This is a genomic window from Microbacterium sp. NPDC089696 (assembly GCF_044749125.1).
Taxonomy (GTDB): Bacteria; Actinomycetota; Actinomycetes; order Actinomycetales; family Microbacteriaceae; genus Microbacterium.
This window is the reverse complement of sequence record NZ_JBIVHF010000001.1, coordinates 1,004,615-1,453,973: the sequence shown is the minus strand read 5'-3', so window position 1 is coordinate 1,453,973 and position 449,359 is coordinate 1,004,615. Positions and strand designations below refer to the sequence as shown.

Genomic DNA, 449,359 nt, shown 5'->3' with positions numbered 1-449,359 from the left:
TTCGTTCATGGTGTGTGCTCCTTCAACAACGCCCCTTCAGAGTGCGCCCTGTATCTGTGCGTTTCGTATGTCGAGGATGAGTTTCCGCTATGGCCTTAGCCTGTTCTTCATGAGTGTCATCCCCGGCGCATGGCGGCGCACGGCTGCGGGAGCCGGACTCCTCGCCTCTGATGGAACCGTCGCGCCCACCATCTTCGCAGAGATGTCCGCTGCGGCGGCCCGGACCGGGGCGATCAACCTCGGCCAGGGCTTCCCCGACGAGGACGGCCCCGCCGAGGTGCTCGAGGCCGCGCGGTCCGCGATCGCGCACGGCGCGAACCAGTATCCGCCGGGGCGCGGCATCCCCGATCTGCTGGCGGCGATCAGCGAGCATCAGCGGCGGTTCTACGGACTCGAGGTCGATCCCGACCGAGAGGTGATCGTGACGGCCGGGGCCACCGAGGCACTGACCGCCGCACTGCTCGCGCTGATCGACGGCCCCGACGACGAGGTCGTCGTCTTCGAGCCCTACTACGACTCGTATGCGGCGGCCGTGGCCCTGGCGGGAGCACGGCTGCGCACCGTGCCGCTGCGCGCTCCGGACTTCCAGCCCGACCTCGACGCCCTCGCGGACGCCGTCACGGATCGCACGCGCATCATCCTCGTGAACGATCCGCACAATCCGACCGGCACGGTGTTCGACCGCGCCGTGCTCGACGAGGTCGTGCGCCTCGCCGTCCGTCACGATGCGATCATCGTGACGGACGAGGTGTACGAGCACCTGTCGTTCCACGCGCCGCACACGCCGATCGCGACGCTGCCCGGTGCCGCCGAGCGCACGCTCACGATCTCCTCGGCGGGCAAGACGTTCTCGACGACGGGATGGAAGATCGGCTGGGTGCACGGCCCCGCCGACCTCATCACCGCCGTGCTCACCGTCAAGCAGTACCTGACGTACGTGAACGGATCGCCGTTCCAGCCCGCCGTGGCTGTCGGTCTGCGGCTGGGCGACGAGTACTTCTCGGGTGCGTCCGCCGCGCTCGCGCACAAGCACGAGATCCTCGGAGAAGGACTGCGCGCCGCCGGCTTCACGGTCTTCGCTCCGCAGGGCGGGTACTTCACGGTCGCGGACGCGTCCGCACTCGGCGGGACGGACGCCGCGGACTTCTGCCGCACCCTTCCGGAGCGCGCGGGAGTCGTGGCGATCCCGCTCACGGCGTTCGTGTCGGCGCAGAACCGCGGGGACTACGCGGGGCTCGTGCGGTTTGCGGCGTGCAAGCGGGTCGAGGTGCTCGAGGAGGCCGCCGCGCGTCTCGCCGCGGGGTTCTGAGGCGTCGTCCGGGATCTCAGCGAGGTACGACCCGGTAGCGACGCACGCGCAGCGACGGATTGGTCGCGCGTGCGCGGTCGATCGCCGCGCCCTCGACCGCGGCGACCGCCATGCCCTCGGCGACGCCGACGCCTGCCAGCACGACGCCATGCGGGTCGACGATCTGCGAGTGCCCGACGCCGATCGGCGTCGGGTGGTCCGCCGCCACGACGTACGCCGTGTTCTCGATCGCGCGTGCCGCGAGCAGCGTCGTCCAGTGGTGCTCCTTGAGGGGACCGCGCACCCATTCCGCGGGGACGACGAGCGCGTCGGCGCCGGCATCCATCAGCGTGCGGGCCACCTCCGGGAACCGCAGGTCGTAGCAGGTCATCAGACCGAAGCGGATGCCGGCGACCTCGAAGGTCGCGGCCTCGCCGATCTCCCCCGCCTCCACCCAGTCGGACTCGGTCTGGCCGAACGCGTCGTACAGGTGCTGCTTGCGGTAGGTCGCGAGGATGCCGTCGCCGCGCACCGCCACGACCGTGTTGCGCACGTGCGCCGCATCCTCGGCCCGCTCCGCGAGACCCGCCACGATCACCAGACCGTGCTCCGCCGCGAGGGCGGTGAGGGTCGTGACGAACTCCCCGTCGAGCGATTCCGCGTTCTCCGCGAGGGTCTCGTCCATGGGGTCGACGAAGTAGCTGGAGTACTCGGGGAACACGACGAGCCGCGCTCCCCTCGCCGCAGCCTCGATCGTGAGCGCCGCGATGCGCTCGAGGTTCTCCTCACGCGAGGAGTTCGGCGCGAACTGGCAGACGGCGACGGGCACGGCGGAGCTCATGCCCTCATCCTCCCCCACGACACGCCCACGCGGCGTGCGTCCCGGCCTCGATTCGCGCACCTCCGACATGCGTGATAAGTTATTCCATGTGCCGCGGGGTGGAGCAGTTCGGTAGCTCGCCGGGCTCATAACCCGGAGGTCGCAGGTTCAAATCCTGTCCCCGCAACGAGAATGCGACACAAGAAAGGCCCCCGATCAGGAGAAATCCCGATCGGGGGCCTTTCGTTTCGCCACGACATGCGACTGCTGAGAGATGGATAACGCTTCGCAATCGCCGTGTGGCGATGCGTTATCCATCTCTCACCGAGGCGCGCCGGCACCGGTGCCCGACGTCAGCCCTCGCGCGGAGCGAAGCTCACGGAGCGCACGCCCAGACCCTCCGCCTCGTCGCGGGCGAGACGATGCTCGGCCTCCAGGTCGAGTCCGCGAGCGAGCAGGACGTACGCGATCGCCGAGGCGACGAGGCCGACGAACAGCGCGATGTCGATGCCGCCCATCGCCTGGGCGATCGGTCCCGTGAACCAGGTCGTGACGACGAAGGGGACCATCGCGACGATGCCGACCAGGTACGCGGTGATCCCCCGCCAGCCCCACGCGCCGTAGATGCCGTGCGGACGGAACATCTCGGCCACGGCGTAGCGTCCTCGCCGCACGAGGTAGTAGTCCACGAGGTTGACCGAGGTCCACGGCACGAGCACGTAGAGCAGCACGACGAGGAAGCTGCCGAACGAGTCGAGGAACGCTCCGGTCGAGAACGCCGCGCCCAGAAGTCCGGCCACCCCGACCACCGTGCAGGCGACGATACGTGTCATGCGCGTGGGCCGCACGGGTCGGAACGAGTCGACGACGGTGATGAGTTCGATGCTCGCGGCATAGATGTTGATCGTGATCACGGTGATGAGAGCCGGGAGCGCCGACCAGAGCAGGACGAGTCCGAGACCCGGGAGGATCGCGTCGGCCGCGGCCGCGATCGCCTCCACGGGGTCGGACTCGGCGAACAGCGACGCCACGAAGGCCCCGAGCACCATGAGCCATCCCGCGCCGACGATCACGCCCGAGGCGGTGTGGAACAGAGCCTTGCCCGGGCTCGTCTGCGGCGGCAGGTAGCGCGAGTAGTCCGATACATACGGCGCCCATCCGAGCGCGTAGGCGGCCGCGGCTGCGAACTGCACGAGGAAGGCCGGCCAGTTCACGTCGCCGAGGGAGAAGTCGGTGGGCGCCAACGGCAGCACGAAGAGCGAGACGACCGTGAAGACTCCGAAGGTCGCGAGGAACAGCCAGGTCAACCACTTCTGCACCCGATGGATCCAGTGATAGCCGACGATCGCGAGCGTCAGCGCGAGCGCGGTGATGAGCACGTACCACCATGCACCGGCATCCACCCCGGTCGTCGTCGACAGCACCTGGCCGGCGAGCAGCTGGTTGAAGATGTTGAACCCGACGATGCTCGCGACCACGACGAGGCAGACGATCGCGACGCCGCGGTAGCCGAACTGCGCGCGCGACTGGATCATCTGCGGCAGACCGAGCTGCGGCCCCTGCGCGGAGTGGAAGGCCGTGAACACCGTGCCGACGCAGACGCCGAGGACGATCGCGACCACGGAGACGAGGAAGTTCGCCCCCATCGCCACGCCGACCATGCCCGTCGCGAGCGTCGTGAGGTTCGCGTTGGACATGAACCAGAGCGAGAACAGGCTCGACGGCGTGCCGGTGCGCTCGGTGAGCGGCACCCAGTCGATGGACTTGATCTCGATGCCGCTCGTGACGGGCAGCGCGACCTCGGTCTGCGCGGCACCTGGTCCGGGAAGGTGGTCGGTCATGGGTGATCCTTCTGTGGGGGGGGGGGGATGATCGCGGTCGGGTCCGCGCGTCGGGAGTCGGGGACGAGATTCGGGAGTCAGGACTCGTGAGGTCGATAGAGCTCGGGTCGCCGGTCGGCGAACAGGTCGTTGTGAGGGCCGAGGGCCTTGTCGCCGGTGATGTCGAGGGATGCTGCGGCGACCCCCTCGCGCTCCTCCGCCACGACCCAGCCGGAGCCGTCGATGACGGCCGTGCCTCCCGTCCAGTCGACGCCGCGTTCGGAACCGCGCCGGTCGGCGATCACGGTGGGCAGTCGCGAGGATCGCGCCGAGGCCATGGCCTGGATCGTCTCGGGGGCGCGTTCGCCCTCCGGCCGCTCGACCAGCGGCCAGTTGACGGGAAGCGCGAGGATCTCGGCACCCGCCAGGGCGAGCGCGCGCGGGATCTCGGGGAACTCGTTGTCGTAGCAGATCGCCACCCCCAGGCGACCGATCGTCGTATCGACCAGCATGCCGGCATCCGCCCCCGGGGTGAACACGAGCTTCTCCTCCGCCCACAGGTGCGACTTCCGATACACCGCGAGGATGCCGTCGGCGGAGAGCACCGCGGCCGAGTTGTAGAGCTCGTCGCCCTCGCGTTCCGCGAAGCCGACCACCGCGACGGTCCGCGCCCCGAGACGGCTTCCGAGCGCGATGAGCCGCTCGTCGTCTCGCCGGATCGCGAGCGACGACGCCTCCGTCCGATCCGCGAACACGTACCCGCTGGTCGCGAGCTCCGGAAGCACGACGAGCCGAGGGACGTCGTCACCGAAGCCGTCGAGAGCAGCGCCGAGCCGTCGCAGGTTTCCGGCGAGGTCGCCGATCTCGACGACGGGACTGACGGCGACCGCCTCGAGGGCGCGGAGAGTCGGGACCACCATGCCAGCAACAGTAGGCCGTCGCGCGGAACCGGCCCATCGGGCAGATCCTGTGGATGACATCGGCTCGACCGATATCGAGCTCGGCGCGTCCCGACTGTGGACAGGGAGCCGCACGAACGCTCAGGAATGGAATGATCGCCTCATGGTGAACCCCGACGACCGTGTTCCGCGACGCCTCCGGGTCGGTCTCGTCGCGGTGGCGATCTACGTCGCCTTCGCCGCCGGAGGAGGCGCGCTCATCGACGCGCTCGGCGCCGCAGGCGCGGACCCCGTCGCCGAGCTCGCGCTCACGCACCTTCTTCCACTGCCGGTCGCGATCGTCCTCGGGCTCGTGTTCGTTCGTCGGGCGGGATGGTGGACGGACGTGTGGTCCGACCCGCCGGTCGGACGTTCGATGCCGCGACGCCTGTGGTGGTGGCTCGTCCCGGTCGTGATCGCCCTCCAGCCGCTCGCGCTGATGATCGGCGCCGACTGGTCCCGCCTCACCCTGGCGTACGTGGCCGTCGGAGCGATCGTCTACCTCGCCGTGGGACTCGGCGAGGAGCTCTACTTCCGCGGCATCCTGCTCGAATCCGTCCGCGCCCGGCACGGCGAGACGGCCACCCTGCTCGTCACGGCGCTCGCGTTCGGCGTGGCGCACTCGGTCGGCAGCCTGCTCGCCGGTGTCCCGCTCGCGACGATCGGCTTCCAGGTGGCCGTCACCGCCATGGACGGCGTGCTGTTCTACGCAGCCCTGCGCGTCGCGGGCACACTGTGGGTCCCGATCGTCCTGCACGGGCTGTCGGACTACGCACGGTGGCTCGCCGCACCCGGCGACGACGGCAGCGTCAGTCCGCTCACCGCCTCCACCCAGGTCGCGATGACCGTCCTGGCCGTCGCCGTCGTGTTCAGCGTGGTTCGGGAGGATCTCCGCGCCCGCCGCGTGAGAAGAGGGGCCTGACGACGAGACCGCGAGACACGGGTGCCACCGGACGAGCCGATGGCACCTCGCGGATCACCTCAGCAGGGTCTCGCCGATGAACCCTCCCTCACGACAGCCGGGCGGGATCGCGAACACCGCCGAGCCGATCGGCACGGTCCACTCGTTCAGCAGGTCGAGCTCGTCGAGTCGTCGCTGCATGGGGGTGAACTGCCGCTCGATGTCGGCCTGGAACGACACGAAGATCAGTCCCGACTCCGACACCTCGGCCCCGAGCGGACGTTCGTCGTAGTTGTAGGCGCGTCGGAAGATGCGCTCCGACCCGTCACCCCGCGCCCGGCGGATGTGCGCGAACTGGGGGATGACCGGGAACCCGATCGTCGTCGTCGCATTGAAGTCCGGTTCGTCGAACTCGTCGACCCCGGTCAGAGGCGCGCCGTTCGCGAGCGTGCGACCGACCGAGGCATCGCGTCCGCTGCGGTCCAGCCGGTCCCACTTGTCGAGGTCCATGCGGATGCGCCGCACGACGATGCCGGTCCCGCCCGCGAGCCACCCCTCCCGCGCCCACACGACCCCGTCGAAGTCCGCGGTCCCCGGTTCGGGGTTCGTGGTCCCGTCGACCTGGCCGAACAGGTTGCGCATGGTCGTGCCAGGGCGCTCGGTGCCGTACGCCCGGCGGAAGCCCTGCTGCGTCCAGCGCAGGTCCGCGAAGCCCCGGGCGTCCTTCAGGAGCATCCGCGTCGCGTGCGCGACCGTGAGCGGATCATCGCCCGCGATCTGCAGCAGGAGGTCCCCGTCGGAGAACTCCGGGCGCAGGCGGTCGACTCGGAACGCCGGGAGCGGAGCGAGCCAGGCCGGACTCTCTCCCCCGGCGCGTGCCACGAGCCCCGGACCGAACCCGAACGTGACCGTGAGGTTCGCGGGAGACAGCGCCAGCTCCGGCTCGGAGTCCGCGAGCGCGGGTCGCCCCTGTGTGAGCCGGGCGGCGTCGTCCGTGAGGAGGCGCAGCAGGCGCGCGAGCGCCTCGCGGTCGACATCGGCATGGAGGTCCAGCGCCGCGAACACGCCGTGCGCCTGCGCGGCGGTGTCGACGCCCGCCTGGTGCACGCCGAAGAACGGCACTCGGCCTTCTCCGTTCATGGGGGCGACAGCGGCGGGAGCGGCCTGCGGCCGGTTCAGTACGAGGTCCGCGCCGACCGCCGCGACGGCGCCGACGCCGGCGACAGCCCCTCCGAGGAGGAACTGCCGCCGGCTCGGGCCGCTGCGGCGGGTGCGGGCGCCCTCAGCGGGCGCGGGCATCAGTGACCCATGCCCTCGTGCTCATCGCCCGACTCGTAGTTCTCGTTCGCCCCCGAGTAGTCCTTCACCGGAGCGGTGAACTCGTACGTCGAGTCGTCGGAGAAGGTGAGCGTGAACGTGGTCTCCTCACCCGCGCGGAGGGGCGCCGCCATATCCATGAGCATGATGTGGTTCGCACCGGGCTCGAGCGCGAGCGTGCCGCCGGCGGGGATCACGAAGCCGCCCTCGATCTCGCGCATGACCATCTCGCCCGCCTCGTTCTCGACGGTCTCGTGGAGCTCGAGCATGCTCGACGCCTCCGAGTCGACGGAGACGACGGTCACGTCCTGGTCGCCGCTGTTGGAGAGCGTGCCGAACGCCGCCGACATCCCCTCCTCGGCCGACTTGACCCAGGCGTCGTCGATCGTGACGACGTCGCCGGCGACGACGGGTTCGGACTCGGCCGGTGCCGCCTGGGCCGCGCAGCCCGTGAGGGCCAGGAGGGAGACGGCGAGGACCCCGAGGAGGCGCGAGACGGGGGCGCTGGTGCTGTTCTGGGTGACGCTGGTGTTCATGATGATGCCTTTCACAGATCATCCGCCGCTGCGCCGGATTCCGGCGGGGCGGCAGCCGTCCGAGGACGGCGGAGGAATCGATAGAGGGCGAAGGCGGCGACGGCGAGTGCCGCTCCGCCTCCGGCGACGATCAGGGTCCGGAGGACCCCGTCCGTCTCATCGGCGATCTGATCCGAGGCCGCGGTGTCGGAGCTCTCCCGTTCGCCCGAGGGCTGCGCGCCCGCGAGGGCGAGCGGCTCGGCGTCCCCGACCGTGAAGGGGATGACCCCCGAGATCGGATGCCCGTCCTCCGACACGACCTGCCAGCGCACCTGGTAGCCCGCGACGGGCATGTCGGGTCGCAGCGCGGCGGTGACCGTGCTGCCCGAGACCGTGACGGGGCCGTCGGTCCAGTCGGTGCCGGACTCGTCGACCACGAGCACGACCGCACCGGCCGCCGACTCGTCGAGCACCAGGAGCTCACCCGAGAACGTCATCGAGACGCTGGTCGGAGCGACGGCCAGCTGCTCGCCGTCACCGGGTGTGCTGGCGAGCAACTGGTCGTGGGCGGACGCGGGGGTTGCGATCGCGAGGACCGCGGCGGCCGCCACGATCACCCCCGCGACGCCTCTGCGGAAGGGAGACATGAGAAGAGACCTCTCGTCGGACGTCGACGCGCGACGTCGTGACTGCGTTCGGATTCCGCGCATCGGGCGCGCGGCGAGCGCGCCGTCGCGGCGAATGCCGGCGGCGCGAGGGGATCAGATCGCAGAGGAGAGGGGCGGGGCACGCCCGCGGAGAGAGGCGAGGTGCGCCGACGTCGCAGCGGATACGCGTGCGGACAGGATCCGCAGGACACGGGCGCGCGGAAGCGATGGGCGGGCGAGCACCGCGTCGACGCGGCGACGCACCCAGCGGACCGCCTGTGCGGCGAGGTCCCGCAGCGTCAGGAGCAGTCGCTCCCCGCGATGCAGGACCACGACGGTCGCGAGAGCGGCGAGCAGGTGACCGATCCACATGCCGCCGTCGGCGACCACGGCCTCGGGGACGCCCGTACCCGAGGGCAGGACGAGAGGACCGCCGTGCACATGCGGGGTCACGACGCCCGAGGGGGTGACCGTGCCGAGCACGAAGAGCAGGTGGAACAGGAGCTGACTGAGTCCGACCGAGAGCGAGAGCCTGATCATCGACAGACGGCGACCGGCGAGCAACACGCACACCATGAGCGAGAGCACCCAGGGCACGACGATCCCGAGAGGACCGGGCATTTCACCGCCACCGGACACGTGTCCGGCCAATGCGACGAAGATCGCCACCGAGGAAGCAGCGACGCCGCGGACGACGGCAGGCTTCCGGGTGGAGGTCACGCTCCCAGTCTGCCATGCGACGCGCGACGCCTCGGTCGGCCGCGCAGACGACGAGAGGACGCCCCCGTGGGGACGCCCTCTCGTTCCGGGTCGTGCGGGGCTACTCCCCCGAGTCCTCGAGCTGGAGCAGCGTGTTCACGGCATCCGTGAGGCGCTTGTCCGCCTCGGCGAACTTCGTGAGGTCGCCGGACTTGAGCGCGGCGTCACGGTCGAGCAGCGCCTGCTGTGCGGCCGCCAGCGCCTCGGCCTGCGCGTCGGTCGGGGTGGTCGGCTCCGTCGGCACCTCGCCCGTGTCGGGATCGGGTGTCGGCTCGACCTGGTCGTCGCCGCCCGTGGCACCGGAGTCGCCGCCGAACAGCGTGTCGAGCGCCGCGGTCAGGGTGTCCTCGAAGGCGACCTTGTCGCCGAACGCGACGAGCACCTTCTGCAGACGCGGGAGCTTCGTCCCCTCGGACGACTGGACGTACACCGGCTGCACGTAGAGCAGACCGCCACCGACGGGGAGGGTCAACAGGTTGCCGTAGAGCACCTCCGACTCGCCCTGCTGGAGCAGGTTGAGCTGCGGCACCACCGAGGTGTCGGAGTTGTACGTGTTCTGCACCTGACCGGGACCCGGCACCGTGGTGTCCGTGTCGATCTCGAGCATCCGCAGCTGGCCGTAGCCCTCCGACTTGACGCCCGCTTCCGAGCCGGCGTCGGAGTCGACCGCCAGATACCCCATGAGCACGTCACGGTTGCCGCCGCTGCCCGATGCGCTCGGGATGAACGTCGAGAACATCGAGAAGCGCGGGGAGTCCTGACCGGGCATCTGCATGGTCAGGTAGTACGGCGGCTGGAGCACCGCGTCGCTGCGCGGGTCATTCGGCGTCTGCCAGCGGTTGTCCTGCTGGGCGAAGGAGCCGGCGGTGTTGATGTGGTAGATCCCGAGGATGTCGCGCTGGACCTTGAACAGGTCGGTCGGGTACCGCACGTGGCTCATGAGGTCCCCGGACATCTCGCTGACCGGCTTGAGCGTCGACGGGTAGATCTTCTGCCACGTCTGCAGCACGGGGTCCTGGTCGTCCCACGCGTACAGCGTCACGCTGCCGTCGTAGGCGTCGACCGTGGCCTTGACCGAGTTGCGGATGTAGTTGATCTCGTCGATCGCCAGCGTCGGCGACGGCACGTTGGAGTCCGCGATCGCATCCGACAGGCTGACGCTGGTCGAGTACGGGTACGAGGAGCTCGTGGTGTAGCCGTCGATGATCCAGACGATCCGGCCGTCCACCACGCTCGGGTACGGGTCGCTGTCGAGCTCGAGGTACGGGGCGACCTTCTGCACGCGCGTCTTGGGATCGCGGTCGTACAGGATCTGCGAGTCCGAGTTCACGAGGTTCGAGAACAGGATCTGCTCCGACTGGAACTTGAGCGCGTAGAGCAGCTTCGTGAACGTGTTGCCGATCTTCGGCCCGCCGTTCCCGTCGAACGTCGTCTTGGTCTCGCTCGAGCCGTCCTTGCCGCGCGGGTAGTCGATCTCGACCGGGTCGCTCCCCGAAGGTGCGCCGACGATCGAGTACTCCGGCGAGTTCTCGCCGAAGTAGACGCGCGGCTCGAAGTTCTCCTGGTCGGTGAGGAAGCCCGACGAGGGGATGCCGCGCTCGAGGAACACGGGCTCGCCGTCGCTCGTGCGCTGGTTTCCGGCGGCGGCGACGAGGCCGTAGCCGTGCGTGTACACCGCGGCGCGGTTGTTCCAGTTGGTGACGTCGACGCCGTTCATGTCGAGGTCGCGCACCGACACCACGGTGTCCTGCATCTGACCGTCGATCTCGTAGCGGTCGACGTCCATGTTCTCCTGGAACTGGTAGTAGCCGCGGTACTGCTCGAGCTGGCGGACCGTCGGGCTGATGACAGCCGGGTCGACGATGCGGATGGATGCCGTGGTCTCGGCGTCGGCGCGGAGCTGGCCGGCCTCGGCGTCGGTCTCGGCCTCGAACGGCGTGGTCTCGAGATCGGCGACCCCGTAGGCCTCCTTCGTGCCGTCGATGTTCTTCTGGTAGAACTCCGCCTGGTACGCGTTCTGGTTCGGGCGCACCTGGAAGGTCGTGACCGCCCACGGGTACCCGACACCGACCACGAGCGAGGCGATGACGAGCAGCGCGGTGGCGGCGAGGGGGAAGCGCCAGCGGCCGATGACCGCGGTGACGAAGAACAGGATCGCGACGATCGCGGCGATGATCGCCAGGATCGCGAGACCGGGGATCGTGGCGTTCACGCCGGTGTACGCCGGACCGACGATGCGGTCATCGGGCGACACGAGCGTCTTGTAACGGTCGAGCCAGAGGCTGGCCGCCTGCACCAGCAGGTAGAGGCCGGCGATCACGGCGAGCTGGATGCGCGCCGGCTTGGAGATGCGCAGCTCGCCCTGGCCGATCCGCACCGAGCCGTAGAGGTACGACACGAGAGCCGTGACGATCAGCGTGAGCAGGAGCACCGCCGACACGAAGGCGAGGAGGATCGAGTAGAACGGCATCGCGAACATGTAGAAGCCGGTGTCGATGCCGAACTGCGGGTCGACCGTGTCGGTCGCTACGCCGTTGAGCCACATCCAGACGGTCTTCCACTGGCTCGCGGCCGAGAACCCGGCGAACAGTCCGAAGAAGATCGGCATGCCCCACATCGCGAGGCGACGCAGCGGCTCGATGACCTCCTGGTAGCGGTCGAGCTGCGAGCTCAGCCGCACGTAGACGGGACGCAGTCGGTAGGCGAGCTGGATCGCCACGAACAGCGGCACCGCCATGCCCAGGAACCCGACGACGAACATGATCGCGGTCGCGATCCACTGCGTCGTGAGCACGCGCGAGAAGCCCAGCTGGTCGAACCAGAGGAACTCCGTGAAGAGCGAGGCGAAGACGAAGAAGGCCGCGATCAATGCGGCGATGATCGCCAGCGAGATGCCGAAGATTCTTCGCGAGGTTCGAGGAGTGGCCGGGTTCGGTGCAGAAGTCGAGGTCACCCCTCCATCCTAGGCACGCCTCACTGTGCCCCGGCTGTCATCCCGGTCACGGGGAGGTCACGACGCCGCGCAGGCGCCGCTCACCTCGCGGCGGCGGTCTCGCACGTCGGCAGGGCGGAGACGTCGCCGTCGTCCGCGATGACCTCGAGCGCGGCGAGCGACTCCTCGAGCGTCGACGTGCTCAGCACGGTCAGCCCGTCGGGGATGTGTCCGACCACCTCGTCGCAGTTGGACTGCGGCGCGAGGAAGTAGTCGGCGCCGGCGTCGCGGGCTCCGTAGAGCTTCTGACGGATGCCGCCGATCGGCCCCACCGTGCCCTCCGCGTCGATCGTGCCGGTGCCGGCGACGTTCTGACCGCCGTTGAGCTCGCCCGGGGTGAGGGTGTCGATGATCCCGAGGGCGAACATCATGCCGGCGCTCGGTCCTCCGACGTTGTCGAGCTGCAGCGTCACGTCGATCTCGAAGTCGTAGTCCGTGCGGAGCGTCACGCCGATCAGCCAGGTCGTCACGTCGCCCTCGGTGTGCTTCTCGGGGGTGACGTCGACGGTCGTCTCGGCGCCCGCGCGCAGGACGGTGAGCGCGACGGCTTCTCCCCCGGCGTCCTGGATCGCCTCGCGCAGCTGCGTGGCCGAGGTCACGGCGGTGCCGTCGACGGCGGTGATCACGTCCTCGGGCTCGAGCGCGCCCTGCGCCGGGGAGTCCTCGAGGACGTCGACCACCGCGACCTGCGCACCGGTGTCGTAGCCCAGCTCGTTGAGGGCGGCGGCCGTGGCCTCGTGCTGCGAGTCGACCATGAGCGTCGCGTTGCGCTCGTCGCGCTCCTCGCTCGTCTGTCCGGCGGGGAAGACCGAATCGAGGGGGACGACGGCGCGCGAGGAGTCCGCCCAGGCGAGGGCGAGCTCGAACCAGCTGGGGGTGCGCTCGCGGTTGCCCACCACCTGCACGGTCGTGAGGTCGAGCGTGCCCGCGGTGTCGTAGGTCTCCGCGCCCTCCACCTTGATCAGCGGCACCTGCTCGCCGTCCGCTCCGGCCGCGGAGCCGAGGGTGTCGTACACGGGCCCGGGCCGCTGGATCACATAGGGCGTCGGGAGGAAGGTGAGCACCACGAGCGCGATCAGCGCGACGACCAGCGCCCATACTCCCAGTCCGAGCTTCACAGACCGGGTTCGATCCACAGGGTTCCTCCGTCGTTCGCGGGCGGCGTACAGAGATGTGCCCACGTCGGGGACTCGCGGCCGTTCCTGTGACTAGCGTAGATGCCACGGCTTCAGACGTGCTGAGAGGCGATCGCGATGGCAGACAACGACCCGACCCCCGAGGACTTCGAGGAGTTCCTCCGACGAATGATGGCCGGCCAGGGCGCCGGTGATATCGACCCCGAGGCGCTGCGGAACGCCTTCGCCGGGATGGACGGCCTCCAGCTCGATCCGGCCATGATGCAGACGATCATGTCGCAGCTGCAGGGCGCGTTCGGCGGCGACGCATGGGAGAACGCGCTCCGCCAGGCCCTGCACATCGCGAACCGCGACGGTCTGGGCATCTCCGAGGGATCCCGAACCTCTCTCGCGGACTCGTTCGCGCTCGCCGACCTCTGGCTGGGCGAGGCGACCACGATCTCCGAGCTCGCGGAGGCGCCGAGGGCCATGACCCGCGGCGAGTGGGTCGAGGCGACGCTCCCGGTGTGGAAGGAGATCGCCGGCCCCGTGTCGACCAGCATCGCCGACGCTCTCACGAGCGCTCTCGACACCCAGGTGCCGGAGGACATGCGGGGCATCGTGCAGGGTGCGGGCAAGCTCATGCGCGGCCTCGGCGGCTCGGTCTTCGCGGCGCAGTTCGGGCAGGTGCTCGGCAACCTCTCGCTCGAGGTGGTCTCGGGCGGTGACGTCGGCATCCCCGTGCTCCCCGCCGGCACCGCGGCGGTGATCCCGCAGAACCTCGCCGCATTCGGCGACGGCCTGGAGATCCCCGAGGACCAGATCGCCCTGTACCTCTCGACGCGGGAGCTCGCCTACGCGCGCCTGTATCGGCACGCGAAGTGGCTGCATCTGCACGTCATGGCGCAGATCACCGACTTCGCGCGCGGGGTCACGGTCGACGTCGACGCCTTGGAGGACGTCGCGAGCCGCCTCGATCCCTCGAACCCCGAGGAGCTGCGTGCCGCGATCGAGGGCGGAGCGCTCCTGCCGACGCAGAGCGAGACCCAGCGCGAAGCGCTGGCCCGACTCGAGAACCTCGTCGCGACGATCGACGGTTGGGTCGACGTCGTCACGGCTCAGGCGACCGCACGCCTGCCCGACGGGGCGCGGATCGCGGAGGCCGCGCGCCGCCGCCGCGCCGTCGGCGGTCCGGCGGAGGACGCGCTGGGCGCGCTCGTCGGCCTCAAGCTGCGGCCGCGCCGCCTGCGCGAGGCCTCGGCCATGTGGCAGGCCGTGACCGACGCGGTCGGCGCGTCCGGCCGCGATGCGCTGTGGGACTACCCCGACCTCATGCCGACCTCCGAGGACATCGACGACCCGACCGCGCTGGTCGCCCGTCTGCAGGCCGCGGCCCGTGGCGAGCAGCCCGTGACGGACGAGTTCGACGAGGCGCTGGCGCGTCTGCTCGACGGGGACGACTTCTCGGGTGGCGGCGACGGATCGCCGGATGCCCGGGACGGATCGGACGACGAGGACGAGGCTCCCGAGGGCGACCGCCCGGTGTAAGCGCGACGCCGCGCAGTCCGCCCTCCCCAGGGGTCGACCTCCCGGCAGTTGTCCACGGATCCGGGGTTCACGGCCCCGCGGCGCGCGCGGTCTCCGCACAATCGAGGGATGCCGCCGCTCACGCCCAAGATCCTCACCCGCCTCGATCCGTCCGTTCCGCTGCTGTGGCGCGACGGCGAGACGCTGCAGATCGGCATCGAGGGGACCCTGCGGATCCCCGCCACGGAGCCGTGGGTGGAGCGGCTGCTCACACGCCTGGCCGTGGGGTTCCGACGTGCGTCGTTCGATGTGATCGCCCACGCCGCCGGAGCACCCCGGGCGCAGGCGCGCGCGCTGCTCGCACGGCTCGAGCCACTGCTGCTCGACGATCCTCCGTCGCCGCGTGCCGCCTGGGTCGAGAGCATCGGCGTGCACGACGGCCGGTGCGCGCCGCGGCTCCGCGACGCCCTGCTGGACGAGGGCGTGGCTCCCGGCCTGCGCACGGATCCGGGGGACATCGGAGTGGTCCTCGTGGAGGGGGCCGCCGCCGCGATCGAGTTCGCGCGGTACCTGCGGGAGGACACCTCGCACCTGCCGGTGTCGCTGGAGCGCGGTCGCATCACGATCGGTCCTCTGGTCGTGCCCGGGGAATCTCCCTGCCTGGCCTGCCGCGACGCCGCGGCCACGGACGACGATCCGGCGTGGCCGCGCATGCACGCTCAGCTGATCGGACGCGCCTCCGGACCGGTCAGCGCTGCACGCATCGCGGATGCCGCGACCGTCGTGGCTCAACTGCTCGCCGAGGATCCCGCTGGCGGCACGGTCATCGTGATCAGCCGCGACGGGCGCCGCGTCCGGCACCCGGTGCCGTTTCACGCAGGATGCCGGTGCCGCGCGCCGTGGTCCCGATCTCCGCGAGGAACCGCGATGGAGCCCGCTCCCCGCGTCCGGCCGACCGCGACCAGGACAGCGACAGGGTACGCGCGGCTCGCGTGACGCCGACGTAGGCGAGTCGCCGTTCCTCGTCGATCGCCTCGAACCCGGTGGCGTAGGAGATCGGCAGGGCGCCCTCGGCCCACCCGGCCAGATGGACGTGCGGCCACTCGAGACCCTTCGCGGCGTGCAGGGTCGAGAGCGTGACGGTGCGCATGGTCGGCTCGTGCTGGTCCTTGGCGCGGGCCATGAGCGCATCGCTGAACGAGCGGAGCGTCTCCCCCGGGCCGGCCTCCTCGGCCAGACGGAGGATCGCCCGACGCGCCTCCCAGCCGTCGCGCTGCGCTCCCCCGGCAGCCGGCGGCTCCTCGGTGAGGCCGAGCTCGCGCAGCACGCGCTGCACGCCGGGGAGGAAGCCGTGCTCCGTCGGCGCGACCGCGGCGGCGCGCAGCGCGAGGATGGCCTGACGCACCTCCGGCATCGCGAAGAACCGGGTGCCGCCGAGCACCGAGGTCGCGATGCCCTGCGCGGCGAGCGCCTGCTGCAGAACGGCCGACTGGGCGTGGGCACGATAGAGCACCGCGACGTCCGCGGGTGAGGCGCCGGACTCGATGGCGGCCGCGACGGCGGCGGCGATCCCCTCGGCCTCCTCGCGCTCGCTGTCGTACGCCGTGACCGTGGGAGTGTCGGCGGAGAACGTCTCCCGTGCCGGAACGAGCTCGAGAGCACCGGGCCTGCCGTGCATCAGCGCGTTCGCAGCCGAGAGGATCGGCGCCTGCGAGCGGTAGTTCGTCTCCAGGCGCACGATCGTGGCGTCGGGGTGCCGTCGTTCGAACTCCAGGAGGAAGCGCTGCTCCGCACCGGCGAACGAGTAGATCGTCTGGCTCGCGTCGCCGACCACGCAGATGTCGCGCCGGTCGCCGAGCCACAGCTCGAGCAGGCGGTTCTGCAGCGGGGAGACGTCCTGGAACTCGTCGACCGTGAAGTGACGGTACTGCTCGTGCACCGACGCCGCGACCCGGGGCTCGGCTTCCAGCATCCCGGCGCACGCGAGCAGCACGTCCTCGAAGTCGAGCTGGTGCCGTTCGTCCTTGAGCGCCTCGTACCGCTGCTGCAGCTCCGCGAGCTGTGTCGCGTCCACCCCGCTCACGGCACGGCCGAGCGACGCGTGCTGCTCGACGGACAGCATCGAGACCTTGCGCCACTCGATCTCCGAGGCGATGTCCCGCAGGGTCGCCGTGCTCGGGCGCAGCCGCATGGCATCGGCCGCCTGTCCGAGCATCCGCACCTTGTTGTCGATGATCGACGGCGCGGGAGACCCCGCCAGAGTCGGCCAGAAGAAGTTGAGCTGGGCGAGCGCCGCGGCGTGGAAGGTGCGGGCGGCGACGCCCTCGACGCCGAGCGCGCGGAGCCGGCCGCGCAACTCACCAGCGGCCTTCGCGGTGAACGTCACCGCCATGACCCGAGACGGACTGTAGGCGCCGGTGTCCACGCCGTGGGCGATGCGGTGCGTGATGACCCTGGTCTTGCCGGTACCGGCTCCCGCGAGCACCGCGACGGGCCCGCGCAGCACGGATGCCGCCTCCCGCTGCCGTTCGTCGAGCGCGTCGAGTGCGCTCACGCGCCGTCCTCGAACCAGGAGACGATCAGAGCGCGGGCGATCGACGCCGCGCCGGGGAGCCCGACGGGGCCGTCGCCTGCGAGCGCGGTTCCGATCTCCGCGCGGGTGAACCACCGCACGTCGACGATCTCTTCGCCGTCCGGGCGCACGTCGTCCTCGTCCAGAGCGACGGCGCGGAAGCCCAGCATGAGCGAACGCGGGAAGGGCCAGGGCTGCGACGAGACGTAGCGCAGCGATGCGAGGCGCACACCCGACTCCTCGGCCAGCTCGCGATGGACGGTCGTCTCGAGAGACTCCCCCGCCTCCGTGAAACCGGCGAAGCACGAGTACATCCTGCCGCCCCAGTTGGCGTTCGCGCCGAGCAGCAGCCGCTCTCCGTCGGCGCTCTCGACGGCCACGATCACGGCCGGGTCGGTGCGCGGGAAGTGCTCGCGGCCGCAGATCAGGCATCGCCGCGACCAGCCTGCCTGCCGCAGCTCGGTGCCTCCGCCGCACGTCGGACAGAACGGCGCGTCGCGGAGCCAGCCGCCCAGAGCCAGCGCCTCGACGAGGATCTCCGCGTCGACCTCGCCGAGACGACCGCCGAGATCGCGGAGTCCCAGCCAGGTCTCGTCGGGTGCGGTGTCGACCGTGTCCGCCTCGGGAGGGAGTGATGCGAGCAGCACGGCGGCGCCAGCGGCATCCCGGCCGAGCAGAGCCCAGGTCGCCTCCCCCACCGAGTCCGCGGAGACGCGGAGGAGCGTCGGAGCCTCGAGGTCGTCTCCGCCGATGCGCACGCGTCCGTCGCGGACCGCGATCACCGTCGTCGTGGACTCCGCCCGCAGACGGTCGACCACCCCGCTCTCGGCGCGCAGGTCGGCCGCACGGTCGAAAGGCGCATGCCTCGTGGTCATCGACTCCCTCTCTCACGGGCGTGGCAGAGGCTGGACGCCCCCGCGCCCACCTACCCTGGGGGTATGGGACGCTCTCCATTCACTCTAGCCGCGGCGGTGACGGCCGCACTGCCCGGAGCGGAGGTGACGGGAGCCCGCCCGCTGACCACCGACGGCGACGGTCGCTTCGACTCCGCTGTGGCCTCTCTGGCCGACGGCAGGGAACTCGCGATCCGCGTCGCCGACGACGACGAGACCGCGCGGGAACTGGCCGCCGAGGCCCTCGCGCTCCGCGCGCTCACCGCGGGCGCTCGGGCCATGCTGCCCTTCGCCGCACCGGAGTACATCGGCGAGACGCGCCTCGGCGACGCCCGCGCCCTCGTGACCGGCCTGCTCCCCGGCTTCCAGATCGAGGCCGCCCTCGTGCCCGCCGGGCGCGGCGCGGCCGAGTCGATGGGCTCCGCGATCGCCGCTGTGCATGCGCTGCCGACCTCGGTCGTGCGCGGCGCCGGCCTGCTCACGCGCTCTGCTCAGGAGAGCCGCGACGAGCTGGCGCGACTCGTCGACACCGCCGCCGCGACCGGACGCGTACCCGCTCGACTCACCGTGCGGTGGCGGGAGGCCGTCGCCGACGACGACCTGTGGCGGTTCGAGTCCACGGTCGTCCTCGGCGGGCTGCAGGCCACGTCCTTCCTGTTCCGCGACGACGACGAGAAGGGTCCGGAGGTGACCGGCCTCGTCGGATGGCACGCGCTGTCGGTGGGAGACCCCGCGCTCGACCTGTCCTGGCTCTCGGCCGCCCCGGACGCCGCCGACGACGTCCACGCCTCGTACGCGCGCACGGTCGACCGCGTCCCCGACCCGGCGCTGGAGGTTCGAGCCCGGCTGCTGGCCGAGCTCGAGTTCGCCCGCTGGCTCGTGCACGGCGACTCGCTGCGCCGCCCCGACATCGTCGACGACGCGGCCGCACTGCTGGAGGCCCTGGCCGACGGGCTGCACGCCGACGATCTCACGGTGATCGGGTCTCGCGGCGAGGGCGTGGACTCCGCCCTGGACGCGCTCGACCGCGTTCCCGAATCCGCGACGCCCGGAGTCGACACGTCGATGCAGACCGACGCCTACAACCCGAACGAGCTGTGGCAGGACGAGTCGGAGGACCGCCCGGCCGACGCGAACCCGACCGGAGCCGCGACGGACGACGACGGCACGCACGATCTCACCGACGCCGCGAACGAGGCCGCGCATCGCATCGAGGCCGGCGCCCTGCAGACCGAGGACCTCTCGGGAGTACGGGCAGGGCTCGCCGACGCGCGTCGACCGTCGGCGGATCGCGACGCCGCCGGTCACGACGCCGAGGACGACGACACGCACTCCCCCGAGGACGAGGCTCAACGTGCTGCGCGCGCCGCGCTCCAGCGCTGGAGGAGCTCGGACTCCGAGTAGACGCGGTCGCCGCGGATCACCAGGTCGTCGGCCACGTAGTAGAGCGCGACGTCGATGTCCTCCAGCGGCACGCCGAACCGCCGATGGTAGGCGAGCCGGTACAGCGCGAGCTGCAGCATGCGCTGGTCCCGGTCCTTCGCCGTGCGCGGCGCCCGACCCGTCTTCCAGTCGACGATCTCGATGCGCCCGCCCCGATCCTCACGCCGGTACACCGCATCGAGCTTGCAGATCACGATGTGCCGCTCCCCGGGGTCCACGCCGTCGAGGCCACCGCCGAGCACGAAGTCGATCTCGATCTCGACCGCGATCGGGCGGCGTCCACCCCACTCACTCCGCTCGAACACGCCCTGGAGGACCGCGAGGTCGGCGGCGTCGGCCGGTGACACCTCCGCGGTCGCGTCGTCCGAGGACGGGACGATGTCCTCGTCGTCGAGCTCCCACAGCGCCTCGTCGACTCGCTGCCCCACCCCCACGAGTTCGCTGCGGCGTTCGACCCAGGCATGGAAGAGGGTGCCGAGCCGGGTCTGCCGGTACGGACGCTCCGGCATGGGGCGGACGATCGACGACAGGGCCTCGCCGAAGTCCGTGACGTAGTCCTTGAACCGCGAGGCGGGCACGCGCGTGGGCGGCGGAGCATCCGTCCCGCGGAGCCGCGCCGCGCGTTCGTCCAGCAGCCGCGTCAGCTCCGGTGTCGGCTCCTGGGAGTCCGCTCCGGCATCCCGCACCGCGCCCGCCGCGGCCTCGACGACCGGGCGTCGAGCTCCCAGCGGATCGATCGGCCAGGTGAGTGTCGTGCCTGGTCCGTCGTAGGGGTTGTCCTCGGGGTCCACCTCGGCGATCGGCCGCGCACCGCTCGCCTCGATCGCTTCGAGGAGGTACGGGCTCGGCGCCTTCGGCTGCTTCTGTCCGGCCCAGTGCGCACCCGTCAGGAGCAGATCCGTGCGTGCGCGCGTCACCGCGACGTACGCCAGACGCCGTTCCTCCTCCTGCTGGTACTCGCGATAGGCGTCTTTGAAGACGGTGAGCGCGCCCGGAGCGGTCCTGCTCCGGCTCGTGAGCGACGCGACCCCGGCCTTCAGCCGCTTCGCGGGGTCGGGTTCCTCGTCGGTCGGCGGGATCCAGGTGAACGTCGGCAGCGCAGCGCTGTCCCCGCGCAGGGCGAACGGCAGCACGCCGAAGCCGAACCATCCGGCGGTGTCGGTCGGCCGCGACGGGAGCTCCCCCTCGACCATCCGCACCACGGCGACGGCGTCCCATTCCAGTCCCTTGGATCCGTGGATCGTGAGGAGCTGGACCACGCCCGGCTCCGGCGGCTCCGGTCGGGGCATGAGCTCGTCGGTGCTCTCCGCCTTGTCGAGCCAGGCCAGCAGGCTGGAGATCGTGCCGCGCTCGTCGGCGGCGAGGAACGCGCGGACCTCGTCGGTGAACGCGCGCAGCTGCGTGGCCGCGACGCGCGCCGGCCCTCGCGTCTCGTTGGTCGCGAGCTCGATGTCGAGGCGCAGCTCCAGCTCGATCATCCGGAGCAGGTCCGGCAGCGGCAGCGACGACGAGCGCCGGAGTCGCTCCAGCATCTCGCCCGCCGAACGGATCCGCGCGCGCCCCTCCGGGGTGATCTCCGCCAGGAGGCGGTAGTCGTCGCTCAGCCCTCGCACCACATCCACGGCATCGACGATCGACAGCGCCTCGTCGGCGCCGCGCGAGGCCCTGATCCGCTGACGCAGCTCCTCGTCGAGGGGCAGCAGCCCGCTGTCGCGTCGGGAGAGCTCGGCGGCGAGCCCCTGCAACGCCGCCATGTCGGCCACTCCCACCGCGAAGCGCGGGCCCACCAGGAGACGGATCAGCGCGGAACCCGCGGTGGGGTCGTGCAGCACGCGCAGCGTCGACACGACGTCGACGACCTCGGGCGTGGAGAGCAGTCCGCCCAGGCCGAGGATCCGGTGCGGGATGCCCCGAGCGGCCAGTGCGGCGGCGAACGTCTGCATGTGCCGCTTGGAGCGGAACAGGATCGCCCCCGTATGCGGCTTCGCCGTGTCGTCATGCGCCGCGCGTCGATCCGCGAACCAGTCGGCGACCTCGCGCGCCTCGTCGTCGACGGTGAGCGGGAAGCGGATCTCGACCGCGCCCTCGCCCGCTCCCGGACGGGACTCGAGCGGCGGGACGTCGAGTCCGGCGCGACGCAGCGGCCCCAGCACCTCGTTGGCGATGTCGAGCACGCCACGGTCGTTGCGCCAGCTCGTCATGAGGCTGAAGCTCTCGACCGGCTCGTGCTCGGCGAAGGTGCGGGCGAAGGCGTGCAGGTTGTCGGCGCTGGCGCCCCGCCACCCGTAGATCGACTGATGCGGGTCGCCGACCGCCATCACGGCCGAGTCGCGGAACAGCTCCGCGAGGAAGCGCGTCTGGATCACCGAGGTGTCCTGGTACTCATCGAGGAGCACGACGCGATGCTGCTCCCGCAGCTCGTCGCGCACATCGGGCGAGGTCTCCACGATGTCGTACGCGCCGCTCACCTGGTCGGCGAAGTCGAGGACGCCCCGACGCTCCTTCTCGGCGATGTACTCGCGGACGAGCGTCGTCAGCGCGGGGAGTGCACGCAGATTGGCGGACACCCCGCCGACCTCGGCATGGCTCGCATAGGGCGCGAACGCCTCGGCCTGGCGCAGCGCGATCCGATCCGCGCGGTCGAGGTCGGCACGGTGGTCGAGAGAGTCGCCCGCGAGACGCTGCACGGCGTCGACGACGCCGTTGAGCGCGCGGTCGATCTCCTCCAGATCGGGGAGGTCCGCGCGCAGCACGACGTCGCGCGCGAGCATCCACGACGCCGCCTGACTGAGCATCGCGACGTCGGAGTCCCGACCGATGCGCGCCGCGTGCTCGCGCACGATGCCGTCGGCGAAGGCGTTGTAGGTCGACACCCGCGGCCGGATCAGGAGGTCCTCCACCGCAGGGGTCGTCGCCCCTCCGTGCGCCGTGCCGAATCGCTCGGCGATCTCGTCGAGCACCTGCGCGCGCACGACCTCGCGCTGACGTCCCGGCACCGCCTTCGCCACGCGTTCGAGCTCTCCCGATGCGACGATCTCCGGCAGATGCGGCAGCAGACCGCGACGGCCGTACTCGTCGATGAGCGCGAGTCTCGCGCCGATCCGCTCGGCGAGCTCGCCCGCCGCCTTGCGCGTGAAGGTGAGTCCGAGGATCTCGTCGCGGCGCACATGACCGTTCGCAACGAGCCAGACCACGCGCCCGGACATCGTCTCGGTCTTGCCGCTGCCCGCCCCCGCGACCACGAGCGCGGGGCGCGGCGGCGCCTCGATCACGCGCTGCTGCGCCTCGGTGGGCGGCGGGAGGCCGAGTGCGGCGGCCACGTCGAGCGCCGACACCCCGTTGCCGTCTCCGGTCCAGGCGGTCATGAGCTCACCGCCGCGACGGTGTGGATGCGGCAGGGCTGCACGCGCCATTGCGTGTCCGCGCAGTGCGCGTCGACGTGGGCCGTGAAGCTGGCCGCCGACATGCCCCGTGCGGCATCGGCGATGCGTCCGAGGAACCGGACGCGCTCCTCCCCTGCCAGTGTGTGCTGATGCGCGACGCGGAAGTCGCTGCCGGCGAGGGTCTTGGCGACGAGCACGAGTCGTGCTCCGGCGAGCGCCGCGGGATCGGCGCCCTCGACGAGCCCCTGCTGCACGGCCACCTGGTACGCGGCCAGCTGCGCATGGTCCGCGACCTTCTGCTCGCTCTCGGGCTCGTACTTGCCGGTCTTCAGGTCGACCACGACCACACGCTCGGCCTCAGGTGCGGCCATCCGCGTCCACCGCTGACCACGGGCCTTGGCATGCTCGCCCCCGCCCGGGGAGTACGCCTCGACCCGGTCGATGAAGCCGTGCACGATCGCCCGGTGCGGATGCGGCTCCGCCTCCCCCGACACACCGTGCACCTCGGGCGTCGACGCGTCGTCCTCCTCGGGGATGTCGACGGCGAACCGGAACTCGACCTCTCCGGCCAGCACGCGCCCTCCCTCGGCGGAGACCGCGGCGAGATAGCTGTGCAGCCGGTCGATGTAGAGGTCGGCGCGCCTCCGCTCCTTGCGGCCGATCCACGCCGTCTCGAAGTCGAGCTCGGGCCAATGCTCTGCCAGGACGGCGCGAAGCCGATCGAGGTCGCCGTCGGGGACCTTCTCCATCGCCTCGTGCACGATCGTGCCGATCCCGGCCGAGGGCGGCATCACCGAATCCCCGCCCAGAGCCGACACGGCCCAGTTGAGCTCGCACTCCTCGAAGGACTCCATGCGCGAGGGAGAGACCCGTGCGGCTTCCACGGCGAGGTCGTGCATGGGCGCCCCGGTCGTCGACGGCGTCACGCCGTACCAGTCGAGGGGATCCGCGCCGGGCACGCCCTCGCGCGCGAGCACCGCCAGCTGCCCTGCCGCGTGCTCCCTCGCCGCCGTCGCGGTCGAGGTCGTGAGCACACGCCGGTGCCGCGCGACGAGTCCGCGCAGGGTGAGCGGATGCTCGGCCGAGGCGTGCAGTTCGGGTGGCTCGGGCGTCGGGAGGAAGGCGAAGAACGGGCTCGGGGTCATGTCGTCGTCATCCACCGCGGTGATGAGCAGACGCGCCCGGGGCCGGGAGATCGCGCGGACGAACAGGCGGAGCTCGTCGTGCAGGGCCGCACGGCGACGGTCGAGTGTGCCCGGGGGCTCCTCCGCGACCCCGGTGCGCGCCGCATGCAGGGCGTCGGCGAGGCGCCAGCTCTGCAGCAGCCCGCCGCGCAGGCGCACGTTCGGCCAGATGCCGTCCTGCACGCCTGCGACCACGACCGCGTCGAACTCGGTGCCGAGCGCGGTCGCCGGGGTGAGCAGAGTCACGCGCCCCGGCCGCTCGGGGCTCGAGAGCGAGTCCTCGGGCACCTCGCTGTCGAGGACGTCGCGCACGAACGCCTCGGGCTTCTCGTTCGGCGTCCGCTCGACGAACCTCTTGGCCGCGCCGAACAGCGAGACGAGGGCGTCGAGCGCACGCGCCGTCTCCGCTCCGCCGGCCTGCAGCGAGGACTCGCGCCAGGCGACGTGCAGACGTCGTCCGTCGACGGCGCGCGCCTGATCCCAGACGCGCCAGAGGAGGTCGTGGATGGTCTCGCCCGCGGCCGCCGCGGCGGACACCTCGGCCACCGTCTGCGCGAAACGCGCCGCGATGCGGGCCTCGTGCGCGTCGATCAGCGTGAAGTGATCGGGAGACGTGAGCGCCTGCCGCAGGAGCTCACGGGCGGGGGTCGATCCGCCGAGATCGAGCTCGATGTGCCGCAGCCGTGCCCGCAGACGTCGCAGGCCGATCGCATCCATCCCGCCGAAGGGCGTGCGAAGCGCCTCCTCCCAGTCGTGCGGCGTGCGTTCCTCGGGCGGCATCAGCGCGAGTCTCACGACGTCGACGATGTCGCGCACCACCGATTCGCTGCCGAGCGGACGCTGGATCCCGGCGGCCCTGGTCGGGATCTCGCGCGCGGCGAGCTCGGTCTCGAGCTGGGCGACCTGGCGCGTGTCGTGCGCGATGACCGCCATCCGGTCCCACGGCACGTCCTCGGACAGATGCCACTCGCGCATGACGCCCGCGATGCGGTCGAGCTCCTCGTGCGGGGACGGCGCGAGGAAGGTGCGGACGGACGGCTCCCGGCCGTCGTCGGACGGGAGGGCCTGGGGTGCGCGGCGGTGATCCACGCGACCGGCCGCGCCGATCGCCTGCGTGACCGTGCGGGTGAGGGTCGTGAGGTCGGCGACCTGCCGATGCGGGGCGTCGAGCACATGCACCTCGCCGAGCGCGCCGGCGAGCTGTGCGAAGAGCTCGGGCGTCGCGCCGCGGAACGCGCCGGAGGAGATGTCGGGGTCGCCGAACGCGAGCACCGCGACGTCGCGTGCGCGCAACGCCTGCACGACGGCCACGCCGCCCCGGGTGAGCTCCTGCGCGTCGTCGATCAGCACGACGCGCAGGGCGGCGAGTGCTCCGAGCGTCGGAGCGTCGGCCGTGCGCAGGATCGCCGCCGCCTCGGCGAGCAGGTCCGCCGCGTCACGATGCGCTGCGCGGGCGCTGTCGAGCACGGCGCGGTACTCGACCAGGAAGTCGGCGACGGCCGTCCACGCCGGGTCGCCCTCGGCACGCAGCTCGGCGGGATGCGCACCCAGTTCGACGCACTCCGCCAGGAACGCGCGCAGTTCGGAGCGGAACCCCGTGGACCCGCGCACGGTGGGGCTCAGCGCCTCGGGCCAGGTGATCGCCGCGTCCTCGGCGTCGCCGGCGAGCAGATCGGCGATCAGGCGGTCCTGATCCGCGCCGGTGAGCAGCGCCGGAGGTTCGGCGCCAGCGCGCACCATGGCCCCGCGCACGATCTGGAACGCGAACGAGCCGAGGGAGCGGGCAAGTGGACCGGGTGTCGCCTGTCCGATCCGGACCCCGACACGGTCGCGCAGCGCGGTGGCAGCCTGTCTGCTCGGCGTCAGGACCAGGACCTGCTCCGGAGCGAGCCCGTCGACCTCGAGCAGCCGCACGACGCGTTCGATGAGCGTGTGCGTCTTCCCGGTGCCGGGCGCGCCGACGATGATGCCGGATGCCGTCGCCGCGGCGCCGATCACGGCGTTCTGCGCGGCGTCCTGGGTCATGTCCTCCACGCTACTGGCGCGCGCGGACATCGTCGTCGCGACCGCGCGTGCCCGCCTGTGCGCTCAGGGCGAAACCACGCCCCGACGCCGATCCGGCCCCGTCACCCCGGGGTAGAGTTGGGCGCACAGCAAGGTCGAAACGACAACGGGAGTACGCGTGGAAATCCGCATCGGCATCATCAACACCGGCCGCGAGCTCAGCTTCGAGACCGCCGCGAGCGCGGACGAGGTCCGCTCCCAGGTCTCGGCGGCGCTGGAGCAGAGCACGCCGCACCTGAGCTTCGCCGATGTCAAGGGCAACTCCTACCTGGTCCCGACCGCTCAGCTGGCCTACATCGAGCTCGGCACCGAGGAATCGCGCCGCGTCGGCTTCGTGGCCTGACCCGCCGTGTACATCCTCCTCGCGCTGATCGGCGCCTGCGCGCTCGGCATCGCCGCGCACTTCGTGCTGCCGGGTCGTGAGCTCCGCGGCGTCGCGCTCGCTCCGGCGATCGCGACAGCCCTGTCCGCGATCGCCTACACGGGCCTGCAGTGGCTCGGCGTCGGCGAGGACAGCGTGTGGCTGTGGCTCGCGAGCGTGCTCGGCGCCGTCGTGGTGGCCGCGGCCGTCACCGCGGTGATCGTGGCGGTCCGTCGCCGCACGGACGCCGAGGCCAAGGTCGCGCTCGGCATCTGACCGCGAGCCGGTTCCCCCGACCGGACTCGGTTCCTCTCAGGAGGCGAGTCCCATCGCGTCCATGCGGCGTGCGTGGGCGCCCATCAGCTCGGTGTACACGGGCTCGACGCGCTCCTCGGTCATCGCGGCGAGCTCCGGCTGGCGCAGCGCCGAGCGGCACACGAGGATCGTGTCGCCCACGAGCCGCCGCGCCCACATCGACAGCAGGGAGCGCCACTCCCCGTCGCCGTCGATCGTCTCCTGGATGATCGCGACGATCTCGTGCCTGGCGTCGTCCTCGCTGAGGATCGCGACCACGCGCTCCCCGACCTCGCCGTAGCTGGAAGCGAGGGCGAGGTAGAAGTCGTCGAGCATGCCTGCCGTGATGTACACCGAGAGCAGCGTCTCGCGCGGGCGCGCGCCGATCGTCTTGCGGCGGAACGCGTCGAGGTTCTCGCGGAACGGCAGCATCAGCTGCGTGGGGTCGTCCCCCCGCTCGGCGATGAGGTCGACGATGGCCTTGTGCTTCGTGAGCGCGGCCCCTGCCGCACGCGACAGCGACTCCTTCTCGGAGAGCTCGGGCGTCGCACGGATGAGGCGCGTGAGCGTCTCGAAGTAGCCGAGCTGCAGGTACGCCGCCTGCCCGAGGAAGCGGTCGAGCTCGGGGGCGACCTCCGCGAAGTCGACTCGGGTCGCCGTGCCCTGATCGCCGCGACTGCGCAGCGTCAGCGTGCGCCGGGGCGTCCTCCGCTTCCAGAACCAGTTGACCACGGGCTTCACAATACCCGGGCGGCGGCGCAGTTCCAGGCGCAAGCGCACCCTCGGGGTAGGCTGTTCCCGTCCCCGCCGTTGGAGCGGGGCCCGCGCCTGTGGCACAAGAGACGGCGTGGATCCGTGAACGTGGCGATCTCACCGGTCGCCGGACAGGCATCTGAACATTGACATCTTTCGCTGATCTCGGAATCGATCAGGACATCGTCGACGCACTCGCCGCGAAGGGCATCGTCGACGCCTTCCCCATCCAGGAGCAGACCATCCCGCTCGGGCTGCCCGGGCAGGACATCATCGGCCAGGCCAAGACCGGCACGGGCAAGACCTTCGGCTTCGGCATCCCCGTCGTCCAGCGCCTCGGACTCGACCCCGAGCCCGGCGTGAAGGCGCTCATCGTCGTCCCGACCCGCGAGCTCGCGGTGCAGGTCTACGAGGACATCGACCTGCTCACGAGCAACCGCTCCACGAGCGTCGTCGCGATCTACGGCGGCAAGGCCTACGAGGGACAGATCGACCAGCTCAAGGCCGGCGCGCAGATCGTGGTGGGCACCCCCGGTCGTCTGATCGACCTCGCGGGCCAGCGCCTGCTCGACCTGTCGAACGCGACCGAGGTCGTGCTCGACGAGGCCGACAAGATGCTCGACCTCGGCTTCCTCGCCGACATCGAGAAGATCTTCCAGAAGGTCCCGGCCGTCCGCCACACGCAGCTGTTCTCGGCGACCATGCCCGGACCGATCGTGGCGCTCGCCCGACGCTTCATGTCGAACCCGATCCACATCCGCGCCAACGACCCCGACGAGGGTCTGACGCAGGCGAACATCAAGCACCTCGTGTATCGCGCGCACTCGCTGGACAAGGACGAGGTCATCGCCCGTATCCTCCAGGCCGAGGGACGCGGCAAGACCGTGATCTTCACGCGCACCAAGCGCGCGGCGCAGCGACTGGTCGACGAGCTCGGCGACCGCGGCTTCAACGTCGGCGGCGTGCACGGCGACATGGGCCAGGATCAGCGCGAGCGCTCGATGGCGGCGTTCAAGGCGGGCAAGAAGGACGTGCTCGTCGCGACCGACGTCGCCGCGCGCGGCATCGACGTCGACGATGTGACGCACGTCATCAACCACACCATCCCGGACGAGGAGAAGACGTACCTCCACCGCGCCGGCCGCACGGGTCGCGCCGGCAAGACCGGCATCGCGGTGACGTTCGTCGACTGGGAGGACCTGCACAAATGGGCCCTCATCAACCGGGCACTGGAGTTCGGCCAGCCGGAGCCGCTGGAGACATACTCCTCGAGCCCGCACCTGTACGAGGACCTCGACATCCCGGCCGGCACCAAGGGTCGTCTCGTCACGGCGCCGAAGACCGAGAAGCCCGCCCGCCAGCCGCGACCCGAGCGCGCCGCCGATGCGGCCGCCGAGGGCACCGCGGAAGGCGGCACGCGTCGCCGTCGCCGCCGTCGCGGCGGTGCGAACCCGGTGGGCTCGACGTTCGCCGAGGGATCGACCGACTCGTCATCCGGTGAGGGGCAGTCCGCGCCCACAGCCGACCGCAGCGCCGAGGGCGCCGGCACGCACGACGGCGCCGGCAAGGAGCATCACGACGGCAAGCCGGCTCCCGCGCGCCGCCGTCGTCGTCGCCGCGGCGGCTCGGGTGCCGCGGGCACCACTCCGGTCGCCGGGGCCTGAGCGCCCGCGACCCGATCGACCTCCGTGGGGGCGGATGCTGCAGCAGCGGCATCCGCCCCCACTGTCGTCCCGTCCGCACCGGCCGCCACCGGCGACCGCGGTGGATACACCCACGTCACCATCACGACCGAGATGATCATGAGCAGGAACCACGAGCTGAGCTTGCTGAGCGAGACCGGTTGCCAGGCCACGACCTGATCGGGATACGCCCAGGCGCCCGCCCACGTGCCGATGTTCTCGGCGAGGTAGATGAACACCGCGACTCCCGCGAACACCGCGAGCAGCGGCAGGCGGATCGTGCGCCGCCAGACCCGGGCGTGCATGATCGTCGGCAGCCAAAGCAGCACGACGGCCACGAGCAGCACCCAGCGGGCGTCCCACCACCAGTGGTGCGTGAAGAAGTTGACGTAGATCGCGGCCGCGAGCACGGTCGTGAGCCAGCGCCAGGGGTAGCGCGTGAACCCGAGGTCGAAAAGCCGGTGCACCCGCACCATGTACGAGCCCACCGCCGCGTACATGAAGCCGCTGAACAGCGGCACGCCGCCGATGCGCAGGATGCCGTCCGCGGCATAGGCCCACGATCCGACGTCGGTCTTGAACAGCTCCATGGCCGTCCCGGTGAGGTGGAAGAGCACGATCACCCAGAGCTCGCGCCCCGACTCGAGCCGGAACACGAGCATCGCCACCTGGATCAGCACCGCGGTGATCGTCAGGGCGTCGTTGCGTGCGAGCACCGCGTCGTCCGGGTACCAGAGCCGCGCCGCGACGATCGCCACCAGGAGCGCGGCGCCGAACACGCACGCCCAGGCCTGCTTCAGCACGAAGACCGCGAACTCGACGAGTCCTGCCCTGAGCCCTCCGGCCGGGGAATCGCTCAGTACACGGTGGGCGATCGCGTCGATGCGCCGTTCCAGGGATGTCGCCCGTTGCATGCCGGGAAGAGTATCCGCCGTCGTCGACAGCCCGCCGTGAACTCGCCGAGAGGTCAGGGGTAGCGAGGCTCGACGCCCGTCGCGCGATCGATCAGTCGGGCCACCATGTCGTCCGCCGTCGTGTTCTCACCGGGGCGGTTGGGCTTGCCGCTGCCGTGATAATCGCTCGACCCCGTCACGATCAGATCGTGCTCCGCCGCCAGGCGGCGCAGCGTCCGCTTGCCGGACTCGGTGTTCTCGCGATGATCGATCTCGAATCCCCCGAGGCCCTCCGCGATCAGACGCTCGATGAACGGGATCGGCATCATCCGATCGCGTCCGCTCGTCACGGGGTGGGCGATGATCGCCACTCCCCCGGCGTCCGTGATCAGCCGCACGGCCGTGAGAGGGTCGGGCGCGTAGTGGGGCTCGTAGTACCCCTCGCGCGGATGCAGGATGCCGTCGAACGCCTCGGTGCGGTCGCGGACGATGCCCCGGGCCACGAGCGCGTCCGCGATGTGCGGACGGCCGACCGTCGCATCCGGCGTGGTCTGTGCGAGCACGTCGTCCCAGTGCAGATCGAAGTCGCGGCCGATGTTGCGCACGATGCGCTCCGCGCGGCCGATCCGGTCGCCGCGGATCCGTTCGGTCTCGGCCACGAGGCCGGGGTGCGCCGGGTCGAACAGGTAGCCGAGCACGTGCACGCTGCGCCACTCGTGCTTGGCGGAGAGCTCCATACCGGGCAGGAAGGTCATCCCGCGGCTCACGGCCTCCTCGCCCGCCGCGTCCCAGCCCGTGGTGCGGTCGTGGTCGGTGAGTGCGAGCGTGCGCACACCGTGCGCCTGCGCCTGCCGCACGACCTCCCGCGGGGACTCCGTCCCATCCGAGTGGTTGGAGTGCAGATGCAGGTCAGCGGGACCCGCGAATCGGTGCGAGCGAACGACGGCCATCCTCCGAGCGTACCGAGCGCGGCGGCCGACGGACGCGCACGCCCGCGGCAGGGTCTTCCCAGCGAGCACTCCTAGGCTGGAGGGGATGCTGAGACTTCTGGGGATCCTGTTCACCGTGCTGCTCGCGATCGGGACGGCGATCGTGGTGTGGCCGCAGTTCTTCCACCTCGAGCAGACCTTCCCGTTCGCGCAGATCGTCGCCGCGCGAGGGGTCGTGCTCGCCGCGTTCCTCGCCCTCGCGGTGGTGGCGCTGCTCCTGCTGACCGCCAGGTCGCTCCGCGGATTCGCCGCGTCGATCCTGCTCGTGGCGCTGCTCGGGGCAGGGGCCACGGCGGCGGTCGGCCTGACCCGCGGATTCGGCACGGCCGGTCTCCCCGCGGCGACCGACACCAGCATCCGCGTGCTCACCTGGAACACCGCGGGCGACGCCGTCTCCGCCGAGACGATCGCCCGGCAGGTGCTCGACCAGGGCGCCGACATCGTGGCGCTGCCCGAGACCACGGAGGCCGTCGGAGAGCAGGTCGCGGTGATGCTCCGCGAGCAGGGCCACCCGATGTGGGTGCACCATGTGCAGTTCAAGCCCGACGTCGTCGACGGTCCGAAGTCCTGGTTCACGACGGTGCTGGTGTCGCCCGAGCTCGGCGAGTACTCGGTGATCGAGTCGTCGGAGGACGGCACCAGCAACACGAGCTCGGTCCCGAGCGCGGTGCTCATGCCGGTCGGAGGCACGGGGCCGACGATCGTCGCGGTGCACGCCGTGGCCCCGCGCATGGAGGAGATGGAGGGCTGGCGCAGCGACCTGCGCTGGATCGCCGACCAGTGCCCCGAGGGCAACTTCGTGATCGCCGGCGACTTCAACGCGACCGTCGACCACATGGCGGGACTCGGCGTCGACGGCGGCGACATGGGCTATTGCCGCGACGTCGCCTCCCGCACGGGCAACGGGCTGAGCGGCACGTGGCCGAGCTCACTCCCCGCGCTGCTCAGCACGCCCATCGACCACGTCATGGCCTCGCCGAACTGGACCCCCACCGGGTCGGAGGTGATCGACGACGCGAGCGGCAGCGACCACCGCGCGCTCGTCGTGCAGCTGGAGCCGGCGGGCTGAGCGCCCCGGTGGCATCCCGCGTCCGGCTCTCAGGTGACAGACTGGAGGGATGAGCACCGCAGAACGCGACACGATCGCAGAGCCCGCCGTCGAGACCCCCGCGGAGAAGCCCGTCGAGAACGGGACCACCAACCGCAAGCAGCCGTTCCCGCGCGGATTCCTCGACACGATCTCCACGGGCTGGGCCGAGCGCCCCGAGCCCCTTCCGTCCGCGCGCGCACAGGCTCCGTACGCCGCGACCCGCCGCGCCGCCGTCTCCGCCGCCTTCCCGGGGCAGCGCCTCGTGATCCCCGCCGGCTCGCTCAAGCAGCGCAGCAACGACACGGACTATCCGTTCCGCGCGCACTCGGCCTTCGCCCACCTCACCGGCTGGGCGGCCGACTCCGAACCCGACTCGATCCTCGTGTTCGAGCCGACCGCCGACGGCCACGACGTGACCCTGTACTTCCGCGAGCGCGCCGACCGCACGACCACGGAGTTCTACGCCGACGCGACCGTGGGCGAGTTCTGGATCGGCCCCCGTCCCTCCCTCGCGGGCGTCGCCGCCGACCTGGGCATCGCGACCGCTCACCTCGACGACTTCGCCGCCGCGGACGACGAGCTGGTCCTCGAGGAGTCCGAGGACCTCACCCGCGTCGTCTCCGAGCTGCGCCTCGTCAAGGACGAGTACGAGATCGCCGAGATGCGCCGCGCCGTCGACATCACGGCGCAGGGCTTCGACGACATCATCCGCGCCCTTCCCGACGCGGTCTCGCACGCGCGCGGCGAGCGCGTCGTCGAGGGCGTCTTCCACCGTCGCGCGCGCGAGGACGGGAACGGCGAGGGCTACGACACGATCGCCGCCTCCGGCCCGCATGCGTGCTACCTGCACTGGACCCGCAACGACGGCACCGTCGTGCCGGGCGACCTGATCCTCGTCGACGCCGGCGTCGAGGCCGACAGCCTGTACACCGCCGACATCACCCGCACGCTCCCCGTGTCGGGCACCTTCACCGACGTGCAGCGCCGCGTGTACGAGACCGTGCGGGAGGCCGCGGACGCCGCGTTCGCCGCCGCGCGCATCGGCGTGCGCTTCCGCGAGGTGCACGAGGCGGCCATGAAGGTCATCGCCGCTCGCACGGCGGAGTGGGGTCTGCTCCCGGTGACCGCGGAGGAGGCGCTCGACGCGGATGCCGGCGGCCAGCACCGCCGCTATATGGTGCACGGGACGTCGCACCACCTCGGCATCGATGTGCACGACTGCGCGCAGGCCCGCCGGGAGATGTACTACGACGGCATCCTCGCCCCGGGCATGGTGTTCACGATCGAGCCCGGCCTGTACTTCCAGATCGACGACGTGACGGTGCCGGCCGAGTACCGCGGCATCGGCGTGCGCATCGAGGACGACATCCTCATGACCGAGGACGGCCCCGTGAACCTCTCGGCCGACATCCCGCGCACGGCCGACGAGATCGAGGCGTGGATCGCCCGGGTTCAGGGCTGAGCGCCACGCGTGCATGACGACGAGCTCGGGGTCTCCGACGACATCGCTGCGCGACTGATCGCGCAGCGCTTCCCCGAGCTCGCCGGCCTCCCCCTGCGGCGTCTGCGGACCGCGGGAACGGTGAACACGATCATCCGGATCGGCGACGGGCACGTCGCGCGCTTCCCGCTCCTGGAGGAATCCGAGGAGCAGCTGCGCACGGAGGCCGCGGCGATCGCCGAGTTCATCGACGTCGCACCGGTCCCGTCGCCCGCTCCGGTGGGCATCGCTCCGGCATCCTCCGATTTCGCCTCCGCGTGGGCAGTGCAGACGTGGATCGCGGGCGACGCCGTCGCGCCCGACTCGCACGAGTCGTCCGCGGAGTTCGCCCACGATGTCGTCGGCGTGATCTCCGCTCTCCGGACCGCCGACGTGCGCGGGCGGGCGTTCGACGGTCGCGGACGCGGCGGACGCCTGCGCGACCACGACGACTGGGTCGAGCACTGCCTGACCCGGAGCGCCCATCTCGTCGACGTCGATCGCACGCGGCGGCTGTGGCACGCTCTGCACGACCTCCCGTCCGCCGGTCCCGACGTCATGAGCCATCGCGATCTCACGCCGTTCAACCTCCTCGCCACGGGCGCACGTCTGACCGGGGTGCTCGACACCGGCGGCTTCGGACCGGCGGATCCGGCACTCGACCTCGTCGCGGCCTGGCACCTGTTCGACGCCGACCGCCGCGCGATCATCCGTGACGGGCTCGGCGCGGATGCCGTGATGTGGCATCGGGGCGCGGCCTGGGCGCTGCAGCAGGCGATGGGACTCGTCTGGTACTACGAGACGTCGAATCCGGCGATGAGCGCGCTCGGACTCTCGACCGTGCGCCGTCTGCGGGAGGACGAGGAACTGGCGCGGCTCGCCTGAAGCGTCAGGACCGCACGAACTCCGCGACGATCGGCGCGAGAGAAGCGCCGATCTCGTCGGCAGGACGCTTGCGTCCCTTAACCTCGAACGTGTGGCCACCGCCCTCGATCCACACGACGCGCGCGTCGCGGCAGGTGGCGACGACGCTCTCGAACTGATCGAGCGGCTGGATGAACGGGTCGTTCGAGCCCTCCACGAACAGCTGGGGCACCGCGATCGACGGCAGGTGCTCCGCGCGGGGCTTCTCCGGGCGACCGGGCGGGTGCAGCGGGTAGCCGAGGTAGGCGAGACCGTCGACCGCGAGCCCCTCGGCCACGGCCATCGACGCCATGCGTCCGCCGTAGGACTTGCCCGTCGCCCAGATGCGCGCGGACGGCGCCTGCTCTCGCGCGTGGGCCACCACCGCATTCCACGTCGCCACGGCGTGGGCGGCGGGTCCCGGCATCCGACGTCCCTGTTCGACGTACGGGAAGTTGAAACGCAGGGTCGAGTATCCGAGCGCACCGAGGGCGTCGGCGAATCCGGTGAGGAACGGGTGGTCCTTGCCCGTCCCCGCGCCGTGGGCGATCAGAACGACGTCGTCGCGCGATCCCTCGGTCCAGTCGCCGGACACGGTCGTCGCCCCGGCCGGCAGCTCGACCCGGATCTCGACCATCAGCGGCGCAGGTACGGGATCGCGAACGGGATCCGCATGACCTTGCCCGCCGATGCCCGCACCATGCCGACGATCACGAGCACGAGGTGCAGCACCGACAGCGCGAAGTAGATCGTGATGACGGTGCCGAACGGGTAGAAGCCCGTCACGGGCCCATTCGCGGAGAGCGCGAACAGCAGAACGAAGTGCGAGACGATCAGCACGACCGACAGCAGCAGATAGGTGAGGCCCCAGTTGAGCGCGACGCGCGCGTTCTCTCGGGCCACTCCGCCGAACCGGCGCGACGCTCCACCGCTCACGGCCATCGCGATCCCCGAGGCTAGTCCGCCGACGAAGGGGAACGGCACGAGAATCAGGAGGCCCAGCGCCCAGGGCAGGAGTCCACGGGGAGCAGGAGCAGGCGGATACACGCCGCCGGGATATCCGGGGGCGGGCGCCGGATACCCGGGGGCTGCCGCGGGATGCGTCGGAGCCGGAGCCTGATAGCCCGGCGCCTGCGCAGGGAAGCCGGGCGCGACGGACGGGGCGGACTGGCCGGGGGCCAGCGGCGGAGCGGGCGGCGCCGCAGGTTCAGGATGGACCGGCGGCTGCTGGGGATCCTGGCCGAACGGCTCGTTCGAGCTCATCAGGCACCCTCAGCGGGCTTCGGGGCGCCGGTCTGCGGCACGTCGTCGCCCGACTCGGGCTCGGCGACCGGATCGGCGGGGCGCGGCGGGATCTCCGGCTCGGTCGCCGGAGGCGTCTGGTCGGCGGGGGCCGCGGGCGGCTGCGCCTGGCCCTCTCCGCTGCCGGGCGTGATCCGCTCGCCGTATCGCGGCGGCTCGTCGAGGTTCACCGGCGGACGCACCGTGGCGGGCCGAACCGCGCCCAGCACCTGGCGCGCCTTCGCGAGTGACGCGGCCTGCACCCGGACCTCGTAGTGGTCGGCGGCGAACTGCGTCACGCTCGCGAAGTCCCGGCGACGGCGCACGATCGCGTACGTCACGAGACTCAGGATCATGCCGAGCGCGACGCCGATGAAGACGAATCCGACGAACAGCTGGATCGGGACCTCAGGGTTGCCGATCACGAGGATCGCCGCGAGGAAGAGACCGATCAGGACGCCGTTGATGGCTCCCGAGCGGGCGGCCGCGGCGTAGCCGAGCCGGCCGGTGATGCGCTCGACCGTGCGCACGCTCTGACCGATGATCGCGATGTCGCGCGCCGGCACCTCCTGCGCGATCAGCTTCGAGACCGTCTTCTGCGCACCCTCGTAGTCACGCGTCGAGGCGACGATCTCTCCCTCGTCGCGGCTGTCGGCTGGACGGTTCAGCATGCTCATCCCGCCATTGTTCCATGCCTCCCCCTGATCGGACCGGGAGCGGGCGGATCGGACACGGATGCCGCGTTCCCCGCCCGCCCCGCGGACTACGCTGGACGAGTGAGCACACAACGGGTATTCGCCGCGCGCCTGGCAGGGTGCGCCGTCTTCGACCCCGTGGGCGACCGGCTCGGCAAGGTCCGTGACGTCGTCATCGTGTATCGAAGTACCGCGGCCCCCCGCGTGATCGGCCTCGTGGTCGAGATCCCCGGGCGCCGTCAGGTGTTCCTGTCGATCGGACGCGTGACCTCCATCCGCGCCGGTCAGGTGATCAGCACGGGCCTCATCAACGTGCGCCGGTTCTCTCCGCGTGCGGGTGAGGTGCGCGTCCTCGCCGAACTCCTGGGCCGTCGCGTGAACCTCGTCGACGGCAGCGGCAACGCCGTGATCGAGGACGTCGCGATCGAGCCGAACCGCCTCGGTGAGTGGGCGATCAGCCAGCTCTTCCTCCGCCGCCCCAAGACGAGCGCCTCGCCTTTCGCCAAGGGCCCGACCACGTTCGCCGCATGGAGCGAGGTCGCCGAGGAGCGTGCGCCCGGTGAGGCCCAGTCCGCCGAGCAGCTCGTGGCGTCGTACTCCGAGCTGCACGCCGCCGACCTCGCGAACACTCTGCTCGACCTGCCGCAGCAGCGCATGATCGAGGTCGCCGAGGAGCTCTCCGACGACCGTCTCGCCGACGCGCTCGAGGAGATGCCCGAGGACGAGCAGGTGCACATCCTCGACCGTCTCGGCGACGAGCGCGCCGCGGACATCCTCGATCAGATGGAGCCGGACGACGCCGCCGACCTGCTGGCCCAGCTGCCGCCGAACCGCCTGGAGCAGCTGCTCGAGCTCATGGAGCCGGAGGAGGCGGAGGACGTGCGCATGCTGCTCCGCTACGGCCCCGACACGGCGGGCGGCCTCATGACGCCGGAGCCGATCATCCTCTCCGCCGACGCCACCGTCGCGGAGGCCCTCGCGCTGATCCGTCGTCACGAGCTGCACCCGGCCCTCGCCGCGGCCGTGTTCGTGACCCTGCCGCCGTTCGAGACCCCCACCGGGCGCCTTCTCGGCATGGTGCACTTCCAGCGGATGCTGCGCTATCCGCCGCACGAGCGCCTGGGTGCGATCGTCGACGACAGCCTCGAGCCGGTGCCCGTCACCGCCTCGGCCGCCGAGGTCGCCCGGATGCTCGCGAGCTACGACCTCGTCTCGCTCCCCGTGATCGACACGGCGCATCGACTGGTCGGCGCGATCAGCATCGACGACGTGCTCGACTACCTCCTGCCGGATGACTGGCGCACGCACGACAGCGACGAGCCCGTGCAGGCGACCGCCCCGGGTGCCGCCGCGTCCGGGTCCTCCGCCGCGCCGCGGAAGGAGGTGGGATGATGGCCCGCTCTCCTCGCCTCGACGCCCCCGGCCGCGGATCCTCCCGCCCTCGCGCGACCTCCCGCGACAGGTTCGGCCGCTTCACCGAGTGGGTCGCCCGCGCCATGGGGACCCCCGCGTTCCTGCTGATCCTCACCCTCTTCTGCGTGCTGTGGATCTGTTGGAACACTCTGCTCCCCGACGAGCTGCGCTTCGACGATGCCGCTCTCGGCTTCACGGCCCTCACGCTCATGCTGTCGTTGCAGGCCTCGTACGCCGCCCCGCTGATCCTCCTCGCGCAGAACCGGCAGGACGACCGCGACCGCGTGCAGATCGAGCAGGACCGCCAGCGCGCCGAGCGCAACCTCGCCGACACCGAGTACCTGGCCCGCGAGATCGTCGCCCTGCGCATGTCCCTCGAGGAGCGCAACTCCCAGGTCGTGACGCGCGACGTGCTGCGTCAGGAGCTGAAGGCGCTGCTGGCGGAGCTCGGCGATTCCGACGAGCACTCAGCGGCGCCTGTCGACGAGCGGCGGTCGAGCGGCCGCTCCACCCCATGACCCCGGGCTCGAGCGCCGCCGACGCCGTCCGCTCGGCCGTCTCGGCCGTCTCGGACCCCGAGCTGCGCCGCCCCATCGGCGATCTCGACATGGTCCGCGACATCTCGGTCGACGACGGCGTGGCGCATGTCGCCATCGTGCTGACGATCGTCGGGTGCCCCGCGGCGCAGCGCATCGAGTCCGACGTGCGTGCGGCGGCGGCCTCCGTGTCCGGCGTCGACGAGGTCGCGGTCGAGGTGGGGGTCATGACTCCCACCGAGCGCAAGGCACTGACCGAGAAGCTCCGCGACGGGCGCGCGCCGCGGCAGATGCCGTTCGGTCCCGACTCGCTGACGCGGGTGATCCTCGTGTCCAGCGGCAAGGGAGGCGTGGGCAAGTCCACGGTCACGGCGAACCTCGCGGTCGCGCTCGCCCAGCAGAGTCTCGCCGTGGGTCTCGTCGACGCCGACGTGCACGGCTTCTCGATCCCCGGGCTGCTGGGCATCCCCGCCGGTACGCAGCCGACACGCATCGACGACCTGATGCTGCCGCCTGTCGCACACGGTGTGAAGACCATCTCGATCGGCATGTTCCTGCGCGACGGGGAGGCCGTCGTCGCGTGGCGCGGACCGATGCTGCACCGCACCGTGCAGCAGTTCCTCACCGACGTGTTCTTCGGCGACCTCGACGTGCTGCTGATCGACATGCCGCCCGGCACGGGTGACATCGCGATCTCGATCGGACAGATCCTCCCGCACGCCGAGGTGCTCGTCGTGACGACCCCGCAGGCCGCGGCCGCGGACGTCGCGATCCGCAGCGGCCTCGTCGCGCGGCAGACGGGTCAGCGGGTGATCGGCGTGGTCGAGAACATGGGCCCGCTCACCCTGCCCGACGGCACCGTCGTCGACCTGTTCGGATCCGGAGGGGGCGCAGCCGTCGCCGAGGCTCTGTCCGAGACCGAGGAGGTCCCCCTGCTCGCGAGCATCCCGCTGAGCCCCGGGCTGCGCGCCGGCGGCGATGCGGGGGCGCCCATCGTGCTCACCGACCCGACGGACGCCGCGGCGTCGGCCGTCAGCGACCTCGCGCGCTCGCTGTCCCGCCGCGGACGCGGGCTGTCCGGTCGACCGCTGCCGATGACCCTGGGCTGAGAGGATCCCATGACCGTCACGATCGATGAGAGCCTCCTGCGTCGGATGGCACGCGATGCGGCCGTGTACGGGTTGACCCGCCCGTGGGCCATCGTGATGTGGGTGGCGCTGGCCGCCGGTCTCGCGCTGAGTTTCCTGACGCTCGGCACCGGGGCAGCCGATGATGCGAACTCCGCGGCGTGGCTTCCGCTTGCGACCATCGGCCTGGGAGCCGTCGCCGTGTTCGCCACCGTGGCGGGCGCTCGTCGCGCCGTGCGCACGGCGACGCCGCCGGGCACGGTCGTGTGGGCTCGTCTCGAAGCGGACACCCTGCAGATCGGCGCCGACCGCCGGGTGTCGGACATCCGCTACCGCGAGTTCGAGGGGATCAGGGTCGGCCGCGACGCCGTGATCCTGCGCATCCGGAACAGCTCGGCGATCACGGTCGTCCCCCGCGTGCTGCTCACGGACGATGACATCGCCCGGCTGCGCCTCAGCGTCGCCTGACGCGGAGCGCCCGGACCGCTCAGGTGGACTCGGGGTCGTACGGCGGCGGTGTCTCGCGCGAGAAGTCGGGCCGGACCACCCGCGAGTCCGGTTTGACGACGGCCGGCTCCGCCACGACCGGGGTCGGGGTCGCACGGGCGGGGGTGTTGTCGTCCTCGAACAGCGCGTCGCGGATGATGCGCCGAGGGTCGTACTGCCGAGGGTCGAGGCGGCGCCAGTCGACATCGTCCAGCTCCGGACCCATCTCGTCGCGCACACGCGTCTTGGTGTCGCGGAGGAACTCGCCCGCTCGGCGCGCGAGCTTCGCGACGCTCTCGGCGTAGCGCGGCAGCCGCTCCGGTCCGACGAGCAGCACAGCGATCAGACCGATCAGCAGCAGCTTCTCGAAGGTGATCCCGAACTGCATCTCTCCAGGCTACCGCCGCGCCTGCCCGCCCGCCGCACGCCGAGCGCATACCCTGGGAGAACACACCCGTCAGGCAGGAGATCCAGGGCATGAGCGAGAACGATGCGAACGCACGCTTCCTCCGCGAGTCCATCGTCGAGCCGTCCTCGATCGCCCGCGCCCGCGCCCACGCCGTCGAGCTCGGAGCGGCCCCGATCAGCGCGGCCCTCGGTTCGCAGATCGCGGTCCTCGCGGCGGCGACCGGCGCGCGCTCGATCGTGGAGATCGGGACCGGCGCCGGGGTCTCGGGCCTGTGGCTCCTCCGCGGGGCTCCGCAGGCCGTGCTGACCTCGATCGACAACGAGCCCGAGCATCTCGCCGCGGCGCGACAGGCCTTCGCGGATGCGCGCATCCCCGCGACCAAGGCGCGCTTCATCACCGGGCGTGCCTCCGACGTGCTGCCCCGCATGAACGAGGCGTCCTACGACATCGTGCTCGTCGACGCCGACCCCGAGAACGTCATCGAATACGTCGAGCACGGCCTGCGCCTGGTGCGCACCGGCGGGATGGTGCTCGTGCCCCGCGTCCTCGCAGGAGGCCGCGTGGCCGACCCGGTGCAGCGCGACGAGATCACGGCCGCCTATCGCTCCCTCGTCCAGGAGACGCAGGAGTCCGCGGCCGTGCTCGCGACCGTGTCGCCGGCCGCCGAGGGTCTTCTCCAGCTCCTCAGCGTCGGCACCGACTGACGCCCCTGGGTTCGTCCCGGATACGCGAAGAGGGCGACGGATCCGATCCGTCGCCCTCTTCGGGTCCGCGTGAGAGCGGGCCCGAGTCGATCAGGCCGGCGCCACGACGGCTGCCAGCACGTCGTGAAGCTCCTTCGCTTCGGCGTCGTTCACGGAGACGACCAGACGGCCGCCGCCTTCGAGCGGGACGCGCACGATGATGAGTCGCCCTTCTTTCACGGCCTCCATGGGTCCGTCTCCGGTCCTCGGCTTCATCGCTGCCATCGTGGGCTCCTTTTCCTCCGGTGGTATGCGACCAGTTTATCGGGTGTCACTCGAACCTGAGCGTCGCCCGTGAAGAAATGCATCAAGGATTAACATTCACGGGACCTGCCAGAACGTGTTCCCGAGCGCGTAGACGTGGTGGATCCACACCCATTGACCGAGCACGCACATCGCGAGGACCCCGACGCGCCATAGGCGCGAACGAGGTACCGCGACCGCTCCCCACAGCGGGCTGAGCGGCAGCAGCAGCCGGAAGGTGCTGGACTGCGGGAAGAACACCGCGAGGAGGTAGAGGAGGTAGCTCGCGCTCCAGAGCCGGAGGTCGGGGCCGAGCGCGCGCACCTGGGGGAGGAGCAGCAGAGCCGCCGCCATCCCCACGACGAGCAGGACGAGGACGACGGGTCCCCACTCCCCCGGAAGCCCCCACTGCGCGAACCAGAACGACGACGCCTGCACCCAGCCCTCGAACGGGACGAAGCCGTCCACGCCGCCGAGGATCCAATGCTGCCGCCATGCCAGCTCGGTCGAGAGATACGCCCCGGGATCGCCTGTCACGAGCGCGGCGATTCCCTGCCACGCGAATCCGCAGACCGTGGCGAGGGCGCCGAGCGCCAGGATGTGCACGACCTCCCGCCGGACGAGCGGGTCCTCCCGACGGTGCACCAGACGGAGGATGCCGTGGAGCCCGAGATACAGCGCGAAAGCGAGGATGCCGGGACGCGTGAACGCCATGACCGGGATCAGCACGTACAGCCAGGCATAGCGTCGTCGCACCGTCGCGTCGAGCGCGAGGAACAGCAGCAGCAGGAACAGGGTCTCGGCGTATCCGACCTGGAACATCGCGGCGAGAGGTCCGAACGCGAAGAACACGACCGCCCACATCGCCGCCGATCGTCCGATGCGGTCGCGCAGCAGTCGATGCAGTGCGAGGCATGCGAGGTACCCCGCCACGAGCGACACGAGCAGCGCGCCCATCCCCCACGAGCCGAACGCGAATCCGACGCCCTTGGCGACGAACGCGAACACCGGCATGAAGGCCCAGGCGTTCTCGGCGACGTCGCCCGCATCGGTGAGCGGCAGCTCCGACGGGTACCCGCGCTCGGCGACCAGCCAGTACCACTGCGCGTCCCAGCCGACGACGAAATCGGTGAGTCCGGGATCGGCGCCGAAACGCGAGAACGTCGTCGACTGCAGCGCGGCCACGATCAGGAGCGCGGTCGTGACGAGGCGGGCGGCGACGTACACGATCGCGATCCGCCCCGGGAGGGGGATGCCGGCCCAGCGACGGGCGGCTGTCAGCGCGAGCTGAGCCATGCGCGCAGTCCTCGCTCGACGGCGTCGATCTGCGCGACGGGCACGCGCTCCTCGTCGTGATGCGCGAGGTGCGGGTCGCCGGGACCGTAGTTCACGGCGGGGATGCCGAGCGCCGAGAAGCGCGCGACATCGGTCCAGCCGTACTTGGGCCGGGGCTCGGCGCCGACGGCGGCGACGAACTCCTGGGCGATCGGGGCGTCGAGCCCCGGACGGGCGCCCTCCGCCGCATCCGTGATCTCGACCTCGAACCCGGCGAGCAGGTTGCGGATGTGCGCCTCGGCGTCGGCGGCGCTCTTGCTGGGCGCGAAACGGTAGTTGACCTCGACCTCGCACGCGTCGGGGATCACGTTGCCCGCGACGCCGCCGGAGATGCGGACGGCGCTCATGCTCTCGCGGTACAGCAGCCCCTCGACCGGCACCTCGCGCGCCCGGTACTCGGCGAGGCGGGCGAGGATCGGCGCGGCGCGGTGGATGGCGTTCTCGCCGATCCAGGCGCGGGCCGCGTGCGCACGGACTCCCGAGGTGCGGACGATCGCGCGCATGGTGCCGTTGCAGCCGCCCTCGACCTCGCCGTTCGAGGGCTCCCCGAGGATCGCGAAGTCCGCCTGGAACAGGTCGGGCCGCACGGCGGCGAGGAGTGCGAGGCCGTTCTTCGACGCCTCGACCTCCTCGTTGTCGTACCACATCCACGTGATGTCGACCGCGGGATCGGCGAGTTCGGCCGCGAGCTTGAGCTGGACTGCGACGCCGCCCTTCATGTCCACGGTGCCGCGCCCCCAGAGATACGGCTCCCCGTCGATCTCGATGTCGCGTGTGGGGACGTTGGCGTTGATCGGCACGGTGTCGATGTGCCCCGCGATCGCGACGCGCTGCGTCCGACCGAGGTCGGTCCGCGCCACGATCGTGTTGCCGTGCCGGATGACCTCGAGGTGCGCGTACCCGGAGACGGCGTCCTCGACCAGGTCGGCGAGCGTCTTCTCCTCGCCCGACACGCTCGGGACGTCGCAGATCGCACGGGTCAGATCGAGGGAGGACGCGGTCAGATCGAGCACCATCCCCCCAGCCTACTTATCGCGTCACGTGCGCGTCGGCGCACAGGCGGGGACGCTAGCGTGGAGGCATGACTGAGGCGCGCACCGTGTGGGGTACCGGACTTTCGACCATCGCCGCGGACGGCACCGCGCTGGATGCGTGGTTCCCCGAGGTCTCCACGACCGCGCCGACCGCGGGCGATGCGGCAGCGGCGCTCCTCACCCTGGATGCGGTCGCCGGACCGGATGAGCGCCGGAACGTCACGGTCGAGGCCGTGCAACTGCACGTCGATCTCGACGCGGCCCCCGTCTCCACCGCCGACGCCTACCTCCGCCTGCACGCTCTGTCGCACCTCGTCGTACGCCCGAACGAGGTCAACCTCGACGGGATCTTCGCGCACCTGCCGATCGTCGCGTGGACCAACGCCGGCCCCGTGCACCCCGACGACGCCGCCCGCCTGCGTCCGCTCCTGCAGCGCGCCGGCATCCAGGTGCAGGGCCTCGACAAGTTCCCGCGCCTCACCGACTACGTGCAGCCGACCGGCGTGCGCATCGCCGACGCGTCGCGCGTGCGCCTCGGCGCCTACCTCTCGCCCGGCACGACGGTGATGCACGAGGGGTTCGTGAACTTCAACGCCGGCACGCTCGGCGCCTCGATGGTCGAGGGCCGCATCTCGCAGGGCGTCGTCGTCGGCGACGGCAGCGACATCGGCGGAGGGGCGTCGATCATGGGCACGCTGTCGGGCGGGGGGTCGCACCGGGTGTCGATCGGCGCCCGCACGCTGCTCGGCGCCAATGCGGGGATCGGCATCTCGCTGGGCGACGACTGCGTCGTCGAGGCCGGCCTCTACGTCACCGCCGGCACCAAGATCGTGCTCGCCGATGGACCCGCGACACCGGGTGGTGGACGCCCGACCGTCAAGGGCTCGGAGCTCTCGGGCGAGAACGGCCTCCTGTTCCGCCGCAACTCGCTCAGCGGAGCGGTCGAGGCCGTGCGCCGCGCGGGCGTCGGCGTGACCCTGAACGAGGCGCTCCACGCCTGAGCAGCGCTCCTGCCGCGTCATCCAGGCTCGGCCGGTCCCGCACTGATATGCTGAGTAAGTCATCCGGACGCCACGTCCGCTGATGTCGTCGTCGTAACGGGGTCTCCGAGGACCGAAACGAGCACGCGGAACGCTGCTCCCGTACCAGCCGCTGCTGGCCTTTCGCACGGCGAACCGATGCGCTGCCTGCGCCGTCGCCACCTCCACCCAAGAACCCTCGCGTGCGATCCGCCGTGCGCGCTGTCGGAGTTTTCCATGCCTTCCTTCCTCGATCTCGGCGTTCCCGCCGACCTCGCCGCCGTTCTCGCCGAGTCCGGCAAGACCGAGGCGTTCGCGATCCAGCGCGACACGCTTCCCGACTCCCTCGCCGGCCGCGACCTCCTCGGTCGCGGGCGCACCGGCAGCGGCAAGACGATCGCCTTCGCCCTGCCGCTCGTCGCGCGCCTCGCCGCCTCCGGACGCAAGCGCCGCGCCGGCCTGCCCCGCGGTCTGGTCCTCGCACCGACCCGTGAGCTCGCGACGCAGATCGCCGCGACCGTGGCACCGCTCGCCGCAGCCGCCGGCCTCAAGGTCACCACGGTCTTCGGCGGTGTCAGCCAGCGCCCGCAGGAGCAGGCTCTGAACGGCGGCGTCGACATCGTCGTCGCCTGCCCGGGGCGCCTCGAGGACCTCATGAAGCAGAAGGTCGTGCGCCTCAGCGACATCGAGGTCACCGTGCTCGACGAGGCCGACCACATGGCCGACCTCGGCTTCCTGCCCGGCGTCACCCGCATCCTCACCGCGACGCCGGCGGGCGGGCAGCGCCTGCTGTTCAGCGCCACGCTCGACCGCGGCATCGACACCCTCGCCCGCCGATTCCTCGTGAACCCCGTGAGCCACGAGGTCGACGAGGCCAGCGTGCCGGTCGGCGAGATGACGCACCGCGTGCTCGTCGTGGACTCCACCGAGAACAAGACCACCCTCGTGCGCGACCTCGCGTCGGGCACCGGCCGCCGCATCCTCTTCACCCGGACCAAGCACCAGGCCAAGAAGCTCGCGAAGCAGCTGACCGCGGCGGGCATCCCCGCGGTCGACCTCCACGGCAACCTGTCGCAGAACGCGCGCGAGCGCAACCTCGGCGCCTTCTCCTCCGACCCCGAGGACGGCGGCGTGCGCGTGCTCGTCGCGACCGATGTCGCGGCTCGCGGTGTGCACGTCGACAATGTCGACCTCGTGGTGCACGTCGACCCGCCCATGGAGCACAAGGCGTATCTGCACCGCTCCGGCCGCACGGCGCGCGCCGGCGCGGCGGGCACGGTCGTCACTGTCGTGCTCCCCGAGCAGCGCCGCGATGTGAAGGACCTCCTCCGCAAGGCAGCTATCAGCGCGCCCCTGGAAGACCTCACGGCCGCCGCGGTCACCGAGCTCGTCCCGGAGCGCGCCCCGCACGTGCGCCCCGCTCCCGTGCAGCAGCAGCAGCGACAGGCCCCGAAGCAGCGCCCGAACGGCGGCGAGAAGTCCTCGGCGACCACCCCGCCGTCGCGTCGCCGTCGTCGCCCCCGCTCCGGCGGCCAGGGCGGCCAGGGCGGCCAGCCGCAGGGCGGCTCGCGGCAGGGCGGCCAGGGCGGTCGCGGTCGCGGCTACCAGGGTCGCTGACCCGGATCCCGACAGACAGGAAGAGCGGATGCCGTGACGGCATCCGCTCTTCTCGTCTGCGGCGACGGCCGGTCAGCGCGTCTGGAAGGTGCGCTCCGCCGACCCCGTGTACAGCTGCTGCGGGCGGCCGATCTTGGTCTGCGGGTCGAGCTGCAGCTCGCGCCACTGGGCGAGCCAGCCGGGAAGACGGCCGATCGCGAACAGCACCGTGAACATGCGCGTGGGGAAGCCCATCGCCTTGTAGATCACGCCGGTGTAGAAGTCGACGTTCGGGTAGAGGCGACGCTCCTTGAAGTAGTCGTCCGCGAGGGCGATCTCCTCGAGCTCCTGCGCGAGGTCGAGAAGCGGGTCGGTGACGCCGAGCTCGGCGAGCACCTCGCCCGCGGCCTCCTTGACGAGCTTGGCGCGCGGGTCGTAGTTCTTGTACACGCGGTGCCCGAAGCCCATGAGCTTCACGCCCTCTTCCTTGTTCTTCACCCGCTCGACGAAGCGCGAGACGCTCTGACCCGAGTCGCGGATCTGTCCGAGCATCGTCAGCACGGCCTCGTTGGCGCCGCCGTGCAGCGGACCGGAGAGCGCCTGGATGCCGGCGGAGATCGACGCGAACTGGTTGGCGCCGGTCGAACCGACCAGACGCACGGTCGAGGTCGACGCGTTCTGCTCGTGGTCCTCGTGGAGGATGAGGAGCAGCTCGAGGGCCTTCGACATCACCGGGTTGATCTCGTACGGCTCGGAGTTGACGCCGAAGTTGAGCTTGAGGAAGTTCTCGACGAAGCCGAGCGAGTTGTCCGGGTAGAGGAACGCCTGGCCGACGCTCTTCTTGTGCGCGTATGCCGCGATGACCGGGAGCTTGGCCAGCATGCGGATCATGTTGAGCTCGACGTGCTCGGGGTCGTGCGGGTCGGTCTGGCCCTCGTAGTAGGTGGAGAGCGCCGCGACGGCCGACGACAGCACCGACATGGGGTGCGCGGTGTGGGGCAGCGCCGAGAAGAAGCGCTTGAGGTCCTCGTGCAGCAGCGTGTGACGGCGGATCTTCTCGTCGAACTCGGCGAGCTCGGCCGCCGAGGGCAGCTCGCCGTATATGAGGAGCCAGGCGACCTCGAGGTAGCTCGTGTTGCCCGCGAGCTGCTCGATCGGGTAGCCGCGGTAGCGCAGGATGCCCTTGTCTCCGTCGATGAAGGTGATCTCGGACTTCGTCGACGCCGTGTTGACGAATCCGTAGTCGAGCCCCGTATAGCCCGTCTGGCGGGTCAGGGTCGAGAAGTCGATGCTGTCGTGGCCGGCGGTGCCGCGTACGACCGGGAACTCGGCGGTGGTCTCACCGATGGTCAGCGTCGCCTTCGCCTGCTGGTCTGCCGCTGCGCTCACGCGTGGGCCTCCTCTTGGGTCTTCATCAAGCCGGATGTGGCGATGTCACGGCGTCGTGCGCCGGGTCGGATCGAGATCGTCGATACGCGACCGAATCGCCTTTACAGCCTAGTAGTCGCACCGGCCTACTGTGACAACCGACAAAACAATACGGATGTGCCGGGGAAAACCTACAGAGATGCGGAACGCAGGCGGCGCGCAGCCTCGAGCACGCGCTCGGTCGGCGCCGTCAGCGCGAGCCGCACGTGCTCTCCCGAGTGCGCCCCGTAGAAGGGTCCTGGCCCCGCCAGGATGCCGAGGTCGGCGAGCTTCGCCATGCTCACCCAGGCGTCCTCCCCCGCGGTCGCCCACAGGTAGAGGCCGGCCTCCGAGCCGTCGATGCGGAAGCCCGCCGACTCGAGCGCCGGACGGAGCGCATCGCGACGCTCGCGGTACAGCTCCTTCTGCGCGGCGACGTGGTCGTCGTCGCCGAGCGCGACCGCCATGGCGTGCTGCACCGGAGCCGGGGGCATGAGACCGAGGTGCTTGCGCGCCGTCAGCAACTCACCGACGATGCGTGCGCATCCCGCGAGGAACGCCGCGCGGTAGCCGGCGAGGTTCGACTGCTTGCTCAGCGAGTACACGCTCAGAAGGTTCGCCCTGCTGCCGCCGGTGACCCGCGGATCGAGGACGGAGGGCACCGGCTCGGACGCCCACGGCCCGTCCCACCCCAGTTCGGCGTAGCACTCGTCGCTCGCGAGGACGGCGCCGAGCTCGCGTGCGCGGTGCACGGCTGCGGCGAGCTCGTCGACGGTCCAGGTGCGCCCGTCGGGGTTGCCGGGGGTGTTGATCCAGATGAGTTTCGCGCCCTCGGGCCACTCGGCGGGGTCGTCGGCGGGCAGCGGGGTCGCGCCCACGACGCGCGCGCCGACCTCGTACGTCGGGTACGCCACGCGGGGGTGCACGACGATGTCGCCCTCCCTCAGTCCCAGCAGGGTCGGCAGCAGTGCGACGAGCTCCTTCGAGCCGATCGTGGGCAGCACGTTGTCGACCGTGAGGTCGGTGACGCCACGACGACGGGCGTACCAGTCGACGATCGCCTCGCGCAGCGACGGCGTGCCGACCGTCTGGGGGTAGGCGTGCGCGTCGGTCGCCTCGGAGAGCGCCCGACGGATCACCTCGGGCGTCGGGTCCACCGGCGAGCCGACGGACAGGTCGACGAGGCCCGCGGGGTGCTGCGCGGCGCGCTCACGGTAAGGGACGACCGCATCCCAGGGATAGTCGGCGAGGTCGTGGACGCTCACGGACTACTCGCCCTGGGGCGGGAGCGCCGAGATGATGGGGTGGTCGTGCGCGATCACGCCGACCTTGGCCGCACCGCCCGGCGAGCCGACCTCGTCGAAGAACTCGACGTTGGCCTTGTAGTAGTCCTGCCACTCCTCGGGGAGGTCGTCCTCGTAGTAGATGGCCTCCACGGGGCACACGGGCTCGCAGGCGCCGCAGTCCACGCACTCGTCGGGGTGGATGTACAGCGAGCGCTCACCCTCGTAGATGCAGTCAACGGGGCATTCGTCGATGCAGGCGCGATCCTTGACATCGACGCACGGAAGGGCGATCACATACGTCACCCCACCAGTCTACGACCCGAGACCCGTGCGCTCTCCGCCAGGCGGCCGTGGAGCGGCTCCGGGAACCTCGGTGATCGGCGCGGCGGCAGGCGACTGCGGATCGACGGCGCCGCTCGGCGCGACCTCCGGCGCCACGGTGCGCGCAGGCAGGCGAGACAGCGACGGCCACGCCACGACGAGCAGCACGAGACCAGCCACGAGGTAGATCCAGACCCGCCCGCTCAGCGAGTCCTGCACCACGATCGACCCGCCGGGACCGACGCCGGAGATGAGGATGAGCATCCCCACCATGCCGAGTCCTGCGGCGAGCGCCGCCCCGCGGTCGTGCGTGAGCGCGCGGATCGCGATGAGGATCGCGCCGCAGGCGACGGCCGCGATGATGAGCCCCGTGGGGACCGGTCCCCACGTCACGCTGTGGGCGATCGTTCCGGCGACGCCGAAGACACCGCCGACCAGGGCTGCTGCGACCCACGACAGCACTCGGGAGATCCATCCGCTACGCACGGAACGATCCTACGCGTGCGGCGCCGGCCATCGGACCGCGACCGTCAGCCGGCGAGGCCGAGGAGCCGGAGCAGCGCGGCCGTCGCCGCGGCCGCGACGACCACCACGAGGAAGGACTGACGGAGCCAGAGCAACCCTGCGGCGACGAGCAGTGCGGGGACGCGGGCGTCGACCACCACGGCCTGTCCGGCGCCCAGGGTCTGCACGGCCACGAGCGCGGCGAGCAGGGCGACCGTGAGCAGGTCGGAGATGCGCGCGGGCCGCGGGCGCTCGAGGACCTTCGGCGGCACGAGGTAGCCGACGGCCTTGAGCCCCAGGCAGAGCACCGCCGCGAGCAGGATCGCGCTCCACACGCTCATCGGACGACCTCCGGCTGGCGCGCGGCGTCGCGCCCGAGCCAGTCGAACCACCCGACGAGGATCGCGACGACGGCCGCCACGAGCACCGGCAGACCGGGAATGAGCACGGGCGTCAGGGCAGCGGCGACCACGGCGGCCGCGATGCCGACGGCGATCGCCTGACGCTGCGTGAGCCGTGGCCACAGCAGCGCGAGGAACGCGGCAGCGGCGGCGGCGTCCAGCCCCCAGGTCTTCGGGTCGCCGAGGACGTCCCCCACGAGGGCGCCGACGAGCGTCGTGGCGTTCCACCCCAGGAAGATGCCGATGCCGGTGACCCAGAAGCCGACGCGGCGGAGCCGCGGATCGCCCTGCGACACCGCCACGGCCGTGGACTCGTCGATCGTGAAGTGCGCCGCGAGCGCCCGCCGCGCTGGGGTGGTGCCGACGATCGGCGACATCCTCATGCCGTAGGCGACGTTGCGCACCCCGAGCAGGACCGCCGACGCGATCGCCGAGGGCAGCGCGGCGATGCCCCCCGCCGCGAACACCCCGACGAACGCGAACTGCGATCCGCCCGTGAACATCAGCAGGCTCAGGACGCAGGTCTGCCACACGTCGAGCCCCGAGGCCACGGCGAGCGCGCCGAAGGAGACGCCGTACGCACTGGTGGCGAGCACGACGCCCAGCGCCTCGCGCCACACCTCACGCTCTGCGGTCACGCCCGTGCCGTTCGATCTGCTGAACACATGGTCATGATTCTGAACAATCACGACCGCATAGTCAAGCGAACGATCGTTTGACATGATGAACGGATGGACGATCTCCGTACCCGCATCGCGCGCACGCTCCGACGCGAGCGCGAGGCCGCCTCACTCTCGGTGTCCGAGCTCGCCCGCCGAGCCGGGATCTCGAAGGCCACCGTCTCTCAGCTCGAGTCCGGGGTCGGCAACCCCAGCGTCGAGACGCTGTGGGCGCTCGGCGTCGCCCTCGGCATCCCGTTCGCGGTCCTCGTCGACCAGCAGCAGAACGCGCCGACCCTCATCCGCGCCGACGAGCTGGCCGGCGTGCCCTCGGCCGCCGCGGCCTACAGCGCGACCCTGCTCTCGGCGAGTCCCCCCGGCGCACGACGCGACCTCTACGTCATCACCGCGGAGCCCGGGGACCCGCGGCGCTCCGATCCGCACCACGCCGGCACCACCGAGCACGTGATCCTCGTCTGCGGACAGGCGCACATCGGCCCGGTCGACGCCCCCGTGCTGTTGAATCCCGGCGACTACCTGTCGTACCCCGGAGACGTGCCCCATGTATTCGACGCGACCGCGGTCGGCACCCGGGCGGTGCTCATCTCCGAACTGCGCTGAGCTCAGTCCGGGCCGCCCGCGGGCGCGGGGTCGGGGATCTCGTCGGGCTTGTACCGCGGAAGCCTCGACGCCGGGAGGATCGCGACGGCGCTGATGCCCGCGAGGATCAGGAGCCCGAGCCGCAGAGTCCCCAGACGCGACTGCTCGTTGACCTCGACGGCGGCGTCCACCTGCGCCGGCGTCGCATCCGTCTGCGCGAGCACCGCGCGCAGGTCGTCGTTGCTGATGAAGTTCACGTCGTCGAGGTCGACCTGCGCCACCAGCTGCGGCGGCAGCTCGGGGTGCTCCACCACGGCGCGCGCCACGCTGAGGCCCAACAGCGACACCAGCAGTGCCCCCGCGACCGCGGTGCCCACAGCCGACGCGAGGTTCTGGGTGGTGCCGCGCAGCGAGCCGACGTCGCCGGCGAGCTCCGACGGCGCCGCGGTCACGAGCACGTTGAAGACGAGCGTGACGAGGGCGCCCTGACCGATGCCGAACACCACGAGCCCCGCGATCGTGGGCAGGGTCTCCCAGTTGTTGTCGACCACGAACGACAGCCAGACCAGCGCCGCCGTGGTGAGCACGAACCCGGCGACGCCGATCACCCGGGGCGGGTACCGCCGGTAGAACCGTACGACCAGCGTGGCGGTGATGAACACCGTGAGGTTGAACGGCATCATCGCGAGCGACGTGTCGAACGGCGTGCGCCCCTGCACGATCTGGATGTAGAGCGGGATCGTGAAGTTCACGCAGGCCTCGAGGGCCACGACGATGAACATCGCGTACACCGCTGCGCGCTCCCGCGAGGAGTCGAGCACGCTGAGGTCGATCAGCGGGACCTTCCCCTCCGCCATCCGTCGCCGCGTCCACAGGAAGAAGAACTGGCCGAGCACGACGCCCACCACGATGAACACCGGCGCGGGCGAGAGACCCAGGACGCTGAACGGCGCGGCCTCGGTCGCCGCGACCGCGCCCCATCCGTTGAGGTTGTTGAATCCGAGCGTGAGCAGCACGATCGCGGCGCCGATCAGCACGGACGCGACCAGATCGATGCGGATGGAGGCGTCCCCCCGATCACTGCGCAGCGTGAAGCTGAAGGCGAAGACCACGACGGCGATCCCGAGGACGATGAAGAACATCGGGCGCCATCCGACGAGCGTCCCGAGCGTGCCGCCGATGAGGAAGGCCGTGACCCCCGAGATGGCGCGCGCCGAGCCGATCGCCCCGATCGCGGTGGCCTGCTGCGTCCCGCGGTAGTTCTCGGCGATGAGCGCCACGATGGACGGCACGATGATCGCCGCCGCCGCACCGGCCACCGCCTGCCCGGCGATCGCCCATCCCACGCTCGGCGACACGATCATGAGCACGGCCGACCCGGCGAAGAGCACGATCACGATGCGGAAGATCAGCACCCATCCGACTCTCTGCCCCAGTTTCGCGCCGGTCATCACGAGCGCCGCGACGGCGAGCCCGTACATCACGATCGTGGTGCTCGCGACGGTCGGCGGCACGCCGAACTCGCTCACGATGCCGCCGAGCGAGATGGGCAGAGCCGCGACGTTGAACGACATCAGCACCTGCGCGAGGAAGAGGCTGATGAGCGGGAGCCAGGACTTCCTGACCTCGGTCGGTGCCGTGTGTGCCATGAGGGTCTCCTCTGCGACGGGTGGTGCGTGTGCGTCAGACGCGGGCGGGTGCGGGCGCCGAGGCGAAGAGGTTCAGTCCGAGCGAACGGGACAGGTGGGCGATCGCGAGCTGCGCGCGCACGGAGTTGCCGGCGTCGTCCAGTCGCGGGGAGAAGCCGGCGACCGCGCCCTTGCCCGGAGACACGGCGACAATGCCGCCGGAGACGCCCGACTTGGCCGGAAGGCCGATCTCGAAGAGCCACTCCCCCGAGCGTTCGTACAGGCCCGTGGAGGCGGCGACGGCGAGGGTGTCGCGGCACACGTCGGCGGAGACGACGCGACGGCCGGAGACGGGGTTGACACCGCCGTCCGCCAGAGTCGCGCCCATCACGGCCAGATCGTGGGCGTCGACGAGTACGGCGCACTGACGCGTGTACACGTCGACGACCTCGTCCGGGTCGCCCTCCAGACGCCCGTAGCTGCGCAACAGCCTCGCGATGGCGCGATTGCGATCGTTCGTCTCGGCCTCCGAGGCGTAGACGGCCCCGTCCAGACGCAACGGACGACCGGCGAACTCCGACAGCCCCTCGCGCAGGCGCTCCCATTGCTCGACCGCGGTCGCGCCGGGTATCAGCGCTGTCGTCGCGATCGCGCCCGCGTTCACCATCGGGTTCCCGGGGTGTCCGCCGTTGAGCTCGAGAGCCATCACCGAGTTGAACGCGAGCCCGGTGTTGTTGACGCCGACGATCTCGCGCACGCGCTCGTGCCCGTGCGCCTCGATCGCGAGGGCGTACACGAAGAGCTTGGAGATCGACTGGATCGAGAACGAGTGCGCCGCGTCGCCTGCGTCGTGCACTCCCCCGTCCACCTCGATCAGCGCGAGCCCGAAGAGCTCGGGGTCGACCTCGGCGAGCACCGGGATGTAGTCGGCGACGGTACCGGCCCTCTCGTCGGCATAGCGCCGGTGCGCCTCGCGGACGAGGTCGTCGACGCGATCCCATCCGGGGAGTGCGCCCGTCGAGACGCTCTGGGGGACGTCCTGCACCGCCGTGGGATCCACGCATCCTCCTCCGGATCGACGACGCCCCAGCCGTCACCGCTCACCGTAGCGCCACGACGGCCCCCTGCCTAGAGGTCGGGGACCGGAAGGCAGGGGGCCGTCGTGGCGCTGTGCGCTCAGTACCAGTTCATGGCCTGCGAGTGACCCCAGGCGCTGCAGGGCGAGCCGTACACCGAGTCGATGTAGCCCAGGCCCCAGGCGATCTGGGTCGCCGCGTTGGTCTGCCAGTCGCTGCCGGCCGAGGCCATCTTGCTGCCGGGGAGCGCCTGCGGGATGCCGGTCGCGCCACCGGACCTGTTGTAGGCCTGGTAGTTCCAGCCGGACTCCTTGGTCCACAGCGAGTTCAGGCACGAGAACTGGTCGTCCCCCCATCCGTACTGGCTGGACATCATCTGTCGGGCGGTGGCCTTCGCCCCGTCGACGGTGTTGGCCTGTGCGAGAGCGGCGGCAGCGGCCGCGGCCTGCTCCTCCGCGACCTTGCGCTGCTGCGCCGCAGTGTATGCGGCCTGCAGCGCTGCCGTCTCGGCGACGACCTCGTCGGTGCCGGTGACCGTGTAGGCGGTCAGACTGGTGACCTCGCGCACGGACAGGTGGTCGCGCTCGCCGAGCTGATCGATCCAGGCGGTGAGGTCGCTCGTGTCGACCGCGGCCGGGGCGCCGGCGAGGTCGAGCCCGGAGGCGGCGACCTCGGTCGTGAGCGCGGTGGCCGTCGACATGGCGTCCTCGGCGAGGGAGATGGTGATCGCGGAGTCGTCGACGCTCTTGCCGGTCGGCTGCGGCGCCCCCGTCACGAAGGACGTGACGTCGGCGACGGCATCGGGGAGCTCGGCGCCCGCGGCCGGAGCCGAGACGAGGCCGACGGTGAGGGCGGCGCCGATGACGCCGGTGGCGACGGTGCCGAAGATCCACTTCGGGCGTCGCGAGGTGACCGCTGCACGCGCATCGGCCACGTCGGAGGCGCGCCGGAGCGCACGGGTGTTCTGCAACATGGGTAATCGACTTTCGGGTCGTCGTGCGCCCGTCACGGGACCCTCATCGGGAGGCGGCCCCAGGCGCAAGGTAACGATTCTGCAACATCGGACCTGGGTGCTTCATGAGAGAGGGCCCCGCCCCGTCGATCTCGACGGTGCGGGGCCCTCTCGTGCCGGAGATGCCGGCTCAGGCGTTGGCGTCCTGGCGCTTCATGCGCGCGGTCTCACGGGCGCGGGTGTTCGCGTCCAGGTTGACCTTGCGGATGCGGACGCTCTCGGGCGTGACCTCGACGCATTCGTCGTCGCGTGCGAACTCCAGGCTCTCCTCGAGGGTGAGCACACGCGGAGGCGTCATCGACTCGAAGGAGTCCGAGCTCGCCGCACGCATGTTGGTGAGCTTCTTCTCCTTGGTGATGTTCACGTCCATGTCGTCGGCGCGCGAGTTCTCGCCGATGACCATGCCCTCGTAGACCTCGGCGGTCGGCTGCACGAAGAACGACATGCGCTCCTGCAGGGCGATCATGGCGAACGGTGTGACGACGCCCTGACGGTCGGCGACGATCGAGCCGTTCTGGCGCGTCGTGATCGATCCGGCCCACGGCTCGTACCCGTGCGAGATCGCGTTCGCGATGCCCGTCCCGCGGGTCGTCGTGAGGAACTCGCTGCGGAAGCCGATGAGGCCGCGCGACGGGACGACGAACTCCATGCGCACCCAGCCGGTGCCGTGGTTCGTCATGTTGTCCATGCGGCCCTTGCGGCCGGCGAGGAGCTGCGTGATCGCGCCGAGGTGCTCCTCCGGCGTGTCGATCGTGAGGTGCTCGAACGGCTCGTAGGTCTTGCCGTCGATCTTCTTCGTGACCACCTGCGGCTTGCCGACGGTGAGCTCGAAGCCCTCGCGGCGCATGTTCTCGACGAGGATCGCGAGGGCGAGCTCGCCACGCCCCTGCACCTCCCACGCGTCGGGGCGGCCGATGTCGACGACCTTGAGCGACACGTTGCCGATGAGCTCCTTGTCGAGACGGTCCTTGACCATGCGCGCCGTGAGCTTGTGCCCCTTGACCTTGCCCATGAGCGGCGAGGTGTTGGTGCCGATCGTCATCGAGATCGCGGGGTCGTCGACCGTGATCGCGGGCAGCGGGCGGACGTCCTCGGGGTCGGCGATCGTCTCGCCGATCGTGATGTTCTCGAAGCCGGCGATCGCGACGATGTCGCCGGGGCCTGCGGACTCGGCAGGGTAGCGCTCGAGCGCGCGGGTCTTCAGGAGCTCGGTGATTCGGGCGTTGCTCGTCGTGCCGTCGGAGCGCACCCAGGCGACCGTCTGGCCCTTCTTGAGCGTGCCGTTGAAGACGCGGAGCAGCGCGAGGCGACCGAGGAAGGGGCTGGAGTCGAGGTTCGTGACCCAGGCCTGCAGCGGGGCCTCGTCGTCGTAGGACGGGGCGGGTACGTGCTCGAGGATCGCACCGAAGAGCGGCTCGAGGTCGTCGTTGTCGGGCAGCGACCCGTCGGCGGGACGGTTCAGCGAGGCGGCGCCGGCGCGGCCGGACGCGTAGACCACCGGCACGTCGAGCAGGGCGTCGACGTCGAGGTCGGGAACGTCGTCCACGAGGTCCGAGGCGAGACCCAGGAGCAGATCGTGTGCCTCCTCCTCGACCTCGGCGATGCGCGCGTCGGGACGGTCGGTCTTGTTGACCAGGAGGATGACGGGGAGCTTGGCCTCGAGCGCCTTGCGCAGGACGAAGCGCGTCTGCGGCAGCGGACCCTCGCTCGCGTCCACGAGCAGCACGACGCCGTCGACCATGGACAGGCCGCGCTCGACCTCGCCGCCGAAGTCGGCGTGACCAGGGGTGTCGATCACGTTGATCGTGATCTCCTCGCCGTTCGCGTGAGCGCCCTTGTAGGTGATCGCGGTGTTCTTCGCGAGGATCGTGATGCCCTTCTCACGTTCCAGGTCGTTGGAGTCCATCGCGCGCTCGTCGACGTGGGCGTGCTCGCCGAAGGAGCCCGTCTGACGCAGCATGGCGTCGACGAGCGTGGTCTTGCCGTGGTCGACGTGGGCGACGATTGCGACGTTGCGGAGGTCAGAGCGAAGGGCGTGCGCCATGCAAGTGTCCTAAAAGAGTGTGGGTTTTCGCCGGGAAGCCGACATTCCAGGTTACCGTACGCGCGCAGCTGGTTCCTGAGCGCGAGAAGTACGATCGGGAGAGTGACGGCCGCAGACCTCTCCCCCACCCCCTCGCGCTCCCGCCTGTGGTGGGAGATCGCGATCGTGCTGGCCCTCGGACTCGGCCAGTCGGCGGTGTACGCGATCGTCCAGCTCGCCTATCGCCTGACCGACTCGACGCCGCTCGCCGACCAGACCGCGACGCTCAACCCCTCGCGCAGCGATCGCGAGGTGTTCGACCTGATCTATCAGATCCTGTCGATCGGATTCTCGATCGTCCCGGTCCTGCTCGTGTGCTTCCTGCTCTGGCAGTCCCGCCGTCCGCACCTCGAACGGCTGGGGCTCGACGGCCGGAGGGTCGGATCGGATGCCGTGCGCGGCGTCCTGCTCGTGCTCGCGATCGGCATCCCCGGGCTCGGTCTGTACATCGCCGGCCGCGCACTGGGGCTGTTCGTCGCGGTGAACCCGGCCGGGCTCGACGCGCACTGGTGGACCGTGCCCGTGCTGCTGCTCGCCGCCGCCCGGGCCTCCATCCAGGAGGAGTTCGTGGTCCTCGGCTATCTCTTCGTCCGGCTCCGCCAGCTCGGGTGGGGGCCCTGGCCGATCATCGTCGCCACCTCGATCCTGCGCGCCAGCTATCACCTGTACCAGGGGCCCGGTGCGTTCGTCGGCAATCTCGCGATGGGGCTGCTGTTCGGCTGGCTGTTCCAGCGCACCGGACGGCTGATGCCGTTCCTGGTCGCGCACTTCCTGATCGACGCGACGGTGTTCGTCGGCTACCCCTGGGCCGCGGCGACGTGGCCGCAGCTGTTCGGCCTGCCCGGCTGAGCACCCGCTGGAGACTGAGTCTCGCGGTACCGTGCGGAACGGGAACGAGCCTGACGACACGCACGCGTGCGATCGGTCGCTGCGCGGAGGCCGGGCTACTGTGAGCAGTTCCATCGAAGACGATGAATCGGAGGGATTCACCATGAAGATCAGATCCAGGAGCAAGGTCGGGGCTGCTCTGGTGCTCGCGGCCGGGCTCAGCCTGGCGAGTGTCGCACCCGCGTCCGCGGCGGTCTACAGCGGATACAGCTCAGCCGCACAATGCAATGCGGATCGCACCGAGCATGTGCGTGGTGGCGGCAAGGCCTCGCCCTGCATCTACGGGACGTGGGGCTGGCAGTTCCAGACGTACAACTGATCGACAGTGGGGAGGCCGGCGTCGACGTCGGCCTCCCCACCAGTCGCGAAGTCGGCGGTCAGCCGACCGCGGTGATCGCCACGGACACCGCGGCCCAGACCACGAGGGCCGCGAGAGTGAGCAGCGCCCGACCGTCCCAGGACCGCCGGATCGGAGCATCCGCCCCGGGCGTCGACGTCCCGGCGCTCCACCGATCGCGGATGTCGGTGACCTGTCGGAGGCCCGCGGAGACCTTCGTCTCCTCGCCGTCGCGCATGCGGCTCCGCACCGGTCGCGCATGCGCCGCTCCGCCGTAGCAGGTGACCGTCGAGTCGTCGTCGAGGGAGAACACGAGCTGCCAGCGCAGGTCGATGTCGCGGACGCGATCCCAGCCGAACGACGTGCGGCGCAGCATGTTCTGCACGATCGCACCGCTGTCGTCCATGCGGATGTGGGAGACGAAGCTGAGCTCGTAGACCGCCCAGAGCGCGAGGAGCACCCACGGCGCCAGAAGCAGCGTCTGAGGTACGCCGACGCGGATCACGGCATCCCCGAGCAGGAACACGGCCAGCAGGCCGCAGAGGATCAGTGCGACCGGCCCGGAGGGCGAGCGGAACGTCCGCACGCCCTCCGGGGACGAGGAGCTCGTCACGACCCCTGGCCGCCCAGCGGGATGGAGACCCCGGGGATGGCCTTGAGAAGGCGGTCCGTGTACTCCTGCTGCGGGTTCGCGAAGATCTCGTCGACCGTGCCCTGCTCCACGAGCCTGCCGCGCTCCATGACGCAGACGAAGTCGCTCGACACGCGCACGACTGCGAGGTCGTGCGTGATGAACAGGTACGTGAGATCGAGCTCGGACTGCAGCTCGGCGAGCAGCTTCAGGATCTGATCCTGCACCAGCACGTCGAGAGCGGAGACCGCCTCGTCGAGCACGACGATGTCCGGCTTCAGCGCGAGCGCGCGGGCGATCGCCACACGCTGGCGCTGACCGCCCGAGAGCTCGTTCGGGTACCGCGTGACGAGCTCGCGCGGCAGCGACACCTGGTCGAGCAGCTCGAGCACGCGTTCGCGGCGCGAGGCCTGATCGCCGATCCGATGGATGTTGAGCGGCTCGGCGATCGTGCTGCCGATGTTGCGCAACGGGTCCATGGATCCGTACGGATCCTGGAACACCGGCTGCATCCGTCGACGCAGGCCGAACGCCTGGGCGTTCGACAGATGCGACACGTCCTGGCCGTCGATCTCGATGAGACCGGAGGTCGGCTCCTCGAGCTTCAGCACCATCTTCGCGACCGTCGACTTGCCCGAACCGGACTCGCCGACCAGCGCGAGCGTCTTGCCGCGCGGGATCGTGAACGACACGTCGTCCACCGCCCGGAACGGCTCGCTGCGGAAGTTGCCCTGACGGATGCGGTAGTCCTTCGTGAGTCCCTCCACCCGCACCGACGGCGTCCCCGTGAGGTCGTCCGTCGTGGCGACGCCGCGATCCTCGACGACCGCCTGGATGCGCTGCGACGCGATGCTCGGGGCGGCCCCGACCAGTCGCTTCGTGTACGGGTGCTGCGGGTCCTCGAGGATCGCCCGGCTCGGACCCGCCTCGACGATCTCACCGTTGTTCATCACGATGATCTTCTCGGCGCGCTCGGCCGCGAGGCCGAGGTCATGCGTGATGAGCAGTACGGCGGTGCCGCGGTCACGCGTCAGAGTCGCCATGTGATCGAGGATCACCCGCTGCACGGTCACGTCGAGCGCGCTGGTCGGCTCGTCGGCGATGAGCAGCTTCGGATCCGCGGCGAGGCCGATGCCGATGAGCGCTCGCTGACGCATACCGCCCGAGAACTGATGGGGGAACTGGTGCAGGCGCTTGTCGGCGTCCGCGAGTCCCGCCTGCTGCAGGACCTCGACGGCGCGCGCCTTCGTGTCGGCACGGCCGGTGGCGATGCCGTTCGCACGGACCGCCTCCTTGACCTGGAACCCGATCGACCAGACCGGGTTGAGGCTCGCCATCGGGTCCTGCGGCACGAAGCCGATGTCCTTGCCGCGGACGTCCTCGATCTCGTGACGATTGAGCTTGGTGAGCTCCCGTCGCTCGAGGGTGATGCTGCCGTCCGTGATCGTCCCCGTCCCGGGAAGGAGGTTGATGATCGCCGCCGCCGTCGTGGACTTGCCGGAACCCGACTCCCCCACGATCGCGACGGTCTGGCCGGCGTACACGTCGAAGCTGACGCCGTGCAGGACCTCGCGCATTCCCTCCTGTCCGCGGAAGGCGACCCGGAGGTCGCGCACGGACAGGATCGGCTCCGCGTTCTGGTGCGTGCGCTCGCTCATCGCTGTGCCCTCGCCTTCGGGTCGAGAGCGTCTCGGATGAGCTCGCCCAGCATGATGAAGGCGAGCACGGTGACCGTGAGCGCGATCGAGGGATAGATGAGCGACATCGGCGCGACCCGCAGCGACTGCTGCGCCTCGCTGATGTCCTTGCCCCAGGACATGATGTCCCCGCCGAGACCGACACCGAGGAAGGTGAGGGTCGCCTCGGCGACGATCGCGCCGGCCAGCGCCAGCGTCGCGAGCACGAGAAGCGGGGCGATCGCGTTCGGGATCACGTGCGAGAGCAGGGTGCGGAACCGCGACAGGCCGAGGGCCCGGGACGCGGTGACGAACTCCGCCTGCCGTACGCGGAGGATCTCGGCGCGCACGACTCGAGCGGTCGACGCCCAGGCGAAACCACCGATCGCGAGCGACAGGGTCAGCACGTTGCGGAAGTCCGAGTACACGGTCATGACGACCACGGCCGCCAGGACGTAGGGGATCGAGAAGAAGATGTCGCCGATGCGGGAGAGCACCGCGTCGATCCAGCCGCCGTAGTAGCCGGCCAACGCTCCCATGATCAGTCCGATCCCCGATCCGATGAGGGTCGACAGGAGGCCGACGCTCAGCGATGTGCGGGAACCCCAGACGATGCGGGCGTAGATATCGCATCCCTGGAAGGTGAAGCCGAGCGGGTGCCCGGCCGTCGGGCCCTCATTCGAGTTCGCGAGCTCGCACTGGTTGTTCGGCGGAGTCTGCGTGAACAGGGTCGGCCACACGGCCATGAGCAGGACGACGCCGATGATCACGAGCGAGATCCAGAACATCGGCCGACGGCGGAGGTCGTGCCATCCGTCGCGCCAGAGGCTCGCGGGCTTGCCGGAGACCCTGACCGCGTCGGTCTTGGCTGGCGTCTTCGTCACCGGGGCGACGAAGTGGTCGGGAATTTCAACTGACATAGCGAATCCTCGGGTCGAGCAGTCCGTAGAGAAGGTCCACGAACAGGTTGACGAGAACGTAGATGATCACGAACACCGTCACGAACGACACGATCGTCGGTCCTTCGTGCTGCAGTGTCGCGTGGAACAGGGTGTTACCCACGCCCGGGATGTTGAAGATGAACTCGGTCACGGTCGCGCCGACCAGCAGCACTCCGAAGTTGGTCGCCGAGTTCGTGATCACGGGGATGAGCGAGTTGCGCAGGACGTGCACCGGGATGACGCGGCCGCGTGGGAGCCCCTTGCTGTACGCCGTGCGCACCCAGTCCTGGTTGAGCGTGTCGAGGACCGAGCCCCGCATGAGCCTCATGCTCGTCGCGAACAGGCTCAGGCCCAGGACGATCGCCGGGAGCCACAGGTCGCCCCAGTCGTTCTGCCCGCCGACCGTGGCTCGGAACCAGCCGAGTTTGATCGCGAGGAAGTACTGCGCGAGGAACGCGACGACGAAGATCGGCATCGACAGGAAGATCAGCGAGACGACGAGCGCGCCGTTGTCGAACAGCTTGCCCTTGCGCAGCGCCGAGAACGTGCCCACGACGATCGCGAGCAGGAACTCGATGCCGATCGCCATGATGGCGAGGCGCCCCGTGATCGGGAGCGTGCGGGCGAGGACCTCGTTCACGGACTGGCCGGAGAACGTCGTCCCCATGTCGCCCTGGAACACACCGAGGATGTAGTAGTAGTACTGCACCAGGAACGGCTCGTCCAGGTGGTACTGAGCACGGATCGCCTCGAGGAGCGCCGGTGCCGGGGGCTTGTCGCCGAAGAGAGCCGCGATGGGGTCTCCGGGCATGAGGAAGACGAGTGCGAAGATCAGCAGCGTCGACCCGAAGAACACGGGGACCAGCTGCAGCAGTCGTCGGATGATGTACGAGAACATCCCTCTCCTTTCATGGAGGTGACGTTCCCATGGGACACAGCTACGAGGCGGCGACGTGGTTCGTCGCCGCCTCGCAGCTCAGTCGCCCATGGGGTGACTAGTTCGTCTTGGTGATCTCGTAGTAGAGCGGGACCGAGTTCCAGCCGAACACGACGTTGTCGACGTTCTCGCTGTAGCCACCGGACACGTTCTGGTACCAGAGCGGGACGGCCGGGAGGTCCTCGAGCAGGATCTCCTGAGCCTTCTGGTAGTCGCCGATCGCGTCAGCGGCATCGCTCGCCGATGCGCCCTTCGCGAGCAGGTCGTCGAACTCCGGGTTCGAGTAGTCGCCGTCGTTGGACGAGGCGCCCGTCGAGTACAGCGGGAACAGGAAGTTGTACAGACCCGGGTAGTCGGCCTGCCATCCGGAGCGGTTGGCCGTCTGGATCGTGCGGGTGCCGTTGGCGTCGCGCTCGTTGACCGTGGCACGCAGGGTGGCGAAGTCGACGAACGGAGCGCCCGACGCCTCGATGCCGAGCGTGTTCTTGATCGAGTTCGAGACCGCGTCGACCCATGCCTGGTGGGCGGAGTCCGAGTTGTAGGCGATCTGGAAGGTGCCCGACCACGGCGAGATCTTGTCGGCCTCGGCCCACAGCTTCTTCGCCTCGTCGGGGTTGTACTTCAGGACGTCGGCTCCCTCGAGGGAGTCGCTCCAGCCGTCGATCACCGGCGACGTGAAGTCGCTGGCGGGAGTGCGCGTGCCGTTGAAGATCTTGTCCGTGATCTCGTCACGGTTGATCGCCATCGACAGGGCGGCACGACGGAGCTTGCCCTCTTCGCCCGCGAAGTGGGCGACCTGCTCGCCGATCGTGAAGGACTGGAAGATCGCGGCGGGCTGGTTGACCGCGCGGTCGCCGAGCTCGTCCTCGTAGGTGGCGATCGAGGTGTCCGGGATCGCGTCGATCACGTCGAGCTCACCCGAGAGGAGGTCGGCGTAGGCCGCGTCCAGCGAGGTGTAGAACGTGATGGTGAGACCGCCGTTGGCGACCTCGCGGCTGCCCTGGTAGTCGTCGTTCTTGACCAGCGAGATGCTGACGTCGTGCTGCCATGCGCCGTCGCCGTCGAGCTTGTACGGGCCGTTGCCGATCGGGTTCTCACCGAACGCGGCCATGTCGTCGAAGGCGGCGTCGGGCAGCGGGTAGTAAGCCGAGTAGCCCAGGCGGGTCGCGAAGTCGGCGGCGACCGGGGTGGAGAGCTCGATCGTGAAGGTGAGGTCGTCGACCTTCTTCAGACCGGTGAGCTCGGCGTCGGCCTCGTCGCTGTAGCCGACGATGTCGCTGAACCAGGACTGGTTGAGCTGCTTGTTCGACAGGAGCGCGCCGTAGTTCCACGCCTTGATGAAGTTGTCGGCCAGCACATCGGTGCCGTCCGTGAACTTCTGGTCCTTCTTGAGCGTGACCGTCAGCTGGGTCGGGCTGTCGACGGCGATGTCCTCAGCCATGTCGTTGACGATCGCGCCGTCGCCGTCGTAGTAGGCGAGACCGGCGAAGATCGAGTCGAGGATCTTTCCGCCGCCCACCTCGTTGGTGTTGGTCGGGATCAGCGGGTTCTCCGGCTCGGAGCCGTTGGCGGTGATGACCGCGGTGGCGTCTCCGGTGGGCTTGTCGGAATCGGTGTTCCCCGAGCCTCCTGCGCAGCCCGCGAGCGCCAGGGCGCCGATCGCGAACAGCGCGACGCCCGCGAGGGCGATCTTGTTGCGCTTCACTTTTGTCCTCCTGTGGACTCAAACAACAGTCTGCGCACTCGCAGTGAGTGCGCAGGGATACCTGAGCCTAACCCCGGCTCGCGCGACAGCCGCACTCGGCTAATCAACCGTTACTGAGTGGTGATCATCTGTAACGCCCCCGAAACGTGGCGCGAGGAGCGAGCATGGTTGCCCGCACTCCGCGCTCCGGATAGATTGACCGGACCAACCGGAGGGAAGTCGAAGATGACGTTCAAGAAGAAGATCGCCAGTGTGGCCGCGGGGGCGGCCCTGGTCGCCGGACTCGTCGCGGGAGTGCCGCTCGCGGCGCAGGCCGCGTCGTGGATGGGGCCCTACGTCGACGGCAGCCACTGCCAGGCCGACCGTCGCCTCTTCATGCAGGAGGGCTACAGCGTGGGATCGTGCACGACGAGGAGCGGGCAGCCCGGCTTCTGGTTCTCGTACTCCTGAGCACGGGAACGGAGGAGGGTCGGATGCCGTACGGCATCCGACCCTCCTCGTGTTCTGACGCCGATCAGGCGAACGCCTCCACCGGCGGGCAGGCGCACACGAGGTTGCGGTCGCCGTAGGCCTGGTCGATGCGACGCACCGGCGGCCAGTACTTGCCCGCGACGAGCGCGTGCACGGGGTACGCGGCCTCCTCGCGCGTGTACGCGTGGGTCCACTCCCCCGCGATGAGCGACACCGCGGTGTGCGGGGCGTGCACGAGCGGGTTGTCCGCGGCGGGCCAGCGCCCCGCGGCGACGGCATCCGCCTCGGCCTTGATCATCACCATGGCCTCGATGAAGCGCTCGATCTCGCCGAGGTCCTCCGACTCGGTCGGCTCGACCATGAGCGTGCCGGCGACCGGGAACGACATGGTCGGCGCGTGGAAGCCGTAGTCGATCAGGCGCTTCGCGACATCGTCGACCGTGATCCCCGTGGCCTCCTTGAGCGGACGCAGGTCGAGGATGCACTCGTGCGCGACCCGACCGTTCTCCCCCGCGTAGAGCACCGGGTAGTGCTCGCCCAAACGCGACGCGATGTAGTTCGCCGAGAGCACGGCCGCGGCGGTCGCCCGACGCAGACCGTCGGCGCCCATCATGCGGACGTAGGCCCACGAGATCGGCAGGATGCCGGCGGAGCCGTAGGGCGCCGCCGAGATCGGACCTCCGTCGAAGACGAAGCCCCCCGCGTGCTCGGCGCGCTGCGCGAGCGGGTGCGACGGCAGGAACGGCGCGAGGTGCGCCTTCGCCGCGACGGGCCCCACGCCCGGTCCGCCGCCGCCGTGCGGGATCGCGAAGGTCTTGTGCAGGTTGAGGTGCGACACGTCGCCGCCGAGGTCGCCGAACCGCGCGTAGCCGAGCAGCGCGTTGAGGTTCGCCCCGTCGACGTACACCTGACCGCCGGCCTCGTGGACCGCGGTCGTGATCTCGACCACGTCCTGCTCGTACACGCCGTGCGTGGAGGGGTACGTGATCATGAGCGCCGACAGCGTCTCGGCGTGCACGTCGATCTTGGCGCGCAGGTCGGTCAGGTCGACGTTGCCGAGCTCGTCGCACGCCACGACCACGACCTTCATGCCGGCCAGGACCGCGGACGCGGCGTTCGTGCCGTGCGCGGACGACGGGATCAGGCACACCGTGCGCTGCTCGTCGCCGTTCGCCAGGTGATAGCCCCGGATCGCCAGGAGGCCGGCGAGCTCGCCCTGCGAGCCCGCGTTCGGCTGCAGCGACACCGCGTCGTACCCGGTGACCTCGGCGAGCCACGCCTCGAGCTGGTCGATCAGCTCGAGGTAGCCCTCGACGTCGGAGGCCGGAGCGAACGGGTGGATGCCGGCGAACTCGGGCCAGGTGATGGCCGCCATCTCGGTGGCCGCGTTGAGCTTCATGGTGCACGACCCCAGCGGGATCATGCCGCGGTCGAGCGCGTAGTCGCGGTCGGCGAGCGACTTCAGGTAGCGCATCATCGCGGTCTCGCTGCGGTGCGCGTGGAAGACCGGGTGCGTGAGGTACTCGTCCTCGCGGTGGAGTGCACCGGGGAGCGCCGTCCGGCCGCCGACGAAGGCGAACGCCCGCTGCTCCGGCCCGCCGAACACCTGGGCGACCTCGTGGAGATCGGCGATCGTGGTCGTCTCGTCGACGGAGACGCCGAGCGTGTCGGCATCCGCGGCACGGAGCAGGATGCCGCGTTCATGCGCCGCGGCGACGAGCTCGGCGGCCCGACCGGGAACCCGCACCTGCACGGTGTCGAAGAACGACTCGTGCACGACCTCCGCACCGGCCTCGACGAGCCAGTCGCGCAGCAGAGCCGCCTTCGCAGCCGCCTCGCTCGCGATCGCCTTGAGCCCGTCCGGACCGTGGTAGACCGCGTACATCGCCGCCATGACGGCGAGGAGCACCTGCGCGGTGCAGATGTTCGACGTGGCCTTCTCGCGGCGGATGTGCTGCTCGCGCGTCTGCAGCGACAGTCGGTAGGCCGGGCGTCCGTCCGCGTCGACCGAGACGCCGACCAGTCGGCCGGGGAGCTGGCGCTCGAGCCCGGCACGGACGGCCATGTAGCCCGCGTGCGGACCGCCGAAGCCCATCGGCACTCCGAAGCGCTGGGTCGTGCCGACCGCGACGTCCGCGCCGAGGCTGCCCGGCGAGGAGATGAGCGTGAGCGCGAGGAGGTCGGCCGCGACGACGGCCAGTCCGCCCGCGAGGTGCACGGCGTCGATCACGGCACTCGGATCCCACACCCGTCCCGAGGCACCCGGGTACTGCACGAAGACGCCGAACAGTTCCTCCGGCAGCGTCTCCCCTCCGGCGAGGTCGACGGTCACGAGATCGATGCCGACGGCCTCCGCGCGGGCGGCGAGGAGGGCTCGCGTCTGCGGGAACGCATCGGCGTCGACCGCGAACACGGTCGAGGCCGTCTTCGACGCACGGCGAGCGAGCAGCATCCCCTCGACCACGGCCGTGGACTCGTCGAGCATCGAGGCGTTGGCCGTCGAGAGCCCGGTGAGATCCGACACCATGGTCTGGAAGTTGATGAGCGCCTCCAGGCGCCCCTGCGAGATCTCCGGCTGGTACGGCGTGTACGCCGTGTACCAGGACGGGTTCTCCAGCACGTTCCGCTGGATCACGCTCGGGGTGATCGTGCCGTAGTACCCGAGGCCGATCATCGGCCGGTTCACCGTGTTGCGCGCCGCGAGCGCCCGCAGGTCCGCCAGGGCCTCGGTCTCGCTCGCCGCGGCCGGGATGACGCTCTCGGTGCGCGCTGGTGTGAAGATCGACGAGGGGACGGCCTCGCGCATGAGCGCGTCGACCGGGCTCATGTCCGCGCTGTCGGCGCCGAGGCCCAGCGCCTCGAGCATCCGGCGCTGCGCGGATTCGGTGGTTCCGATGTGACGATCGGCGAAAGAGACCACTGGTCGATCAGCCCTCCGTGTGCGCGACGTAGGCGTCGCGGTCAAGCAGTCCGTCGAGAGCGCCCTCGGCGACCTCGACCTTGATGAGCCATGCGTCCTCGAACGGCGAGGAGTTCAGCAGTGCGGGGTCGTCGACGACGGCCTGGTTGATCTCCGTGATCGTGCCGGAGACGGGCGCGTAGAGCTCGGAGACCGACTTGGTCGACTCCGCCTCGCCGAACACGTCGCCGCGCGCGAACTCGGCGCCCACCGCGGGGAGCTCGACGAACACGATGTCCCCGAGCGCGTCAGCCGCGAAGTCGGTGATGCCGACAGTCGCGACGGAGCCGTCGAGGGCGACCCACTCGTGCTCTTCGCTGTACTTGAGGGTGTTGAGGTCGGTCATTTGGTCCTCCGATAGAAAGGCAGGGCGGTCACGGTCGCGGGGATCTTCGTCCCCCGCACGTCAAGGAATACTGCGGTTCCCTCCTCAGCGGAAGAAGGGGTCACGTAGGCCATCGCGATCGGGTGGCCGAGGGTCGGGCTCAGTGCGCCGCTCGTGATCTCGCCGAGCACCGTGTCGTCTGCGGCGACGACGGTGTACCCGGCGCGTCCGGCACGACGTCCTTCGGCGACGAGTCCCACCAGCACGGGCGCACCGGGCGCGGGGTCGAGCGCGTCCTTGCCGACGAAGCTCTCCTTGGCCGTCACGACGACTCGGCCGAGACCCGCCTGCGCAGGTGCCGTGTTGAGGCCCAGCTCGTGCCCGTACAGCGGCATCCCGGCCTCGAGGCGCAGCGTGTCACGCGCGGCGAGCCCCGCCGGCACGAGGCCTCGGTCCTGACCGGCGGCGAGCACAGCGTCCCACAGCTCCGCGGCGTGCTCGGCCGGGACGAGCAGCTCGAAGCCGTCCTCGCCCGTGTATCCGGTGCGGGCCAGCAGCAGCGGTGCACCGGCGAACGACGCGGAGGCCCAGGCGTAGTACCTCTGCTCGGACCAGGGGATGCTCACGTCGGAGATCCCCGGCGTCGCGGCGAGGATCGCCTCGGCGTTCGGCCCCTGCACGGCGATCAGCGCGTAGTCGTCGGAGACGTCCGCCACCTCGACGTCGAACCCGGCCGTGCGGGTGGAGAGTGCCTCGCGCACGGCATCCCGGTTGCCGGCGTTGGAGATGATCAGGTAGTCGTCCTCCGCCAGGCGGTAGACGATCACGTCGTCGACGATGCCGCCGGCTTCCGCGAGCAGCAGCGAGTACTTGGCCTTGCCGACCGCGAGCGCCGACAGGCGTCCCGCCAGCGCGTGATCGAGATACGCGTCGGCCTCGGCACCCCGCACCGTGAACTCTGCCATGTGCGAGATGTCGAAGATGCCCGCCGCCTGACGCACCGCGTGGTGCTCGGCGAGGTCGGACGTGTAGCGAACAGGCATCTGCCATCCGCCGAAGTCGGTGAAGGACGCGCCGAGCGCCTCGTGGCGGTCTCGCAGCGGTGTGTAGCGGGGGTCGGACATGGAGTTCTCCCGGGCTGGGTCGGGCGGAGCGGCAACGATGCCGTTCCTCGGAACTCCCCCTCTGTCATGGGCCTGAGAGCTTCGCCCCCGGAGGGGCTTTCACCGTCGGCGGACGTGGGACTCTGCGCTCCACGTCTCTTTTCAGAGTGGCCGGGACCGCGCGGTACGCGTACCTGAGAGATTGGCGGGGAGGCTTGCTCCTTCGGTGCCCGGCTGCGTTCGCCGGGGCTCTCCCGCGTGGTCCATTCGGCCGATGTTCGGTTGTGCTCTCAGTGTAGCGGCTGCGCTCCGCGTCACAGCCCCGCGAGCTCGGCGCGCACCTCGTCGCGCAGGCGTCCCAGGTTCTCGGGCTCCGGCGCCGCCCCCAGCAGCGTCTTCGTGTACTCGTGCTGCGGATTCAGGATCACGTCGTCGGCCGGACCACGCTCGACCACGTCGCCCTTGTACAGCACCATGATCTCGTCGGAGAAGTGCCGGGCGGTCGCGAGGTCGTGCGTGATGTACAGCACACCGAGGTCGTCCTCGCGCTGCAGGTCGGCCAGCAGATTCAGCACGCCGAGCCTGATCGACACGTCGAGCATCGACACGGGCTCGTCCGCCACGATGAACCGCGCACCGGGAGCCAACGCGCGGGCGATCGCGACGCGCTGGCGCTGCCCGCCCGAGAGCTCGTGCGGGCGCCGCTCGGCGAAGCTCTCGGCGGGCGTGAGCCGCACGCGCTCGAGCAGCTCCAGCGCCCGCTCGCGCACCTGCGCGGTCGACAGCTTCGGGTGGTGCAGACGGATCGGCCGCTCGAGGTGGTGGAAGATCGTGTGGAAGGGGTTCAGCGAGGCGAACGGATCCTGGAACACCATCTGCACCTGCGAGCGGTACGCCTCCACGGCACGGCCGCTCATGCCGCTCTCCTGACCGTCGAGCAGGATCTGCCCGCTCGTCGGGGTCTCGAGCTTCATCAGCATCCGGGCGATCGTCGACTTGCCCGACCCGGACTCGCCCACGAGCGCGATCGTCTTGCCCGCCTCGATGGTGAAGGAGACGTCTTTCACGGCGTGCAGCGTCGAGGTCTTGAAGCCCGACCGCAGGTGGAAGTCCTTGACGAGGTTCCTCGCCTCGAGGGTGGGGGCGCTCATCGGATCTCCTCCTGGCTCACGCGGCTGCCGGTGCGGACGAAGTCGCCGCGCTCGCCCGTGAGACTCGGGAAGCTCGACAGCAGGCGCTTGGTGTACTCGTGCTGCGGGGTGCGGTAGATCTCCTCCGCCGTGCCCTGCTCGACGATCTCGCCCTGCAGCATCACCGCGATGCGATCGCTGATCTCGATGAGCATCGGGAGGTCGTGCGTGATGAAGATCACCGCGAAACCGAGGCGCTCGCGCAACCGCATGATCTCGCGGATGATGCCGCGCTGCACGACGACGTCGAGCGCGGTGGTGGGCTCGTCCATGACCATCACCTGCGGGTCCAGGGCGAGGGCCATCGCGATCATCATGCGCTGCCGCATGCCGCCCGACAGCTCGTGGGGGAAGCTCGTGAGACGCGAGGGGTCGACGCCGACGAGCGTGAGCAGCTCCTCAGCCCTGGCCTGCTTGTCCTTCTTGGACATGCCAGGACGGTGCGTGTCGAAGATGTCGAAGATCTGCGCCTTGACGTCGATCACCGGGTTGAGGGAGTTCATCGCCCCCTGGAACACCATCGAGATCTTGTCCCAGCGGAACGCGCGGAGCCCGTCGCCGTCGAGCGCGACCACGTCGATGTCGGTGCCGCTGCGGTCGTGGAACACGATCTCGCCGCCGGTCATCAGCGCCGGCGCCTTGAGCAGCCGGTTCATGCCGTACGCGAGGGTCGTCTTGCCGCAGCCCGACTCCCCCGCGAGCCCGAGGATCTCGCCGCGGTTCAAGGTCAGCGACACGTTGCGCACCGCCTTGACCGGCGGTTCGACCTCGTACTCGATGGACACGTTGCGAGCCGTCAGCACGGCCTCCGGAGCGCTCACGCGGCGACCCCCTTCGTCTTGGCGGCCTTGCGCACACGGCGCGCGGCGTCGGGCGCGTTGCGCAGCTTCGGGTTGATGACCTCGTCGATCGCGAAGTTGATGAGGGCGAGACCGGCGCCGAGGACGGCGATCATGACGCCCGGCGGCACGAACCACCACCACGCGCCGCGTCCGAGCGCCTGCCCGGACTGCGCGTCGTTGAGGATGCTGCCCCACGTGATCGAGGAGTTGGGGCCCAGCCCCAGGTACGACAGGCCGGCCTCGCCGAGGATCGCGAAGATGATCGCGAACAGGAACTGGGCCGTGAGCAGCGGCAGCAGGTTCGGCATGATCTCGACGAGGATCACGCGGAACGACCGCTCCCCCGCCACCTTCGACGCGTACACGTAGTCACGGGTCCGGAGCGAGCGCGTCTGCAGGCGCAGGACGTACGCGGCGCCGGCCCACGAGGTGATGCCGAGCACGAACGCCACGAGCTGCCAGCTGCGCTGCGGGACGAACGAGGCGATCACCATGACGAGCGGCAGGCCCGGGATCACGATCATGACGTTGGTGAGCAGCGCCAGCGCGTCCTCGCGCCACCCGCCGAGGTACCCGGCGAGGACGCCGAACACGAGCGAGAGGACGATCGCGATGCCACCAGCGACGAGGCCGACGAGCAGCGACCCCTGCGCGCCGATGGCGAGCTGCGCGAGCATGTCGTTGCCGAGCTTGGTCGTGCCGAGCCAGTGCTCGGCCGAGGGCGGCTGGAGGGCGGCGTTGTCGGTGCTGCGCGGGTTCTGCGTGAACATCGGCGCGATGATCGCGAACAGCACGATCGACAGCACGAGAATCAGGCCGACGATGAACTTCGGAGAACGGCTCGGCATCAGGCCGCGGCCCTTCTTGGGCTTCTGCGTCGCGAGCGTGACGGTCGTGGCCGGCTCGTCGGTCGGCTGCTCCTTGACGATCTGCATCGGGGTGAGCTTGGTGTCAGACATTCTGGCGCGCCCTCGGGTCGATGAATCCGTAGATCAGGTCCATGAAGAAGTTGGCGGCGAGCACCGTGATGGTGATGACGAGGAACAGACCCTGCATGAGCGCGTAGTCGTTGTTCGTCACCGCCTGGAACATGAGCTTGCCGATGCCCGGGTAGGTGAACACCTGCTCCATGACGATGGAGCCGGCGACCACGAAGCCGAGCGTGATCGAGAAGCCGGCGATCGACGGGATCGCGGCGTTCCTGGCCGCGTACGTCGTCATGATGCGGCGGGGACGCAGGCCCTTGGCCTCGGCCGTCAGCACGTAGTCCTCGGACATCGTCTGGACCATCATGTTGCGCATGCCGAACAGCCATCCGCCGACCGAGCTGATGACGATCGTGAAGGCCGGCAGGATCGCGTGCGACACGGCGTTGGAGAAGAACGCCCAGGTCGGCTCAGGGCCGTCCGGGAAGTCGAAGACGTCGTAGCCGCCGAAGATCGGGAACCATCCCAGGCCGACCGCGAAGACCGCGACGAGGATCAGCGCCATCCAGAAGTACGGGATCGACTGCAGCACGGTCGTGGCCGGGATGATGTGGTCGACCCAGGTGCCGCGCTTCCACCCGGCCCAGGCGCCGAGGACGACGCCGAGGATGAAGGAGATCACGGTCGCGGTGCCGACGAGGATGAGCGTCCAGGGAAGTGCCTGGCCGATCAGCTCGCTCACCGGGGTCGGGAACTTGGTGACGGAGACGCCCAGGTCGCCCTGGAACATCCGCCCCCAGTAGGAGAGGTACTGCTCCCAGAGGGAGGAGTCGTCTCCGCCGAGCAGCAGCTTGATGTTGCGGATGGTGGTCTCGGAGACCTCACCGCCCGCGCGCTGCATCTTGGCGATCATGATGTCGGCGGGATTGCCCGGCATCATGCGGGGAAGCAGGAAGTTGATCGAGATAGCGGCCCACAGCGTGAACGCGTAGAACCCTATCCTTCGTGCATAGAACTTCATGACGGTCTTCTTCGACTCCCTGCTTCCCCGGTGATGATGAGATTACTTGGCGGGCTGGAGGTGCGTCAGGATGTAGCCTGCCGCGATCGCTCCCCAGGACGGCGGGAACGCGTACATGTCGTCCTCGGTCGGCCAGCCGGTGTAGTCCTTCGTGTTGTAGAAGGTCTGGGTCGCGTTGATCACGAGCGGGATGTAGGGCAGGTCACGGACGATCTCCGTCTGGATCGTGCCGTACAGCTCCTTCTTGGTGGCCTCGTCGTTCGTGCTGATCGCAGCCTGCACCGCGGTGTCGACGACGGGGTTGTTGTAGCGGCTGAAGTTCCAGCGTCCCGTGGGGACCTCCGCGCCGACCGGACCGGTCGAGCCGACGGCCGTGCCGCCGAACCAGTCGCGGTAGATCTGGAACGGGTCGGCGACCGAGGTGCCGATCATGCCGCCCACGATGAGCTGGTAGTCACCGCTCTGGCGCGAGTCGGAGAACTCCTGCCACTGCACGGTCGAGGCGTTGATCTTGATGCCGGCGGCCTCCGCCTGCTCGGCGATCAGCTTCGCGGCGTCGTTGTAGTCCGTCCAGCCGTCGACCGAGGTGAGGGTGAGCTCGACCTTCTGCCCGCCCTTCTCGTAGATGCCGTCCGAGCCCTTGGTGTAGCCGGCGGCCTCGAGGATCGAACCTGCCTCGTCGGCGTTCGCCTCCTGGGGGCTGACCTCGTTGGCGGGGTCGGCGACCCACTTCTCGTCGCGCGGGAGCAGGGCGTACGTGGGCGAGATGTCGCCGGTGAGGCCGACGAACGCCTTGTCCTTGATCGTGCCGCGGTCGATCGCGGCGTTGAGCGCCTGGCGCACGGCGACGTCGGTCTGCGGACCGGTGCAGCCGAGCTCGGCGTTCGAGCAGGTGTAGAGCACGGTCGGGTCCTGGGGCGTGTTGACCCAGGAGATGGCGCCGTTGGCCGTGACGTCGTCCGGGTTCGGGATGAACATGCCGGTCCAGTCGAGCTTGCCTGCGGCGAGCAGGTCCTGCGCGGTCTGGTTGTTGTCGACGGCGATGTACTGGACCTTCTTGACGCCGAGCTCGTCCGCGTCGCGGAAGTTCTCGTTCGCGACGAGGGTGTACGACTCGCTGGTGGTCTTGTCGACGACGTAGGCGCCGGAGCCGACCGGATCCTCGTTCGCGAAGTTCGCGTAGTCGTCGACGTCCTTCCAGATGTGCTCCGGGAGGACGTAGGTCGAGCCGAGGCGCTGGAACTCGGTCGTGTACTGGGCGGTCGAGTAGGTGAGGACGACCGTCGTGTCGTCGGTCGCCTCGGCGGAGACCAGGCCGTTGCCCTCGGGGTTGTTGGCCTCGTAGTTGAACGAGAACGCGACGTCGGCGGCGGTCAGCGGCTCGCCGTCGCTCCACTTGAGGTCGGGCTTGATGGTGACGGTGATCACCGTGCCGTCCTCGTTGTACTCGTAGGAGTCGCCGATCAGCCCCTCGGGCTCGGAGTCGGAGGTCTTGTTGAAGAAGAACAGGGGCTCGTAGATCGGGCCCAGCGCGCCGTGGAGAACGGTGGGGGCGAACGGGTTGTAGTTCGCGGTGATGGGGGTCTGGCTACCGGCCCAGACACGGAGAGCGCGGTCGCCGTCGGCGCCGCCTCCCTCGCTGCCGCCGGCGCCACAGGCCGTGAGGCCCAGGGCGAGGACGGAAGCCCCCGCCACAGCGGTGAGCGCGATCTTGCGCTTTCCGTTACGGATCATTCTGTCAATTCCTCTCGGTGCTGCACTGCAGGAGGGATTCTCCGGGATGGAGACGGATCCCCGGGCGGGGGTCTCGGGCAAGCCCCCGTGGGGGTTTGTTAGGACAGTAACCTAACAAACCCGATTCGCGCGAACAAGGGTTCTCGGCGGCAGGACATAACGTTTCGGACTCGACGGCGCCGAGTCGTCACACGGTGGCACTAAGGGTCGAGGTGACACTAAGATCGATGCGGGAGGTTAAGGTGCACATGACTCGAAGTCGCGACATCGACGTGGCCGTGTCGACGGTCATCCTGACGCTGCGCCGCACCGGCGACGGCGACCCCGTGCTTGCCCTGCCGCTCGTGCGCCGGACGCGCGAGCCCTACGAGGGCCAGTGGGCACTCCCCGGCGGATGGCTCACGACCACGGAATCGCCCGTGGACGCCGCGGCACGGACGCTCGCCGAGACCACCGGCCTCACACCCAGCTACCTCGAGCAGCTCTACGCCTTCGGTGCCGTCGACCGCTCCCCCACGCGCGTCGTCTCGATCGTGTACTGGGCGTTGCTGCGTCAGGACGAGGTCGACGCGCAGAGCGCCGCCCACCGCGCCTCCGGCCTCGCTCCCGAGAACGTCAGCTGGTTCGACCTGACCGACCTCCCCTCCCTCGCCTTCGACCACGACAAGATCGTCGACTACGCCCTGTGGCGTCTGCGGAGCAAGGTCGGCTACAGCCGCGTCGCGCACGGCTTCCTCCCGGCCGAGTTCACCCTGGCCGAGCTGCGTGAGGCGTACCAGGCGATCCTCGGGCGCACTCTCGATCCGGCGAACTTCCGACGGCAGGTCGAGTCCGCCGGCGCGCTGCTGCCGACGGACCGCTTCCGCACCGGCAGCCACCGCCCCGCCCGCCTGTACCGATACGACACCGACCTCCAGCTGGCCGATCACGGCCCGCTCGGCCCCGAGGAAACGAGCATCCGATGAGCATCACCTTCGTCCCCACCCCGCCGGTCCCTCCGCTCGACGCCTCCGTCGACCACGCGATCCAGGCGATCGTGAGCGGCGCCTCGACCGACGAGACCTGCGCGACCGACCTCGCGGTCGGCCCCTGGGACTTCGACACGCGCCCCGGCTACGGCCCCGGGTCGTCGATGGGAGACGTGATCCCCACCGGGGCGCCGCGCCAGGGCGAGCTCCCCGCGGAGTACCGCGAGGCCGACGAGGACGAGCTCGACGAGCGGATCCGCGCCGCGAAGGCCGAACTGGGTGACCGCGTGGTCGTGCTCGGTCACTTCTACCAGCGCGAAGAGGTCGTGCGGCACGCCGACTACGTGGGCGACTCCTTCCAGCTCGCGACCGCCGCGAAGGGACGCACGGATGCCAAGGCGATCGTGTTCTGCGGCGTGCACTTCATGGCCGAGACCGCCGACCTGCTCTCCGGCCCCGAGCAAGCCGTGATCCTGCCGAACCTCGCGGCCGGGTGCTCGATGGCCGACATGGCCGACATCGATCAGGTGGAGGACTGCTGGGAGCAGCTCGCCGACGTGCTGGGCGACCTCGACGCGCAGGACGCGGACGGGCGCGTGCCCGTGATCCCGGTCACGTACATGAACTCCTCCGCCGCGATCAAGGGCTTCGTCGGCCGGCACGGCGGCATCGTGTGCACGTCGTCCAACGCCGAGACCGTGCTCGAATGGGCCTTCGAGCGCGGACGTCGGGTGCTGTTCTTCCCCGACCAGCACCTGGGTCGCAACACCGCCAAGGCCATGGGCGTGCCGCTCGAGCAGATGCCGATGTGGAATCCCCGTCGCGCGCTCGGCGGTTCGACCGCGGCCGAGCTCGAGGACTCCCGGGTGATCCTCTGGCACGGGTTCTGCTCCGTGCATCGTCGGTTCACGGTCGCGCAGATCGACCAGGCCCGTGCCGAGCACCCCGGCGTGCGCGTGATCGTGCACCCCGAGTGCCCGATGGAGGTCGTTGATGCGGCGGACGAGGCCGGCTCGACCGACTACATCCGCCGTGCCATCGCCGCCGCCGAGGAGCCGACGACCTTCGCCGTGGGCACCGAGATCAACCTCGTGCGTCGCCTCGCCGCGCAGTTCCCCCAGCACGAGATCTTCTGCCTCGACCCGGTCGTGTGCCCGTGCTCGACGATGTACCGCATCCACCCCGGCTACCTCGCGTGGGTGCTCGAGGAGCTCGTCGCCGGCCGCACGCCGAATCGCATCACGGTGACCGCCGATGTGGCCGACCCGGCGCGCGTCGCTCTCGAGCGGATGCTGGCGGCGAAGCCGCGCATGGCGGCGGGCGTGCGATGACCGTCGTCGTGGTCGGGTCCGGCATCGCCGGTCTCACCGCCGCGCTGCACGCGCACGAGAGCGGCCACCGCGTCGTGATCGCCACGAAGGGACGGCTCGGCGACGGATGCACTCCGCTCGCGCAGGGCGGCGTGGCCGGCGTGTACGGCCCCGACGACTCGGCGGAGCAGCACGCGGCCGACACGCTCGACGCGGGAGCGGGCCTGTCCGACCCGCGTGCGGTGGAGGCGCTGGTCGAGGATGCCGGTGCCCGGATCGCCGAGCTCATCGCGCGGGGCGTGGCGTTCGACCGCTCCCCCGACGGTCGGCTGCTGCTCGGCCGCGAGGCGGCGCACCGGCATGCGCGCATCGTCCATGCGGGCGGCGACGCCACGGGGGCGGCGATCTCCCGCGCTCTGATCGGGGCGGTGCGTGAGTCGGACATCGAGATCAGGGAAGGAGCGCTGCTCGTCGACCTCATGCTCTCCGGCGAGCGCGTGCGCGGTGTCCGACTGCTCGTAGACGGTGCCGTGTCCGACATCGATGCCGAGGCCGTGATCCTGGCCACCGGCGGAGCCGGGCAGCTCTACGCGCACACCACGAACCCCGCGGGCGCGACCGGAGACGGGATCGCCGCGGCCCTCCGCGCGGGTGCCGCGGTGTGCGACCTCGAGTTCGTGCAGTTCCACCCGACCGTGCTCGCGGTCGGCGACCCGTTCCTCGTCTCCGAGGCCGTGCGCGGCGAGGGCGCGACGCTGATCGACGACGACGGCCGCCGTTTCGTGTTCGACACCCACCCCGACGGCGAGCTCGCACCGCGCGACGTCGTCGCCCGCGCCCTCGCGCGCCGCGCGGCCGAGCAGGGCTCTCCGGTGCGCCTCGACGCGACCGCGCTCGGCGCCGAGGCGCTCGTGCGGCGATTCCCCACGATCGACGCCGTCACGCGGCAGCGAGGCCTCGACTGGGCGCACGAGCCGATCCCCGTGACGCCGGCCGCGCACTACCTCATGGGCGGGGTCGTCACGGACCTCGACGGACGCACGACGATCCCCGGCCTGTTCGCGGTCGGCGAGGTCGCACGCACCGGGGTGCACGGGGCGAACCGGCTCGCGTCGAACTCGCTCCTGGAGGGGGCCGTGTTCGGCGCCAGAGCGGCCGCGGCTCTGAACGAGTCCTGGCGACCGGTGGCCTCCCCGTCGCGCGTCGCCGCTCCCGACGTCGCCCCCGATCCCCGGCCTGCGCCGTTCGGCCGCGCGGCGCTGCAGCGGCTGATGTGGGACGACGTCGGGCTCCTCCGCACCGACGACGGCCTGCGGCGAGCGCTCGCGGCCCTGCGCGCCTGGATCGCGCGGACCCCGCCGCCGCAGACAGTCGCCGAGCACGAGGACGCCTCGCTCCTGCGGGTCGCGGAAGCCACGGCATCCGCAGCACTCGCGCGGGTCGAGCCGATCGGCGCCCACTACCGCGAACCCGCCCGCGACCTCGCCACCCCCGTCCTGGAGACCGTCTGATGCTCACCCCCGCTCTGATCACCCGCGTCGTCGGCGCCGCGCTCGAGGAGGACGCCCCGTGGGGCGACCTCACCAGTGCGACGCTGCTGCCCGCCGACTCGACCGCGACCGCCGACCTCGTCGCTCGCGAGCCGGGCGTCTTCAGCGGCGGCGACGTCTTCGCCGCCGCGTTCACCCTCACGGATCCGGGAGTCTCGGTGGACGTGCACGTCGGCGACGGCGACGAGTTCGCTCCGGGCGATGTCCTCGCCTCGGTGTCGGGCAGCGCCCGCAGCATCCTCACCGCCGAGCGCATCGCCCTGAACTTCACGCAGCGCATGAGCGGGATCGCGACGCTGACCGCGGCGTTCGTGCACGCGATCGACGGCACCGCGGCACGCATCGCCGACACGCGCAAGACGACACCGGGGCTGCGGGCCTTCGAACGTCATGCCGTCCGCTCCGGCGGCGGCCACAACCACCGCTCCTCGCTGTCGGACGCCGTCATGGCCAAGGACAACCACCTGGCCGTGCTGCAGCGCTCCGGACGGGATCTCGCGACCGCTCTCCGCGAGGCGTTCCGGCAGCTGCCCCACACCGCGCACGTCGTGGTCGAGGTCGACCGGGTCGACCAGATCGACGCCGTCCTCGCCGGTGGCGCCCACACCGTGCTGCTCGACAACTTCTCGCTCGAGGACCTCCGCGCGGGCGTCGCGCTGATCGGCGACCGCGCCCAGGTCGAGGCCTCGGGCGGAGTCGACCTCGACACCGTGGCGGGGATCGCGGCGACGGGTGTCGACGTGATCTCGGTCGGCGCCCTCACCCATTCGGCACGCGCCCTCGACCTGGGCCTGGACGTGCGGATCGACTGAGCGGATGCTGTACCTCGACCACGCCGCCACCGCGCCCCTCCGCCCCGAGGTGCGGGACGCCATGCTCCCGTACCTCACGGGTGTCTTCGGCAACCCGTCGAGCCACCACACGGTCGGCGAGGCCGCGGCGGAGGCGTTGGAAGACGCCAGGGCGCGGATCGCGCGGAGGCTGGGCTTCCGTGCGGGCGACGTGATCTTCACCGGCGGCGGCACCGAGTCCAACAACCTCGCGATCAAGGGGATCGTTCTCGCCGCCCTGGACCGACGTCGGCGCCATGTCGTGGTGTCGCCGATCGAGCACGAGTCCGTTCTCGAACCGGCGGAGTACCTGCGGCGCTTCCACGGTGTCGAGGTGACGACCCTGCCGGTCGACGCCGCCGGCCGCATCGCCGCGGACCACCTGCGCGCGGCGCTGCGCGACGACACCGCGCTCGTGTCGATCGGCCACGCGAACAACGAGATCGGCACGGTGCAGGACGTCCTCGCCCTGTCCGCGGTCACGAAGCACGCCGGTGTGCCGCTGCACGTGGACGCCGTGCAGTCGGCGGGGTGGCTGCCCCTGGATGCGCTCGGCGCGGATGCGCTCAGTCTCGCCGGGCACAAGATCGGCGCCCCGAAGGGCATCGGCGTCCTCGCGGTGCGCGGTCGCGTCCCGCTCGAGCCTCTCCTGCACGGCGGCGGGCAGGAACGCGGCCGACGGTCGGGCACCGAGAACGTCGCCGGGGCCGTGGCGTTCGCGACCGCGCTCGACCTCGCCGCCGACGAGCAGGATGCGGTGCAGGAGCGCGTCGGCGCGGCGACGGCGCGCTTCACGGCGGCGGTGCTCGCCACGGTGCCGAACGCCGCCGTCACGGGCGATCCGGTGCGGAGACTTCCCGGATGCGCGAGCTTCACCTTCGCAGGGGTGCACGGGGAGACCGTGCTGCTCGAGCTCGAACGCCGCGGGATCGTGTCGTCGAGCGGCTCGGCGTGCGCCGCCGACAGCGGGGAGCCCTCGCACGTGCTGCTCGCCTGCGGCGTCGACCCCGACGTGGCGCAGACCTCGGTGCGCTTCACGTTCGGACGCGAGGCACTGCCCGACGACGCGCCGGAGCGGCTCGCGGCGATCGTCGCCGACGCGGTGCGCGCGGCCTCCGGCATCTGACCACCGCTCCCCCGCCCGGCGCCGGCCCTAGACTCGACCGGGTGACCGCTTCCGACCCGATCGTGACCGTGATCGTCCCCGGCCGCGACATCGCCGCGTTCGCCCCCGCCGCCCTCGACTCGTTGCGTGCCCAGTCCGAGACCCGCTGGCGCGCGGTGCTCGTCGACGACGGATCGGCCGACGAGACCGGCGCCGTGTTCGCCGATGCCGCCCGGAACGACCCGCGATTCCGTGTGCTGGCTCACGAGGCGTCCCGCGGCCTCGGCGCCGCTCGCAACGCCGCGCTCGATCTCGTCGACACCCCGCTCCTGGGCTTCCTCGACGGCGACGATCAGCTGACCCCGCACGCGCTCGAGCGCCTGACCGGCACGCTCGCCGGGACGGGGAGCGATCTGGTGGCGGGCGCCTACGTGCGGTCGCGCTTCGACGGCTCGCGCTACGTGCCGGGTCGCGTGCAGCCGTGGGTCGCGGCGGCCACGGATCCGGAGCGTCACGGTACGACCCTCCTCGCGCACCCGGCGGCGAGCGCGAACATCGTCGCCTGGTCGAAGGTGAGCCGCACCGAGCTGTGGACCGGCCTGCGGTTCCCCGAGGGCGTCGCGTACGAGGACCAGGTCGTCGCGCAGCAGCTCTACACCCGGGCCCGGTCCTTCGACGTGATCCCCGACGTCGTGGTGCACTGGCGCGTGCGCGCCGACGGCACCTCGATCACGCAGGGCAAGGCCCGGCTGCCGGTGCTGCGCGATTACCTCGCGGCGTTGCGCGGCGGGATCCGCGTGCTGCGCGAGGCCGGCGCTCACGCCGCGGTGACAGCGCGCCTCGACCTGATCCTCGCGATGGACGTGCCGCCGCTGATCGACATCGCTCGCACGCATCCCGACCCCGCCTACGCGGCGGCCGTCGACGGGTTCGTCGCCGAGGTGCAGGCTCTGCCCGAGTTCGCCGACGTCTCCCCCGACCCCGCACTCGTCGCCGCGCTCGCGTGGTGACCCGACCCCCGAGGAACCCCGTGGACGACTATCTCGCAGGCCTGTTCTCGCTTCGCGGACGCACCGCCGTCGTCACCGGGGGCAGCTCCGGCATCGGTCGGGGCATCGCCACCGCGCTCGCCCGGGCCGGCGCGTCGACGGTGATCGTCGCGCGCGGTGAGGAACGCGTCTCGCAGACCGTGCGGGAGCTGCAGGATGCCGGGGCGACCGCCGCGGGCGTCGTGGGCGACCTCGGCTCGCGCGCGGGAATCCACGCCCTGGCCGAGGCGGCGACCGAGCCGTTCGGCGAGCCCGACATCCTCGTGAACTCCGCGGGGATCAACATCCGACCGCCGTACGCCGACATCACGGAGGAGGACTGGGACGCGACCATGACGGTGAACGCCCTGGCGCCCTTCTTGCTCGGGCAGCGCTACGGCGTCGGCATGGCCGAGCGCGGCTACGGACGGATCATTCACATCAGCTCGCAGCAGGCGCACCGGGCGTTCGTGTCGAGCGGTGTCTACGGCGCGTCGAAGGGCGCGGTCGAATCGCTGATGCGCTCGGAGGCCGAGGCGTGGGGCGGCACCGGCGTGACGAGCAACACGCTCGTGCCGGGCTTCGTGCTCACACCTCTGAACGCGCGTCTCCAGGAGGATCCGCAGAAGATCGCCGCCCTCGCCGCGCGGACCATGATCGGCCGGAACGGGCTGCCCGAGGACTTCGCCGCCGCGGCGGTCTTCCTCGCGAGTGCGGGATCGGCGTATGTCACCGGGCACTCGCTGTTCGTCGACGGCGGCCTCTCGGTGCACTGATCGGCGCGGCCGACGGGCCTCAGGCCTCGTTCGGGTACACCCGCTCGTCCTCGCGAGGAGCGTCCAGCAGCGGCACTCCCGCCGTGAGGGTGGCGACGGCGTCTTCACTGACCGAGCCCTCCGGGGCGCGATCCGCGCGGCGCTCGGACAGGGCAGCCTCCACGCCTCCCGTGACCGTCTCCTCGATCTCCGCCTCGGTGTCGAGCACGCGCGAGGCGGCGACCTGCTGCGCTGCGAGCTCCGCGTAGAGCCCGCCGAGGGCGAGCAGCTCGGCATGCGTGCCCGACTCCACGATCTGCCCGGCCTCCAGCACGTGGATCACATCGGCGCCCATGACGGTCGACAGCCGATGCGCGATCGTGAGCGTCGTGCGTCCCTTCGCGGCCTCGTCGAGCGCCTCCTGCACCACGCGCTCCGACACCGTGTCGAGAGCGGAGGTCGCCTCGTCGAGCAGCAGCACGGGCGGGTCCTTGAGCAGCACCCGGGCGATGGCGATGCGCTGCTTCTCTCCCCCGGAGAGGCGGTATCCGCGCTCGCCCACGATCGTGTCGTACCCCTCGTCGAACCCGGCGATGATGTGGTGGATGTTCGCAGCGGTGCACGCCGCGATCATCTCGGCCTCACTGGCGTCGGGCTTGGCGTAGAGCAGGTTCTCGCGGATGGTGGCGTGGAAGAGGTAGGTCTCCTGCGAGACGATGCCGACCTGGTCGATGATCGACTCCTGCGTCAGCGTGCGCACGTCCGCCCCGGCGAAGAGCACCGCACCGCCGTGCGCCTCGTAGAGCCGCGGCGCGAGGTACAGCACGGTCGTCTTGCCGGCACCGGACGGGCCGACGAACGCGACGTGCTGACCCGGCTCGGCCGCGAACGACACGCCCTGCAGCGTCGGTCGGGCGTCCGGCGCGGCATCCGGGTAGCGGAACACGACCTCGTCGAACTCGATGCGCCCTCGCGGACCGGGTGCGCGTGACACGTCGATCGCGTCGGGAGCGTCGCGGATCTCGGGGACGAGGTCGAGGTACTCGAAGATGCGGGCGAACAGCGCCGAGGAGGTCTGCAGGTCGAGCGAGACGCGCATCAGACCCATGAGGGGCTGCAGGAGGCGCGCCTGCACGGTCGTGAAGGCCACGATGGTCCCCGCGGTGATCGCGCCCGCGCCGCCGGCGATCAGGTACCCGGAGACGAGGTAGATCACCGCGGGGACGCTGGCCATGAGCACCTGGACCACGGCGAAGAAGCCCTGACCACTCATCGCTCGGCGCACCTGCAGCCTGACCTGATTGCGGTTCTCGGCCTGGTACCGCTCGGACTCGGTGCGCTGACGGTTGAAGGCCTTCGAGAGCAGCATGCCCGACACGCTCAGCGTCTCCTGTGTGATCGACGTGAGCTCCGACAGCGACTCCTGCGTCTCGCCGGCGATGCGCGCGCGGACCTGGCCCACGCGGCGCTGCACGATGATGAGGAACGGCATCAGCACGACGGCGATCAGGGTGAGTCGCCAGTCGATCAGGATCATCGCGACGAGCGAGGCGATCACGGTGACGACGTTGCCGAGGATGCTCGTGACGGTGTTCGTGAGGACGCCGGACACCCCGCCGACGTCGTTCTGCAGTCGCGACTGGATCACACCCGTCTTGGTGCGGGTGAAGAACCCCAGTTCCATCGCCTGCAGGTGCTCGAACAGCCGCACCCGCAGATCGCCGGTGACACTGTTGCCGACCGTGGAGGTGAGCCACGTCTGGGCGACGCCGAGCACCGCCGAGAAGAGGAAGAGCCCGATCATCGCGAGCACGAGCCACAGCAGCAGCTGCACCTGCGGGCCGCCGCCGTCGACCGGGAACAGCGCGTCGTCGAAGATGCGCTGCACGATGAGCGGCGGGATCACCGCGATGGCGGCGCCGACGACCACGAGCAGGCCGGTCCAGAAGATGCGCCAGCGGTAGGGACGGAACAGCGCGATGACCCGCGCGCCGAGGCCGTTGATGCGCGGAGCCTCGGCGTTCAGCTTGCGCTGTGCGGCCTCGTCGACCCCGCGGAAGCCTCCGCCGCGACCGCCGCCCATCCCACCCATGCTCATGTCGTCAGCGTAGTCAGCGGTGGCGACATCAGGGTGCGATCGCCGATCCTGACCGTCCGCTGTGAGCGGATTCGTCCGGATCCGGAATGAAATGTCCCATGTCGCCGTTACGCTGAATGGTCCCCGCGCACTTGCGCACCCTCCCTTCTTCTCCGCGCCTAGGAGGCCGCCGCATGTCTGCCGTCGACACCGGTTCCATCACCACGCCCCCTGCCGTCACCTCGGGAGGCATCGCGCGCAGCGACATGCGCGTGATCTGGCTGCTCCTCGTCGCCGCCTTCGTCGCGATCCTCAACGAGACGACGATGGGCATCGCGATCCCGCACCTGAACGCCGACCTCGGCATCCCTCCGGAGCTCGGTCAGTGGCTCACGAGCGCCTTCATGCTCACCATGGCCGTCGTGATCCCGACGACCGGGTTCATCCTGCAGCGCTTCACCACGCGTCAGGTGTTCATCGCCGCGATGACGGCGTTCTCGCTCGGCACGCTCGTCGCCCTGGTCGCCCCCGGCTTCACGGTGCTGCTGGTCGGTCGCGTGATCCAGGCCGCAGGTACCGGCATCATGATGCCGCTGCTCATGACGACGATCATGAACGTCGTGCCGCCGCAGTCGCGTGGACGCATGATGGGCCGCGTCGGACTCGTGATCTCGCTCGCCCCCGCGATCGGCCCGACGCTCGCGGGCGCCGTGCTCGAGACGCTCAACTGGCGTGCACTGTTCGCGATCGTCCTGCCGATCGCGCTCGTCTCGCTGGCGATGGGCGCCAAGTGGATGACGAACCTCGGTGAGACGCGCGTCGTCCCCCTCGACGTGCTCTCGATCCCGCTCGCCGCCCTGGGCTTCGGCGGCATCGTGTTCGGCCTCAGCCAGTTCGGCGGCCACGGCGGCTCCGGCGAGGCCGTGGGCATCTCCGCTCTCGTGGGCGGCGCGATCGCCCTCGCCCTGTTCGTATGGCGTCAGCTGGTGCTGCAGCGCGTCGACGACGCCCTGCTCGACCTGCGCGTGTTCCGTTCGGTGAACTTCACGTTCTCGGTCGTCATCATGACGATCCTCGCGCTCTCGATGTTCGGCACGCTCACCCTGCTGCCGCAGTACCTGCAGAACGTCGCGGGTCTGAACGCCCTCGAGTCCGGTCTCGTGCTGCTACCCGGTTCCGTGCTCATGGGTCTGCTCGGTCCGATCATGGGGCGGATCTACGACGCGAAGGGCACCCGCCCGCTGCTGATCCCCGGCACGATCCTCGTCTCCGCGGCGCTGTTCTTCTACTCGACGGTCGGCGAGCACACCGTGTTCTTGGTGCTCATCCTCGTGCAGGCCGCGATGTCGGTGGGGCTCGCGATGTCGTTCACCCCGCTGTTCTCGGCGTCCCTCGGTTCGCTCGACCGCTCGCTGTACTCGCACGGCTCCGCGGTGCTGAACACGCTGCAGCAGGTGGGCGGCGCCGCCGGTGTCGCACTGCTGACGGTGACGTACTCGTCGATCCTGCACGCGGGCGAGGACGAGGGACTGTCGACGGCGGTCGCCGGTGCACCTGGTGCGCGCATGGCGTTCCTCATCGCGGCGATCATCTCGCTCGCGGCGGTGGCGCTGAGCGCGTTCGTCCGCAAGCCGGCCGAGGAGCCGAGCGGCGCCCACGTCGGGCACTGACCTCGGCGGCGGCGGCGTGCTGCGCTCCTAGGGTGCCTTGGGCGCCGGGAAGTGGCACACGCCGCCGCTGCAGTATCCGGCGGCCTCTCCCTCGAGGAGGTTCAGGGTGCCGGGAAGCGTCGACAGCGCGCTCGGCGTGTCCTGCTCTGCGGGTTCCTGTGTCGTAGCCATCCTTCGATGGTACGCCTGTCGGCGACGCGTGTCGTCGATCACGCGTGCCAGCGCGCGGACAGCGGACTCCCGTACGGTGGACGGATGCTCACCCGATCCCTGGCCCGCGTGTACTGGGCCTTCAGCCGCTGGACCCTCACGGTCGAGGCCGTTCCGACGCGGCCGACCGTGCTGATCGGCGCCCCCCACACCTCCAACTGGGACTTCGTGCTCATGCTGGCGATCGCGTGGCGCCTCGGCGTCGACATCCGGTGGCTCGGCAAGAACAGCCTGTTCCGCGGATGGCGCGGTCCGATCATGCGACGCCTCGGCGGCATCCCCGTCGACCGCGCCGATCCCGCACGGGTGGTGGACGATGTCGTGGCGCAGGTCGAGGCCGGTGACGTCTTCGGACTCGTGATCACCCCCGACGGCACCCGGCGCAGCGGTTCGCACTGGAAGTCCGGCTTCTACCGCATCGCCCGAGCGACGGGGATGCCGGTGACGCTGGGCTACGTCGACCGCAACACCATGACGACCGGGCTCGGACCCACACTCGACCTGACCGGCGACGTGGTGGCGGACATGGACCGGATCCGCGCGTTCTACGCCGACAAGTCCGGTGTGCGCCCCGAGTTCCGCCGCGAGCCGAGGCTGCGCGAAGAATCGGATCAGACGCCCTTCTCCGTCTCCGATCGCGCGTAGTCGAGGTCGTCCTCGTCGAGGGTCTCGGCCATGCCGACGACCGCCCCGGTGATCTCGCGGACCTCGCCACGAGCGATCTCCCCGAGGTGCGGCGCGTGTTCGAAGACATCGAGCCGCGCCTCGTCGCTCAACTGCGACCACCACTCCCGGATCGGCGGGACCGTCACGAGCCCGCCTCCCGCAGACGGGAGTCAAGCCTCTGGACACGACGCAACGCGGCCGGGGAGACTGACCGCATGGACCCGGAAGAGCGCCCCCTGCATCCGATCGAGCGCGACGACCGCGTCGACGGCCGAGACGAGACGCCCAACGAGCGTGCCGATCGCAACTGGGACGAGCTGCTCCAGGAGCTGCGGGTGATGCAGACCGGCACGCAGATCCTCACGGGCTTCCTCCTCGCGGTCGCGTTCCAGCCCCGGTTCGAGGACCTGGACGCCTTCCAGCGCGACGTGTACGTGGTGCTCGTGGGCCTCGCCGCGCTCGCGACCATTCTGGCACTCGCCCCGGTCGGCATGCACCGTGCCCTGTTCGGCCGCCGCCGCAAGCCGCAGCTCGTACGGATCGCGGCCCGCATCGTCCGCATCGACCTCATCGTGATCGCGGCCCTCACGGTCGGCGTCACCACTCTCATCATCGACTTCACCGTGGGCAGGACGGCCGGGCTGGTCGCGCTCATCGCCTCGATCGTCGTGGTGCTGATCTTCTGGATGGCGCTGCCCACAATCGTCCGTCGGGCGAAGGAAGCGAAGCAGAGCTGAGGTCGATCGGTCTCAGCTCCGAGCCGGTGTGCGGTTCTCCGCACTAACCATCCAGGCGAACTGCTCCAGGCTCTCGAGCACCGCGTGCAGGATGTCCGCGGAGGTCGGGTCCTCCTCGTCGACCGCGTCGTGGACGTCGCGCATCGTCCCGATCGCGGCCTCCAGCCGTGCGGTGATGAGGTCGATGGTGTCTTCGGTCGACACCTCGCCCATCGGGAACGCCGGCAGCGACGTCGTCTCGGCGATCGTGTCGGTGCGTCCGTCGGGCACCGCGTGGAGCGCGCGCATGCGCTCGGCGACCGTGTCGCTGAACGTGCGGGCGGCCTCGATGATCTCATCGAGCTGGCGGTGCGTGTCGCGGAAGTTGCGGCCGACGACGTTCCAGTGCGCCTGCTTGCCCTGCAGCGACAGTTCGATCAGATCGACGAGCACGGTCTGCAGATTGGCCGCCAGCGTGGGCGACGCCGTGAACCCCTTCTCGGCGTTCTGGCGTCGGGTGGTCTTGGCTCCGCGCTTCGTGTTCGCGCCGCCGGTGGTCGTCTTCTTCTCAGCCATGATGTGTCCTCCTGAGCCGCGACGATAGTCGCTTCGCGCGCAGCGGCCCGAGGGGGTTGACAGTGATCGGGCGAAGGCCCGATCGTGGCGGGCGGAGGTACGGATGACACAGGAGAACCCGCAGATCGACATCGCGCCGCTCACGGCGGCGGACGCCGGAGAGGTGCTCACGCTGCAGCGCGCCGCGTTCGTCTCGGAGGCGCTCGTCTACGGCAGTCCCGACATGCCGCCGCTCACCCAGACGCTCCCGGAGGTCGAGGCGGAGCTACGGGCGGGTCAGGGTCTCGGTGCGCGGATCGACGGGCGGCTCGTCGGCGCGATCCGGTACCAGGAGAGCGAGGGGATGCTGCTGATCGGCCGCATCGCGATCGCACCGGATGCGCAGGGCGAGGGCATCGGGCGGACGCTGCTCGACGCGGCCGAGAGGCGTTCGTCCGCCGAGGTCGCCGAGCTGTTCACGGGAAGCCTCAGCGAGGCGAACATCCGGCTGTACGAGAAGCTCGGGTACTCGGAGAGCACACGCGTGCCCCAAAGCGACGGCACCGATCAGGTCTTCCTGCGCAAACCTCTGCATCCGGTGGGAGAACCCTCCGAACCGGGCGCGTCGGGTTGAACCTCGCACCGAGGTTCGGAATCGTGGCCCGGACACGTCGCGCTCGCCTCGTGTTCGCAACCGGAAGGAGACAGCACATGCTCACCCTCACCGACAACGCCACCGCCATCGTCAACACTCTCGTCAGCCGTCAGACCGACGCCGCCGACGCCGGGCTCCGGATCCACTCCACGCCCGCCCCCGGACCCGACGGCGGCGCTCGCCTGGCCGTCCTGGTCACCCCCGACCCCGAGCCGGCCGACCAGGTCGTGGAGGTGTCCGGCACGCGCCTGTTCCTCGACGAGACGGCCGCGGCTGCCCTCGACGACAAGATCCTCGACGCCGGCGTCGACGACGAGGGCTCCGTGTCCTTCGCCGTCCTCCCTCAGGCCTGACGCCCCGTCGTCTCGGATGCCGCGGCTCGGTGAGCCGCGGCATCCGTGCGTCCGGGCGCGGACCTCGCTCGCGTAGGTTGGAAGACGAGTCACGACCGATCGTCCCGTCCGAGAAGGAACGCCCCGCATGAAGATCGCCCTGCTGCGTCGCTACGTCGTCCTCGCGGAGATGCTCCACTTCCCCCGCGCCGCCGAGCAGCTCGGCATCCCGCTCGCCTCGCTCTACACCTCGCTCGACAAGCTCGAGGCCGAGGTCGGGCACACCCTGATCAACCGCGAGGGGACACCGCGCCTGACCAGCGTCGGAGAACTGTTCCTCGTCGAGGCGCAGGCCGCCGTCGCGGCCGCTCCCCCGCCCGCGCCCAAGAACGTCGCTCCCGCCGGCGGCAAGGCCAAGGCGTCGAAGGGCAAGGGTCGCGCGCCGATCGTCAAGGGCCAGCCGAAGCCTTACAAGAAGCGCCAGGGGCGCTGAGTCAGCGCTCGGTCACCTGGCCGCCCTCGACGATCCATCGCCGGTTCGTCTGCACCGCATCGAGCATCCGCCGGTCGTGCGTCACGAGAAGCAGTGTGCCGGTGTAGGTCTCGAGAGCCTGCTCCAGCTGTTCGATCGCCGGCAGGTCGAGATGGTTCGTGGGTTCGTCGAGCACGAGCAGATTCACGCCGCGGGCCTGCAGGAGCGCGAGTGCGGCGCGGGTCCGCTCGCCGGGTGACAGACCGCCGGCCGAGCGTGTGACGTGGTCGGCCTTGAGCCCGAACTTCGCGAGGAGCGTGCGCACGTCGGCGGACGACATCTCCGGCACGAGCGCCTCGAATGCGTCGGCGAGCACCGCGTCGCCGTCGAGGAGCGATCGGGCCTGATCGATCTCGCCGATCTGCACGCTGCTGCCGAGGCTCGCCGTGCCCTCGGTCGGGGCCTGGCGACCCAGGAGTGTGCGCAGGAGGCTCGACTTCCCGGCGCCGTTCGGGCCCGTGATGCCGATGCGATCCCCGGCGTCGACCTGCAACGTCACCGGACCGAGGGTGAACTCCCCCTGCCGCACCACCGCACCGCTCAACGTCGACACCACGCTGCTGGAGCGCGGCGCTGAGCCGATCGTGAACTCGAGACGCCACTCCTTCCGGGGCTCCTCGACCTCGTCGAGACGGGCGATCCTGCTCTCCATCTGGCGCACCTTCTGCGCCTGCTTCTCGCTCGACTCCATCGACGCCTTGCGCTGCAGCTTGTCGTTGTCGGGCGACTTCTTCATGGCGTTCCGCACGCCCTGACTCGACCACTCGCGCTGCGTGCGGGCGCGGGCGACGAGGTCGGCCTTCTTCTCGGCGAACTCGTCATACTTCTCACGGAGGTGGCGGCGCACGACCGCGCGTTCCTCGAGATAGGCGTCGTACCCGCCGCCGTAGATCCGGTGCGAGTTCTGTGCGAGGTCGAGCTCCAGTACGCGGGTGACGCTCCGAGCGAGGAACTCGCGGTCGTGGCTGACGAGCACGACGCCGCCGCGCAGTCCGCGCACGAACGATTCGAGGCGGTCGAGGCCGTCGAGATCGAGGTCGTTGGTGGGTTCGTCGAGGAACACGATGTCGAAGCGCGAGAGCAGCAGGGCGGCGAGGCCGACGCGCGCCGCCTGGCCGCCCGAGAGAGCCGTCATCCGGGCCTCCGCGGCGAACTCCGCGCCGCCGGGCAGACCGAGGTCGGCGAGCACGACCGGGATGCGGTCGTCGAGATCGGCGGCGCCGCTCGCGAGCCACCGGTCGAGGGCCTCCGAGTACGCATCAGCGGGATCGACGCCCTCGGGCGCGAGTGCGGGATCGGCGAGTGCCAAGGCTGCGGCATCCATGCGTCGCGTCGCCTCCGCGCACCCGGTGCGACGGGCTATGTACTGCGCGACGGTCTCGCCGTCGACGCGCTCGTGCTCCTGTGGGAGCCATCCGACGAAGGCGTCTGCCGGAGCGAGCGAGACGGTGCCGGACATCGGCGCGTCGACGCCCGCGAGCAGGCGCAGCAGCGTCGACTTCCCGGCGCCGTTCGCCCCGACCACGCCGAGCACGTCGCCCGGCGCGACGGTCAGGTCGAGCCCCTCGAACAGGATGCGGTGGCCGTGGCCCCCGGCGAGGTCGTGGGCGACGAGGGTGGCGGTCATCAGACCATCCTCTCAGCCACGCGACCTCTCGGGGATCAGCCGACGGCTTGGAAGAACATCGTGAACCAGAACACGAAGAACAGGCCCTGCGCGAGCGTGCCGAGGATGCCGATCACCATGGCCCACCGCACGAGTCCACGCCCCGTCTCCACGTTCCCGGGATGGTCGAGCTGGCGACGAGCGAACACCGAGAGGATGACTCCGGCGAGCGGCATGGCGAAGGCCGCGATGAAGGCGATGATCGCGAGGGTGTTGGTCCGCGGCGGCGCGGCGATCTGGGTCACGAGTTCACAGTAGCGCTCGCGACGCAGTGCTCAGAGCCGTACGACGTCGTGCGTCTCCAGTTCGAAGCGCTGGCCCGGATAGCGGAGCCCCGAGAAGTACATGTTCGTGTGCGCGACGATCTGCTCGCCCGAGATCGGCACGCCGTCCCACTCGGTGCCGACCGTGGTGTGCGCGTCGCTCACGAGGGTGACGTCGTAGCCCTCGGCCGCGGCGCGCTGCATGGTCGTGCGGACGCAGAAGTCCGACTGCGCACCGGCGATCACGAGACGCGTCGCACCCGATCGGTCGAGTACGTCGCGGAGGTCGGTGTCGGCGAAGGAGTCGCGGTAGTCCTTGCGGACCAGCGACTCCCCGTCGACGCGGTGCAGCGGTGCGGCGAGCTCCCAGTCCGGCGTACCGACGCCGACCGGGTCGTGATGCACCCACACCACGGGCGTTCCCGCCTCGCGGGCGCGTCGGACGAGGGCGTCCGCCCGTTCGAGCACGCCGTGCTCGTCGACGCAGCCGCGCGTCACCCCGGCCTGCATGTCGATCACGATGACGACGGTGCGCTCGGGGCGCTGCGAGAGGTCGGTCACGGCGTCAGTCCCAGTCCAGGTACTCCTCGATGATCACACCGGTCTCGATCGGGTGATGCATCGGGAAGAGGTGGTCGCCGGCGATCGTCTTGATGCTCGAGCGGTCGGGGACGCTCGCCTGCAGCGCCTCGGCGTTCGCAGGAGGCGTGTCCGTGTCCTCGGTGCCCTGCACGATCAACACGGGGATGGCCGGGGCGACCGGGATGTCGACGTCTTCGACGCCGAGCAGCAGCAGTCCGTTGGCGCGGTCGACGTGGGCGGCGACGAGGGCGCGGGCGATCGTGCCGCCGTAGCCGTGTCCGCCGATCCAGGTGTCCTCGATGCCGACGTGGTCGATCACGGCGACGGCATCCGCGACCCGCTCCTCCAGCGACGCCTCACCCGCGCGGTGGCCGATGCGCAGCACGTGGAAGCCCGCCTCCTCGGCGAGGTAGTGCGCGGCGACGCCCAGGACGTCCGCGGCGAGGCCCTGCTCCTGGATGAGCACCAGCTTGACCGGACCGTCGCCCTCGTCGGCGAAGGGGATGGCGCGGCCGTCGGGCTCGAAGATCTGGGTGTCGGTCATGCGCGTGCGGCTCCTCGGTCGTCTGCAGGGGTCGCTGTCCAGCGTATCGCGGCGGGGTTAGGTTCGCCTCACCGGGGTGAGCTCGTGGTGACCGCGCTCAGCCGTCATCCGCGTCCTCGGAAAGGTAGGTCGTGCCGTAGATGTCACAGCCCAGGATCGCCGCACGTCGGAGCAGGTCCGCCTCCAGGACGAATCCGCCTTGCGTGCTGTCCGAGTCACCCGACCACCAGATGATCGTCTCGCCGTCCTGGCGCAGCTCTGCGAGCGCGTCCGCGCACGGCTCCAAGAGATCGACGAGCTTGCGGAGCGCGGCGAAGCCCGTCTGGTCTTCGGAAGCCGGTTCACGCGTGATCGTCTCCGAGGCCCAGAAGGAGTGAGGGTAAGGGCGACGCCTCGATACGTCCGGCCGCCCCCTCCTGTGCATGACGACCTCGCCGCTCTCGCCCCAACGGTCCGGCTCGAGACCCAACAGCGCTGAGATCTCGCTGACGGTCCTGACGTCGCTGTGGACGATGAGCGAGGCACGGTTCCCCTGGATCACACGCGTCAGACTACGGGCATGCGGATCAGCGGGTCGACGCGGCGAGGAACCCGTCGAAGTCGCGGACGAAGCCCGCCAGCTGCTCGCCGGGCTCGACGCTGACCCCGGCCGTGCAGCTCCAGCCCACCGAGACGTCGCCACCCGGCACGAACCCGAGCGACGTCGCGATCTCTATCCGCCGACCATGTCGGGCGCTCAGAACCACTTCGCCCTCCAGCGATGCATACCGCCGTTCCCCCGACCATCCGCGCCAGCCGGCATCGAGCGAGCGGAAGTACTGCGCGAGTTCCCTCGGATCGTGGACGTAGCAGCCCAACGAAGCGTCGAGGCCCGGTCCTCGAAGTCGCACATCCAGCATTGCAAACCCGGAAGCGTCGAACCGCAGGTCCGAGAAAGTCAGCGACGCAATCGCGTCACCGAGGCTCACAGCATCGGTGGACATGGCTCTCCGTCCGTCAGTTGATGAAGCGGAACTTCTCCGTGTGTCGTTCTGCATCAGGGCTGCGGAAGATCTTCAAAGCTGTGCGCACCCGGACGCCACACCATCCATGCACCGTCGCTCCAACCCCTGATCTCAGCGATCTCGACGTTGACGTCCTCGACGCTCGGGTGGATCACGAAAGCACCCGTATCGAGTTCGATTCTGATCCCGTGGCCAGTCCGCTCGGTCGTCGCGATGACAGCTCCTGGTGTGAGCCGACGAATCGCATCCGCGTATCCGAGGTCGTCCTCGAGCCAGGTACGCCCTCCGAACTCCACCACCGGCCAGACATAGGAGTTCAACGTCACCGGCGCCCCCTGCGCCAATCCGTCGAAGCGGAACTGAACATAGTCGTTGAGGACGAACTCGACGGAGTACATCCGATCACCTATGAGCCTGGAGAGCAGATCATCGGGTACGTGTGGGACAACCATTGTGATGCCTAACTGTGTCGGAGCTCGACGACGTTCCGCTACCGAGCGCCGTCATGACCAGCGGGTCCGGTCGTCCTCGTCGGTTGGTTCGATGAGCATACCCTCGTGAGTCACGGTCGCCCCGAGAAGCCTGCCTCTCTTGTCGAAGAAGGCGACGTCGACGTCTCCCAATCCTGTCCACTGCTCGCGACTCGTGGCTTCAGGGAAGAACCCACCGAGGCTTTCAATCGCACGAACGATGTCGCGGTCGTACGCGTAGCTGCGCTTCACCGCGGTCGGGCGCCCCCTGCCGTAGTGACCGTAGCCGGGACCGACACCGATCGTTCTCACCGAATCGAGATGCGCCAAGAGCTCGAGCAGCGGGTGCAGCCTGTCTCCGTTGTTGAAGACGAAGTCGATGCGAGCGGTCTCCGGTCGCATCGCCTTCATCCACGCGAACTGTTCAGCAAGCGAAGGAGCGATCATCCCCCCAAGCTAGCGGCGGGGGGCGCGCCACAGATCGACGTCCTGGTGTGCCGCTGTCCTCGCCGCCACCGCGTCGACGACTCGGCGCTCCGCAGCACGTCGTCAGCGCTTCCCGCGAGCGCGGGCCGATAACGTGGGCGGATGCAGATCATCATCCACGCTCGCGGGGAGCACACGTGCTGTGGCCCCGAGGTCACGCGGTATCAGCGTGTGCGGTGGGTGTATCTCACAACCCCTGATGGGCAGTTCTTCCAGGTCGTTCACACGGTCGACGCACCGGTTGCGGAGGTGGAAGGCACGGTCGTCGACATCGAGTACATCCGGGCGGACGGCTCGCGCATCGGAGTCGAACGCATCCCCAGTGGCGCTGCATTCAGCGGCAACGATCCGCAGGACGACGCCGAGATCATCACTCTCTACACCGAGGAAGTGATCGATCAGTCCAGCGATGAGACGATGGAGTTCGTGGTGACGCTCGACGTCGACGATCAGTGCAGGCGCACGCGCACGCGCACGCCACCCTCGTCGGATGTCGCTTAGACCCGTCAGTTGTTGAAGCGGAACTCGACGACGTCACGTAATCAAGCAACCATTGTTTGCTCTGCACATTCGATGGGCAGAGTAAGAACTTCGAAGCTGCAATCGCGCGCGCCAGCGCCACGATCGCGAACACCCAGCTGCGTAAACCGGCATACTTCAGCCATGAGGACATCCCCAGGCGACGGGCAGTCAACCGAAGCAGACCAGGCAATGAAGCTGGCTGATCTCGAGCGAGTGTTTCTGAAGAAGCTCTCGCAGAGAATCGCGGGGAGTATCACCTCCTACAGACGTCGAAATCCGAAGGCTGACCCGCACGAAAAGGCACGTGACTTTCTTGAGAATCTGGACTGGCACCTTCCAGAGGACCTCGCGGAGCTTGGCTCGGCGGCGCGTGCGTTTCCCGACCTGGTCAGCGACTCGGTCGCTGAGCTTCTAGACGAATCATTGGACTTCGTCTCGGCCTATCTCTCGATCTGCGGCCATGTATTGGCGTTCGCGGGCTCTCGCTGGCTCCAGCAGGGGCGCCCGCGTCGGAAGGCGCAAGTCTTGGCCGGACTACTCCAACGGGCCATGACCGCGACCAACGAAACCTTTGCATTGCTCGAACGCGGGTTTCCGGACGGTGCTGAAGCCCGCATGCGAACCGTAGTCGAACTCGGCGTCATTGCGACCTTCATCGAGCGGAGCAGTACGGAGATCGCAAACCGATTCGAGGCAAGCCACCATGTGGAAATGTGGCGCCGGAAAGAGGACGGCCATATTCGCGGCCTCACTGCTGAGACGGCCCAATTAATTGATAAGCAGTATCAGCGCGTCATCCAGCGCCATGGGGCCTCCATGTCCAGACCATACGGCTGGGCGTCGCCCGCCTTCGACAACCGTCGCGTAACATACGCGGACATAAGCAGAGCATATGGGAATGTCGATTCAAGCTCGCGCTTCTCGAACGCCAGTCACCACGTTCACGCATCGCATAGCGGATCGATGAAGTCAGCCGCCGCGGACTCCTTGGGCGTCTATCTCCATGGTCCACGACCTGTGGGCTTTTACATGCCAGCGTATGAATGTATGGACAGCTTGCATCAGAGCGCCACGGCCTTCTTGAGAGCCGTCATGAGTTCGAGACAAAACGTAGAAATTGTTTACTGGACGGAGGTGCTCCGTTACACAATGAAGGAAGCGCAACTTCAGATCACACACGCTCAAGCCATGATCGACCCGGAATGGGCACGACGGTCCATGGCCAAGTTGCCCGAGCTGGACATAGATGACATCTTCCTCAGAATTTGACCTCAGGCGTCCGCCTTCGATCACACTGTCCCGCTCAGTTGTTGAAGCGGAACTCGACGACGTCGCCGTCCTGCATGACGTAGTCCTTGCCCTCGAGGCGGGCCTTGCCCTTGGCGCGCGCCTCGACGACCGAGCCGGTCTCGACGAGGTCGTCGAACGACACGATCTCCGCCTTGATGAAGCCCTTCTCGAAGTCGGTGTGGATGACTCCGGCGGCCTGCGGCGCCTTGGCGCCCTGCGGGATCGTCCACGCGCGGGCCTCCTTCGGCCCTGCGGTGAGGTACGTCTGCAGGCCGAGCGTGGCGAAGCCGATGCGGGCGAGCTGGTCGAGACCCGACTCGTCCTGGCCGGTCGAGGCGAGGAGCTCCGCGGCGTCCTCGGGGTCGAGGTCCTTGAGCTCGGACTCGATCTTCGCGTCGAGGAAGATCGCCTGGGCGGGGGCGACGAGCGCCGCGAGCTCCTCCTTGCGGGCGGAGTCGGTGAGCACTCCCTCGTCGACGTTGAAGACGAAGATCACGGGCTTGGAGGTCAGCAGGCCGAGCTCGCGGATCGGGGCGAGGTCGAGTCCGCTGGTGGAGAGCAGGATGCCGCGCTCCAACGCGTCCTTCGCGGCGACGGCGGTCTCGAGCACGAGGGGCTCGACCTTCTTGCCGCGGACCTCCTTCTCGTACCGCGTGATCGCCTTGTCGACGGTCTCGAGGTCGGCGAGCATGAGCTCGGCGTTGATGGTCTCCATGTCGGATGCCGGGTTGACGGCGCCGTCCACGTGCACCACGTCGTCGTCGGCGAAGCCGCGGACCACCTGCGCGATCGCATCCGCCTCCCGGATGTTGGCGAGGAACTTGTTGCCGAGGCCCTCGCCCTCGCTCGCGCCTCGCACGATGCCGGCGATGTCGACGAACGACACCGCAGCGGGCAGGACGCGCTCGCTGTGGAAGATCTCGGCGAGCTTGTCGAGCCGCGGATCCGGCAGGTTCACCACGCCGACGTTCGGCTCGATCGTCGCGAACGGGTAGTTCGCCGCGAGCACGTCGTTCTTGGTCAGAGCGTTGAAGAGGGTGGACTTGCCGACGTTGGGCAGGCCGACGATTCCGATAGTGAGAGCCACGGGGTACGAGTCTACCCGGCCGGCCCTGTCGGCCCGACAGCCAGAGCCCGTCGCGCAGGTAGGCGATGTCTCCCACGGAGGAGGATGCGCCGCGAAACGGCCTACGCCGGGGACATCACCTACCTCCGGGACAGGGCGTAGGCGACGCCGGTCCTCAGACCTTCACGCTGCGATAGGCCCGCGTCACGTACGGCAGGTCGATCGTCGCCCCCTCCGTGAGGCCGAGCTCGTCGAAGAGCGCGTCCATGTCGCGACGGATCCGCTGCTTCTCCTCCTCGGGCGCGGTGATGACGTAGCTGCGCGAGGAGGCCATCCGGTGCAGCAGATCGCGCGTGATCGGGCGCACCCACTCCCAGGTGTGCTCCTCCAGCGGACCCATCGGCGCCGCGACCACCGGTCCTCCGCCCGCGAGCATGATCTCGGCGTGGCTGCCGTGCATGATCTCCGTGAGCCTGCGCACCCAGTCGACGCGGTCGTCGCGGATGTTCCAGATGAGTCCGAGGACGCCGCCGTCGCGCAGCACGCGTCCGACCTCCTCGGAACCGCGCACGGGGTCGACCCAGTGCCAGGCCTGACCCAGCACGACGGCGTCGAGGCTCGCATCGGGAAGAGGCAGCTGCTCGGCCGTGCCGACGAACGTGGGCACTCCGGGGAGCGCCGCGCGCAGGGTCGCGAGCATCTCGGCATCCGGGTCGATCGCGACGACCTCGGCGTCCGGAGCCTTCGCGAGCACGCGTGTGAGCTTCCCCGTCCCCGCGCCGACATCGGCGACGCGGTGCGAGTCCGCAGGCAGACGCTCGAGCATCCAGGCGACCGCATCGAACGGGTACTCGGGACGCCCGAGCTCGTAGTTGTGCGCCTCGGCGCCGAAGGATGTGGACAGTCCGTCGCTCATGTCGCCAGCCTACGGCGCGTCCTCCTCGCCTGTCGGGAGAGTCGGGGGAGAGTGAGATCGTGCCCCTGGACTTCACCGCTATCGACTTCGAGACGGCGAACTCCAGCCCCGCCTCCGCGTGCTCCGTCGGGCTCGTCCGGGTGCGCGACGGGAAGGTGGTCGCGACCGCAGGATGGCTCATCCGCCCGCCGGCAGGCCACGACGAATTCCAGGAGTGGAACATCAAGATCCACGGGATCCGTCCGCACGACGTGCGCTCGGCGGCGTCCTGGACCGAGCAGTTCGTCGATCTGTGCGACTTCGCCGGTTCCGACGTGCTGGTGGCGCACAACGCCGGATTCGACCTCAACGTTCTGCGCCGGGCTTCGGAGGCGACCGCGGTGAGCTGCCCTCCGTACCGCTCCCTGTGCAGCCTGCAGGTGGCCCGCAAGGTGTACGACCTCGACTCCTACCGGCTGCCCCGCGCAGCCGAGGCCGCCGGGTTCACCGGCTTCTCGCACCATGACGCGCTCGCCGACGCCCTCGCGTGCGCCCACATCGTGATGGACGCGGCGCGTCGACTCGCGGTCCCGGATGTGTTCGCCCTCGCGAGCGCTCTCCAGCTGCGCGTGACGGAGCCGGTCGTCGCCGCCCCCGAGCGCGCGGTCGCCTGACCCGGAGCCCGCTCCCCCGCGTCGCGCCGCGGAATGTCCGAGGCACCGGCCACGATGGACGCATGGATGCTCTCACGATCGTTCTCCTCCTGGTGGCGCTGCTCATCGGCGGCGCCGGGGGCTGGATGCTGCGCTCCGGCCGCGGTGCGGCAGAGCTCGCGCGCGCACAGGCCGAGCTCACCGCTGCGCGCGACGACCGCGACCGCCAGTACGACCTGTACCGGGATGCCGTGGAGCACGCCCGACACGAGCAACGCGTCGAGGCGCAGCGCGTGCAGCAGCAGAACGCCGTGCTGACGGCCCTCGCTCCGGTGCGAGAGAGTCTGCAGCAGATGCAGAGCAAGGTCGCGGCGATGGAGAACGACCGTCAGGAGCAGTTCGGATCGCTCACAGAGCAGCTGCGGCGCGCTCAGGAATCCGATGAGGCGCTGCGGGCCACCACGGAGTCCCTGGCGGGTGCCCTCCGCTCGACGGCGACGCGCGGCGTCTGGGGCGAGACCCAGCTGCGGCGTGTGGTCGAGGCCGCGGGGCTCACCCGTCACGTGGACTTCGACCTGCAGTCCACGATCGCCTCCGACCGCGGCCAGGGACGCCCCGACATGGTGATCCGCCTCGCGGGCGGGGCCTCGATCGCGGTCGACGCGAAGGTGCCGCTCGACGCCTACCTCGAGGCATCGGCGCTCCCTCTCGGCGACGCCCACGAGGCGCAGCGCCGCACGCTCATCCAGAGGCACGTGAAGGCCGTGCGTGCGCACGTCGACGCCCTCGCGAAGAAGGCGTACTGGTCGGGGCTCGAGGCCGGTCCGGAGTTCGTGATCTGCTTCCTGCCCAGCGAGTCACTGCTCGCCGCCGCGATCGACGAGGACCCGACGCTGCTCGACCACGCGTTCGCCCGCCGCGTGGCGCTCGCGTCCCCGGTGAACCTCTGGGCCGTGCTCAAGACCGTCGCCTACACGTGGACGCAGCAGGAGGTGTCGACCGAGGCCCGCGCCCTGCTGACGCTCGGCACGCAGCTCTACGACCGGCTCGGCGTGCTCGCCGGGCACGCCGACGATCTGCGCCGTGCGCTCGAACGCACCGTCGACAGCTACAACCGCTTCGCCGGCTCTCTCGAGAGCCGTGTGCTCGTGACGGCGCGGCAGTTCCCCGGCATCGACACATCCGGTCTCGACGCTGCTCCGTCGGCGATCACCGCGCAGTCACGACGCTTCACGGCCTCCGAGCTCGTGGGCGCGGACGGGGTGTCCGACGACGCCGATGAACGCCTTCGTGCGGATGTCGGCGACGTGCGCGGTCGGCTCGACTCCGACGACGCGGCGCACACCCGCTGACGTCGGCGATCGAGGACGAGCGTCAGGCGACGCCGGGAACGCCGCTGAGCAGCAGGATCACGAGGCCGCTGGTGACGACGAACGCGCCGACCATCCACCAGGAGCTGAGCTCGTGCCCTTCGTCGCGACGCTTGCGGAAGAGCACGTCCGCACGACGAGCCGGGTCGGTGACGACCACGGCGGGAGCAGGGGCTCCGGGAGCGGCCGCACCGGGCGCGGACACCTCGTCGAGGTTCACCCGAAGGATGCGACCGGTGTTCGTGGTGACGATCTTCGTCCGTGCGGGAGTTCCGCTCGTGTGCTGCGTTGCCATGTTCTCGCCCTCCTCAGCCTGCGGTGCCTGGCGGCTCCGTCGACGGCGACAAACCCAGCCTCAATTGTGCCATGAGGGTCGCCGGAAGCCCGGCATGGGCGTCGAACAGCGGATGACGGCTCGGTAACGATGCCCTGGAGGCGCGATCGACGCGGCGCTCAGAGCCACTTCGAGACGAGGTGCTCGGACGCGATGCGGCGCAGCGTTCCGGAGGCGCCGCGCAGCACCACGCTCTCGGTGTAGATGTACCCGCCCTCACGGCGCACACCGCCGACGAGTTGGCCGTCCGTGACGCCCGTCGCGACGAAGATCGTGTTGTCTCCGCGCACGAGGTCGTCGGCCTCGTACACCTTGTCCATGTCGAGGCCGGCGTCGATGCCCCGCTGGCGCTCGTCGTCGTCGCGCGGCCAGAGACGGCCCTGGATGTGACCGCCCAGCGCCTTGATCGCGCACGCGGTGACGATGCCCTCCGGGCTGCCGCCCACGCCGACGCACATGTCCGTGCGGGCCGCGTGGCGGGCCGCGTTGATCCCGCCGGCGACATCGCCGTCGCTCATGAGTCGAGTGCCCGCACCGGCGTCGCGGATCTCCTGGATGAGCTTCTCGTGACGCGGACGGTTGAGCACGGAGACGACGATCTCGTCGACAGGCTTTCCGAGCGCTCCCGCCAGCTTGCGGATGTTCTCCCCGATCGGGAGGCGGATGTCGACGACGCCGACGCCGGCAGGACCGGTGACGAGCTTGTCCATGTAGAACACGCTGGACGCGTCGAGCATAGATCCCCGGTCGGAGACCGCGATGACCGAGAGCGCGTTCTGGCGTCCGGCGGCGGTGAGCGAGGTCCCGTCGATCGGGTCCACCGCGATGTCGCACTCGGGGCCGACACCGGTGCCGACCTCCTCGCCGTTGAACAGCATCGGAGCGTTGTCCTTCTCGCCCTCGCCGATCACGACGCGCCCCTGGAACGCGACGGTGCCCAGGAAGGCCCGCATCGCGTCCACGGCGGCGCCGTCGGCGGCCTCCTTGGCTCCGCGGCCGATGAACGGCACCGCTCGGATGGCCGCGGCCTCGGTCGCACGCACCAGTTCCATTGCGAGATTACGGTCGGGACGCAGGGGGCTCAGATCGGCCGTCAGACTCACCATGCGGTCAGCATAGCCAGAGGAACGTCGGCGAACGCCCCCTTTTCGTCGAGCATGACGTGAAGGAATCGCGTTTCTTAACAGGAGCGCAGGAGGCGGGCCGGACCGGCGTCCGCCCGACAGCATCCTCCGGTGCTCACCGATAGAGTGACTGCTGTCCCGGCTTCCCCTACCGCAGGAGTTCTCATGCCCGTCGCCACCCCGGATCAGTACGCCGAAATGCTCGACCGCGCGAAGGCCGGCGGCTTCGCGTACCCGGCTTTCAACGTCTCGAGCTCGCAGACCATCAACTCCGTCCTCCAGGGCCTGACCGAAGCCGGTTCCGACGGCATCATCCAGGTCACGACGGGCGGCGCCGACTACTTCGCCGGTCACACCGTCAAGGCGCGCGCCACCGGCGCCCTCGCCTTCGCGCGCTACGCGACCGAGGTCGCCAAGAACTACCCCGTCACCGTCGCGCTGCACACCGACCACTGCCCGAAGGACGCGCTCGCGGGCTTCGTCGAGCCGCTCATCGCCGCCTCCGAGGAGGAGGTCAAGGCCGGCCGCAACCCGATCTTCCAGTCGCACATGTGGGACGGCTCGGCCGTGCCGCTCGCCGAGAACATCGAGATCGCGAAGGACCTGCTCCCCCGCATGAAGGCGATCAACGCGATCCTCGAGGTCGAGATCGGCGTCGTCGGCGGCGAGGAGGACGGCGTCGCGCACGAAGGCTCGAACGAGGCTCTCTACACGACCTTCGCCGACGTCGACCAGGCCGTGCAGGCGCTGGGACTCGGCGAGCAGGGCCGCTACATCGCCGCCCTCACGTTCGGCAACGTCCACGGCGTCTATAAGCCCGGAGGGGTGAAGCTGCGCCCGGAGCTCCTCGGCGAGATCCAGCAGCAGGTCGCCGCGAAGTACGACACCGGGGCGAAGCCCCTCGACCTCGTCTTCCACGGCGGCTCCGGCTCGACCGACGAGGAGATCGCCCTCGCGGTCGCGAACGGCGTCATCAAGATGAACATCGACACCGACACGCAGTACGCGTACACGCGCGCGATCGCCGACTACATGTTCAAGAACTACGACGGCGTCCTCAAGGTCGACGGCGAGGTCGGCAACAAGAAGCAGTACGACCCGCGCGCCTGGGGCAAGGTCGCGGAGACTGCCATGGCCGCCCGCGTCGTGGAGTCCACGCGCCAGCTCGGCTCCTACGGCCAGTCGAAGAGCTGATCCCCGCTCCTGAGGACGCGGATGCCCCCGGCCGATCGGCCGGGGGCATCTCTCGTCGGCGCGTGCGCGGCGCCGCCCGAGACGTCAGGACCCGGAGGTCCGCGCGATGTACTCCATGAAGGCGGGGTCCGCCATGAGGGGGATCGCGACGCAGATGGAGGTCGCGATCATCGTCACGACCGCGCCGACGATCGGCACCCACCAGGCGACGAGTCCGCGACGCAGGCGACGGATCGAGACCGTGGCGGTGAGCGACCAGCCGACGACGAGGACGATCGCCGCGACGGTCCCCCAGAGCCTGCCCTGCGCGTAGTTCGTGAACTCCCCCTCGACGCCGACCACGCGCATGACCTCGTTCATGGCGGTCGCGAAGTCCAGGTACGACAGTCCCGTCATGACGACGTTGATCAGCCCGTAGGCGAGCAGTCCGATCGTGATCACGCGATCCACCGGGTGCGAGCGCTTCACCGGCGGGGTCTCCGGTGCCGTCGCGACGGGCGGCGCGTCGACGAGGACGGGAGGGGCCTGGTCCAGCGGCGGCAGACCGGCCGCCTTCCGCTGCTCCTCGGGAGTCGCGAGCTCCCCGTACTGCGGACGCTGATCGGTCATGCCGCCATGCTATCCGCCGTGGCTCGGAGGGGCTCCCAGCCGGAGCGCCCCGACAAGACGATGACGGCCCCGGAGGCATGGGGAATCCTCGGGGCCGCGGACGACGAGCACTGGGGACACTCGCCGTCCAAGTGGACCGGGACACTGGGGACGTCCCACCACTCGTGGACGTCGTTCGCACAGACGTCCACATCACCGAGGATAGGAAAGCCTCCGCACTTCCACCAGAGGGATTTCTTCAGATGGTGAAACAACCTCAGATGGAGAAGTCCCCGCTGACGGCGCTGCCGTCCAGCGCATCCGCGCCGAGCTGCAGCGAGAGCCGTCTCGCCGTGCGCTGCAGGCTCGCGACGAGGTTCCGATCGACCACCGCGTGATCGGCGGGGAGGGAGATCGCCAGGGATGCCGTGACGTTCGGAGCGATGACCGGCACCGCGACGCACGTGTTGCCGACCGCGTACTCCTCGCGATCGATGGCGAACCCCGGCGAGTGCTCGAGCTGCGTGAGGAGGGTCCGTCGATCGCTGATCGTGCGCGGCGTGAGCTCCTCGAGGCGGTGCCGTGACAGGTAGTCGAGGCGCTCCTCGTCCGACAGATCGGTGAGGATCTGCTTGCCGAGCGCCGTCGCGTGCGCGCTCGCGTCGAGACCCACCCACAGCTCGATGCGGGGATTCCGCACGGCGTCCACGATGTCGACGAGGTGCATCTCGCCATCGTGGAAACGCGACAGATACGCCGTCGCCCCCACCTCGTCGGTGACCTCGCGCAGCGCCGAACGCACGCGGGCGAGGAACACCCCGCGCGAGTCGACCTCGTTCTGGAAGGCCGGGAATCGGGATCCGAGGACGAGTCCGTCCGGCTCGTTCGTCAGGTAGCCCTCGTGGATCAGCGTACGCACGAGGTTGTACGTCGTGCCGAGGGTGAGCCCGGTGATCGCCGCGAGCATCTTGACGGGCAGCGGTCGCGGGGAGTTGGCGACGATGTCCACCAGACGCAGCGCGCGCTGCACGGACCCGATGAGGGTCGGCTCCGCTTCCGCGGCGCTCACGGTGCTACGCGCTTCCGCCGGATGCGCGTCCCCCGAGCGCGCGAGCGTCGCGCTGCCCGGACGAGTCCTGACGCAGCTCCTTCGGCAGGGAGAACATGAGGTCCTCCTCGGCCGTCTTCACCTCTTCGACGTCGCGGTAGCCCGCGTCGCCGATCGCGTCGAGCACTTCGCGCACGAGCACCTCGGGCACGGAGGCGCCGCTGGTCACCCCGACGGTCTCGACGCCGTCGAGCCACTCCTGCTGGATCTCCTCGGCGTAGTCGACGCGGTAGGCCGCCTTGGCGCCGTACTCGAGGGCGACCTCGACGAGGCGCACGGAGTTCGACGAGTTGGACGACCCTACGACGATCACGAGGTCCGCGTTCGCGGCGACCTTCTTGATGGCGACCTGACGGTTCTGAGTGGCGTAGCAGATGTCGTCGGACGGCGGGTTCTGCAGATCGGGGAAGCGCGTGCGCAGGCGGTTGACCGTCTCCATGGTCTCGTCGACGGAGAGCGTCGTCTGCGACAGCCAGACGACCTTGGTGGGGTCCTTCACCTGCACGGTGTCGGCCTCCTCCGGGGAGTTCACCACCGTGACGTGGTTCGGAGCCTCGCCCGCGGTGCCCTCGACCTCTTCGTGGCCGTCGTGGCCGATCAGGAGGATCTCGAAGTCGTCCCGCGCGAACCGGACGGCCTCGCGGTGGACCTTCGTGACGAGCGGGCAGGTGGCGTCGATCGCATGCAGCCCTCGGTCCGAGGCCGCGTTGACGACGGCTGGCGAGACCCCGTGCGCGCTGAACACGACGTGCGCGCCCTCGGGCACCTCGTCGACCTCCTCCACGAAGATCGCGCCCTTCTCCTCGAGCTCGGTCACGACGTGGATGTTGTGCACGATCTGCTTGCGCACGTAGACGGGGGCGCCGTAGCGCTCGAGCGCCTTCTCGACGGCGACGACCGCGCGATCGACGCCGGCGCAGTATCCGCGCGGGGCGGCGAGCAGTACCCGCTTGTGTCCGACGACCGGGTTATCCTGAAGCCGCCCGGCCGCCGCACGCACTCGAGGGACACGCGGGGCAGGGAGATGAACGGCAGTCGAAGTCACACTCGAATTCTACCGCCGACTGCCTGAGCAGGACCGGGAAGGTGAACTGAGCGGATGACCGTCTTCGAAGCGACGACGCGATCAGGAGAGACCCCGCCCGCCGACGCCGTCGCCCCGCGCGACTCCTCGGCCGACGCGCCGACCTCCGTCGCGCGCCTCAACGCGACGATCCGCGACTTCGTGGCGCGCTGGAACACCGTGTGGGTCGAGGGCGAGATCACCTCGTGGAACGTCCGCGCCGGCAACGTCTTCGCGCGCCTCAAGGACACCCGATCCGACGCGCAGATCTCGATCCGGATCTGGTCGAGCGTGCGTCCGCGCATCCCGAACGACCTGGGCGTCGGCGATCACGTCGTCGCAGCGGTCAAGGCCGACTACTTCGTGAAGGCCGGCGACTTCAGCTTCGCCGTGTCGGCCATGAAGCACGTCGGCCTCGGCGACCAGCTCGAGCGGCTCGAGCGTCTGCGGGCGCAGCTGCGTCAGGAGGGGCTGTTCGACCCCGCCCGCAAGAAGCGTCTGCCGTTCCTCCCCCACGTGATCGGCCTCATCACGGGCGAGAGGTCGGACGCCGAGAAGGACGTGCACCGCAACGCGGAGCTGCGCTGGCCGCAGGTGCGCTTCCGCACCGAGTACGCCGCCGTGCAGGGCGACCGCTGCGTGCCCGACACGCTGGCCGCTCTCGCCCGGCTGGATGCCGATCCCGACGTCGACGTGATCGTGATCGCCCGCGGCGGCGGCGACCCGCAGACGCTGCTCGGCTTCAGCGACGAGCGTCTGGTGCGGGCCGTCGCCGCCGCGAGGACCCCAGTCGTGAGCGCGATCGGCCACGAGAACGACCACCCGCTGCTCGACGACGTCGCCGATCTCCGGGCCTCGACCCCCACCGATGCGGCCAAGCGGGTCGTCCCCGATGTGAGCGAGCAGCGCGCCCTCATCGCCCAGCTCCGTTCACGGGCGACCATGCGACTGACGCAGCGCGTCTCCCACGACATCGCTCAGCTCGAGCAACTGCGCTCACGTCCGGCGCTGCGTTCGCCCGACCCCATCATCGACGCGCGTTCGCAAGACGTGTGGCTGCTTCTGTCGCGCGGCCGCGACACCGTCACCCGACGGCTGGACGCAGCGGGCAGGGCCACGAGCGAGCTGCGCGCCTCGCTGCGGGCGCTGTCCCCCGCCGCGACGCTGGCCCGCGGGTACGCCATCGCGCACCTGGACGGAGGCGTGATCCTCCGAGACGCGGCCGACGCTCCGGCCGGCAGCGCACTCACGATCACGGTCGACCGCGGGTCCCTCGCAGCGCGCTCCGAAGGCGAGATCGCCGAGAGCGCCGGCCCTCGGCCGGAGTGAGGCGAGTCCTGCTCCCCGCAGGAGAGCCCTCGCGCAACGCGTAGGATGGAGGGCGTGAGTGCGCTGAACGACACCCCCGTTGACACGCTGTCGTTCGAGGCCGCGCGCGACGAGCTCGTGAAGGTGGTGTCGGAGCTCGAGCAGGGCGCGCCGACCCTCGAGCAGTCGCTCGCCCTGTGGGAGCGTGGAGAAGCGCTGGCCGCTCGCTGCGAGGAATGGCTCCTGGGCGCGAAGCGCCGCCTCGACGCCGCCCGCGCCGCGGCATCCGACTCCGATGCCGTGTCCGGCGAGGGCGAGTCGTGAGCAAGCGCCCTCCTGTCGTCGCGGAGCTCGGCCGTCCCGAGACCCCCGAGGAGACAGCGACGCGCAAGGCCGAGTTCAGCCGCGCGTACCGCTCCAGCCAGACCGTGCGCGGCCTCGTCGCCGCGCTCATCGCGACGCTCGCGATCGTCGCCGTGATCGTGTTCGCGGTGCCGCGCGGCGAGCCCGCGTCCCCCCGCACGATCGACGTCGCCCGCATCGCCGCCGATGTCGAGACGACGATGGACAGCCCGGTCATCGTCCCGATCGACGACGACTTCTGGCGCGTCAACGCCGCCGGCCTCACGAGCGGCGCGACCGTCGTGTGGGACGTCACTCTCGCCCCCGCGTCGGAGAACGAGCGCGGCTTCGTCAAGCTCGCTCAGGCCTTCGACGCCGACTCGTCCTGGGCCCCCCAGCGTCTCAACGGCATCGCGCCCACGGACACGAGGACGATCGGCGGCCTCGAGTGGGACGTCTACTCCCTCGGCGACGCCGGTGCGAAGCAGAACCTCACCTACGCGATCGGCACGCAGGCCGGCGACGACTACGTGCTCCTGTACGGCTCGCGCTCCGCCGATTCCACGGCCGAACTCGCCGAGTCGCTCGTCCCCCAGATCCGCGAACTCTCGGAGTCCTCATGACACAGACGCTCACACCCGCCGACGCCTGGAAGCAGATGCAGGAGGGAAACCAGCGCTTCGTCGACGACGCCCCCCGCCACCCGAACCAGGACGTCGCCCGACGACGCAACCTCGCCGAGGCACAGCATCCGGTCGCCACTCTGTTCGGATGCTCCGACTCACGCCTCGCCGCGGAGATCATCTTCGATCTCGGGCTCGGCGACCTGTTCGTGGTGCGCAACGCCGGACAGGTGATCGGCGAGTCCATCGTCGCGAGCCTCGAGTACGCGGTCGCCGTGCTCGAGGTCCCGCTGATCGTGGTGCTCGCCCACGACTCGTGCGGTGCGGTGCGCGCCGCCATCGACGGCACCGCGATCGACGCGGCTCCGCTCCCTCCGCACATCTGGAAGCTCATCGCCCCGATCGTCCCCGCCGCCCGCAAGGTTCTCGCCGAGAGCGGCGGCAGCACGGTCGACGAGATCGACGCCGAACTCGTGGGACGCGAACACCTGCGCAACACGGTGGGCGATCTGCTGCAGTCGTCCGAGATCATCTCGAACGCCGTGGCCGAGGGACGTCTGGGCATCGTGGGCGCCAACTACCGACTCGCCGAGGGCACCGCGGTGCCCGTCGTCACGGTCGGCATCGAGACCGACGGAATCGAGACCGAGGGGCAGAGCCCCGCAACCAAGGAAGGTTCGGAATGACCGACATCGACTACCGCATCGAGCACGACACCATGGGTGAGGTGCGGGTGCCCGTGAACGCGCTCTACGGGGCGCAGACGCAGCGCGCCGTGGAGAACTTCCCGATCTCGGGCAAGGGCCTCGAGTCGACGCAGATCGCGGCGCTCGCACGCATCAAGAAGGCCGCCGCACTCGCGAACAAGGAGCTCGGCACGCTCGACGGCGCGATCGCCGACGCGATCGCCCAGGCCGCCGACCAGGTCGCCTCCGGTGCGCACGACGGTGAGTTCCCGGTCGACACGTACCAGACCGGGTCCGGCACGTCCTCGAACATGAACATGAACGAGGTGCTCGCCACGCTCGCGACCCGCATCCTCGGCTCCACCGTGCACCCGAACGACCACGTGAACGCCTCGCAGTCGTCGAACGACGTGTTCCCGACCTCGGTGCACATCGCCGTCACGCAGGCGCTCATCGACACGCTCATCCCGGCGCTCGACCACCTCGCCGTCGCCCTCGAGGCCAAGGCCGAGCTGTGGAAGGACGCGGTCAAGTCCGGTCGTACGCACCTCATGGACGCGACCCCTGTCACGCTCGGCCAGGAGTTCGGCGGCTACGCACGCCAGATCCGCCTGGGCATCGAGCGCGTGCAGTCGGCGCTTCCCCGCGTCGCCGAGGTTCCTCTGGGCGGCACCGCCACCGGCACCGGCATCAACACGCCGCTCGGCTTCCCGCAGAAGGTCATCGCGCTGCTCGCGGCCGAGACCGAGCTGCCCATCACCGAGGCGAAGGACCACTTCGAGGCGCAGGCCAACCGCGACGGACTCGTCGAGGCCTCCGGCGCGCTGCGCACGATCGCGGTGTCGCTGACGAAGATCAACAACGACCTCCGCTGGATGGGCTCCGGCCCCAACACGGGTCTGGGCGAGCTGCACATCCCCGACCTGCAGCCCGGCTCGTCGATCATGCCGGGCAAGGTCAACCCGGTCGTCCCCGAGGCCGTGCTCATGGTGTGCGCACGCGTGATCGGCAACGACGCGACGGTCGCGTGGGCCGGCGCATCCGGTTCCTTCGAGCTCAACGTCGCGATCCCCGTCATGGGCACCGCTGTACTCGAGTCGATCCGCCTACTGGCGAACGCCTCGCGCGTGCTCGCCGACAAGACGGTCGACGGTCTGCAGGCCAACACCGAGCGCGCGGCCGCGTTCGCCGGCATGAGCCCGTCGATCGTGACGCCGCTCAACAAGCTCATCGGCTACGAGGCCGCGGCGAAGATCGCGAAGCACTCGGTCGCGAAGGGCATCACGGTGCGCGACGCGGTCATCGACCTCGGCTACGTCGAGCGCGGCGACCTCACCCTGGAGCAGCTGGACGAGAAGCTCGACCTGCTCTCCATGACGCACCCGGGCTGAACCGCGGTTCAGCCGGACAGACGGATGCCGCAGGGACGAGTTCCCTGCGGCATCCGTCGTCGAGGTCGGTTCTAGCTGAGCTCTCCGCCCTCCAGGAGTTCCGTCACGAGCGCGGCGATCGCGGAGCGCTCCGACCGAGTCAGGGTGACGTGGGCGAACAGGTCATGGCCCTTGAGGGTCTCGATGACGCTGGCGATGCCGTCGTGCCGACCGACGCGGAGGTTGTCGCGCTGGCCCACGTCGTGGGTGAGGATGACCCGCGAGTTCTGCCCCATCCGGCTGAGCACCGTGAGGAGCACGTTGCGCTCGAGGGACTGCGCCTCGTCGACGATCACGAACGCGTCGTGCAGCGAGCGTCCACGGATGTGCGTGAGGGGCAGAACCTCCAGCAGCCCCCGCTCGACGACCTCCTCCATGACGTTGCCGGAGACCACCGAGCCGAGCGTGTCGAACACCGCCTGGCCCCACGGCCCCATCTTCTCGCCCTGGTCGCCGGGGAGGTAGCCGAGCTCCTGGCCGCCGACCGCGAACAGCGGCCGGAACACGATGATCTTCTTCTGCTGCTGACGCTCGAGCACCGCCTCGAGACCCGCGCACAGTGCGAGGGCCGACTTTCCGGTTCCGGCACGACCGCCGAGCGACACGATGCCGACCTCGGGGTCGAGGAGCAGGTCGATCGCGATGCGCTGCTCGGCGGAGCGACCGTGCATCCCGAAGATGTCGCGATCCCCGCGCACCAGGCGGTACTCGCCGTCACCCGTCACACGCCCGAGCGCCGAACCGCGCTCGGAGTGGATGATGAGCCCGGTGTTGACCGGCAGCCCTCGTGCGTCCTCGCTGATGCCCACCTCGCTCTCGTACAGGTCGCTGATCTCGTCGCCCGACAGGTTCAGGGTCGTGATGCCGGTCCACCCGGAGTCGACGGCCTGCTCGGCCAGGTACTCCTCGGCGCGGAGGCCCAGCGACGCCGCCTTGACGCGCATCGGGAGATCCTTCGACACGATCGTGACGTCCTGCCCGTCCTGCGCGAGGTGCATCGCGACCGAGAGGATGCGGCTGTCGTTGTCGCTCAGGCGGATGCCGGCGGGGAGCACCGAGGTGTCGGCGTTGGCGAGCTCGACGCGGAGAGTGCCGCCCTCGCCGACCTCGACGGGGAAGTCGAGGCGCCCGTGCTCGATGCGCAGATCGTCGAGGTGCCGGAGCGCCTGGCGTGCGAAGTAGCCGATCTCCGGGTCATGGCGCTTGCCCTCGAGTTCGGTGATGACGACGACCGGGAGGACCACGGAGTGCTCGGCGAACCGGAACAGGGCCTGCGGATCGCTCAGCAGGACCGAGGTGTCCAGCACGTACGTGCGCAGGTCCTGATCGGGACTCGCGGACGTCGCCCGCCTCGTCGTCTTACGGGTGGACTGCTGCGCGGTGCTGGTGGACTGCTGCGCTGTACGTGAGGTCACGACCCACTCCCGACCCGGGGAATCCCGGCTATTTCGAACGAGTCGACCAGGGGGTCACGAGTCGCGAACCTGAGGCCGACTCGACGGGCGCCTTGCCCGATGCCTAGAAGTTACGACCAGCGACCGACATTTCGGCGGCTCGACACGCCCGCAATTCGTTACGTGTCGGTGAACACGCGCGGGCGTGCGTCATCCATCTCAGCGGCCGAAGCGGCGATCGCGGTCGGCGAAGTCGCGGATGGCGCGCAGGAAGTCGACCTGGCGGAGGTCCGGGCCCAGCGCCTCGACGAAGTAGAACTCGCTGTGCGCGCTCTGCCACAGCAGGAAGTCGCTGAGCCGCTGCTCGCCGCTCGTCCGGATCACGAGGTCGGGATCCGGCTGCCCGCCCGTGTACAGGTGCTCCCCGATCATCTCCGGCGTCAGGTGCGCGGCGAGGTCCTCGATCGTGCCCCCGGAGGCCTGATGGGCTGTCACGATGCTGCGCACCGCGTCGACGATCTCGTTGCGTCCGCCGTACCCGACGGCGAGGTTCACATGCAGCCCGGTGTGGTCCTTGGTGCGCTCCTGGGCGTCGTCGAGCACGCGGGCGAGCTCGGGCGGCAGGATGTCGGAGCGGCCCACGTGCTTGACCCGCCAGTTGCCCTCGCGCGACAGCGCCTCGGCGAGTTCGGCGATGATCTCGATGAGGTCGGCGAGCTCCGCCGAGTCCCGCTTGCGCAGGTTGTCGCTCGACAGGAGGTACAGCGATACGACGCGGATGCCCAGCTCGTCGCACCACCCGAGGAACTCCCGCATCTTGGCAGCTCCCGCCCGGTGCCCCTCGGCGGGGGTGTCGTAGCCGAGCTGCCGGGCCCAGCGCCGATTGCCGTCGATCATCATCGCGACGTGGTGCGGCATGGACGCCGGATCGAGGTGGCGGCGCAGCCTGCTGGTGTAGAGCCGGTACAGCGGCCCCCGCCCCTGACCCTCACGTGACATCACCTCCCTACGCTATCGCGCCGCGGCCGGGAACACCGAGGGCGGGCGCTCAGGATATGTACGCCTGGCGGAATGGCGCGACACCTAGAGTGAGCACGTGAGCACTCCCGAAGACTCCGCCCCCGACCTCCCGCAGCTGCCCCTTCTCAAAGAGGCAGCCGACGACGCGCACGTCGAGATCAAGCCGACCTGGCGCGGATGGATCCACGCCGGCACCTTCCCCGTCGCGATCGCCGCCGGCGTGCTTCTGATCGTCTTCTCGCAGGGCGGAGCGGCGAAGTGGGCGGCCGCCGTGTTCGCGGCGAGCTCGCTGCTGCTGTTCGGCAACTCCGCGGTGTATCACCGGTTCGACTGGGGCCCCAGGGTCAAGGTCGTCCTGAAGCGGATCGACCACGCCAACATCCTGCTGCTCATCGCCGGAACCTACACCCCGCTCGCCGTGCTCGCGCTGCCTCCCGAGAAGGGGATGCTGCTGCTGATCCTCGTGTGGAGCGGCGCGCTCCTCGGCATCCTGTTCCGCGTCTTCTGGATCAACGCCCCCCGTTGGCTGTACGTCGCGCTGTACCTGCTGCTGGGCTGGGCCGCCGTCATGTACATCGTGGACCTGCTGAACGCGAACGTCGCGATGATGGTGCTCGTGATCGTCGGCGGTCTGCTCTACACGGGCGGTGCGGTGGTGTACGCGCTCAAGAAGCCCAACCCGTGGCCGGGGCACTTCGGCTTCCACGAGATCTTCCACGTGTGCACGGTGCTCGCGTTCCTCTGCCACTGGACGGCGTGCCTGCTCATCGCGCTGCAGCCGCTGTCACCCTCGCTGGGCGCCTGACGCGCGACCTCTGACGCGGGACCTCCGACGCGAGGATCCCGGGATCAGCGCTTCTCGGGGTCGTCGTCGCCCTCTCGGACCTCGGGCAGGTCGGCGTCCGTCTCGGTCGCCTCGTCGGCGGCGCGGGCGGCCTCCTCCGCGTCCAGCTCCTCCCGGACCTCCTCGCGGTACCGCACACGACGGATGCGGCGGTTCATGTCGAGGATCAGCAGGATCACGGCGACGAGCAGCAGCACGACGACGGCGAAGCCGACGAAGCCGGGGGTGACCGCCTCGGGCGCCACCGTCATGGTCGGTGTCGGCATCGGGGTCTCGGTCAGAGCGAGCATGGAGTCTGCCTTTCCTGCGCAGGTCGCATAACCTGGAGATACCAGCCTAACGACCGGAAGACCCACCCCGTGACGACCGCAGAACAGCTCGACGACCGCTACGGCCGCACCCGCCGACGCCGGGGACCCTGGATCGTCCTCATCGCGATCGGCGTGCTCCTCGTCGGCGCCTTCGGGTGGATGACGGTGACGTCGCAGATGAACTCCGTCGACTCCGACGACCTGGGCTTCGAGCTCGTCGACGAGCACAGCGTCGACGTGCGCTTCCAGGTCACCGGCGCCTCGGGCCGAGACGTCGTGTGCGTGGTCGAGGCGCTCGACGAGGAGTTCGGCGTCGTGGGCTGGAAAGTCGTCGAGATCCCGGCATCCGACAACCATTCGCAGGCCCTCTCGGCGACCGTCCCGACCGTGTCCGAGGCGACGACAGGTTTGGTGAACAGCTGCTGGGTCGCCTAGACTCGGGGCAGACAGACGACGCCCCGGCACCGTGCCGGGGCGTCTTGGCATATCCCCGGCAGACATCGGCGGATACCGAAAGAAGGAGCTTCGTCATGTCTACCGACGCTCAGGTTCCCTTCCTCACGCAGGAAGCCTACGACCGGCTCGTCGCCGAGCTGGAGCACCTGTCCACGACCGGACGCGACGAGATCGCCAAGCGCATCGAGGCCGCCCGCGAGGAGGGCGACCTCAAGGAGAACGGCGGCTACCACGCCGCCAAGGACGAGCAGGGCAAGCAGGAGGCCCGTATCCGCACGCTGGAGGGCCTGCTGAAGACCGCCAAGGTCGGCGAGGCGCCCGCGAGCCGCGGCATCGTCGAGCCCGGCACGGTCGTCACGGCCGTCGTGGCGGGCGGCGAGGAGGTCTTCCTCCTCGGGAGCCGCGAGATCGCGGCCGGTAGCGACCTCGACGTGTACAGCGAGGCGAGCCCGCTCGGGCAGGCCATCCTCGGTCTCAAGGTCGGCGAGAAGTCGTCGTACGAGGCTCCCAACGGCCGCTCCATCGCGGTCGAGGTCGTGAAGGTCGAGACCTACACCGGCTGACCCGGTTACACGACGAAGGCCCTCTCCGCGCGGAGAGGGCCTTCGTCGTCTGCAGGATTTCTCAATCGGGGACGACGAGCGGGAGGAAGCCCTCCCGGCGGAGCGTGTCCAGCGTGAGCTCGGAGTGCTCGGGACCGCGCGTCTCGACGCTGAGCTCGAGGATGACGTCGTTGAGCTGCAGCCCGTGGCCGTGCCGCGTGTGCATCGCCTCGATGACGTTCGCGCCGGCCTCCGCGATGAGCTCGGAGACGCGGGCGAGCTGTCCGGGGCGATCGGGCAGCGGGATGCGGATCGTGAGGTAGCGGCCCGACGCGGCGAGTCCGTGGGAGACCACGCGCTGCAGGAGCAGCGGATCGATGTTGCCGCCGGAGAGCACGGCCATCGTGGTGCCGCTCCCCTGCACCTTGCCCGAGAGGATCGCCGCCACGCCCGCGGCGCCCGCGGGCTCGGCGACCACACGCGTCTGCTCCAGGAGGATGAGGATCGCGCGGGCGAGGTCGTCGTCCGACACGGTCACGACCTCGTCGACGAGATCCTTGATGATCTCGAACGGGATCGCGCCCGGACGTGCGACGAGGATGCCGTCGGCGATCGTCGGACGGGTCTCGATGTCCACCGGGCGCCCCGCGTCGAGCGACGGCGGTACGGCCGCGGCGTTCTCGGCCTGCACCCCGATGATCCGCACGGTGCGTCCGCGCTGCGCGGCACGAGCCTTGGCGGCGGCCGCGACGCCGGCGATGAGCCCGCCCCCGCCGATGCCGAGCACGATCGTGTCCACGTCGGGCGCGTCGTCGAGCAGCTCGAGCCCGAGAGTGCCCTGGCCGATCACGATGTCACGATGGTCGAACGGGTGGATGAGCACGGCACCCGTGCGCTCGGAGAACTCGGCGGCGAGGCGCAGCGAGGTCGCGACGGTCTCGCCCTCCAGGACGACCTCGGCACCATAGCCCCGCGTCGCGAGGAGCTTCGGCACGGGCACGCCGAGCGGCATGAAGATCGTGGCGGGGATGCCGAGCGCCTGGGCGGCGAGGGCGACGCCCTGCGCGTGGTTGCCTGCGGACGCGGCCACGACGCCGCGGGCGCGCTCCTCGGGGCTCAGCCGTGACAGTCGGAAGGCGGCGCCGCGGATCTTGAACGAGCCGGTGCGCTGCAGGTTCTCCATCTTCAGGAGCACCGGGGAGCCGAGCACGTCCGTCAACGCCCGTGAGGGCAGGGTCGGCGTGTGCATGATCACCTCAGCCAGACCCTGAGCAGCGCTCTCGAACTCGGCCAGGCTGGGGACTGCGCTCATCGATTCCTCCGTGTCCGCTGTCGCGGGACTGTGCTCCAGATCAGGTCGGCGGTCGGCTGGTCGCCGGTGCGCCACGAGCCCGTGCTGATGGTGACCGCGGCGACGTTGACGAACGCCGCGAGGGGCACTGCGAACAGGGCCCCGGGGATGCCGCCGACCATGGATCCGCCGGCGACGACGAGCACCACGGCGAGCGGGTGCACCTTCACCGCCGATCCCATCATGATCGGCTGCAGGATGTGTCCCTCGATCTGCTGGACCGCCAGGACGACGCCGAGCATGGCGAGCGCGATCCACGGACCGTTGTAGACGAGCGCGAGCACGACGGCGATCGCGCCCGTGACCACGGCGCCGACGATCGGCACGAACGAACCGAGGAAGACGAGGACCGCCACGGGGATCGCGAGGGGAACGCCGAGCAGCGCCGCGCCGACGCCGATGCCGACCGCGTCGATCGCGGCGACGAAGAGCTGAGTGCGCGCGTAGTTGACGAGGGTCGCGAAGCCGTTCGTGGCGGCGGCGTCGGCGGCGGGGCGAGCCGCACGCGGGAAGAGCCGCAGGGTCCAGCGCCAGATGCGGCCGCCGTCGGCGAGGAGGCAGATGAGGATGAAGAGAGCGAGCACGGCGCCGGTGACGACGTGCGCCGCGGTCGTGCCGACGGCGAGGGCGCCGTTGAAGAGCAGCTGGGCCTGCTCGTTGATGATCTGCAGCCCCTGATCGATGTACCCCTGGATCTGCTTCTCGCTGAGATGCAGCGGGCCGTCGATGAGGAACTGCCGGAACTGCTCGATCGCGTCGGCGCTGCGCTTCTGCACGTCGGAGAGCTGCTGACGGATCTGCCAGATGACGAGCCACATGAGCACCGACACGATCGCGATCGTGCCGACGATCGAGATCGCGACCGCGAGCCAGCGCGGGAACCTGTGCCGCAGCATCCACTGGAAGGCGGGCCACAGCAGCGCCGTGATGAGGATGCCGACCATGAGCGGGATGACGAGGAGTTTGAGCTGGATGACGATCCAGATGAATCCCGACACGACGGCCGCGATGAGGAGCAGTCGCCACGCGTACGCGGCGGTGATGCGGAGTCCGCGCGGGACCGCCTCGTCGGCCTCGGTCGTGACCGTGCGGTCCGTCGATGTCGCGCGCGGGCGGAAGAGATCCCTCAGCCGCGGACGCTGCTCTTCGCTCATCGCCCAAGTCTACGGCGCTCGGCTCCGCGCGCCCGACGGTGAGACGCAGGATGTCGGAGGCCGGGGATACGCTGGCGGCGTGACCGACACGCTCAGCTCCGCTCAGGCGCGCCGCATCGCGCTGGGCGCCCAGGGGTTCTCCCGCGCCCGCCCGGCCGTGCCCGCCGCGCGCCACATCCACCGCGTGATGGACCGGCTCGGCGTGCTCCAGATCGATTCGGTGAACGTCTTCGCCCGATCGCACTACATGCCGTTGTTCTCGCGTCTCGGCAGCTACGACCCCGCGCTGCTCGACCGCGTCTTCCTGTCGCGCACCACGCACTACGTCGAGTACCTCGCGCACGAGGCCACCTTCATCCCGATCGACGACTGGCCGCTCTGGCGGTTCCGCATGGATCGCTTCCGCGAGCGCTGGGCGAGCCCCGACTCGTGGCCGAGCCAGAACCCGCGAACGCTCGCCTGGGTGCAGGACGAGCTCCGGGCCCGCGGCCCCCTGCGACCCGCAGACCTGCGCGCCGACGCCCCGCGCGAGCGCGGGACGTGGTGGGACTGGGATGACGTGAAGCTCACGCTCGAGCACCTGTGGCGCACGGGCGACGTCGCGATCAGCGGCCGGACGGGCTTCGAGCGCACGTACGCGCTGGCGGAGGACGTCATCCCGGACGCGATCCGCTCGCGGGAGGTCCCACGGTCGGAGGCGATACGAGAGCTCGTGCGCCGCGCGGCGCGGTCGTCCGGCGTCGCGACGCAGTCCGATCTGGCCGACTACTACCGCATCCGCGACCGCGCAGCTGTGGCGCAATCGATCGCCGACCTGGTCGATGCCGGCGAACTCCTCCCCGTGCAGGTGCGGGGATGGGAGCGCGGCGGACGCCCCCTCAAGGCCTGGCGCCACCGCGACGCGGGACTCCCCCGCCGCATCGAGGCCGCGGCGCTCCTCACGCCGTTCGATCCGGTCGTGTGGTTCCGCGACCGGGCGCTCCGCGCCTTCGATCTCGACTACCGCATCGAGATCTACGTCCCCGCCGAGAAACGTCGTTTCGGGTACTACTCGCTCCCGGTGCTCGTGGGCGATCGGGTTGTGGCGCGCGTCGATCTGAAGGCCGACCGCGCATCGTCGACCCTGCAGGTGCAGTCGGCGTGGTGGGAGCCCCAGGCACGGCCGGTCGACGACGCCGGCCGGATCGCGGAGCAGCTCGCTCTCGCGGCATCCTGGCAAGGACTCGAGCATGTCTCGGTATCGGGGTGGGGCACGGCGGCCGATGCCCTGCACGACGTCCTCACCGCGCTGCCGAGCGCCTCGGTGCGTCGTCACGTCCATGCGCGGGAGCAGGTCGCATGAGCAGGCGCGTCGGATGGATCGTCGGCGGTGCGGTCGTCACGCTCCTCGCCGCCGGTGCGTTGCTGATGTGGCTGACGATGCCGGGAGACTCAGCCCCCGCGCGTACTCCGACGCCCTCCGCCGCGGCGACGCATGACGTGGCCGCGGATGCGCAGGCCGCGCTCGAGGCGCACCTGGAGGAGTGCACGGCCGCGGGCGCCCCGAGCGGCGTGCTGCCGGAAGCCTGCGGGATCCGCATCCCCTGGGGCGCGGAGTTCGCGAGTGTCACCGACGTGCGGTTCCGCATCGATCGGATGCCCGATCTCGCGCTCACCGGGGACGACGGCTTCACGGCCGACGGCGGAGTCCTCGTGGCGACCGGCACGGGTACGGGCCAGGACGGCACGGCGCGCACCGAGACCTATCGGACAGACACCTGGAGCGTGCGCGGAGGCATCGAGGACACGGACGACGGCATCGTCGTCTCCGTCTGGTGAGGCGAAACGGCTCGGGTCAGAACTGGACGCGCGGCGGCTCGGAGATCGCACCGCTGTCGGCGACCTCGAAGAACTCGCGCTCGGTGAATCCCAGTCCCTTGGCGAACAGGTTGTTCGGGAAGACCTTGATCTTGGTGTTGAGCTCGCGCACGCCGCCGTTGTAGAACCGGCGCGCGGCCTGGATCTTGTCCTCGGTGTCGACCAGCGCCTGCTGCACCTGGAGGAAGTTCTGGCTCGCCTGGAGCTGCGGGTACGCCTCGGCGACCGCGAAGAGGCTGCGCAGCGCCTGCTGCAGGTGGCCCTCGGCGATGCCCGCCTCGCCCGGCCCGTCGGCCGAGAGGGTCTCGGCACGCGCACGCGTGACGTTCTCGAAGACCGCCTTCTCATGCGAGGCGTAGCCCTTGACCGTCTCGATGAGGTTCGGGATGAGGTCGGCCCGTCGCTTGAGCTGCACCGTGATGCCGCTCCACGCCTCGTCGACGCGGACGTTCAGCTGCACCAGCGAGTTGTACGTCGCCCAGAGATAGATCCCCACCAGCAGGATCACGCCGACGACGATCAGTACCGGCACGAGCCATTCCATGAGAGGCCCACCCTTCCTCGTGTTTGTCCCATCCTATCGGCGCTGTCTGCGCGTCGACTGGGTGCGGCGCGGTCGGATCGCTCCGTGTCAGGCGCCGAGCACCCGGTCGAGATACGGGTTCGAGAACACCCGGTCCGGATCGAGTCGGTCCCGGAGCTCGACGAAGTCTCCGAAGCGCGGATAGCTCTCGCGCAGCTGATCCGCGGTGAGCGTGTGAAGCTTGCCCCAGTGGGGCCGACCGTCGTACTCGCGCATGATCTGCTCGACGGCTTCGAAGTACTCGGTCTGGTCGGCACGCCAGTAGCGGTGCACGGCGATGTAGCCGCTCTCGCGTCCGTGCGCGGTCGAGAGCCAGCGATCGTCCGCTGCCGCGAATCGCACCTCGATCGGGAACTCGATCCGCCACCCCCGCCGCTCGATCAGGGCGCGCACGGCGTGGAAGGCCGGCACGACGTTCTCCGCGGGGAGCGCGTACTCCATCTCGCGGAACCGCACGGTGCGACTCTGCGTGAGCACGCGGTGGGACAGGTCGGTGTACCGGCGATCCCCGGTCACCCGCACGGCCAGCCGACTGAACGGCGGCGTGATCGCGGGAACGACCTGCGCTGTCGCGCACACGGCGCGGTACAGCCCGTTCGAGAGGAGCGTTTCGTCGACCCACCGGCCGACGGCGGGCAGCGGCTCACGACGTGTCGACTCCGGCATCCGCGTCTGCCGCTTGGTGAGTGCCACGTCCGTATGCGGGAACCAGTAGAACTCGAAGTGATCCGATCCCGCGACCCTGGCGTCGAGGGTCGACAGAACATCGTCGAGCGGCGCCGGCTCGTCGACGGCCTGCAGCACGAACGCGGGCACGCATTGCAGGGTGACGTCGACGAGGATGCCGAGCGCACCGAGCCCCAGCGCCGCCGCCGGGAGCATCTCGGGGTTCCGCTGCTCGTCGATGCGGAGGAACTCCCCCGCCGCTGTCACGAGGGTGAGTCCCACGACCTGCGTCGCGAGGCCGCCGAAGCGCGCGCCCGTGCCGTGCGTTCCGGTGGAGATCGCTCCGGCGATCGACTGCCGGTCGATGTCGCCGAGGTTCTCCATGGCGAGCCCGTACGGAGCGAGCAGCCTGGGGATGCGATGCAGCCGCGTGCCGGCGAGCAGCGTCACACGTCCGGTCCCCGCATCCGCGGAGACCAGGCCCTGCAGGTCGTCGAGCTCGAGAAGGACACCCGGGGCGATCGCGATGCCGGTGAAGCTGTGTCCCGCGCCGACGGCCTTGACGCCGAGCCCGTGGGCCACCGCCGCCTGGACGGCTCGCTGCACCCCCTCGGCGCTCCGCGGACGCTCGACACGCAGCGGTTTGACCTGCGCCGAACGTCCCCAGTTCTGCCAGGTTCCGCCGATCCGCGTCACAGGAAGGCCTTGCCTTCGCCGCGATACGTCGGCAGTTCGTCGACGATCTCGTCCCCCGACACCACGTGGTAGCGCTCGATGCGCTCGGCCGGCTCCCCGCTCTTCGAGTGGCGGAACCACACACGGTCCCCGACCCCGAGCAGCGCGGCGTTCGGTCCCTGCAGCGGCGTCTGCACCTCTCCGGCGGCCTCACGGGGCAGGGTGCGCAGCCCCTCCGGCCAGGCCGGAAGCGGCTGGCGGGAGGCGAGCGGGGGTCCGGATGCGATCCAGCCCCCGCCGAGCACGGTCGCGATGTCGCGCGCGGGGCGCCGTACGACGTCGAACGCGAAGGCGGATGCCGGAGCGGGACGGAACGACCGGTAGCCGTCGAACAGGTGCCCGCCCAGCAGCCCGCTGCCCGCGCTCGCCTCGGTGAGCGATTCGTCGCTTCCCGTGAATTCGAGCGACCCGGTACCGCCGCCGTTCAGGAACTCCAGGTGCGCGACCTCCGAGAGCGCGGCCACGATCGCAGCGCGTCGCTCACGCAGCTCGGCGCGCGACCGGGCCTGGACGAGGCGGATGAGGGGCGCGTCCGGTCCGGCGGCGTCACCCTGCCCGGCGATCTGCGCCTCGTACATCTGCAGGCCGACGAGCCGGAAACCGGGACGTCGCAGGATCGTCCGCGCGAATGCCGCGACCTCGCCCGCGGTGAACAGCGCCGAGCGGCGTACGCCGATGTGCCCGAGCGCAGCGGATCGCAGGGAGGCGTCGGCGTCGATCGCCACCCGGATCTCGGGGCGACCACCGGGCGCCGCCACGCTGTCGACGACATCGAGGTGCGCGGGGTCGTCGACCATCAGGGTGATCCGCTGCGCCGCCTCCTCCGAGGCGAACAGCCGCGCGAGGCCGGCCCGGTCGACGGTCGGATACCCGAGCACGATGTCGTCGTGGGTCTCGGCGAGCCACAGAGCCTCGTCGAGGGTGAACGCGAGGATGCCGCGGTAACCGGGCAGCGCGAGGACGGCGTCGAGCACGGCCCGCACGCGCACCGACTTCGAGGCGACCCGGATGGGCAGGCCGCCGGCGCGCACGAGCAGGTCGAGGGCGTTGTGTCGCAGCGCCTCCCGATCGATCACGGCGACGGGGGCGGGCAGGTGTCCGGTGGCCGCGGACAGGCGCGGCCAATAGCGCGCAGGATCCTGCCAGGCGGGGGCGACGGCGCGGTCGGAAGCGGGGCTCAGGTCGGCGGTGAGGTCGAGCACTCCCCCACCATACGGCCTCGCCGTACTCGGAATCACCCCGCACGGGACCGAGTCGCACGAGGATCCTCGCAGTAGGCTGTCGGTCGCGCCCCCGTAGCCCAATGGCAGAGGCAGGCGACTTAAAATCGCTTCAGTCTGGGTTCGAGTCCCAGCGGGGGCACGTCATGTGCGCCGTGCAGGGCGGTCCCGCCCGATCGGCACCACGCTCGGCTTGCCGGTCACAGGATCGGGGACGACCACGCAGGGCAGGCCGAAGACCTCCTCGACGAGCTCGGCGGTCAGGATGTCGGCGGGTGCTCCTTCGGCGCGCACCGAGCCGTCCTTCATGGCGATCAGATGCGTGGCGTACCGCGCCGCGTGGTTGAGATCGTGCAGCACGGCGACGAGAGTGCTGCCCGATTCGTGCAGATCGGTGAAGAGCTCCAACAGCTCGATCTGGTGCGCGATGTCGAGGAACGTGGTCGGCTCGTCGAGGAGCAGGATCGACGTCTGCTGCGCGAGCGCCATGGCGACCCACACGCGCTGGCGCTGGCCTCCGGAGAGTTCGTCGACCAGTCGGCCCGACAGCTCCGCGATCCCGGTGGCCTGCATGGCGTCCTCGACCGCGCGATCGTCATCGTCCGACCAGGCCCGCAGGAGCGACTGATGCGGGTAGCGCCCCCTGGCCACGAGATCGGCGACGCGGATGCCGTCGGGGGCGGCGGAGGTCTGCGGGAGCAGCCCGACCCTCCTCGCCACCTCCTTCGCCCGGTACTGGTGGATGGAGCGCCCGTCGAGCAGCACCGTGCCCGCTGTCGGGACGAGGAGACGCGAGAGCGCACGGAGCAGCGTGGACTTGCCGCAGGCGTTCGGTCCGACGATGACCGTGAAGGATCCATCGGGGATCGCCACGGAGAGCTCCGAGGAGATGACCCGACGCTCGTAGCCGATCGTGACCTCGGAGGTGTGCAGGCGACTGGTGGCGGTGTCGGTCATCGACGGAGCCCCTCTCTGATGAGCAGCCAGGCGAAGTAGCCTCCGCCGAGCACGACCGTGACGAGCCCCACGGTGATGTCGATCCGCTGCCCGATGAAGTCGGAGGCGAGCAGCAGGAGCGCCCCCATGATTCCCGCGCTGGTCAGGTCGAGCCCCGGTGCACGCACCAGACGGCGCGCGACCTGCGGCGCCACGAGGGCGACGAACGCGATCGGACCGGCAGCGGCCGTGACGACGGCGGTCAGCGCGACGCCCAGCACCGTCACGACGAGACGGGTGCGTTCGACCCCGACTCCGAGCGCCTTCGCGGCGTCGTCGCCGAGCTCGAGCTGAGCGAACGGACGCCGCGCGGCAGCGACGAGCGGCAGGATGACGGCGAGCACCAGCGCGAACGGCACGAGCTGCGTCCACCCGAGCGCCGAGAACGAGCCGAAGCCCCAGGCGACCGCGGCTCGGGCCTCCTGGGCTCCCGAGCTGATCAGGAGGTAGCCGTTGATCCCGACGAGGAACGCCGAGACGCCGATCCCGACGATGATGAAGCGGAAGCCCTGGATGCCGCGGCGATACGCGAGGATGTAGACCACGAGGGCCGTCGCCACACCGCCCAGCACCGCCCCGGCGGCGATGAAGGAGTACGACACGCTGCCCACGACGAGCATCACGATGAGAGCGCCCGTGTACGAGCCGGCATCGAAGCCGATGACATCCGGACTGCCGAGGGGATTGCGGGTCAGCGATTGGAAGATCGCACCGCTCACGCCCAGCGCGGCACCGCCGAGGACGGCGAACAGCACCCGCGGCAGGCGCCAGTCCATCACGAGTTTGCGCACCGACTCTTCCCCGCCGCCGCCGAGCACGGAGACGACCTGCGACAGGTCCAGAGAGAAGGTGCCGATCGTGAGCGCGGCGACGCCCAGGAGCAGGACGAGCACCGCGAGCAGGCACCGGAAGAGGACGGTCCGTCGCTCCACCCGCCAGATCCCCGCGCCGATGCGGACGGCGATCAGGCGCGGTCGTTCGTCGGCCGAGACTGCGCTCACAGGCCGCTCACCTTCCTCCGACGCGCCAGCAGGACGAGGATCGGGGCTCCGACGACGGCGGTCACGATGCTCACCTGCAGTTCTCCCGATGGCAGCACCACGCGGCCGATGACGTCGGACAGCAGCAGCATGCTGGGGGCGACGAGTGCCGAGTAGACGATGATCCAGCGCTGATCGGGTCCCGTGAACCAGCGCACGGCATGCGGCACCATGAGGCCGATGAACGCGATCGGACCGGCCAGCGCCGTCGCACCGCCGGCCAGGACGGTCACGCCGACGACGGCCCACACCCGGGTGCGCACCAGCCCCGCACCGAGCGTGCGGCCGAGGTCGTCTCCCAGCGCGATCGCGTTGAGCGGCCGGGCGATGAGGAACGAGATCAGGAGCCCCACCGCGAGGAACGGCGCGATGATCGCGACGGCGGCCTCGTCACGGCCGCCCAGACTGCCCAGTCCCCAGAACCGGAGGGTGCTGAACACCTCCATGTTCTTCAGCATCACGATCGAGGTGACCCCGCTGAGGACGGCGCCGATCGCGACACCCGCCAGCGTCATGCGACCGGCCGACGGACCGCGCGGTCCCGTCGCGCCGATCAGGTACACGACCAGGGTGACGACGAGCGCACCGGCCAGGGCGAACCACACGTAGACGAGAGGTCCGCGGATCCCGAGCAGACCGACGCCGATCGTGACAGCGAACGTCGCGCCGGCGTTGACGCCGAGGATGCCGGGATCGGCGAGCGGATTGCGGGTGAAGGCCTGGATCAGGGCACCGCAGACGCCGAGCGCCGGGCCGACGACGAGTCCGACCACGGTGCGCGGGAGCCGGGAGTCGCGCACGATCGCCTGCACGTCGGATCCGTCCGCATCGAACAGCGCCGACAGGACCGTGTCCGGGGACAGAGCTTTCGCCCCCACCATCAGGCTGAGCAACACGGCAAGGCCGAGCACGAGCACCGCGACCGGGAGCCCGGCCCAGCGTGCCGCCGAGCCGGCGGACGCCGGGCCGCGGGATGTCGCACGACGCTCCGCGGCCCGGGGGGAGACCGTCGACACCTCAGTCGGCGACAGGGACCGCGCCGGCCAGCGCGTCGGCGAGGTCGTCGATGGTCGCCGGGATGCTCAGGACGCTGGGCGCCGTGGTCGCCCAGCCGAGGCGCTGGTCCTCGAAGAAGTAGTACGAGCCCGCGGCGATCGGCGACCACCGGGAGATCAGCGGGTCGCCCACCGTGTGTGCGACGTCCTCCGGCGTGTTGGCCCATCCGATGTGGAACTGCGACTCGATGTCGCCGACCTCCTCCAGACTGACCTCCGCGAAGAACTCGTCGGTGGTGCTCTCCAGGGCCGCGACGTCGGCCGATCCGGTGAAGCCCAGCTGCTCGATGAGCGGGACGCGGGGATCCCGCGGCAGGTACAGCCCGAGCGAGGTCTCGCCCTCGCCGAGGAACCATCCGTAGGTGAACACGACGCCCTGGAACTCCGGATGCGCCTCTGCGGCGGCAGAGATCGCAGCGTCCGCGTCGTCGAGCAGCTGCTGGGCCTCGTCCTCCTTGTCGAGCACGGATCCGATCGTGAGGGTCAGCTCGTCGCGATCCGACGCCCACATCGACTCCGCGAACGCGACCGTCGGGGCGATCTCGGTCAGTCGCTGGTACTCGGTCTCGCTGATGCCGGAATGGTTCGCGAGGATCACGTCGGGGGCGAGCGCGAGGATCTGCTCGAAGTCGTACTCGCCGGCATCCGTGAACGGGATGATCTCGGGCAGCTCTCCCCCGAGCGCCTCGACCTTGTCGGCGAACCACGGAAGGTAGGTGTCGACGTTCCCCCAGCTGAAGTCCTCGACGCCGACCGGGACCTCGCCCAGTGCCGCGACTACGTCCTGGGAGTACCAGCCCAGCGTGACGATGCGCTCCGGCTTCTCGGTGACGGTGGTCTCGCCGTAGGCGTGCTCGATCGTGAGCGGGTAGGCGTCGGAGCCCTGCCCGGCGCCGGCCGCCTCGTCGGCGTTCCCTGCGGCCGCGCAGGCCGTGAGCGACGAAGCAGTGAGGACGGCGGCGGCGAGCGCGACGAGGGCGCGCGTGAACGGGCGGGGCATGGTTCTCCTCGGGAAAGAGCACGGGTGACGAGGCACCAACATAGTAAAGGCTTACCTAATTTGCTATCGTCCGGAGGGGACGCCGATCATCTTCGATCGCCCCACGTGCGTCCGTTGAGGACTATTGAAAGCGATCATCTGCGGGAAGGACCATCCGACTGTGCCTGGACGGACATACGAGAAACTCGAGGCCCATCACGAGATCGTGCTCCCGGACGCGTACTTCGAACCGCATTCGCATGACGCGGATCAGCTCGCGTGGATCCCCGGCGGAGCGCGCATCCGCGCCGGTGACTCGCGCTGGCACCTGCACGGGGATCACTTCGCGTGGATCCCCGCACTGGCGGAACACGAGATGCACATGGTCGGCGCCGAGGAGATGTTCAGCCTCTACCTCGACCCCTCGCTCAGGCCCTCGCAGGAGAGGTGGACCCGCCCCTTGGTCCTCCCCGTCGATCCGGTGGCCGGACCCCTCGTGCGGAGCCTGTGCGCGAGCGACGTCCCGGGTGCCCGGCTGGAGGCGTCCCTGCTGCTCCTGCGCGAGATCCTCACCACGACGGAGGAGAGCTACGACGCCCTGGCCGTGCCCGTGGACGTCCGCGCGCGAGCGGTGGCGGAGGCGATCCTCGACGACCCGCAGGACGATCGGGATCTCGCGCAGTGGGCGCACGAGCTGGGGGTGAGCACGAAAACGCTGCATCGCGCGTTCCAGAACGATACCGGGCTGACCTTCACCGGCTGGCGCACGCGCGCACGCATCTACGGCTCCGAGCGCCTCCTCTCGGCCGGGCATTCGGTGCACGAGACGGCCGAGCTCACCGGATACGCGACCGCCACCGGCTTCATCAAGGCCTTCCGGCAGGTCTTCGGGAGCACCCCCGCGAGCTACATCAGGGCCAAGAGGCGCGCGTCCGGCGCGACGACGCGCCGGACGGCGATCTGAGACGGGTCACCGCCCGAACAGATCTCCGAGGCCCGGGATGCCGAGGTCGCCGAGCTTCTGGCCCCACTCGCCCGCCGTGTCGCCGAGACCGGACACCGTCTCTCCGGCCGTTCCCATGAACCCTTCAGCCGCACCGGCGAGGTCTTCGGCGCCGAGTCCGCTCGCGATCGCCTCGAGATCGACGCCTTGTGCCAACGCGTCGAAGTCGACGCCGAGTCCGGCCGCCTGTGCGAGCAGAGGCCCGGCGACCGCGCTACCGACGGCCCCGACGGCCACGACACCGAGCGCGCCCACCGCCGCTCCCCCGACGACGCCGGCGGCACCGAAGCCGCCGACGCGCGAGAGCAGACCGCGCATGCGGCCGGGGCGCGCGGCCTCGGTGCGACCGGCGGCGCGCGCGAGGTCGTCGGCCGAGGACGACGACGGCCGCTCCCGCGGATCGAGCTCGGCGTTCATCCGGTGCTGCACCTGCGTGCGCTGCTCCGGCGTGAGTCGCGCGAAGGCTTCGCGGTGGATCTCCTCGACACGGTGCGGATCCGCGGTCTGCAGGAGGTAGTCGTAGCGCGCGATCGCCGCGCGGTCCGTGTCCGTGCCCGCCGCGGCGCGATGCCGCGTACCCGGTGCGGGCGGCGGGGCGTACCGGTCGTGCGCGGACGGCGGCGCGTACCGGTCGTGCGCGGCAGGGCGGTCGGCGCGCTGGTCCCGGTCCCGGCGATCCCCTCCGTCGAGATCGAGCGCTTTCGCGGCCATTCCGAAGAGACGGTCGAGCTTTCCCATGATGGCGGCTCCTTCGTGTGAGGAGCGGACGGCCGGGGAGTCGGGTCGAGGGTCCGCGGCAGTCCGCGTCGGTGCGGACGCCCGGTCTCCTCCACCCTCGCGGGCCGGCGGGCCGGGACATGACGACATGTCCGTAGTGACGACCTCACCGCAGCTGGGAGTACTCCCCGTGCATCGCACACGCTATCCGGCGCGCCTATGAACCCGGTGCGAGCCCGCCGCGGGGAACGACGAACGCCCCGGCTCCGGGAGGAATCGGGGCGTTCGTGCGAGCGATGCCTACTTCGCGGCTGCCGTCTCGGCCGGAGCCTTGTCCGCCGACGCCGTGTCGGTGACCGGCTTCTTGGCCGCAGGCTTCTTCGCGGCCGGCTTCTTGGCGGCGGGCTTGACCGGGGCCTCGGCCTTGGCGGCGGGCGCAGCCGGAGCCGGGGCGTCGGCGGCCGGACGCGGACGTGCGGCGAACTCCTCGAACACGTACCGCGGGTTCTGCACGGTCTCGAGGTTCACGAGGTCGCGGCCCAGCCACAGGTTGTTCCACCAGCCCCACAGCACGCGGAACTTGCGCTCCCACGTCGGCATCGCGAGGCCGTGGTAGCCGCGGTGCGCGACCCAGGCGACGAACCCCTTGAGAGCGATCTTGCCGGACTGGAAGACGCCGTTGTACAGGCCGAGACCCGCGACAGCGCCCAGGTTCTTGTGGAAGTACTCCTTGGGGTCCTCACCGCGCAGGACCGCGACGAGGTTCTTCGCGAGGAGCTTCGCCTGACGCACGGCGTGCTGCGCGTTGGGCACGCAGAAGCCGCCGACGCCGCCTCCGGAGAGGTCGGGGACGGCCGAGACGTCACCGGCGGCCCAGGCACCCTCGACGAAGGCCTCGGGCGTGCCGACGCGGAGGTCGGCGCGGGTCTGGATGCGCCCGCGCTCCTCGATCGGGAGGTCGCCTCCGCGGACGACGGTGGGGTTGGCCATGACGCCCGCGGTCCAGACGATGAGGTCGGTCGGGATGACCTCGCCGGTCGAGAGCTCGACGTCGCCGCCGACGGCGCTCGTGAGCTGCGTGTCGAGGTGCACGTTGGCGCCGCGCTTCGCGAGGTCCTTGAGGACCCACTCGCTCGTCTGCAGCGAGACCTCGGGCATGATGCGGCCCATCGCCTCGATGAGGTGGAAGTGCGTGTCCTCGAAGCTGATCTGCGGGTACTTGCCCACCAGCGACGAGGCGAGCGAGCGGAGCTCGGCGAAGACCTCGATGCCGGCGAAGCCGCCGCCGACGACGACGACGGTCAGCAGACGGTCGCGCTCGGGACCGGCGGGCAGCGACGCGGCCTTGTCGAAGTTCGACATCAGGCGGTCGCGGATCGCGACGGCCTCCTCGATCGTCTTGAGACCGATCGCGTTGTCGGCGATGCCCGGGATCGGGAACGTGCGCGACACGGCGCCCGCCGTGACGACGATCTGGTCGTAGGCGAACTCGTACGGCTCGCCGAGCGGAGGCGTGATCGTCGCGACCTTCTCGGCGTGGTTGATGCCCGTGACCTTCGCCGTGAGCACGTGGGTGCTCTTGAGGTGGCGGCGGTGCGCGACGACCGAGTGGCGCGCCTCGATCGAGCCTGCGGCCACCTCGGGGAGGAACGGCTGGTACGTCATGTACGGCAGCGGATCGACCATGGTGACGTCTGCTTCACCCTTGCGAAGGTGCTTCTCCAGCTTCCACGCGGTGTAGAAGCCTGCGTAGCCTCCACCGACGATCAGAATCTTGGGCACAGTGCTGTTCTGAGGCACAGGGGGACAACTCCTCGGGAGTCAGGAATGTGGCGTGCGAGAGCGCGCCGATCGGATGCGCCGAGCGGCTGCGGTGACGCCAAGCGCTATCAGGATACCAGGGACTGTGAGTGCGATGAGCGGCAGGGTACCGTAGCGCAGCGACTCGGCACTGGGAAGCAGCGGTGAACCGGGATCGGACGGCGCGTCGGCGGCGGGCAGCGGCGGGATCTCGACCGGGGTCGCGGTCGGCTCGGGCTGCGGGGCGGATTGGGCCCGTCGATACAGGCGCACCCACTCGGCCAGGTCCCCCATCGGGTTCGCGTCGACCTTCGGGACGTCGGCCGTCACAGCCGCCTGCGCGTCGATCAGACCGTAGCCGTAGAGCGGATCGGGGGTTCCCGACATCCCCTCGACCGGGATCGCGGTCCGGATGATGCGGTTGATGACGTTGGCCGCATCGAGGTCGGGGTGCGCCGAGCGGATGAGCGCGGCGATGCCGGCGACGATCGGCGCGGCGCCGCTGGTGCCGCGCCAGGACACGATCTTGCCGTCGGCCGAGACCCCGAGCAGCCCTTCGCTCGGGGCCGAGATGCCGATCGTGATGCCCTGCGTCGACGCCTCGATGCTCGCCGTGCCGGTCTGGTCCACTCCCCCGACGGTGAGCACGCCGGGAATCGTGGCCGGTGCGCCGATCATGTCGGTGCCGCTGCCGCGATTGCCCGCGGCCACCACGACGACCGCGTCGTGCTCGAAGGCATAGAGGAACGCGTCGTCCCAGCTCCGGTCCCAGTCCAGTGTGTTCGTGGTGAACGACAGGTTGATGATGTCGGCGCCGTTGTCCACGGCCCATCGCATGGCCTTCGCGACCTGCTCCGTGAAGGGCACGGCCGCGGCCGCGCCGAAGCCGACCGAGATCGACAGGAGGTTCGCCTCCGGTGCGACGCCGATCATGCCGGTGCCGTCGGCGGCGCCGCGTCCGGCCGCGAGCGACGCGACCCAGGAGCCGTGATTGCCGTCCACCGCGCCGAGCGGGGTGCGACCGTCGGCGGTGCCGGTGCCCGAGACGTCGGTCCCGCCGATCACGGCCTCGTCGAACACGCCGGGGACCTTGCCGATCCCGGTGTCGATCACGGCGATGGTGACCCCCTCGCCGCGGGTCGTCTGCCAGGCCTCGCGGATGCGGGCTCCGTCGAGCCAGTACTCGGCGGCGCGGGTGGGATCCTGCGGGTCGTCCGGCACGGGCGGCGCTGTGGCGGCTCCCAGCAGCAGCACGGATGCCACGACCGTCGCCGCGGCGACGGTGGTGCGCAGCACCCGCACGGGGCTCATGACGAGGTCGCCTCGACGTCGCGCAGCGCCGCTCCCGGCTCGTCGCACCGGCAGACCTCGGGCGACCACGTGGAGCGCGCGAGCGCGCGGTCTCCGATGGGGTTCACCCCGGGGCCGGCCGCGAGGGCGTGACCGGCGAGCGCGTGCAGGCACTTGACGCGGGTGGGCATTCCCCCCGCGGAGATCCCATCGATCTCGGAGACGTCGCCGAACTGCGCGCGGTCGGCGAGGTACGCCTCGTGCGCCGCACGGTAGGCCGCGCGGACGTCGTCGTCCTCCTCGAGGAGCGCCGCGAGCTCGGGCATGACCTGCGTGGCCTCGAGGGTCGACATCGCCGCGGTCGCGCCGGGGTGGGTCAGATAGTAGAACGTCGGGAACGGCGTGCCGTCGGGGAGACGGGGCGTCGTCGCGACCACGGTCGGGTTGCCGCAGGCGCAGCGCGCCGCGATGCCGACGACGCCGCGCGCCGGGCGACCCAGCTGGGCGGACACCACGGCGAGCTCGGCGGACGTGGGGGCGGGATAGGGCGGCGTGGTCACCCCCCAAGCGTACGGGAGCGCCCGGCGCCGATGCTCCGAGAACGCCCGCGCGGCGGTCAGCGCGGAGCGACGGCCGTGTCGCTCAGGCCGGCGGACGTCAGGGAGCGCAGCAGCTGCGGCATCCAATCCGTCGGCGTCTCCTCGAGCGTGTCGCTCACCGGACCCTGCTCCTGAGGGAGGGCGGCCGGGTCGAGGTCGTTGTCGACGAGGAACACGACCTCGCCGGGCTTGACGTAGTAGAGGCGCTCGCGCGCCTGCGTGGTGATGTACGCCGGGTCGTCCCAGCGCGCGCGCTCCTTCTCGAGCGCGGTGATCTGCTCCTCGGAGACCTGGATCGACTGCTCGAGCGCCGCGATCTTCTGGCGCTGGTCGATGTAGGTCCCGAGCGTGGGCACGAGCACCCAGGCGCCGAGGACCACGAGCGAGAGCATGATGACGGAGAACGCCGAGAGCCGGATGCCGGACGCCCATTCCCGCACGTCGACGCGGCGCTCGGTCGCGCTGCCGCGCGGACGCGTGGATCGCTGTCTCTCAGCGGACTCGGCCGCACGCGTCCCGCGCGGAGACGCCGAAGGAGGAGCCGGTCGTCGTGCCACGGCTCCTCCTCCGGGTTCAGACCTCGAGGGTCTGGTGAATCGTCGTCAGCTGCGCTCAGCCCTGGTAGCGGGGGAACGCGGAGCGGCCGGCGAACACCGCGGCGTCGCCCAGCTCCTCCTCGATGCGCAGAAGCTGATTGTACTTCGCGACGCGCTCGCTGCGGGCAGGCGCACCCGCCTTGATCTGACCCGCGTTCGTCGCGACGACGAGGTCGGCGATCGTGGTGTCCTCGGTCTCGCCCGAACGGTGCGACAGCATCGCCGTGTAGCCCGAGCGCTGCGCGAGGCTGACCGCGTCGAACGTCTCGGTGAGCGTGCCGATCTGGTTCACCTTGACGAGCAGCGAGTTCGCGACGCCGCGCTTGATGCCGTCGGCCAGGCGGGCCGGGTTGGTGACGAACAGGTCGTCGCCGACGAGCTGCACCTTCGAGCCCAGTGCGTCGGTGAGGAGCTTCCAGTTGTCCCAGTCGTCCTCGGCGAGCGCATCCTCGATCGTGACGATCGGGAAGTCGTTGACGAGTCCCTGGTAGTACTCGATCAGCTCGGGGCCGGTCCAGTCCTTGTTGTCGAGGCGGTACACGCCGTCGGAGAAGAACTCGGTCGCGGCGACGTCGAGGCCGAGGGCGATGTCGGTGCCGGGCGTGAAGCCCGCCTTCTCGATGGCCTTGACGAGGAAGTCGAGGCCCTCGCGGTTGCTGGGCAGGTCGGGGGCGAAGCCGCCCTCGTCGCCGAGGCCGGTCGCGTAGCCGGCGGCCTTCAGCTCGCTGCGCAGCACGTGGTAGGTCTCGACACCCCAGCGGAGCGACTCCGAGTAGGTCTCGGCGCCGATCGGGGCGAGGAAGAACTCCTGCATGTCGATGCCGTTGTCGGCGTGCTCGCCGCCGTTGATCACGTTGAAGAGCGGGACGGGCAGCACGTGCGCGTTGGGTCCGCCGAGGTAGCGGAACAGCGGCAGGTCGGCCGAGTCGGCCGCGGCCTTCGCCACCGCGAGGCTCACGCCGAGGATGGCGTTCGCACCGGTGCGCTGCTTGTTCTCGGTGCCGTCGGTCTCGATGAGGATCTCGTCGACGATGCGCTGCTCGCTCGCCTCGACGCCCTCGAGGGCCGGGCCGAGCTCGTCGATGACCGCCTCGACGGCCTTCAGGACGCCCTTGCCTGCGTAGCGGCTCTTGTCGCCGTCGCGGAGCTCGTACGCCTCGAACGCACCGGTGGATGCACCGGAGGGGACGGCGGCCCGCTGGACGACGCCGTCATCGAGGAGCACCTCCACCTCGACGGTCGGGTTTCCGCGCGAGTCGAGAATCTCGCGTGCGCCTACAGCCTCGATCAGTGCCACTGATGTGCTCCTTGTTCAGAGAGAAGGGTGTGTGGAGCGTCGTCGATCCGCGCCCAGTCTAGCCCGCCGAGGTCCGCCGCCCGAGGTCGGATCGTCCGCTCACACCACGACGGCGATCGCGACGCCGTCCCATCCCTTGACCCCCACGGTCTGCAGCGCGGTCGCGTCGAAGCGCGGGTCCTCCCCCAGCATCCGCAGTCCCTCGCGCGTGCCGACGACCTTCGGGTCCGTCGAGTCCTCGCGCACGATCTCCCCCTCGCGGCCGATGTTGTCGAGCACGATCACCGTGCCGGGATGACCGAGCTTCGCGGCCCAGTCGAGGTAGATCGTGTTGGACTCCTTGTCGGCGTCGATGAACACGAGGTCGAAGCCGCCCACGAGCGTCGGGAGCACGTCGGCGCCCCGGCCGATGCGGATGTCGACCCGCTCGCCGACGCCGGCCGCGTCGATGCTCGTCCGTGCGACGGCGGCGTTGTCGGCCTCGGCCTCCACCGTCACGACGCGCCCCTCGGGCCCCACGGCCCGCGCGAGCCAGATCGTGGAGTATCCGCCCAGGGTGCCGATCTCGAGCACGCGGCGTGCACCGCTGATGCGGGCGAGCAGGTTCAGCAGCTTGCCTCCGACGGGCGCGACCTCGATCTCCGGCAGGCCGGCCTCGCGCTGTGCGGCCAGCGCCGCCTCGAGGTCGGGGTCGTGCCCGACCAGCACGTCGGCGAGGTAGGCGTCGGCGTTCGACCAGGAGGCGGGTGTGGAGTCCATGCCCTCAGCCAACCCCGCGCGCCCGCCGGGGTCAAGAGGCCGGAACGCGCTCCGACGCAGCCACGGGTTCGGGACGTGGGCGGAAGGCCCCCGTGAGCAGCAGCACCATGATCACCGCGCCCGTGACGATCCAACCGGCGACACCGAGCGGCCCGGCGAGCGCCATGTCGGGCTGCGTCGCCGACACGAGCACGACCAGTGACGCGGAGGCGTTGAGCGACCCGTGGGCGACGACCGCCGGCCAGACGGACTCCGAGCGCAGGCGCAGCCATCCGAGCAGTACGCCCCACAGCACGCAGCCCGCGACCATGAGGAGCACGCCCGTCGCGTCGGTGCGGCCGAAGTTGTAGCCGAGCAGGATCACGGGCGAGTGCCACAGTCCCCAGATCACGCCGCTGACGAGCAGCGTGGGCCAGATGCCGAGCGGGCGGAGCGCGGGAAGCAGCCACCCGCGCCAGCCGAGCTCCTCGCCCAGAGCCGGGATGCTGTTGACGAGCGCGGCGAGCGGGATCATGGCGAACTGCGAGAGCACGAGCAGGCCGATCGGGGGCAGCGGCGTGCCGGCCGGAACCGCGGCCTCGATCTGGGCGGCGTATGCGGAGAACGCGAGATCGAGCCGGATGAACCCGAGCCCGGCGGCGACGAGGACGCTGAGCACCACGACCACCGGCGGCACGAGCCATCCCACGACCAGGAGTCCGATCACGCGTCTCGCCGGCCGCAAGGGCCAGAGACCGAGGAATCGGAGCCGTTCGCTGCGGGGAGGCGAGCGCAGCGCGAAGGTCACGATCAGCGTCGCCACGGTCGGCGTGAGCATCATCACGACGAGGACGAGCCACGACAGCGGCTCGGCCAGCCCCGCACCGAGCCAGAGCGGGAGCGCGACGAGCCAGGCGAGCCCGCAGGCCAGCAGCACGAACGCGATCACCGCCGACCACGGCACGCGTCGCGACGCGAAGGCCTCGCCGCTCACGACCGCGCCTCCCTCGGCTCCTGGTGCGCGTCGACGTAGGTCTGCAGCAGCGCTGCGGCCTCCTCCGCACCGTCGATCGTGACGAGGAAGGGACGGCGGTCGCGGCGGGTGACCTCGATCGCGGGCCCGCGGCGCATCACGATGCCGGTGCGTCCGTCGACGGCGATCCGCCATCCCCAGCCTCCGAACTCGCCGAACGGCGAGACGTCGACCGCGCGGACAGCCGTGATGTCGGCGACCGGGATCTCCATGCGGGGTCGACCGAGCAGTGCCCGAGCGGAGAACCCCTCGGGTGTCACGCCCACGCGGTACGACATGGTCGCGGCGAGCGCCGCAGCGACCACCACGACGACCCCCACGACGATCCACGCGCCGGTGACACCGGCGGTCAGCATGTACACGGCCAGGGCGACGAGGCCGAGCATCACGACACCGAGGAAGACGAGCGCGCCCCGCGGCATCGTGACGGTCGCGAGCCACACCACCCGCTCTCCCTGCTCGACGTGGACGGCCCGGCGCGGCGCGAGGGTTCTGCCCTCTTCGGCGCGGATGCGCGGCTGCACGAGCCAGGCGAGCGCACCGATGCCGAGCAGAGCGGCGAACGACAGCGCGAGAACCCCGCCCACGCCCGGGGGCTCCGCGGTCTGGTCGCGCTGGATCATCAGCGATCCCAGGCTCATGACGACCGCGAAAGCGGCCATCCCGGCGGACATCGCGCCCATCAGACGCGCGGCGCCTCCCCAGTGCGCTCCCACGGCGACGAGCGTCGTCACGGACATGAGCACCGGGACGCCGAGTCCGACGCCGATCACCAGCCAGAGGTAGGTGGCGGCGGGGCCGAACCCGTCGGCGCCGTCGATCCCCCAGTGCGTGGCGACGGGCTCGGGGAACGACGGCAGCCAGGTCACGATCACGCTCGCCGCGACGCCGGTGACGAGCAGCGGCACGACGAGGGCGACGAGGACGAAGACGAGGCGCGCGCGTCGCAGTCGCGCGGAGTCGGATGCGGAGCCGTCGGTCATGGCGTGGCCTCCTCGGAAGCGGTGGTGTCTGCGGATGGGTCGGCGCCCCGCGGCGGGGCGGACGGGTCGTCGCGGTGGGAGCGGACGATTCCCGCGAGGGTGTGGGCGGAGACCCCGAGGGCTGCGGCGCGTCGCACGAGGCCGTCGATCTCCTGCGCGAGCTCTGCCAAGGGGGCGGCCGAGGCGGAGATCACGGCACCGCGGCCGCGTCGGAGGTCGATGAGGCCCTCGTCGCGCAGGCGCTGATAGGCGTGCAGCACGGTGTGCTGGTTGATCAGCAGAGCCGCGGCGACGTCTCTCGCGGCGGGGAGGCGGTCTCCGGGGACGAGTGCCCCGGAGAGGAGGTCGGCCCGGATCGAGGCGGCCACTTGGTCGTACAGAGGCTGGGAGCTGTCGGGGTCGACTCTGATGAGCATCCTCGCCTCCTCTCCTGAATCCCGTCTGCATTAGTAATTCTAGGAGAACTAGAACAACTGTGACAACCTCCAGAAGAATTCCGTCGCGGATCGCTCTCGGCCGACACTGACCTCATGCGCATGACACCCCGCCGTCTCGCGATCGGCATGAGCCTGTGGATCCCCAACCTGTTCAGCGGCATCCGCATCCGGCGCTTCAGCGACGACTGGACGCACGCGACCGTCGAGCTGCACGTCAACGTCTTCACGCGCAACTACGTCAAGACGGCCTTCGGCGGATCGATGTCGGCCATGACCGACCCCTACTTCTTCATGCTCGTGATGCATCAGCTCGGGCGCGACCACGTCGTCTGGGACACCCGCGGCGAGATCGAGTTCCTCAAGCCGGGACGCGGCGTGCTCACGGCGGAGTTCGACGTCTCACAAGAGAAGGCCGAGGAGCTGCGCGAGCGCGCCCGCGGAGGCGCCAAGGTCCTCGAGTGGTTCGAGACCGAGATCACCGACGCGCAGGGCGACGTCGTCGCGCGCGTGCGCCGCGAGGTCTACGTGCGCGAGAAGAAGCGCGTCACCGCGGCGCGCGGCTGACCGGCTCGACGTCGACGGTCGACACCGCTCGTTCACCCCCGCGTGCCACGATGACGGGATGCCCCTCGCCCGCCGCCTGAGACTCGCCGACGCCGTCGCGATCGGTCTCGGATCGATGATCGGCGCCGGCGTCTTCGCGGTGTGGGCGCCGGCGATCGGCGTCGCGGGCAGCGGCATCCTCGTCGCCCTCGCGATCGCGGCGGTCGTCGCGTACTGCAATGCGACCTCCTCGGCGCAGCTCGCCGCCGCGCACCCCGTCGCCGGCGGGACCTACGCGTACGCGCGCGCCGAGATCGGCCCGTGGTGGGGATTCGTCGCAGGGTGGAGCTTCGTGATCGGCAAGATCGCGAGCTGCGCGGCCATGGCCATGACGTTCGCCGCCTACGCCGCACCCGAGGGCTGGCGCATCCCGGTGGCCGTGATCGCGGTCGCGGCGCTCACGGTGGTGAACTGCGTCGGCATCACCCGCACGGCTCTGCTCACCCGCATCCTCGTGACCCTCTCGCTGCTCGGCCTCGCCGTCGTCGTCGCCCTCGGCCTGGGCGGGGCGTCGACCGCCGCTCCCCCGCCGCTCGCCGAGGCCACGGCGTACGGAGTGCTGCAGGGCGCGGGACTCCTGTTCTTCGCGTTCGCCGGCTACGCACGCATCGCGACCATGGGCGAGGAGGTCGTCGATCCGGCGCGCACCATCCCTCGCGCCGTCGTCCTCGCCCTCGGCGGCGCCGTGATCGTCTACACGCTCGTCGCGGTCACGGTCGTGCTGACCCTCGGCGGCGATGCCGTGGCGAGCCCCGCGCCCCTCGCCGATGTGCTCGACGCATCGGGGTGGACCGCGCTCGGACCTGTCGTGCGCATCACCGCCGCGACAGCCTCCCTCGGCGCCCTGCTCGCGCTCCTGACGGGGATCGGGAGGACCACGCTCGCGATGGCGAGGGAGTCCGACCTGCCACCCGCGCTCGCGCGCGTCGACGAGAGGTGGCAGGTGCCGCAGCGTGCCGAGATCGCGATCGGTCTCGTCGTGATCGGCATCGTGCTCGTCGCCGACCTGCGCGACGCGATCGGCTTCTCCTCGTTCGGCGTGCTGCTGTACTACCTCATCGCGAACGCGGCGGCCTTCCGCCAGGTCGGGTCCGCGCGCCGCTATCCCCGCGTGCTCCAGGTGGTGGGCGCGCTCGGGTGCCTGCTGCTCGTGAACACCCTGCCCGCGCTCGCCTCTCTCATCGGCACGGCGGTCGTCGTGGCCGGCGTGATCTACCGTGCGGTGCGGCTGCGCCTCAGCGCGTCGCGGAAGCGCGCCGCGCGCTGAGCGCGATCTCCGCCGCACGGAGCACGGACGGCAGCAGGGCCTCGGCCGTGCGCCGGTAGCCGAGCGGACTCGGGTGGAACCGGTCGAGGCTGAACATCGCATCGGGGTCGTCGAGGAACATCGGGCCGACGGCTCGACGCAGATCGACGGGCACGGCTCCCGCCTCGCGCGCGGTCTCGGTCTGCGCCTCCGCGAGCCGACGGGACAGACTCGAGATGAGCCGGCGGAGCGGCTGCGGCACGGGTCGCAGCGCGCCGAGATCGGGACACGTCCCCACGACCACCTCCGCCCCACGGGTTCGCAGCTCGTCGATCGCCTGACGGAGATGCCGGGTCGAGGTCGACACCGGCAGCCGGTGCGTCACGTCGTTGCCGCCGACCACGATCACGGCGACGTCCGGCGCGTACCCCGAGGGCAGGAGCGCGAGCTGACCGTCGAGGTCGGGCGACTCCGAGCCCACCACCGCGCCGGTCCGCAGCCGCACCGGCCGATGCAGCCGTCGGCCGAGCCCTTTCGCGAGGCGGCCGCCCAGGGTCTCCTTGCGTCGCTCCGCGCCGAGTCCGGCCGCGAGCGAGTCGCCGAGCACGAGCAGCTCGACGGGCTCGCCGTCGAGGGCGCGCCGCCAGACCCGATCGGCGTCGAGGGAGTCCTCGCCGAGCGGTTTGCCGATGCGGCGTCGGGCGATCGCGGACTGGCGGGTCAGCACGGCCCGGATGCCGAAGACCGCCGTTGCGGCGGCGGCGCCGATCCCGGCGAGGACGGCGAGGTGCGGGCGACGCATGGTGTGATTCGACCCCACCGTCGTGAACGCCGCGTGAACGAGTCTGCGAGGCATCGGAGGCGCTCCCGTCGCACTTCGCGCCGCCCGGACGCGGATCCGACGGCACGAAGTGCGACCGGAGCTGAGACGGGTCCCGCTCAGGACAGCGGCTTGAGCTCCAGCCTCGCCGTGCCCGTCGACACCGTCGCGAACTCGGTGTACCCGTCTGCGGCCGAGCGCTCGAGCAGTGCCTTGAGGTTCTTGGTCCGGCGTTCCAGTCGCACGCGCGCGCCCTCGGCGACCAGGGCGGCCTTGTGCGTCACGAGCTCTGCGACCGGGACGTCGGCGTCGTGCACGAGCACGACGCCGCGCTCCGCCGCGTCCGCCCCGGTCGTCACGAGGTCCACCAGGCGCTCGAAACCGAGCGAGAAGCCCACCGCGGCGACCTCCTGTCCGAGGAAGCGGCCGATCATGCCGTCGTAGCGTCCCCCGCCGCCGAGCGAGTAGCCGACCGAGGGGTGCGCGAGCTCGAAGATCGTGCCCGTGTAATAGCCCATGCCCCGCACGAGGAACGGGTCGAACACGAGCGGGATGTCGGCCGCGCCGCGACCCGCCGCGACCGCCTCGCCCACGCCGACGAGGTGGCCCACGATCTCGTCCGGTGCCCCGTCGGGGAGCGCCTTGCGGATCTGCCGCTCGCCGTACGCGTTGTACTCCATGGTCTGCGGGCGCCGGAGGAAGTCCTCGAACGCGTCGACGGCGGATGCCGCGGCGCCGCGCTCACGGAGCTCCGTCGCGACCCCGTCCGGGCCGATCTTGTCGAGCTTGTCGATCGTGATGAGCACGCCAGGACGCTCGCCCGCCGTGAACCCGAAGCTGTCGAGCATCCACTCCAGCGCGCGCCGGTCGTTGATCCGCACGGTCGCACCCTCGAGCCCCAGCGCGTCGACGGCATCGAGCGAGGCGACCATGAGCTCGGCCTCCGCACGGGCGGAGTCGTCGCCGATGATGTCGATGTCGCACTGCACGAACTGCCGGTACCGGCCCTTCTGCGGACGCTCGGCGCGCCAGACCGGACCGATCTGGATCGCACGGAAGACACCGGGCAGCTGGCCCCGGTTGCTCGCGTAGAAGCGCGCCAGGGGCACGGTCAGGTCGTACCGCAGGCCGAGGTCGGCGAGCGCGGCCTGGTCGTCGGCGGCGGCGCGGATCGCCTCGGCGTCGAGCCCTCGGCGCAGCACGTTGTAGGCGAGCTTCTCGTTGTCGCCGCCGATCCCGGCATGCAGACGCGAGTACTCCTCGAGCGCCGGCGTCTCGATCTCGTCGAAGCCGTGCGCGCGATAGCGCTCTCGGATGACGGAGAGCACGCGCTCACGGCGGGCCTTGTCGGCGGGGAGGATGTCGCGCATGCCGCGCGGCGGGTTCACAGTAGCCACGCCCCCATCCTTCCAGGTCCGAGGCGGGTGCCGTGGCTCAGCCCGCGGCCTCGGCGGCGCGCACCCCGGCCTCGAGCGCGCGCAGACGCTCCCGCAACGCGCGCTCGGCATCCCAGCCGTGCTCCCGGGCCACCTGGACGAGTCCGAGCAGGGCGTCGCCGAGCTCGGCCTCGGAGGCCGGTGCGTCCTCCGCCGGAGCGACGACGACCCCGGCGCCCGCAGCGCGTCCGGACATCTTCTGCGCGAGGGCGAGCGCCGGCATCCCCCGGGGGATCCCGTCGAGCACGCTGTCCCTCGTGCGCTTCTCGGCCGCCTTCGCGGCGTTCCAGTGCACGAGGACCTCTTCCGGTGTGGTCGCGACCTCCCCGGAGAACACGTGCGGATGACGGCGCACCATCTTCTCGGTGAGCGTCTGGGCCACATCGTCGATGTCGAAGGGGTCGTCGGGGTCCTGTGCCGCGATGGCCGCGTGGAACAGCACCTGCCACAGCAGATCGCCCAGCTCCTCGCGGAGGTCGGCGCGCGTACCGGCCTCGACGGCGTCGATCACCTCGTGCGACTCCTCGATGAGGTAGGGCACGAGGTCCCGGTGGGTGATGCGCTGCGACCACACGCACCGCTCGCGCACGGCGCGCATGGTGTCGGCCGCTGCACGGAGCGGGTCTGTGCGGGAGTCCTCTGTCACAGCTCCTCCTGGGTTCGGATCGACTCTCTCATGTCTCGCGCCGTCATGCGTGCAGGGCGCCCCTTCCGAGCGGGATACTCTCGAACGGTGACCCCCGCACAGAGTTTCCCCGAGCCCACCGACACCTCGGCCATCCGCATCATCGGACGCTTCGAGGCGGGCCGCGGCATTCCGGACGCGATGCGCTCCGACGTGAGAATGCTCGGCGCGCTCCTCGGCCAGGTGCTGCGCGAAGCGGGCGGCGACGAGCTGTTCGCCGACGTCGAGCGCCTGCGCCTCGCCACCATCCAGGCCTACGACGAGGAGACGTCCGACGCGTTCGACCGCGCCGCGTCGATCGCCGAGTCGTTCAGCATCGAGCGTGCGGACGAGGTCGCCCGCGCGTTCACGTGCTACTTCCATCTCGTCAACCTCGCGGAGGAGCATCAGCGCGTGCGGGTGCTCCGCGAGCGGGCGGGTCAGCCGGGCCGTGAGGACGCCGCCGACACCGTGGCGTCGGCGTACGCCCGGCTCAAGACCGAGGTCGGCGACGACGAGGCACGACGCCGCCTCGAGGGACTGCGCTTCCACCCCGTGTTCACGGCGCACCCGACCGAGGCGCGCCGCCGCGCGGTGTCGTCGAGCATCCGTCGTCTGTCCGAGCTGCTGACGCAGCACGACTCCGCGAGCGAGGGCGGCGCCGAGCAGCACCGCGCCCGCCGCCGGATGCTCGAGGAGATCGACACGCTGTGGCGCACCGCGCCGCTGCGCGCGCAGAAGCCGTCTCCGACCGATGAGGTCCGCACGGTCATGAGCGTGTTCGACGAGACGCTCTTCACGACCGTCCCGCACGTCTACCGTCGCATCGACGACGCGCTGCGCGGCGAGGAGTCCGGCGCGAGCGCCCCGGTCGTCCCCGCATTCGTCCGCATCGGCTCCTGGGTCGGCGGCGACCGCGACGGCAACCCCTTCGTCACGGCCTCCGTCACGCGCGAGGCCTCGCAGATCGCCTCAGACCACGTGCTGCGCGGTCTGGAGCGCGCGCTCGAGCGCATCGGCCGCACGCTCACGCTGGATGCCGAGGACACGCCGCCCAGCGCCGAGGTCCAGGCCCTCTGGGAGCGCTTCGCCGCCGCGGAGCCACGCGTCGCGGAGGAGCTCGGCGCCCGGTCGCCCGGCGAGCCGCACCGTCGCGTCGTGATCGCCCTCGCGCACCGGGTCGCCGCCACCCGTCGGGGCGACGACGAGCGCTACGCGGCGCCCGAGGAACTGCTCGCCGACCTCCGCGCGGTGCAGTCCTCCCTGGTGGCCGCCGGCGCGAAGCGTCACGCGTTCGGTGGAGTGCAGCACCTCATCTGGCAGGTCGAGACGTACGGCTTCCACCTCACCGAACTCGAGGTGCGTCAGCACTCGCAGGTGCACCGCAACGCCCTCGCCGAGCTCACGAGCGGCGAGCCGATCAGCGCCCAGACCGAGGAGGTGCTCGAGGTCTTCCGCGCGATCGCCGAGATCCAGCGCGACCGCGGTCTTCGGGCGGCCGGGCGCTACGTGGTGTCGTTCACGCAGTCGGCCGCCGACCTCGCGAACGTCTACGAGCTCGCGCGCCACGCGCTCGGGGACGACGCTCCCGTGCTCGACGTGGTGCCGCTGTTCGAGACCTTCGCCGACCTGCAGGCCGCTCCCGCGATCCTCGCCGAGGCCGTGCGGTTCCCGGAGTTCCGCGCCCGCATGGCCGCGACGGGCAACCGCCTCGAGGTCATGCTCGGCTACTCCGACTCGTCGAAGGACGTCGGCCCCGTCGCCGCGAACCTCGCCCTGTACGAGGCGCAGGAGAAGATCGCCCAGTGGGCGCAGGAGTCCGACATCGAGCTCACGCTCTTCCACGGCCGTGGCGGCGCCCTCGGGCGCGGCGGCGGACCCGCGAACTCCGCGATCCTCGCGCAGCCGCCGCACTCGGTCGACGGCCGCTTCAAGCTCACCGAGCAGGGCGAGGTCATCTTCGCCCGGTACGGCGAGCCGGCCATCGCGATGCGTCACATCGACCAGGTCGCCGCGGCGACGCTGCTGGCCTCCTCCCCGTCCGTCGAGCAGCGCACGAGCGACGCCGCGCACCGCTTCGCCGACATCGCCGCGATCATGGACGCGTCCTCGCGCGAGCGCTTCTTCGCACTCGTGAAGGCCGAGGGCTTCGCCCCCTGGTTCGCCACGGTGACGCCCATGGAGGAGATCGGCCTGCTCGCGCTGGGCTCGCGCCCGGCGCGCCGCGGCCTGTCCGTGGAATCCCTCGAGGACCTGCGGGCGATCCCGTGGGTGTTCGCGTGGACCCAGGCGCGCATCAACCTCGCCGGCTGGTTCGGTCTCGGCACGGCACTGGCCGCCGTCGGCGACGAGCAGCGTCTGATCGAGGCCTACCGCGAGTGGCCCTTGCTTCGCACCATGATCGACAACGTCGCCATGAGCCTCGCGAAGACCGACGAGCGCATCGCCCGCGAGTACCTCGCGCTGGGCGACCGCGACGATCTGGCCGCCCTCGTCCTCGACGAGCTCGCCGTCACGCGCGAGTGGGTCATCCGCCTCACCGGCGGCGCCGGCCTGCTCGAGAACAAGCCGATCCTGCAGCGCGCCGTGCAGCTGCGCACGCCCTACGTCGACGCGCTGTCGCTCCTGCAGCTCCGCGCTCTCCGCGCTCTCCGCGATCCGGCCGAGGCGACGGGATCGGGGTCCGAGGACGAACAGCGCCGCCTGCTGCTCCTCTCGGTCAGCGGCGTCGCCGCCGGCCTGCAGAACACCGGATGATGGGTCGTCGCGTGCACGCGGGATGCTGCATACCGGCATCCCGCTAGAGTGAGACCCGCCCGATCCGGCGACCACTCACGCGACACGATCGCACGTCCTCATCCCCCGTCAGAAAGCTCTCTCGCGTGACCTCTTCGACCTCCGCCGACTTCCACCCCCTCGCCGACTCCGTGCAGCCCGTGTTCGACACCGTGCTCACCCGCAGCGCGCACGAACCCGAGTTCCAGCAGGCCGTGCACGAGGTGCTGCACTCGATCGCCCCCGTGCTCGAGCAGCACCCGGAGTACGTCGACGGCGGCATCCTCGACCGCATCGTGGAGCCGGAACGGCAGATCCTCTTCCGGGTGCCGTGGGTCGACGACGCGGGCCGGCTGCAGGTCAACCGCGGCTACCGCATCCAGTTCTCCTCGGTGCTCGGCCCGTACAAGGGCGGCCTGCGGTTCCACCCCTCGGTGAACCTCTCGATCATCAAGTTCCTCGGCTTCGAGCAGATCTTCAAGAACGCGCTGACCGGCCAGGGCATCGGCGGCGGCAAGGGCGGCTCGGACTTCGACCCGCACGGCAGGTCCGATGCCGAGGTCATGCGCTTCTGCCAGTCGTTCATGAGCGAGCTGTACCGCCACCTCGGCGAGCACACCGACGTCCCCGCGGGCGACATCGGCGTCGGCGGACGCGAGATCGGCTACCTGTTCGGGCAGTACCGCAAGATCACCAACCGCCACGAGTCCGGCATGTTCACGGGCAAGGGCACCGGATGGGGCGGCGCGGAGGTGCGCACGGAGGCCACCGGCTACGGCGCCGTCTTCTTCGCGCAGGAGATGCTCGCCGTGCACGGCGACTCCCTCGACGGCAAGCGCGTCGGCGTCTCCGGCTCGGGCAACGTCGCGATCTACGCGATCCAGAAGGCCACCCAGCTCGGCGCGACCGCGGTCACCGCATCCGACTCCTCGGGCTACGTCGTCGACGACGCCGGGATCGACGTCGACCTGCTGCGTCAGATCAAGGAGGTCGAGCGCGGCCGCATCGTCGAGTACGCGAACCGTCGGCCCGGTGCCCGCTTCGTCGAGGGCGGCAGCGTGTGGGAGGTCCCCGTGGACATCGCCGTGCCCTCGGCCACGCAGAACGAGGTCAGCCTCGCCGACGCGGAGGCGCTGATCGCCAACGGCGTCCGCGCGGTCTCCGAGGGCGCCAACATGCCGTGCGTCCCCGCGGCCGTCGACGCGTTCCAGGCCGCCGGGGTGCTGTTCGCCCCGGGGAAGGCCGCCAACGCGGGCGGCGTCGCGACCTCGGCGCTCGAGATGAGCCAGAACGCCTCGCGCCAGCGGTGGACGTTCGACGCCAGCGAGAACAAGCTCCGCGAGATCATGGCCGACATCCACAGCGCCGCCTTCGACGCGGCGGAGCGCTACGACGTCGCGGGCGACTACGTGGCCGGCGCGAACATCGCGGGCTTCGAGCGCGTGGCCGCCGCGATGCTCGCGCAGGGCGTCATCTGACCCCGACCCGTCGGCGGAGAACCGAAGAGCCGCCTCCCCTCGCGGGTGAGGCGGCTCTTCCGTATCCGGGCCCTCAGCTCTCGTCGACCGGGACCTTCACGACCTTGTTGTAGCCCGTGACGGCCTGGTTCTCGTCGAACGCGACGACCTTCTTGCGGAAGCCCTTCGTGATCACCGCGAGGTAGATCAGTCCGAGGATCGTCCAGGTGATGCCGCCGATCAGGGCGTCCGGATGCAGGTTGACCCAGAGGAGACCGGTCAGCAGCGTGCCGATCGCGGGCATCACGATGTACGAGAAGATCTCGCGCGGCGTATGGCGCATGCCCTTGCGGATCGCGAACCAGGCGATCACCGAGATGTTGACGAACGTGAACGCGATGAGCGCGCCGTAGTTGATCCACGCGGCGATGAGCTCGAGCGTGAACGGGATCGCGAGCAGCGAGATCGCCCCCACCAGCACGATGTTGAACGTCGGCGTGTGGGTGCGGCGGTTGATGTAGCCGAAGGCGCGCTGCGGCAGCACGTTGTTGCGGCCCATCACGAGCAGCATGCGCGACACCGAGGCGTGCGAGGCGAGGCCGGACGCGAGGGTGGCGCAGAAGCCCGCCGCCGTGAGCACCGCCATGAAGACGTTGCCGCCGACGAGGTCGCCGATGATCGGCAGGGTCGAGTCCTCGACGAACTGCATGTCGCCGCCCGGGGCGAACTCGTTCCAGTCCGGGAACCGCAGCTGCGACACGTACGAGGCGACGAGGAAGATGCCTCCACCGAGGATCACCGTGAGCAGGATCGCCTTCGGCATGATCTTCGGATCCTTCGCCTCCTCGGCGTACATCGTGACGGCGTCGAAGCCGATGAACGAGAAGCACACGATGGTGGCGCCGGTCAGGACCGCGCCCATCGTGACGTCGTCGTGCAGGAAGGCCCCGACCGACAGGATGGTCGCCGCGCCGTCCCCGCGCATCAGCTGCGCGACCACGAGCACCACGAACACGACCATGACGATGATCGAGAAGACGAGCAGGATCATGTTGAGGTTCGAGGTGCCGCGCATCGTCATGTAGATGATGCTGGTGACGAGGATGCAGTACAGCACGACCCAGATCCAGGCCGGGACGTCGGGGAACATGGCCTCGAGGTAGCTCTTGATGATGAGGCAGTTCACCATCGGGAGCAGCACGTAGTCGATCAGCGAGGTCCAGCCCACCATGAAGCCGAGGTTCGGGTGGATGGACTCGCGCACGTAGGTGTAGGCGGAGCCGGCGCTCGGGATCGCGCTCGCGATCTTGCCGTAGCTGATGGCCGTGAATACCATCACGACCAGTGCGACGAGGTACGCGGCGGGAACGACGTTGTTCGTGTCGCGCGCGACCATGCCGAAGGTGTCGAACACCACGGTCGGCGTCATGTAGCCGAGCCCGAGGCCGACGATCGCCCAGAGGCCGAGGTTGCGTCGGAGCGATCCCCCGCCGTGCGCGAGCGGCTTCGTCTTCTCTGCCATGTGGACTCCTTCGGGGACATCGCAGGGGCCGGACTTCGGGTCGTCCGACGCTGAGGATCAGTATGTACCCCGGCTATTCGTCAGCGGAAGAGCGAATCCGATTCGAATTGCGCATTCAACATGACGTCGCCCCGCGCGATTCGAAGGGGCGAGCCGTCACCATCCCTCGGACAGCACCCGGTCGAGCATCGCGAGCACGTGGTCGGCACTCGACGTCGTGAGGCACAGCGGCGGCTTCACCTTGAGCACGTTCGAGCGCTCGGAGGTCGTCAGCACGATCACGCCGAGTTCCCGCATCCGCTCGCAGATCGCGGCCGCCTCGGCCGCCGCGGGCTCCAGCGTCTCGCGGTCGCGCACGAGCTCGACGCCGAGATACAGCCCGACGCCGTGCACGGGGCCGATGAGCGGATGCCGTCGCGCGAGCGCCCGGAATCCCTCGGCCAGGTGCGCACCGACCTCGCGGGCGTTGCGCTGCAGGTCGTCCGCGACCATGGCGTCGAGCACGGCGATCCCGACGCGGCAGCTGAGCGTGCTGCCGCCGGCCGAGGAGAAGAACTGTCCCTGCGCGCTCAGCGCGTCGGCGATGCGCTTCGTGGTGATGACGCCGCCGATCGGGAAGCCGTTCCCCATGGGCTTGGCGATCGTGACGATGTCGGGCACGACCCCGGACTGCTCGAAGCCCCAGAACGTCGATCCCACACGCCCGAACCCGACCTGCACCTCGTCGGCGATGCACAGCCCGCCCCGCGCGCGGACGCGTTCGTAGGCTCCGGAGAGGTAGCCCTCGGGCAGCAGCACACCGCCCGCGTTGCCGAGCACGGATTCGCACAGGAAGGCCGCCGGGTCCCTGCCGTCGACGGCCAGACGATCGAGGTCGGTGTCGAGGTCGGCGAGGTAGGCGCCCGCCGTCCCCTCGCCGCGATACGTGCCGCGGAACCGGTTCGGCACGTCGGCGACGTGCACCCAGTCCGGTCGCGTGCCGACCGCGTCGGGGTTGTCGTACGCGCTCGTCGTGACGGCGTCGCTCGCCTGGGTCCAGCCGTGATACGCCTCGCGGAGGGCGACGACCGTCGTGCGGCCCGTCGCCGCCTGCGCCAGACGGATCGCCAGATCGACCGCCTCGGACCCGCTGTTGACGAGCAGCACCGTGTCGAGCCCGCTCCCGTCGGGCATGAGCGCGAGCAGCCGTTCGCTGTACTCCGCGAGGTCGCGGAACAGGAAGCGCGAGTTCGTGCCGAGCAGCCGCAGCTGCGCGTTCGCGGCGTCGGCGACCGCCGGATGGGCGTGGCCGAGGCCGGCGACGTTGTTCACCATGTCGATGCGGCTGCAGCCGGTGGTGTCGACGAGATGGTGCCGCCAGCCCCGTTCGATCTGCGGCGGATGCTCGTAGTAGCGCTCCTGCGCGGCCGCGAAGATGCGCTCGCGGCGCTGCAGCTCGTCCGCCGACTCATCGCGCTGGGTGCGCGAGTCGATCCCGAGCAGCGGCGCGGGATCGGCCGTGAGACGCGCCCACGCCGCCACGTCGTCGGGCGTGACGAGTCTGGCCGACGCGGGGTCGGGCGCGAGCAGCGGCGACGCCTCGACGGGCGGCATCGGCACGGGCGCGTCCGCACGCCGAACGCCGACGACCACCACCCGGGTGTCGAAGGACGCGGCGAGTCGTCCGATCGCGTCGCCGATGTCGACGGGCCCGCCGCGCAGCGCGTCGACGTCGGCGCCGCGGATCTCCACGATCCATCCGTCGCCGCGCGCGAGGAGGACGCGGCCGCCCGAGACCGTCAGGTCTCCGGCGATCGGTGCGGTGAGTCGCATCGAGGGCCCCGGCGCGATGTGCAGCTCGGTCTCGACGGGCCAGGTCTCGGCCGCATCGGCGGTGTCGATCGCGGTGCGCGTGAGCCGGTACACCCCGTAGGGCATGACCGCGGCTCGGGCGCCGGCGGCATGCGCCTGGGCGATCAGCTCGGCCTCGATGTCGGGGGCCAGCCATCTTCCGGCATCCAGTCCGGCGGCCTCGACGCCGGGATCCAGCACCGTGACGCGTGCATCGAGGTCGGGAATCAGCGACGAGAGGTCGGGGAGCCCAGGTGCCGCGAACGAGGGCGCCTCGACGCCGAGCCGGGCGCGCACGTGCTCGACGGCCTCGATCAGCGGCACCGCGGTGGCCGCGTCGAAGATCGCCTGCTCCCCCGCGACCCGTTCGGCCGCGTAGTCGTTGCCGCCGTCGATCTCCAGTTGCCGCCACCCGCTCGCCACCAGCAGCGCGGCCCGCAGCACGATGAGCGGCCACACCGCGTCGATCTCCGCCCCGTCGAGCGGCACGGCGTCGTGGAACGCTGCGATCGTGTCGAGGACCCGCAGCGGGCGATCGGGTTCATGGTGCAGCATCGACGAGGCGCAGACCGCGAGCTCGGCGACGCGCCAGCCCGACCCGAGGTCGCCGAGGTCGATCACCACCCGGGGGTGCAGTCGCGAATCGTCCCCACGGACCCCCATGACGTTGTCGTCGGTGAGGTCGCCGTGGATCGGCTGCGCCGGGAGCCGATCGGCCACCGCGGCGAGCGCCGTCTCCGCCTCGTCGGCGGCCGCACGCACGCGTGCGCGGAGCCGCGAGTCGGCGATCGACGGGGAGAGCAGCCGCACCTGCTCGGCGGCGACCCGCATGTCCCACATCTGCTCGCGGTCGAGCCCCGGATGCCGGAGCCCCGCCAGCGCGGTGACGGAGGCCGCGGCGAGCGCTCCGAACTCCGCCAGGACGACGGGTGCCAGATAGCCGGCATCGACGAGCGGCTCCCCCGCGGCGAACTCGCTGCGCCGCACGGCGAAACCTCCCCAGCGCTGCGTGAGAGCGCCGTCGAGCCCGGGGATCACGGCGGGCACAACGACCCCGGCCGCGCGGTAGGCGTCGAGCGCATGATGCTGGGCATCGCGTTCATCGTCGCCGGTCACCGGATTGTCCACCCGGAGCACGCTGCGGGCGCCGTCGGCCTCGACGAGCACGAAGTTGCGGTCCTGGTTGCTGCCGAGCTCGGTCGCGGTGACCTCGATGCCGTAGCGCTCGAGGGCGATCGACACGGCGTCGGCCGTCGTCACCGCGGGGCGGACGAGCCCGGCGCCGGCGCTCACTCGCGACCCGCCGGTCCGTCGACGCGGACGTCGGCGGCGTGACGGGCGAGCGAGGTGCCGTAGCGCTCGGTGAGCTGCACCATGAGGTCGGGGGTGTCGCGGTCGACGCCGAACACGTGGCCGGGGAAGTCGAGGTCGGGCTGTGCGGCCGCGATCTCGTCGGACCGATCGGGAGACAGCAGCTGCACGGGGTCGCCCACGGCGACCCAGCCGATCGGCACGACGGTGCCCGCGGGGAGCACGGCGCGACGATGCACGATCGCGTTGACGCGCACCTCGCAGCGGTCCCCGACCAGCGCGCCGTTGAAGATCCGCGCGCCCGAGGCGAAGAAGACCTCCTCCCCGACCGTCGCGCCGGCGATACTGGCCAAGGTGCCGATCAGGGTATGCGCTCCGACGTGCACCGCGTTCGCGGCGGTGGCGCGGATGAGCGCGTTCTCCATCACGATGACGTGCGCTCCCAGGGTGATCGGCCCGCCCTCGGCGGTGATCACGGCTCCGTGCAGCACCTGGCAGCCCGGCCCGATCTCGACGTCTCCCGAGACGACGGCGGTGGGGGCGATGACGGCGGTGTCATGGACGCGGGGTCGAGCCCCGAGGTGCTCGTACAACATGACGTCAGCGTAGCGCCGCGGGCCTCCGGGGCGAGAGAGCTACTTCCTGGCGCCCGCTCGCCGCACCATCCCGATCACGATCGTCGCGAGGAACAGGACGATGCCCAGGACCGCGAGCCACAGGAGTCCTTTGACCACGAAGCCGAAGACAGCGAGGCCGGCCCAGACGATGAGGAGGATGATCAGCAGTGCCCACATGCTCCCATCATCCCGCGTGCGCAATCGGTCCGCACCCCGTTGACGAGCCGTTCGCCTCCCGCTAGCGCCGCTGCTACGCTGGCGCCCATGGCCGGCCTCTGACTCGATCCCTCCCCTGCCGTTCGGCGGCGTTCCCGCGCGCCTCGGCATCCCGATCGAAAGGCTTTCCCCTGCACACCACCGACCTCCTCCCCCTGTCCGGCCGAACCGCTCTCGTCACCGGCGTCTCCCGGCGGCGGGGCATCGGCTACGCCACGGCGTCGATGCTCGCCTCCCTCGGCGCGAACGTCGTGATCCACCACTACCGACCGCACGACCTCGACCAGCCGTGGGGCGGCGACGACCTCGACGCGGTGCGCTCCGGCCTCAGCGGCTCCCTGGCCCCCGGTGCCGTCCTGTCCGACCATCATGCGGACCTGAGAGACCCGGCGGCGATCGATCCGCTGCTCGACGCCGCGTGCGCGCTGACCGGTCGCCTCGACGTCCTCGTCTGCAACCAGGCGCTGACGGGCGGGGACGGGTCGATCTTCGACATGACGCCCGATCGCCTCGACGCGCACTGGCAGACCAACGCGCGGGCGTCGCTGCTGCTCACGGCGGGGCTCGCTCGGCGGCGTCGACGGGAGCTCGGCGGGGTCGACGCCGACGTCGCGCGGCCCGGGGATCGCGTCGCCGACCTCGGCCCGTTCGACGCTCCCACCGGACACGTGATCTGGATGACCTCCGGTCAGGGCCACGGCGCCATGGTCGGCGAGATCGCCTACGCCACGAGCAAGGCCGCGCTCGCGGGCATCACCCGCTCCGTCGCGCGCGAGCTGCTCGACGTGGGGATCGTGCTGAACACCGTGAACCCCGGTCCCGTCAACACCGGATACCTCGACCCCGACACCACGGACCGGGACCTCTCGGGCGTGGCGGACTGGATCACAGCGCAGCCCTTCGGACGCGTCGGGATGCCGGACGACCCCGCCCGCCTGATCGGCTGGCTGTGCACACCGGCCGGATCGTGGGTCGTCGGCCAGGTGCTCACCTCCGACGGCGGCTTCTCCCTCTGAGCCCGGCCCTGCTCCTGTCCGACCCGGGCACGACTGCGGATGCCGGGGGCGACACGCCGCGGCATCCGCTCGGCCGACGGCGTGTCGGCCGCCGTCTCCGAAGCTGTGCTCGGAGCCGGATGCGGCTCAGGACCGGATGCTGCGCACGACCACCCGTTGATGCACAGGTGGCCGAGTCCTACCCTGGCCGCATGGGCGTCACGAGTCTGTTCCCCATCCTGCGCACGCCGGACCTGGCACGCCTGAGCCGGTTCTACGAGACGGCCTTCGCTGCGACGGTCACGTACCGCTACGCGCACGAGGGTGCGGACGTGTATGTCGCGCTGGCGGTCGGAGGCGGAGCGCTCGGGATCGGTCTCGACTCCGACGTCACACCCGGAGACCCGATCGCGGTCTGGTTGTACGTCGACGACGCGGATGTCGCCTACACGGTGGCCCTCGCCGCGGGAGCGGACTCGGTCGCGGAACCCGAGAACCTCCCGTGGGGCGAGCGCGTCGCTCAAGTGCGCGACCCCGACGGCAATCTCCTGTACTTAGCGACGCCCCCGGCGGAGTGACCACCCGGGCCCGGCAACCTCACTCGGCGGGGACGGGCTCCGGGAAGATGGCGGTGAACAGCTGGCCTACCCACTCGAGCAGTTCGGCGTCGGGCAGCGGTTCCAGGCCGACACCGACGGCCGCCGGGATCGTCGGCATCGGTACGACCAGCGCCTCGCCGCTCGCGACGAGTTTGGCCTTGGGGTACAGGCGCTGGAGGCGCACCTTGATCGAGTCCTCCAGGTGCGCCGGGGCGATGCGCAGGTTCGAGCCCATCACGACGACGTCGGCGAGTCCGGCCCGGGCGGCGCGGCGACGGAGGCGGGCGACCGCGACCAGTCCCTCCACTTCTTCGGGCGGCGTGCCGTAGCGGTCGGTGAGCTCCTCGATCACGAGGTCGATCGCGTCGTCCTTGGCCGTCGCCGCCGACGCGGCGGAGAGCTTCTGATACGCCTCGAGGCGCAGGCGCTCGCTGTCGATGTAGTGCTCGGGGATGCGCGCGTCGAGCGGCAGCTCGAGCCGAAGCTCCTGCCCGGACTCGACCTCGTCGCCGCGGAACGTCGCGACGGCCTCGCCGATCATCCGCAGGTAGAGGTCGAAGCCCACGCCCGCGATGTGTCCGGCCTGTTCGCCGCCGAGCAGGTTGCCCGCGCCGCGCAGCTCGAGGTCCTTCAGCGCGACCTGCATGCCCGAGCCGAGGTCGTTGTTGACCGCGATGGTCTGGAGCCGATCCGCGGCCGTTTCGCTGAGCGGCTTCATCTCGTCGTACAGGAAGTAGGCGTACGCCCGCTCGCGCCCACGACCGACGCGACCGCGCAGCTGGTGCAGCTGGCTGAGGCCGTACTTGTCGGCGCGGTCGATGATGATCGTGTTCGCGTTGGAGATGTCGAGACCGGTCTCGATGATGGTCGTCGAGACGAGCACGTCGAACTTGCGCTCCCAGAAGTCGTCGACGACCTGCTCGAGAGCGTGCTCTCCCATCTGCCCGTGGGCGACGGCGATGCGCGCCTCGGGCACGAGCTCGGCGAGCTGCGCCGCGACCCGCTGGATCGACTGCACGCGGTTGTGCACGAAGAACACCTGGCCCTCGCGCAGGATCTCGCGGCGGATCGCGGCGGCGATCTGCTTGTCGCTGCGGGGCCCCACGAAGGAGAGGATCGGATGCCGGTCCTCCGGCGGGGTCGCCAGGGTCGACATCTCGCGGATGCCGGTGACGGCCATCTCGAGCGTGCGCGGGATGGGCGTCGCGCTCATCGCGAGGATGTCGACGTTCGTCTTCATCTTCTTCAGGGCGTCCTTGTGCTCGACGCCGAACCGCTGCTCCTCATCGATGATCATGAGGCCCAGGTCCTTGAACATGACCTGATCGGTGAGGATGCGGTGCGTGCCGATGACCATGTCGACCGTGCCGTCGAGGAGCCCGGCGAGCGTCAGCCGCGCCTCCTTGTCGGTCTGGAAGCGGGAGAGCGGGCGCACCTTGACGGGGAACCCGGCGAAGCGCTCGGCGAAGGTCTCGAGGTGCTGCTTGACGAGCAGGGTCGTCGGCACGAGCATCGCGACCTGCTTGCCGTCCTGGATGGCCTTGAAGGCCGCGCGCACGGCGACCTCGGTCTTGCCGAACCCGACGTCGCCCGACAGCAGACGGTCCATGGGGATGGGCCGCTCCATGTCGGCCTTGATCTCGTCGATCGTCTGCAGCTGGTCGTGGGTCTCGGCGAAGGGGAACGCCTCCTCCAGTTCGCGCTGCCACGGCGTGTCCGGTCCGAAGGCGTGACCCTTCGCGGCCATGCGCGCCGAGTAGAGCTTGACGAGCTCGACCGCGATGTCGCGCACGGCCTTGCGGGCCTTGCCCTTGGCCTGCGCCCAGTCGCTGCCGCCCATCTTCGACAGCGTGGGCCCCTCGCCGCCGACGTACTTAGACAGGAGGTCGAGCTGGTCGGTCGGTACGAAGAGCTTGTCGCCCGGATAGCCGCGCTTCGACGGCGCGTACTCGAGCACGAGATAGTCGCGCGTGGACTTGGTCGCGTTGCGCCCGCCCGTCGACACCTCGCGCTTCGTCATCTCGACGAAGCGCCCGATGCCGTGGGTGTTGTGCACGACGAAGTCGCCCTGCTTGAGCTGCAGCGGGTCGACGACGTTCTTGCGCCGCGAGGCGAGCTTCTTGACGACGCGCTGGTCGCCGCCGATCGTGCGGCCGTAGAACTCGTTGTCGGTGAGGACGGCGAGCTTGGCGTCGGCGACCTGGAACCCGGACTCGACGGTGCCCGTGACGAGCGTCGCGACACCGGCATCCGGCATCCCGTCCACGGTCTCGACGACGCGGGCGGCGATCCCCCGGTCGGAGAGCACGTCGCGGGCACGGTCGACGAGTCCGGAGCCCGCGGCGATCACGACCACGCGCCACCCCGCGGAGACCTTGGCGTCGACGAAGGAGATCGCGCCGTCGACGTTGCCGTGGAACGAGGGGATCACGGAGGCGTCGATCGTCTCGGCGTCCTCCCCTCCCATCGCGAACGGGCTGAGCCGCCACCAGACGCCGCCGCGGTCGCGGACGATCTCGCGCAGGCGGGCGATCGTCAGGAAGTCGCCGGCGCCGAGGTCGATCGGGGCGGAGGCGCCCGACGTCGCGGCGCTCCAGGCGGCGTCGAGGAACTCGCGGTTCGTCTCGCCGAGGGTGATCGCGCGGGCGCTGGAGCGCTCGGGGTCGACGACCGCCGTCGCGCTGCCCTCGGGCAGGTACTCGGCGAGGGACTTGAGGGGTCCTGCGACCGCCGGAAGCAGGGACTCCATGCCCTCTACGGGGATGCCCTCCGCCATCTTCTCCAGCATCTGCGAGATCGCGGGGAAACCGCCGATCAGCGCACGGGCACGGTCGCGCACATCGGGCGTCAGGAGCAGCTCGCGGCTGGGCGGCAGGTCGACGAGGGCGACGTCACCCGGCAGCGAGCGCTGGTCGGCGACCGAGAACGCGCGGATCTGATCGACCTCGTCGCCGAAGAACTCGACGCGGTACGGGTGCTCGGACGTCGGCGGGAACACGTCGAGGATGCCGCCGCGCACTGCGAACTCGCCGCGGCGCGACACCATGTCGACGCGGGAGTACGCCCGCTCGACGAGGTGCTCGGCGACGCGGTCGAGCTCGTGTCCGCGGGTGCCGACCGAGAGCTCGAGCGGCACGATGTCGCCGAGGTTGCCCGCGATCGGCTGCAGCGCCGCCCGCACCGAGGCGACGACGACCAGAGGCCGCTCTCCCGACCACTCGGCGATGCGGCGGAGCGTCTGCAGGCGCTGGCCGACTGTGTCGGGGCTCGGGCTCAGGCGCTCGTGCGGGAGGGTCTCCCACGCGGGGAAGGTCGCGACCTCGGCATCCGGCAGATAGGCGGCGAGCGCCTGCGAGAGGCTCTCGGCGCGGCGCCCGGTCGGCACGACCGTGAGGAGCGCGGCGGGATGACCGGCGGCGCGCCGCTTCTCGAGGAGCCCGGCGAGCGCGGGCGCATCGAGCCCGTCGACGAGCCCGAGGTCGGCGTCGGTCTGCGCCCAGGTGAGGGCGTCACGATACAGAGACGCCTCTTCCAAGGCGCGCAGAATCCCCGGAACAGTCACCGGACAAGCCTAGCCGCGGCATCCGACATCGGGACCGCGTGTGCATAGGATGCTCGGATGGAACCGGTCGCCCTCACCACCGATCGCCTCGTGCTGCGCGCTCCCGGCGAGTCCGACGTCGACGCGATCACCGAGGCGTGCCAGGATCCGGACATCCAGCGCTGGACCACCGTCCCGAGTCCCTATGCGCGGACGGACGCCGAGGAGTTCGTGCGGCTGGTGGCCGGATGGTGGGCCGACGGCAGCGAGACCGTGTGGACCGTGCGGCTCGACGGGGCCCTCGTCGGCATGATCGGCCTGCACCGCATCGTGCCCCACGACACGGGAGGCAGCGCCGAGATCGGATTCTGGATGACTCCGGCCTCGCGCGGCCACGGGTACGTCGTCGAGGCGGCGACCGCGGTGATCGACTGGGGCTTCCGGCAGCTCGGACTGGCCCGGATCGAATGGCGTGCAGTCGCCGGCAACGTCCCCTCGGCGAGGGCTGCCCGCGCACTGGGCTTTCGCTATGAAGGACTCCTCCGCCAGGCCTTCGCAAGCGGCGACCGCCGTGAGGACAGTTGGATCGCGGGTCTCCTCCGCGACGACGATCGCACGCCGGTGGACTGGGCCGTGCTGGACGCCTGACTTCTCCGGACGCTCCCCGAGGTAGGCGATGATGCGGAGGTAGGCGAATCCGTGCGGATCCGTCCTACCCCGACGGCATCCCCTCCCCTGGCGAGCTCCCGATCGTCCCCCTGGCCCCGTGTCCGACCTCGATGGCAGGATGGGCGCATGCCGGAGATGCCGGAGGTCCAAGGCCTGACGACGTTCCTCGCCGACCGCGTGGTGGGACGCACGATCACGCGCACGAGCGTCGGCGCGATCGCCGCTCTGAAGACGTACGACCCGCCGAACACCGCGTTGCACGGCGCCGCGATCACGGCGGCCTCACGACGGGGCAAGTTCGTCGTGCTGTCGGCGGGAGACGATCTGCACCTGGTGTTCCACCTCGCGAAGGCCGGGTGGCTGCGCTGGTACGAACTCCTGCCGACCACGCTGATCAAACCGGGCAAGTCGCCCATCGCCCTCCGCGTGGCCTTCGATGACGACAGCGGCTTCGACCTGACCGAGGCCGGCACGAAGAAGTCGCTCGCGGTGTACGTCGTGCGCGACCCCGATGACGTCCCCGGCATCGCCCGGCTCGGCCCCGACCCGCTCGACGAGGAGTTCACCCGCGAGGCGTTCGGCGCCGTCCTCGACGGGCGGCGGATGCAGATCAAAGGGCTCCTGCGCGACCAGGGTGTGATCGCGGGCATCGGGAACGCGTACTCCGACGAGATCCTGCACGCCGCGAAGATGTCGCCGTACGCGATCGCCGGCACGCTCGACTCCGACGAGATCGACCGCCTCTACGCCGCGATGCAGGCCACCCTCGCCGAGGCGATCACAGAGGCCTCGGGCAAGCCGCCGGCCGACCTCAAAGACGCCAAGAGGCGCGGGATGCAGGTGCACGCGCGCCGCGGCGAGACCTGCCCGGTGTGCGGCGACACCGTGCGCAGCGTGTTCTTCGCCGACCGGTCGCTCGAGTACTGCCCGACGTGCCAGACCGGCGGCAAGATCCTCGCGGATCGACGGCTCTCCCGCCTGCTGAAATGACGTCGACCTCGAGGTGTATTACGCGGAATGAAACGTGTCCAGGTGCGTTGAGTACACTCAGAGCATCAACGTGCTCCGGGGTCGGTGGGAATCCGAACCGGCGGTGACAGTCCGCGAGCGTCTCGATTCGTCGAGATGCCGATCCGGTGGAAATCCGGGACCGACGGTGATGCGAGGTTCAGCCTCGCTAGTCCGGAAGGGAGGCAGCACGGTGGGCCGCCGCATGCGCGTTCCGCCCTCTCCTCCCCTGCGACCCCTGGAGTCCAGAGAGGACCACGGATGGCAGTGAACGAGGCGGAACGCCGGGCGATGACCCGGGCGCTCGAACTCGCGACCCTCGGCCCGCGCGGGATCAACCCGCAGGTCGGCGCGGTCATCCTCTCCCCCGACGGCGACGTCCTGGCGGAGGGCTGGCATCACGGCGCCGGAACCCCGCACGCCGAGGTCGACGCGCTCGCGAAGCTCGCCCCCGGCGCGGCCCGCGGGGCGACCGCCGTCGTCACGCTCGAGCCCTGCAACCACACCGGACGTACGGGTCCGTGCGCCGTCGCGCTGATCGAGGCCGGCGTCGCCCGCGTCGTCTACGCCCTCGACGATCCGGGCGCCGTCGAGGGCGGTGGAGCCGAGCGTCTCCGCGCCGCGGGCGTGAGCGTCGAGGCCGGCGAGCAGGCCGGCGCCGCGCATCGGGTGATCGACGGCTGGCTCACGACGCAGCGCCTCGGTCGCCCGCACGTCACCGTAAAGTGGGCGCAGAGCCTCGACGGCCGCGCCGCGGCATCCGACGGATCCAGCCAATGGATCACGGGACCCGACGCACGAGCCGATGTGCACCGCCGCCGATCCGAGGCCGACGCGATCGTCGTCGGCACCGGGACGCTGCTCTCCGACGACCCCTCCCTGACCGCCCGCGACGGCGACCGGCTCTATCCCGCGCAGCCGATACCGGTCGTGATCGGATCCCGGCCCGTCCCTGCCGATGCGGCTGTGCGGAAGCACCCGCACGCTCCCCTCGCTTATGACACCCGCGATCTGCACGCCGTGCTCGCGGATCTGCGGGAGCGCGGCGTCCAGAGCGTGTTCGTCGAGGGCGGTCCCACGCTCGCGAGCGCGTTCCTCGCCGAGGGTCTCGTCGACCGGGTGCTCGCGTACGTCGCTCCCGTGCTGCTGGGCGGTCCGCGTCTCGCGCTCACCGACATCGGAGTCCCCTCGATCGAGGACGCCCGACGCCTCACGATCGACGAGTGGGTGCCGCTCGGCGCCGACCTGCTCGCGATCGCGCATCCCCTGGCTGTTCAAGAGGCCGTGACCTCGCAGGAAGAAGGAAACCACTGATGTTCACCGGAATCATCGAGGAGATCGGCGAGATCACCCGAGTCGAACCCTCGGGCGACGGCTGGCGTCTCACGGTGCGCGCGCCGAAGGCGGCGGCGGATGCCGTGCACGGCGAGTCGATCGCCGTCTCCGGCGTGTGCCTCACCGTGGTCGGCTCCACCCCCGACACCTTCGACGCAGACGTCATGAAGCAGACCCTCGACGTCTCAGCCCTCGGCGGCGCGACCGTCGGCACCCGCGTGAACATCGAGAAGGCGATGCCCGTGGGCGCGCGGCTCGGCGGACACATCGTGCAGGGCCACGTCGACGGGGTCGGCGCTGTGATCGAGGTCCGCCCCGGCGCGGAGTGGAGCGTGCTGCGCGTCGAGATCCCGCACGACCTCGCACCGCTCGTGGTCGACAAGGGCTCGATCTCCATCGACGGGACCTCGCTCACCGTGAGCGCCGTGAGCCCCGCCGACGTCGATCGACACTGGCTCGAGGTGTCGCTCATCCCCGAGACGCTCGCCGCGACCACCCTCGGCAAGCGCGCGGTCGGCGACCGCGTCAACCTCGAGACCGACATCCTCGCCCGCCACGTCGAGCGGCTGCTCGCGTTCCGGGCAGCACCGGAAGGAGGCTCGCGATGAGCCTGTCCACCATCACCGAGGCGATCGAGGCGCTGCGCGCCGGACGGCCCGTGCTCGTCGCGGACGACGAGAACCGCGAGAACGAGGGCGACGTCGTGCTCTCGGCCGAGCTCGCGACCCCGGAGTGGGTGGCGTGGACCGTGCGCTGGTCGTCGGGTTTCATCTGCGCGCCGATGCCCGCCGACCTCGCGGACTCGCTCAACCTGCCGCCCATGGTCGCGGCCAGCGAGGACGCTCGCTCGACCGCGTACACCGTGAGCGTGGATGCCGCCGAGGGCGTCACGACGGGCATCAGCGCGCACGACCGCGCGCACACCCTCAACGTCCTCGCGAACCCGGATTCGACCGCCACGAGCATCATCCGGCCAGGGCACGTCCTCCCGTTGCGCGCGGTGGACGGGGGCGTGCGCGAACGCAGCGGCCACACCGAGGCCGCTGTCGAGCTCATGAAGCTCGCGGGTCTCCGGCCGGTCGGCGCGATCGCCGAGGTCGTCGCGGAGGACGGGAGCATGATGCGCCTGCCCGGACTCATCGAGCTCGGCGCGAGAGACGGCGTGCCGGTCATCACGATCGAGCAGCTCATCGCGCACCTCAACGAGATCGATCCTGCGGGCGCGACGCCGGGCAGCGCCAGTCGTCGCGTGAGCCTGCGCGCCGACGCGACGGTGCCGACCACCCACGGCTCGTTCCGGTTCCTCGCCTACAAGGACCGGGTGACGGGCACCGACCACATCGCCGTCGTGTCGGGCGAACCGGCCGAGACGGCGCTGGTGCGCGTGCATTCCGAGTGCCTGACCGGCGAGGCCTTCGGGTCGCTCAAGTGCGAGTGCGGCCCGCAGCTGGACGCCGCGCTCGACGCGATCGAACAGGAGGGCGGCGTCGTGATCTACATGCGCGGCCACGAAGGTCGGGGCATCGGCCTCATCAACAAGCTCCGCGCCTACAGCCTGCAGGAAGAAGGGCTCGACACCGTCGACGCGAACCTCGCGCTCGGCCTCCCCGCCGACGCCCGGGACTACGCCGCCGCGGCCGGCATCCTCGCCGACCTGGGGATCGCGAAGGTCCGTCTGCTCACCAACAACACCGACAAGGTGAACCAGCTGCGTGCGCTCGGCCTCGACGTGATCGAGCAGGTCCCGCTGATCGTGGGCGTCGGACCCAACAACCACCAGTACCTCGAGACCAAGCGTGACCGGATGGGTCACATCATCGGTGAGGCGGAGCTCGCCGAGGCTCTCGCCGAAGGAAAGAAGGACGACGCATGAGCGGCGCAGGAGCAGCACCCCGCACGGAGAAGATCGACGGCACCGGACTCGACGTCGTGGTGATCGCCGGCACGTGGCACGACGTCATCACGAACGGACTGATCGCCGGCGCGCAGCGCGTGCTCGACGCATCCGGCGCCGCCTACCGCGTCGTGCGGGTGCCCGGGTCGTTCGAGCTCGCGGTGGCGGCGCAGGCGGCCTTCGCGGGCGGTGCCGACGCGGTCGTCGCGCTCGGCGTCATCATCCGCGGGGGTACCCCGCACTTCGAGTACGTCTCGGCCGCGACGACCGACGGACTCACCCGCGTGTCGCTCGACGCCGGCAAGCCGGTCGGCTTCGGCGTGCTGACGCTCGACGACGAGAAGCAGGGACTCGACCGCGCAGGGCTCGAGGGCTCGCACGAGGACAAGGGCGCGGAGGCGGCGGACGCGGCGCTGCGCACGGCGCTCGTGGTCAAGGATCTGCGCGGCTGAGGACGGCGCATCCGCAGGATCCGCGCACGGCTGCAGGACCAGCAGCGGCGTATAGATCCTGCACGCGTGCCGCGGTCCTGCAGACGGCCCACGCGCCGCCGATATTCCGGTGAGGCGAGCCTGCCCTTGGTGGCGCCTCAGCGTCTGCGGATCATACGGTGAGGGGCATGGAGACCCTGCGCCACATCGTGCTCTTCGTCCACCTCATCGGCTTCGCCGTGCTCTTCGGGGCGTGGGCGGTGCAGGCGTTCGGCGGCAAGCGCGAGTTCACGCGGCTGATGAGCATCGGCATGACGATCGCCGCGATCGCGGGTCTCGCCCTCGCGGCGCCGTGGGGCCTGCCCGCGGGCGCCGAGCCGAACTACGTGAAGATCGGCGTGAAGCTCGTCGTGCTGCTCGTGATCGGCGCGCTGCTCGGCATCGGGACGGCGCGGCAGAAGCGCGGCGCCGGCGTCCCCGTCGCCATGTTCTGGCTCGTCGGCATCCTCACGGCGGCGAACGCGGCCATCGCCGTGATCTGGCGCTGACCCGACTCAGTCCTTGAAGAGCGTGCGCACGCGCGGGATGACGCGCTCGTAGGTCTCCCGTACCGCGGCGTACGCGCTGACGAGGGCGGGATCGGGCTGCACCTCGACGCCTATCCGCACCATCGCATCCACCGCGTCCTCCCAGGACGCATGGATGCCGGTGCCCACTGCGGCGCAGATCGCCGCCCCCATGCCGGCTGCGTCGTGCACCTGCGGCGTGTGCACCGGGACGTCGTAGACCGCCGCGAGGATGCGCAGCATGAGCGTCGATCCGCTCCCGCCACCGGTCACGACCAGGCTCCGACGCTCACGGCCGAGAACACGACGCGCCCGCGCATCCCCCGCTTCGGTCTCGAGCGCCAGCGCCTCGAGGATCGCGCGGTACACATGGAACCGTCCCTGCGTCCCGTCGAAACCCACCAGCGCGCCGCGACGCCACGGCTCGTCGGTCGGTGCGAGCCAGTCCAGCGCAGCCACCAGCCCCCCGGCGCCGACGGGGACGTCCTCCGCACCGCGGTTGAGCTCGTCCTCCGACACGCCTCCGGCCGCCCCGGACACGAGGTCGCGGAACCAGCTCACGGTCCACATGCCGCGCCGCACGCCCGAGCTCTCGTACAGGTAGCCGCCGGGCTCCGACGAGAAGTTCGTCCAGACGTCGGGGTGCGGCCGGAGCGGCCGATCCCCCGGGGTCATCGTGGCGACGTAGGTCCCGAGCGACAGCAGCCCCTCCCCCTCGCCGCGCAGTCCGGCGCCCAGAGCCTCGACGGCCTTGTCGTTCGACGTCGCGATCACGGGGATGCCGGCGGGGAGGCCGAGCAGTGCCGCGACCTCGGCCGAGAGGGCGCCGAGCGGTTCGCCCGGTGCGACGAGCTCGAACAGCATCCCGGGGTCCATGCCGGTGCGGGCATACTCCGCGGCATCCGTGCTCCACGTCCACCGCGCCGTGTCGATCGGCCAGGTGCCCTGCACGTTCCCCGCCGCGTCCTTCCGCGCTCCGGTCAGCCGGTGCCCGAGGTAGCCGGACGAGGTCGTGACGTACACGGCGTCGTCGCTCTCGCGCTCGTAGGCCCGCGGCAGTCGCTCGTCCATCCAGCTCATGACCGGCTGGGCGAGCGAGCCGTCGGCGCGCAGCACGGCTCGGCAGAAGCGGATCGTGCACAGTCCGATGCCGCGGATCTCGGCCGGATCGCCGGCGAAGTCCGCCATCGCTGCGCGCGTCGCGGCGACGATCGAGTCCCAGAGGTCGTCGTCCGGGTGCTCCCACCGGCCGGGCGCCGGCGACGAGTACGGGCGCAGCGCGACACGGGCGCTCGCATGCACGGTCCCGTCACCGTCGACGATCAGGACCTTCGTGCTCTGCGAGCCGTTGTCGATCGCGACGACGTATCCCGCCGCCGGTGCACTCACGCCGTCGTCGCCGTTCCGGCCGCGCCGGCCGCCACCTCGTCGAGCGGGTAGATCGTGCCGCGATTCATGACACCGTGCGGGTCGAGGCCGTCCTTGAGGATGCGCAGCAGGCGGTAGGCGCTGCCGTGCTCCTCGTGCGTCCACGGGGTGCGGTACTTGCCGATGCCGTGGTGGTGGACCATCGAGCCGCCGAGGCGCAGCGCCTCTTCGACCACGATCGCGTTGAGCGGCTCGTGGTACTCCGTGATCTCCTCGCGCGGCTCGCACGTGATGTCGTAGTCGTATACGAAGTAGAGGTTGGTGCCGGTCTGATAGCTGTGCGAGGAGTGAGCCCCGAGCATCCTGAGGTCCGCCGCCCGCGGGAACTCCGTGCGCGCCCGATGCATGACCGACTCGAACAGCTCCTCGACGCCCGACCAGTCGATCGACACCTCGGTCGTGTAGCCGAGACGTGCCTTCTCGAGCATCTCGCGCTTCTCGGCGTCGATCTTGTCCTGACCCCAGTTGAGGTTGTCGAACCAGTTCTCGATCAGAGCGGGGTCGACCTTCTCGTGCGGGATGTCGGCGAAGATCTCCTCGACGCCGGCAGCGGTGGCGTCGGCCACGCCCTTCGGCCCCTCCGCTACGACCACGACGACCGCCTTGCCGTCGGCGAAGTGCGAGAAGTGCTGCGCGGCATCCTCCTCCGAATAGGCGCGGGCGACGGACGGGCGGTAGCCCGCGACGATGATGTCACGGAGCCCCGCGACCCCCGCCGGAAGCGAGTCGACGAGGTACCCGAGGAAGCGGTTGTTCTGGGGCTGGTAGGTGAACACCTTGACGGTGACCTCGGTGATGACCGCGAGCGCCCCCTCGTTGCCGATCAGGATGTGGCGGATGTCGGGACCGGCCGCACGACGCGGCACGTTCTTGATGCGCACGATCTCCCCGTCGGGCAGCACGGCCTCGAGCCCGATCACCATGTCCTCGATGCCGCCGTACAGGGTCGAGAACTGTCCGATCGAGCGGGTCGCGACGAGTCCGCCCATCTGCGCGAGCGGCTTCGACTGGGGCGAGTGGCCGGTCGTCAGCCCCTGTGCCCGCAGCGTGTCCTCGAGCACCTGCAGGGGCACGCCGCACTGCGCCGTCACCATCATGTCGACGGGGTCGATCTCGAGGATCGCGTCCATGCGCGAGCCGTCGAGCACGATCGAGTCGTCGACGATCGTCTCGAGGCCGCCCTCGGTGGCGGTGCGTCCGGTGCGGGGCACGACGTTGATCAGGTTCTCGTCGGCGAAGGCGAGGATCGCCGAGACGTCGGCCGTCGAGTGCGCGTAGGCGATCGCCGCGGGGATCGGACCGTCGTAGATGCCGTGCACCGAGGTGTACTTCTTGAAGCGGTCGACGCTCGCCTCGCGCAGCGCCTGCGCCTCGGTCTCGACCTGGTCGGCGCCGAGGATCTCCTGCAGCCGGGTGACGATCTCCTCGCGTGAGAGAGCGGATCGTGAAGTGACCATGGGAAAGATGTCCTGTTCGTTGAGGGTGTCGGTGCGCCGAGGTCAGCGCACCAGGTAGCCGCCGTCGACGGACAGCACGTGCCCGTTGACGAAGTCGGAGGCGGGGCTCGCGAGGAAGACGGTCGCGCCCATGAGGTCGGCGACGTCTCCCCACCGCCCCGCCGGGGTGTGGTCGACGATGCGACGGTTCGCCTCCGCGTCGGCGCGCGTCTCGGACGTGATCGGGGTCGCGAAGTATCCGGGGGCGATCGCGTTGACCTGGATGCCGTGGCCGCCGAGCTCGTCGGCGTACGCCTTGGTGAGTCCGGCGATCCCGTGCTTGGTCGCCGCATACGCGGGCGACCCCAGCCCGCCGAGGAACGAGAACAGCGAGGCGATGTTGATGATCTTGCCCGAGCCCTGCGGGATCATCCGCTTCGCCGTCTCGTGCGACATCTCGAACGCGGCCGTGAGGTTGACCGCGACCATCGGATCCCACTGCGCGCGCCCGAACTCGGTCACGTCGGCGATGCGGCTGATGCCGGCCGAGTTGACGAGCACGTCGACGCCCCCGAACGCCTCGACGCACGCGTCGACGACCCGGGCCGGCGCGCCCTCGGCGGTGATGTCGATCCGCAGCTCGCGGTAGCCGACGCCCGCCTCGGCGAGCAGCGCGGCGGTCTCGCCCGCGTCGTCGAACAGCGTCGGGACGAAAACGTCCGCCCCCGCCTTGGCGAGCGCGAGCGTGAACGCCTGGCCGAGGCCGGTGTTCCCTCCCGTGACGATGGCCCGCTTGCCCCGCAGGGAGAAGTGGTCGAGGGAGAAATCGGTGATGTGCACGGATGATCCTTCAGGAGTGGGTGTCGGCGAACGGGTCGGCGATGCCGATGTAGGTCGTCTCGAGGTACTCGTCGATGCCCTCGAAGCCGCCCTCGCGACCGATACCGGACTGCTTGACGCCGCCGAACGGGGCGGCCGGGTTCGAGACGAGTCCCGTGTTGAGGCCGAACATGCCCGTCTCGAGGCGCTCGGCGAGACGCAGCGCGCGGTTCAGGTCGCGGGTGTACGCGAAGCACACCAGTCCGTACTCGCTGGCGTTCGCCAGGCGCACGGCCTCGTCCTCGTCGCGGAACACGGTGATGGGCGCGACCGGGCCGAAGATCTCCTCCTGCAGGATGCGGGCGTCCTGCGGCACGTCCACGAGCACGGTCGCCGGGTAGAAGTACCCGCGCCCCTGCGGGATGCTGCCGCCGAGGGCCACTCGTGCCCCGTCTTCGAGGGCACCGGACACGAGGTCGGCGACCTTGCTCCTGGTCGACTCGTCGACGAGTGGGCCGAGCGTGGATTCGGGCTCCGTGCCTCGGGCGTTGACGTATCCCGCCATGCGGTCGACGAGGCGCGAGGTGAACTCCTCGGCCACGCTCTCGTGCACGAGGAAGCGGTTCGCCGCGACGCAGGCCTCGCCGCCGTTGCGGAGCTTCGCGAGCAGGGCGCCCTCGACCGCGGCGTCGACGTCGGCGTCCTCGAACACGAGGAACGGGGCGTTGCCGCCGAGCTCCATCGAGACCCGGAGCACTTGATGCGCCGCGTCCGCGATGAGGCGGCGGCCCACTTCGGTCGAGCCCGTGAACGACAGTTTGCGCAGACGCGGGTCGGCGATGAGCGGACCCGTCACCGCACCGGCACGGCTCGTGGGGATGACGTTCACGACGCCGTCGGGCACGCCGGCCTCGCGGAGCACCTCGGCGAACAGGAGCGCCGTCAGCGGCGTGAGCGCGGCGGGCTTGAGCACCGAGGTGCACCCGGCGGCGAGCGCCGGGGCGATCTTGCGCGTCGCCATCGCGAGCGGGAAGTTCCACGGCGTGATGAGCAGGCTGGGGCCGACCGGTCGCTTCGCGACGAGCAGGCGGTTCTTGCCGTCCGGCGCGGTCGCGTAGCGCCCCGAGATGCGCGGCGCCTCCTCCGAGAACCAGCGCAGGAACTCGGCGCCGTACGCGACCTCGGCACGCGACTCGGCGAGCGGCTTGCCCATCTCGAGCGTCATGACGAGCGCGAAGTCCTCGGCGCGGGCGGTGACGAGCTCGAACGCCCGGCGGAGGATCTCGCCGCGCTCGCGCGGGGCGGTGGCGGCCCAGGCGGACTGGGCTGCGGCGGCGGCGTCGAGCGCGGCCATGCCGTCCTCCGGCGTCGCGTCCGCCACGTGGGCGAGCACCTCGCCGGTCGACGGGTCGTGCACCTCGAAGGTCCGCCCGGAGCTCGCCGGGCGCCACTCCCCGCCGATCAGCAGACCGGTGGGGACGGAGGCGATCACCTCGGTCTCGCGTGCCGCGGTCATGCGGGCACCTCCCGACGGAGGTCGCGGCCGAGCAGGTCCTCGTACAGCCGGACCGGCGTCATCTCCCCGGCGCGGTCGCCGTAGCTCGCGCGGGCGCGACGGAAGATCTGCTCGACGAGGGACGACAGCTCGACCGGCATCCCCACCGAGCGCGCGAGATCGACGGACAGGCCGAGGTCCTTGCAGGCCAGCGCGATCGCGAAGCCCTCGTCGTAGTCGCCGTGGTCGAGGATCGAAAGCACGTCGCGCGAGACGAAGGTGCTGTTCGCGGGGCTCGCGATGAGCGCATCGCGCAGCACGCCGAGGTCGACGCCGGCGGCCACGCCGACCGACAGCACCTCGGCCGTCGCGACCAGATGCGAGAACCACAGTTGGTTGATCATGAGCTTCACGGCATAGCCGGCGCCGTGTCCGCCGACGTGCAGGATCCGCTCCGGGTCTCCCATCGCCTCGAAGACGGGGCGCAGGCGCTCCACATCGTCGGCGTCGCCGCCCACGAAGATCTGGAGCATCCCGTTCGCGGCACCGACCGACATCCCGCTCACGGGAGCGTCGAGCAGGTGCAGCCCGCGGCCGGCTGTCGCGGCGCGCACGCCGTCGAGCACCCTCGGCACGGAGGTCGACATGTCGATCCAGGTGCCGCCGTCGGGAAGTCCCGCGACGAGACCGTCCTGCCCGGAGGCCACGGCTTCGACGTGCTGGGGCGTCGGCAGCATCGTGATGACGAGATCGCTGGCGGCGGCGACCTCGCGCGGCGTCTCGGCCCAGAGGGCGCCGCCCGCGATCAGATCGGCGGCTGACTCACGGCGCAGGTCGGTCACGACCAGCGGGAAGCCGGCGGCCTGCAGGTTGCGGGTCATGCCTGACCCCATGTTGCCGAGTCCGATGAACCCGACGGTGGGTCGGGTGCCGACCGGCGCGGGGTCGAGGACGGGGGTGGGAGAGCTCATCGGCGGTGCGTGTCCTTCGGAGATCAGGCGGATGCGGTGGAGGGGGCGTAGAAGGGGTTGTGCGGGGCGTGCCGTGCCTCGAGGACCTCGTCGAGGTCTGGCAGCGCGGCCGCGCCGTTCGCGAGAGCCGTGCGGGTGGCCTCGCGGTTGTTGCGGTACACGGTGTCGGCGTCGTCGGCCGCGGGGTTGACCCACACGGCGGCGATGAGGGCGTGCGTGTCGGCGGCCTCGCGCGGGATCACACCGTCGGCCACGGCGTCGGCGACGCCCGCGGCGACGCCCGCCTGGGCGGGACCCCAGATGAGAAGGCCGTGCTCGTCGTCCGCCGGAGCGGCCTTCGTGACGAACAGCGTGAGCGGCTTGACCGGGAGCGACGGCCGGAGCACCGCCACGAACGGCACGTGCCCCTGGCTGGGGCCGGCGAGGGCCGTGGCCCACGCCGTCCCCGCCGGACCCTCGCGGTGGCCGAGCACGGTGTTGATGTGCGCCGCGTTGACGCCGTCGCCGGCGAAGCTCTCGCCGAGCTGGAGGGTCGAGGTCATCGGTCGTTCTCCGTTCGCGAAGTCTGCACCGTGAGATGAGAGTTCGAGGTCATCAGATGAGTCCCTGCTCCTCGAGCCAGTCGATCGCGATGTCCTCGGGGTCCTCGCCGTCGACGTCGGCCTTGGCGTTGAGCTCCTGCATGACCTCGGTGGTCAGCAGCGGGCTCAGCTCGGCCAGCACGTCGGCGATCGCCGGGTACTCGTCGAGCGTGCTCTGCTTGAGCGTGAAGCCGCCCTGGTAGCTCGGGAAGAACTCCTGGTCGTCCTCCATCACCACGAGGTCGAGCGCGGGGATCCGGCCGTCGGTCTGGAAGACCTCGCCGAAGTTGCAGTCGTCGCCCTTCTGGGTCGCCGTGTAGATGACGCCGGTGTCGAGCATCGTGACGTTCGAGTCCGGGGCGTCGAAGCCGTAGGCCGCCTTGAGTCCGGGCCATCCGTCGTCGCGCGTCGAGAACTCGCTCTCGATGCAGAACGTCTGGTCGGCGCTGGGCAGGCCGGCGACGTCGCTCAGCGTCTTGACGCCCAGCTCGTCTGCCTCGCTCTTGCGGACCGCGAACGCGTAGGTGTTGTTGAAGGGCGCGGGGTCGAGCCAGGCGATGTCGTTCGCGGCATCCGCCTCCTTGACGGCGTCGAACTGCGCCTCGGCGCCCTTCACCGGCGTCGTGTTGCCGTTGTAGGTGATCCACGAGGTGCCGGTGTACTCCCAGTAGCCGAGGAACTGGTCGTTCTCGAGCGCCTGACGCACGTTGGCCGAGCCGACGAGCTTCGTGTTCGCCTCGACGTCGGCGCCGTGCGCGTTGAGCAGCTCGGCGGTCATGTAGGCGAGGATGTACTGCTCCGAGAAGTCCTTCGAGCCGATCTCACCGCTGAGGCCGGCGAGCTCGTCGCCCTGGGCGCCCGCTCCCCCGCCGGAGCCGGAGGAGCAGCCGGTGAGGAGCAGCGCGCCGGCGGCGACGGCGGCGAACGAAGCGGTGGCGATGGTGCGTGTGTTCATTGCAGGTTCCTTTCGGGAAGGGATGCGGTGCGTGTGCGGGTGTGGATGCGGTGCGGATGCGGTGAGTGCGCTAGAGGCCCTTGGGGCGCACGATGTCCTCGACGACACCGGCGGCCCAGTCGATGAGCACGGCGATCGAGGCGACGAGGACCGCTCCGACGACGAGCACGGGATAGCGCTGCAGTTTGAGGCCGTTGATGATCATGTCGCCGAGACCGCCGGCGTTGATGAACGTCGCGACGGTGGCCACGCCGACCGCGAAGACGAGCGCGGTGCGGAGCCCCGCGAGGATCACGGGCGAGGCGAGCGGCAGCTCGACCCGCCGCAGCACCTGCGACGGGGTCATGCCCATGCCTCGCGCGGATTCGCGGATGCTGGCGTCGACCTGCGCGAGGCCGGCGATCGTGTTCTGCAGCACGGGGAGGAAGGAGTAGATCACGAGGGCGAGCAGCGCGGTGGTGAAGCCGGTCTGCCACACGATCGCGAGCAGGATCACGACGCCGATCGCGGGTGTCGCCTGACCGATGTTCGCGATGCCGATCACGACGCCGCGGAACACCTTCGAGCGCGAGCGGCTCACCGCGATGCCGGCGGGGATCGCCAGCACCGCCACCAGCACCGAGGCGATGATCGACAGCACGAGGTGCTCGCCGATGCGGGCGGTGATGTAGTCGGCGTTCAGCGTGCGCTGCTCGATCGAGTCGAGCTCGAGGCTCGACACCCACACGTAGGTGAGCACCAGCACGACCGCCACGACGATGAGCGGCATGAGGCGACGCAGCAGCACGGGCATGCCGCGTCGGGGAGCGGTCTGCGTCCGCAGCATCGTGGTCGCCGACGGCACGACCTGAGGGCCGGTCACGGTCACGCCTCCTCGACGCGGCGCGCGGGGCCCTCGGTGCCCAGCGCCGCCGAGATGGCCGCCTGGTCGATCGAGCCGACCACGGCGCCGGCCCGCGTGACGTTGACGCGCGGGGCGCCGGTCAGCACGAGGGTGTCGAGTGCTTCGCGCAGCGAGGCGTGCTCGTCGACCGTGGCGCCGGGGGCTGCGGCATCGGCGGATCCGATGCGGGCCTCAGTCACGGGAATCAGCGCGAGCCGCTTGAGCGCGGCGCCCTCGCCGATGAACGAGCGCACGTAGTCGTTCGCGGGTTCTGCGAGGATGCGCGCCGGGGTGTCGAACTGCTCGATCTGGCTGCGGTCGCTCAGCACCGCGATGCGGTCGCCCATGCGGATGGCCTCTTCGAAGTCGTGCGTCACGAAGATGATGGTCTTGCCGATGTCGGCCTGCAGGCGCAGGAACTCGGCCTGCAGCTTCTCACGCGTGATCGGGTCGGTCGCGCCGAAGGGCTCGTCCATGAGCATGACGGGCGGGTCGGCGGCGAGCGCCCTGGCCACCCCGACACGCTGCTGCTGTCCCCCGGAGAGCTGTCGGGGATAGCGCTGTGCGAACGTGCCGGGGTCGAGCTGCACGGTGCGGAGCAGTTCGTCGACGCGCTCGGCGATGCGGGACTTCGACCACCCGAGCAGTTTGGGCACGACCGCGATGTTCTCGGCGATGGTGAAGTGCGGGAACAGGCCGATCTGCTGGATGACGTAGCCGATGTGGCGACGCAGCTCGTTGCCGTCGAGCGACAGGACGTCGTCGCCGTTGATGCGGATCGATCCCGATGTCGGCTCGATGATGCGGTTGATCATCTTCATCGTCGTGGTCTTGCCGCATCCGCTGGGGCCGACGAACATGATGAGCTCGCCGGGCTCGACGCGCATCGAGAAGTCCTCGACGGCGGGCGTCTGCTGGCCCGGGTACTGCTTCGTGATGTGGTCGAGGACGATGTCGACGCCGCCCTGCTGCGCTGCGAGGGAGGTGAGAACGCCGGTGTTCGTGGTGATGTCAGGCACGGAGACCCCTTGAGGTGGTGAGACGGGAGACGAGCACGAGGATGCCGTCGAGGACGAGTGCGAGGATGATCACGGCGACGGTGCCCGTGAGCGCGTAGTTGAGCGCGTTCTTCGAGCCGAGCGAGCTCAGGCCCTTGAAGATGTACTCGCCGAGGCCGGGGCCGGCGACGTAGGCGGCGATCGCCGCGATGCCGACCGTGAGCTGCGCGGCGACGCGGATGCCGGTCATGATGACCGGCCACGCGATCGGGAGCTGCACCGTGAAGAGGATGCGAGCGGGGCCGAGACCCATGCCCCGAGCCGACTCCAGCACCGAGACGGGCACCTCGCGGAGGCCGACGACCGTGTTCCGCACGACCGGCAGCAGCGAGTAGAAGACGAGGGCCACCACGGTGGGCAGCCAGCCGAGACCGAGGACGGGGCTGAGCAGCGCGAGAAGGGCCAGCGACGGGATCGTGATCGCCACGGCGGCGGCGGTGAGCACGGTGGTGCGGGCGATGCGGCGGTTGCGGACCAGGATGCCGAGGCCGATGCCGATGATCGCCGCGAGGACGACCGAGACGAGGACGACGACGAGGTGATCGCGGGTGAGCTCGAGGACGTCGTCCGCGCGACGTGTGAGGAAGGCCATGAGGTCTTCCCAGTTGAATCCGGTCAAGAGGGCTCCTGTCTCGTCGTTGAGGCCGGTACCGGGGATGAATCTCACGGTAGCCCGTGTGGCCATTTCGTCAAAGTGGGTTGTGTATATGGCAACGGATCGAGCTAGACTCCCTCGCGTGACCACCACGACGCGCGGCCCGCGCCGCAATTCCTCCGGCCTCGGCCGCGACATCGAGATCCTCGAACTGCTCGGCGGCGACGAGGCGCTGCGCTCCGGAGGACTCGGCGTCTCGCAGGTCGCGCAGCTCACCGGGCGCGACAAGGCGGTGGTGTCGCGGACGCTCGCGACGCTCGCCGAGACCGGACTCGTCGAGCGCGACGAGGAGTCGCTGCGCTACCTGCTCGGCCCGCGGCTCTACGCTCTCGCCGCGCACACGGCGACATCGACGCTCGTGCACGCCTCACGCGGCATCCTGCGCCGGCTCGTGCAGTCCACGCGCGAGACCAGCCACCTGTGCGTGCTGCGCGGAGGCAACGTGCTGACGCTGCTGAGCGAGCTGAGCCCGCACGACGTGCGCACGACCGGCTGGGCGGGGACGACCACCGCCGCGTGGCGCACTCCCTCGGGCCGTGCGCTGCTCAGCGACTGGGACGAGGAGTCGCTCGCGCGCTGGTATGACGATCACGGGCAGGACCAGCCGCTGGTCGGGCGCTTCGACCAGGCCGATCCCTCGGGGTTCCCCGTGCTCGACTCTCCCCCGCCTGGCAACTCCCCCGTGACGGATCTGACGAGCCTGCACATCGAGCTGGCCCGTATCCGCGAGCAGGGCTACGCGCTGTCGGACGAGGAGCTGGAGTTCGGCGTCGTGGCGGCCTCCGCCCCGATCGTCGACTTCACGGGCCGCATCGTCGCGGCGGTCAACGTGAGCGCCCCGAAGGCGCGGATCGGTCCGCGCCTCGACGCGCTGGGGTCGCTCGTCTCGCGCGCGGCGCGGGAGCTCTCAGCGCGCCTCGGGTCGGCCTGAGCGTCGTCGCGCTCCGGCGTCGGCTCTCACCCGTCGACGGCCGCGTCCCAGACCGCCCGCGTCGGTGCGCTCACGCTCGCGGCGCGGATCCGCTGCCAGTTGCGTCCGCCCCGTCCGAACGCCGCCTGCACGTCCGCCGGCACCACCGCGTCGGCGACGGGCTCCGCCAGCCACCGACAGGCCCGCACGTGCACGAGGTCAACGGCGTCCGCCGCCTCGTCGGCGTCGTAGGCCCAGGGGCCGACGATCCGTCCGAGATAGGTCAGGCCGTCGGCGTCCCTCGTCCAGACGAAGGAGCCGATCGGCGCCTTCGCGAACCTCTCGATGCGCCATGCGAGTCGGATGCCGGCCTGCGCGTCCGCCGTGGTGAGCGCCTCCTGCAGGGAATCCGGCGCGGGGTGCAGCCGGCCGCCGATCCCGCAGATGCCGAGCGTCAGCGCCCGCTCCGGGCCGGCCCCGTGCGGAACCGCGTCGTCTCGCGACCTCATCGGCGCGCGGTAGACGGGGGTCTCCTCGCTCACGCGACCGGCACCAGGGTCGCGTCGACACGGGATTCGTCGATCGTCACGGTCATCATGGTGCAGACGGGCTGACGGCGGCGGTCCGTGGGCGAGCCGGGGTTGAGCAGCCGCATCCCGGAGGGCGCGACGCTGTCCCAGGGGATGTGCGAGTGGCCGAAGACGAGGAGATCCACGCCGGGGAACGCCTCGTCCATACGCTGCTCCCGGCGGGTCGCCGCACCCGTCTCGTGGACGGCCGCGATCCGCACGTCCTCGACCGTGAACCTCGCGACCTCGGGCAGCCGTTCACGCAGCTCAGGGCCGTCGTTGTTGCCGTGCACACCGTGGAACACGCGAGAGCGCGACTCGATGAGATCGAGGGTCTCGAGGTCGACCCAATCCCCCGCGTGCACCACGACGTCGGCGTCGTCGATCGCGCGCAGCACGGCGTCCGGCAGACGACGAGCGCGCTTCGGCACATGGGTGTCGGCGAGCAGCAGCATCCGTGTCGTCATGTCACCTCCAACGGGCGGTTCTCCTCCGACTCTACGCACGCCGGCAGCGCCCCTCGGCGTCATCCGCGCTCAGCGAACTCCCAGGTAGGCGTAAGATCGCCCGAGTGCTCCGGTATACCGGCGCACGGGACTAAGGAGCAGCATGAGTGCGACCACAGCGCCCGCGAATCCGCGATCACGCGTCATCACCGCCAGCCTCGTCGGCACGACGATCGAGTTCTACGACTTCTACGCGTACGCGACCGCCGCCGTCCTCGTCTTCCCCGTGCTCTTCTTCCCCACGGGCAACGACACGACCTCGCTGCTCTCCTCCTTCGCGGTCTTCGGCGCCGCCATGGTCGCCCGCCCCATCGGCGCGGTGGTCTTCGGACACTTCGGCGACAAGTTCGGCCGCAAGGCGACGCTCGTCGCGTCGTTGCTGACCATGGGCATCGCGACGTTCGTGATCGGCCTGCTGCCGACGTTCCAGCAGATCGGGCGGTGGGCAGCCCTGCTGCTGCTCATCCTGCGTCTGTTCCAGGGCTTCGCGCTCGGCGGGGAGTGGTCGGGCGCAGCGCTCGTCGCGACCGAGAACGCCCCGAAGGGCAAGCGCGCCTGGTACGGCACCTTCCCGCAACTGGGCGCCCCGCTCGGCTTCATCATCGCGAACTTCCTGTTCCTCGCGATCAACTGGCTGCTGCCGCACTCCGAGAACCCCGCACTCAAGTCCGAGGCGTTCCTGTCGTGGGGTTGGCGCATCCCGTTCCTGTTCTCGGCCGTCATGGTCATCATCGGCCTGTGGGTGCGCCTCAAGCTCGTCGAGTCCGACACGTTCAAGAAGGCCGAGGAGAGCGGCGCGATCCGCAAGCTGCCGCTCGCGACCGTGTTCCGCCACCACTGGAAGCAGCTGATCCTCGGCACGTTCATCATGCTGGCGACGTACGTGCTGTTCTACCTGATGACGAACTTCACCCTCGCCTACGGCACGAAGCCCGCCTCGCTCGAGACGGCCTCCGCCGCCGCTCAGGCTGCCGCAGAGGCCGCCGGCAAGGACTTCGACGCCTCGGCGTTCGCGGCGCAGTTCTATCCCGGACTGGGCTTCGGGTACACGGACTTCGTGCTCATGCAGATCGTCGGTGTCGTGTTCTTCGGCATCTTCACGCTGCTGTCCGGCCCGATCGCGGACTCGATCGGTCGTCGCAAGCTGCTGCTCTGGGTCACGGGTCTCATCATCGTGTTCGGTCTCACGTTCAACGCTTTCCTGCTGCCGGCGATGGACCCGAAGTTCACGGGCGCGCTCGCGCAGGCGTTCCTCGTGTTCGGCTTCATGCTCATGGGGGCGACGTTCGGTCCGATGGGCGCGCTGCTGCCCGAACTCTTCCCCACGAACGTGCGCTACACGGGGTCGGCGATCTCGTACAACGTGTCGTCGATCCTCGGCGCCGCGGTCGCACCGCTGATCGCCGTGTGGCTGTGGGAGCTCGGCGACGGCGCACCGTGGCTCGTGGGTCTGTATCTCTCGGTCATGGGCGTGCTGACGTTCATCGCGCTCTTCCTGTCGAAGGAGACCAAGGACACCGACTACGAGTCCGACCTCGGGGTCGCTGCCGCCGTCGAGCTCTGAGAGGTCTCGTCCGCTCAGCGCTCGGCGAGGAAGCGTTCGATCGCGGCGACGGTGGTCGCGTTGCTCCGATGCAGGATGCCGCGGATGCCGCTGGCGGCTGCTCCGTCGACCGCGAGCTGGTGGTCGTCGATGAAGAACACGTCCTCCGGCTCGGCGCCGAGCGCCTCCAGCGTGCGGAGATAGGCCTGCGGCTCGGGCTTGGCGACGCCGAGCTCATGGCTGTAGCAGATGGGGTCGAAGATCGACGCGAAGCCGAAGCGTCGCTCCTCCTCCTCGCGCGCGCCGTCGGCGGAGTTCGAGAGGATCGCCGTCCGCGCCCTGCCGTGCAGCGAGCGCGAGTACTCGATCAGCTCGTGGTTCGCGGTGCCGCAGTACGCGTCCCAGAAGTCCGCACGGATGGCGGTCCGCTGCGCGTCGTCGAGATCGAGCGCCACGGCGAGCCCCGCCCAGAACGCTCCCTCGGTGCCGACCGTGAGGTCGATGCGGGGCAGGTCCGCGGCATCGATGCGCGCGTCCAGCTCGTCCCGCGCGAGTCCGCTGACCGCGCGCACGCGCTCCCACCACTGCTCCTGCCAGGTGTCGTCGTCGACGACCTCCAGCACGCCCCCGATGTCGAACAGGATCCACGTCGTCTTCTCCGGCATCCGCACACCCTACGTGAGCGAGCCGATGATGTGTCGGTCGCCGCGTGCGCTCGGGAAGGAGATGTGCGCTCCGCAAGGAGCCCGACTCCGGATCACTCCTTCGGAAGCGCCGTTTTCCTTCGCGAGAGTCGTCAATCCTTGTTGACATACGGCCGTGCGTCAACAAAGATTGACGGGACAGACGCAGGAGGTTGCCATGACCCTGAAGACCGCTCACGCTCTCGACGATCGCGGCGAGCCGATCGCCGAACTGCACCGGCTCGCCGCCCTGCGCAGCGAGATCGCCCGCGCCGAGGAGACGCAGGTGCGCCGCGCGCGCAACCTCGGCTACTCCTGGCAGGCGATCGCGGGGGCGCTCGGCGTGACCAAGCAGGCCGCGCACCGACGCTTCGGACGCCGCTGACGCCCACCCGGGCACATACAGCCCAGCCATAGAAACCGACCGGACACGAAGTACGGTCGAAGTACCCCTTTCAGAACGAGGTCCCGCATGTCCAGCACGGCGACGTCACGCCGACGCGGACGGGGCGCACCGCAGGACGGTCCGCGCGCCACCTTCCGCCAGCTCCTCCCCTTCCTGTTCGAGCACAAGCGCACGCTCATCGTCGTCGCGGTGCTCAGCGTGTTCGGCGCCGCGACCTCGCTCGTGCAGCCGCTGCTCGTGGGTCAGGTCATCGAGGCCGTGCAGTCCGAGACCGGTATCGGCGTCCTCGTCTGGCTCCTGATCGGCTTCGTGATCGTGTCATCGGTCATCTCCGGGTACCAGCACTACCTCCTGCAGCGCACCGGCACGGCGGTCGTGTACTCGAGCCGTCGCAAGCTCATCGCCCGCATCCTCCATCTGCCCGTCAGCGAGTTCGACGCTCGTCGCACGGGCGACCTCGTCTCGCGGGTGGGCACCGACACGACCCTGCTGTACGCCGTGCTCACGCAGGGGCTCGCGGATGCCGTCGGCAGCGCGATCCTGTTCCTCGGCGCGCTCATCGCGATGCTCGTGATCGACCCCGTGCTGCTCCTGCTGATCGTGATCGTGATCGGCGTCTCCGTCGTCGTCGTCACCGTGCTGAGCGGGCGCATCCGCACGGCCTCGACCGCCCAGCAGGAGAAGGTCGGCGAACTGGCGTCCGGCGTGGAGCGCGCGGTCGGCTCGATCCGCACCGTGCGGGCCTCGGGTGCGACCGAGCGCGAGACCGAGGCGGTGTCGACGCTCGCCTCTGACGCCTACGGCATCGGCGTGCGGATCGCGAAGATCTCGTCGCTCGTCGTGCCGATCGCCGGCGTGGCCCTGCAGCTCTCGCTGCTCGTGGTGCTGGGCGTCGGCGGATTCCGCGTCGCGGCGGGCGACCTCACGATCGCCTCGCTCATCACCTTCATCATGTTCCTGTTCATGCTCGTGATGCCCCTCGCGACGACGTTCGGCGCGATCACCTCGGTGAACCAGGCGCTGGGCGCGCTGGGACGCATCCAGGAGATCCTGAACCTGCCGACCGAGACGCAGGAGGATGCCGCGACAGCGGCGGCCCTCCCCCGCGACGACAGCGACCCCGATGCGCCGGCGATCGAGTTCCGCGACGTGCGCTTCCACTACCCCGAGAACGTCGTGGCCGCTCGCGCCGCCGCCGAGAAGGAGGCGCGCACGCTGCTCGCCGACGCACACCTCGACCCGAGCGAGGATGTGGCGGACAAGGCCGACGAGGCCGACCGCGAGGTTCTTCGCGGCGTCTCCTTCGCCGTGCCGCAGGGCTCGCGCGTGGCGCTCGTCGGCCCGAGCGGCGCCGGCAAGAGCACGATCCTCTCGCTGATCGAGCGCTTCTACGACCCCACGGGCGGGTCCATCCGCGTCCAGGGTCACGATGCGCGCACCTACCCCCGAGACGAGTTGCGAGCGCGCTTCGGCTACGTCGAGCAGGACGCTCCGACCCTCGCCGGCACGCTCGCCGACAACCTGCGCCTCGCCTCGCCCGACGCCACCGACGATGCGTGCCAGCAGGTGCTGCGCGCGGTGAACCTCGGCGACGTCCTGGAGCGCAGTCCCCTCGGACTGCAGGCCCCCGTGGGCGAGGACGGCGTCATGCTCTCCGGCGGAGAGCGCCAGCGTCTGGCCATCGCCCGCGCACTGCTGACGGATGCGCCGATCCTGCTGCTCGACGAATCGACGTCGTCGCTCGACGGCGTGAACGAGCAGCGGATGCGCGAGGCCATCGACGCCGTGTCGACCGACCGCACGCTCGTCGTGATCGCGCACCGGCTCTCGACCGTCGTCGACAGCGATCTCATCGTGGTGCTGCAGGACGGCGCGGTCGTGGGGCAGGGCACGCATGTCGAGCTCGTCGAGTCGACTCCGCTGTACCGCGACCTCGCGCGGCACCAGCTGCTGGCATAGGCGTACACACCAACGCGAAGGCGGGATGCCGGAGACCACTCAGCCATGGGTTCGTCTCTGACTTCCCGCCTTCGCGGGTCTGGGGGCTCCCCCGCCCTCGCGGGCGGGAGCTGTAGGACGCCGGCTCCCCCGAACCGGCGCCCGGTCTGTCACGCCTTGTCGAGGCGGTAGCGCAGCGACGACAGCTCGGCGCGGAGCGCGGCCGGCACCTTGTCGCCGAAGGTGTCGTAGAACTCCTCGGTGAGGTCGGCCTCGGTCTTCCACGCCTCGGGGTCGACCGAGAACAGCTCCTCGAGGTCTTCCTGCGGCACGTCGATGCCGTCGAGGTTGAGGTCGGACACGATCGGCAGGCGACCGATGGCGCTGTCCACGGTCGACACCTCACCCGTGATGCGGCGGATGATCCAATCGACGACCCGCGAGTTGTCGCCGAAGCCGGGCCACAGGAAACGGCCGTCGGCTCCGCGGCGGAACCAGTTCACCTGGAAGATCCGCGGCGCGCGGTCGAAGCGCAGCCCCCGCCCGACCTTCAGCCAGTGCCCGAAGTAGTCGGCCATGTTGTAGCCGCAGAACGGGAGCATCGCGAACGGGTCGCGGCGCAGCTCGCCGACCGTGCCCTCGGCGGCGGCCGTCCGCTCCGAGGAGATGTTCGAGCCGAGGAACACGCCGTGCGTCCAGTCGGTGGCCTCGACGACGAGCGGCACGTTGGTCGCCCGACGTCCGCCGAACAGGATCACGTCGAGCGGGACGGCATCCTCCCAGTCCTCCGAGATCTGCGGGCACTGCGCGGCCGAGACCGTGAAGCGCGAGTTCGGGTGCGCGGCGGGGCGGCCGGAGTCCGGCGTCCAGGCGTTGCCCTCCCAGTCGATCAGCTCGGCCGGGGCATCGTCGGTCAGACCCTCCCACCACACGTCGCCGTCGGGACGCAGGGCCACATTCGTGAAGATCGTGTTGCCCCACAGCGTCTCTACCGCGGTGACGTTGGTGGACTCGCCGGTGCCGGGCGCGACGCCGAAGAAGCCGGCCTCGGGGTTGATGGCCCACAGTCGTCCGTCCTCACCCGGGCGGATCCAGGCGATGTCGTCGCCGAGGGTCTCGACGCGCCATCCGGGGATGGTCGGACGCAGCATGGCGAGGTTCGTCTTGCCGCATGCCGAGGGGAACGCGGCGGCGACGTGGAAGGCCCGACCGTTCGGATCGATCACGCGGATGAGCAGCATGTGCTCGGCGAGCCACCCCTCGTCGCGGGCGATCACCGAGGCGATGCGCAGCGCGAAGCACTTCTTGGCGAGGATCGCGTTGCCGCCGTAGCCGGAGCCGAACGAGTACACCTCGAGCGTCTCGGGGAAGTGCACGATGTACTTGTCGTCGTTGCACGGCCATTCGACGTCGGCTTCGCCGTCGGCGAGCGGGGCGCCGACCGAGTGGACGGTCTTCACCCAGGGGGCGCCCTCCGCGATCTGACGCGTGACGGCGTCGCCGACGCGGGTCATGATGCCGATCGAGGCGACCGCGTAGGCGCTGTCGGTGACCTGCACGCCGATGTGCGAGAGCGGACCGCCGACGGGGCCCATCGAGAACGGGACGACGAACATCGTGCGCCCGCGCATCGATCCCTCGAAGATCTCGGTCATCTTCTCGCGCATCTGCGAAGGGTCGGCCCAGTTGTTGGTGGGGCCCGCGTCCTCCTCGCTCTCGGAGGCGATGAACGTGCGGCCCTCGGTGCGGGCGACGTCGCTGGGGTGCGAGCGGGCGAGGTACGAACCGGGACGCCATTCGGGGTTGAGCTTGATGAGCTTGCCCTCGTCGACGAGGCCGCGCAGCAGCCAGTCGTTCTCGGCGCGCGAGCCGTCGACCCAGTGGATGCGGTCCGGCTGCGTGAGCGCGGCGATCTCGTCGACCCATGCCGCCAGCTCCGTCATGTCCGGGGTGTCATACGTCGGAGCCGTTCCGAAGGTGCGCACGGGTGCGACGGATGCGGCACGAGGGGTGAAGACTTCGGCGATCGCCATGACATCTGCTCCTTGGAAGTAGGGGGCGTTGCACCTATCTTCTTCCGGATTCCTCGTCACTTTTCGTCGATTCGCGCGATAAGAAATGCGATTCTTTCGCTAAGATCAAGGAATGGCTTCCTCCGGCATCCATCTCACGACTCTCGGTCATCGCATCAGGCATCACCGTCTGGCGAACGGCCACACGCTCGACGAGCTCGGAGCTCTGGTCGGCGTCGCCGGCTCCCAGCTCAGCCTCATCGAGAACGGCAAGCGCGAGCCCAAGCTCTCGCTCCTGCAGGCCATCGCGCAGGCGACGGGGACCGAGGTGACCGACCTCATCTCGGGTGAACCGCCGAACCGCCGCGCCGCGCTGGAGATCGAACTGGAACGCGCGCAGGAGAGCCCGGTGTTCCGACAGCTCGGGGTGGCACCCGTGCGCGTCACGAAGGGCATGAGCGACGAGACGATCGAGTCGGTGCTCGGTCTGCACCGCGAACTGCAGCGCCGCGAGCGCGAGGCGATCGCCACCCCCGAGGAGGCGCGACGCGCCAACACCGAGCTCCGGCTGCGGATGCGCGCGCAGAACAATTACCTCGGTGACATCGAGAAGCTCGCGGAGAAGCAGCTCAAGGCCGCCGGTCACGTGCAGGGCGCGCTGACCCACCGCACCGTGAGCATCATGGCGGAGAAGCTCGGCTTCGAGCTCATCTACGCCAACGACCTGCCCCATTCGACGCGCTCGGTGACCGACCTCGAGAACGGGCGCATCTACCTGCCGCCGGCGTCGATCCCCGGCGGGCACGGCCTGCGGTCGATGGCGCTGCAGGCCATGGCCCACCGCCTGCTCGGCCACACGCCGCCCACCGACTACGCGGACTTCCTGCAGCAGCGGCTCGAGATCAACTACTTCGCCGCGTGCTGTCTGATGCCGGAGACCGCGGCGGTGGCGTTCCTGCACCAGGCCAAGAAGGACCGCAACCTCGCGGTGGAGGACTTCCGCGACGGCTTCGGCGTGACGCACGAGGCCGCGGGCATGCGGATGACCAACCTCATGACGCAGCACCTCGGCATGTCGCTGCACTTCCTCCGCGTCGACGAGACCGGCGCCATCACGCGCGTGTACGAGAACGACGACCTGCCGCTGCCGATGGACGTCACCGGAGCGGTCGAGGGCCAGCGCGTGTGCCGCAAGTTCCAGGCGCGGAGCGCCTTCACGCAGCAGAACCGCACCACGGAGCACCATCAGTACACGGACACGCCCTCCGGCACGTTCTGGTGCTCGACGCAGACCGGCTCGTCGACCGAGGGCGAGTTCTCGGTCACGGTCGGCGTGCCCTTCGACGACGCGCGCTGGTGGCGCGGACGCGAGACCTCCGACCGCGCGGTGTCGACATGCCCCGACGAGGCGTGCTGCCGCCGACCGTCCGCCGAGCTCACCGAGCGCTGGAAGGGCAGGGCGTGGCCGAGCGCGCGCGTGCACACGCACATGTTCTCGCCGCTCCCCCGCGGCGCCTTCCCCGGGGTCGACGACAACGAGGTGTACGCCTTCCTCGGGCGGCACGCGAGCGAGTAGCGGCGCTCCCTCAGCGTCCGAGGAACCGCGTGAAGCGCGCGAGCGCCTCCTGCACGGCATCCGCGTCCACGTCGACGTCGGGCTCGAACAGCTCGGCCGGGGTGCCGAGCGCAGCGGCGCTGTGCGTCCAGCATCCGACCACGCGTCCCTCGGCGACGATCGTCGCGCGCACCATGCCGTTCTTGCCGGGGCCGACCGCGGCGAGATGCTCGGGTGCGCAGACGCCCGTGCGGTCGGCGTAGGAGATGTAGTACTCGTCGAACGCGCCGAGCGCATGCACGGACGGTGCCGCTGCCGCGCGCCGGGGTCGGCGGACGGCGGTGAAGACGCCCTCCTCGATCTCGACGACCCGCCCGGAGGCGCGCTCCCTCGCCTCGCGGGAGAGTCCGAGAGTGAGACCCGACCACCACGCGAAGTCCGCGACCGTCGCGGGTCCGTGCCCGTCGACGTAGCGGACGAAGAGCTCGGCGAGCGGATCCGCCGGATGCTCGTGCTCGCGGATGTGCTCCTCGACCAGCACGAAGCGCTGCTCGCGGCTCACCCCCTCACGCGCGACGACCGGCCCCTGGCATACGAGTCCGCGCAGCGTCAGCTCGCTGAGCAGGTGGATGCCGCGCTGCCCCGTCGGGTCGATCCCCGCGCCTTGGAAGGCGAGGAACATCTCGGCGCGGGTCAGTCCGCCGTCGCGCAGCCGCGGCACGACGGAGTCCCTGGCCGCCCCCACCATGTGCTCGTCGATGCCCAGGTCGCGGCGGCGTCCGGCTGCCTGCTGACGCTGCCGCTCACCCGTGACGGACAGCACCCAGCCGAGATCCCGAGCGGGGATCGTGTGCAGCGTCCCGCGCATCGTCCAGGCGCGCACGAGGTCGCCGCGGTCGAACGCCCGGTCCACGGCGGAGAGCGTCGGCTCTCCGCCGGTGCGGGAGGCGAGCACCCACCGCCCGGCCGTGAAGTCCTGACTCTGCACGGCGAGCATGTGTGCCGCGGCATCCAACAGCGTGCGCGCCGGCGCAGAGAGGCGATGGGCGCGCAGGCGCTCCGACAGCAGTGTCGCGGACGTCATGCCCCCATCATGCCGCGCGTGGCCGACACCCACCGAGGTTCAGCCGTGCAGAGTCACCTCGCGGCGCTCGGGGAGGACCACGGGGTGGGAGCCCGCCATGACCTCGAGGACGCGGATCACCTGGCACGAGTAGCCGTATTCGTTGTCGTACCAGACGTACAGCACGACGTCGCGGTCGTTCGCGATGGTCGCGAGGCCGTCGACGATGCCGGCGCGGTGCGAGCCGACGAAGTCCGTGGAGACGACCTCCGGGCTCTCGACGTAGTCGATCTGCTGGCGCAGCCGCGAGTGCAGCGACACACGCCGCAGGTAGTCGTTCAGCTCGTCCTTCACGGCGGCGCGGTCGAGCGTGAGATGTAGCACCGCCAGCGACACGTCGGGCGTGGGCACGCGGATCGCCGATCCGGTGAGCTTGCCCTCGAGCTCGGGCAGGGCACGGGCGACCGCCTTCGCCGCGCCGGTCTCGGTGATGACCATGTTGAGCACCGCCGAGCGTCCGCGGCGATCGCCGCTGTGGAAGTTGTCGATGAGGTTCTGGTCGTTCGTGAAGGAGTGCACGGTCTCGACGTGTCCGCGCACGATCCCGTAAGCCTCGTCGACGGCCTTGAGCACCGGCGTGATGGCGTTGGTGGTGCAGGACGCCGCCGTCACGATGCGGTCGTCGGGGGTGATCGTGCGGTCGTTGATGCCGTGCACGATGTTCTTCAGCGCGCCCTTGCCCGGCGCGGTGAGCAGCACGCGCGCGACGCCGGTCGACTCGAGGTGGCGGCTGAGCCCCACCTCGTCGCGCCAGCGGCCGGTGTTGTCGACGACGATCGCATCCTGGATCCCGTACGCCGTGTAGTCGATGGATGCCGGATCGTCGGAGTAGATGACCTGGATGCGCGTGCCGTTCGCGACGATCTGCTCGGCCTCCTCGTCGACCGTGACGGAGCCGGCGAAACGCCCGTGCACGGAGTCGCGCAGCAGCAGCGAGGCGCGCTTGACCAGATCGTTCGCGGAGCCTCGGCGCACGACGATGGCGCGCAGACGCAGACCGCTGCCCCCGCCCGTGTGCGCGATGAGGATGCGTGCGAGAAGTCGCCCGATGCGCCCGAACCCGTACAGCACCACGTCGGTCGGTGCGGCCGCGACGGCACCCACGGCCGGGGCGAGCTCGGCGGTGAGGTAGTCGTCGAGCGTCAGGCCGGAGGCCGCGTGCCCCTCGACCAGGCGCGCGACGTCGAGCGAGGACGCCCCGGGGGCGAGCCCGTGCACGGCCTCGATCACCGCGAGGGTGTCGTCGAGGGCGAGCTCCGCGTGGCCGAGCTGGGCGACCCGGTCGTGCATCTCGACGATGCCGGTCGCCGACAGCCCCACGAGGCGGTGTCCGTGCAGCGAGGTGACGACGTCGCGGTCGCGCTTGAGCGCCCCGATCAGCGGGATCATCCGCTCGGCGAGCTCCTCGCGTGCCGTCCAGTCGTCGTGCGGTGCGGTGGTGACGTTCATCTGCGTCCTTGCATGTATGAGCGCGCCGAGGTCGCCGGCGCGCGGGATTGCCGGGTGAGCTTCGGGGGATGATCCCAGGGTACGGGCACGGCGGGATGCGTGGAAATCGGGGTCGTTCACCTGCCGGACAGGGAATCCTGTCAGCATCCGACGGGTTCTTCCCGAAGCCCCTCCGCTGCGCCTCCCTTCTCGAAAGGCCCCCGATGACCGATCCCCGCCCTTCGGCCTGGCCGCCCCTGCTGCTCGCGATCGCGCTGGAGGTCGGCGCGACGCTGTCGCTGCGCGCCGCCGAGGGCTTCGCGCACCCGCTCTGGCTGATCGTCGTGGTGATCGGCTACACGTCGTCGCTGCTCCTGCTGTCGGTCGTGCTCGATCGCGGCATGCCGGTGGGCGTGGCCTACGGCATCTGGTCGGCGATCGGAGTGGTGCTCACCGCGGTGCTCGGCACCGTGCTGTTCGGCGAGCTCCTGGGCACGGTGCAGATCGTCGGCATCGGCGTGATCGTCGTCGGAGTCCTGCTGGTCGAACTCGGGTCCCACGCGCGAGCGGACCGTGACGTCGTGACGCCGACGGTGGCCGCCTCGTGACGTGGGTGCTGCTGGTGCTCGCGATCGCGAGCGAGGTCACGGCGACACTGAGCCTGCGCGCGTCGGAGGGCCTGCGCCGACGACGGTGTATCCCCGTGATCGTGGTCGGCTACGTGCTGGCGTTCAGCCTGCTCGGCGCGGTGCTCGCGATGGGGATGCCGGTCGGCGTGGCCTACGGCGTCTGGGCGGCGGCGGGCGTCGCGATCACGGCCGTGCTGGGCCGCGTGATCTTCAAGGACCACTTCTCGGTGGTCATGGCGATCGGCGTCGCGCTCATCGCGGTGGGCGTGGTGCTGATCGAACTCGGCGGAGCGCACTGAGGCGCTGCTCTCCGCCGTCACATCGCGAGGCACAGCACCGCGACACCCGCCGCCATGGCCCAGGACTCGACCGTGAGGAATCGGGCGGCGCGGCGATCGCGCGGTGGAGGCAGCACCCGGTCGGCGACGACGGTCCACAGCACGACGCCGATGACGCCGACCACCCCCACGATCGAGAGCACGCCGGAGAGCCCGGAGCCGTGGTGGCCCGTCGGCGCGACGGCCTGTCCGGTCGCGAGCCCCTCCCACAGGCAGACGGCCAGCACGAGGGACACGGCCGCACGATGCACGCAGGACGCGGCCGACGAGGTGCCGCGCACGCCGACCGTGCCGATCATGGCCGAGAGCAGCAGGACGACGCCGAGGACGACGCGCACGAGAGCCTGATCGCCGAACCCGGCGATCAGGACGAGGACGACCAGTCGTACGACGGCCATCTGCCGTGCCTGCCACGGGGACGCGGGTCCCGCCGCGACGGAGGCCGCACCCGCGACGACGCCGGCGAGCGCCAGCATCCAGGGCGCGGCGGGCAGGAGGGGATCCACATCGGCATCCTATGGTCGCTCCCCGACCCGAGGGTCACTCCGGAGCCGGGCGCTCCCCCTGGGCCGCGATCGCGAGCCGCAGGATGCCGTCGGCCTCGTGCAGCGCGTTCGCGGCCGACGCCGCTCCGGCGCCCGTGAGGAGCATGAGGATCGCGAGCTTGACCGATCCCTCCGCGGCGGCGAGCGCCGCAGCGGCCTCGTCGACCGAGGCGCCCGTGAGCTCCGTCACGGTGCGCACCGAGCGGGCGTGCAGCTTCTCGTTGGTCGCGAGCAGGTCGACCATGACGCCGTGGTAGGTCTTGCCGAGCTTGATCATCGACAGCGTCGTGAGCATGTTCACGACGAGCTTCTGGGCCGTGCCGGACTTGAGACGCGTCGAGCCGGAGATGAACTCGGGCCCCGTGACGACCTCGATCGCGATGTCGGCGACCTCGCCGATCTCGGAGCCCGCGTTCGAGGCGATCGCGACCGTGAGCGCGCCCGTTCCGCGAGCGAACGCGAGTCCGCCGACGACGTACGGGGTGCGGCCCGAGGCCGAGATGCCGACGACCGTGTCCTCGGCGGAGAGGCCGAGCCCGCGCAACGACGCCTCCGCCGCATGGTCGTCGTCCTCCGCGTTCTCGACCGCGGAGCGGATGGCCGTCTCGCCGCCCGCGATGAGGCCGATCACCATCGACGGGTCCGTGCCGAAGGTCGGCGGGCACTCGCTCGCGTCGAGGACCCCGACCCGCCCCGCGGTGCCGGCGCCGATGTAGATCAGGCGTCCTCCGCGGCGGAAGCGCGCGGTGATGCCGTCGACGGCGGCGGCGATCTCGACGGAACGCTCGGCCACGGCCTCCGCCACGCGACGGTCCTCCGCGTTCATGCGTCGCACGAGCTCGGCGGTGGGCAGCAGGTCGAGGTCGCCCCGCTCGGTCGTCGAGGCCTCGGTCCCCAGGGACGAGAGCACCTCGAGCAGGTCATGGAGACGGTTGTCGTCATTCGGCACGGTGGACGAACCTTTCGTGGGGGAGATCGGCGCGGTCGGCGAGGAGGAGGGCGCCGTCGAGGGCGTCTCCCGCCGCGGTGACCGGAGTGCGTCCGGCGGCGCGCAGCCCGTCTTCGAGCCGCGCACGGAACCAGGCGTGATCGGTGAGTCCGCCGTGCAGGGCGATGTCGGGCGAGCGGGTCGAGGCGGCGGTCGCGGTGGCGACGAGCAGCCGCACCGCGTCCTGCGAGATCTCGACGGCCCGCGGATCGCCCTCGGCCGCCGCGTCGAGCACGAACGGGGCGAGGGAGGCGAGCCGACGCGCGAGGGGTCCGTCCTGGGCGAGCCAGCGCTGCACGTCGTCGATCGTCCCCACCGGCGCTCCGAGGCTCTCGGTGAGCACGGTGCGCGGTCCGAGCCCGGCGGAGGCGCGCAGCACGGAGCGCAGCGCCTCGCGGCCGAGCCACGAGCCGCTGCCGAAGTCGCCGACCTCGGGGCCCCAGCCGTCGACGAGCCGGATGCCGTCGCCGTCGACGCCGAGCGCCGCGGCTCCCGTGCCGGCGATGAGGAGCACGCCCGCTCCCCCGTCGAGCGCGCCCGCGTGGGCCGAGACGACGTCGGAGGTCACGGCGACCGGGGCGTCGAGCGCGCCTCGGAGCTGCGCGGCGAGAGCGGATGCGGCATCCGGGGCCGCCCACGCGCCGGCGGCGCCGATCGCGACGGCCGTGTAGGGGCCCGCGACCTCAGCGGTGAAGGGGAGGATCGCGGCGAGCGCGGCGTCGACTCCCCCGGTGGCGGCGAGCCCGGGAGCGCCGACGCCGTGGAAGGCCGGGCGCCGCACGGGGTCCGCTGCGACGACCCGGCATCGCGACTTGCCGAGATCGACGGCGATGACACGGCGATCGGACCTCATGTAAATAGTCTACCCATTCTCGGCATTGCGTGAAAGAATTGTTCAGATCATTCAGGCAGGAGACGCATGAGCATCCAGACCACGATCGCGGCCGCCGCGGAGACGCTGCCGCCGTCGCTCGCCCGGATCGCGCGCGTGATCGCCGACCGGCCGCGCGTCGTGATCGACAGCACGATCACGGAACTCGCCACGACCTGCGGCACCTCGGTCGCCTCCGTGATCCGCTTCTGCCGGTCGGTCGGCGTGAACGGCTATGCGGCTCTGCGCATGGCGCTCGCGGCCGAGCTCGGACGCGAGTCCGCGCAGTTCGGCGAGTCATCGGGCTTCGGATCGGAGATCTCCCCCGCGGACTCGCTGCGCGAAGCCGCGTCCAAGGTCGCCGCCCTCGAGCTGCTCGCGATCGAGGAGACGATCGCCGGGCTCGACGACGCGGTTCTCGACGCCGCCGTCTCGGCGATCGACGCCTCCCCGCGCATCCTCCTCTTCGGCATCGGCGCGAGCGCGCTCGTCGCGGCCGACTTCGCGCAGAAGCTGCTCCGCATCGGCCGGACGGCCGTCGTCCTCGGCGACGCCCACGTGGCGAGCGCCGTCGCGGCGCTCGGCGGCCCGGGCACCGTCGCTGTCGGGATCTCGCACTCCGGCACGACGATCGAGACGCAGCGGTTCCTCGAGGCGGCTCGAGAGGCCGACGTCACGACGATCGCGATCACGGGCGCGGTCGACTCCCCCGTCGCCGACGCAGCGGTGCACGTCCTCACGACCCGCGCCCGCGAGCCCCGACTGCGTGCCGGCGCCATGGTGAGCCGGATCGCCCAGCTCGCTCTCGTCGACTGCCTGTTCGTGGGCGTCGCGCAGCGCCGTCACAGTGATGCGGTCGACGCGCTGCAGCGCACGGCGGAGGCGACCCAGGCGCTCCGCGCGGAGTGACCGGCGACTACTCGGCCGCGTGGCGTCGGTCGGCGCCCACCGATCCCGCGGTGCGCAGGAACACGATGATCCAGCTGAAGATCAGCACCGCCGCGATGAGCTCGACCGCCGTGAGGTTGTAGTAGCCCACCGCGAAGAACGCCGCGAGCAGCACGATCACGAGAACGTAGGCCCAACCGAACGCGACGAAGACTCGGGGGATGCTGCGCAGGAACCACGGCAGCCCGACGACGACCACGGCGAAGACCACCGCCATGCCCGTCGCCACGGTGTTGTGCACCAGGAAGAACTCGTCGACGGGGAACAGGCCGACGCACGCGAGGAAGATGCCCAGCAGGATGAGGCCGCCGCGCACGAGGGAGCGCCCTCGCCGGTCGACCGGGTCGTCCACCGGCAGCCCCGCGGTCGCGTACCGGGCGATCGTCGTCACCATGACGCCCGCGATGACGAGGGTCGCGTTGAAGGCGAGCGAGGCGCTGTTCGAGCTCATCCCCAGCGCCGAGAGGTTGTCGCGCCACCAGTGCACGTCGCTGGAGGCGAGCATGCTCGCGAAGGCGCCGACCACGAGGAACACGGCCAGCACGAGCGACAGCACCATGGGCGTGAGCGCCACCGCGCTGAGGAAGCACACATAGGCCGTGAGCGCGAACGCGACGGCGATCAGCACCGCACCGGGGAAGGCGTACACCGGAGCATCCGTGAAGCTGCGCTCCAGCAGCTCCGCGATCCCGATCCAGCCCAGGTAGGCGATCGCGGCGTGCGCGAAGGCGATCGCGGCGACGTCGTACCAGCGCAGACGATCGCCCGGCACGGTGAATCCGTCGCGGAGGCCGTCGGGGCTCGGCTCGTCCGGCCGCACGACGAGGCGCCCGACGGCGAAGGCGAGCGCCGCCGTGATCGCGCCGCCGATCGCCGCGAAGGCACCGATCGACCCGGTGCCGCTGATCGGGAGCTCGCGGCCCCAGAACACGGGAAGGCCGATCGCGAAGCCCACCACGAGGACCACGGAGCCGACGATCAGCGCGGTGGCCTCGAACACGGCGTGGGCCGTCTCGGGGCCGCGGAGCTGTCGCAGCACCGCCAGGATCCGGTCGCCGAGCGCTCGCATGGCTTCCCCCTCTCGTGGACATCCTAGGAGCTGCGTCCCTCGACTCCCGGTCGGGGTCCCGACGGTAGCCTGGTCGGGTGACCGAGACCATCTCCGCCCGCGCCGTCCTGCTCGACATGGACGGCACCCTCGTCGACTCGACCGCGGTCGTGGAGCGCCTGTGGCTCTCCTGGGCCGAGCCGCACGGCCTCGACCCCGCCACGGTGCTGGGAGTGATCCACGGTCGCCAGGGTCACCAGAGCATGGCGATCATGCTCCCCGAGCGCGACCACTCGATCAATCTCGTCGAGAACGAGCGGATGCTCGCGACCGAGGCGAGCGATGTCGACGGCGTCGTCGAGATCCGTGGCGCCGGCGCCTTCCTCGAGGCTCTCGACGGCCTCCCGCACGCGATCGTGACCTCGGCGAACGTGCCGCTCATGAACGCGCGCATGGCCGAGGCGGGTCTCGTGGTCCCGGAGCTCGCGGTCACGGCGGAGAGCGTCTCGGCGTCCAAGCCCGACCCGGAGGGTTTCCTGCTCGGCGCGACGCTCCTCGGAGTCGACCCCGCCGACTGCGTCGTGTTCGAGGACTCCGGCGCCGGCATCCAGGCGGCGCACGCCGCCGGGATGCGCGTGATCGGGATCGGCCCGCACGCGCGGACACACGCGCCCGAGTACGCCGTCGACGATCTCACGCAGGTGTCCGTCGTGCGCACGGCGGACGGCATCGAGCTGCGGATCGGCTGACCTCTCGAGGGCGAGCCGCCTTCATTCCGATACTCCGAAATTCCCTCTGATCTGGCCGATATCTGGTCCTGATCTCCCCCTCGAATGTCCGAGGCCCCTGGTGGAGTGGGGTCATGACAGCACTGACGAACGCGAGCGCCGAGCACATCGGCTCTCTCCGCGCGGTCACCGAGACGCTCGTCGAGGTGGAGCGGACGATCGGATCGCTGCTGGCCGCACGTGACGGTCTGCTCGCGGTCGGCTCTCGGCTCGCGATCGACATCGCCCGCAGTGGCGACGACCGCGACGGAGGCGACATGGCGACCCGTGCGGTCGCCGCAGAGTTCGGAGCCGCGCTGCGCATCAGTGATCGCACGGTCGAGCGCCGCATGGCCGACGCCGACCTCGTCGTGACCCTGTTCCCACGCCTCTGGCGCGCCCAGGGCGACGGCACACTGAGCGCCGCGCACGTGCGCGCGATCGTCGATGCGGGTCTGCATCTGCGTGAAGACGCCGATCGCGACGCGTTCGCCCGTGAGATGGTCGAGACCGCGCGCACCGAGTCGCCGAACCGTGTGGCGCGACTCGCGCGCCGGGCCGCCGAGCGCTATCAACGCCGCACGATCGAGGAGCGGCACCGTGAGGCCCGAGCGGAGCGCACGGTGTGGGTCAAGGATCGCGCCGATGGCATGGCGGAGCTCGGTCTGCTCGGGCCCGCCGTCCTCGTGCACGGCGCATTCGCGCGACTGACGGACATGGCGAAGACCGTGAGCGACGCCACGGCCGTTCATGACACGGCGTCTCCGCATGACAGCACCTCCCCCGACTCCTCCGACTCCAGCACCTCCACCGACTCCGGTACCGCCCCCGACTCCGCTGACCCCAGCGACACCGCTCGTGATTCCCGCGATGCCGCCCGCACGCTCACCCAGACACGGTGTGACCTCGCGCTCGACCTGCTCCTCTCCGGCGCTCCGGTCGGGCATGACTCCCCCGCCCGGATGCTCTCGGAGATCCGCGGCACGGTGTCGGTCACCGTGCCGGCGCTCACGCTCCTGGGCGAGAGCACCGCACCCGCCGAGATCGACGGACGCGCGCCGATCGACGCCGCGACGGCGAAGCGCCTCGCGGGCACGGCTCCGGGCTGGGACCGCGTGCTCACGCATCCCGTGACGGGCGCGCTCCTCGCGGTCGACCGCTATCGACCGTCGGCCGAGATGAAGCGGCACCTCCTCGCGCGCGATCAGCACTGCCGGTTCCCGACCTGCGGCCGCCCCGCACGCGAGGGCGACCTCGACCACACCCACGACCACGCGCTCGGCGGCGAGACCACGGTCGACAATCTCGCGGCGCTGTGCCGTCGACATCATTCCCTCAAGCACCACACACCGTGGCACGTCGAGAATCTCGGCGATGGAGTGCTGGTGTGGACCAGCCCCACCGGCGGCACGTATGTCGACGCGCCCCCGCGGCCGACCACGGTCACGACGCGAGATCCCGTACCGCCGCCGTTCTGACGGTCACCTCGCACGGTGGACGGGACCGAGAACCCTCCAGGCTCTCGTCAGACGAGAGTCAGATCCTCCTTCAGACGAGAGTCAGATCCTCGAAGATCAGCGTCGTGCGCGTGGAGCGGATCGACGGGATCGCCTGGATGTCCTCCAGCACGATCCGACGCAGGTCGCGGGCGTCGCTCGCGCGCACGAGCAGAATCACGTCGAAGTCGCCGCCCACTAGTGCCATGTGCTCGATCTCCGGGATCGCCCGCAGCCGCGCGCTCACGTCCTGCCACGTCGCCTGCTCGATCGCCAACGTGACGTAGGCGCTCGCGTGGTGGCCGAGGAGCACGGGATCCGTGCGCACGGTGTAGCCGGTGATCACCCCGGCCTCGGTCATTCGCTTGATGCGCGCATGCGCGCCGGCCCGGGAGATGTGCACGGCCGCGGCGATCGCCGTCATCGACGAGCGCGCATCCTTCCGCAGCTCCTCGAGGATCGCGCGATCGACATCGTCCAACGAGACCATGGCACCCCTTCGTCCTGTCCACGAATTCTGACACTTCGTCGTCGACTTCGGCAACCACAGCACAGTCGTCCAGGAATCGCGTCGATCGCTTGGACGAGTGAGCGTCCCCAGGCATGCTGTCCCCATCAGGTTCGGCAAGGAGGGCGGACGGATGTCACACGAGGAGCTTCTGCCGCGAGACGTCGCAGTGCAGCTGATCGATCCGACCGGGACCACGGTCGACGACGAGAGGTACGCGCGCCCCGGCACGGATGCGCTGCTCGCCGCCTACCGGGGTCTCGTCGAGGGGCGTCGCATCAACGACCAGGCCGGCGCGCTCGTGCGGCAGGGTCGACTCGCCGTCTACCCCTCCTCACACGGCCAGGAGGCGTGCCAGGTCGGCGTCGCCCTCGCGCTCGGTGAGAACGACTGGCTGTTCCCCACGTATCGCGATTCCGTGGCCGTGATCGCCCGCGGAGTCGACCCCGCCGAGGCCATGGTGCTGCTCACGGGCGACTGGCACTCCGGCTACGACGTCCATGCGAACCGCGTCGCCCCTCAGGCCACCCCGCTCGCGACGCAGCTCCTGCACGCGGTCGGCTTCGCGTACGCCGCCCGCCGACGCGGTGAGGACACGGTCGTCGTGGCCCTGTGCGGCGACGGGGCGACGAGCGAGGGCGACTTCCACGAGGCCCTGAACTTCGCGGCGGTGTTCCACGTGCCCGTCGTGTTCTTCGTCCAGAACAACGAGTTCGCGATCTCCGTGCCCCTCAGCCGCCAGACCGCCGCCCCGTCGCTGGCGCACAAGGCGATCGGCTACGGGATGCCCGGGGAGCGCGTCGACGGCAACGACGTCGCCGCCGTGCTCGCCGTCCTCGGCGAGGCCGTCGACCGGGCCCGCTCGGGTGGCGGCCCCGCACTCATCGAGGCGCACACCTACCGGATGCAGGCGCACACGAACGCCGACGACGACACGCGCTACCGCGAGCGCGACGAGGTCAAGGCCTGGGTGGATCGCGACCCGCTCACCCGCCTCCGCGCGCATCTCACCGGGACGGGCGCGCTGACGCCCGAGCTCGAAGCCGAGTACGCGGCCGGCGCCGAGAGCGTCGCCGCCGCGATGCGCGAGGCGCTGAACGCCGACTCCGATCTCGACCCCGAAGACCTCTTCCGCTACGTGACCAGAACTCGCTCGCCGCAGCTGCGGGAGCAGTGGGAGCTCCTCCGCGACGAGATCGACCGAGACGCCGCGCACGCCGCGCCCGAGACCGCAGGAGGCGTCCGATGACCATCGCCCACGACGACGTCCGGCTCGATGCGAGCTCCACCACCGTGCAGACGCTCAGCATGGCCGCGGCCCTGAACCTCGCGCTCGCCGACGCGATCACCGCCGACCCCGACGTCGTGGTGTTCGGCGAGGACGTCGGCGCGCTCGGCGGAGTGTTCCGCATCACCGACGGGCTCACCGAGCGGTTCGGCGAGGACCGCTGCTTCGACACGCCCCTCGCGGAGTCCGGGATCGTCGGCACAGCCGTCGGCATGGCGATGAACGGCATGCGCCCCGTCGTCGAGCTGCAGTTCGACGCCTTCGCCCTCCCCGCCTTCGAGCAGATCGTCAGCCACGTCGCGAAACTCGGCAACCGGACGCGCGGCGGTGTGCGCATGCCCCTCGTGATCCGCATCCCGTTCGGCGGCGGCATCGGCGGCGTCGAGCACCACTGCGACTCCTCCGAGGCCTACTACGCGCACACCCCCGGCCTCACGGTCGTGAGCCCTTCGACTCCTCAGGACGCCTATTCGCTGCTGCGCGCCGCGATCGCCTCCCCCGACCCCGTCGTCTTCCTCGAGCCGAAGAAGCTCTACTGGGGCAAGGGAGAGGTCGACACCGCGGTGACCGTCGACATCGGGTCGGCCCACATCGCCCGCGACGGCTCCGACGTGACGCTCCTCGCGTACGGCGCCTCCGTGCCGCTCGCCCTCGACGCCGCCGAGGCCGCCGCCGCTGAGGGACGCAGCGTGCAGGTCGTCGACATCCGCTCGCTCACCCCGTTCGACGACGAGACCGTCACGGCCGCGGTGCGCTCCACCGGGCGCGCGGTCGTGATCGCGGAGGCTCCGGGCTTCGCGAGCGTCGCCTCCGAGATCCAGGCGCGGGTGTTCGAGCGCTGCTTCGAGTACCTCGAGGCGCCGGTGCGCCGTGTGACCGGCTTCGACACGCCCTTCGCTCCCCCGAAGCTCGAGCACTGGTACCTGCCCGACGTCGACCGCGTCCTCGACGCGATCGACAGCCTGCACTGGGAGGACGGCGCATGACCTCCCTCACCGCTCGCGTCTTCCGCCTCCCCGACCTCGGCGAAGGCCTCACCGAGGCGGGACTCGTGCAGTGGCTCGTCGCCGTCGGCGACACGATCACCACGGATCAGCCGATCGCCGAGGTCGAGACCGCCAAGAGCATCGTCGAGCTCCCGTCCCCCTTCGCAGGCATCGTCACCGCGCTTCATGGCGAGGCGGGCGACACGATCGACGTCGGCGCTCCCGTGCTCGAGGTCCGCGACGAGCACGCCGACACAGCGACCGGAGCGGATGCCGTCGACGAACCTGCCCCCGCATCCGGCGAGGTCGAGCACGAGGCCTACCGCACGGAGGAACGCGCCGGCTCGGGGAACGTCCTGATCGGATACGGCACGAGCGAACGGGGGCGGTCTGGTCGCCGCCGACCCGCGCGCGGCGCCGCGGACACGCCCCCCGCGACCCGGGGCAGCGGCAGCGGACCGGTCGCCGTGCACTCTCCGCTCGTGCGGCGCCTCGCCCGCGAGCTGGGCCTCGACGTGCGCACGATCGCCCCGACCGGCCACGACGGCGCCGTCACGCGCGCAGACGTCCTCGCGGCCGCGGTCGACAGCGCGGTCGACGGCGCCCGCACCCACGCCGCGACGCCCGCGCTCGGCCACCCCGCGGAGAACACGTCCACCGGCGCCGGGAGCACGTCCGGGGGCACCGAGATCGACGGCCTCGTCGTGCGCTCCCGGGAGCGCCTGTCCCCGCTGCGCAAGGCTGTGAGCGCGAAGCTCGCCCGCAGCCGCTCCGAGATCCCCGAGGCGACCGTCTGGGTCGACGTCGACGCCACCGAGCTCTGGGAGGTGCGCTCGCGCATGGCCTCGCCTGACGGTCGAGCACCGTCGATCACGGCGCTCCTGGCCCGGTTCGTGCTCATCGCCCTCGCCGAGCACCCCGTGCTGGCCGCACGTCTCGGCGACGACGCCGGCGAGCTGATCTCCTTCGACGGCGTCAACCTCGGCGTCGCGGTCGACACCGATCGCGGGCTGCTCGTCCCGGTGATCCCCCGTGCCCACGACCTCAGCATCGACGCGCTCGACACGGCGTTGCGCGAGCTCGCCGACACCGCGCGCGGCGGGTCGCTCCCGCCCGAGCGTCTGCGCGGATCGACGTTCACCCTGAACAACTACGGGGGGCTCGGCGTCGACGGCTCGGCCGCGATCATCAACCACCCGGACGTCGCGATACTCGGCATCGGGCGGATCATCGAGCGCCCGTGGGTGGTCGACGGCGAGATCGTCGCCCGTCGGATCGTGCAGCTCTCGTTGGTGTTCGACCACCGTGTCTGCGACGGCGGCTACGCGGCGAGCTTCCTCCGGCGCGTGACGGGACTGATCGAGCACCCGCTGCGGGCGTTCGGGAGGGTATGACCGGGTCGATCCGGCCACCGGTCACGCCGACCGTTCCGCCTCAGCCGAAGCGGGGCGCCATCCGCCGCGTCGCGTCCTCGACGGTGATGCCGATGATCACGGTCCCCTGGTCGGCCGCGTCGCCCTCGGTGTCGAAGCGGTACACCCTCCCGTCACGGGTGGCGACCGCGTAGTAGTCCTCGCCCGAGGAGGCGACGTCGACGATCGTGCCACCGGGGAAGGCGGTGATCGCGTCGGCGACCGGGGCTCCCACCCTGATGTCGCCGCGTGCCGGGAGCGCAGCGCCGTCCTGAGACGTCTCCGGGGCGGCCGAGCGTCGAGTCCCGACGGTGATGTACCAGACGGTGTCGGCGCCCTCGGCGCTCTGAATCAGGATCGATCCCGTCCCCTCCGCTTTCGAGACGATCCACGGCCCGCCCTCGAAGGACGGTGCGGCGGGGGTGCCACCGGCGGCGGCCACCGCGACGTCGACCGTGTCGCCCAGCAGGATCGGGCCCACGCCGTCGCCGGAGACCTGCCACTCGGACCACGGCCGGGAGGCGTCGGTCACCGGCTCCTCATCGCCGACCGGCGGGTTCTCGGTGAGGTCGGCGATCAGATCGGCACGGGCCTGCACTGCCCGCTCCTGGAGGATGTCGGCGACGGCCTGCGCGTCGTAGGCGGCGTCGCCCACGAACGGCTGCCGCAGCGCGACGAGGACGTTGCCGACCGCCGCGAACCCCTGGAACAGTCGCAGATCGTATCCGGCCGCGTCGTCGATGAGCGTCCCGGCGAACGCACGCACGCCGTCGACCTCGTCCAGGACCACGCTGTCGAACGTCGCCGGCGCTTCCTTCGTGAACCGCGCGCAGTCCGTCGCGGCCTGCACCAGCTGGTCCATCCTGGCCGCCGCCTGCTCGGGGTCCGCGAACTGCAGCGCCATCAGATTCCCGCCGCCGGACTCGGGATCCGTGGGTGTGGTCCATTCGATCACGCGCGCCCCGACGGTGCCGAGCGACTGCTCGACGTACAGCGCGTCGCAGATCGCCGGAGTCGACGCCGTTCCGCCCCCGTCGGAGATCTGGTGGAGCGTGGCCGACGGCGCGGAGACGTCGGTGGCGCCGGGCAGCAGCGCGGTGATCTCGTCGGTCGTGAGCAGGAGCGAGTCCAGCTCGTCCCCCACGAAGGTCAGTGGACCGTCGTACGGGGTCGGATCCGGAGCCGGCGCCGGTGCGGATGCCGATGGGCGGGGATCCGGCTCCGGCACGCACCCGGCGAGCGCGGCCATCACCCCCGTGACGATGACGACGACGGCGACTCCCGAGCGTGCTCTTCTCCGGCGATCCACGACGCTCCTCCGATCATGCGCGTCGGCGATCGACGCCCCCTCCTCGGAAGTCTAGGAACGGATCCTCCGGCGCTCCGCGAGGTGCCGCATGTCGAGATGAGAATGTGACGGATCGCATGCCTGATGCGGCATGTCTCGACCGGATCCCGGCATCGAGGGGTGACCCGCCACTCGTCATGCGCTACGCTCGGCGATTACTGACCGATCATTCGGTCAGGAAATGCGTGAGACCCCTGGTCTCGCGCCGTCCCGAATCGCAGAACAACGGAGTTCGCATGTCGTCAGCAGTCTCGGAACCGACCTCGACACGGCGGATGCCCGCGGAGGAGCGCCGCGTGCTCGCCGGCACTCTCGTCGGCACCTCGATCGAATGGTACGACTTCTTCATCTACGCGCAGGCCGCGGGCCTCGTGCTCGCCCCGCTCTTCCTCGCACCGATCGCCGAGTCCAACCCCGGCCTCGCCCAGGTCCTCTCCTTCGCCACGATCGGCATCTCGTTCCTGTTCCGCCCCCTCGGGGCGATCATCGCCGGACATCTGGGCGACAAGCTCGGACGCAAGAAGATGCTCGTGTTCACGCTCATCCTCATGGGACTCTCCACCTCGCTGATCGGCGTGCTCCCCACCTACGCGGCGATCGGCGTCGCGGCGCCGATCCTGCTCATCGCGCTGCGTATCCTGCAGGGCTTCTCGGCGGGAGGCGAGTGGGGCGGAGCGGCGCTGATGGCGGTCGAGCACGCCCCGCGCGGGCGGCGCGGACTGTTCGGCGCCTTCCCCCAGATCGGCGTCCCGGTCGGCATGATCCTGGCGACCGCGACGCTGTGGGTGCTCACGACCTCGATGTCGCCCGAGGCCTTCCTCGCCTGGGGCTGGCGCATCCCGTTCCTGCTGTCGATCGTCCTGATCGGCGTCGGCTACCTCATCCGCCGCGCCGTCGACGAGAGCCCGATCTTCGAAGAGCTCCAGCGCCGGCGCAAGGAGGCGTCCGCTCCCCTCGGACAGCTCTTCCGCAGGAACACGAAGCAGGTCGTCCTCACGGCCCTGATCTTCATCGCCAACAACGCGGCCGGCTACCTCCTCATCGCGTTCTTCGCGACCTACGCCGTCACGGGCCTCGGCATGGAGCGCCCTCCCGTGCTCCTCGCGACCACGCTCGCGTCGTTCGGCTGGCTGGTGTTCACGCTGTGGGGCGGGCATCTGTCCGACCGACTGGGCCGGGTGCGCACGTTCCAGATCGGGTACGTCGCCCTCGCCGTGTGGGCCATCCCGATGTGGTTCCTGATCGACACCGCGAACATCGTCTGGTACTTCGTCGCGCTGTTCGTGATGACGTTCGCCCTCGGGCTCTCCTACGGCCCGCAGGCCGCCCTCTACGCGGAGATGTTCCCCGCGAACGTGCGGTACTCCGGCGTCTCGATCGGCTACGCGCTGGGCGCCATCCTCGGCGGGGCGTTCGCGCCGATGATCGCCGAGGCGCTGCTGAACCAGTTCCATGCCGCCTGGACGATCGGGGTCTACATCGCCGTCGCGGCGGTCGTGTCGCTGATCGCCGTGTCGCTCGTGAAGGAGACGAAGGGCGTCGACCTGCTCGCACCGTCCACCCCTGTGTCATAATTACCATACGATCGTTCAGTAAATCGGGCGATCGCTCCGAGCACGGTTCCGCTCGACGACGACGCAGTCAGGAGATCCGCATGGCAGAGGCCTATCTCGTCGGAGGGGCGCGCACGCCCGTCGGTCGCTACGGCGGAGCGCTCGCGTCCGTCCGTCCCGACGACCTGGCCGCGCTCGTGGTCGGCGAGGCCGTCCGCCGGGCGGGCATCGACCCGACCTCCACGGAGATCGACGAGGTCATCCTCGGAGCCGCCAATCAGGCAGGCGAGGACAATCGGAACGTCGCACGGATGGCCGTGCTCCTGGCCGGGCTCCCGGACACCGTTCCGGGGATCACCGTGAACCGGCTGTGCGCCTCCGGGATGTCCGCCGTCACGATGGCGGCGCAGGCCGTCCGCGCGGGAGACGCCGATCTGATCGTCGCGGGCGGCGTCGAGTCGATGACGCGGGCGCCCTGGGTGCAGGCCAAGCCCGACAAGGCCTGGGGCAAGCCGGGGGCCGCCTTCGACACGTCGATCGGCTGGCGCTTCCCGAACCCGCGGCTCCTCGCCCGGGACAAGGCGACGTTCACGATGCCCGAGACCGCGGAGGAGGTCGCCCGACTCGACGGCATCACGCGTGAGGAGGCCGACGCCTTCGCCCTCCGGTCGCAGCAGCGCGCCGCCGCCGCCATCGCCGCCGGGCATTTCGAGAGCGAGATCGTGGACGTGCCGGTCGGGGCCGACCTCGTACGCGTCGACGAAGGACCCCGCCCCGAGACCTCGCTCGAGGGTCTCGCGCGTCTGCGACCGGTCGTCGCGGGAGGCAGCGTGGTCACGGCCGGGAACTCCAGCGCCCTGAACGACGGAGCGTCCGCTCTCCTCGTCGCGAGCGCCGAGGCCGTGGAGCGCCACGGTCTGACACCCCGCGCGCGGATCGTCGTCGGCACGAGCGCGGGCCTCGCACCCGAGGTCATGGGCCTCGGTCCCGTGCCGGCGACGGAGAAGGCGCTGCGTCGATCCGGACTGTCGCTCGACGACATCGGTGCGATCGAACTGAACGAGGCGTTCGCGACGCAGTCGATCGCCTGCATCCGCCGGCTCGGTCTCGACGACGCCGTCGTGAACGCCGACGGCGGCGCGATCGCGCTCGGGCACCCGCTGGGGTCGTCCGGATCGCGCCTGCTCGTGACGCTGCTGGGGCGGATGGAGCGCGAGGACTCCCGGTACGGACTCGCGACCATGTGCGTGGGCGTCGGCCAGGGGGCAGCCGTGATCCTGGAGAAGGTGTGACGGTGACCGACCCCGCCGACGCTCCGCTGCTCGTCGAGCACGCGGATGACCGCGTGATCGCGACCCTCCACCGACCCGACAAGCGCAACGCGATCGATCAGGCCATGATCGACGCCCTGCACGCGCTGTGCGAGGACCTGGAGCGGGAGCCCCGCACACTGATCCTCGTCGGCTCCGGCGGAGTGTTCGCCGCGGGAGCCGACATCGCCGAGCTGCGGGAGCGCCGTGCCGCGGATGCCCGGCGCGGGATCAACGCCCACGCGTTCGTGCGCATCGCCGAGCTCCCGATGCCCGTGATCGCCGCGATCGACGGCTATGCGCTCGGCGGCGGCGCCGAGCTCGCCTACGCGGCGGACATCCGCATCGGAACCCCCGACGTCGTCATCGGCAACCCCGAGACCGGGCTGGGCATCCTCGCCGCCGCGGGTGCGAGCTGGCGTCTCAAGGAGATCGTCGGCGACGCCCGCGCGATCGAGCTCCTGCTCACCGGTCGCTCGGTGACGGCCGAGGAGGCTCTGCGCATCGGCCTCGTGTCGTCGCTGCACGAGCAGGCGGATCTCCTCCCCGCAGCCCACGCGATCGCCGACCGCATCAGCCGGAACGACCCGACCGCCACGATCGCCACCAAGCGCGTGTTCCGCGCGCCTCGCGCTCAGCATCCCGACGTCGACCTCGCCGCGCAGGCCGAGCTCTTCGAGAGTCCGGAGAAGTTCCGCCGGATGACCGACTTCCTGGAACGGAGGGACCGCGCATGATCCCGGGCACCACCACCACGGGCACCACCGACCCGGGCACGACCACCCCGGACGCCCCCGCGCACGTCGGCGTGCTCGGCGGAGGACGCATGGGCGCGGGGATCGCGCACGCGTTCCTGCTCGCCGGCTCCCGGGTGACGGTCGTCGAGCGCGACGAGGATGCCGCGGTCGCGGCGTCCGCCCGCGTGCTCGACTCGGTCGCGGCATCGATCGCCCGCGGCACGGCCTCCGAGGCGGAGGACGCCTACCGCGCGCGCTTCTCGTCGACCGAGGACCGCGCCGCGCTCGCATCGTGCGCGCTCGTCGTGGAAGCCGTCCCGGAGGACCTCGGTCTCAAGGTCGAGGCGCTCACGGGCATCGAGACGCACGTCGCGCCGGATGCCGCGATCGCGTCGAACACCTCCTCGATCTCGATCGACGAACTGGCGGCGACCCTCTCGCACCCGGCGCGCTTCCTCGGGATGCACTTCTTCAACCCCGTTCCGGCCTCCGCGCTCGTCGAGATCGTCCGCGGAGCCGGCACCGCGCCCGCGCTCGTGGACGCCGCACGCTCCTGGGTCCGGGCACTCGGCAAGACACCCGTCGTCGTCGCGGATGCACCCGGCTTCGCCTCCTCACGACTCGGCGTCACGCTGGGGCTCGAAGCCATCCGCATGGTCGAGGAGGGGGTCGCCTCCCCCGACGACATCGACGCGGCCATGACCCTCGGCTACAAGCATCCGATCGGCCCGCTCCGTCTCACCGACATCGTCGGCCTCGACGTGCGGCTCGGGATCGCCGAGTATCTCGCGGAGCACCTCGGCGCGCGCTTCGAGCCGCCCGCGCTGCTGCGGCGACTCGTCGCGGAGGGACATCTGGGGCGCAAGAGCGGCCGCGGCTTCTACGAATGGAAGGACGAGAGATGACCGACATCCTGCCCAGCTACGTGCAGGGATCCTGGTGGACCCCCGCCGAGGCCGCCCGGCACACCGAGGTGCGCGATGCGTCGACCGGCGACGTGGTCGCCCGTGTCTCGACGGAGGGGCTCGACCTCGGTGCCGCCCTCGCCTACGCGCGGAGCACCGGGCAGGACTCCCTCGACGAGCTCACGTTCCATCAGCGCGCCGTGCGCCTCAAGCAGCTCGCCCTCGCCCTGACCGAGCGCAAGGCGGAGCTGTACGAGATCTCGAGCCGCACCGGCGCGACGACCCAGGACTCGTGGGTCGACATCGACGGCGGCATCGGCGTGCTCTTCGCGTACTCGAGCAAGGGACGCCGTGAGCTGCCCAACGCGAAGGTGTACGTCGACGGCCCCGTCGAGAACCTCTCGCGCGACGGCTCGTTCATCGGCCGCCACATCTACACCCGCCTGCGCGGCGCGGCGGTGCAGATCAACGCCTTCAACTTCCCGGTGTGGGGGTCTCTGGAGAAGTTCGCCCCGGCGTTCCTCGCCGGCGTGCCCACGATCGTGAAGCCCGCGACGCCCACGGGCTACCTCGCCGAGGCCATGGTGCGGATCATGGTCGAATCGGGGCTGCTCCCCGCGGGCTCCCTGCAGCTCGTCTCGGGCAGCGTCCCCACACTGTTCGACGAGCTGCGGCTGGGCGACCTCGTCGCCTTCACCGGTTCGGCGTCGACCGCCGAACGGCTCCGCGCGCACGACGCCGTGCAGACCGGCGGTGTGCGGTTCACGAGCGAGACCGACTCGATCAACGCCTCGGTCCTCGGCACGGATGCCGTGAGCGGCACCCCCGAGTTCGACGCCTACGTGCGACAGCTCGTCGCCGAGATGACGAGCAAGGCCGGGCAGAAGTGCACCGCGATCCGTCGCGCGATCGTGCCGGTCGACCTCGTCGACGACGTGATCGAGGCCGTGCGCGCGCGGCTGTCCGAGCGCGTGGTCGTCGGCGACCCGCGTGCGGAGGGCGTCACGATGGGCCCGCTCGCCTCCACCGAGCAGCGCGACGAGGTGCTGCGTCAGGTCGAGCGGCTGCGCGCCGGCGGCGGTGAGCTGGTCATCGGCTCGACCGACGCCCCCTCTGTGCGCCTCGCCGACGGCGCCGAGGGAGCGGCCGGCGACGGCGCGTTCGTCTCGCCCCTCCTCCTGCGCTTCGACGACCCCGAGAGCCCCGCCGTCAACGAGATCGAGGCCTTCGGGCCGGTGTCGAGCGTGATCGGCTACCGCTCCCTCGACGAGGCGAGCGCCCTGGTCGCCCGGGGAGGCGGATCCCTCGTGACGAGCGTCGCGACGCACGACCCCGAGGTCGCCGTGGCACTCGCGTCGGGCATCGCGGCGTACAACGGACGCGTGCTGTTCCTCGACCGCGACGACGCGCGCAGCTCGACCGGTCACGGCTCGCCGCTGCCGAACCTCGTGCACGGCGGACCCGGTCGCGCCGGCGGCGGCGAGGAGCTGGGCGGCATCCGGGCGGTGCTCCACCACATGCAGCGCACCGCCGTGCAGGGCTCCCCCGCCATGATGACGGCGCTCACGGGCGTCTGGCATCAGGGAGCGGCGGCCCGCCCGTTCACGGAGGACGACGGCGTGCATCCGTTCCGGAAGTCGCTCGCCGAGCTGCGCATCGGCGACCAGGTCGCGAGCGGATCGCGTACCGTGACGCTGGAGGACATCGAGACGTTCGCGGCGTTCACGGGCGACACCTTCTACGCGCACATGGACGAGACGTCTGCCGCCGCGAACCCGTTCTTCCCCGGTCGGGTGGCGCACGGCTACCTGCTCGTGTCGTGGGCGGCCGGGCTCTTCGTCGACCCCGCTCCCGGTCCCGTGCTCGCGAACTCAGGGCTCGAGAACCTGCGGTTCGTGACCCCGGTGTCGCCGGGAGACGAGATCCGCGTGGAGCTGACGGCCAAGCAGATCACGCCGCGCGAGACCGACGAGTACGGCGAGGTGCGCTGGGATGCCGTGCTGAAGAACCAGGACGACGAGATCGTCGCGACGTACGACGTGCTGACGCTCGTCGCGAAGGAGCGGGAGGCGGCGTAGGGCGGGGTCCGCGGGTCAGGCCCGCCGGCGCAGTCCGTCGAGTGCGATCGCGACCACGTCGTCCGCGAGCCGGTCGGCGCCTTCGCGGCCGCCCGGCCGATACCACTCGACGAGCGAGTTGATCATGCCGAACGTCAGACGTGCGGCGACACTCGCGTCGATGTCCTCGCGCACGGCGCCCTCCGCCTGAGCCGCCGACACCAGCGCCGTGATCCGGCGGTCGAACGTGCGCCGACGCGCGAGCGCGGTGCGCTCCACCTCGGTGTTCCCGCGCACGCGCAGCAGCAGGGTCACGGCGGGCAGCTGATCCACCAGCACGTGCACGGCTCCGCGCAGCACGTGCTCGAGCCGGTCGGTCGCCCGCACCTCGTCGCCGGCCCCCGCGGTCACCGGATCGTCGACCACAGCCTCGAGTCCGCTCAGGGCGGCGTCAAGCGCGAGGTCGAGCATCTCCTCCTTCGAGGCGAAGTGGTGGTAGATCGCCGACTTCGACAGGCCGAGCCGCTCGGCGAGCATCCCGATCGACGTGGCGTCGTAGCCGTGCTCGTTGAACGCCGCGATCGCCACGGCGAGGATCCCCTGCTGGTCGTACCCCGGGCGACCACGTCGCGCGCTCTGCATCTCGGACATCACGCCTCAGTCTCGCACCCGATCCGCCCGCAGCCCGGCAAGGCTCAACGGAGGTCGTAGACGCGCTTGTACTTGCCCTCGCTCCGCGGCAGGGTCCCGGGCTCCTCGAGCCGCACGGCCACGGTCGATCCGACGAACACCTTGATGCGCTGCGCGAGCACCGCGGCCGCGCTCTCGCACGTCTCGACGGAGAGGTCGGGATGCCTCTCGATGCGCACCGTCAGCGCATCCATCCGCCCCTCCTTCGTGAGCTCGAGGATGAAATGCGGCGTGAGCTGCTCGATGCCGAGCACGAGCTCCTCGATCTGCGTGGGGAAGAGGTTCACGCCGCGCACGATGATCATGTCGTCGTTGCGGCCGGTGACCTTCTCCATGCGCCGCATCGCGGGGCGCGCCGTGCCGGGCAGCAGCCGCGTGAGGTCGCGCGTGCGATAGCGGATCACGGGGAACGCCTCCTTCGTGAGCGAGGTGAACACGAGTTCGCCGAGCTCGCCGTCGGGCAGCGGAGCGCCGGACTCGGCGTCGATCACCTCGGGGAGGAAATGATCCTCCCAGATGTGCGGTCCGTCCTTGCCCTCCAGGCACTCGCTGCCGACGCCCGGCCCCATGACCTCGCTCAGCCCGTAGATGTCGAGCGCATCGATGCCCATCCGCTGCTCCAGCTCGTGCCGCATCTCGTTCGTCCACGGCTCGGCGCCCAGGACCGCGACCTTGAGCGAGGTCGACCGCGGGTCGATTCCCTGCGCCGCCATGGCGTCGGCGATCGTGAGCAGGTAGCTGGGAGTGCAGAGGATCGCATCGGGCTCGAAGTCCCTGATCAGCTGGACCTGACGCGCGGTCTGCCCGCCCGACACGGGGATCACGGTCGCCCCCAGCGCCTCGATGCCCGCGTGGGCGCCGAGCCCGCCGGTGAACAGGCCGTAGCCGTAGGCGTTGTGGACCTTCATCCCGGCGCGGATCCCGGCGGCGCGCAGCGACCGCGCCACGAGGGTGCCCCACCGGTCGAGGTCGCCGCGGGTGTAGCCGACGACCGTCGGGCGCCCCGTCGTGCCGCTCGAGGCGTGGATGCGGGCGACCTCGTCCATCGGCACCGCGAACATGCCGAAGGGGTAGGTCTCGCGCAGGTCGGCCTTGGTGGTGAACGGCAGCCTCGCGACGTCGGCGAGAGTGCGGATGTCGTCGGGGTGCACGCCCGCCTCGTCGAACTTCCGGGTGTAGAGCGGCACGTTCGCGTAGGCGTGACGCACCGTCTGCTGCAGGCGCGCGAGCTGCAGCTCCTCGAGCTCCGGGCGACCCAGCCGCTCTTCGGCGTCGAGCTGGTCGGCCGCGGGAGGGCGGACGGACGCTGCGGCGGCAGCGGTGGCGGTGGAGTGTTCGGTCATCGTCGACATGAGTGCTCCGGTCGTTCGGGTCAGTGGGTCTGCGAGGTCGTCCGTGAGCGGCCGCGGAACTCGGCGACCGTGTCGCCCTGTTCGTCGACGACCGTCACGTCGTAGAGGCCGGAGCGCCCCGATCGGGAGCGGCGAACCGCGGTCGCGGTCAGTGTCTGACCCGCCACCGTCGACTTGAGGAAGGAGATGTCGGCGCCGGCGGCGACCGTGACCCGGTCGTCCTCGTTGCAGGCGATCGCGAAGGCCGTGTCGGCGAGCGCGAAGACGAATCCGCCGTGCGTGATGGCGAAGCCGTTCGTCATGTCGTCGCGCACGAGCATCGTGACGACCGCATGGCCGGGATCGTCACGCTCCACCACGAGACCGAGGGATGCCGAGGCGCGATCGCGCTGCATCATGGCCCGGTTGGGCTGAGCGTCCATCTGCTGCATCGTCGCGTCTGCCATCGTCGACCTCCTCGTCGCGGGGGACGCCGTCGCTGCGGCATCCGACCCGACCATACTAACTGAACGATCGGTTAGTAAAGAGGGGTCATCCGCCGAGGATCGCGCGCGCCGCCTCCCGAGCGTCGTCCGCCGTCGTCGCCGATCGCGCGGCCTCGGCCGCACGACGGCACTGGTCTGCCGTGACCCGCCGCAGCGCCGCGCCGACCCGCCCCAGGGCTCGGGGCGTCATCGACAACGACGTGGCGCCGAGGCCCACCAGCACGGGCGCGAGCGCGGGATCGCCGGCCGCCTCGCCGCAGATGCCCACGGGCTTCGCCGCGGCACGGCCGGCCTCCCCTACCGTGCCGATGAGACGCAGCACAGCCGGCTGCCACGGGTCGTTCAGGTCGCCGAGGGCGCCGAGCAGACGGTCGGCGGCCATCGTGTACTGGGCCAGATCGTTCGTGCCGACGCTGACGAAGTCGACGACCTCGAACATCTCGGCGGCGAGGAGCGCCGCAGACGGCGTCTCGATCATGACGCCGGCACGAGAGAGCCCGACCTCATGGCAGCGTTCGACGAACTCCCGCGACTCCTCGAGAGTCGCGACCATCGGCGCCATGACGTCGACGACCGCGGATTCGGCCGCGGCCGCCTCGGCGACCGCCCGCAGCTGGTCGTCGAGCAGCTGCGGCGTGCGGCGGGCGAGGCGCAGGCCCCGCACCCCGAGCGCCGGGTTCTCCTCGGGTTCCGGGTCGGTGAAGGGCAGGGGCTTGTCGCTGCCCGCATCGAGCGTGCGCACCACGACCCGCCGCCCGGCGAAGGGCGCGAGCACGGCACGATAGGCGGTCACCTGCTCGGCGAGGGTCGGAGCGTCGACGCGGTCGAGGAAGCAGAACTCCGTGCGGAAGAGACCGATGCCCTCGGCCCGCGCGTCGGCGGCGGTGTGCGCGTCTGCGGCTCGCCCCACATTCGCGAGCAGCGGGAGCTCGTGTCCGTCCGAGAGCGTGCCGGCGCCGTGGAAGGCGACGACCTCGGTCGCGGCCCGCGTCCTCTCGACACGGACGGGGTCGGGATCGACCTCGATCGTGCCGCGATCCCCGTCGACGAGCACGGTCGTCCCCTCGGGGATGCTCCCCGCTCCGGCGGCCGCGACGACCGCCGGGAGGCCCAGTGCACGCGCGATGATCGCCGTGTGGGAGGTCGGTCCGCCCTCCTCGGTCACGAGGGCGACGCACCGCCCTCCCTCCAGCGCGGCGGTATCGGCGGGGGCGAGGTCGCGGGCGACCAGCACGAACGGCTCGTCGCGCTCCGGCACACCGGGCATCTCGACCTCGAGGATCTCGGCGATGATGCGGTCGCGCACGTCGAGGACGTCGGCGACCCGTTCGGCCATCCGACCGCCGAGGGCGGACAGCGTCGCAGCGTGGGTCGAGCCGGTCTCCCAGACCGCTCTCGTCGCGCTGACGCCCCGGGACCGTACGAGAGAGGTCGCATCGGAGACGAGCTCCGGGTCCGTCGCCAGCAGTCGCGAAGCGTCGAGGATCGCCTTCGCCTCGCCCGTGGCCGCCTCGGTGCGCCGTCGGAGGTGATCGGCGACGGCGACGGCGGCCCACTCGATCGCCGAGATCTCGGCGTCCCGATCCGCGGGCGCGATCGTGACGGAGGCGTCGGGCTCCGGCAGCGCGGGGGCGACGCGGACGACGGGCCCGGCGGCCTGACCCGCGCTCACTCCGCGCCCGCGCAGCACCGCGCCGGCGGTGGGCGGTGTCGACGACGGTGCGGCGACCGGCTCTGATCCGCTCGCGACGACCGGCTGCGCGGACGCCGGCTCCGTGCCCTCGCCGAATCCGTCGTCGAACAGCGCGGCAAGACGATCGAGGGTCGCGGCGGCCCCGTCTCCGCTCGCCGCGAGCTCCATCGCGTCGCCCTGGCGCGCTCCGAGCACCAGCAGGCGCGTCAGGCTCGCGGCGGAGGCCTCCGGCCCGTCGGGGAGCCGGCGCACGCGCACGTCGGTGCCGGCCGACGCCTCGGCGATCAGCGCCGCGGGGCGCGCATGGATGCCGAGAGGGTTGCGCACCCGCACGACGCGGACGAGCGCGTCGCCGGGCGGAGCGTCGGTGACTGGAGCGTCGGCGACTGGAGCGTCGGCGAGTGGCACGCTCGGCGGAGCGGGCTCGTCCTCGCCGAGCTGACCGGTCTTCGCGGCGAGCGCACCCGCTGCCTCCTGCGCGACGGCTTCGAGTCCTGCGCCCCCCGCCGCGGAGACCACGGCCGAGAGCAGACCCTCCACGAACGGGGCGGGCGCGAGGCGCACGGGCACGTCGCTCGCGCGGAGGTCGAGGGCGAGCTCGGCGCTCAGCACCGCGGAACCCAGGTCCATCAGCACGAGCACCCCGTCGCAGTCCACCGCGAGCTCGTCGATCGCCGCGGCCACCGCGACCGCGTCCGTGCCGAGGACGGGCGTGCCGTCGGCATCCGTCCCCGCCCCGGCGGCCACCCGCACCTGCGCCCCGCCTCCGGGGACCATCTGCAGGGCGAGCTCGAGCGCCGCCTCCCCGAGCCCGGCGCTGTGGGAGACGGCGACTATTCCGATCATCAGGACGAGCCGGCGATCGCGTCGGCCAGCGTCTCGAACAGCAGCGTGACCGAGGCTGCACCGGGGTCCAGGTGACCCGCGCTGCGCTCCCCCAGGTAGCTCGCGCGCCCCTTGCGCGCCACGAGCGGCAGGGTCGCATCGCGACCGAGGGCGGCGGCGGCCGCTGCCGCTCTGCTCGCATCGGCCGGGCCGGCGCCGCGCGCGACCGCGGCATCCATGGCGTCGACCGCCGGTGCCATCGCGTCGAACATCGTCTTGTCCCCGGCCTCGGCCTTGCCCCGGGCGACGATGCCCTCGAGACCTGCGCGCAGCGCGGCCGCGAGACCTGCGGCGTCGAGCTCGGTCACGGCCCCTGCGGTCATGCCCATGCGCAGGAACAGGGTCCCGTAGAGAGGGCCGCTCGCCCCGCCCACCGAACTCACGAGGGTCATGCCCACGCCCTTGAGCAGATCCTCGACGGTCCCCGGTGCTGCGGCGTCGAGCTTGTCGACCACGGCCGCCATGCCGCGCGACATGTTCGCGCCGTGGTCGGCGTCGCCGATCGCCGAGTCGAGCTCCGTGAGCCACTCCTTCTTCTCGCTGACCGCGTCGCGGAAGCGCGTGATCCAGTCGACGAGCGTCGCGGTGCCGATCGTGTCCGTCATCCGCTCACACCCCCCAGCGCAGGCCGGGAGTGCTGACCGGGGCGTCCCAGAGACGCAGGATCTCCTCGTCGGCCGCGAGCACGGTGACCGAGCATCCGGCCATGTCGAGCGAGGTGATGTAGTTGCCCACGAGGTTCCGCACGATCTCCACGCCCGCCTTCTCGAGCAGCGCGGCGACCTCGGCGTACATGAGGTAGAGCTCGATCTGCGGCGTCGCCCCCATGCCGTTGACCATGACGATCGCGGGGCCGGTGCGGTCGAGGTCGGCGACGATCGGCTCGACCAGCTGACGGGCGATCTCGGATGCCGGCGCGAGGGGTTCGCGGTGGCGGCCCGGTTCGCCGTGGATGCCGATGCCGATCTCCATCTGGTCGTCGGGGAGGTCGAACGTGGGCTTGCCGGCGGCGGGCACCGTGCAGCTCGTGAGCGCCATGCCCATCGACCGGCCCTGACCGTTGATGCGCTGGGCGAGGGCGACGACGGACGCGAGGTCCTGCCCCTCCTCCGCCGCGGCGCCGACGATCTTCTCGAGGAGCACCGTGAGACCGACGCCGCGACGCCCGGCGGTGTACAGCGAGTCCTGCACGGCCACGTCGTCGTCGACCACGACGGTCCCGACCTCGATGCCCTCCATGGACGCGAGTTCGGCCGCCATCTCGAAGTTCAGCACGTCGCCGGTGTAGTTCTTGACGATGTGCAGCACGCCCGCGCCCCGGTCCACGGCCTTGGTCGCAGCCTGCACGCGATCCGGCGTCGGCGAGGTGAAGATCTCCCCCGCCACGGCCGCGTCGAGCATCCCCGCGCCCACGAAGCCGCCGTGCAGCGGCTCGTGGCCCGAGCCGCCGCCGGACACCACGGCGACCTTGCCCTGCGCCTTGGGCGTCGCGCGCGTGATGACGTGCGTCTCGAGGTCGACCGAGAGTTCGGGATGCGCGAGGGCCACCCCTCTCAGCGATTCGACGAGCACGTCTTCCGGAGCGTTGATGAGCTTCTTCATGGTGGATCTCCCTTGATCTCGGCCGCGCGGCTCTCCGAAGAAATCGGAAAGATATTCGTCAATGTCGAATATGCTCGGGCTCTGCCGTCTTGTCAAGGGAGAGGAGACCGGTCCCATGATTCAGGGAGTGCACGACCTCGGCGCCGATGTCTCGCAGGAGAGGACACAAGCCCCATGATTCAATCCATCGATCGCGCGGCGCGAGTGCTGGAGCTGCTGCAGGGAGCCCGTCACCTCGGCATCACCGACCTCTCCGCCGCGCTCTCCCTGCCGCCGTCCACGGTGCACGGCATCGTCAAGTCCCTGCGCGCGCACGGCCTCGTCGCGAAGGAGCGCGGCGGACAGCGCTACATGCTCGGCCCGACCCTCCTGCGCCTCAGCAACGTGTACCTCGACACGCTCGATGTGCGCGCCCGGGCCATGCGCTGGACCCAGGAGCTCGCCCGCCGAACGAACCTCCCGGTGCGCCTGGGCGCCCCGCATTTCCACGAGGTGCTCGTGATCCATCACGACCTGCGCCCCGACGACAGCAGACAGATGCTCGAGACCGGTGTCGCGATCCCCGCGCACGCCTCCGCGATGGGCAAGGTGCTCCTCGCCTACGACGCCGGATTCCAGCGGACCGTGTTCGAGCAGCCGCTGCGCAGCCTCACGGGCGACACCATCACGGACGTCGCGCGTCTGACGCTCGAGCTGCCGGCGATCCTCGACCGCGCGACCGCCGCCGAGGTCGACGAGGCCGTGCTCGGCGAGTCGTCGGTCGCCGCGCCCGTCGCCGACGCCTCGAACGAGATCGTCGCGGCGGTGGCGGTCGTGATGCCGACCTCGCAGGCACCCGCCACGGATGCCGTCCTCGACGCGCTGCGCGAGACCGCACGCAACATCTCGCGGGAGCTCGGCGCGACCGTCTGGCCGCCCGCGCCCGCTCCTGCGCCCGAGGAGGACTGACTCGGGAGCCTCTTCCGCCGGCAGAGTGCCGTCAGCCGCGCAGGGCCAGTGCGAAGGGCAGCACGGCCGTCGCGCCGGCGCGTCGGAGCGTGCGGGCGGCGATCGTGAGGGTCCAGCGACTGTCGGCGAGGTCGTCGACCAGGAGCACCGGCCCCGCAGGCACGTCGAGGCCGTCGGCGCCGAAGCGATCCCACAGCCCTGCGAGCCGGAACACGCTGTTGCCGCCGGGCTGCCCGGTCGGCCCCCCGTTCACCGGCGCGAGCGCGCCGAGGTACGGGAGCCGCCCGACTTCGGCGATGCCCCGGGCGAGCGAATCGACCAGCAGCGGCCGTGACCGCGACGGCATCGCGATCACGGCCACCGGGCGCTCGTCCCATCCCCATCCGGCGAGCACCCGCACGCACGCCCCGAGGATCTCGGGCGACACGGCCGCGTCCGCCCCGCCGACAGCGAAGATCCCTCGCAGCGTCCCGCCCCAGCCGAGATCCGTCAGTCGCGCGAGCGCACGACCCTCGCCCGCCTGCTCCTCGACGGGGATGCGCCCCTTGACGGGCACGTCGAGGCGGTCGGCACCCGTCGGCCAGGCACGGCGAGGCTCGATCGGCACCCCTACGCGATCGAGCGACTCGCCCGCCTGGGCGCTCGCATCCGCACCGATCTCCTGCGGGAACCAGACGCCCGCGCACCGGTCGCACCGGCCGCAGGGCGCTGCCGTGTCGTCGTCGAGCGTGCGCTGCAGGAACGCCATGCGGCATCCCTCGGTCTCCTCGTAGTCGATCATGTGCTGCTGCTCGGCCCGGCGCTCCGCGGCGATGCGCTCGTAGCGCTCGGCGTCGTAGACCCAGGGCGCACCCGTCGCGATCCATCCGCCCTGCACGCGACGCACGGCCCCGTCGACGTCGAGCACCTTGAGCAGCAGTTCGAGGGGCGTCCGACGGATGTCGACCATGGCCTCGAGCGCGGGCGTCGAGATCGGCACGTCGCCCAGGGCGGTGATCACCCGTTCGGCACGCTCCCGGTCGGGCATCGACGCGGTCGCGAAGTAGTGCCAGATGTCGCGGTCCTCCACACCGGGGAGCAGCAGCACATCGGCGTTCTCGCTCGCGCGCCCCGCACGACCGACCTGCTGGTAGTAGGCGACGGGCGAGGACGGAGCGCCGAGATGAACGACGAATCCCAGGTCGGGCTTGTCGAAGCCCATGCCGAGCGCACTCGTGGCGACGAGGGCCTTGACCTCGTTGCGCTTGAGCATCCCCTCCGACTCGGCGCGTTCGTCGGCATCCGTCTGCCCCGTGTACGCCCGCACCTCGTGCCCGTGCTCGCGCAGGAGCCGCGCCGTGTCGACCGCCGCCGAGACCGTGAGCGTGTAGATGATCCCCGAACCGGGCAGGTCGTCGAGGTGGCTGAGCAGCCACGCGAGACGGCTGGCCGAGTTCGGCAGCCGGAGCACACCGAGCCGCAGCGATGTGCGGGCGAGCGGCCCGCGGATCGTCAGGACGTCCGGCGCACCCGACCCTCCGACACCCAGCTGCTCGACGACATCGGCCACGACTCTGCTGTTGGCGGTCGCCGTGGTCGCGAGCACGGGCACATCGGCCGGCATCTCGCCGATCAGGTCGCGCAGCCGGCGGTAGTCGGGTCGGAAGTCGTGACCCCAGTCGCTGATGCAGTGCGCCTCGTCGACGACGAGCATCCCGATCCGCCGCACGAGCGCCGGCAGCTGCTCCTCGCGGAACGCGGGGTTGTTGAGCCGCTCGGGAGAGACGAGCAGCACGTCGACCTCGTCGCGGTCGAGCTGCGCGAGCACGTCGGACCATTCGTGCGCGTTGGTCGAGTTGATCGCCACCGCACGGACGCCGGCTCGCTCCGCTGCGGCGATCTGGTCGCGCATGAGAGCGAGTAGGGGCGACACGAGCACCGTCGGACCGGCGCCCCGACGGCGCAGCAGCAGGGTCGCGACGAAGTACACCGCCGACTTGCCCCATCCGGTGCGCTGCACCACGAGAGCGCGCCGACGGTTCTCGACCAGCGCCTCGATCGCCTCGTACTGCCCCTCGTGGAAGTCCGCGTCCGCGCGCCCGACGAGCTCCCGCAGGGCGCCGAGGGCGGCGGAACGGAGGTCGACGTCGGAGGAGGTCATGGCTCCACTCTGCCCGAGGTCCCCGACATCCGCCGCGAGTCGATCCACAGGTAGCGTGGACGCGTGATCACCCGCGAGCTCGCCACCTCACTGCGCGACGCCGGTCTGCTGTGGCACCCGGCGGAGGGCGACCGGTTCCAGCTCGACCTCCCCGAGGAGATCGAGCTCGAGGCGGAGGCCGACGTGTTCACCGTGAGCGCCATGACCATCGAGGCCCGGCAGACGCCCTCGGGTACCGACCTCGCGTTCAACGGCACGACCGAGTGGGCGCTCGACGCCGTGACGCTCGCCGACGCCGTGTGGCTCCCCCGCGAGGACCAGCTGCGCGACCTCCTGCGCGGCACGTTCCGCTCTCTCACGCGCGTCGCCGACGCCTTCGTGGTCGAGGTCGTCATCGCGGGCGACGCGCTGCGCTTCGAGCATCCCGATCCGTCCGAGGCCTACGGACGGGCGCTGCTCGAGCTCGTCTCCCGATCGCACTGACGCGCCGCGCAGGCGGGGTCGTCTTGCGTGCCGCATCCCGCCGTGTCAGAATTACCTAACGAGCGGTCAGTAAAGATTGCCGCTCCGTGAGGAGTCGATGATGACCGCACCCGCAGACCTGTCCCTCGCCGGCGCCGTGCCGAGCGAGGAGGAGCGCCTGTTCGACGAGCTCATCGCGAACGAGCAGCGCATCGAGCCCCGCGACTGGATGCCCGACGCGTACCGCAAGACGCTGATCCGTCAGATCTCCCAGCACGCCCACTCCGAGATCATCGGGATGCAGCCCGAGGGCAACTGGATCACGCGCGCGCCCAGCCTCAAGCGCAAGGCGATCCTCATGGCGAAGGTGCAGGACGAAGCCGGCCACGGGCTCTACCTCTACTCCGCCGCGCAGACCCTCGGCATCACCCGCGACGAGATGATGGACCAGCTCATCACGGGCAAGGCCAAGTACTCCTCGATCTTCAACTACCCCACCCCGACCTGGGCCGACATGGGCGCGATCGGCTGGCTCGTCGACGGCGCCGCGATCTGCAACCAGGTGCCGCTCTGCCGCGCCTCCTACGGCCCGTACGGACGCGCCATGGTGCGGGTGTGCAAGGAGGAGTCCTTCCACCAGCGTCAGGGATTCGAGATCCTGCTCACGCTCATGCAGGGCACCGAGGAGCAGCGACGGATGGCGCAGGATGCCGTGGACCGCTGGTACTGGCCCAGCCTCGCGATGTTCGGCCCGCCCGACGACCAGTCCCCCAACTCCGCGCAGTCGATGAAGTGGAAGATCAAGCGCTTCTCGAACGACGACCTCCGCCAGCGCTTCGTGTCGATGCTCGTGCCCCAGGCCGAGATCCTCGGGGTCACGCTGCCCGACCCCGACCTCCGCTGGAACGAGGACACCGGGCAGTACGACATCGGCGAGATCGACTGGGACGAGTTCTTCCAGGTGCTCCGCGGGAACGGCCCGTGCAACGCGGAACGGCTCGAGCGCCGCCGCACGGCGCACGAGGACGGCGCGTGGGTGCGCGAGGCCGCGGCCGAGTACGCCCGCAAGCAGCGCGTCTCGGCGACGGCGGTGGCGTGATGGCGACGCCCGGCGCCGACGAGCGCGAGCCCTGGCCCCTGTGGGAGATCTTCGTCCGCGCGAACCGCGGCCTGAGCCATGTGCACGTCGGCTCGCTGCACGCGCCGGACGCCGACATGGCGATCCGCAACGGGCGCGACCTCTACACGCGGCGCGGCGAGGGCGTGTCGATCTGGGCCGTGCCTGCCGAGGCCATCACGACCAGCGACCCCGACGCGAAGGGCGCCTACTTCGAGAGTCCTGCGGGCAAGAACTACCGCCACGCCGTGTACTACACGGCCTCCGAGGGCGTGCCGCACCTGTGAACGCGCACGAAGACCTGCACGGCGACGTCAGCGTCGACGAGCTCTCGTTGAGCGCCGAGCTCGCCGGGGGAACGGCCGTCGCGGGATCCGCCGACATCGCGGAGTACGCCCTGTGGTTCGGCGACGATGCGCTCGTCCTGTCGCAGCAGCTCGGCGAGTGGATCTCCCGCGCGCCGGAGCTGGAGGAGGACGTCGCGCTCGGCAACATCGCGCTCGACCTCCTCGGACACGCGCGGTCCTTCCTCCGCTACGCGGGCTCGTACGACGGGCGCAGCGAGGACGACCTGGCCTACTTCCGTGACGAACCGGAGTTCCGCAGCTCGTGGCTGGTGGAGCAGCCGAACGGCGACTTCGCGCAGACCATCGCGCGACAGCTGATCGCCTCGACGTACATGCTCGAGCTCTACACGGCGCTGCGTGCGAGCAGCGACGAGACGCTCGCAGCGATCGCCGAGAAGTCGCGCAAGGAGGTCGACTACCACCGAGATCACGCCGTGCAGTGGGTGCTCCGTCTCGCCGGTGGCACCGAGGAGTCGCGACGCCGCATGATCCGCGCGCTCGTCGACGTGTGGCCCTACGTCGACGAACTGTTCCGCGATGAGGAGCTCATCGACCGGCTCGGCGACGCCGCCGTGCGTCCGTCGTCGCTGCGGGCAGGGTTCGACGCCGTGATCGACGCGGTCTTCGCGGAGGCCGAGCTCACGGTGCCCGACGTCAGCGCCTCCTCGGCGGGCGGACGCCACGGCGCCCATGCGACACCGCTCGGTCATGTGCTCGCCGAGATGCAGGTGCTCGCGCGACGGCATCCGGGGGCGACGTGGTGACCCGGACGGCGACCGAGGAGGCCTGGAGCATCGCGGCCTCCGTGCCGGATCCCGAGGTGCCGGTGCTCACGATCGAGGACCTCGGCGTGCTGCGAGCCGTCCGTGTCGACGGCGCCGCCGTACACGTCGACATCACCCCGACCTACAGCGGCTGCCCCGCGATGGACACGATCCGCGACGACGTCGTGCTCGCGCTCACCGCCGCCGGGTACTCCCCCGTGGACGTGTCGCTCGTGCTGTCCCCCGCCTGGACCACGGACTGGATGTCGGATGCCGGCAAGCAGAAGCTCGAGCGCTTCGGCATCGCCCCGCCCACCGGCCGCGCGGCCGTGGGTGCAGGTCCGATCCGCCTCGCGCTCAGCGTCCGGTGCCCGCAGTGCGGCTCGCTGGACACCCGCGAGGTCTCCCGCTTCGGATCGACGTCCTGCAAGGCGCTGTACGAGTGCCGCGCGTGCCTCGAGCCCTTCGACCACTTCAAGGTCCACTGATGCAGGAGAGAGCGCACTGACATGGCCCGGGCCCGCTTCCACACTCTCGCCGTCGAGAGCGTGCGTCCGCTCACCGACGACGCGGTCGAGGTGACGTTCACCGTCCCCGCCGCCCTGGCGGACGATTACGACCACCTCCCGGGGCAGTACGTCGCCCTGCGCACCACGCTCGACGGCACCGAGGTGCGCCGCTCGTACTCGCTGTGCCGCGCCCCCGAGAAGCGCACGGGCGGCCGGGACACCCGCCTCAGTGTGGCCGTCAAGCGCGACGAGGGCGGACTGTTCTCGACCTGGGCGCAGACCGGCCTGCAGCCGGGGTTCGAGATCGACGTCATGAGCCCCCAGGGCACGTTCACCTCGGCCCTGCCCGACCTCGACCGCCGCCACGTCGTCGGTATCGCGGCCGGCTCCGGCATCACGCCCCTCATGGCGCTCGCGCACACCGTGCTCTCGCAGTCCGACACCGCGCGCTTCACGCTCCTGTACACGAACCGCTCGACGCTCGACGTGATGTTCCTCGAGGACCTCGCCGACCTCAAGGACCGCTACCCCACCCGGCTCACGCTTCATCACGTGCTGTCGCGCGAGCAGCGCACGGCTCCCGTGCTGTCGGGCCGCCTCGACGAGGAGAAGCTGCGCACGATCCTGCGGATGCTGATCGACCCGGCCGACGTCGACGAGTGGTTCCTGTGCGGCCCCCTCGCACTCGTCGACCTGTGCCGCGAGGCGCTCGCCGACGTGGGCGTCGGGCGCGAGCACATCCGCTTCGAGCTCTTCACGACCGGCGACGAGCCCGCGCGCGCCGCTCGCCCCGTCGAGGTGCGGGCGGGTGAGCGCACCGTGCGGATCGAGGTGAACCTCGACGGCGTCTCCTCGACGGTCGAGAGCCCCGTCGACGCGCACGAGTCGGTGCTCAACGCCGCCCTGCGGGTGCGCCCCGACGCGCCGTTCGCGTGCGCGGGCGGCGTGTGCGGCACGTGTCGCGCCCGCGTCATCGAGGGCAGCGTCACGATGACCGAGAACTACGCGCTGGAGCCCGACGAGCTCGAGCGCGGTTACGTCCTGACCTGTCAGTCCCACCCGACGAGCGACCGCCTCGTGGTCGACTACGACGTCTGAGAAGGAGCGAGACGTGATCGATCTCACGATCCACGACGACGTCGCGACCGTCGTGCTGGACGCCCCCGCGAAGCTGAACGCCCTCGACGAGCAGGCGCTGCACGACCTCGGCCGGGCCTATGACGAGGCCGACGCCGCAGGGGTGCGCGCTCTCGTGCTGCGCGGCGAGGGGCGCGCGTTCTGCGCCGGCCGCGACATCTCGGGCGTCGACCCGCGCGACGACGACGTGATGGGCTACCTGGGCGGACTCGTGACGCCGCTCCTGCAGCGCATGGCGCGCTTCCCCGCGCCGACGTTCGCGGTCGCGCACGGCGCCTGCCTGGGCGTCGGCCTCGGGCTGCTCATCGCGACGGACGTCGTGTACGTCGCGGAGTCCGCGAAGATCGGCTCGCCGTTCGCCGCTCTGGGCGCGACGCTCGACTCGGGCGGGCACTCGTACTTCGTCGATCGGCTCGGTCCGCATCGCACGCTCGACCTCGTCTACACCGGACGCCTCATGACGGGTTCGGAGGCGGTCGCGGCCGGACTCTTCTCGCGAGTGTTCGCCGACGACGAGGTGGCGCAGGCGACGACGGATGCCGCGACCGCGGCCGCCCGCGGCGCCACGGCGGCGTTCCTCGCGAGCAAGCAGCTCGTGGCCCGCATCCGCGATGAGCGGCTCGCGCTGTGGGAGTCGGTCGAGGCCGAGAACGCCGCGCAGGCCGCGCTGTGCGACACGGACGACTATCGCGAGGGGTTCGCGGCCTTCCAGGAGAAGCGCCGTCCGGAGTTCCGCGGACGCTGACCCGACGGGTCGCTCCCCGGAGACCGCAAGGGGCTGGTCGGATGTCGGATGTCCGGGGCAGACTGCATCCATGATGATCGCCGACGTCGTCGCCGCGACCGACACGGTCGCCGCGACGTCCTCCCGCCTCGCGAAGATCGACGCGCTCGCGCAGCTGCTCTCGCGGGCGGACGCCGTCGACATCCCCGTCCTCGTGGGGCTGCTGCTCGCGAGCCCTCGACAGGGACGACTCGGGGTCGGATGGCGCGGGCTCACGTCGCTCGAGGTGTCGCATGCAGACACCTCCGCGATCGTCCTCGCCGAGGTGGATGCCGCGTTCGACGCGCTCGTCGCCACGACCGGCTCGGGTTCGGCGGCGGCGCGCACCGGGGTGCTGACGGCTCTCGCGTTGCGCGCGACCGTCGCCGAGTGGGACTTCCTGACCCGGGCGATGCTCGGCGAGCTGCGCACCGGCGCCCTCGCTGGCGTGCTGGTCGACGCGATCGCGAAGGCCTCCGACCGCCCGGTGGCAGCCGTCCGTCGCGCCGCGATGCTCTCGGGCGACCTGGGTGAGACCGCCGTGGTCGCGCTCACCGGCACGGAGGAAGAGCTCGACGCGATCGGCCTCGCGGTCGGGCGCCCCGTGCTGCCCATGCTCGCGGGTACCGCCGCCACTCCCACGGCCGCCCTCGAGACCACGGGTCGCGCCTCGGTCGAGTACAAGCTCGACGGCGCGCGCATCCAGGTGCACCGGCACGGCGACGAGGTGGGCGTCTACACCCGCAGCCTCGCCGACATCACGCACCGCGTGCCGGAGATCGTCGAGATCGTGCGCGGCCTCCCGGTGCGCGACGTGATCCTCGACGGCGAGACGCTGGCGCTCGACGAAGACGGAGGGCCTCGTCCGTTCCAGGAGACGATGTCGCGGTTCGGCGCCGATGTGAGCCGCGATCTCGCGCTTCGTCCCTGGTTCTTCGACATCCTCCATGTCGACGGTCGCGACCTGATCGACGATCCCCTGTCGGTGCGGCTGGCCGAGCTCGAGCGCGTCGCTGACGAGTGGCGGATGCCGGGGGTCGTGACCGACGACGCCGAGGCCGCCGAGCAGCTGTCGCGCGAGGCTCTCGCCGCCGGGCATGAAGGCGTGCTCGTGAAGGGCATCGACTCGACCTACACGGCCGGCCGCCGCGGGAAGTCCTGGATCAAGGTCAAGCCGGTGCTCACCTACGACCTCGTCGTCCTGGCCGCCGAGTGGGGCTCTGGGCGTCGGCAGGGCTGGCTGTCGAATCTCCACCTCGGTGCGCGCGACCCCGACGGCGAGTTCGGCGAACGGGGCGGCCTCGTGATGGTCGGCAAGACCTTCAAGGGACTCACCGACGATCTGCTGCGCTGGCAGACCGAGCAGTTCCCCGCGTTCGAGTCACGGCGCACCCAGAGCACGGTGTTCCTCGAGCCTCGGTTCGTCGTGGAGATCGCGATCGACGGCGTGCAGAAGTCGCCGCGCTACCCCGGCGGTCTGGCGCTGAGGTTCGCCCGCGTCAAGGCGTACCGCGAGGACAAGACGCCCGCCGACGCCGACACGATCCAGACGCTCCGGGCGCTGCTGCGCGGCTGACCCGGCGGCACGGCACGATCAGGCCGTGGGCGGCAGCCCGAGGTCCTCCTCGCGGACCGTGCCCTGGAACGACCACGGGAAGTTGATCCAGAGGTCCGTGTCCTTCCAGGCGTAGTCCGGCTGGATGATGGTCGAGGGCTTGGTGTAGATCGTGACCGAGCGCACATCGGCGCCCTTGTCCTTCAGCAGCTGCACGGCGAGTGCGAGCGTGCGGCCGGAGTCCGCGACGTCGTCGACGAGGAGCACCCGGCGACCGTCGAGGTAGGCCATGTCGAGTTCGGGCGGCAGCACCTCGGGGGCGTCGAGCACCGTGCCGATGCCCGTGTAGAACTCGACGTTGATCGCGCCGCAGTTCTTCGCACCGAGACCGTAGGCGATCGCGCCGGCCGGCAGCAGCCCGCCGCGGGCGATCGCCACGACGACCTCGGGCTCGAAGCCGCTCTCGAGGATCGCGCGCGCGAGGTCGCGCGTCGCCGAACCGAAACCGTCCCAGGTGAGCGTCTCGCGCTCGATCGTGTCATCCGTCACCGCTCCATTGTCCCGCACCGCGGCACCGCATCCGTCACCGTCCCGAGCGGTAGGATCGACTGGTCCGGCACGACAGCCGGTGCTTGAAAAAGAGGCACGAAGCCCCGCGAGGACGCGGCGGCGAGACACATACGGAAGATCACCCTCCGTCCCTGTCTCGAAAGGCAACCGCATGTCCACCGTGTCCGCGCACGTCGCACTCACCCTCGCTCAGCACATCGACGCCGTCTTCGGCGTGATGGGCAACGGAAACGCCTACTTCCTCGACGCGATCGAGACGCAGACGGATGCCGTCTTCACCGCCGTCCGCCACGAGCAGGGGGCCGTCGTCGCCGCCGATGCTCACTTCCGCGCCTCGGGTCGCATCGCCGCGGGCACCTCGACCTACGGCGCCGGCTTCACGAACACGCTCACCGCTCTCGCAGAGGCCGTGCAGGCTCACGTGCCGCTCGTCCTCGTGGTGGGCGACGAGCCGACCTCGGGGCCACGCCCCTGGGATGTCGACCAGATCGCCCTCGCCTCGGCCGTCGGCGCCCGCACCTATACGGTCGGGCGCGCGGACGCCGCGGCGACGACCGTGATCGCGATCGAGCACGCCCTGACCTATCGTGTCCCGGTCGTGCTGGCGATCCCCTACGACGTCGCGTCGCTCGAGGCCGGCCCGGTCGCCGAGGCGCCGGACCCCCGCATCCCCGCACCGCTCGCCCCGCGCGGAGCGTTCGCCGAGGGGATGCTCGACGAGATCGCCGCGGCGCTCCGGTCCGCCGAGCGCCCGTTCCTCCTCGCCGGACGCGGCGCCTGGCTCGGCGGGGCGGGAACGGCCCTCGGCGAGCTCGCCGGCCTCACGGGGGCGCTCACCGCGTCGTCCGCGCTCGGTCGCGGGGTCTTCCCCGCCGCGCAGTTCGACCTCGGCGTGACGGGCGGTTTCGGTGCCGACGGCGCCATGGAGCTCGTGCGCGAGGCCGACGTCGCCGTGGTGTTCGGCGCCTCGCTCAACCAGTTCACGATGCGCTTCGGTGAGCTCTTCGCCCCCGGCACCCGTGTGTTCCAGGTCGACATCGCCCCGGCGGCGACCCACCCGCACGTGGGCGGTTTCGTGCGCGCGGACGCCCGTCTCGCGGCGGAGGGGCTCGTGTCCCGGCTGCGGGAGAACGGGGAGAACGCCAGCCCGTGGCGCGAGAGCGTCGACGTGGCGGCTGCCCGGACGTACGAGGCTGGTGACGACCTCGCCCCGGACGGCCGCCTCGACCCCCGCTCGGCCGCGCGCCGCCTGGGCGACCTGCTCCCCGAAGACCGCGTCGTCGTCTCGGACGGCGGCCATTTCATCGGCTGGGCGAACATGTACTGGCCGGTCGCGGCGCCGGACCGCATGATGATGGTCGGCACCGCGTTCCAGTCGATCGGACAGGGGTGGCCGAGCGTCGTGGGCGCGGCCCTCGCCCGCCGCGACTCCACGATCGTGCTGACCTCGGGCGACGGCGGCGGACTCATGGCGATCGCCGACCTCGAGTCCGCTGTGCGCGCGGCGGCCGGACGCGGCATCGCCGTGATCTGGAACGACGCGGCCTACGGCGCCGAGGTCAACCTCTACGGGCTCAAGGGGCTCGCGGAGGCGCCCATGCGGATTCCCGAGGTGGACTTCGCGGCGTTCGGCGCGGCCGTCGGCGCGGAGGGCGTCGTCGTGCGGACCCTCGACGACCTCGAACGGGTCGCGACCTGGGCACAGGAGGATGCCGCGACACGGCGCTTCCTCCTGCTCGACCTGCGCATCTCGGGCGACGTGATCGCGCCGTACCAGCAGGAGATCATCCGCGTGAACTCGTGATCGGGGCGGGTGGACGAGCGGGCCACTTCCGGCCAGTGGCTCGCCGCCCGGTCGCTAGGCTCACGTCATGACCCCCGCTCCGGACGTCCTGCGCTACAGCGCTTTCGCCGCGACCTCCGACGGCGGCAACCCCGCGGGCGTCGTGCTCGACGGAGGCGGGCTCTCGGACGAGCGGATGCAGGAGATCGCCGCGGAGGTCGGCTTCTCCGAGACCGCGTTCCTGGTGGGCCGGGCGGCGGATGCCGCCGTCGCGCGCTACCGCGTGCGCTACTGGTCGCCCGCGGCCGAGGTTCCGTTCTGCGGGCACGCGACCGTCGCGACGGCCGTCGCCCTGGCGGAGCGGGACGGCACCGGAGTCGTCGTGTTCGACACGAACGCCGGCCCCGTGACCCTGCGCTCGACGGTGTCCGGCGACGGAGCGGTCAGCGTCTCGTTCACGAGCGTCGAGCCCGAGGTCCGCGCGATCGACGATGCCGTGCTCGACCGCTTGCTCGCGCTGATCGGCGTCGGCCGCGACGAGCTCGATCCGCGGTTCCCCGCGGCGGAGGCGTTCGCAGGGAACCGGCACCCCGTCGTGACGATCGCCGACCGGGAGCTCTTCGACCAGTTCCGCTTCGCGCCCTCCGAGGTCGCCGCGTTGATGCGCGAGCAGGGGTGGTTCGGGACCGCCACGATCCTGCACATCCCGGGCGACGGCGACGACGTCGACGCACGCAACCTCTTCCCCGTCGGCCGCATCACCGAGGACCCGGCGACCGGCTCGGCCGCGGCCTCCACGGGCGCCTACCTCCGCGAGCACGGCTTCGCAGGGCGCACCATCCGCATCCACCAGGGCGCTCACGTCCGTCGCCCGAGTCTGCTCACGGTCACCATCCCCGAGGCCGGCGGCATCGAGGTGTCCGGCGGGGCGTTCCGCATCGAGTGATGCGCTCCGATCGCAATTCCTTCGGCCATGCGCAACTTCTGCGGCCACGGCGAGCGCTCATGGCCGCAGAAGTTGACGCTTACCGCAGAAGGTGACGAGCAGCGCCCGCTCTCAGGACTGCGCGCTGTAGTCCGGGAGCTCCTGCAGGGTCCAGGTGTTGCCGTCGGGGTCGTCGAACCACACGAAGCGGCCCCAGCCGAGGTCTTCCACGCCGCGGGCCTCCACGCCGACGGCCGTCAGCTGCGCCTTCGCCTCCTCGGCGTTGGGGACGACGACCTGGATCGTCTTCTGCTGTCCGGGCTCGAGCGGGATGTCGAGTCCAGTGCCGAACGCGATCGAGCAGGCGGAGCCCGGGGGCGTCATCTGGACGAAGCGCAGACCCTCGTAGGGCACCTGATCGTGGTCGGGGTTGAAGCCGATCTTCGTGTAGAACTCCTTCGAGCGGTCGACATCGGTCACCGGCACGAAGATGAGCTCGATCTTCCAGGACATGGTCACACCCTCCTGGCGGGCGTCGGCGCCCGCACGGCACTCACGGTACGCCGGACCACCGACATCGCACCAGAGTCGGGCATGCCCGGCGGACCGGACCATCAGACCGCCGGCAGCAGCGCCCCCGCGACGAAGTCCTCGAGCTCGTCGACCGCGTCGAGCGGCAGGACCGCCGCCACGTACTGGTCCGGCCGCACCACGACCACCACGCCGTCGCGCGACAGCTCCCGCGCGGCGAAGATGTCCGTGTCCGTCCACTTCGACGGCCCGGCGGCGTAGACCTTCTCCCAGTCGGTGAGCCCGAGCGGACCGGTCTTCGGCTGGAACAGCGCCGGGGCGGTCGTGACCTCGAGCCCCTCATACGGCTGCTGGTACACGGCCTTCACGTCGAACACGGCGTCCGCGTCGGCATCCGCGGGCGTGAACCGCGCGAAGACGGGAGCCGCCGCCGACGCCCAGGCGGCGAGCGCCGAGCCGTCGCGGTCTCCGAAGGCGTACACGCGCCAGCGTCCGTCGGCCTTCGCATGGTGGCCCAGATGCACGACGTTGCCGTCGCCCACGCGCACCACCTCGGCGGACTTGAACCGCTTGCCGATCGGGAATCCGGCAGCGAGGTCCTGGTGCGCGTCCGTGCCGGTGATCATCGACGCCGTGTACTGGGTCATGAATCCCGAGGGGAACTCCGCCGTCGCGAGGTAGTACGTCGCGAGCTCGCCGGGATCGGTGATCTCGGAGGGCTTGCGCGCCATGAGGGTCGACCACTCGCGGTCGAAGTCGATCAGCTGCTGGGCGACCGGCCGCCGCTCGGCCCCGTACGTCGCGAGCAGCGCCTCGGGCGCCCGGCCGGTCAGCACCGACCCGAGCTTCCAGCCGAGGTTGAAGCCGTCCTGCATCGACACGTTCATGCCCTGCCCGGCCTTGGCGCTGTGGGTGTGGCAGGCGTCGCCCGTGAGGAACACCCGCGGCATGCGTCCGGAGTCGTCCGCCACGTCGTCGAAGCCGTCGGTGACGCGATGGCCGACCTCGTACACGCTGTGCCAGGCGACCTGCTTCACGTCGATCGAGTACGGGTGCAGGATCGCGTTGGCCTTGCGGATGACCTCCTCGATCGGGGTCTGCCGCACGCGGTGGTCGTCGTCGGCCGCGACCTCGCCGAGGTCGATGTACATGCGGCTGAGGTATCCGCCCTCGCGGGGGATGTGCAGGATGTTCCCGGCCTCGGAGTTGATCGCGCATTTGGTGCGCCAGTCCGGGAAGTCCGTGTTCACGAGCACGTCCATGACGCCCCAGGCGTGTGCCGCGCTCGCCCCGACGTGAATCCGGCCGATCGCCTGACGCACCCCGCTGCGCGCGCCGTCGCATCCGGCGACGTACTTCGCGCGGATGGTCCGCTCCTCGCCCGCGCGCTCCCCCGCGACGTATCGCACGCCCACCTCGACCGGGTACTCGCCGTCGTCGTGCACCGTGAGCCCGGTGAACTCGACGCCGTAGTCCGGAGCGATGCGGCCGGGGCCGTGCGCGGCCGCCTCCGCGAAGTAGTCGAGCACACGCGCCTGGTTCACGATGAGGTGCGGGAACTCGCAGATGTCGTACGCGTAGTCCGCTGTGCGCGAGGTCCGGATGATCTCGTCGGGCTGCTCGGGGTTCGGGCCCCAGAAGTTCATCCAGCCGATGTTGTACGCCTCGGCGACGATGCGCTCCGCGAACCCGAACGCCTGGAAGGTCTCGACGCTGCGCGGCTGGATGCCGTCGGCCTGCCCGAGCACCAGACGTCCGTCGCGCCTCTCGATGATGCGCGTCGTCACCCCCGGGTACTGCGACATCTGCGCGGCGAGCAGCATGCCGGCGGGGCCGGAGCCCACGATCAGCACGTCGACCTCATCGGGGAGGTCGTCTGCTCGCTCGGCGACCTGCGCGGGGAGCACCCGCGGGTCTCCCGACACGTAGCCGTGGTGGTGGAACTGCATCGTCGTCGATCCCTTCCGGATGTGACTATTCTCTCGCGGGCGGCGAGGGCGGGGCTCAGGCGCGGGCGAGGCCGTGGATCGGGCTCACGGACTGCTCCGCCTCGTGGTCCGGGCCGAGCGGGATGCCCGAGCGGTCGCGCAGCAGCAGCGTCGCGATGAGTCCGAGCACGGTCATCCCCGCGAGGTACCAGGTGACGGCCTGCGTCGATCCGGTCGACTGCACGATCGCGGTCGCGATGGTCGGGGCGAACGCGCCGCCCGCGATCGCGCCGATCGCATAGGAGATCGAGACACCCGAGAAGCGGATGCTGGCCGGGAAGAGCTCCGTGTACAGCGCCGCCTGCGGGCCGTAGGTGAAGCCGAGGCCGATCGTGAGGATCGCGAGACCCGCGAACAGGAGGCCGATCTCGCCCGTGTTGACGAGAGGGAACAGCGTGAACACGCCCACGAGCTGCATCGCCCAGCCGATGATGTACGTCGTGCGGCGTCCGATGCGGTCGGACACCCAGCCTGCCAGCAGCGTCGTCAGCAGCCAGGTGACCGCGGATCCGGCGACCGCCCACAGCACGGGGCCGCGCTCGAGTCCGATGGGACCCTCGGGGTTCGTGGCGTACCCCTGGATGTATCCGCCCGTCGTCATGTACCCGACGGCGTTGTTGCCCGCGAACACGAACGCGGCGATGATCACGAGGAGCAGGTGCTTCTTGAACAGCTGCACGATCGGCATCCGCGCGCGCTCCTTGCGCTCGGCGAGCTCGGCGAAGACGGGACTCTCCTCGACGCGGCGACGCACGTAGTAGCCGACGAGGATCAGGACGACGCTGAGCAGGAACGGCACGCGCCAGCCCCAGGCGAGGAACTGGTCGCCGGGGGCGATCGCGGTCATGAGGGCCATGACGCCCGACGCGAGCAGCAGCCCGAGCGGGACGCCGATCTGCGGCGAGGCTCCGAAGATGCCGCGCTTGGTGCGCGGGGCGTGCTCGACGGCCATCAGCACCGCCCCGCCCCACTCGCCGCCGGCGGAGATGCCCTGGATGATGCGCAGCAGCACGAGCAGCACCGGCGCGGTGATCCCGATGGTCTGGTACGTCGGCAGGATGCCGATGAGTGCGGTCGCTGCGCCCATGAGGATCAGGGTCCACATGAGCACGGTCTTGCGGCCGAGCTTGTCGCCGTAGTGGCCGGCGAGGAACGCTCCGAGCGGTCGGAACAGGAAGCTCACGCCGACCGTGGCGAAGGCGATCAGCGCGCTGTTGGCGCCGAGCGGCTCGAAGTACAGCTGGCCGAACACGAGGCCGACGGCGGTGGCGTAGATGAAGAAGTCGTACCACTCGACGGTGGTCCCGACGACGGTGGCGAAGACGACGCGGCGGCGATCGGTCGCGGAGGCGATGGTGCCGGTGGGGGTGAACCCCGCCTGTGGCTGCCCGCTCATGGGTATCTCCTTTGATGGTGACGGCACTGTCACGGCATCCGCTCTTCGGGGTTTCGAGGAGTGCTTGCCGGGGTGGACACGATGATATACGATTTCGAATACGACGCACAAGCGTCCTTTACGACACCGCAGACGAGCGCGAGGAGGCGCCCCGTGACGGCACCCATGACCCGCCCCGGCAAGATCATCGCGATCCACCTGAGCTACGCCTCCCGGGCCGACCAGCGCGGACGACGTCCCGCCGCGCCCTCCTACTTCTTCAAGCCGGCCAGCTCCCTCGGCGTGTCCGGCGGCACGGTCGAGCGCCCCGTCGGCACCGAGCTCCTCGCCTTCGAGGGGGAGATCGCGCTCGTGATCGGCACCCCCGCGCGACGCGTCGCACTCGCCGACGCCTGGGAGCACGTCGCCGCCGTGACCGCCTCGAACGACCTGGGGCTCTACGACCTGCGCGCGAACGACAAGGGCTCGAACGTCCGCTCCAAGGGCGGCGACGGGTACACGCCGGTCGGCCCCGAGCTGATCGACGCCCGCGCGGTCGACCCCGCAGCCCTCCGCGTGCGCGCCTGGGTCAACGGCGAGCTCCGCCAGGACGACACGACGGCCGGCCTCATCTTCCCGCTCGCCCAGCTGGTCGCGGATCTGTCGCAGCACTTCACGCTGGAGACGGGCGACGTGATCCTCACCGGAACGCCGGCGGGCTCCTCGGTGATCTCCCCCGGCGACGTCGTCGAGATCGAGGTCGACGCGCCGGATGCTCCCGGAGCCCCCACCTCCGGTCGCCTCGTGACCACGGTGACGCAGGGCGAGGTGCCCTTCGACCCCGAGGTCGGCTCGCTCCCCGCGGTCGACGACCTCCAGCGCACCGAGGCCTGGGGATCCCGCGAGGAGGCGGGACTGGCCGCACCTGAGCCGGCCCTCTCCCCCGCGCTCCGCGCCAAGCTGCGGGAGGCGCCCACCGCCGGCCTGTCGGCGCAGCTGCGCAAGCGCGGACACCACGGATGCTTCGTCGACGGCGTCGCCGCGAACATCCCCGGCGTGAAGGTCGTCGGCACGGCCAGGACTCTGCGGTTCGTGCCGTTCCGTGAAGACCTGTTCGCATCGCACGGCGGCGGCTACAACGCCCAGAAGCGCGTGTTCGACACGGTCGGCGAGGGCGAGGTCATCGTGATCGAGGCCCGCGGCGACGCGACGAGCGGCACCCTGGGAGACGTCATGGCTCTACGTGCGCAGACGCTCGGCGCGGCCGGGGTCGTCACCGACGGCGGTGTGCGCGACTACGACGCCGTCGCGGCGCTCGGCTTCCCCGTGTTCTCGCAGGGGGCGCACCCGTCCGTGCTCGGCCGCCGTCACGTCCCGTGGGAGGTCGACGTGACGATCGCCTGCGGCGGCGCCACCGTGCAGCCGGGCGACATCGTCGTGGGCGACGGCGACGGCGTGATCGTCATCCCGCCGGCCCTCGCCGAGGAGGTCGCCGACGCGGCGATCGCCCAGGAGCACGAGGACGCCTGGGTCGCCGAGCAGGTCGCCGCGGGGCATCCGGTCGACGGGCTCTTCCCGATGAACGCCGAGTGGCGCGCGCGATACGAGGCCCGCTCGTGAGCACGACGGCGACGAGCAAGTCCGAGGTCGCGTACGAGTGGATCCGCTCCCGCATCACGGGTCATATGTTCAGCCCCGGCTACCGACTGGTCCTCGGCTCGATCGCCGACGACCTGCAGATGAGCGTGGTGCCGGTGCGCGAGGCCATCCGCCGACTCGAGGCAGAGGGTCTCGTGACCTTCGAGCGCAACGTCGGCGCCCGCGTGACCCTCGTCGACGAGAGCGAGTACGCCCACACCATGCAGACGCTCGGGATCGTGGAGGGATCCGCGACCGCGCTCTCCGCTCCGCTGCTCGACGACGCGGCGCTCGACGAGGCCACGCGCATCAACGACCGCATGGCGCGGATGCTCGACCACCTCGACGCGCACGCCTTCACCGAGCTGAACCGGCAGTTCCACTCGGTGCTGTTCGAGCCGTGTCCGAACCCGCATCTGCTCGACCTCGTGCACCGCGGCTGGTCGCGTCTGTCCGGCATCCGCGACTCGACCTTCGCGTCCGTGCCCGGGCGCGCACAGCATTCCGTCGAGGAGCACTCGCAGATCATCGAACTCATCCGCATCGGCGCCGATCCGCTCGAGATCGAGCTCGCCGCCCGCAACCACCGCTGGCGCACGAGGGACGCGTTCCTCGACGCCCTGCACACCCGCACTCACCAGACCGGAGGGCTCTCATGACCGATTCCCGCATCCCCGCAGACCTGCCCGACCACATCCGCCACTACATCGACGGCGCGTTCGTCGACTCGGTCGACGGCGACACGTTCGACGTGCTCGACCCGGTCACGAACGAGACCTACACCACGGCGTCTGCGGGCAAGAAGGCCGACATCGACCTCGCGGTCGCCGCCGCGAAGCGCGCCTTCCACGAGGGACCGTGGCCGCGGATGCTGCCCCGCGAGCGCTCGCACGTGCTGCACCGGATCGCCGACATCGTCGAGTCGCGCGACGCCCGCCTCGCGGAGCTCGAGTCGTACGACTCCGGTCTGCCCATCACGCAGGCGCTGGGCCAGGCCCGCCGCGCCGCCGAGAACTTCCGTTTCTTCGCCGACCTCATCGTGGCGCAGGCAGACGACGCCTTCAAGGTGCCCGGCAAGCAGATGAACTACGTGAACCGCAAGCCGATCGGCGTCGCGGGGCTCATCACGCCGTGGAACACCCCGTTCATGCTCGAGTCGTGGAAGCTCGGTCCCGCGCTGGCGACGGGCAACACCGTCGTGCTCAAGCCCGCCGAGTTCACGCCGCTCTCCGCCTCGCTGTGGGCCGGGATCTTCGAGGAGGCAGGGCTCCCGCAGGGCGTGTTCAACCTCGTCAACGGCCTGGGCGAGGACGCCGGAGACGCCCTCGTGAAGCATCCGGACGTTCCGCTCATCTCGTTCACGGGCGAGAGCCGCACGGGGCAGATCATCTTCGGCAACGCCGCTCCCTTCCTCAAGGGACTGTCGATGGAGCTCGGCGGCAAGTCGCCCGCCGTCGTGTTCGCCGACGCCGACATCGAGGCGGCCGTGGACGCCACGATCTTCGGGGTGTTCTCCCTCAACGGCGAGCGCTGCACGGCGGGCTCCCGCATCCTCGTCGAGCGGTCGATCTACGAGGAGTTCGTGGAGCGGTACGCGGCGCAGGCACAGCGCGTGAAGGTCGGCTACCCGCACGACCCCGCCACCGAGGTGGGGGCGCTCGTGCACCCCGAGCACTACGAGAAGGTCATGTCGTACGTCGAGATCGGCAAGACCGAGGGACGACTGGTCGCCGGCGGCGGCCGCCCCGACGGGTTCGACGAGGGCAATTTCGTCGCTCCGACGGTGTTCGCCGACGTCTCCCCCGACGCGCGGATCTTCCAGGAGGAGATCTTCGGGCCGGTGGTCGCGATCACGCCGTTCGACTCCGACGAGGAGGCGCTGGCCCTCGCGAACGACACGAAGTACGGTCTCGCGGCGTACATCTGGACCAACGACCTGAAGCGCGCGCACAACTTCTCGCAGGCGGTCGAGGCCGGCATGGTGTGGCTGAACAGCAACAACGTGCGCGACCTGCGCACCCCGTTCGGCGGCGTCAAGGCCTCGGGTCTCGGTCACGAGGGCGGCTACCGCTCGATCGACTTCTACACCGACCAGCAGAGCGTGCACATCACGCTCGGCGGCGCGCACAACCCCACCTTCGGCAAGAACTGACCAGAGAACCACAGCAAGGACGCTGACATGACCGACCGCCAAGAGATGACCCTGACCTCCGCCGGGTACTACGTGAGCCAGGAGGCGCCGATCCGCACCGATAACCCGATCGCGACGCCGTCGAGCACCCCGCCCGACGTGCTCCGATGCGCGTACATGGAGCTCGTCGTCACGGATCTCGCGGCGTCGCGCGTGTTCTACGTCGACGTGCTGGGCCTGTACGTGACCGAGGAGGACGACGAGGCGATCTACCTCCGCTCGACCGAGGAGTTCATCCACCACAACCTCGTGCTGCGGAAGGGCCCGGTGGCCGCCGTGGCCGCGTTCTCGTACCGTGTGCGTGCTGCAGAAGACCTCGACCGCGCCGTGGAGTTCTACACCGAGCTCGGCTGCGACGTCCGGCGCGATCCGGCCGGTTTCGTGAAGGGCGTGGGCGACTCGGTCCGCGTGGTCGACCCCCTCGGCTTCCCGATCGAGTTCTTCCATCGATCCGACCACGTCGAGCGGATGTCGTGGCGCTACGACCTGCACATCCCCGGCGAGCTCGTGCGTCTCGACCACTTCAACCAGGTGACGCCCGACGTGCCGCGAGCCGTGAAGTTCATGCAGGACCTCGGCTTCCGCGTCACCGAGGACATCCAGGACGAGGAGGGCACGGTGTACGCCGCGTGGATGCGCCGCAAGCCCACCGTGCACGACACGGCCATGACCGGCGGCGACGGCCCCCGCATGCACCACGTGTGCTTCGCGACGCACGAGAAGCACAACATCCTCGCGATCTGCGACAAGCTCGGGGCGCTGCGCAGGTCCGACGCGATCGAGCGCGGACCGGGTCGCCACGGCGTGAGCAACGCGTTCTACCTGTACCTGCGCGACCCCGACGGGCACCGCGTCGAGGTCTACACGCAGGACTACTACACGGGCGACCCCGACAACCCCGTCATCACGTGGGACGTGCACGACAACCAGCGCCGCGACTGGTGGGGCAACCCCGTCGTGCCGTCGTGGTACACCGACGCCTCGCTCGTGCTCGACCTCGACGGCAACCCGCAGCCGGTCGTCGCACGCACCGACAGCTCGGAGATGGCCGTGACCATCGGCGCCGACGGGTTCTCGTACACCCGCGCCGAGGACGGCGAGAAGAAGCTCGGCAACCAGCTATGAGCCTGTCCGCAGACACCATCGCGGACATCGCCGCCGAACTGGCCGAGGCCGATCGCACGCACGGCGTGATCCCGCGCATCACGGCACGATATCCGGATGCGACGATCGAGGACTCGTATGCGATCCAGGGCGTCTGGCGCGACGCGCAGGTCGCCGCGGGGCGTCGCCTCGTGGGCCGGAAGATCGGTCTCACCTCGAAGGCGATGCAGCAGGCGACCGGCATCACCGAGCCCGACTACGGCGTGATGTTCGACGACACCGTGTACGAGTCCGGGGCGGAGATCCCCACCGCGCACTTCTCGAACGTGCGCATCGAGGTCGAGCTCGCGTTCGTGCTCGCGCGACCGCTCGAGGGACCCGACTGCACGCTCGACGACGCGCTCGCGGCGATCGACTACGCGATCCCGGCTCTCGAGGTGCTGAACTCGCACATCGAGCTCGAGGGCCGCACGATCGTCGACACCATCAGCGACAACGCGGCGTACGGAGCCATGGTGCTCGGCACCGAGCGGCGTCGACCCGACGAGATCGATCTGCGCTGGGTGCCCGGCGTGCTGTCGCGCAACGGCGAGATCGAGGAGACCGGGGTCGCGGCGGGCGTGCTCGGCCACCCGGCGACCGGCGTCGCCTGGCTCGCGAACAAGTTCCACCAGCACGGCGCGCGTCTGGAGGCCGGGGAGATCATCCTGGCAGGATCGTTCACACGCCCGATGTGGGTGTCGCGCGGCGATGAGGTGCTGTGCGACTACGGACCGATGGGAACCATCACATGCCGCTTCGTCTAGACCCGTCGTTCCGCGAACGACTCGCGGCATCGGCTCGCCCGCTGATCGGGATGTGGGCGTGCTCCGGCAGTCCGCTCGTGACCGAGGTCGCCGCGGGATCCGGTCTCGACTGGCTGCTCATCGACATGGAGCACTCCGCCAACACGCTCGAGTCGACGCTCGTGCAGCTGCAGGTCGTCGCCGCGTACCCGATCACCCCGGTCGTGCGGGTGCCGTCGAACGACGCCGTCGCGATCAAGCAGGTCCTGGATCTCGGTGCGCAGAACATCATCGTGCCGATGGTGTCGTCGGCTGACGAGGCGCGCGCGGCCGTCGCCGCGACCCGCTATCCCCCCGAGGGAGTGCGCGGCGTGGGCAGCGCCCTCGCCCGCAGCGCGCGCTGGAACCGCGTCGACGGCTACCTGCGCGACTCCGCGGCGCACACCTCGCTGACGGTGCAGATCGAGACCGCGGCAGGGGTCGCCGCTGCTTCCGAGATCGCCGCGGTCGACGGGGTGGATGCCGTCTTCGTCGGACCCTCCGACCTGTCGGCGTCGATGGGCCTGCTCGGACAGCAGACCCACCCCGACGTGGTCGCCGCGGTCGAGAGCGTGTTCGCGGCTGCGACGGCGGCGGGGAAGCCCGTCGGCGTGAACGCCTTCGACCCGGCCGTCACCGACGACTACATCGCGAGCGGCGCGGACTTCGTGGCGGTGGGGGCCGACGTCGCCCTGCTCGCCCGCGCCTCCGAGGCACTCGCGGCGCGCTTCGTCCCGGCATCCGAGGGATCCGACCGCGCCAGCTACTGACCGCGATGCCGTGAGATGCGCGGCGCGGTGGCAGGATGGCGGGATGCACACGACCGACGTCCGGCGATGATCCGCGCTCTGGCCGCGCTGCAGGACCGCGGTTTCCGCTGGTTCTTCCTCGCGCGCGCGATCACGCTCATCACCGGGTCGATGTCGTCGATCGCACTGGCGTTCGCGGTGCTCGAGATCGACAACGAGCCGCAGTCGCTGTCTCTGGTGCTCGCCGCGTTCACCGTCAGCAACATCGTGTTCCTCCTGATCGGCGGGGTCGTCGCCGACCGCGTGCCGCGCGCCCTCATCATCCAGTCCTGCTACGTGATCGACATCCTCTCGATCGGCACGATGGCGGCCCTGATGTTCACGGGAACGGCCACGGTGCCGCTGCTGGCGCTTCTGTCGGTCGCGAACGGCGCCTCCACCGCCTTCGTGCTGCCCGCGATGCAGGGCATCATCCCGCAGCTCACCACGGCCGAGCATCTGCAGCAGGCGAACGCGATGCTGTCGTTCGTGCGCTCGGCCACCACGATCGGCGGTCCCGTGATCGCCGGCATCCTCGTGTCGACCGCCGGCCCCGCCTGGGCGATGGTCGTGCAGGCGATCGGCTGGGCCGCGGCGATCCCGATCCTCGCGCTCGTGCGCCTGCCCCCGCCCGATCATGCCGGCGGGACGACGTTCTTCCACGACCTCCGCGTCGGCTGGGGCGAGTTCTGGAGCCGCACCTGGCTGTGGGTCATCGTGCTGGCATTCATGGTCATGAACGCGATCCACATCGGCGCATGGGGCGTCGTCGGCCCCTACGTCGCGAAGAACGACGAACGGCTCGGCATCGCCGGGTGGGGGTGGGTCGTGAGCGCCGAAGGCGTCGGCATCCTGCTGATGACGCTGGTGCTGCTGTGGTTCCCGCTGCGCAAGCCGCTGAGGTACGGGATGCTCGGCATGGCGTTGTTCGCGCTGCCTCTCACGATGCTCGGCGTGCACCCGGTCGTCGTCGTGCTCGCGATCGCGGCGTTCCTGGCCGGCGCGGGAGCGGAGGTGTTCAGCACGGGATGGAACCTCGCCATGATGGAGAACGTGCCGGTCGACAGGCTCTCGCGGGTGTCGAGCTACGACATGCTCGGCAGCTACGTGGTGATGCCGATCGGGACCCTGCTCTACGGCTGGCTCATCACGCACGCCGACGTGCAGACCGTGCTCGTCACCTCGGGCGTCCTTTACGCGAGCATCGCGATCGTCACGCTCCTCGTGCCGAGCGTGTGGCGCATGGGTCGCCCCGCGGGCGCCCTCTCGGCGCGGTGACGGTCTCGGAACGCGGGGTTGGCGGATTCATAGCAATCCGGGTGAGACTGTGGGCATGACCTTCGCCGCGCTCCAGCCCCTCGCCGACCGTGCCGCACTGTTCACCGCTCTTCGCCAGGACTCCCTCGCGCGTGAGCTGGAGACGCTCGGCGACAATCGCTGGGACGCGGACATGGCGGCCGGCACCCTGGTGTTCTCGTCGAACGCCGATCCCGAGCGCCGCCTCGTCGCCCGCGCCCACCTGGTCGCGACGATCGCCCCCGGGCCCCGCTCGCTGCTGTGGGCGTGGGCCCACCCGCAGGGCGACCCCGCGGGCGTCGCCGGCCAGCTGCGCGACTACGGCGCCGAACACGGCATCCGCGAGCTGAGCGAGCCCGAGCTCCCGTTCCCCAGCGACGCCTCCGGCGACGAGAGCTGGATCACCGCGGCCGCGCATACCGTGGGCGCCGTGGCCGTCGAGCTGACGGGCCGCGCTCCGTACTACGTCGCACCGGTCGGCGGCGGCACGGTCGCCGTGTTCGTGCTCGACCTGCCCCTCGCGCCTCTCACTGTGGCGGACGCCGCCATCGTGCTCCCCCGTGTGCTCTCCTCGCTCGCGCTGCCCGACGCGCGCACGTCGGTGTGGGACGCCGCACGCCTCGCCGGATGGAACCTCACCTGGACGGACGAGTCGTTCTCGGGCGCGACGGTCGCCGATGCCTCCGGATCCGCCACCTTCCGCTTCGACGACCAGGCCCGCATCGCGAACATCGAGAGCAGCCTGCACCCCCAGGGCTAGCATGAGCGCATGAGCGCCCTCGACCTCATCCCCGCCGGCCGCACGTTCTCCCCCGAGGAGATCACCGTCTACGCGGATCCGGGGTCGCGCACGCTCGACGAGGCCATCGCCGAGGCGGACGTGCTCGTGAGCTGTCCGCATGCGGGAGCGCGCATCCCCGAGGAGCTCGTGCCCTTCCTGTCGCCCGCCCTCACGCGCCGGCTGCAGTACGACTTCACGGACGTCGCGACCGACGCGGTGGTGCGGGAGTGGGCCCGCACGGACCCGCGTATCGTCGCGGTGCTCAACCCGCACCCGCGTCTCGTCCGCGATCCCAACCGCGCTCGCCCCGCCGACATCGCCGGCGACCTGAGCGCTGCGATCGAGCGCACCCGCGAGGCAGGCGCCTGGCAGAAGGTCGATCTGACCGGAGTCGACGCGATCCGTCCGGTGACCTTCTCGTTCTTCCCGATCCTCGAGGTCCCGTCCGACGATGAGGAGCGCGTCCGCCTCGTCGACACGTTCGTCGAGGTGGGCGAGCGCGGGCTCGGCGTCTACGAGCGCACGCGGGACGAGCTGACCGGGCGCTTCGTGGAGGCCAAGCTGCGCAGCGGCGGACGCTTCACACGCCTGTCGTTCCACGACACCATGAACACCACCACCACGCGCGAGGGCGCGGTGAACGTGACCAGGGCCGAGGCGGACCGCCTCCCCGCCGTCGTGGCGCTCTCGAACCGCGGCGACACCCGCGGCGACGAGCGCGACCCCGCCGATCCGCCGACCATGGACCCGGAACGCCTCCGTGCGCTCGCCGAGGCGCACCGCGCCGGCTTCCGCGTCGACGACCCGCGGTCGGTCGCCCTGAACACCCCGTACCTCGGCAGTCAGGAGATCCTCGCCGCCGGCCGCCGCTTCCGCGAGCTCGCTCCCCGGGCGGCGGAGGCGGCACTGGAGCTGGACGCCGTGCAGGCCGAGTTCCTCCGGGAGTTCCTGCTCGGCGATGCGGCGGTCGAGGAGCTGCATCGACCCGGAACCGACTGGATCGTCGAGGACGCAGACCACGTCCGCTCGATCGCCCAGGCCTGCCGGCGCTCCTGGGATCTCTACCGCGGGCTCTGAGCCTGCGCCGCGGCGCTCAGCCGCCCCAGATCACGCCGAACAGCGCGCCGAACCCGATCGTGGTGGCCGCGAGCACGAGCGTCGGCACGAAGAACGAATGGTCGACGAGCTTGGTCCCGAGCTTCGTCGTGCCCGAGGTGTCGAAGTTCGCGGCGGCGATCTGCGAGCCGTTCGTCGGCAGCAGGTAGATGCCGGCGAACGCGCCGGCCCACATGCCGCTGAGGAGCCCCAGCGGGATGCCGGCCGCGAGGCCGATCGGCACGATGGTCCTCGTCGCGGTCGACTGACTCGTCGTGAGCACGCAGACGAGGAAGACGCCGAGCGCGAAGATCCAGGGGGCGGCGCTCACCCACCCGCCGACGCTGCTCGAGATGAGGTCGGCGTGCGCACCGAGGAACGTGTCCGTGAGCCACGCGAGACCGAACAGGGCGATCGCCGACACCATGCCGGCCTTGAACACCGTCATGGTCGGGATCTCCGCGACCTTGGGCCGGGATACGAGCAGGATCAGCGTCCCGACGAGGAACATCACGATCTCGATGATCGGCGTCATCGCGACGGGGTCGCCGGCGCCGTCGAGGGGGCGGATGCCCTTGAAGAGGCCGAACACCACGATCGCGGCGACGCCGAGGAGGAAGATGATCGCGGCGTTGCGGCCGGCGGGCGTCACGGTCACGTCGGCCTTGATCTCGGCGGCGTCGGCGCGGGGCGGGGCGAGCTCTCCTCGGGCGATGCGAGCCTGCACCTCGGGATCGTCGGCGAGGTCCTTGCCGAGCCGGTTGACCACGAAGCTCGAGACGACGATGCCGACCACGGCCGCCGGGATCGTCACCTTGAGGATGTCGATGAGCTCGAAATCCCACGGCGCCGTGTCGGTCAGGGTCACCATCGCCGCCATCGCCGCCGACACCGGACTGCAGGCGAGGGCCACGCCGGTCGCGACCACCGAGAGCGACAGCGGGCGGGACGGGCGGATGCCGTTGCGGTACGACAGGTCCTGGATGACGGGCAGCAGCGGATAGAGGATGTTCGACGTACCGGCGCCGACCGAGAAGAGGAACGACACGAGCGGAGCGACGAGGGTGATCTGCTTGGGGTTGCGCGCGATGAGCTTCGCGGCGACGGACACCATCCAGTCGATGCCGCCCGCCGACTGCATCATCGAGGCGGCGAGCACCACGGACAGCACGATCAGCAGCGCGTCGACGGGCGGGGAGCCCGGGGCGAGACCGAACACGAACACGAGGATCGCGACGCCGGTGCCTCCCCACAGGCCGAGTCCCACGCCGCTGGAGCGCGTTCCCATGACGATGCAGCCGAGGACCACGAGCAGCTCGATGACGAACAGTGCGATGTCCACAGGGGTTCCTCTCGCCGGTTTTCTGCCGCCAGCGTAGTGGGGGATCGCCTCGTCTGTCAGGAGATCTGCGCGGAGACGAGCTCGTCGAGCCGCGCGAGTCTGGCGGCCCTGTCCCCCGTGACCTCGATGACGACGGCATGGTCGCCCACCGCATCCGGGTCGTCGATCAGCTCGAGGAGCCTGCCGTCCATCGCCTCCCGCAGACGCGGGTCCTCGTCGTCGCCGACGACGATCGCCGTCGTCAGGGGCAGCACGACGAGGAGGTCCACCTGCGCGAACGCCTCCCGGCTGCGGGCGTACGCGCGCCGGAGCGTCTCGCCGTCGAACGAGAGGCGGCCGAGGTCGTCGAGGGCGTGCAGGTACGCGAGGAAGTCGACGGGTCCGCGCTCGGCGAGGACGTGCGTCGCCGAGCGCTCGAGGAGACGATCGGCAGACAGGCGCAGCTGCGCACCGAAGGATGCGGCGGTCGGGGCGTCGTCGTGCTCGTCGAGCAGCTCGAACGGGTCGGGCAGGACCGTGAACTCGGGATGCCGTGCGGCGAAGTCCGCGATGAGGGTGCTCTTGCCGCTCGCGTGGGTCCCCGAGACGACGATCTGCATGAGCCGACCCTATCGGGGTCGTGCCGCGGGTACGGGTGTGGGATTCTGGGCGCATGAAGAACGGAATCGTCCGGTTCGCCGCGCTCTACGTGTTCACCGTCGTCGTCCTGCTGGTGATCGGCTGGCTGTCCCCCGGGGTCTCCGTCGGGTTCAACGCGCTGTGGGCCTCGGTGATCCTCACCCTCGCCTCGCTGTTCCTCAAGCCTCTGCTCACCAGGGTGTTCCGCGCGGCCGCCGCGAAGTCCGCGGGCTCCCGCACCCGGGTCGGCGAGAAGGTCGTCCAGTACGTGCTCGTGTACCTCGTCGAGCTCATCATCTGGATCGCCGTCGTCTGGCTCAGCGGCGTCCGCGCCTCCGGCTTCTGGAGCTACGTGCTCCCGCCGCTGTTCCTGCTGCTCGGATGGGTGATCTACGACCGGGTCGACGACCGGCTCCGCGCGAAGGCCGGAGAGATCTACGACACCGTGCAGGCGAGGGTCTCGGGGTTGCGCGCCCCCGGTGCACCGCAGGCCACGGCGCCCACGACGGGCTCACGGGCGACCGCCGAGGCCCGCGAGGAGCTGCACGACGGGCTCACCGCCGAGCAGCGCCGGATGCTCGACGAACTCGGCTGACACGCGCGTCGCAGAAACGCAGCGGTGTCGCAGGAATTCAGCGAATCCCTGCGACACCGGCGATGTTCTGCGGACCGAGCGCTTGTCAGACCAGGCGCTCCGCCGCCTCGACCACGTTCGTCATGAGCAGCGCGACGGTCATCGGACCGACGCCTCCGGGGTTGGGCGACACCCAGCCCGCCACCTCGGCCACGTCGGGGTGGACGTCGCCGAACACGAGGCTCTTGCCCGTCTCGGGGTCGCTCTCGCGCGTGACGCCCACGTCGAGCACGGCCGCGCCGGGCTTCACGTCCTCGGCGCGGATGAGGTGCTTGACGCCCGCGGCGGCGACGATCACGTCGGCCTCCCGCAGGTAGCGCGGCATGTCGACCGTGCCCGTGTGCGTCAGCGTGACCGTCGCGTTCAGGTCGCGCCGCGTGAGCAGCAGCCCGATCGAGCGGCCGATCGTCACGCCACGGCCGACGACGACCACGTGCTTGCCCTTCAGGTCGTAGTCGTTGCGCAGCAGCAGCTCGATCACACCGCGCGGCGTGCACGGCAGCGGGGTGTGGATCGGGGCGTTGACGTTGAGCACGAGCCGGCCGAGGTTCGTCGGGTGCAGGCCGTCGGCGTCCTTCGCGGGGTCGATCCGCTCGAGGATCGCATCCGTGTCGATGTGCTTCGGCAGCGGCAGCTGCACGATGTAGCCGTGGCAGCTGTCGTCGGCGTTGAGCTCGTCGATCAGGGCCTCGACGTCGGCCTGCGTGGCGTCGGCCGGCAGCTCGCGCTGGATCGAGTTCATCCCGATCGCCTCGGACTGCCGGTGCTTCATCCCCACGTACAGCTGGGATGCCGGGTCGGCGCCGACCAGCACGGTCGCGATGCCGGGCACGATGCCCTTCGCCTTCAGTGCGGCGACGCGCTCGGAGAGCTCCGCCTTGATCTCGGCCGAGGCCGCCTTGCCGTCGAGGACGACCGCGGTCACTGCTGCAGGTCCGGGTAGAGCGGGAAGGCCGCGGCGAGCGCGTCGACACGAGCACGGAGGGCCTCGACGTCGGCGCCGGGGATCAGTGCGAGCGCGATCACGTCGGCGACCTCGGTGAACTCCGCGTCGCCGAAGCCGCGGGTCGCGAGCGCCGGGGTGCCGATGCGCAGACCCGAGGTGACCATCGGCGGACGCGGGTCGTTCGGCACCGCGTTGCGGTTCACGGTGATGTGGATGTCGTGCAGCAGGTCCTCGGCCTGCTTGCCGTCGATCTCGGCGTCTCGCAGGTCGACGAGCACGAGGTGCACGTCGGTGCCGCCGGAGCGCACGCCGATGCCGGCGTCCTTCACGTCCTGCTGGGAGAGGCGCTCGGCGAGGATCGACGCGCCGCGCAGCACGCGCCCCTGGCGCTCGGCGAACTCGGGGGTGCCCGCGAGCTTGAACGCGGTCGCCTTCGCGGCGATCACGTGCATGAGCGGACCGCCCTGCTGGCCCGGGAACACCGCCGTGTTGATCTTCTTCGCGATGTCGGCGTCGTTCGTGAGGATGAAGCCCGAGCGCGGACCGCCGATGGTCTTGTGCACGGTCGACGACACGACGTGCGCATGCGGCACGGGGTTCGGGTGCAGGCCGGCGGCGACGAGTCCGGCGAAGTGCGCCATGTCGACCCAGAGCAGCGCGCCCACCTCGTCGGCGATCGCCCGGAACGCCTCGAAGTCCAGCGTGCGGGGGTAGGCGGACCAGCCCGCGATGATGACCTTCGGCTTGTGCTCGATCGCGAGGCGACGCACCTCGTCCATGTCGATGACCGAGGTCTCGGGGTTCACGCCGTAGGCGACGATGTCGTACAGACGGCCGGAGAAGTTGATCTTCATGCCGTGCGTGAGGTGGCCGCCCTGGTCGAGCGACAGACCGAGCAGCGTGTCGCCGGGGCGCGCGATCGCGTGCAGCACGGCGGCGTTCGCGGAGGCTCCGGAGTGCGGCTGGACGTTCGCGAACTCCGCTCCGAACAGGTCCTTGGCCCGCTGGATCGCGAGCTCCTCGGCGACGTCGACCTCTTCGCAGCCGCCGTAGTAGCGACGACCGGGGTAGCCCTCGGCGTACTTGTTCGTGAGCACGGACCCCTGCGACTGCAGAACGGAGACCGGCACGAAGTTCTCGGAGGCGATCATCTCGAGGAAGGTCTGCTGACGCTTGAGCTCGCGATCGAGGACCTGAGCGATCTCGGGGTCGACCTCGGCGAGCGGGGCGTTGAAGTAACGGTCGGTCATGGTGACATGCTCCTCTGACAACGGAATCGAAGGGTGTTCCTATCGGCCCAGGCGCGCGGTCGAAGTCCGTGGTCAGTCGCTCCCCGGTGGTAGTCCACCCAGACGCCAGTCGCGACGGTTCGAGCATAGCGGGATTTCCCTGGTGTGCCGACCTGCTCTCGGGATAGGTTTTGTTCATGGTCCTTCCCCATTCCCTCCCCCTGGTCCCCCTGCCCTCCTCCGCCAGCGTCGGCGTCGGACGGCTGCCGATCACCGAGAGCACGCGGGTCATCGGCGACTCCCCTGCGACGACGCAGCTGAAGGATGCCGTGGCGCAGCGCACCGGCATCCGTCTGACCGCCTCCGACGTCGCCGCGCCCGGGGCGATCGCGCTCCGGGTCGACGGGACGGCCGCGCCCGCCGAGGGCTACCGGCTGACGGTGGCCGACGGCGTCGAGATCGTCGGCGGCGACGAAGCCGGCCTCTTCTACGGTGTGCAGACGCTGCGGCAGCTGCTCTCCGAGGACGGCGGCGCCTGGAGCCTGCCGCACGTCGAGATCGTCGACGCCCCGCGCTTCCCGCGTCGCGGCGTCATGCTCGACGTCACCCGTCATTTCTTCGACGTGACCGAGGTGAAGCGCTTCATCGACGAGACCAGCGCGCTGAAGTTCAACCACCTGCATCTGCACCTGAGCGACGACCAGGGCTGGCGCATCCACATCGACTCCTGGCCGAAGCTCACCGAGCTGTCCTCGGCGTCGGCGGCGGACGGCGACCGGGGCGGCTACTACACCCAGGACGACTACCGCGAGATCGTGGCCTACGCGACCGCGCACCACATGATCGTGATCCCCGAGATCGACCTTCCCGGCCACACGCACGCGATCGGCGTCGCCTACCCCGACCTCGTCGAGGAGCCCGTGCTCAACGACGGCCTCGTCTCGCAGGCACAGGAGCTCGGACAGCCGCTCCCGGTCAAGGGCGAGCCGTACCTGGGGTGGGGCGTAGGGCACTCCAGTGTCCGCATCCACGAGGAGCGCACCTACGACTTCGTGCGCGACGTCGTCCGCGAGCTCGCCGAGATCACACCGGGGCCGTACATCCACATCGGTGGCGACGAGTCGCTCGGCACGCCGCAGGCCGACTTCGACCTCTTCGCCGAGAAGGCCACGGCGATCGTCGTGGAGGCGGGCAAGATCCCCGTCGCGTGGCACGAGATGGGCTCGGCGGCGGACATCGCCACGGGCACCGTCGGACAGTACTGGGGGAAGACGACGCCGGAGGGCTCGCACGCCGAGGAGGCAGAGCACTTCGTCGCTCGCGGCGGCGCCCTGATCATGTCGGCCGCGGACGCCGCGTACCTCGACATGAAGTACACGCCCGACTTCCCGCTCGGGTTGACGTGGGCCGCGGTGATCGACGTGCAGCGCGCGTACTCGTGGGAGCCCACGGCGATCCTCGACGTGCCCGCCGACGCGATCCTCGGCGTCGAGGCACCGCTGTGGAGCGAGACGACCCGCACCTACGCGGACGTCGAGAACCTGGTCTTCCCGCGCGCAGGAGCGCTCGCCGAGGTGGCGTGGTCGCCGCAGGAGGCACCCGGACGCTCGTGGGAGTCGTTCCGCGAGCGCCTCGCGACGCTGGCGCCGCAGTGGCGACAGCGCGGCGTGAACTTCTACCCGGCCCCCGAGATCCCCTGGGCTGCTCAGTGACGGTCGACGACGCGACCTCCGGGTCCCTCGTCATCCACTCCGCTCGTGTCGTCGACGACGGGCGCGTGACCGATGACGCGTGGATCCGCGCCGAGGACGGGGCGATCGTCGCGAGCGGAACGGGCTCGAGCTGGACGGCCGCCGACCGCGTGATCGACGCCGTCGCCATCGCGGGGCCCGGCGCTCTGCTCACCCCGGGGTTCGTCGACATCCACGGGCACGGCGGCGCCGGGGCGTCGTTCGACGACGGCGTCGACGCGATCCGGACCGCCCGCGCTCTGCATCGGGTGCACGGGACCACCCGGGCCGTCGTGTCGCTCGTCACCGCGCCGCTCGACGACCTCGCGCGCCGTGTCACCGAGATCGCCGATCTCATGACGTCGGACGCTGACATCCTCGGATCGCATCTCGAAGGCCCCTTCCTCGACCCGGGACACCACGGCGCGCACGAGCCGAGCCTGCTCCGCGCTCCGCATGCCGACGATGTCGAGCGCCTGCTCGCGGCAGGGCGAGGCACCGTGCGCCAGGTCACGATCGCCCCGGAGCTCTCCGGCGGGCTCGACGCGATCCGCCTGATCGTCGAGGCGGGCGCGGCCGCGGCGGTCGGCCACACGGACGCGGACGCCTCTACGGCGGTGGCGGCGTTCGACGCGGGAGCGTCGATCCTCACGCACGCGTTCAACGCGATGCCCGGCATCCACCACCGTGCGCCCGGCCCCGTGCTCGCCGCTGCCGCAGACCGGCGCGTGGTGCTCGAGGGCATCGCCGACGACGTGCACCTGGACCCGCACGTCGTGAAGCTGCTCTTCGACGCAGCGCCGGAGCGCGTCGCCCTCATCACCGATGCGATGGCCGCGGCCGGCAGCGCCGACGGGCACTACGACCTGGGCGCCGTGAGCGTGACGGTCCGCGAGGGCGTGGCCCGCGCGGACGACACCGGGTCGATCGCCGGGTCGACGCTCACGCAGGACGTGGCCCTGCAGCGCGCCGTGGCGGCGGGGGTGCCTCTGCCCGAGGCGGTGCGCGCGCTCACCGCGACGCCTGCGCAGGCGGTCGGGCTCGGCTCTCGGCTGGGCCGGCTCGCGAACGGCTTCGTGGCGGATGCCGTGCTGCTGGACGCGGAGCTGCGCGTCGCGCGCGTGTGGGTGGGCGAGCGCCCCTGACCCGCCCCGTGCGGCGACGCGCAGCTCTGCGATCTCCGGTCCTTCTCGTGCGGGTGGGGGGCCGCCGTTCCCCAGAATGGCGACCCCCGCACTATGCCCCCCGCTCAGAGCCGGCGGGCCGAGAACTCCTCCCCCGAGGCGCTCGACCCGCCATTCACCGGTGCTCATGCCCCTCGGCACCAGCGCCTGGTCGTCCGCCCCCCGGTGGACTCCCATGGCTTTCTCTATGGGATGAGACGACCGCATCCCCGATTCATTACGCGACTTCCCAGAAAATCTTCGAGATTCTTCGGCGACCACGCTCCGGACCCCTGTGATCAGGGATTTCCCCTGCGATATATCGATTCGGTTGAGTTGCCGATCGGGGTGGCATCCCTGAGAGATCGGAGAGAGAATGGTCCAGGCGCGTGATGAGGGACGGTCTCACGCGTCTCTTCATGTGGGGACGCATCCGCTCCCCGTTACAGATGGATGACATGAGACACGACAACACCTCGAACGACGAAGCGATCGCAGACGCCGATCTCGTTCTGCGCACCCGCTCGGGCGATGCCGCAGCCTTCGGAGAACTCTGGAGACGGCACTACCCCTCCGGCATGTCCGTCGCACGCTCCATCACGTCGTCGATCGATCCGGACGATCTCGTCCAGGAGTCGTACACGCGCATCTACCAGGCCATCATCAAGGGCGGCGGACCCAACGGATCGTTCCGCGCCTATCTCTTCACGAGCATCCGCAACACCGCTGCGGCGTGGGGCCGCTCCCGTCGCGAGTCCGCGATCGACGAGCTCGACACCGTGGCCGACCCCGACAGCACCGAGCAGGCGGCCAACGAGGCGCTCGACCGCAGCCTCACCGCCCAGGCGTTCCGCAGTCTCCCGTCACGATGGCAGGAGGTGCTCTGGTACACCGAGATCGAGCAGATGAAGCCCGCCGAGACCGGAGCCCTGCTCGGGATGAAGGCCGGAGCCGTGTCGCAGCTCGCCTTCCGCGCGCGCGAGGGCCTGCGCGAGGCCTGGATCCAGGCGCACCTCCGCAGCGCCGAGCCCGGCTCGGACTGCCAGTGGACCATCGAGCACCTCGGCGCGTACTCGCGCGGCAATCTCAGCACGCGTGACCACAAGCGTCTCGAGTCCCACCTGGCGGACTGCGCCCGCTGCATGATCGTCGCCGCCGAGGCGAAGGACGTCTCGAAGCGCCTCGCGCTCGTGCTGCTGCCCCTCGTGCTGGGAGTCAGCGGCGCCGCGGGCTACTTCGCCACGCTCCAGGGCGGCGGAGCGCCCCTCGTCGCTCTCGCCGCGATGCCGTCGACCGTCACTCAGGGCGCCGTGCTCGTCGGCGGCACGTCGACTGCCGTCGCCGGCGGTGGCGCCGGTGCGGCCGGCGGAGCAGGCGGCGCCGGCGGAGCAGGCGGCGGTGCGGGTGCCACCGGCGGTGGCGTCTTCGGCGGTGTGGGCGCCCTCGTCGGCGCCGGGTCGGCCGCCCTCGTCGTGGCCGGAGTGGTGGCGGCAGCGACCATCCTCCCCGGACTCGCCGGGGCCACGCCCACGGCCTCTCTCCCGAGCGCGGGTGACAGCGACTCCTCGTCGATCAGCTCCGACGTCGGACCCGACGCGTCCATGTCGGCGGACAAGCCCGTCACCACGGTGCCCCCGGTGACCGCCCCGGTGGCGCCCCCGGCCGAGACGCCCGAACCCGCCGAGGACGCGGCTCCGGCCGTCACGGCGCCCGCGAGCACCGCTCCGGCGGCGCCCGTTCCCCCGGTCGGACCGATCGACCCCACCGATCCGGGGACGGACCCCGGAACCGATCCGGGCACGGACCCCGGAACCGATCCGGGCACGGAGCCCGGAACCGAGCCGGGGCTGCCGACCGGCGCCCCGACGTTCTCGGCGGCGACGGCCTGGCTCATCATCGGCGGTGACGACCTCGTCACGACCGAGTACGTCATCCCGGTCTCCGGGGTCGCGGACGCCACGGTCGGTGCGCGCGTCTCCGGACGCTCCGGCATCGCGGGAGGGACCGTGCTCACGCCCTCCGACGCCGATCCCCGGGTCGGCTACGGCAGCATCACCCTCCGTCCCACCCTGCAGCAGCTCTGCGAGAACGCCTCGGTGGAGTTCTTCTACGTCGCCGGCGACCAGACCGGGACATCGACCACGACCACGCTCCGCGCGCTCTACGACCTCGACCCGGGCCCGCTGTGCCTGCTGGCCCCGGGCGGCGTCCCTGCCGAGGAGCTGCCCACCGAGGACCTGCCCGCCGAGGAGGCTCCCGCCGAGACCGCACCCGTCGCCGAGACCGCACCCGCCCTCGAGGCCGCGCCCGTCGCCGAGACCGCTCCGGTCACCGAAGCGGCCCCGGTCGTCGACGAAGCCCCCGCCCCGGCCGAGGAGACGGCTCCGGTCATCGAGCCCGAACCCGCGCCCGAGGCGGCACCGGCTCCCGAGGTCGTCGCCGAAGCCGTCATCGAAGCCGTCGACCCGGCGGCCACGACGCCGCGCTGAGCCCGCTCGGCCGCAGACGGGGACCCGCTCCGCGACGAATAGACTGGATCCCATGCCCGAGGATCCCTCCCCCGTACCCGGCGTGCAGCGCCCGACCATCACCGCTCTCGACGTCGTCCGCTCCATCGTCCTCGTGATCGCCGTCGGGACGCTCGCCCTCTGGGGCTTCGCGACCTGGCCCCTGCCGTGGAACATCGTGCTCGGCATCGGAGCCCCGGTGATCGTGATCCTCCTCTGGGCTCTCTTCCTCTCGCCCCGTCCCGTCCTGCAGCTGCACCCGTTCCTCCGGGCGGCCGTGGAGCTCCTCATCTACGTCAGCGTGACCATCACCTGGTGGCTCATGGACCAGCCGATCATCGGCGTCGCGTTCGCGGTCGTGGCGGTCGGCGCGGGCGTCGTGAGCGGACGGCGACGCATCGCATGACCGCTCTCTCCGAACTGACCTCCGCCCTCGGCGCTCTCGTCGACACCGACCCCGATTCCCTCGAGGCGGCGCGCGCCGACCAGTCCGGCCATGCCGCACCGGGTCGGCCGATCGCCGTCGTGCACGCGGAGACCGTCGAGCACGTCCAGACCGTCATGCGCATCGCGACCGCGACCCGCACACCCGTGGTCGTCCGCGGCGCCGGCACGGGCCTCGCGGGGGCGGCGAACGGCGGCGAGGGCGAGATCGTGCTGTCGACCCGTCGCATGACCGCGATCCACGAGGTGCGCGCCGACGATCTCCTCGCCGTGGTCGAACCCGGCATCCTCAACGCCGACCTCAACGAGGCGCTCGCGGCGCACGGACTGTGGTGGGCGCCCGACCCCGCCAGTCGCGCGATCTCGACCGTGGGCGGGAACATCGCCACCGGCGCCGGCGGGCTCCTGTGCGCGAAGTACGGCGTCGTGCGCGACGCGGTCCTCGGCGTCGACCTCGTGCTCGCCGACGGACGACTCCTGCACCTCGGGCACCGCAGTGTGAAGGGCGTCACCGGTCTCGACCTCACGTCGCTCGTGATCGGCTCCGAGGGCACGCTCGGCGTCGTCGTGGGCGCCACCCTCAAGCTGCGCCGCCTCGTGGAGGGGACGACGTGCACCATCACGGCCACCTTCCCCGACGTGCGCTCGGCCGCGGCGGCCTCCGCCGCGGTCACGGCCTCCGGCACCCAGCCGGCGATCATGGAGCTCATGGACGCCGCGAGCCTCGCCGCCGTCGCAGCGATGCTCGAGCTCCCCGCTCCCGCCCCGGGCAGCGCGCAGCTGACCATCCAGACCGACGGCCCGGCCGCGGTCCCGGAGGCCGCGGTGATCGCCGAGATCCTCACGGCCCACGGCGGCGAGACGCTGGTGTCGTCCGATCGCGAGGAGGGCGAGCGCCTGCTGGCCATCCGCCGCGCCATGCATCCCGCGATGTCGGCCCTCGGCACCACGCTGATCGAGGACGTCTCGGTGCCGCGCAGCGCGATGCCGGCGATGTTCGACGAGATCGCGCGCATCGAGACAGCGTTCGACATGACGATCCCGACCGTCGCGCACGCGGGGGACGGCAACCTGCACCCGAACTTCATCTTCGAGGGCGCCGAACCGCCCGCCCACGTCTGGGCGGCCGCGGACGAGCTGTTCCGCGCCGCGATCGCCCTGGGCGGCACGCTCACGGGCGAGCACGGCATCGGCACGCTGAAGAGCCGCTGGCTGGCCGATGAGCTGGGCGAGGACCAGTGGGAGCTGCAGCGGCAGGTCACGCGGGTGTTCGACCCCCTCGGCATCCTCAACCCCGGCAAGGTGTTCGCGGCGGATGCCTGACATCCACGTCAGCGCCGCGATCATCGTCGACGACGACGGGCTTGTGCTCGTGGTGCGCAAGCACGGCACCACGCGGTTCATGCAGCCCGGCGGCAAGCCCGAGACCGGCGAGACCCCGGCTCAGACGTTGATCCGCGAGTTGCACGAGGAGCTCGGACTGGTGCTCGACGAGGGCGACCTGCGGCCGCTGGGGCGGTTCATGTCGGCCGCCGCCAACGAGCCGGGGCATCGCGTGGTCGCCGACGCTTTCACCGTGTCGATCGCGCACGCGGACGTCGCGGTGCAGGCCGAGCTCGCGGAGCTGCGCTGGATCACTCCGGCGGACGCCGAGACGCTGCCGCTCGCGCCCCTCAGCGTGGAGCACCTGCTCCCGCTCGCCTGGGCGCGCGGGAGCTGAGCGGATCCCGACCGCGTCTCCCCGGGGTCAGATGCCCTGCCAGGACGGCTTGTTCGCGAACGTGTAGCGGTAGTAGTCGGCGAGCTTCAGACGCGAGGCCGCGGCCTCGTCCACCACGACGGTCGCGTGCGGGTGCAGCTGGATCGCGGAGCCGGGGAGGATCGCCGAGAGCGGCCCCTCGACGGCATCGGCGACGGCCTGCGCCTTGCCCTCGCCGAACGCGAGGAGCACGAGGTGACGCGCGCGCAGGATCGTGCCGAGGCCCTGCGTGATGCAGTGTCTCGGCACATCGTCGATCGAGTCGAAGAAGCGCGCGTTGTCCTCGCGCGTCTGCTCCGTCAGCGTCTTGACGCGCGTGCGCGACGCGAACGACGACCCCGGCTCGTTGAACCCGATGTGACCGTCCGTGCCGATGCCGAGGATCTGCAGGTCGACGCCGCCGGCCGCCTCGATCGCCTTCTCGTAGTCGTCGCCGGCATGCTGGATGGTGGCCTCGGCGCCGTTCGGCACGTGGATGCGGCGGGGATCGAGGCCGAGCGGTGCGACGACCTCGCGCGTGATGACCGAGCGGTAGCTCTCGGGGTGCGCGGGATCGAGGCCCACGTACTCGTCGAGGGCGAATCCACGGACCTGCGAGACGTCGCGTCCGGCCAGCTGCGTCCGCAGAGCCTCGTACACCGGCAGGGGCGTCGAGCCCGTCGCGAGGCCGAGCACCGCGTCGGGACGTCCGTCGACGAGATCGACGATCTCGGCGGCGACCAGTGCGCCCGCCGCGGCGGCGTTCTCGACGATGACGACTTCAGCCATGGGTGACGATCTCCTTGGTCGGGGTGGCGGCGCCGACGAGTGCGGCGCCGAAGGCGGCGGCGGGCGAACCGGCCGGAAGCAGTTCGATCCGGTCGTCCAGGTTGAGCGACCTCATGAATGCGGAGGACTCCGCACCGGCGTGCAGCGCGGCGCGCACGCCGTCTTCGAGCCGGTCGCCGAGTGCGGTCAGGCCGCCTCCGATGATCACTCGTTCGACGTCGGCGGAGAGCACCAGGGCGCGCACGGCCGCCGCGGCACCGTGGAACAGGTCGGCGCGCAGCGCGAGAGCGTGCTCGTCCCCCGCCTCCGCGGCATCGAGGATGTCACGCACCGGCAGCGAGCCGGGACGATCCCACGCCCGGGCGAGGGCTCCCCCGCCGCAGAACGTCTCGATGCATCCGCGCTGACCGCAGCCGCAGAGACGGCCCGCGGGGTCGACCGAGAGATGTCCGACCTCGCCGGCGGTCCCGCGCGAGCCGCGCCAGATCTCGCCGTCGACGACGATCCCCGCCGCGACTCCGGTGCCGAGGTTCAGGTAGGCCATCGAGCCTTCGATGCCCCGCAGCGCGGCCGCGCCGAGGGCCGCGGCCTTGACGTCGTTCTCCACGCGCACCGGGATCCCGAGGCGTGCGGCGGCGCGATCCGCGAGGTCCAGCGACGCGACTCCGAGGTTCACGGCGTGCAGCACGCGGCCGGTCACCGCGTCGACGAGTCCGGGGATGCCGACGCCCACCGACTCGATCGCGGAGAGATCCGTGCCGGCTTCGGCCGCGAGAGCCGTCACGGCCTCGACGACGCTGTCGACGACGGCGTCCTCGCCCCACCCCGTGGGACGGCGCAGGCGCGCGAGGAGGTCGCCGGAGGAGGAGACGGCGACGGCGTCGATCTTCGTGCCGCCGACGTCCAGGCCCACCCGTATCGGCCGACCGGAGGGGTCGGCCACGATGGCGTGCGTCATCGGGTGGAGCTCCTGTCCGCGGTCGGGTCGATCGCGCCGGTCACGAGACGCCCAGCTGGCCGGACAGCACCATCACGGCCGCACCGCGGAGGACGATGTCGTCCTGCAGCGTGCGCCGGATGACGACGTCCTCGAAGACGCCCTCGAGAGTGCGTGCGTGCAGAGTCTCGACCGCGGCGTCGAGGAGAACGCCGTCGAGCAGGTCTCCCGGCCCGGACAGCACGACCTCCGAGAGGTCGAGCGCCGCCACGATCGGGGCGATCGCGATGGCCATGCGGGTGCCGGCGTCGCGCAGGATGTCGTCGCGGGAGTCGGGTTCGGCCTCGATCGCGGGACGCAGCCGCGACTCGTTCAGCCACGCCTCGAGGCAGCCGTCCTTGCCGCACGCGCAGCGCGGTCCGCCGTCGGTGCCGACCACGACGTGGCCGATCTCGCCCGCCGCGAAACGACTGCCGAGCAGGGGCTGGCTGCCCGTGATCAGACCGGCGCCGACGCCGCGTCCGATCTTGATCAGCATGAAGTCGGCCTTCGCCTCGCCGAACGTGTACTCGGCCAGCACGGCCGCGTTCGCGTCGTTCCGCACGAGCACGGGGAGGTCGAGGTCGATGCCGAGCTTGGCCTCGAGCGGCAGGTTCGACCAGCCGAGGTTGGGCGAGCTGAGCACGACGCCGTCCGGACGCACCACACCGGGCGTTCCGATGCCCACGCCGAGCACGGGCTGCGTCGCCACCGCGGCGAGCGCCCGCGCGAGCTCGAGGAGCGCCGCGTACGCCGCGTCTCCGTCGGCGGTCTCGGGTCGGGCGACCTCGCGCCGCTCGATCACGTCGCCGTCGAGGCTCAGCAGCGCCCCGACGAACGCCTGCGGGCCGGAGAGGTCGATGCCGATGATCTGGTGGCCGACGCGGTCGATGTCGATGAGGATCGGCGGCTTACCGGGTCCGACCGTCTCGCGGACGCCCATCTCGACGACGATGCCGTCGGCGATGAACTCCGCGACGAGGTCGGAGATCGTGACCCGGGTCAGTCCCGTCTCGCGGGAGAGATCGGCGCGGCTCATCGCCCCCGAGTGGTACAGCGTCTGGAGCACGAGGGCACGGTTGTGGCCGCGGGCGTGCTCGGGGAGCACTTTGGTGCGGGAGCGCAGGTGGCGCGCCGGCCCGAAGGCGTGCGCGCTCGCGGCGACGTGCTCCGACGTCATCGACGGACGCGTTTCATCCGATACGGACATGTTTGTTAGTAGACCTTACGAACAAAAATTGTGCAACCCCTGCCCTGCGCGTGGCCGGGAGGGTTACCGAAACGTTACATGAGGGGACGCGTGATCAGTCGAGCGACTCCGCCCGCTCCACGAGACGGGCCACGAGCCCCTCGACGATCTGCTCCCTGGCCTCTCGCGTGAGCGGCTTCCCCGGCACTCCCGGGCGACGCTGAGCCGGCGTCGGACCGTCGAGAGGACGATACCGCACTCCCTTCTCGGCCAGGCGTCGGAGATGCGTCGGGAGCCGTCGGCCGAAGTCGTCGAACGGACGCGGGTCGCCTCCCTCCCACAGCCTCTCGGCGACCGCGGCCAGACGCGGGAACATCGCGAAGTCGACGCGATCGCGGGTCGGCAGATGCTCGGTCCAGACGTTCGCCTGACCGCCGAGGGCGCCCTCCTCGACGCGGAGGGTGTACACGTGCTCGATCGGCAGCGGCGGCCCGACCCTGATCGGCTCCTCGACGGAGTCCGACTGCGGGTAGTCCAGGTACACCTCGAGGTCGGGACAGGCGATCACCGGGATGCCGCGCCGCAGCGCCTCCCTCATCGCCACGGGACCGCGCCAGGCGAGGATCTCCACCCCGTCGGGGACGTCGCCTTCGAGCACTTCGTCCCAGGCGAGAGCCGTCCGTCCGCGCGACCGGACGTGCGCCACGAAATGCGCCGTGAACCACGGCTGCACGTCATGCGGCGTCTCGAGCTCCAGCTCGCGCATCCGCTCCCGCGCCGCCGCGCTCTGCGCCCATTCCGTGACCGGGACCTCGTCACCCCCGATGCCGATCCAGGGCGAGTCGAACAGGTCGCACAGCGCGTCGATCGCGGCGCGGCCGAACGCGAGGGACGCCTCGGTCGGGGCCAGGGTGCGCGGGTTGACGCCGAACCTCTCCCAGGGTGCGCTCACGGGATCTCCGACGTCCGGGTTCCCCAGCTCGGGGTACGCCGCGAGGCCCGCCTGGATGTGCCCCGGCAGCTCCACCTCGGGCACCACCGTCACGAAGCGCTCGGCGGCGTAGGCCACGAGCTCGCGCAGCTCGGCATCCGTGTAGTGCCCCTCGTGCACCCCCGGCTCGACGGTCGCGAGCGGTCCGTGTCCCCGCTGGGTCGACTCGCGCCGCCCGCCCACCATGGTGAGCCGCGGGTAGCCGGGCACCTCGAAGCGCCACCCCTGGTCGTCGGTGAGGTGCAGGTGCAGCACGTTCAGATGATGGTCGGCGAGCAGGTCGACCAGACGACGCAGGTCGGCCACCGGGCGGAAGTGGCGGGCGACGTCGAGCATGGTGCCGCGCCAGGCGTAGGCCGGGGCACCCGTCCAGGTGCCCGCGGGGATGCGGGCGCGCGACGCTCCGGCCCGGCGCAGCTGGAGCAGCGCGGTCGCCCCGCGGAAGACTCCGGCGGCGGAGGCGCCGTGCACCGCGATGCCCTCGGCCGTCACCGTGATGCGGAACGCCTCCGCGGCGACCCGCCCGTGGGCGATCGGCGCGTCGGCCAGGGACTCGTCGACGCGCAGCGTGATCGCGGGTCCGTCGCCGGGCGCGGAGACGCGCAGCCGATCCGCGCTCGCCGAGAGGGCCTCCGAGGCGACGACGGGCGTGGTCTCGGTCCAGGCGAACGGCTCCGCAGCGGCGTCGATCACCGTGTGCGCGAGGGGCACGGTGGCACGGTGCGCCGGTGGCGGCATGCGCAGCGCCCGACCGGGCGTGGCCCCCGTGGCCTCTCCGTCCACGATCACGGGCACGCCCCCGACGAGCACCTCGACGATGCCCACCGGTGGCTCGTGCGGGGCCTCGAAGGTGGCTCCCGCGGCGACGGTCGCCGGATCGAAGAGCACGATGTCGGCGGTGGCTCCCTCCCGGATCACGCCGCGCGGGGCGTCGCCCCGATCGAGACCGAGGCGCGCCGCCGGCGTCCCGGACAGGTGTCGCACGGCCTCCTCGAGGGTCAGCACGCCGAGCTCGCGGACGTAGTGCCCGAGGTAGCGCGGGAACGTCCCGCGCCCGCGCGGGTGCGGCCGGGCGCCGATGAGGATGCCGTCGCTCCCGCCGCTGTGGCTCGGGTGACGCATGATCTCGCGCACGTTCTCCTCGTCGCCGATGTGCATGAGGATGCCGGTCGCGCCCGCATCACGGACGATCGTGTCGAGCACGACGTCGACCGCCCGCTCCCCCGTGGTCTCGGCGATCTCCGCGATGGTGCGTCCCACGAGGTCGCCCAGTGCCGCGTCCCCGGTCCCGGCGATCTGGATGGCCGACCAGTCCGCCCGCTCGCCGTGGAACCCGTCGCACCCGATCTCCTCGAGCTCCACGCGCACGGCCTCCCGGCCGTCGGCGTCGAGCGCCGCGATCGTGCCGAGGAGGTCGCCCGTCTCCGCGAGGCGGCTGGGCAGCAGGGCCGCGAGGGTCGTCGCCCCCGGCAGGTACGGGTACGTGTCGAGCGTGACCTCGACGCCGTCGGCGAGGGCCTCGTCGACGAGCGCGAGCAGTTCGGACGCGCGGCCGCGGTTCGGCGCGAAGTTCATGGTGGCGTGCGTGAGGTGGATCGCGCAGCCGGTGCGACGCCCGATGTCCAACGCCTCCCGGTATGCGTCGAGCGCGGCCCCGCCGTAGCTGCGGGTATGCGGGGACCAGTAGCCACCGCGCTCCGCGACCACCCGGCACAGCGCCTCGAGCTCGGCGGTGTCGGCGTACATGCCCGGCGTGTAGGTGAGGCCGCTCGACATGCCGAAGGCGCCCTCGTCCAGGGCCTCGCCGAGCAGAGCGCACATCGCGTCGATCTCGGCCGCGGTGGCGGGACGGTTCTCGTGACCGACGACGATCATCCGCAGATTGCCCTGCGGCACCAGAGCCGCCGTGTTGGCGACTCCGGTCTCGTCGAACGCGCGCAGCAGGTCGTCCATGCGCCGCCACGGGACGGACGCGGGTGCGCCGTTCCATCCGGCGATCTGGGCGGGGACGACGCCGGCCGCGCGATCGTCGAGCGGCGCGTAGCCGAGCCCGTCCTGGCCCACGACCTCGGTCGTGACCCCCTGGCGGATCTTCGCGGTGTGCGCGGCTCCGGTCAGGATCGCGAGCTCGCTGTGCGCGTGCATGTCGATGAACCCCGGGGCGAGCACGAGGCCGGTCGCGTCGACCTCCACCGCGGACTCGGGAAGCTCGGGGGCCGACGTGCCGGCGCGCACGACGGCCGCGACGCGGGCTCCCTCCACGAAGACGTCGGCCGTGAATCGCGACCCACCGGTGCCGTCCACGACCGTGGCGCGGCGGTAGACCCGCACGGACCTCTCGCCGCTCAGAAGCACGTCGCCACCGCCCCGATCACGCGCGGGTCCGCGGCGTCGGGGTCGTCGATGATCGCGACCACCTTCCACTTGTCGAACGCCGTGCAGGGGTGGGAGAGCCCGAGCCGCACGACGTCCCCCGGAGCGACCGAGGCCTCGGCGTCGAGACGGAGGAACGCGTGCTGGTCGTTGAGCGCGGTGACGGCTCCGGCCACCGACTGCGGAGTCGGGAGGTCGATGTCGAAGGGCACGTCCCGACGGCCGGCGTCCAGCAGGGCGAGACCCGGCTCCGGCTGCGAGACGACCCGACTCCAGGCGTGCATCGCCGAGCGGAGCGGCGCGGTGCCGATGAGCGGGCCGAACGGCGACATGCGCGTGTAGAACCCGTCGTCGTGGATCTGGAACGCGCCGGACCGGAGCACCACGTCGGCGTCGACGCCGTGCGGGGCGAGCACCGCGGCCGCGCGGTCGGGGAACGAGCTCCCGCCGGCGCTGAGCACCGGGCGGAGGCCCTCCGGATAGGTCAGGCGCGCATGCAGCTCGACGAGCGTCCCGAGATAGGCGTCGACCGCGGCGACGGAGGACTCGCTGCGATCGGGGCCGAACGGGCCCTCGTACCCGGTCACGCCGGCGAGGCGCAGTCCGGGAGCGGCCGAGATCGCCGTCGCGATCCGCTCGCCCTCCTCGATCGTGCGCGCACCCGTGCGTCCTCCCGCGCCGCCGAGCTCGACCAGGACGTCGAGCTCGCGCGGGGCAGAGGCGAGAGCGGAGGCGAGGATCTCGACGGTCGTGAGCGAATCCGCCCAGCACAGGACGCGCAGGCCGGCGTCCTCGGCGAGGAGGTCGCCGAGCCGAGACGCGGCCGCACGATCGGTCACCGCGTTGGCGATCAGCACGGTCCGCACTCCCGCCTGCACGGCGACCTCGGCCTGCCAGGACGTGGCGACGGAGATGCCCCAGGCTCCGGCGTCGAGGAGACGCTGCCACAGGGCCGGCGCCATCGTGGTCTTGCCGTGCGGGGCGAGCAGGACGCCCTGCGCCCGCGCCCAGCCGAACACGGTCGCCTCGTTGTGCGCGAGCGCGTCCTCGTGCACGGTCAGCACGGGCGTGACGAGATCGGAGAGGTGCAGCCCCGCGTCGGGGACCTCCGACAGCGCGAGGCCGGCCGCGTGCGCCGGGAACCCCTTCGTCCACGAGCCGAGTACGGGATCCGGAATTTGTAGAGGCATCTAACAAGGCTACTAGGCTGGACGCATGACTTCGAAGACCCGCGTCTCCACCGACGCCGCCCCCGCTCCCGCCCACACCTTCTCCCAGGGCGTCCGCAAGGGTCCGTTCGTGCAGGTCTCGGGCCAGGGCCCGGTCGACCCGGTCACCAACGAGTACCTGTTCCCGGGCGACGTCGCGGCGCAGACGACCCGCACTCTCGAGAACGTCAAGGCGATCGTCGAGGCCTCGGGCGCGACCTTCGACGACGTCGTGATGCTGCGCGTCTACCTCACCAAGCGCGAGGACTTCCCGATCATGAACGACGCGTACGGTGCCTTCGTGACGGCCCACACCACGAGCGGGGTCCTGCCGTCTCGCACGACCGTGTTCACGGGGCTGCCCCGTGAGGAGATGCTCGTCGAGATCGACGGCATCGCCATCGTCGACTGAGCGCCGGCCCGGTAGCCCCCTTTCCTGACCGTTGCCTCCCCGTTACCTCCCATCACGTACCATGGGATGTGATAAGGCCACGTGAGAACCGGGGGGTGAAGTTCGTGACCGATGTGATCTCAGCGCAGGATGCGAAGACCGAGAAGCTGACCGAGGCGGACACCGCCCTCGACGGCCAGGATTCCGGGGGCGACCAGCCACTCGCCTGGGCCCCGATCGAACCGGCTCCCAAGAAGAAGCGCCTCGGGCTCTGGATCGGACTCGGTGTGGGCGCCGTCCTGATCGGCGCGGGCGCCGCCTCCGCGATCCTCATCGCGCCGGGCACCACGGTCGCCGGCATCCCGGTCGGTTGGCTCACGCCCGGTGCCGCCGCCGATGCGATCTCCGCGCACGTGTCCGAGACCGAGGTCACACTGACCGGGACCGGCGACGACGTCGTCCTCACGGGCGCCGACCTCGGAGCCACCGTGGATGCAGCGGCTCTCGCCGACCAGGCGTTCGCCGCGCACCCGATGTGGAACCTCGGCTCCTGGATGGGCGAGCCGATCTCCGGCGACATCGCCCTCGACCCGGCGACCGCCGACTCCGCGCTCCGCACCGCCGTCCCCGCGAGCTTCGACGACCCGGTGGACGCCGGAGTCGTGTTCGACGCGACGACCGCGAGCTTCGTCATCACTCCGTCCGAGACCGGCACGGGCGTCGACCTCGACGCTCTGGGTGCGGCCTTCGCCGAGGCCATCGCCGACGGCGGCAAGAGCCTCGAGTTCCCGGGCGGCCCCGCCGAGGCGACGCCGTCGGTGACCGACGAGGACGCGACGACCCTCGCGACATCCCTCAACACCATGCTCGGCACGATCGGCTTCTACATCGGGGACGAGCGCACGGTTCCGATCGACCCCGTCACGGCCTCGACCTGGTTCTCGATCCAGGACAGCGAGGACGGGCTCCAGATCGTGGCCGACCAGACCGCGATCCAGACCACCGTCGACGCACTCCCGGCGGCGGTCGACCGCGCCCCCGTGAACGCCACCAACATCGTCGACTCCGCCGGCAACGTCCTGCGCACCGAGTCCGCCGGAGCCAACGGCCGAGCGATGGGCGACACCTCGGGCCTCGCCTCCGACGTCGCGAAGCAGCTCGAGGCCGGCGAGGGCGTGTTTCCGATCAGCGTGACCGAGACCCCCTTCGAGTCGGTCAACCTGCTGCGCACGATCGACGTGAACCTCAGCTCGCAGACCGCGACGCTGTACGAGAACGGCGCAGTGGTGCGTTCGTGGAAGATCTCCTCGGGCAAGGCCGCGACCCCGACCGACACGGGCAACTTCAAGGTGTACGCGCACGTGCGCTCGCAGACCATGAAGAGCCGCGAGCCGGACGGATCGATCACCGAGACGCCCAACGTCCCCTGGGTCACGTACTTCAACGGCGACGAGGCCTTCCACGGCACCTACTGGCACAGCAACTTCGGAAACCGGATGAGCCACGGCTGCGTGAACATGCCGATCGACGTCGCACGGTTCGTGTACGAGTGGGCTCCCGTGGGCCTCGAGGTCTCGGTGCACAACTGACCGATCGGTCATCGACCCCGCGTCGCCGCGCTCTCGTGCTCGGCGGCGCCGGGTCGGCGGGCAACGCCTGGGTGATCGGCGTGGTCGCCGGGTTGCGCGACGGCGGAGTCGACGCGACCGACGTCGACCTCGTGGTCGGCACATCGGCCGGCTCCACCGCCGCCGCGCAGCTCGCGACCGGCGACCCCGCGGCGCTGCTCGCGGAGATCCTCGACGCTCATGCGGGGTCAGCCCCGCCCCCGGGCCGAAGGGGCGCCCCGCCGGTGGATCACCGGGCGCGCACCGCGGCGATCATCGCGGGGTCACGGAATCTCCCCGATATGCGCAGGCGCCTGGGCGCGGAGGCGATGGCGCTCGAGGGCTCGACCGACATGACGGTCCGGGATCGCTGGCGATCGATCGTCGCCTCACGGCTGCCTTCCCCCGCGGAGTGGCCCGCGCAGCGGTTCGTGGTGACCGCAGTCGACGCCCGTACCGGCGAGCCGGTGCTGTTCGACAGCGACAGCGGGGTCGCGCTCGTCGACGCCGTGGCGGCGAGCTGCTCCAGCGGCACGGCCTACGCGATCGGCGAGGGGTTCTACCTCGACGGCGGCTACCGCGCGAACTCGGACAACGCCGACCTCGCAGAGGGGTACGAGCGTGTGCTCGTGCTCTCGCCCTTCGGCGGCCGTGCGCGGATCCCGCGGGAGTGGGGCGCGCATCTGGAGGACCACGTCGCCGCACTGCGCGTCGCCGGGAGTCGCGTCGCTACCGTGCTCCCCGACGCCGAGGCCGTCGCGGCCTTCGGCGAGAACGTCATGGATCCGGCGTCCCGGACGCCGGCGGCTCGTGCAGGATTCGCCCAGGGGCGCGCGCTCGCCTCGACCGTGCGCGCCCTGTGGACGTGAACGGAACGGCGGAGGGCCGGATGCGCGCAGCATCCGGCCCTCCTGTCACGCGTGTCAGCTCAGCGCGTCGACGATGCCGTTGAGCGTCGCGGACGGGCGCATGATCGCCGCGACGAGCGCGTCGTCCGGGCGGTAGTAGCCGCCGATCTCGACCGCGGAGCCCTGCACCGCGTTCAGCTCGGAGACGATCTTCTCCTCGTTCTCGGCGAGCGACGCCGCGACCGGGGCGAAGGCCGCAGCGAGCTCGGCGTCCTTCGTCTGGTTCGCGAGCTCCTGCGCCCAGTACAGGCCCAGGTAGAAGTGGCTGCCACGGTTGTCGATCGTGCCGAGCGCGCGCCCCGGCGAGCGGTCCTCCTCGAGGAACGTACCGGTCGCGGCGTCCAGCGTCTCGGCCAGCACGCGGGCCTTCTCGTTGCCGGTGCGGTCGGCGAAGTGCTCGAGCGAGGCCGCCAGCGCGAAGAACTCGCCCAGCGAGTCCCAGCGCAGGTAGTTCTGCTCCACGAGCTGCTGCACGTGCTTGGGCGCGGAGCCGCCGGCACCGGTCTCGAACAGGCCGCCGCCCGCGAGCAGCGGCACGATCGAGAGCATCTTGGCGCTCGTGCCGACCTCGAGGATCGGGAACAGGTCGGTGAGGTAATCGCGCAGCACGTTGCCCGTCACCGAGATGGTGTCGAGGCCGTGGCGCATGCGCGCGAGCGTGTAGCGCGTGGCCTCCTCCGGAGCGAGGATCGTGATGGTCAGGCCCTTGGTGTCGAGCGTCGCGAGGCCCTGGTGCACCTTCGCGATGATCTGCGCGTCGTGCGAGCGGTTCGCGTCGAGCCAGAACACCGCGGGGGCGCCGGTCGCGCGTGCTCGTCCGACCGCGAGCTTGACCCAGTCCATCACCGGGATGTGCTTGGTCTGCGTCGCACGCCAGATGTCGCCGGCGCCGACCTCGTGCTCGATGAGCACGGTCCCCTCGCCGTCGAGCACCTGCACGGTGCCCGCCGCCGCGATCTCGAACGTCTTGTCGTGGCTGCCGTACTCCTCGGCCGCCTGCGCCATGAGGCCGACGTTCGGGACGGTGCCGATGGTCGCGGGGTCGAGCGGACCGTTCGCGATGACGTCGTCGATCACGGCCTGGTAGACGCTCGCGTACGAGGAGTCGGGGATCACCGCGAGCGTGTCGGCCTCGCCGCCGTCCTTGCCCCAGAGCTTGCCGCCGTTGCGGACGAGCGCGGGCATGGAGGCGTCGACGATCACGTCGCTCGGGACGTGCAGGTTGGTGATGCCCTTGTCCGAGTTCACGTACGAGAGGCGCGGCCCCTCGGCGATGGCCTTGGCGAACGCCGCGGCGATCTCGTCGCCGCCCGCGATGCCCTCGAGGCCCGCGAGGATCGATCCGAGACCGTCGTTCGCGTTGAGCCCGGCCGCGGCGAGCTGGTCGCCGTACTGCGCGAACACATCGCGGAAGAACGCCTTCACGACGTGACCGAAGATGATCGGGTCGCTGACCTTCATCATCGTGGCCTTGAGGTGCACGGAGTACAGGACGTCGTCGGACTTCGCCGTCTCCAGAGTCTCGGCGAGGAATGCGTCGAGGTGCGAGGCCGAGAGGAACGTCGCGTCGATGATCTCGCGCGGCAGGACCTTGAGCCCCTCCTTGAGCACCGTGACCGTGCCGTCCTCGGCGGTGTGGCGGAAGCTCAGCACGTCGTCGTGGGCCGCGACCCACGAGCGCTCGTTGTGCTTGAAGTCGTCGTGGCCGAGCGTGGCGACGCGCGTCTTGGAGCCCTCGGCGAAGGGCTTGTTGCGGTGCGGGTGCTTCTTGGCGTAGTTCTTCACCGCGAGAGGGGCCCGACGGTCGCTGTTGCCCTCGCGCAGCACGGGGTTGACCGCGGATCCCTTGATGCGGTCGTACCGCGCGCGGACGTCCTTCTCCTCGAGCGAGGAGGGCTCGTCCGGGAAGTCCGGGATGTCGTAGCCCTGCGCCTGCAGTTCGGCGATGGCGCCCTTGAGCTGCGGGATCGACGCCGAGATGTTCGGCAGCTTGATGATGTTCGCCTCGGGCAGCGTGGCGAGTCCGCCGAGCTCCGCGAGCGCGTCGCCCACCTGCTGCTCGGGGGCGAGCTTCTGCGGGAAGGCCGCGAGGATGCGTCCGGCGAGCGAGATGTCGCGGGTCTCGACCTCGATACCCGCCTGGCCCGTGAAGGCCTGGATGATCGGGAGGAAGGAAGCCGTGGCGAGAGCCGGGGCCTCGTCGGTGTAGGTGTAGATGATGGCGTCGTCGGTCACCGGGAGGTTCTCCGTTCGCGAGGGCAGAATTGTCTCGATACCAAGATACCTGAGGGCTGCGTCGGCCTGAGAAATCGTCCCGACCCTGGGTGCGCGGTGCCTGGAGGGGTTAGCCTGAGATCATGTCCGAACTGCGCATGGTCGAACTCTCCGCCGCGACGATCGTCGCCGTGAACAACCTGTCGCTCAAGCCCGGACAGGAGCAGTTCCTCGCTCCGGTGTCCTACGGCATCGCCGCGACCGTCATCAACCCCCAGACCTCGTGGCAGCGGGTCGTACTCGACGGCGACAACGTCGTCGGGTTCGTGAGCGCCAACTTCGACTCCGAGGCGCCGGAGGAGCACTTCCGCTCCGTGCTGTGGCGCGTCAACGTCGATGCCGAGGGTCAGGGCAAGGGCGTCGGCCGCTTCGCGGTCGAGAGCCTTCTCGAGGAGGCCCGCGCCCGCGGCGTCGACCACGTCAACGTCATCTACGAAGCGGGTGAAGACGGCCCCGAGGCCTTCTTCCTCCGCGTCGGCTTCACGCCGGTCGGCGAGACCGAGTACTCCGAGGTCATCGCCGAGATCCGCGTCACGTCATAGAGCCGGCGGCGGGGTCTCGAATCCCCTCCCCCATCGAGGCCTCGTCGCCCTGACAGTGACGACGTCGGCCGCGCACGGCGCGCGCCCGGTCACGAATTTGTTGCGAGGCACCACAAAAGTGTTGCGCTCGACCGGGACGCGTGCCTATCATCGCTGTCGAGGCGCTTTCGAAGCGCTTCGACGAATACCCGATGAGCGACGACGGAGTCCCGATGACGACGATCCATGAGGTGGCGGAGGCCGCCGGCGTGTCGATCAGCACGGTGTCCTACGCTCTCAGCGGCAAGCGCCCGGTCTCCGAGAAGACGCGAGTGCGGATCGAGGACGCTGCACGCACGCTCGGCTACGAGCCCGATGCGGGCGCCCGGATGCTGGCGGGCCGTCGCACGCACATCTTCGCCCTCACGGAGCCGCTGCGCGCCGACACCCACGCCCCCACCCATATGGCGTTCGTGCTGGCGACCGCCGTCGCGGCACGGCGACGTGGCTACGACATCCTGCTCCTCACCGATGAGCAGACCTCGGACGGCATGAACCGCGTCGCCGCGAGCAGGCTCGCCGATGCGATCCTCGTGCTGGACGTCGCCCCCGACGACGAGCGCGCGGACATCGCCCGATCCGTGCGCACGCCCACGGTCTTCATCGGCATCCCGAACGACCCCGAGGGACTCACGTGCGTGGACCTCGACTTCGAGACCGCCGGACGCATGGCCGTCGATCGGATCGCGGACGCCGGGCACACCTCCGTCACGCTCCTGGGCCAGACCGAGGTGTCGTACGCCAAGTCGAACTTCCCTCGCCGGCTGCTTCTGGGGGTCGAGGAACGCGCGGCCGATCGCGGGGTGGCGCTCACGACCGTGACGACCGGCGCCGCCGTCACCGACCTCGGGTCCGTGCGCTCGGCCGTCGGAGAGGCGCTCGATCGCGGCGACCGTGCGTTCCTCGTCCATGCCGTGGGCGACGTGCACGAGGCGTTGCTCGAGACGCTGGACGCCCGCGGGCTCCGCGTCGGCGACGACGTGTCCGTGATCTCCGCCGCCGCGTCGTTCGACACCACGACGCTGCCGGTGCCGATCGACACGATCCCGCTCGTGCCCCAGCAGTCCTGCGAGCTGGCGGTCGATCTCGCCGTCGCGCACCTGGACTCCCCCCGCCCCGCTCCTCGGCTCCACCTGATCCCGCCCGAGTACCGCGCCGCCGGTTCGGTCCTCCCCGCACGGGAGTAGCCGACCGCCCTCGCTCTTCCGTTCGCGTTTTGTCGAAACGCTTCGACAATCTGAACGTCCCACAACTGAACACGACCCAGAGATGTGTCCCGGCCCGAGGGCCACCGAGAAAGGAGTGCCGACGATGGCACGCAACATCCGCAGGACCAAGACGCTGGCCGCCCTGGCCGCGCTGACGGCGACCGGCATCGCCCTCAGCGGCTGCACCGCCGGATCAGGAGACGAGGGCGGCGACGGCCAGACCCTGAAGCTCTGGCACTACGAGGGCGCGGACAGCGCGATGGGCAAGGCGTGGGCCGAGGCCATCGAGATCTTCGAGGAGGAGACCGGTGCGACGGTCGAGTTCGAGGAGAAGTCGTTCGAGCAGATCCAGAAGACCGCGAGCCAGGTGCTCGACACCGACGCCGCGCCCGACCTCATGGAGTTCAACAAGGGCAACGCGACCGCCGGCTTCCTGGCCTCGACCGGCCTGATCGCCGACATCTCCGACGCGGTCGACGAGTACGGCTGGGACGAGAAGCTCGCCCCCTCGCTGCAGACCACCGCCAAGTACTCCGAGGACGGCGTCATGGGCGGCGACACGTGGTTCGGCATCCCGAACTACGGCGAGTTCGTCGGCGTGTACTACAACCAGGACGCCTTCGCCGCAGCGGGGCTCGAGATCCCGACCACCTACGACGAGTTCGTCGACGTGCTCGACGCGTTCGTCGCGCAGGGCGTGACCCCGCTGGCCGAGGCCGGCGCCGAGTACCCGCTCGGACAGCTCTGGTACCAGCTCGCGCTGATGGAGGGAGACCGCAGCTTCGTCGACGCCTACCAGCTGTACGACGGCGAGGTCGACTGGCAGGGACCGGAGATCAGCTCCGCGACCGAGACCCTCAAGGAGTACGTCGACAAGGGCTACATCGCCTCCGACGTGTCGTCGGTCAAGGCCGAGGACGCGGGCGTCTCGTTCATCAACGGCACGTCGCCGATCTTCGTGTCGGGCTCGTGGTGGTTCGGCCGTTTCGTCAGCGAGGCGACCGGCTTCGACTGGACCATGAACGCCTTCCCGGGCGCCGACCTCTCGCTCGGCTCCTCCGGCAACCTGTGGGTCGTTCCCGAGAACGCCGCGAACAAGGACCTCGCCTACCAGTTCATCGACATCACGATGCGTCCCGAGATCCAGGCCATCATCGGCAACAACGGCGGTCTGCCCGTCGCCGCCGACACGGCGGACATCACGGACGAGAAGAGCGCCGCTCTGATCGAGACGTTCAACGGCGTGCTCGACGCCGACGGTCTGTCGTTCTACCCGGACTGGCCCGCCCCCGGCTTCTACGACGTGATCGTGCAGGAGCTGCAGGGCCTCATCACCGGCACGCAGGACGCGAAGACGACCGACGCCAACCTCGGCGAGCAGTACGACGAGGGCACAGCGGAATTCCGTTGATCCACCCGCGGGGGCGGCGTCCGCGTCGCCCCCGCATCCTCCTGGAGAAGAACATGTCACTCGCCACGCGCCCCGGCCGCACCAAGCTGCCGCCCGAACAGCCGTCGATCCCGCAGCGCAGCGGGGGCACCGGCGCCTACTGGACCTATCTGCTGCCCGGCTTCGTGCTCCTGCTCGTCGTCGTCATCGTCCCGCTGATCTGGAACGTGTACCTCACCTTCACCAAGTGGAAGGGCGTGCGCACGCCGGAGTTCATCGGGCTCGAGAACTGGCAGAAGATCCTCACCGACAGCGACTTCTGGACGTCGTTCGGCAACTCGGTGTGGATGATCATCGCGATGGTCGTCGTCCCGACGGTCGTCGGCCTGATCGTCGCCGCTCTGCTCTTCGACGTCGTCGGCCGCAAGTTCGGCGGCAAGGTCGGCAGCTTCCTGCGGGCGACCTACTACCTGCCGCAGATCCTCCCGATCGCGGTCGCCGGCATCGTGATCGGATGGATCGTGCGACCGGGAGGCGACGGCGCCCTCAACCAGATCCTCGGAGCCTTCGGCGTCCCGGCGTACGACTGGCTCGGCCAGATGCCCTCCGCGCTCATCGTGCTCATGGTCGTCATGGTGTGGGTGCAGCTCGGCTACCCCGTGGTCGTCTTCATGGCGGCGCTCCAGCGCGTCGATCCGGAGCTGTACGAGGCCGCGGAGCTCGACGGCGCGAACTGGTTCCAGCGCTTCTCGGCGATCACGATGAGCATCATCCGTCCCGAGATCTTCGTCGTGACCCTCACCTGCACGATCGCCGCCCTCAAGGTCTTCGGCCCCGTGTACATCATCACGCGCGGCGGGCCAGCCGGCTCGACGCTCGTCCCCGCGTACTACGCCTATCAGGAGTTCTTCACGAAGCGGAACGTCGGCTACGGCGCCACCATCGCGACCGTGCTCACGATCGTCGTGGTCATCGTGTCGATCATCTTCATCCGGGTGCAGAACTCGCTCGAGCGCAAGGAAAGGGCGGGTCTGTGATGCACGCCACCACCGCCATCGTCACCGGCAGGCCCGCGAAGGCCCGCGTCCGCGGCGGCATGACCAAGAAGCGTCCCGTCGACTGGCTGCTGCTCGCGCTCGTCGTGATCGGCGCACTGCTCGTGATCGCGCCGTTCTATCTCGTGCTCGTGAACTCGTTCAAGTCGCCCGTCGACTATGCGACCTCGGGTCCGCTCGCGTTCCCCGAGACGCTCGACTTCGGCGGGATCATCAAGTTCTGGGAGAGGGTGAACTTCCCCGAGAAGGTCTGGAACTCGATCTTCATCTCCGGGATCGTCGCCGTGCTCGCGGTCGTGATCTCGATGCTCAACGCCTTCGCGATCGGCATCGGCCGCGTGCGGGGCCGCTCGTGGATCGTGCTGCTCTTCCTGCTCGCGAACCTCCTCCCCCAGGAGGCGCTGCTCTACCCGCTGTACTACATGTTCAAGTCGGTCGGCCTGTACGACAACGTGTGGTCGGTGATCATCGTGTTCACGGTGATCCAGGCGGCCTTCGGCACCTACCTGCTGTCGTCCGTCTACGGGACCTTCCCGAAGGAGGTGCTCGAAGCCGCATCCCTCGACGGCGCGAACCGCTGGCAGATCCTGTGGCGCGTCGTGTTCCCGATCAGCTGCCCGACCCTGTCGGTGCTTCTCATCTTCTTCTTCATCTGGACATGGAACGAGTTCCTCATCCCGCTGACGTTCCTCGCGTCCAACGCGAACCAGACGGTCCCCGTCGCGATCAGCGTGCTGCAGGGCGACCGCCTGATGGACGTCACCACCACGAGCGCGTCCGCCCTGCTGGGCATCATCCCCACGCTCATCTTCTTCCTCATCTTCCAGCGCACGCTGACACGCGGCATCACGGCAGGAGCAGTCAAGTAATGAAGTTCACCGACGGGTTCTGGCAACTGCGACCAGGCGTCACGGCGCTGTATGCGCAGGAGGCCTACGACATCGCCGAGATCACGACCCCCGACGGTCCCGGCATCGTCGTGACCGCCCCGACCATGGTCATCACCAAGCGCGGCGACACGCTCAACCGCCCCGTGCTGACCACGACCCTCTCCTCCCCCGCGGAGGGCGTGATCCGCGTGCGCATCGCCCACCACGAGGGTGCGCGCTGGCACGGCGGGTTCGCGCTCCCCGGCGCGGGCTCGGGGTCGGCCCGCGCCTCGTTCACCGAGGACGGAGGCGTGCTGGATGCCGGAGGGCTGACCGCCCGCATCGCACCGGGCGCCCCCTGGGACCTCTCTTTCGAGGTCGACGGACGCCGCGTCACCGGCAGCGGCCACAAGGCGCAGGGATACATCCGCCTCGCGTCCGACGCGCAGGTCGACGCCGGCATCGTCGACAACGCCCGCCAGGGCGGCTCCCCGGCCAGCGCGACGGCCTTCGTGCACGAGCAGCTCGACCTGGGCGTGGGCGAGCTCGTGTACGGCCTCGGCGAGCGCTTCGGCCCGCTCGTGAAGAACGGGCAGTCCGTCGACATCTGGAACGCCGACGGCGGCACCTCGAGCGAGCAGGCCTACAAGAGCATCCCCTTCCACCTCTCGAACCGCGGCTACGGCGTGCTCGTGAACGATCCCGGCCATGTCTCGTACGAGATCGGCTCCGAGTCCGTCGAACGCGTGCAGTTCTCGGTCACCGGAGAAGTGCTCGAGTACTTCGTGATCGCCGGCCCCACGCCGAAGGACGTGCTGACGCGGTACACGGCCCTCACGGGGCGGCCGCCTGTCGTGCCCGCATGGTCGTACGGGCTGTGGCTGTCGACGAGCTTCACGACCGACTACGACGAGCAGACCGTGAACTCCTTCATCGACGAGATGGCGGCCAGGGAGCTGCCGGTCTCGGTGTTCCACTTCGACTGCTTCTGGATGCGCGAGTTCAACTGGTGCGACTTCGAATGGGACCCGCGCACGTTCCCCGACCCCCAGGGGATGCTGTCGCGCCTGCACGACAAGGATCTGCGCGTGTGCGTGTGGATCAACCCGTACATCGGGCAGCGCTCCCCGCTCTTCCGCGAGGCCGCCGACCAGGGCTTCCTCGTGCGTCGCGCGGACGGCTCCGTCTGGCAGTGGGACCTGTGGCAGGCCGGCATGGGACTCGTCGACTTCACGAACCCGGAGGCGACCGCCTGGTACCAGGGGAAGCTGCGCGCGCTGCTCGACCAGGGCGTCGACTGCTTCAAGACCGACTTCGGCGAGCGCATCCCCACCGAGGTGGTGTGGGCCGATGGCTCCGATCCCGTACGGATGCACAATCTGTACACAGACCTCTACAATCGGGCCGTGCACGATGTGCTGACCGAGGCCCGAGGCGCCGACGACGCCGTGCTGTTCGCGCGCTCGGCCACCGCCGGCGGACAGAGCATGCCCGTGCACTGGGGTGGCGACTCGACCTCGACCTACGCGTCGATGGCCGAGACCCTGCGCGGCGGGCTCTCGCTCGCGCTCAGCGGGTTCGCATTCTGGAGCCACGACATCGGGGGCTTCGAGGGCACCCCCGACGCGGGCGTCTTCAAGCGCTGGACGGCGTTCGGCCTGCTCGGTTCGCACTCGCGCTTCCACGGCTCGAGCTCGTACCGCGTGCCGTGGGCGTTCGACGAGGAGGCGGTCGACGTCACGCGTCGGTTCACCCACCTCAAGATGCAGATCATGCCGTACTTGTACCAGCAGGGTCTCGAGGCGGCGCGCACCGGCATCCCGCTCATGCGGCCGATGGCGCTGGAGTTCCCCGACGACCCCGCGGCGGGGTACCTGGATCGGCAGTACATGCTCGGCGGCGACCTGCTCGTCGCACCGGTGTTCACGGCGGACGGCTCGGTCGAGTTCTATCTGCCGGAGGGCGAGTGGACCTCGCTGCTCACGGGAGAGACCGTGGTCGGTGGCGGATGGCGGCGCGAGACGCACGGCTTCGACTCGCTGCCGCTGTATGTGCGCCCCGGCACGGCGCTGCCCTGGGGCGCCCGCACCGACCGACCGGACTACGACTACCACGAGGGGCTGCGCATCCGCGTGTTCCCCGGCGGCACGGGTGCGGCATCCGTGACCGTCACGACCCCCGACGGCGTGGCGCAGCGCTACGACATCGACCTCTCGGAGGTGACCGCATGAGCGCACTCGGACCGGCCGACGACTATCGCGGCTCGGGGCTCGTCCTGCCGGAGGGCTTCACCTTCGGGTCGGCGACCGCGTCCTACCAGATCGAGGGCGCGGCGGCGGAGGACGGCCGCACGCCGTCGATCTGGGACACGTTCAGCCGCACCCCCGGCAAGGTCTGGAACGGCGACACCGGGGACGTCGCGTGCGACCACTACCACCGCACCGAGGAGGACCTCGACCTCATGGTCGATCTGGGCCTGCAGGCGTACCGGTTCTCGATCGCGTGGCCGCGCATCGTCCCCACCGCATCCGGCGACGTGAACCGCGCCGGCGTGGACTTCTACTCGCGGCTCGTCGACGGACTGCTCGAACGCGGCATCCGTCCGGTCGCGACGCTCTACCACTGGGACCTGCCGCAGTACCTGGAGGATGCCGGGGGCTGGACCTCCCGCGCCACGACCGACGCCTTCGAACGCTACGCCGAGATCATGGGCACAGCTCTCGGCGACCGGGTGCACACGTGGACGACGCTGAACGAGCCCTGGTGCTCGGCGTACCTCGGCTACGGCCAGGGAGGCCATGCTCCGGGGCGCCACGAACCGGCATCCGCCCTGTCGGCCGTACACCACCTCAACCTCGCGCACGGACGTGCCGTCCAGGCGCTGCGCGCCACGTCGACCGGCGACCCCGACTACTCGGTCACGCTGAACTTCCACGTGCTGCGCGGCCAGGGCGACGGTGCGGCGGAGGCCATGCGCCGCATCGATGCGCTCGCGAACCGCGCCTTCACGGGTCCGATGCTGCGCGGCGAGTACCCCGCCGACCTGCTCGCCGACACCGCCGCGATCACCGACTGGTCCTTCGTCCACGACGGCGACCTCGAGACCGTGCATCAGCCGATCGACGTGCTCGGAGTGAACTACTACTCCACCGCGACCGTGCGGCTGTGGGACGGCGTCTCGGAGAAGCAGCAGAACGACGGGCACAAGGGAGCCGATGGCGGGACCGCGTGGCCCGGCAGCGATCAGCTCGTCGAGTTCGTCGAGCAGCCGGGACCGTACACCGCGATGGGGTGGAACATCGCCCCCGAGGGCCTGGAGGAGCTGCTCGTCTCGCTCTCGGAGCAGTTTCCCGAGCAGGCGCTCATGGTGACCGAGAACGGCGCGGCGTTCGACGACGAGGTCGCCGAGGACGGCAGCGTGCCCGATCCCGAGCGCACCGACTACCTGCGCCGGCACTTCACCGCCGCGTACCGGGCGATCCACCGGGGCGTCGATCTGCGGGGGTACTTCGTGTGGTCGCTGCTCGACAACTTCGAGTGGGGCTACGGCTACGCCAAGCGCTTCGGCATCGTGCGCGTCGACTTCGACACCCTCGAGCGCACCGTGAAGGACTCCGGGCACTGGTACCGGAACCTCGTGCGCACCCGGACCATCGAGGGCTGAGCGGGCAGGCCGGGCGTCGGCGTCAGTCGTTCTTCGGGCGCTTGCGCTCGGTCCAGGCGGCGAGCGCCGACGCCGCGGCCCCCGCTGCGCGGTCGATGGCGTCGGCTGAACGGCTGAGCATGTCCTGCGCGGCGTCCTGCCAGGTCGCCGTCGCGGGAGCCTCGCCCGCCTGCACCCGGGCCGCGTGCTCCGCCGCCTCGAACGCGCGCTCCAGTTCGGCCACGGCGTCACGGTACGCCGCGTACTCCGCCGGAGTGGCGCTGGCCGTCGCGGCGTAGCGCGCATCGACCGCGTGACCGGCGGCGCGCAGGTACGCCGCGGTGGCCGGCTGCTTCACATCCGACATCGCAGGGTAGGCGATCTGCAGCGCGGCATCCGTCTCGTACCGCATCCAGCGTGCCGTGATCGCCTCGTGCTCGGCCTGCAGGCGCTCGAGCGGACGAGGAGCGGATGCCGCGGGGATCGCCGCCCTCGCCGCGCTCACCCGCACCTGCTTGGCGCGGACGTCGGCGACAGCGGCCTTCGCGTCGTTCTCCTTCTCGCGCAGCATCCGCTTGGCGCCGGCGACCTGCTCGGGCGTCGCCCGCCGGGCGCTGCGTTCGGCGACGATGCGCGCGTACTCGGCCCGTGCGAGCTTCGCCGCCATGCGCCGTTCCACCGCGTGCTGCTGGGCCTGCCGCAGCTCGTGCCGTGCCGCGTCGTAGGCGAGTCGTCGGCCGCTCTTCATGCTGCGCCTCCGCATCGTGATCGCGCCCGCCGTGACCCCGCCCGCAGCCACGGGCGCGAGCCACCACCACTCGGCGACGAGCAGCAGCGGGTCCATGCTTCGATGCTACCCAGTACCCGCGTGAGGCGCCTGTGCGCCCTCTCCCCTCCCCCTCCCTGTCCCCTCCCCCCTGTCCTCCTCTCCCCTGTCCCCTCCCCCTCCCACCTTCTCCCTTCCCTTCCCGAACTTCTGCGGCCCCGCGCAACTTCTGCGGCCATGAGGGCACCGGGTGGCCGCAGAAGTTCACCTCCGCCGCGAAACTTATCCGACGACCTCCTCTCCACCACAGTGATCGTCGAGCGGTTCTGCACCGATCACGGCACTCGGGTCTCCACGGCGGCGCTCACGCCCCCATCCTGGACCGATGCACCTCACCGAATGGATCACATCCCGCGGCGGCATCGCCCACCGTGCGGATGCCGCAGAGCACGGTTTCTCGCCGCATCACGTCCGTGCGGCGATTCGCAGCGGTGCGGTGCGGCGAGTGCGGGCGCAGTGGGTGGCCCTCGACTCCGCTCCGAAGGATCTCGTCACGGCGGCATCGGCATCCGGACGCCTGAGCTGCGTCTCGCTGGCCCGGCATCGCGGATGGTGGGTGCCCCCCGATGCTGAGCCCGCCGTTCACCTGCAGGTGGGGCCGAATGCGCGTCGCGTGCGCGATGACACCGTCCTGCATTGGGGCGAGCCGCTGGTCGATCGCGGGTCTCGGGTGCTCACCGCGTCAGTGGAAGACGCGCTCGCGCACATGGCCACCTGCTACTCGCGCGAGGATGCACGGGCGATGTGGGAGTCCGCGATACGGGTCGAGTCCCTCGATCTCGAGGCGCTTCGCCTGGTGCGATGGCGCGATCCCCGAGCGCGTGCCCTCGCCGACGAAGTCGACGGGAAATCGGATTCCGGTCTGGAGACGATCGTGGTGGTGAGGCTGAGCGGGTGGGGCCTCCCCGTACGCCAGCAGGTCCGCCTCGCGGGCCACCGGGTCGACCTCGTGATCGGTTCTCACCTCGTCATCCAGATCGACGGTTTCGCCCATCACTCGTCGGCCGCTCAGCGCACTTCCGACGTCGCCCACGACGCCGAGCTCCGATTGCGCGGCTACACGGTACTCCGGATCACCTACGCACAGATCGTGCACCGGTGGGAGGAGGTCGAGCGCATCATCGTCGCTGCGGTGGCCCGCGGACTCCATCTCGCTCCGTCCGCACGGCGCTAGCTCCCGCAGTTCTGCGGCCCTACGCAACTTCTGCGGCCACAGCGCCAGGCTGTGGCCGCAGAAGTTGCCGCTGGCCGCAGAAGTTGAGCGAACGCGCGGGGTGAACCGCCTAGACGAGCGTCTCCTGCCACGCGGCGTGCAGCTGTGCGAACTTGCCCGTGCCGCCGATCAGCGCGTCCGGGCTGTCGTCCTCGATGATCTCGCCGTGCTCCATGACCAGCACACGGTCGGCGATCGCGACCGTCGAGAGACGGTGCGCGATGATGATCGCGGTGCGGTCCTTGAGCAGCGTCTGCAGGGCGTCCTGGATGAGGCGCTCCGAGGGGATGTCGAGCGATGCGGTCGCCTCGTCGAGGATCAGCACCGCCGGGTCGGCGAGGAACGCGCGCGCGAACGAGATCAGCTGCCGCTGTCCCGCCGACACCCGACCGCCGCGCTTGTTGACGTCGGTGCCGTACCCGTCGGGCAGCGCCTCGATGAAGGCATCCGCTCCCACCGCCCGCGCCGCCGCACGGATCTCGTCGAGCGAGGCGTCCGGCTTTCCCAGGGCGATGTTGTCGGCGACGGTCCCGCTGAACAGGTACGCCTCCTGCGTGACCATGACGATCGCGCGGCGGAGATCCTTCGGGTGCAGGTCGCGCAGGTCGACGCCGTCGAGGGTGACGGTGCCGAGCGACGGGTCGTAGAAGCGCGAGATGAGCTTCGCGAGCGTCGATTTTCCGGCACCGGTCGTCCCCACGAGCGCGATGGTCTGCCCCGCAGGAATGTCGAGCGAGAAGTTCGGGAGGATCGTCTTCTCGCCGTTGTACCCGAAGGTGACCTCATCGAAGCGGATGTGGCCGCGAGACTCCCACAGGTCGACGGGCTTAGCGGGGTCCGGCACCGTCGGCACCTCCTCGAGCACGCCCGAGACCTTCTCGAGCGCGGCCGTGGCCGACTGGTACGAGTTGAGGAACATCGCGATCTCCTGCATGGGAGCGAAGAAGTTCCGCACGTACAGCACGGCGGACAGCAGCACGCCGACCGTGAGGGCGTCGGTCGAGACACGGATGCCGCCCCACAGGACGACGATGCCGAGCACGAGCGCGGCGACCCCCATGAGCCCGGGCTCGAACGTGCCGAACAGCAGCATCGAGCGGCGGTTGACGTCGCGGTAGTCGCCCGCGATCTCCTGGAACGCCTTGTCGTTGCGGGGCTCCTTGCGGAACGCCTTGACCGCACGGATGCCCGTCATCGTCTCGACGAACTGCACGATCACCTTCGCGCTGATCACGCGCGACTCGCGGTACACGAGCTGCGAGCGCGAGTAGAACCAGCGCATCAGGAAGAACAGCGGCACGCCGCCGATGGCGAGGATGAGTCCGGACTGCCAGTCCCACAGGCACAGCGCGATGAACGTGAACAGGCCGAACAGCACGCCGGACACGAGCTCGTTGAGTCCGCCGTCGAGCAGTTCGCGGATCGAGTCGAGGTCGCTGGTCTGACGCGAGATGATGCGACCGGACGTGTACGACTCGTGGAACTCGAGGCTCAGCCGCTGCGTGTGCAGGAAGATCCGCTTGCGCAGGTCGAGCAGGATCGCCTGCGTCAGCTTCGCGGCGATGATCACGTACCAGGCGATCATGGTCGCGGCGACGGCGCCGGCGAGCAGGTAGACCCCGCCGATCATGAACGTCGGCATCCAGTCGGCGCGTTCGAGCACGGCCGGCAGGGCGCGGTCGAGGCCGATGCTGATGAGGATCGGCCCCGACACCTGCAGTGCCGTGGAGATCACGAGCACGACCGCCGCGAGCGCGATCTGCGGCTTCAGCGGCCGGACGAGCGAGCCCAGCAGACGCAGGGAGCGGCGACGGATCGCGCGGCTCTCCTCGCGGGTGTAGCGGGAACGGTCTTCGTCCTGCGTTCCGGTGATGGCGGAGCTCATCGCTGCACCTCCTTCTCGATGGTGATGTCTTCGTCGGCCGCGTCCTCGCGGATGCCCTCGCGCACAGCCTCGTCGATCTCGTCCTGCTCGTCGCGGATGACGGGGATCGCGCCGGTGCGCGCCGCCTCCTCGGCCTCCAGGCTGGAGATGACGTGCCGGTAGTGCCTGCTCGTCTTCAGGAGCTCGGAGTGCGTGCCGACCGCGGTCACCCGCCCGGACTCGAGCAGGGCGACCCGATCCGCCAGCGCGACGGTCGAGGGACGGTGCGCGACGATCATCGCCGTGGTGTCGGCGAGCACGTGCCGCAGGGCCTCCTCGACGAGCGCTTCGGTGTCGACGTCGAGCGCCGACAGCGGGTCGTCGAGCACGAGCACCTTCGGGTTCGCCGCCACCGCTCGGGCGAGGGCGAGTCGCTGGCGCTGTCCGCCGGACAGGCTGAGCCCCTCTTCGCCGATGATCGTCTCGACGCCCTCGGGGAGCGAATCCACGAACGCGGCCTGGGCGACGTCGAGCGCCTCGCGGAGCACGCGCTCGGCCTCGTCGCTGTGCACGTCGAGGTCGGCGCGGCCGAGGAGCACGTTCTCCCGCACGGATGCCGAGAACAGCGTCGCGTCCTCGAACGCCATGGCGATGTGCTGGCGCAGCTCTGCGAGAGGCAGGTCGCGCACGTCCACGCCGTCGAGCGTCACCCGTCCGCCGGTCACGTCGTACAGTCGCGTCGGCAGCGTGGTGAGCGTGGTCTTGCCGCTTCCCGTCAGACCCACGAGAGCCATGGTCTCGCCCGGCCGCAGCACGAGGTCGATGCCGTCGAGCAGGTCACGCTCGTGCGCGCCCGCGTCCTGGTAGCGGAAGTGCGCGCCCTCGAACGCGAGCTCGCCGCGCGGGTTCTCGATGTGCACCGGGTTCTCCGGGTCGGTGATGGTGTTCGTCTCGGAGAAGATGTCGAACACGCGGTCGGTCGCGGTGCGCGCGTCGAGCATGAACGAGAAGAGGAAGCCGATCGACTCGATCGGCCAGCGCAGCACCGTGGCCATCGCGAAGAAGGCGAACAGCTCGGGGAGCTCGATCGCGCCCTGCGAGATGAGCCAGATGCCCGACATGAGGCTCAGACCGAACGCGATCTGCGGCATGAGGTCGAGCCAGAACCAGATCGACGCGATCGCGCCGGCCTTGCTCATCTCGGTCTCGCGCAGCGTCTCGGCCTGACGGCTGAACCGGCTCAGCGCATGCGTACCGCGGCCGAAGGCCTTGAGCACCCGGATGCCGTGCACGCTCTCCTCGACGCTGGTCGCGAGGTCGCCGGCCTGGTCCTGGCTGCGGCGCGTGAGCGCGCCGTAGCGCTTCTCGAACAGGTAGCCGCGGATCCACAGCGGGATCGCGGTGACGATGAAGATCGTGCCGAGCAACCAGTGCCAGCGGAACAGCAGCACCGCGCCGATCACGATCGTCAGGACGTTGACGACGAGCAGCACGAGGCCGAACGCGAGCCAGCGGCGGATCAGGCCGATGTCCTGCATCATGCGGCTCAGGAGCTGGCCCGACTGCCAGCGGTCGTGGAACGCCACGGGCAGGGTCTGCAGGCGGGAGTACAGCTCGGTGCGCATCGAGTACTCGACCTGGGTCGAGGGGTTGAGCACGAACTGACGGCGCAGCCACACCATGAGAGCCTCGCCGAGGGCGAGACCGAACACGGCGAGCGCGCCCCACACGATCGCGTCGACCGCGCCGGTCTGGACCGGTCCGCGGATGATCTGCTCGAGGACGATCGGGATCATCAGGGCGATGACCGCGGCGGCGAGCGCGCTGAGCGCACCGCCCGCGAGCCGCCAGATGACGGGCTTCACGAACGGCTTGAGGCGCCAGAGCGCGGCCGGGGTGGAGAGGGTGGACGACGGGGAGCTGTTCGACGATGAAGGCGAGGAAGACATGTCTCTCAGATGAGTTTCGTATGGAAAGCGGTTGCTGAACGGGTCGGACGCGCGACAGGACTCTCCGGGAGTCCGGCATCCGATGCGAGAGTGCGCGGGGCTCGTGTCCGAGCGGGGCGTGGGCTCTAGTGGAGCGGACGCGCCGGGGTCGAGCCGAGAGCGGCGATCTGCACGATGGCGATCGATGTCATGGTGTCCTCCTCAGGGGCTCGGCGGTGTCGTCCGGTCGGCGCGACAGCCCACCAGCCTATTCCTGTGAACAGGCTGAACGCAAGACTCATTCCCGATCCGCGCCATCGAGTCCTCAGAACAGCGCGGTCGCCTCCCGCGCCAGCAGGCTCTCCTTGACGTCGAGACCCCAGGCGAAGCCCCCCAGCGTCCCGTCGGACCGCAGCACGCGGTGGCAGGGCACGAACAGCGCGGGGGCGTTGCGCGCGCAGATCGACGCCGCCGCTCGCACGGCCCGTGGGTTGTCGAGGCGCGCGGCGAACGACGTGTACGTGAGCGGGCTTCCCGGGGTGATCTCCCGCAGCGCCGCCCACCCCGCGTGCTGCAGGGCGGTGCCGGTCTGCTTCACGGCGACCGCGTCGATCGCCGTGACGTCTCCTCCGTAGTACGCGAGCGCGACGGCCGCGGCATCCGTCTCGCCGTCGACCACGTCATCGGGACGGTATGCAGCCGCGAGGCGTTCGAGGATCGCGACCGGGTCGGCCGTCCAGCCCGACGACAGCACGCGCTGCCGCTCGTCGACGAGGATCGTGAAAGGTCCGTCAGGAGTGTCGATGGTCTGGATGAGAGCGGTCATGATGTCTCCTTCGTGACGATGGCGGAAGCGGTGGGACGAGGGCCGCGCACGGGAGCGGCACGCCAGAGGTGAGCGCTGAGGTAGCTGCGCCACGGTGCCGCGCGCTCGGCCCACGCCGTGAGCGGTACCGGCTCCGCGGGGAGCCCCGACGCGGCCGCTCCCGCACGGAGCGCGACATCGCCGGGCAGCAGGATGTCGGGGTCGCCCAGCACGCGCATGCGCACGTAGTCGGCCGTCCACGGTCCGATGCCCGGCATCGCGAGGAGCGCCGCGCGCTGCTCGCCGCCGTCGTCGCCCACCGTCAGACGCAGCGAGCCGTCGGCCAGAGCACCCGCGGCTCCCACGACCGCGCGGATCCGGGCGGCCGGACCGCGCAGGACCTCCGCGCCGTGCTCGGCGATCGCCGCCATCGTGGGGAACAGCATCCCCCCGTCGATGCGCTCGCCGAGAGCATCCGTGAGCGCGGTCAAGGCGGTGCGCGCCGCGACCACCGTGATCTGCTGTCCGATCATCGCGCGGATCAGCATCTCGTGAGGATCGGCGGCGCCCGGAACACGGATGCCGGGGGTGCGCGCGACGAGAGGGGCCAGCTCCGGATGCGCGCTCAGCGCCTGATCGATCGCGAGCGGGTCGGCATCCAGGTCGAAGATGCGACGCACGGTCGAGACGAGCGGGGCCAGGTCGCCGAGCTGCGTCACCCGCGCGCGCAGATGCAGCCGCTCACCCGCGTCCTGGCTCACCTCGAACCAGGCCGGGCCGCCGCTCATGCGCAGGTGACGGGCGAACGAGGTCGCCGCGGTCTCCTCGACGCCGGACACGGCCCGCGCCGCCATCCACTGGAACACGCCCGAAGCGTCGAGCGGTCCGCGGTACGGCAGCACGAGGTCGATCGCCCCCGGCGCTGCGGACGCGGGCAGACGACGGCGTGCGCGGAGCTCCCCCGGGGTCAGGCCGAAGACCTCGCGGATCGTCTCGTTGCACTGGCGGATGCTCGCGAAGCCGGCCGAGAACGCCACATCGGAGATCGCCAGATCGGTGCCGACGAGCAGCATGCGCGCCGTGTGCGCGCGGTGGGCGCGTGCGAGCGCGAGAGGCCCGGCCCCGAGCTCGGCCGACAGCAGCCGGGTGAGGTGTCGCGTCGAATAGCCGAGACGCATCGCGAGGCCCGAGACCCCCTCGCGCTCGACGACGCCCGAGGAGATCAGGCGCATCGCGCGTGCGGCGACGTCGCTGCGCAGATCCCATGCCGGAGACCCCGGGGCCGCCTCGGGGAGGCAGCGCTTGCAGGCACGGTAGCCGGCCTCGTGCGCTGCGGCGCTCGTCGGGTAGAACGTCACGTTCTCGGGCTTGGGCGTGCGTGCGGGGCAGCTCGGGCGGCAGTAGATGCGCGTCGACCGGACCGCCGTGACGAACTGTCCGTCGAACCGCGTATCGCGCGCGCTGATCGCGCGATACCGCTCGTCGAAGTCGATCACCGGGAAGCTCATGACTCCACTCTGTCACGCACCGCCGACACCGGCTGGCGGAAATCGGACATGGCTGTGGAGAGCCGGAGCACCTCCGTCGGCACCCCCTCTGCGTGTCGAGGCCCCACCTCGGAGACGTCTCTGAGATGGGGCCTCGGCACCGACTCAGTGGAAGAAGTGACGCTCCCCCGTGAAGAACATCGTGACGCCGGCCTTGCGGGCCGCGTCCACGACCTCCTCGTCGCGGACGGAGCCGCCGGGCTGCACGATCGCGGTGATGCCCGCGTCGATCAGCACCTGCGCACCGTCGGCGAACGGGAAGAAGGCGTCGGATGCCGCGACCGAGCCGGCCGCGCGGTCGCCCGCGCGCTCGACGGCCAGACGGCACGAGTCGACGCGGTTGACCTGCCCCATGCCGACGCCGACGGTGGCGTTGTCCTTCGCGAGGACGATCGCGTTCGACTTCACGGCGCGGCAGGCCTTCCACGCGAAGATGAGGTTCTCCATCTCCTCGTCGCTCGGACGCTCCCCGGAGACGAGCTCCCAGTTCTTCGCGACCGAGACGATGTCGTCGGGGAAGCGGTCGGCGTCCTGCAGCAGCAGGCCGCCCGAGACCAGACGGACGTCCATACGCTCCTGCTGCCAGTCCTCGGGCAGCTGCAGGAGACGGAGGTTCTTCTTCGCCTTGAACACCTCGAGCGCGGCGGGCTCGAACGACGGGGCGACGATGACCTCGGTGAAGATGTCCTTGAGGTTCTCGGCCATCTTGAGCGTCACCGTGCCGTTCGCGGCGATCACGCCGCCGTACGCCGACACCGGGTCGCACTCGTGCGCGCGCAGGTGGGCGCTGGCGATCGGGTCGAGGGCGTTCGGGGCGGTCGTGGCGATGCCGCACGGGTTGGCGTGCTTGATGATCGCGACGGCCGGCTTGACCATGTCGTACGCGGCACGGAGCGCGGCATCCGCGTCGACGTAGTTGTTGTACGACATCTCCTTGCCCTGCAGCTGCGTGGCCTGCGCGATGCCGTGCCCGCCGGAGCGGGTGTAGATCGCGCCGCGCTGGTGCGAGTTCTCGCCGTACCGCAGGGTCGCGAGGCGCTCGGCCTGGATCGTGAGGTGCGCGGGGAGGTCCTCCCCGTCGGTGAGCGTGCCCTCCGCGAACCACGACGCCACGGCGGTGTCGTACGCGGCGGTGTGTGCGAAGGCCCGGGCCGCGAGCTCGCGGCGCTGGGCCAGGGCGGTGCCGCCGGCCTCGATCGCGCTGATGATCCCGGGGTAGGACTGCGGCGACACCACGATCGCGACGTTCGCGTGGTTCTTGGCTGCCGCGCGCACCATGGCGGGTCCGCCGATGTCGATCTGCTCGACGACGTCGTCGCCCTCGGCGCCGGAGGCGACGGTCTCGACGAACGGATACAGGTTGACGACGACGAGCTCGAACGGCTCGATGCCGAGCTCGGCGAGCTGGCGCTCGTGGTCCTCGAGGCGCAGGTCGGCGAGCACGGCGCCGTGCACGTTCGGGTGCAGGGTCTTCACCCGGCCGTCGAGCATCTCGGCGACGCCGGTGACGGTCGCGACGTCGGTCACGTCGTAGCCGGCCTCGCGGATCGCGGCGGCGGTCGAGCCGGTCGACACGATCTCGACCTCGGCGTCGGCGAGCGCCTTCGCGAGCACCAGCAGGTCGGTCTTGTCACTCACGGAGACGAGCGCACGGCGGATCCGGACGGTGTCGCGGTCGCGGTAGAGCGAGTGGTCGTGGCGGGGGCCGGCCATGGAAGGACTCCTTCGAGCGAGAGAGGTGCGTGGATGGGAAGGGGACTGTCAGGTTAGGGAGAGCTCGCCGGTCGCGATGCGACGCACCACGTCGATGAGGAGGCGGCGTTCGACGGGCTTGATGCGCTCGTGCAGGCTGTGCTCGGTGTCGCCGTCGAGGATCGGCACGCGCTCCTGCGCGAGGATCGGACCGGTGTCGACGCCGTCGTCGACGACGATGACGCTCGCGCCGGTCTCCGGGACCCCGGCGGCGAGCGCGTCCCGCACACCGTGCGCGCCGGGGAACTCGGGCAGGTACGCGGGGTGAGTGTTGATGAGGCGCGGCGAGTGGGCCGCGACGAGCGACGGCGGCAGCAGGCGCATCAGACCGCTCAGCACGACGAGGTCGGCGTTCCACACGGCCAGTTGGCGGCCGAGCTCCTCCCCCCAGGCCTCGCGGGTCTCGTGCTCGTGCCACGGGACGGTGAAGCTGGGGATGCCGAACTCCTCGGCGTGCGCGAGGCCATCGGCCTGACGGTCGGCTCCGACGACCACGACCCTTGCCGGGAAATCGGGATGACGAGCGGCCTCGAGGAGGGCGCGAAGATTCGAGCCGGTGCCCGAGATGAGAACGGCGACCGTGAGCACGCGCCCAGTCTACCCGCGGCCGGACGGGCGTCCCGACCCGATGTCAGTCGATCGGATCCGCGGGGTCGCGACGCGGCAGACGGAAGCCCTCGGTGCTCCCGAGCGGAGAGGTCTCGAAGTCGGGGCGGTCGAGCCGGTCGTCGAACACGCGGTCCGACTCCGCCATCTCGGCCCGCCAGCGGTCGGTGCGCTCCTCCGCGAGCTCGTCGCGGTGCCGGGGCGACAGGAGCAGGATGGCGGCTCCGATCAGCACCTCGACACCGAGGGCGAGGGCGAACGGGAGCGGCGCCGGTCCGGTCTCCGCGAGCCGTCCGGGCCCGATCGAGCCCGAGGCGAGCACGCCGGCCACCGCGGCGACTCCCGCGGTCAGGGCGCCGATGCCTGCTGCGATCGCGACCCGCGGTGCCGCGCCGAGAGGAGTGCCCTCCCACACGAGGCGCGAGCGCACGACCCAGCCGGCGAACGCTCCGGCGCCGATCGGGAGGATCACCACGATCAACATCCAGATCGAGGTGTTCTCGGGGAGGAGGCCGAACAACGGGATCCCCGGGACGACGCCGAGCTGCGTTCCCGCGGGCGACACCGCGGTCCCCACGCCGACCGCGAAACCGGGGCCGGCGAGCCAGGAGACCGCCCACACGATCACGGTCGGGAGATAGGCGAGCTGACCGAGCGTGACGACGGTCGCACCGAGCGCGTCGACCCTCGTGGCCTGGAAGAGCGCGACGACCTCTCCCCCGCGGGTGAAGGTCATGAGCGCGACGGAGAGCGCGCCGACGGCGGTCACCGCGGTGACGGCGATCGCTGCGCCTCGGACGGCAGCGGCGGGCACCGGACCCCAGTCGCCCCACGAGTCGACGAGATCGTGGACCCGGTCGACCAGGCCGCCGTCGCCGTCCTCCCAGACCGCCCGGACGGCTCCGGACACGGCTCCGAGCAGATAGACGACCGGCGGCAGCATAATCGCGAGCGCGAGCGGCGTGTGCGCGGCGTCGAGTCGGGAGGTGAGCGCGACGACGACGGCGATCACCAGCATCGTCGCCGTCCCGGCGATGACCCCGAGCGGCCAGGCGCCGGCGCGGGCCGCCCGTGTCCCCGAGCGCGCGGCGAACAGCAGCGTGAACACCAGCAGCGCGAGCGGCGTGACCGAGAGCGTGAACGCGGCGGCCTCGGGGGCGACGCCCACGGCGCGGATCATGTCTGTCGACAGGTCGATGCCGAGCGGCGCCCCGTGGCCGAACTGCCAGAGCGTCCCGGTGATCGGCCAGAGCGCACCCCAGTCGGCGGCGCCGCCGAAGGCCAGCGTCCACAGCAGCGTCAGCGGAGCCAGCAGCACGGCGAGGCCGACCGCGGCCGCGATGGCGGCGTCGACGGCGGCGAGGATCGCGACGAGGAGGCGTTGCATAGCGTTTCGAGACTACGACGAGAAGGGCCGCCTCGCCCGCGGGCGCGCGCGAGGCGGCCGACACGATATCGTCTCCCACGGAGGTTTCCCGATGTCAACTGCCCCGTCCCCCACCCGCTCCACCGCACCGGTCAACGCCCTGGACCGCTTCTTCGAGATCAGCAAGCGCGGATCCACGATCGGCACCGAGATCCGAGGGGGCGTCGTGACGTTCGTCACGATGGCGTACATCGTGATCCTCAACCCGATCATCCTGTCGACGCCCGATGTCGACGGCAACACCCTCGCCGGCACGGCCGTCGCCGCCGCGACCGCTCTGACCGCCGGCGTCATGACGATCCTGTTCGGCCTGGTCACCCGGCTGCCGTTCGCGTTCGCCGCAGGCCTCGGCATCAACGCCTTCCTCGCCTTCTCGGTCGTCGGGTCCGTGACCTGGCCCGAGGCGATGGCGCTCGTCATGATCAACGGCGTCATCATCGTCCTGCTCGCCGCGACCGGTCTGCGCAAGATGATCTTCGACGCCGTGCCGGTGCAGCTCAAGCTCGCCATCACGGTCGGCATCGGCCTGTTCATCGCCTTCATCGGCTTCGTCAACGCGGGCTTCGTGACCGCGACGGGCAACCCCTCGCCTCCCGTCGACCTCGGCATCGGCGGCTCGGTGGCCTCGGTCCCGACCGTGCTGTTCGTCATCACCCTGCTGCTCGGCGGCGTGCTCACGGCGCTGCGCATCAAGGGCGCGATCCTCATCGCGCTGGTCGGCGGCACCGTGCTCGGGGGCATCGCGAACCTCATCTGGCCGTTCGGTCTGGACTTCGGGTTCACAGGCGCGATCGTCGGGCTCCCCGACCTCAGCCTCGTCGGACAGGTCGACTTCGGCTTCGATCTGTCCAAGGTGAGCGTCGTCGCCCTCGTCATGTTCGTCTTCACCCTGTTGTTCTCGAACTTCTTCGACGCCATGGGCACCATGACCGGCCTCGCCAAGGAGGCCGACCTCGCCGATGAGAAGGGCGACTTCCCGCGCATCAAGTCCGCGCTGGTCGTCGAGGGTCTCGGCGCGATCGCCGGAGGTGGCACGTCGTCGTCGTCCGCGACCGTGTTCGTCGAGTCGGGCGCCGGCATCGGAGAGGGTGCGCGCACCGGATTCGCGACCGTCATCACCGGGGCGATGTTCCTGCTGGCGATGTTCTTCACGCCGCTCACGTCGCTCGTGCCGGGGGCCGTCGCCGCCGCCGCACTGGTGCTCGTCGGCGCGCTGATGCTCGCTCAGATCAAGAACATCGACCTGAGCGACTTCCGGGTCCTGCTCCCGGTGTTCCTGACGGCGACGGTCATGCCGATGACGTACTCGATCGCCAACGGCATCGGTGCGGGCTTCGTGAGCTGGATCGTCGTGAACGCCCTGTCCGGTCGCGCGAAGACCATCCACCCGCTGCTCTGGGTCGTCGGTGTGGGCTTCGTGATCTTCTTCGCCCGCGGTCCGATCGAAGCGCTCTTCGGCGTCGGGATCTGACCCGCACACGCACGCACGGGAGGGGCGGATGCTGCGGCATCCGCCCCTCCTTCGTGTCCGCGACCGGCCTGGAGCCCCGAGACCGGGGATGCCGACGGCGGGCGTCGCTGGGCATGAGAAAGGCCCCGGGGTGGAGCCCGGGGCCTTCTCGTACAGCTTAGCGCGTCAGAGCGCTTCGATGATCTCGCGCATCAGGGCGGCGGTCTCGGACGGCGTCTTGCCGACCTTGACGCCGGCGGCCTCGAGGGCCTCCTTCTTGGCCTGCGCGGTGCCGGCGGAGCCCGAGACGATGGCGCCGGCGTGGCCCATGGTCTTGCCCTCGGGAGCCGTGAAGCCCGCGACGTAGCCGACGACCGGCTTGGTGACGTGCGCCTTGATGTAGTCGGCCGCACGCTCCTCGGCGTCGCCGCCGATCTCGCCGATCATGACGATCGCCTTGGTCTCGGGGTCGGCCTCGAACGCGGCGAGAGCGTCGATGTGCGTGGTGCCGATGACCGGGTCGCCGCCGATGCCGATGGCGGTCGAGAAGCCCAGGTCCCGCAGCTCGAACATCATCTGGTAGGTCAGGGTCCCCGACTTCGACACGAGGCCGATCGGGCCCTTGCCGGTGATGTTCGCGGGCGTGATGCCGACGAGCGCCTCACCGGGGGTGATGATGCCGGGGCAGTTCGGCCCGATGATGCGGGTCTTGTTGCCCTTGCTCTGGGCGTAGGCCCACGCCTCGGCCGAGTCGCCCACCGGGACGCCCTCGGTGATGACGACGAGCAGCGGGATCTCGGCGTCGATGGCCTCGATCATCGCGTCCTTCGTGAAGGCACCGGGCACGAAGGCGATCGACACGTCGGCGCCGGTCTCCTTCATGGCCTCGGCGACCGAGCCGAACACGGGCAGTTCGACGGCGGAGCCGTCCTTGTCGGTGTGCGAGACCGTGGTGCCGGCCTTGCGGGCGTTGACGCCGCCGACGACCTGGGTGCCGGCCTTGAGCATCAGTGCGGTGTGCTTGGTGCCCTCACCGCCGGTGATGCCCTGGACGATGACCTTGGAGTCCTTGTTGAGGTAGATCGACATTCTTCTCGTCCTTCAGTCTCAGGCGTTGGCGAGCTCGGCGGCCTTGTCGGCGCCCTCGTCCATGGTGGCGGCCAGGGTCACGAGCGGGTGCGCGTACTCCGCGAGGATCGCGCGTCCCTCCTCGACGCGGTTGCCGTCGAGACGCACGACGAGCGGCTTGGAGGCCGCGGAGCCGAGGGTCTCGAGGGCGCCCTTGATGCCGTTCGCGACGGCGTCGCAGGCGGTGATGCCGCCGAAGACGTTCACGAAGACGCTCTTGACCTGCGGGTCGCCGAGGATGACGTCGAGGCCGTTGGCCATGACCTCCGCCGAGGCGCCGCCGCCGATGTCGAGGAAGTTCGCGGGCTTGACGCCGTTGTGGTTCTCGCCGGCGTAGGCGACGACGTCGAGCGTCGACATGACGAGCCCCGCGCCGTTGCCGATGATGCCGACCTCGCCGTCGAGCTTCACGTAGTTGAGGCCCGACTTCTTGGCCTTGGCCTCGAGCGGGTCCGCGGCGTCCTTGTCCTCGAGCGCCTCGTGCTCCGGGTGACGGATCTCGGAGGCGTTGTCGTCGAGCGTGACCTTGCCGTCGAGGGCGATGATGTCGCCCTCCTCGGTGCGGACGAGCGGGTTGACCTCGACGAGCGTCGCGTCCTCGCCCTTGTAGACGTCGAAGAGCTTCACGAACACGTCGGAGACCTTCTCGACGAGGTCCTCCGGGAAGTTCGCGGCGCGGGCGATCTCGACAGCCTTCGCCTTGTCGATGCCGGTGAGCGGGTTGACCTCGACGCGCGCAAGCGCCTCGGGGCGCTCGACGGCGAGCTCCTCGATCTCCATGCCGCCCTCGACGGAGCACAGCGACAGGTACGAGCGGTTGGCGCGGTCGAGCAGCACGGAGAAGTAGAACTCCTCGGCGATGCGCGCGCCCTGCGCGACCATGACGCGCTTGACGACGTGGCCCTTGATGTCGAGGCCGAGGATGGCCTTCGCCGCCTCGTACGCCTCGTCGGGGGTCTTGGCGACCTTGACGCCGCCCGCCTTGCCGCGGCCGCCGGTCTTCACCTGGGCCTTGACGACGACGACGCCGCCGATCTTCTCGGCCGCCGCCCTCACCTCTTCGGGGGTGTCCGCGACGATGCCGGCGAGGACCGGCACTCCGTACTTCTCGAAAACGTCTCGTGCCTGGTACTCGTACAGATCCACTGTGGTTCCTTCACTGGGCTGCTGTCTGGTAATTCTCTCGATGTCGAGACATCGACCAGTCCCCCAGCCTACTACCTCGGCCTGGACGTCTCGGAGCGTCAGAACCACTGGCGCGAGGCCGCCGAGGTTCTAGGCTTTCGTCATGCGAGACTTCCCCGATTCGCGCGACGCCGTCGTCGCCGCCGCTCTCGAGCTGTTCCAGACCCAGGGCTTCGATCAGACCTCGGTCGAGCAGATCGCCAAGGCCGCCGGCGTCTCCCGGTCGACCTTCTTCCGCCAGTTCGGCGGCAAGGAGGACGTGGTGTTCGCCGACCACGAGGTGATGCTCGACCAGTTGCGGGGGTTCCTCGCGGAGGGTCACGACGACCCGTGGGGCGCGGTGTGCGCGGCATCCGAGTCCGTGTTCGCGCACTTCGCCCGCGATCCCGAGCTCGCCCGACGCCGCTACCAGGTGGTCCGCCAGGTGCCGGTGCTGCGGGAGCGCGAGATCATCACGGTGTTCCGCTACGAGCGGCTCTTCGACGAGTACCTGCGCAGCGCCCTGCCCGGCGTGGATCCGCTGGATGCCGTCGGCTTCGCCGCCCTCGTCACCGCGGTGCACAACCACGTGCTGCGACAGCTGCTCCGGGGCCGCAAGAAGGTGCCACTCTCGACGCTGCAGACCGCGCTCGGCGATGTGCGGCGTCGCTACGGCGTGCCCGCGGAGGCCGAGACGGGCGCACCGGACGACGTCGTGGTCGCCGTGTTCCCGCGGTCGATGCCCGTCGCGGAGATCACGCGGCGGCTGCGCTCCCAGCTCGACTGAGCCGCCCCGAGAGGGCTTCGTCGGCGGGTCCGCCACACTCTCCGCCGTGAAACCGAGTTTCGAGGAGTACGATACTCAGGTCCACGAAGGAGTCCCCATGAGCACCGAACCCTCCCCGCTCCCCGGCGAGAGCGTCTCGTCGTACGACATCACCGGACGCCAGGACAGCGACTACTACGCCGTCTTCGCCGACATCCCCGCCGCGGATCGCGAGGCGTGGGACCGCGCCAAGGCGTACATCGACGAGGTCGGCCCGCAGATGGCCGAGGCCTGGAACCGCGCGGAGTACCCGCTCGACGCCGCTCGACGCATGGGTGAGATGGACCTCGTGGTCGACGGCATCGAGCACCCCTCGCTCACGCACTTCTCCCCGCTGGCCGCGGGACTCGTCAACATGGAGATCTCGCGCGGCGACGGATCGCTCGGCACCGTCCTGGCCGTGCAGGGCGGCCTCGCGTTGCGCACCCTCGCGCTGTTCGGCTCGCCCGCGCAGCAGGAGCGCTGGCTCACCGGACTCGCCGACGGCTCGGTGCTCGGATCGTTCGCCCTCACCGAGCCCGACCACGGCTCCGACTCCGTGTCGCTCGAGACCGTGGCCCGCCGCGACGGCGAGGAGTGGGTGCTCCGCGGCGCGAAGAAGTGGATCGGGAACGGCGCCTCCGGCGGCATCACGTTCGTGTGGGCACGGGTCGACGACGAGTCCGCGGCCGAGCACGGCGCCGTGCGCTGCTTCCTCGTCGAGCAGGAGGCCCCCGGGTACACGGGCACCGTCATCCCCGGCAAGGCGTCACTGCGCGCGATCCACCAAGCGCACATCCGCCTCGACGACGTGCGCGTGCCGCTCGACGCCGTGCTCCCCGGCACGAAGAGCTTCAAGGACGCCTCGACCGTGCTGTACGCCACCCGCTCGGGTGTCGCGTGGTCGGCGCTGGGCCACGCGACCGCCTGCTACGAGGCCGCCCTCGCCTACGCCACCCAGCGCGTGCAGTTCGGCAAGCCGCTCGCGAAGTTCCAGATGGTGCAGGAGCGGCTCACCCACATGCTGGAGGAGCTCACGGCCATGCAGCTGTACTGCCGCCGCCTCGCCGACCTCGAGACCGCGGGAGAGCTGCGCCCGACGCAGGCCTCGCTCGCCAAGTTCCACAACACGCGCGCCGCGCGTCGTGTCGCCGGCATCGCCCGCGATCTGCTCGGCGGCAACGGCATCCTGCTCGAGAACGGCGTGATGCAGCACATGGCCGACATCGAGGCGATCCACACCTACGAGGGCACCGAGAGCGTTCAGGCGCTGCTGCTCGGCCGCGACATCACCGGGATGAGCGCGTTCGTCTAAGCACGTGGCGTCGCGTCACCGGCCCCGGCCGCGCGCGTGCCGCTCACGGCTCGCTGTCGATCCCGCGAAGGTCTGCACGACGAGCACGAGGAGCAGTGCCGCGACCGGCACGACCCAGCCTCCGACCGCGGCGTGCAGCAGGCCGAGACCGATCGGGCCGACTCCCGCGATCAGGTAGCCGACGCCCTGCGCCATGGTCGACAGGTGGGCCGTGTGCGCGGCGTCCGGTGCGCGCAGCACGATGTACGTCAGCGACAGCGAGATCGTCGCGCCCTGACCGAATCCGAGCATCGTCATCCACAACCACGCCGCCGCACCGGCGGGAGCGAGGAGCAGACCGAGCAGACCGGCTGCGCACAGCACGCCGGCGATCAGCACGGGCAGCCACCCGGGACGGATACCGCGCATGACCACGGGCACGAGCAGCGCGGCTGCGATCCCGGGAAGGCTCGAGTACGACAGCAGCAGCCCTGCGTCGGATGCCGATACCCCGGCGTCCTGAAGCATGCTCGGGATCCAGGTGAGGGCCGCGTAGTAGCTCAAGCTCTGCAGCCCCATGAATGCGGTGACGGCCCACGCGACCGGATCACGCAGCAGCCGCGACAGCCGCGGCTCGTCGAGCGGTTCGACGATCGCATCGTCCGGACGACCGCCGCGGGACGGTCCCGGCCCCTTGAGGGCGCGTGGCAGCCACGCCAGGAGCGCGAGCACCGCGGGGATCGCCCAGACCCCGAGGGCGCCGCGCCACGAGCCGTCGAGGGCGGTCAGGAGCGGCACCGTGAACGCCGCGGCCGCGGCCGCGCCGAGGAACAGCGACGTCGAGTAGAGCCCCATCATGAGTCCGACACGGTGTGCGAAATCCTGCTTGATCACGGCCGGCATGCACACGTTCGCCACTGCGATTCCTGCGCCCACGAGAACGGTGCCGCCGAAGAGCGCGGCGGCGGAGGGGAGCAGGCGGATGCCGATCCCCACGGCCACGACGATCATCGTGGCGGCGAGCAGACGGTGCAGCCCAATCGCGCGGGTGAGCGCCGGTGTGAGGAACGCGAAAGCGCCGAACGCGAAGACCGGGATCGTCGTGAGGAGACCGGCCACCGCAGGGGGCATGGCAAGATCGTGCTCGATCTCGACGAGCACGGGACCGACCGACACCACGCCCATCCTCAGGTTCAGCGCGATCAGCAGCAGCGCCACCCCGACGTACAGCCCCAGGAACGTCGCGCCGCGTCGGTCCGACGGCATCTCTACGGGGATGGGGGCTGTGTCGGGAGATCCGTGCGTCATGGTCATGCCTCGATTCCAGCATCGGCCCGTAGCGGAGTGAAACACGTAGACTGCGCTGACATGTCGAATACCCGCCAGCCGTCGCGCGTCGTCGATCTGCACCTCGTCGACTTCGACTCGATCGCGGATCTGCCGACCGAGGGCGCCTACCGCTTCGCGCACGCCGAGACCTCGCCGCGCCACGCCCACCCCCTCGGACATCTCGTGCACGCCGCCTCCGGGGTGCTGTCGCTGCTCACCGACGAGGGCGCCTGGATCGCGCCGTCGACCCGGTTCGCCTGGGTGCCCGCCGGGGCGGAGCACCGGCATCGAGCGCACGGACGCACGGACATGCGGATCGTGCATCTGGACGACGCCCTGGCGGAGGCGCTGCCCACCGGCCCCGCCGTACTCGTCGCCACACGGCTCGCCCGGGAAGCCTTCCTCGCCATGACGTCAGGGCAGCCACGGAGCGCGAACGCACTGGAGCATCTGCGCCGAGTGCTCGTCGACGAGGTCGTCACCGCGCCGGAGCAGCCTCTGCACCTCCCGGAGCCCCACGACGCCCGACTGAGGCGTGCGGCGCGTGTGGTCGAGGACGATCTCTCCACCCCGCTGACGCTCCGCGAGGTCGCCGCACGCATCCACGCGACCGAGAGGACCCTGAGCCGCCTGTTCCCGCTCGAGACCGGCATGGGCTACCGGCAATGGCGTCTTCAGCTTCGCGTGCACAGAGCACTCGTGCTGCTCGCGGAGGGGGCGAGTGTGACCGACACGGCAGCCGCCTGCGGCTGGGCGACGACCAGCCTGTTCATCCAGCAGTTCACACCGCTCGTCGGCACCACGCCCGGACGTTACCGTCTCTCCCAGGTCACCGGGTGACCGTGGGGGCGCGCCTCAGTCGCAGCCGCAGCCGCCGGCGGGCGTCTTCACCATGAAGCACACGTCGCATACGCCGTAGTCGCGCTCGACCGGCTTCGGCGCGGCCGCGACACGCGGTGCCGCCGGCGTGCGCGGGGTCGAGGTCCGCTTCGCCTTGACGGGTGCGATCGGGCGGAACTCGCTGGGATGCGTGACGTAGAAGTACGGCGCGCGCCCCTCGCTCTCCCGCAGCCGCAGCGCCGTGGAGCCGACGACGACGAGCTCGTCCTCGGTGAAGCCGTTCGTGTAGGTCCTGCCGATGTGGAGGCTCGCGCCGGCGCCGCGGCGGATCGCCTCGATGTACCGACCGCGGTCGATGTAGGAGGAGATTCCGACCGCATCCATGATCGCCGTGATGAACTCATGGTTCTCCTCGGCGATGCGGTGCGCTCGCAGCGCCTCACGCAGGGAGCGGTACGGACGGGAGGTTCCGGTGGGGGTCGGGCCCTGGACTTCGTTCATCCCTTCCAGGATCTCACGATCCGACGTGGAAGACTGGCCGCATGGTGCGCGCGACGATCATCGGCTCCGGCCCGAACGGCCTCGCAGCGGGGGTCGCCCTCGCCCGAGCGGGATACGAGGTCCGCGTGCTCGAGGCCGCGGAGACGATCGGCGGCGGCGTCCGGAGCCTCGAGAGCACCCTGCCGGGCTTCGTCCACGACGTGTGCTCGGCCGTGCATCCGGCGGCTCTGTCCTCACCCTTCTTCCGCGCCTTCGGGCTCGCCGAGCGGATCGAGTGGATCACTCCCGAGATCTCGTACGCCCACCCGCTCGACGACGGACGCGCCGGGGTCGCCTGGCACGACATCGAGCGCACGGCCGCAGGACTGGGCGTCGACGGACGAGCCTGGCTGGGCCTGCTGCGCCCGCTGAGCCGGCACATCGAGGGCGTCGTCGACTTCACCGGCAACCAGATGCTGCGGATCCCCCGCGAGCCCGTCACCGCCCTGCGCTTCGCGCTGCGGATGCTGGATCAGGGGACGCCGCTCGCGACGCGGACCTTCCGCACGGACGAGGCGGCCGGGCTGATCTCGGGCGTCCTCGCGCACGCTCCCGCCCGGATGCCGTCGCTCGCCGCGAGCGCGGCCGGTCTCCTTCTCGCCGCGCAGGGCCACGCGGGCGGTTGGGCCTACCCGCGCGGGGGCGCGCAGCGCATCGCCGACAGCATGGTCGCCGACATCGAAGCGCACGGCGGCACGGTCGAGACCGGCGCGCACGTCACCGATCTCGGCGTCCTCGACTGGGGAGACCCCGACGCCGGAGACCTGCTCCTGCTCAACACCTCCCCCCGGCTCACGCTCACGCACCCCGACATCCCCTCGCGGTACGCGAGGGCCATCCAGGGCTACCGGTACGGCGCGGCGGCCGCCAAGGTCGACTTCGCCCTCGACGGGCCCGTCCCCTGGTCCAACGCCGACGTCGCGCAGGCGCCGACCGTGCACCTCGGCGGCTCCGCGGCGGAGGTGCGGGCGAGCGAGAACGCCGTGGCCCGTGGCACCGTGACCGAGCACCCCTATGTGCTCACGGTGCAGCCCTCGGTGTTCGATCCGACCCGCGCCCCCGAGGGCAAGGCCGTCCTGTGGGCGTACATCCACGTGCCGGCGAGCTCCGACCTCGACGCGACCGAGCTCGTCACCAGGCAGGTCGAGAGGTTCGCCCCCGGGTTCCGCGACCGGATCCTCGCGCACCACGCCGTGCCGGCGTCGGCCCGTCACGCGCTCAACCCCGCCGAGATCGGCGGCGACATCCTCGGCGGTGCGTTCACGATCGCCCAGGCCCTGCGCCGCCCGGTGCTGAGCACCGCCCCGTGGCGCACTCCGATGAAAGGCGTGTACCTCGCGTCGGCGTCGACACCGCCGGGACCGGGCGTGAACGGCATGGCCGGCTGGCACGCGGCCCGCACCGCGCTGCGGGACGCCGGGGAGCGCGTCGACCTCGACGACCTGTTCCGACCCCCTTCTGCCGTCGCCTCCTGACGGCCAGGATGGGGTCATGCGCTACGAGATCCCCTCCCCCATGCTCGCCAAGGCCGCGGCATCGGTCCCCGATCCCGCGAAGACCCCCGGAGGCCTGCTGTTCGAACCGAAGTGGGACGGGTTCCGCGGGCTGATCGCCTGGGACGGCGAGACCGTCGAGATCGGCTCGCGCGGGGCGAAGCCGCTGACCCGCTACTTCCCGGAGCTCGTCGAGGCGATACCCCGGTTGCTCCCCGAACCGTGCCTGCTCGACGGTGAGATCGTCGTCGCGACCGGCCCGACCGGCGCGCAGCGCCTCGACTGGGAGGCGCTCAGCCAGCGCATCCACCCTGCCGCCTCCCGGGTCGCGAAGCTCGCGGACGAGACCCCGGCGATGTTCATCGCGTTCGACCTGCTCGCACACGGCGATGACGACCTGCGGGATACGCCGTTCTCGGAGCGGCGCGCCCGCCTCGAAGAGCTCCTGGACGGCGTCGACCACCCGCTGCACATCACCCGCACGACCCGCGACCGCGACGCCGCCGTGCGCTGGCTCGCCGAGTTCGAGGGCGCGGGGCTCGACGGCGTGGTCGCCAAACCGCTGGACCAGCCGTACGCCCCCGGCAAGCGCACTCTCATCAAGGTCAAGCACGCGCGCACGGCCGACGTCGTGGCCCTCGGCTACCGCATCCACAAGTCCGGTTCAGGCGTGGGCTCGCTGCTCGTCGGGCTCTACGACGGCGACGGCGTGCTGCGTCAGGTGGGCGGCGTGGCCGCGTGGAGCGACGAACGCCGGCAGGAGCTCGTCGACGAGCTGGCGCCGCTCGTCGAGCGCGACGACACCGGCGCGGCGATCACGGGCGAGGGCGAGCGCTCGCGGTTCAGCGGCGGGAAGGACGTGTCGTTCGTTCGTCTGCGCCCCGAGCTCGTGCTCGAGGTGCGCTACGACCAGTTGGAGGGTGCGCGGTTCCGACACACCGTGCAGTTCGAGCGCTGGCGTCACGACCGCGAGGCTCGCTCGTGCACGTACGAGCATCTCGAGACCGTCGCGGGCTACGACCTCGCCGACGTGATCGGCTGAGCCTCAGCCGTCGATCGGGTCGCCGTTCTCGTCCCAGTGCGCCGCGACCTTCTTGCTCGGCTGCACGCGCGGCGGCTCCCCGGGCATCTTCGGGAACTCGGGTGGGAACGACAGTTCGCCCAGACCGTCGGACACATCGCGCTCCCACCACTCGAGCAGCACGTCGATGCGCCCGGGACCGGTCTGCGCCTCCGCCCAGGGGTCGCCGACCGTCTGCAGCCTCGCAGGGATGCTGCGCACCGTGAACGCGGCCGGGTCGAGCCCGTCGAGCTCCTCCCAGTGCACGGGGGTCGAGACCGTCGCCGTGGGCAGCGCCCGCGGACTGTAGGCGCCCGCCATCGTGCGGTCGCGGTTCGCCTGGTTGAAGTCGATGAAGATGCGCTCGCCGCGCTCCTCCTTCCACCAGTTCATCGTCACTTGCTCGGGCATCCGTCGCTCCAGCTCGCGACCGGCGGCGATCACCGCATGGCGCACGTCGAGGAACTCGTGGGTCGGCTCGATCGGCGCGAACACGTGCAGACCGCGGTTGCCGCTCGTCTTCGCGAACGCCTCGAGGCCCGCCTCGCGCAGCACCTCGCGCAGCGCGTGCGCCGCCGTGACGGCATCCGCGAACGTGGTTCCCGGCTGCGGGTCGAGGTCGATACGCAGCTCGACCGGGTTGTCGGGATCGGTCGCCAGGGACGCCCACGGGTGGAAGACGATCGTGTTCATCTGCGCGGCCCACACGATCGCGCTCGGGCGGTTCAGCACGATCTGCGGATGCCGTCGCCCGCTGTTGTACGTGACGGTCACGGCGTCCACGAAGTCGGGCGTGCCCTTCGGCGGGTTCTTCGAGAAGAAGCCGTCGGGCTTCGACCCCGCCGCGCCCACGCCATCGCGGAAGCGCTCCAACGAGACGGGACGGTTCCCGTTCGCCGCGAGGAACGGCACGCTCACGACCTGGAAGTACTCCGCGAGCTCGGCCTTCGTGATGCCCTCATCGGGCCAGACGAGCTTGTTCGGACTCGAGAGCACGACCTCGCGATCGCCATCGGGGTCGGCGACGGACAGGGTCACGCGTTCGGAGGCCATGCTCCGACCCTAGGGCGCGGGTGCGACGGACGGTAGCCCCGCCACCGCCGGCGGGCGTCAGTCGCCGAGGTCGACCGCGAGAACGAGCACCGGGGCGAGAGCCTCACGTTCCACCACGAGCGTCGGACCGGCCGAGTCGATGATCACTCCGGCCATCTCGGAGTGACCGGCGAGGAGCTTCGCGAGCTGCTCGGGATCGAAGGGCAGCGGACGGTCGTTGCGTCCGAGGGCGATGACCTCGAGCGGATGCGTGAACAGCTGCAGGAAGCGCCGCCCGTCGGTGGTCTGCGCCTCGGCGATGCCGGGCTGGCCCGTTCCCGTGCCCTCGTTCACCGCGACCCACATGCGCTTGGTCGCGAGGGCCTCACCGACCCTGGTCGCGGTGTCCTGCCCACGAGGTGCCGCGAGGATCGTCTTGACCGTCATCTCGACGTCAGCCTGCTCCAGGGTCTTCTCGAGCAGCTCCGTCGGGAACACCACGCGGTGCGGCGCCGAGGCGTTGTCGACGATCAGACCCGCGAAGTCCCCCACGACGACCTGCTGGAGCACCGAGGTGACGGGCTGGGCGACGGCCGACGTCGCGGTCGGGTCCTTCTCGAGCTGCACGGAATCCCGGACCGCCGCGGCCGAGCTGAACGCGAGCATGAACTGGCGCTCGCCGTCGCGCACGACGGCGACCGAGAGCGGCTTGCCCTCACTGATCTGCGCGCGCGCATCGCCGTTGACACGGATGTAGAGGTGCCCCTGCAGCGCCTGGCGGAGCACGCCCAGGAGCTGCTCGTTGGAGGCGCCCTGCTCGATCTCCGCGAGGGCCTCGCGGAGCAGCACGTTGTCCTTCATGCCGGGGACCGTCTCGGTCTGCTCGGGCGGAAGCGGCGCCGCGAGCGGAAGTCGCCGCTCCGGTGCCGCCTCGACGACGGGTGCGGCCGACACGGGAGCCACGGGTGCACCGAACGACGTGCCCGCGGACGGGACGGGCTCTTCCGCCGGGAGCGAGACCGCGGGTCCGGCCTGGGCTCCGACACCACGGAATGCCTGCACCGAGATGCCGATGGCCGGCGCGGTCTCGACCGTCTCCGCGGACTCGACGGGACCGTCGGACTCGACCGTCGCCTCGGCGGATGCGGTCGTGTCCGTCTCGTCCGGCTCGGCGACGACGTCGTCGGCGGACTTCTTGCGGCGGGAGAACAGGGCCATATCAGCCAGCCTAACCCGCAGAACCTCTAGATCTTCTCGATCGGAGCGACCTTGATGAGCAGCTTCTTCTGACCGGCCGAGTCGAACCGCACGTGCGCGATGCGCTTCGCGCCCTCACCCGTCACCGCGTCGACGCGGCCCTCGCCGAAGTCGGAGTGCCGGATGCGGTCGCCCGCGGAGAGTTCGAGGTCGCCGTTGTCGCGCATCTTGGCGGTCACGCGGTTCGGGAACTTGTCCATCGCGGTCGACAGGGGCTTGAGCGCATCGCGGCCGGGAAGCGGCTTGACGCCGAAGCGGTCGTTCGAGCCGCTTCCGCCGAAGCCTCCGGCGCGACGGGCGTTCAGTGCTCGCGACTGCATGCCGCCTCGGGAGTTCACATCGCCCGGCGACTGGCGCCAGTCGATGAGGCCGGCGGGGATCTCCTGCAGGAAGCGGCTGGGCATCGCGACCGACACCTCGCCGAACTGCGCGCGGGTCATCGCGAGCGACAGGTGCAGACGCTTGCGCGCCCGGGTGATCCCGACGTAGAACAGTCGACGCTCCTCCTGCGGACCGCCCGGCTCCCCCGCCGAGATGCGGTGCGGGATGAGGTCCTCCTCGACGCCGGTCACGAACACCGCGTCGTACTCGAGGCCCTTGGCCGTGTGCATGGTCATGAGGGAGACGGTGCCCGACTCGTCGTCGAGGTCGTCGGCATCGGAGACCAGGGCCACCTCGGTGAGGAAGTCGACGATCGTGCCCTCGGGGTTGTTGCGCGCGAAGTCCCGTGCGACGGCGACGAACTCGTCGAGGTTCTCGACGCGCGCCTCATCCTGCGGATCGCGGCTCGCACGGAGGGAGTCCAGGTAGCCGCTCTTCGAGAGCAGCACGCCGAGTCCGTCGGCGACCGAGGTGGGTGGGGGCACCTCGCCGGACGCCGGGAGCATGATCTCGGTGGCCTCGGCGAGCGTGGCGTCGAGCTGCGCGATAGCGGCCTGGATCTTCGGTCCGACGCCGAGCTGTCCCGGCACCGAGAGCGCCTGGCGGAAGGTGATGCCGTGCTCCTCGGCGAAGCGCGCGATCGCGGTCTCTGTCACGTCGCCGATGCCGCGACGGGGCTTGTTGAGGATGCGGCGCACCGCCATCTCGTCGGCGGGGTTCGCCACGGCGACGAGGTACGCGAGGGCGTCCTTGATCTCGGCGCGCTCGTAGAACTTCGTGCCGCCCATGATCTTGTACGGCACGGCCGAGCGGATGAAGATCTCCTCCAGCGCACGGGACTGCGAGTTCGTGCGGTAGAAGACCGCCATCTCGGCGTAGGGCATACCCGCGCGACGCAGCTGCTCGACCTCGTCGGCCACGAACTGGGCCTCGTCGTGCTGCGAGTAGCCGGTGAACCCGATGATCTTGTCACCGTCGCCCTTGTCGCTCCAGAGCTTCTTGTCCTTGCGATCGAAGTTGTTGCCGATCACGGAGTTCGCCGCCGACAGGATGTTCTGCGTCGACCGGTAGTTCTGCTCGAGGAGCACGACGCGCGCGCCCGGGAAATCGCGCTCGAACTCGCTGATGTTGCGGATGTCGGCGCCGCGGAAGGCGTAGATCGACTGGTCGGAGTCGCCGACGACGGTGAGCGACGCCCCTTCGAGCTCGGGAGTCGTCTCCGGTTCGAAGATCATCATGCCGTTCGAGGCATACGGGTCGGGAGCGTCGCCCGACACGGGCCTCGTCAGCTCGTGGATCAGCGCGTACTGGGCGTGGTTCGTGTCCTGGTACTCGTCGACGAGGATGTGGCGGAAGCGGCGGCGATAGGTGTCGGCGACCTGCGGGAACGCCCGGAACAGATAGACCGTCTGCCCGATCAGGTCGTCGAAATCGAAGGCGTTGGCCTTCTGCAGCTGGCGCTGATAGTCGGTGAAGAGCTCGACGAAGATCCGCTCGGCGGGGTCGCTCATGTTCGCCTGGCGCGCGTAGGCCTCGGCATCCGACAGCTCGTTCTTGAGCTTCGAGATGCGCGACTGCACCGAGGCCGGGGTCAGACCGTAGGCGTCCGCCTCGTGCTCCTTGACGAGGCGCTTGATGAGCGCACGCGAATCGCCGGAGTCGTAGATCGTGAACGACTTCGTGAAGCCGAACTGCTGCGCCTCGCGGCGGAGGATCCGGACGCAGGCGGAGTGGAACGTCGAGATCCACATCCCTCGCGCCGCGTCGCCGATGATCCCCTCGACGCGCTCGCGCATCTCGCCCGCGGCCTTGTTCGTGAAGGTGATCGCGAGGATCTGGCTTGGCCACGCCTCGCGCGACCGCAGCAGCGAGGCGATGCGCCGCGTGAGCACGCTGGTCTTGCCCGATCCTGCGCCGGCGACGATGAGCAGCGCCGGACCGCGATAGGTCACGGCCTCGAGCTGCTGCGGGTTGAGACCGGCGAGGAGGTCGTCCTGCCCCTCGGCCCCCGAGGAGCGCGGGCCGACGGATCCGGGAACGATGAGCGGGGCTTCTGTCATGACCTTAAGAGTCTAGGCCGAGGCACCGACACCGCAGTCCGTCGGAGACGGCGAGCGGGCGGGACGCGTGTGCGCCCCGCCCGCTCGCCGTCATGCCGTCACGCGGTCTGACGGCGGCGACGGATCGCTGCCGCACCCGCCACGAGCAGCGCGATCGCCAGCAGGATGCCGACCACGGGGGTCTCCGCACCCGTGACGGCGAGCGCGCCGCCCGCCGTGATGCGGAGGTCCGCCCACCCGACGAGCTGACCGGACGCGGTGTAGACGGCGATCCGGTGCGCACCGAGCGGCGCGTCGGTCGGGATCGTGACGGTGTACGTGCCGCCGGCGGACGCCGCTCCGCTCGCGAGGAGCACCGGGTCGGAGTACATCCACACCGCGATGCCCTCGCCGGCGCGGTCGGCACCGAGCGAGATCGTGACGCGATCGCCGCGACCAGCGACGCTCGGATTCACCGTGACGCCGTTCCGGTTGTCGTCCGTCAGCGCCGATCCCGGCAGGGGCGGGGTCTGCCCCGGGCTCTCTCCCCCGGGGTTCTCGCCTCCGGGGTTCTCGCCTCCGGGGTTCTCGCCGGCGGTCGCGGGCAGCGTGCCGGCGCGCAGCGCCTCGCTGGCGTAGCCGTCGGCGAACCACCACACGGGGCGCTGGCCGTCCACCGCGAGCGAGGCCGGCGCGGTGGCGAAGCCCTCATTGTTGATGTCGGGCATCCCGGCGGGACGGGCGAAGTGCGCGATCCCGGGCTCGTCCGTCCCGTTCAGCGTGATCTGCGCCGAGCGGCCCTGGCAGCCGTCGTCGCACACGGCCCACAGAACGCCGAGCACGCTGTCGTAGTCGAGCGCCATGACGCCGGCGAGTCCCGGGGCGATCTCCGACACGAGCGTCGCCGAGCCGTCGGCGCCGAGCGCGAAGCCGTAGACGTGGCCGTTGTCCTCGACCGCCACGAAGAACAGGCCGTCGCCGTGACCCGCGTAGTCGGTGGAGTCGTAGGCGGCGCCGGTGTTCCGGTCGAAGAGCTTGCCGTCGAGCGCCGAGTCCGGCACCCACTGCACCGCCTCCATGCCGAGGTTCGCGCCGACAGCGGGGAGCAGGGACGTGAGGTCCCATTCCTGCTGCGCGACGAGATCGCCCGCAGCGGCCTCGGGGTCGACCTTGAGGACCGTGTTGAGGTTGACGCCCTTGGCGCTGTTGTCGCGCTCCGACGCCACGTAGACGAAGCCGTCCCCGTCGACCGTGATGCCCTCGGTGTCGGGGCCGGCGGCCGAGGGGTTCGACGCGTCCTTCTGGAAGCGCACGCGCTTGCCCGACTCCCATCCGGAGATCGTCGAGAACGAGCCGTCGGCGTGCGCCTCGAGCTTCCAGATGCGTCCCTCGCCGTTGTCGACGGCCCAGAGGAAGGCGCCGTCGGCGGTCTCCTGGATGTCGAGGCCCGAGCTGTCCTCCAGGAACGTGGGGGCGGTGTCGAGCACGCGGACGTCCGCCGATCCGGGCCACGGCGAGACCGCGATCTCGCCGACGCACACGTTGGGCGCACCCTTGGTCGACTCCTCCGTCACGGCGAACGCGCCGGTGGTGTCGGGGCAGCGGCCCCAGGTCGTGGCCGCGTGGCCCGCACCCCACGTCGTGGAGTCGACGAGCAGGTCGCCGTCGAAGACGCGCACGGTGTCGCCGCCGCCGAGGCCGAAGCCGAGATCGGCACCCTCGATCACGAGGTAGCCGCCGGCGGCGATCGTCGTGCCGGCCGGGATCGTGTGGACGTGGGTGTCGTCGTCGTCCTTCACCACGATGCCCGAGACGTCGAGGGCGGTCGTGGTCGGGTTGACGAGCTCGATCCAGTCGCCGGGGGTCCCGCCGTCGGACTCGACCTCGTTGATGCGCACGGGGTTGCCGCACGCGTTGCGCAGGCCCTTGGTGGAGACCGCGATGTCGACGAAGTCGCCGGTGCCGTCCGCGCACCGGGCGAGGACACCGGCGGCGTGGGCGGCGTAGACGTGCTCGTCGACCGTGTTGCCGTTCGCGTCGCGCAACGTGACGGTGTCGCCGTTGCCGAGGCCGAAGACGAAGTTCACGTTCTGGTCGAACACGAAGTACGCGCCGGGGGCGAGGATGCTGCCGTCCGTGAGCGGGGTGGTCTCGGCGGCGTGGCCGACCGGGTCGTCATCCATGACCGACCATCCGGCCATGTCGACCGGCGTGCTGCCGACGTTGACGACCTCGACCCAGTCGCCGGGCGTCCCGCCGTCCGACTCGATCTCGTTGATGACCACGTCGGGCATGACGCAGGAGTTCGCAGCACCGCGGGTCTCGTAGGCGAGCATGAACGCTCCCTTGCCGTCGGGGCAGCGTGCGAGCGTCGCGGCGGCGAAGTCCCCGTCGATCGCTGCGTGCCCCGTCCACGGGAGCGTGTCGTCGATCATCGTGCCGGCGGCGTCGTACAGACGGATGCGGTCGGCACTGCCGATGCCGATCGGTTCGCGGAACGGCGTCTCGACGCCGCCGACCATCCCGACCGAGGCTTCGTCGACGACGAGGAACTCCCCGGGTTCGATCTCCGTGCCGGAGAGGAACTGCCAGCGGTGATCGTCGGAGTTGTCGCGGATCTCGTATCCCGAGATGTCGAGCGGCTGGTCGCCCGGGTTGTAGAACTCGACCCAGTCGGACGGCTGCGAGTCGACCTCGTTGATGACGATCGATCCGCCGACGGGGTCGTCGGCGGCGAAGATGTTCGCCGCGCCCCGGGTCGACTCCGAGGTCGCGCCCCACTCCACGCCCCCGTCGACGTCGCGCACTCCCCAGGTCTGTGGCGCGTGCCCGGTCCAGGTCGTCTCGTCGACGATGACGCCGTTCGGGTCGAACAGGCGCACCTGGTCGTCCTTGCCGAGTCCGAAATCGAAGTCGCCCACGCCGGCCTCGAGCTGATCGATGACGAGGTAGGCGCCGGCCTCCACGACGGTGCCTTCGGGGAACACGTAGGAGCTGTCGTCCTTGTTGTCCTTCACGACGAAGCCGCCGAGGTCCACGGGGGCCGCGGACGTGTTGAGGAACTCGATCCAGTCGCCGGGGGTTCCCCCGTCGGACTCGACCTCGTTGATGCGGATGCCGGGTTCGGCACCGGCGGCGGCGAGAGGGACGGCGAGCAGGGCGGCCGCGCTGAGGGCGCAGACCGTCGTGATCGCCGCAGCGGAGCGCAGGCGGGACATGGATCTCCTGAGGGGATGCAGACGGGTGTTCCCCCAGACCACCGACTGCGCGTGGCCGCGCGGCGTCGACCGGGTGGACGGCGGGTGAACACGCAGTGTCCGTTCCCACGCCACGCGGGCCTCCCGTCGGTCAGGCGATGCGCGTCCCCGGAGGGAGCCTCTTCGCAGGGGTCCGCGTGCGCGCCCACGCCCCGGCGAACAGCCCGCCCGCGAGCACGACCTGCACCCCCAGGCCGACGAACCAGCTCGGCACCGTGGAGTCGATGATCTCCCGGGGCGTCGGGTATTCGTAGAAGTCCGCCCCGCACTCGTCCCAGTTCTGTATGACCGGGTTCCGCTGCGCCGAGCGCACGCCGAGCTTGATCTGGCCGAACATGTCGACCGGGTACCCCTCGGCCGAGTACTCCGTGGGGGTCGCGTCGGCCAGCACCACGAACGGGTTCGCGGCGAGCGCCCACCACACGAGGTCGAAGCGTGGCACATCGTACGAGGTCGTTCCCGTCACCGCCTCGCAATCCACCTCGCCGGTGCGCTCGTCGTAGGCGTGCATGTCCTGCGACACTTCGGTGCGGATCGCCATCCCGCCCAGACCGAAGGCGATGACGGTGCCGAGCACGAGCCCCGCGACGACGAGGTAGGTGGCTGCGACCGAGAACAGGGGGCGCGCGATGAGTCCGCTCAGCGCGACGCCGATCGCGGCGACGATCACGATCTCGGCGATGAGCACGAGGAGCGAGACGGCGAGCACGAGCGGGCTCGCTCCCCCGCCGAGCAGCGCGATCGCGAGGAACGGCAGCGCGACGAGGAGGAACGCTCCACCGGTCGCCACCGCCGCGAGGAGCTTGCCGAGCATGATGTCGCCGGTGGACGCCGCGGTGACCTGCACGGCAGCGAGGGTCGCCGCGTCGCGGTCGCCGTTGATCGCGTTGCCGCTCAGCGTCGGCGACACCAGGACGACGAGGAGCAGCACCATGTTGACGACGATGGAGAACACGCCGGCGCCGATGAACTCGCCCCAGGCGTACACGGCGAAGGACAGCAGCGTGACGCCGATGAGGATGACGGCGAACACACCGAGCAGCACGTACCAGCCGACGCTGCGCAGGCGCTGCGTCAGTTCGAGCCGCGCGATGATGCCGATGTTCGTGAGGCTCATGCTCCGGCCTCCTCGGCCGGTCGGGATGCGATCGGAGGGGCGGGCCGGCCCGGAGGAGCGGACGGCGCCGGGGGCGCTGCCGCGGTCGGAGGGCGGTGGAGCGCGAGGAACGTGTGCTCGAGCGCGCTCTGCGCCGGGGCGAACTCCGCAACGCGCAGACCGGCCGACACGAGCGTCCGCAGACCCTCCGCCGCGCTGTCCTCGGTCGCGAACGGCACGAGGACTTCGCCGCGGTCGGCGCCGACCGTCTCGTGCGGGATGCCGAGGGCGGAGACGATCTGCCAGACGTCTGCGGACTGGCGTGCCTGGTCGGCTCCGACGATGCGGACGCGCCAGGCGCGGGCCGTCGCCTGCGCGGCGCGCGCGTCGACGACCGCGCCTGCGACGAGGAACACAGCGTCGTCGACGACCTCCTCGAGCTCCGAAAGAATGTGGCTGGAGATCAGCACGGTGCGCCCCTCGGCGGCCAGGCGGCGCAGCAGCAGACGCAGCTGCACCCGCGCCTCGGGGTCGAGACCGGAGGCCGGCTCGTCGAGCATCAGCACCCGGGGGTCGTGCACGAGCGCACGGGCGAGGCCCAGCTTCTGCTTCTGCCCGCGGGACAGGACCTTGGCCGGCGCATCGGCCAGCTCGACGAGGCCGACGAGCGCGAGCAGCTCCTCGGCACGCGCCCGGGCCTCGCTCGTGGTCATCCCGTACAGTCGTCCGGTCGTGGAGATGGTCTCGCGTGCCGTGAGCGACGGCCAGGCGCCGAGCGCATCGGGCATCCAACCGAGGAGCCGCCGTGCGGCGAGTGGATCCTGCACCGGATCGACGCCCTCGATGCTGATTCGTCCGCCGTCCGGCGCGAGCAGCGACGACAGCATCAGCAGCAGGGTGGTCTTCCCGGCGCCGTTGGGGCCGACGAGCCCCGTGACGCGACCGGGTACCGCGCGCAGGGTGGCGCCGCGCACCGCCTGGACGGACCCGAAGGAGCGGCTGACGTTGTCGACGACGATTCCGGTCATGCGGCCAGTGTGCCATCTCGTCGAGACCGTCGCGGGGAGGCCGGGCACGGGCGGTGCGGAGTCTCAGGGGCGTCGGTCCTAGACTGCTGCGGATGGATGCCGACCGCCTGATCGCCTGGGACGAGGAGCTTCGCCGAGCGCACACCCGGCTCCGTGCGGCGCTCGACGCTACGCGTGAGGCCCTCGAGGACGGGAACGCCGGACCGGATGCCGCGGCAGAGCTCACGCTGTTCTGCATCGGCTTCTGCTCGGCGCTGGACGGGCATCACCGCAGTGAGGACCACCTGCTGTTCCCGGCGCTCCGCGCGGAGCATCCGGAGTTGAACGCGGTGATCGACAAGCTCATGCAGGACCATTCGATGCTCACGCACCTGCTCGCAGGTCTGCGCGAAGCCGCCGGAGCCGACCGCGAGACGATCGAGCGTCATCTCGACGGCGTCGGCGCGATCATGGAGTCGCACTTCCGGTTCGAGGAGCGCGAGATCCTCGAACCGCTGCGGCGGCTGCACCTCGAGCATCCGGTCGCCGACGTCCTCGGACCGCTCTGACCGCCGCCGGTCAGGAACGGAAGAAGGCCACGCCCAGATCGGGATGGTCCACGAAGACCCCGTCGACGCCGGAGCGGGCGATCACGCCCCACTCGGCCTCGTAGTCGCCGTACGCCTCCTTGCCGCCGGCTCCGCGGAACTCCGCCGTGAGGAAGCGGTTCTCCGGCCGGCAGGTCCACGTGAACACCTGGAGTCCCCGGGCGTGCGCGTCGGCGACGATCGTGTTGCCCCGTGCCAGCAGCATCTTCTTGTCGACGCTGATGCCGTCGACGGAGCCGACGAGGTCGTCGAGGCCCTTCGGCTCCACCGTGGCCTTATACGTCCGGGCGCGGGTGCCGTGCGCCGCGAACTGATCGTACGGACGCCCGCCCGCCTCGATCAGGTAGATGTAGGAGGCCGATATCCCGCGCTCGCGGAGCTGGCCGAGCACCGTGGACTCGAACGACTCGATCACGAGCGGCAGCTCGCCGTCGGCCCAGCCGGACGCCCGCAGGTCGCGTTCGATGAGCGGGGCGAGCGATATCCCGATCCCCTCGAAGTAGGTCGCGTGCTTGACCTCGAGGACGACGCCGATCTCGCGGCCGTGCTCGACCGAGCCCTCGCGCACGATGTCGAGCACGTCGACGAGACGCAGGATCGCCTGCGCTCCGTCGAAGCTCGCGCTCGACAGCCGCACCTCGGGCAGGCGTTCGCGGCTGCGCAGGATCGACAGCTCGTCCCAGGTGAAGTCCTCGGTGAACCAGCCGGTCAGCGCTTCGCCGTCGACGCGCTTGGTCGTCCTGCGGTCCGCGAACTCCGGGTGGGCCGCGACGTCGGTCGTGCCCGAGATCTCGTTCTCGTGGCGGACGACGAGCACGCCGTCCTTCGTCGCCACGACGTCGGGCTCGACGGCATCCACCCCCATCGCGAGCGCGAGCTCGTACGAGGAGCGGGTGTGCTCCGGCCGGTATCCGGGCGCACCGCGGTGGCCGATGACGAGGGGGGATTTCCTTGGCACGCTCACAGCGTAAGACACCCGCGCGACACGCCAGGGCGGGTATCGTTGAGGAAAGCGACCTACAACCCCCTTTGGAGTGAGGCCCACGATGAGCAATTTCGCTTTCAACAATCCGGCGTTCCAGCAGCAGGATCCGCGGAATGTCGCGACCTACCCCGGTGCGCCTCAGGGCGCTCAGGGGGCACAGGCCGCATCGTTCCAGCACGGGACCATGGACGCCGCCGCGAACGCGCAGCTGGAGGGCATGTACGCCGCTCCCCCGGCCGGTTCGCTCGAGACCGACCGCATGTCGGTCGAGGACACGGTCTGGAAGACGGCCGGTCTGTTCGGCATCCTGCTCGTCACCGCGGCCGTCGGCTGGGTCTGGACGCTCGGCGGCCTCAGCGCTCCGCGCTACGACCCGTACAACGCCGCGGCCGTCAACATGCTCCCGTGGATCATCGGTGCGCTGGGCGGCTTCGTCCTCGCCATGGTCGTCGCGTTCACGTCGCGCAAGAAGGTGCGTCCCGCGCTGATCTTCGCCTACGCGGCCTTCGAGGGTCTCTTCATCGGCGGCATCTCGGCGTTCTTCGAGGTCCGCTGGCCGGGCATCGTCACGCAGGCCACGCTCGCGACCATCGCCGTCGTGGGTGTCACGCTCGCGCTGTTCGCGAGCGGCAAGATCCGCGCCTCGAAGAAGGCCACGAAGGTCTTCATGATCGCGCTGATCGGCTACGGCGTGTTCTCGCTCCTGAACCTGGTCCTGATGTGGACCGGAGTCAACCAGAACATGTTCGGCCTCTTCAGCCAGCCGATCTTCGGCATCCCGCTCGGTCTCATCATCGGCGTCCTCGTGGTCATCATGGCCGCCTACTCGCTGGTGCTCGACTTCGACCAGATCCAGCAGGGCGTCCGCAACGGCGCTCCCCGCAAGTACGGCTGGCTCGGCGCCTTCGGCATCATGGTCACGGTCGTCTGGCTCTACGTCGAGATCCTGCGCATCATCGCGATCGCCCGCGGCAACAACTGACCGCAGTGGTCGAGAGGCCCGTCTCCCTCCGGGGAGGCGGGCTTTTGCCATATCCGGCACCGGCGGCGCAAGGGGTTGGCCCGACGCCGAGTCTGTCGTCATCCTGGAACTCATGAAGCCCCGGCACCCCGGGGCTCCGACCGATCGGAGCTGACCATGAGTTTTCTCGGCTTTCTTCTTCTCGGCCTCATCGCCGGGGCCATCGCCAAGCTGATCCTTCCGGGGAAGCAGGGCGGCGGATGGTTCGTGACCCTGCTGCTCGGAGTCGTCGGAGCGCTGCTCGGCGGTTGGCTCGGTTCCGCCCTCTTCAGCGTCGACATGGGCGGGTTCTTCGACATCCGCTCGTGGCTCCTCGCGATCGGCGGATCGATCATCGTCCTGCTGATCTACGGCCTGATCGTCGGACGCGGCAGCAAGTCGCGCGCCTGACCTGAGCCGCACGCGCGGCGGCACAGCAGAGAGCCCCCTCGGATCAGCCGAGGGGGCTCTCATGTGCTCAGGCCTCCGCGGCCTTCGCCTCGAGCAGCGCCCGCTCCCGGTCGTTCCCGGCGAGAGATGCGGCCGTGGCGAACTCGCTGCGGGCCTCGTCCACCCGCCCCAGTCTCAGGAGCAGCTCGCCGCGCGTCGCAGGCAGCAGGTGGTACCCGCGCAGCGCCCCCGAGGCGGAGAGCCCGTCGACGATCCGCAGCGCGGATGCCGGGCCCGTCGCCATCGCAACCGCCGCGGCTCGGTTCAGCTCGACCACGGGCGACGGCGCGAGACGTCCGAGAGCCTCGTAGAGGAGCACGATGCGATCCCAGTCGGTCTCCTCGACGGAGGGGGCGACCGCGTGGCACTCGGCGATCGCCGCCTGCAGCCCGTAGGCACCGCGGCCCGAGCCCCGGGCATCGGCGGTCGCCAGAGCGTCGCGGCCCCGCGCGATGCGGCTCCGATCCCACCGTCGGCGGTCCTGGTCGGCGAGCAGCACCGGGTCGCCGTGCGCGTCCACCCGCGCGGGGAACCGCGCGGCGGTGAGCTCCTCGAGCGCCAGCAGACTGTGCACCTCGCGCTCCGTCGGCATGAGCGCCGCGAGCACGCGTGTGAGCCGGATCGCCTCGACGCTGAGCTCGGGCCGCATCCAGTCGGCACCGCTCGACGCCGCGTGGCCCTCGTTGAAGATCAGGTACAGCACGCCGAGCACTGCGCCGAGACGTGCGGCGTGCTCCTCGCGCGGCGGCATCTCGAACGGCACGTGCGCAGCCGCGAGGGTCTTCTTCGCCCGCACGATGCGCTGCTGCACGGTCGCGGTGGGCACGAGGAACGCCCGCGCGATCTCCTCGCTCGACAGACCGCCGACCACCCGCAGCGTGAGCGCCACCTGCGCCTCGCGCGACAGCACGGGGTGGCACGAGATGAAGATCAGGCGGAGCACGTCGTCGTCGACGGCATCCGGGTCCCAGGGCAGCGCGTCCGCGGCTTCGTCCTGCTCGCGCTCCAGATCGTGCGCGAGCACCGCGATCCGGTCGTCGAGTCTCTCGCGCCGCCGCCATCCGTCGACGGCCTTGCGCTTCGCGACGGCGGTGAGCCACGCGGCGCCGTTGCGGGGTACGCCGTCCTCGGGCCACTGCTGCAGCGCATCCACGAGAGCCTCCTGTGCGAGGTCCTCCGCGAGCCCGAAGTCGCCGACCATGCGGGTGAGCGTCGCGACGATCTTCGCCGACTCGATGCGCCACACGGCGGCGACGGCGCGCTCCGCTGCTCCCCTGTCGGGAACGGAGCGCGCCGTCTCGCTGTCGTGTGAGTCGGTCATCTCACTGCTGGGCGCGCTGCGCCTGCTCCTCGCGCCAGCCCTCTTCCTTCTGGATCCACTCGTTGTCGGCGGGGAAGTCCGAGGCGTCAGTGACGCGGCGCACCTCGAGGAAGGACCCCTTGCCGAGAGGGGCTCGGCTCGCCCATTCGGCGGCCTCCTCGCGACTCGACACCTCGAGAATCCAGAAGCCGTTGAACAGCTCCTTGGTCTCGCCGTAGGGGCCGTCGGTGATGAGCGGCGTCTCGGCGCTGAAGTCGACGACGAAGCCTTCGGCCGCATCGGTCAGCCCCTCGCCCGCCGCGAGCACGCCGGCCTTGATCATCGACTCGTTGTACTTGCCCATCGCCTCGATGACCTGCTCGAAGGGCATGTCCTTGTACGCCTCGACGGCCTCGTCGGTCGCGCGCATGATCAGCATGTACTTCATGGTGTCTCTCCTGTTCGGTGGGGCCGTGATTCGACCCTCTCATTGAAGACGTCGAACGGGAACGACGCGGATCGACATCGCCCGTGAACTTTTTCGAGAATGTTTCCGAGAGCTCAGCCGAGCGCATCGACGGCGGTGCGGATCGCGTCGGCGGAGGCGCGCAGGAGGCCGAGTTCGCGTTCGTTCATGGGCGTCTCGCCCAGCGGCATCGCACCCGCGGCGCCCACCACCGACGGCACCGACAGCGCGACGCCGTGGATGCCGTACTCGCCGTCGAGCACGGTCGCGACGGGCAGCACCGCGCGTTCGTCGCGCAGCACGGCCTCGGCGATGCGGGCACAGCTCACGCCGATCGCCAGGTTCGTCGCGCCCTTGCCCTGGATCACGGCGTAGGCCGCGTCGCGCACCTCGATCGCGATCCGGTCGAGCTCCTCGACGGTGAACCGCTCGTCGCCCGGCCAGTCGAGGATCGGCACCGAGCCGATCGTCGCGTTCGACCACAGCGGGAATTCCGTGTCGCCGTGCTCGCCCACGATGTCGGCGTGCACGCTCGCCGTGCTGACCTGCGCACGGTGGGCCAGGCGCCACCGCAGTCGCGACGTGTCGAGCACCGTGCCCGAGCCGAAGACCCGGTGAGGCGGAAGCCCCGTGACGCGCTGCGCCACGACCGTCATGACGTCAGCGGGATTCGTGACGATCAGGAACACGGCCGACGGCGCCCGCTGGACCAGCTGCGGCAGCAGACGCTCCAGCAGTCGGGCGTTCGTGCTCGCCAACTCCATGCGGGTCTGACCGGGCTGCTGCTTGGCGCCGGCCGTGACGACCACCACGTCGCTGCCGTCGACCGCCGACAGATCCGAGCCTCCGCTCACCGCGGCGGCCGTGAACTGCGTGCCGTGCGCGAGGTCGAGCACCTCGGCATCCACCTTCGCGGTCGCGATATCGTACAGCGCGACTTCGGCCGCACTCCCCCGGATGAGCGCGGCGTAGGCGACGCTCACCCCCACGCTTCCCGCACCGATCACCGTGAGTTTCGTCCTGGCCGAGGTCATGAGGCCATCCTGCCCGAAGACATGCGAACGGGCACAGACCCTGAGGTCCGTGCCCGTTCGTTCATGGTGAGGGAGGAGCAGCGCTCACTCCCACTCGATGGTCCCCGGCGGCTTGGAGGTCACGTCGAGCACGACGCGGTTGACGTCGCGGACGCTGTTCGTGATGCGGTTCGAGATCCTCGACAGCACGTCGTAGGGCAGACGCGTCCAGTCGGCGGTCATGGCGTCCTCGCTGGATACGGGGCGCAGCACGATCGGATGGCCGTACGTGCGGCCGTCGCCCTGGACGCCGACCGAGCGGACGTCGGCGAGCAGCACGACGGGGCACTGCCAGATCTCCTGGTCGAGGCCGGCCTTGGTGAGCTCCTCGCGGGCGATGGCGTCGGCCTCGCGCAGGATCTCCAGGCGGTCCTTCGTGACCTCGCCGATGATGCGGATGCCGAGGCCGGGGCCGGGGAACGGCTGGCGGCCGACGATCGCCTCGGGGATGCCGAGCTCGCGGCCGATCGCACGCACCTCGTCCTTGAACAGGGCGCGCAGCGGCTCGATGAGCTCGAAGTCGAGGTCGTCGGGGAGTCCGCCCACGTTGTGGTGCGACTTGATGTTCGCGGTGCCGGCGCCGCCGCCGGACTCGACGACGTCGGGGTAGAGCGTGCCCTGCACGAGGAACTTGACCGGGGCGCCGCCGTCGGCCTTGGCCTCGGCGACGAGGTCGAGCTGCACCTTCTCGAACGCGCGGATGAACTCGCGGCCGATGATCTTGCGCTTCTCCTCGGGGTCGGTGACCCCCTCGAGATGGCCGAGGAACGTGTCCGCCGCGTCGACCGTGATGAGGCGCACACCGGTGGACTCGACGTAGTCCTTCTCGACCTGCTCGCGCTCGCCCTTGCGGAGGAGGCCGTGGTCGACGAACACCGCCGTGAGCTGATCGCCGATCGCCTTGTGCACGAGGGCCGTGGAGACGGCGGAGTCGACGCCGCCGGACAGCGCGGAGATGACGCGCGCGTCGCCGACCTGCTCGCGGATGCGCTCGACCTGCTCGGCGATCACGTTGCCGCTGTTCCAGTCGGACGCGAGACCCGCACCCTTGTGGAGGAAGTTCTCCAGCACGCGCTGACCGTGGTCGGAGTGCTTGACCTCGGGGTGCCACTGCACGCCGTAGAAGCGGCGCTCCTCGTCGGCGAAGGCGGCGACCTTGGTGGCGCTCGTCGTCGCGAGGACCTCGAAGCCCTCCGGCGCGCTGGCGACCTGGTCGCCGTGGCTCATCCACACGTTCTGCTCGGCCGGCTGGCCGCCGAGCAGCGTGCCGCCGTCGCCCGAGACGACCGCGTCGGTCGCACCGTACTCGCGCAGGCCCGTGTTCGCGACCTCGCCGCCGAGCGTCTGCGCCATGTACTGGAAGCCGTAGCAGATGCCGAGGGTCGGCACGCCGAGCTCGAACACCGCCGGGTCGAGGCGCGGGGCGCCCTCCTCGTACACCGACGAGGGTCCGCCGGAGAGGATGATCGCGACCGGGTTCTTCTCGGCGATCTCGGCGGCCGTGGCCGTGTGCGGCACGATCTCGCTGTAGACGCCGGCCTCGCGCACGCGGCGGGCGATCAGCTGCGCGTACTGCGCGCCGAAGTCGACGACGAGGGCGGGGCGCTGCTGGGTCTCGGACTGTTCGGTCAACGGACACCTTCCGGGGCGGGGGCGGAGGCCTCAGCGGCCTCTCTGGTGGCGAGGTAGGTCTTCACTTCACGCGCCACGACGGCTTCCATGAAGAACGACAGGAGCGGGATCACACCGCCGAGGGCGAGCAGGATGAAGCGCGGGAAACGCCAGCGCATCAGGCTCCACATGCGGAAGCAGGCGAAGAGGTAGACGACGTAGAACCAGCCGTGCGCGACCAGGATGAAGAGCGAGAGGTTGAACCCGTCGCCCAGCGAGGTCATCTCGCACGAGTTCGTCATCGGCGCGAACAGCGACCACCACTGGCAGTCCGGCCCGGCGAGGACGCCGGCGAACCAGAGCGCTCCCCCGGATCCGCCGAGGAAGAGTTCGAGGTGGATCGGCGTGTACTTGAGCACCATCTCGGTCAGCAGCAGGAGCAGCATGACTCCGGTGATGATCGACGCGATCTGGTAGAACTTCAGCGCACCACGGATCGCCGGAAAGCTGGCGACTTTCGGTTCGGGCATGCGTCCAGTCTAGTCGGCGCGGCCGAGCCCCCGATCCGGCCTCAGGGCGCGGGCGGACGGGCCACGAGCAGCTCGCCCTCGCCGGTCGCCGTCAGGGCTCCGGCGTCATGCGGGACGAGCACGGTCGACCCCGCGGACACCCGCTCCTCCCCCAGCACGAGATCGCCGCGACTCACCACGACGATCGAGAATCCGGCGTCGACCACGGCATCGCCGCCGACCGGGATCCGTTCGAGCCGGAAGTACCGGTCGGCCGCTGCCGGGAACACCGAGCCGGATGCCGGGGCCGTGCGCACGAGCTCGTAGACCTCGTCCGTCGCGCGTCCGCGCGTGTTCACCGCGGCGAGCGCGAGGTCGAACCCGAGACCGAGGTGCCCGAGCGCCGGACCGTCGATCGCGAAGCCCTGCCACTCCAGGAGGATCGAGAGGTCTTCCGGCTGCTGCAGTTCGAGGAGCAGGACGCCGGCGCCGATCGCGTGCAGCTCCCCCGGAGGGACCCACACGACGTCCCCCGCGGCCACCTCGATCTCGTGCAGGAGTCCGAGGAGCGCCGAGACATCCTGCCGCTCGACCAGATCCGCGAGCTCCGCGGCATCCACGTCCTCCCGCAGCCCGACGTGCACCGTGCCGCCCTGAAGGATGTACCAGGCCTCTGCCTTGCCGTGCGCCCGTCCGAGGTGCGTCGCCGCGAACTCGTCGTGCGGATGCGCGTGCACGGGGAGTCGCTGTCCGGCGTCGAGCAGCTTCACGAGCAGGCGGGTGTCGTCGCCCCAGCGTCGCACGTGCTCGTCGCCGAGCCAGGCCACCGGGTCGGCGGCCACCGCATCGCGCAGGAGGCGGCCGTCGGGCAGCCGCGTCAGACCGAGCGCGGACTCGCCGTTGATGGTCGTGACCGACCCGATCCAGTCCTCCGGCTCGCGCGGGGCGTCGCCGATCTCGCCGCGGAACGCGCTGATGCGCGCCCCTCCGCGGTAGAAGCGCTCGGGCGGGCGGTTCGAGGGCAGGGCCAGCGGCCTCATGCGGACTCCTTCTGTCGAACGGTGGACGGTGCGACGACAGCGGGGCGGACGGACCCGGCCAGGAAACCTCCCACGAACGAGTCGCCGAGGCCGATCGTGGTCGGCATGTCGACGTCGAGCGCGTGCGCGGCGATCCCCGTCGCGCCGTCGACCGCGGCCTCGACCGCTGCGACGACCGCCGCGCCCCCGGCATGGCGGGGAAGGGACGCCGTCTCGGCGACGTCGGCGGCGGTGAGCCGGTCGCCCACGCGGTACCGGGTCGCGGCGACGCGCACCGCGCTCTCCAGCGCGACTCGGTGGCGCGCGGCATCCGGCCCGACCGCGATCGCCCAGTAGCGCGTGTGCACGACCAGGGCCGGCGCCGGGACGACCTCTCGCACCTCGGCGAGGGCGCGGATGACGTCCGCGGGGTCGAGCAGGTTCACGGAGCGACCGAGGTACTCCTGCAGCTCGTCCTCGTTCATTCCGTACACGTCGATCCGCTCGAGCAGCCGCTGCCGCGCGGTCTCCGCGAAGGAGCGCGTGTAGAACCCCGCGTCCTCGTAGTAGACCAGCGCGTCGTCCGGCAGTGCGCGCATGGCTTCCCGCAGCGTCGCGAGACGCTGCTCCAGCAGATCGTGGTCCTGCATCGTGTTGAAGCCCGAGACGAGGAACGCCTCGGCCCGCGTGAGCTCGGCCGCGAGATCGTCGGCGAGCAGCATGGTCCTGTTCGGCGGGTCGTTCGCGAAGATGAGCCGGTTCGGTGCGGGCGACAGGACGTCGCCGTCGGTGAGGCGGATCCGCGCCCCCACCGGGTACTGCACGATCAGGTGCGGGTCGAGCGTGTCCTCCGTCGCCGAGCACACGTACGAGAGGGATGCCGGGAGCAGCCGTCGCACGGTGTCGTCGATGCTCACGAGATGCTGCGTGCTGGGGACTCCGAGCGCATCGAGCACGAGCCCCGCCCGCACCCCTGTCCCGCCCAGCGTGACCGCACGTTCGAAGTGCGCGGCGAACGCCTCCACCACCTCGGAGGAGGCGACGAACCGCTCACCCCCCGCCCCCGAGGCGACGAACGCCACGATCGCGACGAGCAGCGACCGCTCGTCGACGATCGGCGCCGTGGTCGTGAGCTCGTGCCGCCGCACCCCGTGCTCGTGCGCCAGCCGGTCGAGCACCGCCGAGTCCCACTGCAGCTCGTAGTCGACGGTGCCGCCGAGTCCGAGTACGAGCGTCCTGTCCACGTCGCCGATCATCCTCCGAGACCGCCGCTCAGTACAGCGACGCCTTGCCGTCGGCCCCGAACAGGCGGATCTTCTCGGCCGCCGTGACCTTCATGGCGGCGATCGGCTCGGGCTGGATCGCGTTCGGCTCGCGCAGACGCTCGTCCGTGCCGAGGACCTCGCGCATCCGGTTGTGGTACGAGACCTTGATGTCGCTCGAGATGTTGATCTTGTTGACGCCCAGCTCCACCGCGCGACTCAGCTCGGAGTCCGGGTTCGAGGAGCCGCCGTGCAGCACGAGCGGGATCCTGACAGCCGCCTTGATCTGCTCCAGCAGGTCGTGGCGCAGCTCGGGGTTCTTGTCGCTCGGGTACAGACCGTGCGAGGTGCCGATCGCGATCGCGAGGCTGTCGACGCCGGTCTCCTGCACGAAGCGCACGGCGTCGTCCGGGTTCGTGTAGATGATCTCCGCGGCACCCGACTCGCCGTAGCTGTCGTTCGCCCCGATCGTGCCGAGCTCGCCCTCCACCTGGATGCCCACGGCGTGCGCGGCCTCGACGACCTTGCGCGTCAGCGCGACGTTCTCGTCGAAGGGCAGCAGGGAGGCGTCGATCATGACCGACGTGAACCCGGCCTTGATCGCCTGGATGATCTGCTCGTACGTGCCGCCGTGGTCCCAGTGGATCGCGACCGGGACGCTGGCGCGGTGGGCCCGCGAATGCATCGCCGCGATGAGGTCGGTCGTGATGTGCGAGACCTCGTCGGGGTGGATCGCGATGATGACGGGGGCGTCCAGTTCCTCGCTGATGTCGATGACGCCGTTGAACATCGCCCAGTCGCTGATGTTGAACGCGGGGATGGCGAAGTTGTTCTCGTTGGCGACGTCGAGGATGGATTTGCCGGTGTAGAGCACGTGATTCTCCTGTTTCGTGATGGTGTGAAGTCGTGGGCGGACGGTCAGCTCTTCACGGACCCGGCCGTGAGGCCGCTGATGAAGTACCTCTGGAAGAAGAGGAAGAGGATGAGCACCGGGATCGAGCCGAGCACGCTCATGGCCATGATCTGGTTCCAGTCGTAGGAGTGCTGTCCCATGAGGAGCTGGATGCCGATGGGCACCGTGCGCATGTCGATCGAGCGCGTCAGCGTGAGCGCGAACAGGTACTCGTTCCAGGCGATCATGAAGGTGTAGATGCCGACCGAGACGATGCCGGGCACCGAGATCGGCACGAGGATGCGCCAGAGCGCCGTCATGGACCCGGCGCCGTCGACGCGGACGGCCTCGTCCAGCTCCTTCGGGAGCGTGTTGAAGTACCCGGTCATCATGATGATCGCGTACGGCAGCGTGAACACCATGTAGGTGAGGATCAGGCCCAGGTAGGAGTTGTACAGCCCGAGCGCGACCATCAGCCCGAAGTACGGGATCAGCAGGGTGATCGGCGGCACGGCCTGCACGCTGACGATCACGACGTTGAGGATGCGCTTGCCGCGGAACTCGAAACGGCTGAAGGCGTAGGCCGCCTGGATCGCCACGAGCAGCGTGAGGATCGTCACGGAGCCGGCGACCACGTAGCTGTTCAGGAAGAACCGCATGGTCTCGGGGTTCGTGAAGATCGCGACGTACGCGTCGAACGAGAACGTGTCGGTGATCAGGCGCGGCGGGAGCTCGAAGATCTGCGTGTTCGACTTGAACGAGCTCGACAGCATCCAGAGCACGGGACCGGCGGCGAACACGGCTCCCAGGATCAGCGCGACGATCAGTCCGGACTTCGCGACCAGGGCGGAGCGCGTGCGCCGGCGCCGGGTGTCGACGGTGAGAGCCATGATCAGTCCCTCGCTTTCTGGTGACGGACGTAGAACACGGCGAGCACCATCGACATCAGGAGCACGAGCACCGCGGAGGTGGCGGCGAGCGAGAAGTCGTACTTGGCGAACGCGAGCTTGTAGGTGAAGGTGCTGAGCACCTCGGTGACGTCGATGGGACCGCCGCCCGTGGTCATCCAGATCAGGGCGAACTGCTGCGAGGTCCAGATCAGGTCGAGCAGCACGAGACTGATGATGATCGGACGCAGTTGCGGGATCGTGACGTTCCAGAACCGCTGCACGGCGTTCGCGCCGTCGACGCGGGCCGCCTCGTGCAGGTCGGCCGGCACACCCTGGAGACCGGCGAGCAGGCTGACCATGAAGAACGGGTACCCGGCCCAGATGTTGATGAAGATGATGGTGCCGAGCGCGAGCTGCGGTGACGCGAGCCATTCGATGTCGGTGTTGAGCAGGAAGTTGACCACGCCGTTGGGGGCGAGGAGCATGCGCCACAGGACGGCGATCACGGCGACCGTGAACAGCCACGGGAGGACGTACAGCGCGCGGAAGATCGAGCGCGAGAACCGGCCCAGCAGCGGGCTGTTGAGCATCATCGCGAAGGCCAGGCCGAGCACGAGGTGCGCCGCGACGCTCGTGACTGTGAAGAGGATCGTGTTCCCCGTGGCCTTCCAGAAGCCGGGATCGGAGAGAATCTCGACGTAGTTGGCGACGCCCACGAACTCGGGCGACTTGTTCAGGATCACGTTGTCCTGGAACGAGTAGCCGATCACCATCACGATGGGGACGATCATCAGCACGAACAGCAGGATGACCGTGGGCGACAGGAACGCGTACGACTCGGTGGTCTTGCGCAGCTGTCGGCGGCGCCGCGAGGGTGCGACGCCCGTGACGATCACCTCGGTGTCGTCGGACAGTTTCAGGCTCATGGGAACCGGTGCTCCTTGGTTGGTCGGGTGCCGCGTCGCATCGGGTTCACGACGCGGCACCCCGTTCATGCGGGAGTCGGATGGAGGGTCAGAACTCCTTCATCCAGGACTCCTGCGCCTTCTTCAGGGCGTCGTCGATCGACTGCTGGCCGTCGAACGCGGACTGCAGCTGCTCGCCGAGCTGACGCATGAGGTCCTCCGCCACGGGCAGGCCCGTGAACTCGTTGGCCGGGTATCCCGCCTGGTAGATCTCGAACGCGGTCTTGAAGAGCTCGTCGTCGTTCACGAAGTCCGGCACGGACTCGGAGTTGCCGGGGAACGCCTTCGCCATGGTGGACAGCTCGGAGTTCGTGTCCTGGCTCATCAGGAACTCGACCAGCTTGAACGCCGCGTCCTTGTGCTCGGAGTTCTCGGCGACGCCGATGCCCCACGACGCGTACGGGATGCCCCGCTCGCCGTCGTAGCCGTCCTCTGCGGGGATCGCGGAGATCGAGAACTGCAGGTCGGGGTTCGACTCGCGGATCAGGTTGATGTGGGCGAGGGAGTCGATCATCATGCCGACGCGGCCGTTGGTGAACTCCTCGACCTTGTCCTGCTCCTTCATGGTGAACGAGCCGGAGGCGATCACGCCGTCGTCCCACAGGCCGCCGATGTAGTCGATCGCCGAGGTCACGTCGTCGTTCGTGAGGTCGGGCTGGCCGTCCTTCAGCATGGAGCCGCCGGAGGCCCAGACCCACGACATGACGTCGTTCTGCACGCCGTTCGGGGCCTCGAGCGAGAGCGGGAGCACCCACCCGGACACGTCGCCCCCGAGCGCCGTGACCTTGGCCGCAGCATCCGCGAACTCCGTACGGGTCGTCGGCGGGGCGGTGACCCCTGCGTCGGCGAGCAGCGTGTCGTTCGTGAACATCGGGTACACGAAGTTCACGACCGGGATCATGTACGTGCTGCCGTCGACCTGGATCTGGCTGGCGAGTTCGCTGTCGTCGTAGTCGTTCTCCTTCATGAGCTCCGTGAGGTCGGCGATCACGCCCTGCGAGGCGAAGTCGTTGACCCAGGCGCCGTCGAGGCCGACGACGTCGGGCATGGTGCCGGAGGCCGCGCCCGCGAACAGCTGCTCCTTCGTCGATGCGTACGGTCCGCTGACGAGGTCCACCGTGATGCCCGGGTTCGCGTCCTCGAACTTGTCGATCAGTGCGCGGAACTCGCCGTCGGGGAGTTCGGGCTCCCACCACTGCGCGAACTCGATCGTGACATCGCCGCCGTCGGCTCCGTCGTCTCCGCTGTCGCCTGCCGCGCATCCCGCCACGGCCAGGACCGTCAGGGCTGCTGTCGCTGCGCCGGCGAGCTTCAGGGTGCGTCGCCCACGTCCCACTGTGATCATCACTTCTCCTCTTCGAGATCGTGCCGCATCACGCGCTTCAATGCTTGTTCATGCGGTTTTGAGCAATGTTATGCAGAGATACGCAAGTCCGCAACACCTTTCTCCACCCGTTACCTGGTCGATATCCGCGAGGATTCGCGATTCGATGGAGTTAAAGCGGTGTCTGACATGCCGTTTTCTGCGGCAATGTGCTGGTTTTCATTCGATCTGTGCTAGAGATGTCTGCATGGACGCCACCGGATCCTCTCCCAAGCGACGCCTGCCGGCCGGCCGGAAGGCCGATCTCGCGGCCTACGTCGAACAGACCGGTCAGGTCACGGTCGGAGATCTCGCCGAGCACTTCTCGGTCTCGATCGACACGATCCGCCGCGACCTGGACCAGCTCGATCGCGAAGGCGTGCTCGTGCGCACGCACGGCGGCGCGGTCAGTGCGACGAGCGGCGCACTCAAGGACAAGGCGCTCGATGTGCGCATGCGGGTGCAGACCGAGGAGAAGGAGCGGATCGCGAGGATCGCCGCCGGACTCGTCGACGACGGCTCGGTCATCATGCTCAACGCCGGGACGACGACCCTCGCCGTCGCCCGCGCGCTGCGCAACCACCACGACCTCACGATCGCCACGAACAACCTGCGCATCCCCGGCGAGCTCTCACCGACGGTCTTCCGCGACCTGTACGTCTTCGGGGGCGCGGTGCGCTCGATCACGCAGGCGACGACCGGCCCGGTCGCCTTCACCATGACGGCGGGCGGGCCGGAGGTCGATATCCGCTGCGACCTGGCTCTCATCGCGGTCGGCGCCGTCGACGAGGCGGGGTACTCGACGTCCAATCTGGGCGACGCCGCGATGATGTCCGAGATGATCGAGCGGGCCGAGCGCACCGCGATCCTCGCCGACTCCACCAAGCTCGGTCGACGGTTCTTCGCACAGATCGCGCTCCTGGAACGCGCCGACTACCTCATCACGGACACCCCTCCGGCGCCGCACATGGCGGCCGCTCTGGCGCAGGCCGAGGTCGAAGTCCTCACACCCTGACCTACCACGACGGTGCGGGGTCGACACCGCACGCACGACGGAGGCCGCCGGGATCACTCCCGACGGCCTCCGCCTGCGTCACTCTGCTCCCCGGGTCAGAACCACCCGGAGATGAGGTCCCAGAGCCAGTCGAGGATGTCCCCGATGATGCCTCCGATGCCGCCGGCGCGGTTGACCGTGACGGTGGCCGTCGCGGTATCGCCGTCGGCCTGCGAGACCGCGACCGTGTACTTGCCCGGCTGCGCGTTCTTCGGGACCGTCACCGACGTGGAGAAGGTGCCGTCGGCCTTGACCTGGACGGTGCCGACCTGGACCGGCTTGCCCTTCTTCGGCTCGAGCGTGATCGTGAGGGTCTCCCCCGGCTCGAAGTCCGCGCCGGTGACGCGGAGCTTCTTCCCGGCGGCGACCTTCTTGTCGACCTCGATCGTGCCCGCGAACTCCTCGGGCTCCTCCTCCGTGATCGTGAAGGGCACCTGCACCGTGGTCCCGGTGGAGGGCACCGTCACCGTGAGCGGCTGCTCCCCCGACACACCGGCCGGGACCGTGAACGTGAGCGTCGCGCGCCCGGCCTCGTCTGTCGTGTCGACGATGGCCGGGTCGATCGTCCCCGCCGCGAGCTGCGTGCCGCCCAGCGAGAGCGTCACCTCACCCGGCGCCGCCTCGCCCGCGCTGAACGCCAGCGAGGAGAGCGCCACGGTGACCTGGTCGCCGGCGGAGTAGCCGTCGGCGTCCGGCGCGCTGACCGTGACGCCCACCGCGCGCTGGGCGAGGTCGGGGGTCGCGGTCTTGTTCGCGTCGAACCAGTCCACCATCGACTGCAGGTCGATCTTGCCCGTGTCGCGCTTTCCCGTGCCCTCGCGGAAGGTGAAGAAGTTGTCTCCACCCGCGGCGAGGAACGAGTTCGCCGCGACCGTGTAGCTCGCGGAGGCATCGATCGGCGTGCCGTTCAGCGTGATCGACGTGATGCGGGAGCCCTGCGCGGCCGTCGGGTCGTACGTGTAGACGAGCCCCTCCGACAGACCGAGCTTGAGGAACGGGCGCGCCGCTCCTGCCGGCTGCCACTGCTCCTCCAGCACACCCTTCAGCTGGGCGCCCGTCAGCGTCAGCGTCACGAGCGTGTTGGCGAACGGCTGCACCGTCGCCGCCTCGCGGTACGTGACGTTGCCGTCCGGGTCGTTCGCGTTCGACGACGCGTACGTGAGGTTGGCGCGGATGCCGCCGGGGTTCATGATCGCGATGTCCGCGCCCGTGGACCACTTCTGCACGTCCGCCACGAAGTTGCCGATCGTCGACTCGCCGCCGCGGTTCTCCGAGCCGTTGCTCTGGCGAGCACGGTTGAAGTCGGCGGTGATGTCGCCCACCTTGACGGCGCCGAGCACGTCGGCCTCGGCCTTCGCCTTGGCGACGATGTCGGCGACCTCCGGCACGGCCGGGTACAGGGCCTGGCCGTTGGCGGTGAGGGGCTTGATCTCGTTGGTGATCGAGAGCAGCTCCTTCGTCTTCGGGTCGACCTGGATGTTCATCAGGCCCAGGTTCTCGCCGTACTGGCCGGCCGAGATGACCGGACGTCCGTCGATCACGTGGTTGTACGCCAGGTGCGTGTGCGCCGAGACGATCGCGTTCACGTCGTCGTCGACGCCGTAGACGACCTCGCCCAGGGGCGAGTCCGGCGTGATGCTCGACAGCTCGACGCTCGCCGCACCCTCGTGCACGAGGAGGATGATGACATCCGCCTCCCCGTTCGACGCGTCGCCGTCCTTGAGGTCGGCGGCCACGGCGTTCACCGAGTCCGCGATGCTGCGCACCTCGAGGTCGGCGATGCCCTCCGGAGAGACCAGCGAGTCGAGGTCCTCCGTGACGGCGCCGATGAACCCGACCTTGACGCCGTCGAGCTCCTTGACCCAGGCCGGGGCGAGGGCGGGCTCACCCGTCTCGGTGACGAACACGTTCGACGAGATGTACTCCCAGTCCGCGCGGTCCTGCACGCGATCGCGCAGATCCGCCCAGCCCTGATCGAACTCGTGGTTACCGGCGGCGCTCACGTCGAGACCGGCCGCGTTCAGCGCGTCGATCGTCGGGTTGTCGTCGTTGATGAACGAGGTGAAGGTCGACGCGCCGATCAGGTCGCCGACGCCGGCGAAGATCGTGTTCGGGTTCTCCTCGCGGAACTGCTGGACGGCACCGGCGACGACCGCGGCACCCGCTGCGGCGCCGTCGGCCTCGATGCGACCGTGGAAGTCGTTCATCGTGACGACGTCGATGCTCACCGGCGGGATCTCCGAGGAGACGCCGACGATGATCGGGTCGTGATCGCTGGAGCGGAACGGGGTGCCCGCCTCCGTGGCGCCGAACGCGTAGCCGCGGTCGCTCCACTCGGGGGAGTTGATGCTCCACACCCCGGCGCCCGTGATCGACGCCGCGAGCGACGGCGACGCGAGCACGTGGTCGAGCGAGCCGAGCTCGCCGTCGAACGTGTAGGTGTGCTGTCCCGGGGCCTTCTCAGGGGCGACGTCGCTCCAGCCCGCGCTGGTGAAGACGTCGATCGGGTCTTCCTTCGCGTACGCGTTGAAGTCGCCGATCAGGAGGATGTCGCTGCTGCCGGTCTCCTCCTCGATCGTCGCGGTGAAGTCCTTGAGGGAGTTCGCCTGCGCGACGCGGTCCGCGTTGAAGAAGCCCTGGCCGTCGGCGGGCTCGACGCCGGCCCCCTCGGGCGGGGACTTCGACTTGAAGTGATTCGCGACCACGGAGACGATGCGGCCGTCGATGTCGAACGCCTGGGCGATCGGCTCGCGCGCGTTTGACCAGACGCTCTCGTCGGTGACGGTGAGGCTGTCGCCGACCGTCTTCACGTCATCCTTCTTGTAGATGATCGCGCTCGTGATGAAGTCGGTCGTCGTCGCGTCGTCCAGCGCGTCCGGCGTGCGGACGTAGTCCCACACGTCGTCGCCGAGGGCGTCGTTGAGACCGTCGACGAGGTCGGCGAGCGCCGAATCGAGCGAGCCGCCGAGCTTGATCGAGTTCTCGATCTCCATGAGCGACACGATCTCGGCGTCGAGGCCGTTGATCGCCGCGACGATCTTCGACTTCTGGATCTCGAACTGGGCCGCGTTGGCCGCGCCGCGCGCGTTGGAGTTCTGGCTCTTCAGCGTCGTGAAGTAGTTGAAGACGTTGAAGGACGCGACCTGCACGTCTCCCCCGACCTCCGGCGCCGACTCGACGCGGGGGTTGCTCGCCTCGAAGCCGACCTTCGCGGCGTCCGGGGACGCGCTGTCGATCGGCACGACCGGCTGCAGACGCCAGTCGTCGAAGCCGTAGGAGAGGACGTAGCCGTTGTCGCGGAAGTCGACCGTGTCGCCGTTGCGGACGACGAGATCCTTCGTGAAGTACGGCTGGTCGTTCGGGTGACCGTTGTTCGTGACCTGGATCGACCAGCCGTCGTCGAGCAGCAGGCGGTTCGCACGGTTCCCCGCGGCGATCGCCGCCGCCTCGTCACCGGGACGCGCGGTCTCGGTGCTCTTGACGTTGAGGTCGTCGCCGGCGTTCAGCCACAGCGTGCCGAAGTTGTACAGCTGGTGGCTGGACGCGACGCGGTAGATGCCGGAGGGGGCGACGAGCATGCTCTCGTACTGCTCCCGGTCGGCGCCGACCACGGTGTCGGGCAGCGGGGTGACCGCCGGCACGCCGACGCCCGCCTGCACGACGGAGACGCCCGCGAGCGAGGCGGGGTTGATCTGCGTCTGACCGAAGTACTCGCTGACCGAGCCGGTCACCGAGACGAGGTCGCCGATCGCGAGGGTCGGGGCGAGCGCGTTGAGGAAGACGAACACGCCGTCGGAGGCGCCCGGCGTCGCGTCGGTCTCGCCGCCGGAGCCCTGGGTCTGGATCACGATGCCCTTGTAGCCGCCGGTGCGGTAGTCGGCTGTGACGACGCCCTCGACCGTGACGGTCTGCCCGTTGAGCGGCGAGACGTCGGTGGTGCCCTGCACCTCGGCGATCGAGACCTTCGCAGGGTCGGTGCCCGGGTCGGTGCCCGCGGAGTTCTGCGGCGTGATGGTCGCCGAGAGAGTGAAGTCGGCACTGTTGTCGTCGGTGTCGACGCCGTTCGTGCGGTTCAGCGACCTGACGTCGGTGTTGCCGGCGGGAGCCGTGGCCGTCTTGGTCTCGAACGTGTTCGAGGATCCGTAGCCGAGCACGTCGATCACACCGTCGACGCCCGTGACGGACCCCGGGGTGAGGTTCACGGCTGCGGTGCCGTTCACGAGGGCGAGGGTGCCCGTGGTCCCGCTCGGGTTGAGGTTGCCCGTGGCGTCGGGGGTCGGGAGCGCGGCGCCGTTCGCGCCGTTGCTGCCGCCCTGCACCAGGTAGTACCCGCCGGCGGGGATGCTGCCGCTGAGGGGCGCCACGCCGTTGAAGTTGCCCGTGCCAGTCGCGGACCGGTACTGCAGCGAGAGCCCGTCGAGGGCCACCGCGGCATCCGTGGGGTTGTAGAGCTCGACGAACTTGTTCGTGTAGGCGGCTCCTGCGCTGCCGCCCGAGAGGTACGCCTCGTTGATGACGACCCCCGTTCCTGCGACATCGGCGACGGCGGGGGCGGCGATCAGGGCGCTGGCTCCCAGGGCGGCGACGCAGGTCCCGGCGAGGACGCCGAGACGCCTCCGGCTTCTGCGATCCGATCCGGGAACCTCGCGGTTCGCGGCATCAAAGTCGGGCATCATCGGTATTGTCTCCTCGGTTTCCTCTGGCGACGGCTCTCATGGAGCCACTACAGCGCGCATTCACAGCCGGCGCACATGATGCGAGCCTAAGGAGCCTCTCCGACATCATCAACGGAGTTTTCTCATTGGTCACCCAGCGCTAACCGAACGGCCGGAGTGCACCCCTGACGAAGGTGGAACGAGGAGCGGGGCGACGCTCAGATGCGCGCGGGCGCCTGCACGGATGCGCGGGATCCGGTCATGCGGACGCCGCGGACGCCGCGTCCTCGAACTCCTCGACCTCGCGTTCCCACGCGTCCTTCGCGAGCCGGTACCAGAGATAGAACGCGAAACCCGCGAAGATGGCCCACTCGACCGCGTAGAAGATGTTGAGCCAGTTGACGGGCGACTGCTCCTCGGGAGCCGGCGAGGAGATGTCGGCGAGACCGACCGATGCCGAGGCGGATGCGAGATACGGACGGTACACGTCGAGCTCCGCGATGTCGTGCCAGTGGCTCAGCAGCGCGGCCGGCGACATCCGGTCCATCCGCTCCGGATCGTCCTTCGGCGGGACGGAGGGACCCTCGTCCGAGATGATGCGGCCCGTGACGTCGACCATCGAGCCGTCGGCCTGCGCCGCGAGCTCCTCGACCGCGGCGTCGGCCGCCGCGCGGTCGGCCGTCCAGCCGATCGCCACCGCGATGGACGTGCGCTCGGCCACCCGCAGCTGGCCGGTGACCCAGTACCCCTCGACGTCGTCGTTGAAACGGCTCGACACCACGACGAAGTCCTCGGGCACCCACGACCCCGAGGTCTCGACGCGCTGTCCGACGAGCGGCTCGGGGAGGTACTGCCCCGGCTCGACGACGTCCGTCAGCGGACGCACCTGCTCGGTCGCCCCGGGCGGAGGCGGATCGGTCTCGATCGCCCGCTCGAGCTGCCACTGGCCGAGCCACGCGAACACTCCGGCGACGACCAGGCACAGCACGAGCATCGCGATCCAGCGCCCGCGGAGCATGACCTCGCGCAGGGTCGGCGGGAACAGAGCGGGGGACGACACGGTGATGCGGGGTTCAGGCCTCGTACGGCGCGAGGACGACCTCGACGCGCTGGAACTCCTTGAGATCGGAGTATCCGGTGGTCGCCATCGACTTGCGCAGCGCGCCGATCAGGTTCGCCGTGCCGTCCGCGACGGGAGCCGGGCCGTAGAGGATCTCCTCGAGCGTGCCGATCCCGCCGACCTCGACGCGGCGTCCGCGTGGGAGCTTCGGGTGGTGCGCCTCGGGCCCCCAGTGGAACCCGCGTCCGGGGGCGTCGGTCGCCCGCGCCAGTGCGACGCCGAGCATGACGGCGTCCGCGCCCATCGCGAGCGCCTTGACGATGTCGCCGGACGTGCCGACCCCGCCGTCCGCGATGACGTGCACGTAGCGTCCGCCCGACTCGTCGAGGTAGTCGCGGCGCGCGGCCGCGACGTCGGACACCGCGGTCGCCATCGGCGCGTGGATGCCGAGCGTGGCGCGAGTCGTGGAGGCGGCCCCGCCTCCGAAGCCTACGAGCACGCCGGCGGCGCCCGTGCGCATGAGGTGCAGGGCCGCGGTGTACGTGGCCGCGCCGCCCACGATCACGGGAACGTCGAGGTCGTAGATGAACTTCTTGAGGTTCAGGGGCTCGTCGACGCTCGACACGTGCTCGGCCGACACCGTCGTGCCGCGGATGACGAACAGGTCGACACCGGCCGCCGCGACCGTGTCGTAGAACTCCTGGGTGCGCTGCGGCGTCAGCGAGCCCGCGACCGTCACTCCGGCGTCGCGGATCTCGGCGAGACGCCGCGTGATGAGCTCGGGCTTGATGGGCTCCGAGTACAGCTGCTGCATGCGCACGGTCGCGCCGTCGGCGTCGAGGCCGGCGATCTCCGCGAGCAGGGGCTCGGGGTCCTCGTAGCGGGTCCAGAGACCCTCGAGGTCGAGCACTCCGAGGCCGCCGAGCTGACCGAGCATGATCGCCGTCTGCGGGCTCACGACCGAGTCCATGGGAGCGCCGAGCACCGGGATGTCGAATCCGAAGGCGTCGATCGTCCAAGCCGTCGACACGTCCTCGGGGTTGCGGGTGCGTCGCGACGGCACCACCGCGATGTCGTCGAACGTGTATGCGCGACGCGCGCGCTTGCCTCGGCCGAGCTCGATCTCCATGGTCACCCCTCCAGCCTACCGGGCATGCGCGGGACGCCCGACGGCCGGCGGAGCCACCCGGATTCAGCGCGCACGGAGCACCCGCTTCTCGTCCCAGACGGGCTCGTCCGATTCGTAGACCTCGCCGTCCGACCCGAACACCAGGAACCTGTCGAAGCCGCGCGCGAACCACCGGTCGTGCGTGACCGCGAGCACGGTGCCCTCGAATCGGGTGAGCGCCACCTCCAGCGCCTCCGCGGACTCCAGATCGAGGTTGTCGGTGGGTTCGTCGAGCAGCAGCAGCGTCGCGCCGGAGAGTTCGAGCAGCAGCACCTGGAACCGCGCCTGCTGTCCGCCGGACAACGACTCGAAGGTCTGCTGCGCCTGGCGCACGAGACCGTAGCGGTCGAGCGCCGAGCTCGCGGCATCCCGGGGCAGGCCCGCACGCCGCTCGTCGCCGCGGTGCAGGATCTCCAGCAGTGTGCGTCCCACGAACTCGGGATGGGCGTGCGTCTGCGCGAACAGGCCGGGCACGACCCGCGCGCCGAGAACCGCCGATCCGCTGTGCGCGACCGGATGGAGCCGCTCCCCCGTGGAGGTCGCATGCCCGAGGCTCGGGTCGGGATCGCTGCCCCCGCGGGCGAGCAGCCGGAGGAAGTGCGACTTGCCCGAGCCGTTCGACCCGAGCACCGCCACGCGGTCGCCGTACCAGACCTCCGCGTCGAACGGACGCATGAGACCGGTGAGCTCGAGACTCTCGGCGACCACCGCGCGCTTGCCCGTTCGTGCTCCGCGCAGACGCATGTCGAAGTCCTGTGCCGGGGGACGCTCCTGCGGGGGACCCGCCTCCTCGAACCGACGCAACCGGGTCTGCGCGGCCTGATAACGCGAGGCGAACCCGTCGTTCGCCGAGGCCTTGACCTTGAGCGTGGCGACGAGCAGGAGCAGCTTCTCGTGCTGCTCGTCCCACCGACGACGCAGCTCGTCGAGCCTGTCCATCCGGTCGCTGCGCGCCTGGTGGTACGTGGCGAAACCGCCGCCGTGCACCCAGGCGGTGGCACCCGCTCCTCCCGGCTCGAGCGTGACCAGGCGGTCGGCCGCACGTGCCAGGAGCTCGCGGTCGTGCGAGACCAGGAGCACGGTCTTCGGCGTCTGCCGCAGCTGCCCCTCGAGCCAGCGCTTGGTCGGCACGTCGAGGTAGTTGTCCGGCTCGTCGAGCAGGAGCACCTCGTCGGGCCCGCGCAGCAGCGCTTCGAGCGCCAGCCGCTTCTGCTCCCCGCCGGACAGCGAGGTGAGCTCCCGATAGCGTGCGCGTTCGAAGGGCACCCCCAGCGCCGCGACCGTGCACTGGTCCCACACGGTCTCGTGCTCGTAGCCGCCGGCATCCGCGTACTCGGCGATCGCGGAGGCGTAGGCCATCTGCGTCTCGTGCTCGTCACGGTCGATCAACGCGTTCTCCGCCGCGTCGAGCGCCTCTGCGGCCTGCCGGATCCGGGCGGGGGCGACCCGGACGAGCAGCTCGTGCACGGTCTGCCCGGCCTCGCCGTGTCCGACGAACTGGTCCATGACGCCGAGTCCGCCGTCGATCGTCACGACGCCGGCATCGGGCGCCAGCTCGCCGCGGATGATCCGCAACAGCGTGGTCTTGCCCGCGCCGTTCGGTCCGATGAGGGCGCTCGTGGAGCCGGAGCCGACGCGGAACGTCGCCTCGTCGAGCAGCGGTCTGCCGTCGGGGAGGGTCAGCGAGACCCCCGTGACATCGATGTATCCCACCTGCGTGGCCGTCCTTCCGCCCGCGTGGCGAGCCGACCAGGCTATCAGGAACGCGGGGGCTGGACGATCAGACGCCGGTGGCGACGACCTGGATGGCCTCGGTGCGCGGCGCCGTCGGGAGGAACATCCGGAACTCGGTGCCGACGCCCTCCTTGCTCGTGACATCCATGGTGCCGCCGTGCGCGAGCACGATGGCACGGGTGATGGTGAGGCCGAGACCGACGCCGGGCACCGCGTTGCGGGTCGCGGTCGACGCGCGGAAGAAGCGGGTGAACAGCATCCCCTGTTCGTCTTCGGGGATGCCGAGGCCGGTGTCGCGCACCGCGAGCTCGATGCCGCCGTCGATCTCGCGCACGACCGCGGTGACGCGCCCTCCGAACGGCGTGAACTTGATCGCGTTCGACAGGAGATTGTCGAGCGCCTGCCCCAGTCGACCGGGGTCGGCCGTCATCCGCACCGGGGACCCCGGCGTCTCGGCGACGAGCTCTATGCCCTCGCGGTGCGCGTGCGGCTGCGAGGAGGCGACCGCGTCCCGCACCAGCGCCGCGAGATCGGCGTCGGTGCGGTCGAGGGGGAACCGCCCGGACTCGACCTGCGCGGTGAACAGCAGGTCGCCGACGAGGTTCAGCAGACGCTGGGCGTTGCGCTCGATGATGCCGACGAACTCCTGCTGCTCACCCGTGAGGGGCTGGGCGGGGTCGCTCTGGAGGAGGTCGAGGAATCCGATGATCGCGCTGAGCGGGGTGCGGAGCTCGTGCGAGATCATGCCGACGAACTCGTCCTTCATGCGCGCGACCTCGACGGCGCGCGTCTCGTCCGTGATCACCAGCAGGTAGCCGTGACGCGATCCGTCGGCGTCCTGGTAGGGGGACACCGTCACGCGGGCGGGCACAGCCGATCCGCCGGCCGTGCGCACGTCGATGTCGGCCACGACGGAGCGGCCGCTGTCCGCCTCGTCGAACAGCGCACGCAGCCCGGGGTGGAGCCGATCCGCAGGAGAGACGGCGCTCTGGTCCGCGAACTGGTCGAGCATCTCGGCGTCGAAGAAGCGGTCGACGCGGACGTCGTCGAGCGCCTCCCGGACCCTCATGCCGAGCAGCCTGACGGCACCGGGGTTCCACGCGGTGATCGTCCCGCAGTTGTCGGTCGCGATCACCGCCTGACCCGTGATCGAGTTCCACAGGCTCGTGAAGGACTCCGAGAGGGCGCGGTACTGCTGCTCGCTGTCTTTCAGCTGCGCGAGCGTCTGCTCGTTCGCGACCAGCGCCGCGGTGCGCTCGATCGTCCGCGCCTCGGCCTGCGAGGTACGGAGTCGGTGAAGCCGCGACAGCTCGTTCACGATCGCGCCCACCACCGCGAACACGATGGGCCCGATGACGCCGCGCAGCCAGTCGACCGCGTCCTCGGGCGGGTCGACCAGGTTCGGCATGAGGAGCGCGATCGAGGTGAAGACGCCGACGATGAACACCTGGCGGATGCCGGGCGCCGCCGCGATCCAGATCACGGGGAGCAGCACGAGCGAGGAGAACAGCGAGGCGGCGCCGCCGGTGCCGGTGCGGAGGGCGCCGATGCCGAGCAGGTCGACGATCGGGATGAGCATCACGGCCCACCCGTCGAACACGCCCCGCGCGGCGAACACCGCGGCGAGGAGGGTGACGGCGGCGACCGCGATCACGCCGGCCGCGACCGCGGCGGGGTTGGTCATCGGGATACCCGGCACCGCGGCGACGAGCAGCGCGGCGACGCCGACCGCGATCGCCGTGGGCCCCTGCTTCATGAGCGGGGTCGGGTTGTCGAAGAAGCGTCGCCATCCTCGCGTGGCGGAGACGTCGATGCGGTCGGGGTTCATCCCGCGCGTCCCTGCAGGATCCGGCGCAGGTCCGCGCCGACGATCGGCTTCGGCAGCGCGGCGTCGGCCTCGGGGTAGTCGGCGACGTCGAGCACCGAGCTGACGATCACGAAGCAGTCGGGGAAACGCGCGCGCACGAGGCGGGTGCACTCCGCCCCGGCGATGCCGGGCAGCAGGAGATCGATCACCGCGACCGCCGGCGCAATCCGCGGGAACGCCCCGATCGCGGTCTCCGCGTCGGGAGCCGCGAGAACGTCGAAACCCGCACGCTCCAGGTGACGCCGCAGCAGTGCGGTCTGATCCGCGCTGTCCTCGACCACGAGGGCCAGCGGCCGGCCGCTCATCGCAGCAGCAGCTCTCGCACGACGACGATGACCACGACGACGGCCAGCGACAGGAGCGCCTGCGGGATCAGTCTCTTCTCGCGCCGGGCGTCCGCCGCGATCTCCGCCTCCTCCTCGCTCCGTGAAGGTGCTTCGGTCATGACTCGACCCGTCCGATCTTCTCGGTCTTGATCCAGGCGGCGTCGGCGCGGCGCCACTCCTTGATGTACGAATCCACGGTGATGGCGCACAGCATCGATCCGTAGCCGCACACGTACAGCAGGAGGCCCGCGAAGAAGCGCCCGGCCGGTAGCGGCTCGACGGCCCGCGCGAGCCAGATGCCGAGCATCGAGATCGGCCCCCAGAGGTAGAAGATCACGGCCCACACGAACAGGGTGTGGTCGGTCACGGGGAGTCCGAGCGCACGCAGCGCACTCTCGAACAGCCAGGGGAACAGCGCGAACGCCATGAGGATCAGGGCGCCGAGCCCCGGGAACATGAGCGCTTCACGCCAGGACTGCCGTCCGATCCGCGGATCGAGCTGCACCGAGTAGAGCATCGAGAACAGGTAGATGCAGGCGGCGGCGATCCACATGAACCGGAACACGAACTCCGCGATGTCGCTGTGCAGGAGGAGCAGCGCGAGGAGCCCGGCCGCCGCGAGCAGCATGAACGCGGGCAGGAGCAGGATCGTGAACCACGCGAGGCCGAACGCGAAGCTGCCGAGGTTGTGCTCGCGGCTCGGGCGGAACCACAGCTTCTTGTAGATCGAGGTCAGCTGCACGTTGCCGCGCGCCCAGCGCAGCCGCTGCTTCCACAGCGCGTCGATCGTGCGGGGTTCCTCGGCGAGGACGACCGCGTGCGGCTCGAACACCATGCGTCGACCGTGCAGCTGCCCCTCGAACGTCGTCATGGTGTCCTCGGCGAGCGTGCCCGTCGGGATGCGTCCGCCGATGGCCTCGAGGTTCGCACGTGAGTGCAGCTGCGCGCCGCCGGCGAGGCACGCGATCGCACCGCCCACGTTCTGCGTGCGCCGCGCGGAGAGCTGGCCGATCACGTACTCGATCGCGATGAAGCGGGTGAGGTAGTTGCGGTCGCGGCTGCCCTCGGCGATGTAGGCGGTGACCGCGCCGACCTCGTCGTCGGCGAGGTGGCGGCTCAGCTTGCGGAGCGAGTCGCGCGCGAAGATCACGTCCGCGTCCATGATGAGCACGGCCTCGGTCCACTCGTCCGCGAGCACGACGTCGAGGCCGTGGTTGAGCGTGTGCGCCTTGCCCTGACCGCCCTGCTCGCGGCGCAGGTGCACGACGCGGCCCGGGTGCGCTGCCGCCTTCGCCGCCACGACGTCGGGGGTGTCGTCGGTCGACGCGTCGTCGATCACGAAGACGCGCAGGCGATCAGCGGGGTACTCCAGCTGCAGCAGCCGCTCGATCGCGGGACCGATCACGCGGCCCTCGTTCCAGGCCGGGATCAGCACGGCGATGTGCGGGTGGTACGGCGCCGCCTTCGGGTAGTGGTTGCGGAACGCGTGCACGGGGAGTGCGAGGAACTGCAGACCGGTGTTGATGACGGGCAGCGTGCCGACGAGCACGCACAGGAGCAGGATGACGACGACCGTCGTCTCGAGCCAGGTGAGTTCGGGCATCAGGCGTCCTCGTGGAGCAGCGCGGCGACGCGCTCGTAGCGGCCGACGTCGGCGGCCTCGTGGCTGTCGGTGGAGGCGACGATCGTCGCGCCCGAGGCGCGCAGGGCATCGAGCGACGGCCGACCGGGGCATCCCCACTTCTCGTTGACCTCGACGTGCGTGTCGGTCTCGGCGGCGGCGCGAGCCCAGGCGTCGATGCGTTCGCGGCCGAGATCGTCTTCGGACAGTCCGATCTTCGGCAGGATCGAGAAGCAGTGCGCGAGCTGGTTGCCCGGATGCTGGCGCATGGCCGCGATGAGGGCGGTCACGAGCTGGTCGAGCACATCGGGCGCGGCCCATCCGCCGGCGATGCGCTCGCGGACCGCGGTCGGGCCGAGCGGACCGTCGACACCGGGGAACTGGTGGTCGGCGATGAGGATGCGATCGATGCCCGTCGGCAGGGCGGGGATGTCGAGCCCGCCCCCCACATCGAGGATCTTCGCCTCGACCCCGGTCAGCACCGTGAGCCCGGCGGGCACCCGCAGCGCACGCACGGCGGCGAGGTACTCGGGGACCCAGGCGGTGTCCCGGCGCACGTGGTCGACGAGGCGCAGCGTGGTGAGCCCTCGACGTTCGGCGGCCGCGACGTTCTCCTCGAGCGTGGAGACGGCGTCGTCGGAGAACGTGGAGTGCACGTGGTGATCGCCGCGCAGTGCGGGATGGCTCACAGCTCCTCCTGATGTCCGGCGTGCGCCGACACGAGCACCTCGTCGATCTCGACGATCACGTCCTCGAGGAACCGCACGGAGGCGATCTCGCGGAACGGGACGTCGGCGGGCAGCGCGGCGCCGAGGAAGAGGTCGGCCACGAGCGACGGGATGTCCACGCCGGCGGCGATCGTCAGGGGGAGCGCTCCCGGGAACCGGGGGTTGACCTCGAGCAGCATCGCACGTCCGGCACGGTCGCGACGGAGCTGCACGTTCGCCACGCCGACCAGGCCGATCGCCTCCGCGATCACGGTGGCCGTCTCCACCAGCTCGGGATCGTGCAGGGTGCGCCCCGCGATCGCGACCCCGGAGTCGACGCGTGCCCGGGTGCGGGGGACGGCCGCGACGACGTGTCCGGCCGCATCGGCGATCACATCGACCGAGTACTCCTCACCGGGGAGGAAGTCCTGCACGATCAGCCCCTCGTCGACGGGCAGCGCCTCGAGCGCCGCCCGGTCCGGAACGAGGCGGATGCCGCGGCTGCCCGCCCCCTGCCGGGGCTTGGCGAACACCGGGAACTCCCAGCCCTCGGCGAGCGCGTCCGGGCCGGCGAGACGCGTCCGGGGGCTGCGGCCGGTGGATGCGCAGCGCTCGGCCAGCAGCATCTTGTCGAGCGCCGTGGACAACGTGTCCTCCGAGGGGGCCGCCAGCACGGCCGGGGCCAGTTCCTCGCGGCGGCCGGCGAGCGCGACGAGCTCCACGTCGACCGTCGAGATGACGAGGTCGAGAGCGTCCTCGCGCACCATGCGCGCGATCTCGGACACGAAGTCGTCTGCGCGTCCCGGCGGCACGAGGCGCCGTCGCTCGGCCGGCACGAGATAGATGCCGCTCGCCCAGCCGTCCATGTCGGCGGCGAAGACCGTGAGGTCGGGTCGGCGCAGGAGCGAACGGATCACCGCGACCCCCGCCGGGCCTCCCGCACCGGTCACGAGTACGCGTGCGGCCATCAGCGCTCCAACTTCGTCAGTTCCTGGACGCCGATGAACTCGGCGGTCTCCCGCACGACCTCGAGCGGCTCCACCGCTGCGCCTCCCCCGAACCGCGACCAGTACCGCGCCGTCGCGGTCACGAAGGCGGGGTCGAGGTAGTCGCGGGTCGCCGTCTGCGAGGCGAAGCACGCGAGCAGCTGCAGCTTCTCGGCGAGGTAGTCGTCGATGCGCACGAACCGCGTGGGACGGAAGTCGATGGTCGACGAGGGGCTCTGGTAGCAGGCGACCGTGCCCACCCGCCGCGTGGCGACCAGAGTGGCCTCGTTCGCGGCCCGATGGTCCTGATGCCGGTCGTGCTCGGAGTGCGTGTACACGACGGTCGGCTGGATCTCGGCGACGACCTCCTCGATCAGACGCACCGTCGCGCCCCCACCGGAGATCTCGGTGTCGACGAGGTCTTTGAGGAACAGGCGGGCACCGAGACGCTCGGCCGACGCGAGGGACTCGTGCTGGCGGCTGTCGGCGTCTCCCCCGCGGGCGCCGCGGGAGAGCGTGAGGATGGTGATCGAGTCCCCCGCGCGCGCATGAGCGGCGAGGACCCCGCCCACGCCGATCTCGACGTCGTCCGGGTGGGCGCCGATCGCGAGCACGACCTGCTTTGGCTTCGCGGCCTCGCGGCGGGCACGGCCCTCGGCGGCCAGGCGTGTCACGGCCTCGATGAGGCGCGCGTTGTCGAGGGGCTTGGTGAGGAACTCGTCGGCCTGCGCGCGGAGCGCCGACACCGCGTACTCCACCGACACGTGCGCGGTCATGACGACCACGGGCACGAGCGGGTTCCGGCGACGCAGCTCCGCGAGGAGCTCGAGTCCGTCGAGGCCGGGCATCTCGATGTCCGTCACCACGACGTCGGCGGCGAACGTCTCGAGACGCTCGACGGCCGAGAGCCCGTCGCCGGCGGTCACGACCTCGCAGCCGGCTCGACGCTCGAGCACGGTGCGGACGAGCAGAGCGACGTCGGGGTCGTCGTCGACGACGAGTACGCGGGGTGCACCGTCAGACATGTGATCTGCTCTCCATGGGGAAGTCCCCCTGCCGGTCGGGGTGGTCCGGCGCCGATCTCCGAGGGTCCTCCCTCCCCGGAGCTCGAGGGGAAGTCGAGCGGGTATTGCTAAATACTGGCACACCGAACCCCGGGGAGGCGTCACCGCGTCACCCCGATCCTCCGTACGGGTCAGGAAGCCGCGCGCGCCGCCTTCTTCTCCTGCTGGTACACCCGGATCGCCTCGTAGCGCTCCGCCGACCGCGACCGGCGCTTGTGCGCCTCATCCTCGCGGTTCTTGGGCGGAGCCGACGTCACCAGACCGTCGATCAGAGCGCGGGTCGCTCGGGCGATCTCCTCGACCGCCAGATCGAACGTCTCCCGGTTCGCGCGGGACGGCGAGGTCGTGCCCGCGATCTTCCGCACGAACTGCAGCGCCGCGTCGTGGCACTCGTCGTCGGTCGCGGCGGGCTCGAGGTTGTTCAGGGGCACGATGTTGCGGCACATACGGGCACGCTACGCCGCAGCCACGACGTGCGGAAGGGGACGGACGCCCGCGGCATCCGTCCCCTTCCGTCGGTTCTCAACGCTTGTAGTTCGGCGCCTCGACCACGATCTGCACATCGTGCGGGTGCGACTCCTTGAGGCCGGCGGCCGTGATGCGCACGAAGCGACCGCGCGTCTTGAGCTCCTCGATCGTGCGGGCTCCGACGTAGAACATCGACTGACGGAGGCCGCCCACGAGCTGGTACGCCACGGCGGACACGGGGCCACGGTACGGGACCTGGCCTTCGATCCCCTCGGGGATGAGCTTGTCGTCGCTGGGCACGTCGGCCTGGAAGTAGCGGTCCTTCGAGTAGGAGGTCTGCTTGCCGCGGGTCTGCATCGCACCGAGCGAGCCCATGCCGCGGTACTGCTTGAACTGCTTGCCCGACTGGAAGACGATCTCGCCCGGAGACTCGTCGGTGCCGGCGAGCAGCGACCCGAGCATGACGGCGTCCGCACCGGCGACGAGGGCCTTCGCGATGTCGCCCGAGTACTGCAGACCGCCGTCCGCGATGACCGGGACTCCGGCCGGGCGCGCCGCGAGCGACGCCTCGTAGACCGCGGTGACCTGGGGCACTCCCACTCCGGCGACCACGCGGGTGGTGCAGATCGAGCCGGGTCCCACGCCCACCTTGACGGCGTCGACGCCCGCGTCGACGAGCGCCTGTGCGCCCTCGCGCGTCGCGACGTTGCCGCCGATCACGTCGATGTGGGCGAAGCTCTCATCGGCCTTGAGGCGCGTGACGAGGTCGATCACGCCCTGCGACTGGCCGTTCGCGGTGTCGACCACGAGCACGTCGACACCGGCGTCGCGCAACGCCTCGGCGCGCTCCCACGCGTCGCCGAAGAAGCCGATGGCCGCGCCGACCCGGAGGCGCCCCTGGTCGTCCTTCGTGGCGAGGGGGTACTTCTCGCTCTTGTCGAAGTCCTTGATCGTGATGAGCCCCGCGAGCTTTCCGTCGTCGTCGATGAGCGGCAGCTTCTCGACGCGGTGCTTCGCGAACAGTGCGATGACCTCGCCCGCGGCGACGCCCACGCGAGCCGTGACGAGGCCCTCGCTGGTCATGACGTCCTTCACGAAGGTCGTCTGGCGCTCGAAGCCCGAGACGAAGCGCATGTCGCGGTTGGTGACGATGCCGACGAGGCGGCCGTCCGGGTCGACGACGGGCAGACCGGAGATGCGGTACTTGGCGCAGAGTGCGTCGACCTCCTCGACCGTGGCGTCGGGGGTCGTGGTGATCGGGTCGGTGATCATGCCGGACTCGCTGCGCTTGACGCGGTCGACGTGCGCGGCCTGATCGGCGATCGAGAGGTTGCGGTGCAGGATGCCGATGCCGCCCTCGCGGGCCATCGCGATCGCCATGCGCGACTCGGTCACGGTGTCCATGGCGCTCGAGAGCAGCGGAGTCGCGACCGAGATCCGGCGAGTGATCCGCGACGAGGTGTCCGCCTCGCTGGGGATGACGTCGGTGTGCCCCGGGAGGAGCAGCACATCGTCGTACGTGAGTCCGACGAAGCCGAAGGGGTCGTGCTGATCCATGGATGCTCCTCCTGGGCGCTGACTGGCGAGAGTGGTACCAATTCTAAGCGTCGAGAGGCTGAGGAAATTCCCGGTGACGGCGAGGGCTCGCGGGGCCACGTCGCGGACGGCGTGCGGCGGGCGGGCAACTTCGTGATGAGATCGTGCCCGCCGTGAGCAGATCGTGCCTTGGTCGAAACAGAGCCGACACATTACGCTCATACCGTCGTACATCAAGGCCGATGAACAACCCTGTCTTGGTCTGTGTACTGGACTGGGAGGTTCTGTGAGTCCGACGATCTCGGCGAAACGCAGCGGAACGCGATGGATGATCATCCTGCTCGCGCCGCTTCTCGCCCTCGCATTCCTGTGGCTGCAGCCACCCGCGTCGGCCTCCGCGGAGGAGACCGACGACGGCCAGGAGATCACCGATTTCTACTTCGCCGGAGTGATCACCTTCGAGGACCAGCCCGTCGAAGGCGTCGTCATGACGATCGAGGGCAAGGGCTTCGAGGGAGAGACCGAGACGGATGCCGAGGGCAAGTGGCGCCTGTACGTCCCCGAGAAGGAGAAGTACACGCTCACGGTCGATGAGGACACCCTCCCCGACGGCGTGATCGTCGATGCGGCGCAGCTGCCCGAGGGCACGCAGCCGATCGCGGGGACGACGGCGTCCTTCGAGGTCGAGTTCGGCCTCACGGGCACGAAGATCACGAACCTCTTCCTCGGCGAGGGCGAGCGTGTCACGGTGTCGTTCATCGACCAGCTCCTCTCCCGGCTCGTGGGCGGTCTGAACTTCGGCCTCCTGCTCGCGCTGGCGTCAATGGGCGCCGCGCTCATCTACGGCACCACCCGCCTGTCGAACTTCGCGCACGCCGAGATGGTGACCTGGGGCGGTCTCGTCGCCCTCGTCACGACGAGCTTCTGGCACCTGCCGCTGTGGCTCGGCATCGCCGCGGCGGTGATCGGAGGCGGTCTGTTCGGCTGGGCGATGGATGCCGGGCTCTGGCGTCCGCTGCGACGACGCGGTCTGGGCGTCGTCCAGCTCATGATCGTCAGCATCGGCCTCTCGCTCGCGCTGCGCTACCTCTTCCAGTACTTCATCGGGGGCGGCACGAGGCAGCTCCCGGGCGCGAGCCCCACCCCGATCCAGTTCGGACCGATCTCGCTCTCCTACATCGACATGATCGCGATGAGCGTCAGCATCGTCGTGATCCTCGGCGTCGCGTGGTTCCTGACCCGCACCCGCGTCGGCAAGGCCACGCGTGCGATCTCCGACAACCCGCAGCTCGCGGCGGCCTCCGGCATCGACGTCGACAGGGTCATCCGCATCGTCTGGATCCTCGCCGGTGTCCTGGCCGCGATCTCCGGCATCCTGTGGGCCTACTTCCGCCCCGGCGTGAAGTGGGACATGGGCATGCAGATGCTGCTGCTCATCTTCGCCGCCATCACGCTCGGCGGACTCGGCACCGCGTTCGGCGCCCTGGTCGGCTCGCTCATCGTCGGCATCGCCGTCGAGATCTCGACGCTGTGGATCCCCTCGGACCTCAAGTACGCAAGCGCGCTCGTGGTCCTCATCGTCATCCTCCTGGTGCGGCCGCAGGGTCTGCTCGGACGCAAGGAAAGGTTGGGCTGACGATGGACTTCGGAAGCATCTTCTCCAACACCGCGGTCTACCTGTTCAGCCCGGTCACGATCGCCTACGCGCTCGCGGCGACCGGCCTCGCCGTGCACTTCGGGTACGCGGGCCTGCTGAACTTCGGCATGGCGGCGTTCATGGCGGTCGGCGGCTACGGCTACGCGATCTCCGTGCTGTCGTTCGGCCTCCCCTGGTGGGTGGGCATGCTCATCGGTCTGGGCGGTGGTGCGCTGTTCGCGGTGCTGCTCGGCATCCCGACCCTGCGGCTCCGCGCCGACTACCTCGCCATCGCGACCATCGCGGCGGGCGAGATCGTGCGCCTGCTCTTCACGACGCAGCTGTTCGACGAGTTCACGAACTCGGCCGACGGCCTCGCGCAGTACAACGGCGGATTCCGCGACGCGAACCCGTTCCCCCCGGGCACCTACGGGTTCGGGCCGTGGACGTACACGGCCAACGACCTGTGGAACCGCGTGTTCGGTGTGATCGTGCTCGCACTGGCCGTGTTCGTCGTGTGGGCGCTCATGCGCAGCCCCTGGGGTCGCGTGCTCAAGGGCATCCGCGAGGACGAGGACGCCGTGCGCTCGCTCGGCAAGAACGTCTTCGCCTACAAGATGCAGGCCCTCGTGGTCGGCGGCATCATCGGCGCGGCGGGCGGCATCGTCTTCGTCCTCCCCTCCGCCGTGGTCCCCGGCAGCTACACGACCTCGCTGACGTTCTTCCTGTGGACCGTGCTGCTGCTCGGCGGCGCTGCGACCGTGTTCGGCCCGACGCTCGGCGCGATCCTCTTCTGGGTCGTCTTCGCGTTCCTCGCCAACCTGCTCCCGGCGATGGCGAAGGCCGATCTCCTGCCCATGTCCGACAGCCAGGCCTCGACGCTCGTCTTCATCTTCGTCGGCATCGCGCTCATGCTGCTCGTGATCTTCCGCCCGCAGGGCATCCTCGGAGACAAGAGGGAGATGACCTTTGTCAAATGAACTGACCCCCGAGGAGGGCGCCGCCACGGCCCCCTCCACCGGGAGCATCCGTCGTCCGAAGACCACGGGCCTCACGAAGGGCCCCGCGGCCCCCGGAGTCGCCAAGGTCGACCCCATCCTCGTCGTGGATGCCGTGCAGCGGCGCTTCGGCGGCCTCACGGCCGTGGACGTCGACCACGTCGAGATCCCCCGCGGGGCCATCACCGCGCTGATCGGCCCGAACGGCGCCGGCAAGACCACCCTGTTCAACCTGCTGTGCGGGTTCGACAAGCCCAACAGCGGCTCCTGGTCGTTCGACGGCAAGAACCTGTCCGGCGTGCCGTCCTTCAAGGTCGCGCGCATGGGCCAGGTGCGCACGTTCCAGCTGACGAAGTCGCTGTCGCTGCTCACGGTGCTCGAGAACATGAAGCTCGGCGCACCCAATCAGCGCGGTGAGGGCTTCTGGTCGAGCCTCTTCCCGTTCCTGTGGCGGAAGCAGGATCAGGAAATCGAGGTGAAGGCTCGCGAGCTCCTCACCCGGTTCAAGCTCGACGCCAAGGAGAAGGACTTCGCCGCGGCGTTGTCCGGCGGTCAGCGCAAGCTCCTCGAGATGGCGCGGGCGCTCATGAGCGATCCGACGCTCGTCATGCTCGACGAGCCGATGGCCGGCGTCAACCCCGCACTCACGCAGTCGCTGCTCGACCACATCCTCGACCTCAAGGAGCAGGGCATGACCGTCCTGTTCGTCGAGCACGACATGCACATGGTCCGGCACATCGCGGACTGGGTCGTCGTGATGGCCGAGGGCAAGGTCGTCGCCGAAGGACCGCCCGAGGAGGTCATGGAGGATCAGGCCGTCGTGGACGCGTACCTCGGTGCGCACCAGGACGTCGACCTCGGCGCCGTCACGGGACGCATCCCCGTGCTCGCCGACACCGCAGCGGTCAAGCTGCGCGAGCAGATCGAGGCCGAGGCCGACGCCGAACTGGCCGCCGAGGAGACCGAGGAGGGACGCGCATGAGCGAGACGACACCCGTGAACGACACGACGCCCGGGAACGACGACGTCGTCGTCGAGCTGAAGGGCGTGCACGCGGGGTACCTTCCCGGCGTGAACATCCTCAACGGCGCGAACCTCGTCGCCCGGCAGGGCGAGCTGATCGGCATCATCGGGCCGAACGGGGCCGGCAAGTCGACGCTGCTCAAGTCGATCTTCGGCCTGGTCAACGTGCGCTCCGGCGAGATCACCGTGAACGGCGAGAGCATCGTGGGCCTGAAGGCCGACAAGCTCGTCAAGCGCGGCGTCGCGTTCGTTCCACAGACGAACAACGTGTTCCCGTCGCTGTCGATCGAGGAGAACCTCCAGATGGGGCTCTACCAGAACCCCAAGGCGTACGCCGAGCGTCTGGAGTTCGTCACCGGGATCTTCGCCGAGCTCGGCAAGCGTCTGAAGCAGCGCGCCGGCTCCCTGTCGGGCGGCGAGCGCCAGATGGTGGCGATGTCGCGCGCGCTCATGATGGACCCCTCGGTGCTGCTCCTCGACGAGCCCTCCGCCGGCCTCTCCCCCGTACGTCAGGACGACGCTTTCATCCGCGTCTCCGACATCAACAAGGCGGGCGTGACGACGATCATGGTCGAGCAGAACGCGCGACGCTGCCTGCAGATCTGCGATCGCGGCTACGTGCTCGACCAGGGCAAGGACGCGTACGAGGGCACGGGGCGCGACCTGCTCAACGACCCCAAGGTCATCGGCCTGTACCTCGGCACCCTCGGGACCGACGCGGCCTGACCGACGCGCACAGAGGGGGCGGATGCTGCGGCATCCGCCCCCTCTGTCGTGCCTGCCGCCTTCTAAGCGGCCCCCACCCCGTGCACGACGAAGGCCCCGGATGCGGCATCCGGGGCCTTCGCGCGATCAGTCAGCGTGTGCCGGCTGGATCAGTTGGTGCGCTCGATGGTGTTCTCGGCGTTGTACTTGTAGATGCCGATCGTGGCGCCCTGCGGGTCGCCGGCCTCGTCGAACGTGACCTCGCCGGAGTAGCCGTCGTAGTCGGCCGTTCCACCGTCGTTGATGATCTTGGCGCAGTCCGCGAACGTGGTGCACTTCTCACCGTCGCCCGAGCCGCCCGAGATCTCCTGCATCTTGGCCGCGATGTCCTTGCCCTCGGTCGAACCGGCCGCGAGCGACGCCAGCGCCACGAGCACGACGGCGTCGTAGGCCTCGGCCGCGTAGGTGAAGTCCTTGACCTCGGGGTTGCCCTCGCCGGTCCAGTAGGCCTGCAGGCGGTCGGTGAAGTCGTCCTCGAGCGCGGGACCGGCCTTGGTGCCCTGTGCGCCCTCGAGCGACACGGGGATGTCGGAGCCGTAGTCGGACAGGTTGCCGTCCACCATGTAGAACTTGTCGGCCGAGATGCCGGCGTTCACGAGCAGCGGCGCGATCGTCTTGAACTGGTCGAACGACACGATCGCGACGGCGTCGGGGTTCTGGGCCTTGATCGACTCGACCTGCGCGTCGAACTGCGCGTCGCCGACGTTGAACGAGACCGACTCGACGACCTGGCCGCCGGTGCCCTCGAACGTCGTGGTGATGGCGTCGTTCAGGCCGGTGCCGTACGCGTCGTTCTGGTAGATGATGCCCAGCGTCTTCGCGCCGTCCTCGGCGATCAGGTTGCCGAGGACCTCGCCCTGGAGCAGGTCGCTCGGGGCGGTGCGGAAGTACAGGCCGTCGTCGTCCCACGCGGTGAAGTCGGGTGACGTGTTCGACGCCGAGATCTGCAGGATGCCGGCGCTGACGTTGCCGTCGAGGATCAGCTTCGAGACACCCGAGGCCGCGGCTCCGACGATCGCCGTGACACCGGCGCCCTGGAGCTTGGTGATGGAGGTCTCGTAGGCCTTGGTGTCGGTGTCGCCCTCGTCCTCGGCGGTGAGGTCGATGGTGAGGCCGGCCTTGGCGTCGTTGATCTCCTGGACCGCGAGGCCCACGCCCGACTCCATGGGCGGACCGAGGAAGGCCAGCGAGCCGGTCTGCGGCAGAAGCGAGCCGAGCTTGAGGGTGAGGTCGGCTGCGGGCTTGTCGCCGCCTCCGGTCGACTCGTCCGACGGCGTGCTGCTGCAGCCCGAGACGACCAGCGCGGAGGCGCTGACGAGCGCGATCCCCGCGATGATCTTGGCGCTGCGCGAGCGCGTGAATACGGTCATGATGCTCCCTTGCGTGACTGGCCGCGGATTCGAACCGCGGTCGGATGCTTACACATTAGGTGCAGAAGGTCTCGATCAGGAGTCAGCAACATTTCGGTGCGTTAACGATCCTTCGCCCGCGCGCAGACCCGGGATCGCGGGGATCAGACGGCCGCGACGATCGCCCGTCGTCCGCGTCGGGCCGCGAGCAGCAGATCGGTCACGAACACGGCGATCGCGACCCAGACGAGCACGAATCCGATCCACCGTTCGAGGGGCATCGGCTCACCCAGGACGACGGCGCCGATGAGGAACTGCATGATCGGGGTGATGAACTGGATCATGCCGATCACCGTCAGATGGATGCGACGCGCTCCGGCCGCGAACAGGAGGAGCGGGACCGCCGTGGCGACGCCGGCGAACGCGAGGAGGGCGGCGTGCCACGGGCCGTTGGCACCCATCGTGATCCCCTCCGGGGTGGTCGCGACGAGGACGAGCTGGACCACCGCGATCGGGATGAGCCAGAAGGACTCGAGCGTCAGCCCGCTCACGGCGTCGACCGCAGGACCGATCTTCTTCTTGATGAGTCCGTAGAGCCCGAAGGACGCGGTGAGCGACAGCGCGATCCACGGGAAGGAGCCGTAGAGCACGACGATCACGACCACGGCGACCGCCGCGATGCCGATCGCCGTCCACTGGAGGCGGCGGATCCGCTCCTTGAGGACGAAGACGCCGAGGAGCACGGTGGTGATCGGATTGATGAAGTACCCGAGGCTGGTCTCCAGGACGTGCCCCGTCAGGGTGCCGATGAGGAAGACCTGCCAGTTCACGTAGATCAGCAGGCCGGCGAGCGCCGTCCATCCGAGAAGGCGCGGCTGACGGATGATGACGCGGAACGCCGCCCATCCGCGCATGACCGTGAGCAGGATCACGCAGAACACGAGCGACAGCAGGACGCGCCAGGCGACGACCTCCCACGGCCCTGTGGGCGTCAGCAGCAGGAAGTACAGCGGCAGCACGCCCCAGAGCAGATACGCGCCGCCCGCGTAAGCGACCCCGGCGGTCTGGGTGCTTCGGGGGGCGGGGCTCGTCAGGGTCACCGCACAACCCTAATGCCGGACGCGATCAAGCCCTCGCCGCCGTCATGCCGCGTGCGGACCTTGGCAGGATTCGCGCGCGATATGGCGGAATGCCGATTTTGAGCACCGCCTCGGATACCCCTATCGCTCGCCCCACGAACGTCTTATAGTGAGCGTGTCCGACACCTACTGGGGATGGTAGACGGAAGCGATGAGCGAGTTCGAGTACGTGCTCGCGCTGGAACTGGGGACGAGCCGCATCGCAGCGGCGACTGCCCGTCTCGCGCCGAGCGGAGAGATCACAGACAGCACCTGCCCACTGGGGCGGCAGGACCGCGGCGTCGAGGCGCTCGCCGCGCTGAGCGACGACGGGGCGCTGGTCTTCGGGGCCGCAGCGGAGGACACCGCGGCACGGGCACCCGAGCGCGCTCTCCGTGGCTTCACCGCGCACGTGGGCGATGAGATCCCCCTGGTGGCGGGCGACCGCGCGATCACCGCGGCGGATCTCACGGCCGAGTTCGTCGACTGGGCGCGCGACATCGTGGCGACGCGGGAGGACCACGCCCCCGCGTCCCTGGTCGTCGCGCATCCGGCCTCATGGACCGCGCATCGCACCGAGGCACTGCGCGCCGCCCTGTCGCGCCGCGAGATCACGGACGTCGAGTTCGTCTCCGCTGCGGAGGCCGTCACCATCGTGCACGACGAACAGCAGACTCTCGCGAGCGGCGAGGCGATCGCGGTGTTCGATCTCGGTGGCACCGCGTTCGAGGCGACGGTGGTGCGCAAGACCGCCGGCGGCCCGTTCCGATCGATCGGGGCCACGGTCGCCCTGGTCGACCAGGGCGGATCGTCGTTCGACGACGCCGTGCTCGCCCACGCCCTGACCGTCGCGCAGGCGGAGGGGCATATCTCGACCCCCGGATCCGATGCCGACCGCGCTCTCGCCCGGCTGCGCCGTTCGTGCATCGCCGCGAAGCACGCCCTGTCGATCGACGGAGAGGCGACCATCTCCGTGCCCCTCGACGACGGCAAGAGCGGCGAAGCGACCGTGCGGATCACGCGCTCCGAGTTCGAGGCCATGATCGAGCCCTCGCTCGATGCCGCCCTGGGCGCTCTCGAGCGGGCGATCACGGACTCCGGCCGATCAACGGACCGGGTCTCGGCGATTCTGCTCACCGGAGGTTCGTCGCGCATCCCGTTGATCGCGCAGCTCCTGTCGGAGCGGTTCGATCGACCGCTCGCCGTGGTCGTGGACGACGCGGGGGCCCGCGGAGCAGCGCGTCGCGGGATCCTCGACCTCGCCGCACGAGCGCCACGGGACACGATCGCCGATGTCGCACCGCACGGCGCCGGTGTCGCCGCGACCGCTCCTCGACGGCACCGGCCGCTGCGGATGCCGCGTCGGACGGCGGTCGCCCTGTCCGTCGTGGCGGCGGCCATGGTGGTCACCGCCGGCGCCGCCGCCACCGCCTTCGCCGCAGGCCTCTCGCCCACTTCGGCGGACAAGGTCACCGCAGACGGCTCGCGGACCGCGACCGGCCCCGCAGGATTCGGACTCGCCGCACTGCTCACGGTGCCGCTCGGCGACGGCGGCTCCGCCGGGTCCGTGGAACCCGTCGTGGTGCCGGTCGAGGTGGACCCACCCGCCGCGGAGCAGGACGACGACGTTCCCGTAGCTCGTCGTGCGGCTCGATCGCCGATCGCGGACAGCGGCCGCTCGACCCCGCCGGCGCAGAGCACCACGGACCCCGTGCGCACGACCCCCTCGGGCACCACGCCCCTCGCACCGGTCACGACACCGCGGCCCGTGACCCCGCCGCCTGTCGTCCAGCCCTCGGTCGATCAGCCGCCCGCCGAGCAGCCGCCCGCGGAGGAACCGCCGGCCGAGGAACCGCCCGCCGAACAGCCTCCGGCTGAACAGCCCGCTCCTCCGGCTCCGGACCCCGACCCCGCGGCACCGAGCCCGGAACTCTAGGACGGCACCCCGTGAGCGCCCGTCTCCACGCTGCAGACAGACCGTCGTGGTCGCAGCCGTCGATGCTGTGGGAGAGGCGCCTGGGACCGATGCTCGACTCCCTGTCCGAGCGGTCGGTCGGGCCGCGCGCCGTCCTGGTCGGGGCTGCCGGGTCGGGGAAGACGGCGACGCTGCATCGCGTGCGCACGCAGCTGGCGCGCGAGGGCCGCCGCGTCCATGTCGCGGGCTCCGGCGACGGGGACGTCGACGGACTGCCGCGGGACACGGTGCTGCTCGTCGACGATCTCCATGCCTGTGCTCCCGAGGTCCTGGCAGCGGTGCGGGAACGCGCAGCCGACCCCGACGCCGCGATGATCGTGGCGCTGCGTCCGTGGCCGACGACCGCCGCGGTCCGCGAGATCACCCGATCGCTCGAGGCGAGTCTTCCGGCGGTGCTGCTCGGAGACCTCGGACCCGCCGACGTGGACCGGTATCTGGATGCCGCGGGTCGGACGCTCCCCGGAGCCTGTCGGCGGCACATCCTCGAGATCACCGCGGGCGTCACCTGGCTCGTGGCCGCCGCGTTGGCGGAGCACGCCCGCGACGACTGCGACGACGACGAGCACCACTCGGAACTGTCCAGGGCGCTCGACGCGCGCGTGTCGCACCGGCTCGACGACGCGGACGAACGGGTGCGGCGCGTGATCGAGCGGCTGTCGGTCGTCCCGCCGGGACATGCGCTCACCGGCGCCGCCGCGCCCGAGGCCGACGTGCGCGAGGGGCATGCCCTCGGCCTCCTTCTGCGCAACGGCGACCTGCTCCCCCTCGTGCGGCGCTGCGTGCGATCGGCTCTCCCCGCGGCGAGGATCGCCGAGCTCGGCGCGACCGTCGCCGTCGAGGTTCTCCGCTCCTCCCCCGAAGACCCGGTGCTCGAAGGGCTGCTCGCGTCGACTCGCGACGACGCCGCCCGAGACGCCGTGATCCGCCATGCCGACGGACTCCGCGACAGCCACCCGGATCGTGCCGTCGCGCTCTACCGACGGGTCGTGGACGGTTCGCGTCCGGATCCGGCCCTTCCCGGACTCGCGGAGGCGCTCTGGGCGGCCGGGGATCTCGATGCCGCGATCGCCGTCGTGGATGCCGTCCCGGCCCCGGCCGGCGAGCGACGACTCGTGGACCTCGCCGGAGGCGTGTGGTCGGCGCGCGGCATGATGCGACGCGCGGCGGCGATCCACCGGACCTCGCCGCCCGCGGGCGCGGCGGTCTCCGCGGGCGCGACGATCGCCGCGATCGGCGTCGGCGCCCCTCTCGGAGTCGCACCCCTCGGGACCGACGACATCGCTGCGGGTCTGCCGACCACCGCGGAGGTCTCGGCCGATCTGCTCCGACGGGGGCTGTCCGCCTCGATCAGCTCCGCCCCCGCGGGCACCGCACCCGACAGCGCACTGGCCGACCTCGTGCGGGCAGCCGAGATGTACACGAGCTCGCGGAGCACGGGACCGGTCCCGGAGCTCCCGGCCGTCATCGCCGCCGCTGTCGCTCTGGATCTCGGAGCTCCGCGCACGGCCCGATCGATCATCGACGACGCCATCGGCGGCGGGCACGGGGGCCTGTGGGCCCGACCACGGCTGCTGCTCTGGCGGGCATGGATCGCCGTGCAGCGTGCGCGGCCGAACCACGCCAGGGAGGCGCTCGACGCGGCCCGCGAGATCGCTCCGCGCCTCTCCGCCCGCGACGCGTTCCTCGCCGGCGCCGTCGAGCTCGCGATCGCCCGCCGGTACGACGATGCCTCGGGGTTGGAGACCGTGTGGCGTCGAGCCCGCGTCGCGCTGCTGCGCATCGATGCGGACCTCTACCTCCTGCATCCGCTCGCCGAGTACCTCGGTGCGGCGGCGAGACTGGGTGAGACGGAGCAGTCCCGTCGGCATCTCGAGGAGGCGCTCGCGATCGTCGCCGACCTCGGAGATCCCGCCCTCTGGATCACGCACCTGCGGTGGGCGGGCGTGCAGCAGGGCATCCTTCTCGGCGATCCCGGTGTCGTCGCGCCGCACGCGAAGGCGCTCGTCGCCGCCTCGGCCGACAGCCACGTGGCGGCCGTCATGGCGAAGGCCGGTCGGGTGTGGACCTCCGTGCTCGCGGGACACGTCGACGCCGATGCCGTGGAGGCCGCGGCCGAGGGTCTCGCCTCCGTCGGTCTGCGATGGGACGGTGCCCGCCTCGCCGGTCACGGGGCCGGCCGCGCCGATGACCGCAAGGTCGCCTCCCGCCTTCTCGCGTGCGCGCGGGAGCTGCATCCGACCGACGGACAGCGTCGGGTCGCCGAGCCCGGGCCGACCCGCGACGCCGCACAGCCCGTGCCGGAGGAGCTGCTGAGCGAACGCGAGCTCGAAGTGGCCAGGCTCGTGCTGCAGGGCAAGACCTACGCCGAGATCGGCGAGGCGATCTTCATCTCTCCGCGCACCGCGGAGCACCACATCGCACACATCCGGCATCGACTCGGTGCGACGTCCCGGTCGGACGTGATCGCCAAGCTGCGTCAGCTGATCCTCGACGACCGCGACCACCCGACCGCACCCCCCACACTCCCCCTTCGGGCATCGGGGTGAACCCCGATGCCTTCGACAGGGGATGCGAATACGCTCCGAGACAGGATCCGGGGACGCCGGCGGACACTCCTCCGGCGGGATCCACACCACTCAGTCAGATCGGCAAGGGGGAACTGCTCATGACGACACCGATCGAGGCGATAGCCGACGCGCTGCTCGCCTTCATCCTCACGCTCCTGCGCGACCCCGATGCGGCCGCCGAGTTCGCGGCCGATCCGGCAGGCGGCCTCGCGGACCAGAACCTCGAGACGGCCTGCATGCGGGATCTCGCTGCGGTGCGTCCCGTGATCGTGGACCGACCGGATGTCGTGGCTCGGACCCAGCCGGATCCCGCACCGCCGCGCACCGACGGCGACACCGAGGTCACCCGCGAGATCATCCGCATGGTGCAGCAGTTCTCGACCACGACCATCGACGCGCGCTCGACGATCGTCGACAACTCGGTCAACCAGAGCATCTGGACGGGCGGCGGCGACGTCACCCAGATCTTCGATCAGGAGGCCATCATCGCGTCGGGAGACGGCTCCGTCGCCGCCGGCCACGACGGGACGATCGTCGACAGCGACGTGGACGTCACGATCGGCGACATCGCCATCGGCAACGAGACCACCGAGGGCAGCTTCAACGGCACGGGGACCCCGCCGGTCGAACCGGCTCCGGCTCCCGTCGAGCCGCCGACCCCGGTCGTGCCCGCCGACGTCGCCGAACCGGCGGATGTGCTGGAAGCCGACATGACCGCCGACGTGGACTCCTACGACGCCGACGCGGCCAGCGCGGCGGCCGCGGAGCAGCCCGTCGTCGACGACGCGATCGAGGAGGAGTGAGATCAGCGCCGTGACCGATCGCGACCCCGATCAGACCCGGGGAGCCCCCGAGCGCCCGTCGACGTCACAGGGCTCGGGGGCGCCCGTGCTGGTGCGGCTCACTCCGCCGTTCGAGGTGCGCCTCGCGCAGTTCTTCTGGATCGTGAGCTTCGCCGCCGGTGCCTTCGCGGCGATCTACCTGTTCATCCTGCGCAGCGAGCTGCTCCCCCTCATCGAGGAGGTCGCCCGTTCCGTGACCGCGGGGCGCAGCGACGAGACCTACGAGTCCGCCGCCGACATCATCTTCTGGATCGTGTTCGGGACGCTCGTCGGCATCCTGCTGACGCAGATCACGCTGCTCGTCTCGTTCGCCGCGCGTCGCCCCCAGGTCCGGTGGTGGCAGTTCGCGACGTTCGCGGCGCAGGTCGCGCTGGTCGCCCTGTCACCGGAGTGGGTCGCGCTGGGAGAACACGGCCCGCAGTTTCACACGGTGATCACGGCGCAGGCGGCGCTCGTCCTCCTCGCGCTGCTCAGCAGCATCCTTCCCCGAGCCATCGCCTGGTCCGCTCGACGCGTCGACGTGCGCCGGAGCGGACCACAGGGCGGCGCTCGCGCCGATCTCTGACGCGACGCCCTCCAGGCTGCGCACCACCACCCGGGCCACGGACCGCGTGGCGGCATCGGCGAGGGGGGATTCCGTGAGTCGTCGCCAGTGGGCGATCCTGTCGTTCACGGCGGAGCCGAGCGTCGACGCATCGGCCCCGGCGGACTCACCGAGACGACGATGCGCATCCGTGCCCTCTCCGCCGACGATCCGTGCGGCCTCCTCCGCGTCGCCGTCTTCCAGAGGCAGGCGCCGCGACCCGGCATCGGCGAGCAGCTCGAGTTCGCGCAGCGCATGGGCGGCGAGCCGGAAGCGCTCGATCCCCGCCCGCACGGCGGCAGCGTCGTCCAGCGGACGCTCGCGCAGCAGTCGCTCGACCTGGAGCACGATCCCGCGGGCTTTGAGGGTCTCCGCGCGCGACTGCAGCTGCGTCCCGACCAGGTCCTGGATCTCGACGAGGCCGCTCTGCGCGATGAGCTCCGATGCGAGCTCGGACGAGCTCCGCGCCCCACCTCGGATCACCGTCACGGCCATGCGCACGCCGAAGATCCCGAACCGCGCGAGGAGGTCGCGGCGGACGGTCGCGCTCAGTCCCGTGACCGACGAGTCCCGCACGAAGCGATCCGCCGAGACGAGCAGGCGCTCACGGTCGGCCCTCTCGAGCCCCGCGAGTTCACGGAAGGCGATGTACTCGCTCTCACGCAGGGTACGGGCCCCCTCCGCGAGGAGCCCGGCGACCGGGACGACACCGAGCGTGAGTGACGCGAGATCCTGGTCGAGCTGGAACCTCCGCGCGATCTTGCGCGCCGACAGCAGCGAGTCGATCCGGCCCGAGCCGACCTCGTCGGAGCGCGAGAGCACGCCGACCGCGCACACCGTGCGGACCTGGCCGACCGAGGCGTCCTGGAAGGCCCGGAGGAACTTCACGTCCGAACCGTGCAGGTGCCGGAGGAGGTAGACGACGGCGTCGGCCTCGGGTGGAGCCTCGTCCGGGGTGAGGAAGCGGGCGGCGCGGGCGGACGTGTCCTCGGAGAGCGAGGCGATCCCGGGGGTGTCGATCAGGGTGACGCCGGTCAGCGACTGCAGCGGCCACCCCACGTCGATCCACTCGACCTGCTCGGCCGTGAGCCCGTCGAGGTCGAGGACGAGCCTGCCGCGCTCCCGATGGATCGGCATGCGCCTGGGCGTGCCCGACCGCGGGTGCAGAGTGATCGTCGGCGTCGCGGAGTAGCGGTACCACGTCACGACCCTCGTGCACTCGCCCGTGTCCGTCGGAGCGATCTGCTCGCCCAGCATCGCGTTGAGCAGGGTCGACTTGCCCGCTTTCACCATGCCGGCGAGAGCCAGGCGCAGCGGCTCGCGGAAGCGGGAGTCGAGCTCGTCGATCGTGCGCAGGGCTGCGACGTCCTTCGCGTAGCTCGCGCGGGTGACACGCAGGAGGTCCTCGACGATCTCGCGAACACCCGCAGTCATCGCGACTCCCCGCCGCCGGGCACCGGAGCCTCCGCGAGTGCGTGCACGGGCGCTGCGGCGGGATCGAGGGACGCCGCGGGGTCGTGTTCGAGCGGCGGGATTGTGCGGCGCAGCGTCTCGAGCTGCTCGATCCTCGTCTGGAGGGCGAGCACGCGCGCGTCCCGATTCGACGTGTACACGGTCGCGGCCTGTTTCGCGGCGTTCAGCGCCTCCGACAGGGAACGGTGCAACTCCTCCGCCATCGTCCCGAAGTGATCTCGTGCGGTGCGCTGCACCAGGCGCAGTCGGTCCTTGAGCTGCTTCCCGACCTGGAAGATCACCTCGTCGATGTGCCGCCGCACGATCGCCTTCGCCTCCTGCTGACGACGTCCGAGTCGAGCGCTCATGTCCTCGCGGTACGCCCGCCGCCCCACGAGGACTCCCGCGAGCAACGACAGGGGGTTGATCAGCGACATGCCGATGAGCCCGGTGACCAGGCCCACCATGAGCACCCCGCCGTACGAGCCGCGCACACCGATGTAGATCTTCTCGCCTGCGCTGAGCTGTCCCGAGTCGATCCCCGAGATCTCGTCGACCGCGTCGAGCACGCCCGTGGTGTCGCCGACCTCGATCGTCGGGAGCTCCGCTTCGCCTTTGCTGAAGAGGTCGGCGACCTCCTCGGACAGCCACGTCGACCGTTCGTCCGTCCAGACGAACGTCTCGGCGACGGCGGCTGCGACCCGCTGGTCGAGCCACTCGGCGATCTGGTCCCAGATGGGCCCAGGGTCGCCCTCGTCGATGGACGCCTCGGCCTCCCGCATGACACGACGGAGGCGGTCGCGGAGGTCGTGCTCCATGTCGGCGACGAGATCGGCGATGCCGTCGGTCAGCATGACCTGCCATCGCGCGGAGCGTCCGCGGAACTCATCGGCCTGTGCCTTCGCGTCCTCGAGCTCCGCGATCATGCGCGGCGTGTCCTCGGGGTTGAGAAGGGCGTTCATCTCCGTGCGCAGCGAGACGGCGAGCTGATCGACGACGGACAGCAGGTCGTGGACAGCACCCCGGTGGTGGATGAGCTCGGCCCGTCCGAGCACCTCGCGCCGCAGGTGGGCCACGAGGCCCGGGAACCCGGATTCGTCGTTCAACGACCGGTCCTGCGTCTCGGCGGCGATCAGGCGCAGGTCGCTCGAGACGGCGAACACCGGGACGTCGCCGATGTCGCGCAGATGCCGGCGGTCGATCGCCTCGACCTCCCGCCATTCGGGGTACAGATCCGTCTTCGCGATGACCGCCGCGACGTTCGGGGAGATGCGCATGGCGTGCCGCAGGAACTGTACTTCGGGCGCCGTGTACTCCTGGGAGGCATCCGAGACCATGAGGACCGCGTGGGCGGAGGCGATCGCCGCCAGGGTCGTCAACGCGTTGGCCGACTCGAAGCCGCCGACGCCGGGCGAGTCGACCAGCTGCAGGCCTCCCTTGAGGATCTCTCTCGGCAGCAGCACCTCCGCCGACAGGATCCCCCGTTCGTTGTCGGGGTTGCCGTTCACGGAGATGTAGTCGGACAGCGATTCGAGCGCGATCTCGCGCCGCGTCACCGCGCCCTCGCCGGGTGACGACTCGTCACGCCGTTCCAGGACCCAGGCGGAGGGCTCCGCCGCGTATCCCACGACGGTCGGCACCGTCGTGGCGACGTCGTCGTCGACGGTGCAAGCCGGCGCATTCACGAGGGCGTTGATGAGCTTGCTCTTGCCCTGCTTGAACTCGCCGACGACCACGACCCGGATACCGGGATCCTGGAGGCGTCTGCTGGTCTGCTCGAGACGGGCCGCGAGATCGGTGCGTCCTGCGGACGCTGCGATCCTCGCGACGTCCCGGACCGCTTCGACGACCGCGCTCTCGTCCGCGTCGGATGTGTCCGTCACCGCGCCCCCTCGTGTTCCTCGTCCCCGCGGGAGGGTGGTGCACCACCCTCGCGCGTCCCCAGTGATCGGCGGTCAGACGGCGAAGTCCGCCCCCGGCGATCCCCCATCGACGTCGGTCGTGACCCCCGGCTCATCTCCCCAGATGACGTCGGGGTCCATCTCCCAGTCGGAGGAGATCACGTTCTCGATCTCGGCCGTGAAGATGTTCGACCCGCCGAGGTCTCCATCGATGACCGAGTCCGTCCAGAATCCCGCGTCGAAGTCCGCCGGCTCGGCCGGCGGATCCGGCTCCATCGGTCCGTCGTGCATCATGTCCTCACGACCTTCGTGTCGGGTGCTTCGCAGTGTACTGGTCTGCCCGACTGCCTTCCAGAGGCAGCCGGGCAGAGGGGGTCAGAACGCGATGTCGTTCAGATCGCCCGACGGGTTGACGACGGTCACGTCCGAGACGTCGACGTCGAGGGATCCGTCGGTCATCGAGTTGTCCTGGAACGAGTCGGTGGCCGACCAGGTCTCGGAGTCGTCGAACATGGAGTTGTCCTGGAACGAGTCGTTCACCGACCAGGAGTTGTCCGTCGTCGAGTTGTCGGAGTTGTCCGTCATCGAGTTGTCGGAGTTGTCCGTCGTCGAGTTGTCCTGGAAGGAGTCGTTGATCGACCAGTTCTCCGAGAAGTCCTGGTTGAACGAATCCGTGTAGGTCTCGTTGCCGATCGACACGTCGCCCATCGTGATGTCGGTGTCGACGTGGGTGAGCGTGCCGTCGTTCCCTGCCGCCACCGATCCGTCTCCCGACGCGGTGATGTTGGTGTTCGCGAACGTCTGGTTGACGTCTCCTCCGCCCGACGGCGTTCCGTATCCGAGCCCGGCCAGCCCGGTCGCGCCCGCGGACGCGGCTCCGGCCGAGGTGGAGATGTTCTGGTTCACGGACTGGTCGCTCAGGGTCGTGCGGGCGTCGATCGTGAAGTTGCCTCCTCCGCCGGCTCCTGCGCCGCCGCCGCCGATGGTCACGTCGTTGAGACCGGAGTTGAACTGGCGCGTGCCGATGCTGATCGAGTGATCGTTCAGCGTCGTGTTGCCCGAGTCGTTCACGGAGTTGTCCTGGAACGAGTCGTTGATGGAGTTGTCCGAGTTGTCGGAGTTGTCCGAGTTGTCCGAGTTATCGGAGTTGTCCGAATTGTCGGAGTTGTCGGAGTTGTCCGTGGTCGAGTTGTCCGAGTTGTCGGAGTTGTCCGAGTTGTCGGAGTTGTCCGAGTTGTCGGAGTTGTCTGAGTTGTCTGAGTTGTCGGAGTTGTCCGAGTTGTCGGAGTTGTCCGAGTTGTCCGAGCTGTCGGACCACGAGTTGTCGGAGTTGTCCGTGGTCGAGTTGTCCGAGTTGTCCGAGTTGTCGGTCCACGAGTTGTCGGTGTTGTCCGTGTTCCCGTTGGCGACGTTGTCGAGGCCCAGATTCCACTGAGCACCGAGCATGTTGTCGTTGTCCTGCGCAGCCATGATGTTCCCCTGTTCGTGAGCGCCTGGTGGCGAGTGCTACGAGTCTGCGCTTCGACGGCGAGCGGGACATCGGGAGGCGACCCTGCGCTTCGCCGGGATCCGATAGGGGGTCCGCGGGGTGCCCGTCCCTCCGGATAGGGGATCGAGTCCGAAGAATCACGGGGACACACGGAAGGGCCCGGATGCCGAAGCATCCGGGCCCTTCCGAAGACGGCGTCTCAGCGGACGACGACCGCGAGCACGTCGCGGGCCGACAGCACGAGGAACTCGTCTGCGCCGAACTTCACCTCGGTGCCGCCGTACTTGCTGTAGAGCACACGGTCGCCCACGGCGACGTCGAGCGGGACACGGTTGCCGTTGTCGTCGATGCGGCCGGGACCGACGGCCACGACCTCGCCCTCCTGGGGCTTCTCCTTGGCGGTGTCGGGGATGACCAGGCCACTCGCGGTGGTCTGCTCGGCCTCGACCTGCTTGATGACGATGCGGTCCTCGAGCGGCTTGATGGAAACCGACACGGTCTACCTCTTCTTTCTTGACGCTGACACGAAAGACTCGTTCGCACTCTCAACCCGAGAGTGCTAAAAGCAGTCTAGGCCGTCGGCTGGCACTCATGCAATGCGAGTGCCAGCCGACCGGGAAGACCCTCCGAGGTCACCCGCCTAAGCTGAGGAGGTGGAGATGACCGAGCTGCGCGCCCTGCTCACGCCCGAGGGACTCGAGCTGCTGGATGCGCTCGGTCCGGTGGACGGCGTCGCCGACGTGGCCCGGACGGTGTCGCGTCTGCGCGCGGCCGGCCACTCCCCCGATCTCGTCTCCGCCGTGGTGGGGCAGGCGCATCTCCGCGCGAAGGCGAAAGCGAAGTTCGGCGAGTTCGCGGCGCGGATGCTGTTCACCCGCGCCGGGCTCGAGCAGGCGACCCGCCTCGGCGTCGCCGCACGACACGCCCAGCGCCTGCGTCGCGCGGGGATCACGCGCGTCGCCGATCTCGGGTGCGGCATCGGCGGTGACGCGCTGGCCTTCGCCGGCGCGGGCGTCGACGTCCTCGGCGTGGACGCCGACGAGGTCACTGCAGCCATCGCGGCGTACAACCTCGCGCCGTTCGGTGACGCCGCGGAGGTGCGGCACGGGGTCGCGCAGGATCACCTCCCCGATCCCGCCGACGGCCAGGCCGTCTGGATGGACCCGGCACGACGGACCGCGGGGCACGGCGAGACGAGGCGCGTCTCCTCCGACGACTACTCCCCTCCGCTGGACTGGGCATTCGACGTCGCCGCCCGACAGCCGACCGGCATCAAGCTCGGACCGGGCCACGACCGCGACGCCCTCCCTGTCGACGCGGAGGCGCAGTGGGTGAGCGCCGACGGCAGCGTCGTCGAGCTCGTCCTGTGGACGGGTGCGCTGGCCCGTGACGGCGTTCGTCGCGCGGCGCTCGTGATCCGCGGCGACCGCTCACACGAGCTCACGGCCGGAGCCGACGCCGAGGACGAGCCGACGCGCGACCTCGGCGCGTTCCTGCACGAGCCCGACGGATCCGTCATCCGCGCGCGCCTGATCGGCGACGTCGCCCGCAGCCTCGAGGCCGGCATGCTCGACGAGCGCATCGCCTACCTGACCTCCGACACCGCCCTGACGAGCCCGTTCGTGCAGTCGTTCCGGGTGCGCGACACCATGGCTGCGAACCCCAAGGCGATCAACGCCGTGCTCCGGTCCCACGGGATCGGCACGCTGGAGATCAAGAAGCGCGGCATGGACATCGATCCCGCAGCCTTCCGGAGGAAGCTCACGCTGCGGGGAGACGCGAGCGCGACCCTGTTCCTCACGCGCGTCGGCGATCAGCGCCGTGCGATCCTCGCCGACCGGGTGCCCGCAGCCGGCTGACCTCAGCCGCCCGACTCGGACGAGGGGACCTCGACCAGGATCGGGTCGCCGTGCTCGCCGCCGAGCTCGACGTACGAGACGCCGACGTCCGACGGCTCGCCCTGCTGGATCGTGAGATACGGACTCCCCCAGTTCGTGAAGCGGATGTGCAGGGTCCACAGCACCGGGGTCCCGTCGTCCGCGGGCTCGATGCTCACGGCGCGGAGGCCGCCTCCACCGTCGACATCGACCGACTGGCAGGCTCCGACATCGCTCACGGCGTCGACGATCATGCAGCGCACGATCCCCCCGCTCTGCGTCCCGTCCGCCGGACGTTCGGCGAGCCACACGGGCTGGTCGTGGAAGTACCCCACGATCGTCGGCACCGGCAGGAAGCCGTCGTCGAGCAGCGCCTCGGCCCGATCGCGCTCCTCCCCGTCGAACTGCGCCAGCATCGACGCGTCCCGAGACCAGCGCTGGATCCACGCGAGCGGTTCGCCTGCGGTCGTGTACCCGACCATCGCCGAGAACGTCGTGCCGTACTCGTCGGCGGGGTCGTCGGGATCAGCGGCCGGGACCGACAGCGACACGCTCAGGCCCATCGTGCCGATCGTGTCGAGCTGCCCGCACTGCTCCTGCGACGCCTTGTCCACATCGAGCACGATGCAGGCGATCTCTCCGTCACGACGCGTGGCGTACCAGACGACGGCCTCGCCGTCCTCGGCGACCAGGCGCACCGACCCGTCGTCGTACTTCGACGTGGTCTGCAGTTCGACCCGCCGCTCCTGCTGCCCCGCCGTCAGCGCGGGAGCGTCGCCGATGTCCCCGAACACCGCCCATCCCGCACCGACGCCGAGCAGGAGGAGAGCGAGAGCGGCCACGATCACGGCTTTGAGATGGGTGCGCAACGCCCCGCGCAGCGGAGGACGCACGGCTGAGGACGGATCCGACGCGGACTCGTCCGGAGCCGTCTGCATCGCGGGCGCGGTCGACGTCGACGGCTCCTGCTCGTGCATGACGGGAGTCGCCAACGACGCCGCGACGGGCGCGGAGGCCGCCGGGTCCGTCGCCGGCTCGGTCTCGGACGACGCCGTGGCTCCGCGCCGACGGTCGAGCTCCTCGAGGCGCCGAGCCTCGGCATCCGTGAGCCCGCCGCCTCGTCCGTAGGCCTTCGCCTGCAGAGCGCGGAGCTCGCCGATGTCGTCGTCGTCCATCGTCAGACGAGCCTCTCGAACTGCATCCCCGCCCACACCAGCCAGCCCAGGCTGTATACCGTGGCGCACAGACCGAGCACGAGCGCCCATCGCGCCATGCTGCGGCTCTCGACCGGACGTCGCAGCGACATCACCGCCGCGATCACCGCCACCACCGCGACGGGAACGGCCCAGCCGACGAAGAACGACGCCCCGAGAGCCACGATCGCCGCCATCAGCGCCCAGGGCGCCAGACGGGTCTCGTCGACGACGATCCCCGCGGTCGTGGGCTGCCAGTCGGCCCCGGAGACGGCATCCTCATCGGGGCCGCTCACGACAACCGGCTCGACGCTCACCGGGCCCGTGGGGAGCTTGGTGTATCCGTCGCGCCGGGCACCGGGAAGGCGGGCGGTGCCGGCGGGACGCTCGACCTCGCCGCTCGGTCCTTCGATGCTCGTGCGCGGCAGCGACGAGCCCGCCGCCGGCTCCGGGGCACGATCGGGGTGCGAGAGGTCGCTCATCACCGGACCGTCACGTTCTCGCCGACCTGGATCTCGGTGACCGGCAGGGTCGAGTCCGCGCCGAAAGCCAGGGTCGAGGGCGCCCGCCCCGACGAGATCAGCTCGGCGGCCAGAGCCGCGATCATCGCGCCGTTGTCGGTGCACAGCGACAGCGGCGGGATGCGCACCGTGACACCGGCCGCCTCCGCGCGGGCGAGCGCGACCTCCCGCAGCCGGCGGTTCGCGATCACGCCGCCACCGAGCAGGAGCCGGGGGACCCCGAGGTCGGCGCACGCGGCGAGCGCCTTGGTCACCAGCACGTCGACGACGGCTTCCCGGAAGCTCGCCGCCACATCGGCGACCGGCACCTCGACACCGTCGGCCTCGCAGCGCTCGACCCAGCGCGCGACGGCGGTCTTGAGCCCGGAGAACGAGAAGTCGTACCGGTGCTTCGCCATGTCGGATGCACGGGACAGCCCGCGGGGGAAGCGGATCGCCTCGGGGTCGCCGTCGAGCGCCGCGCGGTCGATCTCGGGCCCGCCGGGGTACGGCAGCGAGAGCAGGCGCGCGACCTTGTCGAAGGCCTCCCCCGCCGCGTCGTCCATGGTCTCGCCGAGCATCTCGACGTCGGTGGTGAGGTCGCGCACGTGGAGGAGCGAGGTGTGCCCTCCCGACACCAGCAGCGCGATGGTCGGATACTCGAGCGGCTCGGAGTCCGGCGTGAGGATGTCGGCGGCGATGTGCCCGACGAGGTGGTTGACGGCGTACAGCGGCTTGTCGAGAGCGACGGCGAGTCCCTTCGCGGCCCCGACCCCGACCATGAGCGCGCCCGCGAGCCCCGGACCGCTCGTCACGGCGACCGCATCGAGCTCGTCCAGACGCACGCCGGCCTCCGCGAGCGCCGCGTCGATCGAAGGCTGCAACGCCTCGAGGTGCGCACGTGCCGCCACCTCGGGCACCACGCCGCCGTAGCGGGCGTGCTCGTCCATGCTCGACGCGATCGTGTTGGACAGCAGCGTGCGGCCACGGACGATCCCGATACCGGTCTCGTCGCAGCTCGTCTCGATGCCCAGCACCAGAGGCTCGGTCATGCGGTCGCCTCCCTCGCGTCATCCCGGTCCGCGCCGCGACGGTGCTGCAGCACGAGCCGCATCACGATCGCATCCACGTCGTCGGGCTGGTAGTAGCGAGGACGTCGGCCGATCTCCTCGAACCCCTCCGACCGGTAGAGGCCCTCGGCGCCGGGATTGTCGGCGCGCACCTCGAGGAAGACCTCGCGTGCGCCGCGCTCGAGGGCCGTGTCGAGCAGTGCACGCAGCAGGGCTCGACCGCGGCCGGCGCCTCGGTGCTCGGTGTCGAACGCGATGGTCTGGATGTCGGCGTCCCCCGCGCCCTCGAGCGCGCGCACCCCGCCGTAGCCGATGATCGCGCCGTCGTGCTCGTCGACCAGGTAACGGCCGTGCGGGCTGCCGAGCTCGAGGGCCATGGCCTGCGGGCTCCAGGCGTCGGTCGGGAACGAGCGATGCTCTATCGCCATGATGGCGTCGAGGTCGTCCGGCGTGGCGGTGCGGAGGGTCACAGTCCGACCTTCTTCGGTGCGCCGGGGACCGTCACGTCGGGGTGCCGGAGGTACAGCGGCTCGTCGCCGGCGAGCACGCGTCCGGCCGCGAGCGCTCGCGCGCCCACGCGGGCGAGATCCGCGGCTGAGAGCACGGTCGTCTCGATCCCCCTGGTCCCCGCGAGCGCCTCGTCGAGACGTGCGCGGGCCACCAGCACGGTCTCCGCGACGATGTGCGGGAGGCCGTCGTCGTCGAGGCCCTCGAAGACCGTGAGAGCGACCTCACGGCGGCGGGCGTCCGTGACGACGGCGAAACGGTCGTCGACGCCGTCGGCCTCGATCGCGGCGAGCGCGATGGCCAGGTGGCTGGGGACGGGGACCACGGGGATGCCACGGCCCAGCGCGAACGTGCGGGCCGTCGCGATGCCGATGCGGAGACCCGTGAACGGCCCAGGGCCCATCCCGGACACGACGTGCGTGACGGTGCCGTCGCCGAAGCCGTCGACCACATCGCGCAGCAGGTCTCCGATCACCTCGGCGTGGCCCAGCGGATCGTCGGTCGACGCCTCGGCGCGCAGCGAGCCGTCCGGGGCGACGGTCGCGACGGCGGTGCCCAGAGAGGTGTCGACGGCGAGGATCACCCTTCCAGGGTAGTCGGCGCCGGGTCCGTGGGCGCTGAGCGCCGTTCGAGCGTGATCGTGACGTGACGAGGGGCGTCGGCGTCGAGCTCGGAGGGGTCGAGGTCCCGGTCGACTCCCACCGGTCGTTCGAGCTCGACGTCCCACCACGACTCGGCCAGCTCCTCCGCCATGCCGCGCCCCCACTCGATCACGACGACGGAACGGTCGAGATCGAGGTCGAGGTCCTCCAGCTCGGCGCCGGAGCCCAACCGGTAGGCGTCGACGTGCACGAGCGGAGCACGTCCGACGAGCGAGGGGTGGGTGCGGGCGATCACGAACGTCGGACTCTGCACGGGTCCGCGCACGCCCAGCCCCTCGGCGAGACCGCGCGTGAACGTCGTCTTGCCCGCGCCGAGAGGCCCCGTGAGGATCAGCAGATCCCCTGGTCCGAGCTGCTCGCCGATGCGGAAGCCCAGCTGTTCCATCGCCTCCGACGTGGCGATCTCGTGCTCTCCGAGGAACGCCGGATCGACGGTCATGCCGACCGCCGCGGAACCCGGGCGCCGATGCGCGTGACGATCTCGTAGTTGATGGTCGACGCCGCGTTGGCCCACTCCGCGGCCCCCGGCACGCCGAGCGTCGGGTCTCCGAACAGGATCACCTCGTCGCCGATGGACACCGGGGCGTCGCCGACGTCGACCACGAACTGGTCCATCGCGATCCGTCCGACGTTCGTGTAGCGGCGTCCGTTGATCGAGACCGGAAGCCGTCCGGAGGCATGACGGGGCACGCCGTCGGCGTATCCGAGAGGCACGAGCACGAGCGTCGTGTCGTGCGGCGTGCGGTAGTCGTATCCATAGGAGACCCCCGACCCGGCAGGCACCCGGCGCACGGCGGCGACCGCCCCGCGCAGAGTCATGGCCGGACGCAGCCCCAGCTCGGCGGAGGACCGGTCCTCGAACGGCGACAGGCCGTAGATGCCGACGCCGATGCGCACGGCGTCGAGGCGCATCTCCGGGAGGTCGATGGCCGCGGCGGTGGCGGCGATGTGCCGGATCTCCGGGTGGATGCCGAAGGACGCCGCTGTGGCGACCGCCTCCTCGAAGCGGGCGAGGGCCGCACGGTCGTCCTGCGGCGAGGTGTTCGACAGGTGGCTGAACAGGCCGATGATCCGCAGTCGGCCGATGCGCTCGAGCCGTGCGGCCTCCGCGAGGACGCGCCGCCAGTCCGCCGGGGCGATGCCGTTGCGCGACAGACCCGTCTCGAACTTGAGGTGCACGCCCACCGGGCGGTCGACGGACGCGGCGGCCGCGGCGGCTTCGAGCTGGTCGAACGACGAGATGCCGAGCTCGATCCCGTGCTCCGCGGCCTGCTCGAAGCGCTCCCCCGGCGCGTGCAGCCACGCCATGATCGGCGCGGTGACGCCCTGGCGCCGCAGCTCCAGCGCCTCGGGGATCTCGGCGACGCCCAGCCGCGTCGCCCCGCCGGCGAGCGCCGCCACGGCCGACGCCGCCGCACCGTGCCCGTAGGCGTTGGCCTTGACGACCGCGATGACCTCGACCCCCGTGAGACGACGGAAGTGGCGGACGTTGTCGCTGATCGCATCGAGGTCGATGCGCGCCTCGCGGAACGGAACGGTCACAGCGGGTCTCCTTCGGCGACGACGAACGCGGCCGCGAAGCCGGCGTCGTGGGTGAGGGTCAGGTGCAGGCGGCTGATCCCGCGCTCGGCGACGACCGCGGCGGTCGAGCCGGACAGGACGAAGTGCGGCCGACCGGACGGCTCCGAGGCGATCTCGATCTCGGTCCAGTGCACCCCGTCCGACCCGCCCAGGGTCTTGATGAGCGCTTCCTTCGCGGCGAACCGCGCGGCGAGGGACGGCAGTCGCAGCGGACGCTCCGCGGGGGCGAAAAGGCGCTCTCGCAGCCGCGGTGTGCGCTCGAGGGTCCGCTCGAACCGCGGGATGTCGACGAGGTCGATGCCGGTCCCGATGATCACCCGTCCAGCCTAGTCGCGCCGCCCCGCACCGCCCCGGCATCCGCCCCTCCCCGTTCACCGGTGAACGACGAATGCATGCCGAAACGACGGATGCAGGTCGGGCCCCGCGGTCTCGGCCTGCATCCGTCGTTCGGGCGTTCAGATGCGCGCGCCACTTCTCCTCCACAATCGTCGTTTCGCCGGATCCGCTCGCGTTCGCAGGTATTCCGCCCTCGCTGCTGACCGGATGTCGGAGGATCGCAGGATGCTCGACCCCGCACACATCCTCAATCGTCTGGGCGGCATCGCTCGCGGCACAGTCCTGCAGAGATACGGATGCTCACGCGACCGCATCCGACGCGCGGTCAAAGCGGGAGAGATTCTGCGCGTGCGTCCCGGAGTCTTCGCAGTGCCTGCGGCCGATCCGAGGATCGTCGACGCTGCTGCGCACGGAGGCGCTCTCACGTGTGCCGCCGCGCTGAGAGCTCACGGAGTATGGGTGCTTCCCGACGAGGACGTCGCCGTTCACGTCTGGCTCGGCGGGTCGGGACGCATTCACCCTCACCCCGACTGCGCGTGCGTCGTGCACTACTCCCCAGGCACCGCACGCCCCGGTGTCGCTCCGCTCGCCGCCGCCCTCGTGCACGTGTATCGCTGCCTCGGCACGGAGGCCTTCTTCGCCGCATACGAGTCGGCATGGAACGAGAGACGGCTCTCCGCGGATGACCGGAAACGCATTCGGCGTCAGCTCCCCGCATCCGCCGGATGGCTCCTCGACCTCGCCCGCCCCGACGCCCAGAGCGGCCTCGAGTCATTGCTGAGACTGCGTCTGCACCTGCTCGGCATCCGCCTCGACTGCCAGGTCTTCATAGATGGAGTGGGTCGCGTGGACTTCGTGATCGGGTCTCGTCTGATCATCGAGGTCGACGGCCGCCTGAACCACGCCGGTGCAGAACGTCGCCATCATGACCTGGCCCGAGACGCCGCCGCTTCCGCGCGCGGATACGAGACACTGCGCTTCGACTACGCGATGGTCGTCCACGACTGGGATGCCGTGGTGCGGGCGATCCTGCCGGCGCTCGCGCGTGCGCGGGCATGACGCTCACCTGCAGGCCGAAACGACGGATGCATGCCGGGACCAGGTGTCTCGGCATGCATCCGTCGTTCGAACATGCGAATGAGCGGCGGTCCGCTCGACGCGGGCTACTCGACGGTGACGGACTTCGCGAGGTTGCGCGGCTGGTCGACGTCGAGACCCTTGGCCGTGGCGAGCGCCATGGCGAAGATCTGCAGCGGCACGACTGCCAGGAGCGGCTCGAACATCGCACCGGCGAGCGGGATGCGGATGACCTCGTCGGCGAACGGCAGCACGGCCGCGTCGCCCTCCTCGGCCACCACGATCACGCGAGCGCCGCGGGCGCGGATCTCCTGGATGTTCGAGACGACCTTCGAGTGCACGAGGGCGGAGTGACGCGGAGACGGGACGAGGACGAACACGGGCTGGCCCGGCTCGATCAGGGCGATCGGACCGTGCTTGAGCTCGCCGGCAGCGAACCCCTCGGCGTGGATGTAGGAGATCTCCTTGAGCTTGAGCGCACCCTCGAGCGCGATCGGGTAGCCCACGTGACGCCCGAGGAACAGGACCGAGCGGGTGTCGGCCATCCAGCTCGCGAGCTGCGCGACGTGCTCCTGCTCGGTCTCGAGAACCTTGGCGACCTTGTCGGGCAGGCTCGTGAGCTCCGCGACGTCGGCCGTGGCGTCCTGCACGGTGCCGCGCACCCGTCCCATGTGCAGGCCGAGGAGCAGGAGCGCCGTGATCTGCGCCGAGAAGGCCTTGGTCGACGCGACCGCGACCTCGGGGCCGGCGTGCGTGTAGACGACCGCGTCGGACTCCCGCGGGATCGTGGCGCCCTGCGTGTTGCAGACAGACAGGGTGCGGGCGCCGCGCTCGCGCGCGTACTTGACGGCCATGAGCGTGTCCATGGTCTCGCCGGACTGGCTGATCGACACGACCAGAGTGTCGTCGCCGATCACCGGGTCGCGGTAGCGGAACTCGTGCGCGAGCTCGACGTCGACGGGCACGCGAGCCCATTGCTCGATCGCGTACTTGCCGACGAGCGCGGCGTACGAGGCTGTACCGCACGCCGTGATGATGACGCGGTTGATGCCCGTGAACAGGTCGTCGAGACCGTCGAGCTCGGGGATGACCACCTGGTCGCCCTGGATGCGTCCGCGGATCGTGTTCGCGACGGCCTCGGGCTGCTCCGCGACCTCCTTCGCCATGAAGCTCGGCCATCCGCCCTTCTCGGCGGCGGCGGCGTCCCAGGACACGTCGAAGGGCTCGGCCTCGACCGGCGTGCCGGCGAAGTCGGTGACCGTGACGGCGTCCGGAGTGATCGAGACGATCTGGTCCTGACCGATCGCGAGGGCCTTGCGGGTGTGCTCGACGAAGGCAGCGACGTCGGAGCCGAGGAAGTTCTCGCCCTCGCCGAGTCCGATCACGAGCGGCGAGTTGCGGCGGGCGCCGACCACGAGGCCCGGGTGGTCCTGGTGCATCGCGAGCAGCGTGAACGCGCCCTCGAGGCGGTTCACGACGCTGCGGAACGCGAGCTGCAGGTCGCCGCCGTTGCCGCGGTACTCCCGGCCGAGCAGAGCCGCCGCGACCTCGGTGTCGGTCTCGCTGCGGAAGGCCACGCCGTCGGCGATCAGCTCGTCGCGCAGGGTCGCGAAGTTCTCGATGATGCCGTTGTGGATGAGCGCGAGACGGTCGTCGTCCGCGAGGTGCGGGTGCGCGTTGACGTCGGTGGGGCCGCCGTGGGTCGCCCACCGCGTGTGCCCGATGCCGGTGTTGCCGTCGGCGAGGGCCGCGTCGGCGAGGGAGTCGCGCAGCACGGCGAGCTTGCCCGCCTTCTTGCGCATGCCGAGCGAGCCGTCACCGTCGATGACGGCGACGCCCGCCGAGTCATAGCCGCGGTACTCGAGACGGGCGAGACCTGCGAGCAGGATGTCCTGGCTGGGCCGCGGGCCCACGTATCCGACGATTCCACACATGGGACTAAGAGTAAGCGGGGAATTTTGCGAAGGTTCCGAACGAACTCCCCGCCGCCCGTAGACGCCCGGGATCCCGGGACTCAGAGCTTGCGCAGGAGCACGCTCTCGACGTTGTGATCGGCGCCCTTGTTGAGCACGAGCCGAGCGCGGTGCTTGGTCGGCATCACGTTCTCGACGAGGTTCGGCATGTTGATGTCGTTCCAGTAGCCGAGGGCGGTCGTGATCGCCTCCTCGTCCGTCAGGTGCGCGAACACGTTGAAGTACGACGACGGGTTCGAGAAGGCGCCCTGACGGAGAGCGAGGAACCGATCGACGTACCACTTCTCGATGTGGGAGGTGTCGGCGTCGACGAAGATCGAGAAGTCGAACAGGTCGCTGACCGCGACGTCGTTCGGCGCGGGCGGCGGCTGGAGCACGTTGAGCCCCTCGACGATCACGACGTCGGGCCGCCGGACGACCACATGCGCGTCGGGGACGATGTCGTAGCGCATGTGCGAGTAGAACGGCGCCCGCACCTCCGCGGCCCCGCTCTTCACCTCTGTGAGGAACTCGATCAGCGCACGGCGGTCGTAGGACTCCGGGAACCCCTTGCGCTCCATGAGTCCGCGACGCTCGAGCTCGGCGTTGGGATACAGGAACCCGTCGGTCGTGACGAGTTCGACGCGCGGAGTCCCCGGCCAGCGCCCCATCAGCTCGCGCAGCAGGCGCGCGATCGTCGATTTACCCACGGCCACCGATCCGGCGACGCCCACCACGAACGGGGTCGTGGTGTCGGACTCCTGCAGGAAGTCGCTCGTCGCGGCCCCGAGACGCTTGGTCGCCGTCGCGTACAGGCTCAGCAGGCGACTGAGCGGCAGATAGACCTCGCGGACCTCGGTGAGATCGAGCCGGTCGCCGATGCCGCGGAGCTCGACGACCTCCGTCTCGGTGAGGGGCTGGTCGAGTCCTGCCGCGAGCCGCGCCCACTCGTCACGCCCGATCTCCCGATACGGGGACAGGGGCGGCGCGGGGTCGACGGTGGTCACCGCACCATCGTATCGGGGGAGGCGGCGGCGCTTCGCAGCGACGGTAGTCTCTATCCGTGCGCCTGGGAGTCCTCGACATCGGTTCCAACACCGTCCACATGCTGGCCGCCGACGTGCGGGCCGGAGGGCGTCCGCTCGCGACGACGAGCGACCGCACGGTCCTGCGCCTGATGCGCTATCTGACGGACGACGGGTCGATCTCGGAGGAGGGCGTGCGCGCGCTCGAGACCGCGGTCGCCCGTGCGCGCCGGGTCGCCGCCGAGGAGCGGGTCGACGAGCTGCTCGCGACCGCGACGAGTGCCGTGCGCGACGCCCGCAACGGCGCCGACGTCATCGCGCGCATCGAGGCCGCACTCGGACAGCCGCTGCAGGTGCTCGACGGCGAGACCGAGGCGGAGCTGACCTTCCTCGCCGTGCGCCGGTGGTTCGGCTGGTCAGCCGGGCAGATCCTGCTCCTGGACATCGGCGGCGGTTCTCTCGAGATCGCGGCGGGCGGCGAGGAGCTGCCCGACGCCGCCGCCTCCGTTCCTCTGGGTGCTGGCCGCATGACGGTGCAGTTCCTGCCCCACGATCCTCCCGGCGAGGACGACGTCGAGCGTCTGCGCGCGCACGCGCGGACGACCCTCGCGACCGTCCTGCCTCGTTTCGAGACGCTCCCCCGGCCCGATCACGTCGTCGGCTCCTCCAAGGCCATCCGCTCGCTCGCGCGTCTCGTCGGCTACCCGGTGCCCGGATGGTCGGGTTCGGAGCGGATGCTGCTGCCGCGCACCGCCCTCGGATCGTGGATCCCCCGGCTCGCTCGCCTCCCGGCGTCCGCTCGCCAGGAGCTGCCGGGGATCACGGCCGACCGCACGTTCCAGATCGTCGCGGCCGCCGTGTCCCTCCACACCGCGATGAGCGCTCTGGAGGTCGACGAGCTCGAGGTCTCGCCGTGGGCACTGCGCGAGGGCGTGCTGCTGCGGTACATCGAGCAGCTGGGCCAGCGGGGCTGACCCAGCCGCCCGACGGACGGTCTCGGAGTCCGAGTGCGCGGCGTCAAAGCGCCAGGCGCTCGCGGACCACGTCGGAGAGGCGCTCGGCGTAGGCCTGCGCGGACGCGGCATCCGCGGCCTCGACCATCACGCGCACGAGCGGCTCGGTGCCGGACTTGCGCAGCAGCACACGACCGGTGTCGCCGAGTTCGGCCTCGACGGAGCGCACGGCGTCCTGCACGACGTCGTCGCCGTCCACCGCGTCCTTGTCGACGCCGCGCACGTTGATGAGCACCTGCGGATACACCGTCATGACAGCCGCGAGCTCGGCGATCGACTTCTGCTGGCGCGCCATCTCGGCCACCAGGTGCAGGCCCGTGAGGAGGCCGTCGCCGGTCGTGGCGAACTCGCTCATGATGACGTGGCCGGACTGCTCGCCGCCCAGGGCGTAGCCGCCCTCGTTCATGTCCTCGAGCACGTAGCGGTCGCCGACGGCTGTCTGGCGCACCGTGATCCCGTGCTCGCGCATGGCGACGTGCAGTCCCAGATTGCTCATGACCGTCGCGACGAGCGTGTCGTCGGTGAGGTGACCGCGGTCCTTCATCGACACGGCCAGGATCGCCATGATCTGGTCGCCGTCGATGACGTTGCCCTGGGCGTCGACCGCGAGGCAGCGGTCGGCGTCGCCGTCGTGCGCGATGCCGATGTCCGCGCCGAGACGCACGACGGCCTCTGCGAGGTTGTCGAGGTGCGTGGAGCCGACGCCGTCGTTGATGTTCCAGCCGTCGGGGTCTGCTCCGATCACCGTCACCTCGGCCCCCGCATCGCGGAAGGTCTCGGGCGACACGCCGGACGCCGCGCCGTGGGCGCAGTCGAGCACGACCTTGAGGCCGTTCAGGCGGTTCGGGAGCGAGCCGAGCAGGTGCACGACGTAGCGGTCCTCGGCATCCGAGAAGCGGATGATGCGACCGACGCCCGCACCGGTCGGACGAAGCTTCTCGCCCGCCATCGCGGCCTCGATGCGCTCCTCGACGATGTCGGGGAGCTTGACGCCGCCGCGCGCGAAGATCTTGATGCCGTTGTCGGGCGCGGCGTTGTGCGAGGCGGAGATCATGACGCCGAAGTCGGCGTCACGATCGGCCACGAGGAACGCGAGTGCGGGAGTCGGGATGACCCCGGCCTCGAGCACGTCGACACCGGAGGACGCGAGGCCGGCCGCGACGGCCGCCTCGAGGAAGTGGCCGGAGACGCGCGGGTCTCGGGCCACGACTGCGGTGAGGCGCTTGCCCTCGGCGATGCGGGCCTCCGCAGTACGGCCCTGGCCCAGGACGACAGCAGTCGCCTGGGCCAGGGTGAGCGCCAGGTCGGCGGTGAGGATGCCATTGGCGAGTCCTCGCACACCGTCCGTGCCAAAGATCGGCATCGGAGCGGTCGACCTTAACGCTTCGAGTACTGAGGCGCCTTACGGGCCTTCTTGAGTCCGGCCTTCTTGCGCTCCTTGACGCGAGCGTCGCGCGACAGGAAGCCGGCCTTCTTCAGGGTCGGACGGTTGTTCTCCGCGTCGATGCCGTTGAGGGCACGCGCGATGCCGAGACGCAGCGCGCCGGCCTGACCCGAGGGGCCACCGCCGGAGATGCGCGCGATGACGTCGTAGCCGCCGGCGAGGTTGAGCACCGTGAACGGGTCGTTGATCAGCTGCTGGTGCAGCTTGTTCGGGAAGTAGTCCTCGATCGAACGGCCGTTGACCGTGATCGTGCCCGAGCCGGGGACGAGGCGCACGCGGGCGATGGCCTGCTTGCGACGGCCGACTGCGGCACCCGGGACGCTGAGGACGGGGCGGGGGGCCGCCTCGACAGCGTCGGTCTCGGGAGTCGAGGTCGAGAAGTTCTGGAGGTTTTCGGTGGAGTCCTGGATGTCAGCCACGAGTATGTCCTTAGTCTGTACGGCGCTTACTGGGCGACCTGGTCGAGGGTGTACGGCTGGGGCTGCTGCGCGGCGTGGGGGTGCTCGCCACCCGTGTACACCTTGAGCTTCGACAGCTGCTGACGGCCGAGGCTGTTCTTGGGGAGCATGCCACGGATGGCCTTCTCCACAGCGCGGACCGGGTTCTTCTCGAGGAGCTCGGCGTAGTTGACGGCCTTGAGACCACCCGGGTAGCCCGAGTGACGGTAGGCGATCTTCTTCTGGAGCTTCTGACCGGTGAGCGCGACCTTGTCGGCGTTCACGATGATGACGAAGTCACCCGAGTCGATGTGGTTGGCGAAGGTCGGCTTGTGCTTGCCGCGCAGGAGCGCTGCGGCGTGCGAGGCCAGACGGCCGAGAACGACGTCGGTGGCGTCGATGACGACCCAGTCGCGCTGGACTTCGCCAGCCTTGGGAGTGAAAGTGCGCGTCACGATAGTGCTGCTTTCTTGTTCGAACGGAGAGGTTCGTGAATCCCACTCCGGGGTGGTTCCCTGTGGTCCGAGGTCAGAGCTTCGGGGAACACGCCAGTGGAGGGCTCACGTTCGCGGCACCCGGCAGTCGAGTACCAAAGAGACAGCTTACGTCATCCGGCGCGATCCCCCAAACCGGGACGTGCCACCGCTCAGTCGAGCCGCGCGGTCACGAGGATCGGCCGGTGGTCGCTCGACCTCTGCGGCAGAGTCGTGACCCGCTCGATCTCGAAGCCCGCCGAGGTCGCGAAGTCGTAGTGCCCGCGGAAGACGCGGTAGCGCGTATAGGTGTGGTCGTCGCTGAGCGTCAGCGCGTAGCCGTGCTCTCGGACCGCGTGGCCGAGGTTCTCCTTGAACACCGGGTAGTTGTAGTCCCCCACCATGATCTGCGGGAGCCCTTCGCCCAGGGTCGCGAGCTCCGTGAGCGCGGCGCGGATCTGATGGCGGCGCAGCGAGTTGAGGGCGGTCAGGGGCGCCGCGTGGAACGACGCCGCGATGAACTCGCGCCCGGCGTCGATGTCGTGCAGCCGCGCGCCCAGCACCCGCTCGTGCGCGGGCTTGGCGATCCGGTCGTGCAGCGACTTCTTGAGCTCGATCGTCCGGATCCCCTGCAGACGGAACTGGCTCTCCCGGTAGAACATGGCGAGCCCGAGCCGATTCCCCTGCGTCGCGTCGGCGAGTGCGAGATCACCGATACGTGGAGGGAGATCCGACACGTCGCACTCCTGCAGACACAGGAGGTCGGGATCGTGCTCGGCGGCGAGCGCCGCGAGCTCCCCCGCGGCACGGTGCTTCTGCAGGTTGTACGAGATGACCTTCATAGCGCTCCCCACGCTACTCCCCGCCGCTGTGACCCGGCTCCGGATCAGTCGTCGTACCCCCAGCGGATGCCGAGCACCCCCGGACCGAAGCCGTGGCGGGCGACGTGCACCGTGCCTTCGTGGACGGCCCGCATGGTCGAGACGTACTCCTCCTCCGTCTCCAGGTACTCCTCGCACCAGCTCGGGATCGCGTCCGCGGGGAACCGCACCCAGATCAAGGTCTCCCGCGCGGGACGCGAGGTCGCGTGCCAGGCGTACTGACGCGGTGGATACCCGGGCGGGAAGGTCTCGGCGAATTCGAACAGCGCCGTCCCGCCGGTGGTGATCGGACGGTCGAGCGCGATCACCACCCCGGACAGCAGACGGCCCGGATGCAGGTACTCGCGGTCGATCCGTCCGCCCACGACGTCCGAGATGACCGACATGGCGTCGGTCTCGGCCGGCGCGACGTCGATCAGCGGGATCTCGTCGATCGAGCCGCGCGTGGCCTGGACGAGCGACCGCATCACGATGCGCTCGACCGCCCCGTCCGCACCGACGAAGACCGTGAGATGGGTGGAGAGGTCGCGCAACGACTCCTGCGGTGCTGCGTGCAGGGCCGTCAGCGTCTCCTCGGTCTCTCGCTGCTCGCGCTCCTCGTCGAACGGAAGGCGCGGCGGAGCGACGGGGCCGAGTCGCGGCGAGGGGCCGAGCAGGCTCGTGAGGTGTCCTCGGTCCAATGCGAGGCGGTCCTCGATGCCCTCCACGACGCTCAAGGACTGCGGCCCCTCGGGCTGGCGGTCGCCCGAGCGCCAGTAGCTGAGCGTGGCCGTCGAGATGGGATTTCCGTCGTCCATCAGGAGGCTCCGCAGACGGGCGAGGGTCATGCCCCGTTCGGAGATCGCCGCACGGAACGCCGCCGCGAACGCGCCGCGCTGCTCGTCCATCCGGTCCATCACAGTTCCCTCGTCGTCGTGTGAACAAGCCCCGAGTACGTTCAGTGTATGGTCCGCGGTACCCCCTCTCGCGACCACAGTCGTCGGTACGGTTCCTGGGGAGGACGCCGCGGCAGCATCCCGCGCCGTGGCCGCCCGCTGGGGTAGTGGGCGGCCACGCGCGTAGGTCGTCGGTCAGTCCGCGGAGGAATCGCGGCGCGCGCGCGTCTGCGCGGCTCTCGACGCGAGGAGGTCGTCGGCCGGATAGCCGACCTCGGTCAGCGTCAGCCCGCGGGCGGCGAGCACCTTGAACTCACTCGTGCGCGTGAGCGCATCGCGCAGCACCACCAGATCGTCGACGTCGAGGCGCCCCTCTCCCACGGCCGCGCACGCGCCGACGAGCGCCCGCACCATGCTGTGGCAGAACGCGTCGGCCTTGACCTCCGCCACGAGGACGCCCTCGGCATCGCGGTGCCACCGGTAGTCGAGGAGCGTGCGGATCGTCGTCGCCTCCTCGCGCGGCTTGCAGTACGCCGCGAAGTCGTGGAGTCCGATGAGCGTCCGCGCGGCGGCATCCATCGCCTCGGCGTCCAGCGTGCCCCGATGCGTGGTCGTGTCGAGCCGTCGCAGCGGGTCGTAGCCCGACGCCTCATCGGCGAGACGGTAGCGGTACCGCCGCCACACCGCCGAGAAGCGAGCGTCGAAGCCCTCGGGCGCGATCGACGAGCGCGTGACCGTCACGTCGGGATAGGCCCCGAGCACGCCGCGCATGCGTCCGGCGACGGATCCGGCGGGGTCGTGCGCCGCGCGTCCGTGGCGGGACTCGATGCGCGCCCACTGCTCGTCGTCGAGGTCGACGTGCGCCACCTGCCCCCGGGCGTGCACCCCGGCATCCGTCCGTCCGGCGACGACGAACTGCACGTCGGAGCCCACGATGCGTGCGAGCGCGGCCTCCAGAGTCCCCTGCACGGTGCGGAGGGTGGGCTGCTTCGCCCACCCGCGGAAGTGGGTGCCGTCGTAGGCGATGTCGAGCCGGATGCGCACGACTCCAGCCTACGGGTGCGGTCAGACGCCGCCGTCGATCGAGCGGATGGCGCCGGCCGGCTCGTCCGGGACCATGACCTCGGTGTCGCGGTTGAGGCTCTCGCCGCGGAAGAACCGCTTCGACCGGGGGAACAGGTACCAGAGGAACATCAGGACGAGGCCGAACGCGAGCGAGCCGATGCCGATCACGAACGTGCCGCCGATGCCGAACAGCACCGTGTATCCGTAGTCCACGTCCCACATGTCGATCGCCGACTGCACGAACGCGTAGGTGAGCATGATCCCGCCGAGCAGCGGGAACAGCCCCTTGAAGAAGAAGTCGCGGGCGGAACGGGTCAGATCCTTGCGGAAGTACCAGACGCAGGCGAAGCCGGTGATCGCGTAGTAGAAGGCGATCGCGAGCCCGAGGGAGAGGATCGAGTCCTGCAGGATGTTGTCGCTGATGAGCGTCATGCCCACGTAGTACGCCGAGGCGACGACACCCATCACGATCGTGGAGAACGACGGCGTCTTGTAGGTCGGGTGGACGTCCTTGAACTTGGCGGGCAGCGCCCGGTACACGCCCATCGCGAGCGTGCCGCGCGCGGTCGGCAGGATCGTGGTCTGCGTCGACGAGATCGCCGAGATGATCACGGAGACCACCAGCACCCATCCGAACGGACCGAGGAGGCCGTCCTTGATGGCGAGGAAGAAGTCGTCGGCGTTCGCCTCGTTGCCGAGACCCGTGCCGTCCTCCCCCAGACCCGCGTACATCATCGCGGCGATCGTGACGGCGACGTAGGTGAAGAGCAGGATGACGGTCGTGAGCAGCGCCGCGCGTCCCGGGATGCGCTTGGGGTCCTTGGTCTCCTCGTTGAGCGCCAGGCACGTGTCCCAGCCCCAGTAGATGAAGAGCGCGAGCAGGATCGCCTCGATGAAGCCGGAGTAGTCCGTGAAGGCGAAGGGGTTCAGCCAGGCGATGTCGAAGGGGGTCGGGTTCGGGGCGGTGCCGCTGAAGAACTGCCAGAGCGCCGCGACGACGAAGATCGACAGCGCGAGGTACTGGATGCCGAGCAGGATGTTCTGGATGCGCTCGCCGATCTCCACGCCGCGCCAGCTGACCCACGTCATGGCCGCGATGAAGAACACGGCGACGAGGATGATGCGCCAGTCGTTGTTCTCGAGGTCGAGGCCGATCAGCGACCAGAAGTAGACCGAGGCGATCTGCGCGAGGTTCGCGAGCACGACCATGCCCGCGACCGCGACGCCCCATCCGCCCATCCAACCGACCCAGGGTCCGAACGCCTTGGTGCCCCAGGTGAAGGTCGTGCCGCAGTCGGGCACCGCGTTGTTGAGCTCGCGGTAGGCGAAGGCGATCAGGAGCATCGGGATGAAGGCGATGATGAAGGCGATCGGCGCCTGTGCGCCCACCGCGAGCACGACGAATCCGAGCGTCGCCACGAGCGAGTACACCGGGGCGGTCGAGGCGAGACCGATGACGGTCGATCCCCAGAGTCCCAGTGAGCCCGTCGCGAGGCCCTTGCCGTCAGGTCGTTCCAGATGGATGGGCGTCGTTGCTGCCATGCTCAGAACATACGACTTCCACGCATCTCGCGTCAATCGTTTTCTTGGACCGATGAATTCCGCACCTGCAAGGGGTCGGCGTCGACGGAATCCGTCGTATCAGCCGCGATCCAGCATCTCGTCCGCGTGATCGGCGACCCATTCGACGAGCGGCAGCATCCGCTCCATGAGGTCGCGCCCCAGCGGCGTGAGGCTGTACTCGACGTGCGGCGGCACCGTGGGGAACGACTCCCGGTGCACGAGCCCGTCATCGGAGAGGGTGCGCAGGGTCGAGGCCAGCATCTTCTCGCTGATGCCGCCGACCTCTCGACGCAGCTCTCCCCATCGGCGCGTGCCGTCGGAGAGGCTCGACAGGACGAGCACTCCCCACTTGCTCATCACGTGGTCGAGGATGACTCGCGTGCTGCATCCGGGCTCGAAGACCTGCGGCGTGGATTCCTTTATCTGCGCAAAACTCACCGTCACGTATGTACCTTACTTCAAAGTGGGTACCTGCAGTTCGGAATGTTCGGATGCGGCCTCGCGGTTGTGGGGGATGTCACCAACGAAAGGACACGCCATGACCATCCTCGTCACCGGAGCGACCGGCCAGCTCGGACGCCTCGTCATCCAGAGCCTCATCGAGCGGGGCGTCGACCCGCAGTCCATCGTCGCCGGCGCCCGCGACGTCGCGAAGGCCGAGGGTCTCGGCGTGCGCATCGCCCGCCTGGACTACACGGACCCCGCCTCGATCGCCTCAGCGCTCGAGGGCGTGGACTCCGTGCTCCTGATCTCCGGATCCGAGGTCGGCCAGCGGGCCGCGCAGCACGCCGCCGTCATCGACGCCGCGAAGTCCGCCGGCGTCGCCAAGTTCGTCTACACGAGTGCACCGAAGGCGACGACGAGCGACCTCGTCCTCGCGCCCGAGCACAAGGCGACGGAGGAGGCGATCGCCGCGTCCGGCCTCCCCGCCGTGATCCTGCGCAACAACTGGTACACCGAGAACTACGCCGCCGACGCCGCACGCGCAGCCGAGACGGGCGTTCTCGCCTCCGGCGCCGGCGACGGACGCGTCGCGTCCGCCAGCCGCAAGGACTTCGCCGACGCCGCCGCCGTCGTGCTGATCGAGGACGGCCACGTCGGTCGGACCTACGAGCTCGGCGGCGACGTCGCCTGGACCTACGAGGACCTCGCCGCGGCGATCGCCGAGATCTCGGGCCGCGACGTCGAGTACCGCCGCCTCGCGTTCGACGAGCAGCTCGCCGCCCTGCAGGCCGCCGGCCTCGACGAGGGCACGGCCGGGTTCGTCGCCGCCCTGGACGCCGGCATCGCGGGTGGCGCGCTCGCCGACACCGACGGCACGCTCGCGCGGCTCATCGGCCGTCCGACCACTCCGCTCGTCGAGGGACTGCGCGCCGCCGCCTGACCCGGAGACAGGAGGAGGCGCCGACCCCGATCGGGTTCGGCGCCTCCCGCCATGGATGCGCCGTCAGTCCGACGACGCCTCACGCGGGTGGACGTAGGCGATCGTCAGCACGACCGCCGCGGCGACGAGCCCCTCCGTTGCGAGAGCGTCGACCACGGAGGCCCGAGCGGCTCGCAGCGTCTCGACCGCGCCCACGGCGTAGTCGATTCCCAGCGACGCCTCGACTTCGACGCCGCCGTCGCCGATCGCCACGGCGACCAGCGGCTCGTCGGCTCCTCGCACGCCGAGCGCGATCGCACCTTCTCCCACCAGGTTCGACAGCAGGGACCCCGCACGATAGACGGTGCGGACGCCGGTCGTGCCGAGGATCGCCGCCTCGACTCGGGCGGCGATCAGTGTCGGTGACGTCGCGGTCATGATGCCTCCCCGGGCCGGCGGCCCACCCTCTGGATGTCGCGCACGGTGATGTCGACAGCAGTGACGACGAGATCGGTATGGCGCCGCACCCTGTCGGCGACCTCGGCACGAAGACGCTCCACGGCGGTCGGGATCGACGTCCCGTAGAACGCATTGACGTCGATCGCGATGCGAATCGGCACGCCCGGTGTCGCCACGTCGCCCTCGAGCGAGGAATGCCCGATCAGGAGGCCCGCCACCGCGTTCTCCGCAGACCGGATGAGCCCGCGCACGGCGCCCTCCGTGATGCCGAAGTCGTCCACCGGGTCGGACGCGGCGAGCGGAATGCGGCGTCCGGCGCGCGCATCCAGAGCGATTCCGCTGAGGATGCGATCGACCCAGCCGTCCTCGACCTCCGGCATCGCCGCGGAATCGGCGTCGATCAGTTCGCCGCCCAGCCCCTGGAGGCGCTCGAGCGCGTCGAGAGCGAGCTGGCACCCTGGCGACGCTTCGATCGACGGGTTCCGCGGAACGCGTCCTGCCTCCAGGTAATCGGTGAGGTCGTCGAGTGTGTATCCGTCGAGATCGCTCGGCTCGAGGCCGAGGTGCTGAACGTCCGGAGTACCCTGGTCGTCGTTCATCGCCACGCCTCCATCCGCACGATCATGGACTTCCGCGCCCGGGCGAGCAGCCCGCGCACCGTCGACACCGACATCTCGAGCTCCTCGGCGATCTCGTCGTACGAGTATCCGCCCATCTCCCGCAGCACCCAGCACTCGCGCTGGGCTGCGGGGAGCTCGCGCAGCGCGGCGCCGAGCGCCGCGATGCCCTGACGGGCCTCGACGACCCGAGCGGGCGAGTCCGTCGTCGGCGCCGCCTGCTCCACCTCGTCGACGTCGACCGTCGGCCGGAGCGCCCGGATGCGGTCGATCGCCTTGCGGCTCACGATCCGCATCAGCCAGCTCTTCACCCGGCTCGGGTCGTCGAGCTCCGAGAACCGCTGCCAGGCGGTGACGAACGTCTCCTGGACGATGTCGTCGACGTCCGACGATGCGTTGAGCATGCGCCTCGTGTATGCGCGCATCATCGGCGTGTACCTCCGGACCAGCACGGCGAAGGCGTCGACGTCGCCGTCCATCGCCCGCCCCGCGACGATCCTGTCGTCAGCCTGCTCGAGAGCAGAGCGAAACCGTTCCCCGACCACGTGGGAACCTCCCCTTCCCAGTCCTGCGAGTGGTTCGGAGCGCGACGGACGTCGGATGGGCCGCCTCGCCCTGCGACGACGGTCGTCGCCGTCGACGTCGAACCACTCACGGGAGTTCCTCCGTCGCCTAGTCCACCCGGCTGTCGACCGGCTCCGCGTCGATCTCGTCCGCCTCCGCATCGTCGGCGGGGATGTGGACGTCGTCGATCGTCACATTGACCTCGACGGCCGCCTTGCCCACGAACTCGCTCATCGCGAGGGAGATGGCCGCGCGGACGTCCGCGGCCACACGCGGGAGGGATGCCGGGTACTCGGCGACGATCGTGACGTCGACCGCGACCTGCGTCTCGCCGACCTCCACGCGGATCCCCTGTGCGAGGTCCGTGGAGTTCAACGCGTCGCGGATCACACCCATGGCACGCGCCGCGCCGCCGCCGAGAGCGTGCACTCCGGGGACCTCGCGAGCGGCGATGCCGGCGATCTTCGCGACCACGCCGTCCTCGATGATCGTCGTCCCGGTCGACACGGTGCCCGCTCCGGTCGAGACCTGGACCTCGGGCCGTGCGCCGGTGTTCGCGTTCGCCATGATGTGCTCCTTCGTCAGTCGAGACTCCGTGTGGAGTGATCGCCGGATGGGCGACACCACTAGGACGGATGCTACGAGCGATTCGTCACAGAATCACCGAGAACTTCTTTCACAGTGCACTCCAAGGTGAAGAGTGCAAACTTGCACTTCATGAGCGACAGTGCAGAAACCTTGAGGGAGCAGCGCAAGCGCGAGACCTCCCGCGCCCTCACCGACGCAGCACGCCGACTGACCGCCGAGCAGGGATTCGCGGGCTTCACGATCGAGGAGCTGTGCGCCGAGGTCGGCGTCTCCCGACGCACGTTCTTCAACTACTTCGAGAGCAAGGAGAACGCCGTCTTCGGCTTCGCCGCCGCGGAGCCGCGACAGGAGGAGCTGGAGCAGACGTTCGAGACGGCGACCGGCGACCTGCTCGACGACTTCGTCGCGCTCACGATCGCCCGGTTCGAGCTCTTCAACCCGATCGACGACGCGCGAGCGCTGCTCGCCGTGATCGAGCAGGAGCCGAAGCTCATCAAAGCGGCATTCGAGCAGCTCGCGAAGAACGAACGCCGCGATCGCGACCTCATCCTGCGTCGCATAGGCACCGACGACGATGCCGAGATGCGCGCGGAGGTCCTCGTGTACACGGTCGCCGCGCTCATGCGGTTGAGCATGGACCAGCTCCTGAACCACCACTCCACCGACGCCTTCGGCGACCTCGTGCTGCGCCGGCTCGAGGCCACCCGCACCCTGTTCACCCCTTCGCAGAAAGCCGACTGATGTCCGCCACCGCCACCGCCACCGCCACCAAGGATGCACCCTTCCTCCTCACGAAGCGGCGCATCTGGATCATCTTCAGCGCCCTCATCGCGGGCATGCTGCTCTCGAGCCTCGATCAGACGATCGTGTCGACCGCCATGCCGACCATCGTCGGGCAGCTCGGCGGCGTCGACCACCAGGTCTGGATCACCACCGCCTACTTGCTCGCGACCACGATCGTGATGCCGATCTACGGCAAGTTCGGCGACGTCCTGGGACGCCGCAACCTGTTCCTCGTCGCGATCGCGCTGTTCACGCTCGCCTCGGTGGGCTGCGCGTTCGCGACCGACTTCTGGACGTTCGTGGTGTTCCGCGCTCTGCAGGGCCTCGGTGGCGGCGGGCTCATGATCCTGTCGCAGGCGATCATCGCCGACATCGTCCCCGCCAAGGAACGCGGCAAGTACATGGGGCCGCTCGGTGCTGTGTTCGGCCTCTCGGCCGTGGCCGGTCCACTCCTCGGCGGCTTCTTCGTCGATCACATGACGTGGCAGTGGGCCTTCTACATCAACATCCCCGTCGGCATCGCGGCATTCATCATCGCGCTCGTGGCGCTGAAGCTCCCGAGCAAGAAGGCCGAGAAGCCGATCGACGTGTTCGGTGTGATCTTCCTGTCGATCGCGACGACCTGCCTGATCTTCTTCACGGACTTCGGCGGTGACGCGGAGTTCGGCTGGGACTCGCTCGCGACCTGGGCGTGGGGTGCCGGCCTCGTCGTCGCCGCGACCGCCTTCGTGATCACCGAGGCGCGCGTGCAGGACCCGATCATCCCGCTCAGCCTGTTCCGCAACCCGATCTTCATCAACGCGACGGCGATCGGCCTCGTGCTCGGCATCGGCATGTTCGCGGCGATCGGCTTCGTCCCGACCTTCCTGCAGATGTCCTCGGGGACCTCGGCCGCGGCATCCGGTCTGCTGATGATCCCGATGATGGTCGGGCTCATGGGCACCTCGATCTTCTCGGGCATCGCGATCTCCAAGACCGGGAAGTACAAGGTCTACCCGATCCTCGGCACGATCATCACGGGGCTCTCCATGATCGCGTTCACGACGCTGTCGGCCTCTACGCCGATCTGGCTGATCTGCGTGTTCCTGTTCTTCTTCGGCGCGGGTCTCGGTCTCATCATGCAGGTCGTCGTCCTCGTGGTGCAGAACGCGGTGCCCGCCGACGAGATCGGCACGGCGACGAGCACGAACAACTACTTCCGCGAGGTCGGCGCCTCGCTCGGCACCGCGGTGTTCGGCACGATCTTCACGACGCGCCTGACCGAGAACCTGCTCGGGGTGTTCGCCGACGCGGGGGCCTCTCCCGGCGACGCCTCGCAGGCCGCATCGACGATCGACCCCGCGACGCTCAATGCCCTCCCCGACGAGGTGCGCGACGGAATCGTCACGGCGTACGCGGATGCTCTCGCACCGGTGTTCTGGTACCTCGTTCCGTTCATCGCGATCGCCCTCGTCCTGTCGCTGTTCCTCCGGCAGATCCCGCTGTCCGACACCGCAGGCCTGGTCGCACGCGGCGAGGCGATCAGCGGTGAGGAGGCGGAGCGCCTGGAGGCGGAGCAGCGCGGACTCCCCATGGCGTCGCCCCACGGCGACTCCGAACAGTCGCGCAGCCGCTGAGCACGGCACAAGGGCCCGGGACTCCGCGGAGTTCCGGGCCCTTCTGCCGTCACGCCTCGAACATCGGTGACGGCATCGCGAAGCGGGCGGTCCTGGTGTCGATGCCTCTCATCGTGGCGAGGATGTCCGCTTTGAGGTCGCGGACACGGTGCGCCGGAAGCCGCCCCTTGTCGCGCTGATCGTTCCACGGCGAGCAGTCCGGAAACTCCTCGCGGTCGGGCCACCTCGGAACGAGGTGGGCGTGCAGGTGGGGATCCCGGTTGCCGAGGATGGAGACGTTGACGCGACGTGCGCCGGTCGCCAGCCTGATCGCCTTCATCGCGATCTGGATGTCGCGGAGGAACCCCATCATCGAGTCCATCGGCAGCGACTCCAGGGAATCGGCGTGCTGCGGGAACGCGAGGATGCATCGCCCAGGGAACCGGTCGTCGTTGTACAGACCCAGCTTCCCGTGAGTCGACGTCGCGATCGGCTCCCAGAGCTCGAAGCCGCACGTCATGCAGGGTGTGTCGGTCTCGAGGGCACTCGTCAGCGAAGACATCTCTAGATCACCATGTACTCGCGGGAGAAGGAGTCGAAGGGTTCCGCGTGGAAGATCCCGCACAGGTCCGCGTGAAGCTGTTTGCCCAGTGTACGCATGGCGCCGAAGTCGGCGGACTCCTTTCTGGCGTCGCCGCGGAAGTCCGCCTCGATCGCTGCCCGCCAATCGGCGCTCCCCGAGCTCTCGATGAACCGGCTCGCCGCGATCGCAATGCGCTCGCACTTCTCCTTCACGGTGTCGTCGCCGTCTCTCGCGATCCGGGCGAGCAGATCGAGCAGGCGCTCCAGTGCCGGCGTCGAGTATTGATCGAGCAGGTAGTCAACTGGATCGTCGCAGGCCGCGACACCGCTGTGCAGAAGGTAGAGAGGTGCGATCGACGCCACGTAGCAGAGCTTGCGCGGGATCAGCAGTTTCAGATACCGCAGCGCCTTCGGGTTCTTCTGCGTGGCTTTCGCCTGATAGTCCACAGCGATCGTGCGCCAGTACCGGATGATGTCGTTCAGCAGGTACCGCGGGATCCGGTCCGATCCGTCCTTCGCCTTCACGTACGCGTCGAGGACCCCTCGGAGGGCTTGAGCATGGAGCGCTGGGCGCGCCAGCGATACGGATTCCTCGAGGAACAGGATGCGGCGAGTCGTCGTGTGGTTGGTGTCTTCCTGGAGACCGATGGGCGTCACGAGATCGTCGACGGAGATCGTCTCGCCGAAGAGCCGGCTGCTGCCCGGTTCACTGAGGGTGACGCCGTCGACGAGCTGCGACCTGAGGGTCTCGATGAGCGGCGCCGCGTCGAACGAGCGGGCTTCCGAGGTCACGACGAGCCAGTCGAGGTCGGACTGCGGGGTGAGTTCGAAGCGGGCGAGCGATCCGAACGCGACGATGTCGTGCCCGTCCGGCAGTCTTCCGTCGTCTTCGAGCGTCCGGCGCGCCGCGACGATCGCCGTGCGCGATCTCCGCATCGCTTCCTCGAGCGACGTCCGGACGGATCCGCTCACTCCCAGATCGTGGAAGACCGAATCGCGCCAGACCGCCCGGCCATCCTCCGCAAGCTCCAACCCCAACAGCCTCACCCCCACCGGATTCGGTTCAGGGTAGCTCTCGGAGAGGTCGGTGCGACCGACCTGTGAACGGAATACCGGTATCGAGCGCCGTCCGACCGAACGGCATGCAGAAGGGCCTGCGACTCCGCGGAGATGCAGGCCCTTCTGTCGTCCCGTCGCGCGTCAGGGCAGGTCGGACAGATCGAGGTCCGCGTCGCCGTCGCTCGTCTGCCCCTCCCCGGGCGTGGCGTCGTCGGGCTCCGGCGTCTCGTCGTTCGTGACGAAGTCCGCGTCGACGCCCGTCGCGTCGATGCCGGAGTCGTCGCTCGCGGGCTGTTGGGGGTCGGACATGATCACTCCCGTCGTCGGTGTGCAGGTCCTCCATGGTCGATCGCTCGGCGCGGGACGGCGATCCCCTTGACAGTCCCGTCAGAGGATGCCGGTGAGCACTCCCCCGTCGGCGCGCAGCGCCGCACCGTTCGTCGCCGAGGCCCGCGGGCTGGCGAGGTAGGCCACCAGATCCGCGACCTCCGCGGGCGCGAGGAACCGTCCGAGGAGCGTCGTCGCGTTCTGACCGATGATCGCGTCGCGCATCGCCTCGGCGGGCACCGACCGCTGAGCCGCGACGGCCTCGACGCTCGCGGCGACGCCCTCGGAATAGGTGGGACCGCCGAGCACGGTGTTCACGGTCACCGCGGTGCCCCGGGTGAGCTTCGCGAGACCGTTGCCGAGCGCCATCATCGCGGCCTTGGTCGTGCCGTAGTGCACCATGTCGCGCGGCACGTTGACCCCGGACTCGCTGCTGACGAACACGATGCGCCCCCATCCGCGCTCGAGCATGCCGGGCAGGGCGTGGCGTGAGAGCCGGACGCCGCTCAGCACGTTGACCTCGAAGTACCGCATCCACTCCTCGTCGTCGACGGCCGCGAACTCGGCCAGGCCGAAGAGGCCGACGTTGTTCACCAGGATGTCGACGTCTCCGAGAGCGGCCGTCAGCCGGTCGACCTGGTCGACGTGCGCGAAGTCCGCGGCGATCCCCGACACCTCGACCTCCGGGTATGCCCGTCGCAGCCGCGACACCGCCTCATCGACCCGCTCCGGATCGCGCCCGTTGAGCGTCACGCTCACTCCTTCGGCCGCCAGCGCCGACGCCACGGCATGCCCGATCCCCTGGGTGGATCCGCTGACGAACGCGGTCTTCCCGTGCAGCCCGAGGTCCATGTCCACTCCCGTCCTCGACGCCTGACGCGCCGAAATCACTTGCTTGAGCAAGTCAAGGTACGCCGAATGACTTGCCTGCGCAAGTCAGCTACGCTGAACGCATGACCGAACCGGACGATGCCCTCAGCCCGGAGGAGCTCGAGATCTGGGCGTCCGTCGCCTCCCTGCTGGAGCGGCTGCCCGCGGCGCTCGACGCGCAGCTGCAGCGCGACAGCGGCCTCACGCACTTCGAGCAGGGCATCCTTCAGGCCCTCGACCTCGCCCCCGAACGCACCCTGCGGCTCAGCGTCATCGCCGCCTACGCCAGCTGCACCCTGTCGCGCCTCTCGCGCGCGATCACCCGCCTGGAGGCGCGCGGGTGGGTCCGTCGGGAGATCGACCCCGATGACGGCCGGTTCACACGGGGCATCCTCACCTCGGCGGGGCACGACGCGGTCGCCGCCTCGACGCCCGGGCATCAGGCGCTCGTGCGTCGGCTCGTCTTCGACACGCTCACGGAAGCGCAGGCGCGGCAGCTCGGAACCGTCAGCCGTCGTATCGCGAGCGCGATCGGCCCCGGCGAGCCCTGGAGTCCCCCGCGCACCTGACGGCGTCCTCCTCGGTCACTCGTGCTCGGGCAGCACAGGCGTCGACCAGCCGGGATCGCGTCCCATCTGCGTGGCGCGGGAGACGGATGCCGCACCGAACCGCTCTCGCACCGCATCCAGTACGGTGTCCAGCCGCTCACCGCCCTCCTCGTCGTCGAAGTCGAGCTCCGGCGGCGCATCCGCGGCGCTGCTCAGGTGCGACAGGGAGACGCCGATCAGGGTGATCCCGCGATCGGCGATCTCGACCAGCGCTGCGGCCAGCAGCGCCCTGGCCAGCGCGAGCAGCACGGTGGTGCGGCCGGTCGGCGTACGCAGCGTGCGCGAGCGCGTGGCCTTGGTGAAGTCTCCGAAGCGCAACCGCAGCACGACGGTGCGACAGACCCGATCGCGGTCGCGGAGGCGGCGGGAGAGACCGTCGACGATCTGCGTGAGGACGAGGTCGAGTTCCTCGGGTGCGCGTGGCCGTGCACCGAGCGCGCGCTGCGATCCGATCGAGCTGCGTCGCCGCGCGGTGTCGACGGGACGAGGGTCGCGCAAGCGAGCCAGCGCATGCAGGTGCGCGCCGGCCGCACGTCCGAGCAGACGCTCCGCCGTGGCCCCCTCGAGCTCGGCGAGCTCCCCGACCGTGCGGATGCCGAGGCCGTGCAGCTTCTCGGCCGTCTTCGCGCCGACGCCCCACAGCCTCTCGACCGGCAGCGGAAGGAGGAAGGTCTGCTCCTCGGCCGGTTCGACCACGAGCAGGCCGTCGGGCTTGCTCACCGCGCTCGCGACCTTGGCGAGGAACTTCGTGCGGGCGACGCCGACCGAGATCGCGAGGCCGACCTCGGTGCGCACCCGCTCGCGCAGCCGGACAGCGATCTCCTCGGGCGTGCCGGCGATGCGGCGCAGACCGCCGACCTCGAGGAACGCCTCGTCGATCGAGAGGCCCTCGACGAGCGGGGTCGTGTCGCGGAAGATCGCGAAGACGTCCGCGCTGGCCCGCGAGTAGACGTCCATGCGCGGCGGCACGACCACCGCGTCGGGGCACAGGTCTCGCGCCTGGCGTCCCCCCATCGCGGTGCGGACGCCCCGGGCCTTCGCCTCGTAGCTCGCGGCGAGCACGACTCCCCCGCCGACGATCACCGGACGCCCGCGCAGGCCGGGCGCGTCACGCTGCTCGACGGAGGCGTAGAACGCGTCGAGATCGGCGTGCAGCACGGTGGCCTCCTCGCGCATGACACCTCCCGCCGGCTTCCGATAGGGACGAATCGTCGCACGCACCACCGACACGCACGTGGCCGCCCCGAGTCGATCGGGACGGCCACGTTCGGGAGAGGAGCGCTACTGCTGCTGCACGCGGCGACGGATCACGAGGATCCCTCCGGCGACGAGTGCCGCGAGCGCGGTCCAGAGGGCCGCGCCGAAGAGCACACCGCCCGTCTGCGCGAGCTCGTCGGTCGCCGCACCGCCCTGCGCCGCGGTCACGGTCACGGCCGACCGCAGCTGCGAGCCGTCGGGCAGGAACACGACAAGGGTGTGGGCGCCCGCCGGGATCGCCGCGGGGATCGTGACGGTCGTGGCGAACTCGCCGCTCGCCGACGCGGTCACCGATCCGAGCGACACGGGCGTGGAGTGCAGTTCGATCCGCAGGACGACACCCGCGCCGAAGCCGCTGCCGCTGATCTTCAGCGTGCCGCCGGCGACCACGTTCTGCGCGCCGATCACGACGGAGGGCTTGTCGGCACCGGGCTCCTCGCCCGTGGCCGTCACCGTCACCGGTGCACTGGTCGCCTCGGCGGGGGCGTACCCGTCGAGCGAGCCGCTGACCCGCACCGAGAGCGCGTGACCGGCGAGATCGGCCGGGATGGTGAACTCCGCCGACGTCGCGCCCTCGATGGACTCGCCGTCGAGGAGCCACTGGAACGCGAACGCCGTGCCGGTCGTCCAGTCGCCGGGGGTCGCCGTGACCGTCGCGCCCGCCGCGGCGGTGCCGGTGATCGAGGGTGTGCCGATGATCAGCTCACCGGGCTGGGCGGCCGCCTGGCACGCCTCGCCGCACACGACGAACTCCGCCTGCAGGCCCTTGTGGTCGCTGGTCCACAGCGTCTCCGGGGTGAAGATCTCCTCGGACGACACCGGAAGCCCACGGGCACCGCGGACGATGTCGCCCACCGGTCCGACGATGCGGGTGCTTGTGAGGCTGAGACGCTCGTCCGGGGCGAAGAAGATGTAGTCGATGCGGTCGCGCTCGTCGGCCTCCGGCGCCCAGGCCAGCTGCGAGACGCTCACGTTCGGGGTGTCGGCCGGCCAGGTGAAGCCCGGGTGCGTGACCGGATCGGGGTACTTCGCCCGGTACGCGTCGACGAGGCCGCCGTCGTGGAGGATGCTGGTGGTCTGCCACGGAGCCACGACGCCGTTGTGGTCGTAGAGGTTCGCGGTGCTCTCGGTCCAGTCGAGCGCCGACGGCTCGTTCATGTCGGCGCCCATCATCGTGAGGCGCCCGTCCGCACGCTCGGCGGCCATGTCGGCGGTCAGCGCGGTGGCGGCGGCCGGACGCCCCGAGGCGTCGTTCGCGGCGAGGATCCGCTCGACGTCGGTGGCCGGAGCGCTCAGCTTGTTCCATCCGCGCCACTCGGCCGGGAACCCGGGAGCGAGCACGTCGCCCGCGTAGCCGCGGGGGAGGTAGGTGGCGTAATAGCGGTACTCGAGGTGCCCGCCGTACGCCGCGATCTGGGTGTCGCCGACCTGGACGATGGCCTTCATCCAGCCGCCCTGCGTACCCGGCACGGTGACGACGTCGGTGTCGACGATCGGGTACCGCGAGATCACCGCGGCACTGCCGCCCGTGGAGTGGAAGTCGAATCCGAGGTCGCGCGCGATCGCGGCCGCACCGTTCTGCGCCTCCTCCACGAAGATCAGGTCGGCCCCGATCTCGTCGAGCATGACGGCATCGGTGCTCTTGCCCCACAGATTGAGCTGCATGACAGACAGGGCGATCGGCTTCGTCGGGTCGACCTCCGGACCCTCGTAGGGCGGGGCGGTGATCGTGAAGGTGGCCGGCTCGCTCACACGCGTATACCCGTCGTTGTAGAGGTATTCGACCCGGTAGGAGCCCGCAGGGAGCGGGTTGCCGCCGCGGTCCTGGGTCGGGAGCGTGAGGGATCCGGAGGCCCCGGGCGCATAGGCCCAGGCCATCCCGCACGCGTCGCACGGCTCGGGCTTCGACGCCGGGTAGATCGCCACCCAGTTCTTGGTGCTCGGGGTGTCGGTGGCGAAGTCGACCGTGAGCGCGTCGCCGACCGCCAGTTCGGTGCTCGCGAGCGTGACCTGGGAGTCGGCGGCGGCGGATGCCGGGGCCGCGAGCATCAGTGGCGATGCGATGAGCGCTCCCGCGGCGACGATCGCCGTGAGCAGCGGGACTCGCCGGCGCCGGCGTGTCCCGGAGACGGGGGACGAAGACATGTCTGCGTGTTCCTTCCTGAGGATGACGGCGCATGCCCTCAGGGCGGCGTCGTCGAAGGCTCGGATGACCTTCTGACCGCGACAGAACCGCCGCAAGGTGACGACAGGGTGAACACGACCGGACCGGATGGGGGCGGAGACGCGAATCGAACCGTTTCTCGGAGCCTTCTCTGCACAGCTGTTCAGATCGGCGCTCGGGAGGCGTCGAAGGCGCGGCCATGAGGCGGCGACCCCGGAATGCAGAAAAGCCCCGGATCATCCGGGGCTTCGTCCTGTAGCAGGAGCGGGGCTTGAACCCGCGACCTCACGATTAGGTCATGGCTGATATCAGGAGTTACCGCGGGGTGTCTCAGCGTGCGTTTTCCGCGCGCCGACTGCTCTGGCGATATCAGGAGGCGTGCTGAGAACTCATCAAATGTGCGGGGTAAGTGCGGGGCGTCCAGGCGAGGGCGCTGGATTGACACCATCCCGCGTGGCGACCTTCATAGAAGGCTGCCGAGGTCCTCCTCGGGCAGCTCGCGGATGAACCGTTGTGCTTCGCTCACGGGAATGATCTTCTTCGCGCCCGAGTACTTCGCGGTGAGGTCGCCCCGGTCGATGTGCTTGTACAGCTGCCGATCCGAGATCCCCATGGCGATCGCCAACTCCGGGACGGAGTATGCGAGACGGTCCTGGGCGAAGTTGTCACGCAGCGGCTCGAGCTCTTCTCGGATGATCGCTCGGATGGTGTCCTCGATGCTCATGCTTCGGACACTACGGAGCGCCGAACAGCAAAGGCAAGTGGAGAATTTTCTGAGCGGCGCATCTGCGACCTGATCGCGCAAATGTGATGCGGGGCGTTGTGTGATCGAAACGCCTAGGCGTCCGTTGCTACCAGTCCTTGATGACAGCGCACGCTGTCACGAACGGGACGTCGGGCATGTCCATCGGTGCTTTCGCGACGTCGATGATGCGGAACCCAGCGGGCTGGTAGAGGCGGTCGAAGACTTCCTGTCGAGCGTCGACGACGACGAACCGACCCGCTACGTAGCTGCGGGCGCGCTTGATGACTTCTTTCGCTTCGTCCAGGATCGTCGACCCGGGGAGCTGTGCTGACGAGTAGCTGTCAGACCTGGCGAGCTCGGCGATGCTGTACGCGCCGGTCTGGTCGAGTGAGATGTCACCCATGAGCTTCTTCTTGGCGGACCCCGTCGCGTTGCTCAAGTTCAACGCCGTCATGCCGACAGTGAAGAAGCCCGCAACGTCGATGCTGTCCTGAGTCGGTGTGATAATCACATACGTGCGACTATGACCGTGCGCCTCGTAACGATGAACGGATGACCTCGCGAAGGTCTGCAGATGAGGAGACCGCTCGCACTCGAATCCCGCGAGACTTTCTTGCACCCGCTCGGCTAGGAGCTGGTACTTCTCCTGCTCGACGTCTGCGAGAGCGAAGACGTCGTACTGGATTCGCTCGGATGCTCCGTCGGTCAACGCTCTGACGAGTGGGCACGAACGAGACGCTCAAGCGCGCTCAGCCGGCTGTCGGCCGAGTCGGACTCGCGGAGGCGCGACGAAAACCCGGGGGACGCCACCGGGGCGCTCCCACGCGCAGTCATCTCGGCAAGCTGGCGGGCACCGGCTTCCGAAAGAACGTAGGCGCTACCGAGGGCTTCTGAAGCCATGTCGATCTCCGTCTCGATCATGATGGGTCGAGGATGTGACGTTCCCCGGCCGAGTCATTTCCAGAAACGAGTTCGGAAACGACTTGCACTACGGTACCACTAGCGCGCTGGTAGTGGGCTCAGGCTTTCCGCATGACTTTCTTCGTCGCTATCTTGCTGGGTTTGTCGTTCGTCTAGTTCACGACGCCGATGGACTGCAGGTGCTTGTTGACCTTCTCCCACGTCTCGAACGGGAGCACCGCGCCGTTCTCGTCGTGGACGTTGCCGAGGGTCTTGAGCACGGTGTCGGAGTTGCCGAACTCGTGGCGGTCGACGGTCACGTTCACTCGGCCCACATCGGGCACATCGTAGGTAGCCATGCTCGACACGCTAGCGGCTGCCTCTGACACGCGAAAAGGCCCCGCCAGGTGCATGTACACCTGGACGGGGCCTTCGCGGATCAGCGGCCGAACTGGGAACGGATCGCCTGCGGGCTCGGGAACGCGCGGCGGAGCCGGCCGTCGACGAGCTTCGCGAGACCGTCCTCACCGATCTCGAGCCGCCCGGTGATCTCCATCCCATCGCCGCCGAAACCGTCACGCAGCATCGACCACTGGTCGCTGGTGAACACCGGCTCGGGCTTGCCCGACTGGTTCACCGCGATCCCACCGTGTGGCAGCCACCCGCCCTGGTCGTACAGCTTCGGCACGACACCGCCCGAAGCCATCGCCAGGTGCACGTGGTTGTGATGCATCCTCTTGACGTTGTCGGACCAGCCCGCGAAGGGCTTGCCGTTCAGGAGCTGCCGGTTCCCGGCCGGGGTGTAGATCAGCTCGGACGCGTTCGGGAACAGACGTGCGACCTGGTTGAAGATGTCCATGTTCGCGGGAACGAGGTCGATTGCTCGACCCTGCGTGTGGTAGCTGCCCTTGACTCCCCCGACCCCGGCGTTCGCGCCCGGGGACCGGTAGTTCGACGTCATGACCGCGCCGGGCACGGCGCTGCGGACGATGTTCCACATTGCCTCCCAGCCCATGCCCTTCGACCCCTGCGCTTTCGGCGCGGCGGCCGCGAACAGGTCGGAGGTGGCGTTCATGAGCGCTCGAGGGACGGCGCCGGCGAGGTTCGAGAACAGGTTCGGTCCGCCCATGACGGGTGTGAGGAACTTGTCCACGATGTGCGTCTTGATCGCCTGTCCGGGGTTGCTGATGAACTCCCACGCCACGGACGCGGCGTTCGCGATCGTGTCCCAGACGTCGCCGAAGAAGTTCCCGGGTCCGTCACCGAACGGGAGCCGGCCGTTGCGGGCGGCCGCGTTGAGCGCGTCAACACCCGCAGCGCCGCCGACGAGGCGGGTGAACTCCGGGCGCATGATCGCCTCACCACCGGAGAGCGCGAGGCGCCCGGCCGTCGGGGAGAAGAACTGGTGGACATCGCGGCCCGGCGTGTAGCCAGGCATGACACCACCGGACGCGAACGCGATCTCCGCCGCGGGCTTGAGCTTCATGTCCTTGAGCCCGAGGGTGTCGACGATCGAGTTCCAGAACTTCAACAGCCCGTTATTCCAGACGGTCGACAAGACAAAATTGATTGGCACGGCTGCGGCTTTCTTGATCCCGTCCCACGTCTTCTCGATCGCCGCCTTCGCGACCTCGAAGCCCTTCGCGATCTGGTCGATACCGACCTTGAACGGAGTGAAGATGTGCGCGTCGATCCACAGCCAGGCGGCGTTGATCGACTTCGAGATCCCATCCCACACCGGCTTCACGATGTTGTTGTACAGCCAGGAGAAGACGGTCCCGAGAGCCTGAACCGCGGTCCCGATGAACCCGAACACGGGCGACAGGACGTTGGCCCACAGCCACTGGAACAAGACAGCCCATCCGTCGAATACCGGCTTGACGACGTTGAGCCACAGCCAGTTGAAGACGGCGCCGATGGCCTCGAACGCGGGCTTGATTGCGTTCTGCCAGAGCCAGGTGGCGGCAGCGCCGACCGCGGCGAACGCGGGCTGCAGGGCGTTGACCCAGAACCAGTTCGCGAGCGCACCGACGAGGCGGAACGCGTTCACGATCAGGTCGAAGTGGAACTTGAACATGCCCGCCACGAACCCGACAACCGCGGCGATCCCGTCGAACACCGGCTTGAGGATGGTCTCGTAGACCCAGACTGCGATATCGCCGATGGCCTTGAACACCGGTTGAATGACGTTCTGCCAAGCGTCGGTGAAAAATCCGGCGACGTTGGCCCAGGCTTCACCAAGAAATCGGGTGAACTCTGCCCAGATGGTCTTGCCGAGCTCGGTCTCCGAGAAGAACCACACGAGTCCCGCGACGAGCGCAGTGATCGCGGTGATGATGATCCCGATCGGGTTCGCCTTGAGCGCTGCGTTGAACACGCGCGTGGCGACCGCGGCGACCTTCTGCGCGGTCGTGACGACGCCCATGGCGACCGCGTAGACCTTCGCGGAGCCGCCGGCGACGAGCATCGCGCCCTGCGCGCCGTACGTCGCTGCGATGAGGCCGAGCTGCACCGAGCGGAAGAGGGACACCGCCCCGATGACGCTAGCGATCACGCCTGCAGCGATGCCGAGCCCGGAGATCCAGTCCGCGTTCGCGGCGACGAACTCCACGACAGACGTCACGACGCCGATCAGAATCGGTGCCAGGAACGACACTGCAGCAGACAGCGCCTGGACGAGTCCCACGACGATCGGAAGCGCGGTGACGAGGGCCGTGGTCAGTAGCGGGACGACAGCGTTCATGAGCGAGACGAGGGCAGGCAGAACCGGCACGAGAGCACTGCCGATCGCTGTACCGATGTCCGAGAACGCCTGCATCACCGTGGGGAGGATCGGCTTGAGAGCCTGGAACAGGATCGCGACTGGGGACAGGACCATCCACAGCTTGGCGATCGGGCTGAAGTCGATCTGCCCCTGGACCAGTCGCATGAACCAGTCGAACGCGGGAGCGAGGACCTGCCCGACCTTCTCGCCCGCCTTGGCGGCCATGCCTTCGAGCGGGCCCAGCGCCGAGGTGATGGTCTGAAGGGTGGGAGCGATCTGAGGGAACACCCCTCCCAGCAGTCCGGCGCCGATGCGGCCGAGCGAGGCGAGGAAGTTCGAGAACGAGCCTCCGACCGTGCCGCCCATCTCGGACGCAACCGTGCCCGCCGCGGCGGTCGCCGCAGAGGCGAACATCTCGAAGTTCACTTTGCCTTCTGAGGCGAGCTTGAACACCTCTCCGGCGGTGACGCCCATCACCTTCCCCAACTCCTGATAGATGGGAAGGCCCTTGTCGGCGAGCTGTCCGATCACGTCGTTCTGGACGCCGTTCGCCTGGGTCATCGCCTTCGAGAAGATCGAACCCATGTCGCCGAGACCGGTCCCGGCAGCTGCCGCCGTGTTCGCCACGATCCCGAGGACCTTCTCAAGATCCCGGCCGGGCTTGATGCCGGAAGCGACGGCCTGAGCGGCCACGGTCGCGGCGTCGCCGAGGCCGAACGCCGTGCCCTTCACCGAAGACAGCGCGTTCTGCATGATCGTCTCGACCGTCCCGGCATCATTCCCGAGGCCGGTGAGCTTCGCGCGCGCCGTGTCGATCGCGTCGAGGCGCTGGAATCCCTTCACGAGGGCGGTTCCGAGACCTGCGGCGAGCACGCCACCGAGGGCGACGGTGGACACCTTGAGGGCTTTGCCCGCGGACGCAGCGAGACGCTCTCCGAGAGACTTACCAGCGGCGTCGCCAGCCGCGGGGACGCCGCCGAGAATCTTCGCGGTATCCCGCGCGATCCCGGGGGCACGCACGGTCAACGCGACGTACGCGTTTGCTACTTCGACTCCAGTAGCCATGTCAGTTCCCCCTCTCAGTCGGCCATGCGCCGGCGACGATCATTGCGGTGAGCCCGTCGCGGGCTTCCTGGATCACGTTGGCTCCGGTGTCGCTGTCCTGCCGGATCTGGTGCACGACCCCCAGGAAGATGCCGAGGCTCTGTGCGAGCACGACGCACGCCGCTTCGGGTTCGAGGTGTCCGATGCGCCGGACGATCGTCTCGCCGATGACGAAGCTCTCTGGGTTCTGGAACAGGTCGGAGTCCTGGGGGAGGTCGAGGAGGTCGGCGACGATGCGGCCGCCGAGGTCATCGCCGGGATTGCTGAGGGGGCGCTGTCTGCGCTTCATGGGGTCATTCCTTCCGTTTTGAGTTGTCGTCTTGCAGGGTCAATCGCGCGTCGCGGGTGGAGCACCGCCCGATGACCTGACCGTTGATGTCGACGGTGCAGCGGTAGTGGCGCATGTGTTCGCGGTACTCCTCGCCGAACTTGTTGTGGAGCGTGTAGCCGAGAAAGTTGTGCGTCCCGTCACGCTCGAGAGCGTCGGCCACATACGGCCAGTTGTGTCCCAGATCCCGCGCCCGCTGCACGAACCCGGACCCCGCGGCCTTCTCGACGCGCTTCATACGGGGCATCAGGACACCCCGCCCGGATTCCAACGGCGGTTCGCCGCCCGCTGGTGGCGCACGGACTTCGGCTTCTCTGCTTCGTCCGGAAGGCGGATCGCTTCGGCGACGCGCGCCATCGCGGCGTACTGCAGTCGGAGCTCGGACACGAATGGGGAGATGCGCACCTGCCCCTTGGAGCCGGTGTCGACGTACCCGCGATCGGCTAGTTCGGCCTCGAGCTTCTCGACGTGCTGCGCCTGCCGGCCAAGGATGCCGAGCAGCACGAGCTCACGCTCATCCCACTCCATCCCCTCGGGCAGAGCGTCCTCGATCGTCTGCCTCGGGTCGAACTCGGGCGGGTCGCCTGTAACGGCTATATCTGTCACCGCCTCAGGGACGGCGTGAAGCTTGGCGGACATGAAATCTCCTCATGAGGGGTCGAAAAAGCGCCCAGGACGGCTGTCAGGGGCGCAGGAACTTGGATTGAAGGGCATTGCAAGAACAATCAGAGACAGCTCCTCCCCGATGGGCGGCGGGCCCGGCCGGGGAGGGGTGAGCCCCTGGGTCTCGGCGGCAGCTACTGGGTGTCGCGGCGGAGTCCTGGGTGTTGCATGCGTGGGTGTGCGGCGTGGTTGGTGCGTGGCTTCTGCGCTCGGGCGGCTGAGGCTTCACGCTGTGTCTTGCGGTTGTGGTGCCATCGGCACAGCCACTGAAGATTTGAGAGGTCGTGGTTGTCGCCTCGGGTGATGTGGTCGCAGTCGGTGCCTGGTGCGGTGCAGCGTGTGCCGTTGGCGTCGGTGTGCTCGCACTGTCCGTTGGCGCGGTTGCGGACGGACGTGCGTCGTCGGTGCCAGTCGCTGGGTAGGCGTGAGCCTCGGTCGCTGCTGGACCAGTGATGCTCCGTGTGGTCGGGGCAGTAGCGGGTCGTGGTGATGCGGTTCTCGCAGCCCGGCTTCGGGCAGGCTCTTGGCGCTCGCGGCATGGTGGAGTCTCCGTGTTCGGTCGTGGGGTACGCGGTGTGTGCGTACCCGTTAGTGGGTCCGGGCGGGGCGGACAGATCAGAACACCCCGCCCGGGATGTGACGATGCCCCCGTGCTGCTCAGGCACAGGGGCATCGTGTGAGGGTGCCGTCCGACGACCCCGTACGGACGGCACCCGGTCCGTTAGCCGGCGGCTTCGCGCTTCAGTCGCAGCTCCTCGGCGACGTTCGCGATCGCGAGCGCCTGCAGTATCTGAATCTGGCTGACATGCGGCGTGTGCGGACGGTCGAGGCTCGCCTCGAGGCGTTCGATGATCTCGGCGTTGGTTGCCATGGTGTTCCTCCTCTCGGTTCTCAGTCGTCTCGGATGTCACGGAAGGCGCCGGGCTTTCGAGGTGGCTGCCGTCGCGACGGGGCGATGATGACCCTGCGTCCGATGACGCCAGCGAACGCCCGCGTCAGGTTGAGCTTGCGATCGAACTCTGCCTTGCTCATGCGGACCTCGGCGAAGGGGTCATCGACTGGCTGGTGCTGATCGCTCATAGCCATGCCAGGTAGTCGTCGTGCGCGGCGATGCGGCGCTGTCGCTCCTCGCGCGGGTCGTCGAGGTTGATGCGGGCCACGGCGGCACTGGCACGCGTGTACAGCTCAGCCATCACCGTTGGTGTCGGCACCCACGGTGTCGCGGTCGTCACGATGCGCAGCAGCGCGGTCGGACGGTCGACGTCGCCCGGCCACCAGCTCTGCTCTCCCGAGAGCGGCAGGAGGGAGGCCGGCGCGGTACTGGAGTCGGGGTGACGGTCGTTGCGCGCGAGCTTCTCCGCGAAGAACGGGTGCACGGCCAGAGCGTCCTTGTACAGCCCCGTGGTGGTGAGGCGGTCCCAGAAGTTCAGGTCTCTCGGCATGATCTCGAACTGCACGGTGCGGATCTCGTCGTAGTCGCCGACGAGGGCGGCGAGGTTGCGCCAGGCGTCGACCGCGGCGGTTCCGTTCGCGATCGCCTCGCCGGACGTGACCGCGCCGTCGAGAGCAGGCACGACGCTCTGCACGCGCTTCACGAGCTTCTGCAGCTCGTCGTCGAGGATCATGTAGGGCTCGTCCTGGTCGGCCGGTAGCGACATGTCGCGCGTGGTTTCCGCGGCGCGGACAACCTCGTCGACGAGCAGCGCGACCGCGCGATCGTTCTCCTGTGCCCGGTCGATCGCCGCGAGTTCCTCCGTGACTTCCTCGGGGATCGGTTCCCCGTCACGGATCGCGGCGTGCACCTTCCCGAAGACAGCGCCGCGCGCGTTCTTCACATCGAAACGAGGTGGGAGCGACACCGAAAGGCGATTGGCGAGCACTCGTTTCGCATCGTCGTAGCCGGGGATCGAGTTGAACACGCGGTCGCGAATGGTTGGGGTCGTCATGGCGTCTGTCCTTTCAGTTCTTCGGTCCGAAGCGGCGTTCCGCCTCGGCGATTCCGACGTCGACGCCGGCTTCGGGCTGGGTCCGGAAACGGGACGGGATGTCGCCGGTCGGCTTCGGGGTGCTGTTGTCGCGGACCCACGCAGCGACCTTCGCGGTGTTCACGCCGCCGCCGTCGATCAGGGTGTTGACGTCAAGTTCGAGGACGGCGCGGGTGTTCGCGCGTCGCCCGGTCAGTGCGGTGGTGAGGGCGGCGCGTGCCGCGGCCTCGGGGGTGTCGGTGCTCATGGGGTCTCCCTAGGGTGCTTCGGTTCGGTGATGTCGGTCGGTGGAATGTTGTAGCCCTGCTCGCGCAGTTGGACGTAGTAGGCATTGATCGCTGCGGCGTATGCCTCCGGGTCGTCCCAGGCGTCGGACAGAGCCGCGAAGTTCGCGGGTGGGGGTGCACCTTTCACGCTGCGTCCTCTCTCGTCTCGCATCCGGTGCACCAGCCTGATATTGGGTCGAAGGCGTGCACGTGAGGGCGGGTGGGTGTCTTCGGTGGCTTCCACGCTTCGCGGGCTCGTCGAGCGTCTCCACACGCTCCGCACGGGCTGCCGTTCGTGCCATTGGGGTGCCTTGAGCAGAATCGGGAAGGGGGTGTGAGCTCGTCAGGCTGGTTGACGGGCATGCCCGTCAGGTCTCCCCCCTTAGATTCACTTCCCTTCTCTTCATGACGGGATATCCCGTCAACCTGCCCGTCAGGTTGCCCGTCAACTTGCCCGTCAGGTTGCCCGTCAGGTTGATTGACGGGATATCCCGTCAGGTTGTGGTTGAGGGTGCGTCGAGCCACCCGCCCCTTCTGGTGCTGGTCGGCGGACACGATGCCCGCAGTTTCGAGAGCATGTAGAGCGTTCTGTACGTCGCGTTGGGCCATGCCAGCGAGGTCTCGAGTGAGCGTGCTCCGGGATGGCCAGCATTCGCCTCTTTCGTTCGCGTACTGCGCCAGAGCAACGAGAACGCGGTTGACGGCGTGGCTGCCGATGGCTTTCGTGCTGGGGCAGTCCTGGGCGAGGGCCCAGCGTGTGAGATCGGCCCGGAAGTCACCTCCGGTTCCCATCGCTCACCTCCTGTCGATGTTGAGTTGGAAGCAGTGACCCCCACCGGCCGGGGTGGGGGTCACTGGGTCTTTCAGGGCTCAAGCGAGCCGAGGCGTTCGTCGACCTCGGGACGTCGCACGAGGCGACGCTCGTGCCGTTCGAGGTGCTCGGCGAGGTCGAGCGCCTGGCGGGCGAGCGCACGCAGTTCGTCTGCGCTACCGAACGACGCGGACACGAACCCTGACGGTGCCGACATCGTTTCGTCCGCCTCGAGCCGCTGGGTGTACTTGAAGCCTCCGCGGCGCACGATGTAGTCGACGACGTTCCATGCGGGCTTCGGGTCCGCTTCCTCCGCCCACGCCGGCCGGTTCTCCGCGGTGCGCGTTTCACGCAGGTCCTCGGCTTTCCGCCACTGGCAATACTCGTCGATCGGCAGGTACTCAAACCCGCCGTCCGGCTTCGGTCGCCGACCCCACATGCCGGCGCTCACGATCAGCACCCCGGTCCTGCCGACGAGGAGTTCGTTGGGCGTCCTCTTGAAGTGCTCGCGCTGGAACCTGCTGAGCTTCAGCGGCTTGAACTCCTCCCACGTCCCGGAGATCTCCTCACCGGACTGGTTGTAGTACTGGACGAAGCTCGTGCGCTCGGGCCCGTCGCCGTTGATCGCATCGAACGCCACGTGGTCCTCGTAGAACGGTTCGTGCGGCTTGAGCTCGTAGTACTCGTCGGGCTTCATCGTCGCGTACTCGGCGACGACCTTAGCGATCGCGTCTTGCAGCGTCGTGCTTGGGGTCGCTAGAGTGTTCATATCAGTTCCTTTTCGTGGAGATTCGGTTCTGGTCTTCGCCCTCGAGCTGGTTGCCGCCAGCGACGAGGGCCTTTTTCTTGCCCACCCGGGCAATGTTCTTGATCGAGGATGTCTTGAGCGCCTTCTCGTAGGTCTCTATGTCGTGGCCGACCCGTGCGTTAAACAGACCGACGATCTCGGCCTTGGTGCGCTCGTAGCCCGACTTCCGGAGTCCGGCGCGAACCATCTTGCGCAGCTTCGTCTCAGGGGCAAAGAGCTCTTGGCTCTCAAACAACTCCCTGCCGAACTGGATGAGTTCGTCGGCCCGAGCTTCCGTGTTGCCCCGGGTCTGATCGGATGAGGCGACGCTCACCCCGCCTCCGAGAGTGAGTCGAGCCATGCAAAGACATCCTCCCTGCGGTATCGAACAGAACGACCGATGCGCAGAACCTTCGGGCCAGTTCCGTCCGCGCGACGCCGAGCGAGAGCGGGAAGCGAGACCTGAGTGAACTCAGACACCTGCGCCGCTGTGCAGATCGCAGGCAGATCCGTCAGTTCAACGCGTGACGCGGTAGTGATTGGCGTAGCCACTGGAAATCCTCTCCCTTGAAATCAATTTGATTCCTTCTGCGATCAGTATGACCGCAAGACTCCTAGAGATCAAGTCGTATCTCTCAGCGATCAAAAAGATCTGCAAGAATGAGGGTATGGACGAACTACATCTCGGACCGACCGGCCACACGGTGGCAGCTCAGATCGCGGCGATTCGAGAAGCCAGACAGATGACCTTCGCATCGCTATCAGCTGAGCTGGATCGTCTGGGCCATCCGATTCCGACGCTCGGGCTGCGCAGGATCGAGTCTCGAGCTCGTCGTGTCAACGTCGACGACTTGGTCGCTATCGCCGTCGCGTTGAACGTCTCCCCGCAGACGCTGCTCATGTCGCAGAACGATGATGGAGCGCTCCCAACGGCACTTCCGAAGTCCTTCGACTCCTCGGAGGCGCGCGCATGGATGAGGGGTGACCTGAACCTCACTCTCGAATCACGCCATGACTACTGGCTCGAGCGACGAGGAGAGATCGAAACTGCGCTGATAGAGGCCGATCGACTCGCAGCAAGTAGCGATGTGAAGGCGGCAGGGTGGGCGCGAAGACGGGTTATCCAGCTGCGCACAGATCGGGCACAAACCCTGGAGCGCATCGAAGCAATCGAGGAACTCATTCGTACAGGCGGCGAAAGTGGCTAGGCCGCGGACTCCGCTAAGTAGCTTCGGCGCCGTCTCGACGGCGCAGGTTGCGCCCGGGAAATGGAGGGCGCGCACCAGGTACCGGTTCGACGACGGGAAACTGCGGCAAGTCGAGCGGTTCGCGCCGTCGAAGGCGAAAGCCGAGGCCGCACTCAAGCTGGCGCTCACGACCATTCAGGCGTCAACGGCCGTCGAAGTGAAGCGGGAGACGCGCCTGCAGGATCTCGGCGAGCGATTCCTACTCGCGAAGGCTGGGCGTGCGCCGCGCACGGTCGAGACATACGAGCGCGCAGTGCGCAAGATCATCGGACCGAGGATCGGCGACCTGGCCGTGTCGGAGGCGACGCCTGATCGGCTGCAGCGGTTCATCGACACGATCGCGCAGGAGGTGGGCGTGGGCACGGCGAAGACCGTCCGCTCGGTGCTCTCAGGAATGATGGGGCTCGCGACGCGCGCGGACGCCGTGCGCCACAACCCCGTCCGTGAGCTGACGCCACTTGAGCAGAAGGCGGTCGGCGCGACGCCCGTCCCCCTAGACGAGCTCGCCAGCATCCTGGAGCAGCTACGCGGCGACCAGCGCGCGCAGGACCTCGACCTCGTCGACCTCGTCGAGTTCGTCGCCGGAACGGGTGTGCGGATCAGCGAGGCGTGCGCGCTCGCTTGGGAGGACGTCGACCTCGGCGCCGGGACCGCGACCGTGCGCGCGAATGCCGTCCGTGCGACCGGCCGCGGGGTCATTCGGCAGGAGCACACGAAGACTGAAGCAGGCACCCGCCGTATCCGCGTCCCAGGAGGCGTGCTCGGCATCCTCGGGGACCGGCGCGTACGCGGAGGCCCCAACCCTCACGGGCTCGTGTTCCCGACCGTGCTCGGCAACCTTCGAGACCCGCGCAACACGGCACGGGACTGGGCACTCGCCCGCGGCCGGCTCGGCATCGGCGAGTACACGTTCCACAGCTTCCGGAAGACCGTAGCCACGGCGCTCGACCAGGCGGGCCTCACGCCCCGCGACATCGCGGAGTACCTTGGGCACGCCGACCCGTCGCTCACCATGGGCACGTACATGTCAAAGACGGTCGGCGGCACCCGCGCGGCGGATGCACTCGATGCCGTGCTCGGCCTCTGAATCCGCGGGGTTTGTGCGGGGTGGACTGACCCAGAATGCAGAAAGCCCCGGACGAATCCGGGGCTGAACTGGAGTTTCTGTAGCAGGAGCGGGGCTTGAACCCGCGACCTCACGATTATGAGTCGTGCGCTCTCACCAACTGAGCTACCCTGCCGCACCGCATCCGCCGTGCTTCTGCGGATGTTGCGAGCCCCGAGTCAGGATTGAACTGACGACCCCTTCCTTACCATGGAAGTGCTCTGCCACTGAGCTATCGGGGCGTGCTGCCCCTCGCGGGGCAACCACACGAGAATACCATCACCATGGCGTCCTCATGAAATCGAGAGAGTCAGTACGAGTACCGACCGGCGTTCTCCCGCAGCCACGGGAGCGGGTCGATGGTCGACCCGTTGATGATGATCTCGAAGTGCAGGTGCGCGCCGTACGAACGACCGGTGTTGCCGGTGTGTCCGACGATGTCGCCGACCTTCACGGTCTGGCCCGCCTTGACCTGCAGGGAGCCGTACTGCATGTGCGAGTAGTGGCTCGTGATGACCTGTCCGTCGATGACGTGGTCGATGTACACGGTGACGCCGTAGGCGCCGCCCTGCTCCGTCGCGATGCGCACCACGCCGTCGGCGATGGCCTGGATCGGAGCCCCCTCGCCGGGGACGAAGTCGATGCCCTCGTGCAGACGGCCCCAGCGCATGCCGTAGCCCGAGCTCATGCCGACGCCGACCTTGAACGGCCACTGGATCGCCGCCTCGGGGTCGTTCGTGAAGACCTCGTTGGAGTAGTTGATGCCCTCTTCCGAGGCGACCTCGATGAGCGACATGGTCGAGAAGCTGTCGGAGCGCGCGAGCGACTCGTTCTGCACGTCCGAGGAGGTCACGAAGGCCTGGATCTCGTCCTTGCCGTCGACGGCCGCCGATCCGGACGCGACGAGCGACGTGGCGGAGAGCGACGTCGCCCCCTGCACGGCGGCGACGGCCTCGGCGGGGAGCGTCATCCCGACGGCGAGGAGTCCGGCCAGGCTCATGACGCCGACGGTCGCGCCGGCGGCGAAGAACTTGCGGACCGGCGGGCGTCGACGCGCGACGTGCGCCGTGGCGGAGGTCTCGGGCTGCGCGGTGGCGGACTCGTCCGCGGCGCCGTCGGAGCCGGCGGCCGTCGGAGTCGGTGCGGTCTCGGACGCAACGGTGCGGAAGGCGCGGGAAGCGGTCTCGAACGCGTCGGTCGCACCGGCGATGCGCGTCGGCTCGGCCTCGGGGATCGCAGCGGTCTCGGGGATCGCGTCCGGCTCGGGGGCAGTGCGGGTCTCGACGGGCTCGGAGACGGCGACCGCCTCGACGGGCTCGACGTCTTCGATCGGCGCGTCATCCGTGGCCGCGTCCACCGGATCGGCGGACGTGGTCGCGCCGGTGGCGGCGGCGACGGCGGTCGCTGCGACGAACACCTCGGCGGTGTTCAGTCGCTGACGGGCGGCACGGCGCGAAAGCGGGGCTGCGGAGACGGGGGTCGTGTCTTCGGAGTCGGCTGCCTTGGCCTCTGCCGCGGGCGCCTCGACAGGCGCAGTGCGGAGTCGGCTGGACCGGCGCGTGGGCGCAGAGGCAGCCTGGGGGTTCTCGAAGGGCAAAACGAATTCTCTCGGGTCAGACGTCACGCCGGGGGGCGTAGAGGACTTCATCGTTCGGGCCGATGAAAGTAACGATCGGATAAACACTAGCCTGCGGAGGCTGGGAATGCCATGAATCGCTCACGATTCCTCCTCCACGATACCCCGAAGTCGATCGTGGACCTGGGTGCCACCCGCGATGAGCATCGGTCTCGCCGAATCGGTGTCGATCAGCGAGACCTGGCCTCCGGCCTCGGCGACGAGCAGCGCTCCGGCGGCCAGATCCCACGGCTTGAGGCCGCGCTCGAAGTAGCCGTCGAGACGCCCGGCGGCGACGAAGGCGAGATCGAGCGCGGCGGACCCCGAGCGGCGGAGGTCACGGGCCATCGTCATCACCCGCCGCACGGTGGCGAGGTCCCCGTCGTGCGTCGACGGGTCGTAGCCGAACCCGGTCGCGAGGAGCGCCCCCGCCGCGGTCTCCGCCGTGACCGACAGGCGCACGTCGCCCAGATACGCACCGTGCCCACGGGCGGCGTGGAACAGATCTCCGCCGGCGGGCCCGTAGACGGCTCCGGCGAGCGCCTCCCACTCCCCCGGTACGACGCTCCCTCGCACCGCGGCGATGCTCACGGCGTACGACGGGATGCCGTAGGCGTAGTTCACGGTCCCGTCGATCGGGTCGACGACCCAGGTGATGCCGGTCGCGCCCTCGTCGGGTGCGGACTCCTCTCCGAGGAACCCGTCGTCTGGCCGCGCCGCGAGCAGCCGGGCCCGGATGAGCGCCTCGACCTCGCGGTCCGCCTCGGTGACGATGTCCGCGATGGACGACTTCGTCGCAGCGAGGTGCACGCCTTCGGCGCGACGACGACGCGCCAGCTCTCCTGCCTCCTGAGCGACCTCGACCGCGAGGTCGCTCAGCCCGAGCTCGAGGCTCACTGCGGAGGAAGGGGCGGGGCCGGCGGGTACGTGCCCGGCGCATCCGGAGCCGGAGGGGCGGACGGCGGTGCGCTCGCCGTCGGCGCGGGTGCCGGGGGGACGGGAGGCGGCGGGGTCGGGGCCGCACCGGCCTGAGGGTACGGCGCCACCGGGAACGGCTGCGGAGCGGCGACGGCGAGCTGCGGCTGCACGGGCGGCAGCGCCGACGGCTGCCCCGTGTAATACGCGTTCCAGTCCGGCGACCCGTCGGGGAGCGCGGGGAGCGGCGTCACGCCGTCGGCGTAGGTGGGCCATGCGGGAGCGGTCGCGACGCCGCGCGGGGCGCCCGCGGGCTTCTTGGGGGCGAACAGCGCGTTGAGCAACGGGATCAGCGCGGTGCCGACCGCCGCCAGGATCGTGAGCGCCACGACGATGCGCCAGTACAGCTCGCGGTACTCGAACGTGTGTGGGAACGTGAGGAAGAACACCAGCATCCCGACGAGCCCGGCGAGGAAGACGAGCGTCGCGATGTAGATGACCCGCGTGAACGTCGTGCGGTGCCGCTCCGCTGCGGGGGTGAACAGGCGCACGTGCAGGAGAGCGAGCTGCAGGATTCCGATCACGAGGAGCAGCTGGAAGAATCTCTCCGCTCCCGTGAAGAACATTCCGTCCTCCGGCAGCCAGATCTTCACGGCCCCGACGAGCAGCGCCACGATCCAGCTCACCATGCTCGACAGCGCGAGCCAGTCCGGGCGGTTCGGCGCGAGGCCCGCCTCGAGGATCGCGATGCCCGCGAAGGCCGCGAGCAGCAGGATCGTGAGGAAGGCGCGACCGATCAGACCGTCCTGGTCTCCGATCAGCACCCACACGACGCACACGAGCGCGGCGGCGATGAGAGCGCCGATCGCGATCCAGATCGCCCCTCGGATGAGGAGGGACATGTTCTTCTTCTCGACCAGCGGCTGCGGCTGCTGGGCGATCTCCGGCTGGGACATCGCGATCCTCTCGTTGAGCGGCGTTGCGTTCATCCTTGCACGGGGGCCGCGCGAACCGTGGTGCACGACCGCGATCCGCCGCCGAGACGTGGGCGGATCGCGGGGATGCGTGAAGTGGGGAGGAGAGGTCAGCGCGAACGGCTCTGCGCAGCGAATGCCGCGATGCGAGCCTGTGCGTCCGGTGTCGCCATCGCGGCGCCGATCGACCGGGCCTCCTCGCTGAGTTGCTCGACGAAGCTGCGCTCGGGCTGCGAGCGGACGAGCCTCTTGGCCTGGCCGTAGGCTGCGGCCGCGCCGTCGAGCCAGAACCGCGCTACCTCCTCGGCCCTGGCGCGCACGAGCTGCGCTTCGGTCACGGCATCCTCACCGGCGACCGCCTCGGCCACCAGACCCCACTCGACGGCCTCCTCGGCCGTGAGCATCCGGTCCTGCAGCACGAGCTGCAGCGCGCGGCGCTGGCCCACGGCGCGCGCCAGCTGCGCCGACACGGACAGGTCGGGGGTGAGACCGATGTTCGCGTACAGGCTGCCGAGCTTCGATCGCCCGCCGATCACGGCGTAGTCGCTGCTCAGCAGGATGCCGAGTCCGCCTCCGGCGGTCGTCCCGTGCGCTGCGGCGACGACGGGGACCGCGGATTCGGTGAGCGCGCGGATGCCTGTGTTGATGACCTCGGCGAGCGCGGCGATGTCCGTCTCGGAGCCGCCCGTGGTCGCCATCTCGATCACGTCTCCCCCGGCGCAGAAGGCCGGGCCCACCGCATCGATCAGCACGGCGCTCACGTCGTCCCTCGTCGTCGCCTCGACCGTGGCGTCGCGCCACGCGTGCGCGAGTTCGGCGTTGAAGGCGTTCAACCGTTCCGGACGGTTCAGCGTGAGCCGCGCCAGCCCCTCGTCGACGGTGAACAGGATGACATCGCTCATGGCTTCTCCTTCGAGCACAGGACGTATGCCCCCCAGGCTAATCGCGATCAGGATGAGGCCCACACGCGCGCCGCGAACGCCTCCATGCGCCGACGCGTGCCGTCGAGGCGGAAGTCGACCTGGCCTGACGCACGCACCTCGTTCGGGGCGAGCGGGTGAGCGAGACGCACGTTCTCATGGCATGACAGATCGGCGCAGATGTAGGTTCCCACGGAGTCGCCGCGTGCTCCGGCCTCTCCGGTCCGCCGCGCCGAGAAGAGGGAGACCTGGTTGCCCGGCTGCATGGTGTGGCAGATGTTGCACATCCCCGAACGCGCGCGTCCGGGATCGGTGGACCGCAGCACGATCCCGGTTATCCCGTCGTCGCGCTGGATCAGGAGGTATCCGCGTCGTCCGGCGCTCGGGTCGCGCCACGCGAAGAAGTCCAGGTAGTCCCAGTCGATCAGCACGAAGTCGTGCGGCATCTCCATGACCCGGAGCTCGTCGGCATCGGCGTTGACGAAGGACGCACGGACCTCTGCCTCGGTGAGCGCTCGCATCCGCCCAGTCTAGGCAGGTGCACTCCGCGGAGGACCCGTCTCAGACCGGAAGGAGCTCCGCTCGGCGCAGGGCGCGCAGGAGCACGCGTGGCGGATGCGGCCGGTCCAGGAGCGACGGACGCACGATCGCCGCGATGCCGGCCACCGTCGCGCGCAGGTCGGCTCCGTCACGACGCAGCAGTCCGATCGTGGCGAGCGCGTCGATGCGGGGCCGTTGCCGGGCGGCGCTGAACGGTCGACGGGCCCGCGTCGCCTCGATGACGGCCGTCTCGGTCAGCGGATCGCCGTCGCGCAGCTCGTTCTCGACGACGAGCGCGAGGATCGCCCGCTGACGAGCGCAGAGGTCGACCCCGCGGCGATCTCCCCGCACGAGTTCCTCGTCGATGCTGAGGTCGAGCACGGCACGGCGTCGCAGGCGAGCGTCGTCGTCCGCTGTCCGCCCCGGCCGGTCGTCGCCCTGCGTGCTGATCGTCGTCATACCTGAGAGACGCGAGCGGCCCCGCTTCATTACGCGACGCGCCGAATCGGCTTCAGGTCGCCCGGGCCACCCGCTCGCGGATCAGGAAGCCGAAGCCGAACGCGATGAAGAACATGAGCACGCCGTAGACCGCAGCGGGGAGGCTCAATTCGACGGAGCCGAGCACCGACTGGGCGATCACGATCGCGAGGGTCGCGTTGTGGATGCCGATCTCGAACGAGGTCGCGATCGACTGGCGGCGCCCGACGCGCAGCAGCCGCGGCACCAGGAAGCCGATCGCGAGACTGATCAGGCAGAAGAGCACCGTGATGAGCGCGAGCCTCGTGAAGTTCTCGACGAGCAGCGCCCAGTTCGAGGCGACGGCTCCGGCGATCACGACCACGAGGATGACGACCGAGGCGATGCGCACCGGCCGGTCCATCCCCGCGGCGAACCGCGGCCAGAGGCGGCGGATGAGCATGCCCAGCGCGACGGGCAGCAGCACGATCGCGAACACCTCGAGAGCCTTCGACCACTGGAGTCCGAGCTGGTCGTCGAAGGGCTGGAAGTACGCGATCGCGAGATTCGTGATGATCGGGAGGGTGACCACCGCGATCACCGAGTTCACGGCCGTGAGGGAGATGTTGAGAGCGATGTCGCCGCGGAACAGGTGGCTGTACAGATTGGCGGTGGTCCCGCCCGGGGAGGCGGCGAGCATCATCATGCCGACCGCGAGCACGGGTGGCAGCTGGAAGAGCAGCACGAGTCCGAAGCAGAGAGCCGGCAGCAGAACGAGCTGGCAGAGCAGGGCGATGATCACCGCCTTCGGCTGCTTGAGCACCCGGGCGAAGTCGGCGAGGGTGAGGCTGAGCCCGAGGCCCAGCATGATGATGCCCAGGGCGACGGGCAGTCCGATGGTGGTCAACGCTGATCCCATGGCACTCAGTGTGGCGGATGCGGGTCCTCGGTGTCACGCATCAGCGAGAGCGGTCCGCCGATCACGGGGTGATGACGACGGGCGCGTCGTCATCCAGTCCGTCCCACAACTCCACCCGACTCCACGCGATCGGCGCATCCGCGAAGATCGGCTCGATGATCTCCCACATGCGCTCGGGGTCCTCGCCGATGAAGTACAGCTGATACTCCCCCCGACCGATCGCGTTGCCGTCGATCCAACCGGCACCCGCCTCCTGGAGAGCCGCGTCTGCGGCGAGCTCGGTCTGCAGCATGTCGTCCATGAGCCCGAGGTCGAACTCCTCATCGCGGCCGCGGAACAGCACGAGAACGGTCCCGTCGGCGGCCTCGCCCTCCAGCGCGGCCGCGTCGTCGGTCGCCGGCCCGAGCTCGACCGGATAGTGCTCCGCGACCTCCTGCGTCGGGATCGACGCCGCCACGCAGCCGCTCGTGAGGATCACGACGCCGATCACGAGGGCGGCGAGACGCAGTGGGCGCAGGATCATGCTCGCATGCTACCGATACTTCGGACGCGTCGCGGTGCGCGTCAGTCGGCGGCGCGCTGCATGGCCTGATCGGCCTCGGAGACGATGTCGTGCATGGCTGCGGCGGCTGCCTCCGCGTCTCCGCTCGCGACGGCGAAGGCGACGTCGCGGTGCCACTGCACGGCGCTCTGGTTCGCGACGTGCGGCATGAGATCGTGGCGCGTGCGTCCGCGGAGCACAGCCTCGACGGTGTCGCCGAGCGCGACGAGCATGGAGTTGCCCGAGGCCTCGAGCAGCAGGCGGTGGAAGTTCACGTCCGCCGCGAGATAGCGCTCGTGATCGGCGTCGTGATCCTCCTGCCCCATCTCGACGACGAGCGCCACGAGGTCGACCTTCTGCGCCGCGGTCGCGTGCGCGGCGGCGAGCCGCGCGGCCAGCGGTTCTATCGCCGACCGCAGCTGACTGAGCTCCCGGAGCTGCTCGTCGCGGCCGGGACCGTCGAGCCTCCACGCGATGACCTCGGGTGCGTACACGTTCCACTCCGCGCGCGGCCGCACCTCCACCCCCGACTTGCGCCGCACCCAGACGAGACCGAACGACTCGAGCACGCGCACGGCCTCGCGCGCGGCGGAGCGTGAGACACCGCGCTGCTCCGCGATCTCGACCGTCAGCATCCGCGCGCCCGGCGCATGCACGCCGTCGACGATCGCACGGCCGAGCTCGTCCACGAGGGAGTCGTGCACGGGGCTGCCGATACGGGGAGCGCTCATAGGTCGAGTATGCCCCGCCGGACCTCGTCACGCCGAGCCTGATCAATAGGACATCTCAGATATGTTGCGCATGTCGTAGCACTCATGCTTATTATGTACGACATAAGGCCGTTTCATCGCCCGGATCAAGGAAGCTCATGGCATCGCTCATCCCGACCACCAGCACGCTCGCGGCAGCCGCAGCCGAGACAGCTGCCCCCACCCAGCCCGCAGCCCAGCTCATCGCCGCCGCCGTCATCGGCATCGCGATCATCATCGTGCTCATCACGTGGGTCAAACTGCACCCCTTCCTCTCGCTCACCGTGGGTGCGCTCGCGACCGGCGCGATCGCCGGCATGGACATCGCCGCCTCGGTCACGAGCTTCTCGACCGGCTTCGGCTCGACCATGGGCGGCGTCGGCATCCTCATCGCGCTCGGCGCGATCTACGGCAAGCTCCTCGCCGACTCCGGGGGCGCCGACCGCATCGTCGACACGCTCGTGTCACGCGCCAGCGCCCGCTCGCTTCCCTGGGTCATGGGCCTCATCGGCGCCGTCATCGGCCTGCCCATGTTCTTCGAGGTCGGCCTCGTGCTGCTCGTGCCGGTGATCATCCTCGTCGCGCGCCGCTCGGGTCAGTCGCTCATGCGCATCGCGATCCCCACGCTCGCCGGCCTCTCGGCCATGCACGGTCTCGTGCCGCCGCACCCCGGTCCCCTCGCGGCGATCGACGCCCTCGGCGCCAACCTCGGCCTCACGCTCGCGTTCGGCGTGATCGTCGCGATCCCCGCCGTCATCATCTCCGGACCGCTGTTCGCCCGGTTCGCGGCCCGCTGGGTCGACGTCCCCGTTCCCGACCTGTTCGTCACCGCGGAGGACTCGGGCGAGGAGTCGAAACGCCGCCCCTCGTTCGGCGCCACGCTCTTCAGCATCCTGCTGCCCGTGTTCCTCATGCTCGCGAAGGCGATCGCTGACATCGGCGCCGCCGGATCCGACGCTCCGTGGAAGGTCGCCCTCGACTTCCTCGGAACGCCTGTGATCGCGCTCCTGATCGCCGTGATCGCCGGCTTCTTCATCCTCGGACGCGGCGCCGGGTTCGACCGTCAGCGTGTCAACGACATCGTCGGGTCGTCCCTCGGCCCGATCGCCGGCATCCTGCTCATCGTCGGCGCGGGCGGCGGTTTCAAGCAGGTGCTCGTCGACACCGGCATCGGCGGTGTGATCGCCGAGTTCGTGTCGGGCTCCTCCGTGTCGGTGCTCGTCCTCGCGTGGCTCGTCGCGGTCATGATCCGCATCGCCACGGGCTCGGCGACCGTCGCGACCATCACGGCCGCCGGCATCCTGCAGCCCCTCACCGAGACGCTGGACTCCCCCATGGTCGCTCTGCTGGTGCTCGCGATCGGGTCGGGATCGGTGTTCCTGTCGCACGTCAACGACGCCGGGTTCTGGCTCATCAAGGAGTACTTCGGCCTCAGCATCCCGCAGACGCTCAAGTCGTGGACCGTGCTGGAGTGCCTCATCTCGGTCACGGGCCTCGGCGGGGTCCTCGTCCTGAGCATCTTCGTCTGAGCCCGCGATGATGACTTCACAGGCACCCGTGCTCGTGTTCATGGGCGTGGCGGGGACCGGCAAGTCCACGGTCGCAGCGATGCTCGCCGGCCGCCTCGGCTGGACGTTCGAGGAGGGCGACGACCTGCACCCCGAAGCGAACGTCGCGAAGATGGCGTCTGGCCACCCGCTCGACGACGACGACCGCTGGCCGTGGTTGGATCGCATCGCCGAGTGGATCGACGAGCGGATCGCCGCCGGCGAGCCGGGCATCATCACCTGCTCGGCCCTGAAGCGCAGCTACCGTGACGTCCTCCGCCGCGACGCCGTCACGTTCGTGCACTTCACGGGCGACCGCGAACTCATCCTCGAGCGGATGATGCGCCGCCAGGGCCACTTCATGCCCACGGCGCTGCTCGACTCGCAGTTCGCCACCCTGCAGCCGTTGGATGCCGACGAGAAGGCGATCGAGGTCGGCATCGACGCGACTCCGCAGGAGCAGACGGCGGAGATCGCCACCCGGCTGCGCCTGCACGCCGACTACTGAGTCCTCTGCACGCGAGAAGGGCGGGACCGTGACCCGGTCCCGCCCTTCTCGTCGCTGAACGCTCAGCCGTTGAAGGCGTCCTTGACGTTCTCGCCGGCCTTCTTGACGCTGGCCTTGGCCTGGTCAGCCTTGCCCTCGGCCTCGAGCTTCTCGTTGTCGGTCACCTTGCCGACGGTCTCCTTCGCCTTGCCGGCGATGTCCTGAGCGGCGTTCTTGATCTTGTCGTCGAGTCCCATGATGATTCCCTTCGTTGTGGTGATTCCTGACGGCGAGATGGTCTCTCGCCGTCTTATCGCCGGGCTGTGAGCCGCCGACGATAAGACTGTGAGTGTCGGCCGTGCGCGATCACGACAGACGGCGCTGGTCGTGAGCGAGCCGTGCGCGGAGACTGGTGTGCAGGGAGACGTATGTCGACGTCTCCCGTCCTGTGAGCGTGGCGAGGTTGGTCAGCAGCCGGTCGACGAGGTCGACGAGCTCGCGCGGATCGGTGTTCTGCCGTGGCGTGACCGCGACGTGCAGCACCGGCTCCCGTCCGATGTCGTCGGCCGTGACGCTGGTCGACAGGATCTCGTCGCGCGATGCGAGCGAGTTCTTGACGGCATCCGATACGAACGACTCCGTCACGGTGACGCGGCCGAGCGGGTTCTGCGACCCGGAGGAGCGGAAGGCGGTCCTCGAGCGACGGCCGGCCACGCTCGTGAGCGCGAGGACGAGCAGCACGATCATGACCACGATGGCGGCGACGGCCCCGATCGCGACCCACGAGGCGCTGCTGCCTGCGATGGTGGTCGCGGCGATCGCCTGATCGAGCCAGGACTCGGAGTGCTTTCCGGCATCGGTCCAGATCTCGGTCGCGGTGGGCCAGCTCATGATCGCGATGCCCGCGGCACCCAGCGCGAGGAAGAGGAACCCGATGATGAGCAGCAGGACGCGGTTGAGGGCGCGGTTCGTGTGGTTCACAGCTCGTCATCCTCCGGGGTCGGGCGTTCGATGCGCACGCGGGTACGGACGCTGCGGGTGAGGCGGTAGGTCCCGAGCTCGGTCTCGGCCGCGGTCTGCACCGCCGCCTTGTCGACCGGGACGCCGACGCCGGGTCGCACGGTGACATCGACGCTGCGGTGGCCGACCCCGACCGTGATCTCGTCGCGGCCGAGTCCCGTCTCCGCGGCGAGGTGCTGCGCGAGGGCGCTGGCGATCACACCGTTGTCGACGACCACGGCGCGCTCGCCCGCGTCGAGGGTGTGTCGGGACAGCCTGCCCGGGGTCACTGCCAGCCAGACGAAGACCAGGCCGATGACCGCGAGCACGACGCTCCCGGCGATCACGAGTCCCGCGGGCTGAGCCGTCGGGAGGCCGACAAGCCACCCGGCCGCCGCGGCCGGGCCGAGCAGGAGCGCGGGCTGCGCGAGGAGGCTCAGCACGATCTCGAGACCGATGTAGGCCAGTGCGAGGATGAGGAGGAGGACCGCGACGAACATCGCGACGGTGCGCGGTGAGTGGGTCTCGCGTCGGATGACGCGACGGAGTGCCGGGGTGGTCATCGCACTCGCCTCCGTTCGGGGATGGTCGCGCCCGTGATGGTCAGCGCGATACGGCTGACCTCGCGCCCCAGGATGCCGGTGAGGCGTTGCTGCAGCTGTTCCTGCAGCTCCCTGGCGCGGTCGAGGACGGGCGTGGTCTGGGAGATCGCGACGGTGTCGTCGAGATCCGGGATGGGGAGCGGGGTGGAGATGCGGAGGGAGACGCCCGCACCCCGCTCGACGACGTCGGCCTTCACGTCACTGAGGGAGACGCCGATCAGCGACGCGGACGCCTGCTCCACGACGGTTCGGTAGACGCGTTCCCGGACGGTGACACGGCCGCGAGGCGCCTCCCCGCCGGCGGCGGGCACGGACGGTCCGCCGCCGGCGATGACGTTCTGGTCGACGTTCATCAGGAGGTTCGCCGCCCCGTGAAGACGTCGGCGAGGCTGCGGACGTCGAGCTTGCCGGATGCGATGCGCCCCACAAGGGCTCCGATCCCCGCCAGCACGGCCACGAGGAGGAATCCCCAGAAGCCGAACGCCAGTGCGGCGAGCGCCAGGAGGGCGCCGATCAGGGCGCCGGTGGTGGTGGGGGTCATGAGACGCGCGACTCCTCGTGGTCGGAGCTGTCGTCACCGGGGACGTGCACGTCGTTGACCTCGACGTTGACCTCGACGACCTCAAGGCCGACGAGGCGCGTGATCGCCCCCGCGACAGCGGCGCGGACGTTGTTCGCGACCTCCTGGATGGGGGCCGGGTACTCCACCACGATGGTGATGTCGGCGGCGGCCTGTGTCTCGCCGACCTCGACCTTCACGCCCTGTGCGAGGTCGGTCGCGTTGATCACGTCGCGGATCGCGCCGAAGGCCCGCGCTCCACCTCCACCGAGCGCGAACACGCCGGGGATCTCGCGGGCCGCGATCCCGGCCACCTTGGCGACGACGCCGTCGGCGATCGTCGTGGTGCCTGCGGCATTCACGTCCGACGGGACTCGCGACGTCGAGAACGACGACGAGCGGTCGACGCGCCCCGCGGGCTTCGCCGCCGCGGCGGTGTCGGCCGCCTCCTTCTCGGCGGGGCTGGTGCTGTTCTTCTGATCCTGCGTTGCCATGACGAGTCCTATCTGTATCGACGACCGGCCGATCCCTCAGGGGTGTCGCCGGGAGCGATCGTGTCGCTCATGGATAGGACGGAAGCCGTGGGCGATTCGTCACAAAGAAGTCGTGCGAGATCTCGCAGGGACCTCATGGGCGTCGTCGCCGGCGCCGTCGTCCGGTTCGACTTTCGCGGGCTTCTCCGGCCGGATCTCGCTGACCACCACCCCGCTGACGATCAGGCCCGCACCGACGACGATCCCGACCGTGAACGGGTCGCCGGCCGCGGCGCCCACGATGCCGCCCCAGACGGGCTCCCCGGCGTAGATCACGGTGGCCTTGGTCGGAGAGACCGTGCGCTGCGCCCAGTTCATCGTCAGTTGGATGACGCAACTCGCGATCCCCAGCCCGACCGCGGGGAGCAGCCACCACCACGAGAACGCCGGGACGGCCTCTCCCGTCACCGGCATCATCAGCAGCGAGAGGCCGCCGCCGACGAGGAGCTGGACGACGGTGACGCGTCCGACGTCGATCTTCCGGGCGAACGCGCCGATGAGGATGATCTCGCCGGCGATCGCGATCGTGCTCAGCAGGGTGAGGACCTCTCCCTCTCCGAGCCCGAAGCGCAGGGCGTCAGGACCTGCGAGCACGAGGAGCCCGACGAAGGCCAGGGCGACACCCACGAGGACCATCCGGCGGGGAGCGCGACGCAGGAAGACCCACTGCAGGAGCGGCACCAGGGGGACGTAGAGAGCGGTGATGAAGGCCGACGTGCTGCTGTTGATGCTCTGCAGCCCCGCGGTCTGCAGGCCGTAGCCGAGGAAGATGGTGACCCCGATCGCCGAGCCGGCCCCGATCTCCGCCCAGCTCAGCGCCCGAAGCCGACGCCAGAAGATCAGCACGCTGAGGAGGCCGGCGACGACGAACCGGACGCCGACGAAGAACAGTGGCCCGCTGTGCGACATCGCGAGGTGGACGATGAGGAACGTCGCACCCCAGAGGGCTGTGACGGCGATGAGAGCGAGTTCCGCGCGGGCGAGGCGGACGCGCGCGACGGCGCGCAGAGGGTGCAGCATTCTGCACATGCTAATGTGCAGAATCATGCACATGCAACCCGAGGTTGGTGACCGATCGGACGTGCTCGCGCATGTCGGGAGGAATCTCCGCCGCCTCCGCCGAGAGCTCGGCCTCAGCCAGGTCGACCTTGCGGAGCGGGCGGGAATGAGCCGCAGGTCGGTCGTCAGCATCGAGGCCGGCGAGGCGAACCCCGGCCTGACATCACTCGACCACCTCGCCGCCGCCCTGGGCACCACCTTCGTGCGACTGGTGTCCGCCACCGACGACGCCACGGAATCCCCCGACGTCGTCGCCTGGCGCGGCGCGGCACCCGAAAGCCACGCCGTCGTGCACGCCTCGGTCCCCGCCCGCGAACGCGCCGAGCTCTGGACGTGGACCCTCGGCCCCGGCGACCGATACGACGCACAGCCCGACGCCCCCGGATGGCACGAGATGCTGCTCGTGACCGCCGGACGCCTGCGACTCGAACTCGCCGACGGCACTCTCGAACTCGCCAGCGGAGAGCACACGACCTTCTCCAGCGCGCAGCACTACTCCTACGTCAACGCGGATGCCGGGACCACGGCGTTCACCCGGATCGTCGTGCACTGAACGCCGGACGCCCTTCACGCACTCCCGAGTCGGACGATGCGTGGGGCGCTGCCGTTCGCGCGCGAGAGGTCCGCGTGATCCGCAATGCGCAACCCCCTTCGGTCGAGGTACGCAGCGGCCTATCGTGCTTCCATGGTGGACACGGACGCGCGGGTGCATATCGAGATCGATGGTCGAGACTTCGTCCTCGGGGATGATCGGGATCTCGCCGAGGTGATGGCGCATATCGAAGCGGCGGCAGCGTCCCCTCCCGCGTTCGTCCATCTGTCGACCGGGGATCAGATGGTGGCTGTGCTCATTCACTCGCACTCGAGGGTCGTCATCACGACCGGCGATGCCTCCCCGGGCACAGCGACCCCCGAGGTGTGGGCCAACCTGCCCGACTGGGGGCTCTGACGTCCTGCAACTACGCGGCGGACGCCCCTTCGGGGAGTTCGAGAACCTCGTCCACGAGCTGAATGCCGCCGGTCGAGTTCGCCGACTGCATGAGCTCTTCGACCCACTTCATGTTCAGCTCTGGCTGCTCCGGCTCGTCGAACGTGAACCGAAGGGGGATCGAGGGATGGATCCAGATCGTGGAGCGGCCGCGGGGGTCGCCCTCCGGATGGGTCCACGACAGGGTGAAGCTCTCGTTGCGGCGGAGTTTGGTCGCGATGACGACTTTGAGGTGGGCGAGCGCTCTGTCATCGATGCGGACGGGGTCGCCTGAGATCCCGTAGTGGAGAGTCGCCATGGGGCAACAGTAGCCGCATTCTGGACGATGTCTAACTAAGTGAGATTGTTCGCGTGCAGCGGGTGCTCGGATGTCGCTGTCGTCGATGGCTCGCTCGGCTAGGCGATGATGCTTGGGGTCGCGGGTGATCCGACGTACCATTCAGGGACGCACTCGGCCGGACCCGTTCAGGCCGAGTGCGACGACGGTCGATTCAGCCGGGTAGGGGGATCCGCGAGCGTCTCTGGGGTGGGACGTTTCCAAGCTGCTCGTCCGGAAAAGTGATCCGGCCCCCCGCTCTGGGGATGGAGGGGCCGGATCACTACTGCGTGGGATCGTTTCGAGGTTCAGTCTGGGGAACTGTCATCTCTGAGGGACCCTGACCTCACCCGACGGGGGATCGGGCTGATTGAGCGCAACATTACTAGGCTGGCTAGAGAAGAGGAAGGGCGGCCTTCCTTGGCCTATCGCGTCGCATCGACCGGGGAAGGCCTCCGCCCAGCCACGGGAATCGGGCGCAGCCGACTAGCTCAGGACCAGCTCGCCGCGAGCGTTCAGTTGCTCCATCATGCTCTCGACCCGCTTCGGATCCACTCGGGGCGGAGGTTCGGCGTCGAACTCGATGACGAGGGGGATGCTCGGATGAATCCACGCGGACAGGCGTCCTCCGCCCGAACTGCCGGGGAGCCAGGTCATCATGAAGCTCTCATGCCGTCGGAGCTTCGTGGCCATGAGGATCTTCAGATGCGCGAGCGTGTCATCGTCGATCGTGATCGCCGGTCGCGAACTGTTGTACTCGAGGGTGCCCACGTCAGAGTCCAGGGTCGAAGTTCGTGACGACATAGGTGCCGGTGTCCTCGTCATCGTGATCAGCCGCGCGGGGATACAGCCGGTGCGCTCGCATCTGGGCCGCTTCTTCGGAGAAGTCCGGATCCGTCCCCTCGGATGCTTGCGGACCGACGAGGATATCGTTCCCCACGCCGGCGAGAAGATCGGCGCAGTCCTTCTCACCATCCACCAGAACGGGGATCTGCAGCGCTTCGGTCTCCCCCTCCCTCGCGATGGCCGCCGCAAGTTGCACGAGCGCATCGGCGACATCGTCCGTGGTGACCAGCTGCTGACCTGCATAGGAGACGAGCTTCATACCACTAGCGTGCCAGTCCAGCAGACACAGACTTCAGGGGTTGATATCCCATCCGAGGTGCGATAGTCAACGCCCCAGGCAGCCTTTCGTGAATGCGGCATGCTGGTGAGACGCTTAGTGCGCCCACGCAGCAATCCCCCGCATTGCCGCCATCTCGGTGTCGTGGCCACGGAAGGACACCACTTGGGGCGACTCAGTTACGAAGGCAGCCAGAAGGTCGAGATCGAAGACCGCGCCCTCACACACCTGCAGATCGTCATCACGGCGAAACTCCGCCGAGGAGAGCCCTTCGCGCTTTCGTGGAAGGACGACATCAGCACGGGCGGCGGACGCAGCACTGTGTGGGTCAACCCGCACAGTGCACTCGTGTTCAAGTACCACGGCGGTCGGCAGCCGACCATCAACCGCGCATGGATCGACGCGCTCACGCAGACCGCGAACGCACCCTCCGGGCTCTACCTCGTCCCCGAGCCAGCGGCGCCCCGAGGAGACACGCAGGGCGACGTCGGCGACTGACGAATACCTGACTGCGATGCAGGAAGACGCGAACGGCGGGTCATGAGCGCTTGCCGGCGTCGGGTCCGTGCTCGGCCTCGAACGCACGCAGTTTCCGGCGGGCACTCACCAACGAGAAGGCGCCCATCACCACGACGATCGCGAACAGTCCCGCCAACACCCAGAAGATCACGTCGCCACCGTCGAAGAGACCTCGCGCCAGCCACCAGGCTGCATTGGCCCCGAACACGACGGTCATGACGATCGAGTAGTTCCTCGCGCGCTCGAGCGTCATGCGCTGCTGAATCAGCGATGGCTCTCGCTCGGGCAGGGACTCGGTCATGCGCACAGCCTAGCGACGGTTATCGGCGCTGACTTCCGCGAGGTATCCCCGCTGCATGCACACCGGCTGCAGCTCGATCTGAGGACAGTCGTGAATACGAAAAGCCCCCGACCGGCGAGAAGAACGCCTGGTCAGGGGCTAAATCGAAGTGGTGGCGAGTGAGGGATTCGAACCCCCGAATGCAGTGCAGTCTGATATGCCGTGCCGTCTACTGGGGGCTACTCCCGCCTACTCTTCCGCGTGATTCCCGCAGTGAGTAGCGTCCATTAGCTTCCGTTAGCTCGGGAAAACATCCACTAAGTGTCCACAATCGCTCGTCTAGAAGAACTGTGGGGCCATGAGGCGAGATGCGGCGACGATGGCCGCGATGGCTCCGATCACGATCGCGACGGCAGCGATGAGGTACACAGCCCAGGTTCCCCGCTTCTGCGTCACTGCAGCGATGCCGAAGACCACTGCGCCGGCGGCCGTCGCGATAGCGACGCCCGAGAATACTCGCTCAGCGACGAGGATCACGACCAGCGTCGCGACCGCCCATGCGAGAGCGTGAACGTGGAGCTCGGTTTTCGTGTCGCTCATGCGCCGATCGTATCTCTATCGAGCGTGGCGCTCGGGAAGAGCCTCAATGTACTCGTCGAGATCGGACCTCTTGAACTTGATCCGCTTGCCCTCACCGTACGCCGTCAAGTGACCTTGGTTCTTCAGTAGGTCGAGCTCGCGCACGGACATGCTCAGGTAGTAGGCGGCCAGCTCCCGAGTCATCAGCGCGGGAGCGAACTCGATTCGCATGTTCTCCATGCTCAGATGATCGCACCCTGTTTGCCGAGCGACCGTTCGGAGGCTCGAAGCGCGGCATGCTCTCGCACGAGCCGTGCGGTCACCGGGTGCGCGGCGATGCCTTCCGCGGAGCGTGCCGCTCGGTGGAGGAGCTGATAGAACCGCGCCTCGCCGAAGCCGAACCGGCGCCGGATCGCCTGCGTCTTGGACGGTGTGTGGCTCGGCCACTGGGACTGGAACGCGAGGATCTCTTCGGGCGACATGCTCCCGATCCTGCTCCGAACCACCGACAGTCGAAGGCGTATGATCGACGTCTCGGCCGGAGGAAGGACACGGCCATGCCCCCAAGAGGTCTCTCTGCCGAGGTGATGCTGAGCATCGAACTCGACGCGATCTGCTCCCGCAACCGGTACACGTCTGACCCCGCGCCCGTGATCGCCGAGCTCGCCGCGGCCGCCAGCACGCGGACAGACATTCTCGCGGAGTCGGTGGGCACATGGGTGGGCTTCTTCGGCGGCGACGAGTATGTGGGCGTGCTCGCCGCGGCGCTGCGCGAGGTGCCCGGCGTCGAGCGATGGATCACCGTCGGGGAACATCGTCGCTCGATACCGCACCATCGCACGCCGGCACCGAAGCCCGGGCACGGCATGTAGCAGGAACGACAGAATCCCCCTCCCCCGCCCGGAGGCGAGAGAGGGGGATTCAGGGTCAGAGCGAGCGTTGCACCGTCAGCGTGGCGTAGCCCTCGCGAGGGAATGTCAAGGGCGTGCCGCTCCCTCGAGTTACTCGGAGCACGACACGGTAGGTACCCACAGCCAGTTCACCGGTGAGGGTGTGCGCGACGAGCCCGTTGGTCGCGTCGACCATTTCCGTTTCGAGCGGAATCGGCACCCGTGTGCCCCGAAGCTCGGCCACGAGCGCCACCTGTGCGCCGGTGAGATCCGCGTTCGCGCGCCACTGGATGGTCTCGCGATCTCCTGCCTTGACGACGTTCATGCGTCCTCCAACGTTCGGACCGCGATCAGCGGTGTGAGGGTTCTCGCCGGAGTCGGCACCGGCTCGAGCGTGCGGATCTCCGGGAACGGTGCCACTTCATCCCCGACGTTGCCCTGACCAGACACCGTGAGCGCCGGCAGGGTGAGCACTCCGACGCCGATACTCCCGGGAGGCGACACGACGCCGCTCCCCTCGGCGCGCAGTGCGGGCAAGGTGAGGGCCGCCGCGCCGGCGTACGCCGGCGGCGAGCTTGTGCCGCTCCCGCCGGCGGTAAGAGCGGGGAGGAGCAAGCTACCGTTCCCGATCACGCCGGGTGCGGGGTCGACGACAGTGCCGATGCCGACGGCAGTCAGCGCGGGGAGAGTCAGCGCACCCGTGGCGACGAAGACCGGTGGGACACCCTCGCCGAGCCCGACCGCCTGCAGGGCGGGCAGCGTCAGCTCGCCAGTGCCCGTGTACTCAGGGGCAGCGCTTGAGCCGCCCCCTACCGCGGTGAGCGCCGGGAGCGTGAGCGCACCGATGCCGTTCGACACGGGGCGCGACGTCTCCCCAACGCCAGATGCGGTGAGGGCGGGGAACACGAGCGACCCGGACCCGGTCACGCCAGGAGGCGTCGAGGTGCCGGTGCCCGAGGCGGTGAGCGCGGGGAGCGTGAGTGCGGAGGTAGACCAGGAGACGGGCGTGACGACGGCGACACCGGAGACCTGGACCATGTCAGCGCCCTTGGCCATCGCGGTGTCATACGCGGTCTGGGTAGGGGTGATGTGCCCCCACACCTTCTTGCCCTGCGCGGCCGCGAGTTCGACGATGTTCCCGAGCCCGGTCCACGCGGTCGTGGCCGTGTAGTCCATGCCGAGGTAGTCCCAGAACGGGGTCTGGGCGGCGAGGTTGCCGTTGTCGTAGTCGCCCTGGTACCAGTACCCGGCGGTCGCGAAGCCCTCGGCCTTCGCCGCCGTCGCGAACGATGTCAGTCCGCCCGACCACTTCATGATCACCCGTGACGGGTCGACCGCGGCCTTCACCATGGCGAAGAACTCGGCCTGGTTCCCGTCGATGCTGTTCTTCGGGTCGATGACGAGCACGTGCGTGTTCCCGTACCCGGCGGCGATGAAGTCCGACCAGCGCATGAACGGCGCCGTGCCCTTGCCGGGCACGCTCATCTGGTACTGGTTGACCTGCGCCCACGTCATCGTGCGGACGTCCTGCGTGAGAGCCGGGTTCCCAGTGATCCCCGCGAGGGTGACGTCGTGCAGCGCGAACCACACACCATCCGAGGTGCGCTGCAGGGAGATCTCGAGCACACCGTACCCGCGCGCGGCGGCCGCGGCGTACGCGGCGAGCGAGTGCTCGATGTAGGACGCGGAGCCGCCGCGGTGCGCCCAAGTTGCGCCCTTGCAGGCGCGCATCTCGGCGACGGAGTTGAAGCCTCGGGGCACGACGACGTCGGCCTTGCCGCGGATGATCCACAGTGCGCTCTTCGGATCGGTCGGCGACCCGCCGGTCGACCAGGTGTTGGTGAGCGCGGCGAGTGCGGTGCTGTCGGCGAGGCGCTTCGAGAAGAGGGCCATGCCGGTGCGGGAGCCGGTCGTGGTGGAGTTCGGGGTGACGGGTGCCGGCGAGGAGCCGCCGGCGGTCTGAGCGACGAACTCCTGGACCCACCCGTTCCCGGGCGGGGTCGTCGGCACGACGGAGACGCCGGCGGTGAACTCGCCGGTGAACAGTGCGAGGGCGAGCGCAGGGAGGCCGCCTGCGGTCGTGGCGGGCAGGGACGCGTCGGCGTCGTAGCCGACTCCCCCGTCGTTGAGGTGGGCGAGGTCGGCGCCGCGGATGACGCGCATCTTCCCGATAATCCGTGACGTCGACGTGGAGAGGCCACTGAACGTGTACGACGTCGCCGTCTCCGCAGCGACCGAGGGGATCGGCTTGTAGAACATGCCCTGCGAGCGGTCATTCGGGACCGTGCCGAGGCCACCGCGCGCCCACCCGGACGGGAGGACGATCTCGCCGTTTCGGACCGCCTGCGAGCGGATCGGGACCGCGAGCACGTCGCCATCCTGCAGGCCGGTCGGCTTCGGGAAGGTGATGCTCGCGGCCTGCTCAGCGACCGGGGCGGGGTCGATCGTCGCGACGATGAACGGGTTGTCTGCCACAATCGACCCCTCTCGGTCAGCCTGCGGGCATCGTCACCGTGAGCGAGGTCACGTTGATCGCCCCGCCCTCGATGATGTTGACGTTGCTGAGCTGCAGGTCGCCGCCCGCGCCGGACGCGGAGACCGCGCAGTCGAGCACCGTGGCCCCGGACGAGTCGACGATCCGCGCCCACCCGGCGGTCCCGGACGCGTCCGCGGACGTGTCGCCGGTGATCGGCGCTGCGGTCGCGACGCCGGCGGCCGCGTTACCGAACGCCGGATCGGTCATCGTCAGCGTGCCGAGCAACGTGCCCGTCGCCGCGGAGTTCGCGGACGCGGGCTGCTGTCCGGTGTAGACCTTGATCGTGCCGGCGCCGGTCCCGGCGTCGATCGCGTCGACGATCGCATCGGCCGCGATCGAGCGTGTGGCGCTGGGGAGGCGAACGACCACAGGTCAGCCCTCCCCGTTCTCGTCATCGCGGACCCAGGTGACGTCGACCGTATCGACCTTCTCGGGCGAGGAGGTCGGGGACGGGTCGTTCGGCAGAGTCGCGAGCACGAGGCGAAGCAGAGACGTGAGCGCGGCGATCGCGGCGGCCTGGATGACCGTCGACCATGCGACGTCGGCGAGCAGCGTCGCACCGATGAAGCCGGCGGCGAGTGCCTGGGCGAACGTCTTGACCGTGCGCTCGACGGCAGCGAGCCACCACGGCAGATCGACGCCTTCGGTCTCGGGGAGGCCGGCGAGCGACGTCGCGACGGACGCGAGGAAGCCGAGCGCCGCCGCGGATGCGGCGGTGAGCCAGGCGATGTCGGCGATGAGCGCGCCGCCGACGTACGGGAGCGCGATCGCGACGGCGGTGTAGAGGCCACGCAGTGCGGCAGCCTTCCACCAGGCGAGGTCGGTGAGCTTGGTCATGGTGTGGGTTCTCCTTCGGATGGATTGGTGGTGGGTTCCGGGGTGGGCGCGACCCGGCAGGGTCCGGGAAGGTCGCGGGTGGTGGCGTCGGTCATCGTGAAGCGCCATGTGCCGTCGTCGAGACACTCGATCGTGGCGATGCCGAGTCCGGTCGGTCCCGGTACTGTCGAGTCCTTGCCGGGCTGGCCGTCGTTGCCGGTGTCGCCCTTGTCGCCCTTCTCTGGCGCCGGGGCCACGCATAGTCCGACGACGAAGCACTGCTGAACGGCGGCGACGAGCTGGTCGACGGTTGGAGGAGGTGCATCCTTGCCGTCTTTGCCGTTGACGACCGTCGGACTCGTGGCCTCCGGTACGGGTTCGACGACAGGCTCCTCGCCGAGCTCGAGGACCTGCTCGCGCAGCGCCTCGATCGCCTCTCCGCGCTCGGCGGCTTCGGCGTCTCGTCGTTCGTCGGCAGCGGTCGCGGCGGCTTCCGCCTGCGCGGCGCGGTCCGCCTGCTGGAACGCGACGACACCGAGCACGATGACCCCGACGATTGCGACCGTGTTCACGAGGCCGAGGAGCATGGCGATGCCGATCTTGCGGCGCTTCGACTCAGTCATAGATCCCCTCCGGCCAGTCCTCGGGCGGCGGGTCGTCTCCGCGCTCGATATGAGACCGAAGCCGCGATGCGTAGCTGATGAGCCGGAGCTTCTGCTGCTCGGTCGCGGCGAGGCGCTTCTCCGCGGCAGTGCGCTCGGCGTCCTGCCGCTGGATCATCTGCCATCGGCGTGTGAGGAGCACGCCGGCCCACACGCCGGAGACGCCGATCAGCGCCGCGATGACCGTGACTAGCGGGCCGACCCACCATTCCATCGCCCCTCCTCATCCCGCGGATGCCCATGACGGATCACGCGGCCACGAACAGGTAGGCGTCGCTGTCGAGACAGGTGACCTTGACGGACGCGCGATTGGTTGCCACGGCGTCGAGCCGAACCAGCACCATCCCGCCGGCCTCGACACCACGCTTGAACTCGAAGTTCGCGCGCACCTTCCCGTCCCGGTCGAGCGTGAGTCGCTCGGTGTAGTGGGCGCTCGACTTGATCGGCTTGTCGTTGACGTTCTGCCAGAGCAGCATGACCTCGACGACGTCGCCGGGCGTTCCTTCGGCGTAGACGTGCACGGTGATCGAGTACGGCCCGATGCCGCCGACGATGTTCGTCGCGTTGTGTGGCGGTGCCTTCGGGGTCGTGTTGAGGTGGAAGTTCGCACCTGGTGCGAGCTGGCGGCCGCCGTTGCGGGCGGTGTGATCCTGGCGGCTGTACGACAGCACTTTGAGCTCCTTCGGCTTGGGTGAGACGGGGGCAGGCGTTGTACCTTCCCCGGCAGATGTCGCGTTGCGGTCCGCCATGTACTGGCGGGGGTTGATCGCAGATCCGCCACCGGGGCGGGTCTCGAAGTGGCAGTGCTTCCCGGTCGAGTTGCCGGTCGAGCCCATGAGCGCGACGATGTCGCCTTGCCGGACCGTCTGCCGGGTCCGCACCCACAGCTCGCGGTTGTGCAGCATCCGGTAGGTGTCGCCCTTGGTGAACGCGTTCGGTCCGTTCGAGCGGATACGCACTTCAAGCCCTGCGCCGCCGTTGTAACCGGCGAACGTCACGACGCCATCGGTGGGGGCGATGATCCGGTCGAAGTTCACGATGTCGATGCCCTCGTGCGGCTGCACGATCCCGGTGACCGGGTTCTTCCGGGCCGGGTTGTACTCGCTCGTGACGGTCGGGATGGTGGCCGACCCGTCAGGCCAGAGGACGGCGGGCATCAGCGGCTCCCCGGATCGAGGACGACGACGTTGCCGTCGCGGTCGAGGGATACCAAGTCGGCGCTGTCCTCTTCGTCGTGCGGGTAGAACGTGCGCAGCATGGGCGGTTCCATGCCTGCCGCGCGCAGCTCGAGCAGAGCCGCAGTGATCGCGCCGGTGCAGTGCGCGTTGTAGGCGATGTCCTGCTCGTCCGTGGCGTCGCCGGCATTGATACCGATCAGCTCCTCGGGAGCGGGAAGTCGGAGGGCACGCATCATGGCTCCTGTCGTGTGGTGGTGGCCGTGCCGCGCTTCGCGACCGGCGGTGGAATGATCCAGTGCTCGCAGACGCCGCAGAGGACGACCGCGACGGGCTGCTCCTGCCCCTCGGTGTCGGTCCAGGTGTCGGGGATCTCGATCTCGATGCCCTCGTTCTCGCACCCCTCGGTCTCGCAGGCGACGATCATCCCGACCCGCTTCCTGCCGTCATCTGCACGGCGATCCAGTCGAAGTTGGCGGCGACGAGACTCCCACCGGGCATGGTGAATAGCTGCACCTGGAACGAGGTTGTTGTCGGGTCCGCCGCGAGGCGTTCGACCAGCACGTTCGGATGGTTTCCTGGCGTGATGTTGACGCGCGGCGGTTGCGTGAACTTCCCCGCGGGGAGTGTGACGGTCACGGCTCCGGACGCTGACGAGGTACCACGTCCTGCAACCGTCACGTACGGCAACCCCGCCCGGTTTTTCAGCGTGGCGGGTGTGACGGCGCGTACCGTGTCGGTTCCGGCGTCGACCTCGGCCTGGGTGGCGATCTCGATGACGCCGGCGTCCGTGGTGGATGCGACGTCGGACGCGTCGATGACCTTCTCGCCGTCCTGGTAGATGTCGCCGGCGACGTCGAGGGCGCCGCGTTCCCAGATCTTCCCGACGCCTACGTTCTTCCCGTACAGGTCGAGCGTGACGGCGGCCGTGGCGACGGTGGTGTCGGCGACGTAGACGCCGAACTTGTCTGCGACTTCAACGCGAACATCCCAGGAGGTTGTCGTTCCGAAGATGTCGCCCCCGGAAATCACGAAGAACCCGTTGTGGGTAAGTCCGCCGGTGATGACGTTTCGGGGCGTCCACACGCCCGCGCCGTTGGCGCGGGTACGTGCACGGATCGTGATCGCGTTTCGCTCGGTCCCATTGAGGAGCGATGCCACCGAGGCGGCAATGTCGACGCGGAGGTACGCCCCGTCGTCCTGCAGGGCGCCTGCGGCGTTGCATCGCCGCGCCTGGTAGGACGTGACGGTCGGCGGGGTGTACGGCAGCACGTCGAGCGTGCCTGCCCATGCACCTTGCCGGCCGCGCGAGTCTGTGACGCGTGCGGTGACAGGCAGTGCTCCGCTCTGCGTGACGGAGACCTCGCCGCCGGTCTGGACGGTGGAGCCAAGCAGCGTGGCTTCGGCCGCGGCGATGGTCGAGGAGTAGACGCCCTCGCCGGCCACGGTGATCTTGAGTCGCGAGAGACCTGCGACCGGCTTGCCGACGGTAGATGCGACATCGGCGTTCTGATCGGCGTACGTGCAGGAGAGCACCGTAGGTGTCGCGGACGCCGGCGCTCGGAGCACGAAGCCAGTCACCGTGGCACCGATCACCGAGCCGCCGCTCTTTGTGACGGTTCGAACGGTTCCGGCGGCCTGCGCGTTGTTCGGGATCGCGTTGAGCATCGAGAGAGGTGGCGTCCACGGCACGGATGCTCCGACTCCAAGACCGATCGTTCCTGTCGCGGAGCCGAACTCGTAGGTGATGTCGTGCGTGAAGTCTGTGCTCTGACGATTGGTGTGGACGGTGATCCCGTGACCCGCATCGAATGCAGTGATCGCCGGGCCGGCGACCTCGGTGAACGATGCCTTGGAGGCGGTCGCGATGGGAACGGTGAGCGTGGTGATCGTTCCGGTGCCGGCGTCGCCGGTTCCCGTCACGAAGGAAGCTGTGATGTAGGTCGATGATCCGCTGCTGAAGGGCACCGCGTGAGACTCGATCCACTGCGGGCCGATCGCTCCACCGGCGGGAGCGTTGAAGTTCCGGGTTCCGGTCTTCGCGCTCCCGCCGATGTCGAGCTTGTACTGGGCCGCCGCGTTTCTCGACGTTGCACCCCACGACCCGCTGCGGTACCACTCGAGCGTTGCGGCGACCTGCACACCACCAGCAATCGACTGCACCTCGTACGTGAGGCGCATGATGTACGGCCCCGGGCCGGTCATCTCGACTTCGAAGACAGCCATGGGGCTCCTTTCAGAGTGGGCGGACGATGGTCCGCCCTGGGCCATAGCCCTCGAACCGGTGCGATGCGATGGACGATGCCTTCAGCCGGGTCTCGTCGGCGACGAACACTCCGCCTTCCCAGTACGAGACGATGACGCCCTGCTGGGCCATCTCGATCCGGGTGGGCTTGAGCCGAAGCTCCGCACTCGAGGCGGGATCACCAATGCCGAGGCCGTCAGCGCCGAACCGGTAGTAGGTCTGGTGCTGGGTGAGGCGGTCATCGAGCTCTTCGGCATGATCGCCGACGTTGCCGATGGCTTCGTCCTGACTGTCCTGCCTGCCGACGATGATGTTCACCGTCTCGTTGGCGGTGATATCGAGCGAGTCGCCGAACGCGGGCTCGACGTGGTTGACGCTGATCGACCCGGCCTTGATCGCGTTGGCGGTGACAGATTCGGCTTCGAGGTCGGGAGCGGTGATGCCGGTGATGACGACAGTCGCGATCTCCGAGGCGTCGCCGACGCGCCCGACCGTATCGAACGGGACGAGACGCACGTGGACGGTCGAACCGACCTCTCCACGGATGCTCGCTCCACCTGGTGCGACGAGTGGAGTGCCGACGCGTTCCCACGGACCAGCTTCCGACGGAGCGGTCTCCATCACCACGTGCGAGAAGCCACGAGGGTGCTCATCCTGCTCGAACTCGCCGTCCCAGCGCGCGGCGACGAGGCCGAGACTCGACGTGAGGACCGGGGCGGTCGGTGCCGGCAGGAGTCCGCTTGGGGTCGCCCCGGTGACCTCGATCGGGTCCGATGGGTCTCCCCAGACACCGATGTTCGATCGCGCGCGCACGCGCAGCGATGCGACGCTCGCTGACGGGATGCGGAGCGTTGCTGTTGTCCCGGACACGCGGGTCGTCGCGAGACCGTTGGCAACCTCGTACTCGTCGACGGTGACGAGCTCGTCGTCGACCGATAGTGCGACCTCGTCCCAGGTCACGACCACGGTGGAGATGCTGGTCCCGTCAGGCTCGAAAGCACCCACGTTCGACTGGACGGAGAGACCCGTCGGCGGCTTCGGGATGATGCTCGAGGGGACCGCCGGCGTGACCGCGATCTCGCCGGACCACTCTGACTCTCGGCCGTCGAAGGAGCGAGCGCGCACCTTCACGTAGCGGTCGACGCCGGGCTCCCACTCCGTCGTCGTGAACGACAGCGCCTGAGTAGTAGCGACGATCGACGGCTCAGAGCTCGCGGAGCGCGCGGCTACCTCGTACGCGACGACGTCGACACCTGACCCGTCGTCTGCCTGCACGACCTCGTCCCATGCGACCGTGACCGTGGACTGTGCGGTGCCGTCCTCTCGCCATGATCCGGCGTTGGACTCGACGTGCAGTCCGGTCGGCGCACCGGGTGCGGGGAACGTCGCGTCGGGAATAGGGAAGACCGCTCCCCCACCGCCGATGGCACCGCCGATCGACCCGGCGCCGGTCCGGCGAGCCTGCTTCGCCGCCTGGGTGAGCAGCTTGTCGCCGACGATGACGCGTGCCGTGACGGACGCGTCCTGCTTCTTGACCTGGATGCCGATGATGCGCTGCAGGCTCTTGCCGTGGCGCGTCTTTGAGGTGATGACGTCTCCGAGGTTGAAGTCCTCCCACGGCCGCGGCCCGTTGTCGGACGGTGTCCAGTCGAACGAGTACTCGCGCTTGACCGCGCGGCCGCCGACGAGCGCGGACTGCGCCAGGGTGGTCGCGGTCGCATGATCGGAGACGCCGGACTGCGTCAGGGTGGCCTCGAGGCGACCGAAGCGGCTCGACGCACCGGTGTTGTTGAGGTAGAGCCAGTAGTCCGCCTTCTCGGGAACGACCGTGAGGTGGGTGAACACGTCATCGAAGCTCGACTTCGTGGGCCGCGCGGTGAATACCGGGCCGCCGAACACGAGATTCTCCCGCACCTCGCCCGTCCCGGGCCGGAACAGCCGGAGCTTGGTGCCCTCGGTCCACCAGTCGCAGAGTCCTTGGTCGGTGATCGACTGCAGAACCGTGGAGAGCGGGGTGAGCAGCCTCCACGGCTGCTTGACCTTCTCGTCGGCCGTCCACGGGACACCCGCGGAGTCCGCGCTCGACGAGAAATCCCTTGAGATCATCGACCCCCAGCCCCGGTTCTGGGCCTCGAACATCATCCCGCCGATGATGGTTCCGGCGGATGCGGGGTGGCCGGATTCGGTCCACTCCCGCTCGCCGTTGACGGCTCCCTGCGCCCAATGCAGGTAGGTGCGCCCGAGCATCCACGTCACGAACCCCTGCGCCGTGAAGCGCACGGTGCCCTTCGGGTCTGCGTCATCCGAGTCATCGACCGACGCCATGAAGAGGCCGTTGCGTGGCTGCTTGAACGGCCCTCCGATCGAGTACTCGACGGCGACGACCTGCGGAGCGTCCATGCGTCCGGCGACCTTCTCGGATACGACGAACGACAGCGTGGAGGTCGCAGAGTCCACCCCTGTCGTGTCAATTGACACTGTCGGGAGGACTGCTCCCTTCGCGCCGGCGTCGGTCATCTTCCGCAGACGGATGTCGAACACGGTTCCTCCTAGATGATGTGCGCGGCTTTCCCTCGGACCTCGAGGACCGCGCCGGTGCGCGACGTCGTCGCAATCGTCAGTTCTGCGTGGCGGTCGGAAGGGTTCAGCACCGCGAGGACGGGGGTGATCTCGAAGACGCCGCGCGGGCCGCCGAAGTCCACGGCGCCCGACACCTCGACGCCGCCGGTCCATGTGTCCGTCGTGGTGACGAACGCCCGTCCTGTGGCGGACTCGAACCGGCAGTACGATCCGGCAGGGACGTCGGGGAGGGTGAGCCACGCACCGGAGTGATCGGTTATCTGGATGCCGGCCGCCTGGCCCTTTACTCGGACCATCGCGTCGCCGACCGGCGCTGAGATTCCGTCGAAGAGGGAGAGGGTGGTCGACGAGCCGCTGAGCGGCGCGCTCGGGGTGGTCGCGACCTGGTCGCGCCAGAACGCGCCGCTGAGCTCGACGACGAACGTCGCGTCGATGAGCTCGTTGCGTGCGAACACTCGGTCTGGTGTCGCCGACGCGAGACGCACCTGGACCTCGACTCCCTGTACGTCGTCTCGGGTGAGCACCAACTGCTGGGCCGTGAAGAGCGCCAGGAGCGATGCCCACCCGGACGGGGGCGTGTTGATCGTGAGCGGGTAGAGCGGCGATCGCATGGTGGTCGCGATCGCGAGCGTCCCGTCCCGACCGGTGGTGGCCACCTGACCCAGATCCATCTCCGCTCCGGAGTAGGGGACCGATCCTCTGCGGAGAATCCATCCCAGATCCGGATTGTCGAGCGGCACACCGTTGACTCGAATAACCATCAGGTCACCTGCCCTACGAGCTGCGCCGCCTCCCACGCCTCCTGCTGAAGATCGCGGGTGATCGGATTGTGGATGTGGAGCGAGACGCCGCCGCGCGACGTCGTGCCCTCCTCGGCCGTGAGCGTCGGCGACTCTCCGCGGAGACCGCTGAAGTCGATGGCGCTGACCATCGAGCGACGGACGCCTGCGGCCCCCTTCGTGATTCCGACCGCGATGCCCTGGACGAGCGGGAGGCCGATCTCACGATTGGTGCGACGCGATGGGGAGTGGATGTCACCTGCCGCCCGAGCGGCGTTCACCGCACGGTCGACGGCGGACGCAGCCGCGCGGGAAACGCCGCCGCTGTTGTCGCCGATGCCCCGCGCGATGCCCTGCATCATCGCGGCGCCGACGCCGTAGAACCAGCCGCCTGCGCCGGCGAGCGTGGCGCCGATCGCACCCTGCAGGCCACCGAACGCGCCGATGACACCGCCACGGCCCGCCTGAGCGCCCGCCTGCATGCCAGCCATCGTCGCCATACCCGTCGGGTAGAGCCACGAGCCGGCAGATGCCATCGCCGTCGAGAGCACACCGCCGAAGGCGGCCATGTCGGCAGTGATCGTCGGCTTGTAGCCGTCCATCCCTGCCTTCAGCCCGCCCATGATCGCGGTGCCATTCGGCGTGAGCCAGAACTCCGATCCGGACACGCCACGCTGGATCGTGTCCTTCATCGACTTGACCGACTGGTCCAGCTCGGGGAGACCGAGCCGGATGCCCTGCGCGAGCTGACGAGAGAACCCGCCGCCACCACCGCCGCTGGGCGTCGCGCTGTCGATGATCTTCTGCGCGTCATCTCGGAGCTGCCCGAGCTGGTCGAGGACTCGCTGCTGCGTGGAGGGATCGAGCTTGATGTAGTCGTAGAGCCAGTTCGAGCTATCCGAACCGTTCTTGAACGCATACTCGATGCGGTCGACCATTGTCTTCGCGTCGAAGTCCATGACCTCCGCGGACGTCATGTTGTCGGTCAGCAGGTCGCTGAGATAGCCGAGTTCCTTGAGGAGCGCAGCCTTCGTGTCGGCCGACATGGGCGCAGAGATCTCGTCCCACATGGATCGTGCCGCGCCGAGGCCGGCGCTCGAGAACTCCGTCTGGAGCTGGTCCTTCCAGATCTCGATGCCGGTCGAGCCCTTCCAATCGAGCTGGATGAGCTGTGCCTCGAGCGCGTTCTGCAGGCGAGATACGACGTCGGTTGGGGCGACGTTCTTGAACTCTTCCCACAGAGCCTGAGCGCTTTCACGACCCTCGGTGCGGAAGGCCTCTTCGATCTCGTCGACGATCGGCGTGAGATTCGCATACTTCACGTCTTCGAGGTAGCCCGAGAAGAAGATCGGGTTGTCCTTCGCGTACTGCTGGGCTCCCTTCACATACGCCTCGTAGTAGCCGATCGGATCGTCGAGGTACTTGTTCGGGTCCGGCGCGAATTTCGACTCGTTGTACTGCTTGATGCCCTGGAGCTCAGGGAAGAGCTTCCGCATGATCTCCGTGATTCCGGAAAGGATCTCGGAGAGAACCGGAGCGACTTCCTTGAGAATCGCGGCCACCCCGACGAGCGCCTCAGCAAGAAGCGGCGCGGCAGAGGAGACGAAATCGGCGAGCGGAGGACCAAGCGTCTCGGCGATCGAGATCACCGCTTCGGAGAGCTCCGGCAGGATCGGACGGATCGCGTCGATGATCCCTTGGATCGACGGCATGAGCTCAGCGAGCACCGACGCTGCGGCGGGCAGCAATGTCCCGGCGAGGTCTCCTAGCAGGCCGAGGAAGCTGCCGAAAGTCGCGGCGATCGTCGGCAGGTGCGGGAGGATGCCCTCGAGCGCACGGATCAGCCCGTCCGAGAGATCATCCAGGCCCGCGCCTACGGCTGGCTGATTCAGCGCATTCGCTGCGCCTTCGATCAGACCTCCGAAGAACTTGCCGGCAGAGCCGAGGAACTTCTCGATCGACGTGTCGAGCCCGAGGATCATGCGGCCGATTGCGCGCACCGCGCCACCGAAAGCGGTCATCGCAGTCGAGGCGCCGCGGAAGATCGCGGTGAGGCCGCGCTGGAAGTCCGCACCGTTCACGATGCGGTCCCATTCCTGCATCATGTCCGCGAAGCCCGCGAGCCCCTTCGAGCCTGCAGAGTCCGCGGCGGTCCACAGCCCCTTGAACACGCCGGCGATGCCGGTGGTTGCGTCCCAGAGGTCGTACATCGACTTGATGGCGTTCTCCATCCAGCCATCGAGACGACCGTCGGTGGAGACTGCTTCGAGCCAGGTGTCGAACGTGTTCGCCTGGCGGACGAACCACGTAGCGAGCCGAGGGGTGTACTTCGCGGCGACCTGCGAGAGCGAGGTCATCGCGCCGGCGAACGCCGGGGCTCCGGTGGAGAGGATGCGCCATCCCTCGGCGATGCCGGTGAAGATCGACTCGAGGCCGCCGTTGCCGAGTTCCTCGCCGAATGCCTTCGCGAGCTCGCCGGTGAACTGCCCGATGCCGGTCGACAGCTCATCGAACGAGGTGCGGAGCTGCGGCATGAGCCCGTTGACGAGGTCGAGGATCGGCTGACGTGCCTGGGTCCAGAACGCGTCGTTGATGATGCCGCCGAGCTCGGACATGTCGTCGGACAGCTCGCCCAGCTCGGTCTTCGCGTTCCGGAGTGCGACGACGAGCGCGGTCAGCGAGCCGACGCCGTTGAGGATGAGGCCCGGGACGACGAGGAACGCGGGGAGAATCGAGAAGAGTCCCTGACCGATGCCGACGAGCCCACTGGTGGCCGCGAAAATCGACGCGATGAGGGAGGTGATGCCGGTGGTCCAGTTGATGATGGACGGGAGGTTCTTGTCGAGGTTCTTCATCGACGTAGCGAGGTCGTCGATCCACTTCCACGACAGGCGGGCGCCGGAGAGCGCGGAGAGCGTGGTGAGCGCCGCGACGACGGATGCCTTCGACACCTTGACGAAGACCTCTACGGTGCGCGGTCGTGTGAGCCACGCGAGCCGTGCAGAAGCCCACGCGGTGAAGGGGTTTGCGTCGATGCGCGTCTCGCGGTTGCGCGCGACGTGGTCGATGTGGTCCTTGATGTCGTTCAGCCGGTGGCGCAGCATCTCCGCGTCCTCGGCGGACATGATGTCGTGCGCGAGCTTGCCGGAGACCGTGTGGAATTCGGCGCGGAGGGCGTCGAGTTCGCGGCGGACCTGGCGGTCCGCCATCGTGGGGGTGAGCGTGACCTCGATGCCACGCATGGCCTTGTCGACGTCGCGGCGCAGGCGGTCGATCGTGATTCGGTCCATCGTCAGGCCGACGGACGTGACGACGTCCTTGACTTTCTGCACGTCGGCTTCGGCCTTGAATCGGACGACGCCGTCGAGATCCTTCAGGCTGACGAGCTGCCGGCGGATGTCCTCGCGGATCTTGCCGCCGTCGAGCTTCGCCTTGTTGACCGTGACCGTCATGGTCGTCGTGCGCTCGATCATGTCGAGGCGGCGCTTCAGGTCGCGGCGGAAGTCGTTGGTGTTGGGGATGACGCGGATGGACAGCCGACCAGCGTTGCGTCCGGGGTTGATTCCAGCCATCCGCGTCACCCCTATTCCTTCATGAAGTTGTCGAGCGCTCCGGCCATGAGCTCTGCGAGCGTCTTCGGCTGGACCGTCGTTTCTGCTTTCTCAGCGCCCGGCCAGTCGATGAACATCTCCGGGTCTTTCTGCCCGGCGAGTCCCTGAATGAGCGAGACGATGAGGTTGTGGGTGCGGACGGCGACGATGGTCGCGGAGTCCCATCCCTGAAGCTCTGGCGAGCCTCCCCGTATCGCGAAGACTCGCGAGTGCGGGTTGAGCACGAGGTGCTCGGAGAGGTAGATGACGTGCCGGACGGACACTGCGCCCGTCCAGACGTCGTCGATGTTGAGCCCGCTGTAGAACTGGGCCAGGTCGGCGCGTAGTGCCCCGTGAGCGTCGAGTTCGTCGATCAGCTCGCGGAGCTGAGCGATTCCCCCAGTGCGTCTCGGTACTCCACGAAGATCGCCATGAAGTGGTCGTGGGTCTTGCCCTGCGACCAGGCGTCGTACTCGGCCGGGTTCTCGGCGATCGTCTCGGCCCACTCGTCGATGCGCGCGATGAACTCGTTGAGCTTCTGCAGCCGCTCGATGTCCTCGACGCGCGAGTTGTCGAACTCGAGCGGGCCTTCCGTGTCCTCGTCGAATGCGCCGGACTTCGCCGCGTCGAGGAGGAGGTTGTTGAAGTCGTTCCGGTGGCGCATGCGGAACGTGATGGCCGGCCGCAGCGTCGGGAGGTCGGCGAGCAGCTGCTCGCGAAGCTCCTTCTGCTCCTGCTCGCGCTCGAGCTGCTCGGAGGCCGACAGCTCCGGAGTCGTGGCTTCGTCGGGCTTGGGTGCGGCGGACGCCTTCTTCGAGGACGTCTTGGCCGCGGTCTTGGCCGCCGGAGAGCGGCGGTCCTGCGGGGTGGTGGGAGTCATGGCAGACCTCTTTCATGCGTTGCAGACCGATGAGGGAAACGTCCCCCTGGGCGGGTCTGCGGCACTGCACCCAGGGGGACGGGCTTGGGGTTACGGCGTGGGCGCGACGAGGCCAGACTTGAAGATCTGGAACACGCCGGCGCGGCCACCGATGGCCGGGATGGCTGCGTTCGATGCCGAGAGGATCGAGACGCTGAGGGGCAGCTCGAGGAACTGCGCGGTGTCGACGGACGGGGCGTCGCCGAGGGAGACCTCCGTGTTCGGAATCCAGAAGCCGACCGAACCGGTCGTGTCCTGGAAGAACAGGAAGAGCGCGCGCTGGATCGGCGCCGGCGTCGCGACGGTGTAGCCGCCCGTCGTCGAGTCGAAGTCACCGTTGAACGCGAGGTCGAGGGTGTCCTCGTCGAACTGCAGTGCAGCGACGGTCACACCCCAGGTCGTGGAGCCGGTGGTCGTGCGAACACCGTCGGCGAGGAAGGTGTCGAGCGACTCCTTCTCCCCGCCCTCCTTCGTGAAGGCGATGGTGTTCTGCTTGGACGTGTGGCCGAGGTTCTCCCACGGGGTGGGGCCGTCGGCCTGCAGGTTGAAGCCGGTGGACGGGTCCAGCGGACCCGTCGGGGGCTTGGTGTTGACCGGGGCGTGGAACACGGTGCCGTGCCCCGGGATAACGAGCTTGGTTGCGTCGACAGACACGTTTCCTCCTGATTGGTGTGCAGACCCACCCCGAGGGGCGCAGAAGGACTAGAACTTGCGAACGGCGAGTTGCCACGATGCGGTGAGCTGCACCGTGGCCTTGGATTCGATCTGCGCTTCCCCGCCGATCTGGGAGAACGCAGAAATCTCGTTGATGATGGATTCGACGCCGCCGACGCCAGGGATGACGCCTGCGGTGGGCGACTCGTCCCACCCGTGGACACCTGTGTACAGCGCGTCGGCGAGCTCGAACGCGGTTGAGGGGCCGTCGAACAGGCTGAGCGTGTACGTTACGGTCCACAGCCCGCGCCCGTTGCCGTCCTGGGCGGCGAACGAGGAATGGGTGACGAACGGCAGCTCGGCGAACGTGCCGACGTCGAGATCCGCCGCGACACCGATCGGCTCGGGAGTGATCTCGCGGGTGAGCTCTTGGAAGAGCTTCCCGGTGTCGAGGAGAAGGCCCATCAGCTCATCACCTGCAGCGCCTTGCCCATGATGTGCTGGCCGGGCACGAATCGCACCCTGCGAGCGTTCTTGAATCGGACCATGTGGCCGTGCTCGATCGACACGGCTGCCTCGTCGTCGGCGACGATGAGGCGGTCCTTGATCGGACCGACCTTCGATGGGAGGACGGAGGGGGCTTCGGTCGCGAACACCTTGTCGATGTAGTTACCGGTGAGGCGGTGAGCCGCGGCAACGCTACGGACGGCCCGGACGCCGCGCACGGCGACTCGGTCCATCTCTGCGCTCTCCCCGGCGATCTGCGCGGCCATGGAGCCGGCGCGCGGGTCGACGTAGGACATGCGTGCCTCCTACAGATCGCGGAGCCACTTGATGGTGACTCGGTGGTGTCCAGTGCGCGGCGAGACGGAGTGGCTCTGTGGAGCGCCGACGGTCTCGTACTCCGCGCCCTCGAACGTGACGTAGGAGTTGATGTCGCCGGGCCACTTCCGAGCTCGCACGATCGCGAGGTCGACGACCTGCAGACCGAGCGACTCGACCTCTTCAGAGGATGACCAGTCGCGGACGGGTTCGACCATGCACCGGACCGGGATGGGCGTGCCGTCGAGCTCGTAGTCGCGTCCGCCCCTCTCGGTGCGGACCATCTTCCGCTTCTGCACGTAGACGACGTGGGGAGCCTTGCGGCCGAGGAGCGACATCAGGGCCATCCCTTCTGTCGGCTCAGCAGAGCCGTTCCGGCCTTCCCTCCGCGCTTGGGGGCGACGCGGCCGGTGAGGTCGCGCTCGTCGATGTCGCTGAACCAGACGTATCCGGAGGCAGCGAGCGATTCGCGCTGGAAGCCGTACTGGCCTTCGTGCTCCTCCTTGTACCCCTCTTCGTTACCGAAGACGCGAGCCGCGATGCGGACCACGACGGCGTTGTAGAGCCGCAGGGTGAGGACACCGGATTCCAATCGAGCGAGGACGACGCTCCCCCATCGGCTCTTGATCGAGTCGACTACCTCGCCGAGCTTCCCCTCGAGGTACTCGTCTGAGAGGTCAGAGACATCGACGGTCGAGTGCTTCGGGATCTCGTCGGGCGAGACATCGGGGAGCGTCGTCACGTCGATCACTCCTCGAAGGACTCGATCGCGGCGGTGAGCTCGTCGTCGGTCAGCTTCTCGGCATCTTCGACGCCGAGGGCCGTGGCCTTCGCGACGAGCACGTCGTGGTCGGCGTTGCCGTCGTCGCCTGCTCCGTCGTTGCCGTCCGGCGTGCCGGCGGCGCGCTTGGCGCGGATGCGGGCGGCGATCTCCGTCTTCTTGCCGCTCTTCGCGACACCCGCCTTCTCGGCGAGATCGCGGAGGGCTTCGATGCCGAGGTCGGACAGATCGTCCTTCTCGGCGTCGGCGGCCTTGGGCGCGGGTGCGGCCGGTTCCGGGGTCTGACCACCGGAGGTGTCGGTCGACGCCGTGTCGTCCGCGGCGATGAGGTTGGGATTGGTCACCCAGTCGGGTGCGGGATCGCCGGGGCCGGCGGCGACCAGCACGCCGCCGACGACTCGGGCGACGTGACCGGTGAGGATTCGCTTCTTGTTGCTCATGGCAGACCTTCTCTCCTTCTCGGATGCGGGGCGGCCCTCGGGAGGACCGCCCCGCAGTGACCGGTTGGGTTACGCGACCTTCAGGGACGCGGTGTTGTCCGGCGTGCCCACGACGGGCAGGCCGATCGCGGAGACCAGCACGTTGTACCCCTCGGGGTCGTGCGTGTGGGTCGCGCCGGAGAAGAGTCCGGCTGCCTCGCCGCGGCTGATGCCGTTCTCGGGCGACAGCGACTCGGCGGTGACGCCGAGCTTGGTCGATCCGAACTCGGAGCCGGAGAGGAGGACGATCTTGTCCGCGGGGAAGAGCGTCTGCTCGACACCGGAACGGTTGATGATCGTCTGCTCGTTGACGCGGATCTCGCCGTAACCCCAGTCGCGGAGCACGGATCGGACGTCCTCTTCGCTGACGCGCGACGGGAGGTCGCTTCCGCGGCCGACGACGAGCTTGATGATCTCCTCGTTGGTCTGCAGCAGCGACAGGATCGCGCGCGACATGAGCACGGACGAGATGCCCTTGTTCATGATGGCGCGCATGCCGTCGAGATCAGCGATCGGGTCGGCGCCGTTCGCGGTCCACAGGGTGGGCGCGGTACCGGTCTGGGCGGCCTTGCGACCGAAGTCGACGATCACGTTGAGCTTGCGCTCAGCGATCGTGACCTTGCCGGTGACGAGAGCCTCAGCCTGAGCGAGCACGAAGCGGCTTCCGACGGCCTGGGCCGTCCGCTCTGCACGGCGCTCGAAGGCCGCGGCGATCGCGTCCTCCATGCCGTACATGACCAGCTCCTGGTGCTCGTCGACCGGGATGCGGATCGAGATCGGAGGGAGCTTGCCCTCGGCGGTCTGGCCGCCACCGAGCTCGCCGACCTCGGACTCGGTGTTGAAGCTGCGGAACGAAGCCGCGGCCGGGAGCACCGACTGTCCGATGTTGACGGAGTACGTGAGCGTCGGCGATGCCTCGAGGGGAAGCATCGCTGCCGTCGCGTACTGCTCGACGTGGAGGCGGAAGGCGGCGCGGGCGTACGCCGTGAGCTGCGCGGGCGTGCGGTGGTTCTTGCTGAACGCCATGGGTCAGTCCTCCACGTAGGTGACGGAGATGATGGTCTTCGCCGTCTTGACGGTCGTCCGCTGAGCGGCGATGGGGAGCTTCGACGGGTCGACGATGCCGTGCACGAGGCGGGCGAACGTCGGCTTGGCCGTCGAGGGGTCGTCACCGAGGGACACGCCCTCGTTGTCGTTGACGAAACCGGCGAGCGTGCGACGCGGGTCGGTGTCGTCAGCCCCGGCGGTCGCGCTGTACGGGCCATAGAGCCCGTTCGCGAGCAGGGCGACCCCGACCCCCGAGGGGATCACGTTCTTGTCCTGGCCGGGGATGTTGTAGTGCGTTCCCGAGGTGAACGCGGTCGGGTCGAGCTGTCCGGGTCGCGCAGCGTCTTCACCGTGCGACGACGTGCGCCAGCGGGTGTCCTGCTTCGAGCCGGTCGCACGAGACTTGATCTGGAAATCAGACATCGGTGCCTCCTTCTAGGCGGTGGTCTTGGGTTTCATGGCGTCGTATGCGGCCTGCTCCATGGACTTGACCGAACCGGTCGAGCCAGGTGCCGGGGGGATGCGCCCTGCGTGGTCGCTGTTGAAGCGATCTCCCCATGCCGCTCCCGACTGGGAGCCGTTGCCGTCCACCGAACCGAGGGACTGCGCGAACGTCTGGACCTTTGCGGCGTCCAGAGTTCCGTTCTCGCCGACGAACTTCGTCAGATCGGCGAACTCGATCGCACCCTCCACGCGGGAGGTTGCGGCTTCGAAGGTCTCGTTCGCGCCCTTGGTGAGCGCGATGAGGTAGCCCTTCACAGCGTCCGAGAGGTGCCCGGTGCCGGCCTCTGCGAGTGCTTCGGCCTTGCCCGCCGCCTTCGCGGCCTCGATGGCCTTCTGGTTGTCGTCCAGCGCGGCGACGCGTGCGGCTTCCGCGGCATCCGCGGCGCTCTGCAGCTCGTCGACCGTCCCGAACTTCTCGTAGGCGGAGGTCTTCTTCTTCTCTGCCTCAGCGATTTTCTGCTGGGTCTTCGACTGGTTCTTCCAGTACGCGGCCTGCTGGTCGGACGTCATCTGCTCGACGGGGGTGTCCTTGGGGAACCCGAGGTCTTCCGTTGCGGGCGGCGTCTGCGCACCGGGTGCGGGAGGGGTTGTTCCGGCTTCGGCGCCCGGAACGGGGTCGATGTAGCGGAGCTGCGGTCGGTGCCAGGTCGGAGCGAACTGGGGGCCGAGCACGCGGATGGGCTGGTGTGCGGACATGGTGAATGAGCCTCCGAATCGGAAGGTGGAACCCACCCCGAATCAGGGCAGGGGGTCATGGGGGTCAGCCGAGCTTGGACTCGGCGCGTGCGATGAGCGAGCGATACCAGGCGATCGCCTTCTCGAGATCGCGAACGGGGATCGGCGTCTCGCCGCGGCCCGTGATGTCGACGAGCTTCGTGCCGTTGTCCCGGGCGTCGAGGAGGATGTCGAGACCGCGCTGTGAGGTCGCGAGTTGCGACTCCCACATGTGGCGCTGAGCGTCAGGCGTCATCCGCTCGTACGGCGTGAACGTGTGGCGCTTGGATGCCCGGTTGACCTTCGCGAGACTCCGGAAAGAGTCGCCCTTCTGGGTCAGGATCGGTCCGAGCTCGCCGTGCTCGCGGACCTGCACGGTGATGCGCTTCAGGTCATCGGCGTAGTTGGAGCCGGCGGCCGCGTAGATCCGCGCGAGGTCTGCATCGTTCAGTCGCAGCCCGAGGTCACGGTCCTTGGTGAGCGGCGAGATGGTGCACTTGCACAGGTCGTGCAGGGGCATCAGCTCGGACTTCGAGTAGAAGCGTGAGGCCGCCACGATGCAGAGGCCGCACGTGCCGGTCTTGGAGAACTCTGGGTGGATCACGCGTCGATAGCCGATGACCTTCGCGGACGCGTCCATCACCTTCTGCGACTCATCGCGAGCCACAGCGGCGATATCGTCGTTCACGATCGACGTCAGACGCTCCTCGAACGTCTTCCACACCTCGTCGGGCACCCGATCGGGCCACGCGACCTTCTCCGTCTCCGGATTCCGGAACCGCTCACGGATCTTGTGCTCGAGCTGCCGTGCGGGCCGCTTATACACCTCGACGATCGGCGTCCCGCCGCGTTCGTACGTGTCCTCGATCGGCGGGAGCGCCTCGGGGACGGCGTCGATGAGCTCGAGCTGTCGAAGCATGAACGCTCGGGACAGGCGGCGAGCCCGTCGAGTGGCGGTGTCGACCTGGACTGCGGACGCCGCGGCCGCGGCGTTCACCATGTCAGGCCGACCCCACCACAGGAACGGGAGCCAGATCTGCAGGAGAGCTCTCAGCAGAGCCTCGACGATGTTCTCCTGCTGCGCGGCGTACGTCGCGACGAGGTGCTCGTACTTGAGATCCTCATTCGCCATCGTCCGCTCCTGTCGTATTCACCCCCGGCCGGGTCGCCGGCGCGAGCGCGAGGGCGTTGTTGAACGCCTCGTCGGCGCGGACGGTCTCGGCCTCCCGACGCTGCTGTGGCGTCATCTCGAACACCTCGGCGTCGATCCACGCCTGCGTCGCACCACCGGCCTTGAACTTCGGTGCCGCCTCGGCCTTCTCGGCCAGCGTCGCGGGGTTGACCTTGGCCCACTCGACCGCGATCTGCGTGAACTCGGAACGGGATTCCTGGCCCTCGATGAGCAGCGACTGCGACATCGCCTGCGCGAGAGACACACCGGAGACGCGGTTCATGCGGTTCACGGCATTGACGAGCGGCTGGTGGCTGATCTGCGACCCGAGCGCCGACTGGTTCGCGTTCGACGAGTCGAACAGGCTCATCGGCGTGCGGGTGATCGTGCAGAGATCCTTGAGCTCGCTCTTTCGCGCCTCGTAGATGGGGCGCACGTCCGTAGCTTCGGATTCCCACATCTTCGCTGCCGCGGGGAGCGTCCACAGCGCTGCGGGACCAGTTCGGAACACGTCGTCGTAGTCGATCGGTTCACCGGCCTTCGGGTGATCTTCCGGGTAGACGTCGTCGAGGTCAGCCATCACCGCGCGCTGGCGGAACGACTGCATGACGATGAGAGTCAGACCGTTCAGCGTGATCTCGTTGATGCGGTCGAGAGTGTCGAGGTGCTTCTCGTAGATGCCGTACCCGTCCGGCGTCGAGATCTGCGTGATGATCGCCTCGTCGATCGCGCCCGTGCGGACGGGATCAGACACCCATGTCCAGTCGGACGTGACCGTCCAGGACGTGCCGTCGGCGGGGAGCGTGGGCACGTTCGTCGACCGGTACGCGATGCGGTAGTAGCCGGGCCGGAACAGGGTGATCTCTTCGGTGCGGAGGATCGCGTTGTAGCCGACGGAGATCGCCGCGCGCGTGATCCACGGGAACCGCGAGTCCTGCTCGGCGATCGTCGTCCACTCGTTGCCGATCTGCCACAGCGCCTTCCCACGAGGGTCCGGCGCCGTGGTGATGTATGCGCGGCCGAAGTCGCCGACGTCGTTGAAGAGAGGCACCGACTGCATCGCCATGCGCGAGCGGTCCCAGATCGCCTGAGCGACCAGGTCGCCATTCTCGTCGCCGGCGGCGGACGTGCGGAACGCGACGACCTCCTGGCGGTCGGTGCGCGCGTCCCGCAGCGTCTCCGCGACGTGGAGCCGCGATCGCTTCATGAAGCGGAGGTACTGCTCGCTGGTCGCGGCATCCCATGAGTCCGTCGGCAGGAGTGCGTCGCCGTCGCGGTACGACCGCAGCTTCTCCATTCGCGGGAGGCCGTCGCCGAGGCGATTCGCCAGGCGCATGAGCCACCAGTCGTCAGAATCTGGGACGTTGGCTTCCGTGAGCACTATCCACCTCGCTTCCCCGGGATCACCGGACTCGGCGAACCGTGCCCGTCCGCTTCTTGAACTGCTTCCTGTACCGCGCGCGGCCTTCGACCGCGAGGCACATGCCGACCGCGGCGTCCATCTTCTTCATCGAGCCCTTGCGGTCCTTGCCAATGACGTCACCACCGGACCGCTTCCACCGGCTCGCGTTGAGCACGTGCCGGGTGAGTACCTTGTGGTTGCCGTGGAACAGCTCGCCGGACTTGATCGCGGTCTCGGTGCGCTCGACGACCTTCGCCATGACCGTGTGCTGCGCGGTCTCGAACGAGATCGGCTTCGCGTCGGTCGCCTTGACGAGCAGGTCGGGACCGTACTTCGTCTCCCAGCGGTCGACGTAGTCGCGCCACAGCGGCGGGTCGGCGAGGAACGCGACGACCTCGAACTTCTTGAACGTCTCGTCGAGCACCGTCTCGACCTCTTGGTGGTCGACCTTCCAGTGCTTCGCCTCTTTCGAGTCAGGGGCTTCCCAAATGCCGATCGGGAAGACGTATCCGTCGTCGATGCGGCATGCGATGAGCACCGTGGCGTCCGAGTTGAACGATCCGTCGAACCCGAGCGCGATCTTGTCGCCCCGCGAGGGCGGCCGGAAGCCGAGCTTGGTGCCCGCTTCCTTCGCCTCCGCGAGTCGCGCCTGCAGACCGATCCGGGACCACTCGAGCAGCTTGAGCCACGCGTGCTTGCCGGCGACGACCGCGTTGAAGAAGTACCGGATGGTGTCTTCCTCGGAGCGGCGCGGGTCGAACAGGTCGTCGAGCATGCCCTCGGGGTCGTTCCACGCGATCGCGTCGCCGAAGGACTCGTAGAACGCTTCGGTGAGCCGCTCGAGGTACTCTTCCTCGGTTTCGAGCCGCCGCCCGCCCCTCTTGGTCGGGTCGGGCACCTTGATCTTGTCGAGAGACTCGATGTCGGCCCACCGGTGATCGAACAGCAGACGCGGCCGCCGCGCCTTCTTGTCCTCGATCTGGTCAGCGAGGAAATACGTGTCCTCGGCGACCGATTCGGCGCCGGGCTCGTACATCGTCGTGGTCTCGATGAACCACGTGCCTTCCTTGCGGCGCTTCGACAGGTTGCGGACGACGGTGTCGTACATCGCGCGCAGCGTCGGCGTCTCGTACAGGTGGGTCTCGTCGAAGACCGCGAAGGTCTCGAGGCCACCGTCCTTCGACGCCGCGCCGGCGGTCGACGGCGTGATCGTCCCGCCGTTGTGTGGGATCAGCACGCGGGTCTTGCCCGCGTCGACCCCGTAGACGGCCTTGAGCGCGTAGAGCGGAGCGTTCTCGTCGGTCAGGTTGTAGTAGACGTTGTCGAAGACGTTGCCGGTCTGGCCCTCTTCGGTCGCCATGATCTTGATCGTCGGCGATTTGACGCCCATGCCCATCGGCTCGCCCTTGACGTACGTGTACGTCTGGCCGAGGAACTCGTAGGTCTCGCCGCCCTTCGCCCACCCGGCGAACCGGGCCGGCCCGAACGCCTCGAACAGCACGAGCGCCGCGGCGAGGCCCGACTTGTCGGTGCCCTTCGGGCGCGAGAAGAACGCGGAGTTGTAGAACCGCTTCCCGGCGGCGTCGTGCGCGTAGCAGTCGACGATGAAGCCGGAATACTCGTCGCCGTAGGTGATCGGCATGCCCTGAGCGCCACCGCGACCGTGGACGACGAACGTCTCAATCCACCACACGGCGATCCAGCCGAGCGACTTGTTCCTATCGTGCCCCGGGCTGCGAATCAGTCGCCGGGGCATCGGCTACTCCCCCGCGATTCGCTTGCGGCGGTCGTCGATGCTGGTGACGTTCGAGTTCTTCGCGTTGCCGACGGGATATTCCTCGGGCACCTCGATCTCGACGCGCAGACGCAGACGGTCCGCCGGCGTCGCTCCGAAGTTCGCGACCCGGATGCGGATCTCGGCCGCGCGCTCGGAGTTCTTCCCGCCGCTCTCCCACATCTGGTGGTGGAGCAGGGCGGTGTCGAGCATGTAGTCCCAGTCGGGAGCGGAGACCATCTTCGAGGCCTGGGGGGACTCGCGCCAGTTCTTCCACCAGCGCACGGTCGCGGGGTTCCACTGTTCGCGGAGGACGCGATCGGGGTCGATCTGCTTGTCCTCGGGGAGAACTGGGAGTACGTCGTCGGGAAGATCCCAGCCGCCGATGCGCCCGTCGGAGCGGATGATGTCGCGGACGGTGTTGTCGCGAGCTCGCGAGCGCCGTTCGGACGGCGCCGGTCCCTTGCCAGGCATGGTGTTCCCTCTCCCGAAACGGAAGCCGTGACCGAATCGGTCGACGGACGGTGATGATCGGCTCAGCCAATGAGCTTGAAGCGGTACAGGGCGGCGATGACCTCGGAGGTGAGGTCGCCGATCATGTACGCGAGCGGTTCGTGGTTGCCGATGAGGTACGGGCGAGCTCGGCTGTCCCAGCCCGGGATGCAGTCCATGAAGAAGAACGCGGCCGCGGCGTGCGTCGACTCGTGCGCGACCGTCCGCGTCGTGAGCTGCCCCGTCCAGAGGCGCATCACGACGATCGGCGTCCGATCGGGCCTCGGCCATGGGAACCCGCCGAATGCGACGCCGCCGGCTATGTCGTCGCCGGGGTCGTACTCGTGCCCGCGGTGCGCCTGGTGCGCTCGAGCCATCTGCTCGCGGTCGTCGTAGACGTGCACCCAGACCTGTCGGCGGACACCGCTTGCTCGAGTCGCGACACGGAAGCGGATGAAGCTCACTCGCCGTCCTCGCGGTGCCGGTCGTCCCAGCGCCACTTCGCCATGAGCCACGCGTCGTGGATCGAGTCGGTGACGAACCGCAGCGCCGCGACGATGACGATCAGCACAGCGAGGCCGATCGGGACGCCGGGGATCAGCAGCAGGCCCCACCAGCCCCACTCGTAGTAGAGCGATACCCCGACCCCGACGATCACGAACGAGCCGACACCGAGCACGCCGAACAAGACGTTGCCGACGATGTTGCCCACGCGCTCGATCATCCGGAACGGATTCCGCTTCGACATCGAATACCTCGCGATCGGGGTCGGACCATGACCCCCCAGACCCGCGCGCACCGCGAGAGGCAGAACGCTTGCGGGCGGGGAGAGGCCGGGGGCGGGGGGTGGGTGCCCGGGGGTGTCGTGTGGGTTGACGGTCGCGGGGTGTCCGGTCGTGTCTGCGGCGCGGGGTGTGTCGTGTCGCTTGACACATGCCGTGTGTACGGGGCGCGGGTGGCAGCTGGTGCGACGGTGTCGGGGTGTCGTGTCTGTCTGTCCGTGTGGGTATCCGTGCCGGCGTCTCTGCCGGCGTGGTGCCTAGTGCTGCGGGGTGACACGCGGATGTGTGATTGAGGGTTGACATTGGTAACGGTCGTTAGTAATGTCATGAGTGTCGGAAGTGAAACACCGACAACACCCGAAGACAGCAGCACCCGCACACGTGGGGCACACACCTAGGAGCAGGAACCATGAGCAGGTACGAAGTCGAAGCCATCCCGCAGACAGAGTCTCTGCCTGACCTTCCGGGCTTGGTGCACGGGATCAAGTCGGAAGGTCCGGTCTGGGAAGTCCAGTGCGACGACTGTCTGACCCTCTTCCGTGGCGAATGGCTTCTGATGGTCGCGAAGTCGGCGACGTTCAACGCCCGAGCGGGGATCGGCGGGCTTCGGCTCTGCGATGAGTGCTGGGCCGTGCGCGGGTGGCATGACAGCACCATGGAGGGCTGGACATACCGGGAACCGGTCGCCGCGATCCGTGGGGAGCGTTGACCATGGCTGTCACACCCTCGCAGAGCACGCGCGACCTTGCGGCATTGCTCGTCCAGTACGGAACCGCGCGCAAGACGACCAAGCGCGAAGCACTCTTCGCACACGGGGCAGAACTCGCAACCATCGCGTCTCTCATGCTCGCGAACGTCTCCCAGGCTGTCGACATCGCTACGGCTGAGATCCGGGGACAGCGAATGCCCGTCGCATACGAAGTCGTCGAGTGCGACTGTCGCGTCTACCCCCTGCACATGTGCGAGGGACACCGGGCGATGCAGACCGCCTGAACATCTCCCCCGTGCTACGCGTAGGCGTCACCGGATCACGACCGGAGCACGGGACACACCCCGGATAGGTGAAACAGTCCGGGCGATCGAAGGGAAGCACTGTGAGCGTCTATCGTGACGATTTCGCGGCATGGGCCGAATATGTCGCCGGCGAGCTCGCCCGGTTTTATGACCATACGGGCGGTATCACGTATCTATTCCAGAACACCCCGCGCGCGAACGCGTATCTTGCACGCGCCTCGGCGCGAGGGCTGACGACGGAACAGGCCGCGTTCTACGGCGCCGCGCACATGGTCCGTGGTTTGGTCACGTCCGAGTTCCGGCAGTGGTGGATTGAGCACTGGGGAACGGAACGAGTCACGTTCTCAGAGTGGCGCGAGCGTGCCGCAGAGGCGCGGGAGAACGTCGCGTGGGAGGAATCCGCAGAGCGTGCCCTAGACCAGCTCGACATGTTGCGTCGGCTCACCCTCGAGCGTGACGCGCTCATTCTCGACGCGGCGTCGAAGGGTGCCACCAAGGTAGCTATTGCGCGTTCCGTGGGCCTCTCGCGGCAGCAAGTGCACACGATCATTGCGAACGCGACCGTGCCGGACGTTGCGCCGTTCGACGCATGGTCGGCGGATGCTCCCGCAGCGGTGGAAGTAGTTGCAGAGTCTGAGGTCTGGGGAGAGGTGTTCTGATGTTCGGCGAAGCGGAGCCGCTCGCGGGCCTGTTGCAAGCGCCTGTTGCCTCTCCCGAGTACGACCGGAGATTGCACCCCCTCGCGGGTGTGAGGTGGCCGCAGGGAGAGAGGCGGACGACTCTCGACGGGGAGGTTGCGATGTTCGACGTGACCGATCCGGGCGAATTGCAGGACTGGTAGCCAGAGACGAAAGATGCCCCGGACCGACCTCCGATGGAGGGTGAAACAGGCCCGGGGCGCGGAACCACCCGAAGGGAAGGAACCATGGCCGATTCTACAGCGCATGGGACAATTGCAGGCATGACCGTCGAGTACATGGGGCCAGCCGAAGTTGCGGCGTATTTGCGGCGTGTGCACGGTGCGGAGATCGAAGGGCCGACGATCCGTCAGTACGCGGTGAAGGGTCGGATGCCGGACCCGGACGTGCGGATCGGGCCGAACGCGGGCTGGTCGGAGGCGACGATCGACGCGTGGTGGGCGGCTCGTCCTGGGCGTGGAGCTCGGACGGATCTTGCAGCATCCGATCGCGGCTGAGTTGCGTCTACGGGAGCAGTCCGGGATGCCGGCGCTTCTTTGCAGCTTTGCGTCGTGCTGACGCGGCGCGGCCGCCCTCGGAGCTGGACTTAGTTGCATGGTGGTGGGCGCAGAGGCTCGTGAGGTTGGAGTCCTCTTCGCCGCCGCCGTTTGCGTGCGACCGGATGTGATCGACGTCGGTGGCGGGTTCATTGCACCGGCGCTCGGTGTCGAACCGAATTGCAGTGCACCGGTAGCCGTCGCGCTTGAGGATGCGACGCCGCGTCTTCTCCCATCCGGGAGGGAGAGTCTCGCGCCGATTGCTCGTCGACCATGCCATGTAGGTCAGCCCCTATTGCGTCGTGCGCGGCGCGCCTCGACGCCGTCGATGATTGCGCACTCGTCCGCGGAGGCTCGAGAGTCCCAGATTGCTCCGCAGTCGCCGCACGGGTACTTGGCGGGCGCCGAAGTTGCAGGGTGGAACGTCGCTGCGAGCTTGTCGTTCGCGCCCATTGCGTCACGGCCTCTCGGGTGGGTTCGAAGGGAATTGCAGTTGCGACCCCGGCGAGTATCGAACTCGCGACCTTCCGCTCGACAGGCGGATGCTCTCCCACTGAGCTACAGGGCCATGACCCGCCGCAGCCGAACTGGCTCGGGTCTGTTCTGTTTTGCGCCCCGGTTCGGGTGCGCGGGTGGCCGCGTTGACTTGCGGCGCCCTTCAACCGAGCCGACCGGGAACGTAGGGGCGCTGGGGACGCGACGTTCGACCGAAAGTTGCCGGGAAGGGGTCTTAACGACAAAACCCCCGGTGTCATCCGAGGGTGTGAGGTATGGACGAGTCCAACCATAAAGACTCTATCAGGACTTCTTCCGGTTCTCCCGACGGTTCCATCGTGTCGATCCGGGTTTCTTGATCGGCAGGTCTCCCCATCGGACTGCGAGCGGCGGCCGACCGGTGCCTTCCCAGACGGGGTGCTCGAACGTGGCGATCTCGTCCTTGACGAGCCAGTCGTCGATCGTGGAGCGGCTCACGTTGAACAGCTTGGGAAGGTCGCTGACCCTGACCGCCGCGTCGGCGAGGTCGTTGGTCGAGATGAAGTCTCTCTTGCGGGGTGTCACTCGGGGAACCTCTCGTTGTAGATGTCTTTGCAGGTGCCGCAGACGGGGTACTTGGTGAAGTCGCGGGAGGGTCGCCACTTCTTCCCGCAGAGCGCGGTGATCTCTACACCCTCGAACATCGACCGTTCGATGTCCTTCTTGAGCGCATAGTGCGCCATGAGTTCGTGATCCCCGGCGTCGTTGATGACGGTGTCCGGCTTTTCGATCGTGTCAGCGGTCATCCTGCTTCTCTCGCTTTCTCTGTCGGTAGTTCTTGGTCCGCATGATGACGCATCGCCGACACGTTCGGCGTCCGCGGTACACGTGAGTGTTCTCGGGCGTGAACTCATGGCCGTGTTTGCAGTGCGTCTTCGCTAGCCCGCGGTGGTGACCGTTCTCGACCATGTCGCGCGAGTTCTGAGCGTGAGTGCCCCATGCGAGGTTCTCGAGCCTGTTGTCGTCGTGGATGTCGTTGAGGTGTCGAACCACTGGCAGATTTCCAGGGTTCGGGATGAACGCCTGTGCCATTGCACGGTGGAGTGAAAGCGTCCGCACGCTCCCATCACCCGGGTACACGTTGAAGCGCTTGTAACCACCGGAGCTGAGCGGAGTTTCAAGGATCGTGCCGGCCTTGGTCCCCTGGCTCGACGTGAGCCGT

Annotated in this window: 444 protein-coding genes, 5 tRNA genes and 2 riboswitches (2 of these 451 cut by a window edge); of the genes, 157 read left to right on the top strand and 292 right to left on the bottom strand. The window is 70.0% G+C overall.

The features are described from left to right. On the bottom strand, positions 1-9 hold the beginning of the coding sequence (locus ACIPY8_RS07130; protein ID WP_400816470.1) for a trypsin-like peptidase domain-containing protein. The gene continues 1,602 nt to the left of window position 1, outside the view; the window shows 9 of its 1,611 coding nt (coding positions 1-9); the start codon lies at positions 7-9; its stop codon lies beyond the left edge, outside the window. Positions 10-109: 100 nt separating this feature from the next. Here ACIPY8_RS07130 and ACIPY8_RS07125 point away from each other — a divergent pair, with 100 nt between their 5' ends. Then, positions 110-1,309, top strand: a complete 1,200-nt coding sequence (locus ACIPY8_RS07125; RefSeq protein WP_400816468.1) for an aminotransferase class I/II-fold pyridoxal phosphate-dependent enzyme — start codon at positions 110-112, stop codon at positions 1,307-1,309. Between the two features lie 16 nt (positions 1,310-1,325). Here the strand turns inward: ACIPY8_RS07125 and ACIPY8_RS07120 are convergent, their stop codons facing one another. Then, on the bottom strand, positions 1,326-2,129 hold the full coding sequence (locus tag ACIPY8_RS07120; RefSeq protein ID WP_400816466.1) for a carbon-nitrogen hydrolase family protein: 804 nt from the start codon (positions 2,127-2,129) through the stop codon (positions 1,326-1,328). 92 nt (positions 2,130-2,221) lie between these two features. Between ACIPY8_RS07120 and ACIPY8_RS07115 the strand changes: the two genes are divergently transcribed. Further along, positions 2,222-2,295 (top strand) — tRNA-Met (locus ACIPY8_RS07115). 166 nt (positions 2,296-2,461) lie between these two features. On the opposite strand, the gene ACIPY8_RS07110 is transcribed toward ACIPY8_RS07115, so the two are convergent. Continuing rightward, entirely contained in the window at positions 2,462-3,949 is a 1,488-nt protein-coding gene (locus tag ACIPY8_RS07110) for a purine-cytosine permease family protein (RefSeq protein WP_400816464.1), read from the bottom strand. Between the two features lie 77 nt (positions 3,950-4,026). After that, positions 4,027-4,848, bottom strand: coding sequence for a nitrilase-related carbon-nitrogen hydrolase (locus tag ACIPY8_RS07105; RefSeq protein ID WP_400816462.1), 822 nt, complete (start codon positions 4,846-4,848; stop codon positions 4,027-4,029). A 142-nt stretch (positions 4,849-4,990) separates the two neighbouring features. Between ACIPY8_RS07105 and ACIPY8_RS07100 the strand changes: the two genes are divergently transcribed. Next, positions 4,991-5,788, top strand: a complete 798-nt coding sequence (locus ACIPY8_RS07100; RefSeq protein WP_400816461.1) for a CPBP family intramembrane glutamic endopeptidase — start codon at positions 4,991-4,993, stop codon at positions 5,786-5,788. 54 nt (positions 5,789-5,842) lie between these two features. Here the strand turns inward: ACIPY8_RS07100 and ACIPY8_RS07095 are convergent, their stop codons facing one another. From ACIPY8_RS07095 to ACIPY8_RS07070, 6 genes are all read right to left on the bottom strand, one after another. After that, positions 5,843-7,066: a Dyp-type peroxidase gene (locus tag ACIPY8_RS07095; RefSeq protein WP_400816459.1), complete on the bottom strand. Its 1,224-nt coding sequence runs from the start codon at positions 7,064-7,066 to the stop codon at positions 5,843-5,845. Beyond that, positions 7,066-7,620: a copper chaperone PCu(A)C gene (locus ACIPY8_RS07090; protein ID WP_400816457.1), complete on the bottom strand. Its 555-nt coding sequence runs from the start codon at positions 7,618-7,620 to the stop codon at positions 7,066-7,068. Before ACIPY8_RS07090 ends, ACIPY8_RS07095 begins: the two co-directional genes overlap by 1 nt. A gap of 11 nt (positions 7,621-7,631) precedes the next feature. Next, positions 7,632-8,246, bottom strand: coding sequence for a copper resistance protein CopC (locus tag ACIPY8_RS07085; RefSeq protein WP_400816455.1), 615 nt, complete (start codon positions 8,244-8,246; stop codon positions 7,632-7,634). A 114-nt stretch (positions 8,247-8,360) separates the two neighbouring features. Beyond that, entirely contained in the window at positions 8,361-8,966 is a 606-nt protein-coding gene (locus tag ACIPY8_RS07080; RefSeq protein WP_400816454.1) for a hypothetical protein, read from the bottom strand. Between the two features lie 100 nt (positions 8,967-9,066). Then, positions 9,067-11,958 carry a UPF0182 family protein gene (locus tag ACIPY8_RS07075; protein ID WP_400816453.1) on the bottom strand — a complete coding sequence of 964 codons (2,892 nt, stop codon included), beginning with the start codon at positions 11,956-11,958 and terminating at the stop codon, positions 9,067-9,069. An 80-nt stretch (positions 11,959-12,038) separates the two neighbouring features. Beyond that, entirely contained in the window at positions 12,039-13,133 is a 1,095-nt protein-coding gene (locus ACIPY8_RS07070) for a PDZ domain-containing protein (protein ID WP_400816451.1), read from the bottom strand. A 117-nt stretch (positions 13,134-13,250) separates the two neighbouring features. Between ACIPY8_RS07070 and ACIPY8_RS07065 the strand changes: the two genes are divergently transcribed. After that, positions 13,251-14,660 carry a zinc-dependent metalloprotease gene (locus tag ACIPY8_RS07065; protein WP_400816449.1) on the top strand — a complete coding sequence of 470 codons (1,410 nt, stop codon included), beginning with the start codon at positions 13,251-13,253 and terminating at the stop codon, positions 14,658-14,660. A gap of 811 nt (positions 14,661-15,471) precedes the next feature. On the opposite strand, the gene ACIPY8_RS07060 is transcribed toward ACIPY8_RS07065, so the two are convergent. Continuing rightward, a complete protein-coding gene (locus ACIPY8_RS07060; RefSeq protein WP_400816447.1) occupies positions 15,472-17,193 on the bottom strand; it encodes an ATP-dependent helicase in 1,722 nt (573 codons plus the stop codon). After that, on the bottom strand, positions 17,190-18,086 hold the full coding sequence (gene nudC, locus ACIPY8_RS07055; RefSeq protein WP_400816446.1) for an NAD(+) diphosphatase: 897 nt from the start codon (positions 18,084-18,086) through the stop codon (positions 17,190-17,192). The genes ACIPY8_RS07060 and nudC overlap by 4 nt, the downstream gene beginning before the upstream one ends. Positions 18,087-18,149: 63 nt before the next feature. Here nudC and ACIPY8_RS07050 point away from each other — a divergent pair, with 63 nt between their 5' ends. Then, on the top strand, positions 18,150-19,508 hold the full coding sequence (locus ACIPY8_RS07050; protein ID WP_400816444.1) for a hypothetical protein: 1,359 nt from the start codon (positions 18,150-18,152) through the stop codon (positions 19,506-19,508). Here the strand turns inward: ACIPY8_RS07050 and ACIPY8_RS07045 are convergent. Together ACIPY8_RS07045 and ACIPY8_RS07040 are read right to left on the bottom strand one after the other, a co-directional pair. Then, entirely contained in the window at positions 19,454-22,912 is a 3,459-nt protein-coding gene (locus ACIPY8_RS07045) for a UvrD-helicase domain-containing protein (protein ID WP_400816442.1), read from the bottom strand. The genes ACIPY8_RS07050 and ACIPY8_RS07045 overlap by 55 nt on opposite strands. Beyond that, on the bottom strand, positions 22,909-26,139 hold the full coding sequence (locus ACIPY8_RS07040; protein ID WP_400816440.1) for a UvrD-helicase domain-containing protein: 3,231 nt from the start codon (positions 26,137-26,139) through the stop codon (positions 22,909-22,911). The genes ACIPY8_RS07045 and ACIPY8_RS07040 overlap by 4 nt, the downstream gene beginning before the upstream one ends. 157 nt (positions 26,140-26,296) lie before the next feature. On the opposite strand from ACIPY8_RS07040, the gene ACIPY8_RS07035 reads away from it, so the two are divergent. Beyond that, a complete protein-coding gene (locus tag ACIPY8_RS07035) occupies positions 26,297-26,521 on the top strand; it encodes a DUF3107 domain-containing protein (protein ID WP_400816438.1) in 225 nt (74 codons plus the stop codon). A 6-nt stretch (positions 26,522-26,527) separates the two neighbouring features. After that, entirely contained in the window at positions 26,528-26,815 is a 288-nt protein-coding gene (locus tag ACIPY8_RS07030; protein WP_400816436.1) for a hypothetical protein, read from the top strand. 36 nt (positions 26,816-26,851) lie between these two features. Here the strand turns inward: ACIPY8_RS07030 and ACIPY8_RS07025 are convergent, their stop codons facing one another. After that, entirely contained in the window at positions 26,852-27,565 is a 714-nt protein-coding gene (locus ACIPY8_RS07025; protein WP_400816434.1) for a ferritin-like fold-containing protein, read from the bottom strand. 167 nt (positions 27,566-27,732) lie between these two features. Between ACIPY8_RS07025 and ACIPY8_RS07020 the strand changes: the two genes are divergently transcribed. Beyond that, complete coding sequence (locus ACIPY8_RS07020) at positions 27,733-29,250, top strand: DEAD/DEAH box helicase (RefSeq protein WP_400816432.1); 1,518 nt, start codon at positions 27,733-27,735, stop codon at positions 29,248-29,250. Here the strand turns inward: ACIPY8_RS07020 and ACIPY8_RS07015 are convergent. Then, the gene (locus ACIPY8_RS07015) at positions 29,160-30,182 is read right to left on the bottom strand and encodes a DUF817 domain-containing protein (protein WP_400816430.1); all 1,023 of its coding nucleotides are present in this window, start codon (positions 30,180-30,182) and stop codon (positions 29,160-29,162) included. The two genes, ACIPY8_RS07020 and ACIPY8_RS07015, sit on opposite strands and share 91 nt — an antisense overlap. A 53-nt stretch (positions 30,183-30,235) precedes the next feature. Beyond that, positions 30,236-31,111: a PHP domain-containing protein gene (locus tag ACIPY8_RS07010; protein ID WP_400816428.1), complete on the bottom strand. Its 876-nt coding sequence runs from the start codon at positions 31,109-31,111 to the stop codon at positions 30,236-30,238. 85 nt (positions 31,112-31,196) lie between these two features. On the opposite strand from ACIPY8_RS07010, the gene ACIPY8_RS07005 reads away from it, so the two are divergent. From ACIPY8_RS07005 to ACIPY8_RS06995, 3 genes are read left to right on the top strand one after another with little or no spacing between them, the layout of a single operon-like run. Then, positions 31,197-32,219, top strand: a complete 1,023-nt coding sequence (locus ACIPY8_RS07005; protein ID WP_400816426.1) for an endonuclease/exonuclease/phosphatase family protein — start codon at positions 31,197-31,199, stop codon at positions 32,217-32,219. A 49-nt stretch (positions 32,220-32,268) separates the two neighbouring features. Next, positions 32,269-33,702: an aminopeptidase P family protein gene (locus tag ACIPY8_RS07000; RefSeq protein WP_400816424.1), complete on the top strand. Its 1,434-nt coding sequence runs from the start codon at positions 32,269-32,271 to the stop codon at positions 33,700-33,702. 9 nt (positions 33,703-33,711) lie between these two features. Beyond that, positions 33,712-34,605, top strand: coding sequence for a phosphotransferase (locus ACIPY8_RS06995; RefSeq protein ID WP_400816422.1), 894 nt, complete (start codon positions 33,712-33,714; stop codon positions 34,603-34,605). 4 nt (positions 34,606-34,609) lie between these two features. On the opposite strand, the gene ACIPY8_RS06990 is transcribed toward ACIPY8_RS06995, so the two are convergent. Genes ACIPY8_RS06990 through ACIPY8_RS06980 form a run of 3 tightly spaced genes read right to left on the bottom strand, consistent with a single transcriptional unit; the run spans position 34,610 to position 36,581 of the window. Then, positions 34,610-35,260, bottom strand: coding sequence for an alpha/beta family hydrolase (locus tag ACIPY8_RS06990; protein WP_400816420.1), 651 nt, complete (start codon positions 35,258-35,260; stop codon positions 34,610-34,612). Further along, positions 35,260-35,886 (bottom strand): DUF4870 domain-containing protein, encoded by a 627-nt coding sequence (locus tag ACIPY8_RS06985; protein WP_400816418.1) that lies wholly within the window; start codon positions 35,884-35,886, stop codon positions 35,260-35,262. Before ACIPY8_RS06985 ends, ACIPY8_RS06990 begins: the two co-directional genes overlap by 1 nt. Beyond that, positions 35,886-36,581: a general stress protein gene (locus ACIPY8_RS06980; protein ID WP_400816416.1), complete on the bottom strand. Its 696-nt coding sequence runs from the start codon at positions 36,579-36,581 to the stop codon at positions 35,886-35,888. The genes ACIPY8_RS06985 and ACIPY8_RS06980 overlap by 1 nt, the downstream gene beginning before the upstream one ends. Before the next feature lie 99 nt (positions 36,582-36,680). On the opposite strand from ACIPY8_RS06980, the gene ACIPY8_RS06975 reads away from it, so the two are divergent. Genes ACIPY8_RS06975 through ACIPY8_RS06960 form a run of 4 tightly spaced genes read left to right on the top strand, consistent with a single transcriptional unit; the run spans position 36,681 to position 40,143 of the window. Then, the gene (locus ACIPY8_RS06975; RefSeq protein ID WP_400816414.1) at positions 36,681-37,991 is read left to right on the top strand and encodes a magnesium transporter MgtE N-terminal domain-containing protein; all 1,311 of its coding nucleotides are present in this window, start codon (positions 36,681-36,683) and stop codon (positions 37,989-37,991) included. Further along, the gene (locus ACIPY8_RS06970; RefSeq protein ID WP_400816412.1) at positions 37,991-38,530 is read left to right on the top strand and encodes a DUF1003 domain-containing protein; all 540 of its coding nucleotides are present in this window, start codon (positions 37,991-37,993) and stop codon (positions 38,528-38,530) included. Before ACIPY8_RS06975 ends, ACIPY8_RS06970 begins: the two co-directional genes overlap by 1 nt. Continuing rightward, positions 38,527-39,657: an Mrp/NBP35 family ATP-binding protein gene (locus tag ACIPY8_RS06965; protein WP_400816410.1), complete on the top strand. Its 1,131-nt coding sequence runs from the start codon at positions 38,527-38,529 to the stop codon at positions 39,655-39,657. The genes ACIPY8_RS06970 and ACIPY8_RS06965 overlap by 4 nt, the downstream gene beginning before the upstream one ends. 9 nt (positions 39,658-39,666) lie before the next feature. Continuing rightward, positions 39,667-40,143, top strand: a complete 477-nt coding sequence (locus tag ACIPY8_RS06960; RefSeq protein WP_400816408.1) for a YcxB family protein — start codon at positions 39,667-39,669, stop codon at positions 40,141-40,143. A 19-nt stretch (positions 40,144-40,162) separates the two neighbouring features. Here ACIPY8_RS06960 and ACIPY8_RS06955 read toward each other — a convergent pair whose 3' ends face one another. Next, positions 40,163-40,549, bottom strand: a complete 387-nt coding sequence (locus ACIPY8_RS06955; protein ID WP_400816406.1) for a Sec-independent protein translocase TatB — start codon at positions 40,547-40,549, stop codon at positions 40,163-40,165. Between the two features lie 89 nt (positions 40,550-40,638). Between ACIPY8_RS06955 and ACIPY8_RS06950 the strand changes: the two genes are divergently transcribed. Beyond that, complete coding sequence (locus tag ACIPY8_RS06950) at positions 40,639-41,274, top strand: O-methyltransferase (RefSeq protein ID WP_400816404.1); 636 nt, start codon at positions 40,639-40,641, stop codon at positions 41,272-41,274. A gap of 90 nt (positions 41,275-41,364) precedes the next feature. Here ACIPY8_RS06950 and ACIPY8_RS06945 read toward each other — a convergent pair whose 3' ends face one another. The 3 genes from ACIPY8_RS06945 to dapE all read right to left on the bottom strand — a co-directional run bounded on the left by ACIPY8_RS06945 (position 41,365) and on the right by dapE (position 43,907). Continuing rightward, positions 41,365-41,538, bottom strand: a complete 174-nt coding sequence (locus ACIPY8_RS06945) for a DUF3117 domain-containing protein (RefSeq protein WP_017203323.1) — start codon at positions 41,536-41,538, stop codon at positions 41,365-41,367. A gap of 96 nt (positions 41,539-41,634) precedes the next feature. Then, positions 41,635-42,852, bottom strand: a complete 1,218-nt coding sequence (locus tag ACIPY8_RS06940) for a hypothetical protein (RefSeq protein WP_400816402.1) — start codon at positions 42,850-42,852, stop codon at positions 41,635-41,637. After that, positions 42,834-43,907, bottom strand: a complete 1,074-nt coding sequence (gene dapE / locus ACIPY8_RS06935) for a succinyl-diaminopimelate desuccinylase (RefSeq protein WP_400816400.1) — start codon at positions 43,905-43,907, stop codon at positions 42,834-42,836. The genes ACIPY8_RS06940 and dapE overlap by 19 nt, the downstream gene beginning before the upstream one ends. A gap of 65 nt (positions 43,908-43,972) precedes the next feature. On the opposite strand from dapE, the gene dapD reads away from it, so the two are divergent. After that, positions 43,973-44,926, top strand: a complete 954-nt coding sequence (gene dapD / locus ACIPY8_RS06930; RefSeq protein ID WP_400816398.1) for a 2,3,4,5-tetrahydropyridine-2,6-dicarboxylate N-succinyltransferase — start codon at positions 43,973-43,975, stop codon at positions 44,924-44,926. Between the two features lie 255 nt (positions 44,927-45,181). Continuing rightward, complete coding sequence (locus tag ACIPY8_RS06925) at positions 45,182-46,561, top strand: DEAD/DEAH box helicase (protein ID WP_400816396.1); 1,380 nt, start codon at positions 45,182-45,184, stop codon at positions 46,559-46,561. Positions 46,562-46,633: 72 nt separating this feature from the next. Here ACIPY8_RS06925 and ACIPY8_RS06920 read toward each other — a convergent pair whose 3' ends face one another. From ACIPY8_RS06920 to ACIPY8_RS06895, 6 genes are all read right to left on the bottom strand, one after another. After that, the gene (locus ACIPY8_RS06920) at positions 46,634-47,929 is read right to left on the bottom strand and encodes a citrate synthase (RefSeq protein ID WP_400816394.1); all 1,296 of its coding nucleotides are present in this window, start codon (positions 47,927-47,929) and stop codon (positions 46,634-46,636) included. Positions 47,930-48,099: 170 nt separating this feature from the next. Then, positions 48,100-49,212, bottom strand: coding sequence for a succinyldiaminopimelate transaminase (gene dapC, locus ACIPY8_RS06915; protein ID WP_400816392.1), 1,113 nt, complete (start codon positions 49,210-49,212; stop codon positions 48,100-48,102). 3 nt (positions 49,213-49,215) lie between these two features. Next, positions 49,216-49,536, bottom strand: coding sequence for a ferredoxin (fdxA, locus tag ACIPY8_RS06910; RefSeq protein WP_400816390.1), 321 nt, complete (start codon positions 49,534-49,536; stop codon positions 49,216-49,218). Between the two features lie 9 nt (positions 49,537-49,545). Next, positions 49,546-50,040: a histidinol dehydrogenase gene (locus tag ACIPY8_RS06905; protein WP_400816389.1), complete on the bottom strand. Its 495-nt coding sequence runs from the start codon at positions 50,038-50,040 to the stop codon at positions 49,546-49,548. A gap of 44 nt (positions 50,041-50,084) precedes the next feature. Further along, positions 50,085-50,399, bottom strand: a complete 315-nt coding sequence (locus ACIPY8_RS06900) for an AzlD domain-containing protein (protein ID WP_400816387.1) — start codon at positions 50,397-50,399, stop codon at positions 50,085-50,087. Beyond that, the gene (locus ACIPY8_RS06895; RefSeq protein ID WP_400817669.1) at positions 50,396-51,097 is read right to left on the bottom strand and encodes an AzlC family ABC transporter permease; all 702 of its coding nucleotides are present in this window, start codon (positions 51,095-51,097) and stop codon (positions 50,396-50,398) included. The genes ACIPY8_RS06900 and ACIPY8_RS06895 overlap by 4 nt, the downstream gene beginning before the upstream one ends. Before the next feature lie 93 nt (positions 51,098-51,190). On the opposite strand from ACIPY8_RS06895, the gene ACIPY8_RS06890 reads away from it, so the two are divergent. Beyond that, entirely contained in the window at positions 51,191-51,739 is a 549-nt protein-coding gene (locus ACIPY8_RS06890; RefSeq protein WP_400816385.1) for a helix-turn-helix domain-containing protein, read from the top strand. Positions 51,740-51,741: 2 nt separating this feature from the next. Here the strand turns inward: ACIPY8_RS06890 and ACIPY8_RS06885 are convergent, their stop codons facing one another. The 4 genes from ACIPY8_RS06885 to typA all read right to left on the bottom strand — a co-directional run bounded on the left by ACIPY8_RS06885 (position 51,742) and on the right by typA (position 57,478). Continuing rightward, positions 51,742-53,367, bottom strand: a complete 1,626-nt coding sequence (locus ACIPY8_RS06885) for an MFS transporter (protein ID WP_400816383.1) — start codon at positions 53,365-53,367, stop codon at positions 51,742-51,744. Between the two features lie 34 nt (positions 53,368-53,401). Further along, positions 53,402-54,406 (bottom strand): glutaminase A, encoded by a 1,005-nt coding sequence (glsA, locus tag ACIPY8_RS06880; RefSeq protein WP_400816381.1) that lies wholly within the window; start codon positions 54,404-54,406, stop codon positions 53,402-53,404. Between the two features lie 116 nt (positions 54,407-54,522). Beyond that, complete coding sequence (locus ACIPY8_RS06875; RefSeq protein WP_400816379.1) at positions 54,523-55,395, bottom strand: phospholipase; 873 nt, start codon at positions 55,393-55,395, stop codon at positions 54,523-54,525. 169 nt (positions 55,396-55,564) lie between these two features. Beyond that, positions 55,565-57,478 carry a translational GTPase TypA gene (gene typA, locus ACIPY8_RS06870; protein ID WP_400816377.1) on the bottom strand — a complete coding sequence of 638 codons (1,914 nt, stop codon included), beginning with the start codon at positions 57,476-57,478 and terminating at the stop codon, positions 55,565-55,567. A 102-nt stretch (positions 57,479-57,580) separates the two neighbouring features. Between typA and ACIPY8_RS06865 the strand changes: the two genes are divergently transcribed. Together ACIPY8_RS06865 and ACIPY8_RS06860 are read left to right on the top strand one after the other, a co-directional pair. Beyond that, complete coding sequence (locus ACIPY8_RS06865; protein WP_400816375.1) at positions 57,581-58,366, top strand: CPBP family intramembrane glutamic endopeptidase; 786 nt, start codon at positions 57,581-57,583, stop codon at positions 58,364-58,366. Positions 58,367-58,508: 142 nt separating this feature from the next. After that, positions 58,509-58,724, top strand: a complete 216-nt coding sequence (locus ACIPY8_RS06860) for a hypothetical protein (RefSeq protein ID WP_400816374.1) — start codon at positions 58,509-58,511, stop codon at positions 58,722-58,724. Between the two features lie 58 nt (positions 58,725-58,782). Here the strand turns inward: ACIPY8_RS06860 and ACIPY8_RS06855 are convergent, their stop codons facing one another. The 5 genes from ACIPY8_RS06855 to ACIPY8_RS06835 all read right to left on the bottom strand — a co-directional run bounded on the left by ACIPY8_RS06855 (position 58,783) and on the right by ACIPY8_RS06835 (position 64,632). Then, positions 58,783-59,355: a PH domain-containing protein gene (locus ACIPY8_RS06855; RefSeq protein ID WP_400816372.1), complete on the bottom strand. Its 573-nt coding sequence runs from the start codon at positions 59,353-59,355 to the stop codon at positions 58,783-58,785. Next, a complete protein-coding gene (locus ACIPY8_RS06850) occupies positions 59,352-61,031 on the bottom strand; it encodes a dipeptide ABC transporter ATP-binding protein (RefSeq protein ID WP_400816370.1) in 1,680 nt (559 codons plus the stop codon). The genes ACIPY8_RS06855 and ACIPY8_RS06850 overlap by 4 nt, the downstream gene beginning before the upstream one ends. Next, entirely contained in the window at positions 61,028-61,969 is a 942-nt protein-coding gene (locus ACIPY8_RS06845; protein ID WP_400816368.1) for an ABC transporter permease, read from the bottom strand. The genes ACIPY8_RS06850 and ACIPY8_RS06845 overlap by 4 nt, the downstream gene beginning before the upstream one ends. After that, a complete protein-coding gene (locus ACIPY8_RS06840; RefSeq protein WP_400816366.1) occupies positions 61,959-62,888 on the bottom strand; it encodes an ABC transporter permease in 930 nt (309 codons plus the stop codon). Before ACIPY8_RS06840 ends, ACIPY8_RS06845 begins: the two co-directional genes overlap by 11 nt. 97 nt (positions 62,889-62,985) lie before the next feature. Continuing rightward, a complete protein-coding gene (locus tag ACIPY8_RS06835; protein ID WP_400816364.1) occupies positions 62,986-64,632 on the bottom strand; it encodes an ABC transporter substrate-binding protein in 1,647 nt (548 codons plus the stop codon). 225 nt (positions 64,633-64,857) lie between these two features. Here ACIPY8_RS06835 and ACIPY8_RS06830 point away from each other — a divergent pair, with 225 nt between their 5' ends. Further along, positions 64,858-65,082 (top strand): hypothetical protein, encoded by a 225-nt coding sequence (locus ACIPY8_RS06830; RefSeq protein ID WP_400816362.1) that lies wholly within the window; start codon positions 64,858-64,860, stop codon positions 65,080-65,082. Positions 65,083-65,146: 64 nt separating this feature from the next. Here ACIPY8_RS06830 and gcvP read toward each other — a convergent pair whose 3' ends face one another. From gcvP to ACIPY8_RS06790, 8 genes are all read right to left on the bottom strand, one after another. Continuing rightward, positions 65,147-67,969 (bottom strand): aminomethyl-transferring glycine dehydrogenase, encoded by a 2,823-nt coding sequence (gene gcvP / locus ACIPY8_RS06825; protein WP_400817667.1) that lies wholly within the window; start codon positions 67,967-67,969, stop codon positions 65,147-65,149. Between the two features lie 61 nt (positions 67,970-68,030). Then, entirely contained in the window at positions 68,031-68,408 is a 378-nt protein-coding gene (gene gcvH, locus ACIPY8_RS06820; RefSeq protein ID WP_400816360.1) for a glycine cleavage system protein GcvH, read from the bottom strand. Then, positions 68,405-69,511 (bottom strand): glycine cleavage system aminomethyltransferase GcvT, encoded by a 1,107-nt coding sequence (gene gcvT / locus ACIPY8_RS06815; protein WP_400816358.1) that lies wholly within the window; start codon positions 69,509-69,511, stop codon positions 68,405-68,407. Before gcvT ends, gcvH begins: the two co-directional genes overlap by 4 nt. Before the next feature lie 151 nt (positions 69,512-69,662). After that, positions 69,663-69,757: riboswitch (glycine riboswitch) on the bottom strand. Between the two features lie 47 nt (positions 69,758-69,804). After that, on the bottom strand, positions 69,805-70,641 hold the full coding sequence (locus tag ACIPY8_RS06810) for an ABC transporter ATP-binding protein (RefSeq protein WP_400816356.1): 837 nt from the start codon (positions 70,639-70,641) through the stop codon (positions 69,805-69,807). Then, positions 70,638-71,501 (bottom strand): ABC transporter ATP-binding protein, encoded by an 864-nt coding sequence (locus ACIPY8_RS06805; RefSeq protein WP_400816354.1) that lies wholly within the window; start codon positions 71,499-71,501, stop codon positions 70,638-70,640. The genes ACIPY8_RS06810 and ACIPY8_RS06805 overlap by 4 nt, the downstream gene beginning before the upstream one ends. Continuing rightward, positions 71,498-72,481: an ABC transporter permease gene (locus ACIPY8_RS06800; protein WP_400816352.1), complete on the bottom strand. Its 984-nt coding sequence runs from the start codon at positions 72,479-72,481 to the stop codon at positions 71,498-71,500. The genes ACIPY8_RS06805 and ACIPY8_RS06800 overlap by 4 nt, the downstream gene beginning before the upstream one ends. Further along, positions 72,474-73,469, bottom strand: coding sequence for an ABC transporter permease (locus tag ACIPY8_RS06795; protein WP_400816351.1), 996 nt, complete (start codon positions 73,467-73,469; stop codon positions 72,474-72,476). Before ACIPY8_RS06795 ends, ACIPY8_RS06800 begins: the two co-directional genes overlap by 8 nt. Before the next feature lie 42 nt (positions 73,470-73,511). Beyond that, positions 73,512-75,203: an ABC transporter substrate-binding protein gene (locus ACIPY8_RS06790; RefSeq protein ID WP_400816349.1), complete on the bottom strand. Its 1,692-nt coding sequence runs from the start codon at positions 75,201-75,203 to the stop codon at positions 73,512-73,514. 248 nt (positions 75,204-75,451) lie between these two features. Between ACIPY8_RS06790 and ACIPY8_RS06785 the strand changes: the two genes are divergently transcribed. The 7 genes from ACIPY8_RS06785 to ACIPY8_RS06755 are packed head-to-tail and all read left to right on the top strand — an operon-like array spanning position 75,452 to position 82,770. Further along, the gene (locus ACIPY8_RS06785) at positions 75,452-76,168 is read left to right on the top strand and encodes an NUDIX hydrolase (protein ID WP_400816347.1); all 717 of its coding nucleotides are present in this window, start codon (positions 75,452-75,454) and stop codon (positions 76,166-76,168) included. Further along, positions 76,165-77,502: a quinolinate synthase NadA gene (gene nadA, locus ACIPY8_RS06780; protein WP_400816345.1), complete on the top strand. Its 1,338-nt coding sequence runs from the start codon at positions 76,165-76,167 to the stop codon at positions 77,500-77,502. Before ACIPY8_RS06785 ends, nadA begins: the two co-directional genes overlap by 4 nt. Next, on the top strand, positions 77,499-78,992 hold the full coding sequence (gene nadB, locus ACIPY8_RS06775; RefSeq protein WP_400816343.1) for an L-aspartate oxidase: 1,494 nt from the start codon (positions 77,499-77,501) through the stop codon (positions 78,990-78,992). Before nadA ends, nadB begins: the two co-directional genes overlap by 4 nt. Then, positions 78,992-79,843, top strand: coding sequence for a carboxylating nicotinate-nucleotide diphosphorylase (gene nadC / locus ACIPY8_RS06770; protein ID WP_400816341.1), 852 nt, complete (start codon positions 78,992-78,994; stop codon positions 79,841-79,843). The genes nadB and nadC overlap by 1 nt, the downstream gene beginning before the upstream one ends. Positions 79,844-79,847: 4 nt before the next feature. Further along, on the top strand, positions 79,848-80,987 hold the full coding sequence (locus ACIPY8_RS06765; RefSeq protein ID WP_400816339.1) for a cysteine desulfurase family protein: 1,140 nt from the start codon (positions 79,848-79,850) through the stop codon (positions 80,985-80,987). A gap of 41 nt (positions 80,988-81,028) precedes the next feature. Next, entirely contained in the window at positions 81,029-81,976 is a 948-nt protein-coding gene (locus ACIPY8_RS06760) for a glycosyltransferase family 2 protein (RefSeq protein ID WP_400816337.1), read from the top strand. Between the two features lie 20 nt (positions 81,977-81,996). Then, on the top strand, positions 81,997-82,770 hold the full coding sequence (locus ACIPY8_RS06755) for an SDR family NAD(P)-dependent oxidoreductase (RefSeq protein WP_400816335.1): 774 nt from the start codon (positions 81,997-81,999) through the stop codon (positions 82,768-82,770). A 19-nt stretch (positions 82,771-82,789) separates the two neighbouring features. Here ACIPY8_RS06755 and ACIPY8_RS06750 read toward each other — a convergent pair whose 3' ends face one another. Beyond that, complete coding sequence (locus ACIPY8_RS06750; RefSeq protein ID WP_400817665.1) at positions 82,790-84,841, bottom strand: ABC transporter ATP-binding protein; 2,052 nt, start codon at positions 84,839-84,841, stop codon at positions 82,790-82,792. Positions 84,842-85,020: 179 nt separating this feature from the next. Here ACIPY8_RS06750 and ACIPY8_RS06745 point away from each other — a divergent pair, with 179 nt between their 5' ends. Further along, the gene (locus tag ACIPY8_RS06745; RefSeq protein ID WP_400816333.1) at positions 85,021-86,496 is read left to right on the top strand and encodes an MDR family MFS transporter; all 1,476 of its coding nucleotides are present in this window, start codon (positions 85,021-85,023) and stop codon (positions 86,494-86,496) included. A 27-nt stretch (positions 86,497-86,523) separates the two neighbouring features. On the opposite strand, the gene ACIPY8_RS06740 is transcribed toward ACIPY8_RS06745, so the two are convergent. Next, a complete protein-coding gene (locus tag ACIPY8_RS06740) occupies positions 86,524-86,667 on the bottom strand; it encodes a hypothetical protein (RefSeq protein ID WP_400816331.1) in 144 nt (47 codons plus the stop codon). An 84-nt stretch (positions 86,668-86,751) separates the two neighbouring features. On the opposite strand from ACIPY8_RS06740, the gene ACIPY8_RS06735 reads away from it, so the two are divergent. Continuing rightward, a complete protein-coding gene (locus ACIPY8_RS06735; RefSeq protein ID WP_400816329.1) occupies positions 86,752-87,351 on the top strand; it encodes a 1-acyl-sn-glycerol-3-phosphate acyltransferase in 600 nt (199 codons plus the stop codon). On the opposite strand, the gene ACIPY8_RS06730 is transcribed toward ACIPY8_RS06735, so the two are convergent. Continuing rightward, positions 87,318-87,518 carry a hypothetical protein gene (locus ACIPY8_RS06730; protein WP_400816327.1) on the bottom strand — a complete coding sequence of 67 codons (201 nt, stop codon included), beginning with the start codon at positions 87,516-87,518 and terminating at the stop codon, positions 87,318-87,320. The two genes, ACIPY8_RS06735 and ACIPY8_RS06730, sit on opposite strands and share 34 nt — an antisense overlap. 69 nt (positions 87,519-87,587) lie before the next feature. Here ACIPY8_RS06730 and ACIPY8_RS06725 point away from each other — a divergent pair, with 69 nt between their 5' ends. Continuing rightward, positions 87,588-88,109 (top strand): DUF6328 family protein, encoded by a 522-nt coding sequence (locus tag ACIPY8_RS06725; RefSeq protein ID WP_400816325.1) that lies wholly within the window; start codon positions 87,588-87,590, stop codon positions 88,107-88,109. 12 nt (positions 88,110-88,121) lie between these two features. On the opposite strand, the gene ACIPY8_RS06720 is transcribed toward ACIPY8_RS06725, so the two are convergent. Next, positions 88,122-88,664, bottom strand: a complete 543-nt coding sequence (locus tag ACIPY8_RS06720) for a Dps family protein (RefSeq protein WP_400816323.1) — start codon at positions 88,662-88,664, stop codon at positions 88,122-88,124. A gap of 103 nt (positions 88,665-88,767) precedes the next feature. On the opposite strand from ACIPY8_RS06720, the gene ACIPY8_RS06715 reads away from it, so the two are divergent. From ACIPY8_RS06715 to ACIPY8_RS06705, 3 genes are all read left to right on the top strand, one after another. Continuing rightward, entirely contained in the window at positions 88,768-89,277 is a 510-nt protein-coding gene (locus ACIPY8_RS06715) for a GNAT family N-acetyltransferase (protein WP_400816321.1), read from the top strand. A gap of 77 nt (positions 89,278-89,354) precedes the next feature. Next, on the top strand, positions 89,355-89,651 hold the full coding sequence (locus ACIPY8_RS06710) for a Fe-S cluster assembly protein HesB (protein ID WP_050721463.1): 297 nt from the start codon (positions 89,355-89,357) through the stop codon (positions 89,649-89,651). 127 nt (positions 89,652-89,778) lie between these two features. Beyond that, positions 89,779-90,123 (top strand): LysR family transcriptional regulator, encoded by a 345-nt coding sequence (locus ACIPY8_RS06705; RefSeq protein WP_400816319.1) that lies wholly within the window; start codon positions 89,779-89,781, stop codon positions 90,121-90,123. Between the two features lies 1 nt (position 90,124). Here ACIPY8_RS06705 and ACIPY8_RS06700 read toward each other — a convergent pair whose 3' ends face one another. The 8 genes from ACIPY8_RS06700 to ACIPY8_RS06665 form a co-directional block, all read right to left on the bottom strand. Continuing rightward, positions 90,125-91,789, bottom strand: coding sequence for an ABC-F family ATP-binding cassette domain-containing protein (locus ACIPY8_RS06700; protein ID WP_400816317.1), 1,665 nt, complete (start codon positions 91,787-91,789; stop codon positions 90,125-90,127). A gap of 35 nt (positions 91,790-91,824) precedes the next feature. After that, positions 91,825-92,073 (bottom strand): DUF4190 domain-containing protein, encoded by a 249-nt coding sequence (locus ACIPY8_RS06695; protein WP_400816315.1) that lies wholly within the window; start codon positions 92,071-92,073, stop codon positions 91,825-91,827. Positions 92,074-92,103: 30 nt separating this feature from the next. Further along, entirely contained in the window at positions 92,104-92,652 is a 549-nt protein-coding gene (locus ACIPY8_RS06690; protein ID WP_400816313.1) for an isochorismatase family protein, read from the bottom strand. Positions 92,653-92,656: 4 nt separating this feature from the next. Further along, complete coding sequence (locus ACIPY8_RS06685) at positions 92,657-93,217, bottom strand: alpha/beta fold hydrolase (protein ID WP_400816311.1); 561 nt, start codon at positions 93,215-93,217, stop codon at positions 92,657-92,659. Positions 93,218-93,314: 97 nt separating this feature from the next. Next, on the bottom strand, positions 93,315-93,758 hold the full coding sequence (locus tag ACIPY8_RS06680) for a DUF4279 domain-containing protein (RefSeq protein WP_400816309.1): 444 nt from the start codon (positions 93,756-93,758) through the stop codon (positions 93,315-93,317). A 25-nt stretch (positions 93,759-93,783) separates the two neighbouring features. Continuing rightward, a complete protein-coding gene (locus tag ACIPY8_RS06675; RefSeq protein ID WP_400816307.1) occupies positions 93,784-94,200 on the bottom strand; it encodes a DUF6228 family protein in 417 nt (138 codons plus the stop codon). Positions 94,201-94,253: 53 nt separating this feature from the next. Next, complete coding sequence (locus ACIPY8_RS06670) at positions 94,254-94,619, bottom strand: hypothetical protein (protein WP_400816305.1); 366 nt, start codon at positions 94,617-94,619, stop codon at positions 94,254-94,256. 105 nt (positions 94,620-94,724) lie between these two features. Beyond that, positions 94,725-95,138, bottom strand: coding sequence for a hypothetical protein (locus ACIPY8_RS06665; protein ID WP_400816303.1), 414 nt, complete (start codon positions 95,136-95,138; stop codon positions 94,725-94,727). A 141-nt stretch (positions 95,139-95,279) separates the two neighbouring features. On the opposite strand from ACIPY8_RS06665, the gene ACIPY8_RS06660 reads away from it, so the two are divergent. Together ACIPY8_RS06660 and ACIPY8_RS06655 are read left to right on the top strand one after the other, a co-directional pair. Next, positions 95,280-95,678, top strand: a complete 399-nt coding sequence (locus ACIPY8_RS06660; protein WP_400816301.1) for a hypothetical protein — start codon at positions 95,280-95,282, stop codon at positions 95,676-95,678. A 162-nt stretch (positions 95,679-95,840) separates the two neighbouring features. Continuing rightward, on the top strand, positions 95,841-96,968 hold the full coding sequence (locus tag ACIPY8_RS06655; protein WP_400816299.1) for a DUF5677 domain-containing protein: 1,128 nt from the start codon (positions 95,841-95,843) through the stop codon (positions 96,966-96,968). A gap of 34 nt (positions 96,969-97,002) precedes the next feature. Here ACIPY8_RS06655 and ychF read toward each other — a convergent pair whose 3' ends face one another. Continuing rightward, positions 97,003-98,076 (bottom strand): redox-regulated ATPase YchF, encoded by a 1,074-nt coding sequence (gene ychF / locus ACIPY8_RS06650; RefSeq protein WP_400816297.1) that lies wholly within the window; start codon positions 98,074-98,076, stop codon positions 97,003-97,005. A gap of 154 nt (positions 98,077-98,230) precedes the next feature. Beyond that, positions 98,231-98,971, bottom strand: coding sequence for a class I SAM-dependent methyltransferase (locus tag ACIPY8_RS06645; protein WP_400816295.1), 741 nt, complete (start codon positions 98,969-98,971; stop codon positions 98,231-98,233). 59 nt (positions 98,972-99,030) lie between these two features. On the opposite strand from ACIPY8_RS06645, the gene ACIPY8_RS06640 reads away from it, so the two are divergent. Both ACIPY8_RS06640 and ACIPY8_RS06635 read left to right on the top strand, forming a co-directional pair. Continuing rightward, a complete protein-coding gene (locus ACIPY8_RS06640; protein ID WP_400816293.1) occupies positions 99,031-99,624 on the top strand; it encodes an exonuclease domain-containing protein in 594 nt (197 codons plus the stop codon). A gap of 62 nt (positions 99,625-99,686) precedes the next feature. Further along, the gene (locus tag ACIPY8_RS06635; protein ID WP_400816291.1) at positions 99,687-100,955 is read left to right on the top strand and encodes a DNA recombination protein RmuC; all 1,269 of its coding nucleotides are present in this window, start codon (positions 99,687-99,689) and stop codon (positions 100,953-100,955) included. Between the two features lie 22 nt (positions 100,956-100,977). Here ACIPY8_RS06635 and ACIPY8_RS06630 read toward each other — a convergent pair whose 3' ends face one another. Beyond that, complete coding sequence (locus ACIPY8_RS06630) at positions 100,978-101,268, bottom strand: hypothetical protein (protein WP_400816289.1); 291 nt, start codon at positions 101,266-101,268, stop codon at positions 100,978-100,980. A 158-nt stretch (positions 101,269-101,426) separates the two neighbouring features. Beyond that, positions 101,427-102,413 carry a class II fructose-bisphosphatase gene (gene glpX / locus ACIPY8_RS06625; protein WP_050721474.1) on the bottom strand — a complete coding sequence of 329 codons (987 nt, stop codon included), beginning with the start codon at positions 102,411-102,413 and terminating at the stop codon, positions 101,427-101,429. A gap of 183 nt (positions 102,414-102,596) precedes the next feature. Here glpX and fbaA point away from each other — a divergent pair, with 183 nt between their 5' ends. Further along, positions 102,597-103,625 carry a class II fructose-bisphosphate aldolase gene (gene fbaA / locus ACIPY8_RS06620; protein WP_400816287.1) on the top strand — a complete coding sequence of 343 codons (1,029 nt, stop codon included), beginning with the start codon at positions 102,597-102,599 and terminating at the stop codon, positions 103,623-103,625. Between the two features lie 84 nt (positions 103,626-103,709). Here the strand turns inward: fbaA and ACIPY8_RS06615 are convergent, their stop codons facing one another. The 3 genes from ACIPY8_RS06615 to ACIPY8_RS06605 all read right to left on the bottom strand — a co-directional run bounded on the left by ACIPY8_RS06615 (position 103,710) and on the right by ACIPY8_RS06605 (position 106,366). Beyond that, positions 103,710-104,234 (bottom strand): DUF6264 family protein, encoded by a 525-nt coding sequence (locus tag ACIPY8_RS06615; protein WP_400816286.1) that lies wholly within the window; start codon positions 104,232-104,234, stop codon positions 103,710-103,712. 256 nt (positions 104,235-104,490) lie between these two features. Then, positions 104,491-105,282, bottom strand: a complete 792-nt coding sequence (locus ACIPY8_RS06610) for an IclR family transcriptional regulator (RefSeq protein ID WP_400816284.1) — start codon at positions 105,280-105,282, stop codon at positions 104,491-104,493. A 4-nt stretch (positions 105,283-105,286) separates the two neighbouring features. Continuing rightward, positions 105,287-106,366: a 4-hydroxy-3-methylbut-2-enyl diphosphate reductase gene (locus ACIPY8_RS06605; protein WP_400816282.1), complete on the bottom strand. Its 1,080-nt coding sequence runs from the start codon at positions 106,364-106,366 to the stop codon at positions 105,287-105,289. Positions 106,367-106,420: 54 nt separating this feature from the next. Here ACIPY8_RS06605 and xseA point away from each other — a divergent pair, with 54 nt between their 5' ends. The 5 genes from xseA to ACIPY8_RS06580 are packed head-to-tail and all read left to right on the top strand — an operon-like array spanning position 106,421 to position 110,734. Next, on the top strand, positions 106,421-107,713 hold the full coding sequence (gene xseA, locus ACIPY8_RS06600; RefSeq protein WP_400816280.1) for an exodeoxyribonuclease VII large subunit: 1,293 nt from the start codon (positions 106,421-106,423) through the stop codon (positions 107,711-107,713). Between the two features lie 45 nt (positions 107,714-107,758). Further along, the gene (locus tag ACIPY8_RS06595; protein WP_400816278.1) at positions 107,759-108,016 is read left to right on the top strand and encodes an exodeoxyribonuclease VII small subunit; all 258 of its coding nucleotides are present in this window, start codon (positions 107,759-107,761) and stop codon (positions 108,014-108,016) included. Next, positions 108,013-108,657: a DUF4245 family protein gene (locus tag ACIPY8_RS06590; protein ID WP_400816276.1), complete on the top strand. Its 645-nt coding sequence runs from the start codon at positions 108,013-108,015 to the stop codon at positions 108,655-108,657. Before ACIPY8_RS06595 ends, ACIPY8_RS06590 begins: the two co-directional genes overlap by 4 nt. Then, the gene (locus ACIPY8_RS06585; protein ID WP_400816274.1) at positions 108,654-109,343 is read left to right on the top strand and encodes a carbonic anhydrase; all 690 of its coding nucleotides are present in this window, start codon (positions 108,654-108,656) and stop codon (positions 109,341-109,343) included. The genes ACIPY8_RS06590 and ACIPY8_RS06585 overlap by 4 nt, the downstream gene beginning before the upstream one ends. Continuing rightward, on the top strand, positions 109,340-110,734 hold the full coding sequence (locus ACIPY8_RS06580; protein WP_400816272.1) for a class II fumarate hydratase: 1,395 nt from the start codon (positions 109,340-109,342) through the stop codon (positions 110,732-110,734). Before ACIPY8_RS06585 ends, ACIPY8_RS06580 begins: the two co-directional genes overlap by 4 nt. Before the next feature lie 71 nt (positions 110,735-110,805). Here the strand turns inward: ACIPY8_RS06580 and ACIPY8_RS06575 are convergent, their stop codons facing one another. Together ACIPY8_RS06575 and ACIPY8_RS06570 are read right to left on the bottom strand one after the other, a co-directional pair. Continuing rightward, positions 110,806-112,188: a PhoH family protein gene (locus ACIPY8_RS06575; protein ID WP_400816270.1), complete on the bottom strand. Its 1,383-nt coding sequence runs from the start codon at positions 112,186-112,188 to the stop codon at positions 110,806-110,808. A 198-nt stretch (positions 112,189-112,386) separates the two neighbouring features. Next, positions 112,387-113,166 carry an isoprenyl transferase gene (locus ACIPY8_RS06570; protein WP_400817663.1) on the bottom strand — a complete coding sequence of 260 codons (780 nt, stop codon included), beginning with the start codon at positions 113,164-113,166 and terminating at the stop codon, positions 112,387-112,389. A 97-nt stretch (positions 113,167-113,263) separates the two neighbouring features. On the opposite strand from ACIPY8_RS06570, the gene ACIPY8_RS06565 reads away from it, so the two are divergent. Continuing rightward, a complete protein-coding gene (locus ACIPY8_RS06565) occupies positions 113,264-113,992 on the top strand; it encodes a hemolysin III family protein (RefSeq protein WP_400816268.1) in 729 nt (242 codons plus the stop codon). Between the two features lie 44 nt (positions 113,993-114,036). On the opposite strand, the gene ACIPY8_RS06560 is transcribed toward ACIPY8_RS06565, so the two are convergent. After that, on the bottom strand, positions 114,037-114,321 hold the full coding sequence (locus ACIPY8_RS06560; RefSeq protein ID WP_400816266.1) for a hypothetical protein: 285 nt from the start codon (positions 114,319-114,321) through the stop codon (positions 114,037-114,039). 69 nt (positions 114,322-114,390) lie between these two features. Between ACIPY8_RS06560 and ACIPY8_RS06555 the strand changes: the two genes are divergently transcribed. Both ACIPY8_RS06555 and greA read left to right on the top strand, forming a co-directional pair. Then, a complete protein-coding gene (locus ACIPY8_RS06555; RefSeq protein ID WP_400816264.1) occupies positions 114,391-114,777 on the top strand; it encodes a DUF4307 domain-containing protein in 387 nt (128 codons plus the stop codon). A gap of 95 nt (positions 114,778-114,872) precedes the next feature. Further along, complete coding sequence (gene greA, locus ACIPY8_RS06550; RefSeq protein ID WP_400816262.1) at positions 114,873-115,361, top strand: transcription elongation factor GreA; 489 nt, start codon at positions 114,873-114,875, stop codon at positions 115,359-115,361. Between the two features lie 61 nt (positions 115,362-115,422). On the opposite strand, the gene ilvA is transcribed toward greA, so the two are convergent. Together ilvA and ACIPY8_RS06540 are read right to left on the bottom strand one after the other, a co-directional pair. After that, complete coding sequence (ilvA, locus tag ACIPY8_RS06545) at positions 115,423-116,652, bottom strand: threonine ammonia-lyase (RefSeq protein ID WP_400816260.1); 1,230 nt, start codon at positions 116,650-116,652, stop codon at positions 115,423-115,425. Continuing rightward, a complete protein-coding gene (locus tag ACIPY8_RS06540) occupies positions 116,649-117,845 on the bottom strand; it encodes an AI-2E family transporter (RefSeq protein WP_400816258.1) in 1,197 nt (398 codons plus the stop codon). The genes ilvA and ACIPY8_RS06540 overlap by 4 nt, the downstream gene beginning before the upstream one ends. Before the next feature lie 79 nt (positions 117,846-117,924). Between ACIPY8_RS06540 and ACIPY8_RS06535 the strand changes: the two genes are divergently transcribed. Together ACIPY8_RS06535 and ACIPY8_RS06530 are read left to right on the top strand one after the other, a co-directional pair. Further along, the gene (locus ACIPY8_RS06535) at positions 117,925-119,187 is read left to right on the top strand and encodes a winged helix-turn-helix domain-containing protein (protein ID WP_400816256.1); all 1,263 of its coding nucleotides are present in this window, start codon (positions 117,925-117,927) and stop codon (positions 119,185-119,187) included. Further along, positions 119,184-119,663, top strand: a complete 480-nt coding sequence (locus ACIPY8_RS06530; protein ID WP_400816254.1) for a hypothetical protein — start codon at positions 119,184-119,186, stop codon at positions 119,661-119,663. Before ACIPY8_RS06535 ends, ACIPY8_RS06530 begins: the two co-directional genes overlap by 4 nt. Before the next feature lie 16 nt (positions 119,664-119,679). Here ACIPY8_RS06530 and ACIPY8_RS06525 read toward each other — a convergent pair whose 3' ends face one another. From ACIPY8_RS06525 to ACIPY8_RS06515, 3 genes are all read right to left on the bottom strand, one after another. Further along, entirely contained in the window at positions 119,680-120,246 is a 567-nt protein-coding gene (locus ACIPY8_RS06525; RefSeq protein WP_400816252.1) for a LemA family protein, read from the bottom strand. An 87-nt stretch (positions 120,247-120,333) separates the two neighbouring features. Beyond that, positions 120,334-121,647, bottom strand: a complete 1,314-nt coding sequence (locus ACIPY8_RS06520) for a D-arabinono-1,4-lactone oxidase (protein WP_400816250.1) — start codon at positions 121,645-121,647, stop codon at positions 120,334-120,336. Continuing rightward, on the bottom strand, positions 121,644-122,888 hold the full coding sequence (locus ACIPY8_RS06515) for an alanine racemase (RefSeq protein ID WP_400816248.1): 1,245 nt from the start codon (positions 122,886-122,888) through the stop codon (positions 121,644-121,646). Before ACIPY8_RS06515 ends, ACIPY8_RS06520 begins: the two co-directional genes overlap by 4 nt. An 87-nt stretch (positions 122,889-122,975) precedes the next feature. On the opposite strand from ACIPY8_RS06515, the gene ACIPY8_RS06510 reads away from it, so the two are divergent. Continuing rightward, positions 122,976-123,048: transfer RNA gene (locus tag ACIPY8_RS06510), tRNA-Leu, on the top strand. A gap of 2 nt (positions 123,049-123,050) precedes the next feature. Here the strand turns inward: ACIPY8_RS06510 and ACIPY8_RS06505 are convergent. Genes ACIPY8_RS06505 through ACIPY8_RS06490 form a run of 4 tightly spaced genes read right to left on the bottom strand, consistent with a single transcriptional unit; the run spans position 123,051 to position 126,997 of the window. Next, complete coding sequence (locus tag ACIPY8_RS06505) at positions 123,051-123,863, bottom strand: ABC transporter ATP-binding protein (protein WP_400816246.1); 813 nt, start codon at positions 123,861-123,863, stop codon at positions 123,051-123,053. Next, positions 123,860-124,903 carry a FecCD family ABC transporter permease gene (locus ACIPY8_RS06500; RefSeq protein WP_400816244.1) on the bottom strand — a complete coding sequence of 348 codons (1,044 nt, stop codon included), beginning with the start codon at positions 124,901-124,903 and terminating at the stop codon, positions 123,860-123,862. Before ACIPY8_RS06500 ends, ACIPY8_RS06505 begins: the two co-directional genes overlap by 4 nt. After that, the gene (locus ACIPY8_RS06495; protein WP_400816242.1) at positions 124,900-125,958 is read right to left on the bottom strand and encodes a FecCD family ABC transporter permease; all 1,059 of its coding nucleotides are present in this window, start codon (positions 125,956-125,958) and stop codon (positions 124,900-124,902) included. The genes ACIPY8_RS06500 and ACIPY8_RS06495 overlap by 4 nt, the downstream gene beginning before the upstream one ends. A 1-nt stretch (position 125,959) precedes the next feature. Next, complete coding sequence (locus ACIPY8_RS06490) at positions 125,960-126,997, bottom strand: ABC transporter substrate-binding protein (protein ID WP_400816240.1); 1,038 nt, start codon at positions 126,995-126,997, stop codon at positions 125,960-125,962. A 160-nt stretch (positions 126,998-127,157) separates the two neighbouring features. Between ACIPY8_RS06490 and ACIPY8_RS06485 the strand changes: the two genes are divergently transcribed. Next, positions 127,158-127,940 (top strand): AraC family transcriptional regulator, encoded by a 783-nt coding sequence (locus tag ACIPY8_RS06485; RefSeq protein ID WP_400816238.1) that lies wholly within the window; start codon positions 127,158-127,160, stop codon positions 127,938-127,940. Positions 127,941-127,946: 6 nt separating this feature from the next. Here the strand turns inward: ACIPY8_RS06485 and ACIPY8_RS06480 are convergent, their stop codons facing one another. The 10 genes from ACIPY8_RS06480 to ACIPY8_RS06435 all read right to left on the bottom strand — a co-directional run bounded on the left by ACIPY8_RS06480 (position 127,947) and on the right by ACIPY8_RS06435 (position 137,448). Continuing rightward, positions 127,947-128,717, bottom strand: a complete 771-nt coding sequence (locus ACIPY8_RS06480) for a cation-transporting ATPase (RefSeq protein ID WP_400816236.1) — start codon at positions 128,715-128,717, stop codon at positions 127,947-127,949. A 279-nt stretch (positions 128,718-128,996) separates the two neighbouring features. After that, positions 128,997-130,478: an NAD(P)/FAD-dependent oxidoreductase gene (locus ACIPY8_RS06475; RefSeq protein ID WP_400816234.1), complete on the bottom strand. Its 1,482-nt coding sequence runs from the start codon at positions 130,476-130,478 to the stop codon at positions 128,997-128,999. Between the two features lie 39 nt (positions 130,479-130,517). Continuing rightward, positions 130,518-131,807: a S8 family serine peptidase gene (locus tag ACIPY8_RS06470; RefSeq protein WP_400816232.1), complete on the bottom strand. Its 1,290-nt coding sequence runs from the start codon at positions 131,805-131,807 to the stop codon at positions 130,518-130,520. Further along, the gene (locus ACIPY8_RS06465) at positions 131,804-132,346 is read right to left on the bottom strand and encodes a DUF501 domain-containing protein (RefSeq protein ID WP_400816230.1); all 543 of its coding nucleotides are present in this window, start codon (positions 132,344-132,346) and stop codon (positions 131,804-131,806) included. The genes ACIPY8_RS06470 and ACIPY8_RS06465 overlap by 4 nt, the downstream gene beginning before the upstream one ends. Positions 132,347-132,402: 56 nt before the next feature. Beyond that, positions 132,403-132,942 carry a septum formation initiator family protein gene (locus ACIPY8_RS06460; protein WP_400816228.1) on the bottom strand — a complete coding sequence of 180 codons (540 nt, stop codon included), beginning with the start codon at positions 132,940-132,942 and terminating at the stop codon, positions 132,403-132,405. Positions 132,943-132,997: 55 nt separating this feature from the next. Next, positions 132,998-134,278: a phosphopyruvate hydratase gene (gene eno / locus ACIPY8_RS06455; RefSeq protein ID WP_400816226.1), complete on the bottom strand. Its 1,281-nt coding sequence runs from the start codon at positions 134,276-134,278 to the stop codon at positions 132,998-133,000. A 99-nt stretch (positions 134,279-134,377) separates the two neighbouring features. Next, positions 134,378-135,037, bottom strand: a complete 660-nt coding sequence (locus tag ACIPY8_RS06450) for an O-methyltransferase (protein ID WP_400816224.1) — start codon at positions 135,035-135,037, stop codon at positions 134,378-134,380. Positions 135,038-135,068: 31 nt separating this feature from the next. After that, positions 135,069-136,010 carry a lysostaphin resistance A-like protein gene (locus tag ACIPY8_RS06445; RefSeq protein WP_400816222.1) on the bottom strand — a complete coding sequence of 314 codons (942 nt, stop codon included), beginning with the start codon at positions 136,008-136,010 and terminating at the stop codon, positions 135,069-135,071. Then, on the bottom strand, positions 136,007-137,032 hold the full coding sequence (locus ACIPY8_RS06440; RefSeq protein WP_400816220.1) for a DUF1648 domain-containing protein: 1,026 nt from the start codon (positions 137,030-137,032) through the stop codon (positions 136,007-136,009). The genes ACIPY8_RS06445 and ACIPY8_RS06440 overlap by 4 nt, the downstream gene beginning before the upstream one ends. Beyond that, positions 137,029-137,448 carry a GntR family transcriptional regulator gene (locus tag ACIPY8_RS06435; RefSeq protein WP_400816219.1) on the bottom strand — a complete coding sequence of 140 codons (420 nt, stop codon included), beginning with the start codon at positions 137,446-137,448 and terminating at the stop codon, positions 137,029-137,031. Before ACIPY8_RS06435 ends, ACIPY8_RS06440 begins: the two co-directional genes overlap by 4 nt. Before the next feature lie 114 nt (positions 137,449-137,562). Here ACIPY8_RS06435 and ACIPY8_RS06430 point away from each other — a divergent pair, with 114 nt between their 5' ends. Both ACIPY8_RS06430 and ACIPY8_RS06425 read left to right on the top strand, forming a co-directional pair. Then, positions 137,563-138,033, top strand: coding sequence for a DUF4442 domain-containing protein (locus ACIPY8_RS06430; protein ID WP_400816218.1), 471 nt, complete (start codon positions 137,563-137,565; stop codon positions 138,031-138,033). Positions 138,034-138,091: 58 nt separating this feature from the next. Continuing rightward, a complete protein-coding gene (locus ACIPY8_RS06425; RefSeq protein WP_400816217.1) occupies positions 138,092-139,339 on the top strand; it encodes an APC family permease in 1,248 nt (415 codons plus the stop codon). Here the strand turns inward: ACIPY8_RS06425 and ACIPY8_RS06420 are convergent. The 3 genes from ACIPY8_RS06420 to ACIPY8_RS06410 form a co-directional block, all read right to left on the bottom strand. Next, positions 139,308-140,120, bottom strand: a complete 813-nt coding sequence (locus tag ACIPY8_RS06420) for an SGNH/GDSL hydrolase family protein (RefSeq protein WP_400816216.1) — start codon at positions 140,118-140,120, stop codon at positions 139,308-139,310. The two genes, ACIPY8_RS06425 and ACIPY8_RS06420, sit on opposite strands and share 32 nt — an antisense overlap. Before the next feature lie 137 nt (positions 140,121-140,257). Continuing rightward, positions 140,258-141,508 carry a histidine--tRNA ligase gene (gene hisS, locus ACIPY8_RS06415; protein WP_400817661.1) on the bottom strand — a complete coding sequence of 417 codons (1,251 nt, stop codon included), beginning with the start codon at positions 141,506-141,508 and terminating at the stop codon, positions 140,258-140,260. A gap of 64 nt (positions 141,509-141,572) precedes the next feature. After that, positions 141,573-142,172 carry a MazG family protein gene (locus ACIPY8_RS06410; RefSeq protein ID WP_400817659.1) on the bottom strand — a complete coding sequence of 200 codons (600 nt, stop codon included), beginning with the start codon at positions 142,170-142,172 and terminating at the stop codon, positions 141,573-141,575. Between the two features lie 135 nt (positions 142,173-142,307). Here ACIPY8_RS06410 and ACIPY8_RS06405 point away from each other — a divergent pair, with 135 nt between their 5' ends. Together ACIPY8_RS06405 and gdhA are read left to right on the top strand one after the other, a co-directional pair. Continuing rightward, positions 142,308-144,995 (top strand): phosphoenolpyruvate carboxylase, encoded by a 2,688-nt coding sequence (locus ACIPY8_RS06405; protein ID WP_400816214.1) that lies wholly within the window; start codon positions 142,308-142,310, stop codon positions 144,993-144,995. 125 nt (positions 144,996-145,120) lie between these two features. Further along, complete coding sequence (gdhA, locus tag ACIPY8_RS06400; protein WP_400816213.1) at positions 145,121-146,491, top strand: NADP-specific glutamate dehydrogenase; 1,371 nt, start codon at positions 145,121-145,123, stop codon at positions 146,489-146,491. 73 nt (positions 146,492-146,564) lie between these two features. Here gdhA and ACIPY8_RS06395 read toward each other — a convergent pair whose 3' ends face one another. The 4 genes from ACIPY8_RS06395 to ACIPY8_RS06380 all read right to left on the bottom strand — a co-directional run bounded on the left by ACIPY8_RS06395 (position 146,565) and on the right by ACIPY8_RS06380 (position 151,927). Then, entirely contained in the window at positions 146,565-147,992 is a 1,428-nt protein-coding gene (locus ACIPY8_RS06395) for an APC family permease (protein ID WP_400816211.1), read from the bottom strand. Between the two features lie 156 nt (positions 147,993-148,148). Next, the gene (locus ACIPY8_RS06390; RefSeq protein ID WP_400816209.1) at positions 148,149-151,115 is read right to left on the bottom strand and encodes an aminotransferase; all 2,967 of its coding nucleotides are present in this window, start codon (positions 151,113-151,115) and stop codon (positions 148,149-148,151) included. Beyond that, positions 151,112-151,729 (bottom strand): gamma carbonic anhydrase family protein, encoded by a 618-nt coding sequence (locus ACIPY8_RS06385; RefSeq protein WP_400816207.1) that lies wholly within the window; start codon positions 151,727-151,729, stop codon positions 151,112-151,114. The genes ACIPY8_RS06390 and ACIPY8_RS06385 overlap by 4 nt, the downstream gene beginning before the upstream one ends. 39 nt (positions 151,730-151,768) lie before the next feature. Continuing rightward, positions 151,769-151,927 carry a hypothetical protein gene (locus ACIPY8_RS06380; protein ID WP_363366391.1) on the bottom strand — a complete coding sequence of 53 codons (159 nt, stop codon included), beginning with the start codon at positions 151,925-151,927 and terminating at the stop codon, positions 151,769-151,771. Positions 151,928-152,025: 98 nt separating this feature from the next. Between ACIPY8_RS06380 and ACIPY8_RS06375 the strand changes: the two genes are divergently transcribed. Both ACIPY8_RS06375 and ACIPY8_RS06370 read left to right on the top strand, forming a co-directional pair. Next, on the top strand, positions 152,026-152,982 hold the full coding sequence (locus ACIPY8_RS06375) for an SDR family oxidoreductase (RefSeq protein WP_400817657.1): 957 nt from the start codon (positions 152,026-152,028) through the stop codon (positions 152,980-152,982). A gap of 191 nt (positions 152,983-153,173) precedes the next feature. After that, the gene (locus ACIPY8_RS06370; RefSeq protein WP_400816205.1) at positions 153,174-153,539 is read left to right on the top strand and encodes a VOC family protein; all 366 of its coding nucleotides are present in this window, start codon (positions 153,174-153,176) and stop codon (positions 153,537-153,539) included. Positions 153,540-153,558: 19 nt separating this feature from the next. Here the strand turns inward: ACIPY8_RS06370 and mfd are convergent, their stop codons facing one another. Further along, a complete protein-coding gene (gene mfd, locus ACIPY8_RS06365; protein ID WP_400816203.1) occupies positions 153,559-157,122 on the bottom strand; it encodes a transcription-repair coupling factor in 3,564 nt (1,187 codons plus the stop codon). Between the two features lie 57 nt (positions 157,123-157,179). Between mfd and ACIPY8_RS06360 the strand changes: the two genes are divergently transcribed. From ACIPY8_RS06360 to ACIPY8_RS06330, 7 genes are all read left to right on the top strand, one after another. After that, entirely contained in the window at positions 157,180-157,749 is a 570-nt protein-coding gene (locus ACIPY8_RS06360) for a GNAT family N-acetyltransferase (protein ID WP_400816201.1), read from the top strand. 147 nt (positions 157,750-157,896) lie between these two features. Beyond that, entirely contained in the window at positions 157,897-158,760 is an 864-nt protein-coding gene (locus ACIPY8_RS06355) for an Fpg/Nei family DNA glycosylase (RefSeq protein WP_400816199.1), read from the top strand. Between the two features lie 279 nt (positions 158,761-159,039). Further along, entirely contained in the window at positions 159,040-160,092 is a 1,053-nt protein-coding gene (ribD, locus tag ACIPY8_RS06350; RefSeq protein ID WP_400816197.1) for a bifunctional diaminohydroxyphosphoribosylaminopyrimidine deaminase/5-amino-6-(5-phosphoribosylamino)uracil reductase RibD, read from the top strand. After that, on the top strand, positions 160,092-160,721 hold the full coding sequence (locus ACIPY8_RS06345; protein WP_400816195.1) for a riboflavin synthase: 630 nt from the start codon (positions 160,092-160,094) through the stop codon (positions 160,719-160,721). Before ribD ends, ACIPY8_RS06345 begins: the two co-directional genes overlap by 1 nt. Beyond that, on the top strand, positions 160,718-161,986 hold the full coding sequence (gene ribA, locus ACIPY8_RS06340) for a GTP cyclohydrolase II (RefSeq protein ID WP_400816193.1): 1,269 nt from the start codon (positions 160,718-160,720) through the stop codon (positions 161,984-161,986). The genes ACIPY8_RS06345 and ribA overlap by 4 nt, the downstream gene beginning before the upstream one ends. Continuing rightward, on the top strand, positions 161,983-162,459 hold the full coding sequence (ribH, locus tag ACIPY8_RS06335; RefSeq protein WP_400816191.1) for a 6,7-dimethyl-8-ribityllumazine synthase: 477 nt from the start codon (positions 161,983-161,985) through the stop codon (positions 162,457-162,459). The genes ribA and ribH overlap by 4 nt, the downstream gene beginning before the upstream one ends. 167 nt (positions 162,460-162,626) lie before the next feature. Further along, positions 162,627-162,986 carry a Fe-S protein gene (locus ACIPY8_RS06330; protein WP_400816189.1) on the top strand — a complete coding sequence of 120 codons (360 nt, stop codon included), beginning with the start codon at positions 162,627-162,629 and terminating at the stop codon, positions 162,984-162,986. Between the two features lie 6 nt (positions 162,987-162,992). Here ACIPY8_RS06330 and ACIPY8_RS06325 read toward each other — a convergent pair whose 3' ends face one another. From ACIPY8_RS06325 to ACIPY8_RS06280, 10 genes are all read right to left on the bottom strand, one after another. Next, positions 162,993-164,393 (bottom strand): FGGY-family carbohydrate kinase, encoded by a 1,401-nt coding sequence (locus tag ACIPY8_RS06325; RefSeq protein WP_400816187.1) that lies wholly within the window; start codon positions 164,391-164,393, stop codon positions 162,993-162,995. After that, positions 164,390-165,889: an FAD-binding oxidoreductase gene (locus ACIPY8_RS06320; protein WP_400816185.1), complete on the bottom strand. Its 1,500-nt coding sequence runs from the start codon at positions 165,887-165,889 to the stop codon at positions 164,390-164,392. The genes ACIPY8_RS06325 and ACIPY8_RS06320 overlap by 4 nt, the downstream gene beginning before the upstream one ends. Before the next feature lie 42 nt (positions 165,890-165,931). Continuing rightward, a complete protein-coding gene (locus ACIPY8_RS06315) occupies positions 165,932-166,708 on the bottom strand; it encodes an SDR family oxidoreductase (RefSeq protein ID WP_400816183.1) in 777 nt (258 codons plus the stop codon). A gap of 10 nt (positions 166,709-166,718) precedes the next feature. Beyond that, complete coding sequence (locus ACIPY8_RS06310) at positions 166,719-168,203, bottom strand: NAD-dependent succinate-semialdehyde dehydrogenase (protein ID WP_400816181.1); 1,485 nt, start codon at positions 168,201-168,203, stop codon at positions 166,719-166,721. Next, positions 168,200-169,153, bottom strand: a complete 954-nt coding sequence (locus ACIPY8_RS06305; RefSeq protein ID WP_400816179.1) for an NAD(P)-dependent oxidoreductase — start codon at positions 169,151-169,153, stop codon at positions 168,200-168,202. The genes ACIPY8_RS06310 and ACIPY8_RS06305 overlap by 4 nt, the downstream gene beginning before the upstream one ends. A gap of 23 nt (positions 169,154-169,176) precedes the next feature. Next, positions 169,177-169,695: a formaldehyde-activating enzyme gene (gene fae / locus ACIPY8_RS06300; protein ID WP_400816177.1), complete on the bottom strand. Its 519-nt coding sequence runs from the start codon at positions 169,693-169,695 to the stop codon at positions 169,177-169,179. Between the two features lie 52 nt (positions 169,696-169,747). Then, positions 169,748-170,689, bottom strand: coding sequence for a glycine betaine ABC transporter substrate-binding protein (locus ACIPY8_RS06295; protein WP_400816175.1), 942 nt, complete (start codon positions 170,687-170,689; stop codon positions 169,748-169,750). 70 nt (positions 170,690-170,759) lie between these two features. Then, positions 170,760-171,557, bottom strand: a complete 798-nt coding sequence (locus tag ACIPY8_RS06290; protein WP_400816173.1) for an ABC transporter permease — start codon at positions 171,555-171,557, stop codon at positions 170,760-170,762. After that, on the bottom strand, positions 171,554-172,591 hold the full coding sequence (locus tag ACIPY8_RS06285; RefSeq protein WP_400816171.1) for an ABC transporter ATP-binding protein: 1,038 nt from the start codon (positions 172,589-172,591) through the stop codon (positions 171,554-171,556). Before ACIPY8_RS06285 ends, ACIPY8_RS06290 begins: the two co-directional genes overlap by 4 nt. After that, positions 172,584-173,249, bottom strand: a complete 666-nt coding sequence (locus ACIPY8_RS06280; protein WP_400816169.1) for an ABC transporter permease — start codon at positions 173,247-173,249, stop codon at positions 172,584-172,586. Before ACIPY8_RS06280 ends, ACIPY8_RS06285 begins: the two co-directional genes overlap by 8 nt. 118 nt (positions 173,250-173,367) lie before the next feature. Between ACIPY8_RS06280 and ACIPY8_RS06275 the strand changes: the two genes are divergently transcribed. After that, entirely contained in the window at positions 173,368-174,216 is an 849-nt protein-coding gene (locus ACIPY8_RS06275; RefSeq protein ID WP_400816167.1) for an IclR family transcriptional regulator, read from the top strand. Between the two features lie 26 nt (positions 174,217-174,242). Here ACIPY8_RS06275 and ACIPY8_RS06270 read toward each other — a convergent pair whose 3' ends face one another. Continuing rightward, positions 174,243-174,737, bottom strand: coding sequence for a GAF domain-containing protein (locus ACIPY8_RS06270; RefSeq protein WP_400816165.1), 495 nt, complete (start codon positions 174,735-174,737; stop codon positions 174,243-174,245). Then, a complete protein-coding gene (locus ACIPY8_RS06265; protein WP_400816163.1) occupies positions 174,734-175,231 on the bottom strand; it encodes a metallophosphoesterase family protein in 498 nt (165 codons plus the stop codon). The genes ACIPY8_RS06270 and ACIPY8_RS06265 overlap by 4 nt, the downstream gene beginning before the upstream one ends. Before the next feature lie 142 nt (positions 175,232-175,373). Here ACIPY8_RS06265 and ACIPY8_RS06260 point away from each other — a divergent pair, with 142 nt between their 5' ends. Next, entirely contained in the window at positions 175,374-176,834 is a 1,461-nt protein-coding gene (locus tag ACIPY8_RS06260) for an MFS transporter (RefSeq protein ID WP_400816161.1), read from the top strand. Positions 176,835-176,848: 14 nt separating this feature from the next. On the opposite strand, the gene ACIPY8_RS06255 is transcribed toward ACIPY8_RS06260, so the two are convergent. Further along, positions 176,849-177,478: an HAD family hydrolase gene (locus tag ACIPY8_RS06255; protein WP_400816159.1), complete on the bottom strand. Its 630-nt coding sequence runs from the start codon at positions 177,476-177,478 to the stop codon at positions 176,849-176,851. A gap of 196 nt (positions 177,479-177,674) precedes the next feature. On the opposite strand from ACIPY8_RS06255, the gene ACIPY8_RS06250 reads away from it, so the two are divergent. Both ACIPY8_RS06250 and ACIPY8_RS06245 read left to right on the top strand, forming a co-directional pair. After that, positions 177,675-177,881 carry an AsnC family protein gene (locus ACIPY8_RS06250; protein WP_400816158.1) on the top strand — a complete coding sequence of 69 codons (207 nt, stop codon included), beginning with the start codon at positions 177,675-177,677 and terminating at the stop codon, positions 177,879-177,881. Between the two features lie 87 nt (positions 177,882-177,968). Further along, positions 177,969-179,861, top strand: coding sequence for an ABC transporter ATP-binding protein (locus tag ACIPY8_RS06245; RefSeq protein ID WP_400816156.1), 1,893 nt, complete (start codon positions 177,969-177,971; stop codon positions 179,859-179,861). Positions 179,862-180,010: 149 nt separating this feature from the next. On the opposite strand, the gene ACIPY8_RS06240 is transcribed toward ACIPY8_RS06245, so the two are convergent. Then, positions 180,011-181,873: a phosphoenolpyruvate carboxykinase (GTP) gene (locus ACIPY8_RS06240; protein WP_400816154.1), complete on the bottom strand. Its 1,863-nt coding sequence runs from the start codon at positions 181,871-181,873 to the stop codon at positions 180,011-180,013. 112 nt (positions 181,874-181,985) lie between these two features. Between ACIPY8_RS06240 and ACIPY8_RS06235 the strand changes: the two genes are divergently transcribed. After that, positions 181,986-183,428, top strand: a complete 1,443-nt coding sequence (locus ACIPY8_RS06235) for a helix-turn-helix domain-containing protein (RefSeq protein WP_400816152.1) — start codon at positions 181,986-181,988, stop codon at positions 183,426-183,428. Positions 183,429-183,438: 10 nt separating this feature from the next. Here ACIPY8_RS06235 and ACIPY8_RS06230 read toward each other — a convergent pair whose 3' ends face one another. Further along, positions 183,439-184,491 carry a winged helix DNA-binding domain-containing protein gene (locus ACIPY8_RS06230; RefSeq protein ID WP_400816150.1) on the bottom strand — a complete coding sequence of 351 codons (1,053 nt, stop codon included), beginning with the start codon at positions 184,489-184,491 and terminating at the stop codon, positions 183,439-183,441. 39 nt (positions 184,492-184,530) lie between these two features. Further along, positions 184,531-185,979 (bottom strand): glyceraldehyde-3-phosphate dehydrogenase, encoded by a 1,449-nt coding sequence (locus ACIPY8_RS06225; RefSeq protein ID WP_400816148.1) that lies wholly within the window; start codon positions 185,977-185,979, stop codon positions 184,531-184,533. Positions 185,980-186,182: 203 nt separating this feature from the next. On the opposite strand from ACIPY8_RS06225, the gene ACIPY8_RS06220 reads away from it, so the two are divergent. Both ACIPY8_RS06220 and ACIPY8_RS06215 read left to right on the top strand, forming a co-directional pair. Next, positions 186,183-186,566: a DMT family transporter gene (locus ACIPY8_RS06220; protein ID WP_400816146.1), complete on the top strand. Its 384-nt coding sequence runs from the start codon at positions 186,183-186,185 to the stop codon at positions 186,564-186,566. After that, entirely contained in the window at positions 186,563-186,886 is a 324-nt protein-coding gene (locus ACIPY8_RS06215; protein ID WP_400816144.1) for a DMT family transporter, read from the top strand. The genes ACIPY8_RS06220 and ACIPY8_RS06215 overlap by 4 nt, the downstream gene beginning before the upstream one ends. Before the next feature lie 17 nt (positions 186,887-186,903). Here ACIPY8_RS06215 and ACIPY8_RS06210 read toward each other — a convergent pair whose 3' ends face one another. From ACIPY8_RS06210 to ACIPY8_RS06200, 3 genes are read right to left on the bottom strand one after another with little or no spacing between them, the layout of a single operon-like run. Next, complete coding sequence (locus ACIPY8_RS06210) at positions 186,904-187,431, bottom strand: hypothetical protein (protein ID WP_400816142.1); 528 nt, start codon at positions 187,429-187,431, stop codon at positions 186,904-186,906. A gap of 34 nt (positions 187,432-187,465) precedes the next feature. Continuing rightward, positions 187,466-188,419 (bottom strand): N-acetylmuramic acid 6-phosphate etherase, encoded by a 954-nt coding sequence (gene murQ / locus ACIPY8_RS06205; protein WP_400816140.1) that lies wholly within the window; start codon positions 188,417-188,419, stop codon positions 187,466-187,468. Then, positions 188,409-189,311, bottom strand: coding sequence for an N-acetylglucosamine kinase (locus tag ACIPY8_RS06200; protein ID WP_400816138.1), 903 nt, complete (start codon positions 189,309-189,311; stop codon positions 188,409-188,411). The genes murQ and ACIPY8_RS06200 overlap by 11 nt, the downstream gene beginning before the upstream one ends. Positions 189,312-189,377: 66 nt before the next feature. Here ACIPY8_RS06200 and ACIPY8_RS06195 point away from each other — a divergent pair, with 66 nt between their 5' ends. Next, the gene (locus tag ACIPY8_RS06195) at positions 189,378-190,238 is read left to right on the top strand and encodes a MurR/RpiR family transcriptional regulator (protein ID WP_400816136.1); all 861 of its coding nucleotides are present in this window, start codon (positions 189,378-189,380) and stop codon (positions 190,236-190,238) included. 7 nt (positions 190,239-190,245) lie between these two features. Here ACIPY8_RS06195 and ACIPY8_RS06190 read toward each other — a convergent pair whose 3' ends face one another. Then, entirely contained in the window at positions 190,246-191,346 is a 1,101-nt protein-coding gene (locus ACIPY8_RS06190; protein WP_400816134.1) for a DUF998 domain-containing protein, read from the bottom strand. 77 nt (positions 191,347-191,423) lie between these two features. Here ACIPY8_RS06190 and ACIPY8_RS06185 point away from each other — a divergent pair, with 77 nt between their 5' ends. Then, complete coding sequence (locus ACIPY8_RS06185; RefSeq protein ID WP_400816133.1) at positions 191,424-192,074, top strand: HAD-IA family hydrolase; 651 nt, start codon at positions 191,424-191,426, stop codon at positions 192,072-192,074. Between the two features lie 113 nt (positions 192,075-192,187). Next, entirely contained in the window at positions 192,188-193,570 is a 1,383-nt protein-coding gene (locus ACIPY8_RS06180) for a DUF222 domain-containing protein (RefSeq protein WP_400816132.1), read from the top strand. Positions 193,571-193,640: 70 nt separating this feature from the next. Here ACIPY8_RS06180 and ACIPY8_RS06175 read toward each other — a convergent pair whose 3' ends face one another. Beyond that, positions 193,641-194,078: an Lrp/AsnC family transcriptional regulator gene (locus ACIPY8_RS06175; protein ID WP_400816130.1), complete on the bottom strand. Its 438-nt coding sequence runs from the start codon at positions 194,076-194,078 to the stop codon at positions 193,641-193,643. 151 nt (positions 194,079-194,229) lie between these two features. On the opposite strand from ACIPY8_RS06175, the gene pdhA reads away from it, so the two are divergent. From pdhA to ACIPY8_RS06160, 3 genes are read left to right on the top strand one after another with little or no spacing between them, the layout of a single operon-like run. Continuing rightward, positions 194,230-195,345: a pyruvate dehydrogenase (acetyl-transferring) E1 component subunit alpha gene (gene pdhA / locus ACIPY8_RS06170; RefSeq protein WP_400816128.1), complete on the top strand. Its 1,116-nt coding sequence runs from the start codon at positions 194,230-194,232 to the stop codon at positions 195,343-195,345. Further along, entirely contained in the window at positions 195,342-196,370 is a 1,029-nt protein-coding gene (locus ACIPY8_RS06165) for an alpha-ketoacid dehydrogenase subunit beta (protein WP_400816126.1), read from the top strand. Before pdhA ends, ACIPY8_RS06165 begins: the two co-directional genes overlap by 4 nt. Beyond that, positions 196,367-197,764 (top strand): dihydrolipoamide acetyltransferase family protein, encoded by a 1,398-nt coding sequence (locus tag ACIPY8_RS06160; RefSeq protein ID WP_400816124.1) that lies wholly within the window; start codon positions 196,367-196,369, stop codon positions 197,762-197,764. The genes ACIPY8_RS06165 and ACIPY8_RS06160 overlap by 4 nt, the downstream gene beginning before the upstream one ends. Positions 197,765-197,804: 40 nt before the next feature. On the opposite strand, the gene ACIPY8_RS06155 is transcribed toward ACIPY8_RS06160, so the two are convergent. Beyond that, positions 197,805-199,091: a hypothetical protein gene (locus ACIPY8_RS06155; protein ID WP_400816122.1), complete on the bottom strand. Its 1,287-nt coding sequence runs from the start codon at positions 199,089-199,091 to the stop codon at positions 197,805-197,807. 275 nt (positions 199,092-199,366) lie between these two features. On the opposite strand from ACIPY8_RS06155, the gene ACIPY8_RS06150 reads away from it, so the two are divergent. The 5 genes from ACIPY8_RS06150 (at position 199,367) to paaZ (ending at position 205,713) form a co-directional block, all read left to right on the top strand. Next, positions 199,367-200,704: an MFS transporter gene (locus ACIPY8_RS06150; RefSeq protein ID WP_400816120.1), complete on the top strand. Its 1,338-nt coding sequence runs from the start codon at positions 199,367-199,369 to the stop codon at positions 200,702-200,704. Between the two features lie 80 nt (positions 200,705-200,784). Continuing rightward, positions 200,785-201,975 (top strand): thiolase family protein, encoded by a 1,191-nt coding sequence (locus tag ACIPY8_RS06145; RefSeq protein ID WP_400816118.1) that lies wholly within the window; start codon positions 200,785-200,787, stop codon positions 201,973-201,975. 2 nt (positions 201,976-201,977) lie between these two features. Then, complete coding sequence (locus ACIPY8_RS06140) at positions 201,978-202,730, top strand: enoyl-CoA hydratase/isomerase family protein (protein ID WP_400816116.1); 753 nt, start codon at positions 201,978-201,980, stop codon at positions 202,728-202,730. Then, positions 202,727-203,635 (top strand): 3-hydroxyacyl-CoA dehydrogenase family protein, encoded by a 909-nt coding sequence (locus tag ACIPY8_RS06135; protein ID WP_400816115.1) that lies wholly within the window; start codon positions 202,727-202,729, stop codon positions 203,633-203,635. Before ACIPY8_RS06140 ends, ACIPY8_RS06135 begins: the two co-directional genes overlap by 4 nt. Next, positions 203,632-205,713: a phenylacetic acid degradation bifunctional protein PaaZ gene (gene paaZ, locus ACIPY8_RS06130; protein ID WP_400816114.1), complete on the top strand. Its 2,082-nt coding sequence runs from the start codon at positions 203,632-203,634 to the stop codon at positions 205,711-205,713. The genes ACIPY8_RS06135 and paaZ overlap by 4 nt, the downstream gene beginning before the upstream one ends. Before the next feature lie 15 nt (positions 205,714-205,728). Here paaZ and ACIPY8_RS06125 read toward each other — a convergent pair whose 3' ends face one another. The 6 genes from ACIPY8_RS06125 to dhaK all read right to left on the bottom strand — a co-directional run bounded on the left by ACIPY8_RS06125 (position 205,729) and on the right by dhaK (position 212,399). Next, on the bottom strand, positions 205,729-206,343 hold the full coding sequence (locus ACIPY8_RS06125) for a TetR/AcrR family transcriptional regulator (protein ID WP_400816112.1): 615 nt from the start codon (positions 206,341-206,343) through the stop codon (positions 205,729-205,731). A 44-nt stretch (positions 206,344-206,387) separates the two neighbouring features. Then, a complete protein-coding gene (paaK, locus tag ACIPY8_RS06120; protein ID WP_400816110.1) occupies positions 206,388-207,725 on the bottom strand; it encodes a phenylacetate--CoA ligase PaaK in 1,338 nt (445 codons plus the stop codon). 29 nt (positions 207,726-207,754) lie between these two features. After that, complete coding sequence (gene paaI / locus ACIPY8_RS06115) at positions 207,755-208,180, bottom strand: hydroxyphenylacetyl-CoA thioesterase PaaI (RefSeq protein WP_400816108.1); 426 nt, start codon at positions 208,178-208,180, stop codon at positions 207,755-207,757. Between the two features lie 85 nt (positions 208,181-208,265). Next, the gene (gene ptsP, locus ACIPY8_RS06110; RefSeq protein WP_400816106.1) at positions 208,266-210,758 is read right to left on the bottom strand and encodes a phosphoenolpyruvate--protein phosphotransferase; all 2,493 of its coding nucleotides are present in this window, start codon (positions 210,756-210,758) and stop codon (positions 208,266-208,268) included. Next, entirely contained in the window at positions 210,758-211,402 is a 645-nt protein-coding gene (gene dhaL / locus ACIPY8_RS06105) for a dihydroxyacetone kinase subunit DhaL (RefSeq protein ID WP_400816104.1), read from the bottom strand. Before dhaL ends, ptsP begins: the two co-directional genes overlap by 1 nt. A 4-nt stretch (positions 211,403-211,406) precedes the next feature. Then, a complete protein-coding gene (dhaK, locus tag ACIPY8_RS06100; RefSeq protein ID WP_400816102.1) occupies positions 211,407-212,399 on the bottom strand; it encodes a dihydroxyacetone kinase subunit DhaK in 993 nt (330 codons plus the stop codon). 174 nt (positions 212,400-212,573) lie between these two features. On the opposite strand from dhaK, the gene ACIPY8_RS06095 reads away from it, so the two are divergent. Beyond that, positions 212,574-213,347 (top strand): IclR family transcriptional regulator, encoded by a 774-nt coding sequence (locus ACIPY8_RS06095; protein ID WP_400816100.1) that lies wholly within the window; start codon positions 212,574-212,576, stop codon positions 213,345-213,347. 31 nt (positions 213,348-213,378) lie between these two features. Here the strand turns inward: ACIPY8_RS06095 and ACIPY8_RS06090 are convergent, their stop codons facing one another. Continuing rightward, positions 213,379-215,487 (bottom strand): RecQ family ATP-dependent DNA helicase, encoded by a 2,109-nt coding sequence (locus ACIPY8_RS06090; protein ID WP_400816098.1) that lies wholly within the window; start codon positions 215,485-215,487, stop codon positions 213,379-213,381. Between the two features lie 63 nt (positions 215,488-215,550). Between ACIPY8_RS06090 and ACIPY8_RS06085 the strand changes: the two genes are divergently transcribed. From ACIPY8_RS06085 to ACIPY8_RS06050, 8 genes are all read left to right on the top strand, one after another. After that, positions 215,551-215,970 (top strand): pilus assembly protein CpaE, encoded by a 420-nt coding sequence (locus tag ACIPY8_RS06085; protein WP_400816096.1) that lies wholly within the window; start codon positions 215,551-215,553, stop codon positions 215,968-215,970. Between the two features lie 100 nt (positions 215,971-216,070). Beyond that, positions 216,071-217,048: a 1,2-phenylacetyl-CoA epoxidase subunit PaaA gene (gene paaA / locus ACIPY8_RS06080; RefSeq protein WP_400816094.1), complete on the top strand. Its 978-nt coding sequence runs from the start codon at positions 216,071-216,073 to the stop codon at positions 217,046-217,048. After that, positions 217,048-217,353, top strand: a complete 306-nt coding sequence (gene paaB / locus ACIPY8_RS06075) for a 1,2-phenylacetyl-CoA epoxidase subunit PaaB (RefSeq protein ID WP_050721552.1) — start codon at positions 217,048-217,050, stop codon at positions 217,351-217,353. The genes paaA and paaB overlap by 1 nt, the downstream gene beginning before the upstream one ends. Next, positions 217,350-218,177 (top strand): 1,2-phenylacetyl-CoA epoxidase subunit PaaC, encoded by an 828-nt coding sequence (paaC, locus tag ACIPY8_RS06070; RefSeq protein WP_400816092.1) that lies wholly within the window; start codon positions 217,350-217,352, stop codon positions 218,175-218,177. Before paaB ends, paaC begins: the two co-directional genes overlap by 4 nt. Further along, the gene (gene paaD, locus ACIPY8_RS06065) at positions 218,171-218,665 is read left to right on the top strand and encodes a 1,2-phenylacetyl-CoA epoxidase subunit PaaD (RefSeq protein ID WP_400816090.1); all 495 of its coding nucleotides are present in this window, start codon (positions 218,171-218,173) and stop codon (positions 218,663-218,665) included. The genes paaC and paaD overlap by 7 nt, the downstream gene beginning before the upstream one ends. Positions 218,666-218,686: 21 nt before the next feature. Then, the gene (gene paaE / locus ACIPY8_RS06060; RefSeq protein WP_400816088.1) at positions 218,687-219,784 is read left to right on the top strand and encodes a 1,2-phenylacetyl-CoA epoxidase subunit PaaE; all 1,098 of its coding nucleotides are present in this window, start codon (positions 218,687-218,689) and stop codon (positions 219,782-219,784) included. A 13-nt stretch (positions 219,785-219,797) separates the two neighbouring features. Further along, positions 219,798-220,568, top strand: coding sequence for an enoyl-CoA hydratase/isomerase family protein (locus ACIPY8_RS06055; RefSeq protein ID WP_400816087.1), 771 nt, complete (start codon positions 219,798-219,800; stop codon positions 220,566-220,568). 70 nt (positions 220,569-220,638) lie between these two features. Next, positions 220,639-222,162: an ATP-dependent DNA ligase gene (locus tag ACIPY8_RS06050; RefSeq protein WP_400816085.1), complete on the top strand. Its 1,524-nt coding sequence runs from the start codon at positions 220,639-220,641 to the stop codon at positions 222,160-222,162. 18 nt (positions 222,163-222,180) lie between these two features. Here the strand turns inward: ACIPY8_RS06050 and ACIPY8_RS06045 are convergent, their stop codons facing one another. Beyond that, entirely contained in the window at positions 222,181-222,690 is a 510-nt protein-coding gene (locus ACIPY8_RS06045; RefSeq protein ID WP_400816083.1) for a phosphoribosyltransferase, read from the bottom strand. A gap of 172 nt (positions 222,691-222,862) precedes the next feature. Here ACIPY8_RS06045 and ACIPY8_RS06040 point away from each other — a divergent pair, with 172 nt between their 5' ends. Then, complete coding sequence (locus tag ACIPY8_RS06040) at positions 222,863-224,515, top strand: thiamine pyrophosphate-binding protein (protein ID WP_400816082.1); 1,653 nt, start codon at positions 222,863-222,865, stop codon at positions 224,513-224,515. A 67-nt stretch (positions 224,516-224,582) separates the two neighbouring features. After that, positions 224,583-225,440 (top strand): PhzF family phenazine biosynthesis protein, encoded by an 858-nt coding sequence (locus tag ACIPY8_RS06035; protein WP_400816080.1) that lies wholly within the window; start codon positions 224,583-224,585, stop codon positions 225,438-225,440. A gap of 111 nt (positions 225,441-225,551) precedes the next feature. On the opposite strand, the gene ACIPY8_RS06030 is transcribed toward ACIPY8_RS06035, so the two are convergent. From ACIPY8_RS06030 to ACIPY8_RS06020, 3 genes are all read right to left on the bottom strand, one after another. Further along, entirely contained in the window at positions 225,552-225,932 is a 381-nt protein-coding gene (locus tag ACIPY8_RS06030; protein ID WP_400816078.1) for a VOC family protein, read from the bottom strand. A gap of 101 nt (positions 225,933-226,033) precedes the next feature. Continuing rightward, the gene (locus ACIPY8_RS06025; RefSeq protein WP_400816076.1) at positions 226,034-227,899 is read right to left on the bottom strand and encodes an FAD-dependent monooxygenase; all 1,866 of its coding nucleotides are present in this window, start codon (positions 227,897-227,899) and stop codon (positions 226,034-226,036) included. Positions 227,900-227,954: 55 nt separating this feature from the next. Continuing rightward, on the bottom strand, positions 227,955-229,334 hold the full coding sequence (locus ACIPY8_RS06020; protein WP_400816074.1) for an MFS transporter: 1,380 nt from the start codon (positions 229,332-229,334) through the stop codon (positions 227,955-227,957). A 165-nt stretch (positions 229,335-229,499) separates the two neighbouring features. On the opposite strand from ACIPY8_RS06020, the gene ACIPY8_RS06015 reads away from it, so the two are divergent. The 9 genes from ACIPY8_RS06015 (at position 229,500) to ACIPY8_RS05975 (ending at position 239,012) form a co-directional block, all read left to right on the top strand. Then, entirely contained in the window at positions 229,500-230,933 is a 1,434-nt protein-coding gene (locus ACIPY8_RS06015) for a fumarylacetoacetate hydrolase family protein (RefSeq protein WP_400817655.1), read from the top strand. Further along, positions 230,930-231,610 (top strand): GntR family transcriptional regulator, encoded by a 681-nt coding sequence (locus ACIPY8_RS06010; RefSeq protein ID WP_400816072.1) that lies wholly within the window; start codon positions 230,930-230,932, stop codon positions 231,608-231,610. The genes ACIPY8_RS06015 and ACIPY8_RS06010 overlap by 4 nt, the downstream gene beginning before the upstream one ends. Then, entirely contained in the window at positions 231,607-233,103 is a 1,497-nt protein-coding gene (hpaE, locus tag ACIPY8_RS06005) for a 5-carboxymethyl-2-hydroxymuconate semialdehyde dehydrogenase (RefSeq protein WP_400816069.1), read from the top strand. Before ACIPY8_RS06010 ends, hpaE begins: the two co-directional genes overlap by 4 nt. A 27-nt stretch (positions 233,104-233,130) precedes the next feature. Then, the gene (hpaD, locus tag ACIPY8_RS06000) at positions 233,131-234,267 is read left to right on the top strand and encodes a 3,4-dihydroxyphenylacetate 2,3-dioxygenase (RefSeq protein WP_400816066.1); all 1,137 of its coding nucleotides are present in this window, start codon (positions 233,131-233,133) and stop codon (positions 234,265-234,267) included. Further along, complete coding sequence (locus ACIPY8_RS05995) at positions 234,264-235,052, top strand: 2-keto-4-pentenoate hydratase (RefSeq protein WP_400816063.1); 789 nt, start codon at positions 234,264-234,266, stop codon at positions 235,050-235,052. Before hpaD ends, ACIPY8_RS05995 begins: the two co-directional genes overlap by 4 nt. Beyond that, the gene (locus ACIPY8_RS05990; protein ID WP_400816060.1) at positions 235,037-235,840 is read left to right on the top strand and encodes an HpcH/HpaI aldolase/citrate lyase family protein; all 804 of its coding nucleotides are present in this window, start codon (positions 235,037-235,039) and stop codon (positions 235,838-235,840) included. Before ACIPY8_RS05995 ends, ACIPY8_RS05990 begins: the two co-directional genes overlap by 16 nt. Before the next feature lie 66 nt (positions 235,841-235,906). After that, entirely contained in the window at positions 235,907-237,136 is a 1,230-nt protein-coding gene (locus ACIPY8_RS05985; protein WP_400816057.1) for an MFS transporter, read from the top strand. 55 nt (positions 237,137-237,191) lie between these two features. Continuing rightward, positions 237,192-237,914, top strand: coding sequence for a DUF6882 domain-containing protein (locus tag ACIPY8_RS05980; RefSeq protein WP_400816054.1), 723 nt, complete (start codon positions 237,192-237,194; stop codon positions 237,912-237,914). Positions 237,915-237,923: 9 nt separating this feature from the next. Further along, positions 237,924-239,012 carry an N-formylglutamate amidohydrolase gene (locus ACIPY8_RS05975; protein ID WP_400816051.1) on the top strand — a complete coding sequence of 363 codons (1,089 nt, stop codon included), beginning with the start codon at positions 237,924-237,926 and terminating at the stop codon, positions 239,010-239,012. A 16-nt stretch (positions 239,013-239,028) separates the two neighbouring features. Here ACIPY8_RS05975 and ACIPY8_RS05970 read toward each other — a convergent pair whose 3' ends face one another. Then, complete coding sequence (locus ACIPY8_RS05970) at positions 239,029-240,372, bottom strand: anaerobic C4-dicarboxylate transporter (protein ID WP_400816048.1); 1,344 nt, start codon at positions 240,370-240,372, stop codon at positions 239,029-239,031. Positions 240,373-240,428: 56 nt separating this feature from the next. Continuing rightward, positions 240,429-240,971 (bottom strand): AAA family ATPase, encoded by a 543-nt coding sequence (locus ACIPY8_RS05965; protein ID WP_400816046.1) that lies wholly within the window; start codon positions 240,969-240,971, stop codon positions 240,429-240,431. Positions 240,972-241,024: 53 nt separating this feature from the next. Here ACIPY8_RS05965 and ACIPY8_RS05960 point away from each other — a divergent pair, with 53 nt between their 5' ends. Beyond that, entirely contained in the window at positions 241,025-241,585 is a 561-nt protein-coding gene (locus tag ACIPY8_RS05960) for a phage holin family protein (protein WP_400816043.1), read from the top strand. A gap of 85 nt (positions 241,586-241,670) precedes the next feature. Here the strand turns inward: ACIPY8_RS05960 and ACIPY8_RS05955 are convergent, their stop codons facing one another. Next, the gene (locus ACIPY8_RS05955; protein WP_400816040.1) at positions 241,671-242,549 is read right to left on the bottom strand and encodes a bifunctional methylenetetrahydrofolate dehydrogenase/methenyltetrahydrofolate cyclohydrolase; all 879 of its coding nucleotides are present in this window, start codon (positions 242,547-242,549) and stop codon (positions 241,671-241,673) included. Next, positions 242,546-243,820, bottom strand: coding sequence for a serine hydroxymethyltransferase (glyA, locus tag ACIPY8_RS05950; RefSeq protein WP_400816037.1), 1,275 nt, complete (start codon positions 243,818-243,820; stop codon positions 242,546-242,548). The genes ACIPY8_RS05955 and glyA overlap by 4 nt, the downstream gene beginning before the upstream one ends. Positions 243,821-243,858: 38 nt before the next feature. Further along, a riboswitch (ZMP/ZTP riboswitch) is annotated at positions 243,859-243,943 on the bottom strand. A 53-nt stretch (positions 243,944-243,996) separates the two neighbouring features. Here glyA and ACIPY8_RS05945 point away from each other — a divergent pair. The 6 genes from ACIPY8_RS05945 to ACIPY8_RS05920 all read left to right on the top strand — a co-directional run bounded on the left by ACIPY8_RS05945 (position 243,997) and on the right by ACIPY8_RS05920 (position 251,363). Then, positions 243,997-245,511, top strand: a complete 1,515-nt coding sequence (locus tag ACIPY8_RS05945; RefSeq protein WP_400816034.1) for a beta-N-acetylhexosaminidase — start codon at positions 243,997-243,999, stop codon at positions 245,509-245,511. Continuing rightward, positions 245,508-246,674 carry an N-acetylglucosamine-6-phosphate deacetylase gene (gene nagA, locus ACIPY8_RS05940; protein ID WP_400816031.1) on the top strand — a complete coding sequence of 389 codons (1,167 nt, stop codon included), beginning with the start codon at positions 245,508-245,510 and terminating at the stop codon, positions 246,672-246,674. The genes ACIPY8_RS05945 and nagA overlap by 4 nt, the downstream gene beginning before the upstream one ends. A gap of 476 nt (positions 246,675-247,150) precedes the next feature. Further along, a complete protein-coding gene (locus ACIPY8_RS05935; RefSeq protein WP_400816029.1) occupies positions 247,151-249,181 on the top strand; it encodes a sigma-70 family RNA polymerase sigma factor in 2,031 nt (676 codons plus the stop codon). 52 nt (positions 249,182-249,233) lie between these two features. Next, entirely contained in the window at positions 249,234-249,605 is a 372-nt protein-coding gene (locus tag ACIPY8_RS05930; protein ID WP_400816027.1) for a YrdB family protein, read from the top strand. Then, entirely contained in the window at positions 249,602-250,966 is a 1,365-nt protein-coding gene (locus ACIPY8_RS05925) for an FAD-binding oxidoreductase (protein ID WP_400816024.1), read from the top strand. Before ACIPY8_RS05930 ends, ACIPY8_RS05925 begins: the two co-directional genes overlap by 4 nt. Continuing rightward, positions 250,959-251,363: an NUDIX domain-containing protein gene (locus tag ACIPY8_RS05920; protein ID WP_400816021.1), complete on the top strand. Its 405-nt coding sequence runs from the start codon at positions 250,959-250,961 to the stop codon at positions 251,361-251,363. The genes ACIPY8_RS05925 and ACIPY8_RS05920 overlap by 8 nt, the downstream gene beginning before the upstream one ends. A gap of 27 nt (positions 251,364-251,390) precedes the next feature. Here ACIPY8_RS05920 and nagB read toward each other — a convergent pair whose 3' ends face one another. From nagB to ACIPY8_RS05895, 5 genes are all read right to left on the bottom strand, one after another. Further along, entirely contained in the window at positions 251,391-252,170 is a 780-nt protein-coding gene (nagB, locus tag ACIPY8_RS05915) for a glucosamine-6-phosphate deaminase (protein ID WP_400816019.1), read from the bottom strand. Continuing rightward, positions 252,163-253,128, bottom strand: a complete 966-nt coding sequence (locus ACIPY8_RS05910; RefSeq protein WP_400816017.1) for an ROK family protein — start codon at positions 253,126-253,128, stop codon at positions 252,163-252,165. Before ACIPY8_RS05910 ends, nagB begins: the two co-directional genes overlap by 8 nt. A gap of 40 nt (positions 253,129-253,168) precedes the next feature. Beyond that, complete coding sequence (locus ACIPY8_RS05905; RefSeq protein ID WP_400816014.1) at positions 253,169-254,356, bottom strand: ROK family protein; 1,188 nt, start codon at positions 254,354-254,356, stop codon at positions 253,169-253,171. 94 nt (positions 254,357-254,450) lie between these two features. Next, positions 254,451-257,657, bottom strand: a complete 3,207-nt coding sequence (locus tag ACIPY8_RS05900) for a family 20 glycosylhydrolase (protein WP_400816011.1) — start codon at positions 257,655-257,657, stop codon at positions 254,451-254,453. A gap of 14 nt (positions 257,658-257,671) precedes the next feature. Then, positions 257,672-258,889, bottom strand: coding sequence for an alanine racemase (locus ACIPY8_RS05895; protein WP_400816008.1), 1,218 nt, complete (start codon positions 258,887-258,889; stop codon positions 257,672-257,674). A gap of 25 nt (positions 258,890-258,914) precedes the next feature. Between ACIPY8_RS05895 and ACIPY8_RS05890 the strand changes: the two genes are divergently transcribed. The 3 genes from ACIPY8_RS05890 (at position 258,915) to ACIPY8_RS05880 (ending at position 261,774) form a co-directional block, all read left to right on the top strand. Beyond that, positions 258,915-259,319 (top strand): RidA family protein, encoded by a 405-nt coding sequence (locus ACIPY8_RS05890; RefSeq protein ID WP_400816005.1) that lies wholly within the window; start codon positions 258,915-258,917, stop codon positions 259,317-259,319. A 95-nt stretch (positions 259,320-259,414) separates the two neighbouring features. Continuing rightward, positions 259,415-260,887 carry a L,D-transpeptidase family protein gene (locus ACIPY8_RS05885; RefSeq protein WP_400816002.1) on the top strand — a complete coding sequence of 491 codons (1,473 nt, stop codon included), beginning with the start codon at positions 259,415-259,417 and terminating at the stop codon, positions 260,885-260,887. A gap of 35 nt (positions 260,888-260,922) precedes the next feature. After that, a complete protein-coding gene (locus ACIPY8_RS05880; RefSeq protein WP_400815999.1) occupies positions 260,923-261,774 on the top strand; it encodes a patatin-like phospholipase family protein in 852 nt (283 codons plus the stop codon). 54 nt (positions 261,775-261,828) lie between these two features. Here ACIPY8_RS05880 and ACIPY8_RS05875 read toward each other — a convergent pair whose 3' ends face one another. Then, positions 261,829-264,048 carry an NADP-dependent isocitrate dehydrogenase gene (locus ACIPY8_RS05875; protein ID WP_400815996.1) on the bottom strand — a complete coding sequence of 740 codons (2,220 nt, stop codon included), beginning with the start codon at positions 264,046-264,048 and terminating at the stop codon, positions 261,829-261,831. 122 nt (positions 264,049-264,170) lie between these two features. On the opposite strand from ACIPY8_RS05875, the gene ACIPY8_RS05870 reads away from it, so the two are divergent. From ACIPY8_RS05870 to ACIPY8_RS05840, 7 genes are all read left to right on the top strand, one after another. Continuing rightward, entirely contained in the window at positions 264,171-264,629 is a 459-nt protein-coding gene (locus tag ACIPY8_RS05870; RefSeq protein ID WP_400815993.1) for a GNAT family N-acetyltransferase, read from the top strand. A gap of 191 nt (positions 264,630-264,820) precedes the next feature. Continuing rightward, positions 264,821-265,855 carry a LacI family DNA-binding transcriptional regulator gene (locus ACIPY8_RS05865; protein WP_400815990.1) on the top strand — a complete coding sequence of 345 codons (1,035 nt, stop codon included), beginning with the start codon at positions 264,821-264,823 and terminating at the stop codon, positions 265,853-265,855. A gap of 124 nt (positions 265,856-265,979) precedes the next feature. After that, positions 265,980-267,287, top strand: a complete 1,308-nt coding sequence (locus ACIPY8_RS05860; RefSeq protein WP_400815988.1) for an ABC transporter substrate-binding protein — start codon at positions 265,980-265,982, stop codon at positions 267,285-267,287. A 53-nt stretch (positions 267,288-267,340) separates the two neighbouring features. Beyond that, positions 267,341-268,303 carry a carbohydrate ABC transporter permease gene (locus ACIPY8_RS05855; RefSeq protein WP_400815985.1) on the top strand — a complete coding sequence of 321 codons (963 nt, stop codon included), beginning with the start codon at positions 267,341-267,343 and terminating at the stop codon, positions 268,301-268,303. After that, complete coding sequence (locus ACIPY8_RS05850) at positions 268,303-269,190, top strand: carbohydrate ABC transporter permease (protein WP_400815983.1); 888 nt, start codon at positions 268,303-268,305, stop codon at positions 269,188-269,190. The genes ACIPY8_RS05855 and ACIPY8_RS05850 overlap by 1 nt, the downstream gene beginning before the upstream one ends. Then, positions 269,190-271,421, top strand: a complete 2,232-nt coding sequence (gene yicI / locus ACIPY8_RS05845; RefSeq protein WP_400815981.1) for an alpha-xylosidase — start codon at positions 269,190-269,192, stop codon at positions 271,419-271,421. The genes ACIPY8_RS05850 and yicI overlap by 1 nt, the downstream gene beginning before the upstream one ends. Continuing rightward, positions 271,418-272,854 carry a GH1 family beta-glucosidase gene (locus ACIPY8_RS05840; RefSeq protein WP_400815978.1) on the top strand — a complete coding sequence of 479 codons (1,437 nt, stop codon included), beginning with the start codon at positions 271,418-271,420 and terminating at the stop codon, positions 272,852-272,854. Before yicI ends, ACIPY8_RS05840 begins: the two co-directional genes overlap by 4 nt. A gap of 22 nt (positions 272,855-272,876) precedes the next feature. On the opposite strand, the gene ACIPY8_RS05835 is transcribed toward ACIPY8_RS05840, so the two are convergent. Beyond that, positions 272,877-273,677: a hypothetical protein gene (locus ACIPY8_RS05835; RefSeq protein WP_400815975.1), complete on the bottom strand. Its 801-nt coding sequence runs from the start codon at positions 273,675-273,677 to the stop codon at positions 272,877-272,879. Between the two features lie 307 nt (positions 273,678-273,984). On the opposite strand from ACIPY8_RS05835, the gene ACIPY8_RS05830 reads away from it, so the two are divergent. Continuing rightward, on the top strand, positions 273,985-274,833 hold the full coding sequence (locus tag ACIPY8_RS05830) for an endonuclease domain-containing protein (protein WP_400815972.1): 849 nt from the start codon (positions 273,985-273,987) through the stop codon (positions 274,831-274,833). A gap of 109 nt (positions 274,834-274,942) precedes the next feature. Here ACIPY8_RS05830 and ACIPY8_RS05825 read toward each other — a convergent pair whose 3' ends face one another. From ACIPY8_RS05825 to ACIPY8_RS05795, 7 genes are all read right to left on the bottom strand, one after another. After that, the gene (locus ACIPY8_RS05825; protein WP_400815969.1) at positions 274,943-276,757 is read right to left on the bottom strand and encodes an ABC transporter ATP-binding protein; all 1,815 of its coding nucleotides are present in this window, start codon (positions 276,755-276,757) and stop codon (positions 274,943-274,945) included. Next, positions 276,754-278,685, bottom strand: coding sequence for an ABC transporter ATP-binding protein (locus ACIPY8_RS05820; protein WP_400815966.1), 1,932 nt, complete (start codon positions 278,683-278,685; stop codon positions 276,754-276,756). Before ACIPY8_RS05820 ends, ACIPY8_RS05825 begins: the two co-directional genes overlap by 4 nt. Positions 278,686-278,989: 304 nt before the next feature. Next, positions 278,990-279,490 carry a methylated-DNA--[protein]-cysteine S-methyltransferase gene (locus ACIPY8_RS05815; protein WP_400815964.1) on the bottom strand — a complete coding sequence of 167 codons (501 nt, stop codon included), beginning with the start codon at positions 279,488-279,490 and terminating at the stop codon, positions 278,990-278,992. Then, positions 279,487-280,977, bottom strand: coding sequence for a DNA-3-methyladenine glycosylase 2 family protein (locus tag ACIPY8_RS05810; protein WP_400815962.1), 1,491 nt, complete (start codon positions 280,975-280,977; stop codon positions 279,487-279,489). Before ACIPY8_RS05810 ends, ACIPY8_RS05815 begins: the two co-directional genes overlap by 4 nt. Before the next feature lie 144 nt (positions 280,978-281,121). Beyond that, positions 281,122-282,729 (bottom strand): bifunctional phosphoribosylaminoimidazolecarboxamide formyltransferase/IMP cyclohydrolase, encoded by a 1,608-nt coding sequence (gene purH, locus ACIPY8_RS05805; RefSeq protein WP_400815959.1) that lies wholly within the window; start codon positions 282,727-282,729, stop codon positions 281,122-281,124. Positions 282,730-282,777: 48 nt separating this feature from the next. Continuing rightward, entirely contained in the window at positions 282,778-283,356 is a 579-nt protein-coding gene (gene purN, locus ACIPY8_RS05800) for a phosphoribosylglycinamide formyltransferase (protein WP_400815957.1), read from the bottom strand. Between the two features lie 43 nt (positions 283,357-283,399). Then, a complete protein-coding gene (locus ACIPY8_RS05795) occupies positions 283,400-284,761 on the bottom strand; it encodes a DUF6350 family protein (RefSeq protein WP_400815954.1) in 1,362 nt (453 codons plus the stop codon). Between the two features lie 91 nt (positions 284,762-284,852). Here ACIPY8_RS05795 and ACIPY8_RS05790 point away from each other — a divergent pair, with 91 nt between their 5' ends. After that, positions 284,853-286,271, top strand: coding sequence for an NCS2 family permease (locus ACIPY8_RS05790; RefSeq protein WP_400815951.1), 1,419 nt, complete (start codon positions 284,853-284,855; stop codon positions 286,269-286,271). 165 nt (positions 286,272-286,436) lie between these two features. Here ACIPY8_RS05790 and sucD read toward each other — a convergent pair whose 3' ends face one another. Further along, on the bottom strand, positions 286,437-287,339 hold the full coding sequence (sucD, locus tag ACIPY8_RS05785) for a succinate--CoA ligase subunit alpha (RefSeq protein ID WP_400815950.1): 903 nt from the start codon (positions 287,337-287,339) through the stop codon (positions 286,437-286,439). Between the two features lie 18 nt (positions 287,340-287,357). Then, entirely contained in the window at positions 287,358-288,524 is a 1,167-nt protein-coding gene (gene sucC, locus ACIPY8_RS05780) for an ADP-forming succinate--CoA ligase subunit beta (RefSeq protein ID WP_400815948.1), read from the bottom strand. Positions 288,525-288,666: 142 nt separating this feature from the next. Between sucC and ACIPY8_RS05775 the strand changes: the two genes are divergently transcribed. Together ACIPY8_RS05775 and ACIPY8_RS05770 are read left to right on the top strand one after the other, a co-directional pair. Beyond that, on the top strand, positions 288,667-289,329 hold the full coding sequence (locus ACIPY8_RS05775; protein ID WP_400815945.1) for a TetR/AcrR family transcriptional regulator: 663 nt from the start codon (positions 288,667-288,669) through the stop codon (positions 289,327-289,329). Between the two features lie 97 nt (positions 289,330-289,426). Continuing rightward, positions 289,427-290,662, top strand: coding sequence for an acyl-CoA dehydrogenase family protein (locus tag ACIPY8_RS05770; protein WP_400815943.1), 1,236 nt, complete (start codon positions 289,427-289,429; stop codon positions 290,660-290,662). A 15-nt stretch (positions 290,663-290,677) separates the two neighbouring features. Here ACIPY8_RS05770 and ACIPY8_RS05765 read toward each other — a convergent pair whose 3' ends face one another. After that, positions 290,678-291,955: a CynX/NimT family MFS transporter gene (locus ACIPY8_RS05765; protein WP_400815941.1), complete on the bottom strand. Its 1,278-nt coding sequence runs from the start codon at positions 291,953-291,955 to the stop codon at positions 290,678-290,680. 54 nt (positions 291,956-292,009) lie between these two features. Here ACIPY8_RS05765 and ACIPY8_RS05760 point away from each other — a divergent pair, with 54 nt between their 5' ends. Then, a complete protein-coding gene (locus ACIPY8_RS05760) occupies positions 292,010-292,810 on the top strand; it encodes an AraC family transcriptional regulator (protein ID WP_400815938.1) in 801 nt (266 codons plus the stop codon). A 15-nt stretch (positions 292,811-292,825) separates the two neighbouring features. Here ACIPY8_RS05760 and ACIPY8_RS05755 read toward each other — a convergent pair whose 3' ends face one another. Beyond that, positions 292,826-293,311, bottom strand: coding sequence for a hypothetical protein (locus tag ACIPY8_RS05755; RefSeq protein WP_400815936.1), 486 nt, complete (start codon positions 293,309-293,311; stop codon positions 292,826-292,828). A gap of 41 nt (positions 293,312-293,352) precedes the next feature. Between ACIPY8_RS05755 and ACIPY8_RS05750 the strand changes: the two genes are divergently transcribed. Both ACIPY8_RS05750 and ACIPY8_RS05745 read left to right on the top strand, forming a co-directional pair. Continuing rightward, entirely contained in the window at positions 293,353-294,825 is a 1,473-nt protein-coding gene (locus ACIPY8_RS05750) for a phytoene desaturase family protein (protein ID WP_400815934.1), read from the top strand. A gap of 16 nt (positions 294,826-294,841) precedes the next feature. Further along, positions 294,842-295,885: an ATP-dependent DNA ligase gene (locus ACIPY8_RS05745; protein ID WP_400815932.1), complete on the top strand. Its 1,044-nt coding sequence runs from the start codon at positions 294,842-294,844 to the stop codon at positions 295,883-295,885. Positions 295,886-295,888: 3 nt separating this feature from the next. On the opposite strand, the gene ligD is transcribed toward ACIPY8_RS05745, so the two are convergent. The 6 genes from ligD to ACIPY8_RS05715 form a co-directional block, all read right to left on the bottom strand. After that, positions 295,889-296,956, bottom strand: coding sequence for a non-homologous end-joining DNA ligase (gene ligD / locus ACIPY8_RS05740; RefSeq protein WP_400815929.1), 1,068 nt, complete (start codon positions 296,954-296,956; stop codon positions 295,889-295,891). Positions 296,957-297,013: 57 nt separating this feature from the next. After that, positions 297,014-298,153, bottom strand: a complete 1,140-nt coding sequence (locus tag ACIPY8_RS05735; protein WP_400815927.1) for an SseB family protein — start codon at positions 298,151-298,153, stop codon at positions 297,014-297,016. 26 nt (positions 298,154-298,179) lie between these two features. Continuing rightward, positions 298,180-300,633 carry an ATP-dependent helicase gene (locus ACIPY8_RS05730; protein WP_400815925.1) on the bottom strand — a complete coding sequence of 818 codons (2,454 nt, stop codon included), beginning with the start codon at positions 300,631-300,633 and terminating at the stop codon, positions 298,180-298,182. Positions 300,634-300,731: 98 nt separating this feature from the next. After that, positions 300,732-303,830, bottom strand: coding sequence for a lamin tail domain-containing protein (locus ACIPY8_RS05725; protein WP_400815923.1), 3,099 nt, complete (start codon positions 303,828-303,830; stop codon positions 300,732-300,734). A gap of 130 nt (positions 303,831-303,960) precedes the next feature. Then, positions 303,961-304,986, bottom strand: coding sequence for an ABC transporter permease (locus ACIPY8_RS05720; RefSeq protein WP_400815921.1), 1,026 nt, complete (start codon positions 304,984-304,986; stop codon positions 303,961-303,963). Next, complete coding sequence (locus ACIPY8_RS05715; RefSeq protein ID WP_400815918.1) at positions 304,983-305,993, bottom strand: ABC transporter ATP-binding protein; 1,011 nt, start codon at positions 305,991-305,993, stop codon at positions 304,983-304,985. Before ACIPY8_RS05715 ends, ACIPY8_RS05720 begins: the two co-directional genes overlap by 4 nt. Before the next feature lie 92 nt (positions 305,994-306,085). Between ACIPY8_RS05715 and ACIPY8_RS05710 the strand changes: the two genes are divergently transcribed. Beyond that, entirely contained in the window at positions 306,086-306,541 is a 456-nt protein-coding gene (locus ACIPY8_RS05710; protein ID WP_400815916.1) for a hemerythrin domain-containing protein, read from the top strand. Between the two features lie 10 nt (positions 306,542-306,551). On the opposite strand, the gene ACIPY8_RS05705 is transcribed toward ACIPY8_RS05710, so the two are convergent. Beyond that, on the bottom strand, positions 306,552-307,538 hold the full coding sequence (locus ACIPY8_RS05705; protein WP_400815914.1) for a glycerophosphodiester phosphodiesterase family protein: 987 nt from the start codon (positions 307,536-307,538) through the stop codon (positions 306,552-306,554). Positions 307,539-307,626: 88 nt separating this feature from the next. Between ACIPY8_RS05705 and ACIPY8_RS05700 the strand changes: the two genes are divergently transcribed. Both ACIPY8_RS05700 and ACIPY8_RS05695 read left to right on the top strand, forming a co-directional pair. Then, complete coding sequence (locus ACIPY8_RS05700; protein ID WP_400815911.1) at positions 307,627-308,547, top strand: Bax inhibitor-1/YccA family protein; 921 nt, start codon at positions 307,627-307,629, stop codon at positions 308,545-308,547. A 156-nt stretch (positions 308,548-308,703) separates the two neighbouring features. Next, the gene (locus ACIPY8_RS05695; RefSeq protein WP_400815908.1) at positions 308,704-308,976 is read left to right on the top strand and encodes a GlsB/YeaQ/YmgE family stress response membrane protein; all 273 of its coding nucleotides are present in this window, start codon (positions 308,704-308,706) and stop codon (positions 308,974-308,976) included. A 67-nt stretch (positions 308,977-309,043) separates the two neighbouring features. On the opposite strand, the gene ACIPY8_RS05690 is transcribed toward ACIPY8_RS05695, so the two are convergent. The 11 genes from ACIPY8_RS05690 to ACIPY8_RS05640 all read right to left on the bottom strand — a co-directional run bounded on the left by ACIPY8_RS05690 (position 309,044) and on the right by ACIPY8_RS05640 (position 320,347). Further along, positions 309,044-310,336: an RNA polymerase sigma factor gene (locus ACIPY8_RS05690; protein ID WP_400815906.1), complete on the bottom strand. Its 1,293-nt coding sequence runs from the start codon at positions 310,334-310,336 to the stop codon at positions 309,044-309,046. Between the two features lies 1 nt (position 310,337). Continuing rightward, positions 310,338-310,763: a YciI family protein gene (locus ACIPY8_RS05685; protein ID WP_400815903.1), complete on the bottom strand. Its 426-nt coding sequence runs from the start codon at positions 310,761-310,763 to the stop codon at positions 310,338-310,340. Positions 310,764-310,876: 113 nt separating this feature from the next. Then, positions 310,877-311,815, bottom strand: coding sequence for an L-lactate dehydrogenase (locus tag ACIPY8_RS05680; RefSeq protein WP_400815902.1), 939 nt, complete (start codon positions 311,813-311,815; stop codon positions 310,877-310,879). An 84-nt stretch (positions 311,816-311,899) separates the two neighbouring features. After that, positions 311,900-313,486: a glutamine-hydrolyzing GMP synthase gene (gene guaA / locus ACIPY8_RS05675; protein ID WP_400815900.1), complete on the bottom strand. Its 1,587-nt coding sequence runs from the start codon at positions 313,484-313,486 to the stop codon at positions 311,900-311,902. Continuing rightward, entirely contained in the window at positions 313,483-313,995 is a 513-nt protein-coding gene (locus ACIPY8_RS05670) for a DUF3817 domain-containing protein (protein ID WP_400815897.1), read from the bottom strand. The genes guaA and ACIPY8_RS05670 overlap by 4 nt, the downstream gene beginning before the upstream one ends. Positions 313,996-314,036: 41 nt before the next feature. Beyond that, the gene (locus ACIPY8_RS05665; protein ID WP_400815894.1) at positions 314,037-315,014 is read right to left on the bottom strand and encodes a class I mannose-6-phosphate isomerase; all 978 of its coding nucleotides are present in this window, start codon (positions 315,012-315,014) and stop codon (positions 314,037-314,039) included. Further along, the gene (locus ACIPY8_RS05660) at positions 315,011-316,237 is read right to left on the bottom strand and encodes an ADP-dependent glucokinase/phosphofructokinase (protein WP_400815892.1); all 1,227 of its coding nucleotides are present in this window, start codon (positions 316,235-316,237) and stop codon (positions 315,011-315,013) included. Before ACIPY8_RS05660 ends, ACIPY8_RS05665 begins: the two co-directional genes overlap by 4 nt. 28 nt (positions 316,238-316,265) lie before the next feature. Beyond that, on the bottom strand, positions 316,266-317,129 hold the full coding sequence (locus ACIPY8_RS05655) for a ketose-bisphosphate aldolase (RefSeq protein ID WP_400815889.1): 864 nt from the start codon (positions 317,127-317,129) through the stop codon (positions 316,266-316,268). Positions 317,130-317,173: 44 nt separating this feature from the next. Next, positions 317,174-318,037: a carbohydrate ABC transporter permease gene (locus ACIPY8_RS05650; protein WP_400815887.1), complete on the bottom strand. Its 864-nt coding sequence runs from the start codon at positions 318,035-318,037 to the stop codon at positions 317,174-317,176. A gap of 2 nt (positions 318,038-318,039) precedes the next feature. Next, complete coding sequence (locus ACIPY8_RS05645) at positions 318,040-318,963, bottom strand: carbohydrate ABC transporter permease (RefSeq protein WP_050721634.1); 924 nt, start codon at positions 318,961-318,963, stop codon at positions 318,040-318,042. A gap of 88 nt (positions 318,964-319,051) precedes the next feature. Beyond that, positions 319,052-320,347: an ABC transporter substrate-binding protein gene (locus ACIPY8_RS05640; protein WP_400815885.1), complete on the bottom strand. Its 1,296-nt coding sequence runs from the start codon at positions 320,345-320,347 to the stop codon at positions 319,052-319,054. A gap of 226 nt (positions 320,348-320,573) precedes the next feature. Here ACIPY8_RS05640 and ACIPY8_RS05635 point away from each other — a divergent pair, with 226 nt between their 5' ends. After that, the gene (locus ACIPY8_RS05635) at positions 320,574-321,380 is read left to right on the top strand and encodes a DeoR/GlpR family DNA-binding transcription regulator (RefSeq protein WP_400815882.1); all 807 of its coding nucleotides are present in this window, start codon (positions 320,574-320,576) and stop codon (positions 321,378-321,380) included. A 95-nt stretch (positions 321,381-321,475) separates the two neighbouring features. Here ACIPY8_RS05635 and ACIPY8_RS05630 read toward each other — a convergent pair whose 3' ends face one another. The 13 genes from ACIPY8_RS05630 to guaB form a co-directional block, all read right to left on the bottom strand. Continuing rightward, entirely contained in the window at positions 321,476-326,092 is a 4,617-nt protein-coding gene (locus ACIPY8_RS05630) for an ExeM/NucH family extracellular endonuclease (protein WP_400815880.1), read from the bottom strand. A gap of 241 nt (positions 326,093-326,333) precedes the next feature. Continuing rightward, positions 326,334-327,092 (bottom strand): SURF1 family protein, encoded by a 759-nt coding sequence (locus ACIPY8_RS05625; protein ID WP_400817653.1) that lies wholly within the window; start codon positions 327,090-327,092, stop codon positions 326,334-326,336. 55 nt (positions 327,093-327,147) lie between these two features. Continuing rightward, positions 327,148-328,263 carry a GuaB3 family IMP dehydrogenase-related protein gene (locus ACIPY8_RS05620; RefSeq protein WP_050721639.1) on the bottom strand — a complete coding sequence of 372 codons (1,116 nt, stop codon included), beginning with the start codon at positions 328,261-328,263 and terminating at the stop codon, positions 327,148-327,150. Between the two features lie 63 nt (positions 328,264-328,326). Next, complete coding sequence (locus tag ACIPY8_RS05615; RefSeq protein WP_400815878.1) at positions 328,327-330,015, bottom strand: ABC-F family ATP-binding cassette domain-containing protein; 1,689 nt, start codon at positions 330,013-330,015, stop codon at positions 328,327-328,329. A gap of 67 nt (positions 330,016-330,082) precedes the next feature. Then, the gene (locus ACIPY8_RS05610) at positions 330,083-331,864 is read right to left on the bottom strand and encodes a sensor histidine kinase (protein ID WP_400815875.1); all 1,782 of its coding nucleotides are present in this window, start codon (positions 331,862-331,864) and stop codon (positions 330,083-330,085) included. Next, positions 331,861-332,208 (bottom strand): response regulator transcription factor, encoded by a 348-nt coding sequence (locus ACIPY8_RS05605; protein ID WP_400815873.1) that lies wholly within the window; start codon positions 332,206-332,208, stop codon positions 331,861-331,863. The genes ACIPY8_RS05610 and ACIPY8_RS05605 overlap by 4 nt, the downstream gene beginning before the upstream one ends. Next, entirely contained in the window at positions 332,205-332,348 is a 144-nt protein-coding gene (locus ACIPY8_RS05600; protein ID WP_400815871.1) for a hypothetical protein, read from the bottom strand. Before ACIPY8_RS05600 ends, ACIPY8_RS05605 begins: the two co-directional genes overlap by 4 nt. After that, positions 332,345-333,832: a glycosyltransferase family 2 protein gene (locus ACIPY8_RS05595; RefSeq protein ID WP_400815869.1), complete on the bottom strand. Its 1,488-nt coding sequence runs from the start codon at positions 333,830-333,832 to the stop codon at positions 332,345-332,347. The genes ACIPY8_RS05600 and ACIPY8_RS05595 overlap by 4 nt, the downstream gene beginning before the upstream one ends. Next, entirely contained in the window at positions 333,832-334,539 is a 708-nt protein-coding gene (locus ACIPY8_RS05590; RefSeq protein ID WP_400815867.1) for a PHP domain-containing protein, read from the bottom strand. Before ACIPY8_RS05590 ends, ACIPY8_RS05595 begins: the two co-directional genes overlap by 1 nt. After that, entirely contained in the window at positions 334,536-335,525 is a 990-nt protein-coding gene (locus tag ACIPY8_RS05585) for an ATP-grasp domain-containing protein (RefSeq protein ID WP_400815864.1), read from the bottom strand. The genes ACIPY8_RS05590 and ACIPY8_RS05585 overlap by 4 nt, the downstream gene beginning before the upstream one ends. Next, positions 335,525-336,568 (bottom strand): response regulator, encoded by a 1,044-nt coding sequence (locus ACIPY8_RS05580; RefSeq protein WP_400815862.1) that lies wholly within the window; start codon positions 336,566-336,568, stop codon positions 335,525-335,527. The genes ACIPY8_RS05585 and ACIPY8_RS05580 overlap by 1 nt, the downstream gene beginning before the upstream one ends. A gap of 170 nt (positions 336,569-336,738) precedes the next feature. Beyond that, the gene (locus ACIPY8_RS05575; RefSeq protein WP_400815860.1) at positions 336,739-337,053 is read right to left on the bottom strand and encodes a DUF2277 domain-containing protein; all 315 of its coding nucleotides are present in this window, start codon (positions 337,051-337,053) and stop codon (positions 336,739-336,741) included. A gap of 76 nt (positions 337,054-337,129) precedes the next feature. Next, positions 337,130-338,632 carry an IMP dehydrogenase gene (guaB, locus tag ACIPY8_RS05570; RefSeq protein WP_400815857.1) on the bottom strand — a complete coding sequence of 501 codons (1,503 nt, stop codon included), beginning with the start codon at positions 338,630-338,632 and terminating at the stop codon, positions 337,130-337,132. Positions 338,633-338,939: 307 nt separating this feature from the next. On the opposite strand from guaB, the gene ACIPY8_RS05565 reads away from it, so the two are divergent. The 4 genes from ACIPY8_RS05565 to ACIPY8_RS05550 are packed head-to-tail and all read left to right on the top strand — an operon-like array spanning position 338,940 to position 342,994. Beyond that, positions 338,940-340,247 (top strand): branched-chain amino acid ABC transporter permease, encoded by a 1,308-nt coding sequence (locus ACIPY8_RS05565; protein ID WP_400815855.1) that lies wholly within the window; start codon positions 338,940-338,942, stop codon positions 340,245-340,247. Between the two features lie 2 nt (positions 340,248-340,249). Beyond that, on the top strand, positions 340,250-341,227 hold the full coding sequence (locus ACIPY8_RS05560) for a branched-chain amino acid ABC transporter permease (protein ID WP_400815852.1): 978 nt from the start codon (positions 340,250-340,252) through the stop codon (positions 341,225-341,227). A 46-nt stretch (positions 341,228-341,273) separates the two neighbouring features. Next, positions 341,274-342,227, top strand: a complete 954-nt coding sequence (locus ACIPY8_RS05555) for an ABC transporter ATP-binding protein (RefSeq protein WP_400817650.1) — start codon at positions 341,274-341,276, stop codon at positions 342,225-342,227. After that, a complete protein-coding gene (locus tag ACIPY8_RS05550) occupies positions 342,224-342,994 on the top strand; it encodes an ABC transporter ATP-binding protein (protein ID WP_400815850.1) in 771 nt (256 codons plus the stop codon). Before ACIPY8_RS05555 ends, ACIPY8_RS05550 begins: the two co-directional genes overlap by 4 nt. Before the next feature lie 149 nt (positions 342,995-343,143). Here ACIPY8_RS05550 and ACIPY8_RS05545 read toward each other — a convergent pair whose 3' ends face one another. Beyond that, on the bottom strand, positions 343,144-344,403 hold the full coding sequence (locus tag ACIPY8_RS05545) for an ABC transporter substrate-binding protein (RefSeq protein ID WP_400815847.1): 1,260 nt from the start codon (positions 344,401-344,403) through the stop codon (positions 343,144-343,146). A 143-nt stretch (positions 344,404-344,546) separates the two neighbouring features. Further along, positions 344,547-345,476 (bottom strand): EamA family transporter RarD, encoded by a 930-nt coding sequence (gene rarD, locus ACIPY8_RS05540; RefSeq protein WP_400817648.1) that lies wholly within the window; start codon positions 345,474-345,476, stop codon positions 344,547-344,549. 196 nt (positions 345,477-345,672) lie between these two features. Between rarD and ACIPY8_RS05535 the strand changes: the two genes are divergently transcribed. From ACIPY8_RS05535 to ACIPY8_RS05525, 3 genes are all read left to right on the top strand, one after another. Then, positions 345,673-347,436, top strand: a complete 1,764-nt coding sequence (locus tag ACIPY8_RS05535; RefSeq protein WP_400815844.1) for an Hsp70 family protein — start codon at positions 345,673-345,675, stop codon at positions 347,434-347,436. Positions 347,437-347,447: 11 nt separating this feature from the next. Continuing rightward, a complete protein-coding gene (locus ACIPY8_RS05530; protein ID WP_400815842.1) occupies positions 347,448-350,021 on the top strand; it encodes a LuxR C-terminal-related transcriptional regulator in 2,574 nt (857 codons plus the stop codon). Between the two features lie 119 nt (positions 350,022-350,140). Continuing rightward, positions 350,141-350,845 carry an IniB N-terminal domain-containing protein gene (locus ACIPY8_RS05525; protein WP_400815839.1) on the top strand — a complete coding sequence of 235 codons (705 nt, stop codon included), beginning with the start codon at positions 350,141-350,143 and terminating at the stop codon, positions 350,843-350,845. A 421-nt stretch (positions 350,846-351,266) separates the two neighbouring features. On the opposite strand, the gene ACIPY8_RS05520 is transcribed toward ACIPY8_RS05525, so the two are convergent. The 5 genes from ACIPY8_RS05520 to groES all read right to left on the bottom strand — a co-directional run bounded on the left by ACIPY8_RS05520 (position 351,267) and on the right by groES (position 356,805). Continuing rightward, on the bottom strand, positions 351,267-352,901 hold the full coding sequence (locus ACIPY8_RS05520) for a dynamin family protein (protein ID WP_400815837.1): 1,635 nt from the start codon (positions 352,899-352,901) through the stop codon (positions 351,267-351,269). Next, on the bottom strand, positions 352,898-354,802 hold the full coding sequence (locus ACIPY8_RS05515) for a dynamin family protein (protein ID WP_400815835.1): 1,905 nt from the start codon (positions 354,800-354,802) through the stop codon (positions 352,898-352,900). Before ACIPY8_RS05515 ends, ACIPY8_RS05520 begins: the two co-directional genes overlap by 4 nt. 72 nt (positions 354,803-354,874) lie before the next feature. Then, positions 354,875-355,114: a hypothetical protein gene (locus tag ACIPY8_RS05510; RefSeq protein WP_400815832.1), complete on the bottom strand. Its 240-nt coding sequence runs from the start codon at positions 355,112-355,114 to the stop codon at positions 354,875-354,877. Between the two features lie 81 nt (positions 355,115-355,195). Next, positions 355,196-356,290: a hypothetical protein gene (locus ACIPY8_RS05505; RefSeq protein ID WP_400815831.1), complete on the bottom strand. Its 1,095-nt coding sequence runs from the start codon at positions 356,288-356,290 to the stop codon at positions 355,196-355,198. Positions 356,291-356,508: 218 nt separating this feature from the next. Continuing rightward, positions 356,509-356,805, bottom strand: coding sequence for a co-chaperone GroES (gene groES, locus ACIPY8_RS05500; RefSeq protein WP_017203655.1), 297 nt, complete (start codon positions 356,803-356,805; stop codon positions 356,509-356,511). Between the two features lie 163 nt (positions 356,806-356,968). Here groES and ACIPY8_RS05495 point away from each other — a divergent pair, with 163 nt between their 5' ends. After that, positions 356,969-358,168: an SAM-dependent methyltransferase gene (locus tag ACIPY8_RS05495; protein ID WP_400815830.1), complete on the top strand. Its 1,200-nt coding sequence runs from the start codon at positions 356,969-356,971 to the stop codon at positions 358,166-358,168. Positions 358,169-358,170: 2 nt separating this feature from the next. Here ACIPY8_RS05495 and ACIPY8_RS05490 read toward each other — a convergent pair whose 3' ends face one another. From ACIPY8_RS05490 to ACIPY8_RS05455, 8 genes are read right to left on the bottom strand one after another with little or no spacing between them, the layout of a single operon-like run. Next, positions 358,171-359,361: a hypothetical protein gene (locus ACIPY8_RS05490; protein WP_400815828.1), complete on the bottom strand. Its 1,191-nt coding sequence runs from the start codon at positions 359,359-359,361 to the stop codon at positions 358,171-358,173. 2 nt (positions 359,362-359,363) lie between these two features. Beyond that, a complete protein-coding gene (locus ACIPY8_RS05485) occupies positions 359,364-359,861 on the bottom strand; it encodes a hypothetical protein (protein WP_400815825.1) in 498 nt (165 codons plus the stop codon). Beyond that, positions 359,861-360,931 carry a tRNA (adenosine(37)-N6)-threonylcarbamoyltransferase complex transferase subunit TsaD gene (gene tsaD, locus ACIPY8_RS05480; RefSeq protein ID WP_400815822.1) on the bottom strand — a complete coding sequence of 357 codons (1,071 nt, stop codon included), beginning with the start codon at positions 360,929-360,931 and terminating at the stop codon, positions 359,861-359,863. The genes ACIPY8_RS05485 and tsaD overlap by 1 nt, the downstream gene beginning before the upstream one ends. Further along, a complete protein-coding gene (gene rimI / locus ACIPY8_RS05475; protein WP_400815820.1) occupies positions 360,928-361,419 on the bottom strand; it encodes a ribosomal protein S18-alanine N-acetyltransferase in 492 nt (163 codons plus the stop codon). Before rimI ends, tsaD begins: the two co-directional genes overlap by 4 nt. Then, complete coding sequence (tsaB, locus tag ACIPY8_RS05470; protein ID WP_400815818.1) at positions 361,416-362,039, bottom strand: tRNA (adenosine(37)-N6)-threonylcarbamoyltransferase complex dimerization subunit type 1 TsaB; 624 nt, start codon at positions 362,037-362,039, stop codon at positions 361,416-361,418. The genes rimI and tsaB overlap by 4 nt, the downstream gene beginning before the upstream one ends. Then, on the bottom strand, positions 362,036-362,557 hold the full coding sequence (gene tsaE, locus ACIPY8_RS05465) for a tRNA (adenosine(37)-N6)-threonylcarbamoyltransferase complex ATPase subunit type 1 TsaE (protein ID WP_400815816.1): 522 nt from the start codon (positions 362,555-362,557) through the stop codon (positions 362,036-362,038). Before tsaE ends, tsaB begins: the two co-directional genes overlap by 4 nt. Next, positions 362,554-363,660, bottom strand: coding sequence for an alanine racemase (gene alr, locus ACIPY8_RS05460; RefSeq protein ID WP_400815813.1), 1,107 nt, complete (start codon positions 363,658-363,660; stop codon positions 362,554-362,556). The genes tsaE and alr overlap by 4 nt, the downstream gene beginning before the upstream one ends. Continuing rightward, positions 363,657-364,016 (bottom strand): holo-ACP synthase, encoded by a 360-nt coding sequence (locus tag ACIPY8_RS05455; RefSeq protein ID WP_400815810.1) that lies wholly within the window; start codon positions 364,014-364,016, stop codon positions 363,657-363,659. Before ACIPY8_RS05455 ends, alr begins: the two co-directional genes overlap by 4 nt. Before the next feature lie 244 nt (positions 364,017-364,260). Here ACIPY8_RS05455 and ACIPY8_RS05450 point away from each other — a divergent pair, with 244 nt between their 5' ends. Continuing rightward, entirely contained in the window at positions 364,261-365,094 is an 834-nt protein-coding gene (locus ACIPY8_RS05450; protein ID WP_400815807.1) for a DUF559 domain-containing protein, read from the top strand. Between the two features lie 104 nt (positions 365,095-365,198). Here ACIPY8_RS05450 and glmS read toward each other — a convergent pair whose 3' ends face one another. Both glmS and coaA read right to left on the bottom strand, forming a co-directional pair. Continuing rightward, on the bottom strand, positions 365,199-367,046 hold the full coding sequence (gene glmS / locus ACIPY8_RS05445; protein WP_400815804.1) for a glutamine--fructose-6-phosphate transaminase (isomerizing): 1,848 nt from the start codon (positions 367,044-367,046) through the stop codon (positions 365,199-365,201). 80 nt (positions 367,047-367,126) lie between these two features. Then, entirely contained in the window at positions 367,127-368,071 is a 945-nt protein-coding gene (coaA, locus tag ACIPY8_RS05440) for a type I pantothenate kinase (RefSeq protein WP_400815801.1), read from the bottom strand. A gap of 56 nt (positions 368,072-368,127) precedes the next feature. Between coaA and ACIPY8_RS05435 the strand changes: the two genes are divergently transcribed. Next, positions 368,128-369,063 carry a Ppx/GppA phosphatase family protein gene (locus ACIPY8_RS05435; RefSeq protein WP_400815799.1) on the top strand — a complete coding sequence of 312 codons (936 nt, stop codon included), beginning with the start codon at positions 368,128-368,130 and terminating at the stop codon, positions 369,061-369,063. A 43-nt stretch (positions 369,064-369,106) separates the two neighbouring features. Here ACIPY8_RS05435 and glmM read toward each other — a convergent pair whose 3' ends face one another. The 8 genes from glmM to ACIPY8_RS05395 all read right to left on the bottom strand — a co-directional run bounded on the left by glmM (position 369,107) and on the right by ACIPY8_RS05395 (position 376,284). Continuing rightward, entirely contained in the window at positions 369,107-370,465 is a 1,359-nt protein-coding gene (gene glmM / locus ACIPY8_RS05430; protein ID WP_400815797.1) for a phosphoglucosamine mutase, read from the bottom strand. A 14-nt stretch (positions 370,466-370,479) separates the two neighbouring features. Beyond that, on the bottom strand, positions 370,480-370,965 hold the full coding sequence (gene rpsI / locus ACIPY8_RS05425; RefSeq protein ID WP_050721664.1) for a 30S ribosomal protein S9: 486 nt from the start codon (positions 370,963-370,965) through the stop codon (positions 370,480-370,482). A gap of 26 nt (positions 370,966-370,991) precedes the next feature. After that, entirely contained in the window at positions 370,992-371,438 is a 447-nt protein-coding gene (rplM, locus tag ACIPY8_RS05420; RefSeq protein WP_096714317.1) for a 50S ribosomal protein L13, read from the bottom strand. 191 nt (positions 371,439-371,629) lie between these two features. Next, positions 371,630-372,298, bottom strand: a complete 669-nt coding sequence (locus tag ACIPY8_RS05415; protein ID WP_400815793.1) for an endonuclease/exonuclease/phosphatase family protein — start codon at positions 372,296-372,298, stop codon at positions 371,630-371,632. Positions 372,299-372,342: 44 nt separating this feature from the next. Beyond that, positions 372,343-373,233 carry a hypothetical protein gene (locus ACIPY8_RS05410; protein WP_400815792.1) on the bottom strand — a complete coding sequence of 297 codons (891 nt, stop codon included), beginning with the start codon at positions 373,231-373,233 and terminating at the stop codon, positions 372,343-372,345. A 174-nt stretch (positions 373,234-373,407) separates the two neighbouring features. After that, a complete protein-coding gene (gene truA, locus ACIPY8_RS05405) occupies positions 373,408-374,256 on the bottom strand; it encodes a tRNA pseudouridine(38-40) synthase TruA (protein ID WP_400815790.1) in 849 nt (282 codons plus the stop codon). Between the two features lie 21 nt (positions 374,257-374,277). Beyond that, positions 374,278-375,819, bottom strand: a complete 1,542-nt coding sequence (locus ACIPY8_RS05400) for an APC family permease (protein WP_400815788.1) — start codon at positions 375,817-375,819, stop codon at positions 374,278-374,280. A 99-nt stretch (positions 375,820-375,918) separates the two neighbouring features. After that, positions 375,919-376,284 (bottom strand): winged helix-turn-helix transcriptional regulator, encoded by a 366-nt coding sequence (locus ACIPY8_RS05395; RefSeq protein ID WP_400815785.1) that lies wholly within the window; start codon positions 376,282-376,284, stop codon positions 375,919-375,921. A 94-nt stretch (positions 376,285-376,378) separates the two neighbouring features. Between ACIPY8_RS05395 and ACIPY8_RS05390 the strand changes: the two genes are divergently transcribed. Further along, on the top strand, positions 376,379-377,224 hold the full coding sequence (locus tag ACIPY8_RS05390; RefSeq protein WP_400815783.1) for an SDR family oxidoreductase: 846 nt from the start codon (positions 376,379-376,381) through the stop codon (positions 377,222-377,224). A 63-nt stretch (positions 377,225-377,287) separates the two neighbouring features. On the opposite strand, the gene ACIPY8_RS05385 is transcribed toward ACIPY8_RS05390, so the two are convergent. From ACIPY8_RS05385 to ACIPY8_RS05370, 4 genes are all read right to left on the bottom strand, one after another. Beyond that, positions 377,288-377,641: a hypothetical protein gene (locus ACIPY8_RS05385; RefSeq protein WP_400815781.1), complete on the bottom strand. Its 354-nt coding sequence runs from the start codon at positions 377,639-377,641 to the stop codon at positions 377,288-377,290. Further along, positions 377,638-378,261 carry an Asp23/Gls24 family envelope stress response protein gene (locus ACIPY8_RS05380; protein ID WP_400815779.1) on the bottom strand — a complete coding sequence of 208 codons (624 nt, stop codon included), beginning with the start codon at positions 378,259-378,261 and terminating at the stop codon, positions 377,638-377,640. Before ACIPY8_RS05380 ends, ACIPY8_RS05385 begins: the two co-directional genes overlap by 4 nt. After that, positions 378,258-378,824, bottom strand: coding sequence for an RNA polymerase sigma factor (locus tag ACIPY8_RS05375; RefSeq protein WP_400815777.1), 567 nt, complete (start codon positions 378,822-378,824; stop codon positions 378,258-378,260). The genes ACIPY8_RS05380 and ACIPY8_RS05375 overlap by 4 nt, the downstream gene beginning before the upstream one ends. Before the next feature lie 127 nt (positions 378,825-378,951). Continuing rightward, a complete protein-coding gene (locus ACIPY8_RS05370) occupies positions 378,952-379,410 on the bottom strand; it encodes an Asp23/Gls24 family envelope stress response protein (protein ID WP_400815774.1) in 459 nt (152 codons plus the stop codon). A 150-nt stretch (positions 379,411-379,560) separates the two neighbouring features. Between ACIPY8_RS05370 and ACIPY8_RS05365 the strand changes: the two genes are divergently transcribed. Together ACIPY8_RS05365 and ACIPY8_RS05360 are read left to right on the top strand one after the other, a co-directional pair. Continuing rightward, complete coding sequence (locus ACIPY8_RS05365; protein ID WP_400815773.1) at positions 379,561-380,172, top strand: TetR/AcrR family transcriptional regulator; 612 nt, start codon at positions 379,561-379,563, stop codon at positions 380,170-380,172. Next, complete coding sequence (locus ACIPY8_RS05360) at positions 380,172-381,830, top strand: MDR family MFS transporter (protein WP_400815771.1); 1,659 nt, start codon at positions 380,172-380,174, stop codon at positions 381,828-381,830. Before ACIPY8_RS05365 ends, ACIPY8_RS05360 begins: the two co-directional genes overlap by 1 nt. A gap of 49 nt (positions 381,831-381,879) precedes the next feature. On the opposite strand, the gene ACIPY8_RS05355 is transcribed toward ACIPY8_RS05360, so the two are convergent. The 4 genes from ACIPY8_RS05355 to ACIPY8_RS05340 form a co-directional block, all read right to left on the bottom strand. Then, on the bottom strand, positions 381,880-382,371 hold the full coding sequence (locus ACIPY8_RS05355) for an HIT family protein (protein WP_400815769.1): 492 nt from the start codon (positions 382,369-382,371) through the stop codon (positions 381,880-381,882). Between the two features lie 2 nt (positions 382,372-382,373). Further along, positions 382,374-383,363: a nucleotidyltransferase domain-containing protein gene (locus ACIPY8_RS05350; RefSeq protein ID WP_400815767.1), complete on the bottom strand. Its 990-nt coding sequence runs from the start codon at positions 383,361-383,363 to the stop codon at positions 382,374-382,376. 228 nt (positions 383,364-383,591) lie between these two features. After that, positions 383,592-383,759, bottom strand: coding sequence for a hypothetical protein (locus ACIPY8_RS05345; protein WP_400815764.1), 168 nt, complete (start codon positions 383,757-383,759; stop codon positions 383,592-383,594). A gap of 78 nt (positions 383,760-383,837) precedes the next feature. After that, complete coding sequence (locus ACIPY8_RS05340; protein WP_400815763.1) at positions 383,838-384,629, bottom strand: SDR family NAD(P)-dependent oxidoreductase; 792 nt, start codon at positions 384,627-384,629, stop codon at positions 383,838-383,840. Between the two features lie 101 nt (positions 384,630-384,730). On the opposite strand from ACIPY8_RS05340, the gene ACIPY8_RS05335 reads away from it, so the two are divergent. After that, entirely contained in the window at positions 384,731-385,216 is a 486-nt protein-coding gene (locus tag ACIPY8_RS05335; protein WP_400815761.1) for a MarR family winged helix-turn-helix transcriptional regulator, read from the top strand. Between the two features lie 15 nt (positions 385,217-385,231). Here the strand turns inward: ACIPY8_RS05335 and dinB are convergent, their stop codons facing one another. The 17 genes from dinB to ACIPY8_RS05250 all read right to left on the bottom strand — a co-directional run bounded on the left by dinB (position 385,232) and on the right by ACIPY8_RS05250 (position 399,509). Next, positions 385,232-386,431, bottom strand: coding sequence for a DNA polymerase IV (dinB, locus tag ACIPY8_RS05330; RefSeq protein ID WP_400815758.1), 1,200 nt, complete (start codon positions 386,429-386,431; stop codon positions 385,232-385,234). 105 nt (positions 386,432-386,536) lie between these two features. Beyond that, on the bottom strand, positions 386,537-388,657 hold the full coding sequence (locus ACIPY8_RS05325; RefSeq protein ID WP_400815756.1) for an endonuclease/exonuclease/phosphatase family protein: 2,121 nt from the start codon (positions 388,655-388,657) through the stop codon (positions 386,537-386,539). Between the two features lie 482 nt (positions 388,658-389,139). Next, positions 389,140-389,400, bottom strand: a complete 261-nt coding sequence (locus tag ACIPY8_RS05320) for a hypothetical protein (protein ID WP_400815754.1) — start codon at positions 389,398-389,400, stop codon at positions 389,140-389,142. Between the two features lie 127 nt (positions 389,401-389,527). Continuing rightward, positions 389,528-390,130: a hypothetical protein gene (locus ACIPY8_RS05315; protein WP_400815752.1), complete on the bottom strand. Its 603-nt coding sequence runs from the start codon at positions 390,128-390,130 to the stop codon at positions 389,528-389,530. A gap of 364 nt (positions 390,131-390,494) precedes the next feature. After that, positions 390,495-390,680 (bottom strand): hypothetical protein, encoded by a 186-nt coding sequence (locus ACIPY8_RS05310; protein ID WP_400815750.1) that lies wholly within the window; start codon positions 390,678-390,680, stop codon positions 390,495-390,497. Between the two features lie 80 nt (positions 390,681-390,760). Then, entirely contained in the window at positions 390,761-394,150 is a 3,390-nt protein-coding gene (locus ACIPY8_RS05305; RefSeq protein ID WP_400815748.1) for a tape measure protein, read from the bottom strand. A gap of 1 nt (position 394,151) precedes the next feature. Further along, positions 394,152-394,478 (bottom strand): hypothetical protein, encoded by a 327-nt coding sequence (locus tag ACIPY8_RS05300; protein WP_400815747.1) that lies wholly within the window; start codon positions 394,476-394,478, stop codon positions 394,152-394,154. A 4-nt stretch (positions 394,479-394,482) separates the two neighbouring features. Next, a complete protein-coding gene (locus ACIPY8_RS05295) occupies positions 394,483-394,755 on the bottom strand; it encodes a hypothetical protein (RefSeq protein ID WP_400815744.1) in 273 nt (90 codons plus the stop codon). An 8-nt stretch (positions 394,756-394,763) separates the two neighbouring features. After that, positions 394,764-395,156 (bottom strand): hypothetical protein, encoded by a 393-nt coding sequence (locus ACIPY8_RS05290; RefSeq protein ID WP_400815743.1) that lies wholly within the window; start codon positions 395,154-395,156, stop codon positions 394,764-394,766. 745 nt (positions 395,157-395,901) lie between these two features. Further along, positions 395,902-396,051, bottom strand: a complete 150-nt coding sequence (locus ACIPY8_RS05285; RefSeq protein ID WP_400815741.1) for a hypothetical protein — start codon at positions 396,049-396,051, stop codon at positions 395,902-395,904. A gap of 20 nt (positions 396,052-396,071) precedes the next feature. Continuing rightward, positions 396,072-396,212 carry a hypothetical protein gene (locus tag ACIPY8_RS05280; RefSeq protein ID WP_400815740.1) on the bottom strand — a complete coding sequence of 47 codons (141 nt, stop codon included), beginning with the start codon at positions 396,210-396,212 and terminating at the stop codon, positions 396,072-396,074. A 44-nt stretch (positions 396,213-396,256) separates the two neighbouring features. Beyond that, a complete protein-coding gene (locus tag ACIPY8_RS05275; RefSeq protein ID WP_400815738.1) occupies positions 396,257-397,126 on the bottom strand; it encodes a hypothetical protein in 870 nt (289 codons plus the stop codon). A gap of 13 nt (positions 397,127-397,139) precedes the next feature. Then, complete coding sequence (locus ACIPY8_RS05270; protein ID WP_400815736.1) at positions 397,140-397,412, bottom strand: hypothetical protein; 273 nt, start codon at positions 397,410-397,412, stop codon at positions 397,140-397,142. Positions 397,413-397,575: 163 nt separating this feature from the next. Then, on the bottom strand, positions 397,576-398,223 hold the full coding sequence (locus ACIPY8_RS05265; RefSeq protein ID WP_400815734.1) for a helix-turn-helix domain-containing protein: 648 nt from the start codon (positions 398,221-398,223) through the stop codon (positions 397,576-397,578). A gap of 71 nt (positions 398,224-398,294) precedes the next feature. Continuing rightward, positions 398,295-399,011 carry a hypothetical protein gene (locus ACIPY8_RS05260; protein WP_400815732.1) on the bottom strand — a complete coding sequence of 239 codons (717 nt, stop codon included), beginning with the start codon at positions 399,009-399,011 and terminating at the stop codon, positions 398,295-398,297. A gap of 1 nt (position 399,012) precedes the next feature. Beyond that, entirely contained in the window at positions 399,013-399,390 is a 378-nt protein-coding gene (locus tag ACIPY8_RS05255) for a hypothetical protein (protein ID WP_400815730.1), read from the bottom strand. Beyond that, the gene (locus ACIPY8_RS05250; RefSeq protein ID WP_400817646.1) at positions 399,360-399,509 is read right to left on the bottom strand and encodes a helix-turn-helix transcriptional regulator; all 150 of its coding nucleotides are present in this window, start codon (positions 399,507-399,509) and stop codon (positions 399,360-399,362) included. Before ACIPY8_RS05250 ends, ACIPY8_RS05255 begins: the two co-directional genes overlap by 31 nt. Positions 399,510-399,697: 188 nt before the next feature. On the opposite strand from ACIPY8_RS05250, the gene ACIPY8_RS05245 reads away from it, so the two are divergent. Together ACIPY8_RS05245 and xerC are read left to right on the top strand one after the other, a co-directional pair. Then, positions 399,698-400,237 carry a hypothetical protein gene (locus tag ACIPY8_RS05245; protein ID WP_400815728.1) on the top strand — a complete coding sequence of 180 codons (540 nt, stop codon included), beginning with the start codon at positions 399,698-399,700 and terminating at the stop codon, positions 400,235-400,237. A 292-nt stretch (positions 400,238-400,529) separates the two neighbouring features. After that, entirely contained in the window at positions 400,530-401,363 is an 834-nt protein-coding gene (gene xerC / locus ACIPY8_RS05240) for a tyrosine recombinase XerC (RefSeq protein ID WP_400815726.1), read from the top strand. An 80-nt stretch (positions 401,364-401,443) separates the two neighbouring features. On the opposite strand, the gene ACIPY8_RS05235 is transcribed toward xerC, so the two are convergent. From ACIPY8_RS05235 to ACIPY8_RS05185, 11 genes are all read right to left on the bottom strand, one after another. Beyond that, positions 401,444-401,517, bottom strand: a tRNA-Met gene (locus ACIPY8_RS05235). Between the two features lie 34 nt (positions 401,518-401,551). Continuing rightward, positions 401,552-401,623 (bottom strand) — tRNA-Thr (locus ACIPY8_RS05230). Positions 401,624-401,691: 68 nt separating this feature from the next. Further along, a complete protein-coding gene (locus ACIPY8_RS05225; RefSeq protein WP_400815723.1) occupies positions 401,692-402,798 on the bottom strand; it encodes a peptidoglycan DD-metalloendopeptidase family protein in 1,107 nt (368 codons plus the stop codon). 300 nt (positions 402,799-403,098) lie between these two features. After that, a complete protein-coding gene (locus tag ACIPY8_RS05220) occupies positions 403,099-403,893 on the bottom strand; it encodes an inositol monophosphatase family protein (protein ID WP_400815720.1) in 795 nt (264 codons plus the stop codon). Continuing rightward, entirely contained in the window at positions 403,890-404,867 is a 978-nt protein-coding gene (locus tag ACIPY8_RS05215) for a hypothetical protein (protein WP_400815718.1), read from the bottom strand. Before ACIPY8_RS05215 ends, ACIPY8_RS05220 begins: the two co-directional genes overlap by 4 nt. Before the next feature lie 128 nt (positions 404,868-404,995). Further along, positions 404,996-405,787 (bottom strand): enoyl-CoA hydratase/isomerase family protein, encoded by a 792-nt coding sequence (locus tag ACIPY8_RS05210; RefSeq protein ID WP_400815716.1) that lies wholly within the window; start codon positions 405,785-405,787, stop codon positions 404,996-404,998. A gap of 47 nt (positions 405,788-405,834) precedes the next feature. After that, positions 405,835-406,326 carry an FBP domain-containing protein gene (locus tag ACIPY8_RS05205; RefSeq protein ID WP_400815714.1) on the bottom strand — a complete coding sequence of 164 codons (492 nt, stop codon included), beginning with the start codon at positions 406,324-406,326 and terminating at the stop codon, positions 405,835-405,837. Between the two features lie 40 nt (positions 406,327-406,366). Continuing rightward, on the bottom strand, positions 406,367-406,804 hold the full coding sequence (locus ACIPY8_RS05200; RefSeq protein WP_400815712.1) for a hypothetical protein: 438 nt from the start codon (positions 406,802-406,804) through the stop codon (positions 406,367-406,369). 52 nt (positions 406,805-406,856) lie between these two features. After that, on the bottom strand, positions 406,857-407,708 hold the full coding sequence (locus ACIPY8_RS05195) for a bile acid:sodium symporter family protein (RefSeq protein ID WP_400815710.1): 852 nt from the start codon (positions 407,706-407,708) through the stop codon (positions 406,857-406,859). Positions 407,709-407,781: 73 nt separating this feature from the next. Continuing rightward, positions 407,782-408,243, bottom strand: a complete 462-nt coding sequence (locus ACIPY8_RS05190; protein WP_400815708.1) for a hypothetical protein — start codon at positions 408,241-408,243, stop codon at positions 407,782-407,784. 41 nt (positions 408,244-408,284) lie between these two features. Then, a complete protein-coding gene (locus ACIPY8_RS05185; protein WP_400815706.1) occupies positions 408,285-408,992 on the bottom strand; it encodes a FadR/GntR family transcriptional regulator in 708 nt (235 codons plus the stop codon). A gap of 137 nt (positions 408,993-409,129) precedes the next feature. Between ACIPY8_RS05185 and ACIPY8_RS05180 the strand changes: the two genes are divergently transcribed. Together ACIPY8_RS05180 and ACIPY8_RS05175 are read left to right on the top strand one after the other, a co-directional pair. Next, complete coding sequence (locus ACIPY8_RS05180) at positions 409,130-410,539, top strand: GntP family permease (RefSeq protein ID WP_400815704.1); 1,410 nt, start codon at positions 409,130-409,132, stop codon at positions 410,537-410,539. 7 nt (positions 410,540-410,546) lie between these two features. Then, complete coding sequence (locus tag ACIPY8_RS05175) at positions 410,547-411,065, top strand: gluconokinase (RefSeq protein WP_400815702.1); 519 nt, start codon at positions 410,547-410,549, stop codon at positions 411,063-411,065. 62 nt (positions 411,066-411,127) lie between these two features. Here ACIPY8_RS05175 and ACIPY8_RS05170 read toward each other — a convergent pair whose 3' ends face one another. The 7 genes from ACIPY8_RS05170 to ACIPY8_RS05140 all read right to left on the bottom strand — a co-directional run bounded on the left by ACIPY8_RS05170 (position 411,128) and on the right by ACIPY8_RS05140 (position 414,757). Next, positions 411,128-411,301: a CsbD family protein gene (locus tag ACIPY8_RS05170; RefSeq protein ID WP_400815700.1), complete on the bottom strand. Its 174-nt coding sequence runs from the start codon at positions 411,299-411,301 to the stop codon at positions 411,128-411,130. Positions 411,302-411,410: 109 nt separating this feature from the next. Further along, positions 411,411-412,025: a hypothetical protein gene (locus ACIPY8_RS05165; RefSeq protein ID WP_400815697.1), complete on the bottom strand. Its 615-nt coding sequence runs from the start codon at positions 412,023-412,025 to the stop codon at positions 411,411-411,413. Further along, complete coding sequence (locus ACIPY8_RS05160) at positions 412,022-412,606, bottom strand: DUF6286 domain-containing protein (protein WP_400815696.1); 585 nt, start codon at positions 412,604-412,606, stop codon at positions 412,022-412,024. Before ACIPY8_RS05160 ends, ACIPY8_RS05165 begins: the two co-directional genes overlap by 4 nt. Further along, the gene (locus ACIPY8_RS05155) at positions 412,603-412,998 is read right to left on the bottom strand and encodes a hypothetical protein (protein WP_400815695.1); all 396 of its coding nucleotides are present in this window, start codon (positions 412,996-412,998) and stop codon (positions 412,603-412,605) included. Before ACIPY8_RS05155 ends, ACIPY8_RS05160 begins: the two co-directional genes overlap by 4 nt. Next, positions 412,998-413,186 (bottom strand): DUF2273 domain-containing protein, encoded by a 189-nt coding sequence (locus ACIPY8_RS05150; protein ID WP_400815693.1) that lies wholly within the window; start codon positions 413,184-413,186, stop codon positions 412,998-413,000. The genes ACIPY8_RS05155 and ACIPY8_RS05150 overlap by 1 nt, the downstream gene beginning before the upstream one ends. Beyond that, positions 413,183-413,698 (bottom strand): Asp23/Gls24 family envelope stress response protein, encoded by a 516-nt coding sequence (locus ACIPY8_RS05145; RefSeq protein WP_400815690.1) that lies wholly within the window; start codon positions 413,696-413,698, stop codon positions 413,183-413,185. The genes ACIPY8_RS05150 and ACIPY8_RS05145 overlap by 4 nt, the downstream gene beginning before the upstream one ends. A 99-nt stretch (positions 413,699-413,797) precedes the next feature. Then, positions 413,798-414,757, bottom strand: coding sequence for a DMT family transporter (locus ACIPY8_RS05140; RefSeq protein ID WP_400815687.1), 960 nt, complete (start codon positions 414,755-414,757; stop codon positions 413,798-413,800). Between ACIPY8_RS05140 and ACIPY8_RS05135 the strand changes: the two genes are divergently transcribed. Beyond that, the gene (locus ACIPY8_RS05135) at positions 414,660-415,349 is read left to right on the top strand and encodes a helix-turn-helix domain-containing protein (protein WP_400815685.1); all 690 of its coding nucleotides are present in this window, start codon (positions 414,660-414,662) and stop codon (positions 415,347-415,349) included. The two genes, ACIPY8_RS05140 and ACIPY8_RS05135, sit on opposite strands and share 98 nt — an antisense overlap. Positions 415,350-415,481: 132 nt before the next feature. Continuing rightward, positions 415,482-415,745 carry a hypothetical protein gene (locus ACIPY8_RS05130; RefSeq protein ID WP_400815683.1) on the top strand — a complete coding sequence of 88 codons (264 nt, stop codon included), beginning with the start codon at positions 415,482-415,484 and terminating at the stop codon, positions 415,743-415,745. Between the two features lie 10 nt (positions 415,746-415,755). On the opposite strand, the gene ACIPY8_RS05125 is transcribed toward ACIPY8_RS05130, so the two are convergent. The 3 genes from ACIPY8_RS05125 to ACIPY8_RS05115 form a co-directional block, all read right to left on the bottom strand. Next, a complete protein-coding gene (locus ACIPY8_RS05125) occupies positions 415,756-416,082 on the bottom strand; it encodes a hypothetical protein (RefSeq protein WP_400815681.1) in 327 nt (108 codons plus the stop codon). A 504-nt stretch (positions 416,083-416,586) separates the two neighbouring features. Beyond that, on the bottom strand, positions 416,587-416,871 hold the full coding sequence (locus ACIPY8_RS05120) for a hypothetical protein (protein ID WP_400815679.1): 285 nt from the start codon (positions 416,869-416,871) through the stop codon (positions 416,587-416,589). A 1-nt stretch (position 416,872) separates the two neighbouring features. After that, the gene (locus ACIPY8_RS05115) at positions 416,873-417,205 is read right to left on the bottom strand and encodes a hypothetical protein (RefSeq protein WP_400815677.1); all 333 of its coding nucleotides are present in this window, start codon (positions 417,203-417,205) and stop codon (positions 416,873-416,875) included. 183 nt (positions 417,206-417,388) lie between these two features. Here ACIPY8_RS05115 and ACIPY8_RS05110 point away from each other — a divergent pair, with 183 nt between their 5' ends. After that, positions 417,389-417,721, top strand: coding sequence for an ATP-dependent DNA ligase (locus ACIPY8_RS05110; RefSeq protein WP_400815674.1), 333 nt, complete (start codon positions 417,389-417,391; stop codon positions 417,719-417,721). Positions 417,722-417,761: 40 nt separating this feature from the next. Here the strand turns inward: ACIPY8_RS05110 and ACIPY8_RS05105 are convergent, their stop codons facing one another. From ACIPY8_RS05105 to ACIPY8_RS05090, 4 genes are all read right to left on the bottom strand, one after another. Continuing rightward, positions 417,762-418,043, bottom strand: a complete 282-nt coding sequence (locus tag ACIPY8_RS05105; RefSeq protein ID WP_400815672.1) for a hypothetical protein — start codon at positions 418,041-418,043, stop codon at positions 417,762-417,764. Positions 418,044-418,361: 318 nt separating this feature from the next. Further along, positions 418,362-418,622, bottom strand: a complete 261-nt coding sequence (locus ACIPY8_RS05100) for a hypothetical protein (RefSeq protein ID WP_400815670.1) — start codon at positions 418,620-418,622, stop codon at positions 418,362-418,364. A gap of 15 nt (positions 418,623-418,637) precedes the next feature. Beyond that, the gene (locus ACIPY8_RS05095; RefSeq protein WP_400815667.1) at positions 418,638-418,841 is read right to left on the bottom strand and encodes a helix-turn-helix domain-containing protein; all 204 of its coding nucleotides are present in this window, start codon (positions 418,839-418,841) and stop codon (positions 418,638-418,640) included. A 2-nt stretch (positions 418,842-418,843) separates the two neighbouring features. After that, on the bottom strand, positions 418,844-419,083 hold the full coding sequence (locus ACIPY8_RS05090) for a DUF3263 domain-containing protein (protein ID WP_400815664.1): 240 nt from the start codon (positions 419,081-419,083) through the stop codon (positions 418,844-418,846). 75 nt (positions 419,084-419,158) lie between these two features. Between ACIPY8_RS05090 and ACIPY8_RS05085 the strand changes: the two genes are divergently transcribed. After that, positions 419,159-419,473, top strand: coding sequence for a hypothetical protein (locus ACIPY8_RS05085; protein WP_400815662.1), 315 nt, complete (start codon positions 419,159-419,161; stop codon positions 419,471-419,473). Positions 419,474-419,528: 55 nt separating this feature from the next. Here the strand turns inward: ACIPY8_RS05085 and ACIPY8_RS05080 are convergent, their stop codons facing one another. The 30 genes from ACIPY8_RS05080 to ACIPY8_RS04935 form a co-directional block, all read right to left on the bottom strand. After that, positions 419,529-419,816, bottom strand: coding sequence for a hypothetical protein (locus ACIPY8_RS05080; protein ID WP_400815659.1), 288 nt, complete (start codon positions 419,814-419,816; stop codon positions 419,529-419,531). Next, a complete protein-coding gene (locus ACIPY8_RS05075) occupies positions 419,813-421,966 on the bottom strand; it encodes a glycerophosphodiester phosphodiesterase family protein (RefSeq protein WP_400815657.1) in 2,154 nt (717 codons plus the stop codon). The genes ACIPY8_RS05080 and ACIPY8_RS05075 overlap by 4 nt, the downstream gene beginning before the upstream one ends. A 16-nt stretch (positions 421,967-421,982) precedes the next feature. Further along, a complete protein-coding gene (locus ACIPY8_RS05070) occupies positions 421,983-422,396 on the bottom strand; it encodes a hypothetical protein (RefSeq protein WP_400815655.1) in 414 nt (137 codons plus the stop codon). A gap of 3 nt (positions 422,397-422,399) precedes the next feature. Next, positions 422,400-422,864 carry a holin gene (locus ACIPY8_RS05065; protein ID WP_400815653.1) on the bottom strand — a complete coding sequence of 155 codons (465 nt, stop codon included), beginning with the start codon at positions 422,862-422,864 and terminating at the stop codon, positions 422,400-422,402. Beyond that, positions 422,861-423,466, bottom strand: coding sequence for a hypothetical protein (locus ACIPY8_RS05060; RefSeq protein WP_400815651.1), 606 nt, complete (start codon positions 423,464-423,466; stop codon positions 422,861-422,863). The genes ACIPY8_RS05065 and ACIPY8_RS05060 overlap by 4 nt, the downstream gene beginning before the upstream one ends. Further along, positions 423,459-423,719: a hypothetical protein gene (locus ACIPY8_RS05055; protein ID WP_400815649.1), complete on the bottom strand. Its 261-nt coding sequence runs from the start codon at positions 423,717-423,719 to the stop codon at positions 423,459-423,461. Before ACIPY8_RS05055 ends, ACIPY8_RS05060 begins: the two co-directional genes overlap by 8 nt. 34 nt (positions 423,720-423,753) lie before the next feature. After that, complete coding sequence (locus ACIPY8_RS05050; protein WP_400815646.1) at positions 423,754-424,662, bottom strand: M23 family metallopeptidase; 909 nt, start codon at positions 424,660-424,662, stop codon at positions 423,754-423,756. Continuing rightward, positions 424,662-424,916, bottom strand: coding sequence for a hypothetical protein (locus ACIPY8_RS05045; RefSeq protein WP_400815644.1), 255 nt, complete (start codon positions 424,914-424,916; stop codon positions 424,662-424,664). Before ACIPY8_RS05045 ends, ACIPY8_RS05050 begins: the two co-directional genes overlap by 1 nt. Beyond that, positions 424,916-425,107, bottom strand: a complete 192-nt coding sequence (locus tag ACIPY8_RS05040; protein ID WP_400815642.1) for a hypothetical protein — start codon at positions 425,105-425,107, stop codon at positions 424,916-424,918. Before ACIPY8_RS05040 ends, ACIPY8_RS05045 begins: the two co-directional genes overlap by 1 nt. Beyond that, complete coding sequence (locus ACIPY8_RS05035; protein WP_400815640.1) at positions 425,104-426,906, bottom strand: DUF859 family phage minor structural protein; 1,803 nt, start codon at positions 426,904-426,906, stop codon at positions 425,104-425,106. The genes ACIPY8_RS05040 and ACIPY8_RS05035 overlap by 4 nt, the downstream gene beginning before the upstream one ends. A gap of 10 nt (positions 426,907-426,916) precedes the next feature. Further along, a complete protein-coding gene (locus tag ACIPY8_RS05030; RefSeq protein WP_400815638.1) occupies positions 426,917-429,382 on the bottom strand; it encodes a hypothetical protein in 2,466 nt (821 codons plus the stop codon). A gap of 92 nt (positions 429,383-429,474) precedes the next feature. After that, complete coding sequence (locus ACIPY8_RS05025) at positions 429,475-430,176, bottom strand: hypothetical protein (RefSeq protein WP_400815635.1); 702 nt, start codon at positions 430,174-430,176, stop codon at positions 429,475-429,477. An 89-nt stretch (positions 430,177-430,265) separates the two neighbouring features. Next, positions 430,266-433,856, bottom strand: a complete 3,591-nt coding sequence (locus ACIPY8_RS05020) for a hypothetical protein (RefSeq protein WP_400815633.1) — start codon at positions 433,854-433,856, stop codon at positions 430,266-430,268. A gap of 11 nt (positions 433,857-433,867) precedes the next feature. After that, a complete protein-coding gene (locus ACIPY8_RS05015; RefSeq protein WP_400815632.1) occupies positions 433,868-434,158 on the bottom strand; it encodes a hypothetical protein in 291 nt (96 codons plus the stop codon). An 89-nt stretch (positions 434,159-434,247) separates the two neighbouring features. Continuing rightward, complete coding sequence (locus ACIPY8_RS05010; RefSeq protein WP_400815630.1) at positions 434,248-434,754, bottom strand: hypothetical protein; 507 nt, start codon at positions 434,752-434,754, stop codon at positions 434,248-434,250. 90 nt (positions 434,755-434,844) lie between these two features. Further along, on the bottom strand, positions 434,845-435,447 hold the full coding sequence (locus tag ACIPY8_RS05005; RefSeq protein WP_400815628.1) for a hypothetical protein: 603 nt from the start codon (positions 435,445-435,447) through the stop codon (positions 434,845-434,847). 48 nt (positions 435,448-435,495) lie between these two features. After that, entirely contained in the window at positions 435,496-435,912 is a 417-nt protein-coding gene (locus tag ACIPY8_RS05000) for a hypothetical protein (RefSeq protein ID WP_400815626.1), read from the bottom strand. Further along, positions 435,912-436,250 (bottom strand): DUF5403 family protein, encoded by a 339-nt coding sequence (locus ACIPY8_RS04995; RefSeq protein ID WP_400815624.1) that lies wholly within the window; start codon positions 436,248-436,250, stop codon positions 435,912-435,914. Before ACIPY8_RS04995 ends, ACIPY8_RS05000 begins: the two co-directional genes overlap by 1 nt. 9 nt (positions 436,251-436,259) lie before the next feature. Next, entirely contained in the window at positions 436,260-436,607 is a 348-nt protein-coding gene (locus ACIPY8_RS04990) for a hypothetical protein (protein WP_400815622.1), read from the bottom strand. Further along, complete coding sequence (locus ACIPY8_RS04985) at positions 436,607-437,011, bottom strand: hypothetical protein (RefSeq protein ID WP_400815619.1); 405 nt, start codon at positions 437,009-437,011, stop codon at positions 436,607-436,609. The genes ACIPY8_RS04990 and ACIPY8_RS04985 overlap by 1 nt, the downstream gene beginning before the upstream one ends. 5 nt (positions 437,012-437,016) lie before the next feature. Next, on the bottom strand, positions 437,017-437,490 hold the full coding sequence (locus ACIPY8_RS04980) for a hypothetical protein (protein ID WP_400815617.1): 474 nt from the start codon (positions 437,488-437,490) through the stop codon (positions 437,017-437,019). Between the two features lie 69 nt (positions 437,491-437,559). Continuing rightward, positions 437,560-438,555, bottom strand: a complete 996-nt coding sequence (locus ACIPY8_RS04975; protein WP_400815614.1) for a major capsid protein — start codon at positions 438,553-438,555, stop codon at positions 437,560-437,562. A gap of 3 nt (positions 438,556-438,558) precedes the next feature. Beyond that, on the bottom strand, positions 438,559-438,999 hold the full coding sequence (locus tag ACIPY8_RS04970; RefSeq protein ID WP_400815611.1) for a hypothetical protein: 441 nt from the start codon (positions 438,997-438,999) through the stop codon (positions 438,559-438,561). Between the two features lie 12 nt (positions 439,000-439,011). Further along, positions 439,012-439,776, bottom strand: a complete 765-nt coding sequence (locus ACIPY8_RS04965; RefSeq protein ID WP_400815609.1) for a hypothetical protein — start codon at positions 439,774-439,776, stop codon at positions 439,012-439,014. A gap of 64 nt (positions 439,777-439,840) precedes the next feature. Next, a complete protein-coding gene (locus ACIPY8_RS04960; protein WP_400815608.1) occupies positions 439,841-440,926 on the bottom strand; it encodes a hypothetical protein in 1,086 nt (361 codons plus the stop codon). Then, on the bottom strand, positions 440,916-442,346 hold the full coding sequence (locus ACIPY8_RS04955) for a hypothetical protein (protein WP_400815606.1): 1,431 nt from the start codon (positions 442,344-442,346) through the stop codon (positions 440,916-440,918). The genes ACIPY8_RS04960 and ACIPY8_RS04955 overlap by 11 nt, the downstream gene beginning before the upstream one ends. A 22-nt stretch (positions 442,347-442,368) precedes the next feature. Further along, positions 442,369-444,123, bottom strand: coding sequence for a terminase large subunit domain-containing protein (locus ACIPY8_RS04950; protein ID WP_400815603.1), 1,755 nt, complete (start codon positions 444,121-444,123; stop codon positions 442,369-442,371). Between the two features lie 3 nt (positions 444,124-444,126). Next, positions 444,127-444,615, bottom strand: coding sequence for a hypothetical protein (locus tag ACIPY8_RS04945; protein ID WP_400815601.1), 489 nt, complete (start codon positions 444,613-444,615; stop codon positions 444,127-444,129). Between the two features lie 62 nt (positions 444,616-444,677). Continuing rightward, positions 444,678-445,097 (bottom strand): hypothetical protein, encoded by a 420-nt coding sequence (locus ACIPY8_RS04940; protein WP_400815599.1) that lies wholly within the window; start codon positions 445,095-445,097, stop codon positions 444,678-444,680. Beyond that, on the bottom strand, positions 445,094-445,381 hold the full coding sequence (locus ACIPY8_RS04935) for a hypothetical protein (protein ID WP_400815597.1): 288 nt from the start codon (positions 445,379-445,381) through the stop codon (positions 445,094-445,096). Before ACIPY8_RS04935 ends, ACIPY8_RS04940 begins: the two co-directional genes overlap by 4 nt. 443 nt (positions 445,382-445,824) lie before the next feature. Between ACIPY8_RS04935 and ACIPY8_RS04930 the strand changes: the two genes are divergently transcribed. The 4 genes from ACIPY8_RS04930 (at position 445,825) to ACIPY8_RS04915 (ending at position 447,624) form a co-directional block, all read left to right on the top strand. Beyond that, a complete protein-coding gene (locus tag ACIPY8_RS04930; RefSeq protein ID WP_400815595.1) occupies positions 445,825-446,124 on the top strand; it encodes a hypothetical protein in 300 nt (99 codons plus the stop codon). Between the two features lie 2 nt (positions 446,125-446,126). After that, positions 446,127-446,408: a hypothetical protein gene (locus ACIPY8_RS04925; RefSeq protein WP_400815594.1), complete on the top strand. Its 282-nt coding sequence runs from the start codon at positions 446,127-446,129 to the stop codon at positions 446,406-446,408. A 101-nt stretch (positions 446,409-446,509) separates the two neighbouring features. Beyond that, a complete protein-coding gene (locus ACIPY8_RS04920; protein WP_400815591.1) occupies positions 446,510-447,088 on the top strand; it encodes a hypothetical protein in 579 nt (192 codons plus the stop codon). Between the two features lie 302 nt (positions 447,089-447,390). Further along, positions 447,391-447,624: a helix-turn-helix transcriptional regulator gene (locus tag ACIPY8_RS04915; protein ID WP_400815589.1), complete on the top strand. Its 234-nt coding sequence runs from the start codon at positions 447,391-447,393 to the stop codon at positions 447,622-447,624. A 7-nt stretch (positions 447,625-447,631) separates the two neighbouring features. On the opposite strand, the gene ACIPY8_RS04910 is transcribed toward ACIPY8_RS04915, so the two are convergent. The 5 genes from ACIPY8_RS04910 to ACIPY8_RS04890 all read right to left on the bottom strand — a co-directional run. Then, the gene (locus tag ACIPY8_RS04910; protein ID WP_400815587.1) at positions 447,632-447,943 is read right to left on the bottom strand and encodes an HNH endonuclease; all 312 of its coding nucleotides are present in this window, start codon (positions 447,941-447,943) and stop codon (positions 447,632-447,634) included. Between the two features lie 216 nt (positions 447,944-448,159). Next, positions 448,160-448,231 (bottom strand) — tRNA-Asp (locus ACIPY8_RS04905). A 230-nt stretch (positions 448,232-448,461) separates the two neighbouring features. Continuing rightward, positions 448,462-448,722, bottom strand: coding sequence for a hypothetical protein (locus tag ACIPY8_RS04900; protein ID WP_400815584.1), 261 nt, complete (start codon positions 448,720-448,722; stop codon positions 448,462-448,464). Next, a complete protein-coding gene (locus ACIPY8_RS04895; protein ID WP_400815582.1) occupies positions 448,719-448,943 on the bottom strand; it encodes a DUF3039 domain-containing protein in 225 nt (74 codons plus the stop codon). The genes ACIPY8_RS04900 and ACIPY8_RS04895 overlap by 4 nt, the downstream gene beginning before the upstream one ends. Next, on the bottom strand, positions 448,933-449,359 hold the 3' portion of the coding sequence (locus ACIPY8_RS04890; protein WP_400815579.1) for an NUMOD4 domain-containing protein. 77 nt of this gene lie beyond the right edge of the window; the window shows 427 of its 504 coding nt (coding positions 78-504); its start codon lies off the right edge, out of view — the gene reads right to left on this strand; its stop codon occupies positions 448,933-448,935. Before ACIPY8_RS04890 ends, ACIPY8_RS04895 begins: the two co-directional genes overlap by 11 nt.

Excerpts from the sequence above, each read along its gene's own strand:
- ACIPY8_RS07125 (WP_400816468.1), top strand. The coding sequence starts at position 110 with ATGAGTGTCATCCCCGGCGCATGGCGGCGCACGGCTGCGGGAGCCGGA.
- ACIPY8_RS07120 (WP_400816466.1), bottom strand. The coding sequence starts at position 2,129 with ATGAGCTCCGCCGTGCCCGTCGCCGTCTGCCAGTTCGCGCCGAACTCC.
- ACIPY8_RS07110 (WP_400816464.1), bottom strand. The coding sequence starts at position 3,949 with ATGACCGACCACCTTCCCGGACCAGGTGCCGCGCAGACCGAGGTCGCG.
- ACIPY8_RS07105 (WP_400816462.1), bottom strand. The coding sequence starts at position 4,848 with ATGGTGGTCCCGACTCTCCGCGCCCTCGAGGCGGTCGCCGTCAGTCCC.
- ACIPY8_RS07100 (WP_400816461.1), top strand. The coding sequence starts at position 4,991 with ATGGTGAACCCCGACGACCGTGTTCCGCGACGCCTCCGGGTCGGTCTC.
- ACIPY8_RS07095 (WP_400816459.1), bottom strand. The coding sequence starts at position 7,066 with ATGCCCGCGCCCGCTGAGGGCGCCCGCACCCGCCGCAGCGGCCCGAGC.
- ACIPY8_RS07090 (WP_400816457.1), bottom strand. The coding sequence starts at position 7,620 with ATGAACACCAGCGTCACCCAGAACAGCACCAGCGCCCCCGTCTCGCGC.
- ACIPY8_RS07085 (WP_400816455.1), bottom strand. The coding sequence starts at position 8,246 with ATGTCTCCCTTCCGCAGAGGCGTCGCGGGGGTGATCGTGGCGGCCGCC.
- ACIPY8_RS07065 (WP_400816449.1), top strand. The coding sequence starts at position 13,251 with ATGGCAGACAACGACCCGACCCCCGAGGACTTCGAGGAGTTCCTCCGA.
- nudC (WP_400816446.1), bottom strand. The coding sequence starts at position 18,086 with ATGACCACGAGGCATGCGCCTTTCGACCGTGCGGCCGACCTGCGCGCC.
- ACIPY8_RS07050 (WP_400816444.1), top strand. The coding sequence starts at position 18,150 with ATGGGACGCTCTCCATTCACTCTAGCCGCGGCGGTGACGGCCGCACTG.
- ACIPY8_RS07045 (WP_400816442.1), bottom strand. The coding sequence starts at position 22,912 with ATGACCGCCTGGACCGGAGACGGCAACGGGGTGTCGGCGCTCGACGTG.
- ACIPY8_RS07040 (WP_400816440.1), bottom strand. The coding sequence starts at position 26,139 with ATGACCCAGGACGCCGCGCAGAACGCCGTGATCGGCGCCGCGGCGACG.
- ACIPY8_RS07015 (WP_400816430.1), bottom strand. The coding sequence starts at position 30,182 with ATGCAACGGGCGACATCCCTGGAACGGCGCATCGACGCGATCGCCCAC.
- ACIPY8_RS07010 (WP_400816428.1), bottom strand. The coding sequence starts at position 31,111 with ATGGCCGTCGTTCGCTCGCACCGATTCGCGGGTCCCGCTGACCTGCAT.
- ACIPY8_RS07005 (WP_400816426.1), top strand. The coding sequence starts at position 31,197 with ATGCTGAGACTTCTGGGGATCCTGTTCACCGTGCTGCTCGCGATCGGG.
- ACIPY8_RS07000 (WP_400816424.1), top strand. The coding sequence starts at position 32,269 with ATGAGCACCGCAGAACGCGACACGATCGCAGAGCCCGCCGTCGAGACC.
- ACIPY8_RS06990 (WP_400816420.1), bottom strand. The coding sequence starts at position 35,260 with ATGGTCGAGATCCGGGTCGAGCTGCCGGCCGGGGCGACGACCGTGTCC.
- ACIPY8_RS06985 (WP_400816418.1), bottom strand. The coding sequence starts at position 35,886 with ATGAGCTCGAACGAGCCGTTCGGCCAGGATCCCCAGCAGCCGCCGGTC.
- ACIPY8_RS06980 (WP_400816416.1), bottom strand. The coding sequence starts at position 36,581 with ATGAGCATGCTGAACCGTCCAGCCGACAGCCGCGACGAGGGAGAGATC.
- ACIPY8_RS06970 (WP_400816412.1), top strand. The coding sequence starts at position 37,991 with ATGGCCCGCTCTCCTCGCCTCGACGCCCCCGGCCGCGGATCCTCCCGC.
- ACIPY8_RS06965 (WP_400816410.1), top strand. The coding sequence starts at position 38,527 with ATGACCCCGGGCTCGAGCGCCGCCGACGCCGTCCGCTCGGCCGTCTCG.
- ACIPY8_RS06960 (WP_400816408.1), top strand. The coding sequence starts at position 39,667 with ATGACCGTCACGATCGATGAGAGCCTCCTGCGTCGGATGGCACGCGAT.
- ACIPY8_RS06955 (WP_400816406.1), bottom strand. The coding sequence starts at position 40,549 with ATGCAGTTCGGGATCACCTTCGAGAAGCTGCTGCTGATCGGTCTGATC.
- ACIPY8_RS06950 (WP_400816404.1), top strand. The coding sequence starts at position 40,639 with ATGAGCGAGAACGATGCGAACGCACGCTTCCTCCGCGAGTCCATCGTC.
- ACIPY8_RS06945 (WP_017203323.1), bottom strand. The coding sequence starts at position 41,538 with ATGGCAGCGATGAAGCCGAGGACCGGAGACGGACCCATGGAGGCCGTG.
- ACIPY8_RS06940 (WP_400816402.1), bottom strand. The coding sequence starts at position 42,852 with ATGGCTCAGCTCGCGCTGACAGCCGCCCGTCGCTGGGCCGGCATCCCC.
- dapE (WP_400816400.1), bottom strand. The coding sequence starts at position 43,907 with ATGGTGCTCGATCTGACCGCGTCCTCCCTCGATCTGACCCGTGCGATC.
- dapD (WP_400816398.1), top strand. The coding sequence starts at position 43,973 with ATGACTGAGGCGCGCACCGTGTGGGGTACCGGACTTTCGACCATCGCC.
- ACIPY8_RS06925 (WP_400816396.1), top strand. The coding sequence starts at position 45,182 with ATGCCTTCCTTCCTCGATCTCGGCGTTCCCGCCGACCTCGCCGCCGTT.
- ACIPY8_RS06900 (WP_400816387.1), bottom strand. The coding sequence starts at position 50,399 with ATGAGCGTGTGGAGCGCGATCCTGCTCGCGGCGGTGCTCTGCCTGGGG.
- ACIPY8_RS06890 (WP_400816385.1), top strand. The coding sequence starts at position 51,191 with ATGGACGATCTCCGTACCCGCATCGCGCGCACGCTCCGACGCGAGCGC.
- ACIPY8_RS06885 (WP_400816383.1), bottom strand. The coding sequence starts at position 53,367 with ATGGCACACACGGCACCGACCGAGGTCAGGAAGTCCTGGCTCCCGCTC.
- ACIPY8_RS06875 (WP_400816379.1), bottom strand. The coding sequence starts at position 55,395 with ATGTTGCAGAACACCCGTGCGCTCCGGCGCGCCTCCGACGTGGCCGAT.
- typA (WP_400816377.1), bottom strand. The coding sequence starts at position 57,478 with ATGGCGCACGCCCTTCGCTCTGACCTCCGCAACGTCGCAATCGTCGCC.
- ACIPY8_RS06860 (WP_400816374.1), top strand. The coding sequence starts at position 58,509 with ATGAAGATCAGATCCAGGAGCAAGGTCGGGGCTGCTCTGGTGCTCGCG.
- ACIPY8_RS06850 (WP_400816370.1), bottom strand. The coding sequence starts at position 61,031 with ATGAGCGAGCGCACGCACCAGAACGCGGAGCCGATCCTGTCCGTGCGC.
- ACIPY8_RS06845 (WP_400816368.1), bottom strand. The coding sequence starts at position 61,969 with ATGTCAGTTGAAATTCCCGACCACTTCGTCGCCCCGGTGACGAAGACG.
- ACIPY8_RS06840 (WP_400816366.1), bottom strand. The coding sequence starts at position 62,888 with ATGTTCTCGTACATCATCCGACGACTGCTGCAGCTGGTCCCCGTGTTC.
- ACIPY8_RS06830 (WP_400816362.1), top strand. The coding sequence starts at position 64,858 with ATGACGTTCAAGAAGAAGATCGCCAGTGTGGCCGCGGGGGCGGCCCTG.
- gcvP (WP_400817667.1), bottom strand. The coding sequence starts at position 67,969 with ATGCTCGAGGCGCTGGGCCTCGGCGCCGACAGCGCGGACATGAGCCCG.
- gcvH (WP_400816360.1), bottom strand. The coding sequence starts at position 68,408 with ATGACCGACCTCAACACCCTCAAGTACAGCGAAGAGCACGAGTGGGTC.
- gcvT (WP_400816358.1), bottom strand. The coding sequence starts at position 69,511 with ATGTCCGACCCCCGCTACACACCGCTGCGAGACCGCCACGAGGCGCTC.
- ACIPY8_RS06810 (WP_400816356.1), bottom strand. The coding sequence starts at position 70,641 with ATGAGCGCCCCCACCCTCGAGGCGAGGAACCTCGTCAAGGACTTCCAC.
- ACIPY8_RS06800 (WP_400816352.1), bottom strand. The coding sequence starts at position 72,481 with ATGTCTGACACCAAGCTCACCCCGATGCAGATCGTCAAGGAGCAGCCG.
- ACIPY8_RS06795 (WP_400816351.1), bottom strand. The coding sequence starts at position 73,469 with ATGAAGTTCTATGCACGAAGGATAGGGTTCTACGCGTTCACGCTGTGG.
- ACIPY8_RS06790 (WP_400816349.1), bottom strand. The coding sequence starts at position 75,203 with ATGATCCGTAACGGAAAGCGCAAGATCGCGCTCACCGCTGTGGCGGGG.
- ACIPY8_RS06785 (WP_400816347.1), top strand. The coding sequence starts at position 75,452 with ATGACTCGAAGTCGCGACATCGACGTGGCCGTGTCGACGGTCATCCTG.
- nadA (WP_400816345.1), top strand. The coding sequence starts at position 76,165 with ATGAGCATCACCTTCGTCCCCACCCCGCCGGTCCCTCCGCTCGACGCC.
- nadB (WP_400816343.1), top strand. The coding sequence starts at position 77,499 with ATGACCGTCGTCGTGGTCGGGTCCGGCATCGCCGGTCTCACCGCCGCG.
- nadC (WP_400816341.1), top strand. The coding sequence starts at position 78,992 with ATGCTCACCCCCGCTCTGATCACCCGCGTCGTCGGCGCCGCGCTCGAG.
- ACIPY8_RS06765 (WP_400816339.1), top strand. The coding sequence starts at position 79,848 with ATGCTGTACCTCGACCACGCCGCCACCGCGCCCCTCCGCCCCGAGGTG.
- ACIPY8_RS06750 (WP_400817665.1), bottom strand. The coding sequence starts at position 84,841 with ATGGGTGGGATGGGCGGCGGTCGCGGCGGAGGCTTCCGCGGGGTCGAC.
- ACIPY8_RS06745 (WP_400816333.1), top strand. The coding sequence starts at position 85,021 with ATGTCTGCCGTCGACACCGGTTCCATCACCACGCCCCCTGCCGTCACC.
- ACIPY8_RS06740 (WP_400816331.1), bottom strand. The coding sequence starts at position 86,667 with ATGGCTACGACACAGGAACCCGCAGAGCAGGACACGCCGAGCGCGCTG.
- ACIPY8_RS06735 (WP_400816329.1), top strand. The coding sequence starts at position 86,752 with ATGCTCACCCGATCCCTGGCCCGCGTGTACTGGGCCTTCAGCCGCTGG.
- ACIPY8_RS06725 (WP_400816325.1), top strand. The coding sequence starts at position 87,588 with ATGGACCCGGAAGAGCGCCCCCTGCATCCGATCGAGCGCGACGACCGC.
- ACIPY8_RS06720 (WP_400816323.1), bottom strand. The coding sequence starts at position 88,664 with ATGGCTGAGAAGAAGACGACCACCGGCGGCGCGAACACGAAGCGCGGA.
- ACIPY8_RS06715 (WP_400816321.1), top strand. The coding sequence starts at position 88,768 with ATGACACAGGAGAACCCGCAGATCGACATCGCGCCGCTCACGGCGGCG.
- ACIPY8_RS06710 (WP_050721463.1), top strand. The coding sequence starts at position 89,355 with ATGCTCACCCTCACCGACAACGCCACCGCCATCGTCAACACTCTCGTC.
- ACIPY8_RS06705 (WP_400816319.1), top strand. The coding sequence starts at position 89,779 with ATGAAGATCGCCCTGCTGCGTCGCTACGTCGTCCTCGCGGAGATGCTC.
- ACIPY8_RS06700 (WP_400816317.1), bottom strand. The coding sequence starts at position 91,789 with ATGACCGCCACCCTCGTCGCCCACGACCTCGCCGGGGGCCACGGCCAC.
- ACIPY8_RS06685 (WP_400816311.1), bottom strand. The coding sequence starts at position 93,217 with ATGACCGACACCCAGATCTTCGAGCCCGACGGCCGCGCCATCCCCTTC.
- ACIPY8_RS06675 (WP_400816307.1), bottom strand. The coding sequence starts at position 94,200 with ATGTCCACCGATGCTGTGAGCCTCGGTGACGCGATTGCGTCGCTGACT.
- ACIPY8_RS06670 (WP_400816305.1), bottom strand. The coding sequence starts at position 94,619 with ATGTACTCCGTCGAGTTCGTCCTCAACGACTATGTTCAGTTCCGCTTC.
- ACIPY8_RS06665 (WP_400816303.1), bottom strand. The coding sequence starts at position 95,138 with ATGATCGCTCCTTCGCTTGCTGAACAGTTCGCGTGGATGAAGGCGATG.
- ACIPY8_RS06660 (WP_400816301.1), top strand. The coding sequence starts at position 95,280 with ATGCAGATCATCATCCACGCTCGCGGGGAGCACACGTGCTGTGGCCCC.
- ACIPY8_RS06655 (WP_400816299.1), top strand. The coding sequence starts at position 95,841 with ATGAGGACATCCCCAGGCGACGGGCAGTCAACCGAAGCAGACCAGGCA.
- ACIPY8_RS06645 (WP_400816295.1), bottom strand. The coding sequence starts at position 98,971 with ATGAGCGACGGACTGTCCACATCCTTCGGCGCCGAGGCGCACAACTAC.
- ACIPY8_RS06635 (WP_400816291.1), top strand. The coding sequence starts at position 99,687 with ATGGATGCTCTCACGATCGTTCTCCTCCTGGTGGCGCTGCTCATCGGC.
- ACIPY8_RS06630 (WP_400816289.1), bottom strand. The coding sequence starts at position 101,268 with ATGGCAACGCAGCACACGAGCGGAACTCCCGCACGGACGAAGATCGTC.
- glpX (WP_050721474.1), bottom strand. The coding sequence starts at position 102,413 with ATGGTGAGTCTGACGGCCGATCTGAGCCCCCTGCGTCCCGACCGTAAT.
- fbaA (WP_400816287.1), top strand. The coding sequence starts at position 102,597 with ATGCCCGTCGCCACCCCGGATCAGTACGCCGAAATGCTCGACCGCGCG.
- ACIPY8_RS06615 (WP_400816286.1), bottom strand. The coding sequence starts at position 104,234 with ATGACCGATCAGCGTCCGCAGTACGGGGAGCTCGCGACTCCCGAGGAG.
- xseA (WP_400816280.1), top strand. The coding sequence starts at position 106,421 with ATGACCGTCTTCGAAGCGACGACGCGATCAGGAGAGACCCCGCCCGCC.
- ACIPY8_RS06595 (WP_400816278.1), top strand. The coding sequence starts at position 107,759 with ATGGAGGGCGTGAGTGCGCTGAACGACACCCCCGTTGACACGCTGTCG.
- ACIPY8_RS06585 (WP_400816274.1), top strand. The coding sequence starts at position 108,654 with ATGACACAGACGCTCACACCCGCCGACGCCTGGAAGCAGATGCAGGAG.
- ACIPY8_RS06580 (WP_400816272.1), top strand. The coding sequence starts at position 109,340 with ATGACCGACATCGACTACCGCATCGAGCACGACACCATGGGTGAGGTG.
- ACIPY8_RS06570 (WP_400817663.1), bottom strand. The coding sequence starts at position 113,166 with ATGTCACGTGAGGGTCAGGGGCGGGGGCCGCTGTACCGGCTCTACACC.
- ACIPY8_RS06560 (WP_400816266.1), bottom strand. The coding sequence starts at position 114,321 with ATGCTCGCTCTGACCGAGACCCCGATGCCGACACCGACCATGACGGTG.
- greA (WP_400816262.1), top strand. The coding sequence starts at position 114,873 with ATGTCTACCGACGCTCAGGTTCCCTTCCTCACGCAGGAAGCCTACGAC.
- ilvA (WP_400816260.1), bottom strand. The coding sequence starts at position 116,652 with ATGAGCGCAGTCCCCAGCCTGGCCGAGTTCGAGAGCGCTGCTCAGGGT.
- ACIPY8_RS06540 (WP_400816258.1), bottom strand. The coding sequence starts at position 117,845 with ATGAGCGAAGAGCAGCGTCCGCGGCTGAGGGATCTCTTCCGCCCGCGC.
- ACIPY8_RS06530 (WP_400816254.1), top strand. The coding sequence starts at position 119,184 with ATGAGCAGGCGCGTCGGATGGATCGTCGGCGGTGCGGTCGTCACGCTC.
- ACIPY8_RS06525 (WP_400816252.1), bottom strand. The coding sequence starts at position 120,246 with ATGGAATGGCTCGTGCCGGTACTGATCGTCGTCGGCGTGATCCTGCTG.
- ACIPY8_RS06505 (WP_400816246.1), bottom strand. The coding sequence starts at position 123,863 with ATGACCGACACCGCCACCAGTCGCCTGCACACCTCCGAGGTCACGATC.
- ACIPY8_RS06490 (WP_400816240.1), bottom strand. The coding sequence starts at position 126,997 with ATGCCCCGCCCGTTCACGCGCGCCCTCGTCGCGCTCGCCGCCGCCGTC.
- ACIPY8_RS06480 (WP_400816236.1), bottom strand. The coding sequence starts at position 128,717 with ATGGGAAAGCTCGACCGTCTCTTCGGAATGGCCGCGAAAGCGCTCGAT.
- ACIPY8_RS06470 (WP_400816232.1), bottom strand. The coding sequence starts at position 131,807 with ATGAGCCCCGTGCGGGTGCTGCGCACCACCGTCGCCGCGGCGACGGTC.
- ACIPY8_RS06450 (WP_400816224.1), bottom strand. The coding sequence starts at position 135,037 with ATGGACTCCACACCCGCCTCCTGGTCGAACGCCGACGCCTACCTCGCC.
- ACIPY8_RS06440 (WP_400816220.1), bottom strand. The coding sequence starts at position 137,032 with ATGACCGACGGCTCCGCATCCGACTCCGCGCGACTGCGACGCGCGCGC.
- ACIPY8_RS06435 (WP_400816219.1), bottom strand. The coding sequence starts at position 137,448 with ATGCTCATCAGAGTCGACCCCGACAGCTCCCAGCCTCTGTACGACCAA.
- ACIPY8_RS06430 (WP_400816218.1), top strand. The coding sequence starts at position 137,563 with ATGCGCATGACACCCCGCCGTCTCGCGATCGGCATGAGCCTGTGGATC.
- ACIPY8_RS06425 (WP_400816217.1), top strand. The coding sequence starts at position 138,092 with ATGCCCCTCGCCCGCCGCCTGAGACTCGCCGACGCCGTCGCGATCGGT.
- ACIPY8_RS06420 (WP_400816216.1), bottom strand. The coding sequence starts at position 140,120 with ATGCGTCGCCCGCACCTCGCCGTCCTCGCCGGGATCGGCGCCGCCGCC.
- hisS (WP_400817661.1), bottom strand. The coding sequence starts at position 141,508 with ATGCGCGACATCCTCCCCGCCGACAAGGCCCGCCGTGAGCGCGTGCTC.
- ACIPY8_RS06410 (WP_400817659.1), bottom strand. The coding sequence starts at position 142,172 with ATGCGCGCCGTGCGCGAGCGGTGCGTGTGGTCGCAGCGCATCACCCAC.
- ACIPY8_RS06395 (WP_400816211.1), bottom strand. The coding sequence starts at position 147,992 with ATGGCAGAGAAGACGAAGCCGCTCGCGCACGGCGGGGGATCGCTCCGA.
- ACIPY8_RS06385 (WP_400816207.1), bottom strand. The coding sequence starts at position 151,729 with ATGTTGTACGAGCACCTCGGGGCTCGACCCCGCGTCCATGACACCGCC.
- ACIPY8_RS06380 (WP_363366391.1), bottom strand. The coding sequence starts at position 151,927 with ATGTGGGCACTGCTGATCATCCTCCTCATCGTCTGGGCCGGCCTCGCT.
- ACIPY8_RS06370 (WP_400816205.1), top strand. The coding sequence starts at position 153,174 with ATGGGCGTCACGAGTCTGTTCCCCATCCTGCGCACGCCGGACCTGGCA.
- ACIPY8_RS06360 (WP_400816201.1), top strand. The coding sequence starts at position 157,180 with ATGGAACCGGTCGCCCTCACCACCGATCGCCTCGTGCTGCGCGCTCCC.
- ACIPY8_RS06355 (WP_400816199.1), top strand. The coding sequence starts at position 157,897 with ATGCCGGAGATGCCGGAGGTCCAAGGCCTGACGACGTTCCTCGCCGAC.
- ribD (WP_400816197.1), top strand. The coding sequence starts at position 159,040 with ATGGCAGTGAACGAGGCGGAACGCCGGGCGATGACCCGGGCGCTCGAA.
- ACIPY8_RS06345 (WP_400816195.1), top strand. The coding sequence starts at position 160,092 with ATGTTCACCGGAATCATCGAGGAGATCGGCGAGATCACCCGAGTCGAA.
- ribA (WP_400816193.1), top strand. The coding sequence starts at position 160,718 with ATGAGCCTGTCCACCATCACCGAGGCGATCGAGGCGCTGCGCGCCGGA.
- ribH (WP_400816191.1), top strand. The coding sequence starts at position 161,983 with ATGAGCGGCGCAGGAGCAGCACCCCGCACGGAGAAGATCGACGGCACC.
- ACIPY8_RS06330 (WP_400816189.1), top strand. The coding sequence starts at position 162,627 with ATGGAGACCCTGCGCCACATCGTGCTCTTCGTCCACCTCATCGGCTTC.
- ACIPY8_RS06320 (WP_400816185.1), bottom strand. The coding sequence starts at position 165,889 with ATGGTCACTTCACGATCCGCTCTCTCACGCGAGGAGATCGTCACCCGG.
- ACIPY8_RS06310 (WP_400816181.1), bottom strand. The coding sequence starts at position 168,203 with ATGACCGCGGCACGCGAGACCGAGGTGATCGCCTCCGTCCCCACCGGT.
- ACIPY8_RS06305 (WP_400816179.1), bottom strand. The coding sequence starts at position 169,153 with ATGAGCTCTCCCACCCCCGTCCTCGACCCCGCGCCGGTCGGCACCCGA.
- fae (WP_400816177.1), bottom strand. The coding sequence starts at position 169,695 with ATGACCTCGACCCTCCAGCTCGGCGAGAGCTTCGCCGGCGACGGCGTC.
- ACIPY8_RS06295 (WP_400816175.1), bottom strand. The coding sequence starts at position 170,689 with ATGAACACACGCACCATCGCCACCGCTTCGTTCGCCGCCGTCGCCGCC.
- ACIPY8_RS06265 (WP_400816163.1), bottom strand. The coding sequence starts at position 175,231 with ATGACGACACGGATGCTGCTGCTCGCCGACACCCATGTGCCGAAGCGC.
- ACIPY8_RS06260 (WP_400816161.1), top strand. The coding sequence starts at position 175,374 with ATGAGTGCGACCACAGCGCCCGCGAATCCGCGATCACGCGTCATCACC.
- ACIPY8_RS06255 (WP_400816159.1), bottom strand. The coding sequence starts at position 177,478 with ATGCCGGAGAAGACGACGTGGATCCTGTTCGACATCGGGGGCGTGCTG.
- ACIPY8_RS06250 (WP_400816158.1), top strand. The coding sequence starts at position 177,675 with ATGACCCTGAAGACCGCTCACGCTCTCGACGATCGCGGCGAGCCGATC.
- ACIPY8_RS06245 (WP_400816156.1), top strand. The coding sequence starts at position 177,969 with ATGTCCAGCACGGCGACGTCACGCCGACGCGGACGGGGCGCACCGCAG.
- ACIPY8_RS06240 (WP_400816154.1), bottom strand. The coding sequence starts at position 181,873 with ATGGCGATCGCCGAAGTCTTCACCCCTCGTGCCGCATCCGTCGCACCC.
- ACIPY8_RS06235 (WP_400816152.1), top strand. The coding sequence starts at position 181,986 with ATGGCTTCCTCCGGCATCCATCTCACGACTCTCGGTCATCGCATCAGG.
- ACIPY8_RS06230 (WP_400816150.1), bottom strand. The coding sequence starts at position 184,491 with ATGACGTCCGCGACACTGCTGTCGGAGCGCCTGCGCGCCCATCGCCTC.
- ACIPY8_RS06225 (WP_400816148.1), bottom strand. The coding sequence starts at position 185,979 with ATGAACGTCACCACCGCACCGCACGACGACTGGACGGCACGCGAGGAG.
- ACIPY8_RS06220 (WP_400816146.1), top strand. The coding sequence starts at position 186,183 with ATGACCGATCCCCGCCCTTCGGCCTGGCCGCCCCTGCTGCTCGCGATC.
- ACIPY8_RS06200 (WP_400816138.1), bottom strand. The coding sequence starts at position 189,311 with ATGAGGTCCGATCGCCGTGTCATCGCCGTCGATCTCGGCAAGTCGCGA.
- ACIPY8_RS06195 (WP_400816136.1), top strand. The coding sequence starts at position 189,378 with ATGAGCATCCAGACCACGATCGCGGCCGCCGCGGAGACGCTGCCGCCG.
- ACIPY8_RS06190 (WP_400816134.1), bottom strand. The coding sequence starts at position 191,346 with ATGCGAGCGCTCGGCGACCGGATCCTGGCGGTGCTGCGACAGCTCCGC.
- ACIPY8_RS06180 (WP_400816132.1), top strand. The coding sequence starts at position 192,188 with ATGACAGCACTGACGAACGCGAGCGCCGAGCACATCGGCTCTCTCCGC.
- ACIPY8_RS06175 (WP_400816130.1), bottom strand. The coding sequence starts at position 194,078 with ATGGTCTCGTTGGACGATGTCGATCGCGCGATCCTCGAGGAGCTGCGG.
- pdhA (WP_400816128.1), top strand. The coding sequence starts at position 194,230 with ATGTCACACGAGGAGCTTCTGCCGCGAGACGTCGCAGTGCAGCTGATC.
- ACIPY8_RS06165 (WP_400816126.1), top strand. The coding sequence starts at position 195,342 with ATGACCATCGCCCACGACGACGTCCGGCTCGATGCGAGCTCCACCACC.
- ACIPY8_RS06160 (WP_400816124.1), top strand. The coding sequence starts at position 196,367 with ATGACCTCCCTCACCGCTCGCGTCTTCCGCCTCCCCGACCTCGGCGAA.
- ACIPY8_RS06150 (WP_400816120.1), top strand. The coding sequence starts at position 199,367 with ATGTCGTCAGCAGTCTCGGAACCGACCTCGACACGGCGGATGCCCGCG.
- ACIPY8_RS06145 (WP_400816118.1), top strand. The coding sequence starts at position 200,785 with ATGGCAGAGGCCTATCTCGTCGGAGGGGCGCGCACGCCCGTCGGTCGC.
- ACIPY8_RS06135 (WP_400816115.1), top strand. The coding sequence starts at position 202,727 with ATGATCCCGGGCACCACCACCACGGGCACCACCGACCCGGGCACGACC.
- paaZ (WP_400816114.1), top strand. The coding sequence starts at position 203,632 with ATGACCGACATCCTGCCCAGCTACGTGCAGGGATCCTGGTGGACCCCC.
- ACIPY8_RS06125 (WP_400816112.1), bottom strand. The coding sequence starts at position 206,343 with ATGTCCGAGATGCAGAGCGCGCGACGTGGTCGCCCGGGGTACGACCAG.
- paaK (WP_400816110.1), bottom strand. The coding sequence starts at position 207,725 with ATGACCGAACACTCCACCGCCACCGCTGCCGCCGCAGCGTCCGTCCGC.
- paaI (WP_400816108.1), bottom strand. The coding sequence starts at position 208,180 with ATGGCAGACGCGACGATGCAGCAGATGGACGCTCAGCCCAACCGGGCC.
- ptsP (WP_400816106.1), bottom strand. The coding sequence starts at position 210,758 with ATGATCGGAATAGTCGCCGTCTCCCACAGCGCCGGGCTCGGGGAGGCG.
- dhaL (WP_400816104.1), bottom strand. The coding sequence starts at position 211,402 with ATGACGGACACGATCGGCACCGCGACGCTCGTCGACTGGATCACGCGC.
- dhaK (WP_400816102.1), bottom strand. The coding sequence starts at position 212,399 with ATGAAGAAGCTCATCAACGCTCCGGAAGACGTGCTCGTCGAATCGCTG.
- ACIPY8_RS06095 (WP_400816100.1), top strand. The coding sequence starts at position 212,574 with ATGATTCAATCCATCGATCGCGCGGCGCGAGTGCTGGAGCTGCTGCAG.
- ACIPY8_RS06090 (WP_400816098.1), bottom strand. The coding sequence starts at position 215,487 with ATGACCTCCTCCGACGTCGACCTCCGTTCCGCCGCCCTCGGCGCCCTG.
- paaA (WP_400816094.1), top strand. The coding sequence starts at position 216,071 with ATGACCGCACCCGCAGACCTGTCCCTCGCCGGCGCCGTGCCGAGCGAG.
- paaB (WP_050721552.1), top strand. The coding sequence starts at position 217,048 with ATGGCGACGCCCGGCGCCGACGAGCGCGAGCCCTGGCCCCTGTGGGAG.
- paaE (WP_400816088.1), top strand. The coding sequence starts at position 218,687 with ATGGCCCGGGCCCGCTTCCACACTCTCGCCGTCGAGAGCGTGCGTCCG.
- ACIPY8_RS06050 (WP_400816085.1), top strand. The coding sequence starts at position 220,639 with ATGATGATCGCCGACGTCGTCGCCGCGACCGACACGGTCGCCGCGACG.
- ACIPY8_RS06040 (WP_400816082.1), top strand. The coding sequence starts at position 222,863 with ATGTCCACCGTGTCCGCGCACGTCGCACTCACCCTCGCTCAGCACATC.
- ACIPY8_RS06035 (WP_400816080.1), top strand. The coding sequence starts at position 224,583 with ATGACCCCCGCTCCGGACGTCCTGCGCTACAGCGCTTTCGCCGCGACC.
- ACIPY8_RS06030 (WP_400816078.1), bottom strand. The coding sequence starts at position 225,932 with ATGTCCTGGAAGATCGAGCTCATCTTCGTGCCGGTGACCGATGTCGAC.
- ACIPY8_RS06025 (WP_400816076.1), bottom strand. The coding sequence starts at position 227,899 with ATGCAGTTCCACCACCACGGCTACGTGTCGGGAGACCCGCGGGTGCTC.
- ACIPY8_RS06020 (WP_400816074.1), bottom strand. The coding sequence starts at position 229,334 with ATGAGCGGGCAGCCACAGGCGGGGTTCACCCCCACCGGCACCATCGCC.
- ACIPY8_RS06015 (WP_400817655.1), top strand. The coding sequence starts at position 229,500 with ATGACCCGCCCCGGCAAGATCATCGCGATCCACCTGAGCTACGCCTCC.
- hpaE (WP_400816069.1), top strand. The coding sequence starts at position 231,607 with ATGACCGATTCCCGCATCCCCGCAGACCTGCCCGACCACATCCGCCAC.
- hpaD (WP_400816066.1), top strand. The coding sequence starts at position 233,131 with ATGACCGACCGCCAAGAGATGACCCTGACCTCCGCCGGGTACTACGTG.
- ACIPY8_RS05995 (WP_400816063.1), top strand. The coding sequence starts at position 234,264 with ATGAGCCTGTCCGCAGACACCATCGCGGACATCGCCGCCGAACTGGCC.
- ACIPY8_RS05990 (WP_400816060.1), top strand. The coding sequence starts at position 235,037 with ATGCCGCTTCGTCTAGACCCGTCGTTCCGCGAACGACTCGCGGCATCG.
- ACIPY8_RS05985 (WP_400816057.1), top strand. The coding sequence starts at position 235,907 with ATGATCCGCGCTCTGGCCGCGCTGCAGGACCGCGGTTTCCGCTGGTTC.
- ACIPY8_RS05980 (WP_400816054.1), top strand. The coding sequence starts at position 237,192 with ATGACCTTCGCCGCGCTCCAGCCCCTCGCCGACCGTGCCGCACTGTTC.
- ACIPY8_RS05975 (WP_400816051.1), top strand. The coding sequence starts at position 237,924 with ATGAGCGCCCTCGACCTCATCCCCGCCGGCCGCACGTTCTCCCCCGAG.
- ACIPY8_RS05965 (WP_400816046.1), bottom strand. The coding sequence starts at position 240,971 with ATGCAGATCGTCGTCTCGGGGACCCACGCGAGCGGCAAGAGCACCCTC.
- ACIPY8_RS05960 (WP_400816043.1), top strand. The coding sequence starts at position 241,025 with ATGAAGAACGGAATCGTCCGGTTCGCCGCGCTCTACGTGTTCACCGTC.
- glyA (WP_400816037.1), bottom strand. The coding sequence starts at position 243,820 with ATGACCGACCGTTACTTCAACGCCCCGCTCGCCGAGGTCGACCCCGAG.
- ACIPY8_RS05945 (WP_400816034.1), top strand. The coding sequence starts at position 243,997 with ATGGTCCTTCCCCATTCCCTCCCCCTGGTCCCCCTGCCCTCCTCCGCC.
- ACIPY8_RS05935 (WP_400816029.1), top strand. The coding sequence starts at position 247,151 with ATGAGACACGACAACACCTCGAACGACGAAGCGATCGCAGACGCCGAT.
- ACIPY8_RS05930 (WP_400816027.1), top strand. The coding sequence starts at position 249,234 with ATGCCCGAGGATCCCTCCCCCGTACCCGGCGTGCAGCGCCCGACCATC.
- ACIPY8_RS05925 (WP_400816024.1), top strand. The coding sequence starts at position 249,602 with ATGACCGCTCTCTCCGAACTGACCTCCGCCCTCGGCGCTCTCGTCGAC.
- ACIPY8_RS05920 (WP_400816021.1), top strand. The coding sequence starts at position 250,959 with ATGCCTGACATCCACGTCAGCGCCGCGATCATCGTCGACGACGACGGG.
- nagB (WP_400816019.1), bottom strand. The coding sequence starts at position 252,170 with ATGGCTGAAGTCGTCATCGTCGAGAACGCCGCCGCGGCGGGCGCACTG.
- ACIPY8_RS05910 (WP_400816017.1), bottom strand. The coding sequence starts at position 253,128 with ATGACGCACGCCATCGTGGCCGACCCCTCCGGTCGGCCGATACGGGTG.
- ACIPY8_RS05905 (WP_400816014.1), bottom strand. The coding sequence starts at position 254,356 with ATGTCCGTATCGGATGAAACGCGTCCGTCGATGACGTCGGAGCACGTC.
- ACIPY8_RS05895 (WP_400816008.1), bottom strand. The coding sequence starts at position 258,889 with ATGCCTCTACAAATTCCGGATCCCGTACTCGGCTCGTGGACGAAGGGG.
- ACIPY8_RS05890 (WP_400816005.1), top strand. The coding sequence starts at position 258,915 with ATGACTTCGAAGACCCGCGTCTCCACCGACGCCGCCCCCGCTCCCGCC.
- ACIPY8_RS05870 (WP_400815993.1), top strand. The coding sequence starts at position 264,171 with ATGTCCGAACTGCGCATGGTCGAACTCTCCGCCGCGACGATCGTCGCC.
- ACIPY8_RS05865 (WP_400815990.1), top strand. The coding sequence starts at position 264,821 with ATGAGCGACGACGGAGTCCCGATGACGACGATCCATGAGGTGGCGGAG.
- ACIPY8_RS05860 (WP_400815988.1), top strand. The coding sequence starts at position 265,980 with ATGGCACGCAACATCCGCAGGACCAAGACGCTGGCCGCCCTGGCCGCG.
- ACIPY8_RS05855 (WP_400815985.1), top strand. The coding sequence starts at position 267,341 with ATGTCACTCGCCACGCGCCCCGGCCGCACCAAGCTGCCGCCCGAACAG.
- ACIPY8_RS05850 (WP_400815983.1), top strand. The coding sequence starts at position 268,303 with ATGCACGCCACCACCGCCATCGTCACCGGCAGGCCCGCGAAGGCCCGC.
- yicI (WP_400815981.1), top strand. The coding sequence starts at position 269,190 with ATGAAGTTCACCGACGGGTTCTGGCAACTGCGACCAGGCGTCACGGCG.
- ACIPY8_RS05840 (WP_400815978.1), top strand. The coding sequence starts at position 271,418 with ATGAGCGCACTCGGACCGGCCGACGACTATCGCGGCTCGGGGCTCGTC.
- ACIPY8_RS05835 (WP_400815975.1), bottom strand. The coding sequence starts at position 273,677 with ATGGACCCGCTGCTGCTCGTCGCCGAGTGGTGGTGGCTCGCGCCCGTG.
- ACIPY8_RS05830 (WP_400815972.1), top strand. The coding sequence starts at position 273,985 with ATGCACCTCACCGAATGGATCACATCCCGCGGCGGCATCGCCCACCGT.
- ACIPY8_RS05825 (WP_400815969.1), bottom strand. The coding sequence starts at position 276,757 with ATGAGCTCCGCCATCACCGGAACGCAGGACGAAGACCGTTCCCGCTAC.
- ACIPY8_RS05820 (WP_400815966.1), bottom strand. The coding sequence starts at position 278,685 with ATGTCTTCCTCGCCTTCATCGTCGAACAGCTCCCCGTCGTCCACCCTC.
- ACIPY8_RS05815 (WP_400815964.1), bottom strand. The coding sequence starts at position 279,490 with ATGACCGCTCTCATCCAGACCATCGACACTCCTGACGGACCTTTCACG.
- ACIPY8_RS05810 (WP_400815962.1), bottom strand. The coding sequence starts at position 280,977 with ATGAGCTTCCCGGTGATCGACTTCGACGAGCGGTATCGCGCGATCAGC.
- purH (WP_400815959.1), bottom strand. The coding sequence starts at position 282,729 with ATGGCCGGCCCCCGCCACGACCACTCGCTCTACCGCGACCGCGACACC.
- ACIPY8_RS05795 (WP_400815954.1), bottom strand. The coding sequence starts at position 284,761 with ATGCAACGCCTCCTCGTCGCGATCCTCGCCGCCGTCGACGCCGCCATC.
- ACIPY8_RS05790 (WP_400815951.1), top strand. The coding sequence starts at position 284,853 with ATGTCAACTGCCCCGTCCCCCACCCGCTCCACCGCACCGGTCAACGCC.
- sucD (WP_400815950.1), bottom strand. The coding sequence starts at position 287,339 with ATGTCGATCTACCTCAACAAGGACTCCAAGGTCATCGTCCAGGGCATC.
- ACIPY8_RS05775 (WP_400815945.1), top strand. The coding sequence starts at position 288,667 with ATGCGAGACTTCCCCGATTCGCGCGACGCCGTCGTCGCCGCCGCTCTC.
- ACIPY8_RS05770 (WP_400815943.1), top strand. The coding sequence starts at position 289,427 with ATGAGCACCGAACCCTCCCCGCTCCCCGGCGAGAGCGTCTCGTCGTAC.
- ACIPY8_RS05765 (WP_400815941.1), bottom strand. The coding sequence starts at position 291,955 with ATGACCATGACGCACGGATCTCCCGACACAGCCCCCATCCCCGTAGAG.
- ACIPY8_RS05760 (WP_400815938.1), top strand. The coding sequence starts at position 292,010 with ATGTCGAATACCCGCCAGCCGTCGCGCGTCGTCGATCTGCACCTCGTC.
- ACIPY8_RS05755 (WP_400815936.1), bottom strand. The coding sequence starts at position 293,311 with ATGAACGAAGTCCAGGGCCCGACCCCCACCGGAACCTCCCGTCCGTAC.
- ACIPY8_RS05750 (WP_400815934.1), top strand. The coding sequence starts at position 293,353 with ATGGTGCGCGCGACGATCATCGGCTCCGGCCCGAACGGCCTCGCAGCG.
- ACIPY8_RS05745 (WP_400815932.1), top strand. The coding sequence starts at position 294,842 with ATGCGCTACGAGATCCCCTCCCCCATGCTCGCCAAGGCCGCGGCATCG.
- ligD (WP_400815929.1), bottom strand. The coding sequence starts at position 296,956 with ATGGCCTCCGAACGCGTGACCCTGTCCGTCGCCGACCCCGATGGCGAT.
- ACIPY8_RS05735 (WP_400815927.1), bottom strand. The coding sequence starts at position 298,153 with ATGGCCCTGTTCTCCCGCCGCAAGAAGTCCGCCGACGACGTCGTCGCC.
- ACIPY8_RS05730 (WP_400815925.1), bottom strand. The coding sequence starts at position 300,633 with ATGACAGAAGCCCCGCTCATCGTTCCCGGATCCGTCGGCCCGCGCTCC.
- ACIPY8_RS05725 (WP_400815923.1), bottom strand. The coding sequence starts at position 303,830 with ATGTCCCGCCTGCGCTCCGCTGCGGCGATCACGACGGTCTGCGCCCTC.
- ACIPY8_RS05720 (WP_400815921.1), bottom strand. The coding sequence starts at position 304,986 with ATGAGCCTCACGAACATCGGCATCATCGCGCGGCTCGAACTGACGCAG.
- ACIPY8_RS05715 (WP_400815918.1), bottom strand. The coding sequence starts at position 305,993 with ATGACCGGAATCGTCGTCGACAACGTCAGCCGCTCCTTCGGGTCCGTC.
- ACIPY8_RS05710 (WP_400815916.1), top strand. The coding sequence starts at position 306,086 with ATGGATGCCGACCGCCTGATCGCCTGGGACGAGGAGCTTCGCCGAGCG.
- ACIPY8_RS05700 (WP_400815911.1), top strand. The coding sequence starts at position 307,627 with ATGAGCAATTTCGCTTTCAACAATCCGGCGTTCCAGCAGCAGGATCCG.
- ACIPY8_RS05695 (WP_400815908.1), top strand. The coding sequence starts at position 308,704 with ATGAGTTTTCTCGGCTTTCTTCTTCTCGGCCTCATCGCCGGGGCCATC.
- ACIPY8_RS05690 (WP_400815906.1), bottom strand. The coding sequence starts at position 310,336 with ATGACCGACTCACACGACAGCGAGACGGCGCGCTCCGTTCCCGACAGG.
- ACIPY8_RS05685 (WP_400815903.1), bottom strand. The coding sequence starts at position 310,763 with ATGAAGTACATGCTGATCATGCGCGCGACCGACGAGGCCGTCGAGGCG.
- ACIPY8_RS05680 (WP_400815902.1), bottom strand. The coding sequence starts at position 311,815 with ATGACCTCGGCCAGGACGAAACTCACGGTGATCGGTGCGGGAAGCGTG.
- ACIPY8_RS05670 (WP_400815897.1), bottom strand. The coding sequence starts at position 313,995 with ATGCCCGAACCGAAAGTCGCCAGCTTTCCGGCGATCCGTGGTGCGCTG.
- ACIPY8_RS05665 (WP_400815894.1), bottom strand. The coding sequence starts at position 315,014 with ATGAGGCCGCTGGCCCTGCCCTCGAACCGCCCGCCCGAGCGCTTCTAC.
- ACIPY8_RS05650 (WP_400815887.1), bottom strand. The coding sequence starts at position 318,037 with ATGGCTCTCACCGTCGACACCCGGCGCCGGCGCACGCGCTCCGCCCTG.
- ACIPY8_RS05645 (WP_050721634.1), bottom strand. The coding sequence starts at position 318,963 with ATGAGCCTGAAACTGTCCGACGACACCGAGGTGATCGTCACGGGCGTC.
- ACIPY8_RS05640 (WP_400815885.1), bottom strand. The coding sequence starts at position 320,347 with ATGATCACAGTGGGACGTGGGCGACGCACCCTGAAGCTCGCCGGCGCA.
- ACIPY8_RS05635 (WP_400815882.1), top strand. The coding sequence starts at position 320,574 with ATGGACGCCACCGGATCCTCTCCCAAGCGACGCCTGCCGGCCGGCCGG.
- ACIPY8_RS05630 (WP_400815880.1), bottom strand. The coding sequence starts at position 326,092 with ATGCCCGACTTTGATGCCGCGAACCGCGAGGTTCCCGGATCGGATCGC.
- ACIPY8_RS05625 (WP_400817653.1), bottom strand. The coding sequence starts at position 327,092 with ATGCTCCGCGGGCGCTGGATCGCGATGCTCGTGCTGTGCCTGGTCGTC.
- ACIPY8_RS05620 (WP_050721639.1), bottom strand. The coding sequence starts at position 328,263 with ATGGAGATCGAGCTCGGCCGAGGCAAGCGCGCGCGTCGCGCATACACG.
- ACIPY8_RS05610 (WP_400815875.1), bottom strand. The coding sequence starts at position 331,864 with ATGAACCCCGACCGCATCGACGTCTCCGCCACGCGAGGATGGCGACGC.
- ACIPY8_RS05605 (WP_400815873.1), bottom strand. The coding sequence starts at position 332,208 with ATGAGCGGCCGGCCGCTGGCCCTCGTGGTCGAGGACAGCGCGGATCAG.
- ACIPY8_RS05600 (WP_400815871.1), bottom strand. The coding sequence starts at position 332,348 with ATGACCGAAGCACCTTCACGGAGCGAGGAGGAGGCGGAGATCGCGGCG.
- ACIPY8_RS05595 (WP_400815869.1), bottom strand. The coding sequence starts at position 333,832 with ATGCCCGAACTCACCTGGCTCGAGACGACGGTCGTCGTCATCCTGCTC.
- ACIPY8_RS05585 (WP_400815864.1), bottom strand. The coding sequence starts at position 335,525 with ATGGCCGCACGCGTACTCGTGACCGGTGCGGGAGGCCCGGCGGGGGTC.
- ACIPY8_RS05580 (WP_400815862.1), bottom strand. The coding sequence starts at position 336,568 with ATGTCTGACGGTGCACCCCGCGTACTCGTCGTCGACGACGACCCCGAC.
- ACIPY8_RS05575 (WP_400815860.1), bottom strand. The coding sequence starts at position 337,053 with ATGTGCCGCAACATCGTGCCCCTGAACAACCTCGAGCCCGCCGCGACC.
- guaB (WP_400815857.1), bottom strand. The coding sequence starts at position 338,632 with ATGGATCAGCACGACCCCTTCGGCTTCGTCGGACTCACGTACGACGAT.
- ACIPY8_RS05565 (WP_400815855.1), top strand. The coding sequence starts at position 338,940 with ATGATCATCCTGCTCGCGCCGCTTCTCGCCCTCGCATTCCTGTGGCTG.
- ACIPY8_RS05560 (WP_400815852.1), top strand. The coding sequence starts at position 340,250 with ATGGACTTCGGAAGCATCTTCTCCAACACCGCGGTCTACCTGTTCAGC.
- ACIPY8_RS05550 (WP_400815850.1), top strand. The coding sequence starts at position 342,224 with ATGAGCGAGACGACACCCGTGAACGACACGACGCCCGGGAACGACGAC.
- ACIPY8_RS05545 (WP_400815847.1), bottom strand. The coding sequence starts at position 344,403 with ATGACCGTATTCACGCGCTCGCGCAGCGCCAAGATCATCGCGGGGATC.
- ACIPY8_RS05535 (WP_400815844.1), top strand. The coding sequence starts at position 345,673 with ATGAGCGAGTTCGAGTACGTGCTCGCGCTGGAACTGGGGACGAGCCGC.
- ACIPY8_RS05525 (WP_400815839.1), top strand. The coding sequence starts at position 350,141 with ATGACGACACCGATCGAGGCGATAGCCGACGCGCTGCTCGCCTTCATC.
- ACIPY8_RS05520 (WP_400815837.1), bottom strand. The coding sequence starts at position 352,901 with ATGACTGCGGGTGTTCGCGAGATCGTCGAGGACCTCCTGCGTGTCACC.
- ACIPY8_RS05510 (WP_400815832.1), bottom strand. The coding sequence starts at position 355,114 with ATGATGCACGACGGACCGATGGAGCCGGATCCGCCGGCCGAGCCGGCG.
- ACIPY8_RS05505 (WP_400815831.1), bottom strand. The coding sequence starts at position 356,290 with ATGGCTGCGCAGGACAACGACAACATGCTCGGTGCTCAGTGGAATCTG.
- ACIPY8_RS05495 (WP_400815830.1), top strand. The coding sequence starts at position 356,969 with ATGACCGAGCTGCGCGCCCTGCTCACGCCCGAGGGACTCGAGCTGCTG.
- ACIPY8_RS05490 (WP_400815828.1), bottom strand. The coding sequence starts at position 359,361 with ATGGACGACGACGACATCGGCGAGCTCCGCGCTCTGCAGGCGAAGGCC.
- ACIPY8_RS05485 (WP_400815825.1), bottom strand. The coding sequence starts at position 359,861 with ATGAGCGACCTCTCGCACCCCGATCGTGCCCCGGAGCCGGCGGCGGGC.
- tsaD (WP_400815822.1), bottom strand. The coding sequence starts at position 360,931 with ATGACCGAGCCTCTGGTGCTGGGCATCGAGACGAGCTGCGACGAGACC.
- tsaE (WP_400815816.1), bottom strand. The coding sequence starts at position 362,557 with ATGACCGTCGATCCGGCGTTCCTCGGAGAGCACGAGATCGCCACGTCG.
- ACIPY8_RS05450 (WP_400815807.1), top strand. The coding sequence starts at position 364,261 with ATGCTCGACCCCGCACACATCCTCAATCGTCTGGGCGGCATCGCTCGC.
- glmS (WP_400815804.1), bottom strand. The coding sequence starts at position 367,046 with ATGTGTGGAATCGTCGGATACGTGGGCCCGCGGCCCAGCCAGGACATC.
- glmM (WP_400815797.1), bottom strand. The coding sequence starts at position 370,465 with ATGCCGATCTTTGGCACGGACGGTGTGCGAGGACTCGCCAATGGCATC.
- ACIPY8_RS05415 (WP_400815793.1), bottom strand. The coding sequence starts at position 372,298 with ATGAAGGTCATCTCGTACAACCTGCAGAAGCACCGTGCCGCGGGGGAG.
- ACIPY8_RS05410 (WP_400815792.1), bottom strand. The coding sequence starts at position 373,233 with ATGGACCGGATGGACGAGCAGCGCGGCGCGTTCGCGGCGGCGTTCCGT.
- ACIPY8_RS05400 (WP_400815788.1), bottom strand. The coding sequence starts at position 375,819 with ATGGCAGCAACGACGCCCATCCATCTGGAACGACCTGACGGCAAGGGC.
- ACIPY8_RS05390 (WP_400815783.1), top strand. The coding sequence starts at position 376,379 with ATGACCATCCTCGTCACCGGAGCGACCGGCCAGCTCGGACGCCTCGTC.
- ACIPY8_RS05385 (WP_400815781.1), bottom strand. The coding sequence starts at position 377,641 with ATGACCGCGACGTCACCGACACTGATCGCCGCCCGAGTCGAGGCGGCG.
- ACIPY8_RS05380 (WP_400815779.1), bottom strand. The coding sequence starts at position 378,261 with ATGAACGACGACCAGGGTACTCCGGACGTTCAGCACCTCGGCCTCGAG.
- ACIPY8_RS05370 (WP_400815774.1), bottom strand. The coding sequence starts at position 379,410 with ATGGCGAACGCGAACACCGGCGCACGGCCCGAGGTCCAGGTCTCGACC.
- ACIPY8_RS05365 (WP_400815773.1), top strand. The coding sequence starts at position 379,561 with ATGAGCGACAGTGCAGAAACCTTGAGGGAGCAGCGCAAGCGCGAGACC.
- ACIPY8_RS05360 (WP_400815771.1), top strand. The coding sequence starts at position 380,172 with ATGTCCGCCACCGCCACCGCCACCGCCACCAAGGATGCACCCTTCCTC.
- ACIPY8_RS05355 (WP_400815769.1), bottom strand. The coding sequence starts at position 382,371 with ATGTCTTCGCTGACGAGTGCCCTCGAGACCGACACACCCTGCATGACG.
- ACIPY8_RS05345 (WP_400815764.1), bottom strand. The coding sequence starts at position 383,759 with ATGTCCGACCCCCAACAGCCCGCGAGCGACGACTCCGGCATCGACGCG.
- ACIPY8_RS05340 (WP_400815763.1), bottom strand. The coding sequence starts at position 384,629 with ATGGACCTCGGGCTGCACGGGAAGACCGCGTTCGTCAGCGGATCCACC.
- ACIPY8_RS05335 (WP_400815761.1), top strand. The coding sequence starts at position 384,731 with ATGACCGAACCGGACGATGCCCTCAGCCCGGAGGAGCTCGAGATCTGG.
- dinB (WP_400815758.1), bottom strand. The coding sequence starts at position 386,431 with ATGCGCGAGGAGGCCACCGTGCTGCACGCCGATCTCGACGCGTTCTAC.
- ACIPY8_RS05325 (WP_400815756.1), bottom strand. The coding sequence starts at position 388,657 with ATGTCTTCGTCCCCCGTCTCCGGGACACGCCGGCGCCGGCGAGTCCCG.
- ACIPY8_RS05320 (WP_400815754.1), bottom strand. The coding sequence starts at position 389,400 with ATGAGCATCGAGGACACCATCCGAGCGATCATCCGAGAAGAGCTCGAG.
- ACIPY8_RS05310 (WP_400815750.1), bottom strand. The coding sequence starts at position 390,680 with ATGGCTACCTACGATGTGCCCGATGTGGGCCGAGTGAACGTGACCGTC.
- ACIPY8_RS05305 (WP_400815748.1), bottom strand. The coding sequence starts at position 394,150 with ATGGCTACTGGAGTCGAAGTAGCAAACGCGTACGTCGCGTTGACCGTG.
- ACIPY8_RS05300 (WP_400815747.1), bottom strand. The coding sequence starts at position 394,478 with ATGAAGCGCAGACAGCGCCCCCTCAGCAATCCCGGCGATGACCTCGGC.
- ACIPY8_RS05295 (WP_400815744.1), bottom strand. The coding sequence starts at position 394,755 with ATGAAGCGCGTCGAGAAGGCCGCGGGGTCCGGGTTCGTGCAGCGGGCG.
- ACIPY8_RS05290 (WP_400815743.1), bottom strand. The coding sequence starts at position 395,156 with ATGTCCGCCAAGCTTCACGCCGTCCCTGAGGCGGTGACAGATATAGCC.
- ACIPY8_RS05285 (WP_400815741.1), bottom strand. The coding sequence starts at position 396,051 with ATGGCAACCAACGCCGAGATCATCGAACGCCTCGAGGCGAGCCTCGAC.
- ACIPY8_RS05280 (WP_400815740.1), bottom strand. The coding sequence starts at position 396,212 with ATGAGCAAGGCAGAGTTCGATCGCAAGCTCAACCTGACGCGGGCGTTC.
- ACIPY8_RS05275 (WP_400815738.1), bottom strand. The coding sequence starts at position 397,126 with ATGACGACCCCAACCATTCGCGACCGCGTGTTCAACTCGATCCCCGGC.
- ACIPY8_RS05270 (WP_400815736.1), bottom strand. The coding sequence starts at position 397,412 with ATGAGCACCGACACCCCCGAGGCCGCGGCACGCGCCGCCCTCACCACC.
- ACIPY8_RS05265 (WP_400815734.1), bottom strand. The coding sequence starts at position 398,223 with ATGGGAACCGGAGGTGACTTCCGGGCCGATCTCACACGCTGGGCCCTC.
- ACIPY8_RS05260 (WP_400815732.1), bottom strand. The coding sequence starts at position 399,011 with ATGAACACTCTAGCGACCCCAAGCACGACGCTGCAAGACGCGATCGCT.
- ACIPY8_RS05255 (WP_400815730.1), bottom strand. The coding sequence starts at position 399,390 with ATGGCTCGACTCACTCTCGGAGGCGGGGTGAGCGTCGCCTCATCCGAT.
- ACIPY8_RS05245 (WP_400815728.1), top strand. The coding sequence starts at position 399,698 with ATGGACGAACTACATCTCGGACCGACCGGCCACACGGTGGCAGCTCAG.
- ACIPY8_RS05215 (WP_400815718.1), bottom strand. The coding sequence starts at position 404,867 with ATGTCCCAGCCGGAGATCGCCCAGCAGCCGCAGCCGCTGGTCGAGAAG.
- ACIPY8_RS05210 (WP_400815716.1), bottom strand. The coding sequence starts at position 405,787 with ATGAGCGATGTCATCCTGTTCACCGTCGACGAGGGGCTGGCGCGGCTC.
- ACIPY8_RS05205 (WP_400815714.1), bottom strand. The coding sequence starts at position 406,326 with ATGCGAGCGCTCACCGAGGCAGAGGTCCGTGCGTCCTTCGTCAACGCC.
- ACIPY8_RS05200 (WP_400815712.1), bottom strand. The coding sequence starts at position 406,804 with ATGACGACGATCAGCACGCAGGGCGACGACCGGCCGGGGCGGACAGCG.
- ACIPY8_RS05190 (WP_400815708.1), bottom strand. The coding sequence starts at position 408,243 with ATGATCCTGCGCCCACTGCGTCTCGCCGCCCTCGTGATCGGCGTCGTG.
- ACIPY8_RS05185 (WP_400815706.1), bottom strand. The coding sequence starts at position 408,992 with ATGAGCGCTCCCCGTATCGGCAGCCCCGTGCACGACTCCCTCGTGGAC.
- ACIPY8_RS05180 (WP_400815704.1), top strand. The coding sequence starts at position 409,130 with ATGGCATCGCTCATCCCGACCACCAGCACGCTCGCGGCAGCCGCAGCC.
- ACIPY8_RS05175 (WP_400815702.1), top strand. The coding sequence starts at position 410,547 with ATGATGACTTCACAGGCACCCGTGCTCGTGTTCATGGGCGTGGCGGGG.
- ACIPY8_RS05170 (WP_400815700.1), bottom strand. The coding sequence starts at position 411,301 with ATGGGACTCGACGACAAGATCAAGAACGCCGCTCAGGACATCGCCGGC.
- ACIPY8_RS05160 (WP_400815696.1), bottom strand. The coding sequence starts at position 412,606 with ATGACCACCCCGGCACTCCGTCGCGTCATCCGACGCGAGACCCACTCA.
- ACIPY8_RS05155 (WP_400815695.1), bottom strand. The coding sequence starts at position 412,998 with ATGAACGTCGACCAGAACGTCATCGCCGGCGGCGGACCGTCCGTGCCC.
- ACIPY8_RS05150 (WP_400815693.1), bottom strand. The coding sequence starts at position 413,186 with ATGACCCCCACCACCACCGGCGCCCTGATCGGCGCCCTCCTGGCGCTC.
- ACIPY8_RS05145 (WP_400815690.1), bottom strand. The coding sequence starts at position 413,698 with ATGGCAACGCAGGATCAGAAGAACAGCACCAGCCCCGCCGAGAAGGAG.
- ACIPY8_RS05135 (WP_400815685.1), top strand. The coding sequence starts at position 414,660 with ATGAGGAACGTCGCACCCCAGAGGGCTGTGACGGCGATGAGAGCGAGT.
- ACIPY8_RS05140 (WP_400815687.1), bottom strand. The coding sequence starts at position 414,757 with ATGCTGCACCCTCTGCGCGCCGTCGCGCGCGTCCGCCTCGCCCGCGCG.
- ACIPY8_RS05130 (WP_400815683.1), top strand. The coding sequence starts at position 415,482 with ATGGTGGACACGGACGCGCGGGTGCATATCGAGATCGATGGTCGAGAC.
- ACIPY8_RS05125 (WP_400815681.1), bottom strand. The coding sequence starts at position 416,082 with ATGGCGACTCTCCACTACGGGATCTCAGGCGACCCCGTCCGCATCGAT.
- ACIPY8_RS05115 (WP_400815677.1), bottom strand. The coding sequence starts at position 417,205 with ATGAAGCTCGTCTCCTATGCAGGTCAGCAGCTGGTCACCACGGACGAT.
- ACIPY8_RS05105 (WP_400815672.1), bottom strand. The coding sequence starts at position 418,043 with ATGACCGAGTCCCTGCCCGAGCGAGAGCCATCGCTGATTCAGCAGCGC.
- ACIPY8_RS05100 (WP_400815670.1), bottom strand. The coding sequence starts at position 418,622 with ATGAGCGACACGAAAACCGAGCTCCACGTTCACGCTCTCGCATGGGCG.
- ACIPY8_RS05095 (WP_400815667.1), bottom strand. The coding sequence starts at position 418,841 with ATGGAGAACATGCGAATCGAGTTCGCTCCCGCGCTGATGACTCGGGAG.
- ACIPY8_RS05090 (WP_400815664.1), bottom strand. The coding sequence starts at position 419,083 with ATGTCGCCCGAAGAGATCCTCGCGTTCCAGTCCCAGTGGCCGAGCCAC.
- ACIPY8_RS05085 (WP_400815662.1), top strand. The coding sequence starts at position 419,159 with ATGCCCCCAAGAGGTCTCTCTGCCGAGGTGATGCTGAGCATCGAACTC.
- ACIPY8_RS05080 (WP_400815659.1), bottom strand. The coding sequence starts at position 419,816 with ATGAACGTCGTCAAGGCAGGAGATCGCGAGACCATCCAGTGGCGCGCG.
- ACIPY8_RS05065 (WP_400815653.1), bottom strand. The coding sequence starts at position 422,864 with ATGACCAAGCTCACCGACCTCGCCTGGTGGAAGGCTGCCGCACTGCGT.
- ACIPY8_RS05060 (WP_400815651.1), bottom strand. The coding sequence starts at position 423,466 with ATGACTGAGTCGAAGCGCCGCAAGATCGGCATCGCCATGCTCCTCGGC.
- ACIPY8_RS05055 (WP_400815649.1), bottom strand. The coding sequence starts at position 423,719 with ATGGAATGGTGGGTCGGCCCGCTAGTCACGGTCATCGCGGCGCTGATC.
- ACIPY8_RS05050 (WP_400815646.1), bottom strand. The coding sequence starts at position 424,662 with ATGCCCGCCGTCCTCTGGCCTGACGGGTCGGCCACCATCCCGACCGTC.
- ACIPY8_RS05045 (WP_400815644.1), bottom strand. The coding sequence starts at position 424,916 with ATGCGTGCCCTCCGACTTCCCGCTCCCGAGGAGCTGATCGGTATCAAT.
- ACIPY8_RS05040 (WP_400815642.1), bottom strand. The coding sequence starts at position 425,107 with ATGATCGTCGCCTGCGAGACCGAGGGGTGCGAGAACGAGGGCATCGAG.
- ACIPY8_RS05035 (WP_400815640.1), bottom strand. The coding sequence starts at position 426,906 with ATGGCTGTCTTCGAAGTCGAGATGACCGGCCCGGGGCCGTACATCATG.
- ACIPY8_RS05025 (WP_400815635.1), bottom strand. The coding sequence starts at position 430,176 with ATGGATCTGGGTCAGGTGGCCACCACCGGTCGGGACGGGACGCTCGCG.
- ACIPY8_RS05020 (WP_400815633.1), bottom strand. The coding sequence starts at position 433,856 with ATGGCTGGAATCAACCCCGGACGCAACGCTGGTCGGCTGTCCATCCGC.
- ACIPY8_RS05010 (WP_400815630.1), bottom strand. The coding sequence starts at position 434,754 with ATGACTCCCACCACCCCGCAGGACCGCCGCTCTCCGGCGGCCAAGACC.
- ACIPY8_RS05000 (WP_400815626.1), bottom strand. The coding sequence starts at position 435,912 with ATGGGCCTTCTCCTCGACACCGGGAAGCTCTTCCAAGAGCTCACCCGC.
- ACIPY8_RS04995 (WP_400815624.1), bottom strand. The coding sequence starts at position 436,250 with ATGTCCTACGTCGACCCGCGCGCCGGCTCCATGGCCGCGCAGATCGCC.
- ACIPY8_RS04990 (WP_400815622.1), bottom strand. The coding sequence starts at position 436,607 with ATGTCGCTCCTCGGCCGCAAGGCTCCCCACGTCGTCTACGTGCAGAAG.
- ACIPY8_RS04980 (WP_400815617.1), bottom strand. The coding sequence starts at position 437,490 with ATGAGCAACAAGAAGCGAATCCTCACCGGTCACGTCGCCCGAGTCGTC.
- ACIPY8_RS04975 (WP_400815614.1), bottom strand. The coding sequence starts at position 438,555 with ATGGCGTTCAGCAAGAACCACCGCACGCCCGCGCAGCTCACGGCGTAC.
- ACIPY8_RS04970 (WP_400815611.1), bottom strand. The coding sequence starts at position 438,999 with ATGTCTGATTTCCAGATCAAGTCTCGTGCGACCGGCTCGAAGCAGGAC.
- ACIPY8_RS04965 (WP_400815609.1), bottom strand. The coding sequence starts at position 439,776 with ATGTCCGCACACCAGCCCATCCGCGTGCTCGGCCCCCAGTTCGCTCCG.
- ACIPY8_RS04960 (WP_400815608.1), bottom strand. The coding sequence starts at position 440,926 with ATGGCGAATGAGGATCTCAAGTACGAGCACCTCGTCGCGACGTACGCC.
- ACIPY8_RS04950 (WP_400815603.1), bottom strand. The coding sequence starts at position 444,123 with ATGCCCCGGCGACTGATTCGCAGCCCGGGGCACGATAGGAACAAGTCG.
- ACIPY8_RS04945 (WP_400815601.1), bottom strand. The coding sequence starts at position 444,615 with ATGCCTGGCAAGGGACCGGCGCCGTCCGAACGGCGCTCGCGAGCTCGC.
- ACIPY8_RS04935 (WP_400815597.1), bottom strand. The coding sequence starts at position 445,381 with ATGTCGAAGCGGAATCCGTTCCGGATGATCGAGCGCGTGGGCAACATC.
- ACIPY8_RS04930 (WP_400815595.1), top strand. The coding sequence starts at position 445,825 with ATGAGCAGGTACGAAGTCGAAGCCATCCCGCAGACAGAGTCTCTGCCT.
- ACIPY8_RS04925 (WP_400815594.1), top strand. The coding sequence starts at position 446,127 with ATGGCTGTCACACCCTCGCAGAGCACGCGCGACCTTGCGGCATTGCTC.
- ACIPY8_RS04915 (WP_400815589.1), top strand. The coding sequence starts at position 447,391 with ATGACCGTCGAGTACATGGGGCCAGCCGAAGTTGCGGCGTATTTGCGG.
- ACIPY8_RS04910 (WP_400815587.1), bottom strand. The coding sequence starts at position 447,943 with ATGGCATGGTCGACGAGCAATCGGCGCGAGACTCTCCCTCCCGGATGG.
- ACIPY8_RS04895 (WP_400815582.1), bottom strand. The coding sequence starts at position 448,943 with ATGACCGCTGACACGATCGAAAAGCCGGACACCGTCATCAACGACGCC.